Annotated in this window: 413 protein-coding genes, 14 tRNA genes, 3 rRNA genes, 3 other RNA genes, 1 pseudogene, 1 CRISPR repeat array and 4 riboswitches (2 of these 439 running past the window's edge); of the genes and pseudogenes, 221 read left to right on the forward strand and 213 right to left on the reverse strand. The window is 35.9% G+C overall.

The window, feature by feature from the left end:
• On the forward strand, nucleotides 1-1,245 hold the 3' portion of the coding sequence (locus DYE19_RS02810) for a class I SAM-dependent methyltransferase (RefSeq protein ID WP_115322537.1). 237 nt of this gene lie to the left of the window's left edge; only the last 1,245 of its 1,482 coding nucleotides appear in the window; its start codon lies off the left edge, out of view; it ends in the stop codon at nucleotides 1,243-1,245.
• A 69-nt stretch (nucleotides 1,246-1,314) separates the two neighbouring features.
• Here DYE19_RS02810 and glnE read toward each other — a convergent pair whose 3' ends face one another.
• Nucleotides 1,315-4,254: a bifunctional [glutamate--ammonia ligase]-adenylyl-L-tyrosine phosphorylase/[glutamate--ammonia-ligase] adenylyltransferase gene (gene glnE, locus DYE19_RS02815; RefSeq protein ID WP_115322538.1), complete on the reverse strand. Its 2,940-nt coding sequence runs from the start codon at nucleotides 4,252-4,254 to the stop codon at nucleotides 1,315-1,317.
• Nucleotides 4,255-4,400: 146 nt separating this feature from the next.
• Nucleotides 4,401-4,492, forward strand: a riboswitch (TPP riboswitch).
• A 38-nt stretch (nucleotides 4,493-4,530) separates the two neighbouring features.
• On the opposite strand from glnE, the gene thiB reads away from it, so the two are divergent.
• The 9 genes from thiB to DYE19_RS02860 all read left to right on the forward strand — a co-directional run bounded on the left by thiB (nucleotide 4,531) and on the right by DYE19_RS02860 (nucleotide 15,325).
• Complete coding sequence (thiB, locus tag DYE19_RS02820) at nucleotides 4,531-5,544, forward strand: thiamine ABC transporter substrate binding subunit (protein WP_115322539.1); 1,014 nt, start codon at nucleotides 4,531-4,533, stop codon at nucleotides 5,542-5,544.
• Nucleotides 5,545-5,554: 10 nt separating this feature from the next.
• Nucleotides 5,555-7,165: a thiamine/thiamine pyrophosphate ABC transporter permease ThiP gene (gene thiP, locus DYE19_RS02825; RefSeq protein ID WP_115322540.1), complete on the forward strand. Its 1,611-nt coding sequence runs from the start codon at nucleotides 5,555-5,557 to the stop codon at nucleotides 7,163-7,165.
• The gene (gene thiQ, locus DYE19_RS02830; protein WP_115322541.1) at nucleotides 7,158-7,814 is read left to right on the forward strand and encodes a thiamine ABC transporter ATP-binding protein; all 657 of its coding nucleotides are present in this window, start codon (nucleotides 7,158-7,160) and stop codon (nucleotides 7,812-7,814) included. The genes thiP and thiQ overlap by 8 nt, the downstream gene beginning before the upstream one ends.
• 45 nt (nucleotides 7,815-7,859) lie before the next feature.
• On the forward strand, nucleotides 7,860-8,873 hold the full coding sequence (gene bioB, locus DYE19_RS02835; protein ID WP_049213963.1) for a biotin synthase BioB: 1,014 nt from the start codon (nucleotides 7,860-7,862) through the stop codon (nucleotides 8,871-8,873).
• A 243-nt stretch (nucleotides 8,874-9,116) separates the two neighbouring features.
• Complete coding sequence (locus DYE19_RS02840; protein ID WP_167409466.1) at nucleotides 9,117-11,381, forward strand: TonB-dependent hemoglobin/transferrin/lactoferrin family receptor; 2,265 nt, start codon at nucleotides 9,117-9,119, stop codon at nucleotides 11,379-11,381.
• 74 nt (nucleotides 11,382-11,455) lie between these two features.
• On the forward strand, nucleotides 11,456-12,805 hold the full coding sequence (locus DYE19_RS02845) for a PDZ domain-containing protein (protein ID WP_115322543.1): 1,350 nt from the start codon (nucleotides 11,456-11,458) through the stop codon (nucleotides 12,803-12,805).
• 9 nt (nucleotides 12,806-12,814) lie between these two features.
• Nucleotides 12,815-13,603: a heme/hemin ABC transporter substrate-binding protein gene (locus DYE19_RS02850; protein WP_115322544.1), complete on the forward strand. Its 789-nt coding sequence runs from the start codon at nucleotides 12,815-12,817 to the stop codon at nucleotides 13,601-13,603.
• 26 nt (nucleotides 13,604-13,629) lie between these two features.
• A complete protein-coding gene (locus DYE19_RS02855) occupies nucleotides 13,630-14,571 on the forward strand; it encodes a FecCD family ABC transporter permease (protein WP_115322545.1) in 942 nt (313 codons plus the stop codon).
• Nucleotides 14,572-14,587: 16 nt separating this feature from the next.
• Nucleotides 14,588-15,325, forward strand: a complete 738-nt coding sequence (locus DYE19_RS02860) for an ABC transporter ATP-binding protein (RefSeq protein ID WP_115322546.1) — start codon at nucleotides 14,588-14,590, stop codon at nucleotides 15,323-15,325.
• A 79-nt stretch (nucleotides 15,326-15,404) separates the two neighbouring features.
• Here DYE19_RS02860 and nagE read toward each other — a convergent pair whose 3' ends face one another.
• Nucleotides 15,405-16,865, reverse strand: coding sequence for an N-acetylglucosamine-specific PTS transporter subunit IIBC (nagE, locus tag DYE19_RS02865; RefSeq protein ID WP_049213969.1), 1,461 nt, complete (start codon nucleotides 16,863-16,865; stop codon nucleotides 15,405-15,407).
• A 307-nt stretch (nucleotides 16,866-17,172) separates the two neighbouring features.
• On the opposite strand from nagE, the gene nagB reads away from it, so the two are divergent.
• Complete coding sequence (gene nagB / locus DYE19_RS02870; RefSeq protein ID WP_115322547.1) at nucleotides 17,173-17,976, forward strand: glucosamine-6-phosphate deaminase; 804 nt, start codon at nucleotides 17,173-17,175, stop codon at nucleotides 17,974-17,976.
• An 11-nt stretch (nucleotides 17,977-17,987) separates the two neighbouring features.
• Nucleotides 17,988-19,124, forward strand: coding sequence for an N-acetylglucosamine-6-phosphate deacetylase (gene nagA / locus DYE19_RS02875; RefSeq protein WP_115322548.1), 1,137 nt, complete (start codon nucleotides 17,988-17,990; stop codon nucleotides 19,122-19,124).
• Nucleotides 19,125-19,203: 79 nt separating this feature from the next.
• Here the strand turns inward: nagA and purU are convergent, their stop codons facing one another.
• Together purU and DYE19_RS02885 are read right to left on the reverse strand one after the other, a co-directional pair.
• Nucleotides 19,204-20,040 (reverse strand): formyltetrahydrofolate deformylase, encoded by an 837-nt coding sequence (gene purU, locus DYE19_RS02880; RefSeq protein WP_049213972.1) that lies wholly within the window; start codon nucleotides 20,038-20,040, stop codon nucleotides 19,204-19,206.
• A gap of 77 nt (nucleotides 20,041-20,117) precedes the next feature.
• Entirely contained in the window at nucleotides 20,118-20,522 is a 405-nt protein-coding gene (locus DYE19_RS02885) for an H-NS family histone-like protein (RefSeq protein WP_049213973.1), read from the reverse strand.
• A gap of 212 nt (nucleotides 20,523-20,734) precedes the next feature.
• Nucleotides 20,735-20,909: riboswitch (Lysine riboswitch) on the forward strand.
• 92 nt (nucleotides 20,910-21,001) lie between these two features.
• On the opposite strand from DYE19_RS02885, the gene DYE19_RS02895 reads away from it, so the two are divergent.
• The 4 genes from DYE19_RS02895 (at nucleotide 21,002) to cra (ending at nucleotide 26,265) form a co-directional block, all read left to right on the forward strand.
• Nucleotides 21,002-22,525, forward strand: coding sequence for a Na+/H+ antiporter NhaC family protein (locus DYE19_RS02895; RefSeq protein WP_049213974.1), 1,524 nt, complete (start codon nucleotides 21,002-21,004; stop codon nucleotides 22,523-22,525).
• A gap of 299 nt (nucleotides 22,526-22,824) precedes the next feature.
• Nucleotides 22,825-24,549: an acetolactate synthase 3 large subunit gene (locus DYE19_RS02900; protein ID WP_049213975.1), complete on the forward strand. Its 1,725-nt coding sequence runs from the start codon at nucleotides 22,825-22,827 to the stop codon at nucleotides 24,547-24,549.
• Nucleotides 24,542-25,033, forward strand: coding sequence for an acetolactate synthase small subunit (gene ilvN, locus DYE19_RS02905; RefSeq protein ID WP_049213976.1), 492 nt, complete (start codon nucleotides 24,542-24,544; stop codon nucleotides 25,031-25,033). Before DYE19_RS02900 ends, ilvN begins: the two co-directional genes overlap by 8 nt.
• A gap of 242 nt (nucleotides 25,034-25,275) precedes the next feature.
• Nucleotides 25,276-26,265, forward strand: coding sequence for a catabolite repressor/activator (gene cra, locus DYE19_RS02910; RefSeq protein ID WP_115322549.1), 990 nt, complete (start codon nucleotides 25,276-25,278; stop codon nucleotides 26,263-26,265).
• Here cra and DYE19_RS02915 read toward each other — a convergent pair.
• A complete protein-coding gene (locus DYE19_RS02915) occupies nucleotides 26,262-26,975 on the reverse strand; it encodes a SanA/YdcF family protein (RefSeq protein WP_115323567.1) in 714 nt (237 codons plus the stop codon). The genes cra and DYE19_RS02915 overlap by 4 nt on opposite strands.
• Before the next feature lie 149 nt (nucleotides 26,976-27,124).
• Between DYE19_RS02915 and metX the strand changes: the two genes are divergently transcribed.
• Nucleotides 27,125-28,210 (forward strand): homoserine O-acetyltransferase MetX, encoded by a 1,086-nt coding sequence (gene metX / locus DYE19_RS02920; RefSeq protein ID WP_115322550.1) that lies wholly within the window; start codon nucleotides 27,125-27,127, stop codon nucleotides 28,208-28,210.
• A 49-nt stretch (nucleotides 28,211-28,259) separates the two neighbouring features.
• On the opposite strand, the gene folK is transcribed toward metX, so the two are convergent.
• The 3 genes from folK to dksA all read right to left on the reverse strand — a co-directional run bounded on the left by folK (nucleotide 28,260) and on the right by dksA (nucleotide 30,794).
• Entirely contained in the window at nucleotides 28,260-28,745 is a 486-nt protein-coding gene (gene folK / locus DYE19_RS02925) for a 2-amino-4-hydroxy-6-hydroxymethyldihydropteridine diphosphokinase (RefSeq protein WP_115322551.1), read from the reverse strand.
• A gap of 20 nt (nucleotides 28,746-28,765) precedes the next feature.
• The gene (pcnB, locus tag DYE19_RS02930; protein WP_115322552.1) at nucleotides 28,766-30,268 is read right to left on the reverse strand and encodes a polynucleotide adenylyltransferase PcnB; all 1,503 of its coding nucleotides are present in this window, start codon (nucleotides 30,266-30,268) and stop codon (nucleotides 28,766-28,768) included.
• Between the two features lie 88 nt (nucleotides 30,269-30,356).
• Nucleotides 30,357-30,794: an RNA polymerase-binding protein DksA gene (gene dksA / locus DYE19_RS02935; protein WP_049213982.1), complete on the reverse strand. Its 438-nt coding sequence runs from the start codon at nucleotides 30,792-30,794 to the stop codon at nucleotides 30,357-30,359.
• 295 nt (nucleotides 30,795-31,089) lie between these two features.
• Between dksA and DYE19_RS02940 the strand changes: the two genes are divergently transcribed.
• The 23 genes from DYE19_RS02940 (at nucleotide 31,090) to DYE19_RS03050 (ending at nucleotide 52,424) form a co-directional block, all read left to right on the forward strand.
• Nucleotides 31,090-33,507: a DNA internalization-related competence protein ComEC/Rec2 gene (locus DYE19_RS02940; RefSeq protein WP_115322553.1), complete on the forward strand. Its 2,418-nt coding sequence runs from the start codon at nucleotides 31,090-31,092 to the stop codon at nucleotides 33,505-33,507.
• 42 nt (nucleotides 33,508-33,549) lie between these two features.
• Nucleotides 33,550-35,298 (forward strand): lipid A ABC transporter ATP-binding protein/permease MsbA, encoded by a 1,749-nt coding sequence (gene msbA / locus DYE19_RS02945; protein ID WP_115322554.1) that lies wholly within the window; start codon nucleotides 33,550-33,552, stop codon nucleotides 35,296-35,298.
• A gap of 27 nt (nucleotides 35,299-35,325) precedes the next feature.
• Nucleotides 35,326-36,291, forward strand: a complete 966-nt coding sequence (lpxK, locus tag DYE19_RS02950; RefSeq protein WP_115322555.1) for a tetraacyldisaccharide 4'-kinase — start codon at nucleotides 35,326-35,328, stop codon at nucleotides 36,289-36,291.
• A gap of 26 nt (nucleotides 36,292-36,317) precedes the next feature.
• The gene (locus DYE19_RS02955; protein WP_049213986.1) at nucleotides 36,318-36,500 is read left to right on the forward strand and encodes a Trm112 family protein; all 183 of its coding nucleotides are present in this window, start codon (nucleotides 36,318-36,320) and stop codon (nucleotides 36,498-36,500) included.
• A 1-nt stretch (nucleotide 36,501) separates the two neighbouring features.
• Nucleotides 36,502-37,281 (forward strand): 3-deoxy-manno-octulosonate cytidylyltransferase, encoded by a 780-nt coding sequence (kdsB, locus tag DYE19_RS02960; protein WP_115322556.1) that lies wholly within the window; start codon nucleotides 36,502-36,504, stop codon nucleotides 37,279-37,281.
• Nucleotides 37,282-37,305: 24 nt separating this feature from the next.
• On the forward strand, nucleotides 37,306-39,132 hold the full coding sequence (gene uvrC / locus DYE19_RS02965) for an excinuclease ABC subunit UvrC (RefSeq protein WP_115322557.1): 1,827 nt from the start codon (nucleotides 37,306-37,308) through the stop codon (nucleotides 39,130-39,132).
• Nucleotides 39,133-39,227: 95 nt separating this feature from the next.
• Nucleotides 39,228-39,785 carry a CDP-diacylglycerol--glycerol-3-phosphate 3-phosphatidyltransferase gene (pgsA, locus tag DYE19_RS02970; protein WP_115322558.1) on the forward strand — a complete coding sequence of 186 codons (558 nt, stop codon included), beginning with the start codon at nucleotides 39,228-39,230 and terminating at the stop codon, nucleotides 39,783-39,785.
• 398 nt (nucleotides 39,786-40,183) lie between these two features.
• Nucleotides 40,184-40,259, forward strand: a tRNA-Gly gene (locus tag DYE19_RS02975).
• Between the two features lie 23 nt (nucleotides 40,260-40,282).
• Nucleotides 40,283-40,369, forward strand: a tRNA-Leu gene (locus DYE19_RS02980).
• A gap of 394 nt (nucleotides 40,370-40,763) precedes the next feature.
• Nucleotides 40,764-41,000 (forward strand): Flp family type IVb pilin, encoded by a 237-nt coding sequence (locus tag DYE19_RS02985; RefSeq protein ID WP_115322559.1) that lies wholly within the window; start codon nucleotides 40,764-40,766, stop codon nucleotides 40,998-41,000.
• Nucleotides 41,001-41,069: 69 nt separating this feature from the next.
• On the forward strand, nucleotides 41,070-41,264 hold the full coding sequence (locus tag DYE19_RS02990; RefSeq protein WP_115322560.1) for a Flp family type IVb pilin: 195 nt from the start codon (nucleotides 41,070-41,072) through the stop codon (nucleotides 41,262-41,264).
• An 18-nt stretch (nucleotides 41,265-41,282) separates the two neighbouring features.
• On the forward strand, nucleotides 41,283-41,717 hold the full coding sequence (locus DYE19_RS02995) for an A24 family peptidase (RefSeq protein ID WP_255313155.1): 435 nt from the start codon (nucleotides 41,283-41,285) through the stop codon (nucleotides 41,715-41,717).
• 55 nt (nucleotides 41,718-41,772) lie between these two features.
• A complete protein-coding gene (locus DYE19_RS03000; RefSeq protein ID WP_115322561.1) occupies nucleotides 41,773-42,579 on the forward strand; it encodes a flp operon protein C in 807 nt (268 codons plus the stop codon).
• Nucleotides 42,579-43,988: a type II and III secretion system protein family protein gene (locus DYE19_RS03005; protein ID WP_115322562.1), complete on the forward strand. Its 1,410-nt coding sequence runs from the start codon at nucleotides 42,579-42,581 to the stop codon at nucleotides 43,986-43,988. The genes DYE19_RS03000 and DYE19_RS03005 overlap by 1 nt, the downstream gene beginning before the upstream one ends.
• A complete protein-coding gene (locus DYE19_RS03010) occupies nucleotides 43,985-44,488 on the forward strand; it encodes a hypothetical protein (RefSeq protein WP_049213999.1) in 504 nt (167 codons plus the stop codon). Before DYE19_RS03005 ends, DYE19_RS03010 begins: the two co-directional genes overlap by 4 nt.
• 18 nt (nucleotides 44,489-44,506) lie before the next feature.
• On the forward strand, nucleotides 44,507-45,628 hold the full coding sequence (locus tag DYE19_RS03015) for a CpaE/TadZ family protein (RefSeq protein WP_049214000.1): 1,122 nt from the start codon (nucleotides 44,507-44,509) through the stop codon (nucleotides 45,626-45,628).
• 22 nt (nucleotides 45,629-45,650) lie between these two features.
• Nucleotides 45,651-46,928 carry a TadA family conjugal transfer-associated ATPase gene (locus DYE19_RS03020; RefSeq protein ID WP_049214001.1) on the forward strand — a complete coding sequence of 426 codons (1,278 nt, stop codon included), beginning with the start codon at nucleotides 45,651-45,653 and terminating at the stop codon, nucleotides 46,926-46,928.
• The gene (locus tag DYE19_RS03025; RefSeq protein ID WP_115322563.1) at nucleotides 46,929-47,813 is read left to right on the forward strand and encodes a type II secretion system F family protein; all 885 of its coding nucleotides are present in this window, start codon (nucleotides 46,929-46,931) and stop codon (nucleotides 47,811-47,813) included. It begins immediately after the preceding gene.
• Complete coding sequence (locus DYE19_RS03030) at nucleotides 47,810-48,664, forward strand: type II secretion system F family protein (protein WP_115322564.1); 855 nt, start codon at nucleotides 47,810-47,812, stop codon at nucleotides 48,662-48,664. The genes DYE19_RS03025 and DYE19_RS03030 overlap by 4 nt, the downstream gene beginning before the upstream one ends.
• The gene (locus DYE19_RS03035) at nucleotides 48,654-49,415 is read left to right on the forward strand and encodes a tetratricopeptide repeat protein (RefSeq protein WP_115322565.1); all 762 of its coding nucleotides are present in this window, start codon (nucleotides 48,654-48,656) and stop codon (nucleotides 49,413-49,415) included. The genes DYE19_RS03030 and DYE19_RS03035 overlap by 11 nt, the downstream gene beginning before the upstream one ends.
• 16 nt (nucleotides 49,416-49,431) lie before the next feature.
• Nucleotides 49,432-50,010, forward strand: coding sequence for a TadE/TadG family type IV pilus assembly protein (locus tag DYE19_RS03040; protein WP_115322566.1), 579 nt, complete (start codon nucleotides 49,432-49,434; stop codon nucleotides 50,008-50,010).
• A 55-nt stretch (nucleotides 50,011-50,065) separates the two neighbouring features.
• Entirely contained in the window at nucleotides 50,066-50,629 is a 564-nt protein-coding gene (gene tadF, locus DYE19_RS03045; RefSeq protein WP_115322567.1) for a tight adherence pilus pseudopilin TadF, read from the forward strand.
• 19 nt (nucleotides 50,630-50,648) lie between these two features.
• Nucleotides 50,649-52,424 carry a TadE/TadG family type IV pilus assembly protein gene (locus tag DYE19_RS03050; protein ID WP_115322568.1) on the forward strand — a complete coding sequence of 592 codons (1,776 nt, stop codon included), beginning with the start codon at nucleotides 50,649-50,651 and terminating at the stop codon, nucleotides 52,422-52,424.
• Nucleotides 52,425-52,576: 152 nt separating this feature from the next.
• On the opposite strand, the gene DYE19_RS03055 is transcribed toward DYE19_RS03050, so the two are convergent.
• On the reverse strand, nucleotides 52,577-53,179 hold the full coding sequence (locus DYE19_RS03055; protein WP_049214008.1) for a peroxiredoxin C: 603 nt from the start codon (nucleotides 53,177-53,179) through the stop codon (nucleotides 52,577-52,579).
• A gap of 156 nt (nucleotides 53,180-53,335) precedes the next feature.
• Here DYE19_RS03055 and metC point away from each other — a divergent pair, with 156 nt between their 5' ends.
• Nucleotides 53,336-54,538 carry a cystathionine beta-lyase gene (gene metC / locus DYE19_RS03060; protein WP_115322569.1) on the forward strand — a complete coding sequence of 401 codons (1,203 nt, stop codon included), beginning with the start codon at nucleotides 53,336-53,338 and terminating at the stop codon, nucleotides 54,536-54,538.
• An 86-nt stretch (nucleotides 54,539-54,624) separates the two neighbouring features.
• Here the strand turns inward: metC and DYE19_RS03065 are convergent, their stop codons facing one another.
• On the reverse strand, nucleotides 54,625-55,974 hold the full coding sequence (locus DYE19_RS03065) for a GntP family permease (RefSeq protein ID WP_049214010.1): 1,350 nt from the start codon (nucleotides 55,972-55,974) through the stop codon (nucleotides 54,625-54,627).
• A gap of 253 nt (nucleotides 55,975-56,227) precedes the next feature.
• Between DYE19_RS03065 and DYE19_RS03070 the strand changes: the two genes are divergently transcribed.
• Nucleotides 56,228-56,746, forward strand: a complete 519-nt coding sequence (locus DYE19_RS03070) for a gluconokinase (protein ID WP_115322570.1) — start codon at nucleotides 56,228-56,230, stop codon at nucleotides 56,744-56,746.
• A gap of 55 nt (nucleotides 56,747-56,801) precedes the next feature.
• Here DYE19_RS03070 and gntR read toward each other — a convergent pair whose 3' ends face one another.
• A complete protein-coding gene (gntR, locus tag DYE19_RS03075; protein WP_115322571.1) occupies nucleotides 56,802-57,800 on the reverse strand; it encodes a gluconate operon transcriptional repressor GntR in 999 nt (332 codons plus the stop codon).
• A 113-nt stretch (nucleotides 57,801-57,913) separates the two neighbouring features.
• Between gntR and selD the strand changes: the two genes are divergently transcribed.
• Nucleotides 57,914-58,969, forward strand: a complete 1,056-nt coding sequence (selD, locus tag DYE19_RS03080; protein ID WP_408581985.1) for a selenide, water dikinase SelD — start codon at nucleotides 57,914-57,916, stop codon at nucleotides 58,967-58,969.
• A 62-nt stretch (nucleotides 58,970-59,031) separates the two neighbouring features.
• Here the strand turns inward: selD and hemH are convergent, their stop codons facing one another.
• Genes hemH through ydiJ form a run of 3 tightly spaced genes read right to left on the reverse strand, consistent with a single transcriptional unit; the run spans nucleotide 59,032 to nucleotide 63,497 of the window.
• On the reverse strand, nucleotides 59,032-59,997 hold the full coding sequence (gene hemH / locus DYE19_RS03085) for a ferrochelatase (protein WP_115322572.1): 966 nt from the start codon (nucleotides 59,995-59,997) through the stop codon (nucleotides 59,032-59,034).
• Nucleotides 59,990-60,409 (reverse strand): hotdog fold thioesterase, encoded by a 420-nt coding sequence (locus tag DYE19_RS03090; RefSeq protein ID WP_049214014.1) that lies wholly within the window; start codon nucleotides 60,407-60,409, stop codon nucleotides 59,990-59,992. The genes hemH and DYE19_RS03090 overlap by 8 nt, the downstream gene beginning before the upstream one ends.
• Before the next feature lies 1 nt (nucleotide 60,410).
• Nucleotides 60,411-63,497: a D-2-hydroxyglutarate dehydrogenase YdiJ gene (ydiJ, locus tag DYE19_RS03095; RefSeq protein ID WP_115322573.1), complete on the reverse strand. Its 3,087-nt coding sequence runs from the start codon at nucleotides 63,495-63,497 to the stop codon at nucleotides 60,411-60,413.
• Nucleotides 63,498-64,030: 533 nt separating this feature from the next.
• Here ydiJ and ompA point away from each other — a divergent pair.
• The 8 genes from ompA to hrpA all read left to right on the forward strand — a co-directional run bounded on the left by ompA (nucleotide 64,031) and on the right by hrpA (nucleotide 72,269).
• On the forward strand, nucleotides 64,031-65,065 hold the full coding sequence (gene ompA, locus DYE19_RS03100) for a porin OmpA (RefSeq protein WP_115322574.1): 1,035 nt from the start codon (nucleotides 64,031-64,033) through the stop codon (nucleotides 65,063-65,065).
• A 100-nt stretch (nucleotides 65,066-65,165) separates the two neighbouring features.
• Nucleotides 65,166-65,747 (forward strand): LemA family protein, encoded by a 582-nt coding sequence (locus DYE19_RS03105; protein ID WP_115322575.1) that lies wholly within the window; start codon nucleotides 65,166-65,168, stop codon nucleotides 65,745-65,747.
• Between the two features lie 19 nt (nucleotides 65,748-65,766).
• Entirely contained in the window at nucleotides 65,767-66,216 is a 450-nt protein-coding gene (locus DYE19_RS03110; RefSeq protein ID WP_049214100.1) for a TPM domain-containing protein, read from the forward strand.
• Nucleotides 66,209-66,976, forward strand: coding sequence for a TPM domain-containing protein (locus DYE19_RS03115; protein ID WP_115322576.1), 768 nt, complete (start codon nucleotides 66,209-66,211; stop codon nucleotides 66,974-66,976). Before DYE19_RS03110 ends, DYE19_RS03115 begins: the two co-directional genes overlap by 8 nt.
• A gap of 84 nt (nucleotides 66,977-67,060) precedes the next feature.
• The gene (gene grxD, locus DYE19_RS03120) at nucleotides 67,061-67,390 is read left to right on the forward strand and encodes a Grx4 family monothiol glutaredoxin (RefSeq protein ID WP_115322577.1); all 330 of its coding nucleotides are present in this window, start codon (nucleotides 67,061-67,063) and stop codon (nucleotides 67,388-67,390) included.
• 111 nt (nucleotides 67,391-67,501) lie between these two features.
• Nucleotides 67,502-67,954 (forward strand): DUF441 domain-containing protein, encoded by a 453-nt coding sequence (locus DYE19_RS03125; RefSeq protein WP_115322578.1) that lies wholly within the window; start codon nucleotides 67,502-67,504, stop codon nucleotides 67,952-67,954.
• 20 nt (nucleotides 67,955-67,974) lie between these two features.
• Nucleotides 67,975-68,352, forward strand: a complete 378-nt coding sequence (locus DYE19_RS03130) for a DUF423 domain-containing protein (protein WP_049214107.1) — start codon at nucleotides 67,975-67,977, stop codon at nucleotides 68,350-68,352.
• Between the two features lie 5 nt (nucleotides 68,353-68,357).
• A complete protein-coding gene (gene hrpA / locus DYE19_RS03135; RefSeq protein WP_115322579.1) occupies nucleotides 68,358-72,269 on the forward strand; it encodes an ATP-dependent RNA helicase HrpA in 3,912 nt (1,303 codons plus the stop codon).
• A gap of 128 nt (nucleotides 72,270-72,397) precedes the next feature.
• Here hrpA and ssrA read toward each other — a convergent pair.
• The 4 genes from ssrA to DYE19_RS03155 form a co-directional block, all read right to left on the reverse strand.
• Nucleotides 72,398-72,764, reverse strand: a transfer-messenger RNA (tmRNA) gene (ssrA, locus tag DYE19_RS03140).
• Nucleotides 72,765-73,136: 372 nt separating this feature from the next.
• On the reverse strand, nucleotides 73,137-73,556 hold the full coding sequence (locus DYE19_RS03145) for a Z-ring associated ZapG family protein (RefSeq protein ID WP_049215303.1): 420 nt from the start codon (nucleotides 73,554-73,556) through the stop codon (nucleotides 73,137-73,139).
• Nucleotides 73,557-73,681: 125 nt separating this feature from the next.
• Nucleotides 73,682-75,439 carry a 30S ribosomal protein S12 methylthiotransferase accessory factor YcaO gene (gene ycaO, locus DYE19_RS03150; protein WP_115322580.1) on the reverse strand — a complete coding sequence of 586 codons (1,758 nt, stop codon included), beginning with the start codon at nucleotides 75,437-75,439 and terminating at the stop codon, nucleotides 73,682-73,684.
• Nucleotides 75,440-75,517: 78 nt separating this feature from the next.
• Nucleotides 75,518-76,234 carry a class I SAM-dependent methyltransferase gene (locus DYE19_RS03155; RefSeq protein WP_115322581.1) on the reverse strand — a complete coding sequence of 239 codons (717 nt, stop codon included), beginning with the start codon at nucleotides 76,232-76,234 and terminating at the stop codon, nucleotides 75,518-75,520.
• Nucleotides 76,235-76,257: 23 nt separating this feature from the next.
• Between DYE19_RS03155 and gloB the strand changes: the two genes are divergently transcribed.
• The 8 genes from gloB to DYE19_RS03195 all read left to right on the forward strand — a co-directional run bounded on the left by gloB (nucleotide 76,258) and on the right by DYE19_RS03195 (nucleotide 81,826).
• Nucleotides 76,258-76,959, forward strand: a complete 702-nt coding sequence (gene gloB / locus DYE19_RS03160; protein ID WP_115322582.1) for a hydroxyacylglutathione hydrolase — start codon at nucleotides 76,258-76,260, stop codon at nucleotides 76,957-76,959.
• A gap of 145 nt (nucleotides 76,960-77,104) precedes the next feature.
• Nucleotides 77,105-78,409: a glutamyl-tRNA reductase gene (gene hemA, locus DYE19_RS03165; RefSeq protein WP_115322583.1), complete on the forward strand. Its 1,305-nt coding sequence runs from the start codon at nucleotides 77,105-77,107 to the stop codon at nucleotides 78,407-78,409.
• Between the two features lie 77 nt (nucleotides 78,410-78,486).
• Nucleotides 78,487-79,710, forward strand: a complete 1,224-nt coding sequence (locus DYE19_RS03170) for an ROK family transcriptional regulator (protein WP_049215293.1) — start codon at nucleotides 78,487-78,489, stop codon at nucleotides 79,708-79,710.
• A 148-nt stretch (nucleotides 79,711-79,858) separates the two neighbouring features.
• Nucleotides 79,859-79,935: transfer RNA gene (locus DYE19_RS03175), tRNA-Met, on the forward strand.
• 5 nt (nucleotides 79,936-79,940) lie between these two features.
• Nucleotides 79,941-80,025: transfer RNA gene (locus tag DYE19_RS03180), tRNA-Leu, on the forward strand.
• 31 nt (nucleotides 80,026-80,056) lie between these two features.
• Nucleotides 80,057-80,131 (forward strand) — tRNA-Gln (locus DYE19_RS03185).
• Between the two features lie 48 nt (nucleotides 80,132-80,179).
• A tRNA-Gln gene (locus DYE19_RS03190) sits at nucleotides 80,180-80,254 on the forward strand.
• Nucleotides 80,255-80,554: 300 nt separating this feature from the next.
• Entirely contained in the window at nucleotides 80,555-81,826 is a 1,272-nt protein-coding gene (locus DYE19_RS03195; RefSeq protein WP_115322584.1) for an NRAMP family divalent metal transporter, read from the forward strand.
• Nucleotides 81,827-81,905: 79 nt separating this feature from the next.
• Here DYE19_RS03195 and prlC read toward each other — a convergent pair whose 3' ends face one another.
• A complete protein-coding gene (prlC, locus tag DYE19_RS03200; RefSeq protein ID WP_115322585.1) occupies nucleotides 81,906-83,945 on the reverse strand; it encodes an oligopeptidase A in 2,040 nt (679 codons plus the stop codon).
• A 119-nt stretch (nucleotides 83,946-84,064) separates the two neighbouring features.
• Between prlC and DYE19_RS03205 the strand changes: the two genes are divergently transcribed.
• Entirely contained in the window at nucleotides 84,065-84,427 is a 363-nt protein-coding gene (locus DYE19_RS03205) for a YbaN family protein (RefSeq protein WP_049214559.1), read from the forward strand.
• Between the two features lie 57 nt (nucleotides 84,428-84,484).
• Nucleotides 84,485-86,068, forward strand: coding sequence for a peptide ABC transporter substrate-binding protein (locus DYE19_RS03210; protein ID WP_115322586.1), 1,584 nt, complete (start codon nucleotides 84,485-84,487; stop codon nucleotides 86,066-86,068).
• 59 nt (nucleotides 86,069-86,127) lie between these two features.
• Here DYE19_RS03210 and ribA read toward each other — a convergent pair whose 3' ends face one another.
• Nucleotides 86,128-86,787, reverse strand: coding sequence for a GTP cyclohydrolase II (gene ribA, locus DYE19_RS03215; protein WP_049214561.1), 660 nt, complete (start codon nucleotides 86,785-86,787; stop codon nucleotides 86,128-86,130).
• A gap of 63 nt (nucleotides 86,788-86,850) precedes the next feature.
• On the opposite strand from ribA, the gene DYE19_RS03220 reads away from it, so the two are divergent.
• From DYE19_RS03220 to infB, 9 genes are all read left to right on the forward strand, one after another.
• On the forward strand, nucleotides 86,851-87,588 hold the full coding sequence (locus DYE19_RS03220; protein ID WP_049214562.1) for a phosphatase PAP2 family protein: 738 nt from the start codon (nucleotides 86,851-86,853) through the stop codon (nucleotides 87,586-87,588).
• A 50-nt stretch (nucleotides 87,589-87,638) separates the two neighbouring features.
• Complete coding sequence (nagK, locus tag DYE19_RS03225) at nucleotides 87,639-88,553, forward strand: N-acetylglucosamine kinase (protein ID WP_049214563.1); 915 nt, start codon at nucleotides 87,639-87,641, stop codon at nucleotides 88,551-88,553.
• Between the two features lie 138 nt (nucleotides 88,554-88,691).
• A complete protein-coding gene (locus tag DYE19_RS03230) occupies nucleotides 88,692-89,384 on the forward strand; it encodes a hypothetical protein (protein WP_115322587.1) in 693 nt (230 codons plus the stop codon).
• 72 nt (nucleotides 89,385-89,456) lie between these two features.
• On the forward strand, nucleotides 89,457-90,200 hold the full coding sequence (locus DYE19_RS03235) for a BUD32 family EKC/KEOPS complex subunit (RefSeq protein ID WP_115322588.1): 744 nt from the start codon (nucleotides 89,457-89,459) through the stop codon (nucleotides 90,198-90,200).
• Between the two features lies 1 nt (nucleotide 90,201).
• Nucleotides 90,202-90,336: a hypothetical protein gene (locus tag DYE19_RS11440; protein ID WP_255313077.1), complete on the forward strand. Its 135-nt coding sequence runs from the start codon at nucleotides 90,202-90,204 to the stop codon at nucleotides 90,334-90,336.
• Nucleotides 90,337-90,441: 105 nt separating this feature from the next.
• Nucleotides 90,442-90,518 (forward strand) — tRNA-Met (locus tag DYE19_RS03240).
• A 186-nt stretch (nucleotides 90,519-90,704) separates the two neighbouring features.
• The gene (gene rimP / locus DYE19_RS03245) at nucleotides 90,705-91,160 is read left to right on the forward strand and encodes a ribosome maturation factor RimP (RefSeq protein WP_049214123.1); all 456 of its coding nucleotides are present in this window, start codon (nucleotides 90,705-90,707) and stop codon (nucleotides 91,158-91,160) included.
• 18 nt (nucleotides 91,161-91,178) lie between these two features.
• Complete coding sequence (gene nusA, locus DYE19_RS03250) at nucleotides 91,179-92,663, forward strand: transcription termination factor NusA (RefSeq protein WP_115322589.1); 1,485 nt, start codon at nucleotides 91,179-91,181, stop codon at nucleotides 92,661-92,663.
• Between the two features lie 16 nt (nucleotides 92,664-92,679).
• Nucleotides 92,680-95,184, forward strand: coding sequence for a translation initiation factor IF-2 (gene infB / locus DYE19_RS03255; protein WP_115322590.1), 2,505 nt, complete (start codon nucleotides 92,680-92,682; stop codon nucleotides 95,182-95,184).
• A 177-nt stretch (nucleotides 95,185-95,361) separates the two neighbouring features.
• Here infB and DYE19_RS03260 read toward each other — a convergent pair whose 3' ends face one another.
• Nucleotides 95,362-96,132: a YidX family protein gene (locus DYE19_RS03260; protein WP_115322591.1), complete on the reverse strand. Its 771-nt coding sequence runs from the start codon at nucleotides 96,130-96,132 to the stop codon at nucleotides 95,362-95,364.
• A 210-nt stretch (nucleotides 96,133-96,342) separates the two neighbouring features.
• Between DYE19_RS03260 and rbfA the strand changes: the two genes are divergently transcribed.
• On the forward strand, nucleotides 96,343-96,741 hold the full coding sequence (rbfA, locus tag DYE19_RS03265; RefSeq protein ID WP_049214129.1) for a 30S ribosome-binding factor RbfA: 399 nt from the start codon (nucleotides 96,343-96,345) through the stop codon (nucleotides 96,739-96,741).
• The gene (truB, locus tag DYE19_RS03270; RefSeq protein WP_115322592.1) at nucleotides 96,741-97,661 is read left to right on the forward strand and encodes a tRNA pseudouridine(55) synthase TruB; all 921 of its coding nucleotides are present in this window, start codon (nucleotides 96,741-96,743) and stop codon (nucleotides 97,659-97,661) included. The genes rbfA and truB overlap by 1 nt, the downstream gene beginning before the upstream one ends.
• 164 nt (nucleotides 97,662-97,825) lie before the next feature.
• Here the strand turns inward: truB and tyrS are convergent, their stop codons facing one another.
• Nucleotides 97,826-99,013 (reverse strand): tyrosine--tRNA ligase, encoded by a 1,188-nt coding sequence (gene tyrS / locus DYE19_RS03275; RefSeq protein ID WP_115322593.1) that lies wholly within the window; start codon nucleotides 99,011-99,013, stop codon nucleotides 97,826-97,828.
• Nucleotides 99,014-99,275: 262 nt separating this feature from the next.
• On the opposite strand from tyrS, the gene DYE19_RS03280 reads away from it, so the two are divergent.
• Nucleotides 99,276-102,614, forward strand: coding sequence for a TonB-dependent receptor domain-containing protein (locus DYE19_RS03280; RefSeq protein ID WP_115322594.1), 3,339 nt, complete (start codon nucleotides 99,276-99,278; stop codon nucleotides 102,612-102,614).
• Between the two features lie 372 nt (nucleotides 102,615-102,986).
• Here DYE19_RS03280 and sfsA read toward each other — a convergent pair whose 3' ends face one another.
• Nucleotides 102,987-103,724 (reverse strand): DNA/RNA nuclease SfsA, encoded by a 738-nt coding sequence (sfsA, locus tag DYE19_RS03285; RefSeq protein ID WP_115322595.1) that lies wholly within the window; start codon nucleotides 103,722-103,724, stop codon nucleotides 102,987-102,989.
• Nucleotides 103,725-104,018: 294 nt separating this feature from the next.
• Between sfsA and pntA the strand changes: the two genes are divergently transcribed.
• The 7 genes from pntA to yfbR all read left to right on the forward strand — a co-directional run bounded on the left by pntA (nucleotide 104,019) and on the right by yfbR (nucleotide 111,004).
• Nucleotides 104,019-105,548, forward strand: a complete 1,530-nt coding sequence (gene pntA, locus DYE19_RS03290; RefSeq protein ID WP_115322596.1) for a Re/Si-specific NAD(P)(+) transhydrogenase subunit alpha — start codon at nucleotides 104,019-104,021, stop codon at nucleotides 105,546-105,548.
• 10 nt (nucleotides 105,549-105,558) lie between these two features.
• A complete protein-coding gene (gene pntB, locus DYE19_RS03295) occupies nucleotides 105,559-106,983 on the forward strand; it encodes a Re/Si-specific NAD(P)(+) transhydrogenase subunit beta (protein WP_115322597.1) in 1,425 nt (474 codons plus the stop codon).
• Between the two features lie 139 nt (nucleotides 106,984-107,122).
• A complete protein-coding gene (locus DYE19_RS03300; RefSeq protein ID WP_115322598.1) occupies nucleotides 107,123-107,716 on the forward strand; it encodes a DNA glycosylase in 594 nt (197 codons plus the stop codon).
• Nucleotides 107,717-107,791: 75 nt separating this feature from the next.
• Nucleotides 107,792-108,241 carry a transcriptional regulator NrdR gene (gene nrdR, locus DYE19_RS03305; RefSeq protein WP_049214142.1) on the forward strand — a complete coding sequence of 150 codons (450 nt, stop codon included), beginning with the start codon at nucleotides 107,792-107,794 and terminating at the stop codon, nucleotides 108,239-108,241.
• 2 nt (nucleotides 108,242-108,243) lie between these two features.
• The gene (ribD, locus tag DYE19_RS03310; protein ID WP_115322599.1) at nucleotides 108,244-109,377 is read left to right on the forward strand and encodes a bifunctional diaminohydroxyphosphoribosylaminopyrimidine deaminase/5-amino-6-(5-phosphoribosylamino)uracil reductase RibD; all 1,134 of its coding nucleotides are present in this window, start codon (nucleotides 108,244-108,246) and stop codon (nucleotides 109,375-109,377) included.
• Nucleotides 109,371-110,399: an outer membrane-stress sensor serine endopeptidase DegS gene (degS, locus tag DYE19_RS03315; RefSeq protein WP_115322600.1), complete on the forward strand. Its 1,029-nt coding sequence runs from the start codon at nucleotides 109,371-109,373 to the stop codon at nucleotides 110,397-110,399. The genes ribD and degS overlap by 7 nt, the downstream gene beginning before the upstream one ends.
• Complete coding sequence (gene yfbR / locus DYE19_RS03320) at nucleotides 110,399-111,004, forward strand: 5'-deoxynucleotidase (RefSeq protein ID WP_115322601.1); 606 nt, start codon at nucleotides 110,399-110,401, stop codon at nucleotides 111,002-111,004. The genes degS and yfbR overlap by 1 nt, the downstream gene beginning before the upstream one ends.
• A gap of 35 nt (nucleotides 111,005-111,039) precedes the next feature.
• On the opposite strand, the gene DYE19_RS03325 is transcribed toward yfbR, so the two are convergent.
• Nucleotides 111,040-111,825: a TOBE domain-containing protein gene (locus DYE19_RS03325; RefSeq protein ID WP_115322602.1), complete on the reverse strand. Its 786-nt coding sequence runs from the start codon at nucleotides 111,823-111,825 to the stop codon at nucleotides 111,040-111,042.
• Between the two features lie 137 nt (nucleotides 111,826-111,962).
• Here DYE19_RS03325 and modA point away from each other — a divergent pair, with 137 nt between their 5' ends.
• The 3 genes from modA to modC all read left to right on the forward strand — a co-directional run bounded on the left by modA (nucleotide 111,963) and on the right by modC (nucleotide 114,608).
• Nucleotides 111,963-112,727 carry a molybdate ABC transporter substrate-binding protein gene (modA, locus tag DYE19_RS03330; protein WP_115322603.1) on the forward strand — a complete coding sequence of 255 codons (765 nt, stop codon included), beginning with the start codon at nucleotides 111,963-111,965 and terminating at the stop codon, nucleotides 112,725-112,727.
• 149 nt (nucleotides 112,728-112,876) lie between these two features.
• Nucleotides 112,877-113,566: a molybdate ABC transporter permease subunit gene (modB, locus tag DYE19_RS03335; protein ID WP_115322604.1), complete on the forward strand. Its 690-nt coding sequence runs from the start codon at nucleotides 112,877-112,879 to the stop codon at nucleotides 113,564-113,566.
• Nucleotides 113,553-114,608 carry a molybdenum ABC transporter ATP-binding protein ModC gene (gene modC / locus DYE19_RS03340; protein WP_115322605.1) on the forward strand — a complete coding sequence of 352 codons (1,056 nt, stop codon included), beginning with the start codon at nucleotides 113,553-113,555 and terminating at the stop codon, nucleotides 114,606-114,608. Before modB ends, modC begins: the two co-directional genes overlap by 14 nt.
• 158 nt (nucleotides 114,609-114,766) lie before the next feature.
• Here modC and dnaJ read toward each other — a convergent pair whose 3' ends face one another.
• From dnaJ to dnaK, 4 genes are all read right to left on the reverse strand, one after another.
• Entirely contained in the window at nucleotides 114,767-115,885 is a 1,119-nt protein-coding gene (gene dnaJ / locus DYE19_RS03345; RefSeq protein WP_049214157.1) for a molecular chaperone DnaJ, read from the reverse strand.
• Nucleotides 115,886-116,073: 188 nt separating this feature from the next.
• Nucleotides 116,074-117,342 (reverse strand): O-acetylhomoserine aminocarboxypropyltransferase/cysteine synthase family protein, encoded by a 1,269-nt coding sequence (locus tag DYE19_RS03350; protein WP_049214159.1) that lies wholly within the window; start codon nucleotides 117,340-117,342, stop codon nucleotides 116,074-116,076.
• 86 nt (nucleotides 117,343-117,428) lie between these two features.
• Nucleotides 117,429-117,827 carry a GyrI-like domain-containing protein gene (locus tag DYE19_RS03355; RefSeq protein WP_115322606.1) on the reverse strand — a complete coding sequence of 133 codons (399 nt, stop codon included), beginning with the start codon at nucleotides 117,825-117,827 and terminating at the stop codon, nucleotides 117,429-117,431.
• 120 nt (nucleotides 117,828-117,947) lie between these two features.
• The gene (gene dnaK / locus DYE19_RS03360) at nucleotides 117,948-119,852 is read right to left on the reverse strand and encodes a molecular chaperone DnaK (RefSeq protein WP_115322607.1); all 1,905 of its coding nucleotides are present in this window, start codon (nucleotides 119,850-119,852) and stop codon (nucleotides 117,948-117,950) included.
• 305 nt (nucleotides 119,853-120,157) lie between these two features.
• On the opposite strand from dnaK, the gene DYE19_RS03365 reads away from it, so the two are divergent.
• On the forward strand, nucleotides 120,158-121,588 hold the full coding sequence (locus DYE19_RS03365) for a YdgA family protein (protein WP_115322608.1): 1,431 nt from the start codon (nucleotides 120,158-120,160) through the stop codon (nucleotides 121,586-121,588).
• 92 nt (nucleotides 121,589-121,680) lie between these two features.
• Here the strand turns inward: DYE19_RS03365 and DYE19_RS03370 are convergent, their stop codons facing one another.
• Both DYE19_RS03370 and DYE19_RS03375 read right to left on the reverse strand, forming a co-directional pair.
• Nucleotides 121,681-123,060, reverse strand: coding sequence for a Do family serine endopeptidase (locus DYE19_RS03370; RefSeq protein ID WP_115322609.1), 1,380 nt, complete (start codon nucleotides 123,058-123,060; stop codon nucleotides 121,681-121,683).
• Between the two features lie 312 nt (nucleotides 123,061-123,372).
• Nucleotides 123,373-124,584, reverse strand: coding sequence for an aromatic amino acid transport family protein (locus DYE19_RS03375; RefSeq protein WP_049214167.1), 1,212 nt, complete (start codon nucleotides 124,582-124,584; stop codon nucleotides 123,373-123,375).
• A 209-nt stretch (nucleotides 124,585-124,793) separates the two neighbouring features.
• Here DYE19_RS03375 and ribH point away from each other — a divergent pair, with 209 nt between their 5' ends.
• The 6 genes from ribH (at nucleotide 124,794) to dapB (ending at nucleotide 128,854) form a co-directional block, all read left to right on the forward strand.
• The gene (ribH, locus tag DYE19_RS03380; protein ID WP_115322610.1) at nucleotides 124,794-125,267 is read left to right on the forward strand and encodes a 6,7-dimethyl-8-ribityllumazine synthase; all 474 of its coding nucleotides are present in this window, start codon (nucleotides 124,794-124,796) and stop codon (nucleotides 125,265-125,267) included.
• A gap of 5 nt (nucleotides 125,268-125,272) precedes the next feature.
• Nucleotides 125,273-125,707, forward strand: a complete 435-nt coding sequence (gene nusB / locus DYE19_RS03385; protein WP_115322611.1) for a transcription antitermination factor NusB — start codon at nucleotides 125,273-125,275, stop codon at nucleotides 125,705-125,707.
• A 19-nt stretch (nucleotides 125,708-125,726) separates the two neighbouring features.
• Nucleotides 125,727-126,731 (forward strand): thiamine-phosphate kinase, encoded by a 1,005-nt coding sequence (thiL, locus tag DYE19_RS03390; protein ID WP_049214175.1) that lies wholly within the window; start codon nucleotides 125,727-125,729, stop codon nucleotides 126,729-126,731.
• Complete coding sequence (locus tag DYE19_RS03395; protein ID WP_224046399.1) at nucleotides 126,728-127,216, forward strand: phosphatidylglycerophosphatase A family protein; 489 nt, start codon at nucleotides 126,728-126,730, stop codon at nucleotides 127,214-127,216. Before thiL ends, DYE19_RS03395 begins: the two co-directional genes overlap by 4 nt.
• 8 nt (nucleotides 127,217-127,224) lie before the next feature.
• Nucleotides 127,225-127,869: a homoserine/threonine efflux transporter gene (locus DYE19_RS03400; protein WP_115322613.1), complete on the forward strand. Its 645-nt coding sequence runs from the start codon at nucleotides 127,225-127,227 to the stop codon at nucleotides 127,867-127,869.
• 172 nt (nucleotides 127,870-128,041) lie between these two features.
• Nucleotides 128,042-128,854 carry a 4-hydroxy-tetrahydrodipicolinate reductase gene (gene dapB / locus DYE19_RS03405; protein ID WP_115322614.1) on the forward strand — a complete coding sequence of 271 codons (813 nt, stop codon included), beginning with the start codon at nucleotides 128,042-128,044 and terminating at the stop codon, nucleotides 128,852-128,854.
• A 26-nt stretch (nucleotides 128,855-128,880) separates the two neighbouring features.
• Here the strand turns inward: dapB and DYE19_RS03410 are convergent, their stop codons facing one another.
• Nucleotides 128,881-129,471, reverse strand: a complete 591-nt coding sequence (locus DYE19_RS03410) for a response regulator (RefSeq protein WP_115322615.1) — start codon at nucleotides 129,469-129,471, stop codon at nucleotides 128,881-128,883.
• Nucleotides 129,465-131,183, reverse strand: coding sequence for a sensor histidine kinase (locus DYE19_RS03415; RefSeq protein WP_115322616.1), 1,719 nt, complete (start codon nucleotides 131,181-131,183; stop codon nucleotides 129,465-129,467). Before DYE19_RS03415 ends, DYE19_RS03410 begins: the two co-directional genes overlap by 7 nt.
• 148 nt (nucleotides 131,184-131,331) lie before the next feature.
• Here DYE19_RS03415 and ttrB point away from each other — a divergent pair, with 148 nt between their 5' ends.
• From ttrB to DYE19_RS03430, 3 genes are read left to right on the forward strand one after another with little or no spacing between them, the layout of a single operon-like run.
• Nucleotides 131,332-132,069: a tetrathionate reductase subunit TtrB gene (ttrB, locus tag DYE19_RS03420; protein ID WP_115322617.1), complete on the forward strand. Its 738-nt coding sequence runs from the start codon at nucleotides 131,332-131,334 to the stop codon at nucleotides 132,067-132,069.
• The gene (gene nrfD, locus DYE19_RS03425) at nucleotides 132,066-133,115 is read left to right on the forward strand and encodes an NrfD/PsrC family molybdoenzyme membrane anchor subunit (protein ID WP_115322618.1); all 1,050 of its coding nucleotides are present in this window, start codon (nucleotides 132,066-132,068) and stop codon (nucleotides 133,113-133,115) included. The genes ttrB and nrfD overlap by 4 nt, the downstream gene beginning before the upstream one ends.
• Nucleotides 133,108-136,197 (forward strand): tetrathionate reductase subunit A, encoded by a 3,090-nt coding sequence (locus DYE19_RS03430; protein ID WP_115322619.1) that lies wholly within the window; start codon nucleotides 133,108-133,110, stop codon nucleotides 136,195-136,197. The genes nrfD and DYE19_RS03430 overlap by 8 nt, the downstream gene beginning before the upstream one ends.
• A gap of 230 nt (nucleotides 136,198-136,427) precedes the next feature.
• Here the strand turns inward: DYE19_RS03430 and yfaE are convergent, their stop codons facing one another.
• The 8 genes from yfaE to dacB all read right to left on the reverse strand — a co-directional run bounded on the left by yfaE (nucleotide 136,428) and on the right by dacB (nucleotide 145,624).
• Nucleotides 136,428-136,676, reverse strand: a complete 249-nt coding sequence (gene yfaE / locus DYE19_RS03435) for a class I ribonucleotide reductase maintenance protein YfaE (RefSeq protein WP_115322620.1) — start codon at nucleotides 136,674-136,676, stop codon at nucleotides 136,428-136,430.
• Nucleotides 136,673-137,245 (reverse strand): RBBP9/YdeN family alpha/beta hydrolase, encoded by a 573-nt coding sequence (locus DYE19_RS03440; RefSeq protein WP_115322621.1) that lies wholly within the window; start codon nucleotides 137,243-137,245, stop codon nucleotides 136,673-136,675. Before DYE19_RS03440 ends, yfaE begins: the two co-directional genes overlap by 4 nt.
• Before the next feature lie 70 nt (nucleotides 137,246-137,315).
• Nucleotides 137,316-138,446: a class Ia ribonucleoside-diphosphate reductase subunit beta gene (gene nrdB, locus DYE19_RS03445; RefSeq protein WP_049214194.1), complete on the reverse strand. Its 1,131-nt coding sequence runs from the start codon at nucleotides 138,444-138,446 to the stop codon at nucleotides 137,316-137,318.
• A gap of 280 nt (nucleotides 138,447-138,726) precedes the next feature.
• Entirely contained in the window at nucleotides 138,727-138,819 is a 93-nt protein-coding gene (locus tag DYE19_RS03450) for a methionine/alanine import family NSS transporter small subunit (protein WP_049214196.1), read from the reverse strand.
• Nucleotides 138,819-140,327, reverse strand: coding sequence for a sodium-dependent transporter (locus tag DYE19_RS03455; RefSeq protein ID WP_115322622.1), 1,509 nt, complete (start codon nucleotides 140,325-140,327; stop codon nucleotides 138,819-138,821). Before DYE19_RS03455 ends, DYE19_RS03450 begins: the two co-directional genes overlap by 1 nt.
• Nucleotides 140,328-140,647: 320 nt before the next feature.
• Nucleotides 140,648-142,918 (reverse strand): class 1a ribonucleoside-diphosphate reductase subunit alpha, encoded by a 2,271-nt coding sequence (gene nrdA / locus DYE19_RS03460; RefSeq protein ID WP_115322623.1) that lies wholly within the window; start codon nucleotides 142,916-142,918, stop codon nucleotides 140,648-140,650.
• Nucleotides 142,919-143,370: 452 nt separating this feature from the next.
• Nucleotides 143,371-144,159, reverse strand: a complete 789-nt coding sequence (locus DYE19_RS03465; protein WP_115322624.1) for an MOSC domain-containing protein — start codon at nucleotides 144,157-144,159, stop codon at nucleotides 143,371-143,373.
• A 1-nt stretch (nucleotide 144,160) separates the two neighbouring features.
• Entirely contained in the window at nucleotides 144,161-145,624 is a 1,464-nt protein-coding gene (gene dacB / locus DYE19_RS03470; protein ID WP_115322625.1) for a serine-type D-Ala-D-Ala carboxypeptidase, read from the reverse strand.
• A gap of 166 nt (nucleotides 145,625-145,790) precedes the next feature.
• On the opposite strand from dacB, the gene greA reads away from it, so the two are divergent.
• Entirely contained in the window at nucleotides 145,791-146,267 is a 477-nt protein-coding gene (gene greA, locus DYE19_RS03475) for a transcription elongation factor GreA (protein ID WP_049214206.1), read from the forward strand.
• Between the two features lie 410 nt (nucleotides 146,268-146,677).
• On the forward strand, nucleotides 146,678-154,636 hold the full coding sequence (locus DYE19_RS03480) for a YadA-like family protein (RefSeq protein ID WP_115322626.1): 7,959 nt from the start codon (nucleotides 146,678-146,680) through the stop codon (nucleotides 154,634-154,636).
• 120 nt (nucleotides 154,637-154,756) lie between these two features.
• On the opposite strand, the gene yhbY is transcribed toward DYE19_RS03480, so the two are convergent.
• Nucleotides 154,757-155,059: a ribosome assembly RNA-binding protein YhbY gene (gene yhbY, locus DYE19_RS03485; protein ID WP_065518436.1), complete on the reverse strand. Its 303-nt coding sequence runs from the start codon at nucleotides 155,057-155,059 to the stop codon at nucleotides 154,757-154,759.
• Between the two features lie 136 nt (nucleotides 155,060-155,195).
• On the opposite strand from yhbY, the gene DYE19_RS03490 reads away from it, so the two are divergent.
• Nucleotides 155,196-156,155, forward strand: a complete 960-nt coding sequence (locus DYE19_RS03490) for an AEC family transporter (RefSeq protein ID WP_115322627.1) — start codon at nucleotides 155,196-155,198, stop codon at nucleotides 156,153-156,155.
• 68 nt (nucleotides 156,156-156,223) lie between these two features.
• Here the strand turns inward: DYE19_RS03490 and DYE19_RS03495 are convergent, their stop codons facing one another.
• Nucleotides 156,224-157,054, reverse strand: coding sequence for a D-hexose-6-phosphate mutarotase (locus tag DYE19_RS03495; RefSeq protein WP_174694521.1), 831 nt, complete (start codon nucleotides 157,052-157,054; stop codon nucleotides 156,224-156,226).
• Nucleotides 157,055-157,152: 98 nt separating this feature from the next.
• Between DYE19_RS03495 and yoaA the strand changes: the two genes are divergently transcribed.
• The 5 genes from yoaA (at nucleotide 157,153) to rnd (ending at nucleotide 163,418) form a co-directional block, all read left to right on the forward strand.
• Complete coding sequence (gene yoaA / locus DYE19_RS03500; protein ID WP_115322628.1) at nucleotides 157,153-159,072, forward strand: DNA repair helicase YoaA; 1,920 nt, start codon at nucleotides 157,153-157,155, stop codon at nucleotides 159,070-159,072.
• Between the two features lie 14 nt (nucleotides 159,073-159,086).
• Entirely contained in the window at nucleotides 159,087-159,806 is a 720-nt protein-coding gene (gene tsaB / locus DYE19_RS03505) for a tRNA (adenosine(37)-N6)-threonylcarbamoyltransferase complex dimerization subunit type 1 TsaB (RefSeq protein WP_115322629.1), read from the forward strand.
• A 34-nt stretch (nucleotides 159,807-159,840) separates the two neighbouring features.
• A complete protein-coding gene (locus tag DYE19_RS03510; RefSeq protein ID WP_115322630.1) occupies nucleotides 159,841-160,383 on the forward strand; it encodes a Slp family lipoprotein in 543 nt (180 codons plus the stop codon).
• Between the two features lie 130 nt (nucleotides 160,384-160,513).
• Nucleotides 160,514-162,202, forward strand: a complete 1,689-nt coding sequence (fadD, locus tag DYE19_RS03515) for a long-chain-fatty-acid--CoA ligase FadD (RefSeq protein WP_049214216.1) — start codon at nucleotides 160,514-160,516, stop codon at nucleotides 162,200-162,202.
• 55 nt (nucleotides 162,203-162,257) lie between these two features.
• A complete protein-coding gene (gene rnd, locus DYE19_RS03520; RefSeq protein WP_115322631.1) occupies nucleotides 162,258-163,418 on the forward strand; it encodes a ribonuclease D in 1,161 nt (386 codons plus the stop codon).
• Between the two features lie 65 nt (nucleotides 163,419-163,483).
• On the opposite strand, the gene pta is transcribed toward rnd, so the two are convergent.
• Together pta and DYE19_RS03530 are read right to left on the reverse strand one after the other, a co-directional pair.
• Nucleotides 163,484-165,622 (reverse strand): phosphate acetyltransferase, encoded by a 2,139-nt coding sequence (pta, locus tag DYE19_RS03525; RefSeq protein ID WP_049214219.1) that lies wholly within the window; start codon nucleotides 165,620-165,622, stop codon nucleotides 163,484-163,486.
• Nucleotides 165,623-165,692: 70 nt separating this feature from the next.
• Nucleotides 165,693-166,895: an acetate kinase gene (locus tag DYE19_RS03530; RefSeq protein WP_049214221.1), complete on the reverse strand. Its 1,203-nt coding sequence runs from the start codon at nucleotides 166,893-166,895 to the stop codon at nucleotides 165,693-165,695.
• A 286-nt stretch (nucleotides 166,896-167,181) separates the two neighbouring features.
• Here DYE19_RS03530 and yfbV point away from each other — a divergent pair, with 286 nt between their 5' ends.
• From yfbV to purF, 3 genes are all read left to right on the forward strand, one after another.
• Entirely contained in the window at nucleotides 167,182-167,625 is a 444-nt protein-coding gene (gene yfbV / locus DYE19_RS03535) for a terminus macrodomain insulation protein YfbV (RefSeq protein WP_115322632.1), read from the forward strand.
• Nucleotides 167,626-167,788: 163 nt separating this feature from the next.
• Nucleotides 167,789-168,280, forward strand: a complete 492-nt coding sequence (locus DYE19_RS03540; RefSeq protein ID WP_049214224.1) for a CvpA family protein — start codon at nucleotides 167,789-167,791, stop codon at nucleotides 168,278-168,280.
• A gap of 13 nt (nucleotides 168,281-168,293) precedes the next feature.
• A complete protein-coding gene (purF, locus tag DYE19_RS03545; protein ID WP_115322633.1) occupies nucleotides 168,294-169,808 on the forward strand; it encodes an amidophosphoribosyltransferase in 1,515 nt (504 codons plus the stop codon).
• Nucleotides 169,809-169,853: 45 nt separating this feature from the next.
• Here purF and DYE19_RS03550 read toward each other — a convergent pair whose 3' ends face one another.
• Nucleotides 169,854-170,606: an STM1630 family protein gene (locus tag DYE19_RS03550; RefSeq protein ID WP_049214228.1), complete on the reverse strand. Its 753-nt coding sequence runs from the start codon at nucleotides 170,604-170,606 to the stop codon at nucleotides 169,854-169,856.
• A 317-nt stretch (nucleotides 170,607-170,923) separates the two neighbouring features.
• Here DYE19_RS03550 and DYE19_RS03555 point away from each other — a divergent pair, with 317 nt between their 5' ends.
• Nucleotides 170,924-171,514 (forward strand): UbiX family flavin prenyltransferase, encoded by a 591-nt coding sequence (locus tag DYE19_RS03555; RefSeq protein ID WP_115322634.1) that lies wholly within the window; start codon nucleotides 170,924-170,926, stop codon nucleotides 171,512-171,514.
• Between the two features lie 10 nt (nucleotides 171,515-171,524).
• On the opposite strand, the gene moeB is transcribed toward DYE19_RS03555, so the two are convergent.
• Together moeB and moeA are read right to left on the reverse strand one after the other, a co-directional pair.
• Complete coding sequence (moeB, locus tag DYE19_RS03560; RefSeq protein WP_115322635.1) at nucleotides 171,525-172,247, reverse strand: molybdopterin-synthase adenylyltransferase MoeB; 723 nt, start codon at nucleotides 172,245-172,247, stop codon at nucleotides 171,525-171,527.
• A gap of 5 nt (nucleotides 172,248-172,252) precedes the next feature.
• The gene (gene moeA, locus DYE19_RS03565; protein ID WP_115322636.1) at nucleotides 172,253-173,476 is read right to left on the reverse strand and encodes a molybdopterin molybdotransferase MoeA; all 1,224 of its coding nucleotides are present in this window, start codon (nucleotides 173,474-173,476) and stop codon (nucleotides 172,253-172,255) included.
• A 138-nt stretch (nucleotides 173,477-173,614) separates the two neighbouring features.
• Here moeA and folE point away from each other — a divergent pair, with 138 nt between their 5' ends.
• The 8 genes from folE (at nucleotide 173,615) to DYE19_RS03605 (ending at nucleotide 180,302) form a co-directional block, all read left to right on the forward strand.
• Nucleotides 173,615-174,271: a GTP cyclohydrolase I FolE gene (gene folE / locus DYE19_RS03570; RefSeq protein ID WP_049214234.1), complete on the forward strand. Its 657-nt coding sequence runs from the start codon at nucleotides 173,615-173,617 to the stop codon at nucleotides 174,269-174,271.
• A 312-nt stretch (nucleotides 174,272-174,583) separates the two neighbouring features.
• Nucleotides 174,584-175,387, forward strand: coding sequence for an exodeoxyribonuclease III (xthA, locus tag DYE19_RS03575; protein WP_049214236.1), 804 nt, complete (start codon nucleotides 174,584-174,586; stop codon nucleotides 175,385-175,387).
• Nucleotides 175,388-175,396: 9 nt separating this feature from the next.
• Nucleotides 175,397-176,170, forward strand: a complete 774-nt coding sequence (locus DYE19_RS03580) for a TIGR01619 family protein (RefSeq protein WP_049214238.1) — start codon at nucleotides 175,397-175,399, stop codon at nucleotides 176,168-176,170.
• 22 nt (nucleotides 176,171-176,192) lie between these two features.
• The gene (locus DYE19_RS03585; RefSeq protein WP_115322637.1) at nucleotides 176,193-177,080 is read left to right on the forward strand and encodes a choline kinase family protein; all 888 of its coding nucleotides are present in this window, start codon (nucleotides 176,193-176,195) and stop codon (nucleotides 177,078-177,080) included.
• Nucleotides 177,081-177,083: 3 nt separating this feature from the next.
• Nucleotides 177,084-177,995, forward strand: a complete 912-nt coding sequence (locus tag DYE19_RS03590) for a DMT family transporter (protein WP_115322638.1) — start codon at nucleotides 177,084-177,086, stop codon at nucleotides 177,993-177,995.
• Nucleotides 177,992-178,687: an NTP transferase domain-containing protein gene (locus DYE19_RS03595; protein WP_115322639.1), complete on the forward strand. Its 696-nt coding sequence runs from the start codon at nucleotides 177,992-177,994 to the stop codon at nucleotides 178,685-178,687. The genes DYE19_RS03590 and DYE19_RS03595 overlap by 4 nt, the downstream gene beginning before the upstream one ends.
• A gap of 1 nt (nucleotide 178,688) precedes the next feature.
• Complete coding sequence (locus DYE19_RS03600) at nucleotides 178,689-179,495, forward strand: LicD family protein (protein ID WP_115322640.1); 807 nt, start codon at nucleotides 178,689-178,691, stop codon at nucleotides 179,493-179,495.
• Between the two features lie 6 nt (nucleotides 179,496-179,501).
• Nucleotides 179,502-180,302, forward strand: coding sequence for a LicD family protein (locus DYE19_RS03605; RefSeq protein WP_115322641.1), 801 nt, complete (start codon nucleotides 179,502-179,504; stop codon nucleotides 180,300-180,302).
• Nucleotides 180,303-180,468: 166 nt separating this feature from the next.
• Here DYE19_RS03605 and DYE19_RS03610 read toward each other — a convergent pair whose 3' ends face one another.
• Nucleotides 180,469-181,269, reverse strand: coding sequence for a sulfite exporter TauE/SafE family protein (locus tag DYE19_RS03610; RefSeq protein WP_115322642.1), 801 nt, complete (start codon nucleotides 181,267-181,269; stop codon nucleotides 180,469-180,471).
• Nucleotides 181,270-181,621: 352 nt separating this feature from the next.
• On the opposite strand from DYE19_RS03610, the gene DYE19_RS03615 reads away from it, so the two are divergent.
• From DYE19_RS03615 to DYE19_RS03635, 5 genes are all read left to right on the forward strand, one after another.
• Nucleotides 181,622-182,227: a Crp/Fnr family transcriptional regulator gene (locus DYE19_RS03615; protein WP_049214251.1), complete on the forward strand. Its 606-nt coding sequence runs from the start codon at nucleotides 181,622-181,624 to the stop codon at nucleotides 182,225-182,227.
• Nucleotides 182,228-182,512: 285 nt separating this feature from the next.
• Nucleotides 182,513-183,055 (forward strand): translation initiation factor IF-3, encoded by a 543-nt coding sequence (gene infC, locus DYE19_RS03620; RefSeq protein ID WP_082303057.1) that lies wholly within the window; start codon nucleotides 182,513-182,515, stop codon nucleotides 183,053-183,055.
• Nucleotides 183,056-183,267: 212 nt separating this feature from the next.
• The gene (gene rpmI, locus DYE19_RS03625; protein WP_005596065.1) at nucleotides 183,268-183,465 is read left to right on the forward strand and encodes a 50S ribosomal protein L35; all 198 of its coding nucleotides are present in this window, start codon (nucleotides 183,268-183,270) and stop codon (nucleotides 183,463-183,465) included.
• 69 nt (nucleotides 183,466-183,534) lie between these two features.
• Nucleotides 183,535-183,888, forward strand: a complete 354-nt coding sequence (gene rplT, locus DYE19_RS03630; protein WP_005700416.1) for a 50S ribosomal protein L20 — start codon at nucleotides 183,535-183,537, stop codon at nucleotides 183,886-183,888.
• A gap of 794 nt (nucleotides 183,889-184,682) precedes the next feature.
• A complete protein-coding gene (locus tag DYE19_RS03635) occupies nucleotides 184,683-185,597 on the forward strand; it encodes a YadA C-terminal domain-containing protein (RefSeq protein WP_255313083.1) in 915 nt (304 codons plus the stop codon).
• A 292-nt stretch (nucleotides 185,598-185,889) separates the two neighbouring features.
• Here the strand turns inward: DYE19_RS03635 and ftnA (DYE19_RS03640) are convergent, their stop codons facing one another.
• Together ftnA (DYE19_RS03640) and ftnA (DYE19_RS03645) are read right to left on the reverse strand one after the other, a co-directional pair.
• On the reverse strand, nucleotides 185,890-186,390 hold the full coding sequence (ftnA, locus tag DYE19_RS03640) for a non-heme ferritin (protein WP_049214377.1): 501 nt from the start codon (nucleotides 186,388-186,390) through the stop codon (nucleotides 185,890-185,892).
• Between the two features lie 14 nt (nucleotides 186,391-186,404).
• Entirely contained in the window at nucleotides 186,405-186,890 is a 486-nt protein-coding gene (gene ftnA / locus DYE19_RS03645) for a non-heme ferritin (RefSeq protein WP_049214378.1), read from the reverse strand.
• Between the two features lie 351 nt (nucleotides 186,891-187,241).
• Here ftnA (DYE19_RS03645) and DYE19_RS03650 point away from each other — a divergent pair, with 351 nt between their 5' ends.
• From DYE19_RS03650 to cysB, 5 genes are all read left to right on the forward strand, one after another.
• Complete coding sequence (locus tag DYE19_RS03650; RefSeq protein WP_115322643.1) at nucleotides 187,242-188,294, forward strand: 3-deoxy-7-phosphoheptulonate synthase; 1,053 nt, start codon at nucleotides 187,242-187,244, stop codon at nucleotides 188,292-188,294.
• Nucleotides 188,295-188,306: 12 nt separating this feature from the next.
• Nucleotides 188,307-189,431, forward strand: coding sequence for a bifunctional chorismate mutase/prephenate dehydrogenase (tyrA, locus tag DYE19_RS03655; RefSeq protein WP_115322644.1), 1,125 nt, complete (start codon nucleotides 188,307-188,309; stop codon nucleotides 189,429-189,431).
• Between the two features lie 226 nt (nucleotides 189,432-189,657).
• Nucleotides 189,658-190,281 (forward strand): L-threonylcarbamoyladenylate synthase, encoded by a 624-nt coding sequence (locus DYE19_RS03660; protein WP_049214381.1) that lies wholly within the window; start codon nucleotides 189,658-189,660, stop codon nucleotides 190,279-190,281.
• Nucleotides 190,282-190,335: 54 nt separating this feature from the next.
• Nucleotides 190,336-191,298 carry a 23S rRNA pseudouridine(2605) synthase RluB gene (gene rluB / locus DYE19_RS03665; RefSeq protein WP_115322245.1) on the forward strand — a complete coding sequence of 321 codons (963 nt, stop codon included), beginning with the start codon at nucleotides 190,336-190,338 and terminating at the stop codon, nucleotides 191,296-191,298.
• Nucleotides 191,299-191,336: 38 nt separating this feature from the next.
• Nucleotides 191,337-192,308, forward strand: a complete 972-nt coding sequence (gene cysB, locus DYE19_RS03670; RefSeq protein WP_049214383.1) for an HTH-type transcriptional regulator CysB — start codon at nucleotides 191,337-191,339, stop codon at nucleotides 192,306-192,308.
• Between the two features lie 108 nt (nucleotides 192,309-192,416).
• Here the strand turns inward: cysB and DYE19_RS03675 are convergent, their stop codons facing one another.
• Nucleotides 192,417-198,140, reverse strand: a complete 5,724-nt coding sequence (locus tag DYE19_RS03675; RefSeq protein WP_115322645.1) for an alpha-2-macroglobulin — start codon at nucleotides 198,138-198,140, stop codon at nucleotides 192,417-192,419.
• Between the two features lie 181 nt (nucleotides 198,141-198,321).
• On the opposite strand from DYE19_RS03675, the gene dapD reads away from it, so the two are divergent.
• Nucleotides 198,322-199,146 (forward strand): 2,3,4,5-tetrahydropyridine-2,6-dicarboxylate N-succinyltransferase, encoded by an 825-nt coding sequence (gene dapD / locus DYE19_RS03680; RefSeq protein WP_115322646.1) that lies wholly within the window; start codon nucleotides 198,322-198,324, stop codon nucleotides 199,144-199,146.
• A 156-nt stretch (nucleotides 199,147-199,302) separates the two neighbouring features.
• Nucleotides 199,303-200,385, forward strand: a complete 1,083-nt coding sequence (locus DYE19_RS03685; RefSeq protein ID WP_115322647.1) for a DUF7821 domain-containing protein — start codon at nucleotides 199,303-199,305, stop codon at nucleotides 200,383-200,385.
• A 36-nt stretch (nucleotides 200,386-200,421) separates the two neighbouring features.
• Here the strand turns inward: DYE19_RS03685 and tehB are convergent, their stop codons facing one another.
• Nucleotides 200,422-201,282 carry an SAM-dependent methyltransferase TehB gene (tehB, locus tag DYE19_RS03690; RefSeq protein WP_115322648.1) on the reverse strand — a complete coding sequence of 287 codons (861 nt, stop codon included), beginning with the start codon at nucleotides 201,280-201,282 and terminating at the stop codon, nucleotides 200,422-200,424.
• 358 nt (nucleotides 201,283-201,640) lie between these two features.
• Between tehB and cspE the strand changes: the two genes are divergently transcribed.
• Nucleotides 201,641-201,850, forward strand: coding sequence for a transcription antiterminator/RNA stability regulator CspE (cspE, locus tag DYE19_RS03695; protein ID WP_049214388.1), 210 nt, complete (start codon nucleotides 201,641-201,643; stop codon nucleotides 201,848-201,850).
• Between the two features lie 66 nt (nucleotides 201,851-201,916).
• Here cspE and DYE19_RS03700 read toward each other — a convergent pair whose 3' ends face one another.
• Both DYE19_RS03700 and DYE19_RS03705 read right to left on the reverse strand, forming a co-directional pair.
• Complete coding sequence (locus DYE19_RS03700) at nucleotides 201,917-202,609, reverse strand: DUF7424 family protein (protein WP_115322649.1); 693 nt, start codon at nucleotides 202,607-202,609, stop codon at nucleotides 201,917-201,919.
• Nucleotides 202,610-203,010: 401 nt separating this feature from the next.
• Nucleotides 203,011-203,087 (reverse strand) — tRNA-Val (locus tag DYE19_RS03705).
• Between the two features lie 245 nt (nucleotides 203,088-203,332).
• On the opposite strand from DYE19_RS03705, the gene pyk reads away from it, so the two are divergent.
• Complete coding sequence (gene pyk / locus DYE19_RS03710; protein WP_115322650.1) at nucleotides 203,333-204,772, forward strand: pyruvate kinase; 1,440 nt, start codon at nucleotides 203,333-203,335, stop codon at nucleotides 204,770-204,772.
• Between the two features lie 53 nt (nucleotides 204,773-204,825).
• On the opposite strand, the gene DYE19_RS03715 is transcribed toward pyk, so the two are convergent.
• Both DYE19_RS03715 and DYE19_RS03720 read right to left on the reverse strand, forming a co-directional pair.
• The gene (locus tag DYE19_RS03715) at nucleotides 204,826-205,878 is read right to left on the reverse strand and encodes a Gfo/Idh/MocA family oxidoreductase (protein WP_115322651.1); all 1,053 of its coding nucleotides are present in this window, start codon (nucleotides 205,876-205,878) and stop codon (nucleotides 204,826-204,828) included.
• Nucleotides 205,878-207,272 carry an MATE family efflux transporter gene (locus DYE19_RS03720; RefSeq protein ID WP_115322652.1) on the reverse strand — a complete coding sequence of 465 codons (1,395 nt, stop codon included), beginning with the start codon at nucleotides 207,270-207,272 and terminating at the stop codon, nucleotides 205,878-205,880. Before DYE19_RS03720 ends, DYE19_RS03715 begins: the two co-directional genes overlap by 1 nt.
• A gap of 54 nt (nucleotides 207,273-207,326) precedes the next feature.
• Between DYE19_RS03720 and DYE19_RS03725 the strand changes: the two genes are divergently transcribed.
• Nucleotides 207,327-207,941: a riboflavin synthase subunit alpha gene (locus DYE19_RS03725; RefSeq protein WP_049214393.1), complete on the forward strand. Its 615-nt coding sequence runs from the start codon at nucleotides 207,327-207,329 to the stop codon at nucleotides 207,939-207,941.
• A gap of 92 nt (nucleotides 207,942-208,033) precedes the next feature.
• Here the strand turns inward: DYE19_RS03725 and dolP are convergent, their stop codons facing one another.
• From dolP to DYE19_RS03745, 4 genes are all read right to left on the reverse strand, one after another.
• A complete protein-coding gene (gene dolP / locus DYE19_RS03730; RefSeq protein WP_115322653.1) occupies nucleotides 208,034-208,618 on the reverse strand; it encodes a division/outer membrane stress-associated lipid-binding lipoprotein in 585 nt (194 codons plus the stop codon).
• Between the two features lie 64 nt (nucleotides 208,619-208,682).
• Nucleotides 208,683-209,270, reverse strand: a complete 588-nt coding sequence (locus tag DYE19_RS03735; protein ID WP_115322654.1) for a D-sedoheptulose-7-phosphate isomerase — start codon at nucleotides 209,268-209,270, stop codon at nucleotides 208,683-208,685.
• Between the two features lie 2 nt (nucleotides 209,271-209,272).
• A complete protein-coding gene (locus DYE19_RS03740) occupies nucleotides 209,273-209,635 on the reverse strand; it encodes a YraN family protein (protein WP_049214396.1) in 363 nt (120 codons plus the stop codon).
• 2 nt (nucleotides 209,636-209,637) lie between these two features.
• Nucleotides 209,638-211,356: a penicillin-binding protein activator gene (locus DYE19_RS03745; protein WP_115322655.1), complete on the reverse strand. Its 1,719-nt coding sequence runs from the start codon at nucleotides 211,354-211,356 to the stop codon at nucleotides 209,638-209,640.
• Between the two features lie 76 nt (nucleotides 211,357-211,432).
• Here DYE19_RS03745 and rsmI point away from each other — a divergent pair, with 76 nt between their 5' ends.
• The 3 genes from rsmI (at nucleotide 211,433) to DYE19_RS03760 (ending at nucleotide 218,217) form a co-directional block, all read left to right on the forward strand.
• Nucleotides 211,433-212,278, forward strand: coding sequence for a 16S rRNA (cytidine(1402)-2'-O)-methyltransferase (gene rsmI, locus DYE19_RS03750; RefSeq protein ID WP_115322656.1), 846 nt, complete (start codon nucleotides 211,433-211,435; stop codon nucleotides 212,276-212,278).
• A 211-nt stretch (nucleotides 212,279-212,489) separates the two neighbouring features.
• Entirely contained in the window at nucleotides 212,490-214,343 is a 1,854-nt protein-coding gene (locus DYE19_RS03755; RefSeq protein ID WP_147285035.1) for a hypothetical protein, read from the forward strand.
• A gap of 85 nt (nucleotides 214,344-214,428) precedes the next feature.
• A complete protein-coding gene (locus tag DYE19_RS03760) occupies nucleotides 214,429-218,217 on the forward strand; it encodes an nSTAND1 domain-containing NTPase (protein WP_115322658.1) in 3,789 nt (1,262 codons plus the stop codon).
• 16 nt (nucleotides 218,218-218,233) lie between these two features.
• Here DYE19_RS03760 and pbpC read toward each other — a convergent pair whose 3' ends face one another.
• Together pbpC and asnS are read right to left on the reverse strand one after the other, a co-directional pair.
• Nucleotides 218,234-220,576, reverse strand: coding sequence for a penicillin-binding protein 1C (gene pbpC, locus DYE19_RS03765; protein ID WP_115322659.1), 2,343 nt, complete (start codon nucleotides 220,574-220,576; stop codon nucleotides 218,234-218,236).
• Nucleotides 220,577-220,642: 66 nt separating this feature from the next.
• Entirely contained in the window at nucleotides 220,643-222,046 is a 1,404-nt protein-coding gene (gene asnS, locus DYE19_RS03770) for an asparagine--tRNA ligase (RefSeq protein ID WP_115322660.1), read from the reverse strand.
• A 294-nt stretch (nucleotides 222,047-222,340) separates the two neighbouring features.
• Between asnS and DYE19_RS03775 the strand changes: the two genes are divergently transcribed.
• Nucleotides 222,341-223,558: an ROK family protein gene (locus DYE19_RS03775; RefSeq protein ID WP_115322661.1), complete on the forward strand. Its 1,218-nt coding sequence runs from the start codon at nucleotides 222,341-222,343 to the stop codon at nucleotides 223,556-223,558.
• A gap of 152 nt (nucleotides 223,559-223,710) precedes the next feature.
• Nucleotides 223,711-224,445 (forward strand): dethiobiotin synthase, encoded by a 735-nt coding sequence (gene bioD, locus DYE19_RS03780; RefSeq protein WP_115322662.1) that lies wholly within the window; start codon nucleotides 223,711-223,713, stop codon nucleotides 224,443-224,445.
• 74 nt (nucleotides 224,446-224,519) lie between these two features.
• Here bioD and DYE19_RS03785 read toward each other — a convergent pair whose 3' ends face one another.
• Complete coding sequence (locus tag DYE19_RS03785; protein ID WP_115322663.1) at nucleotides 224,520-225,131, reverse strand: DedA family protein; 612 nt, start codon at nucleotides 225,129-225,131, stop codon at nucleotides 224,520-224,522.
• Between the two features lie 233 nt (nucleotides 225,132-225,364).
• On the opposite strand from DYE19_RS03785, the gene rplY reads away from it, so the two are divergent.
• Nucleotides 225,365-225,649 carry a 50S ribosomal protein L25 gene (gene rplY / locus DYE19_RS03790; protein WP_049214407.1) on the forward strand — a complete coding sequence of 95 codons (285 nt, stop codon included), beginning with the start codon at nucleotides 225,365-225,367 and terminating at the stop codon, nucleotides 225,647-225,649.
• Between the two features lie 173 nt (nucleotides 225,650-225,822).
• On the opposite strand, the gene DYE19_RS03795 is transcribed toward rplY, so the two are convergent.
• Nucleotides 225,823-226,665 (reverse strand): patatin-like phospholipase family protein, encoded by an 843-nt coding sequence (locus DYE19_RS03795; protein ID WP_115322664.1) that lies wholly within the window; start codon nucleotides 226,663-226,665, stop codon nucleotides 225,823-225,825.
• Nucleotides 226,666-226,842: 177 nt separating this feature from the next.
• On the opposite strand from DYE19_RS03795, the gene truA reads away from it, so the two are divergent.
• The 3 genes from truA (at nucleotide 226,843) to folC (ending at nucleotide 229,947) form a co-directional block, all read left to right on the forward strand.
• Nucleotides 226,843-227,637: a tRNA pseudouridine(38-40) synthase TruA gene (gene truA / locus DYE19_RS03800; RefSeq protein ID WP_115322665.1), complete on the forward strand. Its 795-nt coding sequence runs from the start codon at nucleotides 226,843-226,845 to the stop codon at nucleotides 227,635-227,637.
• Nucleotides 227,638-227,720: 83 nt separating this feature from the next.
• Nucleotides 227,721-228,626 (forward strand): acetyl-CoA carboxylase, carboxyltransferase subunit beta, encoded by a 906-nt coding sequence (gene accD, locus DYE19_RS03805; protein WP_115322666.1) that lies wholly within the window; start codon nucleotides 227,721-227,723, stop codon nucleotides 228,624-228,626.
• On the forward strand, nucleotides 228,619-229,947 hold the full coding sequence (gene folC, locus DYE19_RS03810; protein ID WP_115322667.1) for a bifunctional tetrahydrofolate synthase/dihydrofolate synthase: 1,329 nt from the start codon (nucleotides 228,619-228,621) through the stop codon (nucleotides 229,945-229,947). Before accD ends, folC begins: the two co-directional genes overlap by 8 nt.
• A gap of 46 nt (nucleotides 229,948-229,993) precedes the next feature.
• On the opposite strand, the gene DYE19_RS03815 is transcribed toward folC, so the two are convergent.
• Nucleotides 229,994-230,635: a histidine phosphatase family protein gene (locus DYE19_RS03815; protein WP_368656421.1), complete on the reverse strand. Its 642-nt coding sequence runs from the start codon at nucleotides 230,633-230,635 to the stop codon at nucleotides 229,994-229,996.
• Nucleotides 230,636-230,753: 118 nt separating this feature from the next.
• On the opposite strand from DYE19_RS03815, the gene DYE19_RS03820 reads away from it, so the two are divergent.
• The 5 genes from DYE19_RS03820 (at nucleotide 230,754) to DYE19_RS03840 (ending at nucleotide 235,942) form a co-directional block, all read left to right on the forward strand.
• Nucleotides 230,754-231,419, forward strand: coding sequence for a TIGR01621 family pseudouridine synthase (locus DYE19_RS03820; RefSeq protein WP_049214413.1), 666 nt, complete (start codon nucleotides 230,754-230,756; stop codon nucleotides 231,417-231,419).
• Between the two features lie 188 nt (nucleotides 231,420-231,607).
• Nucleotides 231,608-232,591, forward strand: a complete 984-nt coding sequence (gene pheS / locus DYE19_RS03825; protein ID WP_049214414.1) for a phenylalanine--tRNA ligase subunit alpha — start codon at nucleotides 231,608-231,610, stop codon at nucleotides 232,589-232,591.
• 97 nt (nucleotides 232,592-232,688) lie between these two features.
• Nucleotides 232,689-235,076, forward strand: coding sequence for a phenylalanine--tRNA ligase subunit beta (pheT, locus tag DYE19_RS03830; protein WP_115322669.1), 2,388 nt, complete (start codon nucleotides 232,689-232,691; stop codon nucleotides 235,074-235,076).
• Between the two features lie 4 nt (nucleotides 235,077-235,080).
• Entirely contained in the window at nucleotides 235,081-235,377 is a 297-nt protein-coding gene (locus DYE19_RS03835) for an integration host factor subunit alpha (protein WP_049214416.1), read from the forward strand.
• A 76-nt stretch (nucleotides 235,378-235,453) separates the two neighbouring features.
• Nucleotides 235,454-235,942 (forward strand): NlpC/P60 family protein, encoded by a 489-nt coding sequence (locus tag DYE19_RS03840; protein ID WP_115322670.1) that lies wholly within the window; start codon nucleotides 235,454-235,456, stop codon nucleotides 235,940-235,942.
• A 24-nt stretch (nucleotides 235,943-235,966) separates the two neighbouring features.
• On the opposite strand, the gene DYE19_RS03845 is transcribed toward DYE19_RS03840, so the two are convergent.
• The gene (locus DYE19_RS03845; protein ID WP_049214418.1) at nucleotides 235,967-236,902 is read right to left on the reverse strand and encodes a gluconeogenesis factor YvcK family protein; all 936 of its coding nucleotides are present in this window, start codon (nucleotides 236,900-236,902) and stop codon (nucleotides 235,967-235,969) included.
• Between the two features lie 208 nt (nucleotides 236,903-237,110).
• Nucleotides 237,111-237,260: riboswitch (molybdenum cofactor riboswitch) on the forward strand.
• Between DYE19_RS03845 and moaA the strand changes: the two genes are divergently transcribed.
• From moaA to moaE, 4 genes are all read left to right on the forward strand, one after another.
• Entirely contained in the window at nucleotides 237,249-238,262 is a 1,014-nt protein-coding gene (gene moaA / locus DYE19_RS03850) for a GTP 3',8-cyclase MoaA (protein ID WP_115323571.1), read from the forward strand. It overlaps the preceding riboswitch by 12 nt.
• A 70-nt stretch (nucleotides 238,263-238,332) precedes the next feature.
• A complete protein-coding gene (gene moaC, locus DYE19_RS03855; RefSeq protein WP_115322671.1) occupies nucleotides 238,333-238,812 on the forward strand; it encodes a cyclic pyranopterin monophosphate synthase MoaC in 480 nt (159 codons plus the stop codon).
• A gap of 9 nt (nucleotides 238,813-238,821) precedes the next feature.
• Nucleotides 238,822-239,067, forward strand: a complete 246-nt coding sequence (moaD, locus tag DYE19_RS03860) for a molybdopterin synthase sulfur carrier subunit (RefSeq protein WP_049214421.1) — start codon at nucleotides 238,822-238,824, stop codon at nucleotides 239,065-239,067.
• Nucleotides 239,068-239,069: 2 nt separating this feature from the next.
• Nucleotides 239,070-239,522: a molybdopterin synthase catalytic subunit MoaE gene (moaE, locus tag DYE19_RS03865; protein ID WP_115322672.1), complete on the forward strand. Its 453-nt coding sequence runs from the start codon at nucleotides 239,070-239,072 to the stop codon at nucleotides 239,520-239,522.
• Between the two features lie 64 nt (nucleotides 239,523-239,586).
• Here the strand turns inward: moaE and DYE19_RS03870 are convergent, their stop codons facing one another.
• From DYE19_RS03870 to purE, 3 genes are all read right to left on the reverse strand, one after another.
• Entirely contained in the window at nucleotides 239,587-240,777 is a 1,191-nt protein-coding gene (locus DYE19_RS03870; protein WP_115322673.1) for an amino acid aminotransferase, read from the reverse strand.
• Nucleotides 240,778-240,919: 142 nt separating this feature from the next.
• Entirely contained in the window at nucleotides 240,920-242,008 is a 1,089-nt protein-coding gene (purK, locus tag DYE19_RS03875; protein WP_115322674.1) for a 5-(carboxyamino)imidazole ribonucleotide synthase, read from the reverse strand.
• A 67-nt stretch (nucleotides 242,009-242,075) separates the two neighbouring features.
• Nucleotides 242,076-242,576: a 5-(carboxyamino)imidazole ribonucleotide mutase gene (purE, locus tag DYE19_RS03880; RefSeq protein WP_115322675.1), complete on the reverse strand. Its 501-nt coding sequence runs from the start codon at nucleotides 242,574-242,576 to the stop codon at nucleotides 242,076-242,078.
• Between the two features lie 169 nt (nucleotides 242,577-242,745).
• Between purE and pepN the strand changes: the two genes are divergently transcribed.
• From pepN to rnm, 3 genes are all read left to right on the forward strand, one after another.
• Nucleotides 242,746-245,355, forward strand: a complete 2,610-nt coding sequence (gene pepN / locus DYE19_RS03885) for an aminopeptidase N (RefSeq protein WP_115322676.1) — start codon at nucleotides 242,746-242,748, stop codon at nucleotides 245,353-245,355.
• Nucleotides 245,356-245,522: 167 nt separating this feature from the next.
• On the forward strand, nucleotides 245,523-246,542 hold the full coding sequence (pyrD, locus tag DYE19_RS03890; protein ID WP_115322677.1) for a quinone-dependent dihydroorotate dehydrogenase: 1,020 nt from the start codon (nucleotides 245,523-245,525) through the stop codon (nucleotides 246,540-246,542).
• Nucleotides 246,543-246,615: 73 nt separating this feature from the next.
• Nucleotides 246,616-247,446, forward strand: coding sequence for an RNase RNM (gene rnm, locus DYE19_RS03895; protein WP_049214428.1), 831 nt, complete (start codon nucleotides 246,616-246,618; stop codon nucleotides 247,444-247,446).
• 131 nt (nucleotides 247,447-247,577) lie between these two features.
• On the opposite strand, the gene DYE19_RS03900 is transcribed toward rnm, so the two are convergent.
• A complete protein-coding gene (locus DYE19_RS03900) occupies nucleotides 247,578-248,471 on the reverse strand; it encodes a LysR family transcriptional regulator (RefSeq protein WP_049214429.1) in 894 nt (297 codons plus the stop codon).
• 95 nt (nucleotides 248,472-248,566) lie between these two features.
• Between DYE19_RS03900 and topA the strand changes: the two genes are divergently transcribed.
• The gene (gene topA, locus DYE19_RS03905) at nucleotides 248,567-251,173 is read left to right on the forward strand and encodes a type I DNA topoisomerase (protein WP_115322678.1); all 2,607 of its coding nucleotides are present in this window, start codon (nucleotides 248,567-248,569) and stop codon (nucleotides 251,171-251,173) included.
• A 51-nt stretch (nucleotides 251,174-251,224) separates the two neighbouring features.
• Here the strand turns inward: topA and DYE19_RS03910 are convergent, their stop codons facing one another.
• Genes DYE19_RS03910 through DYE19_RS03920 form a run of 3 tightly spaced genes read right to left on the reverse strand, consistent with a single transcriptional unit; the run spans nucleotide 251,225 to nucleotide 252,277 of the window.
• Nucleotides 251,225-251,503: a hypothetical protein gene (locus DYE19_RS03910; protein ID WP_049214431.1), complete on the reverse strand. Its 279-nt coding sequence runs from the start codon at nucleotides 251,501-251,503 to the stop codon at nucleotides 251,225-251,227.
• A complete protein-coding gene (locus tag DYE19_RS03915) occupies nucleotides 251,500-251,907 on the reverse strand; it encodes a phage holin family protein (RefSeq protein WP_115322679.1) in 408 nt (135 codons plus the stop codon). Before DYE19_RS03915 ends, DYE19_RS03910 begins: the two co-directional genes overlap by 4 nt.
• Nucleotides 251,908-251,965: 58 nt before the next feature.
• Nucleotides 251,966-252,277 (reverse strand): ElaB/YgaM/YqjD family protein, encoded by a 312-nt coding sequence (locus DYE19_RS03920; RefSeq protein ID WP_005762126.1) that lies wholly within the window; start codon nucleotides 252,275-252,277, stop codon nucleotides 251,966-251,968.
• 411 nt (nucleotides 252,278-252,688) lie between these two features.
• Between DYE19_RS03920 and DYE19_RS03925 the strand changes: the two genes are divergently transcribed.
• Together DYE19_RS03925 and DYE19_RS03930 are read left to right on the forward strand one after the other, a co-directional pair.
• Entirely contained in the window at nucleotides 252,689-252,928 is a 240-nt protein-coding gene (locus tag DYE19_RS03925; RefSeq protein ID WP_147285036.1) for a hypothetical protein, read from the forward strand.
• A gap of 8 nt (nucleotides 252,929-252,936) precedes the next feature.
• Nucleotides 252,937-253,179 (forward strand): DUF6630 family protein, encoded by a 243-nt coding sequence (locus DYE19_RS03930; protein ID WP_438361432.1) that lies wholly within the window; start codon nucleotides 252,937-252,939, stop codon nucleotides 253,177-253,179.
• Nucleotides 253,180-253,953: 774 nt separating this feature from the next.
• Here DYE19_RS03930 and sbcB read toward each other — a convergent pair.
• Complete coding sequence (gene sbcB, locus DYE19_RS03935; RefSeq protein WP_115322682.1) at nucleotides 253,954-255,381, reverse strand: exodeoxyribonuclease I; 1,428 nt, start codon at nucleotides 255,379-255,381, stop codon at nucleotides 253,954-253,956.
• A 100-nt stretch (nucleotides 255,382-255,481) separates the two neighbouring features.
• Nucleotides 255,482-256,351: a hypothetical protein gene (locus DYE19_RS03940; protein WP_049214436.1), complete on the reverse strand. Its 870-nt coding sequence runs from the start codon at nucleotides 256,349-256,351 to the stop codon at nucleotides 255,482-255,484.
• Between the two features lie 167 nt (nucleotides 256,352-256,518).
• Here DYE19_RS03940 and DYE19_RS03945 point away from each other — a divergent pair, with 167 nt between their 5' ends.
• Nucleotides 256,519-256,971: a DUF302 domain-containing protein gene (locus tag DYE19_RS03945; protein WP_255313085.1), complete on the forward strand. Its 453-nt coding sequence runs from the start codon at nucleotides 256,519-256,521 to the stop codon at nucleotides 256,969-256,971.
• Nucleotides 256,972-257,049: 78 nt separating this feature from the next.
• Here the strand turns inward: DYE19_RS03945 and mukB are convergent, their stop codons facing one another.
• From mukB to mukF, 3 genes are read right to left on the reverse strand one after another with little or no spacing between them, the layout of a single operon-like run.
• Nucleotides 257,050-261,537: a chromosome partition protein MukB gene (gene mukB / locus DYE19_RS03950; protein ID WP_115322684.1), complete on the reverse strand. Its 4,488-nt coding sequence runs from the start codon at nucleotides 261,535-261,537 to the stop codon at nucleotides 257,050-257,052.
• A 5-nt stretch (nucleotides 261,538-261,542) separates the two neighbouring features.
• Entirely contained in the window at nucleotides 261,543-262,268 is a 726-nt protein-coding gene (mukE, locus tag DYE19_RS03955) for a chromosome partition protein MukE (protein ID WP_115322685.1), read from the reverse strand.
• Between the two features lie 43 nt (nucleotides 262,269-262,311).
• Complete coding sequence (mukF, locus tag DYE19_RS03960) at nucleotides 262,312-263,637, reverse strand: chromosome partition protein MukF (protein WP_115322686.1); 1,326 nt, start codon at nucleotides 263,635-263,637, stop codon at nucleotides 262,312-262,314.
• A gap of 187 nt (nucleotides 263,638-263,824) precedes the next feature.
• Between mukF and ttcA the strand changes: the two genes are divergently transcribed.
• The 4 genes from ttcA to uspE all read left to right on the forward strand — a co-directional run bounded on the left by ttcA (nucleotide 263,825) and on the right by uspE (nucleotide 267,448).
• On the forward strand, nucleotides 263,825-264,760 hold the full coding sequence (gene ttcA, locus DYE19_RS03965; protein WP_438361428.1) for a tRNA 2-thiocytidine(32) synthetase TtcA: 936 nt from the start codon (nucleotides 263,825-263,827) through the stop codon (nucleotides 264,758-264,760).
• 74 nt (nucleotides 264,761-264,834) lie between these two features.
• Nucleotides 264,835-265,359 carry a peptide-methionine (S)-S-oxide reductase MsrA gene (gene msrA, locus DYE19_RS03970; RefSeq protein ID WP_115322688.1) on the forward strand — a complete coding sequence of 175 codons (525 nt, stop codon included), beginning with the start codon at nucleotides 264,835-264,837 and terminating at the stop codon, nucleotides 265,357-265,359.
• A gap of 278 nt (nucleotides 265,360-265,637) precedes the next feature.
• Nucleotides 265,638-266,396 (forward strand): fumarate/nitrate reduction transcriptional regulator Fnr, encoded by a 759-nt coding sequence (gene fnr, locus DYE19_RS03975; RefSeq protein WP_049214443.1) that lies wholly within the window; start codon nucleotides 265,638-265,640, stop codon nucleotides 266,394-266,396.
• A 113-nt stretch (nucleotides 266,397-266,509) separates the two neighbouring features.
• A complete protein-coding gene (gene uspE, locus DYE19_RS03980; RefSeq protein ID WP_049214444.1) occupies nucleotides 266,510-267,448 on the forward strand; it encodes a universal stress protein UspE in 939 nt (312 codons plus the stop codon).
• A 93-nt stretch (nucleotides 267,449-267,541) separates the two neighbouring features.
• Here the strand turns inward: uspE and DYE19_RS03985 are convergent, their stop codons facing one another.
• On the reverse strand, nucleotides 267,542-267,916 hold the full coding sequence (locus tag DYE19_RS03985) for a cytochrome b562 (RefSeq protein ID WP_115322689.1): 375 nt from the start codon (nucleotides 267,914-267,916) through the stop codon (nucleotides 267,542-267,544).
• An 80-nt stretch (nucleotides 267,917-267,996) separates the two neighbouring features.
• Nucleotides 267,997-269,874 carry a signal peptide peptidase SppA gene (sppA, locus tag DYE19_RS03990; protein ID WP_115322690.1) on the reverse strand — a complete coding sequence of 626 codons (1,878 nt, stop codon included), beginning with the start codon at nucleotides 269,872-269,874 and terminating at the stop codon, nucleotides 267,997-267,999.
• 121 nt (nucleotides 269,875-269,995) lie between these two features.
• Here sppA and DYE19_RS03995 point away from each other — a divergent pair, with 121 nt between their 5' ends.
• Nucleotides 269,996-270,550, forward strand: a complete 555-nt coding sequence (locus tag DYE19_RS03995) for an NAD(P)H nitroreductase (protein ID WP_115322691.1) — start codon at nucleotides 269,996-269,998, stop codon at nucleotides 270,548-270,550.
• 105 nt (nucleotides 270,551-270,655) lie between these two features.
• Here DYE19_RS03995 and thrS read toward each other — a convergent pair whose 3' ends face one another.
• On the reverse strand, nucleotides 270,656-272,587 hold the full coding sequence (thrS, locus tag DYE19_RS04000) for a threonine--tRNA ligase (protein WP_115322692.1): 1,932 nt from the start codon (nucleotides 272,585-272,587) through the stop codon (nucleotides 270,656-270,658).
• A gap of 338 nt (nucleotides 272,588-272,925) precedes the next feature.
• Here thrS and DYE19_RS04010 point away from each other — a divergent pair, with 338 nt between their 5' ends.
• On the forward strand, nucleotides 272,926-274,521 hold the full coding sequence (locus tag DYE19_RS04010; RefSeq protein WP_115322693.1) for an ABC transporter substrate-binding protein: 1,596 nt from the start codon (nucleotides 272,926-272,928) through the stop codon (nucleotides 274,519-274,521).
• 163 nt (nucleotides 274,522-274,684) lie between these two features.
• On the opposite strand, the gene DYE19_RS04015 is transcribed toward DYE19_RS04010, so the two are convergent.
• Complete coding sequence (locus DYE19_RS04015; RefSeq protein ID WP_147285037.1) at nucleotides 274,685-275,773, reverse strand: hypothetical protein; 1,089 nt, start codon at nucleotides 275,771-275,773, stop codon at nucleotides 274,685-274,687.
• Between the two features lie 302 nt (nucleotides 275,774-276,075).
• Between DYE19_RS04015 and DYE19_RS04020 the strand changes: the two genes are divergently transcribed.
• Both DYE19_RS04020 and tnpA read left to right on the forward strand, forming a co-directional pair.
• Nucleotides 276,076-276,942 carry a fructosamine kinase family protein gene (locus tag DYE19_RS04020; protein WP_049214451.1) on the forward strand — a complete coding sequence of 289 codons (867 nt, stop codon included), beginning with the start codon at nucleotides 276,076-276,078 and terminating at the stop codon, nucleotides 276,940-276,942.
• 189 nt (nucleotides 276,943-277,131) lie between these two features.
• Entirely contained in the window at nucleotides 277,132-277,596 is a 465-nt protein-coding gene (gene tnpA, locus DYE19_RS04025; RefSeq protein WP_005738721.1) for an IS200/IS605 family transposase, read from the forward strand.
• Between the two features lie 130 nt (nucleotides 277,597-277,726).
• On the opposite strand, the gene DYE19_RS04030 is transcribed toward tnpA, so the two are convergent.
• Together DYE19_RS04030 and sohB are read right to left on the reverse strand one after the other, a co-directional pair.
• On the reverse strand, nucleotides 277,727-278,545 hold the full coding sequence (locus tag DYE19_RS04030) for an OmpA family protein (RefSeq protein ID WP_115322695.1): 819 nt from the start codon (nucleotides 278,543-278,545) through the stop codon (nucleotides 277,727-277,729).
• A 268-nt stretch (nucleotides 278,546-278,813) separates the two neighbouring features.
• Complete coding sequence (sohB, locus tag DYE19_RS04035; protein WP_115322696.1) at nucleotides 278,814-279,872, reverse strand: protease SohB; 1,059 nt, start codon at nucleotides 279,870-279,872, stop codon at nucleotides 278,814-278,816.
• Nucleotides 279,873-280,065: 193 nt separating this feature from the next.
• Here sohB and DYE19_RS04040 point away from each other — a divergent pair, with 193 nt between their 5' ends.
• The 5 genes from DYE19_RS04040 (at nucleotide 280,066) to trpA (ending at nucleotide 284,004) form a co-directional block, all read left to right on the forward strand.
• Nucleotides 280,066-280,656 (forward strand): FMN-dependent NADH-azoreductase, encoded by a 591-nt coding sequence (locus DYE19_RS04040; RefSeq protein WP_115322697.1) that lies wholly within the window; start codon nucleotides 280,066-280,068, stop codon nucleotides 280,654-280,656.
• 143 nt (nucleotides 280,657-280,799) lie between these two features.
• Nucleotides 280,800-280,895: a hypothetical protein gene (locus DYE19_RS11445; RefSeq protein ID WP_224743428.1), complete on the forward strand. Its 96-nt coding sequence runs from the start codon at nucleotides 280,800-280,802 to the stop codon at nucleotides 280,893-280,895.
• A 196-nt stretch (nucleotides 280,896-281,091) separates the two neighbouring features.
• Nucleotides 281,092-281,847, forward strand: a complete 756-nt coding sequence (locus DYE19_RS04050; RefSeq protein ID WP_115322698.1) for an SDR family oxidoreductase — start codon at nucleotides 281,092-281,094, stop codon at nucleotides 281,845-281,847.
• Between the two features lie 152 nt (nucleotides 281,848-281,999).
• Complete coding sequence (gene trpB, locus DYE19_RS04055; protein WP_115322699.1) at nucleotides 282,000-283,208, forward strand: tryptophan synthase subunit beta; 1,209 nt, start codon at nucleotides 282,000-282,002, stop codon at nucleotides 283,206-283,208.
• Nucleotides 283,195-284,004, forward strand: a complete 810-nt coding sequence (gene trpA, locus DYE19_RS04060; protein ID WP_115322700.1) for a tryptophan synthase subunit alpha — start codon at nucleotides 283,195-283,197, stop codon at nucleotides 284,002-284,004. Before trpB ends, trpA begins: the two co-directional genes overlap by 14 nt.
• A 42-nt stretch (nucleotides 284,005-284,046) precedes the next feature.
• Here the strand turns inward: trpA and DYE19_RS04065 are convergent, their stop codons facing one another.
• Entirely contained in the window at nucleotides 284,047-286,278 is a 2,232-nt protein-coding gene (locus DYE19_RS04065; protein WP_115322701.1) for a TonB-dependent hemoglobin/transferrin/lactoferrin family receptor, read from the reverse strand.
• 175 nt (nucleotides 286,279-286,453) lie between these two features.
• Here DYE19_RS04065 and can point away from each other — a divergent pair, with 175 nt between their 5' ends.
• The gene (gene can, locus DYE19_RS04070; RefSeq protein ID WP_115322702.1) at nucleotides 286,454-287,140 is read left to right on the forward strand and encodes a carbonate dehydratase; all 687 of its coding nucleotides are present in this window, start codon (nucleotides 286,454-286,456) and stop codon (nucleotides 287,138-287,140) included.
• A gap of 55 nt (nucleotides 287,141-287,195) precedes the next feature.
• Here can and DYE19_RS04075 read toward each other — a convergent pair whose 3' ends face one another.
• Both DYE19_RS04075 and DYE19_RS04080 read right to left on the reverse strand, forming a co-directional pair.
• Nucleotides 287,196-289,349 (reverse strand): fused MFS/spermidine synthase, encoded by a 2,154-nt coding sequence (locus DYE19_RS04075; RefSeq protein WP_115322703.1) that lies wholly within the window; start codon nucleotides 289,347-289,349, stop codon nucleotides 287,196-287,198.
• Nucleotides 289,349-290,965, reverse strand: coding sequence for a sulfatase-like hydrolase/transferase (locus DYE19_RS04080; protein ID WP_115322704.1), 1,617 nt, complete (start codon nucleotides 290,963-290,965; stop codon nucleotides 289,349-289,351). The genes DYE19_RS04075 and DYE19_RS04080 overlap by 1 nt, the downstream gene beginning before the upstream one ends.
• Nucleotides 290,966-291,122: 157 nt before the next feature.
• Between DYE19_RS04080 and DYE19_RS04085 the strand changes: the two genes are divergently transcribed.
• The 4 genes from DYE19_RS04085 to cydC all read left to right on the forward strand — a co-directional run bounded on the left by DYE19_RS04085 (nucleotide 291,123) and on the right by cydC (nucleotide 296,815).
• Nucleotides 291,123-291,980, forward strand: coding sequence for a co-chaperone YbbN (locus DYE19_RS04085; protein WP_115322705.1), 858 nt, complete (start codon nucleotides 291,123-291,125; stop codon nucleotides 291,978-291,980).
• A gap of 90 nt (nucleotides 291,981-292,070) precedes the next feature.
• Nucleotides 292,071-293,027 (forward strand): thioredoxin-disulfide reductase, encoded by a 957-nt coding sequence (trxB, locus tag DYE19_RS04090; RefSeq protein WP_115322706.1) that lies wholly within the window; start codon nucleotides 292,071-292,073, stop codon nucleotides 293,025-293,027.
• A 285-nt stretch (nucleotides 293,028-293,312) separates the two neighbouring features.
• On the forward strand, nucleotides 293,313-295,076 hold the full coding sequence (cydD, locus tag DYE19_RS04095; RefSeq protein ID WP_115322707.1) for a heme ABC transporter permease/ATP-binding protein CydD: 1,764 nt from the start codon (nucleotides 293,313-293,315) through the stop codon (nucleotides 295,074-295,076).
• Nucleotides 295,076-296,815: a heme ABC transporter ATP-binding protein/permease CydC gene (gene cydC, locus DYE19_RS04100; RefSeq protein WP_115322708.1), complete on the forward strand. Its 1,740-nt coding sequence runs from the start codon at nucleotides 295,076-295,078 to the stop codon at nucleotides 296,813-296,815. Before cydD ends, cydC begins: the two co-directional genes overlap by 1 nt.
• Before the next feature lie 30 nt (nucleotides 296,816-296,845).
• Here the strand turns inward: cydC and ffs are convergent.
• Nucleotides 296,846-296,944: signal recognition particle sRNA small type (gene ffs, locus DYE19_RS04105), an RNA gene on the reverse strand.
• A 286-nt stretch (nucleotides 296,945-297,230) separates the two neighbouring features.
• Between ffs and tesB the strand changes: the two genes are divergently transcribed.
• Both tesB and DYE19_RS04115 read left to right on the forward strand, forming a co-directional pair.
• Complete coding sequence (gene tesB, locus DYE19_RS04110; protein WP_115322709.1) at nucleotides 297,231-298,103, forward strand: acyl-CoA thioesterase II; 873 nt, start codon at nucleotides 297,231-297,233, stop codon at nucleotides 298,101-298,103.
• 8 nt (nucleotides 298,104-298,111) lie between these two features.
• Nucleotides 298,112-298,975, forward strand: a complete 864-nt coding sequence (locus tag DYE19_RS04115; RefSeq protein WP_115322710.1) for a ferritin-like domain-containing protein — start codon at nucleotides 298,112-298,114, stop codon at nucleotides 298,973-298,975.
• Between the two features lie 99 nt (nucleotides 298,976-299,074).
• Here the strand turns inward: DYE19_RS04115 and rlmM are convergent, their stop codons facing one another.
• The gene (gene rlmM / locus DYE19_RS04120; RefSeq protein WP_115322711.1) at nucleotides 299,075-300,166 is read right to left on the reverse strand and encodes a 23S rRNA (cytidine(2498)-2'-O)-methyltransferase RlmM; all 1,092 of its coding nucleotides are present in this window, start codon (nucleotides 300,164-300,166) and stop codon (nucleotides 299,075-299,077) included.
• Nucleotides 300,166-301,047, reverse strand: a complete 882-nt coding sequence (locus DYE19_RS04125) for a transcriptional regulator GcvA (protein WP_115322712.1) — start codon at nucleotides 301,045-301,047, stop codon at nucleotides 300,166-300,168. Before DYE19_RS04125 ends, rlmM begins: the two co-directional genes overlap by 1 nt.
• 471 nt (nucleotides 301,048-301,518) lie before the next feature.
• Here DYE19_RS04125 and DYE19_RS04130 point away from each other — a divergent pair, with 471 nt between their 5' ends.
• Complete coding sequence (locus DYE19_RS04130; RefSeq protein ID WP_115322713.1) at nucleotides 301,519-302,538, forward strand: branched-chain amino acid aminotransferase; 1,020 nt, start codon at nucleotides 301,519-301,521, stop codon at nucleotides 302,536-302,538.
• Between the two features lie 96 nt (nucleotides 302,539-302,634).
• On the opposite strand, the gene DYE19_RS11295 is transcribed toward DYE19_RS04130, so the two are convergent.
• The 15 genes from DYE19_RS11295 to DYE19_RS04200 form a co-directional block, all read right to left on the reverse strand.
• On the reverse strand, nucleotides 302,635-303,897 hold the full coding sequence (locus DYE19_RS11295; RefSeq protein WP_174694522.1) for a cytosine deaminase: 1,263 nt from the start codon (nucleotides 303,895-303,897) through the stop codon (nucleotides 302,635-302,637).
• 9 nt (nucleotides 303,898-303,906) lie between these two features.
• A complete protein-coding gene (gene codB / locus DYE19_RS11300; RefSeq protein ID WP_049214470.1) occupies nucleotides 303,907-305,133 on the reverse strand; it encodes a cytosine permease in 1,227 nt (408 codons plus the stop codon).
• Between the two features lie 259 nt (nucleotides 305,134-305,392).
• Nucleotides 305,393-306,478, reverse strand: a complete 1,086-nt coding sequence (gene aroG / locus DYE19_RS04140; protein WP_115322714.1) for a 3-deoxy-7-phosphoheptulonate synthase AroG — start codon at nucleotides 306,476-306,478, stop codon at nucleotides 305,393-305,395.
• 63 nt (nucleotides 306,479-306,541) lie between these two features.
• The gene (gene lolE / locus DYE19_RS04145; RefSeq protein ID WP_115322715.1) at nucleotides 306,542-307,795 is read right to left on the reverse strand and encodes a lipoprotein-releasing ABC transporter permease subunit LolE; all 1,254 of its coding nucleotides are present in this window, start codon (nucleotides 307,793-307,795) and stop codon (nucleotides 306,542-306,544) included.
• Nucleotides 307,796-308,479 carry a lipoprotein-releasing ABC transporter ATP-binding protein LolD gene (lolD, locus tag DYE19_RS04150; protein ID WP_115323572.1) on the reverse strand — a complete coding sequence of 228 codons (684 nt, stop codon included), beginning with the start codon at nucleotides 308,477-308,479 and terminating at the stop codon, nucleotides 307,796-307,798.
• A gap of 16 nt (nucleotides 308,480-308,495) precedes the next feature.
• Complete coding sequence (locus tag DYE19_RS04155; RefSeq protein WP_115322716.1) at nucleotides 308,496-309,683, reverse strand: lipoprotein-releasing ABC transporter permease subunit; 1,188 nt, start codon at nucleotides 309,681-309,683, stop codon at nucleotides 308,496-308,498.
• Between the two features lie 78 nt (nucleotides 309,684-309,761).
• On the reverse strand, nucleotides 309,762-310,712 hold the full coding sequence (locus DYE19_RS04160; protein WP_115322717.1) for a 2-hydroxyacid dehydrogenase: 951 nt from the start codon (nucleotides 310,710-310,712) through the stop codon (nucleotides 309,762-309,764).
• Nucleotides 310,713-310,888: 176 nt separating this feature from the next.
• Entirely contained in the window at nucleotides 310,889-311,914 is a 1,026-nt protein-coding gene (locus DYE19_RS04165; protein ID WP_115322718.1) for an SEL1-like repeat protein, read from the reverse strand.
• A gap of 25 nt (nucleotides 311,915-311,939) precedes the next feature.
• Entirely contained in the window at nucleotides 311,940-312,794 is an 855-nt protein-coding gene (gene kdsA / locus DYE19_RS04170) for a 3-deoxy-8-phosphooctulonate synthase (RefSeq protein WP_049214476.1), read from the reverse strand.
• A gap of 13 nt (nucleotides 312,795-312,807) precedes the next feature.
• Nucleotides 312,808-313,599, reverse strand: coding sequence for a SirB1 family protein (locus DYE19_RS04175; protein ID WP_115322719.1), 792 nt, complete (start codon nucleotides 313,597-313,599; stop codon nucleotides 312,808-312,810).
• 3 nt (nucleotides 313,600-313,602) lie between these two features.
• A complete protein-coding gene (gene prmC, locus DYE19_RS04180; RefSeq protein WP_368656422.1) occupies nucleotides 313,603-314,928 on the reverse strand; it encodes a peptide chain release factor N(5)-glutamine methyltransferase in 1,326 nt (441 codons plus the stop codon).
• A 19-nt stretch (nucleotides 314,929-314,947) separates the two neighbouring features.
• Nucleotides 314,948-316,030, reverse strand: coding sequence for a peptide chain release factor 1 (gene prfA, locus DYE19_RS04185; RefSeq protein ID WP_115322720.1), 1,083 nt, complete (start codon nucleotides 316,028-316,030; stop codon nucleotides 314,948-314,950).
• 160 nt (nucleotides 316,031-316,190) lie between these two features.
• On the reverse strand, nucleotides 316,191-316,658 hold the full coding sequence (locus DYE19_RS04190) for an outer membrane lipoprotein (RefSeq protein WP_049214479.1): 468 nt from the start codon (nucleotides 316,656-316,658) through the stop codon (nucleotides 316,191-316,193).
• Between the two features lie 32 nt (nucleotides 316,659-316,690).
• Nucleotides 316,691-317,002 (reverse strand): hypothetical protein, encoded by a 312-nt coding sequence (locus DYE19_RS04195; protein WP_115322721.1) that lies wholly within the window; start codon nucleotides 317,000-317,002, stop codon nucleotides 316,691-316,693.
• 5 nt (nucleotides 317,003-317,007) lie between these two features.
• A complete protein-coding gene (locus tag DYE19_RS04200; RefSeq protein WP_115322722.1) occupies nucleotides 317,008-317,595 on the reverse strand; it encodes a VOC family protein in 588 nt (195 codons plus the stop codon).
• Between the two features lie 88 nt (nucleotides 317,596-317,683).
• On the opposite strand from DYE19_RS04200, the gene argS reads away from it, so the two are divergent.
• The gene (argS, locus tag DYE19_RS04205; RefSeq protein WP_049214482.1) at nucleotides 317,684-319,417 is read left to right on the forward strand and encodes an arginine--tRNA ligase; all 1,734 of its coding nucleotides are present in this window, start codon (nucleotides 317,684-317,686) and stop codon (nucleotides 319,415-319,417) included.
• 303 nt (nucleotides 319,418-319,720) lie between these two features.
• On the opposite strand, the gene mdh is transcribed toward argS, so the two are convergent.
• A complete protein-coding gene (mdh, locus tag DYE19_RS04210; protein ID WP_115322723.1) occupies nucleotides 319,721-320,656 on the reverse strand; it encodes a malate dehydrogenase in 936 nt (311 codons plus the stop codon).
• A gap of 216 nt (nucleotides 320,657-320,872) precedes the next feature.
• Here mdh and argR point away from each other — a divergent pair, with 216 nt between their 5' ends.
• From argR to DYE19_RS11240, 5 genes are all read left to right on the forward strand, one after another.
• Nucleotides 320,873-321,340, forward strand: a complete 468-nt coding sequence (gene argR, locus DYE19_RS04215; RefSeq protein WP_115322724.1) for a transcriptional regulator ArgR — start codon at nucleotides 320,873-320,875, stop codon at nucleotides 321,338-321,340.
• Nucleotides 321,341-321,358: 18 nt separating this feature from the next.
• Nucleotides 321,359-322,255, forward strand: coding sequence for a TIGR01777 family oxidoreductase (locus tag DYE19_RS04220; protein WP_115322725.1), 897 nt, complete (start codon nucleotides 321,359-321,361; stop codon nucleotides 322,253-322,255).
• Nucleotides 322,256-322,569: 314 nt separating this feature from the next.
• Nucleotides 322,570-323,574, forward strand: a complete 1,005-nt coding sequence (purR, locus tag DYE19_RS04225; protein WP_115322726.1) for an HTH-type transcriptional repressor PurR — start codon at nucleotides 322,570-322,572, stop codon at nucleotides 323,572-323,574.
• Nucleotides 323,575-323,807: 233 nt separating this feature from the next.
• Nucleotides 323,808-326,447, forward strand: a complete 2,640-nt coding sequence (ppc, locus tag DYE19_RS04230) for a phosphoenolpyruvate carboxylase (RefSeq protein WP_115322727.1) — start codon at nucleotides 323,808-323,810, stop codon at nucleotides 326,445-326,447.
• A gap of 66 nt (nucleotides 326,448-326,513) precedes the next feature.
• Nucleotides 326,514-326,687: a hypothetical protein gene (locus DYE19_RS11240; RefSeq protein WP_167409467.1), complete on the forward strand. Its 174-nt coding sequence runs from the start codon at nucleotides 326,514-326,516 to the stop codon at nucleotides 326,685-326,687.
• A gap of 118 nt (nucleotides 326,688-326,805) precedes the next feature.
• Here the strand turns inward: DYE19_RS11240 and glgP are convergent, their stop codons facing one another.
• The 36 genes from glgP to DYE19_RS04400 form a co-directional block, all read right to left on the reverse strand.
• A complete protein-coding gene (gene glgP / locus DYE19_RS04235; RefSeq protein ID WP_115322728.1) occupies nucleotides 326,806-329,262 on the reverse strand; it encodes a glycogen/starch/alpha-glucan family phosphorylase in 2,457 nt (818 codons plus the stop codon).
• A gap of 107 nt (nucleotides 329,263-329,369) precedes the next feature.
• Nucleotides 329,370-330,812 carry a glycogen synthase GlgA gene (glgA, locus tag DYE19_RS04240; RefSeq protein WP_115322253.1) on the reverse strand — a complete coding sequence of 481 codons (1,443 nt, stop codon included), beginning with the start codon at nucleotides 330,810-330,812 and terminating at the stop codon, nucleotides 329,370-329,372.
• 141 nt (nucleotides 330,813-330,953) lie between these two features.
• Nucleotides 330,954-332,261 (reverse strand): glucose-1-phosphate adenylyltransferase, encoded by a 1,308-nt coding sequence (glgC, locus tag DYE19_RS04245; RefSeq protein WP_049214490.1) that lies wholly within the window; start codon nucleotides 332,259-332,261, stop codon nucleotides 330,954-330,956.
• A gap of 75 nt (nucleotides 332,262-332,336) precedes the next feature.
• A complete protein-coding gene (glgX, locus tag DYE19_RS04250; RefSeq protein ID WP_115322729.1) occupies nucleotides 332,337-334,337 on the reverse strand; it encodes a glycogen debranching protein GlgX in 2,001 nt (666 codons plus the stop codon).
• A 12-nt stretch (nucleotides 334,338-334,349) separates the two neighbouring features.
• A complete protein-coding gene (glgB, locus tag DYE19_RS04255; protein WP_115322730.1) occupies nucleotides 334,350-336,566 on the reverse strand; it encodes a 1,4-alpha-glucan branching protein GlgB in 2,217 nt (738 codons plus the stop codon).
• A 26-nt stretch (nucleotides 336,567-336,592) separates the two neighbouring features.
• Nucleotides 336,593-338,686 carry a 4-alpha-glucanotransferase gene (gene malQ / locus DYE19_RS04260; RefSeq protein ID WP_115322731.1) on the reverse strand — a complete coding sequence of 698 codons (2,094 nt, stop codon included), beginning with the start codon at nucleotides 338,684-338,686 and terminating at the stop codon, nucleotides 336,593-336,595.
• A gap of 291 nt (nucleotides 338,687-338,977) precedes the next feature.
• Entirely contained in the window at nucleotides 338,978-342,319 is a 3,342-nt protein-coding gene (locus DYE19_RS04265) for a TipJ family phage tail tip protein (protein ID WP_115322732.1), read from the reverse strand.
• A 3-nt stretch (nucleotides 342,320-342,322) separates the two neighbouring features.
• Nucleotides 342,323-342,934, reverse strand: a complete 612-nt coding sequence (locus DYE19_RS04270) for a tail assembly protein (RefSeq protein WP_115322733.1) — start codon at nucleotides 342,932-342,934, stop codon at nucleotides 342,323-342,325.
• Nucleotides 342,877-343,611, reverse strand: coding sequence for a C40 family peptidase (locus DYE19_RS04275; protein ID WP_115322734.1), 735 nt, complete (start codon nucleotides 343,609-343,611; stop codon nucleotides 342,877-342,879). Before DYE19_RS04275 ends, DYE19_RS04270 begins: the two co-directional genes overlap by 58 nt.
• A gap of 2 nt (nucleotides 343,612-343,613) precedes the next feature.
• Complete coding sequence (locus tag DYE19_RS04280) at nucleotides 343,614-344,327, reverse strand: phage minor tail protein L (protein WP_115322735.1); 714 nt, start codon at nucleotides 344,325-344,327, stop codon at nucleotides 343,614-343,616.
• 8 nt (nucleotides 344,328-344,335) lie between these two features.
• On the reverse strand, nucleotides 344,336-344,602 hold the full coding sequence (locus DYE19_RS04285; RefSeq protein ID WP_115322736.1) for a DNA helicase UvrD: 267 nt from the start codon (nucleotides 344,600-344,602) through the stop codon (nucleotides 344,336-344,338).
• Nucleotides 344,589-345,173, reverse strand: a complete 585-nt coding sequence (locus DYE19_RS04290; protein WP_115322737.1) for a DUF4376 domain-containing protein — start codon at nucleotides 345,171-345,173, stop codon at nucleotides 344,589-344,591. The genes DYE19_RS04285 and DYE19_RS04290 overlap by 14 nt, the downstream gene beginning before the upstream one ends.
• A 7-nt stretch (nucleotides 345,174-345,180) precedes the next feature.
• The gene (locus tag DYE19_RS04295; protein WP_167409468.1) at nucleotides 345,181-345,942 is read right to left on the reverse strand and encodes a collagen-like protein; all 762 of its coding nucleotides are present in this window, start codon (nucleotides 345,940-345,942) and stop codon (nucleotides 345,181-345,183) included.
• A 55-nt stretch (nucleotides 345,943-345,997) separates the two neighbouring features.
• Nucleotides 345,998-346,426, reverse strand: a complete 429-nt coding sequence (locus DYE19_RS04300) for a phage tail protein (RefSeq protein WP_226690816.1) — start codon at nucleotides 346,424-346,426, stop codon at nucleotides 345,998-346,000.
• Nucleotides 346,423-349,710, reverse strand: coding sequence for a tape measure protein (locus DYE19_RS04305; protein WP_115322739.1), 3,288 nt, complete (start codon nucleotides 349,708-349,710; stop codon nucleotides 346,423-346,425). The genes DYE19_RS04300 and DYE19_RS04305 overlap by 4 nt, the downstream gene beginning before the upstream one ends.
• Nucleotides 349,711-349,767: 57 nt before the next feature.
• Nucleotides 349,768-350,019, reverse strand: coding sequence for a hypothetical protein (locus tag DYE19_RS04310; protein WP_115322740.1), 252 nt, complete (start codon nucleotides 350,017-350,019; stop codon nucleotides 349,768-349,770).
• 91 nt (nucleotides 350,020-350,110) lie between these two features.
• Complete coding sequence (locus tag DYE19_RS04315) at nucleotides 350,111-350,941, reverse strand: phage antirepressor N-terminal domain-containing protein (protein WP_115322741.1); 831 nt, start codon at nucleotides 350,939-350,941, stop codon at nucleotides 350,111-350,113.
• 296 nt (nucleotides 350,942-351,237) lie between these two features.
• A complete protein-coding gene (locus tag DYE19_RS04320; RefSeq protein WP_438361429.1) occupies nucleotides 351,238-351,603 on the reverse strand; it encodes a phage antirepressor N-terminal domain-containing protein in 366 nt (121 codons plus the stop codon).
• Between the two features lie 303 nt (nucleotides 351,604-351,906).
• Complete coding sequence (locus DYE19_RS04325; RefSeq protein ID WP_115322742.1) at nucleotides 351,907-352,395, reverse strand: DUF2335 domain-containing protein; 489 nt, start codon at nucleotides 352,393-352,395, stop codon at nucleotides 351,907-351,909.
• A complete protein-coding gene (locus DYE19_RS04330) occupies nucleotides 352,373-352,579 on the reverse strand; it encodes a hypothetical protein (protein ID WP_115322743.1) in 207 nt (68 codons plus the stop codon). The genes DYE19_RS04325 and DYE19_RS04330 overlap by 23 nt, the downstream gene beginning before the upstream one ends.
• A 232-nt stretch (nucleotides 352,580-352,811) precedes the next feature.
• A CRISPR array of direct repeats spans nucleotides 352,812-353,080; the repeat unit is 28 nt; unit sequence TTTCTAAGCCATCTATACGATGTTGAAC.
• A 52-nt stretch (nucleotides 353,081-353,132) separates the two neighbouring features.
• Nucleotides 353,133-353,627: a type VI secretion system-associated protein TagO gene (locus tag DYE19_RS04335; RefSeq protein ID WP_115322744.1), complete on the reverse strand. Its 495-nt coding sequence runs from the start codon at nucleotides 353,625-353,627 to the stop codon at nucleotides 353,133-353,135.
• 1 nt (nucleotide 353,628) lies between these two features.
• Nucleotides 353,629-354,147, reverse strand: a complete 519-nt coding sequence (locus DYE19_RS04340) for a hypothetical protein (RefSeq protein ID WP_115322745.1) — start codon at nucleotides 354,145-354,147, stop codon at nucleotides 353,629-353,631.
• 111 nt (nucleotides 354,148-354,258) lie between these two features.
• Complete coding sequence (locus DYE19_RS11450) at nucleotides 354,259-354,384, reverse strand: hypothetical protein (protein ID WP_255313089.1); 126 nt, start codon at nucleotides 354,382-354,384, stop codon at nucleotides 354,259-354,261.
• 163 nt (nucleotides 354,385-354,547) lie between these two features.
• Complete coding sequence (locus DYE19_RS04345) at nucleotides 354,548-355,066, reverse strand: phage antirepressor N-terminal domain-containing protein (protein WP_115322746.1); 519 nt, start codon at nucleotides 355,064-355,066, stop codon at nucleotides 354,548-354,550.
• A gap of 261 nt (nucleotides 355,067-355,327) precedes the next feature.
• The gene (locus tag DYE19_RS04350) at nucleotides 355,328-355,585 is read right to left on the reverse strand and encodes a phage tail assembly protein T (RefSeq protein ID WP_438361430.1); all 258 of its coding nucleotides are present in this window, start codon (nucleotides 355,583-355,585) and stop codon (nucleotides 355,328-355,330) included.
• A 38-nt stretch (nucleotides 355,586-355,623) separates the two neighbouring features.
• A complete protein-coding gene (locus DYE19_RS04355; protein WP_115322747.1) occupies nucleotides 355,624-356,016 on the reverse strand; it encodes a hypothetical protein in 393 nt (130 codons plus the stop codon).
• Nucleotides 356,017-356,070: 54 nt separating this feature from the next.
• Nucleotides 356,071-356,721 (reverse strand): hypothetical protein, encoded by a 651-nt coding sequence (locus tag DYE19_RS04360; RefSeq protein ID WP_101776011.1) that lies wholly within the window; start codon nucleotides 356,719-356,721, stop codon nucleotides 356,071-356,073.
• Nucleotides 356,721-357,131: a phage tail terminator protein gene (gene gpU / locus DYE19_RS04365; RefSeq protein WP_115322748.1), complete on the reverse strand. Its 411-nt coding sequence runs from the start codon at nucleotides 357,129-357,131 to the stop codon at nucleotides 356,721-356,723. The genes DYE19_RS04360 and gpU overlap by 1 nt, the downstream gene beginning before the upstream one ends.
• Nucleotides 357,131-357,658, reverse strand: coding sequence for a phage tail protein (locus DYE19_RS04370; RefSeq protein WP_115322749.1), 528 nt, complete (start codon nucleotides 357,656-357,658; stop codon nucleotides 357,131-357,133). The genes gpU and DYE19_RS04370 overlap by 1 nt, the downstream gene beginning before the upstream one ends.
• A gap of 3 nt (nucleotides 357,659-357,661) precedes the next feature.
• Nucleotides 357,662-357,964, reverse strand: a complete 303-nt coding sequence (locus DYE19_RS04375; protein ID WP_083002271.1) for a phage tail protein — start codon at nucleotides 357,962-357,964, stop codon at nucleotides 357,662-357,664.
• Nucleotides 357,957-358,283, reverse strand: coding sequence for a DUF2190 family protein (locus tag DYE19_RS04380; protein ID WP_115322750.1), 327 nt, complete (start codon nucleotides 358,281-358,283; stop codon nucleotides 357,957-357,959). The genes DYE19_RS04375 and DYE19_RS04380 overlap by 8 nt, the downstream gene beginning before the upstream one ends.
• A gap of 67 nt (nucleotides 358,284-358,350) precedes the next feature.
• A complete protein-coding gene (locus DYE19_RS04385; protein ID WP_438361433.1) occupies nucleotides 358,351-360,348 on the reverse strand; it encodes a ClpP-like prohead protease/major capsid protein fusion protein in 1,998 nt (665 codons plus the stop codon).
• Complete coding sequence (locus DYE19_RS04390) at nucleotides 360,323-361,840, reverse strand: phage portal protein (RefSeq protein WP_115322752.1); 1,518 nt, start codon at nucleotides 361,838-361,840, stop codon at nucleotides 360,323-360,325. The genes DYE19_RS04385 and DYE19_RS04390 overlap by 26 nt, the downstream gene beginning before the upstream one ends.
• Before the next feature lies 1 nt (nucleotide 361,841).
• Nucleotides 361,842-361,994, reverse strand: coding sequence for a hypothetical protein (locus tag DYE19_RS11245; protein WP_167409469.1), 153 nt, complete (start codon nucleotides 361,992-361,994; stop codon nucleotides 361,842-361,844).
• Between the two features lie 77 nt (nucleotides 361,995-362,071).
• Entirely contained in the window at nucleotides 362,072-362,296 is a 225-nt protein-coding gene (locus DYE19_RS04395; RefSeq protein WP_115322753.1) for a hypothetical protein, read from the reverse strand.
• Nucleotides 362,297-362,421: 125 nt separating this feature from the next.
• The gene (locus DYE19_RS04400) at nucleotides 362,422-363,282 is read right to left on the reverse strand and encodes a phage antirepressor N-terminal domain-containing protein (protein WP_255313090.1); all 861 of its coding nucleotides are present in this window, start codon (nucleotides 363,280-363,282) and stop codon (nucleotides 362,422-362,424) included.
• 403 nt (nucleotides 363,283-363,685) lie between these two features.
• On the opposite strand from DYE19_RS04400, the gene DYE19_RS04405 reads away from it, so the two are divergent.
• Nucleotides 363,686-364,216, forward strand: a complete 531-nt coding sequence (locus tag DYE19_RS04405; protein ID WP_115322754.1) for a hypothetical protein — start codon at nucleotides 363,686-363,688, stop codon at nucleotides 364,214-364,216.
• Nucleotides 364,217-364,262: 46 nt separating this feature from the next.
• Here DYE19_RS04405 and DYE19_RS04410 read toward each other — a convergent pair.
• From DYE19_RS04410 to DYE19_RS04420, 3 genes and pseudogenes are all read right to left on the reverse strand, one after another.
• Nucleotides 364,263-364,780, reverse strand: a pseudogene (locus DYE19_RS04410) (Rha family transcriptional regulator).
• A 121-nt stretch (nucleotides 364,781-364,901) separates the two neighbouring features.
• Nucleotides 364,902-367,013, reverse strand: a complete 2,112-nt coding sequence (locus tag DYE19_RS04415) for a phage terminase large subunit family protein (RefSeq protein ID WP_115322755.1) — start codon at nucleotides 367,011-367,013, stop codon at nucleotides 364,902-364,904.
• Entirely contained in the window at nucleotides 367,013-367,492 is a 480-nt protein-coding gene (locus tag DYE19_RS04420) for a DUF1441 family protein (protein WP_115322756.1), read from the reverse strand. Before DYE19_RS04420 ends, DYE19_RS04415 begins: the two co-directional genes overlap by 1 nt.
• Nucleotides 367,493-367,813: 321 nt before the next feature.
• Between DYE19_RS04420 and DYE19_RS04430 the strand changes: the two genes are divergently transcribed.
• Nucleotides 367,814-367,996 (forward strand): type II toxin-antitoxin system HicA family toxin, encoded by a 183-nt coding sequence (locus tag DYE19_RS04430; protein ID WP_016533497.1) that lies wholly within the window; start codon nucleotides 367,814-367,816, stop codon nucleotides 367,994-367,996.
• Between the two features lie 28 nt (nucleotides 367,997-368,024).
• On the forward strand, nucleotides 368,025-368,459 hold the full coding sequence (locus DYE19_RS04435; RefSeq protein WP_046338366.1) for a type II toxin-antitoxin system HicB family antitoxin: 435 nt from the start codon (nucleotides 368,025-368,027) through the stop codon (nucleotides 368,457-368,459).
• Nucleotides 368,460-368,492: 33 nt separating this feature from the next.
• On the opposite strand, the gene lysC is transcribed toward DYE19_RS04435, so the two are convergent.
• The 13 genes from lysC to DYE19_RS11250 form a co-directional block, all read right to left on the reverse strand.
• Nucleotides 368,493-368,774, reverse strand: a complete 282-nt coding sequence (gene lysC / locus DYE19_RS11610; RefSeq protein WP_115322757.1) for an Rz1-like lysis system protein LysC — start codon at nucleotides 368,772-368,774, stop codon at nucleotides 368,493-368,495.
• Nucleotides 368,680-369,003, reverse strand: coding sequence for a DUF2570 family protein (locus tag DYE19_RS04445; protein WP_115322758.1), 324 nt, complete (start codon nucleotides 369,001-369,003; stop codon nucleotides 368,680-368,682). Before DYE19_RS04445 ends, lysC begins: the two co-directional genes overlap by 95 nt.
• Nucleotides 368,976-369,506, reverse strand: a complete 531-nt coding sequence (locus tag DYE19_RS04450; RefSeq protein WP_115322759.1) for a lysozyme — start codon at nucleotides 369,504-369,506, stop codon at nucleotides 368,976-368,978. Before DYE19_RS04450 ends, DYE19_RS04445 begins: the two co-directional genes overlap by 28 nt.
• The gene (locus tag DYE19_RS04455; protein ID WP_014390733.1) at nucleotides 369,503-369,799 is read right to left on the reverse strand and encodes a hypothetical protein; all 297 of its coding nucleotides are present in this window, start codon (nucleotides 369,797-369,799) and stop codon (nucleotides 369,503-369,505) included. Before DYE19_RS04455 ends, DYE19_RS04450 begins: the two co-directional genes overlap by 4 nt.
• Before the next feature lie 66 nt (nucleotides 369,800-369,865).
• Nucleotides 369,866-369,941 (reverse strand) — tRNA-Asn (locus DYE19_RS04460).
• 183 nt (nucleotides 369,942-370,124) lie between these two features.
• On the reverse strand, nucleotides 370,125-370,586 hold the full coding sequence (locus tag DYE19_RS04465; RefSeq protein ID WP_115322760.1) for an antiterminator Q family protein: 462 nt from the start codon (nucleotides 370,584-370,586) through the stop codon (nucleotides 370,125-370,127).
• The gene (locus tag DYE19_RS04470; RefSeq protein ID WP_115322761.1) at nucleotides 370,587-371,186 is read right to left on the reverse strand and encodes a recombination protein NinG; all 600 of its coding nucleotides are present in this window, start codon (nucleotides 371,184-371,186) and stop codon (nucleotides 370,587-370,589) included.
• Between the two features lie 73 nt (nucleotides 371,187-371,259).
• Entirely contained in the window at nucleotides 371,260-371,685 is a 426-nt protein-coding gene (locus DYE19_RS04475) for a recombination protein NinB (protein WP_115322762.1), read from the reverse strand.
• Between the two features lie 2 nt (nucleotides 371,686-371,687).
• Entirely contained in the window at nucleotides 371,688-373,043 is a 1,356-nt protein-coding gene (locus DYE19_RS04480) for a replicative DNA helicase (protein ID WP_115322763.1), read from the reverse strand.
• On the reverse strand, nucleotides 373,040-373,900 hold the full coding sequence (locus DYE19_RS04485) for a DNA replication protein (protein ID WP_115322764.1): 861 nt from the start codon (nucleotides 373,898-373,900) through the stop codon (nucleotides 373,040-373,042). Before DYE19_RS04485 ends, DYE19_RS04480 begins: the two co-directional genes overlap by 4 nt.
• Nucleotides 373,881-374,015 (reverse strand): hypothetical protein, encoded by a 135-nt coding sequence (locus DYE19_RS11455; protein WP_255313092.1) that lies wholly within the window; start codon nucleotides 374,013-374,015, stop codon nucleotides 373,881-373,883. Before DYE19_RS11455 ends, DYE19_RS04485 begins: the two co-directional genes overlap by 20 nt.
• 1 nt (nucleotide 374,016) lies before the next feature.
• A complete protein-coding gene (locus tag DYE19_RS04490) occupies nucleotides 374,017-374,247 on the reverse strand; it encodes a helix-turn-helix domain-containing protein (RefSeq protein ID WP_115322765.1) in 231 nt (76 codons plus the stop codon).
• 52 nt (nucleotides 374,248-374,299) lie between these two features.
• The gene (locus DYE19_RS11250; RefSeq protein WP_167409470.1) at nucleotides 374,300-374,470 is read right to left on the reverse strand and encodes a hypothetical protein; all 171 of its coding nucleotides are present in this window, start codon (nucleotides 374,468-374,470) and stop codon (nucleotides 374,300-374,302) included.
• Nucleotides 374,471-374,502: 32 nt separating this feature from the next.
• Between DYE19_RS11250 and DYE19_RS04495 the strand changes: the two genes are divergently transcribed.
• Entirely contained in the window at nucleotides 374,503-374,655 is a 153-nt protein-coding gene (locus tag DYE19_RS04495) for a KTSC domain-containing protein (protein WP_255313093.1), read from the forward strand.
• A 36-nt stretch (nucleotides 374,656-374,691) separates the two neighbouring features.
• Here the strand turns inward: DYE19_RS04495 and DYE19_RS04500 are convergent, their stop codons facing one another.
• Entirely contained in the window at nucleotides 374,692-374,967 is a 276-nt protein-coding gene (locus DYE19_RS04500) for a hypothetical protein (RefSeq protein WP_005756640.1), read from the reverse strand.
• A 20-nt stretch (nucleotides 374,968-374,987) separates the two neighbouring features.
• The gene (locus DYE19_RS04505; protein ID WP_075266297.1) at nucleotides 374,988-375,188 is read right to left on the reverse strand and encodes a transcriptional regulator; all 201 of its coding nucleotides are present in this window, start codon (nucleotides 375,186-375,188) and stop codon (nucleotides 374,988-374,990) included.
• 121 nt (nucleotides 375,189-375,309) lie between these two features.
• On the opposite strand from DYE19_RS04505, the gene DYE19_RS04510 reads away from it, so the two are divergent.
• The 6 genes from DYE19_RS04510 (at nucleotide 375,310) to DYE19_RS04535 (ending at nucleotide 379,059) form a co-directional block, all read left to right on the forward strand.
• Nucleotides 375,310-375,999, forward strand: coding sequence for a S24 family peptidase (locus DYE19_RS04510; protein WP_115322767.1), 690 nt, complete (start codon nucleotides 375,310-375,312; stop codon nucleotides 375,997-375,999).
• Nucleotides 376,000-376,070: 71 nt separating this feature from the next.
• A complete protein-coding gene (locus DYE19_RS04515; protein WP_115322768.1) occupies nucleotides 376,071-376,919 on the forward strand; it encodes a ParA family protein in 849 nt (282 codons plus the stop codon).
• Nucleotides 376,919-377,287, forward strand: a complete 369-nt coding sequence (locus DYE19_RS04520) for a hypothetical protein (RefSeq protein WP_115322769.1) — start codon at nucleotides 376,919-376,921, stop codon at nucleotides 377,285-377,287. Before DYE19_RS04515 ends, DYE19_RS04520 begins: the two co-directional genes overlap by 1 nt.
• On the forward strand, nucleotides 377,287-377,934 hold the full coding sequence (locus DYE19_RS04525; RefSeq protein ID WP_115322770.1) for a hypothetical protein: 648 nt from the start codon (nucleotides 377,287-377,289) through the stop codon (nucleotides 377,932-377,934). Before DYE19_RS04520 ends, DYE19_RS04525 begins: the two co-directional genes overlap by 1 nt.
• 635 nt (nucleotides 377,935-378,569) lie before the next feature.
• Nucleotides 378,570-378,794, forward strand: a complete 225-nt coding sequence (locus DYE19_RS04530; protein ID WP_115322771.1) for a hypothetical protein — start codon at nucleotides 378,570-378,572, stop codon at nucleotides 378,792-378,794.
• Between the two features lie 13 nt (nucleotides 378,795-378,807).
• The gene (locus tag DYE19_RS04535) at nucleotides 378,808-379,059 is read left to right on the forward strand and encodes a hypothetical protein (RefSeq protein WP_115322772.1); all 252 of its coding nucleotides are present in this window, start codon (nucleotides 378,808-378,810) and stop codon (nucleotides 379,057-379,059) included.
• Here the strand turns inward: DYE19_RS04535 and DYE19_RS11255 are convergent.
• A complete protein-coding gene (locus DYE19_RS11255) occupies nucleotides 379,046-379,219 on the reverse strand; it encodes a hypothetical protein (protein ID WP_167409471.1) in 174 nt (57 codons plus the stop codon). The genes DYE19_RS04535 and DYE19_RS11255 overlap by 14 nt on opposite strands.
• 213 nt (nucleotides 379,220-379,432) lie before the next feature.
• On the opposite strand from DYE19_RS11255, the gene DYE19_RS04540 reads away from it, so the two are divergent.
• The 12 genes from DYE19_RS04540 (at nucleotide 379,433) to DYE19_RS04600 (ending at nucleotide 387,610) form a co-directional block, all read left to right on the forward strand.
• Entirely contained in the window at nucleotides 379,433-380,230 is a 798-nt protein-coding gene (locus tag DYE19_RS04540) for a hypothetical protein (protein ID WP_099821951.1), read from the forward strand.
• Nucleotides 380,231-380,465: 235 nt separating this feature from the next.
• A complete protein-coding gene (locus DYE19_RS04545) occupies nucleotides 380,466-381,104 on the forward strand; it encodes a BRO-N domain-containing protein (RefSeq protein ID WP_115322773.1) in 639 nt (212 codons plus the stop codon).
• 195 nt (nucleotides 381,105-381,299) lie between these two features.
• The gene (locus DYE19_RS04550) at nucleotides 381,300-381,920 is read left to right on the forward strand and encodes an ERF family protein (RefSeq protein ID WP_115322774.1); all 621 of its coding nucleotides are present in this window, start codon (nucleotides 381,300-381,302) and stop codon (nucleotides 381,918-381,920) included.
• Nucleotides 381,921-381,930: 10 nt separating this feature from the next.
• The gene (ssb, locus tag DYE19_RS04555; RefSeq protein ID WP_115322775.1) at nucleotides 381,931-382,383 is read left to right on the forward strand and encodes a single-stranded DNA-binding protein; all 453 of its coding nucleotides are present in this window, start codon (nucleotides 381,931-381,933) and stop codon (nucleotides 382,381-382,383) included.
• 67 nt (nucleotides 382,384-382,450) lie between these two features.
• The gene (locus DYE19_RS04560; protein ID WP_115322776.1) at nucleotides 382,451-382,741 is read left to right on the forward strand and encodes a hypothetical protein; all 291 of its coding nucleotides are present in this window, start codon (nucleotides 382,451-382,453) and stop codon (nucleotides 382,739-382,741) included.
• A 45-nt stretch (nucleotides 382,742-382,786) separates the two neighbouring features.
• Nucleotides 382,787-383,977, forward strand: coding sequence for a coiled-coil domain-containing protein (locus DYE19_RS04565; protein WP_115322777.1), 1,191 nt, complete (start codon nucleotides 382,787-382,789; stop codon nucleotides 383,975-383,977).
• A 265-nt stretch (nucleotides 383,978-384,242) separates the two neighbouring features.
• Nucleotides 384,243-384,461, forward strand: a complete 219-nt coding sequence (locus DYE19_RS04570; RefSeq protein ID WP_046338488.1) for a hypothetical protein — start codon at nucleotides 384,243-384,245, stop codon at nucleotides 384,459-384,461.
• A 13-nt stretch (nucleotides 384,462-384,474) separates the two neighbouring features.
• Nucleotides 384,475-384,936: a hypothetical protein gene (locus DYE19_RS04575; RefSeq protein WP_115322778.1), complete on the forward strand. Its 462-nt coding sequence runs from the start codon at nucleotides 384,475-384,477 to the stop codon at nucleotides 384,934-384,936.
• A gap of 12 nt (nucleotides 384,937-384,948) precedes the next feature.
• Nucleotides 384,949-385,716, forward strand: a complete 768-nt coding sequence (locus DYE19_RS11340) for a phage antirepressor KilAC domain-containing protein (RefSeq protein ID WP_218017980.1) — start codon at nucleotides 384,949-384,951, stop codon at nucleotides 385,714-385,716.
• A gap of 64 nt (nucleotides 385,717-385,780) precedes the next feature.
• The gene (locus DYE19_RS04590) at nucleotides 385,781-386,251 is read left to right on the forward strand and encodes an HP1-YO09 family phage-derived protein (protein ID WP_115322779.1); all 471 of its coding nucleotides are present in this window, start codon (nucleotides 385,781-385,783) and stop codon (nucleotides 386,249-386,251) included.
• 72 nt (nucleotides 386,252-386,323) lie between these two features.
• On the forward strand, nucleotides 386,324-386,566 hold the full coding sequence (locus tag DYE19_RS04595) for a DUF4224 domain-containing protein (RefSeq protein ID WP_224743393.1): 243 nt from the start codon (nucleotides 386,324-386,326) through the stop codon (nucleotides 386,564-386,566).
• A 9-nt stretch (nucleotides 386,567-386,575) separates the two neighbouring features.
• On the forward strand, nucleotides 386,576-387,610 hold the full coding sequence (locus tag DYE19_RS04600) for a tyrosine-type recombinase/integrase (protein ID WP_115322780.1): 1,035 nt from the start codon (nucleotides 386,576-386,578) through the stop codon (nucleotides 387,608-387,610).
• Between the two features lie 92 nt (nucleotides 387,611-387,702).
• Here the strand turns inward: DYE19_RS04600 and DYE19_RS04605 are convergent, their stop codons facing one another.
• The 3 genes from DYE19_RS04605 to msrP form a co-directional block, all read right to left on the reverse strand.
• Entirely contained in the window at nucleotides 387,703-388,158 is a 456-nt protein-coding gene (locus tag DYE19_RS04605) for a YcgN family cysteine cluster protein (protein ID WP_115322781.1), read from the reverse strand.
• An 89-nt stretch (nucleotides 388,159-388,247) separates the two neighbouring features.
• Nucleotides 388,248-388,841: a protein-methionine-sulfoxide reductase heme-binding subunit MsrQ gene (msrQ, locus tag DYE19_RS04610; RefSeq protein WP_115322782.1), complete on the reverse strand. Its 594-nt coding sequence runs from the start codon at nucleotides 388,839-388,841 to the stop codon at nucleotides 388,248-388,250.
• Nucleotides 388,841-389,797 carry a protein-methionine-sulfoxide reductase catalytic subunit MsrP gene (gene msrP / locus DYE19_RS04615; RefSeq protein WP_115322783.1) on the reverse strand — a complete coding sequence of 319 codons (957 nt, stop codon included), beginning with the start codon at nucleotides 389,795-389,797 and terminating at the stop codon, nucleotides 388,841-388,843. The genes msrQ and msrP overlap by 1 nt, the downstream gene beginning before the upstream one ends.
• A 215-nt stretch (nucleotides 389,798-390,012) precedes the next feature.
• Between msrP and DYE19_RS04620 the strand changes: the two genes are divergently transcribed.
• On the forward strand, nucleotides 390,013-390,333 hold the full coding sequence (locus DYE19_RS04620; protein ID WP_115322784.1) for an HI1450 family dsDNA-mimic protein: 321 nt from the start codon (nucleotides 390,013-390,015) through the stop codon (nucleotides 390,331-390,333).
• A gap of 44 nt (nucleotides 390,334-390,377) precedes the next feature.
• On the opposite strand, the gene thiI is transcribed toward DYE19_RS04620, so the two are convergent.
• A complete protein-coding gene (gene thiI / locus DYE19_RS04625; protein WP_115322785.1) occupies nucleotides 390,378-391,826 on the reverse strand; it encodes a tRNA uracil 4-sulfurtransferase ThiI in 1,449 nt (482 codons plus the stop codon).
• A 303-nt stretch (nucleotides 391,827-392,129) separates the two neighbouring features.
• On the opposite strand from thiI, the gene DYE19_RS04630 reads away from it, so the two are divergent.
• The 5 genes from DYE19_RS04630 (at nucleotide 392,130) to dxs (ending at nucleotide 399,160) form a co-directional block, all read left to right on the forward strand.
• Nucleotides 392,130-393,245 carry a NapC/NirT family cytochrome c gene (locus DYE19_RS04630; RefSeq protein WP_115322786.1) on the forward strand — a complete coding sequence of 372 codons (1,116 nt, stop codon included), beginning with the start codon at nucleotides 392,130-392,132 and terminating at the stop codon, nucleotides 393,243-393,245.
• A gap of 2 nt (nucleotides 393,246-393,247) precedes the next feature.
• Nucleotides 393,248-393,384: riboswitch (molybdenum cofactor riboswitch) on the forward strand.
• Nucleotides 393,385-393,405: 21 nt separating this feature from the next.
• A complete protein-coding gene (gene torA, locus DYE19_RS04635) occupies nucleotides 393,406-395,892 on the forward strand; it encodes a trimethylamine-N-oxide reductase TorA (protein ID WP_115322787.1) in 2,487 nt (828 codons plus the stop codon).
• A 210-nt stretch (nucleotides 395,893-396,102) separates the two neighbouring features.
• The gene (gene xseB / locus DYE19_RS04640; RefSeq protein ID WP_115322788.1) at nucleotides 396,103-396,348 is read left to right on the forward strand and encodes an exodeoxyribonuclease VII small subunit; all 246 of its coding nucleotides are present in this window, start codon (nucleotides 396,103-396,105) and stop codon (nucleotides 396,346-396,348) included.
• A 16-nt stretch (nucleotides 396,349-396,364) separates the two neighbouring features.
• Entirely contained in the window at nucleotides 396,365-397,252 is an 888-nt protein-coding gene (ispA, locus tag DYE19_RS04645; RefSeq protein WP_049214502.1) for a (2E,6E)-farnesyl diphosphate synthase, read from the forward strand.
• 63 nt (nucleotides 397,253-397,315) lie between these two features.
• The gene (gene dxs / locus DYE19_RS04650) at nucleotides 397,316-399,160 is read left to right on the forward strand and encodes a 1-deoxy-D-xylulose-5-phosphate synthase (protein WP_115322789.1); all 1,845 of its coding nucleotides are present in this window, start codon (nucleotides 397,316-397,318) and stop codon (nucleotides 399,158-399,160) included.
• Nucleotides 399,161-399,267: 107 nt separating this feature from the next.
• Here dxs and DYE19_RS04655 read toward each other — a convergent pair whose 3' ends face one another.
• From DYE19_RS04655 to glnS, 3 genes are all read right to left on the reverse strand, one after another.
• The gene (locus DYE19_RS04655; protein WP_115322790.1) at nucleotides 399,268-399,807 is read right to left on the reverse strand and encodes a hypothetical protein; all 540 of its coding nucleotides are present in this window, start codon (nucleotides 399,805-399,807) and stop codon (nucleotides 399,268-399,270) included.
• Nucleotides 399,808-400,133: 326 nt separating this feature from the next.
• Nucleotides 400,134-401,579, reverse strand: coding sequence for an alanine/glycine:cation symporter family protein (locus DYE19_RS04660; protein WP_049214505.1), 1,446 nt, complete (start codon nucleotides 401,577-401,579; stop codon nucleotides 400,134-400,136).
• Between the two features lie 231 nt (nucleotides 401,580-401,810).
• A complete protein-coding gene (gene glnS / locus DYE19_RS04665) occupies nucleotides 401,811-403,490 on the reverse strand; it encodes a glutamine--tRNA ligase (protein ID WP_115322791.1) in 1,680 nt (559 codons plus the stop codon).
• A 227-nt stretch (nucleotides 403,491-403,717) separates the two neighbouring features.
• On the opposite strand from glnS, the gene DYE19_RS04670 reads away from it, so the two are divergent.
• The 4 genes from DYE19_RS04670 (at nucleotide 403,718) to DYE19_RS04685 (ending at nucleotide 409,036) form a co-directional block, all read left to right on the forward strand.
• Nucleotides 403,718-404,878: an efflux RND transporter periplasmic adaptor subunit gene (locus DYE19_RS04670; protein WP_049214507.1), complete on the forward strand. Its 1,161-nt coding sequence runs from the start codon at nucleotides 403,718-403,720 to the stop codon at nucleotides 404,876-404,878.
• A gap of 16 nt (nucleotides 404,879-404,894) precedes the next feature.
• A complete protein-coding gene (locus tag DYE19_RS04675) occupies nucleotides 404,895-406,826 on the forward strand; it encodes a MacB family efflux pump subunit (protein ID WP_115322792.1) in 1,932 nt (643 codons plus the stop codon).
• A gap of 71 nt (nucleotides 406,827-406,897) precedes the next feature.
• Nucleotides 406,898-408,265, forward strand: a complete 1,368-nt coding sequence (gene tdeA / locus DYE19_RS04680; protein WP_115322793.1) for a toxin/drug exporter TdeA — start codon at nucleotides 406,898-406,900, stop codon at nucleotides 408,263-408,265.
• A 45-nt stretch (nucleotides 408,266-408,310) separates the two neighbouring features.
• Nucleotides 408,311-409,036, forward strand: a complete 726-nt coding sequence (locus tag DYE19_RS04685; RefSeq protein WP_115322794.1) for a copper homeostasis protein CutC — start codon at nucleotides 408,311-408,313, stop codon at nucleotides 409,034-409,036.
• Between the two features lie 4 nt (nucleotides 409,037-409,040).
• On the opposite strand, the gene rnpB is transcribed toward DYE19_RS04685, so the two are convergent.
• Nucleotides 409,041-409,419, reverse strand: an RNA gene (rnpB, locus tag DYE19_RS04690) — RNase P RNA component class A.
• A gap of 144 nt (nucleotides 409,420-409,563) precedes the next feature.
• On the opposite strand from rnpB, the gene DYE19_RS04695 reads away from it, so the two are divergent.
• Entirely contained in the window at nucleotides 409,564-410,499 is a 936-nt protein-coding gene (locus DYE19_RS04695) for a KpsF/GutQ family sugar isomerase (protein ID WP_115322795.1), read from the forward strand.
• Nucleotides 410,499-411,044, forward strand: a complete 546-nt coding sequence (locus tag DYE19_RS04700) for a KdsC family phosphatase (protein ID WP_115322796.1) — start codon at nucleotides 410,499-410,501, stop codon at nucleotides 411,042-411,044. The genes DYE19_RS04695 and DYE19_RS04700 overlap by 1 nt, the downstream gene beginning before the upstream one ends.
• Before the next feature lie 77 nt (nucleotides 411,045-411,121).
• On the opposite strand, the gene DYE19_RS04705 is transcribed toward DYE19_RS04700, so the two are convergent.
• The 17 genes from DYE19_RS04705 to DYE19_RS04785 all read right to left on the reverse strand — a co-directional run bounded on the left by DYE19_RS04705 (nucleotide 411,122) and on the right by DYE19_RS04785 (nucleotide 429,278).
• Complete coding sequence (locus tag DYE19_RS04705; protein WP_049214513.1) at nucleotides 411,122-411,601, reverse strand: ClpXP protease specificity-enhancing factor; 480 nt, start codon at nucleotides 411,599-411,601, stop codon at nucleotides 411,122-411,124.
• Between the two features lie 6 nt (nucleotides 411,602-411,607).
• Entirely contained in the window at nucleotides 411,608-412,246 is a 639-nt protein-coding gene (sspA, locus tag DYE19_RS04710; protein ID WP_115322797.1) for a stringent starvation protein SspA, read from the reverse strand.
• A gap of 202 nt (nucleotides 412,247-412,448) precedes the next feature.
• Nucleotides 412,449-412,841 carry a 30S ribosomal protein S9 gene (rpsI, locus tag DYE19_RS04715; protein WP_049214515.1) on the reverse strand — a complete coding sequence of 131 codons (393 nt, stop codon included), beginning with the start codon at nucleotides 412,839-412,841 and terminating at the stop codon, nucleotides 412,449-412,451.
• A 16-nt stretch (nucleotides 412,842-412,857) separates the two neighbouring features.
• Nucleotides 412,858-413,286: a 50S ribosomal protein L13 gene (gene rplM / locus DYE19_RS04720; protein WP_049214516.1), complete on the reverse strand. Its 429-nt coding sequence runs from the start codon at nucleotides 413,284-413,286 to the stop codon at nucleotides 412,858-412,860.
• A gap of 279 nt (nucleotides 413,287-413,565) precedes the next feature.
• Nucleotides 413,566-413,910 (reverse strand): YegP family protein, encoded by a 345-nt coding sequence (locus tag DYE19_RS04725; RefSeq protein ID WP_049214517.1) that lies wholly within the window; start codon nucleotides 413,908-413,910, stop codon nucleotides 413,566-413,568.
• Nucleotides 413,911-413,997: 87 nt separating this feature from the next.
• Nucleotides 413,998-414,645 (reverse strand): GrxB family glutaredoxin, encoded by a 648-nt coding sequence (locus tag DYE19_RS04730; RefSeq protein ID WP_115322798.1) that lies wholly within the window; start codon nucleotides 414,643-414,645, stop codon nucleotides 413,998-414,000.
• 36 nt (nucleotides 414,646-414,681) lie between these two features.
• Nucleotides 414,682-416,661 carry an exodeoxyribonuclease V subunit alpha gene (gene recD / locus DYE19_RS04735; protein WP_115322799.1) on the reverse strand — a complete coding sequence of 660 codons (1,980 nt, stop codon included), beginning with the start codon at nucleotides 416,659-416,661 and terminating at the stop codon, nucleotides 414,682-414,684.
• Nucleotides 416,661-420,332, reverse strand: coding sequence for an exodeoxyribonuclease V subunit beta (gene recB, locus DYE19_RS04740; RefSeq protein WP_115322800.1), 3,672 nt, complete (start codon nucleotides 420,330-420,332; stop codon nucleotides 416,661-416,663). Before recB ends, recD begins: the two co-directional genes overlap by 1 nt.
• A gap of 65 nt (nucleotides 420,333-420,397) precedes the next feature.
• Nucleotides 420,398-420,754 carry a DsrE/DsrF/TusD sulfur relay family protein gene (locus DYE19_RS04745; RefSeq protein ID WP_049214521.1) on the reverse strand — a complete coding sequence of 119 codons (357 nt, stop codon included), beginning with the start codon at nucleotides 420,752-420,754 and terminating at the stop codon, nucleotides 420,398-420,400.
• 1 nt (nucleotide 420,755) lies between these two features.
• On the reverse strand, nucleotides 420,756-422,066 hold the full coding sequence (locus DYE19_RS04750; RefSeq protein WP_115322801.1) for an NCS2 family permease: 1,311 nt from the start codon (nucleotides 422,064-422,066) through the stop codon (nucleotides 420,756-420,758).
• A 314-nt stretch (nucleotides 422,067-422,380) separates the two neighbouring features.
• Nucleotides 422,381-423,475 (reverse strand): lytic murein transglycosylase, encoded by a 1,095-nt coding sequence (locus DYE19_RS04755; RefSeq protein ID WP_115322802.1) that lies wholly within the window; start codon nucleotides 423,473-423,475, stop codon nucleotides 422,381-422,383.
• A gap of 10 nt (nucleotides 423,476-423,485) precedes the next feature.
• Nucleotides 423,486-424,286, reverse strand: a complete 801-nt coding sequence (locus tag DYE19_RS04760) for a glycosyltransferase family 2 protein (protein WP_115322803.1) — start codon at nucleotides 424,284-424,286, stop codon at nucleotides 423,486-423,488.
• Nucleotides 424,286-425,170, reverse strand: coding sequence for a glycosyltransferase family 2 protein (locus tag DYE19_RS04765; RefSeq protein ID WP_115322804.1), 885 nt, complete (start codon nucleotides 425,168-425,170; stop codon nucleotides 424,286-424,288). The genes DYE19_RS04760 and DYE19_RS04765 overlap by 1 nt, the downstream gene beginning before the upstream one ends.
• Nucleotides 425,163-426,356, reverse strand: coding sequence for a hypothetical protein (locus DYE19_RS04770; RefSeq protein ID WP_115322805.1), 1,194 nt, complete (start codon nucleotides 426,354-426,356; stop codon nucleotides 425,163-425,165). Before DYE19_RS04770 ends, DYE19_RS04765 begins: the two co-directional genes overlap by 8 nt.
• A gap of 18 nt (nucleotides 426,357-426,374) precedes the next feature.
• Nucleotides 426,375-427,148, reverse strand: a complete 774-nt coding sequence (locus DYE19_RS04775) for a glycosyltransferase family 25 protein (protein ID WP_115322806.1) — start codon at nucleotides 427,146-427,148, stop codon at nucleotides 426,375-426,377.
• A 1-nt stretch (nucleotide 427,149) separates the two neighbouring features.
• Nucleotides 427,150-428,076 carry a CMP-N-acetylneuraminate:beta-galactoside alpha-2,3-sialyltransferase gene (gene lst, locus DYE19_RS04780; protein ID WP_115322807.1) on the reverse strand — a complete coding sequence of 309 codons (927 nt, stop codon included), beginning with the start codon at nucleotides 428,074-428,076 and terminating at the stop codon, nucleotides 427,150-427,152.
• Nucleotides 428,073-429,278 carry a flippase gene (locus DYE19_RS04785; protein WP_115322808.1) on the reverse strand — a complete coding sequence of 402 codons (1,206 nt, stop codon included), beginning with the start codon at nucleotides 429,276-429,278 and terminating at the stop codon, nucleotides 428,073-428,075. The genes lst and DYE19_RS04785 overlap by 4 nt, the downstream gene beginning before the upstream one ends.
• Before the next feature lie 117 nt (nucleotides 429,279-429,395).
• Between DYE19_RS04785 and DYE19_RS04790 the strand changes: the two genes are divergently transcribed.
• Complete coding sequence (locus tag DYE19_RS04790) at nucleotides 429,396-430,145, forward strand: YdcF family protein (RefSeq protein WP_115322809.1); 750 nt, start codon at nucleotides 429,396-429,398, stop codon at nucleotides 430,143-430,145.
• 138 nt (nucleotides 430,146-430,283) lie between these two features.
• Here DYE19_RS04790 and pepT read toward each other — a convergent pair whose 3' ends face one another.
• Complete coding sequence (gene pepT / locus DYE19_RS04795) at nucleotides 430,284-431,519, reverse strand: peptidase T (RefSeq protein WP_115322810.1); 1,236 nt, start codon at nucleotides 431,517-431,519, stop codon at nucleotides 430,284-430,286.
• Between the two features lie 228 nt (nucleotides 431,520-431,747).
• Nucleotides 431,748-432,719 carry an oxidoreductase gene (locus DYE19_RS04800; RefSeq protein ID WP_115322811.1) on the reverse strand — a complete coding sequence of 324 codons (972 nt, stop codon included), beginning with the start codon at nucleotides 432,717-432,719 and terminating at the stop codon, nucleotides 431,748-431,750.
• Between the two features lie 56 nt (nucleotides 432,720-432,775).
• On the opposite strand from DYE19_RS04800, the gene ybaK reads away from it, so the two are divergent.
• Entirely contained in the window at nucleotides 432,776-433,252 is a 477-nt protein-coding gene (gene ybaK, locus DYE19_RS04805) for a Cys-tRNA(Pro) deacylase (protein ID WP_115322812.1), read from the forward strand.
• 70 nt (nucleotides 433,253-433,322) lie between these two features.
• Here the strand turns inward: ybaK and fabA are convergent, their stop codons facing one another.
• Complete coding sequence (fabA, locus tag DYE19_RS04810; protein WP_049214533.1) at nucleotides 433,323-433,853, reverse strand: bifunctional 3-hydroxydecanoyl-ACP dehydratase/trans-2-decenoyl-ACP isomerase; 531 nt, start codon at nucleotides 433,851-433,853, stop codon at nucleotides 433,323-433,325.
• Nucleotides 433,854-433,969: 116 nt separating this feature from the next.
• On the reverse strand, nucleotides 433,970-435,760 hold the full coding sequence (locus DYE19_RS04815) for an AAA family ATPase (RefSeq protein ID WP_115322813.1): 1,791 nt from the start codon (nucleotides 435,758-435,760) through the stop codon (nucleotides 433,970-433,972).
• A 153-nt stretch (nucleotides 435,761-435,913) separates the two neighbouring features.
• Between DYE19_RS04815 and matP the strand changes: the two genes are divergently transcribed.
• Entirely contained in the window at nucleotides 435,914-436,360 is a 447-nt protein-coding gene (gene matP / locus DYE19_RS04820; protein WP_049214535.1) for a macrodomain Ter protein MatP, read from the forward strand.
• Nucleotides 436,361-436,431: 71 nt separating this feature from the next.
• Here the strand turns inward: matP and cspD are convergent, their stop codons facing one another.
• The 4 genes from cspD to DYE19_RS04840 form a co-directional block, all read right to left on the reverse strand.
• Nucleotides 436,432-436,641, reverse strand: coding sequence for a cold shock domain-containing protein CspD (gene cspD / locus DYE19_RS04825; protein ID WP_049214536.1), 210 nt, complete (start codon nucleotides 436,639-436,641; stop codon nucleotides 436,432-436,434).
• Between the two features lie 218 nt (nucleotides 436,642-436,859).
• Entirely contained in the window at nucleotides 436,860-437,009 is a 150-nt protein-coding gene (locus DYE19_RS04830) for a YoaH family protein (RefSeq protein ID WP_115322814.1), read from the reverse strand.
• A gap of 41 nt (nucleotides 437,010-437,050) precedes the next feature.
• Nucleotides 437,051-437,782 (reverse strand): tRNA pseudouridine(65) synthase TruC, encoded by a 732-nt coding sequence (gene truC / locus DYE19_RS04835; protein ID WP_115322815.1) that lies wholly within the window; start codon nucleotides 437,780-437,782, stop codon nucleotides 437,051-437,053.
• A 3-nt stretch (nucleotides 437,783-437,785) separates the two neighbouring features.
• Entirely contained in the window at nucleotides 437,786-438,097 is a 312-nt protein-coding gene (locus DYE19_RS04840) for a YqcC family protein (RefSeq protein WP_049214538.1), read from the reverse strand.
• Nucleotides 438,098-438,230: 133 nt separating this feature from the next.
• Here DYE19_RS04840 and DYE19_RS04845 point away from each other — a divergent pair, with 133 nt between their 5' ends.
• From DYE19_RS04845 to ppnN, 3 genes are all read left to right on the forward strand, one after another.
• On the forward strand, nucleotides 438,231-439,010 hold the full coding sequence (locus DYE19_RS04845; protein ID WP_115322816.1) for a Zn-ribbon-containing protein: 780 nt from the start codon (nucleotides 438,231-438,233) through the stop codon (nucleotides 439,008-439,010).
• Between the two features lie 420 nt (nucleotides 439,011-439,430).
• Nucleotides 439,431-440,270 (forward strand): NADPH-dependent 7-cyano-7-deazaguanine reductase QueF, encoded by an 840-nt coding sequence (queF, locus tag DYE19_RS04850; protein ID WP_115322817.1) that lies wholly within the window; start codon nucleotides 439,431-439,433, stop codon nucleotides 440,268-440,270.
• Nucleotides 440,271-440,278: 8 nt separating this feature from the next.
• Nucleotides 440,279-441,646 carry a nucleotide 5'-monophosphate nucleosidase PpnN gene (gene ppnN, locus DYE19_RS04855; RefSeq protein ID WP_049214541.1) on the forward strand — a complete coding sequence of 456 codons (1,368 nt, stop codon included), beginning with the start codon at nucleotides 440,279-440,281 and terminating at the stop codon, nucleotides 441,644-441,646.
• 89 nt (nucleotides 441,647-441,735) lie between these two features.
• Here ppnN and DYE19_RS04860 read toward each other — a convergent pair whose 3' ends face one another.
• From DYE19_RS04860 to DYE19_RS04900, 9 genes are all read right to left on the reverse strand, one after another.
• Nucleotides 441,736-442,158, reverse strand: a complete 423-nt coding sequence (locus DYE19_RS04860; RefSeq protein ID WP_049214542.1) for a universal stress protein — start codon at nucleotides 442,156-442,158, stop codon at nucleotides 441,736-441,738.
• A 9-nt stretch (nucleotides 442,159-442,167) separates the two neighbouring features.
• Nucleotides 442,168-444,798, reverse strand: a complete 2,631-nt coding sequence (locus tag DYE19_RS04865) for a TRAP transporter permease (protein ID WP_115322818.1) — start codon at nucleotides 444,796-444,798, stop codon at nucleotides 442,168-442,170.
• 64 nt (nucleotides 444,799-444,862) lie between these two features.
• Nucleotides 444,863-445,822: a TAXI family TRAP transporter solute-binding subunit gene (locus DYE19_RS04870; RefSeq protein ID WP_115322819.1), complete on the reverse strand. Its 960-nt coding sequence runs from the start codon at nucleotides 445,820-445,822 to the stop codon at nucleotides 444,863-444,865.
• 172 nt (nucleotides 445,823-445,994) lie between these two features.
• Nucleotides 445,995-446,762, reverse strand: coding sequence for an ABC transporter permease (locus tag DYE19_RS04875; protein WP_049214545.1), 768 nt, complete (start codon nucleotides 446,760-446,762; stop codon nucleotides 445,995-445,997).
• The gene (locus DYE19_RS04880; RefSeq protein ID WP_115322820.1) at nucleotides 446,762-447,694 is read right to left on the reverse strand and encodes an ABC transporter ATP-binding protein; all 933 of its coding nucleotides are present in this window, start codon (nucleotides 447,692-447,694) and stop codon (nucleotides 446,762-446,764) included. Before DYE19_RS04880 ends, DYE19_RS04875 begins: the two co-directional genes overlap by 1 nt.
• A gap of 17 nt (nucleotides 447,695-447,711) precedes the next feature.
• Nucleotides 447,712-448,248, reverse strand: a complete 537-nt coding sequence (locus DYE19_RS04885) for an elongation factor P hydroxylase (protein ID WP_115322821.1) — start codon at nucleotides 448,246-448,248, stop codon at nucleotides 447,712-447,714.
• A 105-nt stretch (nucleotides 448,249-448,353) separates the two neighbouring features.
• Nucleotides 448,354-449,214 carry a protease HtpX gene (gene htpX, locus DYE19_RS04890; protein WP_049214548.1) on the reverse strand — a complete coding sequence of 287 codons (861 nt, stop codon included), beginning with the start codon at nucleotides 449,212-449,214 and terminating at the stop codon, nucleotides 448,354-448,356.
• 86 nt (nucleotides 449,215-449,300) lie between these two features.
• Nucleotides 449,301-450,377: a DNA polymerase IV gene (gene dinB / locus DYE19_RS04895; protein ID WP_115323577.1), complete on the reverse strand. Its 1,077-nt coding sequence runs from the start codon at nucleotides 450,375-450,377 to the stop codon at nucleotides 449,301-449,303.
• A gap of 81 nt (nucleotides 450,378-450,458) precedes the next feature.
• Nucleotides 450,459-452,021, reverse strand: coding sequence for a DUF2813 domain-containing protein (locus DYE19_RS04900; RefSeq protein WP_115322822.1), 1,563 nt, complete (start codon nucleotides 452,019-452,021; stop codon nucleotides 450,459-450,461).
• Nucleotides 452,022-452,093: 72 nt separating this feature from the next.
• Between DYE19_RS04900 and DYE19_RS04905 the strand changes: the two genes are divergently transcribed.
• Nucleotides 452,094-453,002, forward strand: coding sequence for a LysO family transporter (locus DYE19_RS04905; RefSeq protein WP_049214550.1), 909 nt, complete (start codon nucleotides 452,094-452,096; stop codon nucleotides 453,000-453,002).
• A 461-nt stretch (nucleotides 453,003-453,463) separates the two neighbouring features.
• Here DYE19_RS04905 and rrf read toward each other — a convergent pair.
• The 10 genes from rrf to wecA all read right to left on the reverse strand — a co-directional run.
• Nucleotides 453,464-453,579, reverse strand: a 5S ribosomal RNA gene (gene rrf / locus DYE19_RS04910).
• 171 nt (nucleotides 453,580-453,750) lie between these two features.
• A 23S ribosomal RNA gene (locus tag DYE19_RS04915) occupies nucleotides 453,751-456,648 on the reverse strand.
• A gap of 385 nt (nucleotides 456,649-457,033) precedes the next feature.
• A tRNA-Ala gene (locus DYE19_RS04920) sits at nucleotides 457,034-457,109 on the reverse strand.
• 56 nt (nucleotides 457,110-457,165) lie between these two features.
• Nucleotides 457,166-457,242: transfer RNA gene (locus tag DYE19_RS04925), tRNA-Ile, on the reverse strand.
• Nucleotides 457,243-457,323: 81 nt separating this feature from the next.
• Nucleotides 457,324-458,865 (reverse strand): 16S ribosomal RNA (locus tag DYE19_RS04930).
• The 16S, 23S and 5S rRNA genes sit together here with 5 tRNA genes alongside, the layout of an rRNA operon.
• 194 nt (nucleotides 458,866-459,059) lie before the next feature.
• Nucleotides 459,060-459,136, reverse strand: a tRNA-Pro gene (locus tag DYE19_RS04935).
• A 13-nt stretch (nucleotides 459,137-459,149) separates the two neighbouring features.
• A tRNA-His gene (locus DYE19_RS04940) sits at nucleotides 459,150-459,225 on the reverse strand.
• A gap of 32 nt (nucleotides 459,226-459,257) precedes the next feature.
• Nucleotides 459,258-459,334, reverse strand: a tRNA-Arg gene (locus tag DYE19_RS04945).
• Nucleotides 459,335-459,477: 143 nt separating this feature from the next.
• Nucleotides 459,478-460,311: an LPS O-antigen chain length determinant protein WzzB gene (locus tag DYE19_RS04950; RefSeq protein WP_115322823.1), complete on the reverse strand. Its 834-nt coding sequence runs from the start codon at nucleotides 460,309-460,311 to the stop codon at nucleotides 459,478-459,480.
• A protein-coding gene (wecA, locus tag DYE19_RS04955; RefSeq protein WP_160531943.1) for a UDP-N-acetylglucosamine--undecaprenyl-phosphate N-acetylglucosaminephosphotransferase crosses the window boundary here: on the reverse strand, nucleotides 460,311-461,373 show its 3' portion. The gene runs 14 nt beyond the window's last position; only the last 1,063 of its 1,077 coding nucleotides appear in the window; its start codon lies off the right edge, out of view; the stop codon is at nucleotides 460,311-460,313. The genes DYE19_RS04950 and wecA overlap by 1 nt, the downstream gene beginning before the upstream one ends.

Below are 461,373 nucleotides of genomic sequence, written 5' to 3' on the forward strand. Positions count from 1 at the left end.
CAGATTGAAGGTGGGAGACAAATTGTTGAGCAATTAGGTCTAAATAATGTAGAGCTTCTTTGCCAAGATATTTCCTATTTCGAGAACCTATCTGTTAAGTTTGATTATATTATTTGTCATGGCGTATTTAGCTGGGTACCTGAATCTGTCCGTATCAAAATTTTACAGCTAATAAAATCCCATTTAGCTGAAAATGGCTCAGCAACGATTTCTTATAACACTTATCCAGGTTGGAAATCTTTAGAAGTGTTAAAAGATATGATGAAGTTTAGAGTCAATGTGTTAGAGGAAAATGATCACTCTTTTTCGCCTTTAGAAAAAGTCGCCTATGGTAAAGGTACTGCTGAGTTTTTAAGTCAATATTCTTTTGGTGATAAACAATTAAAAGAGTCAGCAGATAGCCTTAAAACGAAAGATGATCATTATATTTACCATGAGTATTTTGAAGAATATAACCATCCTTTTTATTTATATGACTTTAATCGATTATTAGAACAATATGGACTAGCTCATATTTGTGATTCCACAGTTGGAGCAAGCTTCCCTATTTTTAAAGATGATAATATTGAAGAAATGATTGACAATGAATGTGGTGATAATCATTTACTTAAGGAGCAATATTACGATTATTTGCTAAATAGACAATTTAGAACCAGTATTGTGACGCATTTAGAAAATAAAGAAAAATGTAATATTTCTCGTACAATTAAGATTGAACATTTAAATCAGTTACATATTCGCGCCAGTTTAGGCAGCGAGTCTACTTCGAAAGTAGCGCTGAAATTAAAGGAGCTTTATCCAAATTCAATCAATGTAGCTGATTTTATCAATACTTATTTTGCAGATCATCGAGAAGAAGGATATTCTTCAATTTTATTAGAAATTTATAATCAATCAATTGAGTTTTATGCAAGAGCACTTGAAGTAAAGTGCTCGGATAAAGTGAAGTTGAAAGAAAAATATCGAAAATATTTTGAATATCACTTATCAACAGATCATCCTATGGTGACCTTGTCTAATTTTGTGGGGAATACTTTAGTGCTGTCAAATAGTGAAATGAAAACGATATTATTATTTGATGGTGTTTTATCAGATAGTGAAGTAGAGCAATACTTATTGGATAAAATTGATGAAGGGATTTTGAGTATTGGGAAAAATTATGAAGGGCAAGATAAACAACAAGTTGTTCGCCAATTTGTTAAAGACGTCCGCTCATTTATTGAAGCAAACTTTATGAATGATTAAATAAGTGTTTGTTTAATTAAAAAGAGGTGCAGTATGCACCTCTTTTATCATATTCATCATAATGTTTCATTAACCTAATAGTTTTGCCCAGATGTGCATAATAAATTCTCGTTCGGTTTGAAATTCTTGTGTGGATACAATAGGAGGAAGTCCTAATAAATTTAAATGATGAATACGATTACGTAGTGTGATATAAGATTGTTTCAATTGTATTGAAACTTCGTCAGAAATGACCGCACTTTCTACCATAATTTCAAAAATACGAACATTATCCGACCAGACTGACAACTCAGGATGTTGTGGCGCATATGCCAACACCAGATACTGTGCAATAAACTCAATATCTGTAATACCGCCACGATCTGTTTTAATATTGAACTGATCCCTCTCTGTATTAGCAAGATGCTCATACATTTTTTCACGCATAGATATGACATCTGTTTTGAGTAGTTGGATATCACGTTGTGCAGAAAGGACTTTTTGACGGATGGTTTTAAATTGCTCACATAAGGATTGCTCGCCATAAACAGCACGACTGCGTACTAGTGCTTGTTTTTCCCAAGTCCAAGCTTCATTTAACTGGTAGTCTTCAAACGCAGAAATCGGGCTACATAATAAGCCTGATTCACCAGAAGGGCGTAAGCGCATATCAATGTCATAAAGAACACCAGCAAAAGTATTCATGCTAAAAATACTGATTATTTTTTGTGCCAAACGTAAGTAGAATTGGTGGCTATCAATACTACGTTTAGCACCAATGGTTTGGCTATTTTCAGCCGATTGGTAGAGAAAGACGAGATCTAAATCAGATTTATAACCTAATTCAATACCACCAAGTTTACCATAACCTACCACTGCAAACCCTTTTTCATTTTCTGCTAAGTGTGCAGGTATACCAAAGCGAGCACTGACTTGTTGCCAAGCAAGATTAACGACAGCTTCGATAATAGCCTCTGCTAGAAATGTAAGGTGATCACTGACTTTCATAACAGGGAGCGCACCAAGGATATCGGCTGCCGCAATACGTAAGAGCGAAGTTTGTTTAAATTGGCGTAGACCATCAATAATCTGTTCTTCATCTTCAGGTGGTAAACGAAGTAAATATTGTTGTAATTCGCTCCGATATTGATCATGTGGAGGTGGATTTAAGAGAGCGTTACGATCAAGTAATTCATCGAGTAAAATAGGGTAACGAGCAACTTGTTCTGCAATCAATTTAGATTGTGAACAAAGCTCAATCAGTTGTGTGAGCACTTGTGGATGTTCTAATAATAACTCTAAATATGTCGTGCGAGTTAAGATTTTTTCTATAATATTGAGAATGCGAGGTAAAAGTGTATTGTATGCCTGATGAGCAAAAATGTGTTGCAGTAAATGTGGTAATAATTGATTTAGCACCTCACGTCCGCGTGTACCAATTGGACGGCGAGATAAATCATGACGAAATTGTATTAATATATCAATAATATTATCCATATCTTGCAAATTGACTTGATTTTCAATGAGCATTTGCTCAATTTCATTTTGCTCTAAATCTGCATCAAGGAAATCATTCCATAATTGCGTTGTTTCGCTGATGTCCTCTTTTTCTTCACCAATTAAATGGTTAAAAACAGCTCGCACGTTTTGTTGATGTCGAGATAGTACAGCATAAAAACTTTGCCAATCTGAAATTGGATAGACCACATTCTCTGCTTTACCATGATGATCTAATTGGGTGAATGTGCGAGTTGCTTCAACTAAACGAAGGCGATCTAACTCATTTTCAGGTAGCTGTTGTGTTTGTTGGTCATGAATCGCTTGCAGTATATTCTCAGTACGACGTAAAAATAAATAAGCCAGCTGCAAATCGTCTTTTTGTTGAGGAGTAATGAGTGAGAGTTTACTAATTTCAGGCAGCAATTTTAATAATTCATGTTGTTGTAGTCGAATTTCTCGTCCACCTCGAATCAACTGGAAAACCTGCACGATGAACTCAATTTCTCGAATACCACCTGCGCCAAGTTTGATGTTATCAATTAAACCACGACGGCGTACTTCACGTTCAATTTTACTTTTCATTTCTCGTAAAGATTGAATCACACTAAAGTCAATATAACGACGATACACAAAAGGGCGGAGGAGTTGCTGTAAGAGCTTGACATTAGGATCTTGCGGACTTGCACCTAAAATACGCCCTTTGATCATGGCATAGCGTTCCCAATCTCGGCCTTGTTCTTGGTAATATTGTTCTAATGCATTAAAACTCAATGCAAGTGCGCCATTTTCACCAAAAGGGCGTAGTCGCATATCTGTTCGGTATACAAAACCATCACTTGTATATTGATCTAGTGCATTAATTAAGCGTTGTCCTAAGCGAGTAAAAAATTTAGTATTTTCAATACTTCTTCTTGCCCCAACTGTTTCCCCATTACTTGGATAAGTAAAAATCAAATCAATATCGGAAGAAAAATTGAGTTCAAAGCCACCAAGCTTACCCATGCCTAGAATATATAATCGTTGTGCACAGCCTTCTGCATCGACTGGTGTGCCCATCTCTTCACATGCGCGTTCGTATAACCAATCTCGCGTAGCAATAATTACACTTTCAGCGAGTTGGGATAAACGAATAAAAATTTCTTCTACTGTACCTAAATTTAAACTTTGGCAAAAACTTAGCTTTGCCATTTCTCGATTACGAAATTGTCGCAGGATTTTGTAAAGTTGTTCTTCGGACTCTATCGTAGAGAGGCACTTTGTTAAACGTTCAGTGTACTCAGAACAATCTGATAAAGTGATTGGGTTCTGCCAACATTGATGTAAAAAGTGCGGTTGTTTTTTTAATGTTTCTGTAAAAAAATCAGAGAAACAAATCGCCGTATAAAGTTGTCCGATAGCTGTTTGAGGATCATTTTTCTGTTGAGCAATTTGCTGAAAAATCGATGTATTATAGTGTTCAGGAAAATTCTGAAGTAAATTTTCAGCAAGTTGTTTGAGTGTGTGATCAAATTGAGCAAGGGAGAATGGCATAAACTATCCTATGATTAAAGAATAAAGGTCAATAATCCTAAGCCAATGAGTTTAATGGCTCACTGTCTGACTTTAGCATGAAACGGCAGTTTTTTATATTGTAGAAAATAAATCTTGTTCTTTTTCTACGAAATATTATAGACTTATTCACCTAGTCGGGGTGCTGATAATAAGCTGAGATAATACCCGTGAACCTGATGCAGTTAATACTGACGTAGGAAACTAACAGTCATTATTGCTGTGTACTTTTTTGCTGATATCACAAGAGAGGACACAATGTCTAAATTAAAAATATCTTTTCTATTAACCGCACTTTCTGCTTTTTCTGCCACTGTATTTGCACAAAGCCAAACAGTGCAAACAGTGAATGTGTATACTTATGATTCTTTTACTTCAGAATGGGGAGCGGGTCCAAAAATCAAACTTGCTTTTGAAAAAGCTTATCCACAATGCCAAGTGAATTTCACTGCACTGAGTGATTCTGGTACCATGTTTAACCGATTACGTTTAGAAGGCAAAAAAACAAAAGCAGATGTAGTTGTTGGTTTAGATAATTATGCATTAGAAGAAGCTGAAAAGAGCGGTTTATTTGCAAAAAATAATATCGACCTATCTCAACTTTCCTTACCAATAGAATGGAAAAATCAAACATTTCTCCCTTATGATTTTGGACAATTTGCCTTTATTTATGACAAAACCAAAGTCTCAAATCCACCAAAAAGTTTAAAGGAATTAGTTGAGCGCCAAGATTTGAAAGTAATCTATCAAGATCCACGTACTAGCAGTGTTGGACGCGGTTTGTTAATTTGGATGAATAGCGTGTATCCACAAAATGAAATAGAAAATGCGTGGAAATCGTTAGCAAAACATACAGTTACTGTGGGTAAAGGTTGGTCTGATACTTATGGCGCATTTTTGAAAGATGAAGCGGATTTAGTAGTGAGCTATAGTACGTCGCCATTATATCACTTAGTATTTGAGCAGAAAGATCAGTATACAGCGACTGAATTTGCCGAAGGTGGGGTCTTACAAATCGAAACAGCTGCGAAAGTGGTTGATCGTAATAATGCTTGTGCCGATCATTTTTTAGGCTTCTTACTGCAGCCAGAAGCGCAACAACATTTAGTTACAAGTAATGTGATGCTACCTGTAATAAATGGCAAAATTGATCCGCACTTTGATGCCTTAAAAGAAAAACAATTAAAAACGAGGGTGTTAGATACTCGTAAAGTAAATGCAGAGCAGCTTAAAAACTGGATTGCTGTTTGGCAAGCAGCTTTGACGAAGTAATGCTTTTGTTATGCCTATGCGTTTTTTCCATCAGAATTTCCGCCCAACACATTATGTGGGCGGAATTTTTGTCATTACCTTTCTCTTGCTATTTTGTGGTAGTGCGTTATTTTCGCTTTGTTCTGTACAAGGGAATTACAGTTGGCAGGCGTTAATTCATGATCAGTATTTACATCACGTGTTAGCTTTTAGCTTGTGGCAAGCTTTTTTATCTGCAGTTTTATCCATCTTATTCGGTTTTCTTGTTGCGCGTGCTTTTTTTTATCAACATTTCAATGGCAAGCGGTTTATTCTTAAGCTCTTTTCGTTAACATTTGTTTTACCATCTTTAGTCGCTATTTTTGGATTACTCGGTGTGTATGGTGGCTCAGGCTGGCTAGCTAAGTTTAGCATCTTTTTAGGGAGTGATTGGACTCCCAATATTTATGGTTTAACGGGCATCTTAATCGCACATTTGTTCTTTAATATTCCGTTAGCTTGTAAAATGTTCTTGCAATGTTTACAAAGTATCCCAGTTCAACAACGCCAGTTAGCTGCTCAGTTGAATTTACGTGGTTGGCAATTTATCCGTTTGATTGAACTCCCTTATTTGCGCCAACAATTTTTTTCAGCATTTATGTTAATTTTTATGCTTTGCTTCACTAGCTTTGCAATAGTCTTAACATTAGGTGGTGGACCCAAATACACAACATTAGAAGTAGCAATCTATCAGGCTATTTTATTTGAATTTGATTTAGCTAAAGCGGCCTTATTTGCGCTATTACAATGTGTGATTTGCTTTATGTTATTTATCTTTAGTAGTTTATGGGGAAATGCCTCAACAGTAGCATTACATAGCAAAAATCATTGGCAAGATAAACAGTCAAGTGCGGTACAAATTTGGCAGGGTTGCTTAATTGTCGTCGTGACTGGATTTGTATTATTGCCATTATTTAACACTGCGGTTTCTGCTTTTTTTTCGGGTAAGTTTTTTAGTTTATGGGCTAGTGAACAACTTTGGCGTGCATTAGGTTACTCTTTTCTGATTGCACCTACTGCTGCATTGTTAGCTGTTTTGATGTCAGTCATATTATTACTCTTAGTAAGACGTTTGACTTGGTTACATTATCATCTATTCGCACAAAGTCTTCTGAATATTGGTACGATGATTTTGGCTATTCCAACACTTGTTCTAGCCATTGGCTTATTTATGTTATTACGTGAGATTGATTTTTCCACCATACACCTGTTTGCTATTGTAGTATGTTGTAATGCATTGATGGCAATGCCTTTTGTATTGCGTATTCTAGCCGTACCAATGCAGAACAACATGTTGTATTACGAAAAATTATGTGAGTCTTTGAATATTCAAGGTTGGCAACGTTTTAAATTAATTGAGTGGCAGGCGTTACGTGCGCCAATGCAGTATGCGTTTGCATTAGCTTGTACATTATCTTTAGGTGATTTTACGGCGATTGCGTTGTTTGGTAGCCAAGATTTTACCTCATTACCACATTTGCTTTATCAGCAACTTGGTCATTATCGTAGTCAAGAGGCATCAGTGACAGCTTTTATTTTATTATTACTATGCTTGTTGATCTTTGTGGTGATTGAACGACAAAAGGAAGAGACTAATGATTAAATTAGAACAAGTTCGTTTTGAATATAAAAATGTAGATTTTCTGTTTGATTTGTCTATTCCAGTACACCAAAAAGTTGCAATTGTGGGAGCAAGTGGTTCAGGTAAAAGCACTTTACTGAATTTATTAGCGGGCTTTGAGTTTGCCACACAAGGTATTATTTGGTTGAATAATGAAAATCACACACAAAGCCAGCCCCATCAACGCCCTGTATCCATGTTATTTCAAGAAAATAATTTATTTATGCATTTAACAGTGGCACAAAATATCGCTTTAGGATTAAAACCCAGTTTAAAATTGAGTACACTTGAAAACCAGCAAGTAGAACAAGTGGCAAGTGCGGTTGGCTTAGGAAAATTATTAGCGCAATCACCAAAAAATTTATCGGGTGGGCAAAAACAGCGTGTCGCATTAGCGCGTTGTTTATTGCGTGATAAACCGATTTTATTATTAGATGAGCCTTTTTCAGCCTTAGATCCCGAATTACGTGCAGAAATGCTGCACTTAATTTTAACACTATGCGATGATAAAAAATTAACCTTGTTGATGGTGACACATCAATTAAGTGAAATTCGAGATAAAGTTGATCGTATTATTCAAATTAAAAATGGTAGGATCAGTGATTTATCACTTTTAGATTCGTCGGTTTAATGGAAAATAGACCGTATTTTCACAGTATAAAAACGGAAAACAACTATGACAATGACAACATCTTTTCAAGTTAGAACCCTCACACCTCACCCATCTCTCGAGTATTGGTCGGTTTGTAAAGTCGAAGCATTATTTGAAACGCCTTTCTTGGATTTAGTCTATCGTGCTGCACAAGTGCATCGTGAAAACTTTAATCCAAAAGCTATTCAGCTATCTACCTTAATGTCAATTAAAACAGGCGGTTGTCCAGAGGATTGTGGCTACTGTCCACAGTCTGCTCGTTATCAAACTGGCGTACAAAATCAACAATTATTAGAGATTGATGAAATTGTTGAGAAAGCAAAAATTGCGAAAGCACGTGGAGCAGGGCGTTTTTGTATGGGGGCTGCGTGGCGTGGTCCAAAACCAAAAGATGTGGCAAAAATTACTGAAATTATTAAGGCAGTAAAAGCATTAGGTTTAGAAACCTGTGGGACATTTGGTTTGTTACAAGACGGCATGGCAGAAGATTTGAAAGCAGCAGGGTTAGATTACTACAACCATAATTTAGATACTGCGCCAGAGCATTATCATAATGTGATTGGTACACGTCAGTTTGATGATCGTATTAACACTTTAGGTAAAGTTCGCAAAGCAGGCTTAAAAGTATGCTGCGGTGGGATTGTTGGGATGAATGAAACACGCAAAGAACGTGCAGGTTTAATTGCAAGCCTTGCCAACTTAGATCCACAGCCTGAATCTGTGCCAATAAATCAATTAGTCAAAGTCGAAGGTACACCATTAGCAGAAGCAGCAGAATTAGATTGGACAGAATTTGTGCGAACTATTGCTGTTGCACGGATTACGATGCCGAAAAGCTATGTGCGTTTATCAGCAGGGCGCCAAGGGATGTCTGAAGAAATGCAAGCGATGTGTTTTATGGCTGGTGCGAATTCTATTTTCTATGGTGATAAGTTATTAGTAACGGGGAATCCAGAGGAAGATGGTGATCAATTATTAATGGCTAAATTGGATCTGGAACCAGAAACAGAAGAAAATCGCTATCGTTCAGAAACATGATTAAGCTAAGGCTTATTTGAACTAAATAAGATTATTACACTTAAAATCTACACTTTATTTATCTAGAAAATAAAAAAGTGTAGATTTTTTTATATTTAAAACAAAATGTCCAGAGAATAATAAGAGATTGGAGCAGTTCATTTTAAAAACAAATCTATGGCGTATTTCGTTCAAAATACATACTTTTAATATATAATGATAATTGTTATCATTTAGTTAAATAAAAGTATGGATATGTTAATTATGCAAATCAAACCACGTTATATCGCGCAATTTGTTTCTCTTACATTGACAGGAGCTGCATTTGCACAATCACCTCAACCTGTTGAACTCATGCCTATTATTGTGTCATCACAAACAGCGGATAGTACTTATGTCACGCATACGCAATCTACGGTTACTCAAGAACAATTAAAACGGACTGGGGCACAAAATATTGAAGATATTGTTAAATATGATCCTAGTGTGGATGTCGATACTGACAATATGCGTATGGGACATAATGGATATAATATTCGTGGGATTCGTCATCAACGAATTCAAATGAATATTGATGGTATACCTTTAGCTGAGCCTTTTGAGGATGCTGGTCCACGTGTAGGTCGTAATATTTCTGCAAAACTTGGCGTGGATGTGGTTGAGCCTGAAACTTTACGACAAGTGGATATCGATAAATCAGGTAATTCTGCTTTATATGGTAATGGTGCATTAGGGGGCAGTATTAATATGATGACTTACAATCCAAGTGATTTTGTACATACTGATAAGCCATTTCATGCAGGATTAAAGTATGGTTATCGTAGTACTTATAATGCTCATACTAAAACTGCAACATTAGCTGGACATTCTCAGTTTGTTGAGGGCTTATTAATGCTTACTCATCGTGATAGCAAAGAGCTCGAAAACTTTGCAGAAAATGATGTGAATGGTGATAACAAAACGGTCGCAAATGATCAAGTAATAAGAGGGAAAAATGTTTTGGCAAAATTAAACTTTAGCCACAATGTTCATCGCCTCGAATTCACGTTTGAACACTATGAGCGTCGAGTTAATACACAACGTGAAGAATTGTTAAAAACGACTTCACGTCCACTAAGACAGCAAGCACCAAATTCTCCTCCTATTATTAGAACAGATAAAATTTCAACAGCGACTTCTTTAGATAAATTTACTCGTGAACGTATGGGATTCATTTATCGTTATTTACCTGAAAATCACTGGCTAGACGAAATAAATTTCCAAGGTTATTCCCAACGTTTAAAAATTCATGATACGACCTATCAATATTCTGAAAGCTTCGCTTCTAATGGAAATAAATTAAATGAGACAACAAAAAATAATAACCGACTAGCACATACGATCTATGGAGTGAAGTCTGAGTTAAAAACAGATTTTGAAACAGGAACAGTGAGTCATCGTTTATCTAACAGTATTGAGTTTAGACGAGATGAATTAGACCGTGTAAGAGCAGAGGATTATCAAATCCAGTCTAGAAACCCATCAATACAAAATACACAATTTCGTTTATTTCCAAAAACAGTGACTAAAAATTATAGTTTAAGCTTACAGGATCAAATGACTTTTACAAATGATGTGGCGTTAAATATTGCTTTACGCTATCAATACGAAGAACGTCGTTTTAAAGGAAGCCATTTAGACACTACACCAAATCAAGATAAAGCGGCGGTGAATAAAAAATTAACTTATAGCACTTTATCACCAAGCGTACGTTTACATATTCCACTTTCTGAAAATTTAGCATTATTAGCAGGTTATGCTTATGCCAAGAAATTACCGAATCCACAATATATTGGTGTCGGTGCTGAAATGAATATGGGACCTCAAGGAAAATATAAAATTAATCCAAATCCGAATTTAAAACCTGAAGAAGCAAATAGTTTTGATCTTGGTTTGCTTTATAGCACGGATACGTTCAAAGCACGTTTAAATACTTATTATAACCAATACAAAAATTTCCTCAGTCCAGAGCAAGTATTACCACCTTGCCAAGGCTGTTTGAGAGAAGTGTACTATAGCAATAAAGGTAGGGTGAAAACCTATGGTGCTGAGTTGTTTACGGCATGGCAATTTACAAATAATTGGTCATTCACTAATACAGTAGCTTGGATGAAAGGTTATGCCTTAACGCCGAAAAAGCCATTAACTACAGCTCACCCTTTGAATGGTGTTATCGGAGTGGAATACGCGCAAGATACATGGGGTGTTGGTACAAAATTCCGCTGGTCTGATAAAAAACGTAAGGCAGGTACTTATATCGATAAAGGTGTTGAATATTCTTACTTTAAAGCACCTGGCTATGGTGTATGGGATCTAACAGCTTATTATCAACCAGTGAAACAAATTGAAATTCGTGCAGGTGTGTTCAATTTATTTGATAAAAAATATTGGACATTTGGCGATGTTGTTGAGACACCTAACAATAGTATGATTGATCGCTATACTCAACCAGGACGTAATTATGCTGTTAATGTGGAATTAAAATTCTAAACTGAACTGAACGTGCGGTGTATATCTGCCAAATTTTAGCAAAAGCACCGCACTTTTTATGTAAAGAGGAAAAAATGAGTAAGCAATTACTTAAAATCTGTGGGTTATTATTGCTACTGAGTCAAATGGTGCTCGCACAAGGTGAATTTAAACACTTTGAGTATAAAAGTGATGATGGACAAGTCCGTCCTTATATTTTGTATATCCCTAAAAATCTTGAGCAAAGTAAAAAACATCCTTTAATCGTATATTTACATGGTGCAGTGTCTGCTACGACGTTACGTATTAACCCACTAGAGTCCGCACAAAAATCGCCGTTCGTAAAATTAGCAGATGAAGGTGGCTATTATGTTTTATTCCCTTATGGACAAAAAGGCGCTACTTGGTTTGATACTAATGGTGTGAATATGGTGTTAGCTGAAATTAATAAAGTGAAAAAAGATTTTCCGATTAATGAAGATAAAATCTTTTTAAGTGGTTTCTCTGATGGGGGATCAGGAACATTGTATTTTGCAGCTACACAATCTTCATTGTTTGCTGGATTCATTCCGCTAAATGGTTCATTAGCTGTTGCTGCTGCAATTGGTGAGTCCCCTGTGTATTTAGAAAATTTAAATCATAAGCCATTGTATATCGTTAATACGCAATCTGACATGCTTTATCCTGTACGCTTAATGCAGCCAACGATTGATAAAATTAAAGAATATCATACAGATGTGATATTCCGTACTCCCGAAGGTAATCATGATATGAGTTATTTTCCAACGATCTCATCAGAGTTGAGAGCCTTTATTGATACACACCAACGCCATCCTATTGCTGTAATTTCCTTTGAAAGTGCGGACGATTTTTCTAATCAATTTGCTTGGTTGAAGATCACCAAAAGACATTCTGAAGCTATTGCAAAGGAATGGCATACACCTTATCAGCTTAAAATGCGAAATGACAAAGCTTCGTTTGGTATGGTTTTAGATGCTAGTTATAGTGGGAAAGGAATGAGGGTCTCCTCTTTTAGTAAAAAAGGCAGTGTAGCAGAAAAAATGGGCGTTCAGATAGGAGATATTATTCTGAAAATGGAAGATATTGAACTCGATCATCGCTATGCGGCGTTTAATTATCTCTCGACAAAAAAAGCAGGGGATACAACCTCAATGACTGTTGAAAGAAATGGTCAGCAGTTGACATTAAGTGGGCGCTTTCCTGAAGGATATGAATACCAAGTTTTTGAGAAACAACCTGTTTCAGCTAAAGTGAAAGCAAAAATTATCGAGGAACAATTACATATTGATACTTCTCGTGTTGCCGAACTACAAATCGACTTTTCTCAGCTCCCCTTTAATCGACGCTCAATGATCGAATTAAAATTGAATGGAAAGATTCAACAAATAAAACCAGAAAATATACAAACATTTATTATTCAATAGGACTATATTATGAAAAAAATAATTACACTTTGTTTATTATTAGCAATTCAACCATTTGCGTATGGTCAACGTATTGTCGCGTTAACGCCAGATACAGCAGATATTATTGTTGCTTTAGAAAGTGCTGAACAGCTGGTTGGGCGTGATCAGACTAGTATGAATCCTGCAATTAAGCAAGTCGCTAGTATTGGTATTCATCGAAAACTAACTATTGAACCAATTTTAGAAACAAAACCTGATTTAGTATTAGGCTCTTATATGGCGATGCCTGTGACAATTTTTGATAGCTTAAATCAATTAGGGGTTAAAACAGTGAATGTATTACCACGTGATCATATTGAAGAATTTAGCCAAGCTATTCGTGAAGTAGGTAAACTGATCGCTAAATCTGAGCAGGCAGATAAATTAGCCAAGACTTGGGATAACGGGATTCAACCTTTACCACATACTGGAAAACGTTATTTGTTAACTTATGATGGACGTGTTGTTGCAGGGAAAAATACTGCAGCAGATGAATTAATTCGACGTGCAGGTGGTGTAAATGCGGCGGTCGATGTTGAAGGTATTAAGCCGCTTAATCGTGAAGCTTGGTTAATTGCACAACCTGATATCATTATTGTTGCAGAACATCAAAAAGATGTAATTGGTGGTATTGAGAAACTCCTAGAGCGCCCAGAAATTGCAAATAGTCCTGCAGCTAAGTCAGGTAATATTCATTTCTGGTCAGCAAATGATTATTTACGCTATGGTTTAAATACACCAGAAGTGTTGCAACGTTTACACAAGTTAGCAAAATAAGTTGTGTATAAAGCTGATGTAGTGATATGAAAAAGCGAGCTTTATTTTTAGCCTGTATTGTAACCAGCTTGTTTATTTGGCTTTCAATTGGTGTGGGATTTGGTGGTTGGCAGTTACCTAACACGCTTTCTTCAGTCGTCTTTGATATTCGCCTACCTCGAGTGATTAATGCACTAGTAGTAGGTGCAGCATTAGCAGCGGCAGGTGCTGGTTTACAAGCACTTTTTGAAAATCCATTGGCAGATCCTAGCTTAATTGGTACTTCTGGAGGGGCTGCTTTAGGCGTGATTAGTGTTTTAGCCTTTGGAATAACTGGAATAGGCGTTCCCCTTGCCGCCTTTTTGGGGGCATTAGTCGTGTGCTTATTAATTTTATTTGCACATCATTTATTTGGTGGTGGCACACTTGGCTTACTCATTATGGGGTTTATTTTGAGTGCCTTTTGTTCAGCAGTAGTAGGATTAATCCTTTTTTTATCTGATGATTTAGTGTTGCGTAGTGCGACTATTTGGTTGGCTGGTAGTTTATCAGAGGCGGGATTTACACCAATTTATTATCCCCTAGTAGCTATGATCATTGGCTTAATTTGGCTTACGACTTTAGGTCGTCAGCTTGATTGTTTAATGTTAGGCGAAGAAACAGCATATAGTATGGGTGTCTCCGTATCTCATGTACGCTTACAAACAGTGATTGCATCTGCTTTATTAACAGGCGCAGCTGTTTCTTTATCTGGGATTATTGGTTTTTTAGGTATGATGATTCCGAATATTTTGGCAGCAACAATAGGGGGACATCGTCGAAAACTCATTTTGCTCTCTGCTTGGGTTGGCGCAATCTTTTTATTATCTGTTGACAGTACATCACGTCTTATGACTTATCCAGTGGATTTACCAGTAGGCATTGTTATCGCTTTATTAGGTGGACCTTTCTTTTTCTGGGTCTTTATCCAATCAACTCGTCGTATATAGCGGAGTGTAATTATTCATGTCGTTTCTTTTTGAATTGCAGCCTTTAGTGATTGAAGTTAATGAGCGAGTTATTTTACAAACAGAACAGTTATTAATCCCAAAAGGAAAACATACCGCAATTATTGGTCCTAATGGTGCTGGAAAATCGACACTACTAAAAGCTCTTTTAGGTTATTTTAATGCACAGGTTACAATGGATGGAAAACCGGTTATTGAACAAATTCGAGCAGGAAAAATGGCTCTAGTGGTTCAAAATGGGCGCTATGGTATACCATTGACAGTGGACGAATATGTGAAACTTGGACAAACGAATCTAACATTTTTTTCTCATCAAAAAGTGAATGAAACTAAATTAACTTTCTTACTCGAACAGTTTGAGTTAAAAGCGTTACGGTATAAACGAGTTAATATGCTATCGGGTGGGGAACAACAACGTGTCAATATTGTACGAGCACTTATGCAAAATGCACCAGTCATTTTATTAGATGAACCTTGTAATCATTTAGATATTCATCATCAACAAAGTTTAATGCATTTTTTAAAGCAGCATAAATCTGAGTTTAATGTTGTGATGGTATTACATGATTTAGATTTAGCCGCAAGTTATGCAGATCATGTTATTTTAATGCAGCAAGGTAAGATTATTGCACAAGGTGCAGTAGAAGACGTTATGCAAAGTTCACGTTTAAGTGCGGTCTATCGCTGGAGAATTTTGCAAAAACGAGACGAGTGTGGGATGTTTTTTCGTGTATAGGAGCCTATGGTGTTCCTTTGTATATAAAAAACACACTCGCGATTGAGTGTGTTTTTAGTTAATGATAAAACTATGAATATTAGTTTTTAACTTGTTGTTTTATCGCATCAGCAACTAATTCAGCTTCTGGTCCTAAAATAACCTGTAAACCATTATCACCTAATTTCACATTACCTTTTGATCCAAGTGCTTTTAATTGTTCTTCATTGATTTTGTTACGATCATTTAAAGTCAAGCGTAAACGGGTGATACAAGCATCAATAGTTTGGAAATTATCTTTACCACCTAATGCAACAATAAAGTTAGCCGCACGTTCTTCGCGAGATGCATCTTTTTTCACTTCAACTGAAACTTCATCTTCTTCACGACCTGGTGTTTTGAGATTAAATGCTTTGATTGCAGCACGGAAGATGACATAGTAAATGACTGCAAAGACAATACCTTGTACTAGTAGCATATACCATTGTGTTGCGAGCGGGTTTTGCGAAGATAGTACCATATCCACGAAGCCCGCACTAAAACCAAAGCCCGCCATCCATTGCATAGATGCTGCAATGAAGACAGATAAACCAGTTAGTAAAGCATGGATGACATAAAGTACTGGTGCCACAAACATAAAGGCAAACTCTAATGGCTCAGTTACACCAGTGAAGAATGAAGCTAATGAAGCAGCAATCATTAATGATGCAACTTGTGCTTTTTTCGCGGGTTTAGCACTATGATAAATTGCTAACGCAGCTGCTGGTAAACCGAACATCATAACAGGGAAGAAACCTGCTTGATACATACCAGTCACGCCAAGTACTGCTGTACCATTGGCAAGTGATTGTGCTCCACCTAAGAAGTTAGGGATATCATTGATACCAGCAACGTTGAACCAGAACACTGAATTTAGAGCATGATGTAAGCCAACAGGAATTAATAAACGGTTTAAGAAACCATAGATCCCTGCACCAGTTGCACCAATATCCGTGATAGATTTACCAAAACCAACTAAACCATTAAAAATGATTGGCCATAAGTACATTAGGATGAAAGAAATAATAATCATGACAACAGAAGTCACGATTGGAACTAAGCGTTTGCCGCTAAAGAACGCTAATGCAGGTGGTAATTCAACTTGATAGAAACGGTTATATAATTCTGCTGAAATAACCCCAACTAAAATACCAATAAATTGGTTATTGATTTTACCAAATGCAGCGGGTACTTGATCTGCTGCAATACCTTGTAATTGCGCGACAGCACCTGGTGAAAGTAAGGTTGTTACAACTAAAAAACCAACTAAACCTGATAATGCTGCTGAACCATGTTTATCTTTAGACATCCCAAAAGCGACACCCACAGCAAATAAAATTGCCATGTTATCAATAATGGCAGCACCAGATTTGATCAAAAATGCAGCAAGTTGGCTTTCGCCACCCCAGCCATTCGGATCTATCCAGTAACCAATCCCCATTAAAATAGCAGCTGCTGGCAATGCAGCAACAGGAACCATTAATGCCTGCCCAATTCTTTGTAAGTAACTTAGCACACTCATAGGAACTCCTTTTTATTTTTTATTTCAATTTTATTGAGAAATATCGTAAACGTTTTCTCAATTGCTTCTAACTATATGCTGATAATTTTCTATTGCAAATTAAAACTGTTATTTTTGTGATTTTCATCACTAAATCTCTGAGAGAGAAGAGTTTTCATTAGCTATTTAGAATAACTTATTTTATAATGCAAAAAAATAAAAACTCCATATTTTGATAGAAATTGATGGCATTTAATCAATTTTTTTAAGTATAGTAGTTATAATCTTTGTTAATCGTTTATTTTACATACAAAAGAGGTGACAAATTATGCGTTTAATTCCATTACAAAATGCTGACCAGGTAGCAAAATGGTCTGCTCGTTATATTGTCGATCGTATTAATCAATTCAAGCCAACAGAAGAACGTCCATTCGTATTAGGTTTACCGACAGGCGGGACGCCATTAAAAACCTATCAGGAGCTGATTGCTTTAAATAAAGCTGGTAAGGTGAGCTTTAAACATGTGGTGACATTTAATATGGATGAATATGTTGGTTTGCCGAAAGAGCATCCTGAAAGTTATCATTCATTCATGTATAGAAACTTTTTTGATCATATTGATATTCAAGAAAAAAATATCAATATTTTAAATGGTAACACAGATGATCATGATGCAGAATGTCAGCGCTATGAAGATAAGATTAAGTCTTATGGAAAAATTCATTTATTTATGGGAGGTGTTGGAGTTGATGGTCATATTGCTTTCAATGAACCTGCATCTTCTTTATCCTCTCGTACACGTATAAAAACGCTTACAGAAGATACGCTGATTGCGAACTCACGTTTCTTTGAGAATGATGTAAACAAGGTGCCAAAATACTCTTTGACCATCGGTGTTGGGACATTGCTAGATGCTGAGGAAGTGATGATTTTGGTAACAGGGTATAATAAAGCACTTGCATTACAAGCCGCAGTAGAAGGGAGCATTAATCACTTATGGACAGTAAGTGCCTTACAAATGCACCGTCGTGCGATTATTGTTTGTGATGAGCCTTCAACACAAGAATTGAAAGTGAAAACAGTAAAATACTTTACTGAATTAGAAGCGCGAGCAATCCATAGCGTAAGATAAGGAGAGTAAGAATGTATGCTTTTGTAAATGCAGTAATCTACACTGCAAAAGAAGTACTTTATGGTCAAGCCGTTGTTGTCGATGGCGATAAAATTAGCGCGATTATGCCTGTTGAGCAATTGCCAGCAGATATGAAAACAATCGATTTACAAGGTAATAATCTGACAGCTGGTTTTATTGATTTACAGTTAAATGGCTGTGGTGGCGTGATGTTTAATGAAGATATTAGCGTTAAAACTTTAGAAATCATGCAAGAAACTAACTTAAAATCGGGTACAACAAGTTATCTACCAACTTTTATTACTTCACCTGATGAAGGAATGAAAGAAGCCGTTAAAGTAATGCGTGAATATTTGTCTAAATATCAAAATCAAGCATTGGGATTACACCTTGAAGGCCCTTATTTGAGTGTAGAGAAAAAAGGTGTTCATCGTGAAGAATATATTCGAGCTATTAGCCCTGAAATGAAAGCGTTTTTATGTGAAAATGCAGATGTCATTACGAAAATAACCCTTGCAGCAGAAAATCCAACCGCTCAATATATTCCTGAGTTTGTAGATAAAGGTATTATTATTTCTTTAGGACATTCAAATGCTACTTATGAGGTCGCTAAACAGGCAATTGAAAAAGGGGTAAGCTTTGCTACGCATTTACATAATGCTATGTCGCCAATCAGCTCAGGACGCGCTATGGGTGTGGTTGGTGCAGTATTAGATTCAGATATTTATACAGGTATCATCATTGATGGTTTACATGTTGATTATGGTAATATCCGAATTGATAAAAAAGTAAAAGGCAATAAGCTTTGTATTGTTACAGATGCAACAGCAGCAGCTGGGGCTGATATCGAATCCTTTGTTTTTGTTGGTAAAACTGTTTATGTCCGTGATGGTAAGTGTTATGACGAAAATGGTACTTTAGGTGGTGCCGCAATAACAATGATTGAATCTGTGAAAAATGCAGTACAAGAAGTGGGTATTCCACTAGATGAGACATTGCGTATGTGCAACTATTATCCCGCTAAGGCAATTAAAGTTGATGAGTACCTCGGCTCAATTGAAGTTGGAAAAGTTGCTAATTTAACCGCATTTACACATGATTTTAAAGTATTAGGTACTGCGGTAAATGGTGAATGGAAAGCCCATTAAACTATGAGTTTACTTTAGAAAAATAGCGTGATAATTATCACGCTATTTTTTTCAAAAGTGGCTAAAAACAGACCGCTCTTTATAACACAATGGTTTTATTCTTATAAACAAAGATTCTGTCATGTAAAGCAAGATCTAAGGCTCGACTTAACACTGTTTTTTCAACATCTCGTCCAGCACGCATCATAGCTTCCGCATTATAGGTATGATCAACATTGATTACATTTTGCATAATGATTGGACCTTGATCTAACTCATTATTGATAAAATGTGCTGTTGCACCGATGATTTTTACTCCACGCTCATAAGCTTGGTGATAAGGTTTAGCACCAATAAATGCGGGTAAGAAAGAATGATGAATATTAATGACTCGATTTGGGTAACGCTCGACAAATTGAGGATTGAGTACGCGCATGTATTTTGCTAATACGATGTAATCTGGGGCATATTCATCGATTTTGTCTGCTAAACGTTGATCATGTTCAATACGAGTCAGATTCTCATGGCTAATATAATGGAATGGGATATCAAAACGCTCCACTAATGTTTTTAATGTATCATGATTACCAATGACTGCGGCAATTTCAACATCTAAACCGCCATAATAATTTTTCATAAGAATATCGCCGAGACAATGTGCTTCTTTAGTGACTAAAATAACAACACGTTTACGTGTAGCACTAATCAAGCGACAATTTGTCCCTTCTGGCAGGCTAAATTTCAGATCTGCTAATAAAGTCGCTTCATTAAAAATACCTTGTAACTCAGTACGCATAAAAAAATGCTTTGTTTCAAAATCAACAAATTCATTATTATGAATAATATTAAGTTGATGTTTATAACAAATATTTGTTATTTTTGCGATTAAACCTTTATCGTCTGGACAGTCAGTTAATAATATTTTATTTTCAATCATAATATAATATTTTTTATTTAGATTATATAAAAGTAAAACCCATTAAATTAATGGGTTTCACGATGAGGTAAATAGAATTAAATTTCAAATGAACTCAGCGATTTACCTGCATCTAATGCTTTTTGAATTATTTTAGGTGTTCTACCTTGACCAGTCCAAGTTTTAACTTCACCATTTTCATCTATATATTGATATTTTGCTGGGCGAGGTTCTCTTTTTTTACGTTGAACAGGGGACTCTTGACCGAGTAACATTGCTAATTCTTTAGCTGTAATTCCTTCTTGCTTTAATGATTCCTTCAATTTTGCAATTCTTGCTTGGCGCTCTGCCGCCTCACGTTCGGCTTTTTTTTCTGCTTCACGTTTTTCTTCAACGACAAGAGAGAACTTTTCTAAAGCAATTTCAAGTTGTTCTAAAGGTGTTTCTCGAGCTAAAACACGTAAACTACGAATATTCGTTAAAGCTTTTAATAAATCACTCATATTTGTTCCTCTATATCATTTCAAAGTAGATTATATAAAAAAATAATCAAACTTGAATTATCATATAGCAAATATTATAAGAGGTAAATGTTATTTTTGTAGAATATTTAAAAGTTAATATTTTTTAGTTATTAAAAATGTAAATTAAGTTAAAAATATTCTTGTTATTCTATTGGCAAGTAGAATTTTTTATTGTAGTCTTGTTTCCATCCTACGTATGTAGAGGAGCGATCACTATAAGTATTTTTTCTGAGTGGATAACGATGAGGAAAAAGGAAAGGAGTGACTGCCGAAATCAATTAAGAGTCATTTTAATTGGTTGGTGGCGTATTCGAAAGGAACGTCATTGTCATAGTCTTTTTTAAACTATGGAGCGCTACTGGCTAGGTTAGGTCTTAATTATTTTTTACCTGCCTTATTTAGATCATTTCTATTATTTACTCAGTGGTTATTCCTTCATTATTATAAGGTAGAAACTTATGGAACTTATCGATTATTCGACCTCTGTTTGGGCTGTTGTGCCGCCAATTCTGGCGCTTTTACTTGCAATTGTCACTCGTAGAGTGATTTTATCATTAAGCATCGGTATTCTTGTTGGTTCATTGATGCTTGCAGATTTTAATTTAGTTAATGCATTTAGTTATTTAAAAAATAATGTTATTTCATTGGCATATAATGATGAAGGATTAAATACAAATAATATTAATATTGTATTATTTTTATTTTTACTTGGGGTATTAACCGCACTATTAACTGTTTCTGGGAGTAATCGTGCTTTTGCAGAATGGGCACAAAAACGAATTAAAGATAGACGTGGTGCAAAATTGCTTGCGGCTTCTTTAGTATTCGTTACGTTTATTGATGATTATTTTCACAGTTTAGCTGTAGGAGCAATTGCGAGTCCTGTAACTGATAAATTTAAGGTATCTCGAGCAAAATTAGCTTATATCCTTGACTCAACTGCAGCACCAATGTGTGTATTAATGCCAGTATCAAGTTGGGGGGCGTATATTATTACACTAATCGCTGGATTACTTGCGACCTATTCTATTACAGAATATTCACCAATAGGTGCATTTATGACGATGAGTGCAATGAATTTTTATGCTATTTTTTCTATTTTGATGGTATTTTTTGTTTCATATTATTCTTTTGATATTGGTTCAATGGTTCGTCACGAAAGAACCGCATTAGAACGTCATATTGAAATCGAAGAAGAGCAGACAGGTGTACAAGGACATGTTCGCAACTTAATTTTACCTATTGCAGTGTTGATTTTAGCCACAGTTGGTATGATGATGTACACGGGAAATGAAGCACTTGCACAGGATGGTAAACCATTTGATATTCTGGGCGCGTTTGAGAATACAACAGTTGGCGTTTCTTTAGTTGTTGGTGGTGTTAGTGCAGTATTGATTTCGACGATTTGTATTGTATTAGATCGTCAAGTCAGTATTAATGAGTATGGCAAAGCGTGGATTGTTGGTATTAAATCGATGTTAGGGGCTGTGCTCATTTTATTATTTGCTTGGACCATTAATAATGTTGTAGGTGATATGAAAACGGGCGTGTATTTATCATCGCTAGTTTCTGATAGCTTACCAATTGCAGTATTACCAGCTTTATTATTTGTGTTGACAGCAGTAATGGCATTTTCAACAGGCACAAGTTGGGGCACATTTGGTATTATGCTACCAATTGCTGCAGCTATTGCTGCAAATTCGGCACCAGAATTAATGTTACCATGCTTATCAGCTGTTATGGCAGGGGCGGTATGTGGGGATCATTGTTCGCCAATATCAGACACGACAATTTTGTCTTCTACAGGTGCAAAGTGTAACCACATTGATCATGTTACAACACAATTTCCTTATGCTATGTTGATTGCAATATCTTCAATTGTAGGTTATTTAGTACTTGGTTTTACTCAATCTGGTATACTTGGTTTTGTGACTACTGGTGGTGTATTGGTGGTGTTAGGATTTATTTTTAAACGAAATTAAAATGTGATCTATATCACAAATAATGTAAAAAATACTGTTTTAACTTATTTTATAAAATGCGGCAAGTTGCCGCATTTTTTATTTAAATTTTTATATTTGTTTTATTAAGTTCTTATTTTTTTATTTTTTTTAGAATTTAATTCTTTTTTACTCTTTTTTTATCTTTATTTTTCATCAAAAAATGATAGACAAAAATGATACTTTTCAGTAAAACATATCTCAGATTAATTTTTAACATGATTGCAACAACATTATACAAAATCACATATAGATCAGTGCGGTTAATTTGAGAGGTGAAAATGAAAAAGTTATCGGGCGCAGAAATGGTTGTACAGTCCTTAAGAGATGAGGGCGTTGAGTTTTTATTTGGTTATCCTGGTGGCTCAGTCTTAGATATTTATGATGCAATTCATACATTAGGGGGCATTGAGCATATTCTCGTTCGTCATGAACAGGCAGCTGTACATATGGCGGATGGTTATGCAAGAGCAACAGGAAAAGTAGGATGTGTTTTAGTCACATCGGGTCCTGGGGCAACGAACACGATTACTGGGATTGCGACGGCTTATATGGACTCTATTCCAATGGTAATACTTTCAGGACAAGTTATGTCTGGTCTGATCGGTAGTGATGCTTTTCAAGAATGTGATATGGTGGGCATTTCACGTCCAGTCGTTAAACATAGTTTTTTAGTCAAGTCTGCCGAAGAGATTCCAGAGACAATTAAGAAAGCATTTTATATTGCCTCAACTGGGCGACCTGGTCCAGTCGTGATTGATTTGCCAAAAGATGTAGTGAATCCAGCAAATAAATTTATTTATCGTTATCCAGAAAAGATTGAATTACGTTCTTATAATCCCACAACTCAAGGACACAAAGGGCAAATTAAGCGAGCGTTAAAAGCATTATTAGTGGCTAAAAAGCCAGTATTATTTATTGGTGGAGGGGTTGTGACAGCCAATTGTAGTGAGCCGTTAACGAAGTTTGCTCAAACCTTGAACTTACCTGTTACCTCTTCTTTGATGGGATTGGGCGCTTATCCTAGTTCGGATAAGCAATTTTTAGGTATGTTAGGTATGCATGGTACTTATGAAGCAAATAATGCAATGCACCATAGTGATTTAATCTTAGGGATTGGTGTTCGTTTTGATGACCGTACGACGAATAATTTAGCAAAATATTGCCCAAATGCGAAAGTGATACATATTGATATCGATCCTACATCAATTTCAAAAAATGTATTTGCTACCATTCCAATTGTGGGTAGTGCAGAAAATGTTTTAGCTGAATTTCTATCTTTATTAGAGGATGAGAATTTATTGAAATCGCAAGCATCATTAGAAGAATGGTGGCGAGAAATTGAAGCTTGGAAAGCAAGAAGATGTTTATCATTTGATCGAGATAGCCAAGTTATTAAGCCTCAACAAGTAATGGAAATGGTTCATCGCTTAACCAATGGTGAGGCTTATGTGGCATCAGATGTAGGACAACATCAAATGTTTGCTGCATTACATTATCCATTCAATAAACCTCGCCGTTGGATTAATTCTGGTGGGTTAGGCACAATGGGGTTTGGTTTGCCTGCTGCGTTAGGGGTGAAATTAGCTTATCCTGATGCGACAGTGATATGTGTGACTGGGGATGGAAGTATCCAAATGAATATTCAGGAGTTATCAACTGCACAGCAATATGAAATTCCCATTGTGATCATCAGTTTAAATAATCGTTTCTTAGGTATGGTGAAACAATGGCAAGATTTAATTTATTCAGGACGTCATTCGCAATCGTATATGAATTCGTTACCTGATTTTGTCAAATTAGCAGAAGCTTATGGACATGTCGGTATCCAAATTAATACGCCTGATGAGCTAGAACAAAAATTAACCCAAGCATTTTCGATGAAAGACAAACTCGTTTTTGTTGATATTAATGTTGATGCGACTGAGCATGTTTACCCAATGCAAGTACGCGGCGGTGCAATGAATGAAATGATTTTAACTAAACCGGAGAATACTCATGCGTAGAATTTTATCTGTCTTACTAGAAAATGAATCAGGTGCATTATCACGTGTTGTTGGGTTATTTTCACAACGTGCTTTTAATATTGAAAGTTTAACTGTTGCCCCAACTGATGATCCTACTTTATCTCGAATGACGATTGAAGCTTATGGTGATGAACAAATACTTGAACAAATCGAAAAGCAACTGCATAAACTTGTTGATGTGTTTAAAGTAATCAATTTGAGTGATTGTGAACATGTCGAACGAGAGGTCCTTTTGATTAAAGTGAGAGCACAAGGGAATTCTCGTGATGAATTAAAACGTCTAGCTGATATTTATCGTGGGCAGATTGTTGATGTGACAACCAAATCTTATACGATCCAATTAACAGGTACAAAAGATAAGCTAGATGCTTTTATTACAGCAGTTAAAGAAGAAACGACTATTATTGAGGTTGTTCGTTCTGGCTTGATTAGCCTTTCTCGCGGTGAAAAAAATTGTTTATAACATAATAGAGGCTTGGAAATGATTGAAAGTGCGGTCAACTTTTCAAGAATTTGGCTGAATTTCTTATTTTGAGAGCGAGATCAAATATTATGTATTTGTATTTTGTTATTTTAAAAAATTAAATATATAATTTTATCCATATACAAATTTTTACGTAAATTTACAAAAAATAGTTGTGTTAGTTATTATTGACTTTTTATTAGATAAAAAGAACTTGAAAAGCATAACGTGTTTTTTAAGGAGTGAAAGTGAAATTAGAGGAACTCGCCAAACTAGCAGGTGTTTCGCGTACAACAGCCAGTTATGTAGTAAATGGAAAGGCTAAACATTATCGTGTCAGTGATAAGACAATTGAAAAAGTTGAAGAACTGATAAAAAAATATGATTTTAAGCCTAATGCTATGGCAGCAGGGTTACGCGCAGGTAAAAGCCATACGATTGGTTTAATTGTACCAGATTTTGAAAATGCCAGTTATGCTAAAATTGCTAGCCGTTTAGAGGCTGGATTTCGTGAGAAAGGCTACCAGCTTTTAATTGCTTGTTCCAATGATAATCCAGATCATGAGATTAAGTGTGCAAAGCATTTGTTTCAACGTCAAATAGATGCACTTATTGTTTCAACGGCATTACCTTGTGATACCGATTTTTATCAGCGTTTTGCAAATGTGCCTGTTGTTGGCTTTGACCGCCGTTTAAATATGAATGAAATGATGTTATTAACTGATGACGAAGGCGACTCTTATCGTTTAGCTCAACGTTTGCTTAAAACCCATTCAGATAAAAGAATATTATTTTTAAGTGCATTACCTGAGTTCTCAGTCAGTTATAAGCGAGAGTCTGGCTTTCGTAATGCACTAAACCAACAAAACATAGACGTTGATTACCTTTATGCAAAGCAATTTCATAAGCTAGCAAGTGCAGAGGTATTTACTGACTGGTTAGATAAAAATGCTTTACCCGAAGCAATTTTTGTGACTTCTTTAACGTTATTACAAGGTGTTTTTCAGGTGTTAATTAAACGTTATAACAGTATTCCTAAAGAACTTGTTATTGCGACTTTTGGTCATCATGAAATGCTAGATGTATTGGAAAATAAAGTGATTTGTTGTGTACAGAATCACGAGAAAATAGCGCAGTCTTTGTTAAGTCTTGTGATTCATAAAATGAAAGCAAAGAATATCAAACAACCACAGGAAGTGATAGTACGAGAGCTGCTGGAGTCGCGTACTTAAATCAAATGGTTGCTGAGTTCAAGCTCAGCAATCGGTACACTTGCTGGTGGAGGGAGTGGTTCTGGTGTGCCAAGAAAGTGAGGTTCTTTTTCCATTAGCAAATCCAGTATGGCAAGTATTCGTGCGAAAAATTCACGAAAGCGGACAAAATAATGCCCGTGAGGGTATTCAGCAACAAAACAAATTGCATCAATATCATAGTATTTAGCGATAAATAAAGCTCGTTCACAATGAAATTTTTGCGTAATAATCGTGAATGAATGTGCTTTAAAGACCTGTTCTGCACGTATTACTGAATCTAATGTACGAAATCCTGCGAAATCCATATACATAAATTCTTGTGGTATTCCCATTTTACGCAAATCTTTAAACATACTACGGGGTTCATTATATTGACTCGTACGATTGTCTCCACTCAATAATAAATAATCAATTTTACGTGTAGCAAATACTTCATAAGCTGCCAGTAGTCTATTGTGGTAGAAAAGATTCAACGTATTTTTATCAAAATATTTGGAAGTACCGAGTACGACACCATAAGGACGGTAAGGTAGTTCATTGACATCAGTATAAATATGTTGTCGAACATAAAAGCTAATTGCTTGATCGATTAGGATTAATAGCACAATAAAAGATGACACACCAATAAGTAAGTAGCGAAATAATCGCTTTAAGTATTGAGGAGAGAAAAACGTAAAAATGGATGTCATGTTAAAGCTATCATTACTGTTTTGAAACCAGTCTTCACCATAATGAAAAAACAGTTGAAGTGCAAGCTGAATTTTAGTAGATTTGTACGTAAAGACGTTTAGATGTCTATTTTGTTGGGGAATGAAGATAATGAAATATGGGCAGTAAGATGGCAGTAAAGAAAGTAACATTGTTTACAGAAAAAGGATTTCCTTTGAGTTTAGGCGGTAAGTTGAAATATGTTGATGTCGCATACCAAACTTATGGTGTACTAAATGCTGATAAAAGTAATGCTGTATTAATTTGTCATGCCTTAACTGGTGATGCACAACCGTATTTTACAGAAAATAGTCAACAAGGTTGGTGGCAAAGTTTTATGGGGGATGGATTGGCGTTAGATACCTCTCGCTATTTTTTCATTTGCTCTAATGTCTTAGGTGGCTGTCAAGGCACAACAGGTCCATCGTCGATTAACCCTGATACAAATAAACCCTATGGGAGTCAATTTCCTAATGTGATTGTACAAGATATGGTAAGACTACAAAAAGCTTTATTAGATTATCTTGAGATTCCGCATTTACATGCTGTTGTCGGAGGCTCTTTTGGTGGTATGCAAGCAACACAATGGGCTATTGATTACCCCAATTTTGTGGATAATGTCCTCAATTTATGCTCATCATTGTTATTCAGTGCAGAGGCGATTGGCTTTAATCATGTTATGCGTCAAGCAGTAATTAATGATCCTCATTTTAATAATGGCGATTATTATGGATATCAACCACCAGAACAAGGATTAGCCATAGCTCGTATGTTGGGAATGCTCACTTATAGAACTGATCTGCAATTAACTAAGGCTTTTGGGCGAGCAATAAAATCAGAGGCCCAATTTTGGGGAGATTATTTTCAGGTTGAGTCTTATCTAAGCTATCAAGGAAAAAAATTCTTAGGGCGCTTTGATGCAAATAGCTATCTTCATTTATTAAGGGCATTAGATTTATATGATCCTAGTTGGCACTATGAGAATATGTCTGCAGCATTATCAAGAATCACAGCACGCTACACGCTAGTAGCTATTGAAAATGATCAGTTGTTTAAATTAGCTGAATTACATAAGAGTAAGACACTATTAGAACAGAGCGGCGTTAATTTGAATTATTATCAGTTTGCTTCTGATTATGGCCATGATGCGTTCTTAGTTGATTATACTTTATTTGAAAGTAAGATTCGTGATGGTTTAGCAGGTGATCCTCTTTAGTTTTTTCAAATAATCAATCAAGTAATAAGTTGCTTAGTGGTTTAAATTGTCATTTTAAGTTGACAATAGTCATTTGATGTTCTCTGAATTGTTGTACAAGATCAGTAAGTCTGATTTTATTTGGCAATACTAATGTTGGTGCAATTTCAAAAAGAGGGACAATCACAAACTCTCGATTGTGCATATCATAATGTGGAATTGTTAAACGTTCTGTCTGTATGATCTCATTATCATAAAGTAAAATATCAAGATCCAACGTTCTTTCTCCCCAACGACGTAAGCGTATACGCCCTTGCGTATTTTCAATTTGTTGTAGGTGGTCAAGCAATGTAAATGCAGGAAGGTCAGTTTGTAAATAGGCTACAGCATTAACATAATCAGGCTGATCTTGTGGTCCAAGAGGTTTACTTTGATAGAAAGAACTGGATTTAATGAGTACAGTATGAGGTAGCTGATTAAGTACTTTTAATGCCGTATTTAGTTGTGCAATTGGCGTACTTAAATTGCTACCTAATGCAATATAGACAGGCTTCATTATGCTACCTCTTACTTCTCTTATTGTAATGGTCTTGGTTTACGACGTTTTCTAGAACGATAGTATTTTTTCTTTGGTTTTGGATGCAAACGTTGTTGCTCCTGCACCAATAAATCACGTTGTTCTATGTTACTAAACTGATATTCATGCCACCAAGTCGCAAGTTCAATAGCCTCACTACCTTCAATTTCGGCTCGCATGGCAAGTAAATCAAATGCTGCACGAAATTTAGGATGTTCCATTGTTCGTATCGGGTTCTGCCCTGTACGCTTCAGCAATTGTAACTGTAGGAACCAGATATCACGAATAACGGATGTGTGTCTACGTGGTGCAGCAAGCGCGATGCAAAAAGCATCCAGAATCTCATTACTTGCGAGTGCGTAAGCATCATGATTATTCAATCCACCTTCATTTTTCAGTATTTCTACTTTTTCACGTAGGGGATACCAAAAAAATGCAGCAAATAAGAAAGCAGGGTTAATCCGTAATTTATCAGCAACACGCTCATCTGTTGAAGTGAGTGCTTTTAAAATCATGCGTTCAGTAAAATTATCTCCTTTCGCGGTAAAATAAGGCATTAATGTAGGAAATAATTGTTCAAATAAATGATATTCACGCAATAATTGATAAGTTTTTACTCCATGACCCGTTTGTAATAATTTTAAGCTTTCATCAAATAAACGGGCTGGTGGAATGTTTTTAAGTAAATGAGCCAACTGTCGGATTGGCTGTTCACTGGGGTTTTCTAAAAACATATCCAGTTTAGCCATGAAGCGAATTGCACGTAGCATACGCACAGGATCTTCTTGATAACGTATAGCAGGATCACCAATTAAACGTAATTTACCTGCCTTCAGATCTTCAATACCATTAAAATAATCACGTAGAGTATTGTCTTGAGGATTATAGTATAAAGCATTGACAGTAAAATCACGACGCTGAGCATCTTGTTCTAGCGTGCCATAAACATTATCGCGTAATAACATACCTTGCTCACTTTGTTTGGCATGATTTTCGTTACGGCTTTCAGTATGATTTGCTCGGAATGTAGCAACTTCAATAACATCTCGTCCAAACATAATGTGTGCAAGACGAAAACGGCGACCCACTAATCGGCATTGACGTTGAAAAATTGTTTGGATTTGTTCTGGGCGAGCATTTGTCACAACGTCAAAATCTTTAGGATGTTTACCCAATAATAAATCTCTTAAACATCCACCAACAATATAAGCTTCAAATCCTTGACGGTGTAGCTTTTCTACGACAGTTAATGCATTACGACTAATCATACGTGGAGTAATACCATGTAGAGAAGCTTTGATTACATGTTTATCGTAATAATAAGAAGTTTTAGAGGGTTTGGGAGGTTGCGTATCATGCTGAATAACAGTGCTAGAACCTTCTTCTACCTTTGTTATTGTTGCGCTTGAATGAATTGCATCTGTTTTTTCTCGTTCGACTAAATAGGCTTTTGTTTTTTTATTAAACAGATTTTTGATGTACTTTAAAATAATAGACCTCATCCAGAGTATTTTATTTTCTAGTCAAAAGTGCGGTAAAAATCACCGCACTTTAAATTAAATCTTCTTTTATTTGAAGTTAAAATTAGAATTAACCAATCATTTGTTTTTCACGAATTTCTGCGAGTGTTTTACAATCAATACATAGATCAGCTGTAGGACGCGCTTCTAAACGGCGAATACCAATTTCAATACCACAAGAATCACAATAACCAAAATCACCCGTTTCAAGTTTTTTCAATGTGTTTTCAATTTTTTTCATGAGTTTTCTTTCACGATCTCTTGTGCGTAGTTCCAAACTAAATTCTTCTTCTTGAGTAGCACGATCGGCTGGATCAGGGAAATTGGAGGCTTCATCTTGCATATGTGCAACTGTACGGCTTGCTTCTTCTACAATTTGATCATGCCATGCTTGTAGAATTTTTTTAAAATGAAGTAATTGCGCTTCATTCATGTACTCTTCGCCTGCTTTTTCTTTATAAGGCTCAACACCAGCTAGGGCTAATATACTTAAAGAGGATTTAGACATTGGTTATCTCCTAATAGAAAGTCATCCATTTAACGGTTGAAATTACATTATTCACACGCATTGGTGTTGATTCATTCAGCTTAAAATTACCTATAAAAATGTAAGGTATTTTAAAAAGCGATATAAATAGCAGAACTCATCTTAATTATCAAATAAATTTACCAGATATTACAAATTTTAGTGAAATAAATCTGATTTTTGCGATCTCGCTTGCAAAACTTGTTCAATCACCAAGAAAAAAATATCTGAAATATCCATCCTTAGCGTTTTATTTTTTTATAACAGAGTCAGGTTAATGCGATTATCTATTGAACAAATGTCAGCTTGTATTTTATTCAGCGCAGTTTCATTACTTTGGTTACCTGATTTTTTATTGCTCACTTGGCAGATGACAGCAGTCGCTTGTCTGATATTACTTATATTATTCTTTGTTTGTTATGTTAGTGGAAAAAGACAATATACAAGATTTCTCATTTTGATACTTTGTCTTCTATTTAATCTAGGTTACATGCATGCTCCTGCCCATCAGTTATTATCTCAAGCTGATAAAGTCATTTTATTACCCAAAAAAGTAAAAATAGATTTTAAAATTATAGAGATACTTCATCAAACTGATTATCAAACCTTTATTGTGTCAGCGCAGTTACAAAAAGGAGAAGCCGAACAACGTATTTATCTGCAATGGCGCACGAAAGAAAAAGTTCAGTTGGGCGAAGTATGGCATGGAGAATTGTCCTTGAAACCTATTTCTTCACGGTTAAATTTTTCAGGTTTTGATAAACAGCAATGGTATTTAGCCAACCGAATTACCGCACGAGCATCAGTAAAAAGTGCGGTTAAACTTACCCAACATTTTTCATGGCGTGATCAATTACTTAAAGAGAGTTTAAAACAAACAGAAGGATTAGATTATCAAGGGCTTTTAATAGCGTTAGCTTTTGGTGAGAGAGCGTGGTTACCACAACAAATATGGCAAATTTATCAAAAAACGAATACAGCACATCTTATAGCTATTTCTGGACTACATATTGGATTAGCAATGAGTATAGGTTATTGGATAGTACGATGTGTTCAAATTTTATTACCATTACGCTGGATTATCCCTCATTTACCGATGTTAAGCGGTTTACTATTAGCATATATTTATGGACAGTTAGCGGGGTTTGCAATACCAACCTCTCGTGCTTGTATAGCACTATTTGTGATTATAAGTTGTCGACTACTACGTGTTTCTTACAACGCTTGGCAACTTTTATTGATCGTCACGGCTATATTGCTATTGTTCGATCCATTAATGATTTTATCGTTGAGTTTTTGGCTATCAATAAGTGCGGTAACGTGTTTAGTCCTCTGGTATCAGGTTTTTCCTTTTTCTTTATTACAATGGCAAGGAAAATCCATATCTATCAGCCCTTGGCATAAAGTAGAGTGGATTATTCGTATCTTTCACCTACAAATTGGCTTACTATGGCTTTTTACACCGATCCAATTACTTTTGTTTAATGGTTTTTCTTTAAGTAGCTTTTATGCGAATTTAATAGCGTTACCCATTTATAGTCTCGTATTAGTGCCTCTTGTTTTGTTTGCGACTTTTACACAAGGTGTGTTCTCATCATGGCCTATCGCAAATGAGATAGCCCAAAAAGTGACGTTAATTTTGCAAACTTGGCAAGATAATTGGCATTTTGTTTCTCAAACAGAAACCGCATTCATTATTACTGCACTGACAGTACTTTTTATCATAGCAGTTCGCTCTGTATACGATGTCAAAAAAGTAGATAAAACAAGGAGAAATCTATATTGTCTCAATAAACCTTATTTTGGCTTCCATTTTACAGCTGAACCAACATTATTTTGTTCTTTAAAACGCTCAATTTATTGCATTGCAACTTTAATTGTGACTAGTTGTTTGGGTTATCCGATTTATCAATCTTTTTTTGCATCTCAATGGCGTTTGGATATGTTAGATGTGGGGCAAGGATTAGCTGTCTTAATAACAAAAAATGGGCGAGGTATCTTATATGATACAGGAAGCGCATGGCGTAGTGGTAGTATGGCGCAGCTTGAGATTGTGCCATATTTACAACGACAAGGTATAAGTCTAGAACACGTAATTATTAGCCATGATGACAATGATCATGCAGGAGGAGCAAAAACAATCTTACAACAATATCCAAAGACCACACTGACGACGGCATCAAGGCAAAATTATGGCAAAACAGACCGCACTTTTTGTCTTTCAGGGCAAAAATGGTATTGGCAAGGATTAAACATCATAGTGCTTTCACCTCATCATATTGTAACGCGTGCAAAGAATATGGACTCTTGTGTATTATTGATTTCTGATGGATACAATAACGTATTATTAACGGGGGATGCTGATGTTGCAAGTGAAAATCAATTTGTCTCTCAACTAGATAAAATTGATGTCTTACAAGTCGGACATCATGGGAGTAAAACCTCGACAGGCTATGCACTATTACAAAAAACGCGGCCTAAAATCGCACTTATTTCAAGTGGACGTTGGAATCAGTGGAAGTTTCCTCATAAACAAGTGATACAGCGTTTAACGCAGTATCAATGTCAAATTTACAATACGGCTGAGACAGGACAAATCAGTTTATTGTTTAATAAAAAACAAATTACAATTCAAAGAGCAAGAACAGAATTTTCACCTTGGTACCGTAGATTAATTGGCTTACAAAAAAAATAAAGGTACAATGCGCCAGATTATTTAATGTAAAGCAGAAAAACTATGCAAGATAAAGATCTTTCAACAATACAAACATTTAAACGTTTATGGCCAACTATTCGGCCTTTCAAACTGGGATTGGTTGTCTCTGCCGTTGCCTTAGTTATTAATGCATTAGCTGATGCAGGTTTAATATCTTTACTTAAACCTTTATTAGACGAAGGATTCGGTAAAGCAGATACGTCTTTTTTACGTACAATGTCATATGTCGTAGTATTAGTTATTTTCTTGAGGGGGATGAGTAACTTTATCTCTTCTTATTGCCTATCTTGGGTATCAGGCAAAGTGGTGATGACAATGCGTCGGAGAATATTTAAGCATCTTATGTTCATGCCTGTTCCTTTCTTTGATAAAAATTCAACAGGTAAATTATTATCTCGTATCACGTATGATTCAGAAATGGTCGCCAATTCCTCTTCTGGTGCATTGATTACTATTGTCCGTGAGGGAGCATACATTATTTCATTATTTGGTGTCATGCTATATACCAGTTGGCAATTATCTTTAGTCCTTTTTTTAATTGGTCCGATTATTGCAATCTTAATTCGCTTAGTGTCTAAACGTTTTAGAGATTTAAGTAAAAATATGCAAAATTCGATGGGAGAGCTGACAGCGACAGCTGAACAGATGCTAAAAGGGCATAAAGTCGTACTTTCATTTGGTGGACAATTAGTGGAAGAGGAGCGTTTTAATCATGTGAGTAATGATATGCGCCGTAAAGGGATGAAAATGGCAGTAGCTGATGCAATTTCTAATCCTGTGGTACAAATTATTGCCTCTTTTGCCTTAGCAGCAGTGCTTTATTTAGCAACAATGCCGACAATTATGGATCAAAATTTAACTGCAGGTTCGTTTACCGTAGTATTTTCTTCTATGTTGGCTATGATGAGACCTCTGAAGTCATTGACGAATGTGAATGCTCAATTCCAAAAAGGGATGGCAGCTTGTCAAACATTGTTTGCCTTACTCGATTTAGAGACCGAAAAAGATTTAGGAACCCATAAAGGGGAAAATGTCAAAGGCAATCTTACATTTAAAAATGTTACGTTTACTTATCAAGGACGTGAAGAGCCCGCATTACGTAATTTATCTTTTGAAGTTGAAAAAGGAAAAACTGTCGCTTTAGTCGGGCGTTCAGGATCTGGGAAGTCAACGATTGCAAATTTAGTGACGCGCTTTTACGATGTTGATCAAGGTGAAATCCTATTAGATGGTATTAATATTCAAGATTACCGCTTATCAAGTTTGCGTGAAAATTGTGCTGTTGTTTCACAACAAGTTCATCTCTTTAATGATACTATCGCAAATAATATTGCTTATGCGGCTAAAGACAAATATAGCCGTGAGGAAATTATAAAAGCAGCAGAAGATGCTTATGCAATGGAATTCATCGAAAAACTTGAACATGGTTTGGATACCGTGATTGGTGAGAATGGACTAAGCTTATCAGGAGGGCAACGCCAACGTTTAGCCATTGCACGAGCATTATTACGTAATTCACCTGTATTAATTCTAGATGAAGCTACATCCGCTTTAGATACAGAATCAGAACGTTCAATTCAACTCGCATTAGAAAAATTACAAAAAGAGCGTACAGTGATTGTTATTGCCCATCGATTATCAACAATTGAAAATGCAGATGAAATTTTAGTGATTGAGCATGGAGAAATCAAAGAGCGTGGTACGCATCAAGAATTGCTTGAATTAGAAGGGGCTTATAAGCAATTACATAGTATGCAATTTAGCCATTAATGTAAACAAGACTAGAGAGAAATTAACATGCCATTTTGGTATTCGCATTCTTGGGTGAGTTTTTTACTGTTGCCTTTTTCTTGTTTATTTGGGCTGATTAGCTATGTACGTAGACTTTTGTTTAAGAAAGGTATTCTCTCTTCTTATCGAGCCCCTGTGCCTGTAATTATTGTTGGTAATCTTTCTGTCGGTGGAAATGGTAAAACGCCAGTTGTTATTTGGCTGGTGCAAAAATTACAACAACAAGGGTTGACTGTTGGCGTTATTTCGCGTGGCTATGGTAGCCAATCTAAGACTTATCCACTATTGGTGATACCACAAACTGATCCATTACTAGGTGGCGATGAACCCGTATTAATTGCTAAACGAACTCAAGTCCCTGTTTGTATTTCTCCGAATCGCCAACAGGCTATTGAATTATTATTACAACAGCAAGATTGTGATTTGATTGTCAGTGATGATGGATTACAGCATTATAAATTGCAACGCGATATTGAAATTGTTGTAATAGATGCACAACGTGGTTTAGGTAATGGTCTTTTGTTACCAGCAGGCCCCCTACGTGAAAGAGCAAGTCGTTTACAACAAGTAGATTTGGTGATTAGTAATGGTGAGGCGAGTCAATATACAGATATTGTGATGAGATTAGAAGCACATTATGCTGTAAATTTAGTGACTGGTGAAAAACGTGTATTAACTTCATTTAATGCTGTTTCAGCCATCGCTGGAATTGGTAATCCACAACGTTTTTTTTCCATGTTACGGGGATTAAATATTCAGCTAAATCAAACACAAGCCTTTCAGGATCATCAAACATTTGAAATCAATCAATTTGCTAAATTTGACCATAATCAGCCGTTATTAATGACAGAAAAAGATGCTGTAAAGTGTTTCTCCTTTGCACAACCGAACTGGTGGTATGTACCAGTAGAAGCTGTTATTGAAGGTGAAAAAGTGCGGTCATTTTTAGCAAGATTTCATCCCAAAAAATAGCCAGCATAGTATTGAGAGAGGAAAAAATGGATACAAAATTATTAGACATTGTTGCTTGCCCCATGTGTCATGGGCGCTTAGTACTTGATAAAGCTAATCAACAATTAGTATGCCATTTTGATAAAGTGGCTTATGAAATAAAACAAGGTATTCCTGTTTTATTAGCAGAACAAGCAATACCATTGATAGAGTTGCAAGAGGATAACTAACATGACTACATTTACTGTCATCATTCCTGCTCGTTATGCTTCTACTCGTTTACCTGGTAAGCCTTTAGCTGATATCGCAGGCAAACCAATGATTGCTCACGTTTTTGACAGAGCGAAGCAATCTGGAGCGAGTCGTATCATTATCGCAACGGATCACAATGAAGTTGCCGAAGTTGCACGTCATTTTGGCGCAGAAGTTTGCATGACGTCTACTCTGCATAACTCTGGCACTGAACGTTTAGCAGAAGTCATTGAAAAATTGAGCATTGCACAAGATGAAATTATTGTGAATATTCAAGGTGATGAGCCTTTAATTCCGCCTGCAATTGTTGGTCAAGTTGCAGAGAATTTATCCAAGTATCAAGTGAAAATGGCGAGCTTAGCGGTAAAAATAACCGACCCAGAAGAGCTGTTTAACCCAAATGCAGTAAAAGTACTGACAGATAAAAATGGTTATGTGTTATATTTCTCACGAGCAGTAATTCCATGGAATCGTGATCAGTTTGCCACATTGCATCATCAAGCAGATAAAATAGCACAGTTGAAATTATCCGATCACTATCTACGCCATATTGGTATCTACGCCTATCGCGCAGGATTTATTAAACAATATGTACAATGGCAACCGACAGCGTTAGAACAAATCGAAAGTTTGGAGCAGCTCCGTGTATTATGGCATGGTGAAAAAATCCATGTAGAGTTAGCCCAAGAAGTGCCACCAGTTGGTGTGGATACTTTAGAGGATCTTGAAAAAGTGCGGTCACTTCTACATCAAAAATAAACGAAAATTTTTTAGTACTCCGTTATGTTTGATGCAAAATCTTTTTTAGCACATGTACCTCATCTGTCAGGTGTTTATCGTATGTATGACGATAAAGACAATGTGATTTATGTCGGAAAAGCAAAAGATCTTAAAAAACGGCTTGCTAGTTATTTCCGAGCTCATCTAACCAGCAAAAAAACCGAAGCATTAGTAGCTTCAATTGCACGTATTGAAACGACTATCACATCTTCTGAAACAGAGGCACTACTTCTTGAGCATAACTATATTAAAACCTATCAACCTCGTTACAATGTATTATTACGAGATGATAAGTCCTATCCTTATATTTTGTTAACTGACGAACGCCATCCCCGTATTACAGCATATCGAGGAAGCAAAAAAATAAAGGGTGAGTACTTTGGTCCCTACCCACATGCGAGTGCGGTCAGAGAAACGCTTTCCTTGTTACAAAAATTGTTTCCGATTCGTCAATGTGAAAATGCAGTTTATAATAATCGCTCTCGACCTTGCTTACAGTATCAAATTGGGCGCTGTACAGCGCCTTGTGTCTCTGGCTATGTGAGTGATGAAGATTATCTCCAACAAGTTGAGTTTGCTCGTCTTTTTTTACAGGGTAAAGATCAACAAGTACTGGATCACTTAGTCACTAAAATGGAGCAGGCGAGTAGGGAACTTAATTTTGAATTGGCAGCAAAAATTCGTGACCAAATTCAAGCTGTCCGAGCAGTGATTGAAAAACAATTTGTCTCCAATGAGCGGCTAGATGATATAGATATTATGTCAATCGCCTATCAATTAGGTATAGCTTGTGTACAAGTCCTCTTTATTCGACAAGGTAAAATCTTAGGTAATCGAAGTTATTTTCCAAAAGTGCCAGCTAATACCGATCTTGCTGAGCTGACAGCGACTTTTGTCGGACAATTCTACTTACAAGCACATCAAGGGCGTAGCATTCCTAATAGTATTGTTGTCGATCATAAATTAGTCGAAAAAAACGAATTAGAAACATTATTGACCCAGCAAGCGGGGCGTAAAGTACAAATTCAAGATCACGCCAAAGGTAATAAAAGTCAGTATCTACAACTGGCACAAATGAACGCAAAATCAGCTTTAGCAACGCAATTAAAACAAACGAACTTAATCCAAGAGCGTTATCAAGCTTTACAAAGCTTATTAAAGTTGCCTGAAATTAAACGTATGGAATGTTTTGATATTAGTCATACAATGGGACAGCAAACAATCGCCTCTTGTGTAGTATTTAATCAAGAAGGACCGCTAAAATCAGATTATCGCCGCTTTAATATTGAGGGAATTACTGGCGGTGATGATTATGCCGCGATGGAACAGGCGTTACTTAAGCGTTATGACAGAACTTTAGAGCAAGATAAAATCCCAGATGTGATTTTTATTGATGGAGGGAAAGGGCAATTAAATCGTGCAAAGCAAGTTTTTGCCCAATTAAATGTCAAATGGGATAAAAACCGACCGCAATTAATTGGTGTCGCGAAAGGTATTGATCGGAAAGCTGGACTGGAAACCTTAATTATAGGGGAAACAGAAACGGAAATTCATTTACCAGCTGATCATTTAGCATTACACCTTATCCAGCATATCCGAGACGAAAGTCATCATCATGCAATCAGTGGACACCGCAAAAAACGGCAACAGGCGTTTATTCAAAGTGGGTTAGAAACCATAGAAGGGGTCGGGGCAAAACGTCGCCAAGCATTATTAAAATATCTCGGCGGAATGCAAGGTGTTAAGAAAGCAACATTGTCTGAAATCGCATCTGTACCAGGTATTTCTAAAGCTTTAGCCAAACGAATTTATGAGGCATTACAACATTAAGACGGGAATTTTAAATAGAGAGGAAAATTCCATTTCCAAATAAAGCGATATGTTCTAGAATAAATATATTATAAAAACTGACCAAACACTATTCTATGAAACCTAACATACCTACCTTCCTCACACTATTTAGAGTGATTTTAATCCCCTTTTTTGTGATCGCCTTTTATTTGCCTTTTTCATGGGCGCCTTTACTCACTACATTTATATTTTGTATTGCGGGTATAACGGATTGGTTTGATGGCTACTTAGCGCGAAAATGGAAACAAACAACGCGTTTTGGAGCATTTTTAGATCCTGTTGCAGATAAAGTGATGGTTACAGTAGCACTCGCGTTAGTCGTTGAATATCACCATTCATTTTGGATAACCCTCCCAGCCGTGATTATGATTTCCAGAGAAATTATTATTTCAGCGCTGAGAGAATGGATGGCAGAGATTGGCGATCGTAATAAAGTGGCTGTTTCATGGCTCGGAAAAGTAAAAACAACCGCACAAATGCTTGCGTTGGGAGGCTTGTTATGGCGTTATAATGTTGTAATGGAAATTACAGCAATTGTCTTACTTTATATTGCGGCGATTTTAACAGTTTGGTCCATGTTACAATATCTTAAAGCTGCAAAGGGTAGCTTATTATCCGATCTAACATTATAGTTCTTGGCAAGAAAACTAAAAAGCACCTTAGTCAGGTGCTTTTTTATATGAAATTGTTTATTTTAAAAATTAGAAAGGAATGGAATACATTATTCCTTACGCTACACTGCCATTTGTAAGTGTTGTAGAAAATAAAGACTAATAGTTAATTAAGGTCCATTTCTCAATGGAGAATAGATGGCAGTTTGATTTTTAATAGCGAATGTTAAACATAAGATAGTTTTAAATTAAACATATACTGCCAAATAACATGGCTTTTCATAAAAATAAACTCACTTTTCATTATTGTGATTTGTTTTTAATCAGTTGAGTAATTCTTTTGCATTTTTTATTTGACTACTTTTTATAAATAGGTAAAATTCACCTCGTTGTTTAGGAACACAATAAATTAACTCAAAGCGGGAATAGCTCAGTTGGTAGAGCACAACCTTGCCAAGGTTGGGGTCGCGAGTTCGAGCCTCGTTTCCCGCTCCAAAATATCATTATCTTGTAGATAAGCCCGAGTGGTGAAATCGGTAGACACAAGGGATTTAAAATCCCTCGCTTTTCGAAGCGTGCCAGTTCAAGTCTGGCCTCGGGCACCATTTGTATTTTTCATATCTTTATCTTTTTATCTTTATTTCTTGGAATTATTTAGTCGATCTAATGCTATAGATATTACATTAACCAGTATGTAATTTAGAATTGTTATTATTTATTATCCTATGAGCAAATTGAATTTGATGTAATATTAGTTATTGTTCTTTTTTAAAGCCTTTCTTTTAATAACCGTTCTACTTTAACTCATCGGACCAGTACGGTTGCGTATTTTTTTTATTTCAGTTTTAAATAAAACAGATTAAAATCTCTTTAGATTATTTAGCGATTAAAATAATTTTTCTTATGTGATCGTAAATAATCGCTAAATAACATATTCTCTCAAAAATGAGAGGATGTTTAATATTTAATATTTAATTTAACATTTAGGAGCATATCAACATGTTTAATAAATTAACGACAAAAGCTTATATTGCAGTAACTGAATCGATTCGTAACTTCAAAAAAGATGAGCGCGGTGTGACTGCAATCGAATATGGTCTAATTGCTGTTGCAGTAGCAGTATTAATTGTTGCTGTATTTTACAAAGATGGTGGTTTTATCGATAGCTTAAAATCACAATTTAATAGTACTTTAAAAGGAACTATTGAATCAGCAGGAACTAAAATTACAGGTTAATAGCATTTAATTTTTATACCTAAACATTGGCTAGCCTATTTTTATGGGCTAGCTTTAGAGTAAAAAGGAATGAAGTTTTTAATCCAAAATTTATTATTTAAAGATCAAAGAGGGGTAACTTCTATTGAATATGGATTGATTGCAGTTGCTATAGCTGCATTTCTGATGGTTGTGTTATATGGAGATAGTAATTTTATTACAGCATTGCAAACGAAATTACAATTACTTACTTCTATAATTCTAACAGCAATATTAACTAAATAGGAGGTTGATTTTGTGGATGTGGCGAATGGAATTATTATTGGATTGCAATCTATCATAATTTTATTATTAATCATTCTTTCATGGACAGATATAAGATCAAGAATTATTAGTAATAAGATTGTATTCATTTTATTAGTGGTGGTGTTGCCATTAGCTTGGTTAAAGCATGGAGAGATTAATATAATACCCGCGTTATTGGTGTTAGTAATCGGCTTTATTTTATTTTCCTTTCGTATTATCGGGGCTGGAGATATTAAACTCATTTCAGTACTGATGCTAGCTTTGCCAAATGAACAAATTATTTATTTTTTCTTCTTTACTGCATTTTCTGGATTGATTTTAATTATAGTAGGATTACTTTTTTTTCGAAATTCAATCAGAAAACAGGGATTGCCTTATGGCGTTGCGATCGCTTCTGGCTTTATCATTAATCTATTGCTATTTAGTATTTAAATAAAAAAGAATTTAAAAAATGAACATCATTATATAAATAATTTAAGGGGTAATAATGAATTATAGAATGTTATTTATCATATCCTTGCTTACACTTATTGTAGGTATTGGTGGGATTTTATTTATGCCTACAGAGAATTCAGGCACTATTGTCAATGAAGCGGGTGAACCCGTTACAGTAGAAAAGAAACCAGAAAAACTCATCTTAATCGCAGAGCTCAAACGAGATGTTGATGCAGGAAGCTTATTGCAAGTAGAAGATTATGCGTTAAGTGAATTAACGGTAACAGAAGATAATCCCCTTGTGAATAATGACTTAACAGACGTATTATCACTCTCTAATACAAAAAATTTACAAGGTCATTTAGTGGCTCAAAATCTTAAATCAGGTTCACTTTTATCAAAATCTGTTGTGATTTCACCTAATGATCCTAAATTCTTGTTAACCAGCCTCGATCCTAAACAAGAAATAGCCTTTCGTGTTTATCTTAAACCAACAGAAAGTTATGTATTAGATACAATACAGAGTGGTAATTATGTCTCTATATATAATCAAAAAGTCGCCACACGTTCTCGTGAGGATAGTACTGAGCGATATGCACTACTTAAATTGTTAGATAATGTATTAGTATTACAAGTAAAAGAGTTTCAAGCAATAGGTGAAAATAATGAAGTAGTGAAAAAAGATGAACTCTCTGATGAATATATTGGATATATAAATCTTAAAGTAAATCCAGCACAAGCCAAACTATTTTATTCATTAGAAAAAGGTTCTCAATTAATTATATTACCATCAAGTAATCAAGTAGAAAGTACAAATAACAAAGGTCTATTTATTAGAAAATTAAGAGGTAACGAATAATGAAAGATAAGAAAATAAAAAAGAGATTGCTTTCTGCATTATATATTGGACTAGGGACATTTTTCTCACTCAATGTCTTTGCACAGACATTTAATTTAGAACAAGGCGGGACAAAGTTAATTCGCACAGAACAGAAAATTGATACTATTTTTGTCTCTTCGCCTACTGTTGCAGACTATGAAATTTTAGATGATAACAGTTTCATCATTTACGCCAAAGAAGAAGGACGCTCAGAAATCACCGCTTTTGGCGAAGATGGTAAGCCACTTACAACAGATATTATTAATGTTAACTCAATCATTAATAATATAAATGATATAGCCGATACAAATAGACAGATTAAAGCACGTTTCCCAAACTCAAATCTTTCAGTGAAGAAAGTAGGGCAGGCTTATGTGATTGAAGGGAAAGCGCTTACTCAAGAAGAAAGTGATGAAGCGCATCGTATCGTTGGCGAAGCTTTAGGTAAAGGCAAAAAAGTAACAGAAACCACATTTAATCGCTCAGGTGGTGTAAGTGAATATGTACCTTTCTTAGATAAGTATCAATTTGATGGCGTAATTAATAATGCAAATGTAAGAGATACGACTCAAATTAATGTGAAACTTTCTGTTGTTGAAGTCAATAAAAAATTAACAGAAGCATTAGGAATTAACTGGGGACGTGTTGTCGGCGTTCATAGTGGCTCATTATTGGGCGGAAGTTGGTCAGGAAGTGGCGGATTTGACGGTTCGGGCTCTATTTTACAATTAAATGCTACGGGTGTTTCTGCATTTATCAATGCATTAGATAACCAAAATAATGGAAAAATCTTAGCAGAGCCAAGTATTTCTCTACTATCTGGTGAAACAGCAGATATCTTAGTAGGTGGTGAGATTCCATTTGCACAAAAAGATAAAGAGGGTAGTGCTAACATTATTTATAAAGAGTTTGGTGTCAAGTTGCTCGTTGGTGCTAAAGTGCAAAAGAATAACCGTATTCGTCTAGCTTTAGATCAAAGCGTCAGTAGTATCGCAGGTAATTATTCTTATGAGAATGTAGGAGCAGTACCTTTTTTTAATACTCGTCGCGCAAAATCTATTTTTGAAGTAGCAGATGGAGAAAGTTTTATCATTGGGGGACTATTTAGTTCACAAGATGCAGAAGGAATTAATAAGGTTCCACTGTTAGGTGATATTCCTGTATTAGGCGCATTTTTCCGTAATGCCAAAACAGATAGAGAAGATAGAGAGCTTGTAATTGTCGCTACAGTGAATGTTGTTAAACCAGTACAAGAAAGTGAAATTGTGTATCCTACATTTGAGCAAACAGGAACTATGGAGCGCTTCTTTAATTTAACGCCAATTAAAAATGTCTATCATAAAACATTAAGCTCTAATTTCTTGAGAAATGGAGGATTTATTCAATGAGAAAATTAGCTATTGGTTTAACCCTTTTTATTGCGTTAACTTCAACACAAACGATGGCGTTTGTGAAAGATGAATTAGTAGATAATACTAAATTAGCACAGCCACATCAGTTAGATGATTTTAGTAGAACACAATTAGTCAATCGTTACATGTTATCTGAACATTCTGATGTTGCTTACCATAATATTATTCGTGCTGTTGTGAGAGATTTAGGTAGTGATAACAGTAAACGCGTAAATATAATTTGGAGTGATAAAAAATCACAAAAAAATGCAGCAAGAATTCGCAATTTTTTAATGAAAAAAGGCATAGAAAGCAAATCGATTAAACTTGTTCGTAGCCAGAATAAAAAGACTGTTTATCCACTTTATATAGAAGTGACGAAAATAGCTTCAAAGAAAACGCGTTGTTTAATTGATACAGCAGAAGATATGATGAGTTGGGATGGAATTAATCCTTGTGCAACAAAAAGTAACCATCGTATTCAATTAAAATATTAATCTTAAAGGGGTTGCTTTATGTTATTACTTGATAAGGAAAAAGTTACAGTTGACAGTGCCCGAAAAATTATAGTGGTCTCTAGTCAAGAGCACATTCAGAGTGATATTGCTCAGATTTTACGTACAAAAGGGTTAGAAAATTTAGAGATCATTAATAGTGACTTTTTGTCATCATCTGATCTAGCATTTGTGGCAGAAGAAACATTAGGTGTTATTGTCGACATTAGAAATGAGACAGATATAAAAGTTATTTCGGAAAACATTTATAGTGTTGTGCCCCAAAATGTTTGGTGTTGTGTTATTGGTCAGAGTGATTCGATTTCGCTAGCACAAAAATTATTAGAGGAAGGTATTCTTTATTTTCACTCAGATACACAACTTAAACAAATGGCCGAGAAAATAGTATCAGGTGTAAATATTCCTTTAGTTCGTCATACGGTAAAAATTGCTGTATTAAGTTGTAAAGGGGGCTCTGGAGCTAGCCTGATTAGTGCTCATTTAGCAAATGAGATTTTCTTAAATAAAAAAGTCCCCGTTTTATTAGCTCAAGGACCAAATGGATCGCAGGATTTAGATCTTGCTTTTGATAAAAAATTACAAGGAGACATCGTAGAGTATCTACCTAATTTTGATCTCTATAGTGGTATTCCAGCTAAGCTACCTAATTCTACAACAGATAAATATAATTTTATCATTTATGATCAGCCAATTTTTAATGTAGATAAAGATGATTTTTCTAAATTCTTAGAATATAGCAATACTTGTGTTTTAGTTGTAGAGCGTACTATTGCTGCTTTAAGAGTTGCTAAGCAATTCTTAGATGAGTGTGAGCGTGTAAGAAATGCAACAGGTAAACCAATCCGTACTTTTATCTGTATATCTGATAACAGTTTAGAAACGTCTAAATTAATGGCAACGAATGATATTGAGACATTATTAAAATGTCCTATAGACGTTGTGATTCCTTTTTTAAAGAAAACAGATGCTAAGACAGTTTTAGATATTGATTTAGGGCGTGTAGGAAAAAAAGAGATTAATGCTTTAATGATGAAAGTGATTGGGGTGATATCACGCCATAAATCGAAAAAAGAAAAACAAAGTTTATTTTCTTCCTTACGTAAAACGATAACAGGTAATTAAAAATAGAAGAAGATCATAGAATATGTTGACGAAAGAACAACAAGTTTTTTTTAGAAATGAATTACTCAGTAATTTAGATGTTGAAAAAATTGATGAAATACAAAGTGAAAGAAGTAAACTCGTAGATGAGTTAGTTCAGATCGTTTATCGTGTTGCTGGAAAAGGGAATATCTATATTACATCGGCAGATGCCTTGTTTATGGCTGAGAATATCGCTGATGAGATTGGTGGTTATGGACCAATTAGAGAATTAATGGAAGATGATACTGTCAATGATATTTTAGTTAATGGTCCTGATGATGTCTGGGTTGAAAGAGCGGGTATTCTAGAAAAAACTGATAAAGTATTTATTAGCAATGAGCAGCTAACTGATATAGCTAAACGATTAGTTGCGAGAGTTGGACGTCGAATTGATGATGGTAGCCCATTAGTTGACTCTCGATTACCCGATGGAAGCCGTCTAAATGTGGTTATTGCACCCATTGCTCTTGATGGTACATCAATTTCTATCCGTAAATTCAGTAAATCCAAAAAGTCGTTGCAAGAACTTGTTAATTTTGGTTCCATGACACGAGAAATGGCTAATTTTTTAATTATTGCAGCAAGATCTCGCGTGAACATTATTGTCTCTGGTGGTACGGGCTCGGGTAAAACAACGCTGTTGAATGCATTATCTAATTATATTTCCCCGCAAGAGCGAGTCATTACATTAGAAGATACTGCTGAGTTGCGTTTAGAACAGCCACATGTTGTTCGTTTAGAAACACGTTTAGCGGGAGTAGAGCGAACAGGTGAAATTACGATGCAAGATCTTGTAATTAACGCTTTACGTATGCGTCCAGAACGAATTATTGTGGGTGAGTGTCGTGGTGGTGAAGCTTTTCAAATGTTGCAAGCAATGAATACTGGACATGACGGTTCAATGTCTACTCTCCACGCCAATAGCCCTCGTGATGCGACTGCTCGTTTAGAAAGTATGGTGATGATGTCAAATGCATCATTACCTCTTGAGGCAATTCGTCGAAATATTGCTTCTGCTGTTAACTTGATTGTACAAGCTTCACGTTTAAATGATGGCTCAAGAAAAATAATGAATATTACAGAGTTAATGGGAATGGAAAATGGACAAATTGTTATGCAAGATATTTTCTCCTATCAACCAAGTAAATATCGAGATGAAAATGGAAAAATCACAGGTGAATTTATTTCTCATGGTTTATTAACTCGTTCTATTGTTTATCAAAATGCGCAAGTATTTAATTTGAGTGCTGAGTTACAAAGTATTTTTGAGGAAAGTTAAATGATCTTAATGTATTATTTAATTCTCGCTTTTGGTGCAGTGTTATTTCTCTATACTGCAACAGGGTGGCGAACTACCAGAAAAAAAATACAATCCAATGATGTTTCCTTAAATAAAACGGCAGATATTATTGACAGTATAAGAAGAAAAATTGTGTTATGGCAGTATTATTTTATCGGTGGTGATAAAAAGAAATTATTAAGAAATATTATTATTACTGCTGCTGTTTTTCTGATCTTATTTTTTGTGAATATTGCTTATGTTCGTCTTGAACGGTGGATTTTTGTTTGTCTCTTTATTTTTGCTTTTATTGTTTTTGTGTGGAAATTTGGACAACATCGCAACCAAAAAATGTTTAATGCTATGTTCCCTGAAGTTATTCAGATTATGAACGCAGCAGCAACAGGAGGCGCAGGTTTACTACAAGCATTAGAACGATGCGGAAAAGACTTAACAGGGCAACTTGGCGAAGAATTTAAGAGTATTCACAAACGCCTCGCTCTGGGTGAAGAGCCAATGGCTGTGTTTGAAGATAGTTATAGCCGCTATCCATATAAAGAATTTTATTTCTTTATTACTATTATTCGCACTAATCTTTCTAAGGGTGGGCAAATTAGAGAAGTCATATCTCGTTTAGGAAGAGTTATTGCCGACAGTAAAAAAATGGAACAAAAAAAGAAAGCAATGACTTCTGAGGCGAGAATGTCGGCTTTTATTGTAGCGATGTTCCCTATCGGCTTTTTCTTATTTATGCAATTTGCAATGCCTGAAAACTTCGATTTTTTACTTAATGATCCTAATGGTCGATTCGTTTTGTATTATGTTTTTGGAAGTGAGTTGTTTGGTATGTTGATTATTTGGTGGTTAATGAGGAAGTCAACATGACATTGAAAATTTTCTTATTTTACATTTTGCTAATTGTATTTGGGATCTTCGTTTTATTAATTACGTTATCTCATAAAAAGAAATTAGAACGCACAAAAGAAATTCTGGCGGGAGAACGCCCTAAAGAAAAAAGTGAAGATACAGTTGAAAAAGGTAAAAGTAAACAGCAAATAGAATTAGAGTTATTGCTTATTAATAACAACCCAATCCTGAAATTTCTAGGGATGCTTGATAAAAATATTAAAATTAAGTTTGCTGTTATTTCAGTTTTGGCTGGTCTATATTATTTATATGCATTGAAAAATGATGCCGATCTTGTAACTGGATTAGCAATAATTTTTGTGCTGATTATTGTGATACCTGGAATTTTAACTAATACTATTTTGAAAGCCAAAGTGAAGAAAATTATGGTTGACCTCCCTGGTTTTATTGATTTAGTTGCAGTTAATGTTCAAACAGGGATTAGTATTGATGCAGCATTAAAGCAAGTCGCAACTGATTTTAAAAAGCTTAATCCTGATTTAACATATGTTATGTTGCGAATTATTCGTAAAGCTGAGCTAACAGGTCTATCACAAGCATTACAAGACCTTTCTATTTCATTACCAACAACAGAAATAAGAATGTTTTGTACAGTATTACAACAAAGCTTGAATTTTGGTTCCTCGATTTATTCGCATTTGATTCAATTAGCAGCAGATATTCGAGAACTTCAACTATTAATAATAGAAGAAAAACTGGGGACATTATCTGCTAAAATGAGTATTCCACTAATTTTATTTATCATGTTTCCAATTATTATTTTAATTTTAGCACCAGGTATAATGAGGGTATTTCCAAATGTTTTCTAAAGTAGCAAAAAAAGCATCACTTTGTATTTTCGTATTATCTATTGTTGGTTGTTCCGCTAATAATATGCAAAAAAATCTTTCACCTGAAAGTGTTACTGCAAAAGAAACATTATATGAAAGTACACAGAATTATTCAGCATTAATTTCTCTTTATAGAGATGTTTTAAAAACTAAAGAGGATCCTGCAATTCGTTATAAACTTGCACAAACATATTATCAGCGCGGTGACAGTAATTCATCTTCATTATACTTATCGCCATTATTAACTGATAATAGTCAAATAGGTACACAAGCTAAAACGTTACAGGTAAAAAACCTAATTCAATTACAACAATTTGCAGAGGCGATTTCCGTTGCCAATGATTTACTCGCTAAATCACCTAATGATGGAGAAATATATAATTTAAGAGGAATTGCTTACGCTCAAAATGGTAATTTGACACAAGCTCGAAACGATATTACGAAAGCAAGAGAATTTTTTATTAACGATAATGTTGCTGTTAATAACCTAGCAATGTTAAGTATTATAAATGGTGATTTTAATAATGCCGTTTCTTTATTATTACCACAATATCTTAATGGTATTAGAGAGCCTCGATTAATTCATAATCTTGTTTTTGCATTAGTCAAAAATGGCAATATAGACTATGCAAAAGATATCATCGTGAAAGAGAGATTAAATACTTCTCCTGATGATCTGATTAATGCATTGAAAAAAACAGAACAGACATCGAAGGGTGTCCGCAGATAATTAAAGAGGATTTGGTATGAAAAATTTTCTATCAAATAGTAGAGGGACGTCTACAGTTGAATTTGCTCTGACTATAGCGTTCTATTTATTTATTGTTATGTTTATTTTTGAATTTTGTCGTTTAGCTATTGCAACCTCGTATTGGGATCTTGCGATTACGGAAAGTGTCCGTATTGCTAAGAATGAACAAGCGACAGCAGGTAATTATGAAGAGGCTTTTAGGAAGGCTCTTCAACAGCAAAAAAAGTTTAATGATGAATCAACAATGGGATATCTTGCTTTATTAGAAAAGAATGATTTTAAAGTCAAGGTAGAATATGTAGATTGTGCTAAAGAGCACGAATGTATTCAGAATTTGTTAGATGAAAAATTTCGCCAACCTAAAAAAGATAAGGATGGTAAGATTATTTCTCCTGATGGTCGTTTAGCCACATTAGCACGTTATTCATTAACTTACGAGTATAAATTTGTGACACCATTATTATTCCTTCCAAAATCGTGGTCAGAGACGATTTTGAATCGTGAATTTGTCGTTGTTCAAGAGTTTGAGCGTTCTCGTTTTAATGCGGGTAGTAGCTCTAACTCACAAGGTTAATTTCTTGTCATTTAGGAAAGTTTATCAATTATTCTATTTTATAGTAGAGCTATATATGAAAAAACTTGGTTTATTTAGGATTAAAAGATTTTTACAAAATAAAGAAGGCTCAGTGACGATAGAGTTTTTGTTTATGTCGATGTTTCTTCTTATTTTGTTTGCATTTTTATTTGATTTAGTCATGTTACGTTCAACATTAGGTAAATTAGATAATGCCTCATATACAATGGTCAGTATTTTACGAGAACGTTCACAACTCTATAATCGAGCCCCACAAATTAGTGACACTGATCATAAGCAATTTGAAAAGTTGGCGAAAAGATTACTTTATGGAAACAAAGACAGTAATAAGAATGTAGGTCTTGTCTTAGAGTATTGGGCACAAGATGGTTCTGGTCGTAGAATTCCAAGTGCAGTAGGAGATTGTAAGCCATACAAGAAACTTGACGATTTAAGTTATTTATCTCCACGTTCTGAATTAAACAATGAGAGAAAAATACCACTTTATCAAGTAACCTTATGTGTTGAAACCCATAGTCTATTTGAATCTTTATTATTAGATGAATCCCAACGTTCATCAGGTTTGATGAGATCTTCATCAATGTCAGTATCACGATAGTCTATCGTGGAGGAACTTTATGAAAAAATTGAATTTAACACTTTGCTTTTATAATAAATTAAAACAATTTTATGCTGATCAACAAGGCGTCTATACTGTAATGACAGCATTGCTTGCATTCCCTATATTGGTTTTAGTTGGTTTTACTGTAGATGGAACAGGGGTTTTATTAGATAAAGCACGTCTAGCACAAGGAATGGATCAAGCTGCATTGGCCCTTATTGCAGAAAATAATGAATATAGGGAAAATAAAAAGCATTCTGATGTCAATCGACAAGTGATTTCTAAGGCAGAAAAAGACAAGTTTCGTGGAAATGAATTTATGGCGAAACAGGAAAAACGTAATCAAGAATTAATTCAAGGTATAGCCAAGCTATATTTAAGATCAGAAGATAGCGGTGATCCTGATGCGCCTGTTAAGGTAACTAAAGACTTTCAGTATTTATGTGAAGAATTAGATTTACCAACAGGTAACGAGTATTCTCGTCGTAAACCTGTTGTTTGCCAAGTTCAAGGCAGTGTCGACCGTAAATTTTGGTTACCAGTCAGTGAGTCACTTGCTAATGTAAACTCTCTGAAAAATGGTCGTTTGACTTTAGATTCACAAACTACTTATGCGATCAAAGAAAAAGGAGTCGTTATTCCTGTTGAATTAATGCTCGTTGCTGACTTTTCTGGCTCTATGCATCAAGATCTCAATGGAAGATATAACAGTGATAAAACGAAAATGGGAAAAAGCAAAATTTCTATTTTGAGAGAAGTGGTTGGTGAAATTTCAAATATTTTATTCCCAGCTAAAGAGTCTGAAGAAGTCAGTCCTTTTAATCGTATGGCTTTTACCACTTTTTCTGGAGGGGTAAGACAAAAAAATGAGTCTAGTAAATGTACTTTACCTTATGAGAGAAAATCTTGGAAAGATCCTATTAATTTAACTATAGAAAGATGGATCACTGGAAATAATACCAAGCTAGAATGGAATGAGAAAAGACAACAGTGGGAAAATAGTTGGGTAAGATTTGATGTACATTATAAAGGTAAGTATGATCAATTTTATGAAAACACATGTACAAAAAGTTCGCCTATGCGTTGTCAAATATCAGCAAATCCCAAAACGATCATGGATTATGCAATGAAAATTCAAGATTGGACTACTGTGAGAGCTATATTTAATAAATATATGGATACGAATAGAACTATTAGCCAAGTTCAGGATTTTGATGGTTCGAATAAAAATTATCATTTGGTCTTTGATAATGAAAGTTACTGCTTAGGTGGAAATAGAGGAAAAGAAACTACACAAGCGTGGTTTGATAAATCAAATAAAAATATTTCTCAAGCACTGCACCGTATTAATCCACAAGGGTGGACATCTGCTTCATCAGGTTTAATTGTTGGAGCTAATTTAATTATGGATGCGAATAAAGATCCTAAAGCTCAACCAGCAAAATTAGGGACAAATACACAAAGAGTTATTATGGTATTATCTGATGGGGAAGACAACTGGCCGACTTATGATACACTTGTATCATTATTAAATGCGGGTATTTGTGATAGAATTAAGGAGAGGGTAGATACATTACAAGATCCTAACTTTAGAGAGTTACCAACACGAATTGCATTTGTTGCATTTGGTTATAGTCCACCTAAACGTCAGGTTGATGCTTGGAAAAAATGTGTAGGTGATCAATATTATGTTGCTTATAGCCAAAAAGAGTTACTAGATACATTTAAACAAGTTATAGGCTTTGAAGAAGAAGTAGGACGTTCTTCATCTAAAAAACCAAAGTTTAACTAAGAGTTAGTAATATAAAAATCCCTTATTTCAAGGGATTTTTTGTTTTATAGCTATGACAACTATTCATGCATTGTTATTTATATTTTTAATATAAAACAAAAGGATTAACTTAACGTTAATCCTTTTAATTTTCAAATTGCTATAGCTTAAAATTATAGCTGATCAGCATGCTGTTTTAGGTATTTTGCTACACCTTCAGGGCTACCAGTCATGCCTTCTTTACCTTTTTCCCATTGTGCAGGACACACTTCACCATGTTCTTCATGGAATTGTAATGCATCAACCATACGTAACATTTCATCGATATTACGACCTAATGGTAGATCATTAACTACTTGATGACGCACAACCCCTTCTTTATCAATTAGGAAAGAAGCACGTAATGCGACGCCTTCTTCTGGATGTTCGATACCAAAAGCGCGGGCAATTTCATGTTTGATGTCTGCGACTAATGCATATTTTACTTCACCAATACCACCATTTTCTACTGGTGTTTTACGCCAAGCATTATGGCTAAATTCAGAGTCGATAGAAACGCCAATAACTTCTACACCACGTTTTTGGAATTCTTCATAACGGTGATCGAATGCAATTAATTCTGATGGGCAGACGAATGTAAAATCAAGTGGGTAGAAAAAAACAACTGCTGCTTTACCTGCGATGTGTTGTTTAAAGTTAAAATTATTAACAATTTCACCATTACCTAGCACAGCTGCTGCAGTAAAATCTGGCACTTGACGAGTTACTAATACCATAGTAATAATCTCCTATTAAAAAAATTGAACAAAAAACACTGCTACTAGAGAAGCAGGATTTGCCTTTCTATTCTAAAGAAAGTTAAGTTGTTTTGACAGTAGTTTTTTGTATTCCATGTAGATCATGCGTTTTATAAGTATAAGGAGAAAACTATAATGCCAAATCAACATTCTTTATTAACCGCATTTGTGCATGCTGGTCGTAAGAAACGATTTTTACAAGGAGGAGTGAATCCTGTTATTCAGCGTGCCTCATCATTAGTATTTGAGAGTTTAGCAGACAAAAAGCAAGCTAGTCTTCATCGTGCTAATGGTGCTTTATTTTATGGTCGACGTGGAACATTAACACATTTTGCATTACAAGACGCAATGACAGAATTAGAAGGGGGAGCGGGTTGTTATTTATATCCTTGTGGTGCTGCAGCAGTGACTCATAGTATTTTAGCTTTTGTCAAAAGTGGAGATCATATTTTAATGAGTGGTGCAGCTTATGAACCTTCACAAGATTTTTGTAATTTGTTATTAAAGCAGTTTCAAGTTGAAACGACTTATTATGATCCGATGATTGGAGAGGGGATTTCATCTCTTATTCAGAAAAATACAAAATTACTTTTTCTTGAGGCACCAAGTTCATTGACAATGGAGATCCCTGATATCCCTACAATTGTTAAAGCTGCACGTCAAGTTAATCCTGATATTGTTATTATGATTGATAATACATGGTCTGCTGGTGTGTTATTTAAGGCATTAGAACATGGAATTGATATTTCAATCCAAGCAGGGACAAAATATTTAGTGGGGCATTCCGATACAATGATAGGTACGGCAGTTGCAAATGCACGTTGTTGGGATAGATTGCGTGAACGTTCATATTTAATGGGGCAGATGGTTGATGCTGATAGTGCTTATGTGACTGCAAGAGGCATTAGAACATTAGGAATTCGTTTAAAACAGCATGAAAAAAATGCTTTAAAAGTAGCACAATGGTTGGCTTCGCAGTCTCAAGTAAAAGTTGTTTATCATCCTGCGTTAGCGAGTTGTCCTGGTCATACTTTTTTCAAACGTGATTTTATGGGCGCAAGTGGGTTATTTTCATTTGAATTACAGCAAAAATTAACTCAACGACAGCTTGAAAATTTGATGAATCATTTCAGTTTGTTCAGCATGGCATACTCTTGGGGAGGATTCGAATCATTAATTTTGTATTATCAACCAGAAGAAATTGTGGCTATTCGTCCCAATATTGAATGTAAATTAACGGGTACTTTAATTCGTGTACATATCGGATTAGAAGATCCTGAAGAGTTAATTGCAGATTTACAAGCAGGTTTTGAACGTTTAGTACAATGTGATGATTGATTGAGGCGTGGATGAGAAATATTGAGAAAATCGAACCGCACTTAAGGTAAGTTGAAGCGCAGGAAGTACGGTCGATTTTTTAAATTTTATAATAAAATGCTACCAATAACAGCAATAGTGAATCCAACAATTCCAATGAGAGTTTCCATAACAGTCCAAGTTTTTAAAGTCGTTTTCTCATCCATTTCTAAGAAGCGGCTGACTAGCCAGAAACCAGAGTCATTCACATGTGATAGAGCTGTCGCGCCAGAGGCAATTGCAATCACAATAAAACATAAATCAAATTGACTTAATCCTGATGTTGCTGCTACAGTAGGTGCAATTAATGCTGAGGCTGTAGTGAGGGCAACTGTTGCAGAACCTTGAGCAACACGTAATGCCAGGGCAATGATAAAAGCTGCAACAATAACAGGTAATCCTGTATCTGATAGCATTGCAGACAATTCATTTCCGATACCACTTGATCGTAAAACACCTCCGAACATACCACCAGCGCCAGTAACTAATACAATTGCGCAAATTGGGCCCAATGCATTATCACAAATCTTCTCAACTTGTTCATAACTACGCTGATCTTTTAATAAGAAAATTGCCACAATTAATGTAATCAATAATGCAATTGGCGTTTTTCCTAATAAACGTAAACCAGCTACCCAAGGTTGGGAGCCATCAATAACTTTAGCAACGCTTAATGTATTTAAACCAGTATCAAGTAGAATCAAACAAATTGGAAGTAGTAAAATTAGTAATACATTATTGAAACTGGGTGGATTTTTGACAGCTGTTTCACTGATAGCGTTGTCATTTAGAAATGCTTTTGGTAATTCTAGTTTGATTTTTTTACCTGAATAAATACCAAATAAATAAGCGGCAATATACCAGGTTGGTATAGCACAAATTAAACCAACTATAACTAGTAGCCCCATATTTGCACCAAGGATATCACCAGAGGCTACTGGTCCTGGATGTGGTGGGAGAAATGCATGCATTACTGCAAATGCACCAGCAGCAGGTAAAGCATATCGTAATGTTGAGCCTCCGAATTGTTTTGCTACGCTAAAGATGATTGGCAACATGACGACTAGACCTGCGTCAAAGAAAATTGGAAAACCAAATAACAGAGATGCAACGCCCAGAGCAAATGGCGCTTTTTGTTCACCAAATTTATTGATTAATGTATCAGCTAATACCTTTGCTCCACCTGTGATCTCAAGCAATCGTCCAATCATTGCACCTAAACCGACAAGCAATGCAACGGCTGCAAGTGTATTTCCAAAGCCAGATAATAGTGTTGGTAATATTTTATCAGCGGGAATACCTGTAGCTAATGCAGTAAGTAGACTGACAATAATTAATGCAACGAATGCATGTACTCTGAACTTCATAATTAACAGTAATAGCAGCAATACTGCAGCAATCATAATGATAATTAACATTGAAAACCTCCTTTTGGTTTGTTGTTACTGGTAACATACTTTGCTCTGCTTCTTTGGTAAAGAGAATTTTAGGATGAATTTGTAAATCTGTGATCATCTTCAAATAATATAGCAATTATTTAAATTGATATTTATTTCTTAAACTGAGTGAAAATAAAATTTATGTGATGTCTGTCACATAAATTAATGTTACTGGTAACTTTATGCTTGAATTTTAGGTATGGTAAATAAAAAGAATTAAAGGAGGTTTATAATGTCAAAAATCAAAGGAAAAGGTTTTATCCTAATGGGGGTATCTAGTACGGGAAAAACTTCCGTTGGGACTGCAGTCGCACAACGTTTAGGTATTAAATTGATTGATGGGGATGATCTTCACCCAAAAGCAAATATCATCAAAATGGGGCAAGGACAGCCATTAAATGATTTGGATCGTGCACCTTGGTTAGAACGTATTCGTGATGCAGCATTTAGCTTAGAACAAAAAAGTGAAGTTGGCATCATTATTTGTTCTGCTTTGAAAAAACAATACCGTGATTTAATTCGTGATGGTAATGATGTGACATTTTTATTTTTACATGGTCCATTTGATCTAGTGCTTGAGCGCATGAAACAACGTAAAGGCCATTATATGAAAACAAGTATGCTTAAAAGCCAATTTGATACATTAGAAATACCACAAACAGATGAGCCTGATGTGATTCATATTAGTATTGATGGCACATTTGATGAGGTAGTAGAGCGCTGTGTCAAAGCACTTGAACCATTAATTTAGTTCTTAAAACTAACCGCGCTTTATAACGTATATATTATAAAGGTACAGTTATTTTTTAAATACTTTGACCTAAGTGAATTTGATAACCTAAGTTGATAATGGCACTTTTTTGCGGCATACCTTGTATACGATTTAATAGTTCTGTTGCTGCGATTTTACCAATTTCTAAACGTGGAGTGATCACAGTTGCAAGCTGTGGTGTCATCGATTGTCCAACATCATGACCATGAAATCCTGCAATTGCAATTTGTTTGGGTACTTTAATCCCCATACGTTGACATTCAAACAGAGCACCAATTGCTAAATCATCATTTGTACAAAAAATACCATCTAAGTCAGGTTTCTGCTGTAATGCTTCATTTAATTGTTGTGCTCCCAAGCTAAATGAGGAAGGTTGTTCAGTTGTTAAACTATGTGGCTGTAGTCCGTGCTTTCTCATTGCTTGTTCATAACCCTGCATCTTTAGACGTGTACGTTTATCCATACGAGCAGAAAAATAAACAATATTTTTATGTCCTCGATTGATCATGGTTTCAACCATAGATTGCGCGGCGGCAATATTGTCAAAACCTATGGCTTGCTGTATACCTATTTCACTACTTTCCATAATTTCTATAATTGGAATATTGGCTATTTCAAGCATTTTCAATGTGCGAGCAGTGTGTTGATTTTCTGAAAGGATTAATCCATCGACGTTGTAAGAAAGTAGGCTTTCAATACGTTTTTCCTCTTTTTCCATACTGTAACCATAGTGAGCTAACATAGTTTGATATCCCATATTATCACTAATCATTTCAATCCCTTTAATTACATCAGCAAATACTTGGTTAGTTAAAGAAGGAACTAGTACTCCAATTGCTCGACTCTTAGCATTAGATAGAATATCAGGTGCACGATTAGGTATGTAACCAAACAGATCGATTGCTTGTGCAATTTTAATTTGAGTATCTGGAGCAACAGATTCTGGATTGCGTAAATAACGGCTGATCGTCATTTTCGTAATACCAAGATGATTGGCTATATCTTGTAGGGTTGGACGTTTTCGCTTAGTCATTTTTCTCAATATCTTTTTTGTATAACTGGCGTATAATTAGTCCAAATTATTGGTTAGGAGAATGGAAAATGCAAGCTAAAACTGAACAGAATCTTACTGAACTTGAGCAAGAAATGAATGAAACTATTGCGAGTACTATACGCTTAACTCAGTATAGTCATGGTGCTGGTTGTGGTTGTAAAATTTCTCCTCAAGTACTAGAGAAGATCCTACATACTGAGATGGAAAAGTGGGTTGACCCACATTTATTAGTGGGGAATGAAACTAAAGATGATGCGGCAGTGTATGATATTGGTAATGGGATTGGGATTATTAGTACAACAGATTTTTTTATGCCTATTGTCGATGATCCTTTTGATTTTGGACGTATTGCTGCAACCAATGCAATTAGTGATATTTTTGCGATGGGTGGAAAACCAATTATGGCGATCGCTATTTTAGGCTTCCCAATTAAAAAATTACCTGCTGAAGTAGCACAAAAAATTGTTGATGGTGGACGTTTTGCTTGTCAGCAAGCAGGCATTGCTCTTGCTGGAGGGCATTCTATCGACTCTCCAGAACCTATTTTTGGTTTAGCAGTAACAGGAATCGTTCATACGGATAAAATGAAGAAAAATGCATCAGCAGAAGCGGGTTGTAAATTATTTTTGACTAAGCCTCTTGGTATAGGTGTGTTAACAACCGCAGAGAAAAAAGGTAAGTTAAAAGAAGAGCATAAGGGGTTAGCAACAGAGGTTATGTGTCAATTGAATATGATTGGTGCTGAATTTGCTGAAGTAGAAGGTGTTACAGCCATGACGGATGTGACTGGCTTTGGTTTATTAGGACATTTAACCGAAATTTGTGAAGGCTCAGATTTAAGTGCAAATGTGTATTTTGATCAAGTTAAAACCTTGGAAGGGGTCGAACGTTATATTGAAAAGGGATGTATACCAGGTGGGACTGAGCGTAATTTTGCAAGTTATGGCCATAAAGTGAGTGCTATGACCGACATGCAGAAGGCTATCTTATGTGATCCACAGACTTCTGGCGGTTTATTGATTGCGGTTAAACAAGACGCTGAGTCCACTGTATCAGCAATTGCACAAAAAGCGGGGATCACATTAATTGAAGTCGGTAAACTACTTGAGTCAAATGGAGAAAGTGCGGTCAGAATTCAAGTTATTTAACTAAAAATAGGTTAATGCTTTATGTGTTTGGCATTAACCTATTTTGTTAGTATTGAGTTGAATTATATTCTATTAAGAATCAAGTTTGCCATCATTTCAATATGTTTTGCTGAGGCATTTAATGCAGGAATATATCGGTAAGATGTTCCGCCATTTGTTAAGAAAATTTCTTTATTTTCTTCTTCAATCTCTTCTAATGTTTCTAAACAGTCAGCAGCAAAGCCTGGACAGATGACAGCAACTTTTTGAATATTCTGGTTAGGAGCTTGCATTAAAAATTGATCTGTATAAGGTTGCAACCATTCTTCTTTACCAAAGCGTGATTGAAAGGATAATCCCCATTGATTTTCAGTGAGTCCTAATTGATCAACTACTTCAAGTACAGTTTGTTTACAATGTTCACGGTAATAGTCCCCCATGTTTTCATAGCGTAGTGGAATACCATGAAAGGAAAAGAGTAAAAACTCGTCAGGTTGCAACTGATCCTTGATTGATTTGACTAAAGCAGAAATATAGTCTTTATTGATGTGATAAGAATGAATAAAATCAAAAGGAAGGAACCCTCGTTGTGTATGAATCACTTTAGCAAAGGCATCAAAAACAGCTCCTGTTGTTGAGCTACTGTATTGAGGATAGAGTGGTAATACAATGAGTCTTTCTACGTGTTTTTCCATCAAACGTTGTATGGCATCTTCGATAGATGGATTGCCGTATGTCATGCCAATTTCAACAATAATATTTTGTTCTTGTTGGATAAAATATTCTTGTAATGCTCGTTGTTGTTCTTGTGTGATACTGAGTAAAGGGGAGCCTTTTTCAGTCCAAATCGAGGCATAATTTTTAGCTACGCGTCTAGAGCGTAGAGGCAAAATGATCCCCTTTAATAAAGGAAACCATTTGTAACGTGGTAAATCTACTACACGAGGATCAGTTAAAAATTGCCATAAATAAGTGGAGATGGCTTTTGGGGTTGGCTTGTCTGGTGTCCCTAAATTAATTAAAAGGACACCTATTTTTTGTTTATTCATGATCGACCACTGAAAGAGTTAAACGAGCAATACAACAAAGTTTATTTTGTTGATCTGTTATATGTATTTGCCACACCTGAATTTTTTTGCCTAAATGAACAGGCGTAGCCTTAGCTGTAACAACACCTTCTTTAACTGGACGAAGGTGATTCGCATTAATGTCTAAACCTAGTACAGCTTGATTTTCATTTATACAACAAAAACCTGCCATCGAGCCAATCGTTTCTGCCAATGCCACTGAAAGCCCACCATGTAAAAAACCCATAGGTTGTACAGTGCGTTGATCTACTGGCATAGTCGCCTCAAGCCAGTCATCGCCTTGCGCACTAAATTTGATTCCAAGGTGCTCTATTGCGCTTTGTTGACTGAGCTGATTCATTTGTTTAAGGCTATAATTCTTCTTCCAAATCATATTATTCCAATAACGTTAATAACGCTTGTACGGGATGCTTAGGTTGCCATTTCTCCATACGTTTCACTTGGCTACGGCAGGAATAGCCTGTTGCTAAACAATATTCAGGCTTTTTATCTACTAATTTTGTTGCCCAAGATAAAGCATAAATTTCTTTAGACATAGTAAGATGTTGTGTTTCATGACCAAAGGTGCCTGCCATACCACAACATCCTACATTTTCTACAGTTAATTTTTGTCCAAATAGAGCAAAGATTTGTTGCCACTCTTTACCACTATTTGGTAGGGCTGTTGATTCAGTACAATGTGGAAATAAATACCATTGCTGTTGATGAAAAGTGCGGTCAGTTTTCATGAAGTTTTGTAATATACTTTGTTGGTCATCTAACTGTGCTTTTAACCACTCTTGCGAAGTGACTACATGAAACTCACCACGTTTTTCGGCAAGTATTTCTTTATATTCATCGCGGTAAGTGAGTACAATTGCAGGATCAACACCAACCATTGGTATCCCTAATTTTGCGATACGTGATAAAAAATCAGCTTGATTTTTAGCTGTTTTAGCAAATCGTGTTAAAAAGCCTTTGATATGTTGTGCTTTGCCATTCGGTTTGAAAGGAATTAATACAGGTAGATAACCTAATTTTTGTGTAAGTGCAATAAAGTCAGCAACTACTTTTGCATCATAATAAGATGTGAATGGATCTTGAACAATGAGTAAAATTTTTTGTTTTTCGACTGCACTTAGCTGCTCTAATTGCTCTAGTGAATATCCCTGATAACCAATTTCGACGAGTTGTTGTTGTAGTGCTGGAGCTGAAAGTTGTGGTAAATCAACAAGCCCTAACATTTTTTTTGTCGCTATTTGCGTCAGTTTAGCTTCGGTAAAGAAGTTAAAAAAAGTCGGTTTTTTAGCCATGAATGGAGCAATATATTCAACATTGGCAATCACATAGTCTTTGGCTGAGCGCAGGTAACGAGAATGGTATAAATAGAAAAATTTTGCACGGAAATTCGGCACATCAATTTTGATAGGACATTGGCTAGCACAAGCCTTACAAGCTAAACAGCTATCCATTGCACTTTTAACCTCATGTGAAAAATCATATTCTCCACGCCATTTTTGTATTGAATTTCGTATTTTTTTAATCAAATCAGTCAGTTTGATTTCACTTTGTCGAAAATCTAATTGTGTAGGCGTGATATTTTCAGTTGTCATTAAACGTAACCACTCACGTAGGATTGCAGCACGCCCTTTTGGTGAAAATAATCGATTTTTACTGATTTTCATAGAAGGACACATGGTACTATGAACATCAAAATTAAAACATAACCCGTTCCCATTGCAATTCATTGCACCACTAAATGCCTCACGAATTTGTATCGGAATTTGTCGGTCGTTATCGGCTCGCATTGGCGATAAAATCGAATAAAGGGTATCTTTACTCTCTAAAGGTGTACAAATTTTCCCTGGATTTAAGCGATTGTCTGGGTCAAATAAAAACTTAATATAACGGAGTTCTTGCCATAATTCTGGTGTAAAGAATTTTTCACCATATTGTGAACGCATACCTTTACCATGTTCACCCCAGATGAGACCTCCATATTGGCGTGTTAAGTCTGCGACTTGATCGGAAATCTGCTTGAATAAAGTCACTTGTGCTTTATCGCATAAATCTAATGCTGGGCGTACATGTAAAACGCCAGCATCTACATGACCGAACATACCGTATTGTAGACCTTGCTTATCTAATAAGGTTCTAAATTCAGCAATGTAATCAGCTAAATTTTCGGGTGGAACACAAGTGTCCTCAACAAATGGAATTGGCTTAGCATTGCCTTTCGTGTTACCTAATAAACCGACAGCTTTTTTACGCATAGCATAAATACGCTCGATAGAAGCTAAATCAGAACAGACTTGATAGCCGATGATCGCATCTTGTTGTTGAGCAATTTTTTTATCTAGTTCAGTGCAAAGTGCGTTGACTTGACGTTGAATTTTACCTTTATCATTACCTGCATATTCCACAATATTTAAGCCAAGTATGGGATTATTTTCTTCTTCATTGAGCAATTCATTAACAGAATGCCAAATAATATCTTGTTTAGCTAAATTGAGAACAGTGGAGTCAATAGTTTCAACAGAGAGTGCTTTAGCATTGACCATAAAAGGGGCATTTCGCAGTGCAGCATCAAAAGAACTATATTTTACATTAATTAATGTTCGATATTGAGGAATAGGGGTGAGATCTAATGTTGCTTCACAAATAAAAGCAAGAGAGCCTTCTGAACCTGTAAGAATACGAGTAAGGTTAAACTCACTTTCATCTTCATTAAATACATTTTTTAGATCATATCCCGTTAAAAATCGATTGAGTTGAGGAAGATCTTGGAGAATTTTACTGCGATTTTTTTTACAACGCTGAAAAATTTCTTGATGTAAATGGTAGGCTGTTTTAGATAAAGGCTGTTGTGCGAGAGTTTCTAAAAATTTATCTGTTTTTATTGCATGAGTATCTAATATTTCACCATTTATTAACACCGCTCGTAAACCTAATACATGATCAGATGTTTTTCCATATTGTAATGAGCCTTGTCCTGAAGCATCAGTATTAATCATGCCTCCTAAAGTTGCACGATTACTGGTAGAAAGTTCGGGTGAGAAAAATAAACCATAGGGTTTTAAAAATTGATTGAGTTGATCCTTGACGACACCTGCTTGTACACGTACCCAACGTTGTTCAACGTTAAGCTCTAAAATGGCCGTCATATAACGTGAAAGATCAACAATAATATTCTGATTAATTGCCTGCCCGTTTGTGCCCGTACCGCCACCACGAGGGGTGAATGTTAAGCGTTGATAAATGGACTTTTGAGCAAGTTTTGTAAGCCTTACTATATCAGCGACTGTCTTAGGGTATAAAATTGCTTGAGGTAATTGCTGATAAACGCTGTTATCCGTCGCTAAACTTAGACGTTCAGCATAACTAGTCGTAATATCCCCCTCAAAATGTTGTATCTTTAAGTCGTTTACATAATCATAAACAAGAGGGGATAGCTGTGGAATATTTTTCAAGCGGGGTAGCATATTTATCACTCTGTAAATTTTGAAACAATATGTAAAAATTAAGTCAATAATTGTAAGTATTTCATTTGAAATGAATGTGAAGTGATTTTAGCATATTCAAATATTATTGCGTTGGAAATTTTTTAATCAGCAAGAGTTTTATTTAAGTTAGAAAAAGAAGTGCGTTTTTTTCAATTATGCAGTTAGTTTCTTATTTGTTTTTGAGCATTTTTGATGTTTTTTTGCTTAAAAAATAAGCGCAAAATATAAAAGAATTTGATTTTATGGGATGAAGATAGGATAATATAGGTACTTTTGAAACTTTCTTTATGTGGTTTATTTTAATAAGAGAAAGAATTTGTCAAAAGAAATTCAGGCAAATTCCAGCCTTGTAAAATGTAAAGACTTAGACTAAGTAGATTAAAAAGAGTTCACTTTCTAATTGAAAAAGTTTAAGATGAGAAAGAACACAATACTTTGTGTTTCTAAGTTTTAATCAAATTAAGACTTAGTTTTTATTTAAAAGATGACTAAATGATAAGAGGATCATCCAAATGAAAAAAACTGCAATCGCATTGACTATTGCTGCACTAGCAGCAGCTTCAGTAGCACAAGCCGCTCCACAAGCTAATACTTTCTATGTAGGTGCTAAAGCGGGTTGGGCATCTTTCCACGATGGTTTAAATGCATTTAAACCGACACTTGATGTTAAACGTAACTCTGTGACTTACGGTGTATTTGGTGGTTATCAAATCACTGATAATTTTGCAGTTGAATTAGGTTACGATGATTTCGGTCGTGCTAAAGTTAAATCTAAAACTAATGGCTTAACTTATGGAAAACACACTAATCATGGTACACATTTAAGCTTAAAAGCTAGCTACCCTGTATTAGACGGTTTAGATGTATATGCGCGTGTAGGTGCAGCACTAATTCGTTCAGACTATAAAATTGCGGATGAAGTTACTCAAGTTCCAAATAGTGTATATGTACGTAATCATAGCTTAAAAGTCTCTCCAGTATTTGCTGGTGGTGTAGAGTATGCATTTATTCCTGAGTTAGCAGCACGTATCGAATACCAATGGGTTAAAGGTGTTGGTAAATATAAAGATGCTAACGGCAACCGTTTAGACTATACGCCAAGTATTGGTGCTGTAACTGCTGGTTTATCATACCGTTTCGGTCAAGCAGTTGCTATGCCAGAAATTGTGAGCAAAACATTTACATTAAACTCTGATGTAACTTTCGGTTTCGATAAAGCTGATTTAAAACCAGCTGCACAAAATGTGTTAGATGGTATCTATGGTGAAATCGCACAATTAAAATCTGCTTCAGTGGCAGTTGCTGGTTACACTGACCGTTTAGGTTCTGATGCTTACAACTTAAAATTATCTCAACGCCGTGCTGACACAGTAGCTAACTATTTAGTGGCTAAAGGTGTTGCACAAAATGCGATCATGGCAACTGGTCATGGTGAAGCTAACCCTGTAACTGGTAACAAATGTGACTCAGTTAAAGGTCGTAAAGCACTTATCGCGTGTTTAGCTGACGATCGTCGCGTTGAAATCGCTGTTAAAGGTAACAAATAATTAATTTGTTAAGTCTATAGCAAGAATTTTAAAAGACCTAAACCTATTGTTTAGGTCTTTTCTTTTATTAATTGAGATTAAATTTTTAAGGAATGTTGAAATGAAAAAGTGGATTGTATTGATCTTAGTCGCTATTGTAGCTGGTTTTACTGTAATGACTAGCTACAATGGGTTAGTGAAAGCAGAGGAAGAAATTGATTCTGTTTGGGCAAATGTAGAATCAGCATATCAACGTCGAGCAGACTTAATTCCAAATTTAGTAAACACTGTTAAAGGACAGGCGAATTTTGAACAAGACACTTTAACTAAAGTTACAGAAGCTCGAGCGAAAGCATCACAAACTAAAATTGATCCGTCGAATCTTTCTGAAGAACAGCTTGTTAAATTTCAACAAAATCAAAATGAAGTAGGTTCAGCATTGTCTCGTTTATTAGTGACAGTTGAACAATATCCTGCATTACGAGCTAATGAAGGATTTATGAATTTACAAGCACAACTTGAAGGCACAGAAAATAGAATTAATGTTGCACGTAATAAATTTAATGAAGCGGCCCGTTTATATAATCAAAAAGTACGTCAGTTTCCTACAAAGTTAGTTGCGATGATTTTCAGTTTTAAAGAAAAACCATATTTTAAATCAGTAGAAGGGGCAGAAAATGCGCCTGCAGTTAATTTTAATTAATCATTGAAGAAAATACGATATGCCTTTATTTTCACGAATTCCAATTAATAAAACGCAAGTTGAGAAAGCTATTTCTCAACTTGAAACCCAAACATCAGCTGAATTACGTGTTTATATTGAACGGAAAATTCCTAAAAAAACGTCATCTAAAACGGGTGTGGCACGTGCATTAGTGATTTTTAATGATCTAGAAATGTATGAAACACAAGCGAGAAATGCGGTACTCATTTATGTCGCTTTTAAAGATCACCAATGTTCAATTATCGGTGACCAAGGTATTCATCAATATGTTGGTGAACAATTCTGGCAGCAACAATGTGATGTTATGGTCAATTATTTTCGTCAAGGTGAATATACTCAAGGTATTGTTACGGCAATTGAAAATATAGGAAAAGAGCTTGCATTATATTTTCCTATTCAACCAAATGATAAGAATGAATTAGACAATGAGGTGATTATCAATGGTTAAATGGCTAAAAAGTGTGGTCATTTTTTTCTCTTTTTTCTTTACATTATCCGCTTTTGCAGCACAATTTCCACCTTCGCCGAATCCGTTCCAATATATTAATGATTACACCAACACATTATCGGCTAGCGAGAAAGGGGCATTAGAGCAAAAATTAATTGATTATAGTAAAGAGACTAGTTCGCAAATTGCGGTAGTTATCATTCCTTCAACGGCAGAATATGAGATTTCGCAATATACATTTGAGCTCGGTGATAAATGGGGGATTGGGCGTAAGCAATTGAATAATGGTGTATTAATGTTGATTGCTAAAGATGACCGTAAAATGTTTATCGGTATTGGACAAGGTTTAGAAGGGATACTGCCCGATGCCTTTTTATCTCAACTTATTCGTCATCAAATTACACCTTATTTTAAACAAGGTCAGTATGCAGAAGGGATTAATAACGGTTTAAACTACATTATTGCAACTAGCAAAGGCGAGTTTGATCCAAACCAAGTCGTAGATGATGACAGTTGGGAAGATTATATTCCAATTTTTATGGTCGTTGTATTCATCTTATTTGTTGTATTAAGCGACTTACGTGCAACACCTTATGTTAGCCCAACGGGGCATAATTCATCACGTAGAAGCACTACACTCGGGCGCAGCAGTAATTATCGTGGCGGTGGTGGTTTCGGTGGATTTGGCGGCGGTAGCGGATCTGGTGGTGGATTCGGCGGTGGCAGTTTCGGTGGCGGTGGTGCAGGCGGTAGCTGGTAAATAGTTGATTATTCCAGTCGGGTTATTGGTCAGTTTTTTTCTCTGTGTTACAATACGACCGTTTACTTACTTTTGAGGATAATTATGGAAACCTTAGATAAAATCAAAAAACAAATCAGCGAAAACCCTATTCTTATTTATATGAAAGGCTCACCAAAATTCCCATCTTGTGGCTTTTCTGCGCGTGCAGTAGAAGCATTGATGCATTGCAAAGTGCCTTTTGGTTATGTTGACATTTTACAGCACCCAGATATTCGTGCTGAATTACCCGCATATGCAAACTGGCCAACATTCCCACAATTATGGGTTGAAGGTGAGCTAGTCGGTGGTTGTGACATTATGTTAGAAATGTTCCAGCAAGGTGAACTACAAACATTATTAGCTGAAGTCGCAGCAAAACATCCACAAGAATAATATCTCAAAACCCGCAATTCTGCGGGTTTTTCTTTTTTCAACTCACATCACAAACAAAGAATAACTTGTTATAATTCATTGTCAAAATTAACTGCACTTTTAGAGAGTTTTATGTCCTTACAGTTTAATTCCGTCGCATTATTATTAGTTGTATTAATTTTACTCGGTGTATTGAGTAATAACAGTTCAGTGACGATTTCAGCTGCAATTTTGTTATTAATGCAACAAACATTTTTAGCGCAATATATTCCATTTATGGAAAAAAATGGCATCACCATTGGGATCATTATTCTGACGATTGGCGTATTGAGTCCGATTGTTTCAGGTAAAATTCAATTACCTGATGTTACGATCTTTTTGAATTGGAAAATGTGGCTGGCTATCGTTGTGGGATTATTAGTGGCGTGGCTTGGTGGACGTGGCGTTGGATTAATGGGCGCACAGCCTGTATTATTGACGGGGCTATTAATTGGAACAATTTTAGGCGTTGCTTTTGCTGGTGGCATTCCAGTTGGACCATTAATTGCGGCGGGCATTCTTTCGTTATTTTTAGGTAAATCATAAAGTGAAATAAGGAACAATCGATGAAAAATAAATGGTTATTTATTTCTGCATTAAGTGGATTTTTTTGTATCGCATTTGGTGCATTTGCAGCGCATGGCTTAGAAAAAACACTTTCACTACAAGCCCTTGCGTGGATCGACACTGGTTTAAAATATCAAATGTTCCATACAGTCGCATTGATGGTGCTTGGTGCTTTACAGTCTTATTTACGTATTGATTGTGACAGATGCATTTCTGTGATTGGCACAACTTGGTCATTTGGCATCTTGCTTTTTAGTGGCAGCTTATATTTATTAGCATTAGGTGCAAGCAAAGCCTTAGTATGGGCAACACCGATTGGCGGAACATTATTTTTAATTGGTTGGGCAGCATTAGCATATCGAAGTATTAAAAATTAAGTGATATGAAGAAGAATTTAAGAAAAATAGAATTTAGCACGTTACAAAAATCCCTATTATCAGAACTGAATGAAGTAATGAATAGCGATTATCGTCAGCTGTTGGCTCGAATTAAAGGCATTAGTAATATTAAAAATGAACAAGCGCAACAAGCAGTCGCAGCTGAAATTCAGTCACAAATCCAGTTAGCACAGGAACGCTTAAATCAGCGTAAAAGTGCGGTTAAAAATATTGAGTTTCCTGAAAACCTCCCTGTAAGTCAGCGTAAAGAAGAAATCCAAAAACTAATTACACAACATCAAGTAGTGGTGATTGCTGGTGAAACGGGGTCAGGAAAAACAACTCAATTACCGAAAATGTGTTTGGCGTTAGGTCTAGGCACAAAAGGCTTAATTGGCCATACGCAACCTCGCCGTATTGCAGCTCGTTCAGTGGCAACACGTATCGCAGAAGAATTAAACACTGAACTTGGCGATTTAGTCGGTTATAAAGTCCGTTTTACGGATCAAATCAGTGAAAATACGATGGTCAAATTGATGACTGATGGTATTCTATTAGCCGAAATTCAAAGCGATCGCTTTTTAAATCAATATGATACGTTAATCATTGATGAAGCCCATGAACGCAGTTTAAATAATGATTTCATTCTTGGGTATTTAAAACAGCTTTTACCAAAACGCCCTGATCTTAAGGTGATCATCACTTCTGCAACAATTGATGTAGAGCGTTTTTCCAAACATTTTAATAATGCGCCAATTATTGAGGTCTCGGGTAGAACTTATCCCGTTGAAGTGCGTTATCGTCCCGTTGTTGAAACTGAAGAGCAAGATCAATTGCAAGCTATTTTAGATGCAGTAGATGAGTTACAAACTGAAGGACGCGGCGATATTCTGATCTTTATGAATGGTGAACGTGAAATTCGTGATACTGCTGAAGCCTTGCAAAAACAGGATTTAAAACACACTGAAATTCTACCGCTCTTTGCTCGTTTATCAGCACAAGAACAGAATAAAATTTTTAATCCATCTGGCTTAAATCGCATTGTGCTTGCAACCAACGTAGCTGAAACCTCGCTAACTGTGCCTGGTATTAAATATGTGATTGATCCTGGTACAGCGCGTATTTCCCGTTATAGTTACCGCACTAAAGTACAACGTTTACCAATTGAGCCGATTTCTCAGGCTTCGGCAAATCAGCGTAAGGGGCGTTGTGGCCGTGTAAGTGAAGGGATTTGTATCCGCTTGTATTCAGAAGATGACTTTAATAGCCGTCCTGAATTTACTGATCCTGAAATTTTACGCACCAATCTTGCTTCGGTTATTTTACAAATGACCGCACTTGGATTGGATGATATTGATGCGTTCCCTTTTGTAGATGCCCCTGATAAACGTAATATTCAAGATGGGATCAAGCTATTAGAAGAATTAGAGGCTTTCCATTTCGTCAAAGCAAAATTTGGTGAAAGACGTCAATTAACGCAAGTAGGTAGACAGTTAGCACAGTTGCCTGTTGACCCTCGTTTGGCAAAAATGTTGTTGACCGCAGTCAAATTGAATTGTTTACACGAAGTGATGATTATTGTTTCGGCGTTATCGATTCAAGATCCACGTGAGCGACCACAAGAGAAACAACAGTCAGCAGATGATAAACATCGCCGTTTTGCGGATAAAAAATCAGATTTTCTAGCCTTTTTAAATTTATGGCAATTTATTCAAACTCAGCAAAAAGAACTTTCTAAAAATCAATTTCGCCGTTTATGTCAAAAGGATTATTTGAACTATTTAAGAATCCGTGAATGGCAGGATATTTATCATCAAATTCGTCTCACTGTGCGTGAAATGGGGCTGCCAATAAATTCTCAGCCAGCAGAATATTCACAAATTCACACCGCACTTTTAAGTGGTTTGCTATCGCATATCGGGATGAAAGAAAGTGAAAAACAGCAGTATTTAGGTGCTCGCAATGCGCATTTTGCTATTTTCCCTAGCTCCGTTTTATTTAAGAAACAGCCGAAATGGTGTATGGCTGCTGAACTTGTGGAAACCTCAAGACTTTGGGGACGAATGGTTGCTGATATTGATCCAGAATGGATAGAGCCATTAGCTACGCACTTGATTAAAAAATCCTATGCTGAGCCTCGTTGGTTAAAATCCAGAGGTGCAGTCATAGCAGATGAAAAAGTGAGCTTGTATGGTGTGCCGATTGTTGCTAGCCGCTCAGTGAATTATGGCTCGATAGATCCACAAATGAGCCGCGAAATTTTTATTCAATCTGCATTAGTCGAAGGGGATTGGTTTACCAAGCATAAGTTTTTTCACCAAAATCGCCAATTAATCCGCGAAATTGAGGATTTAGAACACAAAAGTCGTCGCCGTGATATTTTGGTGGATGAACGCACCTTGTTTGAGTTTTATGACCAGCGTATTGGTACGGAAGTAGTGTCGCAACGCCATTTTGATAGCTGGTGGAAAAAAGTCAGCCAACAAGACCCTGAATTACTCAATTTTGAAAAAGCCTTTTTAACTAAAGAAGATGCCGAACAAGTGAGTGAGTTGGATTTCCCGAATTTCTGGCATCAAGGCAATTTAAAATTCAAGCTCAGCTATCAATTTGAACCTGGTACTGATGCCGATGGTGTGACGGTACATATTCCATTACCTTTATTAAACCAAGTAGAAATGAAAGGGTTTGATTGGCAAATTCCGGGCTTGCGCAAAGAGTTGATTATTGCATTAATCAAGTCCCTACCAAAATCTTTACGCCGTAATTTTGTGCCAGCACCAAATTATGCTGAGGCATTTTTAGGGCGAGTAAAACCGCTTGAAAAGCCGATTTTAGAAAGCCTGATTTATGAACTGCGTCGAATGACAGGTGTGAGTGTTGAGCCTGAAAGTTGGCAATTAGATCAGTTACCAAGTCATTTAAAAATGACGTTCCGAGTGATTGATGATAAAGGTAAAAAAATTGCTGAATCAATGGATTTAGATAGCCTGAAATTCCAATTAAAAGATCAGGTTCAAGAAAGTATTTCTGCGGTGGCAGATGATGGTATCGAGCAAAGTGGTATCCACGTTTGGAACTTCGACAGCTTGCCACAATGTTATGAGCAGAAAAAACGAGGCTTTACGGTGAAAGCTTTCCCTGCGATTGTCGATGAAAAAGAAGCAGTAGGGATTAAATTATTTGAAACGGAATTTGAGCAGCAGGTCGCAATGCAACAGGGATTACGCCGACTACTATTACTCAATGTACCTTCACCGATTAAATATCTACACGAAAAACTGCCTAATAAATCGAAACTTGGCTTGTATTTCACACCGTTTGGGCGAGTATTGGATTTGATTGACGATTGTATTGCCTGTGCCGTAGATAAGCTGATTACCGATTTTGGTGGATTGGTTTGGAATGAAACGGATTTTGATAAATTGCGTGATTTTATTCGTGAAAACCTAAATGAAACCACCGTTGAAATTGCCAAACAGGTGGAACAAATTTTGACTTTAACTTATGAGCTTAACAAACGCTTAAAAGGCAAAATGGATTTCACTATGGCATTTGCGTTATCTGATATCAAAGCCCAGTTAAATGGTTTGATTTATCAAGGCTTTGTACAAAAAACAGGGTATGCTCGTTTGAATGACTTACAACGTTATTTACAAGGTATTGATAAACGGATTGATAAGCTCTTACAAGATGTGAATCGTGACCGTGCAGCGATGTTAAGAGTGGAACAAGTTAACCAAGCGTATCAACAACTCCTTGTAAAACTACCAAAATCTAAACCGCACTCTGATGAAGTAAAAGAAATTCCCTATATGATTGAGGAATTGCGAGTGAGCTTATTCGCCCAACAACTCGGCACAAAATACCCAATTTCAGACAAACGGATTTTAAATGCAATTAAAGAATTGGGGTGATCAAAAATTAAAAGGCAAATGTTTCTGCTTTTTAATTTATTTATTCTTTTTTATTCTTTTTTAGTAAATAATAAAAAAGCCAGAATATGCATTATTCTGGCTTTTATAAACTCTTTATTTCAATTCGGTGGTGGAGCTGGCGGGAGTTGAACCCGCGTCCGAAATTACTCTACCTTCAGTACTACACGTTTAGTCTCGTCTTTAGTTTCATTTACCCACTGCGGACAGACACGCGATAGATAAACTAGCTTGATTCAATTTAACGTTTCGATCCTCAAGCGGAGGCGTCCACGCGATCTCGTTTGAATTTGACTCCTCTTGATCCCCGTCTTACGAGCGGAAGCTGGGGAGAGAAGGCTATGAGCAGGTTATTAAGCTGCTAAAGCGTATTGTTCGTCGTTTGCGACTATTTTTTTGCGGTTTATTTACGAGGCCTACCGCACCTCGACGTGCACCTTGGGCTTCGCTAATCCCGTCGAATCCAGAATCAGCCCCAAAAAGTGAACTCAGTCTATCAAAAAGATGTAAAGAATAAAAGTATTTTTGATTAGATGCTTATATAGTGATATTTATCCAGAGTGAATAAACAGCAATATTTTGTCATAATTTAATCAAAAAAGGGAGGTAAGCAGTGAGATTATATAACAAAGAAAAAAATACTTTTTTAACTACATGGATTGAAATGATTTTAATAAGTCAAAGTCAATCTGTTTATAGAAAGCAAATTAAACGAAACACTAGACTAAACGTGTAGTACTGAAGGTAGAGTAATTTCGGACGCGGGTTCAACTCCCGCCAGCTCCACCACCGAATTGAAATAAAGAGTTTATAAAAGCCAGAATAATGCATATTCTGGCTTTTACATTGTTATTCATTATTTTTTTCATTTTTTAATAAACCTGAAGAACCCTCGGAGTAATCTCTAGGTTGTTCATCAGTATTTATATTATTGTGTTTTTCACTTGTACTAGTGATTAACTCATTTGAGAACAGTGGCTTATGCGTTAACTCAGGTAATAGCTGTGTTGATGATACAGCTAAATGTTTATAAAGCTTTTGGTAATCTTGCGCAATGTTTTTTAGTAGCTCAGCGCTTTCAGCAAAATGCTTTTCAAGTTGTTGTTTTTGATTGTCTAATTGATTTTTGACTTTTTGCAATTCTGCTTCTGTTTTCACTTGTTTTTTTACTGAATCTTTTGTGAAACGAAGTAATAAGTAGCTAATGACGAAACCAATAATTAAGCCAATAACTGCTGCTTGCCACATTTCAGATGTCCAGCCTTGCATAAGATCACTCCTTATAGTTGAATAAAATAACTCTATTATATTATCATCAGATAGAAAAGATTTCTTTGCACTGGATCACAACAATGATAAAGGGCACCAAATGATACCCTTTAAACAGAAATTGATTACCAATTTTCACGTTTTGCTTTCTGTAATTTTTCGTATGCTTGTAGTAGCTTCTGATGCGCTTGAAATTGTTTTAAGTTTTCATCACTAGCAAGTAAATCATAGAAAGGATTACCACCTTGGATTGCTTTCCAAGCAAATTGTACAGCATGTTGACCGTACATTTTTTCAAAAACCATGCAATATTGCTCTGGTATTCGGTTTTTATCGAGAAAGAGTTCAATACTATGAACTAAGCAACGATAATAATTTGCACGTTCAGCTGTGAATATTGAATTATTCATATTTAATGTCCAATTTGCCCAGTCAAGTGCTGCTTCTAAGTTACCAACAGCCAAATGAAGCATGGATTTAAGCTCTCCAATACGCAATGTTGTCCAGCCAGACTGTGTTGGTGCAACGATGCCAATGAATTCACGCACACGTGTTGTATCATCAATACCTTGTTCATCTAGTTCTGTTAATAGCTCCTGATAAGTATCTTGTGGATGATGAAAATGAGGTAAGTCAAGTAATATCTCACGCCAATCCATTCCCATATTATTGTTAGCATAAATTAAATCATCCACTGGATAAATATCAGACATCCCAGGCACGATAATGCGACATGCATAAACATCCAGATGTTGATAATCCATGATATACACTTCTTTTCCTTCAGCTTGAAAAATATCCATTAGTGTATTGTATTCTTGTTCTGTTGTTCCTGAGAAATCCCAGTCTGTAAATGGATAACTGGCATCTTGTTTAAATAAATCCCAAGAAATTAAGCCACTTGAATCAATAAAGTGAGTTTCTAAATTAGCATGCTCGGCAACATCTTCATTGTTAAACGATGGTGGGGTAAATACATCGAGATCTTTTAAGCTACGCCCTTGCAATAGTTCTGTTACTGTACGTTCCAATGCGACTTGGAAGTTAGGATGAGCACCAAAAGAGGCGAAACAAGTACCATTATTAGGATTTAATAAAATGACGCAAATAACAGGATATTTGCCACCTATGGAGGCATCGTAAGCGAGAATTGGAAAGCCTTCTTCTTCTAACTTTTGAATGGATGCTTGGATTAATGGAAAGCGAGCAAGCACCCCTGATGGAATTAATGGTAGGCTAATCGCTTCGGCAATAATCTTATTTTTAATATAGCGTTCAAAAATTTCCGATAAACCTTGGACTCGAGCCTCAAATTTACTGTTTCCAGCAGACATACCATTAGAGACATATAGGTTTGCAATAATACTTTGTGGAATATAAACCGTTGATTGATCTGATTGACGAACATAAGGTAGCGCAACAATACCCCGTTGATAATTGCTTGATTGTAGATCTACTAATAATTCTGGGGTTAATTCTTGATTAGGATCGTAGTAATCTAAAAGTTCTTCATTCAAAATACCTGTTGGTAACAGTGTTTCATCTTCAATAGGAAACCATTTTTCATTTGGATAATGCACAAAATCACTATTGGCTATTTCTTGACCTAGATAAAAATCAGAAAAGAAATAATTAGTGGAAAGTCGTTCAAAATATTCGCCTAATGCAGAAGCAAGAGCTGCTTTTTTAGTTGCGCCTTTTCCATTAGTAAAACATTGTGGACAATCTTTATCACGAATATGTACAGACCAAACATTAGGAACTGGGTTTAGCCAGGATACTTCTTCAATATTGAAACCAAGTGCGGTTAGTTTTTGCTGAAATTTATTAATACTTTCTTCAAGGGCAGCATCTTTGCCAGGGATAAAAGTTTGTTCGGACATTGTTATCTCAATATTTAGATTATTCTAAAAGCTTGGCATAATAGGAGAGTTTATTTTGCACTGCAAGTCAAATTGCACTTATTTACCTAATATACTTTCTCTAAATGCATTTGCTGGTTCAAAAAGCGGTTGTTTATGGAAGCATATTTTTTGAGGATTTAACGTGAGTGGATAAGTTTGCTTACGAGCGACAATAGTGACTAGGTGCGAAAAGCAGCTTATTTTTTGACTTTGTAACAGCGGTTTACATTCTAAAATTTCAAAATTTAATAATTCTAACCAATCTATAATGCGCCAAAGCAAGTAATGGCGAAAAAGGAATCTATCATGTGGTTTTTTATGAAAATAACGTTTAAATAATAGTGGACTGATCGGATTAAATAACGATAAAAAAAGATAACCATCATCTATTAATACACGATTAACTTCACGTAAAATTTGGTGAGGGTCTTGGCTAAAGTTTAATATATTTGTTAGAAGACAAGCATCAATTGAGCTTTCTAAAAAGGGCAGCTCAGTTAATTTTGCTTGAATGAATGATGTATTTTGTTGTTTTGATAGCTTATTGAGTGTGTCTGTAATTTCAGGGGATAAAATAATTTGATGCGGTAAAAAAAGATCATATGCAATTTCTGCGCTTAAGCCCCCTAATTTTAAGAAATGATAGCCTAATATTTTAGGAAACCATGCAGAAAAATATTGTGTAAGTAAGTTACAATATTGTTCACCATTGTTGAGTTGTTGCCAACTAGATGGTAATGCGATTTCTTTGGGATATTTTGCGCTCCACAACATTATCAAACCTTTTAGGAGAATCTATGTTAGTACCAATTCCTGCACTGAATGATAACTACATTTGGCTTTATAGACGAGAAGATTTACCTGTAATTGTGATCGATATTCCAGAAACAAAAAATTTATTACCATTTTTAATCAATAATCAGTTAAATGTTGAAGTACTCTTATTAACTCATCATCATGCTGATCATACAGCAGGCATAGCAGACTTTAAACGATATTATCCTGATATTGAAATTTGGGGACCTGAAGAAACACGTTCAAAAGGAGCCACTCACATTATCACTAATGCGTTGATTGAAACAAAACATTATCAAATTCAAGTCATAGAAACAGGTGGACATACTGAACAACATGTGAGTTATCTCGTAGACGGACATTTATTTTGTGGGGACAGTCTCTTTTCTGCAGGATGTGGTCGAGTATTTACAGGTAATTATCAGCAAATGTTTGAGGGATTGCAGCGTTTAAAAGCTCTACCAGATCAGACGATTGTCTGTCCAGCACATGAATATACATTAGCGAATTTACATTTCGCTGAAACAGTAATAGAGAATCAATCTATGCTAAAAAAACATCTTAAAAAAGTAGAGCTACTCAGAAGGGATAATCAACCAAGTTTACCAACGACCTTGATATTAGAAAAACAAATTAATCCATTTTTAATAGCATCTGATTTAGCTTCATTTATTCGCTTACGGCAAGCCAAAGATGTGTTTTAGCTCACTCCAATTTAGTATTTAAACAAAATTATTATGGTTAAGTTTGCTCATTGAACGACTATTGATTAAAATAAAATTATTTATTTTATTTATTCTGTGGGTGCATCAAGCCATTACAGTTAAGTTTGGCTTGTGTTAATAATTTATGACAATTCTCGTGCTCGGTATTAATCATAAAACAGCTTCCGTCGCTATACGTGAAAAAGTAGCCTTTTCCGATGAAAAGCGTGTTGAAGCATTACAGCAAATTCAGCAATATAAGTTAGTGGATAGTGCTGTGATTTTATCGACTTGTAACCGCACTGAAGTTTATTTACATAATAAAGATATTCCCCCTCAACAAGCACAAGTATGGGCTGATACTTGTACACAATGGTTTGCTGGCATACATCAATTGCCTTTGAATGAATTGGCCGATTGTATTTATTCGCGACATAATCAGCAAGCTGCTTCGCATCTCATGCGTGTAGCTTGTGGTTTGGACTCACTGATTTTGGGAGAGCCTCAAATATTAGGGCAGGTTAAACAAGCCTACCAAATGAGTGAACAATATTACCAACAGAGAGAGCTGCCTATGTCTGGCGAGCTTTCTCGCTTATTTCAAAAAACCTTTTCAACGGCTAAACGAGTGAGAACAGAAACCACTATTGGTAATAGTGCTGTTTCAGTTGCTTATGCAGCTTGTAGTTTGGCTCGTCAAATTTTTGAATCATTAAAAAAACTAAATGTACTTTTAGTAGGGGCAGGAGAAACTATCGAATTAGTGAGTCGTCATTTGTTACGTCATGGAGTGAATAATATCATGATTGCAAACCGCACTATCGAGCGAGCTCAGAAATTAGTTGAAAAGTTAGACGATTCGGAAAATATTCAGATTCTCTCGCTTGAACAATTACAAGAAGGACTGAATCAAGCAGATATTGTCATTAGCTCAACAAGTAGTCCGAGTATTCTCATTAGTCAAGAGATGGTAACATTGGCACAAAAAGCACGTTGTTATTTACCGATGTTATTAGTTGATATTGCCGTGCCACGCGATATTGAAGAAAGTGTTAATCAGCTCGAAAGTATTTATTATTATACTGTTGATGATTTACAACATATTATTCAACGGAATCTTACTGAAAGACAAAAAGCAGCAGAACAAGCACAATCAATTATTGAGCAAGAATGTGAGGATTTTTTTGAGTGGTTAAAAGTACATCAATTTTCTAATTTAATTCGCTCATATCGTGATAATGCAGAAGATATTCGTCAGCAATTATTGGAGAAGTCTTTACTTGCGTTGACACAAGGCGAAGATGCTGAAAATGTATTAAGAGAGCTCAGTTATAAACTGACAAATAAATTATTACATTCACCGACTCAAGTTATGAATTCAATGGTTAAAACTGGCAATGCAAATGGATTAGAATTATTCTCTTCTACATTAAAAATTGCACAAAAGTAAATTGTGTTGCAAAAATGATTCCTAATTATCTTAATCGCCATTAAAATAGGTCAATTATTTTTTTATTGGGGTAAAACATGCGAGAAAATCATCAGATAGCAAATGTTGATTTAGTGAAACAGATGAATAGTGCGGTAGTCTACAAACTCATCGATCAACAAGGACCGATTTCTCGTATTCAAATTTCTGAATTAAGTCAACTTGCGCCTGCGAGTGTAACTAAAATTACTCGTCATCTTTTAGCTCGAGGTCTGATTAAAGAAGTTGAACAACAGGAGTCAACAGGAGGCCGCAGAGCAACCTCTATTGTTGCTGAATATAAAGCATTTCGTTCTATTCTCATTCATTTAGGTCGTAAACATACGACTTTTGCGATAATGGATTTGTCTACTAAGCTATTGAAAAAAGATGTGCTTGATTTGCCCGAAAATCAAAATGTGGAAAATATAGAAGCATTTCTTTTACAACAGTTAAATATATTTATTGAAGAAAACCAAAAACGTGGCTGTGAATTTATTGCGATTGGGATTACAGTCCCTGGCTTTGTAGATGTAAAAACGAGTATGATTGAATACATGCCTCATTTGCAGCTAAATGCACCATGGGATTTAGCGAACAAAATAACTCAGCATTTAAGCCTACCAACGTTTATTGGACATGATGTGCGCAGCCTTGCTTTAGCAGAACATTATTTTGGGGTAACACAAGATTGTTATGATTCGCTTTTATTACGTATTCATCGTGGAGTGGGGGCTGGTATTGTCATTAATCATGAGGTTTTTCTCGGCTATAAAAACAATGTGGGGGAAATTGGACATATCCAAGTTGATCCATTAGGCAAACGTTGCTTATGCGGTAATGTTGGTTGTTTAGAAACTGTCGTCAGTAACACTGCAATTGAGAAAAAAATGCATGAGTTATTACAAGATGGTTATCAAAGTAAATGGCTTTCTTTAGATACCCATGATATTGAAGCAATTTGCAAGGCCAGTAATAAACAGGATGCAGCAGCTATAGAGTTAATTGAACATGTTGGTGTTCAAATTGGGCGTGTGCTTGCGATGAGTGTGAATATGTTTAATCCAGAAAAAATTGTTATTTCTGGTGAAATTACACAGGCCAAAACGATTTTGTTTGCAGCTATTCAACGCTCATTAGAGAGTCATGCTTTACCTGCATTTGTTAAAAATACTCCTTTAGTTGCTTCTGAATTAAAAAATGAAGATGTGATAGGCGCATTTGCTTTAATTAAACGCGCTTTATTAGATGGTAGTTTATTACGTCGATTGTTATCTGAATAAAGTGCGGTCAGTTTTTAGAGAGATTTGTTCAAACTCTATGCGAATAAGCTAAAATTTTCATTTTTATAAAAAAAAGAGTTGACGAGTGGGGGCGATATCAGCATAATTAGCCCCGCAAAGCCGATGAGGTGAATGCAAATAGGAAAATGGCTATGTAGCTCAGTTGGTTAGAGCACAACACTCATAATGTTGGGGTCACAGGTTCGAATCCCGTCATAGCCACCATATTTGCGGGACTGGCGAAATTGGTAGACGCACCAGATTTAGGTTCTGGCGCCGCGAGGTGTGTGGGTTCAAGTCCCTCGTCCCGCACCATTCATTAGCTTTTAATTCAAAATATAGTTGTTGGGGTATCGCCAAGCGGTAAGGCACCGGGTTTTGATCTCGGCATTCCTAGGTTCGAATCCTAGTACCCCAGCCATACTATCAAAACAATCTTCTATAATTTTCAAATCTAAGATATTTTAATTGGGGTATCGCCAAGCGGTAAGGCACCGGGTTTTGATCTCGGCATTCCTAGGTTCGAATCCTAGTACCCCAGCCACCATTATTTAATATTCTCTTTATTGCACAGTCATTTCTATTTAATTTTTAAATTATTTTATTATTTTTTTAAATTTATTTTATATTAGATTGTATTTTATACAATAATATGATTTTGTTTTACTTCATTTAAAGTTGGTTTTTTATTCTTATAGATTGATATTTATTAGCATTAAATACTGACTTTGTTTTATTTTTGTTCTGTTGACTCTTTGTTATAAATATAAGATATTGTTAAAACATTGTTATAAACAATGTTTATCCTTATATCAATAATAAAAATTATTTTTTGGAACGCATTATGACAGAAACAACTCAAGAATTAGAAAAATCAACTTGGAATTCTAAATTATCTGCTTTAGGCCCAGGTATTTTAATGGCTTCGGCTGCTGTAGGTGGCTCTCATCTGATTGCCTCAACTCAATCTGGTGCCATTTATGGTTGGCAACTTGCAATTATCATTATTCTAGCCAATCTTTTTAAATATCCGTTTTTCCGTTTTGGTGTGCAATACACCTTAGATACTGGCGAGACACTATTACAAGGTTATTTGAAAAAAGGAAAAATCTATTTGTGGGTTTTCTTTTTAATGAATGTGTTTGCTACCGTCATTAATACTGCTGCAGTAGGTCTTTTATGTGCGGCTATTTTAACCTTTGTCTTACCTGCTGGAATGATAGCGCTTCCAAAGTTAAGCTTAATTGTTATCGGTGTGAGTACGTTAATTTTATTATTAGGCAAATATCGTTTATTAGACGGGTTGTCTAAATTAATTATGATTGCATTAACTATTACAACAATAATAGCAGTTATTATTGCATTGAGCCGTAATGGTATTCAAGGGGTTGCACCTGTAGATTATGTTAGTGCAAGTCCATGGAATTTAGCTGCATTAGGTTTTATTGTTGCCTTAATGGGATGGATGCCTGCTCCGATTGAAATTTCGGCAATTAACTCAATGTGGGTGATTGCGAAACGTCGTGTATCTAAAGTATCTTATCAAGATGGAATTTGGGATTTTAATGTCGGTTATATTGGTACCGCACTTTTAGCATTAGTATTTTTAGCTTTAGGTGCATTAGTACAGCATGGCTCAAGTGAGGCAGTACAAATGGTGGGTGGAAAATATATTGCTCAATTAATTAATATGTATGCCTCGACGATTGGTGAATGGGCGAGAGGATTAATCGCATTTATTGCTTTTATGTGTATGTTTGGCACAACAATTACTGTCATTGATGGTTATTCGCGTACAAATGTTGAAAGTTTGCGTTTAATTTTAGGCAAGCGAGAAAGTCGCCCTAGTTTCTTGAATATTGCAATTACATTGGCGGCAATTTCAGGTTTAGCAATTATTTTCTATTTTAATAACGCGGTTGGACCGATGTTAAAATTTGCAATGATTGCATCTTTTGTTTCAACTCCTGTATTTGCTTATTTAAATTTATCTCTTGTATTAAAAGGTGAGCATAAGGTAAAAGGTGGGTTATTCTGGTTATCTTTAATTGGATTAATGTATCTGAGCTCATTTACATTACTTTTTATTGTTCAGCAAGCAGGTTGGTTAAATTAGTTGATATAATATTTGATAAGTTTAACCGCACTTTGATAATACAAAGTGCGGTTACTTTTTTTCTATTTTTTCAACATGGTTAGTTAGCAATCCCTTTATGTCTTAATAATGCATCTAATTGTGGTTCACGACCACGGAAGCGTTTGAATAGAGTCATTGGTTCTTCTGAGCCGCCACGACTAAGAATTTCGTTTAAGAAGGATTGACCTGTTTCTGCATTAAAAATACCGTCTTCTTCAAAACGAGAAAACGCATCTGCTGAAAGGACCTCAGCCCACAAATAGCTATAGTAGCCAGCAGCATAACCGCCTGCAAAAATATGACTAAAACTATGTGGTGTTCTCGCCCAATCTACTCCTTTAATTACTGCAACTTTTTCCTTCACAGCTTTTAATGTTTCCAATATTTGACCTTGTTTGTTTTGCTCAAAATGATGATGTAAGTAAAAATCAAATAAACCAAATTCTAATTGGCGAAGTACAAACATTGCAGCTTGAAAATTTTTTGCTTTTAATAACTGAGCTAGTTTTTCTTTTGGTAAAGGATCTCCAGTTTCATAATGACCAGAAATGAAATCAAGTGCTTCGGGCTCCCAGCACCAATTTTCTAAGAATTGACTTGGTAACTCTACAGCATCCCAAGGTACGCCATTAATACCAGCAACATCGGCAACATCAATTTGTGTAAGCATATGGTGAATACCGTGACCAAACTCATGGAATAATGTAGTGACTTCATCATGAGTAAATAAAGCAGGTTTGTTTCCAACAGGTGCATTGAAGTTACAGGTTAAATAAGCGACAGGTGTTTGAATTGAACTATCCGACTTTTTACGGCGACCAATACAATCGTCCATCCATGCACCGCCGCGTTTGTGTTCACGGGCATAAAGATCTAAGTAGAAACTACCTCTCACTTGATCTTTTTCATCAATTAAATCGAAAAAACGGACATCTTTATGCCAAGTATCGATATCAAAACGTTCAACTGCACGAATATTAAAAATACGTTTTATTAGCTCAAATAATCCACTAATGACACGGTTTTCTGGAAAATAAGGACGTAGCTCTTCATCATTGATTGAATATAAATACTGTTTTTGTTTTTCGCTGTAAAAAGCGATATCCCAGACTTCAAGTGTTTTAATATTAAATTCTGTACGACAAAATGCTTCTAATTCTTCTAACTCCTTTTTCCCCTGTTCTTTAGAGCGAATTGCCAAACTGTCTAGAAAATCGAGAACTTGTTGTGGATTTTCGGCCATTTTGGTTGCAAGAGAAAGTTCTGTGTAAGTATTGAAATCTAAGAGCTTCGCTAATTCAACACGTAGATTTAATATTTCCTCCATAATAGGACTATTATCCCATTTTCCAGCATTAGGACCTTGTTCCGAAGCACGCGTAACAAATGCGCGGTACATTTCTTCACGTAATTCGCGATTCTCACAGTAAGTCATAACAGGTAAATAACTTGGGATTTCTAAAGTGAAGCGATATCCCATTAGCCCTTTGCTTTCTGCGGATTGCTGAGCGGCTTGTAATGCTGATTCAGGTAAACCTTGTAATTGTTTAACATCTTCAATGATTTTATCCCAGCCCATTGTAGCATCAAGGACATTATTACTAAATTGTGAAGTTAATTCAGATAAGCGAGCAGAAATTTCACCATAACGCTTTTGTTTTTCTGCTGGTAAAGAAATCCCTGAAAGCTTGAAGTCGCGTAATGCATTATCAATTGCTTTTTTCTGAGCAAGTGTATACTTTTCAAATTCAGGACTATTTTTTAATTGTTGATAGGCATTATATAGACCTTTATGTTGTCCAACCCAAGTACTATATTCAGATAATAATGGTAAGCATGCTTGATAAGCCTCACGTAATTCAGGACTATTTTTTACTGAATTAAGATGAGAAATAGGTGACCAAGTTTTGCTAAAACGATCGCTCATTTCGGTTAATGGTAAAATGAAATTATCCCAACTAATATGTTCTTGCTGAACGAGTTGTTCGATGCTTGTACGGCAATCTTGAATAAGTTTTTCTACTGCAGGTTGAATATGTTCTGGTTTAATTTGCGAAAATGGCGGTAAACCGTCAAAAGTAAGTAATGGATTTGTCATGATATTCCTTTTAAATAAAAGTGATTTTTATTATATGGGGCAAAATTTTATAATATCCAGCTTGAAAAAGCGAAAAAATTGTAGATAATTGAGAATCGTTTTTATTCAAAGGGATCGTTATGAAGGCAGTTTATATTTTATTAGGCTTTATTTTTCTCGGTTTAGGTATATTAGGTATTATTTTACCATTACTACCAGCAACGCCATTTTTATTATTGACATTATTCTTTTTTGCAAAGGGGTCAGATCGTTTACATGATTGGTTTTTGCAAACTAAACTTTATAATAAACATCTTAAATCTTTTAAAGAAGATCGTTCTCTAAGTCAAAAATCGAAATTTTGGATTTTACTATTTGCTACCGCGATGTTGTCGATCGGTTTTTATTTTACACCAAGTATGATTGGAAGAACGATTATTATATTAGTTTTATTGACTAAGTATTGGTTCTTTTTCTTTTGGATTAAAACCGCTAAGCAATAATTGGTATTCGCTAAACATTGTTTGTATAATGTACATTATTTCATTGGAATTTATTTAATGTTTAGCCACTCTAGCTTGTTTTTTCTTTTAAAAATAAACCGTATTTTATGTGTTAAAAGTGCGGTCTTATTTTTTATAGTTTCCTGTTTATCTGCTTGTGATCCTAAACCAAGCCAATCTGAATCAGATGCTCAAGTAACGACCTCTACTCTATCTATCGATAGAACACCGACAAGAGAGTTATTAACTCGCGGCGTATATCATGATTTATTACTTAACCCTCATTCGATCACAAATACTGAACAAAATGTATTTTTGCGAGATTTATTAGAAGGATTGACTGCTTATGATGCAATGGGAAATATCATCCCTGCGGTTGCACAAAGTTGGCAAACAGAAGATTATAAAGCATGGATTTTTCTATTACGCGATGGTATTCGTTGGTCAAATGGTGATCTTTTAAGTGCACAAGATTTTGTAGCAAGTTGGCAAGCATTAGCACGCTCTAATAGTCAATTAAAATCCTATTTACGCTTTTTAAATTTAGCAAATAGCCAAGCCGTCATTGAGGGTAATATGGCTGTAGATCAGCTTGGTGTTGAGGCTATTGCCGAAAATATCTTACGCATTCAGCTTGATAAGCCTACACCTCATCTTCCAGCTATGTTAGCTCACGTAGTACTTTTACCAAATTATCAAAAACAAACAAGCGAATTTATTGGTAATGGTGCTTATCGTTTAGTAAATCAGCAGGGTAATTTAATTCATTTAGAAAAAAATTATAACTATTGGGCTAGTGAGAAAGTATCGTTTAAATTTGTTGATTATCAAAAATTAAACAATACTGAATCGGTATCTGATTTAGATATTGTCTTTGAACCTAAAAATTTACCTATAGAAATACAATATTTTCCTCAGCTTTGTACTTATTATTACGAATTCAACTTAGCCGATCCACTTTTAAAACACCATTCGGTACGTAAAGCACTAACCTCAATGATTTCTAGTAGGCGTATTGTGCAAGATGTAGCGCCTCAAATGCAGACAACTACACATTTTTTACCACATTCCATGCGAATGGAATCCGATTTAGCTTGGCAGCCTGTTGTCATGGAGCAATTACTTGAGCAAAATGGAATCACTGAAAAATCGCCATTACAATTAAAATTAACTTATGATCAAGATAATTTGCACAATAATATTGCACAACGTTTAGTTCGAATGTGGTCTCAGTCAGATATGATTCGAATAAGCGCAGAACCTGTGTCTAGGCAACAGCTTTTAGAAAAGCGAGAAAAAGGTGATTTTCAACTCATTCGCTCAGGATGGTGTGCTGACTATAATGAACCTTCAGCTTTCTTACATTCATTCTATTCTCATTCTCCTGATAATAAGATCTCTTATCGTAATGCAGATATTGATAAGTTATTAGAAACAACACTTCGACCTCAACCAGAAGCAGAAAGACAAGCATTGTATGATCAGATTGCGGAACAACTACAGCAAGAGAATGTCGTATTACCCATTTTCCAATATACAAAACCAATATTTATTCATTCAACAATAGTTGGTTATCATACTAATAATCCGACAGGTATCATTTATAGTAAGGATTTATATCGTAAGGTGAATAGCAAGTGAGTTAAAACGTGGTCGTTTAGTTAATGTTTCGCCTACGCGAGTGCGTAGGCGAAAGTGTTTTAGTCTTCTTTAGTGGGAATTTCTTCTGAACAATATGGACATTCAAGTAAATGTTTTTGTTGATTGTGAACAATAAAATGCCCCATTTTTTTTGCTTTAGTATCAAGATATTCAGTATTGTAGCGATTTTCTCCTACATTTAATGCGACCCGTTCAGTAATATTGATTCCTGCTTTTTTCATTGTTTCAATTTTATTAGGGTTGTTAGTGAGTAAACGTACTTTTTTGATCCCAAGCAAATCAAACATATCCGCACAAACTTCAAAATTCCGTTCATCCGCAGCAAAGCCAAGAGCAAGGTTTGCTTCAATTGTATCCATTCCTTTGTCTTGTAATGCATAAGCACGGATTTTATTGATTAATCCAATACCGCGCCCTTCTTCGCGATGATAGATTAGAACACCTTTCCCTTCTTGGCTAATCTGGCGTAATGCGGCCGCTAATTGAAAACCGCAATCACATTTTAAGCTATGTAATGCATCACCTGTTAAACATTCTGAATGAATACGTGCAAGAACAGGTTCATTGCTGTTTTCTACATCGCCTAGTACAAGGGCAACATGCTCTTTTTTCGTGTCTGGAAATTCAAAACCGACGATTTTAAATATGCCAAATTCTGTTGGCAAATTGGCTTCGGTAACTCGTTGAATTTTTGCCATAATCAATCCTTATTCTTTTACACTTTATCTGATAGAATGTCGCTCTTTCAGATTATCAATCTTATGGTCGTCAATATGTTAAAAAGATTGTCATTATATACCTTATTGCTTTGTATTGTCCCTTTTTTTGCTTGGATTTTTACATGGCAATGGGATAACAAAGATTTAATGACTGATTATGATTATCCGCTTTATGTTTTGACAGAAACAGGTAGTGTGCCTTACGCAGTCATTACTTGTGGAGTCTTTACATTACTGTTTTTTCCTTTATTTCATAATAAAAAGCAATGGATACTTGGTGTTGTTGTAATGGCATTTTCAGTCATTTTGACACAGGGAATTAAAAGTGGTTTGAAAACAATTTTTTCAGAGCCTCGTCCTTATGTCGTTTATATTGCAGAAGAAGCTGGCATTACAGTTGAGCATTTTTATGCACAAGACCGTAAAATCCGTTCTCAATTTGTTGATCAATTTTATCAAGCGAGATCAGATATTCCTACTTGGTTAAAAGGACATTATGAAAAGGAAGTCGGCTATGCTTTTCCTTCAGGGCATACGATTTTTGCTGCAACTTGGTTAATGCTCGCCGTTGGATTTGTCCATTTGTTAGGAGTTCGCTCTTTAGGTGCAAAGTTACTAGTAGTTACAACTGCAATTTGGGCGGTCTTTATGTTATTTAGTCGGTTACGTTTTGGTATGCATTATCCAATAGACTTATTCGTTAGTACACTAATTGCTTTTCTGGTCCATTGGGCTATTTTTGCGTTTTTGTATAAAAAAGCGATTTTTATCAATAAATAAAAATAAAAGAATCGTTAAAATCAAGATTATTTTTTGTGAGTGAGGTGAAAATGTTATACGGGTTTGATATTGGTGGTACAAAAATAGAGCTTGCTGTATTTAATGAAAAATTGGAAAAACTTTATAGTGAACGAGTAGAAACACCAAAAGAAAGCTATGAAGAGTGGTTAAGTACAATTGTTTCTTTAGTACAAAAAGCAGATGAAATGTTTAATTGTAAAGGCTCAGTAGGATTAGGTATACCTGGCTTTGTTAATCCAACGACGGGTATCGCTGAAATTGTTAATATTCGTGCAGCAGATCATAAGCCTATTTTACAAGATCTTTCAGCTCGTCTTAGTCGTGAAGTACGTGCTGAAAATGATGCTAACTGTTTTGCACTTTCTGAAGCATGGGACGAGGATAATGCTCAATACTCTAGTGTATTAGGTCTTATTCTTGGTACTGGTTTTGGCGGTGGTTTGATTTTTAATGGTAAGATTCACTCGGGACAAACAGGGATGGCTGGCGAATTAGGTCATATCCAATTAAATTATCATGCATTACAGTTATTAGGCTGGGATAATGCACCTATCTATGATTGTGGGTGTGGTAATCGTGCTTGTTTAGATACTTATTTATCTGGTCGCGGTTTTGAGATGCTTTACCGTGATTTACAAGGAGAAGCATTAAGTGCAAAAGAAATTATTCAGCGTTTTTATGCTAATGATGAGAGTGCGGTCAAGTTTGTGACACTTTTTATTGAGCTTTGTGCTGTTTCTATTGCGAATATTATTACGATTTTAGATCCAGATGTGATCGTACTGGGTGGTGGACTTTCTAATTTTGATCATCTTTATGAAGCATTACCAAAAGCGTTACCACCTCATTTATTACGTAGTGCTAAAATTCCATTGATTAAAAAAGCCAAATATGGTGATTCTGGTGGAGTACGAGGTGCTGCTGCCTTATTTTTAACTAAATAATATGAGAGAAATAACGAAGTAAAATACTTCGTTATTTTTGCTCAAGCTGACTTATTTTGATAAAAGTGGAAATTTTATTCAAAAATTGATTAAAGTTCGTTAAAATGAAAAGCTATTTTATTCTTTTAAGGAAACTTTATGCGCCAATATTGTACTAGAGCTGTTTTATTTTCTTCTGTATTAGCTTTATTCGCTTGTAGTCATTTACCCGAAACAAGTACACGTGATGTGAGTGTCGTTTCTGCACAAGCAGCAACACAAGCATTAGGTATCGATTTAGCCAGTTTAGAGCAAAAAGCAACAACATTACGGACATTTGAGTATATATACAATAATGAACGCTATCTCGCTTATTTAAGTACACATCCAGAATTTATTCGTGTTCAAAAAGATAGTAATGTGAGTAAGTTTTTCTATCAAACAGGTAAATTAGCTGTTGTACAAGATGCAACAGGTGTTTACCAATTTGATCATGTGGGCAAATTGATTAAGGCTGTGAATATAAAAGGTCAAAAAATTGATATTAGCTCAGAAAAACAAAGTGAGTTATTGACGCAAGGTAAGAAATTACTCAAAATTCTGGGAAATAATAAAGCTGATGCTAGTGCTAGTCGTATTAATACAGGAAGTGACGCAAAAGTAAACTATTTATGTATTGCTAAAATTCAGCAAGTCGCACAAACTAATCGTGTTTTCCGTAGTCCAGAAAATGCGGTTGTCACCGCGACTAATATTAAAGCAACAGTACGTTTAAATGGTACACAATACTACACAATGGAATGTCAGCTAGCTAATGATAAAGTCAGCAAATTGAGCTTAATAAAAAAATAAATGATGGATTATGAAGTAAAGTGCGGTTGATTATCACCGCACTTTCTTGTTTAAGAAAAGGAAAATAGAGAAATGGAATCGATAGACATAACTTTTGAAGCGTATGTTAAACATTTATTTGCAAATCATAAAGGAACAAGAATTTATCGATTTGAATATTTTGGTCAACATTTCTGGTTAAAGCAACCAGAACAGCTTAAAGGAATTTGGAAATTATTAAAACCTAATCCGAAAACGTCTTTTCAGCAAGAAATTCAAACACTACGTTATTTTGAATCCGTTGATGCACCAGTGCCCATGCTGCACTTATATAATGAAGATTTTTTCGTATTAGAAGATGTTGGAAGAACTGCTATTGATTGGCAAGAAGATCCTACTGTATCTACAGAATTAAAGCAGACAATCTTATCTGATTGCATAAAAGCACTCATTGAATTGCATGAAAAAGATTTAATTCATGGGCGGCCCGTGTTAAGAGATATGACATGGCAAGATAGAAAAGTGAACTTTTTGGATTTCGAGGCTCATATATATCATAAAGAAAAAATTACATGGGATAAAGCGCGTGATGTAATCATTTTTTTACATGGATTGTGTCGTTCAAAAGTAATTTCAGATCAAGAAGTGAAACGCTTAATTCAAGTTTATATTGAATTAGGTAATGCTGAGGTATGGCAATTAGTATGCGATACACTGCGCAAGTATCGCTTTATTTATTATCTTTTGTTACCATTTAAACCAGTTGCAAAAACAGATTTAAGTGCCGTTTATCGTTTGTTTGAAAATGTGTCTGCTCAACTTGAAGAGGAGAAGTAATATGAAAAAAAACATTATGATGATTATAATGAGTCTTATTATTTCAGGTTGCGCTATTGGTGGTAGTGTGAATGCTGGTGGAGGAAGTAGCGGTATAGGGGTTGGTATCGGTATTGGTACGGGTGTTCGTTTTTAACGAAAAGAGCGGTTAATTTTGTGTGATTTTTTGAAAAAATACAAAAAATATGAATTAAAACTTGCTATTTTAACTAAATTATCTATAATGCTGACATATTTCGGACGCGGGGTGGAGCAGCTTGGTAGCTCGTCGGGCTCATAACCCGAAGGCCGTCGGTTCAAATCCGGCCCCCGCAACCACTTTACAGACAGTTCAGTAAAGAAGCCCCTAAATGATGGGGTTTTTTCGTATCTGAATGGAGATTTTTTGATGTAAGGACTGGACAAACGAGTCCTTTTTTTACGTCTAAAATTTGAGGTTAACAGTATAAAAAAGATACTAGTGTTAGTGTGTTAGCTTCATAATGAATTTAAGAGGATTTTCTTTTGGCAAGTTTAGAACAAAAGTTACAAGAATTATTACAAGAATCTGTTGAAGATTTAGGCTGTGAACTTTGGGGAATCGAATGCCAACGTTCAGGTAAATATTTAACAGTTCGTTTATATATTGATAAAGAAGGTGGTGTAACTGTGGAAGATTGTGCAGATGTAAGCCGCCAAGTGAGTGCACTTCTTGATGTCGAAGACCCAATTAGTGATAAATATAATTTAGAGGTTTCTTCACCAGGGTTAGATAGAGCATTGTTTACTCTAGAACAATATCAACGCTATATCGGTGAAGATATTGCAGTACATCTGCGTATTCCCGTGTTAGAACGTCGTAAATGGCAGGGTAAATTAGAGAAAATTGAGAACGATATGCTGACGATAATTGTAGATGGTCAGGAGCAAGTTTTAGTGTTTGGCAATATTCAAAAAGCCAATATTATTCCTAAATTCTAAAAAGGAGCGAACAGAGCAATGAGTAAAGAACTTTTATTGGCTGCTGAAGCCGTGTCAAATGAAAAATTATTACCACGTGAGAAGATTTTTGAGGCATTGGAAAGTGCGTTAGCACTTTCAACAAAGAAGAAATATGAACAAGAAATTGATGTTCGTGTGGTGATCAATCCTAAGACTGGCGAGTTTGATACTTTCCGTCGTTGGTTAGTAGTAGAAGAAGTGACTAATCCAACGAAAGAAATTACTTTAGAAGCTGCTCAATTCGAAGATCCAGAAATTCAATTAGGTGAATATATTGAAGATCAAATTGAATCTGTCGCATTCGATCGTATTACAATGCAGACTGCTCGCCAAGTAATCAGTACTAAGATTCGTGAGGCGGAACGTAATAAAATTGTTGAACAATTCCGTTCTCAAGAAGGTGAAATTGTGACAGGCACAGTCAAGAAAGTAAATCGCGATAATATTGTTTTAGATTTAGGTCAACAAGCAGAATCGGTGATTTTGCGTGAAGATATGTTACCACGCGAAAATTTCCGCCCTGGTGATCGAGTACGTGGTGTGTTATATAAAGTGAGCCCAGAAAATAAAGGTGCACAATTATTTGTTACTCGTGCAAAACCTGAAATGTTAATTGAATTATTCCGTATTGAAGTACCAGAAATTGGTGAGGAATTAATTGAAATTAAAAATGCAGCACGGGATCCAGGTTCACGCGCAAAAATTGCAGTAAAAAGTAATGATAAACGTATTGATCCAGTTGGTGCTTGTGTAGGTATGCGTGGCGCACGTGTCCAAGCTATTACAAATGAGTTAGGTGGTGAGCGTGTCGATATCGTGCTCTGGGATGATAATCCAGCTCAATTTGTTATTAATGCGATGGCCCCAGCGGATGTGAGTTCTATTGTTGTTGATGAGGATTCACATTCTATGGATATTGCCGTTGAACCAGCAAATCTTGCACAAGCAATTGGTCGTAATGGTCAAAATGTACGCTTAGCAACACAATTAACAGGTTGGACGCTAAACGTGATGACAACAGATGAATTAGATGAGAAACATCAGGCAGAAGACAATAAAGTATTAAAACTATTTATGAATGCTTTAGAAATTGATGAAGAATTTGCTCATCTTTTAATTGAAGAAGGCTTTTCGACTTTAGAAGAATTAGCTTATGTTTCAGTCAGTGAATTAACTGCGATTGATGGTTTAGAAGATGAAGATCTAGTCGAAGAGTTACAAGCACGTGCAAAAGATGCGATTACGGCTACAGCATTAGCGGAAGAAGAAGCGCTAAAACAAGCACATATTGAAGATCGCCTACTTAATTTAGAAGGAATGAATCGACATATCGCATTAAAATTAGCAGAGAAAAAGATTACTACTCTAGAAGAACTTGCAGAACAAGGTGTTGATGATTTAGCTGATATTGAAGATTTAACAGTGGAACAAGCAGCAGACTTCATTATGGCTGCACGTAATATCTGTTGGTTCAGTGAGTAATGGTAGGAGTGAAGATATGACAGATGATGTAAAAAAAGCCGATGGGGTAACCCCGAAGAAACTGAGCTTGCAGCGTAGAACGAAAACGACAGTAAGCACTACCGCAGGTGGTAAAGCAAAAGAAGTTCAAGTTGAGGTGCGTAAAAAACGTACTGTGCCAACAGATGCAGCGAAAAAAGCAGAAGAGGCTAAGTTAAAGGCAATTCAAGAAGCAGAAAGACTTGCAGCAGAGAAAGCGAAGAAAGAAGCAGAGGAGAAAGCACGTTTAGACGCTGAAAAAGCGAAGCAAATGAAAGCGGAAGAGGCTAAAAAAGCCCAACAAGCTGCCTCAGTTGCTGTTAAACCAGTTGATCCTGAAAAAGAGAAACGCCGTGCAGAAGAGGCTGAATTACGTCGTAAGGCGGATGAATTAGCTCGCCAAAAAGCAGAAGAATTAGCGCGTAAAGCAGCTGAAGAGGCTAAACGTTATGCAGAATTAGCTGATGATGATTTTGACTCAACAACTTCAGAAGATTATGCCGATTATAACTTAACTTCTAGTTATGCGCGTGAAGCAGAAGATGAAGAAGCTCGCCGTAAAGAAAGTCGTAATCGTGGCGGTAAAAATAAAGTTGTAAAAGCGAAAAAAGGTGGTCGCGAAGAAGAAAGTTCAAAAAATGAACGTGAATCTAATCGTCGTAATCAAAAAGACGGTAAAGGCGGCAAAGGTAAAAATGCGAAAAAAGGTAGTGCATTACAACAGGCATTTACAAAACCTGCACAAGCAGTCAATCGTGATGTTGTGATTGGTGAAACGATTACTGTCGCAGAGTTAGCAAACAAAATGGCGGTCAAAGCAACAGAAGTCATCAAAACTATGATGAAAATGGGGGCAATGGCAACGATTAACCAAGTGATTGACCAAGAAACTGCACAACTTGTTGCAGAAGAAATGGGGCATAAAGTTATTATTCGTAAAGAAAATGAACTAGAAGAATCTGTTATGAGTGATCGTGATCTGGATGCAGAATTAGTTACTCGTGCTCCTGTTGTCACCATTATGGGCCATGTAGACCATGGTAAAACTTCATTACTTGACTATATTCGTAAAGCTAAAGTTGCATCAGGCGAAGCTGGCGGTATTACACAACATATTGGTGCATATCATGTTGAAACGGATGGTAAAATGATTACCTTCTTGGATACACCAGGACATGCTGCATTTACGTCTATGCGTGCACGTGGTGCAAAAGCAACAGACATTGTTGTTCTCGTTGTTGCTGCAGATGATGGTGTAATGCCCCAAACCATAGAGGCTATCCAACATGCGAAAGCTGCGGGTGTACCAATCGTTGTTGCGGTAAATAAAATTGATAAGCCAGAGGCAAATCCAGAACGTGTTGAAACGGAATTATTACAACATGAAGTTGTTGCAGAAAAATTTGGTGGTGATACACAATTTGTTTATGTTTCTGCGAAAAAAGGAACGGGTGTTGATGAGCTCCTAGAAGCAATTTTATTACAATCAGAAGTGCTTGAATTAACAGCTGTGAAAGATGGGATGGCAACGGGGGTTGTAATCGAATCTTATCTTGATAAAGGACGTGGTCCAGTTGCAACTATTCTTGTTCAATCAGGTACGTTACATCGTGGAGATATTGTACTTTGTGGCTTTGAATATGGTCGTGTGCGTGCGATGCGTAATGAAAATGGTAAAGAAGTAGCAAGTGCAGGACCTTCAATTCCAGTAGAAGTATTGGGTTTATCAGGTGTACCAGCAGCGGGTGATGAGGCTACAGTTGTACGTGATGAGAAGAAAGCTCGTGAAGTCGCATTATACCGTCAGGGTAAATTCCGTGAAGTCAAGCTAGCACGCCAACAAAAAGCGAAATTAGAAAATATGTTTACTAATATGGCTGAAGGTGATGTTGCTGAGTTGAATGTGATTGTGAAAGCTGATGTACAAGGCTCAGTAGAAGCTATTGTTCAATCCTTACATGAGCTTTCAACTGATGAAGTTAAAGTCAAAGTAGTGGGGTCTGGTGTTGGTGGTATCACTGAAACAGATGCTACTTTAGCTGCAGCTTCAAATGCAATTGTTGTTGGCTTTAACGTACGTGCAGATGCTTCAGCACGCCGTATTATTGAATCAGAAAGTATTGATTTGCGTTATTACTCAATCATTTATGAACTGTTAAATGAAATTAAAGCGGCCATGAGTGGTATGTTACAACCTGAATTTAAGCAAGAAATTATAGGTCTTGCTGAAGTACGTGATGTATTCCGCCATCCAAAATTTGGTGCGATTGCAGGTTGTATGGTGACAGAAGGTATTGTGAAACGTAATAATCCAATCCGTGTACTGCGAGATAACGTGGTTATTTTTGAAGGTGAACTTGAGTCATTACGTCGCTTTAAAGATGATGTGGCAGAAGTGCGCAATGGTATGGAATGTGGTATTGGTGTGAAAAACTACAACGATGTAAAAGTCGGTGACCAGATTGAAGTCTTTGAAGTAGTTGAGATCAAACGTACCATCTAATTTTTCTTAATAATTGAAAAACGGATAGTATTAAAAGCTATCCGTTTTTTATTGATATCAGTAAAACAATTTAAGATAGTTGCTTTAATATTTCAAAAAAGTCACCGCACTTTTGCTTTGTGTTTGCACTTTAATGGACCGGATTTTGAACTCAATTTAAAGGGATATTTTTTAGTTTTATTTGCAAATAAAGCCATCGCTTTGACCAATACAAGCTGCTCGTAATCCTATATAGGCAGGAACAGCTAAAATACCCGTAGCGACATCAGCTAAAGCAGCAAATGGTGTCAGTAATATTGTGCTTGTACTTGGTTTTTTTGAGGCCGGGATATATTCAATATAAGTATGTATTTCAACTGTTTCATTGAAAGAATAATTATGTTTAGCCATGTAATTTACTCCTGTTTTTGGTAAATAACGTTGCCCTACTAACGGGACTTCTCTGGACCAAATTTTCTTTTCTTTATCTAGTTGTGCTAAGTCAATCTTATCTTTATATTGGTTTACCATAGTAGATAGTCCTCTTTTATAAGATTTATCTTTAAACCCTAGCTTACTGGCTATTTGCTGGTTTTTTTTATTTAACTGACTTATATCTAAGACGAGGTAAAGACTGGTAACAATTTCAGAAGGTGTTTCTTTTATACTTTCAATAATGCCTATTTGTGAGTAAATATGTTGTTTGAAAGGTAATTTCATTAATTGAGCAATCAGTTGTTTATCTTTTGAATTTTGTTCTTCCAAAAGATAGTGGTATTTTTCACCAAATACAGCAATTTTTTTATCAGGTGTTAAACCAAAGAAGTAAATATTGTCTTTTTCAACGTTAAAACGCACAATATCGGATTGTTCATCTTTGTCATGTAGGGTCTCTGTCAGGCCCCCTGTACAGCTAATCAGCAACAAGCTAGATAAGAAAACGAAGAAACTCTGTTTGAAAAAATTCATAAAAGCCCCCAGATTGTTGAGAAATCGTTTATACCATAAACATTTTACTGAAAATAAGCAATCTTCAGATGAACTGTTTTCTTTTTATACAACAATAAAAAACGGAATAGAAAAATGGGATAAGCTCTCTAGATAATGCAGTTAGTTGTGTTAAAAAAGAGGTATTTATGCCAAAATATGTGGTTTAAATGGAAAAGAAAGGAAAAGCAAATGGCAAGAGAATTTAAACGTAGTGATCGTGTTGCACAAGAAATTCAAAAAGAAATCGCAGTTATTTTACAACGAGAAGTTAAAGATCCTCGTATTGGCATGGTAACTGTTTCTGATGTAGAAGTATCAAGCGATCTTGCATATGCAAAAGTCTTTGTGACATTCTTATTTGATCACGATGAAGCAGCAATTGAAACTGGTATGAAAGGGTTAGAGAAAGCTTCACCTTATATTCGTAGTTTGCTTGGTAAAGCAATGCGTCTGCGTATTGTGCCAGAAATCCGTTTTGTTTATGACCGCTCTTTAATTGAAGGTATGCGTATGTCAAACTTAGTGACAAATGTAGTACGTCAAGATGAAGAACGTCATGTTGATGATGTTATGTTTGAGGAAAAATAATGTCGAAACCTCGTAAACGTGGGCGTGATATTGATGGTGTGTTTTTACTTGATAAACCACAAGGTATCAGCTCAAATGACATTATGCAAAAAGTTAAGCATCTCTTCCAAGCCAATAAAGCAGGACATACTGGAGCATTAGATCCATTGGCAACAGGTATGTTGCCAATTTGTTTCGGGGAGGCGACAAAGTTTTCGCAATTTTTACTTGATGCAGATAAACGCTATCAAGTCACAGCGAAATTAGGTGAGCGTACGGATACTTCTGATGCAGAAGGACAAGTAGTGCAAGTACGTCCTGTGAATATCACTGAAACAGATATTCTTACTGCATTACCACATTTTCGAGGTAATTTGCTGCAAGTACCGACAATGTTTTCTGCATTAAAGCATAAAGGAAAACCGCTATATGAATATGCTCGAGCGGGTATCACCGTGGAGCGAGAGGCTCGTCCAATTACGATCTTTGAATTAACTTTTATTGGATACCAAGCACCCTATTTAACTTTAGAAGTACATTGTTCAAAAGGAACTTATATTCGTACGTTAATAGATGATTTAGGCGAATATTTAGGCTGTGGTGCTCATGTGACAGTATTACGCCGTACTGCTGTTGCGGATTATCCTATTGAAGCTATGATAGATTTTAATCATTTAAAAATATTATCTGAGCAGCAAGATCTTGTCCTGCTTGACCAATATTTATTACCAGTGGACAGTGCAGTCTCTAAATTATCAGTATTAACTTTAACAGAACAACAAAGTAAAGCGATTAGCTTTGGTCAACGTATAAAATTTGATAATGTTCAGCAAATTTATGGACAAGTTCGTTTATTTACAGAGCAAAAGCAATTCTTAGGGGTAGCTCTTGTTGATGAAAATAATGTGATTCACCCACAACGGCTTATTGCACAGAGTTAACTCACAAGAGCTAAAAGATCATTCAGTTAGTCTCTACTTTTTCTCTATTGACTTGATTCTGCGGTATATGACCGCCTTATATTTCACTAAAATAATAAAGACAGCTTTTGCTGTCTTTATTGTACTCATTAAGAGCAGTGACTTTTTTAAGCGTTTTGTCACTTTTATTTAACGATCACACGTGCAAATTTACGTTTCCCCACTTGATATACTGCGCTACTTGATGTAATCACTAATTTTGCATCTTCGATTTTTTCACCGTCAATTTTTACACCACCTTGCTGAACCATACGATTTGCTTCAGAAGTAGATGAAACTAAGCCTGCCTCTTTTAGTAAGTTTGCTAAGCTGATCTCACCTTCAAAAGTAAACTCTGGCATTTCATCAGGCATAGCACCTTTTTGGAAACGGTTAATAAATGTTTGCTCTGCCGCATCAGCATCAGCTTGTGAATGAAAACGTGCAATGATTTCTTTAGCAAGTAAAACTTTTATATCACGTGGATTACGACCTTTTTCTACGTCTTGTTTCAGTTGTGCGATTTCAGTTAATGGACGGAAAGAAAGTAAATTGTACCAATCCCACATTAGCTCATCAGAAATCGACATTACTTTACCAAACATTTCGTTTGGTGCTTCTGTCACACCAATATAGTTACCAAGTGATTTAGACATTTTTTTCTCACCATCTAAGCCCACTAATAATGGTAAAGTAATCGCAACTTGAGGTTTTTGCCCTGTTGATTTTTGTAGCTCGCGTCCTACAAGTAGATTGAATTTTTGGTCTGTACCACCTAATTCAATATCTGCTTCTAAAGCAACAGAATCATAGCCCTGTAGTAAAGGATAAATAAATTCATGAATGGCAATTGGCTGATTGTGACTAAAACGTTTTTTGAAATCGTCACGTTCTAGCATTCGAGCAACTGTATAATTGGATGTTAAACGGATCATCCCTTCTGTGCCTAGTTCACCAAGCCAGCTTGAATTAAAGACAATACGCGTTTTTTGCGGATCTAAAATTTTATAGATTTGTTGTTTATAAGTTTCAGCATTGCGTAACACATCTTCACGACTAAGCGGTGGGCGAGTACTATTTTTACCTGAAGGATCCCCAACCATGCCAGTAAAGTCACCGATCAAGAATATTACTTCATGTCCAAATTGCTGAAATTGGCGTAATTTATTTAATACGACAGTATGACCAAGATGAATATCAGGAGCGGTTGGATCTGCACCTAATTTGACGCGTAAAGGTCGATTTTCTTTTAATTTCTCGATTAAATCAGTTTCAGAAAGAATTTCATCTACACCGCGCTTCAGTTCAGCGAGAACCGTATTGATATCTGTCATTGTTGTATCCTGTACTATCCAATATAAAACTCTACATTATAGTGATTATTCAATAAATGAAAAGTCTGAGCTAAGTTTTATTTCTGATTGATATGACTAAGCAGTGTAATAATTGATAGTTTCCATTTTGGTAGCGTTTACAAATTTAACATTTTTTTGTGCGTTTCTTCACAAAAATAACATAGCAAAATTGAATTAATAATCACTCAAAAATAAAATAAAAATCATTATCATTTCTATTTTATTTTTTTGGAGATTATTTGTGAAAGCAAAAAAAACATTTACTTATGCATTGAATACAAAGAGTATTGCTACAGCACTATTATTATTTTTATTCAATATTTCTCAATCTAATGCGACAACTTTAGAGACCATAGTAGTAGAAGATGTCTCAGAAAATAAAGGTATAGCTGGTAAAGATAACGTCTTTCTTAAAGATCAAGTCACTGAATATAAAAGCAAAAAAGAAATTGAAACCTTTCATAATCATTCTGTAGCTGATTTAATCAGTGGTGTGACAGGGGTTTATAGTGGTGATGCTCGTAATGGTGGAGCAATTGATCCTATTATACGTAGCACTTGGGGACAAGGGCGTATTCCTGTTTTAGTCGATGATACAGAGCAAGCAATTACTATTTGGCGTGGTTATTCTGGCGTAAATAATCGAAACTATTTAGATCCTTTTTTAATCAGTGAGGTTAATGTAGAAAAAGGACCAAATTTAGACCGCTCTTTACGTACAGGGGCGGGGGGAACGGTTCGTATGAAAACATTAAATGCGGATGATATTATTAAACCAGGTAAAAAATGGGGAATTGAGCTAAAAACAGAAACTGCGAATAATTCAATTAAAGCTCGACCTTACCAGGGGGCAGTGATGGGACAAGACTATCGTTTGGCTGCGCCAGATGGGAGTGCAGAATTAGGGGAGTGGGCTGTTTATTTTAAAAATAACGAGCATATTTTAGCTCGTAATAAAGGGAGAAATAAATTTTTTAATGATAATGCTGCGAGGATTGCTGTTGCTGCGAAAGATGAAAATTATGAAGTGTTAGCTGCTTATGCTTATCGTACAAAAGGGAATTATTTTTCAGGTAAACGAGGTGGCAATAAATATGGAGAGGATTTAAAAACACCACCAAACTATGAGTTAATAAATTCTGACGATCCGTATATTCCTTTAATAGCAAAAATCTATCATCCCGGTAAAGAGGTACCCAATACTTCCTATCATAGTAACTCTTGGTTATTAAAAGGAAAATTAAATTTAACGAATACAGCATCTGTGAGTGCTAATGTTCGTCATTCAAAAATTAATTATGGTGATATTATGCCTTCTCGTTTGGGGACAGTCTTAACCCGTGATGATGGGGCTGTGCGTGAATGGCCGTTAGCAAATGTAAAACAAACGACAGCTAGTGTTGATTTTGCTTACAACCCAGCAGATAACAAATGGATTGATTTAAAAATAGGTGTTTGGGCAGTTTGGAATAGAACAGAAACAAATACCTCTGGAGGTTCGCCTGGTGATGTTATTTTTTATGATAAAAATTGGGGTTATAAACGTCTTGATGTATTTGATATTGTTGGCGAACGAGAAAATATTGAAAACTTAGAAAGTATTCTGCATACATTACCACTCGAAAAGCAAAAATATTACCAAAATTTATTATTTGAAGAAGTAAAAAAAATGGCACGTGAATATCTTAAGTCTGGTGATGCTGTGCCTAACTTAAATGGCTTATTAAATACTCAACGTGCACAAGTACAATTTGCTCGTGACAATCATCAAGGGATTACTTTTAGTAACCGATTTGCTTTGCATCCAAAATTAAATTTCGATGTGATGGCGAATTATCGTCGTGAAACTTTAGATAGTACGAATGTATATGATCTTTGGAATAAATATAATATGACACGCGAAACCTGGGAAGAGTCCGAGCATATTTGTTTAGATAAAGATAAATATGGTGCGAAGGCGGATTATATCTGCCGTGCAGATAATGGTGCAAAATCAGGTAACCGCAAAGGGAAACGTAATGAATTTACCGCAGGATTTAAATTTGAATATATGCCAACAGATTGGCTAATACTCACTGCAGGAATGAAATATACACATTATAAATCGAAAGATATTGGTTTACAGGAAAAAATTAAAGATTTAAGACCAGAAGATCGTATTTATGCGGGACGTATTCCATTCAGTTATCGTAAATATAAAGAATATGGTTTTTTTACTCTAGAACAAATGAAAAATTATAACAATTATCACATGAAAGATGATTTAGGAGCAAAATTACGTAATCAATTTAGTGAACTCTATGGTGAGCAAGACCCTATTTTTCATACTGATGACCCTAAATATTTGTTACCTAACGGTGAGTTTAATGAGGATAAATACTTACAGGATGTGGAAGCGTTTAATCAATTTCATGAAAAATATTTAGCAGATAATGGTTATGTTGCGCCAACAGAAGCAGAAATTGAGGCGAAAGACTTAGATCCTTGGGAGGGTGAAGAAACCACAATCTATTGGGAGCGTGATCAATATGGGCGATTTTCTCCTGATAGTTTTCCGCTTAATGACGGCCGTATTACTAAACAAATGTTAACGGAAAAAATGAAACATCCACTAACGGGTGAAGAAGTTTATCGACATCAAATCGGAATGGGAGATCCTACAAAACCTGAACGTATTCCATTGACAGCGGCACAATGGGAAAAAATGAAAAAAGCCGAGCGTAAAGCTCATGCTTGGGCACCTAGTTTTGGCGCTACCGTATTTTTGAGTCCAAATATTCGAATTTATGCACGTTATGATGAAACAAAACGGATGCCAAGTATTTTTGAAGATACAATTGGTTATTCGATTGATATTTTAACGCCGTTCTATCAACGTAAACCTGAACACAGTAAAAATATTGAAATTGGTTATGTACATGATTTACGTGGATTTTTCCCGAATTTAGAACGTGCAGATCTCCGTTTTAACTGGTATCGTAATACAACTTATAATATTTTCGATCGTGATGAAACTTATGAAATGAAGCAATTTGATAAGCGTATTTTAGAGGGTATTGAATTACAAGTTCGTTATGATCAAGGTAATTTCTTTGGCGATTTAGGAGTAAGTTACAATATCAAAAACAAATTCTGTGATCGTGGTTCTGCTATTACGGATGGTGGTTTTATGCATAATAATAAACTGAATACGATGCCTGTTTGTGTTAATGGTGGGAACGAGAATGGATACTTAAAAAATACTATTTTACCAAAATATTCGATCACATCTAATTTAGGCATTCGCTTATTAGAGCGTAAGTTAGAGTTAGGTACACGTATGGTATATCATACTAATGTAAAAGAAACACGTAATAAATCATTACGTGATGCTGGTTGGTTTGCCAACACTAATAACAACCCTCGTTGGCAGCCTGTATTCTTAATTGATGCTTATTTGAACTATCGTATTAATGAGAATCTGTCAGTATCACTTTCGACGACTAACTTAACTGATCGTTATTATCTCGATCCAATGACTAAATCTTCAATGCCAGCACCAGGTAGAACGATTAAATTTGGATTAACAGCGAATTTCTAATCGTCTTCTTATAGATAAAAAGCAAATTGTGTTGTCAAAATTTGCTTTTTTTATGTTATAGGACGAGTATTTTATTCTCTTTAAATAGATGATATTACTTATGGAGTACTCTGCTCACTAGATAACAAGCTGTTTAAACTGGCATTCACTTTGTCCTTGTTATAATTATGAATAGAGACGCATGTAGTAAATTGTTATTTTAATTAAAGGCTCAAAGTGCACCCAGTTTTTTAAAAATTTTGCATAAAAAAAACGCCTCTTTGTGGGGGAGGAGGCGTTCAAATGTTGGAGTGATTATCTATTGTTGTTTGAATGTTGTAAATGATAATTGTTATCAAAAATAAAGTCAATAGATTTTAATGAAAATTATTATCAAATAGCGGGTTGTTTTTTGCTACCAATATAACTTACTGAATTTGTAAGAGAAAGTGATACTGGTTTTTTATTATCAAAAGTAAATTCACTTGCATAAGCATAGACTTCAACACCTTGCTGAACAGCTTCAAGTAATAATTTATTATATTCAGGATCAATGTATTCTGCGACTTTAAAGCAATCAAAACCATTATGTAAGCCTGCAAAAAAGACTACTGCACGATGTCCCTGTTTTTTCATTGCTATTAATTCACGTAAATGTTTTTGTCCACGTGTTGTGACAGCGTCAGGAAACATTCCAATTGTATTTTTCACTAATGTTACTGATTTGACTTCCACATAGCAATCAGGTAGAGCATCACCTTTTAATAAAAAATCAATACGGCTATTTTCTTCGCCATATTTGACTTCAGGGAAAATTTGGTCATACATCGCTAATTCTTTAATTTGTTTATTTTGTAAGGCTTCTAACGTTAGCTGATTAGAACGGTGAGTGTTAATACACACTATATTACCATTTTTAAGCTGAGTTAATTCCCATGAGTGAGGATATTTGCGCGTTTGGCTGTCAGAATGCGAATACCACACAATATCACCCGTATCACCACAACCCGTCATTGCTCCTGTATTAGCACAATGAATTGTTAAAATTTCGCCATTCTCAAGTTGTACATCAGCAAGAAAACGTTTGTAACGACGAACAAGAATTGCGGATTGTAGTGTGGGGAGTTGCATAAGAATACCTATAAAGCATTTGAAAAAAGAGTGCTATATTGCTGAATTTTTTTATTTATAGCAAGTAAAAATATGAGAGGTGTCGACCGCACTTAAGTATGTTTTTTTAAGAAATTTCTATTTTAATAATAAGTAGTTAAATAGATTTTTTTAAATAATAGAGGAAATTGATAAAAACTTTTGCAACTTTAAAACGATAAGTGGTAAATTGAGACAGTTTTGACTTTTTGTCATCTTTTAGGGGAGTAAAATATTTACTCAAAAATTATCATCAATCAATTTGAAGGAAACATTATGTTAATTGGTGTACCTAGAGAACTGCTTGATAACGAAAGTCGTGTAGCGGCAACGCCTAAAACTGTGCAGCAAATTTTGAAGCTTGGCTTTGAAATGATTGTTGAGCATAACGCAGGTTTTAAAGCGAGTTTTGAAGATCAAGCATTTGCAGCAGCAGGCGCAAAACTTGGCTCAGCAGAGCAGGTTTGGCAGTCAGATATTATTGTTAAAGTTAATGCACCAACAGATGCAGAAATTGCTTTAATAAAAGAAGGGGCGACTTTAGTCAGTTTTATTTGGCCTGCACAAAATCCAGAGTTGATGGAAAAATTAACCTCGAAGAAAATTAATGTGCTTGCAATGGACGCTGTACCACGTATTTCACGTGCCCAGTCATTAGACGCATTAAGTTCGATGGCAAACATTGCGGGTTATCGTGCAGTTGTGGAAGCAGCTCACGAGTTTGGTAGTTTCTTTACTGGGCAAATAACGGCTGCGGGTAAGGTTCCACCTGCAAAAGTGCTAGTGATTGGTGCAGGTGTGGCTGGTTTAGCGGCAATCGGTGCTGCAAACAGTTTAGGTGCAATCGTACGTGCGTTTGACTCTCGTCCTGAAGTGAAAGAACAGGTTGAAAGTATGGGCGCAAGTTTCCTTGAGATTAATTTCCAAGAGGAAGGTGGTAGTGGTGATGGTTATGCTAGAGTCATGTCGGAAGAATTTAACCGTCGTGCACTTGCTCTATATGCAGAACAAGCGAAAGAAGTCGATATTATTATCACGACAGCTTTAATTCCAGGTAAACCTGCACCACGTTTAATCACTAAAGAAATGGTGGAATCAATGAAACCAGGTTCTGTGATTGTGGATTTAGCAGCAGCGACAGGCGGTAACTGCGAGTTATCAAAAGCGGGCGAAGTAGTTGTGACAGATAACCAAGTGAAAATCATTGGTTATACTGACCTACCAAGCCGTTTACCAACCCAATCTTCTCAACTTTACGGTACAAACTTAGTCAATTTACTGAAATTATTGTGTAAAGAAAAAGACGGTAAGATCAATATTGATTTTGAAGATGTGGTGTTACGTGGTGTCACTGTGATTCGTGAAGGCGAAGTCACTTGGCCAGCACCGCCAATTAAAGTCTCTGCACAGCCACAAAAAGCGAAAGCTGCACCAGTAGAGAAAAAAGAAGAAAAACCAACTGATCCTCGCGTGAAATATGGCGTGATGGCAGGCGCAGCAGCGTTGTTTATGGCAATCGCAGCCGTTGCACCAGCAGCGTTTTTATCACATTTCACCGTATTCGTATTGGCTTGTGTAGTGGGTTATTACGTGGTTTGGAATGTCAGCCACGCATTACATACACCACTTATGGCAGTAACCAATGCGATTTCAGGCATTATCATTGTGGGTGCATTATTACAAATTGCTCAAGGCAATTTCTTTATTAGTATCTTGGCGTTTATCGCAATTTTAGTCGCGAGCATCAATATTTTCGGGGGATTCAAAGTCACCCAACGTATGCTTGCCATGTTTAGAAAAGATTAAGGAGTAAGCAATGTCTGAAGGTTTAGTACAAGCTGCTTATATCGTTGCAGCATTACTTTTCATTATGAGCTTAGCTGGCCTTTCTAAACATGAAACGGCAAAAGCGGGTTGTTGGTATGGCATTGTCGGTATGGCAATAGCTTTAGTCGCAACGATTTTTGGTCCAGAATCTAAAGGAACTCTCTGGATTTTAATTGCGATGGCAATTGGTGCTGTGATTGGTATCAAACGAGCATTAAAAGTTGAAATGACAGAAATGCCTGAGCTTGTGGCTATTTTACACAGCTTTGTGGGGTTAGCTGCTGTGCTAGTTGGTTTTAATAGCTATGGTTTACATCATGAAGCTGTAATGCCAGAAAATTTAGATGCCGCAGCACAGGCAGCATTTTTAGCTGAACAACAAGTATTAAGCAATATCCACAATGTGGAAGTATTCCTTGGTATTTTTATTGGTGCTGTTACCTTTACGGGTTCTGTTGTTGCATTCGGTAAATTACGTGGGATTATTGATTCTAAAGCATTAACTTTGCCACATCGTCATAAATTGAATTTAGCGGCAATTATTGTATCTGCCTTATTAATGATGTCATTCTTAAATAGCCCAGAAAATATCTTCCCTGTGTTATTGATGACAGCTATTGCGTTAGCATTTGGTTGGCATTTAGTTGCATCAATCGGTGGTGCGGATATGCCAGTTGTTGTGTCAATGTTGAACTCTTATTCTGGTTGGGCAGCAGCTGCAGCAGGCTTTATGCTAAGCAATGACTTGTTAATTGTAACGGGTGCGTTAGTAGGTTCATCAGGTGCGATTCTTTCTTATATTATGTGTAAAGCAATGAACCGCTCTTTCATCAGTGTGATCGCTGGTGGTTTCGGTAACGATCCAGTTGCAAGTAGTGATGAAGAACAAGGTGAACATCGAGAAACGACAGCAGAAGAAGTGGCTGAATTACTTAAAAACTCAAGCTCGGTAATCATCACGCCTGGATATGGTATGGCAGTAGCACAAGCTCAGTATCCTGTCGCAGAAATTACACAGAAACTACGTGAGCGTGGTGTAAATGTACGTTTTGGTATTCACCCTGTTGCAGGTCGTTTACCAGGTCATATGAACGTATTACTTGCAGAAGCGAAAGTGCCTTACGATATCGTATTAGAAATGGACGAAATTAACGAAGATTTTGCTGATACGGATACGGTATTAGTCATCGGTGCAAATGACACAGTAAACCCAGCGGCAATGGACGATCCAAATAGCCCAATTGCAGGTATGCCTGTATTAGAAGTATGGAAAGCGCAAAACGTAATTGTATTCAAACGTTCAATGAATACAGGTTATGCTGGTGTACAAAATCCGTTATTCTTTAAAGACAATACCCAAATGTTATTTGGTGATGCGAAAGATCGTGTGGACGATATTTTGAAAGCATTATAAAAACTTATTATGAATTAACCGCACTTTAAAAGTGCGGTTTTTTATTTATAAAATAATGATGATAACAAATTTAAAACCTTATGTTTTATTTTGTTAAATAATACAAATGACCAAATAAAAATTTGAAAAGTGAAGTACGATGAAAACAATTGAAATACACCCATTTCCACCTATTTTCCCTGCACATGCTAAAGTCATGATGATGGGGACTTTCCCGCCTAAAGAAGATAAACGTTGTATGCATTTTCATTATCCTAATTTTCAAAATGATATGTGGCGGATTTATGGCTTAGTTTTTTTTAATGATGCGACTTATTTTCAAGTAAAAGATGAAAAACGTTTTGATCCTATACGTATTGAGGCGTTTTTACGTGAATGGGGGATTGGATTATGTTCCACAATCCATAGTGCGATTCGAGAAAAGGATAATGCATCGGATAAGTTTTTAACGGTAGTTGAACCTGTAAATCTAGTTGAGGCTCTAGCACAAGTACCTGATTGCCGCTGGTTATTCACTACAGGGGGAAAAGCAACGGAAACATTGTTAAGTCTGCTACCAGAAAAAATATTACCACCGAAAACTAATCAATTTATTACATTTTGTTATGCAGGTCGTGAGTTAAATTTATATCGTTTGCCCTCAACATCAAGAGCCTATCCAATGAGTTTACTAGATAAAGCGAAAGCCTATCATCATTTTTTTGAGTTAGCTGGGATCTTGGCTAAAGAGTAAAATAATTCATCGTCAATAAATCTAAACTTTGTTAAGATAAACCTCATTTTACTGATTATTTTGCAAGGAGACGCTATGCATTGCCCTTTTTGTTCTACAGAAGAAACTAAAGTCATTGACAGTCGTTTGGTGTCCGATGGTTATCAAGTTCGCCGCCGTCGTGAATGTGGAAATTGTCATGAGCGTTTTACTACATTTGAAACAGCAGAATTAATCGTACCAAAAATTATTAAGAATGATGGTACTCGTGAGCCTTTTAATGAAGATAAATTGAGACGCGGGATTCAGCATGCCTTAGAAAAACGGCCTGTCAGCGCAGATGATGTAGAACAAGCGATTAGCCGTATTATGCATCTTTTACGGACAACTGGTGAGCGTGAAGTTCCAAGTAAATTAGTAGGGACTTTGGCAATGGAAGAATTAAAAAAATTAGACAAAGTTGCTTATATCCGTTTTGCCTCAGTGTATTTAAGTTTTGATGATATTAAACAATTTAGTAAAGAAATTGAGAATTTAAGGGATTAGGAATGAGCGAGTTTAGCGCACAAGATGTTGTATTTATGCAAATAGCATTGGATCTTGCACAGCAAGGGCAATTTACAACGACACCTAATCCTTCAGTCGGCTGTGTTATTGTAAAGGCTGGACATATTGTGGGAAAAGGTTTTCATTTCAAAGCAGGAGAGCCACATGCAGAGGTAATGGCATTGCGAGAAGCGGGTGAAAATGCACGTGGCGCAACAGCTTATGTAACGTTAGAACCCTGTTCACATTTTGGGCGTACGCCACCTTGTGCAAAAGGGCTGATTGAAGCGGGCGTTGTTAAAGTCGTCAGTGCAATGCATGATCCAAATCCACAAGTTGCGGGTAAGGGATTGCAAATGCTAACAGAGAATGGGATTGAAAGTGCGGTTGGGTTATTGGCAGAAAAAGCAGAATGGCTTAATCGTGGTTTTTTGAAACGTATGCGTACGGGAAAACCCTTTGTACAATTAAAAATGGCGATGAGCTTAGATGGGCGTACTGCACTAGCAAATGGAGAAAGTAAATGGATCACTAATACTTTATCTCGTGCGGATGTACAAACAGAGCGCGCAAAAGCATCGGCAATTTTATCTACTAGCCAAACGGTGATCGCAGATGATCCTTTGTTAAATGTTCGTTGGGAACAGCTACCTGAGGAAACGCAACAGATTTATCCAATAGCAAATTTACGTCAGCCTATACGTGTGATTTTAGACTCACAGCATCAAGTTAAAGCGACACAACGCCTATTTGAAATTGAATCGCCTGTTTGGTTAGTGGGTAAAAACACAAGAGATCTTACAGGTTATCCAAATTTTTGTACACATATTCAGTTAGTGGACCGTACACAATATTTACACGATCTTTTATTTGAATTAGGTCGGCGCCAAATAAATACATTATGGATTGAAGCTGGGGCGACTTTGGCAGGTTCATTAATTGAACAAAATTTAGTGGATGAGCTAATTATTTATACAGCCCCAAAATTACTTGGTGATGATGCAAGAGGGTTATGTAAACTTACAAATTTAACTCAGCTTTCTGATGCGACTTTATGGAAACTATATTCTATTGAGCGATTTGGCGATGACATTAAATCTATTTATCATCCAATAGTTACGGAGAAAAAATGTTAAGAAAACTTATTCGTTCGGCAGTGATTGGATTAGCTTGTGCTGTATTTATTTTAGTCGCACTACCGAAATTGAATCATTTGAATTTTTTCCAATCTGAGCCAATGTCTTTTAAGGATGCTGTACGCATTGCTTCACCTGCTGTTGTGAATGTTTACAATCGTGCATTCTCTGCAAATAGTGGGGATCAACTTGAGGTGGGTAATCTAGGATCTGGTGTCATTATGTCGAAAGATGGTTATATTTTGACAAATAAACATGTGATTCAAAATGCAGATCAGATTGTTGTAGCATTGCAAAATGGACAGCTTTTTGATGCGAGTTTAATTGGATCTGACAGCTTGACTGATTTAGCTGTCTTAAAAATTCGTGCTGATAATTTATCTACGATTCCACAAAATCCTAAACGTCAAATACATGTTGGTGATATAGCATTAGCTATTGGTAATCCTTACAACTTAGGGCAAAGTGTTTCACAAGGGATTATTAGTGCTGTTGGGCGTAATGCAGTAGGTGATTCTGTAGGGCGCCAAAATTTTATTCAGACAGATGCGTCTGTTAATCGTGGTAATTCAGGAGGTGCACTAATTAATTCATTAGGTGAGTTAATCGGGATTAATACGTTGAGTATCGGTAAAACCTCTAATGAAATTGCAGAAGGATTAAATTTTGCTATTCCGATTGATCTTGCTAATGATATTATGAAAAAAATCATTCGTGATGGGCGAGTGATTCGAGGCTATTTTGGTGTGCAAAGTGATATTTTCTTCAGCAATGGACAAGGTGTAAATATTGAGAAAGGGATCTTAATTACTAATGTAAGCCCAGAGAGTCCAGCGGGAAAAGCCGGCGTTAAAGCGGGGGATATTATTTTGAAAGTAGGGGATATCGAAGCAATTTCGCCAGCACAAATGATGCAAGTTATCAGTAATACTCGACCAAATACAAAATTGAATGTAGTCATTTTACGCTTGGGTAAACAAATTGAGTTACCTGTAGTAATAGAAGAATATCCGATTAATTAATGATGTCAGAAATAAAAATTCAAACAAGCCACTTTTTTGCCTGTTTAGATCGATTGCGATTAATTCAACGTTGGTCTTTAATGCGTAATATCGAAAAAGAAAACTTAGCTGAACATAGCCTACAAGTAGCTTTTGTCGCACATATTTTAGCATTGGTTAAAAATAAGTTTTACGAAGGTAATGTTAATCCAGAGAAAATTGCTGTTATTGCTATGTACCATGACACGTCTGAAATTTTTACTGGTGATTTACCTACGCCTATTAAATATTTTAATGCAGAAATTACACAAGCTTATAAGCAAATTGAAAGTGCTGCTGAATTGCATCTGCTTTCTTTATTACCTGAAGCGCTACAATCAGAATTTACGCCTTATCTCAATTCACAAGCAATTTCTAATGAAGAAAAACATATAGTCAAACAAGCAGATTTAATCTGCGCTTATATTAAAGCACAATTTGAATTAGAAAATGGTAATCAAGAATTTAAAGCAGCCAAAATACGTTTAGAAAAATTAATGAATCAATGGCATAGCCAAGAGATGGATTATTTTATTCAAGTGTTTATTCCAAGTTTTGGTAAACCGATAGATGAAATTACTTTATAAAAAAGGACAGATTAAATATCTGCCCTTTTATATTATTAGTAAAGTGTAGCTAAGATAATTTGTTCAGGATCAATATGAATCCAGACTTTTTCATTAAGTTTTACTCTATCAGCTTGAGTTAAAGTAGCACAAAACTCAATTGCTGTCTGATTGACAGTGAGAATGACCTCCTCTCTATCTCCTTTATCTGTAATTTCTTTGACTTGAGCAGGAAAAGTATTAAAAGCGTTTTCTTGTAGAGGCGTGTGATGAATTTTGACCCAAGGTGCCTTAATCATCATCATGACTTCTTTGCCTAAAGCAAGTTTTAAACGCACCGCACTTTTTTCAGTAATTGAAACCGTCAAGTATTGAGGAACACCTTCTATCTCGATCTCCACAAAGCAATGAATATTTTCATATTTTAAATTAACTATTTTGCCAAAGAATTGGTTACGGGCACTACTTTGTAATGAAAATCTGGCTGTTGCATGTAATACACTATCTAATGCTAAGCTCTCATCTTGTAAAATTTGAAATGCTTTTTCCTGCGTTTTTTCCAAAAGATCATAGAGCTGTAATAAACGTTGAGCGTAAATTGTTAACTCTGTTCCTCCTCCATTTTTACCACCAACGTTGCGTTCAAGGAGCGGTTTTGGACTCATATCATTCATCGCAGCTAAATGATCCCATGCACTTTTATAGCTGACCTTAGCATTTTTAGCGGCTTGGTTAATTGAACCACACTTTTGAATTTCTTTTAATAGACGTACCCGTTTAGGGTCAACAAAAAGCTGCTGTTGTAATTTGATTGTGAGTAAAATTTCAGTATTTAACATCATTTTCTCCAGTATCGACGCTAAACTTTGATTTCTCTCACATTTTAAAGGAAAGTCCATTTTTTATATAGTATTTCTTTATTAAATCATTGTATAATTTTTTATATAAAGTTATTTACTCAATAAATGGAGCAATTTCTATGTTAAAACTAAAAACAATTTCTACTTCACTTGCACTAGTATGTTTGGCATTTTCTGTTTCTACGCAGGCGAAAGTGACGGTTTTTGCTGCAGCATCAATGACAAATGCCTTAAACCAAGTAGCAGAAAACTATAAAAAAGTTCAGCCTGAACAAGAGCTAGTTTTTTCTTTTGCTTCTTCATCAACATTAGCGAAACAAATTGAACAAGGGGCGCCTGCAGATATTTTTATTTCTGCAAATACAAAATGGATGAAGCACTTGTCAGAGAAAGCTCTGACAGTTAAAGAAACAGAAAAAGTATTAGTTGGTAATGAGTTAGTCCTAATTGCTCCAAAATCAAGCAAACTTAATGATGTTGATGTCGAAAAAGGGGAGTGGATTGCTGAATTAAAAGATAATTTCTTATCTGTAGGCGATCCTGATCATGTTCCAGCTGGGCAATATGCAAAAGAAGCATTAACTTACTTAAAATTATGGGATAAAGTTGAAACAAAATTAGCACGAGGTAAAGATGTACGCGCTGCATTGGCTTTAGTCGAACGTGCAGAAGCTCCATTAGGTATCGTGTATAGTACTGATGGTAAAGTAAGTAAGGGGGTGAAAATTGTTGGTGTATTCCCAGCAGATTCTTATAAAGCCATTGAATACCCTATTGCTTTATTGAAAGAACATGATAATACGAATACTCGTGCATTTTTGGCTTATTTAGAATCTCCAGAAGCGAAAAAAGTATTCGCAGATTATGGTTTCGCTGTGAAATGATTTTGCATACAATAAAGAAGGACGCTAATTCTGCGTCCTTCTTCTTTTATTGGCATAAAGTGCGGTCTATTTTTAGCAAATTTCAACGTTAATAAAGTCAAGGATTCGTTTTGTTTACTGAACTTCTCATCACTCTTGGTCTAAGTACAATGGAAATTCAAGCCGTTAAATTAAGCTTGAGTGTTTCTGTAAATGCGATTTTATGGAGCTTACCTATTGCGATCTTTGTCGCGTGGTTGCTGGCTCGTAAAAATTTTTATGGTAAATCCGTGATTAGTGGTGTTGTTCACTTACCTTTAGTTTTACCACCTGTCGTGATAGGTTACTTATTATTAGTCGCAATGGGGCGGAATGGTTTAATCGGTAAATATTTATATAGTTGGTTTGGTTTTTCTTTTGCATTTAGTTGGAATGGTGCTGTATTAGCAGCTGCAGTTGTCGCATTTCCTTTAGTTGTGCGTGCAATTCGTTTATCACTTGAAAGCATTGATGTAAAACTAGAACAAGCCGCGCAAACTTTAGGTGCTTCAGCATGGCGCGTTTTTTTTACGATTACCTTACCCCTTTCGTTACCTGGCGTATTAGCTGGCGTTGTACTTGGTTTTGCCCGTTCATTAGGGGAGTTTGGTGCGACGATTGCTTTTGTATCAAATATTGCAGGAGAAACACAAACTATTCCACTTGCGATGTACACTTTTATTCAGACGCCAGGGGCAGAGGAACAAGCAGCAAGATTGTGTATTTTCGCTATCATCTTATCGTTAATTTCTTTACTTTTATCAGAATGGTTAGCCAAAAATATGCAGAAAAAATTGGGGCAAAGTGATGTTACACATTAATGCAAAAAAACAATTAGGTCATTTTATTCTTGAGGCTGATTTAACGATTCCTGCACAAGGTGTTACTGCTATCTTTGGTTTATCTGGCTCAGGTAAATCTTCTCTAATTAATTTAGTCAGTGGTTTAGTTAAACTGGATCAAGGTAGCATTTCTTTAAATCAACGTGTATTAGTTGATACTGCTAAAAGTATTTGTTTACCCCCGCATCAGCGGCGTATTGGTTATGTTTTTCAGGACGCACGTTTATTCCCACATTATAATGTGAGAGGTAATTTACTATATGGTGTAGAGAAATTTGATCAGCAAGAATTTGATTATATTGTCGATTTATTAGGTATTGAACATTTACTAAAACGATACCCGATTACTTTATCTGGTGGCGAAAAACAACGTGTTGCGATTGGGCGTGCGTTATTGACGAAGCCTGAAATTTTATTGATGGATGAACCTCTGTCAGCTTTGGATTTGCCTCGTAAACGTGAGTTAATGACGTATCTAGAGAAACTCTCTAAACAAATTCAAATCCCTATTTTATATGTGACACATAGTCTAGATGAATTACTACGATTAGCACAGCGAGTTGTGTTACTTGATGGAGGAAAAGTTCAGGCTTATGACTTATTGGAAAACATTTGGGAGAGTCCTTTATTTCTACCATGGAAGTTAGAAGATGAGCAAAGTGCGGTGCTTTCTTTGCCAGTTGTACAACATCATACCGATTATAAAATGACAGCTCTTGCTTTAGCACAGCAACAAATTTGGATCAAGGCACAGGATTGCCCAATAGGAGAGCGAATGCGTATATGTATTAAGGGATCAGATGTGTCAATCAGTTTATTAATGCCAGAAAAAACGAGTATTCGTAATATCTTGAAAGGTAAAGTACATAAAATCCTAGAAAGAGAACATCGTGTCGATGTACAAATCCTATTAGAAGGGAATGTTATTTGGGCAACTATTAGTAAATGGGCATTGAAAGAGCTTGACTTACAGCTTGAGCAAAGTGTATTTGTACAAGTGAAAGCTGTTTCAGTAGTTTAACTAATACACTAAGCCATTTTAGTATACTGCTCAAGTCGTATGTACAATGAAATACATCAAATAAATGATGTTATGGCGAAAGGATTTGACTACTAAGATTGATAAAACACAACCGCACTTTATTTATGATAGATAAAGTGCGGTTGATTTATAAAGATTTACTTACCTAAATTATCGAAGAAGTTTTTTACGCCGTCAAAGAAGCTTGATGATTTTGGTTTATTGCTTGAACCTTCAAGACTTTCTTCAAGTTTACGTAATAACTCTTTTTGTTCTTCACTTAATCGTACTGGTGTTTCCACAATAATACGACAAATTAAATCGCCAGCATAACCTGAGCGAGTTGAAGTTACGCCTTTACCACGCATACGGAAGAGCTTACCTGTTTGAGTTTCTGCTGGAATTTTGAGCTTAACTCGTCCATCTAAGGTTGGGACTTCGATTTCTCCGCCTAATGCCGCCATAGTGAAGCTGATTGGTACCTCACAATATAGATTATTGCCATCACGTTCAAAAATATGATGCTCACGTACATGGACCACGACATATAAGTCACCGTTTGGTGCACCATGTTCGCCTGCTGCACCTTCGCCAGATAAGCGTAATTGGTTACCTGTATCTACACCAGCAGGAATTTTAACAGAAAGATTTTTCTTCTTATGTACGCGACCATCACCATGGCATGTTTTACATGGATTTTCGATTTTTTTCCCTGAACCATGACAAGTTGGACAGACTTGTTCTGTCACAAAAAATCCTTGCTGACGACGAACACGACCTGCGCCATGACAAGTTGGACATGTTTCTACTTTAGAGCCTTTTTCTGCTCCTGAGCCATCGCAAGTATCACAATGCGCCAGTGTGTTAATTTGAATATCTTTAGTTGTGCCTCGAACGGCTTCTTCCAAGCTGATTTCAAGATCGTAACGTAAATCATCACCGCGTACGACACGTTGGCGACCTCGACCACCGCCAAAAATATCACCGAACATATCGCCAAAGATATCACCAAAGTCAGCACCGCTAAAGCCACCAGCTCCAAAGCCGCCTTGCTCAAACGCAGCATGACCATATTGGTCATAGTTTGCACGTTTTTGCTTATCGCTTAAGATTTCGTAAGCTTCTTGGATTTCTTTAAATTTTTCTTCTAGTTCTTTGTTGCCTTGCGTACGGTCTGGGTGATATTTCATCGCAAGTTTTTTATATGCACGTTTGATTTCTTTTTCATCCGCACTACGCTCAACACCAAGAACTTCGTAATAATCTTTTTTTGCCATAATATTTACTGTTTCCGTTTATTTACTACTTTAAATCAAATAGGGTTTCTTTGTTTATCAGGAATGATCTCTGTGCTATTTCTGATTTTTAAAGAGATAAGCTGATATTTCTTTTTCAAAAAATATAAGATTATTGCTTTAGTCTGCACTAACATAGGGCAGAAGTGTTTCTGCCCTGATTATTTTAATTATTTAGCTGCTTCGAACGCTTGTTCTAAATCTGCTAAAAGATCTTTGATACTTTCAATACCACAAGAAAGACGAATCAATCCTGCTGAGATACCCACATTTTCTAACTCGGTTTCATTTAATTGACGATGAGTTGAGGTTGCAGGGTGTAAGGCACAAGTACGAATATCAGCTACATGCACTTCGCGAGAAACTAATTTCAATGCATTTAACCATTTTGCTGCTGTTTCTCTACCACCTTTAATTTCAAAAGAAATCACACCACATAAGCCGTTTGGTAAATATTTTTGTTTTAATGCGTAATCTTTTGAATTTGTTAAACCTGGGTAGCTCACTTTGGCTACTTGTGGATGTTTTTCTAAAAACTCTGCGACAGCTTGTGCATTTTCATAATGACGCTCCATTCGTACTGCTAAAGTTTCCATCCCTAAATTGAGTAGAAAGCTATTTTGTGGAGCAGGGGTTGCACCAAGATCTCGCATTAATTGTACGCGTGCTTTTACAATATAAGCGGCAGAACCAAAAGTTTCGGTATAAACTAAACCGTGGTAGGTTTGGTCTGGCGTACTTAATTGTGGGAATCTGCCGTTATTCCAGTCAAAGTTACCGCCATCAGTAATTGAACCGCCAAGTGCGACTGCGTGACCATCTAGATATTTTGATGTACTGTGGATCACTACATTGGCACCAAATTCAATTGGACGACAGAAATATGGGGTTGCAAACGTGTTATCTATTAATAATGGTGATTGTGATGCTTTTGCAAGAGCAACAAATTTTTCAATATCCAATACACGTAATGCTGGGTTTGCGATAGTTTCTGCAAATACAGCTTTGGTATTTGGACGAATTGCTTTTTTCAATTCTTCGAGTGGTAAATCTTGATCCACAAACGTCACTTCAATGCCCATTTTTTTGAAGGTATGAGCAAATAAGTTGTAAGTACCTCCATAGACATAAGAAGACGAGATAAAATGATCGCCTGCTTCTAAAATATTGAGCATTGCGTAAAATACCGCTGATTGACCAGAGGCAGTACACATTGTTGCCACTCCACCTTCAAGCGCGGTCAGTTTTTCTTCTGCTGCATTTGTTGTTGGGTTAGACAAGCGTGTATAGAAATAGCCAGCCGCTTGTAAATCAAATAACTTGCCGATTTCTTCTGCAGAATCATAAGTAAATGTCGTACTTTGTACGATGGGCTGAACGCGAGCCTCCCCATTTTTCGGGCTATATCCTGCATGTAAACATTGTGTCGCAAATTCCATTGTATTTTTCCTTGATTGTTAATAATGTTATTTTATATAAGCAAAAGAGCGGTCATTTTTTGAAAAGTTTTACTGCATATTCTAGCTTAACAATGTGGTACAACAGAGATATAAATAGCCACTGAATTATCTGGATAGTATTTTTCAAAATCTACTGTATAAGCACGTTTTAGCAAACCTTGTTGCTCTTTTTTCCAAATAAGTTGCCAAGTTTGATAAATTTCATCTACTTTACAACGAAATACTTCGTAGAAGCTTAAATCTTCAATTTCAATAGTGGGGACGGTTGTCTTCACTTCTTGTTCTGTCGCAATTGCAAAATCATAGTCAGCTTGATTATCCGACTCATAATTAAAATAAACGCCATAACAGTATGCATTTTGAGGTAATAATTTCGCGTTCTCTTGCCATAGTGAGGGAATTACCTCATTAGCAATTTTGTTATTAAGACGTTTTTGTACAAGTGGGTAGAGTATTAGGGACATTTATCCTCCAGATTTATTTTTCTTTACCTTACTTTATCAATAAGGTAAAGAAAAATAGCTGATTGATTAATAGACCGAAAGGGCGTATCGCTACGCCCTTCGATTTTTGTGAAAATGAAATTACTTGTTATCTTTCACTTCTTCAAATTCAGCGTCAACCACATCATCATTTGGTTTTCCGCTTTGTGCTTGTTGCGGTTGCGCATCAGGCTGTGGCTGAGCCGCTTGCATTAATTTTTCAGACACTTGAATTAATGCTTGAACCTTCGCTTCGATTTCCGCTTTATCTTCACCTTTCGCAGCTGCTTCTAAGTCAGAGACCGCTTTTTCAATTGGTGCTTTATCGTCAGCTGATAATTTGTCACCCACTTCAGTTAACTGTTTACGTGTACTATGAACTAAATGATCTGCTTGGTTACGCGCTTGAACTAATTCTTCAAATTTACGGTCTGCTTCAGCGTTCGCTTCTGCGTCACGTACCATTTGTTGAATTTCTTCATCTGTTAAACCAGAAGACGCTTTAATTGTGATTTTTTGCTCTTTGTTCGTACCTTTATCTTTCGCAGATACATGGATAATACCATCCGCATCGATATCGAAAGTTACTTCAATTTGTGGCATACCGCGTGGCGCAGGGTTGATACCTTCTAGGTTGAATTGACCTAAAGATTTGTTGTCTGCCGCACGTTTGCGTTCACCTTGAAGGACGTGAATTGTTACCGCACTTTGGTTGTCTTCCGCAGTTGAGAACACTTGTGATTTCTTAGTAGGAATCGTTGTGTTTTTCTCAATTAAAGTTGTCATCACACCACCCATAGTTTCGATACCTAATGAAAGTGGGGTTACGTCTAACAATAATACGTCTTTCACATCACCCGCTAATACACCACCTTGTACTGCCGCACCGATAGCCACTGCCTCATCAGGGTTCACGTCTTTACGAGGTGCTTTGCCAAAGAATGCTTCAACTTTTTGTTGCACAAGTGGCATACGAGTTTGACCACCAACAAGGATGACATCATCAATTTGTGACACACTTAAACCTGCATCTGCTAATGCCACTTTAACAGGCTCTAATGAGCGAGCAACTAAATCTTCAACAAGTGATTCTAATTTTGCACGAGTTAATTTAATGTTTAAGTGTTTTGGTCCTGTTGCATCTGCAGTGATGTATGGAAGATTCACATCAGTTTGTTGTGCAGAAGAAAGTTCAATTTTCGCTTTCTCACCCGCCTCTTTCAAACGTTGCATTGCTAATGGGTCATTACGTAAATCAACACCTTGTTCTTTTTTAAATTCTTCAACTAAGTAGTTAATTACACGGTTATCGAAGTCTTCACCACCTAAGTGAGTATCACCGTTAGTTGCTAATACCTCGAAAGTTTTTTCGCCACCAACTTCATCGATTTCAATGATTGATAAGTCGAATGTGCCACCACCTAAGTCGTAAACAGCGATAGTTTTGTTGCCTTGACCTTTATCTAAACCATAAGCAAGTGCTGCTGCTGTTGGTTCGTTGATGATGCGTTTAACTTCTAAACCAGCGATACGACCAGCATCTTTAGTAGCTTGACGTTGAGCGTCGTTGAAGTATGCAGGTACTGTAATTACGGCTTCAGTTACTGGCTCACCTAAGAAATCTTCTGCAGTTTTCTTCATTTTTTTCAATACTTCTGCAGAGATTTGTGGTGGTGCCATTTTTTCACCTTTTACACCGACCCATGCATCACCATTATCGGCAGCAACAATTTCAAATGGCATAATGTTAACATCGCGCTGTACCTCTTCGTCTTGGAAACGGCGACCAATTAAACGTTTAATAGCAAATACCGTATTTTTTGGATTAGTAACAGCTTGGCGTTTAGCTGGCTGTCCCACTAATGTTTCATTATCTTGTGTATATGCAATGATTGACGGAGTAGTACGATCGCCCTCTGCATTTTCGATGACACGTGGTGTACCACCGTCCATAACAGCCACACAAGAGTTTGTTGTACCTAAGTCAATACCAATAATTTTTCCCATTTTTATTTTCTCCTAGTAAATTCGTTAATTCGCTTTGTTTTTCCAAAATAAGGACGAAATTTTGTATTTCAAGTGATGAAAAGAAAAATTTTTCATATTCATTTCTGTCATATTTTGTTCAGTTTGTTTGTGCTGTAATAAGTGAGGTTAAAAGCTAAAAGTTCAAGAGGAAATATAAAAATTTATTTTAATATAGAAAACAATGCATTTTATCGCCGAATAAACTATGAAGAATATATTCTATACAATCATGATTTATGATAGATTAAGCACTTCAATTAACCTTTATTTTAGGAAATTTATTTATGAAAAAATCATTAGTTGCTTTAGGTGTTATTGTTGCGCTTGGTGCTGTTTGGACAGGAAGTGCTTGGTACACGGGCAAATCAGTAGAAGAAAAAGCACAGGAACATCTTACTTTAATTAATACACAATTTGCAGGCCTTGAATCTGCAGGTGGTGAGATTAAATTTGATAATCTGTCGATTGAGCGTGGTATTTTTAGCTCTAATGTAACTTATGATTTCATTGTAAAACTGCCTGATACCCAAGTGAAAGTTCCATTTGAAGGTACTTTGTATCATGGACCATTTCCACTAGATCGTGTTGCTAAATTTGATCTTGTGCCAACATTACTTTCAAGTAATGATCGTATTGTGAAAAATGAAGAAACTCAAGCATGGTTCGATTATGCACAAGGTAAGAATCCATTCGAGAGTCAAATTAAAATTGGTTATGATTCGACTTTTAGTGGTCAGGCAAAAATTGCGCCAGTTAAGTTCGACTTGATTGATGCAGATCTTTTATGGAAAGGGATTGAGCTGAAGTTTGATAAAGTAACCGAAGGTGGCATTGGTAAATCACAAGCAATTATCGAAGGATTAAAACTTGTTGTTGATAATACAGATGATTCTTCTAAAGCGATTGTTGAAATAAATAATATTAAAATTGATAGTGAGTTACAACGCAGTGAATGGGAGCATATTCCAGCAGGTAGACAAAGTGCATTGATTGATAGTTTCCGAGTTTCTCTTACTGAACGAGACATGAGAGATTTTAATTTAGAGTATAGAAACATGTCTTTCGATGCGAATACTAAAATAGAAAATACTTCGGTTAACTATGAATTAGTTACTAAGGCACCAGAAATGTTAGTTAATGGTAAAACAGTTGGTGATTTAGATGCTAAATTTAAGCTTGAAAATTTAGATGGTAAAGCAATGAATGAACTATTGGCTATTCTTGATAAGAATCCAGATTATGAGCCTTTGCCAGAAGAACAAATTCAAGCATTAGCTAAAACTATCTTACAGAATCAACCATTATTACAAGTTGATCCGTTAAAATTAACAACAGATGCGGGTGATCTTAAAGCTAATCTTATCATTGAAATGGCTAGCGGTAATTTTGATGTCCTAGAGCAAGGTAAAGTTTTAGAACTATTCAAGCAATTAGCACTGAATATTGATTTAAATAAAAACGCTTTAGTTAAACTAGTCGCAATGGTTGAAGAAGCTAATGGTGTTACAAAAGAAGAGGCCATGTTAGCTGCTGAACAAATGGTAAATGTCATGTTTGAAGAGGCAATCCAACAAGGTGTATTGGTCGATTCAGAAAAATCAGTAAATTTAGGATTATTGCTTGAAAATAATGCGTTGAAGTTAAATGGGCAGGCTATTCCTGAAGAGCAAATTTTAATGGCTGTCGTATTGTTTTTCTTAGGTTTGGGCTATTAACAGATAATTAAATATTACAGTCGATTTAAGTAAAACGCCAAGGCATATTAAAAAAGGACAGATTAATCTGTCCTTTTTGTATTTATGAATTGTTATTGAATCAATAAATAGAAATTATTTTCACCTCGAACAATATTTAGTGCAATTGCAGATGGTTTAGTATCTAGAATTTTACGGAGTTGCCCTAAGTTTTCCACTTTTTGGCGATTAACACCGACAATAATATCATCTTTTTTCAGTCCACGTTGTTCTGCAATGGATTTTGGTGCAACACGAGTAATGACGACACCCTTTAACCCTTTTTCATCATAATTACTCATTTCTGCACCTGTTAATGCAGGAAGTAAAGTACTCGCATCTGCTTGAGTTTGATCATCAGATTGTAAAGTAACTTTTGTCGTTTGTTTTTTACCATCACGTAAATAAGCTAATTCAATTTCTTTACCTGCTCCTGATGTGGCAATTTTTGCACGCATTTCTGCAAAACTTGAAATTTTTTGACCATTCATAGCGATAATAACATCACCTGCTTTTAAGCCTGCTTTTTCGGCAGCTGAGTTTGGTAATACTTCACTGACAAAAGCACCCTGTTGTGCTTCGATGTCAAATGCTTTAGCTAAATCAGCATTTAATTCACCACCTTTTATCCCTAACATACCACGACGAACTTCTCCAAATTCAAGAATTTGTTGTACGAGATTGTTTGCCATATTAATTGGAATAGCAAAAGCAATACCTGCATTCCCACCACTTGGTGAAATAATAGCAGTATTAATACCAATTAACTCACCTTGTAAATTGATTAATGGACCACCAGAGTTACCTCGATTCACTGCTGCGTCTGTTTGGATATAGTTTTCATAAGTGCCACTATCTGAGCCAGTTGAGCGCCCTAATGCTGAAATAATACCAGATGTAACAGTTTGACCTAGACCAAATGGATTACCAATTGCCACAGTAAAATCCCCTACACGCAGTTTATCTGAGTCAGAAATAGTAAGTGCGGTTAAATTTTTTGGTTTTTCAATTTGAATCAGTGCTACATCAGATAACTCATCAGCTCCAATGACTTTTGCAGTAAGTTCTCGACCATCTTGTAACTGGACAGTAATTTTATCTGCACTATCAATAACATGATTGTTTGTTAATACATAACCTTTTTCGGCGTTAATAATGACACCTGAGCCAATACCACGGAAGTTTCGAGGAGCACGATCATTAAAAATATCAGGACCAAAGAAAAATCGAAATTCTTCGGGAATGCCCTGAAATTGTGCTGGACCATTGGATTTTGCTTTGCCTTCGACTGAAATTGAGACAACAGCAGGAAGTACTTTTTCTAGCATTGGCGCAAGACTTGGGACTTGTTGACCATCAATATGAGTAGGCAATGAGGCTTGACTGATCATTGGGGTTGATAGAATGCTTAATCCGAGTGCAATACTAGTTAATAGAAAATTTCTTTTTTTCATTGTTCATTTTCTCCAATAAAAATATAAAACAAATTAAATGATAAAGCGTAGTTTAAGTATGTCATAAGACAAAGAAAATGAAAAAATGTTCGAATTTGTCAAAATTTTTTCATTCTAGTATGGCTTCATTTATTTTCTTGAAAAGACTTAAAGTAGTAGATGATATTTATATACTTTAACTGTATTTTTTAGCGATATAAGGAAGATGGGAATCGTGAGTCGCCGTGTTTTTTTATTTACATAGATAAGTAAATAAAAAAGGGCAAATGTTGTGTATTTGCCCTTTAGGAAGTGAATGATTAAAGAAAAGATTTAGCCAATCACAGCAGGTAAATAGCCAGCTTTAATTAAGAAAGGCACATTCATAATCAGAATACCGAGTATTAATGCGCCTAACAAAGCCATGTTACCGCCCATAACACGATATGGTAATTCTGGATAACGTTTTCTTGCACGCCATGCCATTCCTACTGGCAATACTAAACCATAAAAAGTAAACATTTGTCCTGCATAACCTAGTGCCATCACAAAACCTTCTGGATAGAACAAAGCAAAAATAAGTGGTGGCAAAAATGTTAATAAGCCTAATGAAATACGGTTTGTTTTAATGTTTACTCGTTTTAGTAAATCATATAAACAGTCAAATAGAGACAGAGCAACACCTAAGAAAGAAGTAATCAGTGCTAGAGTGAAAAATAAACGCATTGCCGAGCTAATAATACTACTTCCTGTTACTTGATAAGTCGCTGTAATGAGACCATTTAATGTTGGATCTGTGTTTAAGATTTCAACGAATTGCGTTTGTGGGAAAACTCCGTGTGTTGCCATCTGCCATACAATATAAGCTACAAGTGGGATCGCCGTACCTGTAATAATAGCAATACGTAAGCGACGAATATCTCCATCTAAGTAGCTGTTAATACTTGGTATGATGACATGGAAACCAAAAGAAGTAAAAAAGACAGGGCTGGCTGAAATAATTAAGAAATCTTTTAATGGCATGGCAAGTAAATTATCACTTTTTACAAGTGGCAGCATCATCAGTAACACTAATGCAAAAGCGACTAATTTTATAGCAAAGAGTAAACGCGTAAGCATATCTACTGCACTCGTACTAATGACAATAAACACGCCAAGTACAACAGTGAATAAAACAATTGAAATTGATGTTGCATGTTCACCTAAAAAAGGTAATACACCTGCTAGTAGTGAACCACCGCCTGTTACATAAGCAGATAAAATAGCATACATAAACACAATGAGTGAAAGAGTTGCTAAAATTCGTCCTGGTAAGCCAAAATATTGCTCTGCTAATGTAGCAATTCCTGCATTTTTTGTTTCTGCTTTTTGGTAGACTTCAACAAAAAGTAGCGCGCTATACGAAAGCAATCCCCATAAAATGAATAAAAGAATTAACGTATAAGTAAAGCCCATTTCTGCTGACGTGAGCGGCATCGCAAGCATACCAGCACCAATTGTAGTACCAGCAACTAGCAGCGCGCTTCCAAAAGTTTTATTTTTCATAAGAACTCTCAATATTTGAATAGATAAAAAGTAGCCATTTTAACGTAAAAAAATATCATGTCACTATTGTTTTTATATTATGTCATTGTTCTTAATATCCAAGCTGAAGGTTTGTGAATAAATGTCTCAATATAACTACTGATTGAATAAAAATTTTGTGTTAAAATTCGCAACCGATTTTATCCATTAATTGTAGATTAGGAAAGAACATGAAAGTATTAGAAGGTACAGTAGCTGTGCCAAATGCGAAAATAGCAGTCGTCATTGCACGTTTCAATAGTTTTATTAATGAAAGCTTATTAGAAGGTGCTATTGATGCCTTAAAACGTATTGGTCAAGTAAAAGAAGAAAATATTACGTTAGTACGTGCACCAGGAGCATATGAGCTACCTTTAGTAGCTCGTCGTTTAGCTGAAACAAAGAAATATGATGCGATTGTGGCTTTAGGTACAGTTATTCGTGGCGGAACCGCTCATTTTGAGTATGTGGCAGGTGAGGCGAGTAGTGGACTAGGACAAGTGGCAATGAATGCGGAAATCCCAGTAGCCTTTGGTGTATTAACAACAGAAAATATTGAGCAAGCTATTGAACGTGCGGGTACAAAAGCTGGTAATAAAGGCGCTGAAGCAGCATTAGTAGCTTTAGAAATGGTGAATTTATTAGCTCAAATTGATGCGGCGTAATTTAGATGACAGAATCAAAAGTAGAAAAAAAAGTCTCGCCACGTCGTCGTGCGAGAGAATGTGCTGTGCAAGCTTTATATTCTTGGTATGTATCACAAAATTCTCCAGCCGAAGTTGAATTAGCTTTTATTGCTGATCAAGATTTAAAAGGCGTGGATGTTTCCTATTTTCGTCAACTCTTCCGTCAAACGGCTGAAAATGTGGAAATTGTGGATGAAACGATGACGCCTTATTTGGATCGTGATATTAAAGAACTTGATCCTATTGAAAAAGCTATTTTACGTCTTGCTGTATATGAACTGAAATTTGAGCTCAATGTGCCATATAAAGTTGTTATCAATGAGGCAATCGAAGTAGCAAAAGTATTTGGGGCAGATGACAGCCATAAGTATGTGAATGGCGTTTTAGATAAAGTTGCGCCTGCATTATCTCGTAAATAACTATTATTAGAGGTGATTTATGAGTAATGGTGAATTTGATTTAATTCAACGTTATTTCACAGCCTCATCAAAACGTACTGCTCGTAAAGATGTTATTGTCTCTATTGGTGATGATTGCGCTATTACTGAATTGCGTCAAAATCAGCGCTTGGTCATTACGACAGATACAATGGTGGAAAATACTCACTTTCTCTCAACAATCAGTCCAGCAGATCTAGCCTATAAAGCTGCTGTGACTAATTTAAGCGATCTTGCTGCGATGGGAGCTGAACCTGCTTGGGTTTCTCTTGCATTAACCTTACCAGAGGTGAATGAGCAATGGCTAAGTGAATTTAGCCAGAGTTTTTTTGATGTACTGGATCATTATAATGTTGATCTAATTGGTGGGGATACAACCAAAGGTCCTTTGTCTATCACTATAACTGCACATGGAATCATTGCTAAAGGTAAGGCACTTTGTCGACATAGTGCAAAAGTAGGTGATTGGATTTATGTTTCTGGCACGTTAGGAGATAGTGCCGCTGGTTTATCATTGTTATTAGCAGGCAAAAGTGCGGTTAATTCTACTGAAGAATTTTTAATCCAACGTCATCTTCGACCAACACCACGGGTCCTATTAGGACTTGAATTAGCGGTTTCTTCACTAGCTAATTCTGCGATTGATATTTCTGATGGTTTCATCGCAGATTTAGGACATATTCTTGAACGTAGCCAATGTGGTGCTGTGGTTGATGTTGATAAATTGCCACTTTCTCCACAGCTTGTTAGTATTTTCGGCTTGCCAAAAGCAGAAGAATTTGCTTTAACTGGTGGTGAAGACTATGAATTGTGTTTTACAGTACCTGATAGTAATAAAGCAAAATTAGAGCGTGCTTTAGCCTATATTGGGGTAGAATACACTTGTGTTGGACAAGTGCGAGCTATTAGCCCGCAAAATAAAAAACGGATAAAATTTGAACGTAATGGCGTACCGATAGCAATGGGGCTCAAGTCTGGTTTCGATCATTTTGCCTTGGATGAATAAAAATGACATCACCTATTCAGCGCATTAATCTACGTAATCCAATTCATTTCTTAGCAGTCGGCTTTGGTGCTGGCTTAATTCGCCCTGCTCCTGGTACATGGGGGAGTGTAGCTGGTCTCTTATTAGGCTGGTTTTTATTACACTATTTAAGCCACAGTTTTTTCTTTTTTTTAACCGTACTTTGTTTTTGGTTTGGCTGTTATCTCTGTCAAAAAACTGCAGATGATATGGGCGTACATGATCATGGTGCGATTGTTTGGGATGAAATTGTCGGTATTTTCCTTGTTCTACTTGCTATTCCTACATTATCATTTTTTTGGTGTATTACTGCATTTGTTTTATTTCGTCTTTTCGATATTTTAAAACCTTATCCTATTCGTTATTTTGATCATAAGTTAGAAAGTGGCTTTGGGATTATGTTAGATGATGTGCTTGCAGCAATATATGCTATTTTAATTGTTTTTCTGTTGAATCTTTTCATCTAGGAAATATCATGCTTAATTTAGTGATTGTGCATTTCTTTGGCTTGATTACACCTGGTCCAGATTTTTTTTACGTGAGTCGTGTGGCTGCGAGTAATTCACGGCGTAATGCGATTTGTGCGATCATTGGTATTACCTTGGGGGTTTTCTTTTGGGCATTAGCCTCAATTTTAGGTCTTGCTCTCTTATTTACAACTATCCCTCTTTTTCATGGGATAATTATGTGTTTAGGCGGCAGTTATTTAGCTTATTTAGGCTGGCTAATGGTCAATAGTCGGACTAATGTAGAGTTTGAGTCTTATTCTGAACAAGAATTAAATGAAAATACCACAATTCCAGCAGAGATTCTAAAAGGGCTATTGATTAATCTTTCTAATGCAAAAGCAATTATTTATTTTGCTAGTGTGATGTCACTCATCTTAGTCAGCTTAACTGAAGTGTGGCAAATACTAACTGCACTTTTTATCATTGTAATAGAAACTTTTCTTTATTTTTATGCCATTTCTATTCTCTTTTCTCGTCGTTTAGCAAAACAATTTTATAGTAGATACAGTCGTTATATTGATAATCTTGCTGGTATCATTTTTCTTATGTTTGGTGCTTACTTAATTTATCACGGTTTCACCGAGATGAATCTATTCAGCATGCTTAAATAAGCACAATATGAGTGCTTATAATGAATAAATCACTCAATAACAATTGTTAGTGCATCTTATTTGTGTGATCTTAGCCAATAGAGAGAAAAAAGTGCGGTGGAAAAACAAAAAGTTTTATGTGAAAATCCAGTGAGATAGATAATAATTAAACTCTGATAGGAAGGAAAATCGTATGACATTAAGAATCGCAGTAGTCGGAGCAGGTGGTAGAATGGGACGCCAGCTGATTCAGGCTGTATCAGAAGCAAATGATGTTATATTAGGGGCAGCATTTGAACGTCCAGGCTCCTCTTTAGTAGGCGTAGATGTAGGCGAGTTAGCGGGTATTGGTAAGTTAGGGATTGCTATTTCGGATGATCTTATTAGCCAGAAAGATCAATTCGATTTATTGATTGATTTTACTCGTCCAGAAGGTACATTAAATCATTTACAATTTTGTGTTGAGCACCACAAAAAAATAGTGATTGGTACAACAGGATTCGATGAGGCTGGAAAGAGAGACATTCAGCAAGCAGCCCAAAAAATACCAGTTGTGTTTGCTTCAAACTTTAGTGTAGGTGTAAATTTAGTCTTTAAACTCTTAGAAAAAGCAGCGAAAGTGATGGGTGATTATTGCGATATTGAAATTATTGAGGCACATCATCGTCATAAAGTGGATGCGCCCTCTGGTACAGCATTATCAATGGGTGAGCATATTGCAAAAACATTAGGGCGTGATTTAAAAACACATGGCGTGTTTACACGTGAAGGGATTACAGGTGAACGTAAGCCTGATGAAATTGGTTTTGCGACTATTCGTGCGAGTGATATTGTCGGTGAACATAGTGTATGGTTTGCTGATATTGGCGAACGAGTTGAAATTGCACACAAAGCTACGAGTCGTATGACGTTTGCCAAAGGTGCCGTGCGAGCAGCTAAATGGTTGGTAAATAAAGAAAATGGATTATTTGATATGACAGATGTATTGGATTTGAATAATCTATAAATAATAAGGCAGCTTTAGATGCTGCCTTATTTTTTACTTCCAAGTTGTGCTGTTTTATAGATAAGTTCTGCAATGGTTTGAGCTTGCATCTTTTCCATAATGTGCGAGCGGTGTACTTCTACTGTACGTACTGAGATATTTAAGGTTTCTGCAATTTGTCTATTAATACAGCCCTGAATTAATAGCTCAAGTATATCATGTTCTTTTCTACTCAGTAGAGCATAGCAACTTTGAATTTTATAGCGTTCATAGCTTGTTTGTGTTTTTTCTGCTGCTATTTTTAATACAGATTGTAATTGGCTGAATTGTACAGGTTTTTGTAAAAAGTCTACCGCACCTTGTTTCAACTCTTGTACTGCCATTGGTACATCACCATGAGCCGTCATAATCACAACTGCAAGCGTACTATGGTTTTGTTGTAAAAATTGATGGACTTGATGACCATCTAAATGTGGCATTTTCATATCTAATAGCACAATACCTTGTTCAAATAATGGGACATTATCGACAAATTCTTGGCTATTTGACCATGTTTGTACTTGATAGCCTGCTTGTTCTAATAAAAAACGAGCAGCATCTAGTACTGTTAAATCATCGTCAACAAGATGAATTAACATAGTTCCCCCTTCTTATTTGGCAATTTTAAAATCACTTCCGCACCAGATTGTGTTGTACGATTGTGTAAAGAAATTTCGCCTTCAATTGAGCGAATTAAGCGCTGGCATAAAACTAATCCTAAACCTAACCCGTTGGCTTTACTGGTACGGAATGGAACAAATGGAAATTTTAATTCGGCAGGAGCAAAGCCTGACCCATTATCTAGAATATGAATATAAATAAAGTTATCTTCCTGCTTAACTTCAATTTGAATTTCACTGGCATGAGCTTGCGAAGCATTCAACAAACAATTACAAATGACTTGTTCTAGAATAGTCGATTTAACTTCAATTTTTAGTGAAGATGGACAAGTTAAATCAATATGTGGTTGTTTATGATGTTGTAATGTCATGAAGCTAATAATACGTTGCAATAATTTTTGCAGTTGTACACATTCTGTTTTATCGTCTGTTTTGCCTTTTGCCCAGTTCATCAAATTACGAATGATTTCTGCACTGCGATCGACTTGTAATAAGACTTTGTCAAGAATCTCAATTGTTCTTTGTTCGGTTGCATGCTGACTTAACTGATATTTAACGCCTTCTACATACATACGAATAGCAGATAATGGTTGGTTGATTTCGTGAGCAATACCTGTACTCATTTCGCCTAAAATACTGAGGCGATCCGCTTGGGCTAGTTGTTGCTCATATTGACGCATTTCTTGGTAGGCTTTTTGTAATGCTTTACTTTTACGATGGATCTGAAAGCTGATCCAAAGGTAATTGAGTAAAAATAATAAGCTAATAAAAATGATCCAGCCACGATATTGTTGAAACCAATGTTTTGTGCTTTGCCATAAATCTTGTTTTGGGTGTTTATATAGGCTACGTAAGATAGTATCTGCTTGTGAGGTAGAATAAGGTGGTGTCCATTGTGGTAAATGCAAGGGGATTTCACTCAGTAATAACCTGACTAATTTAGATGTTAAATCAACAGGAACCTGAGGTAATGCAGCTAATGACCAGTTAGGTAATAATTCTGTGCTGACTAAGCAACCTAATGTATTTTCTTTACCTGCAAGTAGGCGGAAGTCCTCTTGTTTAATTACACCTTCACGGGCGAGATCTTCTAAAATACAGGCTGGTACAATCGCACCATCAACTTTTTTCTCTTGTAATAGAAGTAACGTATTGTCTACAGGAAATCCTGTGTATTTCAACTGAAAATCTTTGTTTTCAATTAAACCATGTTGGTATAAGACATTATATCCTAGCAAAAATCCACCGAAGGCATTATTTCCAACTGCACTTAAAGTTTTATTTTTTAGGTCTGTTAATTGATAAAATGGGCTATCTTGCCGTACTAAGATAGCGCTACCAATTCTTCCCATTGTCGCATGCTCAATTTGGCGAGGAGATCTTAATGTGACTAACCAACTCACTTGATTATTATTGAGGTAAAAGAATTGTGCTTGATTAGTTAAAACAAAATCAACCCCCTGTGCCTGTTCTTCGATTAAATCATTTAAATCTAAAGTAACCAATGAGAATTGATGTTGTGATTCAAATTGTTGGTTTAGCCAATCGATCCAAGGTTGCCATTTAGCATGTGTATGTGCAATACCTCGTTGTGCCAAAATACCGATTTTCCATTGTTGTGAGAAGGCGAAACAAGGTAAGAGCCCAATGAGCAAGATAAAAATTTTTAAAAACTGACCGCACTTTTTCACATTTCTTCCTTTTTCTTGATTGAAATCAAATTCACTCACTTTTTATGTGGAAAACCACAATAGTTTTTTTATTGACCTTCCTTAACAATACGCTAAAAAAAGTCATAACTCAATTGGGTTAATGATAATAACTAAAAGGAACGCCACTATGAAAATGAGTAAGCGAGTTTTTCTTAAAAATTTATCTGTGTTAAGTGTGGGGCAGGCGTTTATTCCTTTTAGTCAAGCAGAAAGTCAGTTTCAACCTGCTAGACGTGAAGGAGATGAAACGCATCGTTATGCGATGTTGGTAGATTTACGTTGTTGTATCGGTTGTCAATCTTGTACAGTGAGTTGTGGGATTGAAAATGCAACACCAATTGGTGAATTTAGAACTACTGTTCGTCAGTATGAAGTCACTGATGAAAATCAAGTTGTTAATAATGTATTGCTACCACGACTGTGTAATCACTGTGACAATCCCCCTTGTGTGCCCGTTTGTCCAGTACAGGCGACTTATCAGCGTAAAGACGGTATTGTTGTAGTGAATAATGAACGTTGTATCGGTTGTGCTTATTGTGTTCAGGCTTGTCCTTATGATGCTCGTTTTATTAATGAAGAAACTAAGACTGCTGATAAATGTACTTTTTGTGCGCATCGTCTTGAAGTCGGGTTACTCCCTGCTTGTGTAGAAAGTTGTGTAGGAGGCGCCCGTGTGATTGGTGATTTAAAAGATCCAACTAGTACAATTAGCAAAATGGTCGCAGCACATAAAAGTGAATTAAAAGTTTTAAAACCAGACTCAGGCACAATTCCGCATGTCTTTTATTTAGGCTTAGATGAGGCATTTGTTAATCAAGTACAAGGTCAGCCAATGTTATGGCAAGGTAAGGAGGCAAATTTATGATCATTCGTGAAATCCTCGTTGAACCACAAGCAATAGCTTGGTTACCTTGGGCAGTGAGTTACTTCTTCTTCATTGGTTTATCTTTTTCTAGTGTGCTTATTGGATGGTTAATCTATCGAGTGGAGAAAAACCAATATTATGAGTTTATTGCTATTACGATTGCACTCAGCTGTGCGATTGTTGCGCCTATTGCATTAACAGCAGATCTCCATCAACCCAGCCGCATTATAAATTTTTATCTGAATTTGACACCTTGGTCGTGGATGGCATGGGGGGCGATTTTTTTACCTTTATTTACGCTAGCTATCGTGGGGTATTTTGGCTGTTTGTTACGCCAAGTGATTCCACAACAAAAACTGCCTAAATTTTGTCATATTCTTTATTGGGGGAATTTCAACTTGGCAATGTGGACGAAGATCTTCCGATTATTTTCGTTGCTATTGGCATGTTTGATTTTAGTGTATACCACAATGGAAGTATTTGTTGTTGAAGCAAGACCATTATGGCATCACTATGGGTTAATGCCATTGATTTTATTTAGTGCATTCCCAACAGCATTATTGCTTTGTCGCTTTTTTATTGCGTGTTTTACTCAGCAAGCGATGCCAACTTACTTTTCTCATCTTATTTTGATGAGTTTGATTATTTTTATAGGGACTTTAGGCGGTCTGTATGCTTCGTCAGAGCAGACCGCATTCCAATTAACACAACTTTGGCAGTTTAGCCCATTACCAATGTTAGCAATTATTTGTGTAGCTGCATTATCTATTCTGATTTATTTACCTCATTCATTATTACTGGATTGTATTCGCTTATTAATTGCATTGTGTTTTACTTGGTTAGTACGCTGGATTGTATTGATTCAAGTACAAAGTGTGGCGAAATATAATGCGTTAATGAATCCTTATCATCTTACTTGGCATATTGATGGGGCGATTGGTATTTTATCTGTATTTAGTTTATGGCTTTTTGTTGGCATCTTGTTATGGCAATTATTAAGTTCAGCTTTATCTCAAATGGATTTTACAGGGGGAAAATATGAATAACCAACGACGTAATCTATTAAAAGGTGGATTAGCATTGGGTACGGCAACAGCTTTTGTAGCAGGTTATTCACCTAAAGTGAAAGAAATGGCTGTAGGGTTGATTGACGGTACTTCTGGCGAACATACAGCAGATAAAATTCATGGCAATGCGTTATTACCAGAATATCAAGTTCAACATGGTCAATTGGTAGCGAATGGGAAACAAGTTGTATGTAATACTCAATGTATGGGGTGCTGGACATTATGTGGTTTACGTACACGAGTCGATTTAGAAAAAAATCAAGTATTACGTATTAATGGCAATCCATATCATCCTTTATCTGCAGATCAACATCTCGATTTTAACCAACCTATTCAGCAAGCAGAACTCAGCGTAGCAGGAGAAAATGGATTAGATAATCGATCCACTGCTTGTGCAAGGGGTGCAGCCTTTCTAGAGGGAATTAATAGTCCTTATCGTATTACTCAGCCACTGAAAAGAGTAGGAAAACGGGGTGAGGGTAAATGGAAAACAATCAGATTTGAACAATTAGTAGACGAAGTCGTTAATGGTGGAGATTTATTTGGCGAAGGTCATGTTGATGGTTTAAAAGCAATTCGTGATTTGAAAACACTTGTTGATACTGATAATCCAGATTTCGGGGCAAAAGTTAATCAGTTAATGGTTACTTTTGCGGGTCCTGAGGGTCGCCAACCATTATTGAAACGTTTTGCGAATAATAGTTTTGGTACGATTAATTTTGCTTCACACGGTTCGTTTTGTGGTCTATCTTACCGAGCTGGTTCTGGGGCATTTATGAATGATTTGGCGAATAATTCACATGCCAAGCCTGATTGGGATCATGCAGAATTTATTTTATTTATGGGAACCTCACCAGCTCAAGCTGGAAACCCATTTAAACGTCAAGCACGGCAATTAGCAAAACAACGTACAGAGGACCATTTTGATTATGTTGTTGTCGCACCTCGTTTGGAGTTAACTAACAGTCGTGCAGTGAAACAAAATCGTTGGGTCCCTATTATTCCAGGTACCGATCTGTCCTTATCCTTAGGTATGTTACGTTGGATTATTGAAAATGAACGTTATAACGCAGCCTATTTAGCAATACCAAGCGAAGAAGCAATGCAAAAAGTAAATGCAGTGAGTTTTTGTAATGCAACGCATTTATTTATTGCTGATCCAACACATAAACGTTATGGACAGGCTATTCGCTTACAAGATCTTGTTGACATGCCAGCGCCTGAAAACCCCGTTGATGGTGAAATTATCGTCAAAGATGAGCAAACAGGAACATTTATTGCGGCTAAGGATTGTGAAAGTGCGGTCATTTTTGTAGAGGATTTGCTCACACTCAAAGATGGCTCACAAGTATTAGCGAAATCAGCGATGCAACTGTTTAAAGAGTCTTGTTTTGAACATAGTATTGAAGCTTATTCTGCTCATTGTGGCGTGCCTACTGATACCATCATTAATTTGGCTAAAGAGTTTACCTCACATGGTCATCGTGCGACAGCCATTACACATGGTGGAACTATGCATGGGACAGGATTCTATACTGCTTGGGCAATCTTGTTACTGAATGCAATGGTCGGTAATATGAACAAGAAAGGCGGTATGAGTATGGCTGGTGGTAAGTTTAAAGACTTCGGTGGTGGACCACGCTATGACTTAGCTAATTTCCCAGAGATGGTCAAACCCAAAGGGACTAACTTAGCCCGTAGTAAAAAAGCTTATGAGAAATCGAGCGAATTTAAACGTAAAGTCGAACAAGGAATATCTCCTTACCCTGCAAAAGCCTCTTGGTATCCTTTTGTTGGCGGGCAAATGTCTGAAATGATAACTTCTGCGCTACAAGGTTATCCTTATTCCCTTAAAGCTTGGATTAGTCATATGAGCAACCCTATTTATGGTATGACTGGGATTCATCATGTAACCGAAACAAAATTACGCGATCCAAACGTGTTACCTTTGTTTATTGCTGTTGATGCTTTTATGAATGAAACAACAGCATTAGCCGATTATATTGTACCAGATACACATAATTTCGAGAGTTGGGGATTTAGTACACCATGGGCAGGTGTACCAACAAAAACCAGTACTGCACGTTGGCCAGTTATTCAGTCACAAAATGCAAAAACAGCAGAGGGTGATGTTGTATGTATGGAGAGTTTTATTATTGCGATTGCAAAAGCCATGCATTTACCTGGTTTTGGTGATAATGCGATTATGGATAAACAAAAAAATAGCTACCCGTTGAATTGTAGTGAAGACTATTTTTTACGCGCGGCAGCCAATATTGCCTATGATGGAAAAACACCTGTGAATGATGCGACTGAAGAGGACTTATTGTTAACAGGAGTGCAGCGTTTAATACCTAAATTACAACAAACCTTGAAAGCAGAAGAAGTTTTGAAAGTTGCTAATGTGTATTGTAAAGGTGGGCGTTTTGCACCGTATCAGAGTGCATGGCAAGAGGATAATATGCAAGCACGTTGGAAAAATTGTTTGCAAATTTGGAATGAAACTGTTGCTAAAGCGAAGCATGCACAAACAGGGAAGCATTATCATGGTTGTCCAAAATATTTTGAACCTCAGTTTGCGGATGGCTCTACCTTGGAAAGCCACTATCCTACAAAAGAATGGCCATTTAAATTGATTTCTTTTAAATCAAACTTAATGAGTAGTATTACGGCCCCCTTATTGCGTTTACATAGTATTAAGCCTGATGGTATTGTCGCAATGAACCAGCAAGATGCCACAGAACAAGGACTACAGCATGGTGATTTAGTTGTTTTGATGACGCCAGGTGGTAAACAAAATGTTCAACTTGTTGTGATGGATGGTGTGATAAAAGGGACGATTGCAATTGAACATGGTTATGGACATAAACAATTAGGTGCTACAGGCTATGTAGTTGATGGCAAAGCTATTGCGGGTCACCCACAAATTAAACGTGGTGTGAATATTAATGATTTAGGCTTGTTAGATAATACAAAAGAAATTGTTTCTCCATGGGTTGATTGGGTCTGTGGTTCGGCAGTAAGGCAGGGCATTCCAGCTAAATTACAAAAACTCATTTAAAAGATAACAATTTAAAGGAAAGGCAAGGTAAACAATTTTGATACTTTGCCTTTCTAGTTTTTGGTAGTGATTGAGATTGTAATGACAATAAAGCAATGGGGATTGCATAAGGAGATGGAAAGTAAGAGCTGAGAGAATGACTTTTTAGATCAGATTAGTGAATATCTTCGCTATGTTTACAGTTGATAAAGTGCGGTCAGTTTTTACTGTTCATGACAAAATCGAGTTATCTACATCTCAATTTCTAAGTCTTGTTCAACATGACAGCAACAGAGCAAGATTTCGTTAGATTGAATAAAGGCAAGTGGCGGTTCTTTATAGGATACTTTTCCTTTTCTGATTTTAACGCGACAAGAGCCACAATAACCAGAACGGCATTGGTATTCATGAAAAATCCCGTTGTTTTCTAAATGAGAAAGCAAAGAGAGCTGGTTATTGTATTCAAGAGTAATTTGACTGTGGATTAGATGAATTTTCATTCGTTATTAAAATATGTTTGAATTTGTTGTAACACGAGGGGGAATTCTTTCCAACCTTCGCGATCAAGGAAATGCCCACCTTGCTGTAAACGTATATAGTTTGCTTGTAGTGATGTAGCTAATGTATCAGTATATTGATGGGGGACGATATGATCATCATATGCAGCAATAGCACAAGGTGTTCTATTAAATAATTGCTTTATGCTCAATCCACTTTTGACTAAAAGCTCTTGATAAATGTCTATGAAGGGGGTGAGTTCAGCTAGGTGTGGTATAGTCTGGTTAAAGCCAGACACAAAAATACCGCTTAATATTGGTTGTTGTTGATTCAGAAGTAAGTTGAGAGTAGCAATACAACCCAAACTATGTCCAACGACTACAGTTTGTTCTGTTAATTGTAGATGTTGTTTGAGATAATCAAGCCATTCTGTAGGATTTGGTTGCATAGAATCAGGCATATTAAGGCAATAACAAGCGATATCAGTTTGCTGAAGTTGTTGTGCTAAGTAAGGGAACCAATGCGCATTCGCTGAAGCTGTATACCCATGAACAACATAAACTTGTTTCATTTTTTATTTTCCAATAAATAAAGACCGCACAGTTTTTTGTTAGAAAAGTGCGGTCTATTTTTAGCTAATTTTATAGATCAAAATCACCAAAGTCTTTTGTATCAACTTTAGAGTCAATTTGACCAACAAGGTAAGAACTCACTTCAACTTCTTGTGGCGCAACTTGTACATTGTCTGATACTAACCATGCGTTGATCCATGGAATTGGGTTTGAGCGAGCTTGGAATGGCAATGGTAAGCCTACTGCTTGCATACGGATATTGGTGATATATTCAACATATTGTACCAAAATATCACGGTTAAGACCGATCATTGAACCATCTTTAAATAAATAGTCAGCCCATTCTTTTTCTTGTTCAGCAGCCGCAACAAATAAATCGTAAGCTTCTTGTTTACATTCTTCCACAATTTCAGCCATTTCTGGATCATCTTGACCTGATGCCATAATATTTAAAATATGTTGAGTACCTGTTAAATGTAATGCTTCATCACGTGCGATAAATTTAATGATTTTTGCATTACCTTCCATTAATTTACGCTCAGCAAAAGCAAATGAACAAGCAAATGACACATAGAAACGAATTGCTTCAAGTGCATTAACACTCATTAAGCATAGATAAAGTTGTTTTTTAAGATTGCGTAATGTAACGATACATTCCTGTCCATCAACAGTATACGTCCCTTCACCATAGAGTGTATAGAGCTGTGAATCACGGATTAAGTCATCGTAGTAAGATGAAATATCTTTAGCGCGTTTAATAATTTCTTCATTAGTCACAATATCATCAAAAATAACTGACGGATCATTGACAATATTGCGGATAATATGTGTATATGAGCGAGAGTGAATAGTTTCAGAGAATGTCCAAGTTTCAATCCAAGTTTCAAGTTCAGGAATGGAAACTAATGGCAATAATGCAACGTTTGGACTACGACCTTGAATCGAATCTAAAAGAGTTTGATATTTTAAGTTACTGATGAAAATATGCTTTTCATGATCTGGTAAGGCTTGATAGTCAATGCGATCTTGTGAGACATCGACTTCTTCAGGACGCCAAAAGAAAGAAAGTTGTTTTTCGATCAGTTTCTCAAAAGTCTCGTATTTTTGTTGGTCATAACGAGCAACGTTCACGTTCTGACCAAAGAACATTGGCTCTTTTAATTGATCGTTCTTGTTTTGTGAAAAAGTGGTATAGGCCATTTTGTTTTCTCCATAGTAAAAGTAGCTAAAAATTTGCCGCACTTTTGATGAAATTAATAGACGATGGCTATTTTACCCAAGTCATAAAATTTAAGCTAGAGAAATGACAATATTTCTCATTTGTTTATAGATAATGCGATATTATATTTTTTATAATATATTGTTTTATAAGCTAAAATGTTTTTCAGTATGTAGAAATGATTGGGCAGGATTGCGATAGAATTACATTTAGAAAAAATCAGCACCATTGCTGGTGCTGATTAAAATATAGTCGTCTATTTTATTCTTTTGGTAATCGAGAGACAGAGATGATTAAGCCGCCCCAGATGATAGCCAATGCGACTAACATCATGATAATTGCACTAGTGCTCATTATTTATCTCCTTTTGTTGAATCAGTTAAATATTTCCAAGGTAAGCGTGATAGTAAGAAAGCGATTACCCCTAAACCAATTGCCATTCCCCAGCCAAATGTGTTTACAAACCAATCTGGATAACCACCATAACCTTCTGTAGCAACTTTATTGATCTCAGTAAATAGCATATAAACAAGCACAGTTGACGTTACAGTACCAATTAATACACGCCATACTACCCCGACTTTGAATGAGGAAGTTTCATTAATGTGTGCAGCTAAACCTGACAAAGACTCATTGATTAAGATGGCATAAATCACCATGAGACCTACGGCAACGATACCGAAACTATTCACGAATTTATCTAATACATCTAATACAGGTAAGCCTGTCGTTGTACCAAATAATAAGATTGAAATAAATGCCATTGGTGTACAGACTGCAGCTGTAGCAATAGAGCGACGCAATCTTAATTTATCTTGTACTGCTGCAATAATCACTTCTAAGATCGACATTAAGGAAGTAATACCCGCGAATAATAATGAGCCAAAGAATAATACTCCGATAACCGCGCCGAACGGTGCTTGGTCAATAATAGCAGGAAATGCAATGAATGCTAGACCAATACCCGATGTTGCTACCTCACTTACTTCTTTACCACCTGCTGTTGCCATAAAGCCAAGTGCAGCGAATACCCCAATACCTGCGAGTAATTCAAAGCTACTATTGGCGAAGCCAACCACTAAGCCCGAACCTGTTAAATCACTTTGTTTTTTCAAATAAGAAGAGTAAGTGATCATGATTCCGAAACAGATAGATAATGAGAAGAAAATTTGCCCATAAGCGGCAACCCAAACAGTTGGCTCTAATAGTTTAGACCAGTCAGGTGTGAATAACGCATCTAAGCCTTTAGTTGCACCAGGTAAGAACAGTGCGGTGATAACTAAAATGACAAACATGATCGTTAATAATGGCATAAAGAATGCAGCGGATTTGCCGATTCCTTTTTGTACACCTAATGCTAAAATTGCTAAAATGAAAAGCCATACAGCGACTAATGGTCCAGTGATACTGCTTACGAAATCAAAACTGATGGAAACGCCTTCTGCCATTTGTAAATAGTCTTTAAAGAAGAAGCTAGCAGGATCTGCACCCCAAGCACTATTTAACGAGAAGAAAGTGTAAGATGCAGCCCAGCCAAGAATAACGGCATAGTAAATACCGATGATCACATTGATCATAACTTGCCACCAACCAAAGGTTTCAAAATTTTTATTTAGCTTACGAAAAGCAAGTGGGGGAGATGCTCGATATTTATGACCGATCGCATAATCAAGAAATAAAAGTGGAATACCTGCAGTTAATAATGCGACTAAGTAAGGGATGATAAAAGCACCACCACCATTTTCATATGTTACATAAGGAAAACGCCAGATATTTCCTAGCCCAACAGCAGAACCGATTGCCGCAAAAATAAACGCTTTACGTCCAGAGAACGTTTCGCGACTTTGAGATGATGTTGTCATAATCACAACCTTTGTTTTTGTTAGTTTTGGTTAAAAAAATGTTAGGATTTAGAAATATAATGAAATATTGCTTTGAGTCAATAGGAATAAATGCTTTATTTTGGTGAATAAATTACATTTTACAAGATTTATATTCTGTATTTTAATTTATTTTTAGCTTTAAATATTAAGAAAAATAATTTAACAAATTTAACAACTGTGTTTATACATGCTTAAGAGAGGAAAAAACTAGCAAAACTCGTTTAAAAAAGGATAAAAAAAGTGCGATCTTTTCATTAAAAAGACCGCACTTTCAGTAAGTTAGATTGTTTTATAATCAATTAGATTTTACACGCACCGCCTGAGCAGCCATCATCAATGTCTTCCTGACCATCGTCTGCGCCATCACGTGTGTTTTGATAATAAAGTGTTTTTAAGCCATATTTATAAGCAGTTAACAAATCACCCAATAAGCGTTTCATTGGTACTTTACCATCTTCAAAACGTTGTGGATCATAGTTAGTATTTGCAGAAATAGCTTGGTCAACGAATTTCTGCATGATACCGACTAAATGTAAATAACCATCATTATTTGGTAAATCCCACAGTAATTCATAGTTTTCTCCCAAAGTTTCGTATTCAGGTACAACTTGTTTAAGGATACCATCTTTTGATGCTTTCACACTGACATGGCCTCGTGGTGGCTCAATACCATTCGTGGCATTAGAAATTTGCGATGACGTTTCAGATGGCATTAATGCAGTTAATGTTGAGTTACGTAAACCAAATTCTTGGATATCTTTACGTAAGGTTTCCCAGTCATAATGGAGTGGTTCTTTCGTTAAGCTATCGATGTCTTTTTTATAAGTATCAATTGGTAAAATGCCTTGTGCATAAGTTGTCTCATTAAAGTACTCACAAGCACCAAGTTCTTTAGCTAAATTCATTGAGGCTTTTAATAAGTAATATTGAATCGCTTCGAAAGTACGATGAGTTAAATCATTAGCACTACCATCAGAGTAACGTACACCATTTTTCGCTAAATAATAAGCATAGTTAATCACGCCAATACCTAATGAGCGGCGAGCAAGTGAGCTTTTTTTCGCAGCAATAACAGGGTAGTCTTGGTAGTCAAGTAGCGCATCTAATGCTCTTACAGCAAGATCTGATAGTTCTTCTAATTCATCTAAGTTTTCCAGTTTACCTAAATTGAAAGCAGATAATGTACATAACGCAATTTCACCATTTTCATCATGTAAATGCTGTAATGGTTTTGTTGGCAACGCAATTTCTAAACATAAGTTAGATTGGCGTACTGGCGCGACAGTCGGATCAAATGGAGAATGGGTATTACAGTGATCGACATTTTGAATATAAATTCGTCCTGTTGAAGCGCGCTCTTGCATAAGCAATGAGAATAATTCAACAGCTTTGACTGAACGTTTACGAATACTTGGATCTTGCTCATATTGTAAATAAAGCTGTTCAAATTTGTTTTGATCCGCAAAGAACGCTTCATATAGTCCTGGTACATCTGATGGGCTAAAGAGCGTAATATCACCGCCTTTAATTAAGCGTTGATACATCAGCTTATTTAACTGCACACCATAATCCATATGACGCACACGATTATCTTCTACACCACGATTGTTTTTTAGTACTAATAAACTTTCCACTTCTAAGTGCCAGATTGGATAGTAAACTGTTGCCGCACCACCACGGACTCCACCCTGTGAGCAGGATTTTACTGCGGTTTGGAAATATTTGTAGAACGGAATACAACCTGTATGGAAGGCTTCACCACCACGAATCGAGCTACCTAAGGCACGAATTGCACCCGCATTGACACCAATACCTGCACGTTGCGAAACATATTTGACAATTGCTGAAGCTGTTGCATTAATAGAGTCAAGGCTATCGCCACATTCAATTAGGACACAAGAACTGAATTGACGCGTTGGTGTGCGAACCCCAGCCATGATTGGTGTAGGTAAAGAAATTTTAAAAGTTGAAGTTGCGTCATAAAAACGGCGAATATAGTCTAAACGAGTCTCTTGTGGATATTTAGAGAATAAGCTAGCAGCGACTAATAAATAGAGAAATTGTGCAGATTCGTAAATTTCACCTGTGACACGGTTTTGGACTAAATATTTACCTTCAAGTTGTTTGACCGCAGCATAAGAGAACGTCATATCACGCCAGTGATCAAGATAACTATCCATTTCATCCCATTCTTCACGCGTATAATCCACCAGTAGAGCGGGATCATATTTGCCCATGCGTACTAATTTTTTAACATGATCGTAAAGACGAGGTGGATCGAAATGACCATAAGCTTTTTTACGTAAATGAAAAACAGCCAAACGAGCAGCTAAATATTGATAATCTGGACTTTCTTTACTAATTAAGTCAGCAGCAGCTTTGATGATCGTTTCATGAATATCAGAAGTACGGATCCCTTCATAAAATTGAATATGTGAGCGTAGTTCTACTTGAGAAACGGAAACATTATCCAATCCCTCAGCGGCCCAAGTAATAACACGGTGGATTTTATCAAGATCGATCGGTTCAAGATGCCCGTCACGTTTAGTGACTTTCAATGCTTTATTCATATTGCTGACCTATTTCTAGAATTGTGAAAACACAAGATATAGTTATATATTGGAAAATTGGATACAAGATAATGTGCTTATAACTAAAATTCAAGCAGTAAATTTTTTACTTGAATTATTGACATGGAATAACTTATTTATAAATAAGTAAAATTTTTATTGGTCAGAAAAATTGAATTATTAAAATTTGTGCACTAGATCAAATTTTATTTTTGATAGCGTTTTCAATATAAAAAGTGCGGTCAATTTTGACAAAACTTCGTATTAAACTCCACTATTTGAACATCTAAGCTGAGCTTATTTAGGCATTTTTATATTTATTGATTACTAGGCAACGTTATAAATTGAGTATTAGTTCATTTCTACGTCTTTTTATGTCATAAACAATTAAATGAGAGAACTTTAAATCTTTATTCTGTTTATGACGGGGGAATTCCCCCCTATCATTGTATTTACTCAATAATTTCAATCTTATCATGAAGACGAATAATACCCGTATTGAGTGGGATAAGATTAATGCCAAATAAGGGTTGACCATCTACATTAGTATTGATCTTTTTTAATGTACGAAAAGGTTCCATCTTCGCATCAACAGTATTTTTATCAGGATCGCGAGCTGTTAAAATACAGCGTGTGCAAGACTTAACATTCGAAAAAAGCACATCGCCAATTTTGATCTGTTTCCAAGTTTGCTCAATAAAAGGATGTTCAGCATCAATCACAATATTTGGACGAAATTGCAGCATTTTGATCTGAGAAGGACATTGTGTTTGAACCTCTGTCAGACTAGCTTGTGTGGTGAGCAAAATAGGATAGCCATCTGCAAAAGAAACAGGGGAATCTGGTTGACGTTTAGTGTATCGTTGTGATTGTTCTCCGATCCAACGTAGTTGGACCTGCCGTCCGATTTTTTCACTAAACCACTGATTAATATGTGCTTCTGCAACCCAAGATAGAAAATGATTTCCCCACACCTCTGATTCAGACTGTTGTTGAAAGTGACGATAATACACCGTCAGCATATCGCCGTCTTTATATTGAATGTGTAGCCCTAAAGGAATTGGAAATGTAAAGAAATGATATAATTCAGGATCTTTTCGTGCACTAATAAATTTACCATCTAGTTCGGTTAACATAAACTCACGATCAAAGTTTAACCCTTGTGGTTGGACGACAGCTTGAGAAACTTGATAAGCTTGTGTCGATTTTATTGGGTAGAGATAAAGCTGTGTAACTTGCATATTAATCCTGATAAATTGCGTTATAAATATGGCTTTCAAATTGTACTAATGGGGCACGTTTAGTTTTTTGCTCAAAATCCCCCGTAGAATAGCCATTAATAAATTGGACGAAAGCGATTTTTTTTCCCTGTTTATTAGTCATAAAACCAGCTAGATTATAAACACCTTTTAATGCACCTGTTTTAGCACTGACGTTCTTAACTAATGGTTCGTTGATAAGTGATCCTCTCCCCATTAATGTGCCATCTACACCAGCAATGGGAAAAGTATCAAGTAAGTTTAATGTAGTTTCATTTTTAGCAATATATTCTAAAACTTGCAGTAATGTTTGCGCAGAGATCAAATTATGGCGTGATAAGCCAGAACCATCAGCAATAATAGCATTACCTAATTTAATACCTGCTTTACTCTGTAAAATGTGTCGCATCGCTTGACTTGCTAATGGGAAAGATGCAGGGCGTTTATAATAGTGATAAGCAATGGTTCTAAATAGTGCATCTGCAATTTGATTATCTGATTTTTTCATCATTTTTTTGATTAAATCAGGTAGTGGTTTTGATAAATGTTGTGCAAGTAATTGTCCAGTTTGTTGTTGATAAGGTTGTTTTACTTTGCCATTAAATTCAATTCCTAAACGCGTTAAGTTTCGTTGGATAATTGCAGCCGCATAGGCATTTGGATCTTGAATCGCAAAGCTCAAACCAAAAGGCTTATTTTTTCGAGATAAGCATCCTTTTAGCTGGTAGCGATTATTGTCTAATACAACCGCATCCAATTGACAGTAACCAGCTTCTTTTGGGGCTGAAATATAGACTTGTCCAAAAACTTGCACAGGATATTGAGCGGGAATAATAATTTTTGCTTGTTCGCCTACAGGATGATTTGCGTCTAGTTCAACATAAAAACAGTTATTATCAATATTGACTGCGGCTGGTGGTGCATTAAAACACATCGTTAAGTCATTCCAAATCCAGCCCAAACCACGATCGTGGCTAGTAAATACTGAAGTATCTAAAATTAAATCACCTTTGATTTTATTAATTTTTTGTTTTTTTAACTGGGCGAGTAACTGATATAGTTGACCACTTGTGAGATCAGGATCACCAGTAAAACGAATAATTAAGTCACCTCTTAGCTCATGATTTTGTACTTTCCCATTTGTCAATAAGCTAGTCTCAAATTGAAACTGATCACCTAATGCTAATTTCGCAGTTAATGCGGTCAGTATTTTTTGTGTACTCGCTGGGAGCATAAAGGTTGTTGAATTATGATCAATAATCATTTGATCGCTTTCTACATTTTTAGCAATGAAAGCAAAACTCGTCCCTTCTGGTAAATGTGTGGAGATTTCTGTCATATCGATCTTGGCAGAGAGAGGATAACTAAAAAATAGCACTAATGTGAAAAGAGCACTTTTTAGTGCGTTTAGAAAAAGTGCGGTTAAAAAAGAGGATACTTTGTACATAATTAGTCCGAATAGTTGCTATTTTTTCCTAGAAGAACAATAATAGTATTTGAATCTTCGAGAGTAAATCAATCCTTTCTCGTAATTAATTATTTTTAACCAATCCACAGCATAGTGAATAACCATGTTGCGGTTTGTTTTTATCTTAAAGGAAGAAAAAAAGAATATGAAACAAATTCCAATGACGATACGTGGAGCAGAACAATTAAGGCAAGAACTTGACTTTTTAAAGAATACACGCCGTCCAGAAATTATTAAAGCGATCGCAGAAGCACGTGAACATGGCGATCTTAAAGAAAATGCAGAATATCATGCTGCCCGAGAGCAACAAGGGTTTTGTGAAGGACGTATTCAAGAGATTGAAGGAAAGTTAGCTAATAGCCAAATTATTGATGTCACTAAAATCCCAAATAATGGCAAAGTAATTTTTGGATCGACGGTGGTTTTATTTAACATAGATACTGAAGAAGAAGTCAGTTATCAAATTGTAGGTGATGATGAAGCGAATATTAAAGAAGGGTTAATTTCAGTTAATTCACCTATTGCTCGAGGTCTAGTAGGGAAAGAAATCGATGACATAGTTTCAATTCAAACACCAGGTGGTAAAGTGGAATTTGAGATTATTGAGGTTAACTATTTATAGGTAGTGACAGCTCTTTTCTTTAAAGCCTGATTTCTGTATAGATATCAGGCTTTTTTTATGATTTTACCTAAAGACTGTGATTATATGAAAAAAACCATAACTTATTGATAAATAATATTTATTTCTACTATGTAAATAATGTTTTTTATGTAAATTTTATCTAAATGGAATATTACTTAACTTTACATTTAATTTTTTCTTTATATTTCAATTGGTTAATATGCATTCTCTTTTTGATCACTATACACTCAATTTACTTACCTAAAAATAAATGCTCCAATATTGTCGATTTAGTGTCCTTATTGCTCAAGGACTATCAGTTACAGATTATAGATTTAGTGTTTATTTGTATTATCTCGCGTTTAAATCTATCTCTAATTTAATATTTTCTATCCAAAGGGGCTTTTTTTATGAATAAAGTTTATCGAGTTATATGGAGTCATGTAACTAATACTTTTATTGCTGTATCGGAGTTAACAACTTCAAAAGGTAAGGTGAAATCGTATAGCGTTTTACCTTCTCATCAACAAGCACAAGTTAGTACAAGTATTCCAACCTCGTTTAAACTAAGTGCCATAGCTGTACTCTCAATTTTAACTTTCTCACCAGCATCTGTGATGGCACAGGATGTGAATGCAAATAACTTAACTGTTAATAATACAGCTACTTTTAATGGGACAGCTAATTTTAATAATGTTGTTATTACTGCAGGGAACGTCACAGCAACAACTTTAACCGTTGGTGGTAAAAATGTTGCGACGACAGCGGATTTAGCAAATAAAGCAGATCAAAGCAAAGTAGATGAGTTAACAACAAAAGTTAATGATAAGGCAGATAAAAGTAAAGTAGATGAATTAACAACAAAAGTTAATGATAAGGCGGATAAAAGTACAGTAAATGCTTTAACTACAACAGTTAATACTAAAGCGAGTCAAACAGAAGTAAATCAACTTAAAGTAGATAAAGTAGATAAAACAACTTTCGATCAATTAAGTAAATTAGTGACTTCAATCGGTGTTACTGATGGTACAGAATATACGGGCATTAAATATTTCCGTACTAAGTCAACACTTGAGGATGCCTCAGCGACAGGTACTAATGCGATTGCAGTAGGACCTAAAGCCGTTTCTTCAAAAGATGATGCCTTAGCTGTTGGGCATTTCGCAATCGCAAATGCTGAGAAGTCAGTTGCTGTGGGTAATAGTACTTATGCTGTAAAAACTGCAAATAAAGGGGTGGCAATTGGTAATGATGCCCGAGTAGGTTCTAAACAAGATAGCGATGTGGTTTATGATGGCTCATCCTCTTATGTGATTGGTGCTGGAGACGGTGAAAGTTCAGTTGCTATTGGCGATAAAGCTATCAGTAGAGGTAAAGCAAGTATTGCGATTGGTAAAGATGCGATTACATCAAATAAAGATCTTAAAAAACAAATTGCTAGTAATAATATTGCAATCGGTACGAGTGCTCAAGCAATAGCGAGTGATAACTCAATTGCATTAGGTAATAAAGCAAGAACAAATAAAGATTCTGATTCATCAATTGCAATTGGTGATGGTGCTGAAACTGAAGCAGCACATTCTTTAGCAATGGGTACTACCTCTAAAGCTCTTGCTGAGGCAGCACTTGCTTTAGGCAAAATCGCTGAAGCTAAAGGCACCAACTCTATTGCAATGGGGAATACTTCAAAAGCAACGGGTGATAATTCAGTTTCAATTGGTAGTAACAGCCAAACATTACAAGGTAATACAGTTGCAATAGGCTCCTCTGCAATGGCTCTTCCTGATAGGACAATTTCGATTGGTCTAAATGCGGGTAAAGGGCAAGAAGCAGATACAACAGGGACTAAACATTCTCAAATTAATATTGGGGAGAATTCAGGTGAAGGTGTTATTGGTCAATTAAATATTGGTATTGGTGCTCACTCAGGTAAAAATGTAGTGGGTAAACATAATATTGCATTGGGTAGTTATGCTGGTACGAATTTAAAAAACTCTGAAGAAACTTCAGGAGCTAACGTTTCTATTGGTCATGAAGCAAATAAATATGATGTATTAACCGCTGTACAAAAGTCAACTGTAGTTGGTGCACAAACTAAAGCAGCATCTCGTTCTACGGCATTAGGTGCTGAAGCAACAGCTTTAGGGTTAGATGCAGTTGCAATAGGTATTACTTCAAAAGCAGAGGGGAATAAATCTGTTGCGATTGGTGCAAATTCTACAGCAGATTCAAATAATGTGGCATTAGGAGCGACTTCTCGTGCTGTAGCAAAAGAGGGAGAGGGATATTTAACTGGTAAACGTTCTTCATTAGTTGTTTCTGTGGGACACCAAGATGGTAATGCAGTAGATCAGCATATTTTACGTCGTCTTGTGAATGTGGCTGATGGTGTGGATGAGCAAGATGCGGCGACAGTTGCACAACTTAAAAAGGTCACTGCAAAAGTAACAAGTGATTTACAAGCGCAGTTTAATGCCTTATCACATTCTCCGACAGTGTCTGAGATTAAATATGATACCGTACCTCCGTCTCCAACAACTGGCGCAGAAAATAAAATTACATTAAAAACAAAAACACGTATTTCTAATGTTGCACCAGCAGAACTTGATACCGATGCAGTGAATTTAGGGCAAGTTAACCAAATTGTGAATAAGAATAAAGCGCATTATTTTAGTGTGAATGATGCTGGAGTGGATCCTGTTCCAGGTAACCGTGACAATGATGGAGCAACTGCAAAATTAGCAATGGCTATTGGGCAAAATGCAGCAGCAAAAGCAGAACGCAGTGTAGCGATTGGTAATTATACGACAGTAAATGGTGAAGGTTCTATTGGTTTAGGAACTTACTATAAAGGCAGCCCTGAATTAGATGATGGTGTAACAAGAGAAAGTGAAACTACAGTTACAAAACCATCAAAAAATGTGAAATATGGTATTGCAATTGGTGCAGGAACAACTACTGATGGTAATAACTCTATTGCTATTGGTAGCTTAGCTGCAACGTCAGATAAAGATCCAAATGCTAATGTAGATAGAGCGATTGCGATTGGCTATAACGCAGTATCTTCAGCAGAAAAAGCGAATGCTATTGGTGATCGTGCGGTTGCTAACTCATTAAAAGGTAATGCGTTTGGTAGTCAAGCATTATCAGCGGCAGAATCTTCTACTGCTATTGGTACTGAGTCAAAAGCCGAAGGTATTAATGCTTATGCGCTAGGCACTAAATCACATGCTAAGGGATTAAATTCTATTGCATTTGGTACTAATCAAGTAGTGAGTGGACAAAACTCAGGTAGTATTGGTTATGCGGGCAATATTGGAGATAAAACAGCAACTGTAATTAATGGTGAGGGAACGTATTCTTTAGGTAATACGAACAGCACTTTAACCGCAAACGAGAGTGGTATTTTCGGGAATAGTAATGAAATTAAAGCTAAAGAAAATGCGCGTGTTGTTGGTAACAAAAACTTTATTGGTGCAATTGAAGAAAAAGCTCATGTTCCAGGAACGCCTCCTGCGGCACCAGCAAATGATCTAAAAGATATTTATGTTACTGGTTATGATAATAAGATCAGTAGTGATAAAAAATTGGCTAAAGATTTAAGTGGGCTATTTGTTTATGGTCATGGGAACGCTATTGCTCAGTTACCAGATCCAGACTCAACAGAGGAGTTTACATTAACTAATTCTTCTGTAATTGGGGCAAATAATACTTTGAATACAAAAGGGGAAAATTATTTTGTCTTAGGTAATAATGTCACCGCAACATTAGAGAATTCTGTGTATTTAGGCGCCGCTTCTGCTTATACAACGGGTAACTCTACTTCGGGTATGAATATTTATGCAGATATGGCAAATGGACTCAATAAATCTGGTTACACTTTTGCAGGTTCAAAACCAGTAGGCGTAGTAACAGTTGGTGATGTTGGTAAGGAGCGCCGTGTACAAAACGTTGCAGCAGGCTTAGTGACTGAAACAAGTACTGATGCGATTAATGGTAGTCAGTTATTTGCTTTAACTCGCCCATTGCGTTTTGCTGGTGATAACTCTACTTTAACAAATCAAGATGGCAAGCCAAACGGTGATACTAATGTTGTTTCTCGTAGTTCAAACCAAGCAATTGATATTACAGGTGGTGAAACAGATACTAATAAATTAACTGCTAAGACTGATAAAAATATTGGTGTTATCGTTACTGATGATAACTCAATGGAAATCAGATTAGCTAAAATACTTTCTAACTTAACAGAAGCAACTTTTGGTAGTGGAAATGACAAAACTACGATTAATAAAGATGGTGTGACCATTGTTAATAATGGTAAACCAAATGTCAGTTTAACTGATACTGGTTTAGATAATGGTGGCAACAAAATTGTTAATGTTGCTGAAGGTACAGCAAATACTGATGCAGTTAACGTCAGTCAATTAAATAAACTTAAAGCAGAGGGCTTTGGCTTAACTGGTGAAGATGGTCAAACGGTTAAACAAGCTTTAGGCACAGCAATTAAAGTCACTGGCGATAACAATGTTAACACTAAGATTCTAAAAGAGGGTAATAATGCAACTGGTTTAGAAGTTAGTTTAGCTAATAATATTAAATTAGGACAGGGTACAGAAACTGCTACTGGTGAAGCGGGTAAATTGACGTTAACTGATAATAAAGGTAAAGATCGTGCTGTGCTTGATGGTACAGATGGCTCTCTTACTTTAACTGGTAATGCATTACCAGCAGGTACAGCTCCAGCAGAAGTACCAAGTGCGAAGATTAAAGTGACTAAGGGTAAAGCGAATTTAGCAGATACACCAGATGCAGATCCTAGCTCTGCACCTAACAATAAAACCCGTATTACCTATGAAATTCCAGCTGCGACTGGTGGTACAACAACAGTTGAAGAGTTAGCTACACTTAATGATGGTTTAAAATTTGGTGCGAATGCAGGTGATGTACATGATGCTAAACTGAATACACGTGTTGATGTAAAAGGTAAAGCTACAAACACAACTTGGGATAACTTTGATGCAGGTCATAATATTATGACTCAGATTCAAGGTAATACTATTACTGTCGCATTAGCGAAAGCATTGTCAGGGTTGACTAGTGCAACATTTGGCGATTCTACTACGAATCCAAAAGATATTGCAGTGCTCAATAAAGATGGCTTAACTATTACTCAGGGTGATAACACAGTCAGTTTAACTGATAATGGTTTAGATAATGGTAATAACCAAATTAAGAATGTTGCCAGTGGATTGACGAAAGATGATGGTAGTGCAACAACATCTTTAGCTGATGCTGTTCAAACCAATGGTGTGAATGTTGGAGACTTAAAAACAGCAATTGATAATATCACTGCTGGTAATGATGGAAATGGTAATAACAATCCATTAGGCGGCTTTGGCTTAAAAGATAAACAAGGTAATACTTTTAAACAAAACTTAGGAGATACTGCAGCAGTTATCGGTGATGCAAATGTAAATACAAAAGTTGTTGATTTTACTGATCCTAAGACGAATACGAAATCTAAAGCCCTTGAGGTGAGCTTAGCTAACCAATTATCTTTAGGTAAAGGTCCAGATGCTAATGTGCCTAATGCAAAAGGTGAAGCGGGTAAAGTGACCTTAAAAGATGATAAAGGAGCAGATCGTGTTGTAGTTGATGGTGGTGAAGGGGCTATCTCATTAACGGGGCAGCCAAATCAAGCTGGTGGAGCAGCACCAACGGCGAAAATTAAAGTAGCTGAAGGAAATCCTGATTTAGCAAATACAGCAGATGATCCAAATAACCCTAATGGTAATAAAAAGACTCGTATTACTTATGAGATTCCAAATTCAACACAAGGTGGACAACCAACAGTTGAAGAGTTAGCTACACTAAACGATGGCTTAAAATTTGGTGCGAATGCTGGTGATGTTCATAACGCCAAATTGAATAGCCGTGTGAATGTAAAAGGCGCAGATAGCAATACAGACTGGGCTAATTTTGATGCGGGTCAGAATATTATGACTCAGATTCGGGGTAATACGATTACTGTTGCTTTAGCTAAAGCTTTAGCAGGGTTAGACAGTGCAACATTTGGCAATCCTGCTGATGGAAGTAAAGATGGCGCAGTCATTAATAAAGATGGCTTAACTATTACCCAAGGTGACAAAACTGTTAAATTAACTGAAAATGGGTTAGATAACGGTGGTAACCAAATTGTGAATGTTGCTACAGGTTTGAAAGATCGTAATGGTAATGATGTTAAATTAAAAGATGCTACAGGTGATGTTTTAACTAATGGTGTGAATGTTGGCGATCTGAAAAATGCCATTACTGATATTACTTCTGCTGGAAATGGTGGGTTTGGCTTGAAAGATAAAGCGGGTAATGAATTCAAGCAAGATTTAGGTACAGCTGCACAGATTACGGGGGATAGTAATATCAATACGAAAGTTGTTGATGTAACAAATCCAGATGGTAGTCAATCTAAAGCCCTAGAAGTCAGCTTAGCGGATAATATTACGTTAGGTAAACCAACGGAAGGTGGTGTAGAAGGCGTTGATGGTTCTGTTAAAGTCACTGGTAAAGATGGTGCAAGTGTAGTCTTAAATGGTAAAGACGGTACGATTGGTTTGACTGGTCCACGTGGTGCTGATGGTAAATCAGTTTCAACGGATATTGGTGTAAAAGCAGGTGCTGCTGGTGTTGATGGTACAGATGGTGCTAACGGTACAAGTAAAACACGTATTGTTTACACGTTGAAAGACAAAGATGGTAATCCTATTAAGGATGCAAGTGGTAAACCGATCACTGAGGAAGTTGCTACCTTAAACGATGGTATGAAATTTGAGGGCAATGATGGTACTGTTGTGACTCGTAAATTGAATGAAACATTAGGTATCAAAGGTGGTGTTGATGCAGCTACTGTCAAGGACAATACTAAAGTATCAAGTGGCAATGTCGGTGTGCGTGCTGTTACGGATCAAAATGGTAATCCAACAGGTAGCTTAGAGGTGGTAATGAAAGAACGTCCAGAGTTTTCAGGTATTGTCTTGAATGGTAAGGATGGTCAAGATGCCTCAATTAAGTTTACTGATAAGGACGGCAATGAGTCATTATCTATGACTACAACCAAAGATAAAGACGGTAATCCAACTTTGAATCTTACTAATCCAAACGCGGATAAATTCGTTAAGATTACTGGTGTAGCAGATGGTGATATTTCGCCAACGAGCAAAGATGCAGTGAATGGTAGCCAGCTTCATGCTGTGAAAGAAACCGCAGAGCTTGCTGCTTCGGGCTGGAATATTTCGGTTAATGACAATGCGAATAACAATGTATCTAACGTGAAACCAAAACACACTGTTGATTTGAACAATACTGATGGCAATATTGTGATCAGCAAAACAGTTGACAATGATAAGCATAATGTGACATTTGGTCTTGCAGATAGCATTAATGTGAAAGACTCTGTTGTTGTCGGTCCAAAAGGGGCAGATGGTAAACCTGGTGAAGGTGCTGTCGTCATCAATGCGAAAGATGGTGCGAATGGTAAAGATGGTATCAGTATCGTCGGTAAAGATGGTAAAGATGCGGTATCTATCAGTGGTAAAGATGGTGTGGGTACTATCGGCTTAACAGGTCCTGCTGGTGCAGATGGTAAAAATGCGAATGCGATCATTGGCGTGAAAGATAGCGTGAAAGGCTTAGATGGCAATGATGGTAAAGATGGCAATAGTAAAACACGCATTGTCTATAAAAAACCAGATGGCACAGAAGAGCAAGTGGCGACCATGAACGATGGTTTAGTGTTTGGTGCGGATAAAGGTACTGAGCACAAAGCGAAACTTGGTACAACAGTGAAAGTGAAAGGTGACGATAAAAATATCGAAACTGAAGTAGCAGGTGATACAATTCGTGTCAAACTGAAAGACAATATTGATGTGAAAGGTGTAACAGTTAGAGAGAAATTTACTGTAGAGAAAGGTGCAGCAATCAACATGGGTAACAACGTGATTAACGGTGTGGCTGATGGTGAAGTGAGTGCAACTAGCAAGCAAGCAGTGAATGGTAGCCAGTTACATAAAGTTCAACAACAGGTGAACAATAATACAACCGCAATCAATAAATTGGGTGATCACATCAATAAAGTTGATAAAGATCTACGTGCAGGTGTTGCAGGTGCAACAGCAGTTGCCTTCTTACAACGTCCAAATGAAGCAGGTAAGAGCCTTGTTTCATTAGGTGTGGGACATTATAAGAGTGAGTCAGCAGTTGCAGTCGGTTATGCAAGAAACTCTGACAACAACAAGATCTCGATTAAGCTGGGTGGTGGTGTAAATAGCCGTGGTGATGTTAACCTAGGTGGTAGTATCGGTTATCAATGGTAATTTTCTACTAAAATAATAAAACAAAAGGGTATTGAATGTGCAATACCCTTTTTTATATGAAAAATAAAACGGCATTTATTGCCGTTTTTCTTACTCTTTATTTCTTACTATTTATATTGATTATTTACGTGGTAATTGAATTTGGGGTTCTTGACTTGGGCGATAGAGGACTAAAATATGCCCAATAGTTTGTACTGTACAAGCTTTTGTCTCACGTACAATCGCATCAATAATTAATTGTTTTACTTCGCGATCTGCGCCTGCAATTTTGACTTTAATGAGTTCGTGATGTGCTAGTGCATTGTCAATCTCGGCTAATACACCTTCAGTTAAACCATTGTTACCGATCATCACCACAGGGTTTAAGTGGTGAGCAAGACCTTTTAAAAATTGCTTTTGTTTGGTAGATAATGTAATCGACATAATTTATCCTAATTAGAGAAAAAGTGCGGTCATTTTGGGTGAAATTTTGCATAATGACCAAAAGTGTTAATTGCGCAATTCTAACCGTAAATGGTGTTTAGAGAAAGCGATTTGATTCAATACAGGTAATATAAATATGCATAATACCGATTTTCTTTCCTCGTTCTTATTTTCAATGAGTGTTACTTTACCCACTGTATTAATGTTATTGCTCGGTGTGGTTTTACAAAGATTGCACATAGTAGATGATAAGTTTACAGGACAAGCAACAAAAATTATTTTTAATATTACTTTACCTATTTTGTTATTTTTAAATATTACGAGTAATCCAGTAGAGTTTCGCTCACAGTTATTACCCATTGCAGCAAGTTTCACAGGCACATTATTACTTTTTATTGTGGCAGAGCTAGTTGCTGCAAAGTTCATCGTGGAAAAGCAAGAACGCGGTACGTTTGTACAAGGTGTCTATCGTGGTAATAATGGCATTTTAGGTTTAGCATTATGTATTAATGCATATGGTGAGGCTGGGTTAGCTCCAGCTTCAATTTATGCGGCAGCGACGATCTTTTTATTTAATGTATTAGGCGTGATTACCTTAAGCCGTTCGTTTGCTGATGGACGAGTCAGTTTTTGGGGGATTGTTAAAAATGTCATTAAAAATCCTTTGATTATTGCCATTGTGTTAGGGTATGTGGTAAATGGACTTGAACTACAGTTTCCAAAAACATTACAAACGACGGGAAACTACCTTGCGAGTATGACGTTACCCTTAGCATTAATTTGTGCGGGAGCCAGTGTTAAATTCAATGGGAGCGCGAGTGGCTCTCGAACAGTGATTTGGGGAAGTATTGGGCGTGTGATTATTGCCCCTATTTTTATGGTCTGTATAGGTAAATTATTTGGTTTATCTGGTATGAATATGGGTATTTTATTTTTAATGGCAGCAACACCGATGGCGACTATTACTTATGCGATGGTACGTGGTATGGGCGGTAATGGTACCAGTGCAGCCAATATTATTGCCTTAACCACATTAGGTGCGATTATTACTTCTTCAGTGGGTTTATTAATTTTATCGCAATTAGGTTGGGTGTGACGAAGTGAATAAACGACTCGCTATAATTTAAAGTTAGAAAGAGGCTGAAAGGTCAGCCTCTAAAATTTTTATGAAACAGACCGCACTTTTAAGATTGCTGATACTTGATCCCCTTGTTTTAATTCTCGACTGATACGTCCAGTTTCTACACAAACCATGGTTTTATAGCCAGACTCACTCATACCACTTGTGGCTTTATGCCATGGATTCCATAACACCACATCAGATGCGTTATGATGCTCAATGGTGATTATGCGTTGTAATGCATTATCCACAATTGCCGTTCGTGCATTGTCAATATGATAAGTACTGTCGACATTTTCACTAATTTTACGTGGCGATGGGACGCTTTCTTGAGCTTTAGTGATATTACTAACAGCAGTCGTTGGTAAACCTTGTACTTCAATTTGTTGAATATCACCAATGTTGAAATAGCTATGTAATGCGACTTGTGCTATTTCCTGCCCATAATGTGTAAAAATAAGCTCACATTGTTGGCTAAAAATCATGTTAATTTTGGCTTCAATAAGATGATCTTCACTAAATAAACCGAATTCTAATTGTACTTGTTGTGCTTCAATTTGATAGTCCGTAAGTTGCCATAAACGGATTCGAGCGGTGCCATGAGAGGGGGACTTCACTGGACCAAACCAAGGATAGCAAATAGGAATACCGCCACGAATAGCATGACCTTGTTGAAAAAGCTCAATTTCACTGAGCCAAATAACATCTTGCTCAATACCCGCAGGTTTCCAGCTAAAGAGGTGAGCACCTTGTAAGGCAATTTGTGCAGTTCCAACAGAATGCTGTAAAACAATAACAGGAATTTGATGATATTGGTATAAGCTCAGTTCAGGAGTAATGTGTTTAATAAATTGGGGTTGGATTGGATTTTTCATAAAACCTCTTAATACTGTTTTTTTATTCAGTGTGTTGTTTAGTGGTCAGGGAAAATCTGCTAAACTATGTCAGAATGTTGAAATTTATCTGAAAAATAATGGCGAATATTGAACAAATAATCAAGGTCTTTTCTGAACAAGGTGCATTAAGTCAGCATATTCAAGGCTTCCGCCCTCGTGTAGAACAATTGGAGATGGCAAATGCGGTCGCAAATGCAATTAAAAACAAGAAAGCATTAGTCGTTGAAGCAGGAACAGGGACGGGCAAAACCTTTGCTTATCTAGCACCCACATTATTAGCAAACAAAAAAACGATTATTTCAACGGGTTCAAAAAATCTACAAGACCAGTTATTTAAACGTGATTTACCTGCAATTAAAAAAGCGCTTAGTTACACAGGAAAAATTGCCCTATTGAAAGGGCGAGCTAATTATTTGTGTTTGGAGCGCTTGGATCAATTGATCGCACAAGGTGTATTGGGTGATCGCACTGTGTTAGCCGATCTTGCGAAAGTGAGACAATGGAATAATGCGACTAAAACAGGCGATTTAACAGAATGTGTTTCGCTTGCTGAAGATAGTCCTATTTTTCCTCAATTGACCAGTACAGCAGAGAGTTGCTTAGGTACGGATTGTCCTAATTATGGTGATTGTTATGTAGCGGCGGCACGTAAGCGAGCATTAAATGCTGATTTAGTCGTGGTGAATCATCATCTCTTTTTTGCCGATATTGCAGTAAAAGAGACAGGGTTTGGTGAGTTAATTCCTCAAGCGGATGTCATTATTTTTGATGAAGCCCATCAATTACCTGATATTGCGAGTCAATATTTTGGGCAGTCGATGAGTTCTCGTCAATTATTTGATTTATGCAAAGACATCAATATTGTTTATCGTACTGAAATTAAGGATATGGCGCAGCTCGGTACAGCTTCGGATCATTTATTAAAAACAGTACAAGATTTTCGTTTAGTTCTAGGTGAGGGGAATTTACGTGGTAATTGGCGTGAGTTATTAACACAAACTGCTGTTAAAAACAGTTTTGAGCATTTACAAGAGAAAATTGACTTCGTTTCACAAGTTGTAAAATTAGCTTTAGGACGTTCACAAACCTTAGACAGTATTTTTGAACGCTTAGAAGCGATGAAAATTCAGCTAAAACGTTTAGCCAATACGTCTATTACGGGGCATTGTTATTGGTATGAAACAATGGGCCGTCAATTTGCTTTACATATTACGCCTTTAACTGTTGCCGAAAAATTTAATGAGGAAATGCAAAAACGAGAAAGTGCATGGATTTTTACGTCTGCAACCTTGGAAGTGGGAGGCAGTTTTGAGCATTTCTGCCAACGTTTGGGTATCAGCCATGCTGAACAGAAAATTTTACCGAGCCCATTTAATTATCCTGAGCAATCTTTGCTTTGTGTGCCTCGCTATTTGCCAACGAGTAATCAAACACATACCTTAAAACAGCTAGGAGAAATGTTGTTACCTGTGATCGAGGCAAATAAAGGCCGCTGTTTTGTACTTTGCACTTCTTATGTCATGATGCGCGGTTTAGCCGAGTATTTTCGTGAGCAGAGTAACTTATTAGTTTTATTACAAGGCGAAACGGCTAAAACAACGCTATTAGATCAATTTATTTCTGAGGAGCACGCCGTATTAGTAGCAACTTCAAGCTTTTGGGAGGGGATTGATGTACGCGGTGATGCGCTTTCTTTAGTGATTATTGACAAATTACCTTTTACTGCGCCAGATGAGCCTCTATTAAAAGCACGGATTGAGGACTGCCGTTTACAAGGTGGAGATCCTTTTAATGATATCCAAATTCCTGAAGCCGTGATTAGTTTAAAACAAGGTGTTGGGCGCTTGATCCGTGATATTAGCGATCGGGGGGTCGTAATTATTTGTGATAGCCGCTTAGTCACACGTGCCTATGGTGCGACTTTCTTAAAAAGCTTACCTAACTCAAAACGTACCCGTGATTTAAACAAAGTGGTACAATTCCTGACGAAAATTTAAGATGGATAATAAGCATGGATAATTTAACGTTATTAGCATTAGATACTTCGACTGAAGCTTGTTCAGTTGCTCTACTTTACAAAGGGGAAAAGACAAGCTTAGATGAATTTGCCCAGAGAACTCATACCCAACGTATTCTACCTATGGTTGATACATTATTAGCACAATCAGGTATTGGTTTAAAACAAGTCGATGGCTTAGTTTTTGGACGAGGACCTGGTAGTTTTACTGGTGTACGTGTTGGGGCAGGTATTGCACAAGGTTTGGCGTTAGGCGCGGATTTACCTGTGATTCCGATTTCTAATCTAACCGCAATGGCACAAGCAGCCTATGAAAAACAAGGTGTAGAGAAGGTATTAAGTGCTATTGATGCACGTATGAATGAAGTATATTTTTCACAGCTGAGTGCACAAAAAGTGCGGTTAGATGTGGGGGAGTTTTTAGATTGGCAATTGCTCTGTCCTGAACAAGTGTTAAGTCCCGAGAGCGTTGTTGCACAATTAGGACAATTAACAGATGGATGGAAAACTGTAGGAACGGGATGGTCAGCGTATCCTCAACTCACTGCTATCGTAGTTGGACGAGAAACGGATATTGTGCTTCCTTCTGCACAATATATGTTATCGCTTGCACAGTTAAAGTGGCTGCAAAAACAAACTATTAGTGCATTAGAGATTGAACCGACTTATTTACGCAATGAGGTGACTTGGAAAAAATTACCTGGACGTGAATAAATCTTAAATAACGTAAGTGTAATGGAGGTAAATCATGAAAAAACTGACCGCACTTTTTATGTCTGTACTATTAACAGGCTGTATTATGGCTCCAAAAGGATTAGAGCGTGATCAGTTTACGATACAGCGATTAGAGGCAATTACTGTAGAAGATTATGACTGTCAGTGCCAGCAGGCTCGTTTAGGTGGAAAAATTTTGTCAGCAACGGCACTAAAAGGACAAATGAGATTAGAGATTTTAAGTCTCCCAATTATTTCTCTTTCAGCTAAACCACATCTCTCTGCAGATACTAATGGGCGTTTTATTGCTTATCTGGACGGTTTTATTGATCCAGAAAGTTTAAAAGAACAATTTATCACTGTAAAAGGGACCTTAAAGAAACTAGAAGTGGGTAAAATTGATCAAGTAGACTATACCTATCCCGTTGTGATGGTAAATCATTACAAACTATGGAAATTGGTTTCAGAATATTACTATGATCCCGATGAAATGGCAGATTGGCGAGAGAGTCGACGACGTGGTTGGGGATATTCATTTTGGCGACCAGAGCCACGATTACGCTATGTTTTACATTAAAACAATATAACGAAATAAGAATATTTCAGAAAATAATTGGTAAGACCAGTCTTAAAACTTCTTATTTCGCATAACAGGCATGATTAAGTTATAATTTCGATCAATTTTTGTTAAAAAATAAGGATATAAAATGGAAAAACCTTGGTTTAAAAATTATCCAGAAGGTTCACCAAGAGAGTTGGATACGTCAAAATATGATTCTCTCCTTGATATGTTTGATAATGCAGTCCGTCAACATCCTGACCGTGCAGCTTATATCAATATGGGGCAAGTATTAACTTTTCGTAAATTAGAAGAACGTAGTCGAGCTTTCGCTGCTTATTTACAAAATGAATTAAAGCTTAAACGCGGTGATCGTGTGGCATTGATGATGCCTAACTTATTACAATATCCTATCGCGTTATTTGGTGTATTACGTGCTGGTATGGTTGTTGTGAATGTTAATCCGCTTTATACGCCACGTGAATTAGAGCACCAGTTAAAAGACTGTGGTGCGACAGCAATTGTTGTCGTATCAAATTTTGCGTCAACATTGGAAAAAGTTGTTTTTAACACGGATGTGAAACATGTCATTTTAACTCGTATGGGCGATCAACTTTCTTTTGGCAAACGGACTTTAGTTAATTTTGTTGTCAAATATATTAAGAAGTTAGTACCAAAATATAAATTACCTAACGCGGTTACATTTCGTGAAGTACTTAGTGTGGGGAAATATCGTCAATATGTACGTCCACAAATTGAGCGTAAAGATTTAGCCTTCTTGCAATATACAGGTGGGACAACAGGTGTGGCAAAAGGGGCAATGCTTTCACATGGTAATATTATTGTGAACATATTTCAGTCTAATTGGATTGCGGAGCCTTTTGTCGGTGATCGTACTAAAGAGCGTAAAGCCATTATTGCACTACCGCTTTATCATGTTTTTGCATTGACTGTAAATTGTTTATTATTTATTGAACTAGGTATTACAGGGGTATTAATTACTAATCCACGTGATATTGATGGCTTTGTTAAAGAATTGAAAAAACATCGTTTTGTGGCGTTAACAGGCGTAAATACCTTATTTAATGCATTACTCAATAATGAAAATTTCAAAGAAGTGAATTTCTCATCATTGAAACTTTCTGTTGGTGGTGGTATGTCTATTCAACAGTCAGTCGCAACCCGCTGGCATGAAACAACAGGCTGTAATATTATTGAAGGTTATGGTATGACAGAATGTTCACCACTAATTGCTGCTTGTCCAATAAATATGACAAAACATAATGGTAGCATTGGTGTGCCTGTACCAAATACCGATGTGCGTATTATTAAAGAGAATGGGCAAGAAGCAGAACTTGGTGAAGCTGGTGAATTATGGGTGAAAGGTGAGCAAGTTATGCAAGGCTATTGGCAACGTCCAGAAGCCACAGCTGAAGTATTACAAGATGGCTGGTTAGCTACGGGTGATATTGTTGTCATGGATAATGACTATTATTTACGTATTGTTGATCGTAAAAAAGACATGATTCTGGTGTCTGGTTTTAATGTATACCCAAATGAAATCGAAGATGTTGTCATGTTAAATTACAAAGTCTCAGAAGTTGTTGCCATTGGTGTACCAAATGAAGTATCAGGCGAAACGATTAAAATCTTTGTTGTGAAGAAAGATGAAAGCTTAACGCGTGATGAGTTACGTAAGCACTGTCGTCAGCATCTAACAGGCTATAAGATTCCAAAAGATATTGAATTCCGTGATGAATTACCAAAAAGTAATGTTGGTAAAATATTACGTCGAGTATTACGTGATGAGGAGCTGGCAAAACGTCCAGCTGAATAAGTCCATTCATTTAATTTGTTAGGGGCATAAAAAGCCCCTAATTTGTCGTATTAATATGAACTGTCAATTAAAAGAAATTCAAAATAAACCGCACTTTAAAGTGATCAATACAGATCTCGCTTTAGCTGAGATTTGCCATATAGTACAGCAAAAATCCGTTATTGCTTTAGATACTGAGTTTATTCGTATCCGAACGCTCTATCCTAAATTAGGTTTAATTCAACTGTATGATGGTGAGCAAGTGTATCTGATTGATCCTATTGTTATCCAAAATTTTTCACCTTTTGTTGCACTTTTAGCGAATCAGTCAGTATTGAAAGTATTACACGCGAGCAGTGAAGATTTAGAAGTTTTTTTACACTATTTTCAACAGCTGCCAATACCGATGCGAGATACGCAGATTATGGCAAATTTTCTCAACTTTCCTAACTCGACTGGCTTAGCAACCTTAATTCAGCATTATTTCCAATTAGAAATTGATAAAGGTGCATCGCGTACAGATTGGCTTGCTCGCCCTCTTTCTGAAAAACAATTGATTTATGCAGCTGCAGATGTATGGTATTTATTACCACTATATCAACGTATGCAGCAAGAATTAACGAAAACAGTTTGGCAAAAAGCTGTCGAAGATGACTGTAATTCACTATTAATTAAAAGAGAACAAAGTAAAGATCCTGAATTAGCTTATCTCTCGATTGCAAATGGATGGCGTTTGGATTCATTACAATTGATGCGCCTTAAACTTTTGGCAAAATGGCGACAAGAAGAAGCAATGAAAAGAGATTTAGCATTAAATTTTGTTGTCAGATCTGAACACTTATTGCAAGTTGCAAAATATAATCCAAAGCATACATCAGAATTATTGGAATTAGGATTAACTACACAGGAAGTGCGCATTCATGGTAAAAAAATATTGCATCTGCTGACACAAGTAAAGCGAATCCAGCCTACTGAATATCCAGCACCAATAGTACGTATTGCAGATGATCCGCGTTATAAAAAAACGCTAAAAGCACTGCAAGAAAAACTAAAAGCCTTATCTCCTCAAGATTTACCTATAGAAGTTATTGCAAGTAAACGTAGTTTAGAAAGTTTAATTAAGTGGTATTGGTTAGAAGAGGAATCGGTTGAAAAGTTACCAGACTTATTAATTGGCTGGCGTCGGGAATTTGGTTTAGCATTATTAGCGACATTAAAAAGTAATGAAAAGATTTAAATACTTGTAAAAATAAACCGCACTTTTTATACAAGTGCGGTTTGTTTTTTAGAAAAGTTTGGCTGTTATTGTGTTGCTTGGATTGCAGTGAGTGCAATAGTGTACACAATATCATCAACTAATGCGCCACGTGATAAATCATTCACAGGCTTACGCATACCTTGCAACATTGGTCCGATAGAAACTAAATCAGCCGAACGTTGCACTGCTTTATAAGTAGTATTACCTGTATTTAAGTCAGGGAAGATGAAGACTGTTGCCTTACCTGCAACTGGTGAGTTAGGTGCTTTAGAACGCGCAACATCTTCCATTACAGCTGCGTCATATTGTAATGGACCATCAATGATTAAGTCTGGGCGTTTTTCTTGTGCAAGACGTGTTGCTTCTTTCACTTTTTCAACATCTGCACCGCTGCCAGAAGTACCAGTTGAGTAGGAGATCATCGCTACTTTTGGATCGATACCAAAGGCTTTTGCTGAATCAGCAGATTGAATCGCAATTTCAGCTAGTTGTTCCGCTGTTGGATCTGGATTTACCGCACAGTCACCATAAACTAAAACTTGATCTGGTAATAGCATAAAGAAGATAGAGGAAACAATAGAGTTACCTGGTGCTGTTTTGATAATTTGCATTGGTGGGCGAATAGTATTCGCTGTGGTATGAACTGCACCAGACACGAGCCCATCAACTTCATTAGCCTCTAGCATCATAGTACCAAGTACCACATTATCTTCTAATTGTTCACGTGCAGAATCTTCGGTCATACCTTTATTTTTGCGTAGTTCGACTAAGCGAGCAACATAGTTTTCACGTACTGTTGCTGGATCGATGATCGTGATACCTTTACCTAATTGAACTCCCTGTGCTTCAGCAACACGCATGACAGATTCTGGGCTTGCTAATAATACACATTCTGCAATGCCGCGCTCTGCACAAAGTGAAGCGGCTTTAACTGTACGAGGTTCGTCACCTTCTGGTAGAACAATACGTTTTTGTGCTTGGCGTGCTAATTCAGTCAATTGGAAACGGAATGCTGGTGGTGATAAGCGACGTAAACGAGATGAGGCAGCGGCAAGCGAATCGACAAACTCACTATCAATCAGCTCACTGATATAACTTTTAATTTTTTCGATACGCTCTTTATCATCCACTGGTACTTCTAAGTTAAAGCTTTGTAATGCAAGTGCCGTTTGCCATGTGTTACCTTCCACACGGAAAATAGGTAATCCAGTGCTTTCAATAGCATGTTGGCATAATTTTTTAATTTGACTATCAATTTTGTAGCCACCAGTTAATAATACACCTGCAATTTCTACACCATTGCTTGCGGCTAATGCTGCAGCAACAATGACATCTGGGCGATCCGCTGATGTAACTAATAAACTGCCCACACGGAAGTGTTCTACCATATTAGTTAAATTACGTGCACAGAAAGTAATACCACGAATGCGGCGCTCGTTAATTGCACCTTCATGAATGATAGCTGCCCCTAAATGTTTCGCTAAATCAATTGCTCGTGTTGCAATAAGATCAGCGCTCCAAGGAATACAAGCTAAAATCTTGATCGGGCTTTTTTCAAAAAGGTGATAAATTTCAGAAACTTGATTTTGTGTATGCTGGAATGAATCAAAAATCTCGGCCAGATCAGGGCGAGTGCGACCTGATTCATCAATTGGTGCATTAAATTTATTAATGACGACACCTAATAAATTTGGATTGTTTTTACCACCAAATAAAGAGGCTGCTGCCTTAATTCGTTCTTTTAACTCAGCAGGTGTTTCCGTAGCAGGTGCTGCGACTAAAATAATTTCTGCATCAAGAGCTTGAGCGATTTCATAGTTAATGCTGTTTGCATAAGAATGTTTGCGTGTTGGAATTAAGCCTTCGACTACAATGATTTCATTGTTTTTGGCAAGTTGTTGATGATTTTCAACGATTTTTTCTAACACTACATCTGATTGGTTTTGACCAATTAATGACTCCGCAACACTTAACATAAATGGCTCGGCAGTTTCAATGGTAGTGCTCGTGCGAATAATTGATGTAGTACGATCAATCGTATCTTCACCTGAGTTTGGTTGCGAGATTGGTTTCATAAAACCAACTTTTGCCCCTTTTTGCTCTAAAGCATGAGTTAAGCCTAAGCTCACACTTGTTAAACCAACGCCAGCGCTAATTGGGATAAGGATAATTGTACGTGACATAATAAACCTTACATTTGTTAGTTGTTTACAAAAAGAAACTGCCGATAAATCGGCAGTTCATTGATCTATTTTAGATACAAAGACGAGCTGTATCTTGAGCAATAACAAGCTCTTCATTAGTTGGGATAACAATTGCAACAGGTGTATCATCTGCAGTAATAACACCTTCGTTACCAAAGCGTGCTGCTTTATTTTTGTCAGCATCAACTTGGTATCCAAATAGTTTCAAGTGATTTAAAGTTAACTCACGAACTAAAGAAGAGTTTTCACCAATACCACCAGTAAATACAATCGCATCTAAACGCTCACCAATAACTGCCATATAAGAGCCGATGTATTTAGCTAAACGGTAACAGAACACGTCTAATGCCCGTTTTGCCGCAGCTTCTTGAGCATAATTATCTTCAGAATAACGACAATCACTAGTGACTTCAGTTAATCCTAATAGACCTGATTTTTTAGTTAGCAATGTATTAATTTCATTAATAGATAGACCAAGATTATCATGAAGATAGAAGATAATTGCAGGATCGAGATCACCAGAACGAGTTCCCATGACTAAACCTTCTAATGGTGTTAAACCCATTGAGGTATCAATACATTTACCATGACGGATTGCAGCAACTGAGGCACCATTACCTAAGTGACAAGTAATTACGTTCACTTGATCAGCCGGGACATTTAAACGTTTTGCTGCTTCTTGGCTAACAAAGAAATGGCTTGTACCGTGCGCACCATAACGACGAATACCATTTTCTTTATATAAGGAATATGGCAATGCATATAAATAAGCTTCCTCAGGCATTGTTTGGTGGAATGCAGTATCAAACACAGCCACATTTCTATCTTTTAAATGTGGGAACATTTTAAATGCTTCTTCAATACCAATGAGATGAGCAGGATTATGTAATGGAGCAAATTGAACAGCGTCTTTAATGCCTTGAACAACTTCATCAGTGATGACGACAGAAGATGTGAATTTTTCACCACCGTGAACAATACGGTGACCAATAGCAACGATATCCTCTTTTAATGATGGATCTAAAGGAAAAATATTATTTACAATAAAGCTGAGTGCTTCACTGTGCGCCGCACCTGCACCTAAATCAGCGTTACCTTTTTCGCCATGTAATTTCCATTTGATACGTGCATCATCTAAATGAAATGCTTCAGCTAATCCTGATAATTTTTCATCACCATTTTGTGGATCTAAAATTGAGAATTTTAATGAAGAACTACCACAGTTTAAGATTAGGACTAATTTTTGAGACATAAGAGACCTATTATTTGATTTTAAGTTAAAAAAATTTATTCGCTCAATAATTGAGCGAATAGGCAGATGAAAATCTGATGCTTATAGGATACACCTTTCATACAATAAAATAAATTCACTAAGAGATAAAAATGAGACATTTATCAAAAAAATTATCAAATATTAAACATTTTTTGTAGTTGGTTAAAAATAAAGAAAAGTTGATGTTAAATTGAGCTGAATATTTGACTAAATTATGTTATCTTTATAGTGCAATCTTATTACAGAGACAGTATGTCATAGCACAATGAATTTTTTTCTTTTTTTTAAAAAAGGCCAACACTATTTAAAAAGTTGGCCATTGGAAAGTAAGCTAGGGATGATTTTTCCTGAAAATCGAGTGATTAAAGCGACGCTTTTTGCTCAGAAGTTTATGCCGTTCTTAGCAGTGTTTTCAATCACTTGGCAACAAGTTTACGCAAAGTCCGATATAAGTGCATTAGCAATAGCTGCATTGACAGCAATTTTTGCATTGTTGATTCCATTACAAGGTTTATATTGGTTAGGTAAACGTTCTATTACGCCCTTATCCCCACAAAGTGCGGTCTGGTTTTATGAAATTTGTGAGCGATTAAAGCAAGTTAACGAAGCTTTGCCTATGGTAAAAGAGCAACCCAACTACCAGAATTTAGCGGATGTACTCAACAAGGCGCAACGAAAACTGGATAAAGCTTTTTGGCAAGAATTATAAATGAGCTCAAGTTTATCGTGTTACCTTGCCTATTTTTATTAAGCTTTTTTCTTTTTTCTTTTTTATTTTTGTTCAACTTTCTTGAAATTTTCACTACGCAAACGTTTTCTTTTTTTGTAAAATAGCGCTGGCGAAAATTCGAGAGTTTTTTAGAGATATGCCTATGATTGATTATATTATCATCGCCATTATTGCATTTTCGATTATTATCAGTCTGTTACGTGGATTTATCCGAGAGGTCATGTCCCTTGTTAGTTGGGTTGTTGCATTTTTTGTAGCGAGCCATTTTTATCCTTATCTTGCTAATTATTTGACTCAAATCGAATCACTTTATATACGAAATGGGACAGCAATTGCCATTTTATTTATCGCAACTTTAATTGTTGGCGGTATTGTCAATTATGTTTTAGGTGAGTTAGTAGATAAAACGGGGCTAACAAGTACAGATCGAGTTCTTGGTGCATGTTTTGGACTACTGAGAGGTGTATTAATTGTGGCAGCATTGCTGTTCTTTATGGATACTTTTACGAATTTCAGCCAAAGTGATTGGTGGAAAGAGTCAAAACTAATACCGCACTTTGGTTTTATTGTTGAATGGTTTTTTCAACAATTACAAGCAGGTTCTAGTTTCATAAACTCAACTTTAAATAAATAGAGGATAAGCACGAATGTGTGGTATTGTTGGTATTGTTAGCCAAAATCCCGTTAACCAACTTATTTATGATGCGTTAACATTATTACAACATCGAGGACAAGACGCAGCAGGCATTGTAACAGTAGATGACGAAAATCGTTTTCGTTTACGTAAAGCAAATGGCTTAGTTAGTGATGTATTTGAACAAGTACATATGTTGCGTTTACAGGGCAATGCGGGTATAGGGCATGTTCGTTATCCTACAGCAGGCAGTTCTAGTGTTTCAGAAGCACAGCCTTTTTATGTCAATTCACCTTATGGCTTAACGCTTGTTCATAATGGTAATCTAACTAATTCTTCTGAGTTAAAAGAGAAGCTTTTTCGTTTAGCTCGTCGTCATATCAATACGAATTCCGATTCAGAATTATTACTCAATATCCTAGCGAATCACCTAGATAAATTTGAAAAATACCAGCTAGATGCAGATGATATTTTTGCTGCTATTAAACAAACACATAAAGATATTCGAGGCGCTTATGCTTGCGTTGCGATGATTATTGGGCATGGTATGGTTGCATTCCGTGATCCGAATGGAATTCGCCCTTTAGTGTTAGGAAAACGTGAAGAAAATGGTAAAACCGACTATATGTTTGCTTCTGAAAGTATTGCATTAGATACGGTTGGTTTTGAGTTTGTACGTGATATTCAACCTGGTGAAGCGGTCTATGTCACTTTTGATGGGAATATTCATTCAGAACAATGTGCTGAAAATGCTAAATTAACCCCTTGTATTTTTGAGTATGTTTATTTTGCACGTCCTGATTCTTGTATTGATGGTGTATCTGTTTATGCTGCTCGTGTGCATATGGGACAACGATTAGGGGAGAAAATAGCTAGAGAATGGCAGGATGTGGATGATATTGATGTAGTTATTCCTGTACCAGAAACCTCTAATGATATTGCCTTGCGCATTGCTCGCGTATTGAATAAACCATATCGTCAAGGCTTTGTGAAAAACCGTTATGTTGGACGTACATTTATTATGCCAGGGCAAGCACAACGTGTGAGTTCAGTACGCCGTAAACTAAACACAATTGCTTCTGAGTTTAAAGATAAAAATGTACTATTAGTCGATGATTCTATTGTAAGAGGGACAACTTCTGAACAAATTATTGAAATGGCAAAAGCATCTGGTGCTAAGAAAATTTATTTTGCTTCAGCAGCACCTGAAATTCGCTATCCAAATGTGTATGGTATTGATATGCCAACTAAGCATGAATTGATCGCTTATGGCCGTGATGTCGATGAAATTGCAAAATTAATTGGAGTAGATAAATTAATTTTCCAAGATTTAGATGCATTGACCGCCTCTGTTCAACAAGAAAATCCAGCAATTAAGGAGTTCGACTGTTCAGTGTTTACTGGTCATTATGTTACGGGTGATATTACACCAGAGTATTTAGATAATATCGCACAGCAGCGTAGTGATGTGGCAAAGAAAAAACGAGAAAAAGATGCGACTAATCTTGAAATGCATAATGAAAAATAATGATTAACTTTTAACCTTAGGCGCGTATTAGCGCCTAATTTATTTTTAATGTTTCTGATTACATTCAGAGTTCACTAAATGTGCGGGTTGACCTGTTTTTATATGGTTGAGTACATTAGTATTGATACGATAGATGTAAAAATCTTTTCCATCTTTCTTAATCTGTTCTGAAAGTATGATGGCATCATCATATTTTGATAGTACATAATACATTTTATGGTTGAACTCCACCATATCGAAAGTTTGCGTAAAACAAGGCCTAAAATAACCAATCACAAACGCTGCAATAACAAAATATAGATAAGTAAAGATCAGTAAGCAATATTGATGGTTGTAAATACATTTTAAGATGATATCTTTTTTGAAAAAAGTAATATATTTTTCAATATAGCCCTTTATAATGAAAGTAAAACAGATAAATAAAATGATATAGATTAGAATAACGAGATAATTGAAATAACCCGTTAATAAGAAATTAATAATTAAAAGAGGAAGCCAGATAATAAAACTTAAACTTGAAGCGCGTAATCGATTTAAGTTATTGTAAGAAAGGAAAGGCTTTAATTTCCGAACAGCATAAATTGCAAGAAAAGAAATATTTGCTAGTATCAGTGTAACTGAAATAACATAACCCGTCGTTCGAGCAATGTTGCTTATATGAATATCAACATACCACCATGGGTAGCCATAAAAATAAGATTGCCCCCATCCATATGAGTAAGCAGTTGACCAACCTAAAATGACTAAAAATGCCATAGAGGCAGAAGAAAATATGAGGTTACTTATATGTTTAAACATCAATTTCCTTATTGATAAAAAATAAATTAATTTTATTTTAAAATTAAATATCTCTGGTCTAACCTGTTGGATTTATTATGTTTTTGTTGTGTGATAATTAATCATTTGATTCTTCACAATCATTTTTATCTCTATTTTGTATTTTAAATCGTTTTATTGCTCGAAGAGATTTATCTTTAGGACAACAAATTAGCTCTATTTTAGAATGAAAGTTAGGAAAGAAATGAGATAAGTCTTTTTATCAATTATAATAACGCCATATTCAAAACAGAATTCATGATAGAATAACTTCAATTTATAGAAACTTATTTTTAGCTATGAAAAATGAAAAACAACGTCTCATTATTGCTATTTCAGGTGCTTCAGGGGCAATTTATGCAATCCGCCTATTAGAGGTCTTAAAGCCTCTTATACATATAGAAACACATTTAATCATAAGCAATGCAGCAAAACAGACTATTGCAGCAGAAACCCATTATAGTATCCAACAGGTTAAAGCACTTGCAGATGTGAATTATGACATTCGAGATATTGCCGCAGCTATTTCTTCTGGATCTTATCGTACTCTAGGCATGATAATTGTACCTTGCTCAATTAAAACGTTATCAGGTATTGCACATAGTTATACTGATGATCTCATTACTCGGGCAGCAGATGTTTGTTTAAAAGAGCGTAAGCCACTAGTGCTGTGCGTGAGAGAAACACCATTACATTTAGGGCATTTGCGTTTAATGACTCAAGCTGCAGAAATTGGGGCACAAATTATCCCTTTAATGCCTGCGTTCTATCATCATCCTAAAACTGTTCAAGATATTATTGATCAGAGTGTGAATCGATTGTGTGACCAATTTGGTATTGAATTAGAACAAGATTTGTTTCAACGTTGGGGAAGTATAGATAAAGAATAAATTACCCATTTTAAATGGGTAATTTTATTTCGCGAATAGACATATTTAGCCCGTCAATTATTAATAAACGCCCACAGAGATTCTTACCAATTTTTAATCGCACTTTTATTGCTTCGAGAGCTTGAATACTGCCCACAATGCCTACAATGGGTGCGAGTACCCCAGCTTCAACACAACTTAACACATTTTTACCAAATAACTGGCTTAATTGACGATAGGTCGGCGTATTTTCTTCATAAGTAAAGACGCTAACTTGCCCTTCCATCCGAATTGCCGCGCCTGAAACTAAAGGAATTTTAGCTTGTTGGCAACAAGTATCCATTTGATTGCGGATGTCTACATTATCAGTACAATCTAGCACAACATCAAAGTGCGGTATCATTTCAGCTAGTTCTGAAAATGTGAGTTTTTTATTCATCGTTTCAATTTGAATATGTGGATTTAAACGTTGTAAAGAAAGCTTTGCTGACTCTACTTTAGGCATATTTAAACGGCTATCATCATGTAATACCTGACGTTGTAAATTAGACAGTGAGACAGTATCAAAATCTAACAATGTTAAATGACCAATACCTGCTGTTGCAAGATATTGGCTTGCTGCGCAACCTAAACCGCCTAAGCCAACGATCAACATTTTGCTTTGTTTCAACATTTCTTGGCCATCAAAATCAATCGATTTTAAAATAATTTGGCGGTTATAACGTAGTTCTTCTTGATAGGAAAGTACTGTCATATTTACTACTTAATTAAATGATTAAAAGGCTCAATCGTCACAGTTTCATTTACCTCTACATTGCCACGCTCACGCTCTAGTACAATAAAACAGTTACTTTTTACAAAAGAACTGAATAAGTGCGATCCTTGAAACCCAACGGGCTCGACTTCAATTTCACCTTTATCATTCACGTGATAAAATCCCCGTTGAAAATCTAAACGCCCTGGAATTTTTTTCATTTTAGCAGTAGCAACAGCAGTAAAGCGTTGTGTAGGTTGCCATGCAGAATAGCCACTCAGTTTAGCAATAACGGGTTGAACTAATTGGTAAAAAGTTACAAGTGCAGAAACAGGATTACCAGGTAAACCACAGAACCAAGCATTTTCTAATTTACCAAAAGCAAAAGGTTTACCTGGTTTCATTGCAATTTTCCAGAAATTAATTTGACCTACTTTTTCTAACACGGTTTTAGTAAAATCAGCTTCGCCTACAGAGACCCCTCCACTTGTAATTACTAAATCTGCTTGTTGTTGCGCATTAATAAAGGCTTGTTCAAACTCTTGCTCATTGTCAGGCAAAATACCAAAATCTACAACGTCACAATTGAGCTTTTCAAGCATCAATTTAATAGCAAAACGGTTTGTATCATAAATTTGTCCTTCTGTTAAAGGTTGCCCCACTGGAACAAGTTCATCTCCAGTAGATAAAATAGCAACTTTCAAACGAGGAAAAGCTTTGACTTGTGAAATACCTAAAGAGGCAAGTAAAGGCAGAGAAGTGGCATTGAGTAAAGCACCTTTTGCTAAGATGATTTCATTTTGTTTGACATCTTCACCAATTTTACGGATGTTTTGACCAAGTTTGATATGATCAGCAATGAACGTGACAGTACCATCTTCATTCAAGATAGTCTCTTCCTGCATAACAACAGCATCGGCACCTTCTGGTAACATAGCACCTGTCATAATACGCACAACACTTAGAGCTGGCCATTCTTGTTTAAATGGATTACCTGCAAATGCTTTCCCTGCAACAGTTAAAGTTGGTGATTTTGCTAAGTCAGCTAAGCGGACTGCATAACCGTCCATTGCTGAGTTATCAAATGAAGGGACATTAATAGGTGAGATAACATCTTCAGCACAAATGCGATTAGCTGCTTGTGCTAATGAACATAATTCAACATTGTCTAGCGTTGGAGACGGTATTGCTTCCAACATTTGAGTAAGCGCTTGTTCAAGAGATAACATAATTTGAATCCTTTACATGCATTTTGAGATATGGAGTATTCTATACTAAAAACTTTTCATCCCATATAGTGATTATTCTCATTTTATTATTAAGTAAGAGTTTGCTAGAATGTGCGGATTATTTATCGGGAGTGTTAAATGAATAAGATTTCGCCAGAAGCAGAAAAAGTCCGTAATGCTTTATTAAGCAAGGGGATCGAAACCCCTATGATTGTGCCTACTCAGCCTAAAGATGAACGTCGAGTTGGGATTGAAAATCATATGCGTGAAGTAATGAAATTAATTGGTCTAGATTTACGTGATGACAGTCTAGAAGAAACCCCTGTACGTTTGGCAAAAATGTTTGTTGATGAAATTTTTAGTGGGATGGATTACGCTAATTTCCCGAAAATTACGAATATCGAAAATAGAATGAAAGTCAGTGAAATGGTGTTGGTTAATGATGTCACGTTAACGAGTACTTGTGAACACCATTTTGTGACAATCGATGGGATGGTTTCCGTTGCTTATTATCCCAAAAAATGGGTCATTGGCTTATCCAAAATTAACCGTATTGTGTCGTTTTTTGCACAACGTCCGCAAGTACAAGAGCGTTTAACTGAACAAATCTTATTAGCATTTCAAACGATTTTAGAAACGGAAGATGTGGCTGTTTATGTGAAAGCAACGCATTTTTGTGTTAAATGTCGTGGTATTAAAGATACTAATAGTTACACGGTCACTTCAGCATTTGGCGGTGTTTTCTTAGATGATCGTGAAACACGTAAGGAATTTTTAACGCTGATTAATAAATAAAATTTCGTTAAAAGCGACCGCACTTATTGCCCCGAAAATCTTTTAAGGGGCTTTATTTTTATTATGCTTCTATATTTTACGACGTTAACTCTATCCACGCCTTTCCACCCTCATTTCCCTCAGATTAATCCATTATCGACATTAATTTTGATTAAAAAATTAATAAGAAGCCAATATCAAAAATGATTCATCAGATTTATTTTCTATAAAAATGTGAGATAAGTAACAGAAGGGCTTTTTTCTACTTTAGCAATCTTTTATATACCAGTATAATGCCAAGTTTATAAGTTACATTAATAAGGAAATATACTAATGAAAATTATCTCTTTTAATATCAATGGGTTGAGAGCAAGACCACACCAGCTAGAAGCCGTCATTGAAAAATATCAGCCAGATGTATTGGGATTACAAGAGATTAAAGTTGCTGATGAAGCTTTTCCTTATGAATTAGTTCAACATTTGGGATACCACATTTTCCATCATGGGCAAAAAGGACATTATGGTGTGGCTTTGCTAACTAAAGAGAAACCAAAAGCGGTACGTAAAGGATTCTCGACAGATAAAGACGATGCACAAAAACGTATTATTATGGCTGACTTAGAAACGGAGTTTGGTTTATTAACCGTTATTAATGGTTATTTCCCGCAGGGTGAAAGCCGACATCATGAAACAAAGTTTCCAGCAAAAGAAAAATTTTATGCAGATTTACAGCATTATTTAGAAAAAGAGCACCCAGTCGATAATCCGATTATTGTCATGGGGGATATGAATATCAGCCCAACTGATTTAGATATTGGTATTGGCGAAGAAAGTCGCAAACGTTGGTTACGTACTGGAAAATGTTCTTTTTTACCAGAAGAAAGAGAATGGATAAACCGCTTATATAACTATGGTTTAGTCGATACTTTTCGCCATTTAAATCCTGAAGCTAGTGATAAATTTTCATGGTTTGATTATCGTTCAAAAGGGTTTGATGATAATCGCGGGTTACGTATTGATCATATTATCGCAAATCATACTTTAGCTGAGCGCTGTGTGGAAACTGGAATTGCATTGGATATCCGAGCAATGGATAAGCCTTCTGATCATGCACCTGTTTGGGCTGTATTTAAATAAGGCAAGATGATGGCACTAGAACAAAGCTGGCAAAATTATCGTTCAGTTATAAATGATAAGCTAGCTATCTTTTCAATTAATCTTGAAGTTTTAAAAAAATTTCCCTCAGAAGTAAGTCATAAAATTATACAATTTCAGTTTCCATATGATGTGATTGATGAAAATCAATTGCCTGCATTAGAAACTTATCAAGACTTAATGGGAAAAGTATTTAAAGTGTGGAGTCAATTGTGTGCATTACCAAACACGTTATATGCAGGACATGTTTTTTCGGCAGGTAATGCACAGCTCTACTTTTATTGTGATAATGCAGAAGTTGTTTTAGACGTATTACAACAGTTTGATCATATTGAAAATATTAATATTCAAGATGATCCTAATTGGGATATTTATTTTGATTTTTTATTACCTTCTCCATTGGAAATGAAAATTAATGCAACAGAAGAAGTGCTAGATTTACTTGTTCAAAATGGACGAAATCTCTCAGAGCCTTATTTGATTGAACATGGATTTCATTTTGAAGATGAAAATAATATGTTCCAATTTATGGAGTATTTTAATTTACAGCAGATTGACTTTATTTCAATGCAATACAGTAATACTCCTATACTTCTTGATGATGAAGCGCCCTTTTATGTTGTGAAATTAGAACAAGAGCTTAGATTAGATAGTATAGATATTTTTAAATATGTTGAGGAATTTGAACATATTGCATCACAATTTAATGGTGAATATATAGGTTGGGAATGCGACTCATTGCATAATCAAGAACAGTTGAATTAAGTAATAAGTAAGATAATTTATAATGGAAACAATAAAAAATATTATTCAGGAAAAATTAAGTCTACCGCTTTCATCAATATCGCAAGTTTCTTTTTTAGGAGGGATGACAAATAAAAATTATATTGTAAACACTGAGACGGATAGCTATGTCGTCAGAATTCCTGGGGCTATGACTGAAAATTTAATTGTTCGCGATAATGAAGCAGCAAATAGTCTTGCAATGTCTGAAGCAGGATTTAATGTAGAAACTTGTTTTTTTGATTCTACATCAGGTATCAAAATTACAAAATATTTATCAGAGAGTTGTACATTAGATCATCAAAGCATCAAAAATTTTTCAAATTTAAAATTTATTGCAGAAAAATTATATTTACTTCACCAATCGCCAATTAAACTCGCTAATCGATTTGATGTGTTTGAAGAGTTTGATAAATATATGGGTTTATTAAAAAATAAAACACATTTTTATCAGTATAATGACAGTATTGCAGATTTATTAGTGTTTTTCCAAACTATCCAACTTTATTTTTCTCAAAATATGACTTCTCTTACCGCTTGTCACAATGATTTAGTGCCAGAGAATATCCTTTTAAAAGAAAATAATGTTTATTTTATTGATTGGGAATATTCAGGTATGAATGATCCTATGTTTGATATTGCGGCCTTTCTTTTAGAAGCCAAATTAGATAAGACACAACAAGATTTCTTTTTGCAATGTTATTTTAAAAAGCCAGAAGAGATAAAAGAAGCATCAGTAAAAATTGCGTTTTATCAGTTTACTCAAGATGTTTTATGGTTCGTGTGGACCTTAGTTAAAGAAGAAAATGGCGAGTTTTTTGCTGATTATGGGAAAAATCGTATTGAGAGAGCAATTTCTTTTATGCATGCTTGGAAAGCGGAAAAGGAATAAGTTATGAGGCAATATGCTGGATATTTCTGGGGGATTCTATCGGGTTTATTATGGGGAATTGCAGGTATTCTGTATGAGCTGTTAAGTTCATATTACCCGTTGACTAATTCATTGACGATTATATTATTCCTATTATTGATAATAGAATTTTCGGCTTTTATGTTTTGTGCTGTGTCACATTATAAATTAAATTTATTTAAGCAATTTGAATTAAAAAATAAAAGCGTATATCTAGGTATTCTCGCCGGTATGATTGGTGGCCCAATAGGCATGCTATGTTATTTGCAAGCAATTCAGTATATCGGTGTGGGTTATGCGGCACCAATCTCATCTATTTATCCTGTTTTTGGTACTATTTTTGCCTTTCTGTTTTTAAAAGATGCTATTACAAAATTAGGTATAATTGGGTTATGTCTAGCGATAGGTTGTACAATATTACTGGGATTAGATATAAGCAACTCTCAATTTTCTGTTTTAGGTATTGTTTTAGCGATCACTTGCGCTATAAGTTGGGGAGGCGAAATTGTTATATCCTCTTATGTCATGCAATCGATTAAGTCTTCTAGTGCTTATTTTTTAAGGCAATTAGGTTCTAGTTTTGGATATATTATTCTTGTTTTGTATCTTGATGTAGAATTTTTTAATTCTATTGAATTTTTTAAAGATACGAGGTTTCTTACTATTATTATTTTCATTATCCTTTCTTCAATGGCATCTTATTTTTTATATTATAGAGCAATTTATTTAATCAAACCGATAAGAGCAATGATGCTCAATATTACGTATGGTTTTTGGATTATTCTTATTGGCTTTCTCTTAAATGGGAAGCATATTGATATAATGACAATGTTACTTGTGATTGGTGTTGTTTTAGGTGCAGGACTGACATTAAAAGATAAGAGGGAGAATATATGAATGCAATTATATTAGCTGCTGGTTTAGGGAGCCGTTTTAAAGAAATTACAAAAAATACGCATAAAGCATTACTCCCTATTGATGGAATGCCAAATATAGAAAGAACAATTACATATTTAAAGCAGGCAGGTATAGATAATATTTATATTGTAACAGGTCATTTATCAGAGCAGTTTAACTATTTATCTGAACAATATGGTTGCCATCTTTTATATAATGAAAAATATAAGGATTATAATAGCATTTATTCTTTTGCAGTTGCAAAAACATATTTTTCTGACAGTTATATTATTGACTCTGATGTTGTTTTATTTAGAAATATTTTTTTAAATCCTCCTGAAACAAGTTGTTATTTTGTTGTTAAAAGACCAAAAAGTGAAGATAAAGAGTGGGTACCTATTTTAAATGATGCAGGAAAGATCATAAAAATAGAAGTAACAAATGCCCATCTTCCTAGCTTATTAGGGGTTTCCTTTTGGTCAAAAAATGACAGTGATATAATTAAGAAAAAACTGGAAGCGTATCTTTGTCCGACAATACTAAGCCAAGGCGCTCTTTATTGGGATAATATTCCAATGGAAGTGATTACTGAATTAGATGTCAGAACAATTGAGTTGTCACCATCTGATGGTTATGAAATGGATAATTTAATCCAATATGAATTTATTTTAAATAATTTGGTTAGAAAATAATATGAGAACAATAACACTTCGTGAACATCAATTGATAACGTTAGATATTTTAAAGTATTTCAATAAAATTTGTGTTGAGCATAATATTCAATATTCATTAGGAGGCGGGACTTTAATTGGCGCTGTACGCCATCAAGGTTTCATTCCATGGGATGATGATATTGATATTTATATGTGTCGAGATGAATATGAAAAATTTGTTCAAATATGGGAGAGCTTAAACCATACAAGATATAGATTATCATTAGCAGAGAGAATTGATGGGGTTTCTGTTGGTGAAACAACAAAAATTTATGATTTGAAAACACATTTAGTGGAAACAAATGATGATGTTTATGGCATTTTTATTGATATTTTTGTTTGGGATGGTGTACCTGATGAACCTAAAGAAATTTTTTCAATAATGCAGAAACATAAAAGGTTAAAAGCACATTACTTCTCTATTGATAAACGCGAAAAAAAATATCAAAACTCAAAATTTTTTAACTACATTATTCAAAAATTAAAATCTTATTTCTTCAATAAGATGATGTCACATGTATATTCTTTTCAGAAAAAATATCCTATCAATCAAACTAAGACGATAGCAATGGTCTTATTTGATTATAATAATTGGGATAAAGCTTATATGCCGAAAGAATATTTTGATGATGTAGTATACTTGCCTTTTGAAGGGGAGTTATATCCTGTTATGAAAGGATATCATGAGCATTTAACATTATACTATGGGGATTATATGCAGCTTCCTCCAGTAGAACAAAGGGTACCGCACCATATAAAAGAAGTGTATTTATTAGAAGATATGTAGGTTCTTATGAAAAGAATTACGTTGCGAGAACATCAGATAATTGCATTAGATATTTTAAAATATTTTAATCAAATTTGTTTATCACATGGAATTAAATATTCATTAGGCGGAGGAACATTAATTGGCGCTGTACGCCATCAAGGTTTCATTCCATGGGATGATGATGTGGATGTTTATATGTGTCGAGATGAATATGAAAAATTTGTTCAAGCATGGCAGCATCAACAACATACAAAGTATAATTTATCTCTTGCTGAACGTATTGATGGAATGATACCTGGTGAAATGACAAAAATTTTTGATAAAGAAACGCGTTTAGTTGATACTAAAGGAAGAACTACTGGGATTTTTATTGATATTTTTATTTGGGATGGGGTGCCAAATGAGCCATCTGTCATTTATAAAGCAATGAAAAAGCACCGCCGACTTAAATTAAGACTATCCTCTTGCCGTAAAAGATGGTATCGCGCGCAAGAGAATAGTCTTATGAAGGTCGTTTTTTCTAAATTATCTCATTATTTTTTTCATAAGATGATGACACACTTAACCTCATTTCAACAGAAATATCCTATTGAAAGAGCTGATTATATTGGATTATTTTTATCAGATTATGGTGGTTGGCAAAAATCATATATGCCGAAAGCGTATTTTTCTGATGTCGTCTATTTAGATTTTGAGGGTGAAACGTTTCCTGTCATGAATGGCTACCATGAACATTTAACAATGTATTACGGAGATTATATGCAACTTCCTCCTGTACATGAGCAAAAACCACATCATACAGTTGAAGCTTATAAACTGAGTTAATATGATTTAAAGAAAATAGTGTCAAACTGAAATGGACTTGTTGGGCGTCTTATTCATTTATGAGTAGGCGCCTAATTTTTGGAGATAAATTATTCTGGCATGACAAAGCACAAAAGCATAGAGTAAATTCTTAAAATCTAGACCGCACTTTTATGATGTTATAATGTTATTTAGTCAAATGGACAATCAACATATAACTTGCGATGGCGAGTAAAATACAACCAAGTAATTTTCTTGCTAAATCAGGTTTTAGAATACCACGAATTTTCATTGATAAGAAACTCGTTACAAAAGAACTGAGCACTACAAGGGTTACCACCGAAAAATTGACATAACCAACTTGCCAGCCGTAATCAAGATGAAATGGCGGTGTTTTAGATAAATAACCATAAAGGCTACCCAAGCCGCCGATGACCATCATGTAATTAGTATAAGGCGCAATTTGATAGGGCTTAACGCTGCGTAACTGACCAATTAATGGTGCCATAATGGATCCGCCACCGATCCCCGTCATACCTGCAACACTGCCGCCAAATAAACATAAAAACATACCTTTTAATCCATCATTCGTAGCAACGGTGAGATTATCTCCTACTGAATTGTGGAAGATTGTGCGTAATGCAAGTAAGCTGAGTGTTGTAACAAAAACAGCAATAATGATGTTGTCATGTAAATAAAAGCTAGCTTCAAAACCAAGTTGGACGCCAATAATCATACCAAATGACCATAACAGCATAGATTTAATGTTAATTTGAATTTTTTGTTTATAAAAATAAGCTAAATTAATTAAAGCGGAACCAATAACAATGGTTAATGAAGTCGCGGCAATCATTTGTAATGGAAAATCTGGAAATAGTGTATAGAGAATCGGGACCATAAGTACACCGCCTCCAATACCAAAGACGGCAGACATAAGATTTGTGAGCATGCCACAAAGTATTAAAATCACGATCAATTGTGTATCCATAACAAAAAACCTCGTATTTTTTGTGTATTATGTCTTGAGATACTTTTAACCTATTATGATCATGCTCATATTTGAAAAAAAATCTCATTGTTTAGTTAATGTTGAGAGTCTCAGGATATGATAATCATCATAGATATTTGATTTTTTACTATGTTAGATTGATTAGCATGATTTCATTAAACATTTTGTTTTAAAAGAGAAATGAATAATCTCTGACAGATCTATTTATTTGCTTCCTTCTTTAGGACGCTTTTACTAAGTCGATTTGGCATGTTTATTATTAACCTTATCGTTTTGTAGTAGACTGTTATAAAATACGCAAAATGACGTTAGATACCTATTAAGGAAGAGTATGGATAATATCTCTATTTTGCCGACGGATTTACAATATTGTCAGCTCACTTATTTACATCAATTAATTAAAGGAATGACCGTCTATCAACAAGGTGAAGTCGCGCAGGAATTTTATTTTGTGAAGCAGGGGTTGGTAGGTTTATATCATACGCTCGATAATGGTAAAGAAAGCTTAGTCAGATTATATCGGCAAGGCGATTATTTTGGTTTTCGTACTTTGTTTGGTTTGGGTGATAGCCGTTATCATTGCAATGCGAAAGTTTTAATTGAAGCGGAAATTATTCGTATCAAACCAGAAAATATTGACCGCTTTTTCTTACATAATACAGAACTGAGTAAATTACTTTTACAAACCTTAGCGAATGAATTACGAGATGCTGAGCAACGCCTTGCTAAAAGTGCGTATTTACGTACTTTAGATCGTGTCATTGACAGTCTGTGCTTTTTAACAACCAATTTCCCGTATTATAACTGGACTTATCGTGAAATTGCAGAATATGCGGGTTGTGAAACAGAAACAGCCATTCGTATCGCCAAAGAATTAAAACAAAATGGCTTATTTACTGATCTTTTACCGAGTCATAAAGGAAAAACAACTAGTTAACATAAAAATAAAATGTATTTTTTATACCAAATCTAAGTAAAGCAGAAACCTTAAGCGAATCATAAGACATAAGTTCAGCATCTATATAAAGTACATAAGGTTATTTAGGTTTAACTTTTGCTAAAAGCGTTGTATAACATTACCTGTTAAAAATCACTGAATTTTTATTGCGTAAATGTGTAAAATCCAGTAGAATCCAGACCGTTTTTGTTTATTTTTAAACAGTAAATAATCTTCTTCTGCCGAGCAGATGAAAGCAATATAAACTAATAGAGGAATAAGACTATTAAGACCGTAAAAAAAGCACCCGTTGCTAATCGTCCGAATCGCATTAATGATGAAATTCGAGTGAAAGAAGTTCGTTTGATTGACCAAGATGGCGAACAAGCAGGTATTGTATCAATTCAACAAGCATTAGAGATGGCTGAGCAAGCTGAATTAGATCTCGTTGAAATTAGTCCAAATGCAGAGCCGCCAGTGTGTCGCATTATGAATTACGGTAAATTCCTTTATGAAAAAGGTAAAGCGGCAAAAGAGCAGAAGAAGAAACAGAAAGTTGTCCAAGTGAAGGAAATTAAATTCCGTCCTGGTACAGACGAAGGCGACTATCAGGTAAAACTACGCAGCCTGATTCGCTTTTTAGAAGAAGGGGACAAAGCCAAAATAACAGTCCGTTTCCGCGGACGTGAAATGGCGCACCAAGACATCGGCTTAGAGGTGTTAGAGCGTGTTAAAAACGATCTAGCAGATATTTCAGTGGTAGAATCTGCACCTGGAAAACTCGAAGGTCGTCAAGCTGTCATGGTACTTGCCCCTAAAAAGAAATAATTAGCGCAAGATCAAGTAATTAAGTGCGGTCGAAATTTTTGCAGTTTTGACCGCACTTTAATTCGCCTAATTATTAAAAGCAGAGCTTTTAAATTTAACTAATACTATAGAAGCAGATGTCTAATGCCATGCGCAGAGTAATTTGGTGAATAAGTAAAGGTTAAAATTTAAAAGTGTAATTGATATTCAACAATGCGGAGTTATAAAGACTTATGCCTAAAATTAAAACAGTACGTGGTGCTGCGAAGCGTTTCAAAAAAACAGCTTCAGGCGGTTTCAAACGTAAACAATCTCACTTACGTCACATTTTGACTAAAAAGACAACTAAGCGTAAACGTCATTTACGTCATAAATCAATGGTTGCGAAAGCTGACCAAGTTTTAGTAGTAGCGTGCTTACCATACGCATAAGCTGCGTTTTAAGTACAGTCGTACGATTAGTTAAATTTTTAGATTCATAGACAAATAGGAGATTAAATAATGGCTCGTGTAAAACGTGGTGTTATTGCAAGAGCACGCCATAAGAAAGTTCTTAAGGCTGCTAAAGGTTATTATGGTGCTCGTTCACGTGTTTATCGTGTTGCGTTCCAAGCAGTAATTAAAGCTGGTCAATATGCATACCGTGACCGTCGTCAGCGTAAACGTCAATTCCGTCAATTATGGATTGCTCGTATCAACGCTGCAGCACGTCAAAACGGTTTATCTTACAGCAAATTTATCAATGGCTTAAGAAAAGCGTCTGTTGAAATCGATCGTAAGATCCTTGCTGATATAGCAGTATTCGACAAAGTGGCTTTTGCTGCATTAGTAGAAAAAGCAAAATCTGCACTTTAATTTTAAAGTCAAAATGCATTAGGACGCGATTTAGCGTCCTTTTTTGTGACTAAAATATTGCTCATTATCGCTTTCCTCTCGCCTAGCTAAGCAGTTTGTCGTTATTCTAAATTATTTATTTTATCTCTTTCCCTTTAATCGAGTCTTTCTATATTGAAGACGTAGATTGATATGAATCCAGTTCGTTTATTTCTCTCTTATTTTATCACTTATGTAAAAATTTGATAATCTATCTCATGAAATAATGCCAAGAAAAAGTTGGATATTTTCTAATTATTTGACTTAGAGGCAATTTCTATTGATTGAATTTTATTAAAAATAATCTATTTTCGTTATTCTGAATAAATTTAAAATAAAAAGTAGATTGTGTTTTATTCTAAATTGAATTAATAATTCTATTTTTAATGTGTAATTGATATATAAATAAAGTAATTAATGATTAAAATTAAGTCTATATCATAATTAAATTTAAAATATATTTTTATATTGATTATTTTAAATCCTATTAATGACTAAAATATAATTTAATTAATCTATTATAATTTTTATTATTGGGTTTATTTTTTGATTTGTTATTGAATATTTAATATTCAGTAGTTTTTTATTTGTTCCAACTTGGTTTTTTATTTGCTCATTTGAAATGAAAAATAAAAAAAAGACTTGTGCTAAAAAACAAATTATATAGAATCTCGAAGCGTATTTAATATACCAGTAGGATACTTGGTTATTAAATAGCATAATGGATTGAAATTTGAATAAATATAAGTCGTATAAGTAATCAAGGAGAAAACTTAATGAATTTATCAAAAATTGCCGTCGGAGTAGCGGTATCACTTTGTTTGGTGAGTAATGTTGTTATAGCAAATACCTCAGACTCTTTATCATCTAAAATAGAAAATAATGCTAAAAATATTTTTAGTTTAGAAGGAAAATTGCAAAAAAAAACTGATGAAATTTATGATAGAGATGATATAAAATCTCTTGCTGAAAAAATAATATCAGAAAATATTGATGAAATTAATAAAATTAGAAATAGTAGCTCTTGGAACCAAGAAATTGCTAAAGAAGCAGAAAAAATTTTGAGTAAAATAACTAAAGAACAAAAAGAGTCTCTTTTAGACGCATATGGTTACCAAAAAGCCTTAAAGTTTTTAAAAGATCGTAAGGATTCTGTAAATGATGATGATGAACAAGGTCTTTATTATTCTTTAAAGTTTATTAATGACAATCTTAATATACAGAAAAGTGAAATTAAGAATTTCTCTGATCTTGTAAAAGAAAATTCAAGTCTTATAGAAAATAATAAAAAAGAAATTGAAAGCAGTAAAAAACAAACTATAGAGAATAAAGAAAACATTAAGAAAAACTCTGAGGAAATTAAGGGGCATAACCAAGCGATAGCTAATAATAAATTGAGTATCAAAAATACAAATGTAGCTATTAATAATTTAAAATCACGCCTTGAAAGATTAAATAAGGAAATGAGTCGCGGTTTTGCGGCACAATCCGCATTAACAGGCTTATTTCAACCATATAATGTTGGTAAGTTAAATGTAAGTGCAGCATTAGGAGGTTATAAATCAGAAAATGCACTTGCTATTGGTGCAGGATATCGTTTCAATCAAAATATTGCAGCCAAAGCTGGTATTTCTTCAAGTTTAAATAACTCGGATTTATCTTATAATGTAGGTTTCAATTATGAATTCTAATGTCATCTAAATTATTTAGATAATGTGTTTCTTTTGCTGAAATAACAAAGTAACTTAACATATGATTTTTTATAGAAAATTAATGGAATAATTTTGGCCTATAATAAATTAGTTGAGTTTTTCTTTGTTTTTAATAAAACCCACTTTAAGTGGGTTTTATTGTTTTAATTAGCTCAAGGGATTCATAATTTTTTAATAAAAAATAAGATTTAATGTTTAAGTATTAAAAAAGGTTGAAATCTATTCAACCTTAATTATTTTATGTTGATTTTCTTTGTTGAGTTGATAATTATTATTTAGTAGTGATTGCTAAATTGCCTAAATCTTTATCAATTAAGAAAAGTCCTTTACCATCTTCACCGAGTAAATTCAGTTTATCTAAAATACCACTAAACAGCTTTTCTTCTTCATGTTGTTCTGCCACATACCATTGTAAGAAGTTAAATGCTGAATAATCTTTCTCTTCAAATGTTTTACCTACTAACGTATTAATTTTTTCAGTAATTAATTTTTCATGTTTATAGGTAATTTCTATGATTTCTTTCAAACTTGAATATTGATGGGCTGGGGCGGCAATTTCACCAATAATGGCTAAAGCGCCTGTTTCATTTAAATAAGTAAATAGTTTACGCATATGTTGCATTTCTTCTGCTGCATGAGCAGCTAGGAATTTTGCAGTACCATCAAAACCATTTTGCTCACACCAAGCACTCATTTGCAAATATAAATTAGAAGAATAGAACTCAAGGTTCATTTGCTCATTTAATAAATTAATAACATTTTGCGATAACATATTCTTCTCCTAAATTATAATGTTGCTAAATCACGATCAATAAAGTAAAGCGAACGCCCATCTTCACCTAATAAATTAAACTTATCAATAATACTATTAAATAACATTTCTTCTTCGTGCTGTTCTGCGACATACCATTGTAAGAAATTAAACGTTGAGTAATCTTTATCTGCGAAAGTGACTTCAACAAGCTCATTAATTTTGGCGGTCACAAATTTTTCATGCTCTAGCGTGATCTCAAAAATTTCTTTTAATGTTTTGTAATCATTTTTTGGCGCTTCAATTTTACCTAATAGTGGCATACCACTTGTTTCGCTCACATAATTGAATAATTTTTGCATATGCTCCATTTCTTCATCTGCGTGACGTAAAAGAAATGCCGCAGCGCCTTCATAACCATGATGTGCACACCATGCACTCATTTGTAAATAAACATTAGAAGAATAAAATTCCAAATTAATTTGTTCGTTTAGCTTGTCTGTAATTGCTTTACTTAGCATAACTCACTCCTTTCCTTTGCTATGTTAAAAAATAATGAATAATAGATTGTTATTTAATCTAAGTGATGCTGGCATTGTATAGTTGTTATTGAGAATAAGCAAGATATTTTTAATTAAAATTGATTGTAAGTTATTAATTTATAATGATAAATTTAACAAAAACTATTCTCATTTGGAATGTGTAATTGAAAGAGATTATCAATTGCTATAATGACGAGTATTAACAATTTAAAAACAATTTTATTTAGTGATTGAATCCTATTAAATTTTAATGTAATTTATTTATTACATTTAGTGTATTTTAAAGTTTACAATTTATCTATTTCTTCTTAGATTTTAAGGATAATAAAAATGAATAGAGATAGCATCCATAACGTCAATATTGTTAGTGAGAAAGTACTGATTACGCCTCGTGAACTTAAGGATAAATTACCTTTATTAGCGCCATTACGTACACAAATAGAGCAATCTCGCCGTGATATTGCGAATATCATTCACAAGAAAGATCCGCGTTTGTTAGTAGTTATAGGGCCTTGTTCTATTCATGATCCTATCGCAGCCTTAGAATATGCTGCTCGTTTAAAAGCCTTGTCTAATGATCTCAAAGATCAACTGTATATTGTTATGCGGGTTTACTTTGAGAAGCCAAGAACAACTGTTGGTTGGAAAGGGCTAATTAATGATCCTAAAATTGATGGTTCTTTTGATGTTGAGCATGGTTTACATATTGCGAGAGAATTATTGTTGGAGTTAGCTGAAATGGGCTTACCTTTAGCGACAGAAGCCCTTGATCCAATTACGCCTCAATATATGGCGGATTTGTTTAGTTGGTCTGCGATTGGCGCTAGAACGACGGAATCACAAACTCACCGTGAAATGTCTTCTGGTTTATCTATGGCGGTTGGTTTTAAAAATGGGACAGATGGGAGTCTCGCGACGGCAATTAATGCGATGAAAGCCGCTTCAATGGGACACAGTTTTATTGGGATTAATCAGCAAGGGCAAGTAAATTTATTACATACAGCAGGAAATCCAGATGGTCATGTGATTTTACGTGGGGGAAAAACGCCAAATTATGAAGCTGAATTTATTGTACAATGTGAACAGGCATTGGCAGAAGCTGGATTAGAGCAAGCCATTATGATTGATTGTAGCCATGGTAATTCTAATAAAGATTATCGTTTACAACCTAAAGTAGCAAAAAATGCAGTACAACAAATTGTAGAGGGTAATCGTTCTATTATCGGCTTAATGTTAGAAAGTCATTTGCACGCAGGTAACCAAAGTGCGGAGCAGCCTGTAAGCGAAATGAAATATGGTGTTTCAATCACAGATGCCTGTATTGATTGGGAAACTACAGAAACATTATTACGCGATATCGCTTCAGCATTAAAGAAAAAATAAAGGGCTAGAGAAGTGGATGTATTAAAAGAATTAAGAGCACAAATAGATCAGGTGGATCGTGAGTTATTACAGCTGTTAGCGCAGCGGCTTGACTTAGTGAAACAAGTTGGTGAAGTAAAACACAAACATGGTCTACCTATTTATGTGCCAGAGCGTGAAATGGACATGCTTACTGCTCGTCGACTAGAAGCGGAGGCATTAGGCGTTTCTGCAGATTTGATTGAAGATGTGTTACGACGAGTCATGCGTGAATCTTATACAAGTGAAAATCAATTTGGTTTTAAAAAAGTAAATCCACAAATAAAGAAAATTGTCGTTGTAGGAGGTAGAGGGAAATTAGGCAGTTTATTTGTACGTTATTTTACGTTATCGGGTTACTATGTTGAAGTATTAGAGCGGGAAGATTGGCAAAGTGCGGTCGATATTTTAAAAGGTGCTGATGTTGTAATTGTATCAGTTCCTATTGCGAATACCGTAGAAACTATCAAGCGTTTAACGCCATTTTTAACAGAGAATATGTTATTAGCTGATTTGACTTCAGTTAAACGTGCACCATTAGCTGCGATGTTAGATTGTCATGAAGGAGCCGTATTAGGGTTACACCCGATGTTTGGACCTGATATTGCTAGTATGGCGAAGCAAGTCATTGTTCGTTGTGATGGTCGTTTTGAAGAGCGTTATCAATGGTTAATTGAGCAAATACACATTTGGGGTGCTAAATTTTACTCAGTGGAAGCGACTGAACATGATCACAGTATGACCTATATTCAAGCATTACGCCATTTTTCTACATTTGCTAACGGTTTACATTTATCTAAGCAACCTGTGCAGCTTTCCAGTTTGCTTGCGTTATCTTCACCTATTTATCGTTTAGAGCTTGCGATGATTGGGCGTTTGTTTGCCCAAGACGCAGCGTTATATGCTGATATTATTCTAGATAAACCTGAAAATTTAGCTGTGATTGAAAGTTTAAAACAAAGTTATGAAGAAAGTTTAGCATTCTTCAGCCAAGGCGATAAACAAGGGTTTATTGATAGTTTTAATCAAGTAAAACAATGGTTTGGTGATTATTCTGAGCTATTTCTTAAAGAAAGCCGCCAATTATTACAACAAGCTAATGATTACAGGCAGCTTTAAATAGCCAACTAAGTGATAGAGCAGAATCGGCTATTTGGGATCTAATAACCCACTTTTTAAAGTGGGTTTATTTTTTTATCAGTTAACTCATGAAATATCTGCGTTTATTTTGTATTTTAACAAAGCGGACTTCTTTTTACTTTTGACTATTTTGTCTCAAATCGTTATTACATTGGCGTAACAAAGTGTATAATAAATATTATTTTTTGATAAAAATATTTAGATTATGAGTCAATTTTTTTATATTCACCCAGAAAATCCTCAAGCGAGATTAATCAATCAAGCAGTGAGTATTTTACGGGATGGTGGCGTGATTGTTTATCCGACTGATTCGGGTTATGCACTGGGTTGTATGATTGGTAATAAACATGCGATGGATAGAATAGTAAACATTCGCCAGTTACCAGAAGGGCATAATTTTACACTAGTATGTAGTGATTTATCGGAGCTATCGACTTATTCGTTAGTGAATAATACTGCCTATCGCTTAATTAAAAATAATACACCTGGGCGTTATACGTTTATTTTAACAGCTACAAAAGAATTACCAAGACGTTTGATGACTTCAAAGCGTAAGACGATTGGTATTCGAGTGCCAGATAATCAAATTGCTTTAGATTTATTAAAAGCATTAGGTGAACCTATTTTATCTTGCTCGCTTATGCTACCTGGTGAGGAATATATCACACAATCAGATCCAGAAGAGATTAGAGAGCGTTTGGAGCACCAAGTGGATTTAATTATTCATGGTGGATATCTTGGTCAAGAACCGACAACAGTAGTTGATTTAACAGAAGATACCCCCGTTATTATGCGTGAAGGTAGTGGTACTATTACTCCTTTTATTTAACGCATATTATTTTATTTATCTAGACGCTTGTGAAAGCGACAACTTAGAGGAAACATGAAGTCTACTAAAACACATTCTCATCAAAATCGACCGCACTTTGAAAAGGAAAAAAGAGCGCCGAAAAATCCATCGAGCTTAAAAGTCATTTCTAAAACCAATGTTGAAGGTGAGAAGTTACAGAAAGTATTAGCTCGAGCTGGGCAGGGATCACGTCGTGAAATTGAAACCATGATTGCTGAAAAAAGAGTCAGTGTTGATGGAAAAATAGCTACATTAGGTGATCGCATTAATGTGCATTCTGGTATAAAAGTACGTATTGATGGACATATTGTAAATTTGACACAAGCACAAAAAGAAGTATGCCGTGTCTTGATGTATTACAAACCAGAAGGTGAACTTTGTACACGTCATGATCCAGAAGGACGTGCCACAGTATTTGATCGCCTACCTCGTTTAACGGGAGCACGTTGGATTGCGGTAGGTCGTTTGGATATAAATACATCAGGTTTATTACTTTTTACAACGGATGGAGAATTAGCCAATCGTTTAATGCATCCAAGCCGCGAAGTAGAAAGAGAATATTCCGTACGTGTATTTGGGCAAGTCGATGATGCTATGCTGCATCGTTTAAAAAAAGGTGTGCAATTAGAAGATGGTCCAGCTAACTTTAAAGAAATTAAATTTGCTGGGGGAGTAGGTATTAATCAATGGTTTGATGTTACTCTGATGGAAGGACGTAATCGCGAAGTTCGACGTTTATGGGAATCTCAAGGGGTACAAGTCAGCCGTTTAATTCGCACTCGCTATGGTAATATTTCATTAATGAAATCATTACCACGAGGCGGTTGGGAAGAAATGGATTTAACCAATGTAAATTATCTAAGGGAATTAGTTGGGTTACCACCAGAGGTGGAAACGAAACTTGACGTCACAAAACCTCGTCGTCGTGCGAAAACAGGACAAATTCGTAAGGCTGTCAAGCGTTATACAGAGTTAAGTAAGCGTTATAAAAAATAATTTTTCTTCTGAACAAGTGCAGTGAGGGGAATGAATGTATGAAAATACAACAACTACGTTATATTGTTGAAATTGTTAACCAAAACTTGAATGTGACGGAAGCTGCTAATGCACTTTTTACTTCGCAACCTGGTATTAGTAAACAAGTCCGTTTATTAGAAGATGAACTTGGTTTAGAAATTTTTGAACGTAATGGGAAGCATATTAAATCATTGACACCTGCTGGGCAAAAGATTGTCGCTATTGCACGTGAATTACTGGTTAAAACACAAAGTATTAAAGCCGTTGCGAATGAATATACTCAGCCTAATCATGGTGTTTTACGTATTGCGACAACCAATACGCAAGCACGATATTTTTTGCCCCCTGTCGTTGAGCGTTTTTCTAAAAAATATCCTGATGTGAGTTTACATATTCATCAGGGGTCACCTAATCAAATTTATGATGCGTTGCTATCTGGTGAAGTCGATATAGCGATTACAACAGAAGCTCAATATTTGTTTGATGATGTGGTTTTATTGCCTTGCTATATGTGGAACCGTTCGATAGTCGTAAAGCGTGACCATCCACTTGCACAATGTAAGCATTTAACGATTGAAGAATTAGGTAAATATCCATTAGTTACTTATACTTTCGGTTTTACGGGCGTATCTGACTTAGATTATGCCTTCAATAGAGCAGGTATCCTACCGAACATTGTGTTTACTGCAACAGATGCTGATGTGATAAAAACTTATGTTCGTTTAGGACTAGGAGTTGGAATTATGGCATCAATGGCACATACTGAAGCAGATACGGATTTATTGGCATTAAATGCAGATCATTTATTTGCACCAAGCGCAGTACAAATTGCATTTAAACACAGTACTTTTTTACGTACTTATATGTATGATTTCATGCAATATTTCTCACCACATTTGACTCGTGATGTTGTAGAGAAAGCGGAGCGTTTACGTGATAAAGATGCTGTGAAAAAATTGTTTGAAGGTGTTGAATTGGAATTACGTTAAGCACATTTTTTAGAAAAGTGCAAAGTCAATAGCATTATTTATACATCTTAAGAAGAGAAATAAAAATGCCCATAGTGCTGTTCCTATGGGCATTTTAGTTTTTTTATGTTATTTGGTGACTTTAATTTGTCCTTCATTTGCAGAGTAAGCTTTGATTGTACGATCGTACATACTTTCCGCATAAACAGGAGGAATTTGGAATGTGCCAATATTCACTGCTTTAAGTTGGTATTTCAAAGTCTTCATTTCACCTTCCACATTACCGTAGCTTAAAATACGATCTTCGCGTACTTCGGAATGTTGTGGATACCACGCATCTACAGAAGCTTCTTCTACGTCCGATTGCCAAATCACTTCAAAGCCAGCAGGATAAAGGTCTGTAATAATCACATCGGTTAAATAATCAGCAATCGATCTGACTTTGATAGTGGCATAAATGGTCTCTCCAATTTGGACCGATTTTACTTCATTCCCCTCTTTATCAGTATAAGTACGATAAATTTCTAAGCCATTACTAAGTGCTTTGTTATCAGCTTTTTGTGGGTAGCCCGATTGACTTAGTGCAAACCATGCTGTTTGTGTACTGCTATTGACAAAATCTAAGTTCATCTGTGTTTCTGTTAAATCAGCATAACGGAAAAGTGAGTTACTTTGGCTGATATCTTGTCCATTTTGCTGAATATGTAATGCAGATAATTCCGCTTGATTCTGTTGGGCATAAGCATCTAATGCTAATAATACCATTGCTGAAGAGAGCGTATTATAACGTTGCTGATTCAGATCTTGTGCTATGCGAGTTAAAACTTTCTCGGATACTTTTGCAAGTTCTTTCGGGAAATGGCGTGCAATGACATATAACATTGAGCTGTCTTGAATCAGAGGATCGCTATAATGGCGGTATAACCATTGTACGTCACGCTCACTATTTAATTTTGCTATAACATTTTCAAGCAGTTTATGGGCTTCCTCATCTTGTTTGAGTAATTGGTAGGCAGCGGATAACCAAGCAGATAGGGTATCACTTTGCCAATCTTTAGCATTGAAATGTTGTTCGAGCATAGTTCGAATAGATAATAGGGCATTTGATGGAACTTGCCCTAAACGGGTTAATAAATAAGCTGAATAAGCGCGTTGGCGTAAATCAATTAGACTATCACCTTCTTGTGGAATGCTCTGATATTCTAATGCACTAATCGTATTATTAAATAAACCATTTTGACCGAACCAAGCTTGTGGTAATGGAATATGACGCTCTTGGGCTTCAATTAAGAAGTGAGCAACATAAGCCGTCAGGAAGATTTCACCTTGCTCGATGTCATTCCATACACCATAGCTACCATCTGCTCGTTGACGATTTGGTAAAAGCGTCAAGACTTTTTGTAATGATTGCTGGATAGTTTGTTCGCTGATTTGCGTTTTACCTAGATTATTCACTGCTAAGTTATGCAATAACGGTTGATAAGCCTTATTTTGTGAGAATAATAACGTTGGTATTGCGGAACTGATAATTTGTTCTGTGCAATAATTATCATATTGACTTAAATAAGTCGAAATACTTTGTGCTAACACTAATGGTGTTGGTGAAAAGAGCGCAGATTGTGTACGATACTGCGGGAATAGTGTGAGTGGTAATGCTGTATTTACAGTTTTTCCTGCATCAACTTTATCAATCTGTGTAACAAATTGCTTTGGCATGATAGGTCTGACAGAAAGCGTGACATGACGCATTACATCTAGAGGTTGTTGCTGTGCATTTAAGTAAGTTGCATTAAAGCGAATTTGACTTGAACCTAATTGCTCAGTTGCTTTAATCATAAAATTGACCGCACTTTCTGACATCGGGGTAACTTCAACAATTTTTTCAACTTCACCAATAAGATGTATCTGTGGTTCAACATCAACTTTGATTTTAACTTGTTGAGTGCGGTTAGTGTTATTCGCAATATTAACACTGATTTCAGCTTGATCATTTGGTGTTAATGTTAATGGAACAGTAGGTGAAAGAATGAGATCATTACGTACTGTTGTGGCTGTTTCTACATGACCAATTTGATTGCCCTCATGGTTTACTGCGATTGCCATGACTTTTAAATTACCATTAAATTCTTCTGGTATTTGGTATGTGACAGTTGTTTCACCATTTACATCAACAACTCCAGACCAATAGGCAACAGGTTTATCTGCTTTACGTTTAAATGGGTTAGTGTTAGCCATCGCCATTTTCATCGCAAGTTCCATGCCTATTTCTGCATCTCCCCCTGTCTTAGCAAACTGCATTACTTTACTGAACTCAGGTAAGATTAAATCTAGAATCTGTGATGTTTGGACTTGTAAAGCTTGTTTCGGGAAGAAATAGTTTAACGGGTCAGTAAATTTATAATTTGCGACTTGTAAAATCCCCTCATTGACAGCATAGATAAGTGCTTTACTTGGTTTATTACTGGTTAATTTAAATTCAATAACCTCACCTGACTTCACTTGTTTTGGACTAGTTAATTCAAGTTTCAAACGGCGATTATCTACATTGACTGTAAATGGTACGACACCATAACTCAGAGGACTAGTGAAGATATCAGATGAATTGATATCACGCGAGAATTGTACATTGATATAACCATTACCTTCAAAATTAGCAGGTAACTTAATTCGTTGTACAGAACTATTTGTTGTAGCTTTGAACCATTTATGAGCATAAACACGATCACGCTCAATCGTAATTAAGCCGCTACCAGCATAAGGTGCTTGAATCGCAATTTCAATTTCGTCGTTAGGCTGGAATTGTTTTTTATTCAGGCGTAATTTTAACTCAGTGTTTTTGTCCATAGCGACCGTCAGATTTTGATTACCGATCACTGTATAATGAATACGATTGACTTCTTGTTCATATTCATTGGTTAATACAAGGACAAAATCGCCACTTTTTTTAGTATTGAGCACAAAATCTAAGCCAGCTGAAGTTAGTTGAATGTCATGCTGTTCAATTTCATTTTCCACTAATTTCGATTCATACTTATAGGCGCCAGAAGGCTGTTGTGTCAGTACAGAAAGATACTGGCGTTCAAATAACGTCGCTTTTAATCCTTCAACGGCTATTTTTTCTAAGGTTGGGTTCACCGCAATAAAGTGAATTTGTTGTGGGGTATTGCGTTTTAAGTAGCTTAAATCTACATTGCTTTGATAACCAATTAACCAAGGTTGTGCTGAAACCATGACTGATTTAACCGTTGAAACAGCGCGTCCACTGTTACTTTCAAAGCCATCTGCAGTGAAATATAACATTTGCGCTGTATTTTCAGCATATTGGCTTAAATCAATTGGGAAAGTAGCTTGACCATCTTTATCTGTCGTCTGTTCATTTAAGGTTGTTTCGTACAAAATAGCTGATTTGTTACGCTGATTATCAAAGAATTGGTAATTTTCATATTGACTGAATTTTGGTAAGACAGGATGTAGCGTCAACTCTGCACTGACGCGACGATTTTGTGCTGGTGTGCCAAAAAGGTTAGTCAGTTTTACTGTTGCGATTAGATCGCGAGGGTTAATCCAGCCTTCTGCAGCGGATTGATTAAAAGTTGTTTTAATTTTTAGTGTATCGGGTTGGAATTCCTGTACTTGGAATGTCATTGAGCCGATTTCTTTTTGTTTGTTGTGTTCACCAATTAGTAATTGTGCAAACCATTCTCCTGTTTCTGCAACTTCTGGTAATGTAAAATTAACTGAATTAAGACCGCTCTTATCTAAGCGAACAGTTTGTTTCAACATTGTTCTACCGCTTGGCGAAATGATTTGAAATTTCAATGGCACATTCGTCAAGGTGGTTCGCCAGTCTTGTGATTTAGTAATAATACCTGTATGAACCGTTTCATTTGGGCGATAAATCCCACGATCATTAAATAAGTAGGCTTTTAAACCTGCCATATCTTGTTCAGTATAAACGCCACCTACATCAAAGCGAGAATAATCAAGGCTTCTATCGTATTTATCAATAGGTAAGAATGACATTTGATCTTCTGTTGAAACAAGATACATCACTGGAGCGAGCTCTTGTTTAAAATGATCGAGTGATGCAAAGTGAATTACACCCTGTTCATCAGAAAAACCTGTTTTAATAATTGAACCATTACGGCTAATCACTGAAACAGATGCGCCTTCTACCGCTTCTCCAGTACTAATTGATTGCACAAAAACCATTTGTGAACCATCGTTTGCTTTTTTCGCAATAATTCCTAAATCGGTCAGTACAATTAAGCGGTAGTCAGAAAATTGGTTGTTCGCATCATTTCGCCAGTCGTAGTTTTGTGAAGTATCACGTAGTGAAGAGGAAATGTTTTTATCATCACCGCTGACTTTTAACCAATATATTCCTGCAGATAGCGTATTGGTTTTAAATAAATGTGCTAAATCAATGCCAATATAATTTGTTTTTTGTGGATACTGATTATTGACGGTATAAGTTTTCGTCATAAAGTCCGCAATATGATCAATTTTTAATTGACCTAAATTGGGATTTTGAAAATCACCTTGATTTAATGAGACAAGATGGCGTAATTGTTCTTCTTGGATACGACCAACTTGTAATTTTATTTCGTTAAAATTGCGAGAGCTGATTGTTAGTTTTTGTTCGCCTACTGAAGAAAGAATAGACCCATTGCCAATAAAACCTACGTGTTTTGGATATTCTGGCGCACAAATAAGTTCACCTAATGGTTTTTTAAATTGATATCCCCCTAGAGCAGAGAAATGATGGTTAATTTGTAGATAGAGACAACGTTTTTCTGGAATATCAAGCTGGAAATTTTGAGTATAAGTATAAGCTGTTTCAGTTGGCAATAGCTTTAATGTAACTTTTTCTGCTTGATTTAAAAGCGCTTGATTAATTTGGTTGTAATTCCAATGGGAATTATTGTTAGGTGCTTTTTCTGGTAACAAAAATGCCGCAATATTTTTAGCAATATTACTGCCTTTAACCAATTTCGTGAAAGTTAAATTTAAGATTTGTTCGGCTTCATTTTTCTCATTTTGTGCAATGATAATACCACTCGAATAATCAAGACTAAATTTAGTTGGCACTTCTACATTTGCAACCAAACTCTCTTCTAATGGATTGCCGCCTAAAAGTGCGGTCAGATTTTGGTTAATTTTAGTTTCAATATATTGATTATTACTTTGTGCTAAGCTCACACTATCAGAATGAATCCAAGCAACAAGATCATTTTCCGCGTAACGTACTTTAAATTTTAATGGCGAAATGACATGGCGAGTATCGTCATTATTTTGGCGGACTAAATTAATTTGAATCGCTTTTTCAAATTTTTCTTTATCAACAGGGTGGGAAAAAGAAACTCCTACAATAGCATAGCGAATATGTGCTTGATTTGGATCTTGGTAAAAATATTGTTCAGTGATGTCGGCACTAAAACTTGGTGTTGTGACAGTGAAAGGTTTTTTTAAAGCTTTTACATAAGTGTGTTGTGGGTTTAAGATTTTTTCATCTATTTTAATTTTATATTCCTGACCAGCAGGCCAATCATTTTCTGGTTTAAATGACAGCATTGTATCAGTATTCCAAAACCATTTTCCTTTTATTGCAGGCTCAATGCTAATGCCTTCTTGGACTTCTTTATTAACTGAGGTGATGGGAGCGGCGGGACCATTAAATGTAATCACCAATGGATAAACTTCTTTGGGATTTTCATAATAGTTAGTAGATTCAATTGGATTGAGAGTAAAGCTGATTGCGTTTTTATTATCTTCTTTATTCTCCCAACAGCTTGTTAGCATGAAAACCATTGTTAATAACCCGAATAGGGAAAAGAAATTTCGTTTATTCATAAAGCGATCCTCTGCGATAGATTTATGATCTTATTCTACCTGAAATCCATTTCTGTGAGCAATCTTTCATCATTTTTTATCATGTGAGATGCCAGATGCTCTTACAAATTAACAGATGAGTTTTAGCGTGAAATATGGTAAAACTATTAGCCTTAAGTTTTAATCCATTGAGGAACATAACATGTCATTACAAGATATCATTGAAGCTGCCTTTGAAAAACGCGCTGAAATTACACCTAAAACAGTTGACCAACAAACTCGAGCAGCAGTCGAAGAGGCTATTGAGGGCTTAGATAGTGGAAAATATCGCGTTGCAGAAAAAATTGATGGAGAATGGGTCACTCACCAATGGCTAAAAAAAGCCGTTTTATTATCATTTCGCATTAATGACAATGAATTAGTTGCAGGCGGAGAAACTAATTATTACGACAAAGTGCCAATGAAATTTGCTGATTATGATGAAGCACGTTTTCAACAAGAGGGTTTCCGTGTTGTGCCGCCAGCAGCAGTACGTAAAGGGGCTTATATTGCAAAAAATACTGTCTTGATGCCATCTTATGTCAATATTGGGGCACGAGTTGATGAAGGCACAATGGTAGATACTTGGGCAACTGTAGGATCTTGCGCACAAATTGGTAAAAATGTCCATTTATCTGGCGGTGTTGGTATTGGTGGTGTGTTAGAGCCATTGCAAGCAAATCCAACGATTATTGAAGACAATTGTTTTATCGGTGCGCGTTCTGAAATTGTAGAGGGTGTGATCGTTGAAGAAGGCTCAGTGATTTCTATGGGAGTATTTATCGGTCAATCTACTAAGATTTATGATCGTGAAACAGGTGAAATTACTTATGGTCGTGTGCCAGCAGGTTCTGTGGTAGTTTCTGGTAGCCTCCCATCTAAATGTGGCAAATACAGCTTATATTGTGCAGTCATCGTGAAAAAAGTAGATGAAAAAACAAGAGGTAAAGTTGGTATTAATGAATTACTACGTACAATTGATGAGTAGTGAGTCTATATTACTAGCTTAAAACTTAATTAAAACTGACCGCAGTTTACTTAAGAAGAGTAAAGTGCGGTTAGTTTTTTGTTAGCTTATTTGCGATTGGTATGCTAATTCATTGTACGACATTGAACAGTATGATTTTTTATATGAGGGTAGATTATGTATGATCATATCTTAAATGCATTAATTAACATTGAAGCATATTTAGATAATGAGAGCTACAGTGTTGAAATACCTAATAACTTATTTAAAACAGACATTTTGCTTGATTACTATTATTATCCAACGCATTTTGTTGATGTCGATGATGATGAAAAAGAAATGATTGCACTCACCTTAGCAGATGCAGGTTATACAGATCATTATGATGCTTTAGCGGAATTGTTATGGAAAGCCAATATAGAGCCTGTTCCGAAAACAGAATTAACTGATGGTAATAATTATTGTTTTATTATGATCAGCTTTGGTACAGCACCGATTCAAGCATATTTGAAAGCAAAAAAAGCAAGATATGAACAAGTGACTTTCTTTTGTACACCTTATACTGATCGGCAAGGATATCAGCGCTTTAAAATTTTAGTTGTGCCAAATAAATTTGGTAGCATTTTTGAAGAGATGAAGCATGCTCGTAGCTTAGAAATAGACAGTGAAGAAAAATTAGATCAAACATATTGGTCATTATTAGAGCAGGCAATTGGACAGATATGTCAATCGCTTTCTATTGAAGCAGCAGGTTTCACCTTACCAGAAATGCTACTTAAACAAAAAAACTTGGAAGCCTATTCATTGTATTTAGAACAGTTTTGTCAATTGACAGGGATTCAAAACATAGAAGGGTTTAAAGCACGTTGGATCGACATTCAACAGCAACAAAAACAGTTAATTCAGCAAGTGAAAGATGAAGGTTTTTATGGAACCGTCAAGCCTCATTTTTTAAATTATCGCTTTCTATTATGTGAATATTTAACTTCAACATATGAAGACCATTGGCAAATGGATTATGAGGAATTAGTTAATTATCTTGCTAAATACCAAGATAAACCTTTTGAATTTAATGAAGAAGAGAACTTGCAGCTTGATGAACTTGCTAGAAAATTTGAAACAGGATCAAATTATAGTTTATTAGATATTGAAACCTGTTTAGAAAGTTACTGCTTTTTACCCTGCCTAAAAACGGACGTAGAAACAGTACTGAGTCTAGCAGAAATTTTAGATTTCCCAATCCGAAAATTAGGAGATTAAAGGAAATAAAACGCCCTAGTAACAGGGCGTTGTTGCTTATTTTTTCTTTGCTAGCATAGTCACAAATTTCATTTTAATTCGATTACCATTTTCATCAGTTTTATGTAATTCACCCATTTCTTCATTATATTTAATCAACTCCCAATCTTGATAATATTGTTTTAATTCTCCTGCTTTAAATGTAAAAGAAAAAGGGATTGGGCAAGGCACATCATCAGTAGACATTGCTGCAACAATTAAATTATAACCACCAATATTAGTATGGCTTTGCATATTTTCAATAATCTGTGGAATTCGGTCACGATTTAAGAACATAAAGACTACAGTAGAAAGAATAAAGTCATAGTTTTCTTGAATATTTGCTGAATTAATATCATAAAGTGCGGTCTGAATTGGCAAATTTTCTTTTTCAGCTGTGTCAGTTAAGAATTTAATACTATTTTCATTATGATCCCAAGACGTGACATTGTAACCTAATAGGCTCAAAAAGAGGGAATTACGGCCTTGACCACAGCCTAAATCTAACACTTTACAAGGTGATAATATATTTACTGCATTTTTCACTTCAGAATGTGTTGCTGTCATGTTGTATTTTTTGTGGAAATAATCTTCTTTCTTACAATGAAATTCCAGATAACATTCTAAATCGTCAGAAATAGGTTCAACTTTATGCCAGACTTGTGGTTCAACTAACGGAATGTCACTTTTAGAAGTAAAAATATGTTCACTTACGACTTTTCCGTCTTCTGTTAATTCGTAGAATTTGAGTTGTCCTGTTAAAACAGTAAGTTTTCCCCAAGTTCCTACTTTAGTATTATGTTTTTCTTGAAACATTTTTGGCAATGAAGTTGCAGTCCAAACAGGCATTTTTTTGTAACAAATTAGCTGATTTTTCATTATTTACCCTTATGTATTTTTAATAGTTGACTCAAATAGTAGGATAATAAAAAAGCGAGAACAATGCAATGTTTACAAAGTAAAATGAAGTTTTATCAGTAGAATAAATTATAATGATGGAACTTATTTAAAAATAATTTGAAATATTATTTGCTTTAATCAAAGTAACGTGTTCTAATGCATTCCGCTAGACCCGTCTTTATATAAGTTAGTTAGTACAGTTCTTCCTCATTTACAAGCGTTAAATTTGTTACTTGAAAAGCACTCTTACTCATCTTTATTTAAGTAACAGTTATTAGCACCACGCTTGTTTCAAGCATTAAATATATTAATTTTAATTCATTAAGAGGAAGACAACATGTCTAAATTCAATGGCACAGTAAAATGGTTCAATTCTGATAAAGGTTTTGGTTTCATCACTCCAGCAGACGGTAGTAAAGATTTATTCGTACATTTTTCAGGTATTATTGGTTCTAATTATAGAACTTTAAATGAAGGTGATCGTGTAGAGTATAGTGTACAAGATTCACAACGTGGTCCTTCAGCGATTGATGTACAAGTTATTTAATTAAAATTTGTTCAAAGCATAAAAATCCCCTAACAAAAATTAGGGGATTTTTTATATCTGTCTATTTTATTTTGACGTGTTATCAAGCTCATCTAGTATTTTATTTAGATCAAATGCGGTGCTTAATACGATTACTTCACCACCGTCTTCATATATCCATAAACTATCCGCAGAGGCATTAGAAAGCCTAATCTTAATTTCAGTATTGGGCTCAAGAGTTAAATAATCAATTGCGATAGGTTCATCGTCTATATAAGCAGAATATACATTAAATGAGTGGCTCTCTTTTGTATCATTTTTTAGTGTAATTAAAATATTAAAATCTAAGTTAGTGATAAATTCACTTTCAATAAAATCATTAATATTTTTAGTTAGTTGAGGACTCGTTCTGACATTTAATTGGCGATTTTTATAGCTGTAAATACTAACATCATTCTTAAATTTAGATTGACTATCAAACCTACCTATATCGATAGGAATTTCAAAACTAGCGAAAGAATCAAATTGTTTAGAAAAACATTCTTTATATTTTGCATTTGTGAACACCGTAGGAATTTTTTGTTGAGTCTTAAGTAAGTCTTCTGAGGGCTTTCTCGAATCGTCATGATTATGACAAGAAGCTATTTGTACATTTAATATGGCAGTTTGAGTGTTGATAGGTTCATTTAACAATAATTTCAATGACACGTCTTTTTCAATCTCTGTTTTGCAAGCCGTTAAAGCAAATAATAGACTACTTAATAAAAAGAGCTTTTTCATATGTATTCTCCTAAGAGTTGTCATCAATGCAGGTGATTTCAATTGTATTTCAAATAAACAAAAAAGGATATGTCAGTAAACTAAAATTTGTTATAGCATTGAATATGGCGATAAAAATTAAGTACATTGTAAAATAGTCGTCAGGATGGGCAATGTTATTATAACTAAAAGCAAAAATAATCATGAGCAAGATATTAAACAGCAAGCTTTTTGGTGATTTTAGCTATACGTATTTTTGAAATATTTCGCCGTATGGTTAAGCGTATAACTAAATTGAGTGGCTGTAAAAGTATGGGAAAGTAAAAAATAAGAGGAAGAAAGATAAAATTTAATAAAATCAATATGTTAGTTTATTAAAACACAATAAAAAATCCCTCGTCGTAAGACAAGGGATTAGAAGATGGTGCGACTAGCTGGACTCGAACCAGTGACCCCCACCATGTCAAGGTGGTGCTCTAACCAACTGAGCTATAGTCGCAGTTTGAAAGCTCGGTCATCATATAGATTTTTAAATCATAAAACAAGAATTTTTTCTATTTGTTTTGTTAAGTGATAAAAAAATAATCATATTTCTTCTAGTTTAAAAGGGGAATTTCCAATTTGTGATCTCGATCTAATTTTATTTTCAGCGTATAATATTACACAGTTTTTTCTTGCAATCTTGATTTATGTAAAGAAAGCTAGGAACAATATTTTATAATTTATTTATTTACGGAGTAGGTAATGTCTAGAAGACTAAGAAGAACGAAGATCGTATGTACGATGGGCCCTTCAACAGAACGTGGTAATAATCTTGAAAAAATTATCATGGCAGGGGCTAATGTTGTTCGAATGAACTTTTCTCATGGTACGCCAGAAGATCATATCGGTCGTGCTGAAAAAGTTCGTGAAATTGCAAAAAAACTAGGTAAAACTGTTGCGATTTTAGGTGACTTACAAGGACCAAAAATTCGTGTTTCTACATTTAAAGATGGAAAAATTTTCTTAAATATTGGTGATAAATTTGTTCTTGATGCAGACTTACCAAAAGGTGAGGGTACACAAGAAGGTGTCGGTTTAGATTATAAAACATTACCTCAAGATGTTGTTCCTGGTGATATTTTATTATTAGATGATGGTCGTGTGCAGTTAAAAGTGCTATCGACAGAGGGAGGTAAAGTATTTACTGAAGTGACTGTGGGTGGTCCTCTATCAAACAACAAGGGTATCAATAAATTAGGTGGTGGTTTATCAGCGGACGCTTTAACAGAAAAAGATAAGAATGATATTTTACTTGCTGCTAAAATTGGTGTCGATTATTTAGCGGTTTCTTTCCCTCGTTCTAGTGCTGACTTAAATTATGCACGTGAATTAGCCCTAGCGGCTGGATTAAATGCAAAAATTGTTGCTAAAGTTGAACGTGCAGAAACTGTGGCTACAACAGAAGCAATGGACGATATTATTTTAGCTTCTGATGTGATTATGGTTGCTCGCGGTGACTTAGGTGTGGAAATTGGTGATCCTGAATTAGTAGGTGTACAGAAAAAATTAATTCGCCGTGCACGTCAGTTAAACCGTGTTGTCATTACTGCAACACAAATGATGGAATCAATGATCAGTAATCCTATGCCAACTCGAGCAGAAGTAATGGACGTAGCGAATGCTGTATTAGATGGTACCGATGCAGTAATGCTTTCTGCCGAAACAGCGGCTGGTCAATATCCTTCAGAAACAGTAGCCACAATGGCAAAAGTTTGCTTAGGTGCAGAAAAAATGCCTAGTATCAATGTTTCTCGCCATCGTATGGAAATTCAATTTGAATCAATTGAAGAGTCTGTAGCAATGTCCGCGATGTATGCAGCTAATCATATGAAAGGTGTTGCAGCAATTATTGCGATGACACATACTGGTCGTACAGCACTTTTAATGTCACGTATTAGCTCTGGTTTACCAATCTTTGCATTATCACGCAATCAAGATGCTTTAAATCTATGTGCATTATATCGTGGTGTGACACCAATTTACTTTGATGATGTAAGTCGTAATTCTAAAGGTGCAGCGGCAGCAATTCGATTATTAAAAGAGAAAGGCTTCTTAGTTGCAGGGGATTTAGTTTTACTAACACAAGGTGACGAGTTATTGGCAAGTGGTACAAATACTTGTCGTACGCTTGTAGTTGAATAAAACGACTAAATTATAAAAAACGGTAGGTATGATAACCTATCGTTTTTTTTGCATTAATTTAAATTAATTATAATTTTTTGTCCTTTTTGAGCGCTTTCGTAAGCTTTTTCAATCAGGAATAAGACTTGGTATGCCTGTTTTGCTGTCACTATCAGTGATGAGAGATTCGTTGTTAATGTGGTATAAATATTATCGTAATAGGCTTGATAATTGCCACGCTCTCCTTCAATATTTTTACGTATAACAGAACTATTTATTTCAGTATGTAAAATTCCCCAGTCTTGTTCTAATTCTTGATTCCAATTACCTTCAGGTTTGATACCCGCTATTAAAAGTGCTTCTTGATTATCCAATTTAGGTTTTATATATGATCCTAATTTACCTTGTAAAATGATATGTGGTGCTTGTTCTCTGGCAAATTTAGTTGAAGACATGATGACTTTTTTATTAGTGTAATAGAATGTAATTCTAAAGCTATCATCACTACCACTTTCAGCGTTTTGTTTTGTGATATCGGCATAAAGTGCGGTTGGTATTCCAAACAAATCAACGACATGATCAATAAGATGAACACCAAGATCATATACTAGCCCTGTACCTAACTCTCCTGTTTCTTTCCATACCTTTTTATTTTTATGTGGGCTAAAACGCTCATATCGGATTTCATACTCAACAATATCGCCCAATAAATGATTTTCAATGAGTTTTTTTACTGTTAATGCACCGCTATCCCAACGACGATTTTGATAAACAGATAGCATAACCTTTTTTTCATGTGCTAAGTTATCTAGTATTTTGGCTTCTTGAGCTGTAATTGCTAGCGGTTTCTCAACAACCACGTGTTTACCTGATAGAATGGCTTTTTGAGCTAATTCGTAATGTGTTTGGTTGGGGGTTGTAATAATAATGAGATCAATCTCAGGTGTTAATAGTAATTCAAAATCATGTACAACTTCTACATAAGGGTAATATGTTTTTGAATGCATTGTAGTACGTTCAAAGACTTTTTTTATCTGAAAACGAGGATCCAGATCTAAAAAGGGGGAATGAAATGTTTTGGCAGACATACCAAAGCCAGCAATACCAACATTGATTATCTTTTCCATTATTTTAATCTCTCTAAATTAGCGAATAACATACTGTCAGGCTGATTGTGAATTTTATACATTCTAATCATTAGTAAAAATGCAGCAATAGTTAAGCTGACAACAAATCCAATCCAAAAACCCTCTGCGCCTAATGGTGTCACTAAAATATCTGTTCGGGCTAATGTGTAGCCAATAGGCATACCAACCACCCAGTAACAAAACAGTGTAATATATAAAATTGCTTTAGTATCCTTATAACCACGTAATGCGCCACCAGCAACAACCTGTACAGTATCTGAGAACTGATAGAGTGCTGCAAGGAGTAATAATGTACCAGCCATTGCAATAACTTCGGTATCTTTGACAAAAATTTGGGCAATTTCTACACGAAAAATGACGGTGATAGTTGCCGTAACTACTGCGATCAGTAAACCGACGATTAATGCTGAGTAGCATACTTTCTTCGCTTTATCTGTCGAGCCTTCACCTAATCGTTGACCAACAAGAATTGTTGCTGCCATACCTAGTGACATCGGTAGCATAAATAAGAATGAGCTGGTATTCAGTGCAATTTGATGGCTTGCAACAATATCTGTACCTAATGGAGAGAGTAATAAAGCTGTTAAGGCAAATAATGCGACTTCACAAAATAGTGCAACCGCAATAGGAAAACCTAAATTGAGGAGTTTTTTTAATGTCGTGAAATTAGGTTTTTCAAGAATCTTTTCAAAAACTTTTAAATCGCGTTGATTACGTGCATTTTTACAATAGAGAATCATCAAAATACACATAAACCAATTTACAATAGCTGTGGCAATACCACATCCTACCGCACCAAATGCAGGTACACCAAACTTACCGTAAATAAAAATATAATTGAGAGGAATATTTAACCCTAAACCAAGAAAAGTAATAACCATAGCAGGTTTAGTCTTAGCAATACCATCGTTTAAGCAGCGAAAATTTATCATCAGCAAGTAAGCAGGTAGTCCCCAGATCATGGCGTGTAAATAACCAAGCGTGATACTTTTGAGATGTGCTTCGACTTGCATGTAATCAAAAACGAAATTACTGTAATAAATAAGCAAGCCTAAAGGTAAACAGCTAAATAAAATAATCCAAATACCTTGGCGAACTTGATGGGCGATTTGATCGCGTTTACCTGACCCATTGAGATAAGAAATTGTAGGCGGTAGAGCAAGTAGTAGTCCATGTCCAAATAGAACTAAAGGAAACCAAATAGAGGCGCCGACAGAAATTGCTGCCATATCAGCAGAACTGACTCGTCCAGACATGATTGTATCTACTAATCCCATTGAGTTTTGTGCAATTTGTGCCATAAGAATAGGTAAGGCAATGACAATCAGTTTTTTTGCTTCAGTTTGATAGGCATTAAAATCTATAAATTTCATAAAAAGTCCGAGTTTGTTATAATAAGTAGATATTTTGTTTAAAGAGAGATGACTATGTTTACAGGTATTGTACAAGGAACTGCAAAAATTGTTTCTATTCAAGACAAGGCTAATTTTAGAACACAGACTATAAAAATGCCACAAGAAATGCTTAACGGTCTAGAAATAGGTGCTTCAGTTGCTAATAATGGTGTTTGTTTGACCGTAACGGAAATTAACGATGACTTAGTGAGTTTTGATTTAATGCGTGAAACACTACGTATTACAAATCTAGGTGAATTTACAGTGGGCGATTCTGTAAATATTGAACGAGCGATGCAAATGGGAACGGAAATAGGTGGACATATTTTGTCTGGTCATGTGTATTGTACTGCTGAAGTAAAAGACATCATTATTTCAGAAAATAATTGCCAAATTTGGTTTGAATTACCAAATGCAGATATTATGAAATATATTCTGACGAAGGGTTTTATTGCAATTGATGGTATAAGCTTAACTATTGGTGAAGTAAAACTACAGCAATTTTGCGTTAACTTGATTCCAGAAACTTTAACACGTACTTTAATTGGACAGCGTAGAGTGGGAGATAAAGTGAATATTGAGATAGATCCACAAACTCAAGCTATCGTTGATACAGTAGAACGTTATTTAAGTGCTAAAAATATCTAATTTAGAAATTGATTAAATTAAAGGGATAAAGTGCGGTCAAAAATTTCAATCTATTGACCGCACTTTAGAATTCATTGGTCAATAACTATAAATTAATTTAAATAGTTAAATACTTTGACGACTTTCTTCACACCTGAAACATTACGAGAAACATCAGCAGCTGCTTCAGCTTGTGCTTGAGTGACATTTCCCATTAAAAATACTTCGCCATTTTCAGTGATTACTTTAATATCAGTTGATTTAACACGTGAGTCGACAAGCATTTTGGATTTAATTTCTGTTGTCATAATACCATCTTTAGCAATTTGTCCAAATGTAATTTGTGGTTGAATACGAATTTGGTTATAGACCTCAGTTACATTTTCAACTCCTTTTGCTAGGCTAGTTGCAACTTCGGCTAGATTGCTATTTGGTGCCTGACCAATTAATAAAATGCGTCCACTATAGGAAACAATATTAATACGAGCTTCAGATTTTACTTGCTCGTCTTTATAAATGGCGATACGGACTTTTTCTTCTAAAGTTTCATCATCAACTTGAGTACCAACTGTTCTTGGATCAGTTGCTACTTTAGTTGCAACTGCTGCAGTACCAGCAATTGTTGCTGCAACACAACCCTGTAGCAAGATAGCGGAAGCTAAAATTATAGAGAGTTTTTTGAATGTATTCATTTGCATAATAGTTCTCCTGATATTATGTATAGTTGAATTTAGTGTTCTTGAAATTAGTGTTATTGTCAAGTTATGAATGAGAAAATAGAGTATGATCAATAAGCTCACAGATGAGATTAACAATGAAACAGTGATTTTCAATTATCCGGCTTTCTTTTACAGCGGGAACAGAAATTTCAAGATCATTTTCAGTTAAAAATCCTTGAATATGATCATTACCTGAGCCTGTGAGTACAATAACAATAATACCTTTATTCACAGCACAATTAATTACGTTAGTAATAAGATCTTCATTATGAGGTAGCGGGGAAAAAGCAACTAGAATATCACCTGCCTGAGCTATAGCATTAAATTGGCGCTGAAAGGCTGTATCTGTATTGTTGTCCAGCATCATGGATGCATTAACCGCATTATCAAGGCTTAACAAGATAGAAGGAAAACTGGGACGAGTTAACTCATATCGATTGAGTAAATTAGCAACTAGCAATTGTGCATTAATGTAAGAACGGCCATTACCACAAGCAATAATTTTATTACCTCTTAACAAACAATCAACAATACTTTGAGCTGCTTGGGCAATATTATCAGGTAATAAACTCGAAGCAGAGATATGAGTTTGAATACTTTCAGTGTATAAATCTTTAAGTTTTTCTAACATAGTTATTCATCAAGAAAATTCATTATCCATTCGATATCTTGTGTTGTTTTACCGAAGGCAATAAGGTCAAAACGGCAATCAGTATCTTCCAAACTACGCTCTTGTTGAGCAAGCCATAAGTTAGCGGCATTTAGCCATTTTTGTTGTTTATACCAATCAACACTTTCAATTGCAGAGCCAAATCGGTTATTTCTACGCTGGCGAACCTCAATGAAAACGATAGTTTCTTGATCTAACATGATTAAATCAAGTTCACCACATTTAAACGATTGATTTGCAGCAATAAATTGTAGACCTTTGGACTCTAAAAAAAGGCGAGCTTGGTATTCAAATCTCGCCCCTTGTTGACGACTTAATGAGAACATTTTTAGTTCAATGAGATGATTCCACCACTTTGGTATTGGAACCAAGTCATCTCTCGTTCAATATTACAGTTTGCACCCGCACTCAGTTTACCTGTTAAACCATCGATATTATAGCCTGGTACTTGACGTAATTCATTAAAGTGATTAATTAGCAACCATGCATCAGCACCCATTGCGTAGAGACGCATAAGTGAAAAGTCACCTTTAGTAAGTTTTTCAATTTTTTTGTATTGTGCAGATGTGACATCTTTAAAGAATGGAATATCACTAAATTGTAATCCCTCCATCAATAATCGATATTCAGGGCCGTTATTGGCAGAGTTACTACGTGAGCTAGCATATAATTTAACTTGTCCATTGCTGTTATCAATAGTTGTCTTAATTTCTGCTAATTGTTCACTCATCGCTACGATATAGATTCCTTGTACACTTTGACTGGCGCTTTCTAAACTATAAGTAATATCTGCTGCTTGAGTATAAAATTTAATATTGGCATCAGTTGCGGCAAGTTGTTGCCAGCGAATATTAAATGCAGATGCAGTACGACGACCAAGATCATTTTGCGGTACAAAAACTAGTGGGGTACGGATACCATCGCTCCACATTTTATTTGCGGCAGACTCAGCCTCATCCTCAGGTGATAATCCGTAATAACATAATTGTCCGATAGTGCGTTCATTTGAGGTTGAGTTTAATGTTAACACATCTAATCCTTGTACTAAGCTAGGATTATTTAAAATGGTATCTACATTTTGTTTTAGCAACGGACCGACTAGAGTTCTAATTCCTGATTGTTTTACTTGATCAAGAATTTGATCGATAGGTGTGGCCATAGTATCAAATATTTGTACTTGTGCACCTGAATTATCTTTAGATGCATCAAATCCTGCTTTTATTGTATTACCAATGAGTTGAGCGTTACCACTTAATGGCAATAATAATGCTACTTGTGAAAAAGTTGTTTGTTGGAAGTTAAATAAACTTTGTAATTCAGTTGGAAATAAGTAAGCTGCGGAGTGAGTTGGGTAGGCAACTTTCCATTGTTGAATAGCTGAACTTAATTGTACTGGACTACTTAGGTTAGCATTATAAGCGCGTACTAGAGCTAGCCATCCGCCTAGTGCTGCATTACCATTTGCCGTAGCATTATTGATCACCCCTCGATTAGCATTGCGTAATAAAGTCCAAGTGCGGTCAATATTAGCTTGTTTGCGAGGTACATCTGATAAGTATTGATCTATTTGAATTCGTGCTTTAACAGCCTCTATCACATCATAACGGTTTTCTGCAATTCGTGCGGCAATTTCATAATAACGAGCCATTTGTGAATTGCTTAATTTGGCTAGATTGATTAATTTCAGTTGATTTTCAGCGACAGTATTTTGTTGTTTAACCGCTGAAATGTGGGCATCAATGATAGATTTATCAAGTAATTGTTCATCTGTTAACTGTTTTAATTCTGCTAATAATGCTTGTGCTTGTGGTAATTTATTTTCTGTAATTAATACACGAGCAGCTAATAGTTTATAAGTTTGTTGTTCTTCAATATTTTGTGCCTGATACATTTTATTCATATAAAATTCAGAGCTTGCATTTGCATCGCTCCTTAAAGCACTCGTTGAGCCACTATCAAATAACGTAGTACAGCTGGCAAGAAAAAGAGTAAAGAAAAAAGGCATTAATCGATTTTTTAAATTAATGTGTTGTAATAGAATAGTCATGATTACTCCGTTTGTTAACAACAATAGAAAGATCTTACTTATCTCACTCATTAAAAGCAAATAAAAGAAGTCTCAAATGAATAATTTAACAGGAATTTTATATATTGTCGCCACACCGATTGGTAATTTACAAGATATTACACAACGTGCATTAGAGGTTTTTTCTAACGTAGATTTAATTGTCGCGGAAGATACTAGACATAGTGGTTTGTTATTGAGTCATTATGGGATTAAAAAACCTTTTTTTGCGTTACATGATCATAATGAACAACAAAAAGCCCATCTTTTAGTAGAAAAATTACAGCAGGGATATCATGTTGCGTTGATTTCTGATGCTGGCACACCTTTGATCAGTGATCCTGGTTTTCATTTAGTACGACAATGTCGTCAAGCTGGAATCAAAATAGTCCCTTTACCAGGTGCTTGTGCAGCTATTACTGCACTTTGTGCATCAGGAATTCCTTCAGATAGGTTTTGTTTTGAAGGCTTTTTACCAGCTAAAACAAAAGCAAGATGTGATAAATTAAAAAATTTAGCCGAAGAAGACCGCACTTTAATTTTTTATGAGTCTACACACCGTATTTTAGATACGTTAGTTGATATAGAGGAAGTTTTTGGTAAAGAGCGTTATGTTGTGTTAGCACGTGAAATAACAAAAACATGGGAAACGATTGTCGGTGATAATGTTGCGAATTTACGCCAATGGTTACAAGAGGACCCAAATAGAATCAAAGGTGAAATAGTCTTAATTATTGAAGGCAAACCAAAATCTGAAAAAGAGGAAATCGATCCCCAAGCGATCAAAGCGTTAAAATTAATCAGTCAAGAATTACCTTTGAAGAAAGCTGCTGCTATTGTAGCTGAGTTATATCATTATAAAAAAAACTTTTTATATCAATATGGGTTAAGGCATTTAAGCTAGCTTTTATGACAAAAATATTTCACTTGAGTTCTGTGAGGAATAAATTTATTTAATTAAATTAAATAAATCAGGTTTTGCTATAAATTGTTTGTCTTTTATTCTCGTTTTTGATTATAATCCCGTCCCTAATTTTTATGTGGGTATTTGATGATGCCCATTATTAATTATTTGTTTTCATTTCCAAATATAAAGCGATTTAAAATAAACGGATATGATGAATCAATTACATCGTAGAGCCCAAAATAAAGGCTATACTATTTATTTCCTCTTGAGTATTTTTTTCTGTCTCGGTTTATGGGGCTATCGTGAGCAACATTATTCATTTGTAGATGGTTTATACAACAGTATTAAATTAATTGTGATTAATGGGGAAGAACATGCCCCAAATTGGCAAATAGAGTTAGCAAGATTTGCGTTACCATTATTTACAATTGTTGCTGTCGTTAAATTGTTTCTACAAGTGATCGGTCAGAAGCTAACATTTCTTAGCCTAAAATTATTTCCTCCTCGTATGGTTGTTTTTGGTACAACCAAATTAGCTTTTGTTTCTAGTATGCTAATTAAACATCCAGGTAGAAAGCTATTTGTTGATGTTTCTAAAGATGGAATAGATTATTACGGTGAGTTGCCTAACCGTCATTATAAATTACTACATTTACCAGAATTATCTTTTGAACAATTAAATAGTTTGAATTTAAAATCTGCTAAAACTATTTATATAGTTGCTCAGCAAGATGAAATTAATATTACATTAGCGGAATCTATTATTTCACTCCTTAATAGAACAAATAGTAAACCTCGTTTATTAATTAATGTTAAAAATCGATTGGTGTCACGAATTGCTAATCAGGAATATATTTTTGAGCAATATCGCAGTGAAAAAGGTGAAATTGTCTGGGGAAATGCGATTCATAGCGCTGCACGTTTATTGTTACAAAAACGCCCTCCATTAAGGGAAAGTTCATTATCAACGAATGGTGTTTTACATATTGGGATTGTGGGATTTACTCCTCTTACGCAGCAATTAATCTTAAATATTATGCGTAATTGTGTTTATTTAAATATTAAGAAGATTTATTTAAGTATTTTTAGTCAGCATCTAGAGGCTTACGAACAGTTTTTGCAGGAAAATCCGCTCCTATTAAAAGAGAATCAGAGTAAGAAAATTTATGGGGGAGGTGGATTCCCATTAGAAGCAAATCATTATGTATGCTGTGAAACACATATTTCACCAGCGTTACTTACTGATGTAATAGCAAAACATGGTGCATTTAACCACATTTATATTACAGATGAAACAGATTACGTGGTATTGGAAGCATGTTATAAAATCAGACAAAGCTTAACCGCACTTCAAGTACCCGCTTATCTCACAGCTTGTTTATTTGGAAAAGACCTTGCTTATGTAGAAAAGCTCAATCTAGTTGCCCATGCTAATCAAGTTGATAATCAAGATATATACTATTTTTCGATTATTCAAAGTAATATTAATTATCCTTATGAAGAAGCGAATGATGTATTATCGTTAATTATACATACTGCTTATAAAGCTGTTCGTAGCCGTGCGTTTCCGCCAATAAAGTCTGTCGAGTTTGGACCTCAATTTGCTCGCGCATTTTTAGAAAATATTGATTCGGCTAATAGAGACTGGCGGGAGTCTTTACAGGAAGGATTTAAACATTCGAATCGTTGTGCAGCAGATCACTTATTTATCAAACTGAGAGAGCTTGGATTTGAATTAGTACATCAAAAAGAATATGCTTCTCAAGATTTGTTAATAGCAGAATTACATTGTGTAATTCAACAATATCTGACCCCAATGTTAAAATTAGAGCATCAGCGTTTTTATCAAGAGCGCCTCACAGATGGTTGGCTTTATGCGAAACAGAATGATGAAAAACAACAATTGAATTGCAGTTTAGTCCCTTTTGAGCAACTTCCAGAATTAGAAAAACATAAGAATGAATGTTTATTACGTTTAATTCCTTTTGTTTTAGCACAACCAATGGTAAGGCAACATTACCAACTTAAAAAGATAAATCGAGTAGCTGACATTACTTCATAATTTAATTTCGTACTACACTTTTAAATAAAAATAACTGTCTGCGTTATTTAATAGGATATTTTGTTTTGTATAAGGATATTTAACAATGACCCAATTATTTATTAGTCATTCTAGTCTAGATAATGCTGAATCTATTGCTTTATATAATTGGCTCAGTGAATTAGGTTGGTCTTTATTTTTAGATTTAGATCCTAATAATGGTATTCACGTTGGAGAGGAATGGCGAAAAAAATTAGGTAGTTCAATTAATGAATGCGAAGGCATGATATTGCTGATTTCTGATAATTGGTTGATTTCCCCACACTGTTTATCTGAATATCAGATGGCAGCGGCATTAAATAAACCCATTTTCCCTTTAATTATTAAATCACCTACTAAATATCGTATCCCTCATGCTATTTTAGATAAATGGAATATCGGAAATCTTGAAATTGGTCACCCAAAAGTAACTATTCCGATATTATTACCTTCAGGGCAATCAAGCATGGTTGCTTTTAGCCAAAGTGGCTTGAATGGATTAAAACGAGGTTTAACTTATGCAGGATTACATCCAGATTTCTTCCAGTGGCCACCTTTATCTCGTTATGACAACCCGCCTAGTCCATATAAAGGTTTAAAACCACTTGAATTTGAAGATGCAGGGCTTTTATTCGGAAGAGATGGTGCGATTAAAGCACTGTTATCAGAATTACAACGTTTGCGTGAAACTACTCAAATTCGTTTTGTTGCAATACAAGGGGCTTCGGGGTCTGGAAAGTCTTCTTTTTTACGAGCAGGGATTTTACCAAGACTTGCTCGTTTGCAACAACAATTTTTAGTATTACCACTTATTCGACCAAATCAGCTTGTTTTAAGTGGTGAAAAAGGATTGATTGAAGCATTATTTCAACTTTGTAAAAAATTAGATATTCGACGTACTAAAAAATCAATTAAGGAGCTTGTAACTAAGCCTACATTGCGTATCGCTTTAAAAGCATTTTTACTTTGTATTTTAAGAAGAGCGAGAGGAAAACTAGAGTTTCAACAGAATTCGGATTTACCAACTTTGATTATTTCTGTTGATCAAGCTGAAGAACTTTTTACTTCATATAATGAAGAAACGAGTCAATTTTTGCAATTAATTGCGGAGTTAATACATTGTGATGAACTCGATGTCATGGTGTTATCAACGATTCGTACTGATGCTTATTCTGCTTTACAAGTTGCAGAAAAATTAGAAGGGATTGATCAATATCCTTTTTCATTACCCCCAATTGCAAAAGGTGCCTATCAACAAATTATTGAAGGTCCCGCAAAATTATTAGAGAAAACACAAAAGCCACTTTGGATTGATCCTCAGTTAACGGATAGATTGCTAAAGGACTTAGAACAAGATGGCGGTAAAGATGCTTTACCTCTATTAGCTTTTACTTTAGAGCGGTTATATTTAGATTATGGTAGTAATGGTAAATTAGAACTTAAGGAATATTTGACCTTTCAAGACGAATATACTCAACAGCATTCTGGACTTGGTGGACTACAAGGTGCTGTATCTATTGCTATTGATGAAGCATTAACGAAAGCACAACAAGATCCTCGTTTACCTAAAAATCATAACGATCGTATTATGTTATTACGTCGGGCGATTATCCCTTATTTAGCCAGTATTGATGTAAAAACACACCAACCACACCGTAAGGTAGCACATTATATTGATTTCCCTGAAGATGTAAGACCAATTATTGATAGTTTAGTAGAAAGTCGTTTACTGACAAAAGACTATAATGCGCAATTTTTAGATAACAAAAGAAAACATAGCAATGAGCAGGGAATTACAGTTGAATTTGCTCATGAAAGTATTTTACGTCAATGGCGTTTGCTTTCAGATTGGTTAAAAGAAGATATAGCCGATTTATTTTTATTAGAAATGCTGCAAGCAGAAACTATCGTGTGGTTACGTACTCAAAAACATACAGAATGGCTACGTTTGAGTGGTTGTCGTTTACAGGAAATGGATCGCTTAGAGCAAGGGAAATTTAAAGCTTATCTCACACCAGTACAACGAGAATATTTGGATTGCTGTCGTGTACAAGAACAGTTGCAGCAAGTGAATGAGTTAAGAAAAGCCAGAGCTCTCATTACAGTCAGATCTCGTGCGTTGAAACGTGTAAAAATGAGTTTAGGTATTTCTTCTTTATTGTTAATACTATCTATTGGTGTGGGGTGTTTTGCATTTGATAAGAAACAAGAGGCTGAGCAGCAAACATTAAAATATCAAATGGAATTAGAAAGATCAGAAACATTATTACATGAAATTAGTACTGCAGTCAGTTTTCTAAATTTTGATCTGCGTAATGTACTAGAACAATATGTCCCTGCGACAAAACAAGCTGTCATTTATCAAGAAATTGAAAAACTAATACAGCATTTGGAAGAAAATACTTGTTATGAAGGGCTAAGAGAAATTGCTGTAGCTTATATGAATCAAGGGAATCATGCAAAAGAATTGGGTGATGTCGATAAAGCAAGTTTTTACTATCAACGTGCATTTGCTGAATTTCAGTATTTAGCCGATAAAACACCAAATGATTTAGAAATTCAACATGATTTAAGCATGGCTTATGAAAATATTGGACATCTTGCAGAAATCCAACAAGACTTAAATGCTGCAGAACAAAGTTATCAAGCTGTTCTAGGAATTAGACAAAAATTAGTTCAAAAAGATCCTACAAACTTTAAATTACAAGGTAGTCTAAGTCATATATATAAAAAATTGGGCGATATTAGCCAATTAATGAACCAATTTGAACAATCTCTATTTTATTACCAAAATGCTTTTAATATTGATCAGGATATTTATCAAAAAAATCCTGAACATTATGATGTACAAAGAGAATTGAGTATTTCTTATTATAATTTAGGCCATTTAATGCAAACTCAGTATCAGTATGCTCAAGCATTTAATTACTATCAAAAAGAATTTACTATTATTGATAAATTAGTTAAACAAGATCCAAAAAATCAACAAATTTTACATGACTTGAGCATGATATATGAGCGCTTAGGTGATGTGAAATTAGCTGAAAATAATCAGAAAGAAGCGCTAGATTATTATCAAAGAAAGTTAAATATCGCTAAAAAACAGATTCTTCAAGATCCTGATAATTTGCAAATTCAACATAATTTAGCCTCTTCTTATGATAAAGTCGGCAATGTTTTTCGTATACAAAAACAATTTGATCAAGCTCTTTTATACTACCAAGAAGCTTTTACAATTTTCCATGATATAGATGATAAATATCCTAATCATAGGCAAAATCAGAGGAGTTTGGGCATATCTTATGCGAAGTTAGCGAGTATCGCATTAAGTCAAGAAGATATAAAAAAAGCTTCGAATCACTATCACCAAGCATTTGATATTTTTGAACATCTTTCTGAAGAAAGACCAGCTAATCAGCAAATACAACGTATTTTAGGTATTTTGTACTATAAATTAGGTGACATTGCTCTGGCTGAAGGAAATGCGATACATGCCAGTGAACGTTATCAATCTGGGTTTACGATCATACATAAACTTTATTTAAATTCGCCTAATAGCCCTTGGGTACAAGCGGATTTAGCTCGTAGTTATGAGAGATTAGGTGATTTTGCTAGATTACAGCAAAATTATACGCAAAGTCATTATTACTATCAGCAATCATTAGAAATAGCCCAAACGCTATTAGCAAAACAGCCTAAAAACTATCGATTATTTCGCAGAACAGCTACAGTACACCAGAAATTAGGCGATGTTTTAAGTCATTTTGACAAGTCAGAACAAAGTGTATTTCATAATATGAAGTACAATATGCTAAAAGGAACATGGGATACAAAATCCATGGCAAAAAAGAAATAAAGACCCTAAGCTATTTTTAAAAAGCATTTATTTTAATTTGTACTGAGTCAGCTCTACCTTGATCATCAAGGATAGAAATAATATAACTGCCCATCGAGTTAGGTTGCCATAAGATGGGCTGATTGGGTAGAGCTTCACTAATAAATGCATTATCAATAAACCAGAATACCTTATGTACATCCGCTGCAACATTTGCTGACAAAATTAATGGTTCTGATTGAATTTGATGTGAAATATAATAATCTCTTTCTGCTAAAGGTGAAGTAATCTGAGGGTTATTTTGATATAAATATTGTAATGCTTGATTTTGTTGTTCATAAGGACAGGCAGGATTAATAATTGGAGTACGTTTCATTACACCAGCTTGTGCGAATAGCTGTTGAAAATCGCTTGACCACATTTCATATATTTTTTGTTCAATATCTTTATCGGAATAAGGCTGACAAGCTAATATATCAGTATTTTTTAATACGATAAATGGCTGGTAAAGCTGGCTGACAGTAATAGGTGATTTGCCTGGAATAAAAAGCGTTTTTACTTGTTGAGGGCAGTGTTGATTAGGTAAATTACCATCAGCTTGACAGACGAAAACCTCTTTTAAATTAGCTCCTTCCGTGACAATGTCACTCATTTGTGGTTCATTAGCAATGATACTATCCGCTAGTTGTAGAAAAAGTGGTGTGGCTACATTACGACCAATCAAATATGGATTGCTTTTATTATTGAAATTACCAAGCCAAACGACTAATGTATAACGTCCAAAGTATCCTGCTGTCCATGCATCGCGTAAACCATTAGATGTGCCTGTTTTCCAGTAGAGGGGTAAATTTGATTTAATCGATTTATTTTGTATATCAGTACGAATATTTTTGCGCAAAATATCATGGATCATTATCGTACTTTCTTTGCTAAGTAACTGTTTTTTTAAAGAAGATTTTTCTTCCTTAAGGAATTTTAAAGGTGACCATATCCCTTGGTTGGCTAACATAGCGTATAGGCTAGCTAATTGCTGAGCATTAAGTTCAGAGCCTCCCAATACTAAAGATAGACCGTAATGTGCTTTATTTTTAGTAAATGTTATATTGGCTTGTTGTAAAAAATCATATAAATCAGGTGAAAGACGACTGGCTATTTCAATTGCTGGGATATTGCGACTTTGTAATAATGCTTGAGTGACACTAATTGGACCAACAAAATTACCTTCATAATTTTCTGGTTGATATTCAGAAAAGATAGTGGGTAAATCTTTTAAAATAGTCTGGCTATGTGCCAACCCCTGATCAAATGCTAGAGCATAAATAAAGGGTTTTAATGTAGAGCCATAAGATCGTTTTGCTAGAGTGCCATTTATTTGACCTGAAATACGTTGATCAAAATAGTTACCTGACCCAATTAATGCCTTGACAGCCATAGTTTCATTATCGACTAACAATACAGATGCATTATTAATACCAGTTTGATATTGTTGTGATAAATAACGATGAGTAATGCTTTCAATTAAACTCTGTAAATGACTATTTAATGTGCTGATGAGTTTAGGTCTATTAGGATACTGTTGTAGCAATTGGTCAACAAAGTGCGGTGCTAAAAATGGTAATTTTTCTAAAGGACGTAACGCATAGCTCAGTTGAAAATCAGTTTGCCATTTTTTATCTTCTGGATGAGTTATTAACCAGCGATGATAGAGTTGATTACGTGCTTTAAATAAAGCAGGGTTAAGCTGAGAATTATGTTGACGAATATAAACATTTGGGTTTTTAGGCAGAATAGCTAATGTCATCGCTTCTGCCAAGTTGATTTGGCTATTTGATTTATTGAAATAGATTAGACTAGCTGTACCAGCCCCCTCAATGTTACGACCATAAGGTGCAAAGTTAAAGTAGGCCTCGAGTATTTCTTTTTTAGAATAACGAATTTCCAATTCAATAGCACGTAATATTTGTTCGGCCTTACCCACTAATGTACGACTATCAATGTGCCATAAAACACGAGCAAGTTGCATCGTTATAGTAGAACCACCTTGAGGAGAATTGTTTAAAATATAAGTTTGCCATGCGCCACGTATTAAGCCATATGGATTAACACCAAAGTGATAATAGAACCATTCATCCTCTTGAAATAAAACTGCTTCAATTAATTTTGGCGAAATTTCTTCAAGTGGTGTCCATAAACGATATCGCTCATCTTTTGCTGTAGTGAGGCGTAGCAAATTATTTTTATCATCATATATTGCAGTAGAGTAAGGAAAATAATCCTTCAAAGGAGTGTAGTGAGAGAGGCGAATAATCGTAGTAACGCTGCCTAGCAAAAGTACGGTTAAAAATAATCTAAAAATGACTTTTTTACTCAGCGTTTTCATTTCATTCTCTTAAAAAATTCCCCTTACTATATAGTAAGGGGAAAATAACTTGGATTGCATAGCTTATTAAAAGTTGGCATTACGTGGCGCACGAGGGAATGGAATTACATCACGAATGTTTTGTACACCAGTGACATATACAATTAATCGTTCAAATCCTAAGCCAAAGCCAGAATGTGGTACAGTACCATATCGACGTAAGTCACGATACCACCAATAGTCCTCAGGATTGAGACCCATTTCAAGCATACGTTGATCTAATACATCTAAGCGTTCTTCACGTTGTGAGCCGCCAATGATTTCACCTATTCCTGGGGCTAGGACGTCCATTGCTGCAACTGTTTTACCATCATCATTTAAACGCATATAAAATGCTTTAATATCTTTTGGATAGTTTTTTACAACAACTGGTGATTTAAAATATTCTTCAGCAAGATAGCGCTCATGTTCAGAGGATAAATCGATCCCCCAAGAGACTGGAAATTCAAATTTTTTACCAGATTGTAGTAATATTTCAATTGCATCAGTATAGTCAATTTGTGCAAAATCAGAGTTAACAAAGTTTTCTAAACGAGTAATAACTTCTTTATCAACGTGTTTTTCAAAGAATGTTAAGTCGTCTTTTCGTTCCGCTAATACGGCACGGAAAACATATTTCAGCATATCTTCAGCCAATTTTGCATTATCTGCTAACGTAGCAAAAGCAATTTCAGGCTCAACCATCCAAAACTCAGCTAGATGACGTGTTGTGTTTGAGTTTTCTGCGCGGAATGTGGGACCAAATGTATAGATTTTGCTTAATGCACAAGCATAAGTTTCACCGTTTAATTGGCCAGAAACAGTTAAGAATGATTCTTTACCGAAGAAATCTTGTGAAAAATCGACCGCTCCTTGCTCATTACGTGGTAAATTTTCTAAATCTAATGTAGAAACACGGAACATTTCCCCTGCACCTTCAGTATCTGATGCAGTAATTAATGGTGTTGCAACCCAATAGAATCCTTGTTCATGGAAGAAACGGTGAATAGCTTGAGCTAAACAATGACGAACACGTGCTATAGCACCAATAATATTAGTACGAGGGCGTAAATGGGCAACTTCACGTAAATATTCGATAGAGTGTCGCTTAGCTGCCATTGGATACGTTTCTGGGTCGTCAACCCAACCAGTAACAACGACGGAGCTTGCTTGTAATTCAACTGCTTGACCTTCGGCAGGTGATTCGACTACTGTTCCTGTGACAATAACGGAACAGCCTGTAGTAAGACGTAACACTTCTGAGGCATAATTTTCAATATCATTATTCACAATAGCTTGGATTGGATCAAAGCAAGAGCCATCATAAATAGATAAAAAAGACAGCCCAGCTTTTGAGTCTCGGCGAGTACGAATCCATCCACGTACAGTTATTTGTTCGCCAACAGTTATTTTACCTTGTAATACATCAACGATAGATGCAATTTTAGTCATATAAAAACCTCAATTTTTAAATAATTTTTTGAGTAAATAAACCGATATAGTTTACCTTAACTTATGAAAATTACCAAAATCTATTAAAAGTTTTGTTTTTGTGAAATAAATCTCATTATTACTTTAAAGCACTTGTTTTTATTCTTATAACTGGTATAAGTAGACAATTTATTATTTCTTATTTTCATTAGAAAACTCTGCATTAATATGGAACATAATCAAAAAATAGATCTTGTTTAATATGCTTCAGTAGCAGAACAATCTTTGCTTTACTTATGGAATAGAGTATTAATTATGCCAAAAATCAGAAAAGAAGATAAATTGCCACTACGCTTAAAGCAACTTGGACGCATTTACCGTTTAGTTGAACAATTTGAAGAAATTTCTCGTATTGATTTATCAAAGCTCTCACGTTTAGCTCCAGCAACAATTACAGCATTAACTCGCGAACTTATTAAAGAAAAATTAATTATTGAACGAGCAGTACAAAATACAGAAACGCGTGGTCGACCAGCTATTGGTTTATGTGTATCGCCATTTTACTGGCAATCTTTGTGTGCCACATTAGTTGAGAATCAATTTGAGATTATTTTAAGTGAGTTGGATGGTGGGGCAATAAAGCACAATATCTATCCATTAAATCAAGATGACTTTAAAAATTTAGAACAAGTTTTAGTCGCACATTTACAGCAATTCCTTTCTGAAACGCAAGATGAATTAAATCATTTAATTACGTTTTCTGTAGCAGTAGGAGGAGAACTAGATCATGAGAATCGATTAGTTAAGCTTGGTGAAATACAGCTGAATATTGATTTAAAAGCGCTATTCACTCCATATTTTAAGATTCCAGTGTTGATTACAGAATACTTCCAAACTTGGTTATTAGCTGAGTCCACTTTAGGTAGTGTTATAAACTGTGATAATGTTCTGTTCTTACAATTAGATAATGTGATTAATTTTAGTGTACTGTCTAAAGGGGAGTTATTATCACATAAAAATCAATCGCGTAGTACTATTAATAGGATGATAGTGCCCAAATTCAATATGATACAACAAGACATTAGCCCCGATTTAAATGATGTGCAACGCTATCAATTGCAAAATCAAGTTACGCATAAAGCAATTTATCCTCTGATTGATAAGTATTTTCCAGAAAATAAATTATCTAATTGTTCAGAAAAAATAGCTTTTTTGTGTGAGAAAGTAAATCAAGGTGATAAAAAAGCTGAGCAAATTTTATATCATATTGCAGATAGTTTGGCTTATATCTTAATGAATTTAGTGAATATTTTTGCATCAGAAAAAATTATGTTGAGTTCTAGTTTTTTACTATCAAAAGATATTTTCTTAAATCGATTAAATCAGTCATTAAGAGAAAATTTAGCCTCTACAGATTCTAAAGTAGAGGTTATTACAGGAAAATATGAGTGGAATACTCCTATTGTAGCGGCCTCAGCTATTAAACAAAGTATCTATGATGGCAGTTTATTAGGGCATTTTATTAAAGATTGATTATTTGTTCTGATAATAACTCAAGATGTATTTTGTAGATATTCTCTAGATTAATGATATCAATTTAAGAAAAATTTGTGTTATCTCAACATTTGTAAAGCAGAATTCCTTTAAGATCTTTGTAGAGAGAAGACTTAGAAAGGGGATAGGCGATGAGCTGTTTTTTTGTAACAGGAACAGATACGAATGTAGGTAAAACTGTCGCAAGTCGAGCCATAATACAAGCATTACAAAATAAAGGTATTCAAATTGTGGGCTATAAGCCCATAGCATTTAGTCATGAAGACAGTATTTATAATGATGTTGAATATCAAGATAAATCTAAAAGTGATTATGGTTTAGAAAATAATGCGGATGTATTAACTCTTATGAAGTCGACGAAAGAAAATGTAAGCTATCAAGACGTAAATAGTTATACATTTAAACATAGTACGCCGATTTCCTCTCATGAAGAGAAGAGTATTCATATAGAAAAAATAAATTCTGATTTATCTAGGCTAAATAAAAAATATCAATCAATCCTAGTTGAAGGTGCATATGGTTGGTTGACCCCAATAAATGAGCATTATCGTTTTGCAGATTGGGTTCAAGAACAAAAAATGCCAGTTGTATTAGTTGTTGGAATTAAGGAAGGTTGTATTAATCATGCTTTATTAACGGTGGAATCAATACAACAGAAAGGACTGCCTTTATTAGGCTGGATAGCTAATCGTATTAATCCTTGTTTAAGTCATTATGCTGAGATTATTAAGTTGTTAAGTGAAAAAATAGATGCTCCGCTTTTAGGACAGATACCTTACTTACATAAGCCAGAAGAGCAAGAATTGAGTCATTATATTACTAATGTTGAACGACTAACTTATATGGAAACAGTATTAGTAGATTAGTGCAATTATTTATACTTAATAAAAAGCCTTTTGTAATTATTACAAAAGGCTTTTTATATATATTTTGTGTAGAATTATTGTTCAGATTTAGCTTTTTTGCTTTTTTTCCATTTCCACAATAAGAAAATAGCAAGAATAGCAATAAGAATATAAATAAAAAATTGTCCTTGTTGGATCTGATGATGTAGTTTATCTAAATTTTGTGCACCAAAATAGCCTAAATATACCCAAATAGGGACAGAAATAATTGCAGCAAAGAAATCGATTAACACGAATCGTGTATAACTAACACGTCGAGTTATACCAGAAACCATGTAAATAACGGCACGTAATCCTGGTAAGAATCTAGCTGTAAATAATACTCTGTTTCCATATTTTTCAAATTTATCTCGAACTAAACGTAAGCGTTTCAAAGTAATTAGTTTACGCATTAATCTAAAACGAAGGATCTTAGCACCATATATACGACCTAACCAATACATACAAGAGTCACCAGCTAATACACCGAACATGCTTATTACTAACATAATATGTACGTTAATATCCTCAGGATATAGACCTGCTATAACCCCACCCGAGACAAGCGTAATATCCTCAGGGATTGGTAGACCAAATCCACATAAAATTAAGACAAATAATACAGCAAAGTAGCCATAGTCAGAAAAAAACGAGATTAGGAGATCCATTTATATACCACACAATTAATATGATAAATTATATAAAAAACAGTCTAATATTTTACCTTGTTTTTTTTATAAAGTCGCTAAAAAACTTAATTGAATTTCTGCACACTATTTGATTTATTGAAGTAAATCCAATATAATTCGCGATTCTCAAAGAGATTCTTTGAGAAGAATGATGGAAATCGTTGGGTCGCCTACGGTTTTATTTTTTAACTCTAATAATGAGAATCATGAAAATGTTTAAATTTAACGCTGAAGTTCGTCAAGCGCAAGGTAAGGGTGCGAGCCGCCGCCTGCGTCATAATGGTCAAATTCCTGCTATTGTTTATGGTGGTAGTGAAGCACCTGTCTCAATCATTTTAAATCATGATGATTTAAACAATGCACAAGCTCACGACTCATTTTATTCAGAAGTGATCACGTTGGTTATTGATGGTAAAGATGTAGCTGTAAAAGTACAAGCAATGCAACGTCATCCATTTAAACCAAAATTAGTTCACATTGATTTTAAACGTGTGTAATCTTTTTGATTTAAGAGATAGTTTGAAATATTAGTCATATTTTTATATGTAAATAATTTTATAAAATTTCAGGCTATCTATTTAATTTATTTTAAAAGCTCTTTTACTGTATTAAGTCAAAGAGCTTTTTTATATAAAGAAATTTATTTTTATTAATATCGTCTTTTCACATCTTATTTAGATAAGAAATCTTTAAGAGCAATCATTTCTTTTTGAGCATCTCGAATACCCAGTTCATACATTGCTTGGACTTTATTCGGATCTTTTTCAAGACGTTTGATTGGTAAAGTTTGAGAGGGGCGAATAACAAAAATTTTATTCTGTTTATGTAATTGAATAATTTCTTCTACACGATCATTATAATCTTGATAACGGTAAGCAAGTTTTTGGGCTAAATTAGGGTATTTCTTATAAAACGTCTTAAAAATCCAAGAAGGTGTTGGTTTTTTACGATAGTCTAATGGGCGAGTAAGAATTACTATAATCTTATCATAGCCTAACATTTGGCATTTTTTCAGTGGAATACTATCAGCGATACCGCCATCTAAATATTTTTTCCCATCAATTTCAACTAATTTTGAAACAAAAGGCATAGCTGATGTCGCTCTTAAAATCTCCATTTCTTCAAGTATATTACCTAATTTTATGTATTCTGCTTCGCCTGTTTCAACATTCGTTAAGGTAGCGTAGAAGTCAATATTAGACTCAAGGAATGCTGTTACATCGAAAGGATCTAATTTGAAAGGTACTTCATAAAAAGCAAAATCTTTATTGACAATATTTCCAGTACGTAACAAGCTATATAATCCCATATAACGCTTATCGTTTAAATATTTCTGGTTATAGCGAATTGTGCGCCCTCTCTGTTTGGAAGGAAAATTCACACCAAATAGTACACCAGCTGAAACAGCAACGATACCATCAATATGAATATTTTCATCAAGAAATACATCCAGTACACCTGCAGTGAACATTCCACGCATTGCACCACCTTCTAACACTAAGCCTACTTTCATTTTTCATCCTAAATACTACGAGCAAAACCTGTTTAAAATAGACCGCACTTTTGATTTAAAGTGCATAAAAACACTATTTTTTATTTCTAAAATTTTGCCTGATTTTTCTGTTTATCGCTAGTATAAATCTCATCTATAATATCTGATCCGAACACTTATAAAAATATAGCGAATAAGATGAAAGTTGCATTAGGTATTCAATATAACGGAAAAAATTATTTTGGTTGGCAACGACAAGAAAATGTTGCTAGCGTTCAACAGGAATTAGAAAAAGCGATTTCTTTCGTAGCAAATGAAAACTGTCAAGTTTTTTGTGCGGGAAGAACCGATTCTGGTGTACATGCGACAGGACAGGTAATTCATTTTGAAACAGATGCTAATAGAACTGAGAAGGCTTGGAGTTTTGGTGTTAATGCGAATCTCCCAAACGATATTTCAGTGAGTTGGGCAAAAATTGTTGATGACAGTTTTCACGCACGTTTCAGTGCGATTGCTCGTCGTTATCGTTATATTTTGTATTGTCATAAATTACGTTCAGCAATTTTACCTGAGGGTATTACGCATTGTCATTTATCTCTCGATCACCAACTTATGCATCAAGCAGGGCAAGCTTTGTTAGGTGAGAATGATTTTTCCTCTTTTCGTGCGGCACAATGTCAATCTCATACACCATTTCGCAGTGTACATCATTTACAAGTGATTCGCCGTGGACATTATATTATTGTTGATATTCAAGCGAATGCTTTTGTGCATCATATGGTACGTAACATTGTAGGAAGTCTGATTGAAGTTGGGGCTGGACATCAACCTGTAGAGTGGATAAGTTGGTTGTTAGCAAAAAAAGATCGTAATTTAGCTGCACCTACTGCGAAACCACAAGGGCTTTATTTAGTCAATGTGAGTTACCCTAAACAGTTTGGTTTACCACAAAATGCGTTAGGTCCCTTGTTTTTAGAAAATGAAATATGCTAGCCAGATCAGACCTTTATTGCTGGCATATTAGCTTAAATTATGGTGTAATATGTCGAATTTTTCGTTAAATAAAAAGGTTTAAAATGAGCTGGATTGATCGAATTTTTAGCAAAAATACTTCTTCAACAAGTTCTCGTAAGTCAAATGTACCAGAAGGAGTTTGGACAAAGTGTAGTTCTTGTGAACAAGTTTTATATCGTGATGAGCTAAAACGCCACTTAGAAGTGTGCCCAAAATGCGGGCATCATATGCGAATTGATGCCAGAGAACGTCTTTTAGCTCTACTTGATAAAGATAGTGTACAAGAATTAGCAGCAGATTTAGAACCAAAAGATATTCTCAAGTTTAAAGATTTAAAGAAATATAAAGATCGTCTTTCTGCTGCACAGAAAGAAACAGGTGAAAAGGATGCGCTAATTGTAATGCAAGGAACACTATATGGTATGCCTGTAGTGGCTGCGGCATCGAACTTTAGCTTTATGGGCGGTTCCATGGGATCTGTTGTTGGGGCTAAATTTGTACAAGCAGCAGAAAAAGCGATTGAACAAAACTGTCCATTTGTCTGTTTTTCTGCAAGTGGTGGCGCTCGTATGCAAGAAGCCTTATTTTCTCTCATGCAAATGGCAAAAACCAGTGCAGTTTTGGCTCAAATGCGTGCACAAGGTGTACCTTTTATTTCAGTATTAACAGATCCTACTTTAGGTGGTGTGTCTGCAAGTTTTGCAATGCTTGGCGATATTAATATTGCGGAGCCAAAAGCATTAATTGGTTTTGCAGGTCCTAGAGTGATTGAGCAAACTGTACGTGAAAAATTACCTGAAGGGTTTCAACGTAGTGAGTTTTTGTTAGAGAAGGGCGCAATCGACATGATTATTAAACGCAGTGATATGCGCCAAACTTTAGCAAGTTTATTGAGTAAATTGATGAATAAGCCATCTCCTTTTATTGAGCCTGTATTGATAGAAGAAATTAAAACAGATAATGAGTAATTCAACTTCACAATTAACAGCCACTTCGTCTTTAATGGAGTGGCTTTATTATTTAGAGAATAGCCATTTCAAAGCCATTGACCTGGGGCTTGAGCGTATAAAATCTGTTGCAGAGCAGTTAGACTTATTAATACCTGCCCCCTTTGTTATTACAGTAGGGGGGACTAATGGAAAAGGTACCACTTGCCGTTTACTAGAAATGATTTTGATCAATGCGGGTTATAATGTGGGTGTTTATTCTTCACCACATTTAATTCGTTACAATGAACGTGTTCGTATTCAAGGTAGAGAATTGCCTGATCATAGACATGTAGAATCTTTTTCTTTTATTGAACAATATAAAACACAGTCTTTAACTTATTTTGAGTTTAGTACATTATCTGCATTGCATCTATTTAAACAAGCAAAACTCGATATTGTTATTTTAGAAGTAGGGTTAGGCGGTCGCTTAGATGCGACTAATATCATTGATAGTGATATTGCTGTGATTACAAGTATTGGGATTGACCATATAGATTTTTTAGGTTCAGATCGTGAACAAATAGGGTTTGAAAAAGCAGGTATTTTTCGTACTAATAAACCAGCTATTATTGGAGAACCTAATATACCTCAAACTTTATTGAATCATGCTAATTCACTAGCATGCAAGTCCTCTTGCCGTGATATTGACTGGTTTTTTACTGTCGATTCTTATTATTGGAATTGGACTGGGCAAAAAGAACAGTTTAAAAATTTACCTCTTTGCCAAATTCCGTTAGCTAATGCCGCGACAGTATTAGCAACGATTGAACAATTACCTTTTGCTATTTCAGAAGAGATAATTCGCCAATCTTTACAAAATGTAGAGTTAGTCGGGCGTTTTCAAACGATTAAACATACTGATTTATATCCATTAGCAAAAAGTATTAATAAAGCCACAAAGGAATTACCACGAGTAATTCTTGATGTTGGACACAATCCTCATGCCGCAGCTTATTTGGCAGAGAAATTGATTGCACTTAAACAACAAGATGACGGTAAAATTATTGCTGTATGCGGTATGTTAAAAGATAAAGATGCTGAAGGTGTATTTAGCCTCTTGTTATCAGTGATTGATCATTGGTATTGTGTTACTTTAACTGGTTATAGGGGGCAAGATGGCGATACATTATTTGTGACGTTGCAACAAGCGGCCCAAAATCAAGAGGTAAAATTATCCGCAGAAAGTTTATCTTCCGTAGAAGATGCCGTAAAAAATGCATTACAGCAAGCTGCTCAAAACGATATTATATTAGTATTCGGTTCCTTCCATACTGTTGGCGACTTTTTACAGTTACTGTAAAATCACTCGTGTTTCTAAATAAAGTCCTTGATATTTTAAGGACTTTTTATTTAGTTAAATGAGTAACATCATTACAACTTTCAATGACAAATACGCTCTGCCCATGCTGATCTTGATGATAGTTTACAATGCTGATAGATGTATTTAATAATGCAGGACTTTTTCCTTCCTCTCTATGATTTTGCCAAGTCGCTCCATTAAATAAACCTAATAATATGCGTAGCGTATGTCCATGCGATACAATTAAAATGTTCCCAGTGGAATGTATATTAATAATATCTTGTATAGCATTAAATGCACGGCTTGCAAGCTGTTGATATGTTTCCCCTTGATTAGTTTTTGCTTTATAGTGAGCAGGGTTTTCACGCATTTGTTGATATTCTAGCGAATCTTTTAATTGCGAAATAGATTGTCCTTCCCATAGACCAAAAGATTGTTCATTCAAGCCTTGATGTTGGAAAAGTGGGACATTTCTATCTGTCAAAATATAAGTTGCAGTATCGATAGTTCGTTGTAATGTACTGGAATATGCTGCAACAAAAGGTGTATCAGATAATGCTTTGCCTGTTAACTTGGCGCCTTGAATACCATCATCTGTTAACGGCGAATTACCGCTACCTTGAAATAAGCCTTGTTCATTCCATACAGTTTTACCATGTCGAACTAAATAAAATCTTAGTGTTTTCATAACTATTACTATTCCTTTATTGTTAAGAGTGAAATTATAGCTAAAAATTTGATTCATACCGTAAAAATATTTGCTTATGCTATAATGTAACGATTTTAATTTATACATATATGTGATTATGTTCCCTCTTACAATTATTTATCAACATGTAGATTTTGTAGTTATTGATAAACCCTATGGTATAAGTGTACATAGAGATCAAGAGGAAATAGGTCTCACAACTCTTATTGCTCATCAATTAAATGTGCCTCGGGTGTGGTTAGTTCATCGTTTAGATAAAGTCACTTCAGGATTATTGATTTTGGCATTAAATGCGCAAGCTGCACAAACTTTATCACAGCTATTTGCTCAACATAGTATACAAAAAACGTATTTAGCTTTATCTTCCGATAAACCTAAGAAAAAGCAAGGATTGATCATCGGAGATATGGATAGAACGCGCCGTGGTATGTGGAAATTATGCTCAACTAAGTCTAATCCTGCGATAACTCGGTTTTATTCAATCAGTTGTGAGCCTCATTTACGTTTATTTATTCTGCAACCTAAAACAGGTAAAACACATCAATTACGTGTTGCAATGAAAAGTTTGGGGAGTCCGATTTTAGGTGATCAACTCTATGGTAGAAACTCACCAGAAATTGACCGCACTTATCTACATGCATATCGACTACAATTTTATTATCAAGGGCAACATATCGACATTCAATGTTTGCCGACTTCTGGGCAGCTTTTTAATCGAGTTAATTTAACTTATTTATTAGCAGCACGTTCTTTTGATTACTAGAATCAAAGTTATATCTTTATTAATAGAACTCGTCATATAGAATCAATATTTTTTACAAATACACTGAATCAAAGTAAAAGACATTGATTAAAATGCAAAAAGCACTAATAAGGGCGTGATTTTTTAATCAGTTAATATTATCATTGACAGTATTTTTCACAGCATAATTGAATTTTTAGAGGACAGGTATGCAAAACCTAGAACAAATTACTGCACAAGCGTTGGAAGCCATTGCGAGTGCAGAAGATGGCAAAGCATTGGATGCTATTCGAGTTGAATATTTTGGTAAAAAAGGACCATTTACTGCATTAATGCAGGGGTTGAGAGACGTTTCACCAGAAGAACGTCCTGCAGTAGGGCAAAAAATTAATGAGGCTAAACAAGTTGCACAAAATGCACTTAATGAAAAAAAAGCACAACTTGAAACAGCCGAACTAAATGCTCAGTTAGCAAAAGAAACAATTGATGTAAGTTTACCTGGACGTAAAGTTGAAACAGGTGGATTACATCCCGTTACAATTACAATTGATCGTGTGACTAAATTCTTTTCTGAATTAGGTTTTTCTGTAGAAAGTGGTCCTGAAATTGAAAGTGATTATTACAATTTTGATGCGTTAAATATTCCTAAACATCACCCAGCAAGAGCTGATCATGATACTTTTTGGTTTAATCCTGAGTTATTACTACGCACTCAAACTTCGGGTGTACAAATTCGTACAATGGAAAAAATGCAACCGCCAATTCGAATTATGGCGCCAGGGCGTGTTTATCGTAATGATTATGATCAAACTCATACGCCAATGTTCCATCAAATTGAGTTATTGTACGTAGATAAAAAAGCCAACTTTACAGAATTAAAAGGCTTATTACATGATTTTTTACGTGCATTTTTTGAAGAGGATTTACAAGTTCGCTTCCGCCCGTCTTATTTTCCATTTACAGAGCCTTCTGCTGAAGTAGACGTTATGGGGAAAAATGGTAAGTGGTTGGAAGTTTTGGGCTGTGGTATGGTTCATCCAAATGTCTTACGTAATGTAGGTATTGATCCAAATGAATATTCTGGGTTTGCAGTAGGAATGGGAGTAGAACGCCTAACTATGCTTCGTTACAATGTCACAGACTTGCGTTCATTCTTTGAAAACGATTTACGTTTTTTGAAACAGTTTAAATAAATCAGTCAATTAAAAGCTAAAACAGACTTATCTGTTTGCCGATTAAAATGAGCAGCAAAATTAATCAAAATCCTATAAAGAAATAAAAGGTAATAGCATGAAATTTAGTGAATTATGGGTGCGTGAATGGGTTGAACCAACAATTAGCACCGAACAATTATGTGACCAAATCACTATGCTTGGTTTAGAAGTCGATGGTGTAGAAAAAGTAGCAGGTGATTTTACGGGTGTAGTCGTAGGGGAAGTTGTCGAATGTACTCAACATCCTGATGCAGATAAATTACGCATAACTAAAGTGAATGTAGGTAGTGAACGTTTATTAGATATTGTTTGTGGTGCACCAAATTGTCGTCAGGGTTTAAAGGTCGCTTGTGCGCTTGATGGCGCTATATTGCCTAATGATTTTAAAATTAAGAAAACAAAGTTGCGTGGGCAACCTTCAGAAGGAATGCTATGTTCTTTTAATGAATTAGGTATTGAGCTTGATTCAACTGGTATCATCGAACTCCCACAAGATGCTCCAATTGGTACTAATTTACGAGAATATTTACAATTGGATGATAACAGCATTGAAATTAGTTTGACACCAAATCGAGCAGATTGTTTAAGTATTGTTGGCATTGCTCGTGAAATAGGCGTAGTAAATAAACTTGCATTAAATACACCGCACTTTACTTCAGTTTCGTCAACTATTGCAGATAAAGTTACAATTGAAGTTTTAGCCCCAGAAGCATGCCCTCGTTATTTATTACGTACAGTGAAGAATATCAATGTAAAAGCACAATCACCAATGTGGATGCAAGAAAAATTGCGTCGTTGTGGTATTCGTTCAATTGATCCTGTAGTTGATATCACTAACTATATTCTGTTAGAGCTTGGACAGCCAATGCATGCGTTTGATGCAGCTAAAGTTGTACAACCAGTGCAGGTGCGTATGGCAAGTGCAGATGAAGAATTAATATTATTGGATGGTTCAACAGCTAAATTAAAGGACAATACATTAGTAATTGCAGACCAAAATGGTCCATTGGCTATGGCAGGTATTTTTGGTGGACAAGCAAGTGGTGTTAATAGTGAAACAAAAGATATCATTTTAGAGGCGGCTTTTTTTGCACCATTAGCCATTGCTGGTCGTGCAAGACAATATGGATTACATACTGATTCCTCTCATCGTTTTGAACGTGGTGTAGATTTTGAGTTACCACGTAAAGCAATGGAAAGAGCAACTGCACTGTTAATTGAGATTTGTGGGGGCGAAGCTGGAGAAATTTGTGAAGCCACAAATCAAGCTTATCTACCAACACTTAATCAAGTGCAACTGCGTCGTGAAAAATTAGATGCTTTATTAGGACATCATATTGAAACGAATGTTGTTACAGATATTTTTGAACGCTTAGGCCTACGAGTTAATTATACAAATGATATTTGGACTGTCACTTCTGCAAGCTGGCGCTTTGATATTGAAATTGAAGAGGATCTCATTGAAGAGGTAGCGCGTGTTTACGGGTACAACAGCATCCCAAATAATGCCCCATTAGCACACTTACGTATGCGTGATCATAAAGAGTCTGATTTAGATTTAGCTCGGATTAAAGCTGCACTTGTTGATGCTGATTATCAAGAAGCGATTACTTATAGCTTTGTTGACCCTAAAGTACAGGAGCTACTACACCCTCAACAGGAAGCATTTATATTACCGAACCCTATTTCAGTGGAAATGTCTGCGATGCGCTTATCTTTATTGAGTGGTTTATTAAGTGCGGTGCAATATAATCAGAATCGCCAACAAACTCGAGTACGTTTATTTGAAACTGGTTTACGCTTCATTCCAGATAAGGGAGCTGAATTTGGTATTCGCCAAGAGTTTGTTTTATCAGCCGTCATTACAGGTACAAAAAAAGCAGAACATTGGACTGGAAAATCAGAAAATGTCGATTTCTTTGATCTCAAAGGGGATTTAGAGAGCATTTTATCGCTCACAGGCACTAGTAATTTGGTTAAATTTATAGCAAAATCATATCCAGCATTACATCCTGGTCAATCAGCTGCAATTATATTAGACGGTAAAGAAATAGGGTTTATTGGTACCGTTCATCCAAATATAGCGAAACAGCTTGGCTTAAATGGTAGAGCAATCGTATTTGAAATCCTTTGGAGTGCGATTGCAACTCGTCATGTCGTTCATGCAAAAGAAATTTCTCGTTTTCCTGCTAACCGACGTGATTTAGCACTTGTTGTTGCTGATGACATTGCAGCAAGTGATATTCTAGATACCTGTCGGGCTGTTGCTGGTGAAAAATTAATACAGGTAAATTTATTTGATGTATACCAAGGTAGTGGTGTTGCTGCAGGACATAAAAGTCTAGCGATTAGCTTGGTTATCCAAGACAATGAAAAGACCCTTGAGGAAGATGATATCAACGCTGTGGTTTCTGTTGTATTATCTGAGTTAAAACAACGTTTTAATGCTTATTTGAGAGATTAAAATTATGACACTGACCAAAGTAGAACTCGCAGACAACTTAATCGAGAAATTTAACTTAAATAAACGTGATGCAAAAGAATTAGTTGAACATTTTTTTGAAGAGATTCGCGTTGCTTTAGAAGATGGTAAAGATGTAAAACTTTCTGGTTTTGGTAATTTTGAACTTCGTGATAAAGCTTCTCGTCCAGGTAGAAACCCTAAGACAGGTGAGAGTGTACCTGTTTCTGCTCGTCGAGTTGTTGCTTTTAAGCCTGGTCAGAAATTACGTGCTAGAGTGGAAAAAGCCAAACCTAAAGCCTAGCACTTTCTCAATTAAGCCATATCCTAAGCTATCCATGGGAAACCTCGGGTAGCTTTAGTTTTTATTAGGACATAAAATGAAGAAGTATGTAACCAGGTTGATATTATTCACTTTTGTGTGTTTACTGTCTGCTTGTAGTAATTCAAATAAAACAGTAGATAATATTCAGTACAAAGGGCAATTAAATGATCCTATTATGGTCATCGCATTGTTAAGTGAGCAACAGAGGGAATGGGCTGGCACGCCTTATCGTTTGGGGGGACAAAGCCAAAAAGGTATTGACTGTTCTGGTTTTGTACAAAAAACATTTCTAGATCGCTTTAATATTGCCTTGCCTCGCATGACATCGCAACAAGCAAAATATGGTAAATTAATTCCTAAGAAAGATATTCAAACAGGGGATTTAGTGTTTTTTAAAACAGGGCGAGGTCCGAACGGCTATCATGTAGGTATTTATGTTAAAGATGACTTATTTTTACATGCCTCGACTAAAGGTGGTGTTATTTACTCTTCTTTAAATAGTCCTTATTGGTCGAAAAAATACTGGCAAGCAAGGCGAATTTAATCAGAATATACATTCTTGTTATCTTTATTGGAGAAATAATTCTCCTACTAAATCATCAATAGCTTTTGACAATAATGTACGATCATGACGATAGCAAATATCACTCGCATGTAATGGTCTTGCTATTACTTTGATATTTAAATCTTCACAAAAATCGACCGCACTTGTTGATACAATTGCACCATCAATAATAGCTTTATCGACAGTATGATGAATCCATTGAATACGCTGGGAAAGTGTCAAGTTAGCTGCAGGACTTTGCTCAACGCCTAAATTATCAATAAAAATTTTTTTTGCCTGACTCTGTTTTAAAACATCAATAACTTCGGGCAATAAAATAGGGGGTAAAATGCTTGTTAGAAAACTCCCAGGTCCAAATAATATGATATCTGCTTGTTTCAATGCTTTAATTGCCTCTGGTGTTGTAGGTACTAATGGAATGAGAAAAATTGATTTGGGCAACTCAGCTAAATTATCTATACTTACTTCTCCTACAATACTTGCACCTGATTGTAATACTGCTGCAAGATGAACTGGGCTTTCTGACATAGGAATAATATGTGATTTGACTCGTAATAACTCACGTACTAAATTGACTGCCTCAACTGGGCGAATATGCATATTTTCAAGTGCTTTAAGCATTAAATTACCTAAATTATGTCCCGCAAGTTCACCGTTGCCAGAAAAACGGTATTCAAATAATGCAGAAGCAGTACTAGGCTCCGTAATAATTTGATTTAGACAATTACGTAAATCACCCCAAGCAATCCCACCATGATTAAGACGGATACGACCTGTAGAACCGCCATTGTCTGTAGTTGTCACAATACCAGTCAAACGCTCTTTCATAAAACTCAATGCTGACATTAAACGCCCTAATCCATGACCACCGCCAATTGCTACAATATGCTTGATACGATCTAAATTTTGATATTGATTATGACATATTAATTCTGACATTTTATATTCCTTGAGCTGTTTTGTAATAGAGACATTTATCTCGTAGTAAAGTTCTTTTAACTCTATATAAGATTAAATAACAACGCTATATATTTATTTATATAATTGATTTTAAAGAATTTTCTTATTTTATGCGCTAGATCATATTATTTGTTTGCAATCCTTCAGATATATCTCTTACAATAGAAATCAACAATTTGATGACTTAATTATCGCATAACTCCGAGCTTACTTAACCTACGTTTTCATAAGAAATATGGTAGTAATGCCAATAACATAAAAAATTTATGTTATTCAGGGATACGCTGGAAACGGTTTATCCTCTCATATTTTAGAAAGGTGTGAAATGCAATCCATTCCAATTAAACAAATCGGGCATGATCATCTCATCGATGCTTTCCAACGCCAATATTATTATTTACGTTTGTCTATTACTGATGTATGTAATTTTCGTTGTAATTATTGTTTACCAAACGGTTATCAACCTGAAGCGAATAAGCCTAGTTTTTTAACACTTGATGAAATTCGTCGTGTAGTGAGTAGCTTCGCTGCAATGGGGACAGAAAAAGTGCGTGTGACTGGTGGAGAGCCTACGTTACGTAAAGATTTTCTCCCTATTGTTGAAAACATTGCGCAAATATCGGGAATTAAACAAATTGCACTAACGACAAATGGATTTCGTATGGCAAAAGATGTTGGGAAATGGCGTGATGCAGGTATCACTTCAATTAATGTAAGTATTGATAGCCTTGATCCACGTATGTTTCATCGTATTACTGGAGTAGATAAATTTGATGATGTAATGCGAGGTATCGAGTGTGCTTTTGATGTTGGTTATGCAAAAATTAAGGTTAATTCCGTTTTAATGAAGCAGCTTAATGATACTGAATTTGAGCAGTTTTTAGAATGGATTAAACATAAACCCATTCAAATGCGCTTTATTGAGTTAATGCAGACTGGCGAAATGGATCATTTTTTCCATAAATATCATTTATCAGGGCAGGTTTTAGCAGATAAATTATTACAAGCAGGCTGGGAGTTACAAAGAAAAGGCTTACTAGATGGGCCTGCAAAAGTATTTAAGCATCCAGATTATAAAGGTGAGATTGGTTTAATTATGCCCTATGAGAAGAATTTTTGTTCAAGTTGTAACCGTTTGAGAGTCTCAGCTAAGGGGAAACTCCACCTTTGTTTATTTGGTGAAGAAGGAGTAGAGTTACGGGATTTATTACAATCTGATGAGCAACAAGCTCAGTTAAAAGCGCGGCTTTATTCAGCATTACAAAATAAGCGAGAACACCATTTTTTACATACTGGAGATACGGGTGTTCGTGCTCATTTAGCAAGTATTGGTGGTTAATTGTAAAATTTTCCAAAGCAGATTTCATTTTTTTCATTTTCAGTTTTGATTCAATATTTAATAAATTATTATGAAAACATTTACACACATTAATCATAATGGCGAAGCTAATATGGTAGATGTTTCTACCAAACAAGAAACTATTCGTCAAGCAAGAGCAGAAGCATTGGTGACAATGTCACAAGAAACATTAGCAATGATCATGACTGGTCAACATCATAAAGGTGATGTTTTCGCAACTGCACGTATTGCAGGTATTCAGGCTGCAAAACGGACTTGGGAGTTAATTCCTCTTTGTCATCCATTACTTCTTTCAAAAGTTGAAGTTACACTCACACCATTAATCAAGACTCACCAAGTCCGTATTGAAAGCCTTTGTAAGTTAACGGGTAAAACAGGAGTTGAAATGGAGGCGTTAACAGCAGCCAGTGTTGCTGCCTTAACAATTTATGATATGTGTAAAGCAGTACAGAAAGATATTGTAATTGAACAAGTACGTTTATTGGAAAAAAGTGGTGGAAAATCTGGGCACTTTGTTGTAAATACATAGGGAAAAGATATGTTAAAAGTATTGTTTTTTGCACAAACTAGAGAATTAATTGGTCTTGATCAAATTGAATTACCAGCAACATTCCATAGTGCAGAAGAAGTTCGCTCTCATTTAGCAGAGAAAGGAGAAATGTGGGCACTTGCATTAGAAAAAGGAAAATTATTAGTGGCAATTAATCAAACATTGATGTCATTAGAAAGCGCGGTTAAATCTGGCGATGAAATTGCCTTCTTTCCACCAGTTACGGGAGGGTAGAAATGAGTGATATTCAAATCACAGTGCAGGAGCAAGCGTTCGATCAAAATGCGGTTTATCATTGGTTATCTGAACAAAACTCAGTAGGGGCAACTGTCATATTCGTTGGAAAGGTGCGTGACTTAAATTTAGGTAATACTGTTTCTAGTTTATATCTTGAACATTACCCAGCAATGACGGAGAAAGCCTTACATGAGATTGTGACGCAAGCTCAAGTCCGTTGGGATATTCAGCGAGTTGCAGTAATTCATCGTATTGGACTATTGCAGACAGGCGATGAAATTGTCTTAGTCGGAGTGAGTTCTGCGCATCGAAGAGATGCTTATCAGGCGAATGAGTTTATTATGGATTTTCTAAAAAGTAAGGCTCCTTTTTGGAAAAAAGAGCAAACTGATAAGGGCGAACATTGGATTGAGAGTCGTGATTCTGATCAAGAAGCCTTAACTCGTTGGTAATAAAATATCAAACAACGCACTAAAAGTGCGGTTGTTTGATAGAGAGATATTAAGCTTAAATATTCTATAATACTTTAACGATACTTTCACAAAGATAACGAATATTATCTTCAGTAATACCCGCCACATTGATTCGACCTGAACGTACTGCATAAATAGCAAATTCATCTTTTAAACGATCCATTTGCTCAGGGCTTAAACCACAGAATGAGAACATACCGTTTTGGTCAATAATAAAGCTGAAGTCACGATCTGCGCCGAATTCTTTTAATAACTCAACAAATTGACTACGCATTTGTTTAATACGATCGCGCATCTCTGCTAATTCTTGAGTCCATTCTGCACGCAATTTATCATCATTTAAAACGATAGATACAGTTGTTGCGCCGTGAGAAGAAGGATTAGAATATAGCGTGCGAATAATTGACTTCACTTGTGTTAATGCTGTTGATGCAATTGCTTCATTTTCAGCTACTAGAGTCAATGCACCAACACGTTCACTATATAAACCGAAGTTTTTAGAATATGAACTTGCTACTAATAACTCTTTATGGTTCTGAGCAAATGCACGTAAGCCAAAAGCATCCTCTTCTAATCCATTAGCAAAACCTTGATAAGCAAAATCAAATAGGGGTAACCAACCTTTTTCTGCTGACATTTGGGCGAGTTGCTCCCATTGTTCTTGTGTCGGGTCAATACCTGTAGGGTTATGACAGCAACCATGAAAAAGTACTACATCGCCTTCTCCCGCATTACTAAGGTCTGCAATTAAGTTATCCCAATCTAAACATTTATTTTCAGGATCATAATAACGATATTCACGAATCGTCATACCCACAGCGTTAAAAATTGCATTGTGATTTGGCCAAGTTGGTGTACTAATCCAAACGTTCTGTGATTTTGTTTGACGTTTAATAAACTCTGCTGCGATACGTAGTGCACCTGTTCCACCTAAACTTTGTACGGTTTTTGCACGACCTTGCTTCACGACATCTGAATTTGCACCGAATAATAATTCTTTAGTACGCGTATTAAACTCAGCAACACCATCAATAGCTAAATAATTTTTAGTAGTTTCAAGATCAAATAAGCGTTTTTCTGCTTCTTTGACTGCACGCATAATTGGTGTATTGCCATGTTTATCTTTATAAACACCAATACCAAGATTGATTTTATTATCACGTTTTTCTGCTTTAAATGATTCCCCTAAGCCTAAAATTGGATCAGCTGGCGCAGCGTTAATATTCTCAAACATAATTATATCCTTAACGTTGTGTTTAATAATCTGTGAACTAGTTATACTGTAGGCAACAAATATTAGCAAGCCTCGTTTAAAAAAATTTAAAGATTTAATTTATTCTTTAGAAAACATATTAAAAAAATTTAGTTTTATTAAATTATTTTAATTTTTCTAGCACCCAGTTTAAACCAGAATGATAGTCTAATGGTAATTCTTTCCAGAGTTTTTCTAAACTTGTGATCAATATCTTTTTATCAGGGTGAGTTAAATTAATATGGCCAACTTTACGTCCTGGGCGAACTTCTTTACCATACCAATGTAATTGACTAAATGGGGTATCTAACCAAGATTGGTTGTGTTCAGTACCAATTAAATTAACCATGACACTTGGTGCGATAAGATTAAGTTCGGATGTTGGTAAGTCAAGTAAAGCCCTTAAATGTAATTCAAACTGACTTACAGAACAGCCTAGCTGTGTCCAATGACCACTATTATGAACACGAGGCGCTAGTTCATTAATTAATAATTGTTCTCCGACCACAAAACATTCCATTGCCATTACACCAATATAATTCAGTTTATGCATGATCTTACTTAGCATACTCTCGGCCTGGGCTTGGTGTTGAGATTGTTTTGGAAATTCGATATCTACAATACTATAACGTAAAATACCGTTTTGTTGTAAGTTATGTGTAATAGGGTAGAATCGTGTTTCTCCATTCTGAAATCTTGCGCCGACAAGAGAAATTTCATAATCGAAAGGAATAAATTTTTCGGCAATTGTTTCACCATAGAGATCATTTGTAATTGTCGCTTGATTTTCGCGAGTAATAATCCACTGTCCTCGTCCGTCATATCCCCCCATACGGCGTTTTACAACTACTTTTTCACCAATATCTGTAAAGACTTGCTGCCATTGTGCAGGTTGAGCCAATAAACACCAAGGTGAGGTCGGTAGATTTAGCTCATCAAGTAATGATTTTTGTGATAGACGATCAGCTAAATATCCAAATATATTTTTATTTATAAATTTATCATGATGCGCGAGCATTTCTGTTAAGGGTGTTTTTTCCCAACGTTCAATTTCTGCGGTAATAATACTGTTTTGTGGAAAATCAAATAGTGGTGCATCAAAAGCAAGGGGTTGAACATGAATATCTAAAGGTGCACCAGCATAACGGAGCATTCGCCCTAATTGACCATTACCTAAAACATATACTGTTGGATACAAAGCACTTTCTTGCATATCAAAAAACCATTTTGGAAAGAAATAAAAAAACTAAATAGAGCAAACATTTGCTTGCTCTATAACTTTATGAAAAACGAGGATCTGGATTATCTAATACCGTATTGGTTTGATTTTCTCTAAATTGATTCAAGCGGGCTAAAAGTACAGTATCAAATGCTGCTAAAATTTGTGCTGCAAGGAGTGCTGCATTTGCCGCGCCAGCAGGACCAATAGCGAGTGTACCAACAGGAATACCTTTAGGCATTTGAACAATGGAATAAAGACTATCTACACCATTTAGCATCGAACTTTTTACTGGGACGCCCAGTACAGGTACTAATGTTTTAGATGCAATCATACCAGGTAAATGAGCTGCACCACCTGCACCAGCTATGATTACTTTATAACCTTTTGACACTGCATTTTCTGCGAAATGAAATAATTTATCTGGTGTACGGTGGGCAGAAACGATTTCAACATGATAAGGGAGGTGTAATTCATCAAGAATATGTGTCGCTTCTTGCATAGTTGCCCAATCACTTTTTGAGCCCATGACAATAGCGATCTGTGCAGTGCTATTTGACATTTTATTCCTTAATTTTTCTCAATAATAAGATCGTGCGTAGAATAACATACAATAATCAATAAGCAAACGATTGCTAATGTTTTTATTCACTAAAATACGATTGCAACTTCCCTTAGAAAATCATATCCTAAACACATTTTTTGAGTCTTAAATAAGAATGGGTTCTTATATGCAAGCTAAAGCAAAATATAGAAAAGATTATCGTACACCTGACTTTACTGTCACTGACATTTTCCTTGATTTTCAACTTGATCCTAAAAAAACCACTGTTACTACAACTAGCCAGTATCAACGTCTGAATCCTGAAGCTACTAAATTACGTTTAGATGGGCACAGTTTTCAGTTTTCCACATTAAAGTTGAATGGTCAAGATTTTAAACAATTTGAACAAGATGGTGAAAGTTTAACTCTTGATTTAAGTGACTTACATACCACAAATTTTGAAATTGAAATTGTCACTATTTTAAATCCTGAAAAAAATACATCTTTACAAGGTTTATACCAGTCTGGTGATGGAATTTGTACTCAGTGTGAAGCAGAAGGATTTCGTCAAATCACGTATATGTTAGATCGTCCTGATGTGCTTGCTCGCTATACTACAAAAATTACAGCAGAAAAAAATAAATATCCTTACCTATTATCTAATGGTAATCGTATTGCAAGTGGCGATTTAAATGATGGGCGTCATTGGGTAGAGTGGCAAGATCCCTTTCCAAAACCAAGTTACTTATTCGCTTTAGTTGCAGGTGATTTTGATGTGTTAACGGATATTTTTACAACAAAAAGTGGGCGTAATGTTGCACTAGAACTGTTTGTTGATCGTGGTAATTTAGATCGTGCAGATTGGGCAATGCAAAGCTTAAAACGCTCAATGAAATGGGATGAGGAGCGCTTTGGTCTAGAGTATGATTTAGATATTTATATGATTGTTGCTGTTGATTTCTTTAATATGGGAGCAATGGAAAATAAGGGGTTAAATATTTTTAACTCTAAATTTGTTTTGGCCAATCCGCAAACAGCAACAGATGAAGATTATCTAGCAATTGAAAGTGTCATTGCTCATGAGTATTTCCATAATTGGACGGGTAATCGTATTACTTGTCGTGATTGGTTCCAACTCAGTTTAAAGGAAGGCTTAACTGTTTTTCGTGATCAGGAGTTTACCTCGGATTTATGGTCACGTTCAGGTAAGCGTATTGAAGACGTACGTTTATTGCGAACTGCGCAATTCGCTGAAGATGCCAGTCCAATGTCGCATCCAATTCGCCCTGATAAAGTAATTGAAATGAATAATTTCTATACGGTTACAGTATATGAGAAAGGCGCAGAAGTGATTCGTATGCTGCACACTTTATTAGGTGAAGAGCTATTCCAAAAGGGTATGCAACTTTATGTCGCTGAAAATGATGGAAAAGCGGCAACTTGTGAAGACTTTGTTTCTGCAATGGAACGTGCCTCGGGATTTGATTTAACCCAGTTCCGCCGTTGGTATAGTCAATCAGGCACGCCAGAACTGACAATTTCCGATAGCTATGATGAAGAAAGTGCGGTCTATTCTTTACATGTTTCACAAATGACTCCACCTACTGTCGATCAAATGGAAAAGGTAGATTTACATATACCATTAAAAATTGCGTTATATGATAAAGCAGGTAAACCACTCGTATTAAAACATCACGATACAGTAGTCAACTCTGTGCTCAATGTGACGCAAAACGAGCAAACATTTGAATTTACAGATATTCATACTAAACCAGTACCAGCTTTACTTTGTGATTTCTCTGCGCCAGTGAAATTATATTATGATTATAGTACCACGCAATTAAGCACCTTGTTACGTCATGCTGAAAATCATTTTGTACGTTGGGATGTTGCACAAATACTTTATGCTGCTGAATTACGTCGTAATTTAACTCGCTATCAACAAGGTAAAGCGCTTGAATTTTCAGCTGATATTCTCGCTGAGTTATATCAAATATTAGAAACTTATCAACAAAATGTTGAATTAACAACATTAATTTTAACATTACCAAAAGTCACTGAATTTGCTGAGCTCTTTAAAACAATTGATCCTGAAGGCATTACGATTGTTCGTGATTTTATGGTTCGGACTATAGCAGAAAGCTTGAAACAATCTTTTTTAAAAGTGTATAACAATATTCGGTTAGACACTTATCGCGTAACTGCAGAAGATATTGCATTACGTGGTTTACGCAATCTTTGTGTTAGTTATTTAGCTTACACTACAGTAGGTAATAATGTTGTAAATAAACATTACACTTATGCTAATAATATGACAGACACACTCGCTGCACTAAGTGCCGCAAGCAAAGCTCAACTACCTTGTCGTGATAGTTTATTGGCAGATTTTGAAAGTAAATGGCAACATGATGGTCTTGTTATGGATAAATGGTTTATGCTACAAGCAACTCGTCCAGATGAAGATGTCTTATTAAACGTCATGCACCTAATGGATCATCCAAGTTTTAACTTCAATAATCCGAATCGAGTTCGTTCCTTAATTGGGAGTTTTGCAAATCACAATTTAAAAGCATTTCATGTTATTGATGGTGCCGGATATCGCTTTTTAACTGATATTTTGATTCGTTTAAATGACAGTAATCCACAAGTTGCCTCTCGTTTAATTGAACCATTGATTCGTTTTTCTCGTTATGATGGTCAACGTCAAACTTTAATGAAACGTGCATTAGAAAGACTAAGCGAAGTTGAAAATCTTTCTCGTGATCTTTATGAGAAAATTGAAAAAGCATTACAGTAATTTAAAATAATGCGGTTAGAATTCAGAGAATTTTGACCGCACTTTTCTTACATTTCATGCTAATCATTTGCTTTAAAAAATAAAAGGAATTTCCTATTACTTTGCCATATAAATGCGTATAATTCTGCATATTTTCACAGTTAAACTATCCAGAGAGATAAACGAGTATGTATTCATTAGTCAGAAAGGCACTTTTTTCCCTTGATGCTGAAAAAGCACACGATCTCACAATCCAGACTTTAAAAATTATTGGTCGCTCGCCTTTGAATCCTATTTTAAAAGCTGTTTTTTCATGCCCAGCTGGTTCAGCAAGAACAGTTATGGGATTACATTTTAAAAATCCTATTGGTTTAGCTGCAGGAGCAGATAAAAATGGAGATGCGATAACAGGTTTTGCTGCAATGGGATTTGGTTTTATAGAAGTAGGGACAGTTACACCATTAGCACAAGAGGGAAATCCTAAGCCTCGCCAATTTCGCTTACCACAAGCGGAAGGTATTATTAACCGAAATGGTTTTAACAATTACGGTATTGATTATCTTATTGAAAATGTGAAGCGAGCAAAATATGATGGTATTTTAGGTATCAATATTGGTAAAAATACGTTCACTAGTATAGAAAACGGTAAAGCTGATTATATTTTTTGTTTAAATAAAGCCTATAACTATGCAGATTACATAACTATTAATATATCTTCACCAAATTCACCAGGGTTACGCCAATTACAGTATGGCGAGGCACTGGATGATTTACTGGATGGAGTTAAAGCCCGTCAAAAGATATTAACTAATCAATATAATAAGTATGTGCCTATTACAGTGAAAATTGCCCCTGATCTGAGTGAAGCTGAATTAATACAAATTGCAGACTCATTACAACGTCACAAAATAGATGGTGTAATTGCGACAAATACCACTGTTTCAAGAGAGACAGTGAATGGATTAAAAAATGCAGAACAGCAAGGTGGATTAAGTGGTAAACCATTGCATGACAAGAGTACTGATGTAATTACACGGTTACACCAAGAATTAAAAGGGAAAATCCCAATTATTGGCAGTGGTGGGATTTATAGTGTGCATAGTGCGCAAGAGAAAATAAATGCAGGAGCCGAATTATTACAACTTTATTCTGGTCTAATTTATCAAGGACCAAATTTAATTAAGCAATTAGTAAAATCAATTAAATAACGACTTAATGTTATTCAATAAAATGCGGCAAATTCTTATAAAAGTAACCGCATTTTTTATTTAGGAAAATACCATGTCAACGATTTATGATTTGCATTGTCATAGTACAGCATCAGATGGCGTACTCTCTCCAACAGACGTAGTCAATAGAGCAGCTCAAAAGGGTGTTAATGTTTTGGCCTTGACCGATCATGATACAGTTTCAGGTATAAGTGAAGCAAAGAAAGCTGCTTGCCAACAAGGCATTACATTTATTAATGGTGTAGAGATTTCAACCTTATGGGAAAATCGTGCGATTCATATTGTTGGTTTAGGGTTTGATGAAACATCTGAAAAACTGACCGCACTTTTGACTCAGCAAGCGGTCCTTCGTCACCAGCGAGCTATTGAAATTGGTGAAAAGTTAGCAAAAGTTGGAGTAGAAAATGCATTTGAAGAGGCAAAAAAACTAGCGACAGGAGAAGTCACCAGAGCTCATTATGCCCGCTTATTAGTACAGCTAGGAAAGGTTGCAAATGAAAACCAAGCATTTAAAAAATACCTTTCACAAGGGAAATCCTGTTATGTTAAATCACAATGGTGTGATATTCCTACTGCAATCGATATTATTCATCAGTCTGGAGGGCTTGCTGTACTGGCACATCCTTTACGTTATACCATGACGACTAAATGGTTAAAAAAATTAATCGCTGACTTTAAACTATGGGGAGGCGATGCGCTTGAAGTGGCTGGTTGTGGGCAAACTAAAGAACAACGCTTATTGTTAGCACGTTGGGCTAAAGAAAATAAGTTGTTATCTTCGGTTGGCTCGGACTTTCATTTCCCCTGCGGTTGGATTGAATTAGGTAAATCATTGCAGTTACCCGATGATTGTTTACCTATTTGGCATAGACTTAAACTATAACTACTTTATATAACAGTATTTCTTATATTTACATATAGTATAAAAATGTAATACGTATAAATAATGTAATTCAGTTTATTACATTAGATAGAACATCAAGTTAAAATAATAAAGGCTCATATGAGCCTTTATTATTTTGCAGGGCATAGCTGTAATGCTTGAATAAATTCAATAAATGCTTTGGTTTTAGCGGGTAAATGTCGGCGATGCGGATAAACAAGGTTAATATCTAATTTTTGTTGTTGATATTCAGAAAAAATTTCAATGAGTTCTCCTGTACGTAATTCATTTTCAACAAAAAAACGTGGTGTATTGATGATACCTAAACCTGATTTAGCTAACTCAGTTAACGTTAGCCCGTTATTACATATCAGTTTTGAGTTCATTTTTAAGCGCTGTATTTGTTTACCATTATTAAATTCCCAATAAATTTGATTACCGATCGCTTTATATAAAAGACAATCATGATGTTGTAAATCATCTGGGTCTTTAGGTATACCACGTTTTGCTAAATACTCTGGTGATGCTACAAATAGAGTAGAAACGGATGCAATACGCTTCGCTACTAATGAACTATCTTGTAAATACCCAATCCGTAAGGCAATATCGTAGCTCTCAGCGACTAAATCAACCATACGATCATTAAATTCAATATCAATATGTAAATTAGGATTATCTTTCACAAACTTAGCTAAATTAGGCGTAATAAAAAGCAATCCAAAATCACGTGGCACAGAAATACTTAAATTACCTTGTAAAGAAGTTGATAAATTACTAATGCTTGATTCGGCATCTTCTAATTCAACTAAAATAGGTTGGCAATGTTGATAATAAATCAACCCAGCTTCAGTCGGGGAAATTTTCCTTGTTGTACGCTGTAATAAGCGTACTTTAAGTTGTTCTTCAAGTTGTGCGACCAACTTACTTGCCATCGCCACTGAAATATTTTGTTGTGCAGCTGCCTGCGTAAAACTTTGTGTTTCAACGACTTTACAGAAAATAGAAATAGCATTGAGTTTGTCCATTTATATACCTTTTTGAAAAAAAGAGTTGACCTTATAGCAGATAGTTAGCAATATAGCGACTATTTTATATAAGTTTGAGTAAATTGGGTAATAGAATGAGTAAATCCTTGGTTATTGTTGAGTCACCAGCAAAAGCAAAAACAATCAATAAATATCTTGGTAGTAATTACGTAGTGAAGTCAAGTATTGGTCATATTCGTGACTTGCCTACAGTTGGCTCAAGTAATGGTGAAAAAGCAAAACCGATTTCAACTAAAGGATTAAGTACAGAAGAGAAATTGGCACTAAAGCAAGAAAAAGAGCGTAATGCATTAGTGAAACGTATGGGTATTGACCCTTATCATGATTGGCAGGCAAATTATCACATTTTACCAGGTAAAGAAAAAGTGGTTTCTGAGTTGAAATCGCTAGCTAAAAAATCTGATCATATTTATCTTGCGACCGATTTGGATAGGGAAGGAGAGGCTATTGCATGGCATTTACGTGAAGTTATCGGTGGCGATGATTCGCGTTTTAGTCGTGTTGTTTTTAATGAAATTACGAAGAATGCGATTAAACAAGCTTTTGATAAACCAGAACAACTTAATTTAGATCGCGTTAATGCACAACAAACACGCCGTTTTCTTGATCGTGTAGTGGGCTTTATGGTTTCTCCATTATTGTGGAAAAAAGTCGCTCGAGGCTTATCTGCTGGTCGAGTTCAATCTGTTGCGGTGAAATTATTAGTTGAACGTGAACGTGAAATTAAGGCTTTCCAACCAGAAGAATATTGGGAAGTCGACGTACTGACTGAAACTCACACAAAAGACATACTTCGCTTAGAGGTTACCCAATTTAAAGGTAAGAAATTCGCTCCAAAAAATGCGCAAGAAGCACAAAATGCGGTCGATTTTTTACAAAGATCTAATTATGTGGTTTCAGAATTAGAAACTAAGCCAACAAGCTCTAAACCAAAAGCACCTTTTATTACCTCAACTTTACAACAAACAGCCAGTACACGCCTAGGTTTTGGTGTGAAAAAAACAATGATGCTAGCACAGCGCTTATATGAAGCAGGCTATATTACTTATATGCGTACAGACTCAACAAATTTAAGTCAAGATGCATTAAATATGGTCCGTGGCTACATTAAATCATATTATGGCGAGCAGTATTTGCCTGTTAAGCCAAATTTTTACTCAAGTAAAGACAATGCTCAAGAGGCTCATGAGGCGATTCGTCCTTCAGATGTAAATACATTGGCAGAGATGTTAGTAGGGATGGAAAAAGATGCTACCCGTTTATACGATCTAATTTGGCGTCAGTTTGTAGCTTGCCAAATGCCTGCTGCACAATATGATAGTACAACAATTAGTGTAAAAGCAGGTGATTATGAGCTAAAAGCGAAAGGACGTATTTTACGCTTTGACGGTTGGACAAAAGTATTGCCTGCACTAAGCAAAAGTGCGGAAGATCAGGTATTACCAAATGTGTCTGTGAACGACAAACTTAATTTAGAAGAGGTGTTACCAGAACAACATTTCACTAAACCACCTGCACGTTTCAGTGAAGCAGCCTTAGTTAAAGAACTAGAAAAGCGTGGTATTGGTCGCCCATCTACTTATGCTGCAATTATTTCAACCATTCAAGAACGTGGTTACGTTCGTGTGGAAAACCGTCGGTTCTATGCAGAAAAAATGGGAGAAATAGTGACAGATCGCTTAAATCAATCATTTGCAGACTTGATGAACTATGATTTTACAGCGAATATGGAAAATATTTTAGACCAAATTGCAAATGGTCAAAAAAATTGGAAAACAGAATTAAATCAATTCTTTAAAGATTTTTCTGAAAAATTGACTCAAGCAGAATTAGATGAGCTTGAAGGCGGAATGAAGCCAAATAGCCTTATACCAACCGATATAGATTGCCCAACTTGTGGTCGTAAAATGGCAATTCGAACAGCAAGTACGGGCGTATTTTTAGGCTGCTCAGGCTATGCATTACCCCCTAAAGAACGTTGTAAAACAACTGTTAATTTGATCCCTGAAGTTGAGTTATTAAACGTATTAGATGACTCTTCTGAAACGAAAGCTTTAATGGAACGTAAACGCTGTCCAAAATGTAGTACTGCGATGGACAGTTATGTTATTGATCCACAACGTAAAATCCATATTTGTGGTAATAACCCAAATTGTGATGGTTATGTATTAGAGCAGGGAAGTTTCAAAATTAAAGGCTATGATGGTCCAATCGTAGAATGTGATAAATGTGGCGCAGATATGCATTTAAAACTGGGACGATTTGGCAAATATATGGGATGTACTAATTGCGATAATACCCGTAAAATTTTAAAAAGTGGAGAAGTTGCACCACCTAAAGAAGAACCGACACATTTCCCAGAATTAAAATGTGAAAAATCTGATGCATATTTTGTGCTTCGAGATGGTGCTAGTGGTGTTTTTATGTCTGCTCATAATTTCCCTAAATCTCGAGAAACACGTGCGCCTAAAGTATCAGAGCTTGCATTATATCGTGATCGTTTACCTGATAAGTTGCGTTATTTAGCAGATGCCCCTCAACAAGATCCAGAAGGTAATGAGGCAATTATTCGCTTCAGCCGTAAAGAAAAACGTCAATACGTGACTTCTGAAAAAAACGGAAAAGCGACTAAATGGATTGTAGACTATATTAATGATCAATGGATTGAAAGAAAAAAATAAGGAAATACAGAAAAAGGCTAGAATCGTTTTCTAGCCTTTTTTCATTGAAGTTTATTCTGCTTTATCACTCTTACTTAATAAGAAAAGTGCGACTGCACCTAATGCAGAGTAAGCCAAAAATTTTGAGCTCAATAGTTTTTTACTTAACAGTGAGACTGCAAGCGATCGAACTACGGGTTGGTTTAAAGAAGACGCAATTTGTGAAACGGAATCTGACAAAAAAGAGGAATTACCCATTTTAGGTTTTTTGCCTAATCCATAGAGCTTCATTCGTAATGCATCTCCTTTCATAATTAATAATTCTTTTTCTTCATCAAGTTCTGTTTTCATAAAAGCTCCATATCATTAGGTTCTTTTTTCTCTTGAGTACTTAAAGCTCCTTTTAAGGCCTGAATGTCGTTTTTAACTTCAGAAAGGGTGCTGACCATAAAATTACGCTGTTTTGCTACTATATTACGCATCACAAGTAACAAAATTAAAATAATCAAAAAAGCACCCGCACTTATACCAAAGAAAACAATATGTTTGATTTCAGGTTCAATGATGCTATTTAAACCAAACAATAAACTTATAAAAGAAACTAATAGTAAAATCAGTATTAAGAATAATACAGTAAACAAGGTTACTAGAAAATTCTTTTGTTGGACAAGCTCAATCCTTGCCATTTCTAAACGAACATGAACAAGCTCTAGCGAAGTCAGGGTAATATTCTTAACTTTTTGTAAAATTTGCATTTATCGTCCTAATTGTAAGAAAAGGCTACATTTTGTAGCCTTTTACAACCATAAAGACTTATCTCTTAGAGATTAAGACGCCTAACAATAAACCAATCACTCCAGCAACACCAATCGCTTTATAAGGATTGTCTTGCACTAATTCATCAGTTTGCTTGATAACTTCTTTAGTTCCTGCTACAGCATCCTCTTTTAATGAACCGAATTGTTTCTGTAATTTAGAAACTCGTGAATCAAGACTCGATTTAAGTTTTTTGAGTTCATCTGCACCAGCTTTTGATTTCTCATCAAAAAGCTCTTCCGCATTATCTAAAATGTCACGGATTTCACTTAATAACTCATCACGTTTCTTATCGAATTCTTTACTCATTTTATAGATACCTCCATTAATTTTTAAGGAATGATCTAGCCTGAAAAATAAGCTAGACATCACCATAGTAAACTGATCTAGATCAAAATGTCAAATTAAGAGAATAAAAAATGTGCTAATGTAGTCTTTATTTTTTAATGAATTAACTCATTATTTTTGACATAGTGGGAAGAAATCTTAATAAAAAAACAGACTATATATCAGTTAATTTTAGCGCTATATTAAAATTTGTATGATTGTCTATATAGGAATTTAAATGAATTATTTTCACCGTATTATTACTGCATTTATTACCTGCTTTATCTTACCTTTTGCAACCATAAAAAGTCTATTCGCTGATAAAGAACGTACATTTTTGATAAGATTAAGCTCCGTTTTTTCACTTTCTTTTTTATTATGCCTTGCCTTATTGTGCGTATTCTATTTACTGATGAAAAGACAAATTTAGATAAAGAAAATTGTAAACAATGGCTCAAATCTATTTATTGTTCTGAACATTTAGCAAATGAGATTATTGAGAAACTAGGTGAGCAGGAAAGTTGGCAACCTAATGAATTACTTCACTTTGGATTATCTGAGCATTTACCACAAATGATACAGAACTGTTTTTTATTGATTGGCGGGATAGCGATGAATTCATTTGGCACATAAATAAAATTATTGAACATCACGCTTTAGAAAATATGAATTGGATATCTAAAAATTTGGAAGAAGATCCTCCAGAAGAATTAATGCAAATTGCCTATGAGTTTTTATCCCCAAAAGGTGTTGTGTTATACAATGCAGAAACTGAAGGAGATTATTATTGTCTAATTGCAATCTTAGAAAGCCAAAGAGAAACATTTGAATTGGCATCTCAAAAATGGGGTATCTCAGTTAGAGATGCTAATCAGCCATTCTAAAAAGAGCTGACTTTTAAATTTAAAGAAAAACCATTTCCTAAATGTGTTTTTTTATTGTTATCCGTGTGACACTGTCGCAAATTACAATATTATTTCATTAAACTTCATTTTTAAATCTGACTTATAATGGGTCGATTTATTCCTCAGATTTTACATAGCGTTATTAGCATATTTCTTTTAAGAGCTTCAACATTTCCCTATAAGAAACTATTTTTTGGCTTTCTATATTTTCAGCTAGGAAATAGCAATAGCCTAAATTAAGCATACTCAAATTATCTCTTCTTAAAATTATATTACCAAATACTAATTCATATATAGAGTGGGTTACTTATCCAATAATGATGTCACGATTAGCATTTAATTTAACATAATATACATTATGCGAAATCAGTTACCAAGTGAGTGAAAACTACGAGTTAATAAAATCACAGAGTTATGCACAAGTCACAAATACTACTTAAGCAAGATAAAATCATAATAGAAAGCACGCTGTCACAGTAAAATTAAGTCGTTACACACACTTAAATAAGTATTGTAAATAAAAATTAAATATACCGAGTTAAAGAATAAAGAGAAATGAAATAGAAAGCTTAAAAAATTGATCAGTTACTATAATTGGTAACGCTACGTGAAAAATATTATATTTTTTATGAGGAAGTATCACAGAAATGAAAATTAATCATCAGTATTGAAATCATGATGATAATGTTTGTAGATTTTAAGATAAGTGTTTTGATGTTTGTTACAAATCAAACTAGTGACAATGTCACTAGTTTATCTAAGCAATTTTGTTCCATACTCATATACTTTTTTTAATAATTCTAGCTGATAGGGATTATCATGATAAACTTCAGCTAAATGTTGTAAGCTTTGCTCAAATTGAACCACGCTTTTTTCAAGTTTTTTACGACGATATTTTTGCCATTTTAGCTGCTCTGCTCGATTTAACGTATTAAAATAATGACGTGCACGATAATGAAATAATAACTCTGGAATACGCTTATCTTTAAAACTTAAACCATGTTCAATTAGCTTTTCTGGGGGTAATGTGCGTAAAATAGCCATATTATTTTTATCACTATAGTCAAAAAATCCGCTATAGAGTTCAGTTTCAACATTGTCACTTAGCTCAAATTTATGTTCTTCATTGAAAATACTAACAACTTTGTCACGGATTAGATTATTCATTTTTAATTTCTGTAAATTTGTTAAGCAGAACGATCTATCTATTCCTAAACGCACAGCATTTTCTGGTAATAACACTTTAGCTGGTGCAATAATCGGGCATTTATTGATATGTATAAGCTTTAAAGGGACGGGTAAAATCCCTTTCTCTACAAGTTCTGTTTTGGGCGTATATAAATTTTGACGTAATTCGGAAGCAGTTTTAGTGAGTAAATCATCAAGATTTGCCGATAAGTCACAAACAATTACAGCATTTTGATTGATTGGATGCCAGGCAAGTGGTACAACCCAAGCCGTGTTACCTCGATAATTACCCAACATCCCTGAAACATGTACGAGTGGTGTCATATTGACTGTATCAATCATGTTTTCTATTTCTTTTTTTCCTCGATTTTCGAAGAAAAATTGAAATAATTTTGGTTGTTTTTCTTTGATTAGTTTTGCCATTGCAATCGTTGCATAAACATCGGCCATGGCATCGTGTGCATTACTATGTTCTATGCCATTTGCTTGTGTTAATTTTTCTAAGCGAAATGATGGCATACCATTTTCATCGTATGCCCAATTAATTCCATCTGGACGAAGTGCATAACAAGCACGAACCAGATCAAGTAAATCCCAACGTGAATTACCGTTTTTCCAGCTATATTCGTAAGGATCAATGAAATTACGGTAAAACGTATAGCGAGTCATTTCATCGTCATAACGGATATTGTTGAATCCCATTACACAAGTATTTGGCTGGCTAAATTCTTGCAAAATTCGCTCAGCAAATTCGGGTTCAGCAATCCCCTTTTCATTACATTCTTGTGGTGTAATGCCTGTCACTAAAACAGCTTCTGGTGCAGGCAAATAATCATTAGTTTGTTTACAATACAGCATTACTGGTTCACCAATAATATTGAAGTCAATGTCAGTACGAATACCAGCAAATTGGGCTGGACGATCAGAGGCTGGATTGACGCCAAAACTTTCATAATCGTAAATAAAAAAGCTGAAATCACCTGTTGTGGACATAGGAAAACTCGATTGAAAATAAAAGGGATTCTAACACAACAGAGAAAATTGAGAAAAAAGAAACCGCACTTTTGTGCGGCTCTTATCATAAATTTGAGGGTTAATTGATGATTTTATCTAAATAGAATAAGCAGAAAATAGCCGAAATTCCAATGACTATCCCTACTCCATTGATTTTGCTTATTTTTTCTTTAAAGACTAATGCACCAGTAATCGTGCCTAAACAAATCACACCAATATTCATTCCTGCAAAAACTAATGTTGGATTTTCGCTGAAGCTTTGGTGCGCTTTAATATAGAAAAGAATATTCATAAAGTTTAAACCACCGAGAATAATCCCTCCAACAAAGCTTGGTACTGTAAACACTTCACGTTTTAGCAATAAATAACCAAACATTACACAGGCTGCTAACACAAAGGAAATAAATAACGTTGCTGGGAATGCACCGCCACTTTTCGCGACTTGTTTAAACAGAATATCGATAATACCGTAACCAAACCAAACTAAAATAAGTCCAACCATACCTTTAATGTTGCTTTCTGTATCTGTCGGTTTATTTAATAGACAGAACAACGCCACGAATGCCAAAATAATACCAATTAAACGTGCTTGGCTTAGTTGTTCACCAAAAATTAAAAAGGCAGCAACGATAGGTAAAAATAACGATAACCGTTGTGCTGCATCAGAGCGAACGATACCCGCAAACTCAACAGCCTTCGACATAATGATAAACACTGTAGGCAATAAGATACCGAGTGCGAAAAACACTGGTGCATTTTCACTTTGTACTACAAACTCAGTGAATCCTAATCCTTTAAAGTCAGGTTTTAATAAAAAGTAACTTAACCCAAGTGCGACAATATAATTAAAGGCAATTGCTTGTTGAATTACAATATTTTTTTTACGTGCAACTTTAAGTAAAACTGAAACCGCTACACTGCAGAGAACGGCAATAATAAGATTATGCATTTTGCTTTCCTTAATCGGTTAGAAAGGTCTGATTATAATCTTTTTCTTGTTTATGAAGAAAGAATTAATGAGAAAATTTAGATGCATTTCAATCTGATTTGTTAGTTGAAATGTATATTTAATATGCTTAGAATACGATTGGCTTTTATATCAAAATGGAGATAAATATGAAATTCAAATCATGGCTGATAGCACTACCTTTAGCTTTAACAACAATGTTTGCTCAAGCTGATAATCCTGCACTTAAAACAGTCAAAAGTGAATATACTGCAGTCGAAACTGTAGAAAAAATTAAAAATGCTGTGACTGAAAAAGGCATGAAAGTCTTTACGGTTATTGATCATCAAGCGGCGGCTAAAGAGGCTGGTTTAACTATGCCTTTTGCTAGTGTGGTAATTTTTGGTACACCAAAATCAGGAACTCCGATGATGCTTGCTTCGCCAACTTTAGCAATTGATTTACCAATCAAAGCACTTGTTTGGGAAGATAAAACAGGTGAAGTATTTGTAACCTTAAATGATACTGATACTATTGGTAAAAAACACGGTTTATCTGAAGATGTATATGGTAAATTAAAAGGTGCAGAGAAATTAATTCCAAGCATTGTTACTAAAAAGTAATTCATTTTCTCTTATCATTGAAACAGAAAGTGCGGTCAAAATATTGAAAGTTTTGACCGCACTTTTTCTCGTCTTTAACTACTCTGTTGCACCAAATCCACGCAAGCCAACCACGTGAACGTGTTCCTGATTGCCTGCAATTTTACGCACCAGTTTGTAGGTTGTTCCTTTTTCTGGGCTGATATTTTCAGGTGCAGCGATAAGCAATTGCATATCTAAACGCTCACATAATTCAAATAAGGTTGAAATGGATTTCGCATCTAAACGTGCAGCTTCGTCTAAGAATAATAAGCGACAAGGCACAATATCTTTACCTCGAATACGACGGGATTCTTCTTCCCAACTTTGTACAACCATTAATAAGATTGACATACCTGTACCGATCGCCTCACCTGTTGATAATGCGCCACTTTCTGCACGTAACCAACCATCTGCGCCACGATATACTTCTACTTCAAGATCGAGATAATTACGATAATCGAGTAACTCTTCACCAATAGTTTGTGCTGTACGTTGCCCCATATCAATATGTGGGTTTAAACGTTGATAAAGTTTGGCAATAGCTTCTGAGAAAGTCATTCGATTATCTGTGAAGAGATCTTGATACTCTTCTTGTGTGCCTGATAACGCATCAAGCAACATTGCGTGGGTGTCACGAATATTCACCACTAAACGTACCGATTTCACCTGACCAAACGCAATATTTTGTAAGCCCTGATTCAGCATACGAATACGGTTTTGTTCACGTTGAATAGTCTTACGCATAATGTTTGCCACACTTTCAGAACTGATTGCCAATTTTTGCTCACGGCGTGTCAATTCATCAGTTAAACGAGACAATTCAATTTCCATTTGTTCAATTGCATCAATTGGATCATCTGTTTTAATGATGTCTTGACGAATACGCTCACGTAAATGTTGATACACGGCAATAAAGAAGCGGACTTTATTTTCTGGCTTACGGTTATCTTCTGATAAACGCAGGCTGTCGCGTAAGTATTCATTGTCTGCGACTGCAGTACGTAATGCACCTAATGCTTTATCTGACATTGAGCGTAATTCATCCGCAGATAAATAAGCAAATTCACGACGATTTAAGCGTTTTTCCACATCACTTCCACGAGATAAACGCATCACCACACACCAGCTCACTTTTGCTGCAACCACTAATTCACGCTGTGTTTTATAGTCACGTTCTGCTTTACGAATGCGTGCAGCTAAGCCATTTGCCTCACTTTCAATTAAGGTTAATTGTTTTTCTACTTGTGAGCGGCGAGTACGGCTCGTCGATAATAATTGATGCAATTCATCACGGCGTTGTCGTGCTCGTTCTTCCGCGCCTTCATCTGCTCTCACGCCTAACTCGCCAACTTCTTGCAACAACTCTTGTAACATTTGATTTTTGTTATTGAATGAAGTTTGTAGCTCAATATATACACGGTTGTAATTACTATATTGTGCTTGTTTTTGGCGTAACTGCTCACGCTGAAGTTCACGCTGTTGCTGCATTTCCTCTAATCGTGCACGCAATTGTTCGTTTAATTCTGACGTTTCAGATTGGACTCGTTCTTCATAAGCAAAATGCGGTTTACGCTGTACCACATCAGCCAATGCAAATAAGCGTTGTTGAACCTGTTTTTGTTGAGAAATGGCTTGCTCATAATCAGCTTTTAAGCGTTCATAATTTTCTGGATCGCTTTGTAAAGTATTCGCAATTGGTTCTAATTGTGACAACGTAGCGCCGTATTGACGAGTAAATAACTCATCTTGCTCTGCAATATCTAGTTGCTCACGGCATTCTTCAATACGATCAATTAAACTTTCATCTGCAAGCAAGGCTAACTGAGGAAGAATTTTATTCAACAGCTGCATTTTCTCTTTTGCACTGTCTAACTGAATACGTAATTGCTGTTCTGTTGTGCTGAAGTTATTTAATTCACGTTCAATTTCATTACGTTGCTGAGCAATTTCTGCCATTAATTCTTCGGGGTTTGGTTGGAAGGCTAACGCAAGATGTAACCCTACAAATTGGCTGAAATGTTCGTGCAAACGCTGGCATTTTTGGACATCAAATGCACGCTGTGCATACTGTTCTGCGATTTCATCACGCTGAACTTGTAACTCTTCTAAATATTTCTCACGCGCTGCACGTCCAAATAATGGAATGTCAGGGAATTTTGAATAACGTAATTCACGTTCAGACACCTGAACAACTACACCATGCGCCAGTTCTTGAGCAGATAGAACACTGTCATCAAATGCTGCTGGGTCGCCCTCAATTAAGTAGAGATCATCTGGGCAATCTTCTAACTGTTCTAATTGTGCTTTGATAGCTTCCAAATCACGCACCACAATAGCATGGCGTGCAGGTCCATAAAGTGCGGAGAAATAAGGCGCATCTTCAATTGGTACATCATCATAAAGCTCTGAAAGCAATACACCGCCAAAACGCTCTGCAAGCACATTCAAACGAGCATCTTCTGAACCATCTGGCTGGCTTAAACGTGAAACTTGTGTTTCTAATTGTTGGCGTTTTTGCTCTAATTGGTCACGTTCAATCGTCAATTCACGTTCTTTCACTAATTGTGATTGCATAAAATTCATGACATCTTGGCTATCTGTAAACGATTGTCCACTTTGCTCTTGTAAGCGTTCTAACGCAGATTGTGCAGTCAACCAAGCTGGCGCTTTTTGTGCATTTTCGTTATAAAGTGCGGTCAATTGTTCTCGTTTTTGACGTAAAGTTGAGCGTTGTTCCACTTGTTCAGATAATTCTGCGTTCACATCTTCCAACAATGCTTCTTGTTCTGCGTGGTATTCTTCCAACTCGTTTGTGGTCGTTAAATCTAAGTTTGCGCGTTGATTAAACTCTTTTAATAAACGCACCGCACTTTGTTGTTGTGCATAACGCTGTTCAAGTTCGTGTAACTTAGCACGCAATTGTGGCGTTTGTTGTGCTTGTACTTTTTGGCTTGGATATTCACGTAACAATTCTTTTGCTTGCTCAAATGCAGCTGAGCGTGGAATCTCTCCCGCCACTTTACATACAAGCTGATACGCTTTGTCGAATTGCGTTTTTGCGGCTTCAGAAATTGACATTTTATGTTCAAGTTCAAGCACTTGCTCAGTCAAACTTTCTGCGTGAGCATCAAATTCTTCATGATACGCATCAATATTTTTAACACTTAAATCCGCTAAGCCACATAATGTTTTTGCTTTTTCAAGTGCAGCGATAGCTTGTTGATATTGTAATGCTCGGGTTTGTTGTGCATCTAATGCTTGTTGATAATCTGCTAATTGTGCACGAATTTGATCCACTTCGTGCTCAGTTTTCTCAACTTCCATTTGCGCTTCTTCTAAATGCTCATTTGCAGTTTCAACAACGATTTTTTGCTCTTCTAAACGTTCAACAATTTCTGCAACATCTTCTTGATAACGTGAAATTTTTTCTTGATGGCGTAACGCATTGAGTACTAAATTCAAGTGATCAACCGCACTTTGGTGATCCACTTCTAATGTTTTTTCGTTTTCTGCTAATTCTGCTGACTCACGACTTAATTCGACTAAACGTTGTTGGGAAAGACATTGTTCTGATTTGGCTTTATACCAATCTTGGCGAAAACGCACCGCACTTTCGATGTTGCCACGACGTTCATTTGCATTACGCATATAGTCTGAGGCCACATAGTTGGTAGTTTCAGTAATTAAATGTTTGAATAAATCACGATCAGATTGAGTCACTTTGATCGCTTCTAAGGTCATGCGGTTTTCACGTAATGCGCTTTCCATATCTTGGAACGCTTTACGCACGCCTAAGTTTTCAGGCAATAAATAGTCACGTAAAGAACGGGTGATCGCACTTGAAATACCACCGTAAAGAGAAGCCTCGATCAATTTATAGAATTTGCTACGGTCAGAAGAAGAACGCAGGCGTTTAGGGATAATCCCCAAATCGAACATCATTCCATGGTAATCCGTAATAGAATGATATTGCTTAAACTGTGCGCCCACCTGCTCCATTTTGTCTTTTAATTCATTTAATGAAAGCACGCGCGCTTGGCGTTCTCCGACAATTTCAGTGAAAACAGTCGTTGGATTTTCAGATAAGGCTAAACCTTGAATAGAGAAGGTTTTGATATCCACTTTTTTATCACGCCCTGCCACTTGTTGTAGTCTTGCTCCGACGATAATTCGTTGGTTGCGTGAGTTGATCGTATCTAATGCCGCATAACACACACCTGGACGTAACTTACCGTGTAACCCTTTATCACGTGAACCACTAGTAGCGCCCGCCTCCGTGGTATTACGGAAATGTAATAAGGTTAAATCAGGAATCAATGCAGTCACAAAGCCTGCCATTGTGGTAGATTTACCCGCACCATTACCACCAGAAAGCGTCGTCACTAATTCATCTAAATCAAAAGTACGTGCAAAAAAACCGTTCCAGTTAATTAAAGTTAATGAGCGGAATTTACCACGCGGCGCATGGTGAGCGTGGTTAAGGGTAGCTTGAGGAACAACAGATTCGGCTTGTTCGATGTTTTCAAGGGCTAATTCTTCAGACATTCTCTTTATTCCTCATCATCTAATTCATCTTCAATTTCTTCATTTTCGACCGCACTTTCTGCGTTGGCTTGTCGTTCTAATGCTAAAGATTCTGGTGTTGCCGCTTCCCCGTCACGAATTAAGCGTAATTGTGCTTCTCGTGGGTCATCGCCTGAGCGCACTTCTGCACCAAAACGGAATACTGATTCTGAAATCGTAAACTTACCGCTATTTTGTTCACCAACTGTATGGATCATACCTAAACGGCGTAAACGATTTAACGCTGCACGCACTTTTTCTGCTAATTTTTGTTTATCTAAATCAGAACCTGAAGAGCGTTGGTTTACTGCTTTTAATAGTTTGCTTTCATCCGCTAAATTTAATAATTCATCATACACTTCTTGTGTACTGAAAATACCTTGCTGGGCTAAACGCTCGGGGCTTAAATAGAGATAACATAACACTTTTCCTACTAACATTTCGAGCTCAGTCAGCACAGAACGCGCGATTAATGTCGTTGCTTTTGGACGTAAATAGAAGAAACCTTCTGGCGCACGAATGAGCTCCACATTATAACGGCGGTAGAAAGTATCTAATTCACCTTGGAAATCCATTAAAAATGCGTGATTGTCTAATTGATCAAGACTAATGTGTCTGCCTGAACGCAATTGGCTATCCACAGCAGGAAATAGCGGATTTGCAATCGCTGCTGCCAATTTAGTTGAAATGAGATCTTGAAGATTGTCTGTCATTGTTTGTTCTCTATTTATAAAATTTCGCTAAAACTTACCGCACTTATTTATACTTATCAATTGGATGAGCCTGCACTTCCGCACCACGTTGGTTGATTGGCTCCCAATGCGGATAAACACCACTTAAATCATCTTTTGCCAAACCTAAACGGACAGCTTGATCAACGATAATACGTGCTACATCAAAATGTTTTGTGACAGGGTAATTTTCTAATTGTTCTTTTAACACTAAACTTAAATTAATTGGGCGGTTATGCTCTCGATAATCAATTAATAAGCCTTGCATATGCTCCACGATTTGATCGTGTAAATCCGCAAGGGATTCATATTGCAACTCTTCTGGCAATTCACCTAAGGCATCTTCTTCACGCAGTGCTAATTCTTCATCACGTAAATCAATTAAACGCTCTGCTTGGGCCGTCCATAAGAACCAAGGCTGATCAAAATAGTGATGAATAGAATTACGCAGACGTTGTGAAAATACGCGGTTTTTATCCATATCAATTGCGGTACGGATAAATTTATGTACATGGCGATCATAGCCAATCCATAAATCGATAGCTTGCTGGCCCCAGCTGATAATACGGTCGAGTTTTGATTGTAAATCAGTAATTAATTGTTCCACAAAATACAAATTTTCCTGACCGATCACACAATCTTGAATACGTAATAATTGCGCTTGTAATTTGTCCCCTGCGGCATTTAACGTATCTTGTAATTCGCGTAAGTTACCCGAGGTTTCATCTAATAAACGTTCACAGCTTGCTATTGCCGCTTGCCAATCTTTTGTTAATAATTCAGCGATTTCTTCTTTAATACTGTGCTGATTTTCGTCCATCACGCGTTGAGATAAATCAATACTGTCAAAAATCTCTGCCACAGAGTATTTCAATGGAGCGAATACATTGCGGCGCCAGTGATGTTCATCGCCGCCTTCTTCTGCTGCTTCTGAAGCACGTTGAATTTCATCAGCCACAATAGAAAGTTGAACGGATAAACGCAGTGCAGAAAACTCACGCTGGCGAATGTAATAATCCGACACCCCTACACCCAATGGAGTTAAACGATAGATCGATAACCCTTCAGTAAATTCACTACTAAAACGGTTTAGAAAACGTTGTTTTACAAGCTCATTAATAGCATTGTTAGCACGTGTAGAAATGGTTTCGGAGGACTGATCAAACGCACTCGAGATATGGCGAAAAATATCAACTAAATCTGCCTCTAGCATCTCGCCATGAAGACGTTCATTATTATAAATTGCAATGGCTAGCAAAAAAGCTAAACGCTCAGTTGATAAATTCAAAGAAAACTCACGCTCTCTTGCCCAAGAAACGAGCTCAGGAATTGTTTGTGATGTTTCAAGCATAAAAAAATCTCACAATGGGTATAAATTACACAAAAAATTGGGTTGATTATACAGGATTTTGTCGATTCTAACAGCGAAGAAATTCACAAAAAATCGACCGCGCTTTTCCTCATTTACGAATTTTTATTGGAAAAATCCAGATTAAGCCTTACTATACGCAGATTTTAACGAATGACGAATAAAGAGAATGACAGAAACAACTCAACAAAATAAAAAACAAGCTTACAATTTTAATAAGTTACAAAAACGTTTACGCCGTAATGTTGGTAACGCTATTGCCGATTTCAATATGATTGAAGATGGCGACAAAGTGATGGTTTGCCTTTCAGGCGGAAAAGATAGCTATACGCTGTTAGACATTTTATTAAATTTACGTTTAAATGCCCCGATCCATTTCGATATTGTGGCAGTTAATTTAGATCAAAAACAACCAGGTTTCCCAGAGCATATTTTGCCAGAATATTTAACAAGCATTGGTGTTGATTATAAAATCGTTGAAGAAAACACTTATGGCATTGTGAAAGAAAAAATTCCTGAAGGTAAAACGACTTGCTCACTTTGCTCACGTTTAAGACGTGGTATTTTATATCGTACTGCAACTGAATTAGGGGCGACCAAAATTGCACTAGGTCATCACCGTGATGATATGTTAGAGACCTTATTCTTAAATATGTTCTATGGCGGTAAATTAAAAAGTATGCCACCTAAATTAATTAGCGATGACGGAAAACAAATTGTGATTCGTCCACTTGCCTATTGTAAAGAAAAAGACATTGAAAAATATGCTTCAGCAAAACAATTTCCTATTATCCCTTGTAACCTTTGTGGTTCTCAACCGAATTTACAACGCCAAGTCGCCAAAGAAATGCTACAAAAATGGGATCGCCAATATCCAGGTCGTATTGAAACAATGTTTAGCGCAATGCAAAATATTGTACCTTCTCATTTATGCGACACTACCCTCTTTAATTTTAAAGACATTAAGCATGGTCAAATTTTAGAGAATATTGAAGGCGATATTGCTTTTGACAAACCAGACTTCTCTTCCCAAGTCTTAATTTATGACGAAGATCAGAATGATTTTTCAGAAAATGAAATGATCCAATTTAAACAAGTTCAATAATACTTTGTTATTGTGTAAGAATAAAACAATTGGAACGACAAAATAAAAGAGAAAACTAATACGAAGGAGAATATATGACTCAACAAGCAATCTTCGCTGGTGGCTGTTTCTGGTGTGTCGAAGCCGTCTTCAATCAAATTAAAGGTGTGAAAAAAGCGACCTCTGGTTATATTAATGGAACCACTGAGAACCCAACTTATAAAGAAGTCTGTACAGGCGAAACGGGACACGCAGAAGCAGTCAAAGTTGAATTTGATACATCTGTAATTAGCTATGAAAAATTGTTAGAGATTTTCTTTTCTATTCATAATCCGACACAGTTAAACCGTCAAGGTGAAGATATTGGTACACAATATCGCAGTGGTATCTATTATTTAAATACAGAACAGAAAGAATTAGCAGAGCAAAAAGTAGCAGAATTACAACTACACTTTAATGAAAATATTGTGACTGAAATTTGCCCTGCACAAACATTCTATGTGGCGGAGGATTATCATCAAGGTTATTTACTACAAAATCCACAAAATACCTATTGTAATTTAGTTGCTACGCCAAAATTCTTAAAAGCCAAAGTGAAATTTGCTGAAATTTGGAAGTAACTGTTTATGAGTAAAGGCATATTTATTAATGTGCCTTTTTACTATCTTCTTTAAAAATAGAGGCATTTTTATGTATGTGAATAAGTTCGATAAAAAAATAAAAATAATAAAATTCCTAACATAACGATTATTTGAATCAAACGTTTTTTCGTTAACTTTTCTGCTGCCATTTTTCTCTCTCTTGATAATATTTAATACTTCTTAATTTTAACATTTGATGATATTATTTGAGATAGATCAATTTTATACTATTTTATTGTATTAATTAAGGTTTATCTATGGACACTAAAATCGGGCGCAAAGTGCAATCTGGGGGATGTGCGATTCATTGTCAGGATTGCAGTATTAGTCAGCTCTGTATTCCTTTCACACTAAATGAACAAGAGCTTGATCAGCTTGATAATATCATTGAACGCAAAAAACCAATACAAAAGTCTCAAGTTTTATTTAAAGCAGGCGATCGACTAAGTTCCCTGTACGCAATTCGCTCTGGAACGATTAAAACTTATACAATTAGTGAGACTGGAGAAGAACAAATTACCTCTTTCCAATTACCTGGTGACTTAGTTGGCTTTGATGCGATTATGAATATGGAGCATCCTAGTTTTGCTCAAGCACTAGAAACGTCAATGGTGTGTGAAATCCCTTTTGATATTTTAGATGACTTATCTGGAAAAATGCCTAAATTGCGTCAACAAATTATGCGTTTGATGAGTAATGAAATTAAAAATGATCAAGAAATGATTTTACTTTTATCGAAAATGAATGCCGAAGAACGTTTAGCTGCATTCATTTATAATTTATCAAGACGCTACTCTGCTCGAGGATTTTCTGCACGAGAATTTCGTTTGACTATGACGCGTGGAGATATTGGCAATTATTTAGGCCTAACTGTTGAAACGATTAGCCGCTTGTTAGGCCGCTTACAAAAAATGGGGATTTTATCTGTCCAAGGTAAATATATAACAATTAATGACATGGTTGCGTTAATTGAATTATCTGGTACAACAAAAACGAATATCCGTATGGGTATCTAAAAAATCTAGTGCAACGAATAGTTGCACTAGATCACCTTTTTCAACATCTTACCTTGTCATTTATTTAAATCTTTTCTATTCTATAGACAACCCAATCAGCAATGGAGGTTGTTATGAAGTTCAATAATATACTTGTCATTTTAAATCCTGAAAATGAAAAGCAGTATGCATTAGCGCGTGCAGTTCGTTTAGCAAAAGAACAAAAAAGCAGCCAAAAAGTTCATATTACGGTCTTTTTGGCGGTATATGATCTTTCTTATGAAATGTCTGCTCTACTTTCTTCTGAAGAGCGAGAAGAAATGCATCAAGGCGTTATTGCACAAAGAACTCTCGCTATCCAACCTTATCTAGAAAAATATGCTGATCCTAATATTGAATTTAAAGCAATTGTTGTATGGCACAGTAATGAAGCTGAAGCGATCACTCATGAAGTGGAACAAAATCAATATGATTTAGTCGTCAAATATACTAAAGAGGAAGAAAGTATAACCTCTCTAATTTTTACTCCAATGGACTGGCAGCTTTTACGTAAATGTCCAAAACCGCTATTAATGGTTAGAGACGGGGATTGGAAGCACCAACGCCGCATTTTGATTGCTGTTAATGTTGCTGATGATGAAGAAAAAAATCATAAAATATTTAATGAACAACTTGTCAATTTGGGGATTGATTTAGCAGATAATCTTGAACGAGGTAACGTGCATTTAGTTACAGCCTATCCTCCTACACCAGTGAATATGGCAATTGACTTACCTGAATTTAATAGTGGTGAATATGAAAAAAATACACGAGGTCAATATTTAATCAATATGAAAGCACTGCGCCAGCAATTTGGTATTGATGATGATCATACACATGTACGTGAGGGATTTCCCGAAGAAGTAATTCCTCAAGTTGCTCAAGAATTAGAAGCAGAATTAGTTGTATTAGGTACTATTGGACGTACAGGTTTATCCGCTGCCTTTTTGGGTAATACTGCTGAGCATGTAATTAATAAACTTAGTTGTAATTTATTAGCAATTAAACCTAACAAAACTGACTCAGATGGTTAAAAGAGCGGTCTATTTTGTGAAAATTTTATGAAGAAAACAGCCTGTTAAATAACAGGCTGTTCTGCATTAGAGCTTAGTAGAAATTGCTATGACTTACTTATATTTTTTGTGATACTCATTACGAAGATCAAAAAGTTTTTTTGCTGTTGTTTTTGCTGCAGCTAAATTACCTTCTTGTGCAAGCTTTTCTGCTTCATCAATAACAGCAATAAATTCTTTCATCCCTTCTTGATAACCTCTAAAATCTGTATCATTATCAATACTTGATGGTTTTTTATCTGTTGATTGAACCGCTAAATCACGTAATTCTTTTGCTGCTTTTTGGAATGCAGCAAGATCATTTGCATTAGTTAATGCAGATGCTACTCCTTTCATTTGGTTCATTTCAGCACGAACATTTGCATTTGATACTGTTGTAACAGCTAAACCAATAATCGCAACAGAAAGTAATTGCTTTAATTTACTCACTTATTTTCTCCCACAAATTGAAATAAAAAAATAACCAAACCACCAAAATGATTTCAATGGTTTGGTTATTCTAACTAATCTTATTTTATTGTGCCACAAGTTAAACAATATAAATATTGTCCTTTAGGATCATTCATTTTATGTAATAAACCTAATTGTTGTTGTACTTGATAGTACTGATGTGGTAGACCTACACTTGCTGACAAACTTTGTTTTACAAATAATTGCATATTATGTTTCAGATCACGCAACAAACTACTAAACAGACTATCATCTGTTTCTACTAGCCATTCAAGCGCAAACTTTTCAGTTCTTTGGCTTCCATCGAGTGATAGATTTGCAAGTTCAGTCGCTTTAGCAACAGCAATATCAAAATTACCCACTTCATCAACAAGTTTATGTTTTAATGCTTCTTCACCTAACCAGATACGACCTTGTGCAATATTGTCTACTTGTTCTTTAGATAATCCCCTACCTTTACTCACTAATGATAAGAATCGATCATAGCCATGCTCAATTTCAAGTTGGAATATATCATTCATCTCTGAAGAAAGCGCACTAAAACTGGATAAGTTACTTAATGGTGAAGTCGATACGCCATCAGCAGAAATCCCGACTTTCTTAATTGTCTTTTCAAAGGTTGGGAACATAGCAAAAATACCAATTGAGCCTGTAATAGTATTTTTATCTGCTACAATATAATCAGCAGTACTTGAAATCCAATATCCACCAGAGGCTGCCATTGATCCCATTGATACAACAACAGGTTTTCCTGCTTGCTGTAAGTTATCTACTTCTTGACGAATTATTTCTGAAGCAAAGGCACTGCCACCAGGACTATTAACACGTAAAATAACAGCTTTTACTTGATCATCATAATAGGCTTGACGTAATAAACGGGCAACACTATCCCCACCAACTTCATGCTCATAACTTTCGCCATCAATAATGGCTCCTTCCACATTGACTACCGCAATTTTATGTTTACCTTCCTCTAGCATACGATCTGGTAATGCAGACAAATATTTATCAAATTCAATTAATTTAATATTTCCCTCTTCATCTTCGCCAAATAATTTTGCTAATTTATCATCTATATCCAAACGACTCGCAAGACCTGTGACGAGTTTACGCTGTTGTGTATAAGCTGTATGATTTCCTTTTAAAGCGCTTAACTCTTTTACATAAGTTTTTGCATCAGGTAAAACTAAATCAGGCGTAATTTGACGGTTTTCTGCAGCGACTTGTTTATAGTTATTCCACATTTTACTAAGCCATTGTGATAGATCAGCTTTTGCCTCAGGTGACATATCATCACGTAAAAATGGCTCAACGGCCGATTTATAAGTGCCTACTCGAAAAACATTAGCTGTCGCATCTAACATATCCAACATAGACTTGAAATATAAGTTTTCTTGTCGTAATCCTGTAATTTCAACTGCACCTATCGGATTAATGAGAATCTCATCGGCATAACTTGCTAATAGATATTGTGATTGACCAAGGCTGTCTGCAAAAGCAATCACTGGCTTATTACTTATTTTAAATGACTTAATTGCCTTTCCAACATATTCGATGGCAGGTAAATCAGCCCCTTCAAAAAAGTTTAAATCCAAAACTAAGCCTCGGATACGTTCATCTTTCGCAGCATTTTCAATAGTATAAACAACATCAAATGTTGAGATTTGACGTGGGACATGTTGATTATCTAGTTCTTTTAATGCATTTTGCCAAGAAGTACTTTCTTCTCGATTATCTGCCAAATAACCATCTAAATTGAGTAATAATGCACCTTGATCGCCCTCTAACAGGGTGTGTTGTGTTTTCGTTACATGGGTAAAAAGACCGACTAATACGGCTAGTAATAAAACAAAACATAAAAAAACAATATTCATAACTAAGTCACGAATAAAATTTAAAATACGCCAACAAAATGTTAGCAAACGTAAAATTTGCATAAAACCTCATCCATTAGAAGATAAAAATTTGATTTGGATAACATATCATAAACTCGACTTGCAATAAACGTTCCTTTAAAAATATGCTAGAATTCACGCGATTTGATATAAGGAGAATCTCATGGATGCATTACAATTACTTATTAACCGTCGTTCAGAAAAAAAGCTTACGACACCTGCGCCCAATAAAACGCAATTAGAACTCATTTTTCAAGCAGCATTGAATGTGCCTGATCATGGACGTTTACACCCTTATCGCTTTGTTGTTATTGAGGAAGAAGCCTTAAACAAATTTGGTACATTACTAAAAGAAGCAGTATATGAGTTTGAATTAGGTGATGAAAAATTAAAAAAAGCTGAAAATTTAGCACAAAGAGCACCCATGATTATCGCTGTAGTGGCTAAAATAAATAAAGAAGCAAAAGTTCCTGCATGGGAACAAATGTTATGTGCAGCTTGTTCAACCTATGCGATTCAACTAGCAGCAAATGCACAAGGTTTTGCTAATGTATGGATTACAGGTAAATGGGTAGATGGCAATGCTTTACGCCAAGCACTCCGCTGTCAAGAAAGCGAAAAAATTATTGCTTTATTAATGATAGGTACAGCAGAAGATAAATTAGAAAGAGAGAAGAGAATACAGGATACGGATGAATTTGTTCAATATTTATCTTGATTAATTAGCTTGTATCATCATATTTATCTCAGGTAGTTTTTTATACTGATAAAAAAAGTGCGGTCATTTTGACCGCGCTTTTGTTGTTATTCATTGGAAAAAGCATTAAGCTTCGCCAAGTAATTTTAGCTCACGTGATCTGACTTGTTTTTTCAAAATTGTTAAAAACTCATCAATTGTAAATGTCCCTAAATCAGCACCTTTACGTGTACGTACAGCCACTTTTCCTGCTTCTATTTCTTTATCACCACAAACAAGCATATATGGTACACGACGCAAAGTATGCTCACGAATTTTAAAACCAATTTTTTCATTACGTAGATCAGATTTTACGCGTAATCCTGCATCAGATAATGTTTTCACCACTTGTTGTACATAATCTGATTGTGAGTCAGTAATATTCATTACGACAGCTTGTGTAGGTGCTAACCATGCTGGGAAGAAACCCGCATACTCTTCTGTGATAATACCGATAAAACGTTCAATAGAGCCCAAAATTGCACGGTGAATCATTACCGGTGTGCGACGATCATTATCCTCTGCAACATAAGAGGCATTTAAACGACCTGGTAAGGCGAAGTCTAACTGAATCGTACCACATTGCCACTCACGATCTAAACTGTCACGCAATGCAAACTCGATTTTAGGACCATAAAAAGCGCCTTCTCCTTCTTGAATCTCATATTCAAGCCCATTATGTGCTAATGCAGCAGCAAGACCTGCTTCTGCACGATCCCACATATCATCCGCACCAATACGCTTTTCTGGGCGAGTTGACAGTTTCACCTGAATATTCTCAAAACCAAAGGTGCTGTAAATGTCATAAACCATTTTGATACAAGCAGTCACTTCACTTTCAATTTGATCTTCAGTACAGAAAATATGTGCATCATCTTGTGTAAAACCACGAACACGCATTAATCCATGTAATGAACCAGATGGTTCGTTACGATGACAAGAACCAAATTCTGCCATTCTAATAGGTAAATCACGGTATGATTTCAAACCTTGGTTGAAGATTTGTACATGCCCTGGACAATTCATTGGTTTGATCGCATATTCACGGTTCTCAGATTGAGTGGTGAACATTAAGTCACCATAATTTTGCCAGTGCCCTGTTTTTTCCCAAAGTACTCGATCCATCATAAATGGACCTTTGACTTCTTGGTAATCATATTCTTTTAACTTAGTACGAACAAACGTTTCCAACTCACGGAAAATCGTCCAACCATCATTATGCCAGAACACCATACCAGGTGCTTCTTCTTGCATATGATATAAATCTAAAGCTTTACCTATTTTACGGTGGTCACGTTTTGCAGCCTCTTCTAAACGTGTTAAATATTCACTTAATTGTTTTTTATCTGCCCATGCTGTACCGTAAATACGTTGTAACATTTTATTTTTGCTATCACCACGCCAGTATGCGCCAGCTACTTTCATTAATTTGAAATGGTGACAAAAACGCATGTTTGGTACATGTGGACCACGACACATATCAATATATTCTTCATGATGATAAAGTGCGGGAGTATCACAACGATCAATATTTTCATCTAAAATCGCCATTTTATATGGCTCAGCGCGTTGTTCAAAGGTATCTCGTGCCTCTTGCCAGCTCACGACTTTTTTCACCACATCATAATTGGTTTTAGCTAGCTCAAGCATACGTTTTTCTAATGCATCTAAATCGTCTTGTGTTAAAGAACGGTCTAAATCCACATCATAATAAAAACCATTGTCGATTGTTGGACCAATCGCCATTTTCACATTTGGGAATAATTGCTTAATTGCGTGCCCCAATAAATGTGCACAAGAGTGGCGAATAATTTCTAATCCATCTTCGTCTTTTGCAGTAATAATCTCTAATTTGCTATCATTTGTGATAACGTCACAAGCATCTTTACGCTCGCCATTCACACGCCCAGCAATACAGGCTTTAGCAAGACCTGCACCAATACTTGCTGCAACCTCTAACACAGAAACTGGTTGTTCAAATTGACGCTGTGAACCGTCAGGTAATGTAATAATTGGCATAATATTTCCTTTACAGTGGTAACCCATACGAGAGGTTACTTGTTTTTGTTTTACTCAAAATTATTAAAAATAAACCGCACTTTAGACTCATTCCTACTCTGAATAAGGCAAAAATGCGGTTAGAAAGTGTAACATATTTAATGATTATTGGCGATTTAGAATTTGCTGAATCAGTATAGATCCTCTGAAAATACACATTTTTTTATATTAAAAACAAATAATCATTCACATTTATACTAACTCGTTATAAATTAAAACACTAAGTTCTTTTGTTAATCTAACTAATTTATTTTAGTATATGGATCCAATAAACGTTATTTTCACGACGAGGAGACGCCATGAAACTCACGACAAAACTTTCTTTAATTGCGGCTGGTTTATTTGCTATCAGTACTGTACAAGCCGCCAACAAAACATTCATTAATTGTGTGAGTCGCGCACCGAGTAGTTTCAGTCCCGCATTAGTAATGGAGGGAATTTCATATAATGCAAGCTCACAACAAGTTTATAACCGTTTAATTGAATTTAAGCGTGGTACCACAGATATTGAACCTGCCCTTGCAGAAAGCTGGCAAATTAGTGATGATGGTTTAACCTATACCTTTAATTTACGTAAAGGCGTGAAATTCCATAGTACAAAGGAATATAAACCGACACGTGAATTTAATGCTGACGATGTCCTTTTTTCTTTCCAACGCCAATTAGATAAATCTCATCCTTATCATGCTGTATCTAAAGGAACTTACCCTTACTTTAATGCCATGAAGTTTCCAAAGCTACTCAAAGCAGTAGAGAAAGTGGATGATCACACAGTAAAAATCACTTTAAATAAACCTGATGCTACTTTCTTAGCGAGTTTAGGTATGGATTTTATTTCTATTTATTCAGCAGAATATGCTGATAAAATGCTGAAAGCAGGTACGCCAGAAAAAGTTGATACAACACCAATTGGAACAGGTCCTTTTATCTTTGCGGGATATCAATTGGAACAAAAAATTCGTTTTTTGGCTAACCCTGATTATTGGCAGCCTAAAGCTGATATTGATCGCTTAATTTTTGATATCGTGCCTGATGCGGGAACTCGTTACGCTAAATTACAGTCAGGGGCTTGCGATATGATTGATTTCCCAAATATTGCAGATTTAGCCAAAATGAAAGCGGATCCAAAAGTACAATTAATGTCGAAAGAAGGGCTAAATATTGCTTATATCGCATTTAATACTGAAAAGGCGCCTTTTGATAATGTTAAAGTACGTCAGGCGTTAAACTACGCAACTGATAAACAAGCCATTATTGATGTGGTATACCAAGGTGCGGGGGTTATCGCGAAAAATATTCTGCCACCAACAATTTGGAGCTACAATGATGAAATACAAGACTACCCTTTTAACATTGAAAAAGCGAAACAATTATTAGCTGAAGCGGGCTATCCAAATGGGTTTGAAACAGAAATCTGGGTTCAGCCTGTGGTACGTGCTTCTAACCCTAATCCTCGTCGGATGGCTGAAGTAATTCAAAATGACTGGGCAAAAGCAGGAGTAAAAGCAAAATTAGTCAGCTATGAGTGGGGCGATTATATCAAACGAACTAAAGCTGGAGAATTAACAGCTGGTACTTACGGTTGGTCTGGAGATAATGGTGATCCTGATAATTTCTTATCACCGCTATTAGGCAGTGAAAATATTGGAAATAGTAATTATGCCCGTTGGCGTCATCCTGAATTTGATGCATTGTTAAACCAAGCAATTAGCTTATCAAATCAAGATGAACGCGCCGCCCTTTACAAACAAGCACAAGTGATTGCTAAAGAACAAGCACCTTGGATTACTATCGCTCATTCCATCACAAACACAGCTTTGAGCCCAAGGGTAAAAGATTATAAACAAAGCCCATTTGGTTATAGTTATTTTTATGGCACTAAATTAGCAGACTAGCCAAAAATTTTGTAGAAATGACCGCACTTTACTAGGTAAAGTGCGGTTTGTTTTTTTACATCTATTTAGCTTAACCCTTGTTTTTAGTCTTTCATCATTTACAGAATCATTTCTGTATATTGTAGAGTAGCTCTTTTGATGAGTAAATTGTAATAATAGGTCGCTATTTTTGTTCATTATGTGGCACTGGCAATACGATATTAAACTGCTGTCTTTCTATCTGTTCTGGCAGTTGGAAAACAATTTGAGATACATCACCAGTATAATAACGTGTTATTTGAAAATAGCGTTTGTCTTCGTCAACTTCTGGAGGGAAAGGCTGGCGAGCTTGAAAAAAATCTCTGATCTCTTTTTCTGTTTTGATTTTATCCATGTCTACTAAACGATGAACCTCTTTAAAAAGATTGGCTAATTGGCGGTGATATGACTTTTCATCATCAGTTAGTAAAGGATGTATACTTGAACCTATACTCAATAATGCACGCCCATCTTGATAAAAAGCATGCATAATAACAGAACCTACCCTATTTTTAGGCAACCGATATGTCACGGCATTCCCCGTAATTTGAGTGAGGTGAATACTATCAAATTGCGTCTCAATTTTATCAGGCACTTGAGTAATTTTATAAGACTGATAGTGCTGTAAAGGTAAATCAACTTGGAAAGAAACTTGTTTTAATGTTTGATCACTCTCAATCACAACTTGGTCATAAAAGCTATCTTTTGTCGCATAAACAGATTGCTCTATTTCTGACAAATGATGTTGTTCTAATTCTCCCTCAATATTCTTATCTGTAAAAATTTTTGAGGGTGATAAATAGTCAATATTTGTTTCACGAGAGCCATCCATTAACACCATCTCAGTTGGTGTAAAAATAGGGTGTAATTGAGTATTCCGATAAAAGTAATCAGGCTCTAAACCGAGTAACTTAGCTAATTTGTAGCTTTCTTTAGGGATATTAAAAAAATAATAAGGATATTTATAATCGATATGACTTTGCTTTTGCATGAAAAATTGATTTATTTCCTCGCTATCTATTTGTTTTTTAGCAGGAAGCACAATGAAATTATGTTCATCTTTAGGATCAAACTTTTTTATTGGCCTAACGGGTTGAATTTCGATTGGGTTAAGCGAATCACTATTCGCAATTTGCGTCATATATTCAAAGGATGATTGTAATCGTGCTAATAAATGTTGCTTATCTTCCATTTTTGCCTGAGCGGATATAGACATACAAAATGATAAATACAATACATAGTTCAATTTTCTTAAAAGACGCATAATCTCTCCTAAAGCATAAAATTAAGTGTATATATACAACAAAAATGTCACTCAAGCACTGATTTATTCCATCTCTTTTAATGAATTTACATTCATTCTGTTATCAATTGACAATAACAAAACATCTTTTCGTTTTTAAAAGAAAAAACACTTTTCTACGATAAAATAGATTAAAACTAGCATTAAAAGTAAAGAACTTTGATATCTATCACAGTAATTTTTCATTAATCTTTTACACTATCAATGAAATATTTTCAATATCGGAGGGTGCTATGTGGAAACATGTTTCTCAAGTATTGGCTGATCAATTCGGTGCCTACTATTCAATTAAACATAAAGAAAAAATTCACACGGGTGAAATGCATGAGGCTTGGATTATTGATGATGGCATCCAACCTGTTTTTGTCAAAGTGAATGATAAAACATTTCGGTCTATGTTCCGTGCTGAAGCTGATCAGCTCACCCTCCTTGCTAAAACAGATACCATAAAAGTGCCTAATGTTTATACTGTAGGCTGTTCACATACACACAGTTTTTTACTATTAGAAGCCTTAAATTTAAATAAAAATAATTCTGCCCAAGCGATGGCTAGATTTGGTGAACAACTTGCTAAATTGCATCTGATTAAAGGTTCAGAAAATTATGGTTTAGATTTTGACACTTGGCTTGGACCAGAATATCAACCGAATGAATGGAAAGATAATTGGGCCAAATTTTTTAGTGAACAACGTATTGGTTGGCAATTACAATTATGCAGAGAAAAGCAATTAGATTTTGGTAATATTGATGTAATAGTTAATAAAGTGGCTGAATTACTCACTAAGCATAAACCAGTTCCTTCACTCTTACACGGTAATTTATGGATTGAAAATTGTGCCAGTGTAAATGATCAAATCGTGACTTACGATCCTGCTTGTTATTGGGGAGACAGAGAATGTGATTTGGCTTTCAGTGAGCTATTTGAGCCTTTCCCGATACAATTTTATGAAAATTATGACCGCACTTATCCCATTGAAGAAGGATATAAAGAGCGTAAAGCGATTTATCAACTCTATTATTTGCTGAATTTTAGTCATCGCTTTCACCGACATTATGTTGAACTCACTAAAAAATTTATTCATGATTTATTAGCAAATTAACTTGATACTCATAAGCAAAAGGCTCTTCGTATGAAGAGCCTTTTATTTATTATAGCTAGACAAAGTCTAGCTATAAAAACCATACGCTTTGCGTATGGAACAGAAAAGCTTAAGCGGTGAGCAGAAAAAAACATCCTCCTATAATGAACAAGGCTGACAACCAAAATTCAACATATAGGAGGATAAGTCATGGCAAGTAAATCCAATGACGATTCAAGTCTATCACACACAAGATGGAACTGTAAGTACCACATAGTCTTTATCCCTAAGTATAGGAGAAAAGCAATTTATGGAAAATTGCGAGTTGATATAGGAGGGATACTAAGACAATTATGTCACTACAAGAATGTAGAGATAATAGAGGCATATGCAATGAAAGATCATATCCATATGCTGTTAAGGATACCTCCAAAACTGGCCGTTTCAAGTTTTATGGGGTATTTAAAAGGTAAGTCATCGCTAATGATATTTGAAAGACATGCAAATTTAAAATATAAGTATGGGAATCGAAATTTTTGGGCGAAAGGCTATTATGTAAGTACAGTAGGTTTAAATACAAAAATTGTAGAGGAATATATCCGAAATCAGGAAAAGGAAGATATGATTCAGGATAATTTATCGAAGAAAGAATATATGGACCCCTTTAAGGGGTAGGCAACAGAGTTATTGAACGGTTGTCAGACTTCACATGCCCCTTGAGGGGCATGTGAAGTACTAGGCCCTTATAGGGTGGCCTAAAAACCGCCCGTTTTACGGGCGGATTGTTATTCAAAAAACACTTAGTTTATTTTCTATAAAGTGGCGCTGGACCTGTTGTACCTGCTTCCATACCTTGTGTATTTTGTTTTAATGTTGTACCTGAAGCGGTAATTTCTACACGACGGTTAGGGCGTAAACAATCTCTTAATTCAGCACCTTGTACACCGTCACAAGCTTTTACTTGCTGTGCTTTACCATAACCTACAGCATGGATGTTCGCATCAACACCTTGCTCAATTAAGCGTGCTTTAACACGATCTGCACGGCGTTGAGAAAGTTTTAAGTTATATGACTCTGAACCTAAACGGTCTGTATAACCAGCAACTTTCACTTCTTTTGCTGAAGATGATTTTAATTGTGCAGCTACACTATCAACGACTTCTTTACCTTTTTCAGTTAATGCATCTTTATTAAAATCAAATAAGAAATCACCACTTAAACTAAACGCTGAATTACCATTACAACCATTTGGATACCAGAAGAAGCTTTGTGCATTCATGTTTTTATCAAATAGGATTTTGTATTGGCAAACTTTGTGTACACCATTTTCACGATAATTAAACACATAGTCCCATTCACGAACGCCATAAAGTCCTTCAGCAAAGTGTGGACGACCAATCAAGTTATAAAGTTCATCTTTATTCATACCACGTTCAATCATACGAACATTATCCCAGTTTGGCCAAGAACCAAATTGGCTACCATCGTGATTGAATACTGACTCATCAATTTTTGGCCAAACCAAATTATCTGATGTGCCTTCATCAGTTATCTTGCTTAAGTTACCACACGCAACTAATGTTGTTGCAGCAACAGCGGTTAATAAAAAACGTGATAATTTCATATGTGTTACCTTAGTTCCTTTCATTGTTGGAAATCGTCATTCTCATAATCACAGCAAATAAGTTTAGGGAGTGACTCTTAATAAAACTTCTCTTTTTTACCTTTAGCTTTTCACGGAATAACTAGAGATATTGAAATTGTTCAAAATTCGACTCAATATAGTAAGTCGTATTATTCACAAAGTAAACTAATAAATCTCTAATATTTCACAACATTTAGTCAAGTAATGTAAAGCTGGTTAAGCTAAAGTAATGCAATGTGAAGTGCGATTAAAGTAATGTACTATCATTTCGTTTTAACCAGCGCAATAAAACATTTTCTACACTTTCTTCTACTTGTTTACCAAATTTTTGCATGAGTGATTTTTTAATTGAATATTTTACAGATAATACTGTTTTATCTTTCATCGCCTCTAAGATTAATTCATCACTTGTTGCAATATGATCAATTAAATTCAGTGCGAGAGCCTGTTCACCAAACCAATGTTCTCCTGTGGCTACTTTATTAATATCTAAGTTTGGTCTATTTGTTAAAACAAATTGTTTAAAAAGTTGATGGGTTTCTTCGAGTTCTTGTTGAAATTTTTGTTTACCTTTTTCAGTATTTTCACCTAACATTGTCATAGTGCGCTTATATTCTCCAGCTGTCATTACATCTACATCCACATCATGCTTTTTCAAAAAACGATGGATATTCGGGATTTGTGCAACGACACCAACAGAACCTATAATGGCAAAAGGAGCAGCAACAATTTTATCGGCGACACAAGCCATCATATAACCACCACTTGCAGCGACTTTATCGACCGCGACAGTAAGTTTAATTCCGTGTTGTTTTAAGCGAGCTAATTGTGATGAGGCTAAACCATAACCGTGGACAACACCACCAGGGCTTTCTAAGCGTAATAATACTTCATCTTCTGGCTTAGCTGCACCAATAATTGCACTAATTTCCTCACGTAATGCTTTCGTTTCTGACGCCATAATATCACCAGTAAACGTTAAAACATATAAATGAGGTTTACGTTCTATATCGATCTCTTTTTCTTTTTTACGTTTTACTTTTTCTATTTTTGCTTTTTCTTTATCTGTCTTTTTCTGTGCTTTTTCGACTTGTTTAAGTGCATCTTCGCTTAAATGAAAATCACGTAATTTCTTTGTATTATCATTGTAATCCTGTGATAGATCCGTAATGAGTAATTCCCCTTGTGCTTTCGCTTTGTGCTGTTTTAAAACAAAAATCATAAATCCAATACCAGCAATAACTAATAAAATTGTTAAAATTTCCAATATAAATACGGCATAACCTGCGGCAATTTCAGACCACATAAGATTCCCTCTTAATGTAAATAAGTAAAATAAGAGAATTTATAATAGCGAGTTCACAATAAAGTGCAATTTATATCATCATTATTTACTTTTTATTGATAATTTTTTTCTAAAAATACTATTTATTTCGAAATAATAAAGCATATAATGACATTCCTTTATATTCCATTACAGCAAAAAGGATATTTATCATATGAAAAATGTATTAGTGTTAAAATCAAGTATTTTAGCTGGCTACTCTCAAAGTAACCAACTTTCAGATTATTTTGTTTCAAAATTAAACGATGTTAATGTCATTGAGCGCGATATCGCAGCAAAAACATTACCTTACTTTGATGGTGTTGCAGTTAACGCATTAAGAGGTCAGCCAAATACAGATGAAGACAAAGCACTTTTAGCACTTTCTGATGAATTAGTTGCTGAATTAAAAAATGCTGATGTTATTGTATTCAACGCACCAATGTATAACTTCAATATTCCTGCACAGCTAAAAAGCTACTTTGATTTCATCGCTCGTCCAGGTGTAACTTTCCAATACAGCTCAAATGGCCCAGAAGGTCTTGTAAAAGGTAAAAAAGCAATTGTTATCACTACAACAGGTGGTATGCACAAAGGTCAAGCAACAGATATCGTTGCCTCTTATATGAAAATTATGTTAAGTTTTGTTGGTATCACAGATGTTCAATTTGTTTACGCAGAAGGTTTTGGTCTAGGCGAAGAAGCAGTTACTAAAGCACAAACTCAAGCAAAAGCAGAACTTGATCAAATCGCAAGTACATTCTAATTTTTAAAGGCAGTATTAAAAGCTGCCTTTTCTTTTACCCCATCCTAATCTCCTCCACTATAACGTATTTATTCGGCTATTTATATTATTGCTCATTACACCAAGCTTTATCTTATCGACCTTATTTAGTTTAACTTTGTACGATTTTTAGTAATTTAGGTCCACTAATGAATCCTACAAAACCGAAAAGATCACTTTTAGGCGCGTATTCGCTTGAATTAATTAAAGCCTATGCATAACAGTAGCTTACCAACATACGGTTATTGTACATGATACAGACTGAGATGAAGTCGCCTGTATGTTAAAATACAAGCAGCTGAGGTTAAAGAAAGACAGATTGAATATTGTCGCTTATATCAAGTAGGCATGAAAGATGTAAAAAAAATTGCTATGATGTTCTAACGTATTTTAGCAAATGAAATTATAGGAGGAACAATGCAAAAAATCGCATTAGTAACAGGTGCCAGTGCTGGATTTGGTTCGGCTATTTGTCGTACATTAGTGGAACATGGTTATAAAGTAATTGGTACCGCTCGACGTGTCGATCGTCTGACTGAACTTCATCGTGAATTAGGTGAAGATTTTTACCCACTTGCTTTTGATGTATCTGATCTACAAGCAACAGAACAGGCACTACAAAGCTTACCTCAAGCATGGCAACATATTGATTTACTAGTAAACAATGCAGGATTAGCATTAGGGCTAGAACGCGCGGATCAAGTTGATTTAGCGGATTGGGAACAGATGATTAACACTAATGTGAAAGGGTTAGTCACGATGACACGTTTAATTCTCCCTAAAATGGTGGAACGTAACACAGGCCATATTATCAATATGGGATCAATTGCTGGAACTTATCCTTACCCTGGTGGCAATGTGTATGGAGCAACAAAAGCCTTTGTAAAACAATTTAGTTTAAATTTACGCGCAGACTTAATTGGAACTGCTATTCGTGTTACTAACATTGAACCTGGACTGTGTGGTGGTACAGAATTTTCACATGTTCGTTTTAAAGGTGATGATCAACGTGTAGAAAAATTATATGAGAATGTCGAATTTATTCGTGCTGAAGATATCGCGAATATTGTTCTTTGGGCGAATCAACAACCAGCTCATGTTAATATTAACCGTATTGAAGTCATGCCTGTTGCCCAAAGCAGTGCGGCGCTACAAGTAGCCAGAAAACAATAATCCCTACCTTATTACAACTCATAGAAGATTTATTTAGTTTGTGTTTGTAAAAATAAGCTGAATAAATCTTCTTTTCAAAAAACACTTGCTTTTTTATTTATGTACTAGTTTAATAGTTCTTGTTAATTATTATAAATATAGGAATGTTATTCATGTCAGACACATTACTTAATCCTTATTTTGGGGAATTTGGCGGGATGTATGTCCCTGAACTTCTAGTACCAGTATTAAAAGAGCTTGAAAAAGCTTTTATCGAGGCACAACAAGATTCAGAATTTCAACAAGAGCTATTCGATTTATTACACAATTATGCAGGACGTCCTACTGCATTAACTCTATGCCGTAACCTCACTCAAGGCACTAAAACGAAATTATATTTAAAACGGGAAGATCTATTGCATGGCGGCGCACATAAAACTAATCAAGTTTTAGGACAAATTCTATTAGCAAAACGTATGGGGAAAACACGCATTATTGCAGAAACAGGTGCTGGTCAACATGGTGTAGCAACCGCCCTTGCCTGTGCGATGTTAAATATACCTTGCCAAATTTACATGGGAGCAAAAGATGTAGAACGCCAATCCCCTAATGTCTTCCGTATGCGTTTAATGGGAGCAAAAGTGATACCTGTAACTAAAGGAGTGGCCTCGTTAAAAGATGCTTGTTGTGAGGCAATGCGTGACTGGGCTGAAAATTATCAAGATACTCATTATTTATTAGGAACAGCAGCAGGTCCCCACCCTTTTCCAACAATTGTGCGCGAATTTCAAAAAATTATTGGTGAAGAAACAAAACGTCAGTTATTAGCAAAAGAAGGGCGCCTACCTGATGCGGTGATTGCTGCTGTAGGCGGTGGTTCTAATGCAATCGGCATTTTTACTGATTTCATTGAAGAAAAACAGGTAAAATTAATTGGTATTGAACCCGCAGGGAAAGGAATTTCAACAGGTCAACATGGTGCACCACTGCGCCATGGTCGAACAGGTATTTACTTCGGTATGAAAGCCCCTCTCATGCAAACCCCAGATGGACAGATTGAAGAGTCTTATTCTATTTCTGCAGGTTTAGATTTCCCTTCTGTTGGACCGCAACATGCACATCTTTATTCAACAGGTCGTGCCGAATATGAGTCAATTACTGATGATGAAGCACTTGAAGCCTTTCAAGCCCTTGCACGTCATGAAGGAATTATTCCTGCATTAGAAAGTTCACATGCTCTTGCTTATGCATTAAAACTAATCCGGCAATCCCCTGAAAAAAAACAGTTATTAGTAGTAAATTTATCTGGTCGTGGTGATAAAGATATTTTTACTGTAGACAAAATTTTAGCTGAAAAGGAGTTTTCTCATGAGCCGTTTTAATCAGTTATTTCATCAGTTAAATATGAAAAATGAGGGGGCATTTATTCCTTTTGTCACACTTTGTGATCCAAACTTCGATCGCTCTTTTGATATCATTTGTGCTTTAATTGAAAGCGGTGCAGATGCATTAAAAGTAGGTTTTCCTTTTTCTGATCCGTTATTAGATGCCCCTATCATTCAAGCAGCAAATAAACGCGCTCTTGAAGCGGCTTGTAGCAGTAAAGAAAGTTTTGCCTTATTAGCTAAAGTGCGGTCTAAATTTCCAGGCATTCCTATTGGCTTATTGCTATGTGCAAATCTCGTCTATGCACAAGGGATTGAATGCTTTTATCAACGTTGTGCAGAAGCTGGTGTAGATGCAGTACTCATTGTCGATGTACCTTTATTCGCTCATCGAGAGTTTACGCCTTCAGCAGAGAAATATAGTATTCAGCAAGTTTTTATTTGTCCGCCTAATGCTGATGAGAAAACTATCCAACAAGTGGCTAAATATAGTCAAGGCTATACATATCTAATTTCTCGAGCAGATGTAACTAGTGCGAACAATCAAGACAAAGCGAAAAGTTTAGATACCCTTGTTGAACGTTTAAAAGCCAACCATGCACCACCTATTTTACAAGGGGTTGATATTTCTCAACCAGAACAAGTTCGAGAAACGATTCAATCAGGCATTACTGGCGTGATATCTGACTCTGCTATTGTTAAAATTATTGAACAGTATTTAACACAGCCAGAACAAGGTCTTATCACATTAGCTGAATTTGTTAAAAAAATGAAAAAAGCCACCGCACTTTAAACTATATAAAAAAGCCCAATCAATCATGATCGGGCTTTTTTATTAAAATTGTTGTGTAACACTAAATTTAACATTTCGTCCTAAACCAGATGCGAGTTCACCTAGATATGGATGATAAGAACGGTTAAATAGATTATCAACAGTGACTTTAAAATTGAGACCTTTTAATCTTGAAGGGCTCCAAGAAGCAAATACACCATGTAAACTATAGCCTTTTGAGGAAGGTAGTGACCAGTATACTGCTTTAGGATCACCCGCAATTGGCGATCTATCTTGTCTTCTAACAAACTCAGCTCTCCATCCTGCAGTCAAATAATAATGAGGTATATTGAAACCTAAAGTGACTGTCGCTTTTCTTGCTGGTATTTCAGCGATCCATGTTTTTGTTTTACCCCATGGATTTCTAGGCGAAGTATCACGTCGTCCTTTTACATAAGAATAAGTCGCACTACCGAAGAGATATTTTGATTGATAGTAGGCTTCTAGCTCTGCACCCTGAATAACATAACCAGGTAAGTTACGGTAATTACTAATAATTCCAGAACAAACATTATTATCAACATCTAAAGCATTTTCTACACAATTTACACCTCGTGTTTTAAAGATCTCATTTTTACCCCGATTATAAAAATACGTTGCTCGGAATTGTAATGAATCATCTTTTAAAATAGTATCGTCAAAACTAAAAACGCCTCCTATTCTAGTTTGGTTTATCGTTTCTTTATCTAAATTTAGAGATGTGGCTGTTACTGAGGCTGAAGAATATTGAGTTTCATATTGTTCATCAACCACAGGCGCACGCCAAGTACGGCTATAATTAGCAAATAAATTCAAATACGTTGTCACATCATAATTTAACCCTAAATAATAAGACCAGCCACTATAGTTTCTCTGACTATAGTCATGTCCAACAGACTTATCGTTATAAACAGGAGCAATATTTGCTTTACCGATATTATTAATATGATCGTAACGCAATCCTGCTGTAAATAAGATATCTTGCCATTTCATTTGATCTTGTAAATACAATGCTTGAGTATATTGGCGACCAGATGGCATATAAGAAGGTTGGAAATAGCCATAGTTATATTTAGGATTTTTAGCACCTGCTTTATGATATATTAATGTATCTCTTTTACTTTTTATCCATTGCAAACCAAGTAAAAATTCGTGATCAACATTATGTGTAGTAAACGTACTTGTATTATTGATATCTACGCTCATATCTGAGTAAGTAATCCAACTCTTATTCCCTAACGTACCTAAAAAAGAAGAAGCTGCTTTTTCATGACGAGAATCATTTTGTGTTGTTTTACTATAACTTAATTGAGCCGCTAAATTAATCCATTGACTACTTTCAGGGAAATAACGGTACTGTAAAGTGTAACTTTCATCTTTTTGATCTCGATAAACAAGTTTTCTTTTCCAAGCAATATCTAATCCATATTTTCTTATTTCTTCAACCGTTGGTTTTGAAGAAATATCTCTTTTAGCAGCCCAAGGTTCCCAACCAGAATGAGAACCATAAGCTCCAGAAAAGGTCAATAAATGTTCAGGAGAAATAGCCCAATTTGCTTTTACTAAAGCACTTTTTTGGTTATTACGCGAAAAGAGAATTTTACTTCCGTCTGGTCTTGTGTAGTTACCCGCATTGCGTACTGAACCAAATAGTAATAAATCAAGATTACGTTGTTCATTTTGTAAAAATAATCCGCCACTATAAGTTTTCTGATTATTATTACTATTATTTCCATATTTAAATAAACCACCAATTTTTTGATTATCACTTAAAAAATCAGACGCATTTTTAGTTTCAAATTTCACTGTGCCAGCAAACCCACCATTACCATATCGTGGGGAATAATTTCCTTTATCTACAGTCACTTTATTTAATAATTCTGGCTCAATAAACACTGAGCCTTGTTGATATTTCTCAAAGCTCTTCGTCGCACCATCTAATTGAACTCGTACATCTTCAGCATCGCCCATTCCATTAATGTTTAATGTTTGTCCACCTGGACGAAATCCACCTGCCATATTAACACCAGGTAAAATATTAATTAAATCAGCTGCATTATCTGATTGTTGTTGATCAATATTTTTCTGCTTCAATACTGAGCGACCTGCTGTTTTATTTTCTTCATCAGAAGAAACGATGATAGGTAATAGTTGTTCTGTGGAAGATTCAACTTTTGCAAAAGCGGCATTGGCATTGATGTAACTTATTGATAATAAGAATAAGGTTAAATGTCCTTTTTTGAATTGCTTTCTCATTTTCCATCCTTAATAAGTAATGATAATTGTTTTTATTTTAATCAAGAGTGAAAATTTTAAATAGATTAGAATAAAAATCAATATTTTTATTAGTTATTTGTTTCTTTTCAACATTTACCTCATTTCAATTTGTAAGATATACTAACGCTCTGTTTCTGCTGTATAGGAAAACTGAATGAAAAAAATTGAACAACTTTTTGCTAATAACTATAGTTGGGCTTTACGTATGAAAGAGGAGAACTCCTCTTATTTTAAAGAATTGGCTGATCATCAAACGCCTAGTTATCTCTGGATTGGCTGCTCTGATAGTCGTGTTCCTGCAGAAAAATTAACCAATTTAGGGCCTGGGGAACTATTTGTTCATCGTAATGTGGCAAATCAAGTTATTCATACTGATCTCAATTGCCTTTCTGTAGTGCAATATGCAGTAGATGTATTAAATATTGAGCATATTATTATTTGTGGGCACACTAATTGTGGAGGGATAAAAGCCGCAATAGCAGACCAAGATTTGGGCTTAATTAATAATTGGTTACTTCATCTTCGTGATATTTGGTATAAACATAGCCATCTACTCGGCAACTTATCGCCAGAAAATCGTGCGGATATGTTGACACGTATTAATGTCGCAGAACAAGTTTATAATTTAGGTCGTTCCTCTATTATCAAATCTGCTTGGAAAAATGGTAAAAAATTGTCTCTGCATGGCTGGGTTTATGATGTAAATGACGGTTTTTTAATCGATCAAGGTGTTATGGCAACTAGCCGAGAAACTTTGGAGATCTCTTATCGCAATGCTATTGCACGTTTGTTAAAACTTAATGAAGATGAAATTATAAAAAAAGAATATGAGGAAGAATGATAAAAAAACAGCATCTATTTTTAAGATGCTGTTTTTAATTAAATAACCTGATAAATTAATGCTTTAAAGATAAAATACCGTACTTATATTCAGTAATCATATTTCTATCTGTAATCACTTCTAATGGTCTTTTTATTGAAGAAAAGTCAATATCTTTATAAGGTATTATGTGATCATTCAAAATAATTTTTGTTCCCAGTTCAACCTTCTCAGCAGAAGTAAAGACTTTTTTCCCATCTTGCCAAGTTAGTTTTGTTAATGCATCCGAAACCTGCTCTTCCGTTAAATTTGTAACAGGTTTCAGAGAACCTAATGCCATGTTGACGTACTTGTAGGTATAAGGATAAACTTGTTGTGTTGTAAATAACGCATCTAAAGAGCCTGTTGTATTAAAATACACAAAGCCATTATTATTTAAATGCTGTTTTGTTAATTCTAAAAAATCTTGACTTAATAAATTAGTTGCATAACTTCGCCAATGGAATGTTGTATTCATTAAGATAAAATCAAATTTTTCATCTTTATTTTTAGTTAACCATCTACGTCCATCATCCGTCACAATATTGATTCTTCTATCTTTCAAAATTTTTGCCATTTCTGGATAAGAATTTGCTAATAATGGATAGGCAGGATTTAGCTCTACAACCGTGATTGACTCTAAATGAGGCATTGAAGCTAAAACACTGACCCAAGAGCCTGTACTTAAACCAACAACTAATACTTTTTTTGCTTCTGGGGCAATTGCAGATAATAAATAAGCACGATGAATACCATTAGTATTATGGTCAATATCAATATTTAACATACCATCATAAACATTACTTCCATAAACAATATGTTCATTATCTTTATTAGCATAAACTTGTATCAATCCGTGCTTATTTTCAATAATTCTTTCAGTTAATAAATTATCCTTTTCAGATAACACTCGAATGATATTGTCTGGTAAAAAAATACATAAAGCAGAAAACAGTGCAACACTCAAAGAAACTCTTTTCAATGTTTTGTGAGCTAGACAAAAATATGCAATCACAAAAGTACACAGAATGATGACAAAATATGTTTGCTGGGTATTTAATAGATCAAGTAAATAAAAACCAATAAAAATTGGTGCTAAAGTACAACCTAATACATTCGCAAAATACACATTAGAAATAGCTGCACCCGTTTTTTTATTTTCAGATCCTAAGTGATGCACAATAGGAAAAACAATACCACGCAATAATGCAATGATAAAAACACCTAAGATAAATATAGCTCTATTTGAAGCATGGCTAATTAATACGAGAATGAACAAATCAAAAAATGCGGCAACAACAAACACTTTACCAATATAATCGATACTCGCTTGACCCATTTGGCAGACTTTTTTGCCAATATAAGACCCAAAAGCAATCCCTAATAAAAATAATGCAAGAATAATTGAAAAAGCTTGAGGTATTGATGCTGAATAAAATGAAAACAATCTTATCCAAATCACTTCTAAACTTAAGCTTAAAAAACCACCTACAAAAGATAAGATAACGGCTTTTTGAATAATATGATGAGTGGAATTGATTACCTCTGCTTGTTTAGTCATTTGATAACTTTCTTCCTCTAAAGCAATATCATTACCAGTATTGCGATAAAGCAGAAATATAACAAATGCAATGAAGCTGTTAATTGCGCCTGCAATATAAATCACTTGCTCTAAATCAAAATAACTAAATAGAAAAAAACCAGTCATAATACAAGCGCTAGACGCACCTAAAGTATTCACAAAATATAACCAGCCAATATTATTCCCGATATTATCGACATAACGATTTAAATGCTGAGTTAATAAAGGCAGTGTACTACCCATTAAAAATGTTGGAAACAATAGCAATAAGAAATTAGCTAATGCAATTGTCGAAATATTTGAATATAAAAATATATTTTTAACTAACTCAATTAATGTTGGACTCGCAAAACCAAATGCCCCTATACCTAATTCAGCTAGTGCAAAAATAAGAACAATTTTCTGTGGATATTTATCTGCAATTCGTCCTCCGCAATATGCGCCAATACCTAAACCAGCCATAAATACGGCGATGATGATTGTAATCGATTCTAGATCGACACCAAACGCAGTAAATAATAAACGCTGCCAAGCAATTTGATAAATTAAGGCAGCAAATCCTGAAAGAAAAAAGATTGTCTTAATGATATTTAAATTTCCATTTTTCATTATTTTACATCCTTGATTTTATGAATAGAATCTTCTTCTAGCTCATTAAAGCTAATATTTTTTTCAAAATTAAATACTTTAATGTCCTCATCATCCTGATCAGAAAAGAAATCATAATGCTTATTCAATTCTTGTGTCGTAATATTTAACCATTGGCTAAATCCATACATAAAATTAAACGCACTTCGCTTTGTGTTAACGACTTTTCTCACTAAGTCATCACTTGAAACTTTGAAAAAAGGTACTTCATAATTTGACTTAAACTTAGAATCGTAATCTAAATTGAATTTTTCTTTATTATCTTTTTCAATATGATTGAGACCATGATCGGAAAAGTAAATTAATGAATAACTTTCATTTCTACTCTTTAATAAGTCAACTGTGTCACTAATTAATTTATCAGTTTTTAAGATGCTATTAACATAACATGACATCTTTTTGTTTATAAACTCTAATTTTTTCTCTTCTTCAGTAATACGTTGACAAAAATCCTGATGTGACCCCATTAAGTGCAAAACAAATAACCTTGTTTTTGATGTATTATTATTTATATCTAAACGTTCTCTAAGCTTTTCAAGCAATTTAAAATCATCTTCATCTCCAGTATTAAACCCACCTTTCTTAGTGAAATAGAAGAAATCTGCACCCGCCCCAATTCGACTTGCAATAGTATCATATTTACCAATACTACCTTGATTAGATAGCCAATTTGTTTCAATACCAGCTGCTTTTGCTAACGTAATAATGTTATAGCTATAATCTATCTTTTTATCTTTCTTAAAGTACAGTGATTTTAATAATGAATGATATGTAGCTGGTGCAGCAGAAATATAACCACTATTAATATAGCCTTTTGTTTTATCTAAAAAAGGACTTGTTGGTAATTCAAAGCCATAAGTCGATAAATAATCGCGACGAGCACTTTCCCCAATAATTAAAACATAATTCTGATATTCTGGAGAAGCCGATAATACTTGCCAAGGGGGCATCACATAAGCCGCCTTTTCTAACTCAGCTTTCTCGCTATAATAATCTCGGATACTTTCATAAATATTCACATAAAAAGAAATAATATTAATTGGGCTATTAGATAGTGTCCATCTCGTCTCTTCATCTTCTTCTGAAGAACGCTCTAAATAAAATTTAGTAGGTATATATAAGAGTGAAAAACAAAATACACCAAACAAGATGATATACATGACTCTTTTTTTACTATCAAATGGAGAACGTTGATTATATTTTTTTAATCTAATTAAAATAATTGCAGCTAAAATATAAAAAAGAGGAAATAATAGCTGAGAAAAGCTTATTTTCTGCATAAACTCTAGAGATTCATCTATATTTGTTTCCAAAAATGCTGCAACAATTCCAGAATTCAAAGAACCATAATATTGAGATATAGGATAATATAACGAGAGTGTAATAGTGATAAAGAATACGATAAAAGAAAATAATTTCTCATTATATGCATACAACAAATAATAAAAGATAAAAACACCTAATACTGCATAATGTATGCTTTGTTCTGGCGAAATAAGAGTTGAAGCAAAAGAAAATAGTAGTAGCCAAAGATAAAATAATCTTCTTTTTAAATAATTAATAAAGTTCTTAAACATCTTCATAAACGTGAAAAACTAAAAAAGGCGTTTATTATACAATAAACGATTTTAACTGATAATATAGAAACCGAAATTTTTAAAGGTATGCTACTCTACCAGCAATATCTTTGTTAGAATAAGTCTATTTTATGTACATATGATTTAGGAAAATTGGATGACAAACGCTCAGTATCTAATTGAAATAACAGAACAAAATTTAAATGAAACATTACAGCTTTCGGAACAATCACCCTTAGTGATTGTTTTCTATGCTCCTAGCCATCAAACTTCATTAGAATTTACCGCACTTTTACAACGCTATGCAGAGCAATATCAAGGTCAATTCGTATTAGCAAAAGTTAATTGTGAAAAAGAGCAAATGATTGCCGCACAATTTCGTATTCAAGCCTTGCCGACAACTTATTTATTCAAAGCGGGACAAGCATTAGATGCTTTTCAAGGCAGCCTAGATGAACAATCATTACAACAACGCCTAGCTATTATTCTTCCTAAAGAGGAAGAAATTAAATTTATGAAGGCATTATCATTACTGGAAACAGAAAATTACCAAGAAGCTCTACCTTTATTAAAAGAAGCATGGGAAATTTCTGATAAGCGAAACAGTGATATTGCCTTATTATACGCGGAAACATATATAGCGATGAAAAAAGTTGAACCTGCGCAAGATATTTTAAATCAAATTCCATTACAAGATCGAGATAATCGCTGGCAAGGATTACAAGCACAAATTGACCTATTAATTCAAGCAGCAGATACACCCGAAATCCAACAGCTACAGAAAGATTTTGCACAAAATCCATCTCCTGTGCTTGCCTTAAAATTAGCAGTACAGCTTCATCAAGCTAATCGTGATGAAGAGGCTCTATCTTTGCTCTTTACACTATTAAAAAATGATTTGAATGCAGCAAATGGCGAAGTAAAACAACAATTTCTATCCATTTTATCTGCAATTGGACAAAACGATCCAATTACAGCTAAATACCGCCGTTTACTCTATTCCTTATTATATTAATAAGACAAATGAGAATGAATTGATAGCTTGAATATAAAGAAGTATCTATAATTAAAGTACAACATTTTAAATATGAAAGAGAGAAATACAATGGATTCAATTAAACATAGTAAGTTACTTATTTTAGGCTCAGGCCCAGCTGGGTATACCGCAGCTATTTATGCAGCTCGTGCAAACTTGAAACCTGTTTTAGTGACAGGGTTACAACAAGGTGGTCAATTAACAACAACAACTGAAATTGAAAACTGGCCTGGTGATTTTGGTGATACTACAGGTCCAGAGCTTATGCAACGTATGTTACAGCATGCTGAAAAGTTTGAAACTGAAATTGTTTTTGATCATATTAATAAGGTCGATTTTTCCTCTCGTCCATTTAAACTATATGGTGATGTACAGACTTTTAGCTGTGATGCATTAATCATTGCAACTGGTGCTTCTGCTCGCTATCTTGGACTACCATCAGAAGACGCGTATAAAGGGCGAGGTGTTTCGGCTTGTGCCACTTGCGATGGTTTTTTCTATCGTAACAAACCTGTTGCAGTTATTGGAGGTGGAAATACTGCTGTGGAAGAAGCGCTCTATTTAGCGAATATCGCATCTGAAGTCCATTTGATTCATCGTCGTGATACTTTCCGTAGTGAAAAAATCCTTGTTGATCGTTTAATGAAAAAAGTGGAAGAAGGTAAAATTATTCTCCATACCCACCGCACTTTAGATGAAGTCTTAGGTGATAGCATGGGTGTGACTGGTGTACGCCTAAAAAATACATTATCTAACGAAACAGAAGATTTAATGTTAGATGGCCTATTTATTGCTATCGGTCATGCACCAAATACAGAAATTTTTGCAGGGCAGCTTGAACTGAATAATGGCTATATTGTGGTAAAATCTGGGTTAGAAGGTAATGCAACCGCTACTTCTGTGGAAGGCATATTCGCTGCTGGTGATGTGATGGATCATAATTATCGTCAAGCAATTACATCTGCGGGAACAGGTTGTATGGCTGCACTAGATGCGGAGCGATATTTGGATGCATTAGACGCCTAAACCGTTATTTTACAATGTTAACCATATAAGTATCATAGCCACATCAACAATATATTTTAACATCATATTTTTGGATAAATTATGATAAACTGTTGTCGGTGTGGAATGATTTTAATCTCTAATCAATAGAAAAAGTTTGACACTATAAATGAATGTTAGAGCTTAGATATAAACATACGAAAAACTTGAAAAACATAGCACCAAAGTTATCAAGCTAAGGACGCACTCAACGCGTCCTTCACTATTTTATAACAAGATTAATCATTAAGTTGAAATCACTTTACTATGCAAAAAACACGTCAAAAATATTTACAGAAATGGCTTTGGTCACAGCAGAAGCCCATTAAAAAACTACTAAGTTTGAACATTCTTCTCGCGTCTATTTCATCTGTAATTTTAGTTATTAATACTTATTTTTTAGCGAGTTTATTACATCACTTGATTATATCAGGAACTGATCGTAGTACATTGTCATTCTATTTTTTCGGTCTTATCATTGGTTTTACACTTAGAGCAACTATTCTTTGGATACGTGAGCAAATTGGCTTTAAGTGCGGTCGAATTTTACGTAACTCTATCCGTCAGCAAATTTTAGACAAAATTCATCAAGTTGGACCTGCAACAATCAATCAAAAACCAGCGGGCAGCTGGGCATCTATTATGTTAGAACAAGTAGAAAACTTACATAATTACTACGCTCGTTATTTACCTCAACAGGCACTCTCAGCCATTGTGCCCATCGTGATTTTAATTGCTATATTTCCACTTAATTGGGCTGCGGGTCTTGTTTTAATGCTCACCGCACCACTAATTCCTATTTTTATGATTTTAGTTGGGATTGCTGCTGCAGAGAGTAGTCAAAAAAATATGGCTGCTTTAGCAAAGTTAAGTGGGCAATTTCTAGATCGCCTACGAGGTTTAGAAACATTACGTTTATTTAATCTTACTGAACAACAAACAAAACATATCGAAGAAAATACTGAAGCATTTCGTGAAACAACAATGGATGTATTAAAAATGGCATTCCTCTCCTCTGCCGTATTAGAGTTTTTTACATCAATTTCTATCGCATTAATGGCAGTTTATTTCGGGTTTAGCTATTTAGGAGAACTCAATTTTGGTACTTATAATACTCCTTTAACTTTATTTGTTGGTTTTTTCTGTCTTATTTTAGCTCCTGAGTTTTATCAACCACTACGCGATCTCGGTACTTATTACCATGATCGTGCTGCGGGAATTGGTGCTGCGGATGTGATTGTCGAATTTTTAGAGACAGAACATACATCTACACAATCGGCTCACCAACAATCTTTAGACATAAAACGTGCGGTTGACATTACTGCACAAAACTTAGTCGTATTATCTCCACAAGGCAACCCTTTAACAAAGCCTTTAAACTTCTCTTTACCGGCTCAAAGCCACACTGCTTTAGTTGGTCAAAGTGGTGCGGGAAAAACATCTTTAATTAATACAATACTAGGATTTTTAGCTTATGAAGGGAGTTTAAAAATTAATGGGATTGAATTAAAAACAATGAATTTATCACAATGGCGTAAGCACATTGCTTGGGTTGGACAGAATCCCTTATTACTGCAAGGTACAATTAAAGAAAATTTATTGTTAGGGAATATTGAAGCGAATGAACATCAAATTGAGCAAGCACTGGTACTCGCACAAGCTAAAGAGTTTACAGATAAATTAGGATTAGACAGTGAAATTAAAGATGGGGGATTAGGTATCTCAGTCGGGCAAGCACAACGGCTTGCTATTGCACGCGCACTACTTCGCCAGAGTCATTTATTATTATTGGACGAGCCTACAGCAAGCCTAGACGCACAATCTGAAAATCTAGTCTTACAAGCTTTACAACAAATGAGCCAACAGCAAACTACTCTGATGATTACTCACCGTATCGAAGATCTCAAACAATGTGATGCGATTCTTGTTATGCAACAAGGACAAATTATCCAACAAGGTCATTTTGAAGAATTAAAAGATGAAGGTTTCTTTGCTGAATTACTGGCTCAACGAAAACAGGATCTAAACTAATGCGCGTATTATTCCCTTTTTTACGTTTATTTAAGTACGCTAAATTTCCTCTAATTTTAGGGGTAATTTTAATGATTACAGGCTTAGCCGCGAGTATTGGTTTATTAACGCTCTCTGGTTGGTTTTTAGCTGCAACAGCCATTGCTGGAGTCGGTACATTGTTTAACTTCTTCTACCCCTCCTCGGGTGTACGTGGTTTAGCAATTGGTCGAACTGTTGCACGCTATTTCGAAAAAATTGTGACACATGATGCAACTTTTCGTGTGCTAGCTAAATTACGTGTTCAAGTTTTCAGTCGGATTATTCCATTAAGTCCTGCTGTTTTGAATCGCTATCGTCATAGTGATTTACTAAACCGATTAGTGGCTGATGTTGATACCCTTGATAGTTTGTATTTACGCCTAATCGCTCCTTTTATTAGTGCAATTGTAGTGATTGCGCTTATTACATTCGGATTAAGTTTTATTCATATTCCTCTTGCTGTATTCATTGGCTCCACTTTATTAACATTTTTATTAGCCATTCCAACTCTTTTCTATCACTTAGGGAATAAGTTTGGTGATAAATTAATACAGTCACGTGCAATCTATCGCATTCAATTTGTCGAATTTATTCAATCTCAAGCAGAATTATTACTCTTTGATGCGGAAAAACCATTAAAAGAAAAGCTGAATAAAACAGAACAAGACTGGCAAGATTACCAACAAAAAGAAGCCAACTTAGCGGGACTTTCCAGTGCGATTCTGTTATTTGTGAATGGTCTCATACTTGCAACAACACTTTGGATTGTCGCAGATATTGATTTAGGCACAGGTATGTATAAAGCAGCGTTAATTGCTTTATTCGCTTTTTCAGCACTTGCTGCCTTTGAAATTTTAATGCCAATTGGCGCAGCTTTTTTACATATTGGTCAGGTGATAGCTTCCGCTGAACGAGTTAATGAAATCATTGAGCAAGCCCCTCTGGTCAAATTTGAAGGGACAGCACAGTTCAATCAAACTAACACAACAAAACAACCACTTATTCAAGCTCATTCACTATTTTTTACATATCCTGATCGTAAAAATCTCGCATTAAATAATCTTAGTCTTACAATTGAACAAGGCAAAAAAGTAGCGATTCTTGGTAAAACAGGCAGTGGGAAATCGACATTATTGCAATTATTAGTTCGTCACTATGATGCCAATAAAGGACAATTATTACTCTCAGGTATGCCTATTCAAGAGTATTCAGAGCAAGCACTCCGTCAGCAAATATGTTTTTTAACTCAACGCGTTCATGTATTTAGTGATAGCTTGCGTAATAATTTACAAATAGCAACCCCAGATAAGATCACTGATGAAAAAATGATTGCGATATTGCAGCAGGTAGGTTTAGCTAAATTAGTTGAACAAGAGGAAGGATTAAATTTATGGCTTGGTGATGGTGGACGCCCGTTATCAGGTGGTGAACAACGCCGTTTAGGACTTGCTCGTATATTACTTAATGATGCACCGATTTTATTGTTAGATGAACCCACAGAAGGGTTAGATCGAGAAACTGAGCGCCAAATACTGCATTTGATCTTAACGCATGCAAAAAATAAAACGCTCTTGATGGTTACTCATCGCCTCACATTTATTGAACAATTTGACAAGATATACATTGTTGATGAAGCGAAACTAATCGAACAAGGTACCTATAATGAACTAATCCAACAAGAAAATAGCTATTTTAAAAAATTAGTCGCAAGAATTTAGTATTTATAATGAATGGCGAGTTGGGTGGAAATCTCCCCAGCTTGATCTCGGCACACAGTGATGCTGACTTTGGCTGCTTTCTTCCGAACCTGACCAGGTAAACCAGATACCATTGCGAGGAACCGAGAAGATTTCCATAGAATAACCACTAAATAAGCTTATCAAGTGATTAGGTGGCGTATTATGCAATAAGATGCCTGATATTGCAAATGTTGATTTTTATTTCTATTTAATTGATTACTTTTTAAGTAAGGTAATGCTCAGTTTGATAGCAAATAATTTTTGATTCTATATAAATACATCATTCAGTAACCTTTAATTGAATTGATACTGGCAGTTTATTTTAACTCTTGTTGGGTTGATTACAGTTATGATAACAACCAATCTAATTTTATTACTCACATAAGGATGCGCTATGTCAAAAGTGCTTAATAACTTAATTGAATTACTTAAACTAGAACGATTAGATGATTTTTTATTTCGAGGTAGTAGCGAAGATTTAGGATTACGACAAGTTTTCGGTGGTCAAGTTGTCGCACAAGCTTTATCCGCTGCTATTCAAGTAGCCCCTTCAGATCGTATTTTACATTCTTGCCATGCTTATTTTTTATCCCCTGGTGATAGCCAACATCCAATTATTTATGATGTTGAAACGCTACGTTCAGGACGTAATTTTACGGCATTGCGTGTCAAAGCAATTCAACATAATGAACCTATTTGTCATATTACAGCTTCATTTCAAAATGAAGAACAAGGTTTCGATCATCAAAGTCAGATGCCTGAGGTTGCGCAGCCTGATGAATTTATTACAGAAAGTACTGTTATTCAAAAACTTGCACCTTATATTCCAGCACCCATTCGTGAAAAATTTACGGCAGAACGTCCTTTTGATATTCGAGCAAAATATGTCAATAACCCATTTCATGGCACAATATTACCTCCAGAACAATTTGCATGGGTCAAAGCAAATGGTAATGCACCATCAGATCAAAAAATACAACAATGTCTACTCGCCTACTTCTCTGATTTTCATTGTTTATTAACAGCCCTTCATCCACATGAAAAGGGATTTTTACAATCAGGTATGAAAGTTGCAACCATTGATCATTCAATTTGGTTCCATCGTACTTTTAATTTAAATGATTGGTTACTTTACGCAATTGAAAGCAATAATGCCTTTGCGGCGAGAGGCTTGGCTCGTGGACAAATTTTTGATAGAAAAGGTCGATTGATTGCAACAACCCAACAAGAAGGCCTAATCCGTTATACATCAGAAACAAAAAAATAAGGAAAAAAATGACCGCACTTTGGCAAGCTATCTCAACAGCATTAATCGAAACTGTACCAGAGAAAAAATGTGAACTTGTTAATCGACTTTATGATGAGCTATTACCAACAGTTAATTTAACCGAATTAGCAGATTTTCCGATTGTCACACCATCCCAAGATATTGCTGGCTTCCCTCATAAACCTCTGCTAGTTGCCCCCAAAGATGTACCTAAACGTTCTTTTGCCACTGAAGATGGATATGCCGCAACATTACATGCCATTGCACATATTGAGTTTAATGCGATTAACTTAGGTTTAGATGCAGCTTGGCGCTTTGGGCGCCATGCTCAACTGGAATTGGGTGAGGGGATGGCATTTGTAAAGGATTGGTTGCGAGTGGCGCGAGAAGAAAGTACGCATTTTACTCTTCTCAATCAACATTTAAAATCATTAGGATACCAATATGGTGACTTCGAGGCACACGCAGGGTTATGGGAAATGTCACAAGCTACAGCTCATGATATTTGGGAACGTATGGCATTAGTACCTCGTGTGCTTGAAGCAAGAGGGCTAGATGCGACACCTGTTTTACAGGATAAAATTCGCCAACGTAAAGACGTTGATGCCGTTGCAATTCTCGATATCATTTTACGTGATGAAATTGGTCATGTGTCAATCGGCAATCATTGGTATCATGCGCTTTCCAATAAACGTGGATTAGATGCAATGCAATGTTTTGGCGAACTGCTGCGTAAATATCGTATCGTCATATTCAAAGGGGTGATTAATACAGATGCTCGACTACAAGCGGGTTTTACTCAATATGAACTTGATTGGATCTATGAAATTGAACAAACACTCAAAAACTATATTAAAGCCAAAATAATATGAAAATCATAAAAGGCAGAGCATAAATTGTCTGCCTTTGAATTTTAACATTAGTTAAATAAGAAATAGCGCAAAATTCTATGAAATCTGACCGCACTTTTCTCAATTCTTCACTGCGATATGTACTGTCACCTCTTCTCTGTCATGGTAAAGATGTTTAGCTTGAATTTGATAGTTAATACTGTGCTTAATGAGCTGCTCCTCAAGGTATTGTAAACATTTTTGTACTTCAAGATAGCGTTTTTTCATGGGTAATTTAAGATTAAAAATCGTTTCATTACACCAACCATTAACTAACCATTTTGCAATCAGATTAGCAATGCGCATTGGCTGCTCTACCATATCACAAACGAGCCAATCTATTTTGCGGCGTTTGGGAGGCTGAAATTTAAATCCATCTTCTGGACAATGTTCAATACGTCCAGTTTCATGTAGACTTTCCGCCATTTTGCCATGATCTACAGCATACACAAATAAGCCACGCTTAACTAACTGATAAGTCCATCCACCAGGGCAAGCCCCTAAATCGACAGCATACATCGTTTCCTGCAAACGCATAGTTTCTTGCTTTTTAGGAATAAAAGTAAGAATTGCCTCTTCCAACTTTAATGTTGAACGACTTGGAGCATCAGCAGGAAATTTTAAACGAGGGATCCCCATAAAATAATCGGAGTGATTATGATTATAGGAATACCCAACATAACAACTTGTGGTATTAATAAAAAGAATATGTAATGTCACCATGACAGACTTGTTTCTAGGGGCATTTAACCAACCTTGTTTTTTTAATGCTTGACGTAATGGTACAGTGAACTTACGACAAAAAACAGAAAGTGCTTTTGCCTCATTAGTGTCAGCCGTTTCAACCCAAATCTCACTACTTTGCTTTAAATTAATCTGAGCTGCGGTCTGTTGGTATTGTTTTACAATAGGTGAAATCCGATCTTGTGGTGATAAATCAGTTAAAAGTTCAGAAACCACTAACATTTGACGTGCAAAAATAAGTTGATTAAACGGTATTTCTCGTGCTAAACGATCTGCATCGCCTTGTTGGTAGCATTCAAAAATGACATAACCACTATTTTCCATTACTCGTGCAAAGCCAAAAACACCAAGTGCATTTGCTTTTTCAGTCACTTCTGCAGCAATTTCTTTTTCAAAACCAGAACGGCAATAAAAGGCTAATTTATTCATTATTTTTGTTTCATTGTTTCAATAATCCAAGCACGAAAAGCTCGAATACGTTCATCATTCACATCAAAGTGATTTACTACATAAAAAGATTTTGGATCATGTAAATTGGTCGGTAAGACAACTTGTAGATGACCATTATCAATTTCTTGCTGTGCTAAAATACGATTTGCAAGCACTAAACCCTGTCCATGTATGGCAGCTTGTAATGCCATAAAAGTATGGCTAAATAATGAACCCTGCTGAATATTTAAATCATCGAGCTGTAAAAAGCTTGCCATATTTTTCCAGTTATCACGCGTATGAATATGGATTAACGTATGGTTTTTTAAATCTTTTTCGGAACGGACTGGATTTTGTTCAAGTAATTTTGGCGAAGCAAGAATAAGCAAATTTTCTTCAACTAACTTTTCAACCTGTAGATTATCCCAATTTCCTAGACCATAATAAATAGCAATATCAATATCTTTACTTAATAATCCCTCATCCTGATCAACACCTTTTAAGCGCACTTCTATATCAGGATGATGTTGATTAAAGTCACTTAAATGTGGTACCAACCATTGAATCCCAAATGTTTGTGGCACACTGATAGTTAGATGTTTATTATTTTTTTGAGCCAATAATTTATCTGTTGCTTCCGCAAGTCGATGTAGAATTTTTGCCACATCGCTAAAGTAAGCTTGACCTAATTCTGTTAATTCTAATGCACGATTCTTGCGTTTAAATAACTCAACGCCTAAAAAATCTTCTAACAGTTTTATCTGATGACTTACTGCAGCTTGTGTAACAAATAATTCCTCTGCTGCTTTAGTAAAGCTTAAATGCCTTGCAGCAGACTCAAAAGATTTCAATGAATTCAAGGGAGGCAAACGTTTATACATATATTCTTCTTAATGTTAAATTTTTGATATATAATATAAAAAAGTTATTTCGCATTATTTTTTTTAATGCTTCATATAAAAAAATATCCATTGTTCACTCTAAGACTTCCTCTTACAATGCAATCATACTTAATGATTGGTAATTCCTTACTGGTTAAGAGTTTCGGACTTAAGTATGATGTTGTGTTTGCATATTGTTTGGGAAACCAAACAGAGTAACTTTTAAAGTTACTTATTTTCACTTCCTGTATATTTATTTTTAAACCTTTTTTGGTTAAACACCGCTCAAATGAGCGGTGTTTTTTTATCTGTCGATTCTAGCATAGACACACACTTATTGCTTGTGTTGCTTCAAACTATTTTTCAGATTTTCTTTTTTATTATTAAATTTTTTCTCACAAACATTTGCAAGCTATAAAGAATCGTGTAGATTAAAAGTTATTCTCCGAATACAACAAAAAGGATATAACAATGACAAAAAATATTGATTGGCAAAATTTAGGCTTTAGCTACATTAAAACAGACTACCGTTATATTGCATATTGGAAAGATGGTAAATGGTCAAAAGGAGAACTCACTCAAGACAACACATTACATATTAGCGAAGGATCAACTGCACTACATTATGGTCAACAATGTTTTGAGGGATTAAAAGCTTATCGTTGCAAAGATGGTTCTATTAACCTATTTCGTCCAGATCAAAACGCACTACGTATGCAACGTAGTTGTCAGCGTTTATTGATGCCAGAAATACCAACTGATATGTTCATTGATGCATGTAAGCAAGTTGTTAAAGCAAACCAAGAATGGTTAGCACCTTATGGCACTGGTGCTACATTATATCTTCGCCCATTTATGATAGGTGTTGGTGATAATGTTGGTGTAAGCCCTGCTCCAGAATATATTTTTTCTATTTTCTGTTGTCCTGTTGGAGCTTATTTTAAAGGTGGCCTAAAACCAACTAATTTCTTAGTTTCAAATTATGATCGTGCTGCTCCACAGGGAACTGGTGCCGCTAAAGTAGGTGGTAATTATGCTGCAAGTTTATATCCTGGCAAAGAAGCAAAAGCGCATGGTTTTGGTGACTGTATTTATTTAGATCCAACCACACACACCAAAATAGAAGAAGTTGGTTCAGCAAACTTCTTCGGGATTACGCAAGACAATAAATTCATTACACCGCTTTCACCTTCGATTCTCCCAAGTATCACTAAATACTCTCTTCTCTACCTTGCAAAAGAGCGCTTAGGATTAGAAACAGAAGAAGGCGATGTGTATATTGATCAATTAGCAAAATTTAAAGAAGCGGGGGCCTGTGGTACAGCAGCAGTAATTACCCCAATTGGTGGTATTCAATATGGTGATAACTTCCATGTTTTCTATTCTGAAACTGAAGTAGGTGAAATCACGACAAAACTTTATAATGAGCTCGTTGGTATTCAATTTGGCGATATTGACGCACCTGAAGGTTGGATTGTAAAAGTTGACTAAATCTAATTAAACAACAAAAAGTGCGGTCAAAATTCCAAGCATTTATACCGCACTTTTATATTTCAATTGTTTATTTAATATTAAAATACACTCAATTTATCTGTAAGTCACTGTCTCTATATTATCCAAATAAATCTGAGTTTCTGCCAGTTTAGTTTCTGCAATGATCTTACCTTGGCGAATAGAATAACGCGTTGATACCTGTCTTCTTACTGCATCAAATCCATTTTGCGCAGGTAAAATAATCAGGTTGGCAGAATATCCTTCTTTAATGCCATAATCGCTTAATCCAAGCGCTTTGGCACTATTGTCAGTCACTAATTTTAACCCATCATTAATTTGACCATATCCCATTAATTGACAGACATGTAAACCCATATGGAGTACTTGTAACATGTTTGCTGTCCCTAATGGGTACCAAGGATCGAATACATCATCATGCCCAAAACAAACATTAATATTATTTTTCAACATTTCTTTTACTCGAGTAATTCCACGGCGTTTTGGATAAGTATCAAAGCGCCCTTGTAGATGAATATTTACAAGTGGGTTCGCTACAAAATGAATACCTGATAATTTCAACAAGCGGAATAAACGTGATGCATAAGCACCATTATAAGAATGCATTGCAGTAGTATGGCTCGCAGTGACTTTATCACCCATTTCATATTTTAAGGCTAATGCTGCGACTGTTTCCACAAAGCGTGATTGTTCATCATCAATCTCGTCACAATGAATATCAATTTGTTTTCCATACTTACGAGCAATATTGAATGCAATATGCATAGATTCTACGCCATATTCACGCGTAAATTCAAAATGTGGAATACCGCCTACAACATCTGCTCCCATTGCCATTGCTTGCTCAAGTAAAGCTTCGCCATTTGGATAAGATAAAATGCCTTCTTGTGGAAAAGCCACAATTTGTAAATCGATCCAAGGTGCTACTTCTTGTTTTACTTCTAACATGGCTTTTAGTGCTGTTAATGTAGGATCAGACACATCCACATGTGTACGAACATACTGTACACCATTTGCAATCTGCCATTTTAATGTTTTCCATGCTCTGGCTTTTACATCTTCATGACTTAACATCGATTTACGTTCAGCCCAACGCTCAATACCTTCAAATAACGTACCTGATTGATTCCAATTTGGCTGTCCTGCAGTTTGTGTAGCATCAAGGTGGATATGTGGTTCAACAAAAGGAGGATAAGCAATACCCTGCTCTGCATCTAAAATCTCTCCTCCATAGGTTAAAACTTCATCATTAGAACAAATACGTATGATTTTGCCATCTTCAATCAAAATTTGCCAAAGCCCTTCTTTATTCGTTAAATGTACATTTTTAATTAACATAATTGGCTCCTATTTTGTTGCTAACATTTTTGCAAACAATGGATTAAGTATTAAATATGAAATTGCTCCCCCTAATACTGCATTTACAGGGATAATACCTGGCAAATATTTACCACAACCTACACCTATTGCAACCGCAATAATCGCGATCCAATTAATATTAACAAATCTTGCTTGCTCGAAATTTTGATATGCTTTACGACGTAATATATAGTCTGCAATAATCACGCCTCCGACTGGAGGAATAGCGGAAGAAAGGAAAGTAAGCCAACCGACAAAGTTGTTATATAACCAAAGTGCGGCAAGTGTACCTATAACACCATTTGCCATTGATAAAATACGGCTGCTTAATCCAGTAATATTAGCAAAGCCTAATCCCGAAGCATAAAGGGCATTATCATTAGTCGTCCAAATATTTAACCCTAATACAATAATTGCAGGTAAAATTAGTCCTTGAGCGACCATCACATCTGAAATATCTGCCATGCCTTTCACTGAGGCACCCGCTGCACCAAAAATAAACATTAACGAATTACCTAAAAAGAAAGCGATCATACTAATCACAATCGCTTGTTTTGGTACACGTCCAAAACGAACAAAGTCAGCAGTAAGACTTCCAGCACTAATAAATGACCCAACAACTAATGTAATCGCCATAGGTAATGACATACTCTCTTTTGGCACTATAGCTTGTAATACCTCAATTCCTCCGGCATCTGTCACAGCTAAATACACAGAATACGAACCAAGTACAGCAATTGCAGGTACTGCTACTGCTGATAAAATAGTCAATGCTGAAATACCAAAGTAAACTGTTACTGTCATTAATGCACCCGAAAGAATAATGAGAGTGTTAACATCAATTCCTGTTACTTTATTAACAGGAATAGCAAACATTGCTACACCTACGCCAAACCAGCCAACCTGTGTTCCACCAAGTAATAATGAAGGTAACCAAGACCCTTTTACTCCAAAAGAATAACGCGCTAAAATATGCGTAGTTAAGCCTGTCTTTGCACCAATATAGCCTAAACAAGAAGTGTAAACACCAAGCATTAAATTACCAATTAGAATTGCTGTCCAAAAATCATCATAAGTTAATGATGTACCCAGTGTTCCTCCCGTCCACATACTGGCTGAAAAGAAAGTCAATCCAAGCATAACAAATGTTAATGCAATTCCTCCTTTGCGCTCATGTTGTGGCACTGGCTTTAAACTATAATTATCTAAGCTCATTATTTATCCTTATTAAAAGTAAAAAATCGTTGCATTATAATCTGCCAATTTTAAAAAGCAAACGTTTGCGCAATAAAAATGAAAGATTTTTTATTTACGTTTATTATATAAATGAGAGCTATCAACAAAGTTTTTGTTTTATCTTATTAGATAGTTATTGATTTCTTCTCAAATAAATGTAAAAGATCTAAGTACAGGCTAGTTATTATGTTTTTTGAGAGTAAAAAAACCACCTTAATGGAAGGTGGTTTTTATTTAATTATGATTTTAAATTTCGACGAGAAATGACCGCACTTGATAAGGCTTCAAGTACTTGTTCACTATCCTCCCAGCCAATACACGCATCTGTAATACTTTGTCCATAAGTTAAGGCTTTACCATCAATAAGATCTTGACGTCCTTCAGTCAAATGACTTTCAACCATCACGCCAAAAATTTGTGTTGAGCCATTTGCAATTTGATCACATACACTATGACAAACATCCAACTGTTTTTTAAATTGCTTGTTACTATTTGCATGACTAAAATCAACCATAACATGAGGAATCCGTCCGTTTTTCTCAATATCCGCACAAACAGCAGCAATATCTTGTGCACTATAATTGGGTCCCCTATCACCACCACGTAAAATAATATGACAATCTTCATTACCGCGTGTTGATACAATCGCAGAATGGCCAAATTTAGTGACTGATAAAAAATAATGAGGGGCTTCAGCAGCACCAATTGCATCTAATGCGATTCTCACTCCTCCATTAGTGCCATTTTTAAAACCCACCGCACATGATAGTCCAGAAGCCAACTCTCGATGTACTTGTGACTCAGTTGTTCTTGCACCAATTGCTCCCCAACTCATAAAATCAGCCAAATATTGTGGTGTAATCATATCTAGAAACTCACCAGCTGCTGGTACACCTAAATCATTCACATCAGATAATAATTTACGCGCTATACGTAGTCCATCATTAAGAGCAAAAGTACCATTTAAATGTGGATCATTAATTAAACCTTTCCAACCTACTGTAGTACGTGGTTTTTCAAAATAAACTCGCATGATAATTTCTAAAGTATCCTTATACTTTTCTCGTACAGCTTTAATACGATTTGCATATTCAAGTGCAGAATTAGGGTCATGAATAGAGCAAGGACCAATCACAACTAATAAACGATCATCTTTTTGATGAATAATATCATGTGCTTTTTTACGAGTTTCTTTTACAACTTGAGCCGCAACACTACTGGCTGGGAATTTTTCTAATAATGCGACGGGGGGTAAAACTTGTTCAATTTTATCAATACGAGTGTCATCATTTTCAATATGAATTTCGTTCTTATACTCTGTCATTTTGCTCTCGCTTACTTCTTATAAATAAATCCGATAATAATCAAACTCTAAACAGTAAATTAACTAATGGCTACTCAACACTTGAGCAGGCTGCAGTTTTGCTGCCCGATTAGCAGGATAGAGACTAGCAACTAAACTTAATATTAGCGCAGAGGCTAATACTAATAAGACATCTTGCCAATGCAACTCACTTGGCAAAAAATCGACAAAATAAATACCATCTGATAATAATTTCCGACCAAGTAAAAGCTCAATTCCTTGAATAAGTTGAGTTAAATTTAATGCTAGGGCTATGCCTAAAAAAATACCAATTAAACACCCTTTCATGCCAGCTTGCAAGCCATACCACACAAAAATCTGCTTAATAAAACGATTATTTGCACCTAAAGTACGCATAATCGCAATATCACTTTGCTTATCTTTCACTGCCATAATCAATGTTGAAATAATATTAAAGCAAGCTACTGCAATTACTAACACCATTGCAATATACATCACACTACGAATAAGTTGAATATCTCGATACATATAGCCAAATTTACTGATCCAATGCTGAGCATAAAGTGCTTGAGGATAATCTTGTAACATTGGATATGTTAATGTCTGAACCTCAAATGGATCTTTGACTTTCAATTCAACACCATGAATTTGATCTTGAGTTAGACCTATTAAATCTTGTGCTTGTGCCAAAGGCAATAAAGCATAACTATGATCTAGTTGACCATCTAAGCGTAAAATACCACTGATTTGTACACGATGACGAATTGGCTGAGATAGTTGATTATTTTGAGTTTGCTGTGAAATCAATAACGTGACCCAATCTCCTACTTGAACATCGAGATCACGAGCAATAGCATATCCTAAAATTAAACCACTTTGTTGTTCGAACTCATTCCATTTATTTTCTAATACAAAATTACCCAAGGCGCTCACTTTATCTTGGGCGGCTTTATCAACCCCTTTCACTTGTACAACTTTTAATTTACTCCCATTTTCCACTAATGCAGTAAAATTCACATAAGGTGAAATCCCTTGAACTTGTTCATGCTGTTCAAGCCGTTCTACTAGCCTCGCCCATTGATTGATCGTTTGTGGTTCATTTTCATGTGGATAAAGTATAATCTCTGCATGGGGTACAACGGCAAGAATACGATTATTTAATTCACGCTCAAAGCCATTCATTGCACTTAAACCTAAAATTAATACAGCTACTCCTAATGCAATACCAATACTAGAAAAAGTAGAAATCAAAGAAACCAGCCGATTTTTCTGCTTGCTACGTTGATAACGCCAACTAATAAAAAAAGGAGTATTCATTTATAATGTCTCTCTTAATACACCATCTTGCATGACCAAACAACGTGTCAATTTTTCTGCTAAACTCAGATCGTGAGTCACTAATAAAAAAGCAATATTTTGTTCATGATTAAGCTGTTGAATTAAATCAAAGATACTTTCCGTTGTTTTGCGATCTAAGTTTCCTGTTGGTTCATCTGCTAATACTAAAGCTGGATTATTAACTAATGAACGAGCGATGGCAACGCGCTGGCGTTCTCCCCCCGAAAGTGCAGAGGGACGATGTGAAATACGATGTGCTAACCCAACTGCACTGAGCATTTTTTCTGCTCGATCTTTTGCCTCTGTTTTATTTTGCTGACCAATTAACATTGGCATCATCACATTCTCTAATGCCGTAAAATCTGCCATTAAATGGTGGAATTGATAAACAAAACCGAGATATTGATTACGTAACCGCGCTAATTGATTTGCATTAGTACGTTGTAAAGATTGTCCTTTAATAAATACTTCTCCACTACTTGGTTGATCTAAGCCACCTAAAGTATGTAATAAAGTACTTTTACCTGATCCTGAGCTTCCAACAATAGCAACAAGTTCACCTGCCTCTATATTAAAAGAAACGCCTTTTAATACCTCTGTTTGTATACTGCCTTCTTGATAAGATTTACTGATATTTTGACAATGTAATAAGTGTTGTTTCATTTCATTTACCGTCTTTTTATTCATAACGCAAGGCTTCTGCTGGTTCAATTTTTGCTGCACGATAAGCTGGATAGATAGTTGATATTAAAGAGAGTAATAATGCAAAACTAACGATCATTATAATTTGTACAACATCTAAAGAAGTTGGTAAGTAAATATCATGAGGATTAATCATATCCACAATACGATCTAAATATAACGTGACTAATATACCCAATATCGTACCAATTAATGTTCCTACAAACCCAACTAAACAACCTTGATAGATAAAAATAGACCGCACTTGATGCTTATTTAAACCCTGTGTTTGTAAAATAGCAATTTCCCCTTGTTTATCTACTACCATTAAACTTAATGAGGTAATAATGTTAGAAACTGCAACAACAATAATTAAGCTAATCAATAAGCTCATCATGTTTTTTTCCATACGTACAGCTTGGAAAAACTCACCTTTTTGATCTCGCCAGTCCTTAATGATCCATTGTTCTTTTATAAAATAATTTGGTAATTCAACAATCTGAAATGGGTCTTGTAGAAATAAGCGGTAACCTTGTGCTTGATTTGGTTGGATACGCATTAGGCGACCAATATCTGCTAAATGCGTAAAAACTTGATAATTAGAAGCTTCACCGTTTGTATAATAAATATCACTCACTGTAAACAAACGTTGAACAGGTACTCGCCCAAAAGGCGTATATTGACTATTTTCAGTGATCATCACACGCACTTTATCACCTATATTTAGTTGAAGTTTGCGAGCCAGTTGCGCACCAATCACTAAATTAAACTCACCTGGGGGCAATACTTTATCAATATTATCATGAAATCCTAATAACAAAGGGTCATCTGAAAGTGCTTCTACACCTATAACTCGTCCTGCACTTACGCCATGCGCTGTTTGTAAAATCACATTAGTTTGATTAATCGCTACTGCTTTTTGCACAAAATCAGGCAAGCTATTCACTTTATCTTGTAAGTTTATTCGTTGATTTTGAGGCATAATAATGGCGTGAGGGATATCAGCTAGAACTTGCTGTTTCTGATGATGTTCTAATCCATTCATAACAGATAACACAATGATCAATGCCATGACACCTAAGACGATGCCAATACTCGCTAAATTCGTTACAAGTCGTCCGAAACGATCCGCACTTTTAGCTCGCCAATAACGTAAAGCAATAAATAAAGGAACAGAAAATCTCATTTTTACCAAAATTAGTAATAAAAATATCGTGCTATTATTGCATAAACCGCATACAACAACATCACGATATTTTATCTATTACACATTTAATTCATTTTTTACAAAGTCTTCAATATTTTGTGTTACTTTGCTCACTAAGGTCATGACGGCACTATCTGATGCCCAAGCAATATGTGGCGTAACAATTAAATTAGGCAATCGAGTCGCAGCTTGAACAATTACACTTGTTTTTTCAGGAGGCTCTTTAACTAATACATCTAAGGCGGCTCCACCTAAATGCCCACTTTCTAGTGCTTCAACAAGTGCTTTTTCCTCTACTAATGGACCTCGTCCAGTATTAATCAGGAATGCACCTTTTTTCATTAAGGCTAAAGTATCTTTGTTAATTAAGTTTTGCGTTGTTTCTGTTAATGGGCAATGTAATGTTACAATATCTGCTTGTTTTAAAACATCTTCAAAAGGAGTATAACCTTCTCGACAAGATGTTGCATCCTTGTGCTCAGCATAAAGTACATTCATACCAACAGCTGCAGCTAAACGCCCAACTTCAGTCCCTAAACAGCCCTTACCAAATATACCTAAAGTTGAGCCTTTAACATCGGTAATGGGATAATCAAAATAACAGAATTGTTTACTATCCGCCCACTTTGCGACTAGTTGATCACGATACCAACTCATGATGCTATGTTTCAATGCATAAATAAGTCCTAGAACATGCTCAGGCACAGTCGTTGCTGAATACCCTGTCACATTTTTTACAGTAATGCCTAGCTCTTTAGCCGCAACTAAATCAACATTATTTGTACCTGTTGCAGTAATTGCAATAAGCTTTAATTGCGGTAATTGTTGCATAACTTCACGGTTAAATACGACTTTACTTGTCACTGCTATCTCAGCATCTTGCATACGTTCAATAACCTCATTCCCAGCAGTGTGTTCATATTCAATCCATTGATGTTCAAAACTTGGATGGGGGATTGGAATATGTTTGGGAATCGCTGTGCTATCAAGAAAAACTATTTTTAACATGGGTAACTCCTTTTGTTGCAATGGTTTTCTATTTTGTCCAATTTACCTTGAGATAGCAAACTATAAATTGACTGAATAAAATTATTTTTAACTATTAATTTAGTTAAGCCAGCTTACTGTACGATATTTATATTTAACATAAAAAACCTCCCGTGTTTGGGAGGTTATAAGCCATCTTACTTCTTACCTAATTGCGCTTTTAATTGTGTTATTTTCTCTAAGACTTCCCCTTGTAACAATTCATCGTCTTGCTTATGGGCATAAGAAAGTTCATAATAATGTAATGCTTTTTCTAAATTCTGCGGTACACCCGTACCAAACTCATAAAGATAACCTAATGTATAATAATCTTCTAATACCTCAAACTCATTTAACGCAAAATCAAGATCGACTGGTACGCCTAAACCAACTAAAGATAAATTAGCAATCATTAATCTAGCTTTCTTAAATCCCTGTTCAGCTGATTTTTTTAGCCAAAAGACTCCCTTCTCAAATTCTCCACTTTCAATATAGTACTCGCCAACTTCATATTGTGATTCAACTTCATTTTTTTCTGCTGCGTCTAAAAATAAATGGAATATTTCTTCATGTTTTTCTTTTGTTAATACTTCGGTTGTTTTATAAAGATCAGCTAGATTACGTTTTGAAACTACGTTCCCCAAATTAGCCGCTTGTCGATATAATTCTTTCGCTTTATCAATATCCTCAACTACACCATAACCAAAATCATACATATAAGCCAATGTATTTAGATGATACATTTTTCCAGCCTTAATCTCATCCTGCAAAATAGAAAAGGCCTTTTCAAAATATTGATTAGCGACTTTTTTATCTTGTCCTACATACCAACCATATTGATACATTTCTCCTAAAACAAGGGCACCAAACCCACTTCCTTTTTCTGTTGCTTCTAATGCAAGTAAATAAGCCTCTTTATTGTCCTTTTCCAACAGGATATCCGCCAGTCTTGCTATTGCATCAGCATGACCAAATCTTCTAGCCTGTTCAAAAAAATCTGTCGCTTTTGCTATATCAATTAACTCATTGTTAAAGCCATAAAAATATTGCAACCCTTTCTGATAAAGTGTATTCCCCTGCTCAGTTTGTAATTGCGTTGCCACATTAGGAGTCATACTATTTACACTAGGCGAAATCATTGCTGTTATTAAGGCTGTTAATGCTAAAAAAAGTAATGTTTTCATTGTAGCAACTCTTTTAATTTCAACATTAATTTGATGTATCTAAATCAGGGAAACTTTTCACTAAGTCATCAATTGCTTTTATCTGCATAACAAAACCTTCAAGTGCAGAAAGTGGTAATGCCGAAGGCCCGTCACATTTTGCTTGATTAGGATTTGGATGCGCTTCTAAAAAGAGTCCCGCTAATCCTACCGCCATACCTGCACGTGCTAACTCCGTTACTTGATCACGACGACCTCCTGAAGCAGCACCAAATGGATCACGACATTGTAGAGAATGTGTAACATCAAAAATAACAGGACAACCTTTTGAGACTTTTTTCATTACAGAAAAACCTAACATATCTACAACAAGATTGTCATAACCAAAATTTGAGCCACGATCACATAAAATTACTTTGTCATTACCACATTCTTCAATTTTCTCAACAATATTACCCATCTGCCCTGGACTTAAAAATTGTGGTTTTTTCACATTAATAATCGCACCTGTTTTTGCCATTGCCGCAACAAGATCTGTTTGGCGAGCCAAAAAAGCAGGTAGCTGAATAATATCAACCACATCAGCTACAGGCTGGCATTGATAAATTTCGTGTACATCTGTGATTATTTTTACACCGAAAGTGTCTTTTAATTCTTGGAAGATTTTTAATCCTTGTTCCATTCCTGGACCACGATAAGAGTAAATTGACGAACGATTTGCTTTATCAAAAGAAGCTTTAAAGACATAAGGTACGCCTAATTTTTGCGTGACATTAACATAAGCTTCGCAAACTTGCATAGCCATATCACGACTCTCTAAAACATTCATGCCTCCAAATAATACAAATGGCTTATCATTAGCAATGTCAATATTCTCTAAACGAACAATTTTATTTTGCATCTTGTATTCCTTCTTAGTGAATAGGATAAGAATCTTGCCTTAATTCTTCTAATTGATTTTTTAGTAATGTTGCGGTTGGATCTTGAGGACATTGGTCAATAAAATACTCAAAATCTTCTGTCGCCACGTGATAACACCCCATTTGCGCCAATACTAGTCCCCTATCGCGAACTTCGTAAGGGTCATCTGGGTAATAATGCATTAAATGAGAAATATAAGATAACGCTTCGTCATTTCGCTCTTCGCGAATTAATGCATTTTTAGCAAGCTGTCTAAAACGCCCTAATAAATCCCCTATATTCGCAACAGCTAATTCTGCTGGGGTAAGTTCTATTCCAAACCCCATCGCTCCCTCATACCATTTATGTAATAGTCCAAGTGGAATATATTGTCCATCCCAAGGATTAATAAATGCCACTTCGCCCTCTACTTCAGCACGTAATACCAATTGAGTCGGAAAATTAACAGGGTAAAGTGGTAAATTTAAACGATCAGCAATATAAAGTAAAATCGCACCAAGGCTGACTGGCATTCCTTTTTTTGTTTCTAATACATCATTTAAATATAAATTTGATGAAAGAAAATAAGAGTTAGGATCACAATGAAATCCCCATTTCCCATAGAACAATTGTAAAAGTAAATGAATTTTGGTTTTCATTTCTATTTCATCTGGAATTTCTTTACGCGCAGCACGTACTAAGTGCCCTATTCTTCCACGCAGACGTAGTAAATTGTCATTATCTCTCAATGTAGTATTACAAAAAGCTAACATTTCATCATAAAGTGCTTTTTTCACGTATTTCATTTGCTAATTTCTCCAACAACCCAATGTCACTCTGTCATGTCCAACATAATCTTGCACAGTGATAACATCTTGCCATTGGTTTTCTTTAAAAATTGACCGCACTTTTTGTCCTTGTTGCCAACCATGTTCTAATAATAAATAACCCGATTTTTTTAAAAAATGAGGTGCTTGCTCAATAATATACCTTAAATCTGCATAACCTTGTTCTTCTGCGATCAGTGCAGATAAAGGCTCAAAACGTACATCACCTTGTAGTAAATGGGGGTCATTTTCATCAATATAAGGTGGATTGCTTACAATAACATCAAACTTGCAACTTAAATCTAACTCTGTAAACCACGAACTTTGTAAAAACCTTATATCCAAATTATGCCGTGTTGCATTTTCTTGTGCTAACATCACTGCTTGCGCAATACAATCTACTCCAAAAATTTTCACGCTTATACCGCACTTTTGCACAAAAGGCGCTAACTCAAAAGCCAATGCGATTGCTATAGCTCCCGTTCCTGTACCTAAATCCAAAATCGTCAGTTCATCAGAAAAGTGCGGTGAGTTTAAACGTAATTTAATCACCTCAAGCGCTTTTTCGACTAAGATTTCTGTATCGGGACGAGGGATCAATGTATCTTTTGATACTTTTAATGGTAATGACCAAAACTCTTTTTCGCCCAGAATATAGGCTATAGGCTCACCTTGTGCACGACGAACAAGTAATTTTGCTAATTGTATCAGTTGATCTTGTGTAAGAAGCATTTCTGAAAATGCTATAAGGCTTGCCTTACTACGCCCTGTCACAAAAGACAATAAAACATAGATATCTGATTTAATATTGATATAAGGATCAGAACTTAATGCTTCTAATAGTACATTTTCTGCAAAACTTAACCACTCAGAATAACTTTTAGTTTGAATATCAACGACAACAAAATTCTCACAAATCACTTGGAAATCAGATGTCACTTTTTTATCTTTCACACCCACATGATCTGCTAATATTCTTTCATCTAGAGCTGCAAATTGTGCATTAAAAAATTGCTCGTGGTTTTGATACCAATGAGTATAGTCCCCTTCTCCTTCTGCTAAAGCAAAGTCTTCTGGCACCTCTCCAAATGCCCATTGCTCAATTGATGTTACCTTAATCATAACAAGAGGAGTATTATTGTGATCTAAAACAATTGATTTATCATTTATTTGAGGCAATAATTCTCCACTCAGAGTATAAAAAAGGCAACCAGAGCAAGTTGCTGTTTTATAACCTGCAATAACTAAACAAGCTAAATAATTGGGCATTACAGCAAATGCCCATTTTTTAGTTAGATTATCTTCCATCTTTTATATATCAATCACATCATACTTGCTCAGATAATGCTGCTAGCTGATCAGCTTGATATTCAGTAATAATTGGTTGAATTAGCTCATCAATTTTACCATTCATAACCTCATCTAAACGATATACAGTTAAATTGATACGATGATCAGTCACTCTCCCTTGTGGGTAGTTATAAGTGCGGATTTTATCTGAACGGTCACCAGAACCTAATAAATTACGGCGTGTATCCGCTTGAGCTTGTTCCTGGCGCTCTTTTTCAGCTTGTACAATACGTGATGCTAATACCGATAAAGCTTTAGCTTTATTTTTATGTTGTGAACGTTCATCTTGGCATTCAACGACAATCCCCGTTGGAATATGAGTAATTCGTACAGCTGAGTCTGTTGTATTAACATGCTGCCCACCAGCCCCCGATGAACGATAAGTATCAATACGTAAATCAGATGGATTAATTTCAGGTAATTCTGACTCAGGTAACTCTGGCATTACAGCTACTGTACAAGCAGAAGTATGAATTCGTCCTTGGGATTCTGTTTTTGGTACACGTTGTACGCGATGACCTCCAGATTCAAATTTAAGCTGACCATAAACCCCTTCCCCACTGACTTTTACAATAATTTCTTTGTAACCACCTTGCTCACTTTCGTTAGCACTTAATATCTCAACACGCCAACGCTTACTTTCTGCATAACGGCTATACATACGAAATAAGTCACCTGCAAAAATACCTGCCTCATCACCACCAGTACCCGCACGTATTTCTAAGTAACAGTTATATTCATCATTCGGATCTTTAGGTAATAAAAGAATTTGTAACTGTTGTTCAACTTGATCTAATTCAGTTTTACATTCTTCAATTTCTTCCTGCGCCATTTCTTTCATACTTGGATCATCAAGCAATAATTGTGCATCTTCCATATTGCTATGTAATTGATTCCAACGCGCAAAACATTTCACTACATCTTCTAGCTGTGCATATTCTTTTGAATAAGCGCGAAATTTATCTTGATCACTAATAACAGTAGCATCACCTAACAGCGCCTCAAGTTCTTCATGACGCTCTTTTAAACTTTCTAATTTACTGATAATTGTTGGTTTCATTGATTAACCTTATAAATTAACAAAATGAAATAAAAAAATCGGATAATTCTAACATGTATTTAAAAGAAACTATAAAGAATCTTCTTATTAATCATAGATAATCACAAAACAAAAAGGCTTTCAGTGATTAACTGAAAGCCCTGTTCTAAAATAGTAGAAATTATCGGATAACAGAGACATTCACTCGTGAGCCACCGACAATACGCACTCGTGCACCTGCCATTAAACTTGCATCATACTTTTGCACAACAACAATTTCTTGTCCATTATCTTTTCTAATAACAAGTTCTAGTGCATCCACTTGAGTTGCTTTTTCTTCAACTTTACTACCAATAACTGCACCAGCAATTGCACCAACAGTTGTTGCAATCATTTGCCCTGTACCACCACCGATAGTTGATCCAGCAATACCACCAAGTGCACCACCACCGATAGTACCGATAATACCTTGATTATCAGCTTGAATTTTTACTGGACGACTAGAAACGATAGTACCATAACTAATTGAGCGAGTTTCTTTTGCTTGGTTACCTTCATATACATTACCACTATAAATATCAGTATTTGCACAGCCAACCAAACCTAAACTCATTAAAACGGCTACTCCGACTACGGTTATTTTCTTCATAAAGCTCCTACCTTATTAAACTAATAACAAAATTATAAAGGTGATCTTGGATTATAAGTAGAAATATTCTTTAAACCTTCATTATTATCAAGAACACGAACACAAGCACCAACCACAAGAGTTGAATCATATTTGTGAGAAAGTTGTAATGTTTCTACCGGACCTTCTTTATTCTCACAATCATTTTTACGTACAGTTAATAGTAAATTTTCACCATTGTATTCACTAAAAAGAATTTCAGCACGATAGCCATTACCGTAATAGTGGTCATTATGATTTTTTGTACAAGCGACCAATCCTAAACTTAATACTGCTGCTAATGCTAAAACCGTTGTTTTTTTCATCTTTACTAAACCTCAATAACTTTTTTTATATTATAAGGATGAACCTTAATACAAGCATGGTTTTGAGCCTTATCCATCAAACTGACTGCAACTGATGGATTAGGTAGTTGCTCTCCTTCTACTTTAGGTTCGCTTACTTTGACTTTTAAATTATCCAATTTGTTCCATAAAAATAAACGAGAAATACGTTCTACCCAAGATTCTGTCGTTTCATTTTGCAAAAAGGGAATCACAATTTCAATATGTTCCCAACCTTCAATAGGATAAATTTTATTTTTAGGAAATGGTAATTCGATAATATCAATAAACTGCCCAGCAAAATGCAAAGGGTACTTTAATTTAATTAAATAAATAATACGTCCATTGACGGCATTATTGCTCAAAACTGTACCATACTTTAATAATTGTGTCAGCCAATATTTCGCCTTGTCCTCTGTATTCACACGTAGTGCAATATGGTCAATTTCATATTCATTTAAATCTAAATTAATTATCTGAGCTAAAGTTTGAATTTTTTTTTCAAAAGAAGAAAAGCTCTCTACTAAATCAGCGACTTCGATGCAAAAGGGATGTGACTGGTTAAATATTGTCATTTTTTCTATTGGTCTCTTTTCTGAATGTATAAAGAGCGGTATCATAGCCGAATATTTTATTAATTCATAATCTAGGTACAAAAATACAGTGAATATTCAATCTATTTTATCTAACAAAATTAAACAAGCAATGATGCTAGCTGGTGCAGATACACAATGTGATGCGCTTGTTCGTCAATCAAATAAAGTACAATTCGGTGACTATCAAGCTAACGGTATTATGGCCTCAGCGAAAAAACAAGGAGAAAACCCTCGTGATTTTGCACAAAAAGTTATTGAAAAACTTGATTTAACGAATATTGCTGAAAAAGTAGAGATTGCTGGTCCCGGCTTCATTAATATTTTCTTAGATAAAAATTGGTTAGCTAATAATATAGAACATGCATTAAATGATGAAAAATTAGGTATTAAATCTGAAGAAATTCAAACTGTTGTTGCTGATTACTCCTCCCCTAATGTTGCAAAAGAAATGCATGTTGGACATTTACGCTCAACAATTATTGGTGACGCTGTCGTACGTACACTTGAGTTCTTGGGTAATAACGTTATCCGAGCTAATCATGTTGGTGATTGGGGAACACAATTTGGTATGTTAATTGCTTACCTTGAAAAAATGGAAAATGAAAATGCAACAGCGATGGAGTTAAGTGATTTAGAAGCATTCTATCGTGCAGCAAAAGAACATTATGATAACGATCTAATCTTTGCTGAAAAAGCACGTCGCTATGTCGTTAAATTACAAAGTGGTGATGAGTATTGTAACAAAATGTGGAAGAAGCTTGTCGATATCACGATGAAGCAGAATCAACATAACTATGATCGTTTAAATGTCACACTAACTGAAAAAGATGTTATGGGCGAAAGTTTATATAATCCAATGTTACCAAATATTGTGGCCGATCTAAAAAAGCAAGGTCTAGCTGTTGAAGATGAGGGGGCTTTAGTTGTATATCTTGATGAGTTCAAGAATAAAGATGGTGAGCCTATGGGAGTTATCGTTCAGAAGAAAGATGGTGGCTTTTTGTATACGACAACGGATATTGCAGCTGCGAAATACCGTTATGAAACACTAAAAGCAGATCGTGCTTTAGTATTCTCTGATACTCGTCAGAGTCAACATATGCAACAAGCTTGGTTAATTACACGCAAAGCAGGTTACGTGCCAGATAATTTCCAGCTTGAACATAAAAACTTCGGTATGATGCTCGGTAAAGATGGTAAACCATTTAAAACACGTACAGGTGGTACTGTAAAATTAGCTGATTTATTAGATGAAGCTGTAGAGCGTGCAAGTCAATTAATTAATGAAAAAAACAATACACTCTCTGAAGAGGAAAAAGCAGCAGTGATTGAAGCTGTCGCAATTGGCTCAGTAAAATATGCAGATTTATCTAAAAATAGAACAACTGATTATGTATTTGATTGGGACAATATGCTGAGTTTTGAAGGGAATACTGCACCATACATGCAATACGCCTATACTCGTATTCGTTCTATTTTCAATCGTAGTAATTTAACTGAACAAGATCTTAAAGAGGTCAAAGTAATCCTTAATGATGAGAAAGAACGTATATTGGCAGTTAAACTATTACAATTTGAAGAAGCTATTCAAACTGTTGCTAAAGAGGGCACACCGCATATTCTATGTCTTTATCTATATGAATTAGCGGGTCTTTTCTCATCGTTTTATGAACACTGCCCTATTTTAAATAATGAAAACGAACAAATAAAATTAAGTCGTTTGAAATTAGCATTATTGACAGCAAAAACGTTGAAGCAAGGACTCGATTTATTAGGTATTAAAACTGTTGAGAAAATGTAATAAATAAGTAGTTGTATTCAAAAAGCTGATATCTTTATCAGCTTTTTGCTTATTCAGAGAATAAAAAAAGTGCCTTATTTTAAGGCACTACTCGGAAAGCAAAATATGTCGGCTATTTGTATAGCACTTGTTTTTAGTTGTGTTCAGAATACGAAAATAAACCTTATTTAGCAAATGGTTATTTTTAATAATGTGAACTAACTCACGATTTTTATTTAAATTTTGATTTTTATCACTGCTATACAAAAAGAAAGAGCATCAAATTATTGATGCTCTTAAAAGCGATAAATTAATTAAAACCGCTTATTGATTAACAAATTTTTCACCTAACTCAATATCTGCACGTAATGTTTCTAACATTGCATCAAGAGCTTGCTGTTCAAACGTGCTTAATGGACCAATTGGAAGAATTTCTTCAACACCTTCTTTACCTAAACGTACTGGTTGAGCAAAGAAACGAGCATATTTTCCACAACCTTCAACATAGGTACATTCAACAACATTCTCACCTTGCAAACCTTTCACTAAAGAAAGTGCAAAACGCGCAGCCGCTTGTGCCATTGATAAAGTTGCTGAACCACCGCCTGCTTTTGCTTCAACAACCTCAGTACCTGCATTTTGAATACGTTTTGTGAGTGGTACAATTTCCTCTTCTTTCCATTCTACATATGGAACCTGAGATAATAATGGCAGAATTGTCACACCAGAATGTCCACCAATCACAGGGACAGTTGTACGAATTGGCTCTAAGTTTTTCAATTCAGAAACGAACGTTTCAGAACGAATAATATCTAATGTGGTTACGCCAAACAATTTGCGTTTATCGTAAACTCCTGCTTTCTTTAACACTTCTGCTGCAATAGCAACAGTAGTATTCACTGGGTTAGTAATAATACCAACACACGCCTTTGGGCAAACTGATGCAACTTTTTCAATCAAGTTGCGTACAATTCCCGCATTGATGTTAAATAAATCTGAACGGTCCATACCTGGTTTACGTGCAACACCTGCAGAAATTAACACAATGTCTGCATTTTGTAATGCTGGTGTTGGATCTTCTCCCCCAAATCCTTGCACCTTAACAGCTGTTGGAATGTGACTCACATCCGCAGCAACACCAGGCGTCACTGGCGCAATATCATACAATGATAGCTCTGAACCTGCTGGTAATTGTAGTTTTAATAACAATGCTAACGCTTGACCAATACCGCCTGCGGCACCTAGAACTGCAACTTTCATTTGCTACTCCTTATGGGTTAATAAATTAAACTTGTAAGATTTTAGAATGAACCCAATACAAATTCAAATAGATAAATTCAATAGTGCGATCTAATTCAAACTTTCAATAAAAACTAACCGCACTTTATTAAAAAAAATTATTTTATGAAATGTATTTGCATGTTTATGCAAACTTATGCAAGATCTATACATCACATGTAAGTTAGGGGCAAAATCATGAGTATTGAAAAACAAGATAACTTATTAAATGCTTTTAAAGAGTTGTTAGCACAAGAACGTTTCGGTTCACAAAGTGAAATTGTACAAGCATTACAAGATTTAGGTTTTACACATATTAATCAATCTAAAGTATCTAGAATGTTGACTAAATTTGGTGCAGTTCGTACACGAAATACAAGAATGGAGATGGTATACTGTTTACCAAATGAACTCAGTGTACCTAATACGAAAAGCCCACTTAAAAATCTGGTATTAGATATCGATCACAACCATTCTGTCATCGTCATCAAAACAACTCCTGGTGCAGCACAACTTATCGCTCGTTTATTAGATTCAATTGGTAAAGCAGATGGTATTCTGGGTACTATTGCTGGTGATGACACGATTTTCGTCACACCAACATTAGATTCGAATATTCAAGATCTGATTAAAAGTATTAGAGAATTATTTGAGGCCTCTATTTGAGCATAATGAGGAAAAAATATGCAGATTTTAATTACTGGTGCAACAGGATTAATTGGCTCGACATTAATTACTCATTTATTAGAGTTAGGTTATCAAATCACTGCTTTGGTCCGTTCACCAGATAAAGCTCGTATTCAATTGCCACCTAACGTGCAACTTATTTCATCATTAACCCAATATAACGATTTAAATCAATTTGATGCAGTCATTAATCTTGCTGGGGAGCCTATTTTTACACACCGTTGGACAACTGAACAAAAGCAACGATTAATAGAAAGTCGAGTACAATTAACGAAACAGTTAACTAGTTTAATTAATCATAGCACTACACCACCCCACACTTTTATTTCAGGCTCTGCGACAGGCTATTATGGTGATAAAAAAGAATATATCATTACGGAACAATCAGAGCCCTCTGCACAGTTCACTGGGCAACTTTGCCAAAAATGGGAGGCTGAGGCATTAAAAGCGAAAACACGTGTATGCCTATTACGCACTGGTATCGTGCTTGCAAAAACAGGCGGCGCTTTGGCTAAAATGTTACCTATTTATCGTTTGGGATTAGGTGGTCGATTAGGAAATGGTGAACAATATTGGAGCTGGATCACATTAAAAGACATGATTGCAGCTATTGTTTTTTTACTGAATAATGTAGCATGTAGTGGTGCTTTTAATTTAGTCACACCTCATCCAGTACGTAATAAGGATTTTAATAGTATGTTAGGTCAGCTACTGAAACGCCCTTATTTCCTAGCAGTACCAATATTTATACTCAATTTATTTCTCGGTGAACGGGTACAATTATTACTTGATAGCCAAAAAATTATTCCAGAGAAACTACAAGCAGAGGGATTTCATTTCCAGTATCCTGAGCTGAAAGCTGCTCTGCAAGATATATTAAAACAAAAAAGCTGAGATGATTTAACATTCTCAGCTTTGGAAGTTAATATTATATTCTTTAAAAGATTGATGCAGCGAGTACAACTATCATGCCTAAGGAAAAAGTAACTGTCATCATTGCATAACCAAAATCACCCATTTTTACCTCTCATAAATTAAGTTTGTGTATTATTTACTGCATCATTCTAACAATAAACTGACTATAAATAGAAGCCTAATTGATAATAAAAATTAAAATTGTGATGTTTTACAAATATTTTCTCTCTAGTGCTTAACCAATTCAGTTTCAGTCCTTATAATAAATAAGATTTGTATGGAGAAAAAGAATTATGGCAACAATTAAAGATGTCGCAAAAATGGCTGGTGTGTCAACGACAACAGTCTCACATGTTATTAATAAAACTCGTTTTGTTGCAGCCGAAACTGAAAAACTCGTTTTACAAGCTATTCAAGCGTTAAATTATTCACCTAGTGCTGTTGCTCGAAGTTTAAAAGTAAATACAACAAAATCTATTGGTATGATTGTTACGAGTAGTGAAGCACCTTATTTTGCTGAAATTATTCATGCCGTAGAAGAACATTGTTATCGACAAAGCTATTCCCTTTTTTTATGTAATACACAAAATAATGTAGAAAAAATTAAAAATCATCTTGAAATGCTAATTAAAAAACGTGTCGATGGTATTCTAGTAATGTGTGCTGAATATACACAAGATTCATTAGACCTACTAGCAAATTTTACATCTTTACCGATGGTAGTAATGGACTGGGGACCTAATAATGAACATACTGACATTATTCAAGATCATAGTTTTGAAGGGGGCTATATCGCAACAAAACATTTAATTGAACAAGGTCATACTAAAATTGGTATTATTGCAGGTGAATTGACTAAAACAACAGCTAAAACGCGTTATGAAGGCTTTATTAAAGCAATGACAGAAGCGAATCTAACTATTAATCCAAATTGGGTAATGGAAGGCTTTTTTGAACCTGAAGATGGTTATGAATGTATGAATAAGATCTTAGTACAACCTGAGTTACCAACAGCTGTCTTTTGTTGCAATGATGTAATGGCTCTTGGCGCAATTTCAGCTATCGGTGAAAAAGGATTACATGTGCCTGAGGATATTTCAATTATTGGTTATGATAATATCCATGCCTCACGTTTTTATTCACCACCTTTAACGACAATTCATCAGTCAAAATCACGCTTAGGCGCAAAAGCAGTAACATTATTGTTCGAACGAATTAATGAAAAATCTGAGCAACGAGAAGTCATTGAAATGCACCCTGAATTAGTGATACGTAAATCCGTTAAATCCCTTCGTTAAAACAAATTAATCCTCATTTACTAAAAATGAGGATTTTAAATTTTTCTTCTATTCATTAGATTTACTCTAATAAAAACCAATAAAATTAGATAAATATCACATTATTTAACCTATTGTAATTTTTTATTTGATAAACTAATTATGATTGATCTTTCTAATTATTTTTGTTTATATCTACTTCAATTCAAGTATTTTTACTTATTCAAGTTTAACATTGTTCAAAGAGGTCATTCATGATTCAGCAGTATTCAACTATGCGTAATAATATCAATATGCTTGGGCGTTTTCTTGGGGAAACAATCAGTGATGCACAAGGCAGTGATATCCTTGAGCTAATTGAAAATATTCGTATTCTATCTCGTAATTCTCGTAATGGGGATGATAAAGCACGTCAAAAATTACTCACAACTTTAGCGACTATCTCAAATGATAATATTATTCCTGTTGCGCGTGCATTTAGCCAATTCCTTAACCTCACTAACATTGCTGAACAATATCAAACTGTCTCACGCCAGCATGACGATCAAGTTGCCTCAGATCGTTCTATTTCTGCGTTATTTAAACGTTTGAAAGCTCAAAATATTGCTAAAGAAAAAGTCATTGCAACAGTTGAAAAACTCTTAATTGAACTCGTATTAACAGCCCATCCAACAGAAGTGACCCGACGTTCATTGGTACATAAGCATGTAGAAATTAATAAATGTTTAAGTAAACTAGAACACAGTGATTTAACTGCAGAAGAACGTAAAGTTATTGAACGCCGTCTCTTACAACTCATTGCTCAAGCATGGCATACCAATGAAATTCGTACTCATCGCCCAACGCCATTTGAAGAAGCTAAATGGGGATTTGCAGTTATTGAAAATAGTTTATGGCAAGCTGTACCAGAATTTTTGCGTCGACTCAACACAAGTGCGGTCGAGTTTTTTGGTTTTAACCTCCCTGTAGAGCTAAATCCTATTCGTTTTTCTTCATGGATGGGAGGGGATCGTGATGGTAATCCATTTGTTACTGCAACTGTAACACGCCAAGTATTACAGCTAGCACGTTGGAAAGCAGCAAGTTTATTTCTAACAGATATTCAAGCATTAGCAGATGAGTTATCTATAGTAAAGTGTACTGAGGAATTCAGAGCCAAATATGGTGATCATTTGGAGCCTTATCGTACTGTAGTAAAAGCATTACGCTCTAAACTAACCATGACGCTTGCCTATTATGATGATTTATTAGCTAATCGTCCGCCTAGAACTTCTGATAATGACATTATCACTGAGGATGCACAGTTATGGGAGCCGCTCTATGATTGTTACCAATCCTTACAAGCTTGTGGTATGCGCATTATTGCTAACGGTTTATTACTTGATTGTTTACGCCGTATTCGTTGTTTTGGCGTGACATTGTCACGATTAGACATTCGTCAAGAAAGCACTCGTCATACAGACGCTATTGCTGAAATAACACGCTATATTGGTTTAGGTGATTATTCCCAATGGGAAGAAAATGATAAACAAGCCTTTCTCATTCGTGAATTAAATTCTCGTCGTCCACTACTACCACGTGATTGGCAACCTTCAGAGCAAACACAGGAAATCTTAGACACCTGCAAAGTCATTGCAGAGCAGCCAGAGGGGGTGATTTCTTGCTATATCATTTCAATGGCCAAAACAGCTTCTGATGTGTTAGCGGTCCATTTGTTATTGAAAGAATCTGGAGTCAACTATCATTTACCTGTTGTACCATTATTTGAAACATTAGAGGATTTAAATGCCTCAGAACAAGTAATGAAAGCACTATTCAATATTGGCTGGTATCGTGGTGTTATCAATAATAAACAAATGGTCATGATTGGCTATTCTGATTCAGCAAAAGATGCAGGCATGTTGGCTGCTTCTTGGGCACAGTATCGTTCACAAGAAGCCTTAGTGAATCTTTGTGAAAATCTCAATATTGAGTTAACCCTATTTCACGGTCGTGGCGGAACAATTGGTCGTGGTGGTGCACCTGCTCACGCGGCATTATTATCTCAACCCCCACGCTCACTGAAAAATGGCTTACGTGTGACTGAACAAGGTGAAATGATCCGTTTTAAATTAGGGTTACCTGCCGTTGCAATCGGGAGCCTTGATTTATATGCCAGTGCAATTTTAGAAGCAAACCTACTTCCTCCACCAGAGCCGAAAGGGCAATGGCGAGCATTAATGGATTCATTATCTACCGTATCCTGTGAAGTTTATCGTAATATTGTTCGCGGTGAAAAAGATTTCGTTCCTTATTTCCGTTCAGCAACACCTGAGCAAGAGTTATCTAAATTACCATTAGGCTCTCGCCCAGCAAAACGCCATCCTAATGGTGGTGTAGAAAGCCTACGTGCTATCCCATGGATTTTTGCTTGGATGCAAAATCGCTTAATGCTACCTGCTTGGTTAGGCGCAGGTGCGGCATTACGCCAAGCTATCGAGGATGGCAATGCAGAAGTCATTGAAGAAATGTGTAAAACATGGCCTTTTTTCTCAACACGTATTGGCATGTTAGAAATGGTATTCAGTAAAACGGATACTTGGCTTTCTGAGCATTATGACCAACATCTTGTTAAGCCTGAACTTTGGTATCTAGGAGAAACATTGCGCCAACAACTTAAGCAAGATATTCAAACCATACTTGCTTTATCACATGAAGATCAACTGATGTCCGATTTGCCTTGGATTGCAGAATCTATCGCACTACGCAATGTCTATACCGATCCTCTCAACCTGCTGCAAGTAGAATTACTACGCCGTTTACGTGCAACACCAGAAAGCTCAAATCCTGATGTGGAACAAGCATTAATGATTACTATTACTGGTGTTGCTGCAGGTATGCGTAATACAGGGTAATATATGAGTTAATATACATTATTCGTAGATTGAGTGTTAAGTAGAGAAGGACAAGAGCTTAATTGGATGCAACAAGCGCCTTATCAGTTACCTGTAAATAAACTGACTACATTATCAAAAAATGTAGTTTTACCCTCTACACTTAATTTAGTCGATCTCGATTTTAAACACTTTGGCGCTAACCAAGAAGCAAAACAGATTATTGAACGTTGGCTAAAAGAAGTACGTTTATCGCAATAAATGGATCACTCTTAGAGCCTGTTCATATTGTATTTAGCTGTGAATTACACAAAAAAAGTGCGGTCAAAATTTTTCACATTTTAACCGCACTTTGTTCTAAATAAGGAAAGATTAAGCCTTATTTAATCGGTTTAATTTTCCAGATTTTCTCTGCGTACTCTAAAATAGTACGGTCAGAAGAGAAGTAACTCATGTTGACAATATTTTGCAATGTACTGTCAATCCATGCATTTTGATCTTGATATTTCGCATCGACTCGTTGTTGCATATCAACATAACTACGGAAATCTGCAAATGCTTGATAATAATCATGATACTGCAATGATTGTAGTAATTGATGATAACGATTTGAGTCTGTCGGTGAGAAGCGGCCCGCAATGATTTGATCCACAACATTACGTAACTCTTCGTCATTCTGATAATACTCAAATGGACGATAACCTTGTCGACGTAGTGCCTCAACCTCTTCTACCGTATTACCAAAAATAAAGATATGTTCTTCGCCGACATTATCTAAAATTTCAACATTAGCACCATCTAAAGTACCAATCGTTAGTGCCCCATTAAGTGCAAATTTCATATTACTCGTACCAGACGCCTCTGTCCCAGCTAATGAAATTTGCTCTGAAATATCGGCTGCTGGAATAATCAATTCAGCCAGACTCACACTATAGTTAGGAATAAATACTAGCTTTAAGCGTCCTTTTAAGCGTTCATCCTTGTTGATTACATTTGCCACATCATTAATCAAATTGATTGTTTGTTTTGCTGCATAATAAGCAGAAGCTGCTTTACCCGCAAGAATAAACACTCGTGGTACCCAATCTTTTTCTGGGTTTTCAATCATCGCATTATAGCGAGCGATGATATGTAGCACATTTAAAATTTGACGTTTATATTCATGGATACGTTTCACTTGTACATCAAATAAAGCATTTGGACTAACCTCAATACCTAATTCATTTTTAATGTAATTTGCTAATCTAACTTTATTATTGTACTTAATTTTCGCCACTGATTTTTTCAATTCAGGATCTTGTACTTTTTCTTTTAACAACGTTAATTGACTCAGATCACGGCGCCATTCTTTACCTATATATTTATCAAATAATGCTGAGAGTTCTGGGTTAGCAACACCGATCCAGCGACGAGGTGTAATACCATTCGTTACATTAGTAAAACGCTCTGGATAAATACGTGCAAAATCAGCAAAAGTCGACGTTACCATTAAGTCAGAATGAATCGCAGCTACACCGTTAACTTTATTTGAGCCGACAACCGATAACCAGCCCATACGAACTTTACGGTGATCCCCTTCTTCAATCAATGAAACACGACGGATGAAATCAGCATCAGTTGTCACATAAGTACGTACATATTCAAGGAAATAATCATTGATTTCGAAAATCATTTGTAAATGGCGTGGTAAAATCTGTGCCATCATTTCTACTGGCCACGTTTCCAACGCTTCAGACATTAACGTGTGGCAGGTATAAGAGAATACGCGACGAGTAATATCCCATGCTTTTTTCCACTCAAAACCTTCCTCGTCGATTAAAATTACCATTAATTCAGGAATCGCTAATGCAGGATGAGTATCATTTAAATGGATAGCGACTTTATCTGCAAAATTTTCCATCGTATTATGAATACGTTTATGGCGATAAATAATATCTTGTAATGAAGCGGAAACTAAGAAATATTCTTGGCGTAAACGTAACTCACGACCACTCCAAGTTGAGTCATCTGGATATAAAACACGAGTAATATTTTTACTTAATGTACGATCTTGTACCGCAGCAAAATAATCACCCTTATTAAAATCGGCTAAATCAAAACGATCACCAGCATAAGCGCCCCATAAACGTAATGTAGCAGCAGAATCATTAGCATAACCAGGAATGATCTGATCATAAGCTAATGCCACAACTTCTTCTTTACTCGTCCAAATGCATTTTTTACCTTCAAAATGAATGCCTCCGCCAAAACGAATAGTATGGCGTTTTGAAGGACGAATAAATTCCCATGGCGCACCTTTATCTAACCAAGCATCAGGTTTTTCAACTTGATGACCATCTTCAATTTCTTGCTTGAACATGCCATACTCATAGCGAATACCATAGCCCACACCAGGTAATGCTAATGTAGCAATTGAGTCCATAAAACAAGCTGCTAAACGACCTAATCCACCATTACCTAATCCTGGATCGACTTCTTTTTCTAAAACGTCTTCAAGGTTCACATTAAGTTCAGATAACGCTTGTTTAGCAATATCGTAGACACCTTCTGCAAGCATTGCATTAGACAATGTACGACCAATTAAGAATTCCATTGATAAGTAGTAAACTCGACGTGTTTCTTCACTTCTCGCTTGACGAGCAGTTGTTATCCAACCCTCAGTTACAAAATCACGTACAGCATATAATGTTGCATTAAGCCAATCACGCTGACTAGCTTCTTTTGGTGAGCGGCCAATTAAAAAAATAAGTTTCGATACAATGGTTTTTTTCAAAGACTCTACTGTAATCTCTGGACGATTATATAAAAACGGAGAGTCGAAGTTATCCATGATCATAGTTATATTACACTCCTAAATGATTTAAAAAACGTTGCAATTTAGTCATTTTTGCACAAAAATGCAACAGTTTTTTTGTTAAAAATCTTAATAAATAAAATTAATACTTAATAGCTCGATAAAATACGTTGGTATAAGTGTTGGTAACCTTTCGCCGAAATTTGCCAACTAAAATCTTGTTCCATCGCAATAGTTCTGACACTAAACCATAAACGCTGCTTCTGCCATAATGCAAATGCATTTACGAGAGCATGACGAAGAGATTCGCCATTTGCATGCTCAAAAACAAAACCTGTTGCAACACGTGTTTTAATATTTTCAGCATTTGAATCAACAACAGTATCAGCAAGCCCTCCTGTGGAGCGTACTAGTGGTAAAGTACCATATTTCAAGCCATATAATTGTGTTAAGCCACAAGGTTCAAAACGGCTTGGCACCAAAATTACATCGCCACCTGCCACCATTAAATGTGAGAGTGCCTCATCATAACCAATCTTCACAGCAATATTCTGTGGATATTGCTCAGCTAAATATTTAATACCTGCTTCTAAATGAGGTGATCCAGAACCAAGTAATGCAAGTTGCCCACCTTGTTTTACAATTTCATCTGCGCTTTCAATCAATAAGTCCACACCTTTTTGTTCGGTTAAGCGTGTAACCATAACAAATAATAAAGCTTCGGGATCTTGCGGCAAATTAAAATATGCTTGTAACGCCTCTTTATTTTTGCGTTTGCCCGTCATAGCTTTTAATTTATAGTGATGTTCAATATAACTATCATTGTTAGGATGCCAAATTTGTTCATCAACGCCATTGAGAATACCCACTAAACGTCCTTGCTGTGCCAATGTATTCAATAAACCTTGTAAACCATAAGCAAACTCAGGGGTTGTAATTTCTTGAGCATAAGTCGGACTGACTGCTGTCACGGCATCAGAATAATATAATCCTGCTTTTAAATAAGAAATTTGCCCGTATAGTTCTAAACCATCAACATGGAACATACTCGCAGGTAACCCTATTTCAAATAGATGATGATAAGAAAATTGCCCCTGATAAGCTAAATTATGAATAGTAAAAACGGATTTTGCAGGACGTCCTTTATTAAATAAATAAGCACTACTTAAGCCCGCATGCCAATCATGAGCGTGTACCACTTCGGCACGCCACCAACTGTCTAGCCCCGTAGCTAATTCAGCCGCAACCCAACCTAATAATGCAAAACGTTTATAATTATCAGCATAATCGTTATACCATTGATCATGATACGGATTGCCTTCTCGTTGATATAAATGTGGCGCATCAATTAAGTAGACCCCCACCCCTTTATATTCGCCATAACGTAAAACGATATGCCCCGCAAAGTTATCAAATTCACTGACAACTACAGTATCTGGAATCCCTGCTATAATAGCTGGATAAGCTGGTAGTACAATGCGAGCATCAATACCAATCTCTTTTTGTGCAAAAGGCAATGCACCCATCACATCAGCTAACCCACCTGTTTTCAATAAAGGATATAATTCCGAGCAAGCATGTAGTACTTTCATTTTGTTACCTTTAAAGTGTCAAATATGTACAAACTATTGGTCGTTTGTATTTCAATATAAAAGGGCGAACACATAGGTCCGCCCTACGTTTATTTAATTCATAATTTGAATCGGTAAAACGTCTCCAAAACTGACCGCACTTTAATCTAAGTGGGATTCTGAAATAACTTTTTCACCGTTCAACTTTTTTAGCATCGATGGCGTAACTAATACAACACCACCAGAACTTACTCTAAAGCGTTGGCGATCAAGTTCAAGATTAACACCGATTTCCATCCCATCTGGGATCACAGAATGGCGATCAATAATACAACGTTTCAATTTACAGTTTTTACCAATTGTGACTTGTGGTAAAACAACACAGTGATCAATTTCTGAATCTTCATCAATTTTAATACGATCAAAAAGAACCGAATAACTAATAGAGGCATCCGTAATAACACACCCACCTGAAATTAGTGAATTATCTACTGGGCGTGCATTTTCTTTTTTATAGAAGAATTTTGATGGATAAGTTTGCACAGGATTTCCACGGATTGGCCAAGTCTGGTCATAAATATCTAATTGTGGATTTTCGCAAACTAAATCAATATTCGACTGCCAGAAGCTATCTAATGTCCCAACATCACGCCAATAAATTTCACCTTCGGTATTACGTCCCATGCAAGAACGGCTGAATGGATGTGCATACAGTACCCCTTCCTCTAACGCTTTTGGTAAAACATCTTTACCAAAATCATGTGAGGTATAAGGTGAAGTCACTTCGCGCTCTAATACATCATATAAATAATCAGCATCAAACACATAAATCCCCATTGAAGCAAGGGAAGTATTTGGTTTACCAACCATAGCTGGTGGATCTTTTGGTTTTTCAACGAAAGACTTCACTTTAAGATTTTCATTCACTGCCATCACACCAAATTCAGAGGCTTTTTCACGTTCAACTTCAATACAGCCAACAGTACATTTTGCACCACTATTAATATGATCTAATAGCATTTGGCTATAATCTTGTTTATAAATATGGTCACCCGCTAAAATTAGAATGTATTTCGGACAATAGTGATCACGAATAATCGCCATGTTTTGATATACTGCATCCGCTGTACCGCGATACCAAGTAGAATCATCAATTTGCTGACGTGCTGGTAACATATCAATAAATTCACCACGTTCTGCTGGTAAAAATGACCAACCATTTTGTAAGTGGCGTAATAAAGAATGTGCTGCATATTGTGTCACGACGCCAATACGATTTAGCCCCGAGTTCAAACAGTTTGATAAAGCAAAATCGATAATACGGCGATTTCCTCCAAAATATAATGCAGGCTTAGCACGTTTATCTGTCAACTCATAAAGGCGCGAACCACGACCGCCCGCAAGAATTAATACGAGCGTATCTTTTACTAGCTCATATTTATTAGGTAATTTAGCAATACTACTATTCATAATGACCTCCATTATTATATGGGTAATGTTGCACAACCTAATATCAACTACCCTTATTTATTGTTTCAACGTCTATTAACTACTTATTTTTTGCAACACACAAAAAGCGATATCCCCCACCTCGACCAAATTATCCTGCATGGCCGTGTTTGCTGCATGATATACAACTTCCCAATCACCTTTTGGCAATAAAAAAGTTTGTAATTCTGTTTTACTATTAATCAAAAATAACCAACGATTATCGAGCATCACTTGTAATGCTTTTACATCTCGATTATGCCAATCTTCAATACTCTTCGACTGACCATTTACATTAAGCCATTGCACATTGTCGCTAGTCCACCACAAATCATTTTTTAAACTTGGAATTTGTTGACGAATTGCAATCGTTTGCTTAGTTAAATCAAATAATGTCTGGTTAAAATCATGCCATTTAAGCCATGTGATTTCATTGTCTTGACAATAAGCATTATTATTACCAAATTGTGAATTACCAAATTCGTCTCCCGCTAATAACATCGGTGTACCATTGGATAATAATAGGCTCATCAATAAACTTATGGCACTTAACATACGAGCATTTTCTATAGCATTTGGGACATTTTCTATACCTTCAACACCATGATTGTAACTATAATTTTCATTCCGACCATCTCGGTTTTCTTCACCATTAGCCCAATTGTGTTTTTGGTTATAACTCACTAAATCACGTAACGTAAAACCATCGTGTGCAGTAATATAATTCACTGAACAATGAGGCTTACGTTCGCCACGTTTAAAAATATCACTTGAACCCGCTAACCGTTCAGCAAAGGCACCATTTTCACCACTTTTCCATAACCAAAAACGTGTCATATCATCACGAAAACGATCATTCCACTCAGCAAAATAATCAGGAAAATGACCAACTTGATACCCAAACTCGCCAATATCCCAAGGCTCAGAAATCAATTTACACTTCTGTAAACTGGGTATAGCAATAATATCAGCAAATAATTGTGCCTGTGGATTAAACCCCCCCAGATTTTCACGCCCTAGTACTGCACCTAGATCAAAACGAAAACCATCGACATGACATTCTTCAACCCAATAACGTAGACAATCTACTACCCAACGACGAGTCATAGGATGAGATAAATTCATCGTATTACCGCAACCCGTCCAATTGCAATAAGCCCCCTTCTCATCTTGCCAGTGGTAAACTTTATCATCGATACCACGCTGGCTAAATGTTGGAAAATGCTTTTCAGATTCAACACTATGGTTAAACACAACATCTAAAATGACTTCAATACCTGCTTGGTGTAATGTCTTTACCATCATTTTAAATTCAGTGAGCGGACTTGAATTAGCTTGTTTTGACCAATATTTTGGTTCCACCGCAAACATCGCTAATGGGCTGTATCCCCAATAATTATGCAGCCCCTTTTCTTGCAAATGCACTTCATCAAGCTGATAGTTTACGGGCAATAATTCTATTGCTGTTACCCCTAATTCTTGCAAATAAGCAATTATATTTGGATGTGCTAATGCCGCATAGCTACCGCGAATCTGTTCTGGTAAATCCCCTCTTAACTGTGTAAACCCTTTTACATTCAGCTCATAAATCACGCTTTTAGCCCAAGGGGTTTGTAATAATTGATCGTTTTCCCAATCAAAGTCATCTTCAATTACTATAGCTTTAGGCGCAATAGCAGCATTATCACGTGAATCAGATAAATCAAACCAAGCACGTTTCTCTGCACTACTTAAATCAGGCTTACCTACCACAGCTTTAGCATAAGGATCCAACATTAACTTATTTGGGTTAGCTAAAGTGCGGTCAGTTTTTCCCGAAATTCGATACCCATACTCTGTTCCTAAAGGTATACCACTTAACCAAATATGCCACACATTGTCTGTTTGTGTCGTCAGTGGAAATGTATACTCTGTACCCTGTTGATCAAACAAACAGAGAGTAACTTCACTTGCCTCGCTAGAAAATAGCGAAAAATTATAACCAACAATGCCCTCTTCTATTTGACATGTACAACCTAATGGGTAAGGCTTTCCTGTTTTAATTATTTTTATATTCATTACAACGAGTGACTACTTTGTTATTGTTTTTTTAGAGACTTCGCCTTCATATTTTAAATAAATCGTTGCCAATGGTGGCACTGATATACAAATAGAGTGCGTTTTTTCATGACTTTGTATTTCTTCACTAGTTACGGTACCAAAGTTACCCACATTCGACCCTTGATAGAATGCGGAATCAGTATTCAATATTTCAATATATTCCCCCGCAATATTAACACCAACTCGATAATCATAACGTGGCACTGGAGTGAAATTACTCACAACAACAATACGTTCACCATTTTTGCTACGACGCTCAAAAGCAAAAACAGAGTTTTGACGATCATCAACCACCAGCCAATCAAATCCTTCAGGATCGTAATCTAATTCAAATAGTGCTGCATTTTGTTGATACACATGATTCAAATCTTTAACTAAAAGCTGTACACCTTGATGCCATTTACCACCAATATTTTCATCTAATAAAAACCAATCCAAACTTTGTTCATAATTCCATTCACGTCCTTGCGCAAACTCATTTCCCATGAACAATAATTTTTTACCTGGATAACCCCACATATAGCCATAATAAGCACGTAAATTTGCAAATTTTTGCCATGCATCACCAGGCATTTTACCAAGCAATGAAGACTTACCATGAACAACTTCATCGTGAGAAAGAGGTAATACAAAGTTTTCACTATATTGATACACCATCCCAAATGTCATTTGATCATGATGATATTGACGATAAACGGGATCTTTTTGCATGTAAGATAGAGTGTCATTCATCCAGCCCATATTCCATTTAAAATGGAATCCTAATCCCCCTTCTTTACTCGGCTTAGTCACTCCAGCAAAAGAAGTCGACTCCTCAGCGATTGCAATTGCACCATTTACTTCCGAATCAATTTTCCAGTTAGTGTGTTTTAAAAACTCGATCGCTTCTAAATTTTCACGTCCACCATATTGATTTGGGATCCATTCACCGTCAGCACGACTATAATCACGATAAATCATCGATGCGACTGCATCTACACGAATACCATCTAAGCCAAAACGTTCTAACCAATAAAGAGCATTACTTGATAAAAAATTACGGACTTCATTACGACCATAATTGTAAATTAATGTATTCCAATCTTGATGATAGCCTTCTTTTGGATCAGCATGTTCATACAAAGCAGTTCCATCAAATGCAGCCAAACCATGCGTATCGCTTGGGAAATGTCCAGGAACCCAGTCTAAAATGACATTAATGCCTGCATCATGCGCCTTATCTATAAGGCGTTTAAGCCCTTCTGCTGTACCAAATCGACTGGTTGGTGAATATAAGCCTAAAGGTTGATACCCCCATGAACCATCAAATGGAAATTCAGATAACGGTAAAAACTCAATATGGGTAAACCCCATTTCTTTCACATAAGGAATTAACTCCTCTGCGATCTGATCATAATCCAACCAAAAATTATTGGCTAAATTGCGACGCCATGAACCTAAATGTACTTCATAAATCGAGATTGGTTGATCTGGTTGATTTGTCTTACGGCGCTTTTCTGTCATCTCAACAATTTCAGGCAAGACACTAATTTGAGATGCTGTATCGGGACGAAGTTGAGAACTAAAAGCATACGGATCTGCTTTTAAACGCAACTGTCCATGACAATCAATTAATTCATATTTATATAATTGACCTAAAGAGGCTTTTGGTAAAAATAATTCCCATACTCCACTCTTCTGATGAAAACGCATTGGATGACGACGCCCATCCCAATAATTAAAATCACCAACAAGAGAAACTCGTCTCGCATTTGGTGCCCACAAACGGAAATTGACTCCTGATACGCCGTCACATTCCATAAAATGTGCGCCTAATACTTCATAAGGACGTAAATGAGATCCTTCACTTAGTAACCAGTTATCCAAGTCTGTTAACATTGGATGAAAGCGATAAGGATCTTCAATAATCTGGGACTCGCCACCCCAAAATACTTGTAATTGATAAGCAAAAAAAGTTCTCGCTTTTGGCACAATCCCTGTAAAAAATCCTCGCTCATCGACACAAGCTAATTCACATACTTCTTTATGAGTTTCGTTATCGATTACAATAACACGATGAGCATCAGGTAAAAGTGCTCGAATTTCAATGCCATTTTCCGTTTCATGCATTCCTAGTACAGAAAATGGATCTGCGTGAGTACCTTCAAAAAACTGATTAATTACTGAATGTGAAACTAATTGAACCATAACAAATCCTCAATTCGCTAATAGATTTATACTGTACGTGCTTGATTAATGGCGGCTAAAAACGCTGTAATGTGGTTATCACTAAACATAGATTCCAATGTGCAAGCAAGCTTTTTACGCCAATTTGGATACTCTGTATTCGTTCCTGGCAAATTAAATGAGATTTCTTGACTCAATAAATTTTCTAATTGCACGCCAATAAGTTGACTACAACTATTAGCTAAATATTGATGTAAGACATAATTTAAATGAGCATGCATTGCCATCGAAAGCGCATCACCTTCATAATGTGCGGGTAGATAGTTATCACGATGTAAAGTATCTAACAACGCCTGTTTATCCACGACTCGTTGTTCATATTTTTGTTGTAAAACTTCTCCCTCTAAAACGCCTAATTGATTAAATAATTGTAAGTCCACACAATGCCAAAAACTTGATAACGAAGGCACATCATGTGTACCAATAGTCGAAAAGGCTTTTAGTGGAAAAGCATTTACTGCGGGATACTCTCTATTTCGTTGTTCGAAGTACAAGACAAAATAAGAAAAAATCTGAAATTCGTTTAATTTTGACCGCACTTCATCAGGCACTGTACCTAAGTCTTCGCCAACTACAAGACATTGATTACGCTGGCTCTCAATCGCTAAAATCGCCATGAGATGATCAAATGGATAATGTACATAAACACCATCAGCCGCCGTTTTACCTTCAGGAATTAACCATAAACGGAATAATCCCATGACATGATCAATACGTAAAATACCAAAGTGCTGCATATTACTGCGTAGCATATCAATAAAAGGTTGGAATCCACATGCTTTGAGCACTGAAGGATTGTAAGGGGGTAAATTCCAATTTTGCCCAACAGGACCTAAAGGATCAGGAGGCGCTCCAACCGATGCATTAACAAAATATAGTTCGGGATCGGACCAAACATCCACACTACCACGAGAACTATTCACAGCTAAATCACCATAAATCCCAAGTTTCATACCAACAGTTTGGCATAGTGCTTTTATTTCATTCAATTGCTCTGTAGCAAGCCATTGCAACCAAGCATAAAACTCAACTTTTTCGTGGTGTTGTTTTAGTAATGCCTTGCGTTTATTCTCTGTCAATTTTTGCCATTCTTGACACCAACCTAACCACCCAATCGTTTGTTCTGTTGGTTCTTGTAAGTGTGATTGACCATCAAGTACATTAAACAACCCTTGTAGTAACAAAGGCTCACCTTGTTGTTTCAAAAAGTGTTGGAACACTTGTCGCCGTTTTACAATATGTACGGACTTACTCCGCTTCGAAAAAGCAAATAATTGCTCAAGAACAGTCAGCTTTAAATGCGTTATTGCTGAATAATCTACTAACTCCGCATAGCGTAATTGCTCAATCTCGCTTTGCATCTCCTCAGAAGCGAACCAATTTTGTATAGTTTTACATAATTTAAATTCAGGTAATGTATGCACCGCTAAATAAATAGGATTTAACCAACGTCTAGACGAAGAACTGTATGGACTCGCCCACTCTGGTACTGTAGGATACATTAAATGCAATGGATTAATACCAATGAAATCAACACCATATTGGCTAGCTTGTTTAATGAGGTAAGTTAAATCTGCAAAATCGCCAATCCCCCAATTTTGTTGTGAACGTAAACTATAAAGCTGTACATTCAATCCCCAAGCTTTCTTTTGCTCTAATACAGGGGGCTGATAGGCAATTTTGGGTGAAACAAGTAAACGAACACAATAATTTTTTCCTGCACTAGAGACAACTAATTGATAGTAACCATAATCTAAAGCTGGCAATTCAATGAATGAAGAAGAAATGGTCGAAGATTGTTCAAACAATGTTTGTCCAGACTCATTCGATACTTGATAAGTAAAAGATTGATTTGATAAGTTTAATGGTGTTACGTCATATTGAATAGGCTTATGCTCAAAAAATACAACGACATCATCATAATAAGAAACTGATTTATTGTGTTTAGTTGGCTGAGTTAATAATTCAGTAAAATATGTCAACGTTTCTGGACTAGCATAAATTAAATTGCCATCAATATCATAATGAGAACTGGCAATACCTTGCTTCTCAGCCTCCTGCCTTAAGTACGTCATATCCATTATTAACTACCTAAACTAGACTAACATTTAGTAGTTATTCTATCCAAGATGAATACAAAGGCAACGATTTTTATTTAAATTAGTGATCTTCGTCAATAATAATTTATTTTCAGTATTTTCAATATCTCAAGACATTTTTATGTTCCAAAAAAAATCTAAAAATGATTGTGATTTTTCTTTTAAAATCAATGTGCTTTATTTTTGTTTAGGAACGCTTTTTGAGTGGCAAGAATTAGAAGTGACAGGGTTATTAATTAAGAGGAATTTACAATAAAAGGGCTAAACGCCCTTTTATATTACTTGTTTAATTGATTTTGAGGCATTAGATTTCACAACAGAGATAAATGTAAATGAATCAGAATCTGTCGATGTATCAGATAATGTTTCATACGTGATTTCAATTGAACACTCTACATTTTTGGGAATCGAAATCGATTGTTGATAAGTATTGATTACGCCCTCGCCAACGACTATTCTTGCTTGAATACTCCGTGATCCAGGTTTATATGTAGTTATTGAGACAAGGTAATCACTATCTTTTCCACCACCACTGCGATTTTCTGTCGACTCATACAATCGTCCAGACACAGAAGATAATGCATCTATGATAAATAACTCTCTATCAACATTAGCACTCTCAACTATGACTTTAACTCTCTTGCGTAAATAATGAATCCTATAACTCGGATTTGAGCCAAAATATTCAGTGCTACTCGTACCAATTCTCTTTGAGCGACAAGTAAAAACTTCTAAGATGTTACCACCAACAATCTGGTTTACTTCTAGATCGCCAGTAAAAGTACCAGTTACCCCCTCAATCCTAGCCCCTTTAATCAAGCCGCCTTCAAATGTGCTAGCTTTTACATTACCACCATTAATATTTGGAGCAGAAATAGTACTATTTGCTTGAATCTTATCTCCGCTAATAGTCCCGTTGGCAATTAAATCACCATCTAAAACTACTTTAGCGCTGCCATCTTCTGTTAAGATAGAAAACGGTGTTTTCAGAGTGCTACTGTTTGGATCGGCAATAATAAATTTATTTGCAGAAATAATCACTTGAGAATCACTACTCTCAGCATCTGCACCAATTGCAATACCTGCGATCGCTTTCTTACCGCTAGCATGATCTTCAACTTTGAGAATGTGCATTGAATTCATTCTTGCTGCATTGCTTTTCCCAGTCTTCTCAATCTTCGTTATCTGTTCAGCAAGTTCCTGTGAAAAAGCATTACTTGAGATTTGACCTTGCAGATACTCAACAAGTTTTGAACCTGAGCTTTCAGAGGTGCCAACGACAGATTCTGTGAACTCTCCCGCATTTCCGTTTGCAGTATCAAGCATGCGTGCCCAGAAATAGTACGTCTCGTTTACCCCAAGTCCGTCAAACGAATAACTGTTTGTCGGATAAGCTAGTGTGACGAGTTTTCTTGCTGTCTCAAAGCGATCCTCTGTATTCGTCCAGATTTCAATCGCGGAATTTGGATTGGCAAAAACTGGATTTTTCCACTGCAGCAGAATTGCAAACACTTTAGAAGCCGTTGTTAATTCAGTCACAGAAAAGCTGATATTAAACGACTTAGTAACCGCCTCTGATAGCTGTCCTTGTTCGTTCTTGGCACGAATTTCTGCAACATATTCTCCATCTGGTAAGCCGATCAGTTTGTAGTTTGGTGATGTTAAATCATCATAGATTTTGTAGAAAGTACCGCCTTTATACAACTTAATCTGATATTTAACCATTGCGCTGTGTTTGACTACGTAGTCAAAACTCAACGATACACCATCACCGTCTGCCTGCACTTCAACATGTTGCACTTTATCAAGCCCAGCTGTAGAAAGTGTTGTTTCACGAGGCTCAAAGACTGCACCATTATCAACGATTGCTTCTTTTTGTGGTTCGTGTTGAAGCGCAACAATCGTATATTGACCCTGCTTGTCTTCGCTTATTGTCAATGCTTTGAATAATTGCACATTGATTTCTTGTGTTGTTAAAGACCAAACACCGAATTCTGCTAAACCAACAGGCTCTAACTCTAACGTCACTTCATTACCATTCACATTCACAATGCGAATATCAGTATGTTTAGCCTCCTGATTAATGTATGTTAAATAACTATTCCCCCATGGCGTAATTTCTCTATCAAGCGTCACCTTTCTACCATTGACAGCTAGTACACGACCACCAATATTTGTATCTGCATAATGGCAATCTGCTACACGAATAATGTCACCGGGAATGTGCATTAAGCCTTCTACACCGACAGTAAATGTGACTGTTTTTGTTTCTAACCTCTCTGTTTCAAGAATCCATTTTCCTGTGCGAAATGCTTGACCACGTGATGTGCAGCCAAACGCCGTCACTTTTTTAATGTTTAAACCATGACGACGAATTAAATCATCATCAGATATGATTTCGATCTTTCTTTCGTAACTATCACTTGCATCAACATATTCAACGTGAATCTCGTTGTGTCGCGCTTTTTGTGCTGAATATTGATAAGTAAACTCACCATCAACAACATTCGCATTTGTATAAGTCCACACCGGATCTGCTGGTCTATCCATCACGACAGTGAATTCTTGTCCGTCCCATACCGGCATTGCTCTAAAAATTGAGCAAATATCACTGATCACATCATATGCTTTACGCTGATCAGTCAGCCAAGCATTACAAGTGAATCGAGGTTCTTTGCCACCGAATCCGTCCGGCACAAGCTGATCGCAATATTGTGCAACTTGGTAAAGCGTCCATTTATCAACATTGAATGAACCCAATCGCCATCCTAAGCCATAGCGCTTATTCGTCATTAAGTCGTACAGCACCCACGCTGGATTATTTGACCAAGCAATTTTAAATGTACCATCCCAAAGCCCTGTATAAGTACGATTCACAGGGTCATAGTTACTCGGCACTTTGATTTTAATTCCGTAAATCTCATAAGTGCGGTTTGGGATTGAACTAAAATATTCAGAATCAAAGCGTACACCAACAATAGCCGTATTCGGGTAAGCAAATTCAGTCTCAATAATTTCTGTATAACTTGCCCAAATAGTGTTGTTTTGTAACCGCTGCGATGTACTATCTGCTGTTACACGCTCAACTTTGATTTTAAATGGAACAACGGGTAAATCATCAAATTCGAATTGTTTAAGATATTGAGAACTATACTTACCATTGATTGAAACTGGGTAGCTCGTTTCTCCAATCGTAATCATTAAGTCTACTTTAGAACCGTAGGTATCGCCTTTATCATTTTGACTAAAAAGCGATTGAACACCAACAGTAAAACGTAAACGACTCACTTTGTTATCCGTCACAGTACGAGTAAGTGGCGTTAATTTTCTTACCTGAGCACCGACTGACACTTCTTTTTCAGATGTATTGAAACCTTCCATTATTGCTTGGTCTTGTGTTCCAATTCGCCCTTGCGCATCCACGTTTTTAAAATTGTAGCTATCATCACTTGCTTGAATTGGCGTTTTATCCAAGTATACGGATTTAACACCATCCACTAAGCCTTGAATCTCACCCTCAGATATAATTTCTACAATCTTGACAAACTGTTTAGAACGCCCACTTTCTGGAGCTTCATAAGGCGTATGTCCACCACCACCTTTTTTTCCACCCATAACTTACCCCTTCAAAAATCCTACGTCTTTATTTTTACTTACAATATCTACATCGATAGTTTCTACCCCCTGAGAAATTACCATTGACCCACAGAGCATACGTCCATAAGCAAGTGGTACTATTCTCCCTTGTGCGACCATATTCGAAAGATTAGAAAATGAAGTAGATCGTTTTTTTTCTGTATCATTCCCTATACCTTGCATTTCTGGTGGTTTAGTCAACATTTGAGCAACACCACCAAGAGTAAGCGCAGCCCCCATACCGAATACCACGAGCCCTCCAAATAAGCCTGCACCTGGCACAAATATCGATGCGGCCATTAAAGCAGCTCCAAGAATCACATTAAATACACCGCCACGCTTTGAACCTTTTAGAACTGGCGTTAAATGAATCGTCATTCCTTCTTTTAGTTTGTAATACAAGCCCTTTTCCAAAAATCGATTGTCGATATATTCTTTGCCGATTCTTAGCGTGAAATAGCCTTTTTGAATAAATTCTCTTAGCTTCGGAATTTGTGTTGTGAGTGCTTTTATAGCTTCTGATGCGTTCTCGATATCTAGTTTGAATGCAGTTCCAAACTGTCTAAGACTGCCGTAAAATTTAACGTTGACCATTGTTTGAATCTCCAGATTGAATGTGTATGTTTAAGCCAGTATCCATCATATAGATCGCGCTTAGATAAACGTTTAGGGCTATGATGTAATACTTGCTGATTCCCGATATAGATCGCCGCGTGATTCGGCACATCTGCCCCAACTTGCATTAGAATCACATCGCCAATTTGCACTAAACTTTCATCTCTCACACGCTCAAAACCGTGCCTTTCCATGTTATCTAGATACAGATTCTGACCGTCTTCCCACCAAAAATCGTCACGTTCAAAATTCGGGAAATCAACTCCAGCAAGTCGATAGAAATCACGAAAAAGTGTGTAACAATCGATTTCACCATGAATAAAATCACGTCCCAGAAGATGCGGAATGACAGGGAATTCGTGAATCTCGTCATGACAAACAAGCCAGAAATCAAGATTTGAGAACATCTGTGTTTGACGATCCATTGTTGATAAAAGCGGCTCACCCTTTGGGTGTGAATGAACAAGTGCTACGATTCCGTCGTACTCGCTCGCTTTTAAGAAATCATCTGCTGAAATTTCAAAGTGATTCTCTTTATCTTCAGCAATGTTTTCACAAGCGATAAAGATTTTTTCTTGACCATCAAAAACAACAAAGCCGCACATTTCGTACGGCTCACATTGTTTTGCATAGTCGATTATTTGTTGTTTTAACATTGCTACCTCAATTTATTTACGGAAACAAATCCACCATAATTTCGCGTATTTTTTCTCAATGCGCACCCAGTTATTAAGCAACTACACTTATCTTTTTTCGGATCGCGAGTGGGATTATCTTTTTCGTCAGCCACTGGTGGACCTGTATAACCGCACTCTGCAGAGCGATACAGCCAGCCACAGTGAATTCCGATTGTTCGAGAAGAAATCAACGCATTGTCCGTTTCTGTCGGCAGTGCCAACGTGAATACTGCGATGTCGCGTTTTAACGTAGAAAGTTGCTCAATTACATAGAATGTTAAAACACCTTGCGTTGAATCTGCTTTATCATTGCCATCTTTAAAATTCACTGCGTCAAGATATTGTACATAGACTTGCCAACGCCGAACGATACCGCCTAAGCACTGATCAAAGCGATTCACAATACCATTGACGAATCCGTTAAAATTCGCCAGTGTCAATTGTGGGCGATTTGATGGACCTTGACCAGACATTGAAAAGCCCGTCGCGTTTGCACCGAAGGGTTGATAAATATTACCCTGCCACACAATCGGATTGAACATTTCATTCGTTCCCGCATAGAATCGATACAATTCACCATTCATGCCGTTTTTATCTTTTAGACTGCGCAAATCTACTTCATACAGTTCTATCATTGCGTTTTGCTCTAGCTTTGAAAGCTCAAGCTTCATCTCTGCACTCATTAGTTGTGGCATGATTGACCTCATTCCAAATTAGAAAACGCCGCTGGATATTGGCGGCGTTTAACTTCTGACTCATAGGCGGTTTTACAATGCTCCTTTTCCCAAAAGAACAGTTTTTCGATTACTGTATAAATAATCTTCCATTTTATTTTAGGATTCTTAGTAAGTATTGCACCTCGATAAGCTCGACTACTTAATGTTTCATCTGCACTACCAAGCATAATGGCATTAAAAAGCTGATCGATGGCAACTAAAACATGATATAACCAGTGTTTAAACTTGTTCATAGTTTGCGCTCCATCCTGTAGAGAAATTGTAATCAAGCGGATTTGTTGATTTCATCATTTCAATACGATGTTTTTCTGCATTAACATGATCGGCATTTTCAGTAACAACCATTTGTAAGAAAATTTCATCAAGTAAAGTGCGGTTCATTTTTACAAATGTATTATCTGCACATTTCCAATCTATCTCGTTAATTTTATCGATAACCTTATCTAAACCGAGATACTTCGTTTTTTCTTCTTCGCCAGTCTGGAACCATTTACCTACACGCTCAATATAGACACCACCTAAACCATTTTTATAGCGTTTTTCTTTAATTTTTTCCCAAACCTCATTTTGCTGCTCTGCGAGTTTAGCTTCATCAATAATCCACTTTTCACCATCCCATTTTTGCAATGTTGATTCTGGCTTACTCACTAATTTAAACTCACCATTACACTCAACTATGCAATGTGTATTGAGTATTGATTCATTCTCAATTTCAAGATCAAGCTCAATAAAGTCATCTATATTTTTTGGTTTAGGAAAGATTTGATATTGATTTAAATCACTTTTTAAAAAATAGATTTTCATAAGACCCTCAAATAATATATATAGATTTCAGGTATCTGCCACCTGTTTCTGATATGCGCATACTTGTACCAGAGGTATTAAGTTCGAATTTAAGTTGCCTAACATCAGTCCACGCGTGATACCATATGACAGAAAGGAACGATATACTCCCATCTGTTTTGTTTTCGATGTTAAACGCATTAAAACTCACAACCTCAACTAAATTATTATCTGTTAGAGTGTGACTTTGACCATGCTGCATGAGAACGATAACAGTCTTGCCTAATACATTCTTACTTAATGTAATATCCCCAGAGTTCACGTTGCCCGCCCAAACTCGCTCAGGTTGTGCTTGTAAAGATTCGTATACATAATTGTACAACTCACCAACAGCATACTCACTAACTGGAACATTTCTTCTATTACCGTTGTATGAGTTAGATATCTCTCCTTCATAACCTGCGGGACCACGAGGTCCTATTGGTCCTTGCTTCCCTTGAGGCCCAGTGGACCCTCGAGGTCCAATATCACCTTTAGGTCCTTTTATATTTATTGAGCTTGGATTGGGTAAATTACCATCATTAGTCCAGCTTAATATTCCTGCACTAGATAAACTCGGTGTAAATGTATATCCATTACGACCATCTGAACCAGAGGGACCCGTAATACCATCACGCCCTGCCGGTCCTCGTTCTCCTATTGGTCCTTGAGGACCTGGATCACCTTTATCTCCTTTTATCCCTCTAACAGTTTGTATGGTTTGTTCAAGCTCTTTGATTTTATTCAGCACATTAAGCAGCTTTTCACTCACTGCTTGCGCAAAATCAATTAGTCTTTTATTTAAATTAGCCATTAAATTGCTCCAATTTTTTATCCAAGATAGCGACTAAATCTGGTACATCACCGATGGCACATTCTCCCGACGATGATTGAGAGACTTTTGTGTCTGCCACTTCTTTAAATGCACAAGTGAATTCTGTATAAGTAATACCAACTTTAGCTGGCCATTGTGTACAGACGACTTTCTTTTTCTCTTTAGATATCGGGTCGATAAAATAAAAAGGCTCAACACCTTTATGCTGAGCCAAAAACTTATCAACTTCTATCGCTTCACTTCGCCTTACTTTGACAACAACCGAAAATGTACGTAACAGATTATTTATTCCAGCCACTTGTCGCTGTGTATAACCATCGCCAAAATCCCGTTCATAAATTTTAGGTGCATTGTCCATACTTAATTCTGGACGCACACACCACTTAAATTCTTGAATCATGAAAAAGCCCCTCCTGGTCTAAAGTTAGTTTGAATCATTTCACTTGCTTCTTGTTTTGCTATATTGCGTACGAGTTCGATTGTCAACTCAAGCTGTCCGCCTTTTTGTTTAGTTGAAACATTAGCTTGTGCTGGTTCACCATTGTTGATGACTTTCACAGAAATATTTGGCGTGCTTGATTGAAATGAAGAAGTCGGCAGGCGTGGAACAGATACGCCACCACCACTAGAAAAGCCACGTTTTCCATAGTTTAAGTAATTGAGATAATCCAAACCAAGACGTGCTGTCGCTTCTTTTGTGATAACATATTCCCCTCTGTGAACAATCCCAGCAGGTTGATACTTGCCTCCGTCGCCCGTATAGCCACCGCTGGAAAATCCTACACTCGAAATTTGCGAGATAACATTCACACCCGCTGCTGCAACAGCAGCCATGTTGGCAAATTTTTGTGCTGGCGTAAGGGAATCAGGAGCAGCCATTGCCTGAGCGATAGCTTGTGATAATTTCACAGTTGCCTCAGCAATCGCAAATGCTTTACTTACTGCGAACATTGCTTTATATGCAGATGATTGTTTACCTGCTGATTGCTCTACCATTGAAGCAAGATTGCCAAAAGCTCCCCCTAGATCATTTAAACCAGCAGCATATGTACTCATTTCTTTCTGAAACTGATCATTTTTATAACGGTCTTTAATTTCTTGAATCCGTGCTTGATGCTCTTCCTCAAGACCCTCTTTATTCGCATAGAACGCATTAATCAACGCAATTTCTTCCGCTTGTTTATTCGCTAAATCTTGATTCGGGTCAAACTGCCCCCTTAACTTAGCTAGTGGATCTACTGCGTTCTGTGCCATTCCCTGAGCGTAATTCAAAGTCACCGCATTTACCGCACGTTGCGCTTGTTGGAGTGTTAACTCGTTTGCTTGTTGAAGTTCACGAATGACAGCGATGTCTTCCTCAAGTTTAGCTTTTAAACCGACTTCTGGCGCATACTGTGAAGCAAGTTCAAGACGTTGCTTAGCAAAACGTTGAGTAATCGCAAGTTTAGCTGTTTCATATTCTTGATGTGAAACAATCCCTTTCTTGTTATATTCCTCTAAACGTTGAAACATCCTTGCTTGTTCAAGCACTATTTCACCCAAAGTTGAACTACTTTTTTGTCGCAATTCATCATAGAAATTTAGCCAGTTTTGGCGAGTTCTTTCGCCCTTTGATTGACTTTGGGCTAAATTTTGAGCTAAAAACTCTTTCTCTTTCTGCGCTAGAATTGCTTTTTTATCCTCATCGCTATAATGATCACCAAGGTTAAGCACATAATCCTGAGCCTGTAATTTAGATTTTTTATATGGGTCTTTCTCTCCTGTTATTTCAGAACGACGCTTTGATTGCTCAATTAATTTTTTAGCACCTTCACTTAATTTAGGCGTAGTATCTAAACCTATGTTAATTCCATTAAGTTTTTGAAACTCAATGACAAGTCCAGTCACTGTACCTGTTAATTTTGCTATCTGACTGACAGTGTCTTTCGATTTTTCACCAAACTCCTTAATTTTCTCAATCGCTATTACAGTTGAATCTATTAATGGTGTAAGTTGTTGAGTATATAACTCTTGTTTATTATTTAATTCTGTTTGAATGTCTGTCGCGGTTTGGTTTGCTGAATTAAGCTTTAACTGTTGTTCTCTTAATTCTTGTTTCTTAATAACGGACTTTCTTTCTAATTCAACAATGCGAGCTGTATTATCAATGATTTTCTGATAACCCTGATAGCCAGTCTGGACAACCTTTCCGTGTTGTTCTTTCGCTTTTTCTAATTCTAAATTTAAATTTTCGTACTCTTTTGTTAACTTTAAAACTTCATTTTTTTGTTCATCAATACCTTGTGCTACTTTTGCCGCTGTTGCTTGAAGGGTAGCACTATCCATTTTCTTTAAAGCTTCGGTCGTTAAATCAAGATTATTAGCAAATTCTAATGCTTCTTTTTTAGCTTGTTCCGCTTTCTGATACCACTCATACATCGCTGAACCCGCTATTGAAGCAGCTAAAGCTAACGCGCCCCAAGGTCCCCCAAGAAAAGCAAGAGCTTTACCCAAAACACTAGCAGAACGTCTTGCCGCAGCTAATTTTGTTGTAGCGGTTGCTTGTGCCTCAATTAAAGCCGTTTCTCGTAGAGTTTGAGCTTGCATTTCGGCACTTAACGCTATTCTCAATTCTTCTGTTCTTGCAAGATTAATCTTAGCTTGTAAACTTGCAATATAAGTTTGTGTGGCTTTTAGTTCCGTTGCAATTTGAGCCTGTTCTGCTTTTGTTAGCCAAATAGTCTTTTGTGCGAGTTCACTTACTGCTTGTGCTTTATCAAAAGCCTCTTTTGCTTTTGGACCAAACTTAATTAAGGCAAAAGTAGATGCCGTTGTTACTGCTGATGTAGCCAAAAAATCAAAATTCTTAGCTAAAAAATCAATGCTTTTTGCAAGCCCTGATGTTACACCAATAGTATTATTAGCTTCACCAATCCACTTTGTTGCTGAGGTATTTAAATTTTCTAATGCACTTGATACCGTTAAAATTCGTGTACTAAACTGAGTGTCTACACTTGATTTAGCCTTTTCTAAAGCCTTAACTAAAATATCACCCGTTAATTTACCGTCATTCGCCATTTGACGAAGTTCGCCTGTCGTCACACCTAACCCTCTAGCAATAGCTTGTGCTAAACCTGGCGTTTGCTCCATTACTGAATTAAATTCTTGACCACGAAAAACACCTGATGCTAAAGATTGACCAAATTGCATTAATGCTGCTTGGGCTGCTGCCGAACTTGCCCCAGAAATAGCTACTGCTTTTGATACTGTTTCTGTTAAACTTGCGACCTGACTTTGTGAAATCCCTAATTGTTGAGCATTTTGAGCAAATCGTTGGTAAACACTAGAAGTTGCATCCACACTTTGTGCCGTCTTTAATGAAATATCAAATACAGATTGCAATGCTCTAGAACTATTAATTCCCTGTTCTTCAACCAAGCGTAGTTTATTGCCAATATTAGTATAAACATCCGCTTGACGAATAAACGCTTGTGCTCCACTTCCTAAATATCTTCCGATCCCCGCAGAAATAGCAATATTTGAATTGCGATTCAAATTCTTAGCAGCTTGTTCAATATTATTTAAATATTGTGTTGTCCGTTCTGAGAATTGTTTTGCTTTTCTCTGGGCTTTTTCTAGATTGCTTTGGAATTTAGCTTGTTCTAGTGCTAAATGGATATGTAAATAACTTAATGTTCCAGACATAAATTTTCTCCATAAAAAAAGCTCACCGAAGTGAGCTTTAATTCAAAATTAACTTATTTAGTATTCATTTTTAAAAAATACTTTATGAAAAATCTCTTTACGTTTTCCTTTAGGCGCAAATAGACAGATACCTAGTGCCACTATCGCCCAAAGAAAAATAAAGCTACCGCCTATAAATAAAATGAGAAGTTGATCTGTAAATAAAGAGTACACAATCATGCCAATAGAAATCAAGGAAATGAAAAAAACAATTCCCCATGCTGACGTATTGATAATTTTCATTAAACTATTTAATACTGAATTCAACATATTTCACCTCCTTATTTACCTTCAAACATAACAAAAATAGTCTATTTTTTCAACCGCACTATAAAAAGTGCGGTCGTTTTTTCAGTGAGTTTTATGCTCTTACTCCAGTTAAATTTCTCTTATCAATAATCTTCTCTGCTAAATCTAACCAATGGATACATTGTGCTTGGCAATCATAGGCTAAGCCTGTGAGCTTAGGTCTTCCGTATTCTGCGCCTAATAATTTCAACAAGGAATCCAATAAAATACTCACTTCATATCCTAATTGTCGCCCACGTTGTCCGTGTTTATATAAAGAATAAAACACATTGTAAGGCACGACAATTTCATCTTCTTTCACTTTTGGCGATGTGTCTGTTATGAGCTCGCCCTCTAAAACGATCTTGTGAATATACTCAACCGCCATAGGAATCTGTTCTGGTGTCAGTTCATCAATATGTTGCACATTAAAGCGTTGATGAATGAGTGAATAAGCATCTGAATAGATTAAACCTTTTTTACTGACCAACTGGCTAACAGCTTGTCTTAGTCCTGTTCTTTCGTCTGTGGTTGTTTTTCTTTCTGCTTTGCCGTGATACCAATAGTTATAAAGTGCCTCGAAACATTCTTCTTGGTATTGGATTACTTTTTCTTTTAAATCTGACCGCACTTTTTCAGGATTAATGCTAAATAACCAGCCATTGAGTTTTTTAAGTGGCATACAGAGCATTTCATAAGTCTTGCCATCAGATCCAGTTGAGTTCATATGAACCCAACTGAATTTTTCTTTTTGTTCAATGAGTTTTCTCTTTTGAGTTCCCCAAGATAAGCCTAATGCTTCAACGATTGGTTTAACCGCTGTATAGATTACATCATCGACTTTTAAAGTAATTAATTGAGAGCCATAAAAAGAGATGGTTTGAGTTGAGATTTGATTAGACATAATTGTCTCCTACTTGTTTTTTCGAAGTTTAGATAACCCTAGAATTAGGGTGCCAAGAGGTTCGAAAACCGCAAGTAGTCGGTCGGAGTTATTTCCTTTTCAGGTATTGTATTCCTCGCCCTCTCGGCATAGATGAATTTTGGGTATGCGTAATCAAAATTCTTGAGAGAAAGAAACAGATCACAAATTTTACGCATAAAAAAACCGCTATGCTATCGGGTGCGGATTACCGCTACTTGCTTATAAGGTTTCGACGCCTTGAGAGTGATAGTAAGGTAAAATGGATATGTTGTCAATTATGAGAAATAAAGTTTCTTACTGTTCAGATGTAATTGTAAGGCTTTGTAACACTCTTTTTTGTATGTAATCAATAAATCTCGGATTTCGGGTTTAACACGTTTTACATCAATACCGAACAACCATCCATTTAAGTAATCAATTGGAAGACAAAGCATTTGTTGATCACCACTATTCGTAGGTGCGGTTATGATAACCGTACCTTGACTTAACACCTCATCACGTTGAATACGTTGACGTTGCCCATCCCAATTTAAGCCAATATTCTCGCAGATTGGTTTCATTGCAACATAGCAAATACTGTTGTGTTCAAAAGTGGAAAGTGGTTGATTGTGGAAGTTGATAGTTTGAATTTGAGCTGTCATTTTGAGTTTCCTTTTGAGAGAAGTACCCTAATCGAATTAGGGTGATCGAGAGCTCAAAACTAGCTCAAAATCTAGCGGACTTATTCCCCGAAGGTATTGTATTCGTCGCACTCTCGATCATTGATACTAAATTATTGTCTATGCCTAAATTTGTTGATGAGAAAAAGAAGCAAATTTAAAGCATAAAAAAATCACACTGACGGGGTGTTTACTATCCTTATGGATACCGTTTTGAGAAAGGCTTTTGAGACCTTGTTTTAAAATATAAAACAAAAATCCCACTGTGTAAAGTGGGATTAAGATTTATTCTTCATTTGTATTCTTGTCCGTGTGAGGTGTTACTATTTTTCCAACTGCAAATACACCTGCTAACGCAACAAGGACGCTAATCATAACAGTAACTGACAACCCATACTGCCCTTTTTCCATCAGGGAAAAGCAAAAGAAAACAACCAATGCAACGCTTATCATAGCAAAAACTAAACCTAACCCTCTAATAAATAAAGACCATTTAGGGATAGAATAACGATTTTTTTGCTCGTTTTCAGCTAATCTCATAATTCTGTCAGCCCCATTAGGGATGAGTTCATTATATTTCTGCATTTCTTTAGCCATAGGAAGAGGTCCTGAATGACTAATCTGCTGCTGAACAAGTAATGATATCACGCCACTTGCTTCTGGAGTATCTAAAACTTGTTCAAGTAGCTCTGGTGTTTTAACAACTTTTTGAACTATGTCATTGTTGTTATCCAGTGCAACTAAGTCAGCTTCATCCTGTTGTTTTTCCTGCATCTTCTGACTTTCTCATTGCTTTATACAAATAACCACCTACAGCGTTCCAGTCCTCTTTTAGTTTTATTTGATCATCGCTTGCAGGACGTACATTTATAGGAGTGAAAATAGAGCCAATATTCAAAATTGATCCCATGCCTATCATAAAACTTGCAACATATGTTAGTTTGTGTGATGTTTTCATAGTGCGCTCCTCCTCAATTTTTTGACTAAAAAAGCTCGCACAAGTTCTATTGGCAAGCTACATCTTTAGTTAAATTGCTACAAAGAACAAAATGATTACTGTCACTAATCTTTGTTAATATGTACTATTAACTCTTAGAAATAATTGTTTAAGTGTTACTACTTAACTATGACTTACATAGTGCTGACATGGTACTTAATTTTGATAAACTATGCAAATAATTTCGCAATTTTTTCTAAGCCATCTATACGATGTTGAACTTGATGTCTTTAATCATACTTTTATAAAAGTGTTTCTAAGCCATCTATACGATGTTGAACGAAGACGTTATGTTCTTAACCGATCCAGTTACTTTTCTAAGCCATCTATACGATGTTGAACCTATAAATAGAACAATTTACCTCTCCTGTAGATTTCTAAGCCATCTATACGATGTTGAACTTATTCAAGTGTTTTTGGAGAATTTTATTATTTTTCTAAGCCATCTATACGATGTTTAACATTTGAATCTCTAAATATAAAAAGCCCCTCTGGGTCAAGGGGCTTTACAAACTTACCAATTACATGCTTTCCTTAAAGGTTCAATAGATTCCTTCAAACCTGAAATATTAAATGGCAAGGTGATTGGTGATTTACTATAAGGTGATACTTTCACCAACATTCTGTCTTTATCAAACATGGATTTAATCACTGAAAGAGGTTTTTTCACAAAAGTAGCTTCATAATCTGTTGAAGTATTCCAAGTTGCTTTAATCGATTTATCTTTATCCAAGCGATACTCAACTCTTACATAATCATTGTCTAAATAAATTCCAGGATAATGAATAAACATCTCTGTTTTGTTATCTTTACAACGAATCATCATACTAGCTCTCACACTTCTACCATACACATTAAAAGCTTCTAAAGATTTAGTAGTCATATAGACCGAAATGGAATCATTCATTTCAGATCTTTCAAATGAAATATTCCAAATATCATGACTAAGATTAATATCCGCTATACAAATAACAGGAAATAAAGATGATATTAATATTAATTTTTTCATACTATTTCTCCAGCTTTTTTAGTATTGTTTGCTTCAATGCCGTCATTTCTTCTGGAGAGAAATTTTCGGTTTCTTCACAGACTTTTAAAGAAATTTCTGATGAATCAATAATATTCTTGAGATTCTTATTAGTTAAATCCACATAAAAAGACTCTTCATATTTTTTGGGTGTATTCATAATTCTATTTAAGTCTTCATCATCTTTCGATAAGACATCTTCTGCATACACTCGGCTACCATTACTTCTTAGTCTAATTGATTCGGGAATTAAAGGTTTTTCATCTAAAAGTATAGAGAAAGACTCATAACAATTTATATATTTTCTTTCCTGATTTTCTTTTGAGAATGCTAACACATTAGTTTTAGGCGTAAGAAGCAAAACTTTAATCCAGTTAGTAGACTCAGGATCTCCAATGCTTACTGTATATTCTCCCTTAACATCATCGTTTTCAAATTTAATATTAGGATTAGCTAAAGCTAATACAGGTATCATAAAAAAAGAAAAGAATAGTTTTCTCATTATTATTCTCCAGTTTGTAAAAGTATGTAAATTATACAAAACTGGAGAATGTTTTTCTGTGATGAACTTCAAATTATCGACTCGCCAAAAACTTCATTGTTTTATTCACAATTACCACCAGCGAATTGCATTAATCAAATCAGGTAGTACCCACGACATACCAAAAATAAAACTTAAAACCACAACAACGTAAGCAAAACGGCGAGCTGTTGCATCTTTTGAAATAACTTCTAGCATTTTTGCCACCTCTATATTAAAATTCATCTTGATTTATGTCCTCTTAGTCAGATTAAGTGGATAATAAAAAAACCCCGAACACTGCGAATGTTTGGGGTTTGTTTTTTGGAGTATGCTTCAAATATTGGTAATAACAAAAAGGCATGGTTGTTATGACCATGCCTTAAATTTCTAGGAATAAATCCATTTGCTGAATCGCTGCAAACTCTCGCTCAAGTTCAGCCTTTTCTTTTTTGCATTCGTTTAACGCCTTTCCTTTTTGGCTAGATCGCATTTTGTAATCTGCCATTTTAGCTCGCCAAGCCTCTGTTTTATTCTTCACTTCATCTCGACGAGCAATACCTGTTGTCCAATAATCCCATAAAGCAAGGAAACATTCTTCTTGGTAGTTTTCCAATCGCTCTTTTAAATCTGAACGCACTTTATTTGGGTTGATTGAGAACAGCCAACCATTTAATTTCTTGATTGGCATACACAACATTTCGTATTGTTTGCCATCTTTTCCAGTTGTAGGCATATGTACACAACTGAATTTTTCCTTTTGTTTATTGAGTTTCTGAGCTTGTCTAGCCCATTCTAACCCAATCCCTAACACAATCTCACGCATTGCCACATAAGCCACGCCGTTGTTATCAATTAACGTAATTTCTTGACCTAAAAAATCTGTTTTTAATGCTTGCATAAAGATGCTCCTGTTAAATTTTGAGTAATAAAAAACCCCGACCATTTCTGATCGAGGTTGTTTGTTGCCCACAACGTTCCTACCTTTCGGCTTGGTATCTACCAATTTAAAGATGTTTGAGAAATTTTACGCATAAAAAAAGCCAAAAAGTAATTAGTTACAATTTGGCTATTTTGGGAAATCTTACTGCAAAAATAATAAGCAGTCAATTTTTAATACTCCCCAAAAAATATTAACCTTATTTTTGAGATGATGATTCTTTTATCGACTCGCCAAAAACTCTGCACTTCCGTCATCTTCCAATTCTTCTGTTTTCTGCTCTTTATAAAATGGCATAAAGTCAGTTAATTCCATTGGTTTTGATTTTGGATCACGATTAATCATTGCGAGTAAATGTGATATTTGAGCCGTGCGATAATCTTCACGCCAAAGTCCAAACGGCTGTTCATTGTAGAATTGTTGGTATTCTTCCAAGTGCTGCTCTGGCATTTGTTCGATTTCTGCTAAGGTTTTACCCAACGCAAGCGACAGATTGATTTGGAACTTGCGTCGGTTCGTTAGTTTTTTGTTTCTTCTTCCTTTGGGTTGATTACTTCAGTTAATTTTTCAAAGACTTCTTTGTCTAACTGCGAAAGTGCGGCTAAATCTTCTTCATTTTCTGCATCAAACAGATTATTCCCATCTTCATCGCACAGGCGGATCGCTAACGTGCGGGTTAATGTATGGGGATCGTAAATTTTCGCTAATTGCTTAGTTAATTCTTCCGTATCGTCAAAATTTAATTCAATCCCTTGTGATTGTGCAATTTTAACTAAACGTTGTTGTTGTCCGTAAAGCTGTTCGTTGACTTCACCTACATTAAATTCACGTACATAATATTCTGCACCGTTAATTTCCAGTTTTGTTAAACGTGGTTTATTTTTTAAAAGTGTTTCTCGTGTGCCTTTCATTAGTTTTTCCTTTTGTAAGCAATAAAAAAGCCCTCGATTGAGGGCTGTTTATGGTTAAGCGACTGGTAATAAGTAGTCACGTTTTGATTGCTTGATCGTAATACCTGATTCAAACTTGCCTTTAACTTCACCACTGATGTTAGCACCCGTTTGGATAAAGCCTGTACCGTAAAGTGAACCTTGATTTTCCTTGAAGACAATCAAGTATGGGAACGTTTCTTTGCCGTAGAATTTCTTACGCAAGTCGGCTTGCATCACTGTTGCTGGCGCATAAAAGAAAGTTAACTTCACCGAACCGAGTTCAATATCCCCAGGCTCTGTTTCAGTCCCTTCACTGCACATAGTCGTCACATCTTCTTCGGTCAAGGTGTCACCGTCTTTTTCGATGTTCTTGATTGCGCAGAAATTAGATGACCATTTTACTTTTGCCATTTTAGCATTCGCAAAATCCGTTGGTTTGTCTTGGTTTGACCAATCCACTTCATCGGCAAGGGTAATAGTATTGTTATCCACACCTTTAACTGGGTAATAACCATCAAGTGCTCCTAGTCCTGTGATTTTAATACAATCACCTTTTTTCAAACCGTGACTTGCTACTGTGATTTTGGCATTAGGTGAAACTTCACAAGCCGTAATTGCTTTTTCAGCTTCGACACCAGTGCCGAGATAAAATTTTGTTCCTTGGAACGGGGTTGTTTTAGCCATTAGTTTTCTCCTTCTAATCCATATTCGATATTAAATTGAATTTGTGAAACGTACCAAGTACGTTGTTGTTGATCTTGCTCGTAGCTATATGCTGTCAATGCAATACTATCTAGGTGTATAAATTCTGCTTGTTCTAAGCAATCGGCAACTTGCTGAGCAATCTCATCTAGTTCATTTTCACCATTGTCAATAGATTTGATGTAAATCGCCACGTTGAGTTTGGCTTGCCATTGGTCGTAACAAGTCGTAGCCTCTTGACAAAATGCATCATCAATAAAAACCGCAATGGCTTTCTGCTCTTCATCAATATTGATGAACGAAGGGCTACCGTTATAGAAATACTCAACATCGCTAATTTTCTTTTTCAGAAAAGTGAGGACTTCCTCTCGAATTTGAGAATGGATTTTCATTATTTTCTCCGTAATGAAGCTGAGAGATTTTTGGATAATTCCTGTCTAAGTTGTTCAGGATAATCCACCAACTCTTTTTGAAAAGCGTTAGTTAAAGGCGTTGCCAGTGGGATTTTTGCCACATCAATCCCATAACGTTCTCGCCCTTGACGAAACATTATGTGTGTTCTCCCATTAGCAAGCCGCTGAACAAAGCCACGGGAAACTGAATGCCGCCCTACTCGTAACACACCTTTGCGAGAAGAAATGCGGTTGCGTTTAGTTTCCAACACACGGATTAACGGCATATGGCTGCGATTAACTCGAATAATCGCTTTCGGATTATTTGCCGTTGGCGAGAATGTAAGCCTTGCTCTGCCACGCACCGTTTTTGCATTAACACCTATCTGCTGCGCAACATTTTTAGTTGCTTTTTTCATTGCCGATTTTGCAATTTTTCGGAGAGATTTTGCCGCTTGTTTATTGACGTCACGTTGCAGTTTTTGCATTGCTTGGCGTAACTCACGCTCACCTGTGATTTTGCTCATCGCTTACTCCAGCTGTAATACGATCATTCCATCGACAAAGTGGTAGGATTTAACCAGATATTTCTTGCCATTTCCGACCACTTTATCGTCTAAACGGGGCTTATAGCCTGATGTACGAAAGAGGGTTAAGGTTCGCAATGTGCCGTTTAATGCTTGCTCCTCATAAGAATGAAGCCCCTCCATAATGCGAGGAGCTTCGTCATAAGTTGCAGGATAAGGCTTATTGTTAATTAGCCATTCCGACATCATTGTTTGAGTGATGGTTTGATCTGCCAGTGATAACGCCTGCTCAAAAGGGCTAGACATTGATCTTCACATCAACTTCTGCAGATGATGTGCCTGAGTTTGACCAAGCAATACCAAGGCGTTTATGAGAGCCTTTTGTGGTTGTGGCTTCGCCAGCAGCATTATCCCAATATAAAATTGCACCTTGTTGAATATCGTCTGATTGTTTGGCTTTCACACGCCATACGCCACCTACAATACCTGTACCCGTTGCTTGATTTTCAATATCTGTGACTGCAATGGCGTTGAGGTCATTGATTTGTACAACATCGCCGCTTTTAGTTGCTTTTGTCGCAACAAAATCAATGGTGTCACCATTTTGAATAAAGTTTTTAGCCATAAGAATTTTCCTTATTTTTGATAATAAAAAACCGCACTAATTAAAGTGCGGTCAGTTTTGGGAGAATTTACGCATTTGTTACACGTACAATACCACGATGATCTAGTACATTTACACCAGCATCAATGCGCACTTTGGTTGTCACGCCATCTACAGTGAAACCAGTTTGCTGATCGATAAATGGTGTTTCTACGCCGTTGAGGTAGGATACTTCAATAGCCTCTTTGTTGAGCAAGTACCAAACTTTAGGATTAATGCCTTGTAGACGTTGTGATTTAGTCACAGGCACCACATTTTGCAATGGGTTGATAATGCCCGCGTTAATATCCGCACCCTCAACAGAACTTGAGCCTAATACCTGTTTAGTTTTGGTAAATAAAGATGTTGGTGTGAGTAAAACATCTGGCTCAATAGCTAATTGTTTGCCATCAAAAGATTTTTGAGCATTCATTAATTGAATTGCTTGATCAATGGTTGTCACATCAATTTTGCCATTGGTTAAGGTGTTTTTGTGAGTTGCATCATACAATTTCTTGCCATCGTAGGTCATCACAGGATCACCAGTTAATTGGGCAAACACTAAATCTGCGATAGTTGCTCGTGCCGCTTGACCAAGTTTGAATGGAATAGCTGTTAGCATATTCATATCATCATTGATGATCGTTTGGCGTGTAATGCTAAATAAGCCACCATAGGTTGCCAAAGATACGTGCGTACCTGTATCACCCAATGTTACATAGGTGTACTCAGCCCCTTCTCGCACCATTGGTAGGCTGTCAAAACCACCTAAGCCTACTCGATAGGCAGGACGGAAATCCGTTAAGGTTCCTTTATGTGTCCAGCTTTCAAAGTTTTCTTTGCTTTCTTCCCAACCACGAAGCACAGATTTATGTGCTACATCAATGAGAATTTGACCAAAGTCACTTGTAGAATGCGTGAACGCCATACCTACAATTTGCATTGGATTGTAATTTAATACGCTGACACCACGATCAACTAATGAGGCACGAGCCAACTCACGTAAGGTCATTGCATTGTAAGCATTGTCTTTCTCTGCTTTATCGACACCAGCACGAGCAAGTAAAGCGGATTTAACACTATCGCCTACAAGATTACCATTACCAGCATAAATATGGTTTTGTGGTACGCTTGGCGTAGTGTTTTCGCCTAATTTGGCGAGTAACTTGTCTTTGGCTTGCTCTGCTGTCATTGATACATCAGCAAGACAATCTGCCATTAAGCCATCATATTTATCGCCGAAAGCGGCAAAAGTAGCTTTAATTTTAGCGTTGCGTTCCGCTAATGCCGAAATAGGATCGACACTAGACGAAAGATCGGTCGGGTTTTCTGGATTTTTTGCAACTGGTTGAGCTTCTGCGACAGGTGATGTCGTTTGAGCAGGTTGTTGCGGTTTAGCGTTGCCTTGTGGGGCAAACAACATTTCTTTCATTGCTTTTGGCATATTTGCGTACTCCTTGATACGTTCTGATTGAATAGTTGCCATTGCCTTCACAGGCTCGGCGAGTTTATCGGCAAAACCTTGCTCAACACATTCTTTACCGTTGAGCCAAGTTTCTTTAGCTAGCATTTCTGCTAATTCTTCGTGGCTTTTGCCTGTTTTTTTGGCATAAGCGGGGATTAAGGTGTTTTCGACTTTATCGAGTAAGTCGGCGTATTTCCGCATATCTTCAGCATCACCGCCTTGAATACCCCAAGGTTTGTGGATCATCATCATTGCGTTTTCGGGCATAATGACCGTATCCCCCACCATTGCAATAACCGATGCCATAGATGCAGCAAGACCGTCGATATAGACGGTCTTTGTTGCTGAGTGATTGTTAAGTAGGTTGTAGATAGCAATTCCGTCAAACACCGAACCACCAGGGGAATGAATATGTAAGTCGATGTTTTTGAGATTGCCAAGGGCTTTTAAATCCTTAGCAAATTGTTGTGCCGAAATCCCCCAGCCGCCAATTTCTTCATAGATTGATATTTCAGCAGTATCATTCGCAGCCGCTTTGATAGTAAACCAAGACTGATTATTCGTCTTGGTTGCTGTCCCCATCGCCATCGGCGGTAGAATCATTTTTGTTTTTTCCATCAGTAATTCCTTGTGTATTAGTTAAGTCAGTATCAAACTTCAAGCCTTCACGAGCATTTTCTTTCACTTCAACGATCCGCTGTCGTTTGACTTCGGCTGGATTGTTTCCGCTTGCTCGGATTGCTTGCCCTTCAGTTGCTAGACCACCTTTGATACGCTCTTTCCATGCATTCGCCTCTTTTATCGGATCAATCCAAGGCATTACAGGCCCTGAATAAACCGCATTAAAGAGCGAGTTTTGGTCAATATCATCAGGCAATTTAATCGCTTGTGAGGCAATCGCCATTTTTAGCCATTCCCGATAAATCGGACGACTAATTGCTGCCACAAACGCATCTTGTAGTACCGCATAGCCTTCAAAACTTTCTACAAGTTCCTGCCGTTGTGCAGAATAAGTGCCGTTGTAATCTCGAGCAATGCTTGAATAACTTGATCTTGTGCCTGCTGCAGTGGCTCTCAATTGACCATTGCGGAAATTTTCTAAGTTAGTATTAGGACGATTTGAGTTAATTAACCCAATGTCTTCTCCAGGTTTCAGATCATCAATGACTGCACCAGGTGCAATATCAAATAAGCGTTGTTCATCGCCTTGCTCGTCATCGCCGTAGAGTGCAGCATCGCCTTTTTTGATGTACATCGTCATTGCTGCCGCAATGCGAGCTGCCACTCGTTCGCTCTCTTCATACTCTTTCAGATCCGCCAGTCGCACAATCACACCGTGCAACATACTCACACCACGGATTTGATGTAACCGCTTGCGAAAGGCGAGGTGCAACATATTTTCTGCCGGTACGGTTTTAACTTTGCCGTACATTGCACTGCTTTCTTGCGGATTGTCTAAATAGACTTGGTAAGCGGTCGGTTTCCGCCACGCATTCAGAAACACGCCTTGCACTAAGCCGTTTTTGGCTTCGTCCGACTGCATTGGCACAAAATCCGGCTCTAAGGCTTCGAGCGAAAACGCCACTTGTGATCCGTGTTCCAGCCCTGCCACTTTGCCTTTTACCAGCTGAACAAAGACTTCGCCGTCTCGTAACCACGTCCGCAATAGCATTCGTTCCAACAGTGGGCGAGTATATAAGCCCGTCACATCAGGCTTGACCGACCATTCCGCCCACAGCTTACGGATTTGCCCCGCTAATTCTTCGTGGACATCACCAGCAAGCGTGAGCGGTTGCGGTTCAATGTGAATGCCTTTCGAGCCAATCACCCGCTCTTCCATTTTGTCGAGAATGCCGATCACAATGTCGTGGTTTTGGTCTAAGGCGCGTGCCTGCTCTCGTAAGCTCACCGCACTTTGACGAACGGTGGTATTTGCCCCTTTGCCCTCTCGTTGGGCTTTATGGGTTCGGCTGGGTAATGCTGCTTCATAAGCATTCAGCACATAGCGGTTTCGGGAGCGATTTGCCGCCCATTTTGGGGAAAGGGCTGCAATGGTTTTTTCGAGGAAGTTCATCTTAACCACCGTTAAATGTCATAATTACATCAGGAAGTTTCCACCATACGGCAGCAGAAAACAGCAATATAATGAAAATATAAGCAAATCGGCGTGCTTTGGCTGATTTTTCAATTACTTCTAGCATTTTTGCGATCTCTATATTAAAATTCATTCAAATTTATGTCCTCTTAGGTACGATAAGTGGATATGAAAAAACCCCGATAGGTTGCCGCCTGTCGGGGTTTGTTTTTAGATAAATCTTGCGTACTTAATGCGATGTTTTCGCACTTTCTGACCGCTTGTTGCAAGCTGTTCGTCCAGCATGGTTTGATAGCGATCACGTTGTTTGGTTAATTCAGCCACCTGATATGATACAGACCGCCCGTTAAAGCTCACTTGGCTTTGTGCGGTTTCGATTTTTTCATCAAGCGTGCGGATTTTTTGTTTAAGCTCGTCAATGGTGTAAAGGCTCATTTTTACTCCAATAAAAAACCGCACAAGCTTTCTACCCGTGCAGTTGTATTCTGTGATTTTTAGATACGCCAAAAGCCGCTTACAGCGTGCTACAAGCGGTCGGTTTTGATTAAAATTTTGCTAAATTATCGTTTAGTAATACCTCTTCTTAGTGGGTATTCTCTTGCTCGCATTGTTTTCAATGCTAAATGGTAGTGCGGCTCTTCTACGCCCTCTAATTTCGGCATTAGCACATCTCTCGCAAATTGTAATGTGTGGCAATATTCCGTAGCGTGAGTGTATGCCGTTGAACCGAAGTGCGATCCGATTGCTCGCAAAGGTTGTTCAAGCTGCCCTAATAAATCTAGGCAGTTATAAAGTGCGAACCACATTGAGGTTAAAGTAAGATTATCTGCAAGGTCATCATCTTGTTTTGGCGGGTCAATAATCAACTCGCCCTCTAAACAAATTTTATGGACATATTCCACCGCCATTGGTAATTTTTCTGCTGGTATATCTTCAATGCTTTCAACGTTCATATAGTGATGAACAAGGTTGTAGGCATCGGAATAAATCAGTCCTTTCTTGCTAACCAACATATTCACGGCATTGCGTAAGCCGGTGCGTTCATCTACGGTGGTTTTGCGTTCCGCTTTGCCAAAATGCCAGTAATTATAGAGTGCCTCAAAACATTCTTCTTGGTAGCGGATCACTTTTTCTTTTAAATCTGCTCGCACTTTTTCGGGGTTAATGCTAAATAGCCAGCCGTTGAGTTTTTTGATTGGCATACAGAGCATTTTTTGTAATCCGCCATTTGTAGGTGTTGCGATATCACAACACCCGAATTTTTCTTTATTTTTGTTTAGTTTTACTGATTGGCTTGCCCAGTCCAAACCGATTGCCTCTACAATCGGACGAATAGCTGTGTAGATAACATTTTCAACTTTGAGAGTAATAAGATCTGAACCGTAAAATGAGAGTGTTTGGGTAGAGATTTGAGTAGTCATTCTGAATGTTCCTTCTGAGAGAAAGTCCCTAATTTTGAGTTAGGGCGGTCGGCAGCTCAAAACCTGCATTCAGTCAGGCGGAATTATTCCCCTTTCGGGTATTGTATTCTTCGCACTGCCGACCATTGTAAAAAATTGTTGTTTTTTGACCGCTTGTAAATTGCAGGTACAAAAAAATCACGCTGACGGGGTGAATTACCGCTGAATGTAAAAGGCTTTTGAGACCTATGGGGGAATAGTACAACAAAAATTCTACAAGGTAAAGATAAAAAATAATATAAAAACACCTTGAAATACACCAAAAATAGTGTAATATACACCATAAATGAAGCGTTATCTCAGCTTGGTAGCGTATATACTTTACATATTATAACTTTGTCCTACATTAAAGGAGGATTTACCTATGGACAACAATCAATATAAATATGAACTAAAACGTTCAAAACTCATCTTAGATCGTTGGTTATCTATTTTAAATATCACTGAGAATCAACATAAAGCATATTCTAGTGGTAGAACACCTATTCCAACGTCCATACACTTATTAATTGAGAAATTGAATATGAAAAGACGTGATGCCCTGGAGGCTCTTCAAGAAACATTAAAAAAAATCGAACACATTGAACATTATGATATGAAGATAGATGAACAAAGTGATAATTTAATACTGACCCCACGATCAGGAAATGGGGATAGTCTTACTTTTGAAAACCAGGGGTTAGACGTATTCCTATTTGAGGTTTATACGCTAAAGTTAGGTAATAGTCTCTTAACATTAATCTTCTATCCAGAACATGGGTTAAGAATTAATGGGAAACCAGAATCACAACGTAAATGGTTTGTACTAAAAACCGGTGAAGATCGAATATCACATGTAATCAATGATCCTGCGAATGAGCTACATCAAATGATAAAAATTTCACTTACTCGCTAATTGCACATAACCAATACTCCAAGAATTATGAGTTCTTGGAGTTTATTTATCTTAATAGAGGCAACTCAATCTGCATTTTATCTTCCATAATACGGATTACACCTTCCAATACTGGCTTTTTGCCTTTCCATTCAAGGCTTTACCACAAAAACTCGCAAGCTGTTTTTCGGCTTTATGTTCGCCGATGGCTTGGTAGTATTGTTCAAGTAAGGTTAAGCCATTTTGACTGATTTGCTCTGCCATTGAATTAAAGGCTTTGATGTAGGAAATCTTAATCGCCATTGCTTTTTTGGTTTTGTAACCCATTACCAGCAGCATAAAACCGTCTTTGGTCATCTCGAACATTGGGCGTTTTTCGCCCTTTTTGTCGATATATTCAACGAGACCAAAATTGGTCCGGTTGAATTCTTCATCTCCAGATTCGAGAATTTCACGAATATCACGGATAACGTGCTTGTGGTACTTACCAAAAACCTTTGCCACAATCTCTGATGTAGTAATGGTTTTGCGATCTTTGATTTGAATAAACTGTTTAAAATTTTCTGGGTTTGCTAGTTGCATCATTTTTTCCTTTTTATGAATTTTAGATAATAAAAAACCCGACCATTTCTGATCGGGTTGTATTACCTCAACGTGCCTACCTTGTTACAGGCTCGTAAGCTCACGATTTAAAGCTGTTTGGGAATTAAAGCCAGCCTCCTGTTTTTCTTCCGCCACCACTTAACCAACTGCTTTTGGCTTTGGTTGGTTTGGGTTGTGGTTTTGCGGGTTTTTCTTCAATTTCGACCACTTGTTCAGCCTTTCTTGGTGTTTCCCGAATGATATTCGGGTTGATGTCGTGCCGTTTTGCCCAACTTGGCACGTCCTTCTCATCGCCCCACTTGATCCGCTCGTAACCTCGCAAAATTGCTACGGCGTGGGCATAACAGAACAGGTCGAAGGCTTCGTTATTGCCTTTACCGGGTTTTCGCCATTTGCCGTCTGCGCCTCGTTCTTCGTAGGTTAATTCGTTGAAAAACCATTCGTCGATCCAATCGGGGAAGTGAATGTAGTTTGCCCCCACGGTATCTCGGGCAAGGGCATTATTGATGCGATCTTTGAGAAAATCCGTCTGCAACAGATACAACGGCACATCGCCCCGTGCCGAAGCGTGTCGGTCGGAGCGTGTGGTATTGTCGGGATAAGTTTTGGTAATCAACTTTTGCCGTTTGGTGCTGTCGCCTTTGACTAAATAGACTCGTTTCGAGTAGCCGTCGCGCCGACATTTCCGCCAAAATTTGTAGGCGTTATCGGTTACGCCTTCTTCACCGCCACTGTCCACCGCCATTGCCAAAATCGGCATAAAGTGGTTCGGGTTGTGGGCAAGCGGATAGCGTTTTTCCAGCACATCTGAGATCAGTATTTGCCAATCGTCCGGTATGCGTGGGTCGATTTTTTCGATCACACCGTCGTTGTCGGGCAAGGTGTGCGAGATGTTGTAGCGGTCTATCAACCAGCGTTCGCCATTCTCTCCATAGCCGACCATTTGCACCACGAAACGGCGGGTTTTTCCGCCCTGTACGTCCACCGCTGCCACAATAAAGCGACATTGCGGTGGCACGGTTTTCTCTTCAACTTCTTCACGGCGTTCCATCAGCTCATCAGCACGGCGTTGTTCGAGCGCAGAGCGTGGCAGGTAAGGCAATCCCCAGTCGGTATTGGTGACCGCTTTGAGGGTTTCTTCGCTGCCTGTCATCTCATACTCGTGTTCGGCGTTCAACAACTTGTAGGTGAGCTGCGCCCACGTTTGGTAGGCTGCCGCTGGACCTTCAAGCCAAAATGATGCTATGCGAGATTTGCGAGGTTCGCCCGTAATCTCGCCTTTTGCATTGATTTTCTGCCCCTCTTTGAGCCACACACCTTTAATGTTTAACTCTCGTTTTAATTCAGGTGTAATCAATGCTTGGCAATGCGGGCATTGTAAGCGAGCATTTTCGCTGGCTTTAACAAAATCGCTATCATCTCGATAACCCACCATATTTGCCATTGACGGCTCAAAATATTCTGAGCAATCAGGACATTGCCAATAAAAACGGCGGCGATCACCACGATTGTACAAGCTCAAAATGCCTGTTGTCGGTGGTGCTTCGTGAGTGCTTTTAGGTGTATGCTTGATATCGACAATATCTTTACCAGGGGAACTTTCGACTAATGTCATTCCTGCTGACATAAACGTAGTAGTACGTTTTGATGCCAACGAAAAGCCGTCACCTTCACCGTCAATATCCTCTGGCCAGCGGTCATAATCCGTCAATGCGACGTATTTGTAATCCGAAGAAGAAAGCACGTTGATAGACGGCCAACCAATTTTTAATAAGTTTCCTGCACGAAAATATTTATCATGTACGTTGTTGTCATTCTTACGCGGACTTAACCGTTTCACGATTTCAGGCGAACAACGGAAAGTTCGGTCTAATCTTTTCCTACTGTGTTCACTCGCTTTTTCTTGCGTTAACTGAACAAGTAAGAAGTCAGATGGATCGCAGATAATTGAATAAGTAATCCAACCATCAATCAAGCCTATCGTTTTACCTGTTCGAGCGGGACCAACAAAAATCACTGCATCATATTCACGAGAATTAAGGCAGTCCATTGGTTCAAGCATATAAGCAGCAGTATGCTTATCCCACTTTACTGAATTCCCTCCACCAACAGGTACTCGCATATATTCTGATACAGCTTCTGACACTTTCATTCTACGAGGAGCTTTAATTGCATTTGCTATATCTTTTCGGATATCTTTAGCTGATGCGAACATTATTCCTCCAGTTCGTTTTTAGTGTCACCTAATTGAATATGTAAAGCCATTTGATCACGAATATCATCAATTATTTGCTGAACTCGCACGAGGGCTGACGGTTGTAATCCACAATCACGCTCTAAAATATCAGGCAATGTTTCTAGTTGCTGAATAAGTGCTTTAGCTAAAAAACTCATTTCTTGTGCAACTTCAAAGGAAGGAATAAGTTCGCCTGTATCACGTTCATATTTAAGACGCTCATTCTCTGCTTGCCAAAAAGCACGCCGTTCAACAGGGGAAAGACTATCGACATCAGCTGACATTTTTTCGTGTAGGCCCATTTTTAGCAAATCTGACAACTTGTATAGTTTAAGTTTGCTATTACTGCCTAAAGCTGGAGTTAATCCCGCAACACGTTGAGATACTGTTTGACGGTGCAATCCTGCAACTTCAGCGATCTGATTTATATTGAGTTTCAGATCAAATAAATTTTCCATTTGCTCCTCTCATAAAAAATAAAAACGTCTAAAAAACAGCAAAACTACAGAAAGATGATGATGCCTAGAAATTCAAAAAACTGTCAAAAACCGCGCGCGTCCAGCCCCGTGGAAAGCCCACTCCCATCAGGAGTACCTTTTACATTTTGTAATGAATAAAAAATAAGCATTTTTGTTTATCCGTGAATTTAGTTTCACCACGCCCTTTAGACGTGGATTTAACCTCGTCTTTTTTTGGCATAGGTTAATCCTTTTTTAAATACTTGACTTGTGTGTATGTGTGTGTATAATAGTATTTGATTAAGGCAAAGGAGGTATCACGTGAACTCACACGACTTAATCAAGGAACTGACAGCAATTGGATGTACTGAATTGAGATGTAAAGGGTCGCACCATATATGGTATTCACCCAAAACAGGAAAGACGTTTCCTGTTCCGCATCCCAAGAAAGATTTACCAATAGGTACTGTCAGATCCATAAAGAAATCGGCAGGGCTTTTATAGCTCTGCCGAGTCCTATCTAGGAGGTTATATGTTATTTACCATTGGCGTTGAAACGCCAAAAAATGAAAATGAAGCGTTTGGCTTATGTGTGCCTGCGCTTTTTAATGAAACTTACTCTTGTTTTAGTGGTGCAGATACTGTCGAAGAAATTGTTCCAATGGTAACTGATGCAATCCATACCATCTTAGAAATGATGGTCGAAGATAATTTTGATATTTCCCAAATTAAAGATTTAGGATTTCTTCACTATAAAGAGCAAGAAGATTTTCAATATTGCGATAGTTGGTTACTAATCGATGTAGATATCACTGCTTACTTTGGTAAACGCCAGCGTGTAAATATTGTATTACCGCAATATCTAATTGATAGAATAGACCAACGTGTAGCTAATAATCCAATCTATAAAGACCGTAGCCATTTCTTAGCAGTAGCTTCACAACGAGAGTTATCATCATCTTTATAATAAAAAAGGCATAGTGAAATATCTATGCCTCTTTTAATTCTGTGCGTTTTCTACTTGCCACTCTCGAATCTTGTCGATTCGAGTTAAGCAAACATCTCTTTCACGTTTAAGAATGACAGCGTATTTGGCTACTTCACCATATGTCTGTCCTGTGAAATCTGTCCTATCCAGATGTGCTAGTAACGCTGCTGGAATACTTGGGCATACTTGCGCTACTGGTTTACTGGCGCAAGAACTCAACAATAGAACGAGGAGCGCTAGCATTGTAAGCGTCAGCACTCTTTTCATCATGTGAAATAGAATTGATTGCTTCATCTGATTTACTCCGTGATTCACTCTCTAATCTACTGATTTCAAGCGTGAGCTGCCTGTTGATTTCTTCTTGCTGTTTAAGTGATTTTATACTTTCACTTTGCTGTGAAATGATTTGGGCTTGAGTAGTGTTTTTGGCTTTTAAGTTAGAAATAGATTGGAACTGGAACCACAACGCGACACACAAGCCCAAAATTACGACAATCAAGATTTGTGTAAGTCGGCTAAACATAGCTCACGCTCCTTTCGTCTACGGATTTCAAGTCCACGCAACACTTTACCGCTAGCGTATTTCCAACGTGGAAACTGATCGCACATCGCTTGAATATCACCATTTTTAGCGTGCTTAAACAATGTAGAATGCTTAAGCTTAGAACATCCAACATTAAATGTGATTGATACTATTGCCTCAAATGCACCTTGCGGCAAATTCTTCCCGTTTGCCCAGTCATTAACACATTTCTCTGCAACCTTAATGTCATTTACCCAACGTTGAGCAATTTCTTCATCTGAATATTTTTTACGTTCAATTTGAAGTCCGCTTAATTCTGTTGAGCCAATACCAACCGTTAGAACATCAGCAGGACATCTATAAGGCTCACGAGCGCAGCCCTCAGCATTACCAATGATTTCTAGTCCACGTTCACCTGTGCGAATCTCATTAGAGTAATCAGACATAACAACAGCGATAATCATTGCAACAGAACAAGCTGTTATCTTCTTGGCGTGTTTCATTCGATATCAAGCCCTTTTTTTAATCGCTCTACGTGAAGCCTGTGAAGCTCTTCTTTTCGTTCTTCGTCGCGAATTCTAATTTTTCTTTCTTCTTCTCTCGTTTTGAGTTTTCTGGCTTCTTCTCTAATTCGAACTCTTCGCTCATGAAACTTTGAGGATAAGTTAACGAGAGCGGTAACAATACCGATCGCAAGACTAACCATCATCAAGTTTTGTTGATCGCCTAGCCAAGCAAGTAAGCCACTAAATCCCGACCAGATATATGATTGCGTCCCAGCATCTTTCATTTTCATAATCTCCCCCCCCTTGCTTTTGGGGCAACAAAAAAGCCCAGTCCGTGAAGACTGAGCTTGTGAATTTGGCGGACAGTGCAGGATTTGAACCTGCGACATACTGGTTAACAGCCAGCCACTCTACCAACTGAGTTAACTATCCTAAAAAAATACCTAGCTTTAAGGCTAGGTTTTGTTGAATGGGATAAGTAAACGAATCGAACGTTTCTTGGGAGTGTGTAAGCACACCTGAGTGCCAACTCTTACCCCTGCGGTGAATCATACTTACACTACGACCACCATTAACTCATACGATATATGAAAACTACACCAGAGTCAATACTTTTTACACGTTAAAAGCAAACTTTTGCAATCTATCTGCATTTTTGTGATTTTTAAGAGCATAATCAAGAAACTTAGCAATTATCCATTCTGATGAATCTATGCTTTGATTGATTCTTTTATACCAAGCGTTAAATGAAATAGACTTATCTTTTGCATGTTGAAATTTAGCTATTGAGTAGTTGGATAAATTAAATATATATTTAGCCTCGATATACTTATAATCTTCTGGAGATGGCGTTTTTATACAATGACCAATAACAGAACTAATCACCAATCCTAGTTCATCATCACACATCTTTCTGTCCTGCTTTGAATTTTTATTTCCATTAGCCTCCAGCATTAGTTTTGCAATAATATTTGTTTGACAGTCAAAATCTAAACCATTAAAAGCCCAAGCTCCCCAAGCATCTAAGTGGTTTTGAACCCATTCCTTTCTTGGTTTTTCTAATAATTTGTCTCCCACTTATAACCCCTTACGCTTTTCCAACATTCTTGCTTTTTTATTGAAGATTTTTTTAATCCGTCTCAAGTCATCTTTTGAATAATGTCTTGGTCTTTGGTCTGCTTCTATTTGCTCGACTTTTTCAATACCTAGACGTTCAATTAAGCCAATTCTGAATTGATGATAATTTCCTCCGTGATAACGATTACACTTTTTACACTGCCCATGAATGTTTAATGTGTAGAATCTTAAATGTGGTGCGCTGCCTCTACTGCGATAATGACCTGCATCAAATCCACCACCTAACTGCTCTGCTATTAATGGCGTTACGCACGAAATACAGCACTGATTTACATCTCTCGCGCGAATGTATTTATTAACTGCCTCCTGCGCCTCTTTGATTAATTCGTTATGAGTTTTATTCTTCTCTTTCAAAGCAGTCATGCGTTTTTTGGTGGCCAATCTCTCACTTCTTTGGATTTTTTCTCTTTTCTTGCGTGCATCTTCTTTGCTGAGCTTGATAGCGCAGTCAACTGAGCAGACTTTCTGTGTTGATTTGCTTTTCACAAAGTAACAGCCACATACTTTGCATTTGTGTTCCTTTGGTTTCTTTGTTGTCATAGAAAATCACCCATTAACAAACAACCCAAAAACAACATTCCTAGCGATATAACCACAATCAAAAAATCTTCCATTATTTCCCCAAAAATCCGTATCTATCGTTAAATCTAACACCATGACTAATGCCATAGGCTGTTACATACTCAATTAAGCTTGCCATGCGTTTAACACTCATTTTTGCTGAGCTTTCACGAATGTTTACGAACTCACCCTCTAGACCTGGTACTACTTCTGCTTTTTCATTTGTTGCCATCGCATGACCTGAGATGAACAACACTTTCCACTGCTCCATCGTGAGCTTTCTACCCATGAATTCGAGCTGATTAGCCACGTCTTGGCACATAGCGTGGAATTTAGCGTTTTGCTCAAGGTTGCGTGTTCTCGGCTTAATATCAACGACTAGTGGCTTGTCATCATCGAGAGGGAGTTGAGCGATAAAATTCTGGCAATTTGACCGCACTTGTTCTGAGCGTAAGAAGAACTGGTTTTTAATTTCCATATTTAATTTCTTCTCCCATAGTTCTTAATTTCGGTATTAGCTGGCTTTTCATTAGCAAATTGATATGCCAACGCTTGATCGCAATCTACAAAATGCCCTTTATCAAACTTCATATAAGCCGTTCCAAGTTCACCAAAACGATTCTTAGTAATAATGGCTTCTGAATAATCGTTGTCGCTGTCTTTTTTGTATGCCTTTTCTCTGTAAAGCATAATGATTTGGCTGGCATCCTGTTCGATTGAACCACTATCTCTTAAATCAGAGTTTTGAGGACGTTTATCACTACGAGAATCAACCTCACGGTTTAACTGACTTAGTAAGATGATTGGCACATTAAAGTTCTTAGCGAACGTTTTAAGCGTACTTAATGAATCCTCAATTAATTGGCTTTTGTTAGCATTTTTAAGCGATCCGTGATTCATTAATCCAAGATAGTCAATACAGATTGCTGAAAGTGGTCCTGTATTACTTAAATGACTTTCTGTGATAGATACAATTTCATTTGCTGATAAACCACCACGATCGACAAAGTAAATGTGATGATCTTTGATTTTCCCTAGCCCATCACCTACACGACCAAATTCAGTTTGATCCATGCTATTTGGATTGCGGAGTTTTCTGACTGGAACATTTGCATTAGCGCTTAAAATACGGTCCATTAATTGTTGATTGGCCATCTCTAAGCTAAAAAATAAAACTGCACCTTTTTGTTCTGCAATATTGCGAGTGAGCGTTAAAGCAAACTCGGTTTTACCCATTCCAGGACGACCAGCAATCACAACAATATCAGTCGGATTAATGCCACCTAAAATGTTATCTACAGCCTCAATGCCTGTATGAAGAAGTCTTGAGTTGAAATCTTGTTTGCTGCGTTTCTCTAAGACATCGATATATTCATCAACTAACTCCCCCATTACGATAGGCTTAACTTCAACTTTGCTGCTTAAAAGCTTTTGCATTTCAGAAAGTGCTTTTTCTGTAATTTTTTCTGCCTGTTCATCTCTTGCTTGAGATAGTTTTGCTGCCATTTCAAGCATCGTTTTTTGTGCGGTGCGATTAACCCAAAATGAACGCACTTTATGTGCATATCCTGTGAGATTTGCGGATGTGATTGTGTTTTTCATAATCTCCGCTAAATTAGCAAAGTCTTCGCCGAAATCTTGATGCAATAAAATAATATCGATCACGTTATCTTTGCGTGCTTGTTTGCGAATATTGTTATACATTGAACCAAGTTGATAAGTAGCAAACATTTCAGGTTCTAACCATGTCATCACTTCACGAGCTTGAGCCGTTAAACCACCAGAAAGAAATGAACCGATTAAACTGTATTCAAGGTCATACGTTGTGTTTTTCATAGCGATCCCTCGATTGTTTTATCCATGATTTTTTCACTCAAGATATACTCAAAATCAGCACGCCAACCACGTTCGTTCTCACCAAAGTAAAAAGACCTTGCCGACTTCATAAAATCCAAGAAATAATTTTTAAATGTTTCTGCATCACAAGAGCCAAAGCGTTTTTTCATCACTGCAGCAAGTATTTTGATTTTGCGCTTTCGTGCTTGGCTTAGGTTTTCAGGATCTGCAAGTGACGGTAGATTTTTACCAGTTTCAGCTACACATTGGTTGTACGCTTTTCCAATTCCCACATAGTCGATATTCAGTGAACGTTGTTTTTTATTTTCAGCAACTGGCACATCATCAGCGTTAGCTGATTCACCTTGAGGGGTAAGGGGTGTATTTTGTGTATAGATCTCTTTATTCTTATGGTTATTGGTATGGTCATTTTGACCACATGACATTTGGTCATTTTGACTATATCGATCATCCCATTTTGACCTCATGGATGAACCGTTTTGGTCACATCGCATCTGGTCATTTTGACTAGTCAATTCTTCAATTTTTTCATAAGCAATTGAGTACCATTTTGTTTTATCCATTTTCATTTTGTTCAATTTGTTTGTAGATAAAACCAAACCTATTTCTTCAAGTTTTTTAATGGTTCTTTGTATTGTTTTTTTAGACCAAAAAGGAAATACTTCACACCATTCATCAATAGTGTTATATATCCAAGTACGGTCTTCGTATTTGTGCTTGCTGATATTGAGAAAATAATGCAATTGCTGAACAAAGATCGCCTCGTTCAAACCGATCAAAGTGGCAAGACTAGGGATAACTTGTAATGGTTGTTCATTAATTAATAGCTTGCTCATCCTCTACCTCTCCACTCTGTTTATCTTCTGCCTGATAGTCCCAACGCTCTAATAATCCATCTACACAATATTCTAGTAATTCATCCACCCGAACAGGTCTGTTGAATCTCTCCATATCACACCACCATCGAATACTGGGCCACTCGTTTACCGCTTGGAACTGTAATCATTTGAGATTTGATTTCATAACCACGCTTTTTAAGTTCATGAATACGTGCACCAAGGCGTAAGCAGTTAAAACGTCTTTCAGCATCAAGGTGAGTGAGTTTCTCGCCATTTTTTAACGCTTTTAAAATCTGTGCACTTTGTGCTTTACTTTCGTTTTCGTTTAAATTAGTATTTTTCATGTTTACAAAATCTCCTTTAGATTACTGCCCATGCGCCAACATGGGCTTTTTGCTAGGCTTTTTTTGCTACAGTTTCCACTAACCGAATAAAATCATCACACAGTTCCAATTTATGACGTTCTTGATCGACAAACTGATAACGGGCAAAATGTGCGATAATCTCATTTACTGACATCTCATTAAATTTAGGGGGAAAATGTGCATCACATACCTGTTCGCTCATCAAATGTTCTCTCCGTTGCTTATGATGAAAATTTGCAAATTCTTGAAGTTAAATTCCGTAGCGGTGGAACCTATCAATATCTCAACGTGCCACTATCTCGCTACACTGGACTGATGTCAGCATGGTCAAAAGGTAGTTACATTGCTGACTACATCAAACCGTACTACCGATACCGCCGTGTTTAGTTATTCCTAATTAGCCACCGCGCCAACGGTGGTTTTTTATTGCCCAAACTCAGCCAAACCTTTACTTGCAAAAAGCTTTAACGCCTCAAGCTCTGCATCACTTATTTGGTTAAGCCCTTTTTCTGTAACTGTTAATCCAAGCTCATCTAAATAAGCGCAGAATTTATCTAAATGCTCTGCTTTAAAACGACATAAAGTGCTTGGGTCTATACCGATACACTCAGCAAGCTCTTTATCTGTTCTTTCTACTGCCTTTCTTCTAACTAAGGCTGCAATCTCTATTGCAGATTTTGTTAATTCATTGCGTGCCATTGCACACCCCTTTTGATAAGTTAACCCCATACGTCGGGGCGGATATCTGCTTTCTTCACTACCCCACTAGTTAGGTTTTCTATTTTCTTAGCTAACTCGATAGGAGCTTTTGAATATCCCTTTTCGACCTGACAAAGAAATGATTTTGAAATACCTAGTTTTCTAGCAAACTCGGCTTTGAAACCGCGGGGGCGATTTGATAAGTAGTTTTTAAGTTCCATTTCACCTCCGATATTAAAAACTAAATATAGTTTAGCATTTAATAAATGCAAAAGTAAACATTATTTAGCATTTGCTAGTTTAGTTATTACTAAATATCATCAAACTGAATAGGAGTACTTTATGAATCTAGACAAAAACGAGCTAACACAGGTAAGAAGAGAAAATCTAAAAAAATGGTTCTCAGACAAAGTTGTACCTGAAAAAGATAGAAGTTATATATCTCAGTTAATTAGTGGGAAAACGCCATCATTTGGTGAAAAAGCGGCAAGAAGATTAGAAAGTGAAAATGGAATGCCACCGTTTTACTTAGATATAAAACAAAGCAGTATAGAATCTAACGTAAAAGATATTGGATCTTTTGATTTATGGGATCGCAATACTCCACTTCACGATGATGAGGTAGAAGTTCCTTTCTTGAAAGATATTCGTTTTGCTGCGGGAAATGGTTTCTCTGATGACATCATGGACTACAACAACTTTAAGCTTCGTTTTTCTAAAGCCACGCTACGCAAACAAGGCGTGCAATATGATAATGCGGTTTGTATTACAGCAGATGGCGATTCAATGGAACCTGTTATCCCTGATGGTGCAACGGTAGGTATAGATCGTGGCAATACCACGATAAAAGACGGCAAAATTTACGCAATAAATCACGGTGGCTTATTACGCATTAAGATCTTACACAAAATGCCAAATGAACAAGTGAGAATAAGAAGTTACAACCCTGATTCCGCACCTGAAGAAGTGGTTGATTTAAACGAAATTACAATTTTAGGCAAAGTCTTCTGGTGGTCTGTGCTTTGTGATTAGAGAATTTAGCTATTTAGCGTAGGTTATGTTTGTAGATTCTAAATTTTACTGTAAATAAAAGGAGGGGTGAAATGAGTGAACAGAATATACCAGTGAAGCAAGCTAAGGTAATTAGTTTTATTAATATGAAAGGAGGTGTTGGAAAAACAACTCTGTGTATCGGATTAGCGGATTATATTGCTAATGAAATGGGGAAGAAAATACTTGTCATTGATGTCGACCCACAATTCAACTCAACACAATCTTTTATGACTAAATATGATCTCAGCGAAAGATATATTGAATTATTAGACACTCATTCAATTCGAAAAATATTTCATCGACCTGATGATATTTATTCACAAAGTAAAGTGCCTGGCAAGGGACTTATATATCAATTATCTACAAACCTAGGGCTTATTCTTGGAGATATTAACCTTATCTTCGATAGCAATAAAACAGATAATACAAAATATAAACGTATTAAAAAATTTATTGATGAAAACAAATTAAAAGATGAATATGATTATATTTTTATTGATTGTCCACCAACTATTTCAATGTATACCGATGCAGCATTAATTGCATCTGATTTTTATATTACCCCTGTAAAAATAGATCAATACTCAATTCTTGGTGTTTCTAGTTTACTTAGTGTGATAAACAATATAGCATATGAAGAGGACTTGCCAATAAAACCACTTGGTATTATCTATACTCATATTGAAGACTCAATGACTCAGAAAACAATAAGGTTAAAAGAAGGTCTAGAAAATACAGACAAAATAAGGGATTTACCATTTTTCCTCAATCACTTGTCCTATGTTCGTGATTTAATGGTAGGAAACCAAGGGAATATTGCTTCTAGCTACACTAAATCAAAAAATGACATTAAGGCTATTTCAGAGGAGCTTATTAAAAAATTAGAGGGTACACAATAATGGAAAAGACACTTTATAAAATTAAAACATTAGATGGATATCGAAATCAATTTGAATTTTGTGGCGCCCTTACTGAAATCTTATACGAGAAAAAGATCTTCAAAAAGAATTCTGATATTGCCCAGATCATATTTGAAATTTATAACATTTCCTTTAAACCTTATGTTTTAAAGTCTAGAACACTCCTTGTTGGAAAACTATTAAAAGAAATTATTTCTAGTAAATACAATAAAGAAGATGCAAGGAAGTTAAAAAAATTAATACTATTATTAATTGACTATCAAGAAGAAAAGAAAACAACTAAGCGTCAAAAATCAACTTCAAACTTGAATGAAATACAAGCATTGATTAGAAGTATCTTGCAATAATGGTAAAACTAGAACCTTTTATATATCAAAAATCACTTGATAATTTTTATGCTGAATTGGATTCCTGGTCTAATTTATCAGAAAGTACCGATAAAAATAATGTGAGATGTATTATAAAGAGAATGACATTTCTTTATATTATTAAAAAAAGAAACCAAGAGAATAACTTTTTTAGAGGTATGTTTAGTGATTTACTTTACGCAATGCATTGTATAAAAACAAATCAGGAGCGTTATTTCTACTTTAATTTACGCTCTGCGATTGAAAATTTCCTTCGTTGTGCTTTGTATAAGGGAAATACAGATAATACAGGCGTAAGAGAGCTATTTAATGAATTTTCTCAAAAACAAAAAAGTATTAGGGATAAACTCAATAGTGAATATGTTGAGTGTTGTAATTATGTGCATAACAATCATATCGCCAATCTTAACTATTCAAATGCTTTCCTAGAATGTGAAAGACAAACTTTCTCTTCCGTAAGTACTGCAGTCAATCACTTACTTAATGTTATAAATTACTTCATTAAATATTTCATTTTTGAAGAGAGTGATTGTGTTGATGCTACATTTCATCGTGCTAAATCCCAACTAAAATATCTAGTAGGTAACGCAATATATAAACAATATCTCAGTCAGTTTAGCAGCTAATCTTACTCTAAAGATAGACTTGCTAAAGTTTGTAGTATCTTTACTTATTCCTATAATATACTACTACTTTGACAGTAAAGCAGTTATTCAGAATGACTGAAAACATTTACCAACTTTTTTAATTATTGAACAATAAACCGCCACACTGGTGGTTTTTCTTTACCCTCAATTCATTAGCCAATCAAATTCCCCCATTTTCGATTCACTAATCTATTTGTGCTTTGTTTTTGATGCACTAATCCCCTCTCTTTTCTGTGATATAGCTCACAAACTCAGCAATTAATCAAAAAAATTTAAAAATATTTTTCTTTAGAAATCAACTTTTTACTAAATAAATCTCAAAATTTAACTAAATTTTACTAAATAAACACTTTACTAAATATTTAGTGTTTGCTAAATTATATCCAACAAAACGAGATACACATCTCGCTGCTCTTTAAAAATCTACACATCACAAGTTAATCAAATATAGCCTTATTGATTAAGTAGTCTGTGATTGCGACACAATTTGGTTAAGTGGAATTGAGTTACTTGATTATGACTCCCACGTGCTAGCGACATAAATCAAGACTTATTTAAAAGCGCATTCAAACAAGTAAGTGTGCTTTCAAATGAGAGAGAAAGGAGCAAACGATATGAAAGTATCAAAAATGCTAAAACAAGCGAAACGTCTTAGAGAAAGACAAAAGCAATTATGCAGTAAAAAGACATCTAACCGCATTAATGCGGCTTTGATTGATGTTCCAGTTAAGGCTAAGAAATTAGATATTGCGAATTATAACTGCAATAGAGGGCAATTAGGCGTTAATACAGTAAGAGCTGTACAGAAACGTAGATTGGGTTGTAGAGAGTTGGTTTAACTAGGGGTAAGAAATGGAAGATGTAATGAGTAAGCTTTTAGCACTAGCGACCCTTGCAAAGCAACAAGGGAAGATAGCTAATTTTGTGATTATTGATGAGCAAAGTGAGCTCAATCAAACAAATAAATTGAACCATCTCGAAAAAGCAGTAAAAGACCAAATTTTCCAAACGGTTCTAGATAGCGCAAGCCGAAGCACAGGCTTCTTGCCAGAAGATCTTGCTACCTCACTCATTGAAGCATATAAGAAAATCAATCTGTCTTAAGTCCACGTTTTTTTGCTTCCTCATAAATCTCTTCTGCAATATCAAATAACTCTTTGAGGCGTTTTTTTCTAAGGGCGCTATTTTTTATTGTTAAATAATGCTCAGAAGAGGCTGATTGAAAAGCTAAAGATAAAGCATCTTTAAAACAAAAATGTTCCATAATTAATATCCTTATTTTGTGTTGTGGTATTTAAAAATATACAGCTAGCACAAAATAAAATCAATTCCTTATGTGTTGTGGTGACAAGTAAGGGCGAGTTTTGTGGTTCTCGTTAAAAAACCGCATTGACAGTTACCGCTCTTTCGGATTAAGATAACAGCACTACAAGCCGTTTTGAACGGCTTTTTTTGTGTCTAAAATTTGAGGTGGGTTATGGTTGCTGAAACACATTACACAATAGATAAAAATATGAAACTACTAATCGAAATTGATAATAGCGAGCCATTGCAGCTATCAGTTTTTTGTCAAAGTATGGAAGGTATTGCCGCAGAATATCGCCAATTTATACAAGACAACAAAATTGATATTGAACCCTGTGAACAGCATATCTATGTAGAAAAAATCACACAAGGCTGCTTCCTTATTGAGCTTGCAGCACTAGTATCAAGCACATATTCACTTATTGAGCAAGCAAATGCAATTCTTGAATTTGGAGGGCACTTGAAAAATATTTTAGATTGGGCAATGAATAGAGGCGAAAAGCCTGAACGCCTTACTGCGAATATGTTGAAAAATGCCAATAACATTTTAGAGCCTATCGCAATCGATCCTAAAGCACAATTCAATTTACAAGTTTCTAATAATCAAGGCGATGTACATATACATCTACACGCAGACAATGCACTTGCAGGATTGGCACAAAACAATATTAACCGAGAATTAAAACTACTCAAAGAGCGAGAAGAAAACACTTTACAAAACACGACACTATACTGGTCATCCACCGCAGATGCTCAAAGCAAAGCACACGATAGAGCTATTATTCCTGCAGTATCACAAAAGCCTGTACGAGTAAAATTTGAAGACAAGACACTCAAAGAAAAAATGATATTAAATGAAGAATACCCGTACCATAAAATTTTCTTAGTTGATGTTTTAGTTGAATATATTGATGAAGAGCCTGTTATCTACAAAATATTAAAGTTAAACAACTCAATGAATAAAATCTAAATTGACAACCACCGCTCTTTCGGATTAAGATAACCGCACTATCAAATCCTAGTCGGTTACGACACTCCGAATTAAAAGTGGTTTTTTTATGCCTAAATTTTAGGTATTGCCAAGTTATGACGGGGCGAGAGAGCCGAATACAATACCCTCGTGGAAATAAGCTCCGCCGACTAGGATCGGTAGTTGAACCCTGTCACCTACTAAGTGGCAATAACTAAAATCCTAGGAGCATAACATGTCAACTCAAATTCAATTCCAATCATTCTGTTTTAAATCTTCCCAAGTTCGTGTTGTTATTGATCCAAATCAGGAATACTGGTTCTGCGGTAAAGATGTATGCGATATTCTCGGCTATACAAATGACAGTAAAGCATTAAAAGATCATTGCAAAGAAAATGGGGTAACGAAACGTTACCTCATCGACTCAATGCAAAGAAAGCAAGAAGCGGTCTTCATCAACGAACCGAATTTATACCGCCTGATCATCAAATCACGCAAACCAGAAGCCGAACCATTTGAAACGTGGGTATTTGAAGAGGTCCTACCCCAAATCAGAAAAACAGGGAAATATGAAGTCCAGTCACAACAACTTGCCTTACCTGAACCTGATTTAAACCTCACAGCCATTCAAAACAGCGAAGAAACGCTCGCTTTAATTATCCAGTTGTATAGCTACTGTTTCCAAGCACACGAAATGCAGGAGAAGTTACAGAATACAAATATTGCCAAATTAATGGAAAGCCAAATTGGCGGACAGTATCTCTACAACTTCAAACATCCTTTAGAACAAGTTATGGCAAAAGCGAAGAAATACGTTCACTCTAACACGGAACGCCTAACACTCGTTAAAGCCGTAAACAACCTGCTCAATTAAAACTCACTGAAAACTGACCGCACTTTATCGTGTGGCAGTTTTCTGCACCCAAAATTCAGCAAAAAGGACAGATTATGTACAAAATCCTACTTATTGGCGTGCTTTTATGGGCAGGCTTTGAACTAGAGTTATACAACGATTGCGACGGATATCAATGTCACCAGACTTCAACCTTAATAATGAAAGGAAAATAATATGAATATTTATCAGAAACTAGCACAAGCACGAGTGAAATTACAGGAAAAAGGACTAAAGAAAACTGGAAAAAATCGCTCTTTTAATTACTTTGAATTAAAAGACTTCCTCCCTTCTGTTAATGAGATCTTTGCACAATTAAATATGTGTTCAGTTATATCTTATACGAGTGAGTTAGCTACATTGACTATTTATGACGGAGAAAAAGATGAAAAGATAATCTTCACGTCACCAATGGTTGAAAAAGCGCTACCAAGCGGAACTGATATTCAAAATCTTGGTGCAATTCAGACTTATCAGAGACGTTATCTCTATTTAACCGCTCTTGAAATAGCTGAAAACGACATGGTTGATTTGCTGGATACAGGAGGAGAACAACCCGCCCCTCCAAAGAGCGCGTCGCAAAGCAACTCAAAGCCACCAATCCAGCAGAATACGAGTTCTGGTCAAACTAAAAAGCCTTTTGATGAAATGGTTAAGGAGAGATTAAACCAATGCAACTCAAAAGAAGAATTGACTAGTCTTTACGATCCGTTAGTCAAATGGGTTGGAGAAAAACATCCAGACAAGGTAGATGAATTTAACATCATCTACAACGACAAAGTATTAAGTTTTATATAAGGAGTAAGTAATGGCTGGGGTTAATCGTGTAATTATTTTAGGGAATTTGGGAAATGATCCTGAAATTCGCACAATGCCAAACGGCGACCTTGTGGCAAAAATCAGCGTGGCCACAAGTGAAAGCTGGATCGACAAAAACACGAACGAGCGCAAAACACAGACAGAATGGCATTCTATCGTGTTCTATCGCAGACAAGCAGAAATTTGCGGGCAGTATTTAAAGAAAGGCTCGAAAGTTTATGTAGAAGGCAAGCTCAAAACCCGTAAATGGCAAGACCAAAACGGGCAAGAGCGCTACACCACAGAGATTCAAGGCGACGTATTACAGATGTTAGACAGTCGCCAAGATTCACAAGCACAAGCTAACGCACCAGCACCACAAAACAATGCTTATGCGAATGCGAAAGCTGGAAAGCCAGTGCAGCAGGTTGATAATTTTGAAGAAGATAGTATACCGTTTTGAATTCCATATAATTTAAAACACAGAACAACAGCCACTTTAACGAGTGGCTTTTTATTAGGAAAATGAAATGACAAAAGAAATAATAGAAAGATTAGGTAAAATTGAAGAAATTTTATCGGTTATTGTTCAGAATAAAAATATCAGATTTGCTTATATTAATGAAAACTCAAATGAGCTTTGGAATGGACACGATATTTGCCACTTCATGCAAATATCACTATCTGATTTTATAACAAAAATAGCTTCCACAGCTGATTTTCCTATCCCTGTCATCAAAGAAAATAACTGTCTCAGTTCAAAATGGCGTTCTGGCACTATTATTGAATGGATAAAAAAACAGGAGAATTTAAGAGAGTAACTTGGTAGAATATGCAAATTTAATCTTACTCAAAGGACATTATTAATGGACGCTGTTCAGCTTGCAAAAGAACTAAAAGTAATTGTAGTTAAAAATCAAACAGATGAATATTTAACTAAATTATTTGATAATACTATATCTAAATTAGAAGATTTATCTGCAATCAACTCGTCCATTATCAGGACATATGAAAATAAAGAAATAACTCCTATCCTAAATAGTATAAAAAATGGAATAAGTTCTAACGAAGAAGAAATTAATTTAGAAAATCATCTTAGTGAGTTTATTGAACTATATTCTATAGTTGAGAGGTTACACGCTGCCTTTGTGGAAAATTCACCATTAGTTAAAGAATTAGTAGAAAAGTTGGATAATTCATTTAACGAAAAAATAGCAGAGTTCGATGCGGCATTTAACAAGAAAGATACTGATTTTTCCAGTAAATTAACATCTATTCAAACAGCTCTCGGTAATGCACAAACGAATGCTAGTTCAATTGAAACAATGTATAGAAATGCCTCAACTTCAAGTAGCGCTATTGCAAATATGGAATCTGAATATAACACAGAAAAAACTAATTATATAGAACAAAAAAATATGTATGATGACTTGATTTCATCTATAAAGTCAAAAGAAAAAGAAATTGAGAATTTAAAAACTGAAATAGATGAAATTAAAGATAAAAAATCAACTGAATTAAATAATTTGCAGAATGAGCTAGAAGCTGAAAAAGAAAAAATAAAAGATATTTTAGGATTAGCCAATATGGCAAGTATGGCTAAATCATTCTTAGATAGAAAAAAAGAACTAGATGCTCCAATAGAATCTTCGGCAAATTGGAGAAACTGTGGATTAATAATTTTATTTGCAGGAATTAGTGGTCTCTTATATTTTGAATTTTATATTGGGTTTGATTATGTACGATTTGTATCTCGTTTACCATTATCCCTACCACTTATTTGGCTAATCTGGACGAATACTCAACGCAATAATCATTTAGTCAGAGTACAAGAAGAATACGCCTATAAAGCAGCCGTTGCTACAGCATTTGAAGGCTATCAACGCAAAGTTGATGAACTAGAAGAGCGAGATTTGAAAAAACTTTTATTAGAGCTATCTGTTAGAAATATGGGAGATAACCCTGTTCGCTTATTCGATAAAAATGTTAAAAATTCTCCTTTTGAATTTTTATTTGAAAAATTATCCCCTGAAAAAAATAAAAAAGAAGATAAATAAACTAAACCCATGCTTATCGCAGGGTTTCCTATTGACAAAAACCGCAAATAACGGATAAGATAACCGCACTACTAAATCGAGCGGCTATCCGCACCCGACAGAAATGCGGTTTTTTTGTACCTGAATTTTAGGTATTGCCAGTTATGGCGGGTCGAGAGAGCCTAATACAATACCCTTGTGGAAATAAGCTCCGCCGACTCGATTCGGTAGTTGAAGCCCGCCACCTACTAAATGGCGATACTACTAAAAATCGAGGTACAAAAATATGTCAAATATCAATTCCTTTAGAAGTCTATCCATCGACACGATAGACGAAATCAACAAACTTACTGAACAAGCCAAATCACTTATCCAAATTGTTTTGAATGATGGAAACGATCTCTCGTGTGGATTTGCATCATCTCAACAAGTTATTACTGGTACGCTCTGGGCAGCTTTAGATCTCGTCTCTCAAATTGACCACCACATTTCTAATGCTAAATAATAGGAATTTTTATATGAACAAACTAATCGTATTAAATAATGAAACTTTAACAATAAGTAGTCGTGAGATTGCTGAATTGCTAGATTTTAAACTTGAAAAAATTTTATTAAAAACTGAATTATTTGAACAACTTCAAACAGGAAAATTATCTTTAAGCAGTGCTTCTCATTTGGCGTTTTGTTTGAATAAAGAGATACAAAACAACATAACTCATATTTATGACACAGCTCTCACATTAGGTGCACATGGACACCTCTCAAAAAGTAGAGAGGTGTCTACCTCAATCTGTTTATTAAAACAAATTACAGCCTCTGCTGAAATATGGTTTTCTCATTACCCTACATTATCTCGAGCATTTAATGTTTTAGGAAAGATATTGTTTGAGGTTGATTGTGGATTAATAATGATGACCTCTCCTATACCAAGAAGAAAACAAAACAATATTAGCTATCAGCATAGTGTAGTTTTAAATTAAGGGAGAAGAAAAATGAAAATTCAAAAATTCTTTTATAACAATATTAGTGTCTCATTCAATGAACAACATTATTTGAATGCAACTGAAATAGCTAAGCATTTTAATAAACTCGTAAAGGATTATTTAAAAACTACACAAACTCAAGATTACCTGAATGCACTTGCTCAAAATTTAAGCGTTAGGAATATTCTCCTAACGGCAAATGATCTTGTAATCGTCAAACAAGGCGGTATTGAACAAGGTACTTGGTTACATCCAAAATTAGCTGTCAATTTTGCCCGTTGGTTAAGTGCGGATTTTGCTGTTTGGTGTGATTTAAAAATAGATGCCCTAATGAAGGGAGAGGATACTCCCCAATCAGTAGATCCAATGCAAATGCTCAATGACCCACGAACTTTACGTGGATTGCTAGACAATTATACTGAAAAAGTTCTGGTATTAGAGCATAAAGTCGAAGAAATGAAACCGACTGTGGCAGCTTTCGATCGCATAGCTACTAAAGCAGAGGGATCAATGTGTATTACTGATTCTGCTAAACACTTAGGTATCAAACCAAAATTTCTGTTTGATTTCCTATCATCACAAAAGTGGATCTATAAACGAGCTGGCAACTCTAACTGGATTGCTTATCAAGATAAACTACAACAACTATTACTTGAACATAAAATCCATGTAGCCATGCGTGATGATGGCACAGAAAAAGTTTGTGAGCGTGTATTAATAACAGCAAAAGGGCTGACAAAACTCGCAAAAATATTTGAATTACAGCAAGCAGCATAAGAAACCCAACCGCACTTTTGTGCGGTTTTTTATTGCTTAACAGATTAAAAAGAAAGGATTAAAAATGAAAAAATTTGACTTAGAAAAAGCGTTGGCTGGAGAGCCTATATTAACAAGAGACCACCAAAAAGGGTATGTAAAATTTACAATAGAAGAAAATTCTAAAATTAAAAAACTTGTTGGAATTGTTCACAATGGCTGTCTTACCGAAGTGGAGGAATGGCTTCCGTCAGGTGATGTATTATCAGATGACATAACTCCAAACGATATCATAGGAATGTGGGAAGAACCACCACCAACCGTTACACTTACTTTGCCTTGTCCGCTTAAAGAGTTAGAAGAAGGTCAGAAGTTTTGGCGTATCACAATGAATTCAGATCCATTAGGTATAGCTTGGGCGAAGGTAGATGTTGGTATGAGTGTTTTTGATAAGGAAAATGTTTATCATTTAGCACTATTAGAGGCTGGTCTAGCATTTAAAAGCGAAGAAGACGCTCAAGCTTGGTTTGATGCTATGAGAGACGCACGGAGATAAGTCAAGAAGTATGATTTTAACAAATCATTGTATTAAGCCGTCTAGCACGGCTTTTTTATTTAAGGAGGATTTATGGAAATTAATATCTACAATGATTTCCTTTCTGTCCAAGAAATAGAATTTCTTACAGGAAGAAAACAGAAATCACTGATTATTGAGCAATTAAACATAATGGGGATTCCATTTAAACAAAATGCAAATGGCTACCCCATTGTTCGTCGCGACTATAACGAAACTAAAAGTAAAAAGCAAAGAGTTGCATCTATATCATGCAATCATGAATCTGACTGGTATCCAAATGTATTGAAAATATAAGGAGAGCATATGGGCAGACCAAGAAAAAAAGAAAATCAAGGGTTGCCACAAAATCTAATTTGCCGCTCAAGAAAAAGAGTTAGCGGTAAAGTGGTTGACTATTACTATTATGTTTTGGCAGATGGAAAAGAAAAATCATTAGGATTAGACAAAAATCTAGCGATTCTTGAAGCTGCAAAACTAAACTGTAATAGAACTATTTCAATAGAAACAGTGAGTTTTATCCAGATGGCCCAAAAATATCTTGCTGAAGTAGTGCCCAACAAAGCTCAACAGACACAATATGCAGATAAGAGCGCAATAAAATACTTATCTCTATTTTTTGGTGACCCGCCAGTAGAATTAAACAAGATTCAACCAAAACATATAAAAATGTATTTAGACTGGCGTAAATCCGTTCCAGCAAAAGCGAATAAGGAAATTGGTACATTTAATCACATTTGGAACATTGCTAGAGAATTTGGATACACCTCTTTACCTAGTCCTACTCTTGGAATTAAAAAGTTCAAAATGTCTGCAAGAGATGTTTATGTTGAAGATCATATCTATAAAATTTTTTACGATCTAGCGAATCAAGATATGAAAGACTTAATGGATATTGCATATTTAACTGGTCAAAGACCTGTTGATATCGTTGGTATGACCGTACATCAAATACATGATGGCATATTACATATTAATCAGAAAAAAACAAAAAAACGATTACGTTTCAAAATGACAGGTCAATTAGCGACTATCATTGAACGCAGAATCAAAAACACTTCACAAGTATTCTTATTTCAAAATAAGCGGAAGCAAAAACTTTCTCGTCAAACATTAACAAATTGGTTTAGTGATTTAAGAGAACTAGCATTGGCTCAGTATCCGAGCTTAGAAAGTGAAATAAAAGAAGTCCAGTTTAGAGATCTACGAGCTAAAAGTGCGACAGATATATTCTTGTTACAAGATACAGAGACAGCGAAAATACAGCTAGGTCATACAGACCAAAAAACAACAAAACGTTACATCAGAAAAGACAAAATTATATTGCCGTTAAACTGTTAGTTTTGGAACACTTTCCCGTATTTCGGAACGTAACTTTTTAAAATAAACTGCAAGCAATTGATTTATAAGGTTAAAAAAGAAGGCTTTTCAGTTTAACTGTTATCGTCAATAACAAATTCAAACCAATCTATCACATCTTTTTCATGAATTCCTTGTCTTATCAAAATCTGTGCTTTTTGGACAGAATTAGGATCACCTGAGAGTAATGGATGCCAATCAAATAAGGGTTTATTTTCATTTAATAATCGATAGGCACAAGTTTTAGGAAGCCAATGAAAATCAGGGAGGTTTTTTTTAGTTAATTTTGTGCAATCTGGCTCGTGTTTGAAACGTTCTGGATAATTCATACATTTACCTGTCTCTAAATCTAATAGATTACAAGCAATGCGAGTGTAATATAATTTTTTACGCTTACCTCGACCTTCGATAAACTTACGATAACAGCATTTACCACAACCATCACAGAGTAATTCCCACTCTATTTCAGTCATTTCAAGTAATGTTTTATGTTTCCAAAATTCAGGTTCAATTGGTCTATCAATTGACATCGTCTAATTTACTCAATAAGCCACAAAAAGTAAGTGCGGTATTCTACCGCACTTATTTTCTAGATCAATGACTTTCAATCAAGCAAATGTTAACTTACTCTTTTTGCTTTAAAAAGCACATAAAGTTCCCAAAATACAATTAGTATTGACAAAATTAAGTACAACATAGAACTAAAAGTCAGGTTTTTAACTGACCAATAATAATGAATCGCACCCAAAAGTAATGCGTAGTAGCCTAATTTATGTAAATAAAACCACCACTTTCCCATTTTATTCTTAAGGTAAGATAACGAACTTACTGACATGAGAGTCAAGATCAAGAAAGAAAAGCCGCCAACAATTAAATAACCACGGCTAATTAATTCTTGTAAAAATAAATGAACATCATTACCCAGTTCTAAAGAAAAATAAGCATAAATATGCAAAATGACATAAAACCATGCCCATAATCCTAAAGTGCGGCGCAATACTTGCAGTTGAGGCTGCTTTAGCAAACGGAATACAATACCTAACACAAAAAGCAGCAATAAAATAGTCATCGCAGTAAAACCTAAGAAATGTTGCATTTCTTTAACAGGATCAGCGCCTAATTGTGATTCATTCCCTGTAAATAAAATAATATGTAACCAAATAAAAGGAATCGCACAAGATAAATGAATCACAATTCTGAGTAATTTAAGCATTAAAAATTCTTCCTTAAATCAAGATCTTTATACAAATGAGCAACTTGCTCTTCATAACCATTAAACATCAATGTAGGTTGACGCTTCACATTAAATAATCCACCTGAGCCAATCACACGCTCACTTGCTTGTGACCAGCGAGGATGATCAACATTTGGATTCACATTAGCATAAAAGCCATATTCTTGTGGCGCTGCATGATTCCATGTTGTTCTTGGCTGTTTGGAAGTAAGTGTAATTTTGACAATAGATTTAATATTTTTAAATCCATATTTCCATGGCACGACTAAACGAATAGGTGCACCATTTTGCGGCGCTAATGTTTTTCCATAAAGCCCTACTGATAATAAAGTAAGCGGATTCATAGCTTCTTCTATTGTTAAACCTTCTACATAAGGATAAATTAACCCTCCACCGAAAAAGCTATTTTTTTGTCCTGGCATAGTTTCAGGATCATATAAAGTCTTAAACTCAACATATTTCGCATTACTGGTTGGTTGTACTAAAGCAAGCAATTTATTTAGCTCAAAACCAATCCATGGAATGACCATTGACCAAGCCTCAACACAACGGAAACGATAAATACGCTCTTCCAAAGGCAATTGACGCATTAGTTGATGTACATCAAACGTCATTGGCTTTTCAACCTCACCTTCGATACGTAAGGTCCAAGGCTCTGTCTTCATCGCTGAAGCATATTTTGCTGGAGATTCTTTTGGCACACCAAATTCATAAAAATTGTTATATCCCATCACTTTATTTTCTGGCGTTAATGCCAAAGATTGTAGGTTATCATCTTTTGTAAATGCTAGAGTTTTGCGTAAATCCTCTTCAGCAGCAGAAGCCATATTCGGTAATAATGAAGCAGCTCCCATTATCCCCATTGCTTGAATAATTTTTCTACGTTGAAAAAAAATGTGTTCAGGGGTTACATCATTTTCAGTAAATTTTAGCATTATATGTCTCCAATAAATAATATAAAAGAATAGTTTTCATTTGTATTTGCATTTAAAGTTAGATTGTATTCATTTAGACGAAAAGTTTTACAATTTCTTACAAACAATTTGTATTAAATAGCAAGAAAGGCAAAAAGTGCGGTCAATTTTCCATAAGCTTTAGCTATTTATGATATGATTAGCAACTATGTTGATGATATATAGGAAGCTTTTGAATGACTGAGATAATAAAACTTGAACCTGATGCAGCAATTGATATTGCTTATGATATTTTCCTTGAAATGGCACCAGAAAATCTCGATCCTGCAGATATTATGTTATTTAATCTCCAATTTGAAGAACGTGGTGCAGTGGAATTCGTCGAAACTGCAGAAGATTGGGAAATGGAAATTGGTGTACTTATTGATCCAGATGCCTATGCGGAGGTTTGGATTGGTTTAGTCAATGAACAAGATGAAATGGATGATGTTTTTGCTAAATTTTTAATTTCTCATCGTGAAGAAAATCGAGAATTTCATGTTATTTGGAAAAAATGATAAAAAGTAAAAATGAAGAGGAGCTAAATGCTCCTCTACTTTTTTCATGATACTTTTTTAAAAACTTTTACATTACTGAAACCCTGTTCTTGTAAATATAACGCTTGTAGTTTACTCATCACGCCACGTTCACAATATAGTACATAGTTTTTAGTTTGATCTAACTGCGCAAATTGAGAAGAGAGTTTATAAAATGGTAATAATAAAACATTAGCTAGCTGTAACGGATTTTCATCTACTTCTTCTGGACTACGAATATCTAAAATAATATCCTGCGCCTCCAACACAGAAACAGTATTGACCTCTACTACTTCTTTTTCAGTTTGCTCTGCAATTTGACGAATATCCAAATATTGTGCATGCTCTACTGCATCTTCTAATACTGCAAAATCAAAGTGGCTTTCTTCTTCTTCAATTTTTGCTTTAATTGCTTTGACTGTCGGATTTTTTGAAATGACACCACAAAACTCAGGCATTGATTTAGCTATATCATCTGTCCCAATCTCTTTCGCTAAGGCAATAATTTGTTCTTTATCATGTGTAATCAATGGTCGCAATACTAACACATTTGCTGCCTCATCAATTAAACGCAAATTAGTTAGTGTTTGGCTTGAAACTTGCCCTAATGCCTCACCTGTTACAATAGCTTGAATACCAAAACGCTCTGCTACTTTACTCGCTGCACGTACCATCATACGTTTTAGTACAACCCCCATTTGACCGTTATCAACTTTTTCAAGAATTTCACCAACAACAGTTTCAAAATTAATTGCCACAAAACGAACTTTATGTGAGCCACTATAACGTTGCCAAATATGATATGCCATTTGCTTTACACCAATTTCATGTGCCGCGCCACCTAAGTTGAAGAAGCAATAATGCACACGACTGCCACGTCGAATCAACATATAGCTTGATACACCAGAATCAAACCCGCCAGAAATCAGTGATAACACATCTTCTTGTGTGCCAATTGGATAACCTCCAATTCCCTCATGACGTGCTTTAATCAACATCATTTTGTCATTTTCAATATCGATTCGCACAGTCACATCAGGTTTACTTAATTGCACTTTAGCACTTTCAATATGTTGGTTTAGGCCACCACCTACATAACGTTCAACATCTAATGAACTAAACTCATGTTTACCTTTGCGTTTAACTCGAACACAAAAGGTTTTATTCTCCAGACTATCCCCAACATCTTGTAAAGTTTGCTCAAAAATATCATGCAGAGTTAAAAAAGGTTTCTCATCAACTTCTAAGAAATGATGAATACCTGGAATACGGCTTAATAATTCAATTAAGTGCGGTCGGTTTTCTGCATTTTTTGAGCGCACTTCAATGTAGTCCCAATGTCTCACTACCGCGACACTATTATCATATTTATTTAATATATTACGAATATTCCCTGTTAAAATTTTAGCAAAACGCTTACGCACAGATTCACTTTTAATCATGATCTCAGGGAAAAGTTTAATGATAAATTTCATAGTATTTTTATCCACATAAAGTTATAAGCGGTGCATTCTAGCAGATCAAGTCAGGAATAAAAATCTTTCCATCCATGAAATTAAATACTATCGATATAAAAAATATTATATATCGATATGTTATAAATAATGCCCGATAATTCAGCAACTCTATCTCAAATCTCAATTTTTTAGCTCATTCTTGATTTCAATCAAAAAGAAAGACTAAGAAATACCTAAAATAAGTTAACTACTTATAAGTATTTAATTAGATTTATATTGTTTTGTTATATATAAAATTATATAACTTTATTGGAGTGACTTATGTCAAAAGCAAAAAAACGTACTTTACTTACGGCTATTACGTTTATGGCAATTGGCGCTGGAGCCTTATTTGGAACACAGTATGTGATGCACAAAACAAGCTCTCCTGAGTTTTGTGTGAGTTGTCATTCTATGAGCTTTCCACAAGAAGAATGGGAAGCTAGTGTACATTTCTCAAACCAAAAAGGAATTAGAGCTAATTGTGCGGATTGTCACGTACCTTCTAGTGGCTTGCATTATGTCAAAGCAAAAGTATTTGCATTAAAAGATGTATGGTATGAGGTAACGGGTAAAATACCTGATCGAGAAACTTATGAAAAACACCGTTATGAAATGGCCAAAAAAGTTTGGGATGATATGAAGGCTACAAACTCAGAAACCTGTCATAGTTGCCACAGTCTAGAAGCAATGGAAATTTCAGCACAATCTAAATCAGCGCAAACTATGCATGAGTTAGCCAAATCAGATGGACAAACTTGTATTGATTGCCATAAAGGTATCGCTCATTTTCTCCCAGAAATTCCAGAAGAAACCGAAACAACCTCTACTAACCAAACAGAATCCACATTAACTCACGACAATAATCAGCCGCTTTATGTGCAATCTATTTCAACAGCACAAACAGAAAATACAGGTGAAGTTCGTTTAATGCCTTACGCGACATTAACTGATTGGAAAAATGATAGACAAAAAGTGACAGCTAAACTACAAGGATGGCAGCAAACTGGTGCTGAATCAATTGTTTATATGGCGCTTGGTAAACGAATTATTCTGGCTTTATTAGAAGAAGAGGCAAAACAACAAGTTGCAGTTTTAAAAACAGTGCAAGATGACATCACTGAATCAGAGTGGAAAGAAGTAGAACTTAGCATCACTATTCCACAAGATAAATTAACTGCAAATCTGACCGCACTTAATCAAATAGGTAACAAACTAAATCAGACCCATTGTAGTGGTTGTCATGCGGTGATTGAGGCAGATCACTTTACAGCAAATCAATGGATTGGTGTCGTTAATTCAATGAAAGATCGTACTGCATTAACGGCTGAAGAAGTAAGAGCACTCACAATTTACTTACAACGTAATAGTAAAGATATGCTTGGCGCTTCACATTAAATATTTATTCCTGACTCCGAGCTTGTGATCCTAAGTCGAAAGATATGGTAGCAAGCCAGCAATAAGTTCGCTTATGCCATGGATAATTGAGAAATTAATTGTCCACTCATATTTAGAAAGGTGTCAAAACATTAACTAATAAAAGTAAGCGAGGCTTTATATGAAAAAAGAGAACAACGTCAACATAAAACGTAGAGAATTTTTAAAAAATTCTTCTCTTGGTATTGCTGGCGCATCTTTAAGTGGTGGTGTAGTGGGCTCATTAGTTGCACCAAATGCAATGGCAGCAGAAAGTAAAACTATCGTGACGGCTGCACATTGGGGACCACTAGGTGTAGTAGTTGAAAATGGTAAAGCAGTAAAATCTGGTCCTGCTATTCCACCTGTTATCGAAAATGAATTGCAATCAGTAGTACCAGATCAGCTTTATAGCGAAACACGAATTAAGTATCCAATGGTCCGTAAAGGTTATTTAGCTAATCCAGGTAAAAGTGATACGACTATGCGTGGGCGAGATGAATGGGTTAGAGTATCTTGGGATCAGGCCTTAGATTTAATTGATAAAGAATTTAAACGTATCCGCAGTGAAGGAGGATTTGAAAATATCTTTGGTGGTTCTTATGGCTGGAAGAGCTCTGGTTCACTCCATTCAAGCAGAACCCTCTTACACCGCTACTTAAATGCAACAGGTGGATTTGTCGGACATAAAGGGGACTACTCCACTGGTGCTGCACAAGTCATTATGCCACACGTACTTGGTACGATAGAAGTTTATGAACAACAGACTAGTTGGGAAACGATCTTAGAAAGTACTGATATTATCGTACTTTGGTCAGCTAACCCACTAACAACCCTTCGCATTGCTTGGACGGCTACCGACCAAAAAGGTATTGAATATTTCAAAAAATATCAAGAAAAAGGTAAGCGCATTATTTGTATTGATCCTGTTAAAAGTGAAACATGTAAAATGTTAAATGCAGAATGGATTCCAACCAATACTGCAACCGATGTGCCATTAATGTTAGGTATTGCACATACTCTGGTCACTCAAGATAAGCATGACAAAGCATTCTTGAAAAAATACACAACAGGCTATGCAAAATTCGAAGAATATTTACTTGGTAAAGTAGATGGACAAGCAAAAGATGCTGAATGGGCAAGTAAACTTTGTGGTGTGCCTGTTGATGTAATCAAACAACTTGCGACTGACTTCTCTTCTAAACGTACCATGTTAATGGGGGGATGGGGTATGCAGCGCCAACGTCATGGTGAACAAACTCATTGGATGATGGTAACGCTAGCTTCAATGCTCGGTCAAATTGGTTTACCTGGTGGTGGTTTTGGCTTTAGTTATCATTATTCAAATGGTGGTGTACCTACTACAACAGGCGGTGTTATTGGCTCAATGTCAGCAACATTAGATAATGATACATCAAATACCGGGCAATCTTGGTTATCAAAATCAGCAAAACTCAGTTTCCCTCTCGCCCGTATTGCTGATGTGTTACTCAATCCAGGTAAAACCATTCAATATAATGGTACTGAAATTACTTACCCTGATATTAAATTAATTTACTGGGCGGGTGGTAATCCATTTGTACATCATCAAGACACAAATACATTAGTTAAAGCATGGCAAAAACCAGAAACGATTATTGTCAATGAGATTAACTGGACACCAACAGCACGTATGGCAGATATTGTCCTTCCAATTACCACGAGTTACGAGCGTAATGACTTAACGATGACGGGCGATTATTCAATGATGCATATTCTGCCAATGAAACAAGTAGTTGAGCCGCAATTTGAAGCACGTAATGATTATGATGTTTTTGCAGAGTTAGCAAAACGTGCTGGCGTAGAAGATAAATTTACTGAAGGTAAAAGTGAAATGGATTGGTTGAAATACTTCTATCAATCTGCTTTTGACGCTGCACGTAAAAACCGTGTTTTAATGCCTAAATTTGAAAAATTCTGGGAAGAAAACAAACCAATTACTTTTAACGCTAGTGAAAAAGCGAAAAAATGGGTGCGTTATGGTGAATTCCGTGAGGATCCATTACTCAACCCTCTTGGTACACCATCAGGTAAAATTGAAATTTACTCTGATACAATCGCTAAAATGAATTATGATGATTGTCGTGGTTACCCTTCATGGTTTGAGCCAGAAGAGTTTGCGGGTAATGTGACTCAAGCGCATCCATTAGCCTTAGTGACGCCTCATCCTTACTATCGCTTACATAGCCAATTAGCACATACATCACTCCGCCAGAAATATGTAGTGCAAGATCGTGAGCCCGCTCTGATTCATACTGAAGATGCTAAAGCTCGTGGTATTGCTGATGGCGATATTATTCGTATTTTTAATGATCGTGGTCAAGTGCTTGCAGGTGCAGTGGTCACAGATCACATTATCAAAGGTACTGTTAGTCTATGTGAAGGTGCTTGGTATGATCCGCTCGATTTAGGTATGAGTGAAAAACCATTATGTAAAAATGGTTGTCCAAATGTATTAACAATGGATATTGGTACATCAAAACTTGCGCAAGGTAATTCTCCAAATACATGTATTATTCAAGTTGAGAAGTTTACGGGGGAAGTCCCTGAGGTGACTGTATTTAAACAACCTAAACATGCGAAAGCTTAAATAAGACTTGATTAGTGATAATTAGACTTAAAGTGCGGTTAAACTGACCGCACTTTTTCATTTTATGCGCAGCTTTTATCTATCAAAACAACTTAATTCACATAAAAAAGTCGAAACTAAAACCATTTAAAAGAGACTAAATAATTTTAACATATATTAAAAAATACAGTACAATAACTACCCTAACTCTTTCAAGTAAAAGGACGAACAATGGCAAGAAAACCTTCAGTAAAAGCAGAATTGGATTTTGAAACAACTTTACAGCAGTTAGAAACCATTGTGACACGTTTAGAAAGTAGTGAACTACCATTAGAAGAGGCGCTCAAAGAATTTGAAAAAGGCATAAAATTAGCCAACTTAGGACAAGAGCGTTTACAACAAGCTGAACAACGTATTCAAATTTTATTGCAAAAAAGTGAAAACGCTGAGTTAACTGATTACCCAACAGAACAATAAATAAAACGAGCCTGTTATGTATCAATTTTCACAAGATTTATCACAGTTCCAACAACGTATTAATACTTTTTTGACTCAACATCTCAATCTAGACACATCTCCTTCACCTCTTGCAGAAGCTATGCGTTATGGAGTGTTATTAGGTGGTAAGCGTATTCGCCCCTTTTTAGTTTATGCCACTGGTCGTATGTTAGGAGCCGATCTTAACCAATTAGATTATGCAGCGGCTGGACTCGAAGCTATCCATGCTTACTCTCTAATACATGATGACCTTCCAGCAATGGATAATGATACACTAAGACGTGGAAAACCAACTTGCCATATTGCGTTTGATGAAGCAACTGCGATTTTAGCAGGCGATGCGCTACAAGCGTTTGCTTTTGAAATCTTAACTCAAGCACCACAATTGTCCGCTGAGCAAAAACTTGCCTTAGTCAAAACATTGAGCAATGCATCAGGGCTTAACGGAATGTGCTTAGGACAAAGTCTTGATTTAATTTCTGAACAAAAACAAATAACTATAGAAGAGCTAGAATATATTCATCGTAATAAAACGGGGGCGCTCCTTTCTGCAGCTTTAAAAATGGGGCTTATCTGTTCACCCCATTTTACAAACCAAACACTAGAACAACAGCTACAACGTTATGCTGAGGCTATTGGGTTAGCTTTTCAAGTACAAGATGATATTTTAGACATTGAAGGGGAAAGTGAAATCACAGGAAAAAATATTGGTTCAGACTTAATATCAGATAAAAGTACTTATCCTAAATTACTCGGTTTAAATGTAGCCAAACAAAAAGCACAACAACTTTATCAAACAGCGATTACTGAACTTAATAGTTTACCTTTTGATACCACAGCACTACATGCGATAGCGGAGTTTGTTGTAAATAGAAAAAGTTAAATCGCACAAAAAACTAACAAAGTGCGGTCTGTTTTTAAATTATTTTGGAATTGACTAACAATTATGCAAAATTATCCTCTTTTATCATTAATTAATTCACCTGAAGATTTGCGATTATTGAGCAAAGAACAATTACCTCAAATTTGTCAGGAGTTACGTGCATATCTCTTAGAGTCTGTTAGTCAAAGTAGCGGACATTTAGCCTCTGGTTTAGGCACAGTAGAGTTAACGGTAGCACTTCACTACGTTTATAAAACACCTTTTGATCAACTCATTTGGGATGTGGGTCATCAAGCTTATCCACACAAAATTTTAACGGGTCGCCGTGAAAAAATGTCGACAATTCGACAAAAAAATGGCATTCATCCTTTCCCATGGCGTGAGGAAAGTGAGTTTGATGTATTAAGTGTAGGTCACTCCTCTACATCAATCAGCGCGGGACTTGGTATCGCAATTGCTGCACAACGTGAAAATGCTGGACGGAAAACGGTTTGTGTTATAGGTGATGGAGCCATTACAGCGGGTATGGCATTTGAGGCAATGAACCATGCAGGTGTGTCACATACAGATATGCTAGTCATTTTAAATGACAACGAAATGTCTATTTCCGAAAATGTCGGAGCCTTAAACAATCATCTGGCACGTCTTTTAACTGGTTCAGTTTATTCCTCTATTCGCGAAGGCGGCAAAAAAATCCTATCAGGAATGCCCCCAATTAAAGAATTCGTCAAGAAAACAGAAGAGCATGTCAAAGGATTCGTTTCACCTGTTGGCACCATGTTTGAACAATTGGGTTTTAATTATATCGGACCTATTGATGGGCATAATATTGAAGAATTAATCAGCACATTAAAAAACATGCGTTCATTAAAAGGACCTCAATTCTTACATATTATGACGAAAAAAGGCAAAGGTTATGCACCTGCAGAGAAAGATCCTATCGGTTTTCATGGTGTACCAAAGTTCGATCATTTAAGTGGTCAGTTACCGAAATCTAATACTAAACCAACTTATTCACAAATTTTTGGTGATTGGCTATGTGAAATAGCCGCTCAAGATCCTAAATTGATCGGAATTACGCCAGCAATGCGCGAAGGATCGGGAATGGTAGAGTTTTCTAATCGTTTTCCAGAACAATATTTTGATGTTGCCATTGCTGAACAACATGCAGTTACATTTGCAGCTGGTTTAGCGATCGGTGGTTATAAGCCTGTTGTTGCGATTTATTCAACATTCTTACAACGTGCTTATGATCAAGTAATTCATGATGTTGCGATTCAGAATCTACCCGTTTTATTTGCAATTGATCGTGCAGGTATTGTCGGTGCTGATGGACAAACTCATCAAGGTGCATTTGATATTAGTTTTATGCGTTGTATTCCTAATATGGTCATCATGACACCTAGTGATGAAAACGAATGTCGTCAAATGCTCTATACAGGCTATAAACTCAATCAGCCAGCCGCCGTACGTTATCCACGTGGTAATGCTATTGGTGTAGAGCTACAGTCACTACACGCATTGACATTAGGAGAATCTAAATTAATTCGTGAAGGTGAGAAAATCGCGATTTTAAATTTTGGTACATTATTACCAACTGCTTTGGCTGTAGCAGAAAAATTAAATGCAACAGTAATTGATATGCGTTTTGTTAAGCCAATTGATGTACAACGTATTAATCAAATTGCACAAACGCATGATCTCATTGTTACTTTAGAAGAAAATGCTATCCAAGGGGGAGCTGGTAGTGCTGTTGCAGAAATACTTAATTTACAACAACATCAAGTGAAATTATTACAGCTCGGCTTACCTGATTTCTTTATTCCACAAGGTACGCAACAAGAGATTTTAGCAGAGTTGCAATTAGACGAAAGTGGCATTCAAAGACAAATAAAAAATTTTTTATAAAAAATAAAACTTTTTATGAACTATTTTAAAAATAACCAGTCTGAGATAATGCTAGTGCACTGCAAAATGCAGTCGTCTTTTTAACTTTCTTATATTAAGACCTCCCGCTACATCTTCTTGGTGTAGCGGTTTTTTCTTTTTAAGTCCCATAATTTTTCAATTTCTGAGCGTACTTTTACTGTCATAGGCTGTATTGGTTCAAGTAAAATTTCATTTTCAATAGAACTCTCACACAAATGAATATACATTTCATAAACTGTCTGTTGATCAACTTGATGTGTATTGATAAAGAAATTTTGTAAACGATAAACACTGACTTGTAAATAACATTGCTCTGCTATTTCAATGATGTGTCCAATCTCTTTGAGATTGCCGCCTACATTACTGATAACAATCAACACATCTTGTGTTTTATGTTGCTGGCAAAACTCAAACGCTTGATTCAATTTCAGCTGTGCTTGTTGTTTTGCTATTTGAAAGCGCTCAACTGTCCATCGATAAATCCCATTTATTGTCAAAAAATGATCATTCTCAATATGAAAAATTTTTCCTGTTGGGTAAGTTTGTTGAAACTCTCTGATTTTTTCTAATGCAAAGGTTGTTTTACCTGAACCTGAATGCCCTCGAATAATAATTAACTTTTGCATAGAACTCATCCCATTTCTATAGATAAAATAAATTGTTTACCTCTCATCTTGATGAATCCTCTTTTAGTCTCTTTAAATTAGATATTTAAATAAAATTAATCGTTATGATAATTGACACTTAATATCATTACACTATTGTGCTGAAAAATACTGCTATAATAAATGCTATAATTTCTGTCCCGATCATGCTATTTATATTGATTTTTAAATAGCACAATCTCAACTATATTTTTTCTTACATATGTTTAAAAAATAACCGCACTTTTAGAACAATGTAATCTTCCCAAAAGTGCGGTCAAATTTAAAGCTATTTTAGTAATAATTGATTATGACCAAATATCTTTATCAACACCTCGTTTTAATAGCTCAGGATGATCCTCAATTTTAAATACAGGCTCTTGTCCTACCTTCACTTGACGTTGGTAATCTTTCAAAATTAGCCAAACAATTGGTGCTAATAAAACAATAGCAACGAGGTTAATCATCGCCATAATCGCCATCACTGTATCCGCAAAATTCCACACAATATTAGCATGATTAACAGCGCCAAAATAAACAAAGAACAAAACAATTAAGCGGAAAATTAAGACAAATAACGGCTTATTACGAATAAAGCGAATATTGCTCTCTGCGTAAGCATAGTTACCGATGATAGATGAATATGCAAATAAAAATAGGATAAATGCTAAGAAATGTAATCCAAAATCACCAACATGATACTGTAATGCATTTTGTGTTAATGAAATACCTTTCAAAGACTCACTGCCATAGTTATCTGACAATAAAATAATAATTGCAGTACAACTACACACGACAATAGTATCAACAAAAACGCCTAACATTTGAATTAAACCTTGACTTGCTGGATGTTTAACATCCGCTGTCGCGGCTGAATTTGGCGCCGATCCCATCCCTGCTTCATTAGAAAACAGACCTCGTTTTACGCCCATTAACATAGCTTTAGAGAAAATAGCACCAAACATACCGCCAGCCATCGCACTAAAATCAAACGCACTTGAGACAATACGTGAAATGACCATCGGTATTGCATTGATATTCATACCCAAAATAATCAATGCAATAATCAAATAAAATAATGCCATCATAGGTACTAATTTTGCACTGACTACGCCAATACGCTTCACACCACCAAAAATAATTAATGCTGTCATCACAACTAAGAAAAGCCCAACATATTCTGGTTTCCAATGCCATGCATTACTTGTTGCTTCAACAATAGAGTTTGCTTGAACTGCGTTAAAAGCAAAACCAAATGTAAAAATTAAACTTATTGCAAATAGTACCCCTAACCAAGGTGCTTTTAATCCTTGGGTAATATAATAAGCAGGTCCACCACGATATAATCCGCAAGGTTCTTTTACTTTGAATAATTGTGCAAGTGAAGATTCCGCAAAAGCACTGCTCATACCAATTAAAGCAGTTATCCACATCCAAAATACTGCACCTTCACCACCAATCGCTATTGCAGTAGCTACTCCACCAATATTACCAACACCAACACGGCTAGCTAAACCTGTGGTAAAAGCTTGAAATGGTGTTAATGAATTACCTTCAGCGCTGCGTCCCGACCACATTTCACGTAAGCTACGCGGTAATAAACGCAGTTGTACTAACCCAGTTGTAATTGTAAAAAATAAACCTACACCTAACAATGTAACAGTAGTAATATCCCATAACGGTCCATCCACTTTTTCGACAAACCATGTTAATACCTGTTCAACGAGATCAACAAAACTAGAAAATATCTCCATGTGTCTTTTCCTTAGTTAAAGTTACTTTACAAAGCCAATTATTGTAATCGTTTTATTAAATATAATTGAATATTATTTTATTTTTCACTAAAAAAACTTAATCTTATTGAATTAAAATTAAAAATAGATAATTTAAATAAAATTTATCTATTTTTAATAAGAGGGCGACTATTATTTAGTAAATAAAAAAGAGCACATTTCTGCACTCTTTATCAACCGAAAAGAAAAAAATTAAAATCCTTCTTTTAAACTCACTGTTAAGTTAAATACAAGATGCTCAGGACGACTATCTTTACTGTCCGCACAATAATAACCTTCTCGTTCAAATTGATATGCTTGTTCTGCTTGCGCATTAAGTAAGCTTTTCTCTACGACACCATGTTTTACTACTAATGACTCAGGATTCAGCACCTCATGAATATCTTCAGCAGCACCAGGATTTGTCACTGTAAATAAACGGTTATATTGACGAAATTCAGCAGGTAAATAGTCTTCTGCAGATACCCATTGAATAACTCCCTTCACTTTACGACCATCTGCGGGATTCTTCCCTAAGGTATCAGGGTCATAACTACAGTAAACGGTTGTAATATTACCATCATCATCTTTGTCTACACGCTCTGCTTTAATGACATAAGCATTACGTAATCGCACTTCCTTGCCTAAAACAAGGCGTTTATATTGTTTATTCGCTTCTTCACGGAAATCAGCTTGATCAATATAAATTTCACGCGTAAATGGAATTTCTCGTTGTCCAAGCTCTTCACGATTAGGGTGATTTGGCGCACGTAACATTTCTTTACTTGTAAAGTTTTCAATCACCACTTTTAATGGATTCAGCACTGCCATTGCACGTGGCGCATTTTCATTCAAATCTTCACGAATGCAAGCTTCTAAGGCACTTAACTCGACCATATTCTCTTGCTTAGTCACACCAATACGACGGCAAAACTCACGAATTGATGCAGGTGTATAACCACGGCGGCGTAAGCCTGAAATTGTTGGCATACGCGGATCATTCCAACCATCTACAATCCCCTCATTGACTAATTGTAATAATTTACGCTTAGAGGTTAAGGTCGCTTCTAAGTTTAAGCGTGAAAACTCATACTGATGTGGCAATGGTCGATCAATAGAAATATTATCTAACACCCAATCATATAAACGACGGTTATCTTGGAACTCTAACGTACAAAGAGAGTGTGTAATACGTTCAATTGCATCAGAAATACAATGAGTAAAATCATACATTGGATAAATGCACCACTTGTCGCCTGTTTGATGATGGCTTGCGAATTTAATACGATATAACACTGGATCACGCATAACCATAAATGGTGATGCCATATCGATTTTGGCACGTAAACTAGCTTTTCCTTCCTCAATTTCGCCATTTTTCATTTTTTCAAACAGCGCTAGATTTTCTTCAATGGAACGATCACGGTACGGACTATTTTTACCTGGTTCAGTTAAAGTACCACGATATTCACGCATTTCTTCTGGAGAAAGTTCATCGACATACGCTAAACCTTTTTGGATCAGCTCAACTGCATAACCATATAACTGATCAAAATAATCTGAGGCATAACGCGGCTGCCCTTCCCATTTAAAGCCTAACCATTCAACATCCTGCTTAATTGAGTCTACATATTCCACATCTTCTTTCACAGGATTAGTGTCATCAAAACGTAAATTGCATAATCCTTGATAGTCTTTTGCAATACCAAAATTCAAACAAATTGATTTAGCATGACCAATATGTAAATAACCATTTGGTTCAGGAGGAAAACGTGTTTGCACACTATGATGTTTACCTGAAGCTAAGTCTTCATCAATGATTTGACGAATAAAATTAGTAGGGCGCTTTTCTGCATTTTCAGTGATTTCTACAGCTTCAATAGGGTTACTCATTCTGACCTCAAATTTTAATAAATATTTTGCGATGAAAAATGTTATCTATTCTACCCTGTTTACCCACAGAATACAAAACTGAGGTCTGTTTTCTTATTATTTTGCACTTCCTATTTTTTGTTTTAATGATAAAATGAACGAACGTTCATTCACTATAACTGCTGTATATTTTCATAAGCGAATATTTGTCTCTTTAAAAGTATTATTTGATTCTAGAGAAAGCAAAAATGAATAAAAAGTATTTGATTAGCTGTACTATGGTTATTGCAATTTTTGTTGGTGGATTTTATTTATTTAACACAAACCACAACAGCATCACTTATCTAACCGAAACAGTAAAACGTGGCGATCTCAAAAAATCTGTGATTGCAACAGGCACATTGACAGCTTATCAACGTGTTGAAGTAGGCGCTCAAGTATCAGGTAAAATAGAAAAAATCCATGTCAAACTTGGACAACTCATTCAACAAGGTGATCTCATTGCAGAAATTGACTCACAAACACAACGTAATCACTTAAATACGGCGCAAGCAAAATTAACGTCTTACCGTTCTCAACTCAATGCTAAAACGGTGGCATATGATATTGCTAAATCGAGTTACGAACGCAGTAAAAAATTATATGGTCAAAAAGCAATCAGCCTAACAGAACTGGATGATGCCAAAAATACTTTCGCTATAGCACAAGCTGCTATTCAAGAAATTACTGCAACAATTAAGCAAGCTGAAATCGAAGTCAATACTGCAAAAACTAACTTAGGTTATACTAAAATCTTATCACCCATTACAGGCACAGTCATTTCAATTCCTGTTGCTGAAGGACAAACTGTTAATGCCAATCAAACAACGCCAACGATTATCCAAGTCGCAGACTTGAGCAAAATGCAAATCAGACCTGAAATCTCAGAAGGCGATATTACAAAAGTAAAAGTCGGTATGCCGATTATTTTCTCAACGCTTTCTGATCCCCAAAAACAATACGTGACAGTTATCAATACTATTGATCCTGCACTGACAACCTTAACTGATAATGAATACTCAGAATCCATTACGAATACAAAAGCAGTCTATTTTTATGCCAATGCACTAGTTGACAATCCTGATAATAAACTGCGTATTGGTATGACTGCACAAACAGAAATTTTAGTTACTGAAGTAAAAAATGTTTTACTTATCCCCACCACAACTTTAAAGCCAGAAGGGAATAAAGTGTTTGTACAGCTACTAAAAGATAACCAAGTAGAAAAACGCGAAGTCATTATCGGTCTTAATGATGAACTCAATACTGAGATTTTGTCAGGACTACATGAAGGGGAAAAAGTAATCTCTTCACAGATCGATAATACTGAAAAAGTCAATAATACGACTCGCCGTCCAAGAATCTTCTAAAAGTTTGGTCTATTTTATGTCAATCATTCAAATAAACGATCTCAATAAATTTTTTGGTGAAGGGAATAGTCGCACCCAAGTTCTCAAAAATATTCACTTAGAGATTAAAAAAGGAGAGTTTATTGCCATTATCGGCGCTTCGGGTTCAGGTAAATCAACTCTAATGAATATTATTGGCTGTCTAGACAGCGCAAGTTCAGGTTCATATAAAATTAGCAACATTGAAGTCAGTCAGCTTGATAAAAATGCGCTTTCTGATTTACGACAAAAGAAATTTGGCTTTATTTTTCAGCGGTATAATTTACTCTCAACCTTAACTGCATTAGAAAATGTTGCGCTGCCTGCCATTTATGCTGGAGTTGAGCAAAAAACACGTCTGATGCGTGCTAAACATTTATTAGAAAAATTAGGCTTACAGGATAAGTTAGCAAATAAACCCAACCAATTGTCTGGAGGTCAACAACAAAGGGTTAGTATTGCTCGTGCTTTAATGAACGGTGGTGAAATTATTCTTGCTGATGAACCCACTGGTGCATTAGATTCCAAAAGTGGTGCAACAGTAATGAATATTCTCCAACAACTCCATCATGAAGGACATACTATTATTGTAGTCACACATGATCAACAAATCGCACAATTTGCCAACCGTATTATTGAAATTAAAGATGGTGAAATTATTCAAGATCAACAAAAGTCTAATTGGGTTGTTGAAAAAAGCACTACACCAACAATACAAAAAACCCGTTTTACATTACTTAAAGATCAATTTATTGAATCATTTAAAATGTCGATTAATGCAATTGTGGCACATAAATTACGTTCATTACTCACAATGTTAGGTATTATTATTGGGATTACCTCTGTTGTTTCAGTAGTTGCATTGGGCAATGGTTCACAACAAAAAATCCTGTCAAATATCAGTTCATTAGGGACTAATACGATGGATATTTACAATGGGACAGGATTTGGTGACCGACGTGCAGAACGCATGCAAAATTTAACAGTTAGCGATGCCAATTTCCTTGCAAAACAAAGTTATATTGAAAGTGTCACGCCAAATAGTGCGGTCAGTGGTAGTCTAACTTATAGTAACCAGAGTTTTACTGCTCAAGTAAAAGGTGTCAACGAACAATTTTTTAATGTGAAGGGGATCAACTTACTACAAGGTCAACTCTTTACTTCTTATGATGTAGCACAAAATGCACAAGTCGCAGTCATTGACTCCAATACGTTACGGCAAATTTTTAACAACCGTTCCCCTTTAGGTCAAATTATCATGATTAATAAAAAGCCGCTTCGTGTTATTGGGGTAGCAAACCCAGCAGGAATAAATAGTAATAATAGCAGCTTAACGATCTGGCTCCCTTATACTACTGCAATGTATAAAATTTCAGGGAACGCTAAAATTGACTCTATTACAGTCAAAATCAAAGATGACATCAATACTCAAGTTGCCGAAAAAGATCTGACTCAGATTTTAACTATACGTCATGGCAAAAAAGATTTCTTCATAATAAATAGCGATACAATTAAGCAAACGATTGAAAATACAACTAATACGATGAAATTATTAATTTCTTCAATTGCATTAATTTCATTAGTCGTAGGCGGAATTGGAGTAATGAATATTATGCTAGTTTCTGTGACTGAACGAACAAAAGAAATTGGTATACGTATGGCGATAGGTGCAAGGCAATCAAATATTCTACAGCAGTTTCTCATTGAGTCCGTATTGATTTGCCTAATTGGTGGCGTACTCGGTATCTGTGCCTCACTTATTTTTGGATTAGTATTTAATCAATTTGCAACAAATTTTAGCATGATTTTTTCTCCATTTTCTATTATTACAGCCGTTCTTTGTTCCAGTTTAATCGGCATTATATTTGGCTATATACCCGCTAAAAATGCCGCAAAATTAAACCCAATTAACGCCTTAGCAAGAGAATAGAAAATTGCTATAATTGACTCAATCAAAAGTGTATCAAACTAGACCGCACTTTGTAACCAAAGGACAAGATAATGTTAAAACTAAATCAATTTACTTTTATTATCCTCTCAACTACATTAGTAGGTTGTACCAATATTGATAGTTCTTTCAAAGAGGCAAACCAACACTTTCAGCAATATGAAGAAATCACAAAGCAATATAGTGTAAAAGAAGACTGGTGGACATTATATCGCGATCCTCAGTTAAACAAATTAATTGAACAAGCATTAGAAAACAATAAAAATCTTGCCAAAGCTGCGATTAATGTTAATAAAGCACTTTATTCTGCTAATTTATTAGGGGCAAATCTAGTCCCTGCGTTTAGCGGAAAAACTGAATCAAGTGCATCTCGTAACATTGAACATAGTCAAAATTCAAGAATTACTCATAGTGGTTCACTAAATGTCAGCTATACATTAGATTTATGGCGTCGCTTAGCTGACGCGGCTTCTGCGGGTGAATGGGCATATAAAGCAAGTACTGAAGATCTTGAGGCAACTCGTTTAGCATTAATTAATTCGGTGATTGCGACTTACTACCAAATCGCTTTCTTAAACGATGCCATTCAGGCAACGGAAGGAAGTATAAAATATTATAATCAAATTAGCCAAATCATGTTAAATCGCTTTAAATTAGGCGTTGCTGATAGTGCTAGTGCAGATCAAGCACAACAATCGGTATTAAGAGCACGCAATCAACTGTTAACTTATCAAAGTCAACATAAAATAGCTGAACAAACATTACGTAACTTATTAAACTTAAAGCCAAGTGATATACTGACGCTTAGCCTACCTAAAATTCTCAACGTTAAGAATATCGGTATCAACACGAATATACCAGTCGCAACTATAGCCAATAGACCAGATATTAAAAGTGCACAATATCGTCTAAATAGTGCATTTAAAGATACTAAAGCAATGCAAAAAAGCTGGTTCCCAACTATTACATTAGGTGCAAGTTTGTCTTCAACAGGCACAAAAGTAGATAATGCACTACATACACCTGTTGCTGCTAGTTTAGTCAGTATTAACTTACCATTCTTAAATTGGAATACAGTCAGATGGAATGTTAAAATTTCTGAAGCTAACTATGAAACAGCAAGATTAAATTATGAGCAAACTATAACCAAAGCATTAAATGAAATTGATACTAATTATTTTACTTATCGCCAATCACAAGCTAGCTTAAATAATTTACAAACGGCGTACAGTTATAATAAGCGCATCACTCAATATTACAAAAACCGTTATGATGCAGGCGTATCACAACTACGCGATTGGCTAAATGCAGCAAATACAGAAAATGATTCACAAATTGCTATTTTAAATGCCAAATACCAGTTAATTCAGCAAGAAAATGCTGTTTACAGTGCTATGGCAGGTTACTATTCAAATAAATAAGGATTTCTATAGTTTCTTTCTGATAAACGTGAAAGAAGGTACCTCATGAAGATAGAAGTTTGTGTTGATAATATTGAATCCGTATTCATAGCCGAGCAAGCTGGGGCTGATCGCTTAGAGTTATGTGGTTGTTTAGCTATTGGTGGCGTCAGCCCCCAGTATTCACTCATCAAAAGTGCGGTCAATTTTAGCCAAATTCCATGTTATGTGATGATTCGTCCTCGCGCAGGCGATTTCCTATTTAACCATTATGAAGTACAGATGATGGTAGAAGATATCCAAATCGTCAAATCGCTAGGCGCGAAAGGTATAGTTATTGGCGCTCTTACAGAACAAGCTGAAATTGATGTAAAAATTTGTGAAACACTCATTCATGCAGCAGACGGTTTAGGGGTCACTTTTCATCGTGCCTTTGATTTATGTCATAACCCTTTTGACAGCTTAGAACAACTTATTGCGCTAGGCTGCGAGCGAGTTCTCACTTCGGGTCAAAAAACCACTGCACTTCACGGAAAAGACTTACTTAAACAACTTGTTAAACAGGCCAATAAACGAATTAGCATTATGGCTGGTGCAGGCGTTAATGCAGAAAATGCTCAAATACTCGTTAAAAACACTGGCATAGAAGAGTTACATTTATCTGGCAAAAGCTATCGATTAAGTCAAATGAAACAGCAGTCAGATGCCGTAATGGGCATAGATGCAGAAGACGATAAAAAAATTTGGATTAGTGACTTTAATAAAATTAAGGCTGTCAAAGCATTATTTTAAAAGAAAGTTGAGTTGGTCGATAAGCCGAGTTCTGTCGTGGACAATCATTCCTCTAGGCGTACGTTCACACGTACGCTCAAGCAACCTACCCGAATCCTGAACGGGCCGCTCATTGGATTCCTATTTGGTCTTGCTACGAGTGGAGTTTACCCTGCCATGTACTGTTACCAGCCATGCGGTGCGCTCTTACCGCACCCTTTCACCCTTACCAGTTAAAACTGGCGGTCTGCTCTCTGTTGCACTTGTCGTAGGCTCACGCCTCCCAGACGTTATCTGGCACTCTGCCCTATGTAGCTCGGACTTTCCTCTCGTTTACTTGTCCCACTAGGTCGTCATAAGACGGTTAAGGGCTTCAATAAACCAGCGATTGTCTAACCAACTCAAGGAGCGCAGTATAACGGAATTTTATACAGAAATACAGTACTATTGAAACTTATCAAAACTAGATTGCTCTTTAAACCACTTTATAACTTGAAGCAGACTTTATGTTATAATCAGACAAATTTGGGGTTATTGAAGGAATCAAAATGGATTACTTAAAAATTGCACAAGACACGCTTGCTGTAGAAGAACAGGCTCTTGCTCGACTCAGTCAGCGCCTTGACCAACAATTTACTGATGTTGTCGAGTTATTATTGAATTGTGAAGGTCGTTTAGTGATTGGAGGAATTGGAAAATCAGGTCTAGTAGGTAAAAAAATGGTCGCGACTTTCGCCTCAACAGGTACACCAAGTTTCTTCCTACACCCAACTGAAGCATTTCATGGCGATTTAGGTATGCTCAAGCCTATTGATATTGTTATGTTAATTTCTTATAGCGGTGAAACAGATGATGTCAATAAATTAATCCCGAGCTTAAAAAACTTTGGTAATAAAATCATTGCCCTCACAGGAAACCCATATTCTACACTTGCTAAACATGCAGATTATGTACTAGATATCAGTGTTGAACGTGAAGTTTGTCCTAATAATCTCGCGCCAACAACCTCTGTACTCGTTACAATGGCATTAGGCGATGCACTGGCTGTTTCGCTGATTAAAGCTCGTGATTTCCAACCCGCTGACTTCGCTAAATTTCACCCAGGTGGAAGTTTGGGTCGACGACTCCTTTGCCGTGTTAAAGATCAAATGCAAACACGTCTCCCTGTCACAGCAATGCATACCTCTTTTACTGATTGTTTAACAATTATGAATGAAGGCAGAATGGGAGTGGCTCTCGTTATGGAACAGAATGAGTTAAAAGGTATCATCACTGATGGTGATATTCGACGTGCATTGAGTGCTAATGGAGCTGAAACATTAAAGAAAAATGCTCAGGATCTAATGACTTCGACCCCTAAAACAATCCACCAAGACACTTATTTATCTGATGCAGAAAATTTCATGAAAGCACAAAAGATACATTCTTTAGTAGTGGTTGATGATGAAAATAACGTAGTTGGTTTAGTGGAGTTTTCAAGCTGATGTTAATAGAAAAATTAAAAAAAATTAAGTTTGTTATTACAGATATTGATGGCGTATTAACTGATGGCTCATTACATTATGATGCTAATGGCGAAGCAATTAAAACCTTCCATGTTCGTGATGGACTTGGCATTAAGATGTTAATGGAATCAGGTATTCAAGTCGCCGTTTTATCAGGAAGAGACTCCCCAATTCTACGTAAACGTATTGCTGATTTAGGCATCAAATTATTCTTCTTAGGTAAACTGGAAAAAGAAAGTGCTTGCTTTGAATTGATGCAACAAGCCCACGTATCGGCCTCTGAAACAGCCTATATTGGTGATGACAGTGTTGATTTACCTGCATTTGCAGTTTGTGGCTTATCTTTTGCTGTAAATGATGCACCTATTTATGTAAAACAACAAGTCGATCATGTCTTAAATCTTGCTGGAGGAAAAGGCGCTTTTAGAGAAATGTCAGATATGATTTTAGCCGCGCAAAATAAAAGCGCAATTTATAACAGCGCGAAAGGCTTTCTTAAAACTGTAGCTAAAATGACTCAATAAATTTAATGACTTTTAACACTAAAAAAGCACTATTCTCAAACCAGAATAGTGCTTTTCATTTCTTTAAATTATAAGAATTATTTTACAATGCGTAAATGAGAAACTTTCTTTGTGTCAGTACTCTTATCTAAATTATTCTCATTTTTATTCACTTTATTCTCAGTTACTGTTTTATCGACTGCTTCAACAAAGCTTAACGGTTGCTCTACGCTGATAGAATCAAGATCATTATATATCTCTTCTGGTTCAAACATGACACCATCACCATTTTCTCTTGCATAAATTGCTAAAGCTGCTCCCATTGGAATATAAATATCCTGCGGTACACCACGAAAACGTGCATTAAATTGAATAAAATCATTAGTCAAATGTAAGTTACCAACTGCATTAGTAGATAAATTCAACACAATTTGACCATCTTTTACATATTCAACGGGTACTTTAACATTACGATAAGTAGCATCGACCACTAAATAAGGAGTAAAGTCGTTATCAACCAGCCAATCATAATAAGCACGTAATAAATAAGGTCGTTTTGGGGATACTTTATATTCCATGTGAAATTATTTCTCATCCATTAAGTTTTTAGGTGTAACAACACCTAAAGATTGCATAAAAGAGTCACGTTCAAATACACGAGACATATAAGCCTTAATCGCTTTACTACCCGCACCACTGAATTCTACACCTAGCTCTTGCATACGCCATAATAATGGTGCGACATAACAATCTACTAAGCTAAATTCTTCATTCATAAAATAAGGCATTTGAGTAAAAATAGGTGCAATTGCCAAAATCTCTTCTTTTAACTGTTTTAATGCAGTTGTACGCTCTGCTTCTGTACCTTTCTCTGCTTTTTCTAATGCAGGGTACCAGTCTTGCTCAATACGTAACATTAATAAACGGCTTTTTCCACGTGCAACAGGATAAACAGGCATTAATGGCGGATGTGGAAAACGTTCATCAAGATATTCCATAATAATACGTGAATTGAATAAAACTAAATCACGATCAACTAATGTCGGCAATGTGCCATATGGATTTAATTCCATTAAATCTTCTGATACGACTTGAGGATCTACAACTTCCGTTTCATAAGCAACACCTTTTTCCGCTAATACAATACGCACCTGATGGCAATAAATATCTGTTTTATCTGAAAAAAGTGTCATTATTGAACGTTTATTTGCAGCGCTTGTCATCTATTCCTCCGACAGCTCTAAAATGAATTAAAATCGATTAAACTGTGCCGTATTCTCGGCATAATATCATATAAAAAATGGGCGTTTATTCTACCATAAATCATGTGATAATTTCCAAAGTTTCTCGTAATTTTTTCTCTAGACAAAAAAATTGCAAGTCCTTTGGGACTTGCAATTTGAATATAAAACGTAAAATATAAAATTAACGTTTTGAGAATTGTGGACGACGACGTGCTTTGCGTAGACCCACTTTTTTACGCTCAACTTGACGTGCATCACGGGTTACGAAACCAGCTGCGCGTAATACAGAACGTAAGCTCTCATCATATTCGATTAATGCGCGAGTCACGCCATGACGGATTGCACCCGCTTGACCTGAAATACCGCCACCTTTAACAGTGATGTATAGGTCTAATTTATCAGTCATTTCAACCAACTCTAAAGGCTGACGAACGATCATACGCGCTGTTTCGCGACCGAAATAAACGTCTAACTCACGTTGGTTGATAGTGATTTTACCACTGCCCGGTTTAATAAATACACGAGCTGAAGAGCTTTTGCGGCGACCTGTGCCGTAGTTTTGATTCTCTGCCATATCCTAAACCTCGTGATTAAATGTCTAAAACTTGTGGTTGTTGTGCAGCATGGTTATGTTCTGAACCTGCATACACTTTTAATTTACGATACATTGCGCGACCTAATGGTCCTTTTGGCAACATACCTTTAACCGCAATTTCAATCACTGCTTCAGGACGGCGTGCGATCATTTCTTTAAAAGTCGCTTGTTTAATGCCACCTACATATCCAGTGTGCCAGTAGTAAATTTTATCGCTTTCTTTATTACCAGTTACAGCTACTTTATCAGCATTAATAACGATGATGTAATCACCAGTATCAACGTGTGGAGTATATTCAGCTTTATGTTTACCACGAAGGCGACGTGCTAATTCAGTCGCTAAACGACCTAAAGTTTTACCTGTCGCATCTACTACATACCAGTCGCGTTTAACCGTTTCTGGTTTTGCTACAAAAGTTTTCATTAATTAATTACCAAAATAATATTATTAATACCCAGTGTTTAATGACTAAACACAACCATGAATCTTAATCAAACACCCCTTCGAGTGTGATCTCGATAAAATAATGCGTGGTGGGAAATCCAACACATTCACAGGGTCGCGAGATTATACAAAAGAAAGAAATAAAAAGCGACTACTTTTTATAAAGAGGAAGGAAGAAAAATAAAAAAAGTAATGAGATAAAAACAAATAAAAAGTTTGCGAATATCGATACACTCGCAAACTTTTTGAGTTATAAAACTATGCTTGAGCTGTCAGATCTTTGATAACAGTTGTAGCCGCATTTTTCATCACCGAACCAATCCCCTTCTTCGCTGATACATTAGAGGTATAATACTGGCTACGACCAATTTCTTGATGATTTTTAGCTTTTAAAACGAAATATGGCTTATCATTTTTAGCGACACGTACTTCAAAATTCTTTTCATCTACACCATTTTTTTGTACAGATGCAATACCATTTTCAGCAGCAGATCGCGAACGATAAAGTTCACTCGTTAAAATGATTTGACTGTTTGCAGCCTTTAAATTGAACATGAATTGACCATCTTTTGCTAATTTAAGTTCGTACCAACCTAATGCCATAATTTTCTCCTTAGATAATATTTTTGAGACAAGATGCTCAATAACAAGCATAGTTTTTTTGCAAAAAATTGCAACTATTTTAACCAATTAAAGTGCTTGTTTAGTGTAAAGATTTACTTTACTCAAAGCAGACATTTTCTTGACATAATTATCTATTTTTTCAGGAAATTTAAGCCCTTTAACACAAGTCAAATTACGTAAGATTGGGAATACTAAAATATCTTCTAATGACAAAGATTGATTTAATGATGTGCCCCCTATCACTAATGACTCTAATTTATCTAAATCCAGTTCTAATCTTGATAAATATTCATCTGTTTTACTCATATGTTGAGCAAAATCTCCAACATATTCCGTTTTCTTTTTAGTGAAATAGTCAATAGCACTTTGTGTCGCAAATTCTGGTACATCTAGTTTAATAAAACGTGGCATTAATAAATAATTTGAATAACTCGTTATGTCCTTCAATACCGCCTCAACTTCAGGACGTACATCTTTTTGCACAATAGGTGTACAATAATGAGTATCAATATAGTTTACAATATCTAAACTTTCTGGCATTGCCTCTCCATCTTCTTTTATTAAGATGGGAACTACTTTTTTACCCACTAAATTTGTTGGCGTTACCTCATCATCATTCAAGAGCACATTCATTTTTACATCAAGTTCTTTTAAACCAAAAATCATCATGGCACGAACACAATAAGGACAATGGTCATAAACATAAAGTTGCATATTTTTCTCCTGTTAATCAATTCAAACTTAAGCACTTTAATTAGATTTTTTAAACAATTCAACTAGCAATTTACTTAATCCACTTTGTCGTTTTATTGGATTCTTCACTGCATTTTTCCAAATATCTGCTGTAGTAAAAATACTGAGCTTTTGTTTTGCTCTCGTAATACCAGTATAAATTAACTCTCTCGATAAAATCGGATTAGGCTCTGTTGGTAAGACTAAATAAGTATGATCAAACTCAGATCCTTGTGCTTTATGTACTGTCATGACAAAAGCCGTTTCATAACTTGGTACACGGCTCGCCAATACAGTTTTATAATGATTTTTACCTTGCTCGAACCAAACTTTTCCTTCCCCTAAAAATAAGCCTATATCACCATTATACAAACCAATATGATTGTCATTTTGTGTAATCATTATAGGTTTACCAAGATACCAGTCGCGTTCATGTTTAAAATGTAACAAACCTTTTTGCTGTAAACGCTGTGCAATTTTTTGATTTAATTGTTCTACACCAAGCTCTCCCACACGAAGTGCAGTCAAAAAACGAATAGAATTAAACAACATAAAGATATGGCTAACTTGCTGTTCAGTGATGCGAGTATGAGTTTGTTGAATGTGTTTTATCATGAGCAAATAATCAGCATATTTTTCAACAGCATGTTTTATTACTAATGCAACACAAGCCTGCGTGTAGGCAACTGGGTTAGCTGATTTTAAGGATATTAAAGTGGTAAAATCAATGAGTTCAAGATCATCAAATTCACTTAAACATTGCCAACTTAACTCAATTTTTCCTTGATTAACCGCTTTCGCTAATTGTCCAATACCTGACTGGCTTGAAAAGCGATGACTATAATGTAAATGACACAAATGATCACGTATAGGATGATAGTCTGTAGTATGCTCAAGCTGAATATCTGCTACTTCGTACAAATAACGGGCTAATACATTGCTATAAGATGTTTGTGCAAATTGCCTTAATTCACTTAAAGTTTCCCCCGCCTCTACTGGAGAGAGTTGATTTTCATCGCCTAATAAAATCAATTTTGTCTTTGCTTTAAGCGCTTGTAATAACTTCGTCATCAAGGGCAAGTCAATCATTGAGGCTTCGTCAACTACTAGCACATCAAGCTGCAATGGATTTTTAGTGTTAAATTGTGGCATATCTTCAAAAAAACGTATGCCCAATAAACGATGTAGCGTTTGTGCTGTAGTCGGAATAGATGCCATTAATTCAGATGTAATAATAATCTTTTCTCGAGCACATAAGTTTTCTAGTGCACTGTGTATAGACTCTGTCAAACGTGCAGCTGCCTTTCCTGTTGGTGCAACCAATTTAATCCTTAGCTTGTGACAATGTAACTCTTGCAGCGCAAGCAATAATCGCGCAACTGTCGTTGTTTTACCAGTGCCTGGTCCACCAGTTACTAAACAAAAATTTTGCCGTAAGGCTGTCGCTACTGCGACTTTTTGCCAATTAATTTCAGTAGTCTGCTCTGTAAGAGGAAAATACTTCTCCAATACTTGTTTTACTGGTACTAAATCACTTTGACTCATTGAACTAGATTGATTTTGTATAGTATTTTTTAAATAGTTAGCAACCCAATATTCGTCTTGCCAAATACGATAAAAATATAAAGCATTAAATTGGAACACCAACGGTGCAACACGTGATAAAGGATCCTCACTAAATGCAATATGATGTTTAAGGGCTGATTGCCACTGGTCAATCGGCATAAAGCCTATTTTTGCTTGTATTTCCGCTAAATAATGACGTTCTGATGTACGATGAGCTAAATTGAAATAATTTTGTTCAAGATGATGATCTAAAAGCAAACAGGTATTGCCTTGTTGGTAGCTATAACTACACAATGCAGCTAATAAAATAGCGAGATTTTGAACTTCTGTATGATAGTCTTTAGGCTGTTTATCGGCAATTAATTTTGCGAAATAATAATCTCCCGCACTGATCCATTGTTGCTGTTTTAACTCTTTTAAGAGGGTAAGCATTACAGTAACTCCTCTAACTCTGCAATGAGATCCGCATTAGGCTTGTTAAAATATATACCATAATTATCTTTTCCATTCATGCCTCGTAAAAAAGTATAAATCACACCACCAAAATCTCTCTCATAGTGATAATTTTGATCTCGTTGTGTTAAATAACGGTGAAGAGCTATTGTATAAAACAAATATTGCCAATCATAATGTTGCTCCACCATAACTTTGTTAAGTTGCTCTGGCGCATAATCAACAAAATCATGCCCTAACTTGTTGGACTTATAGTCCAATAAGTAATATTTCCCTTGATAGCGGAAAACAAGATCAATAAATCCTCGTAGCATTCCTTGAATCCCATGAGTGAAATCTTGTAATTGCAAAGGTGTTGATATGAATTGATACTTTTGTAATAGCTGATTAAATTTATTAGCTTGGAATGTATGTTTGAACTGCAAATAGAATGCCATTTCTTTCAAACAATCTTGGGGGGCTAAATCTGCAAGTTTAAGATTTTCATTTTCAAATAATGGTGTATTTAAAATACGAGTTAACCATGTTTGTAATGATCCAAGCCATTGCTGATCAAGTTGTAACTGCTGACAAATTTGCTGCAGAGCTGTTAATTCAATAGGTTGGTTGAAGTTATTTTGTTCAAAATATTGGTGAAGAATTTGACCTACTTGAGCACCAGCAGGTAAATCAAAAGGTGTATAACCTAAAGGATAGCCTTCAACAATTGATTGCGGTAAATAAATATCCTGCTGAGTGCCCTGCTCTAATTTATAATCCTTCAATTCAGCGGAAAATGTAGCTGTCGATGTCTGTTCTTCTTGCTTTGTCAGATAAAACTGTTTTGTTCTTTCGTGCTGAGCACTTATAGCTGTAAAGCTCGTCACTTGCCAATTTTTTTCAATCTCTCCACGAAATTCAGCGTAATGTAGTGCATCTTTTGGAACATAACATGAGGATACCTTTTTAGGCTGTAATACAGAAAAATCCTCAATGATAATGTCCACTTGCTGGTTCCGCATACGCTGTTGAAACTCAGCTAAAACTGACCGCACTTCTTCATGCCGATCCATTTTTCCTGCAGTCAAAACATACTGCAAGCAATTCCAACTTGGTAAAAAAGAAGTAGGCAATGCTAATGCAATTTGATACTTCGCTCGAGTTAAGGCGACATAAAGTAGTCGCATTTCCTCTGCTCGTTGCTCTTGCTCAATTTCTACTTGATGCTGCTGTTGCACATCCCATAATACCTGTTGTGCACAACTATCATAATATGTTTGAATCAATTGTTTATTGTCTTTTAATGCATCAGCAATAAAAGGTAACCAAACTAAGTCATATTCTAATCCTTTAGATTTATGAATAGTCACAATTTTGACGAGCTGCCGTTCACTTTCCAAGCGAATTTGTTGACCCTCTTGGCGATCTTCACCTTGAATTTGTTTTTCAAACCAACGTAACAAACTTGCCGCACTATCATTTAAGCGACTTGCTTCCTGTAATAATTCAGCAAGATGTAATAGATCTGTCGTTTTACGTTCTCCACCTACGCTAGCCAGTAATTTCTCCGTAATCTTTTCTGTGAGGAAAAGCTGATGGAGCATGGCTAAAATTCCCTGTTTCTGCCAAATACGCTGATAATGAATAAAACGCTCTACTTGCTCTGTCCAACGATGTTCATCTTGTTTAATTGCGCTAATCTCAGCTGTTGTTAAAGCAAAAATACGTGTTGCAATCGCATTTAAAATATGACGTTCACTAAATGGGTTTAGACAAGCGGTTAAAATTAAAACTAATTGTTTAGCTTCATCACAATCAAACACATTACTACGATCAGAAAGATAGACCGATGCGATACCTAACTGTTGTAGGGCTTGTATCACTAACTCGGCTTCAGTCCAGTTTCGTACAATTACGGCAATCCGCTCAGCACTTAAAGGTTTTATTTTATTATCCAAAGCAAAAAAGGCTTGATTTTCTTGCGCACTTTGCAACCAGTTTTGAATTGAAATAGCACAAATTTGTGCCATAGCTTGTTTTTGTGCTTTACTGAATCCTGACGGTTTACTTTCACCAAGATCACCAATATAGCAACGTAATGCAGGTTCAATTTTGCCATGTAATTTGAATTTAGCTTGAGTCTGACTAGCAATAACAGGATGAAATTGAATTTGTGGATATAAAAAAGGTAAACTATCTGATTGAAAATCAAACAAAGCGTTAATACATTTCACTAAGCTTTGCTCCGATCGCCAGTTGACGCCTAAAGTGAAACGCATATCCGCTTGCTGTGCCGCTTTGAAATACGTAAAAATATCTGCACCACGAAATTTATAAATCGCTTGCTTAGGATCACCAATCATAATAAAGCCATTTTCAACAGGCTGCTGGTGAATATAAATCTTGGCGAAAATGTGATACTGCTGTACATCCGTATCTTGAAATTCATCAATCATAGCAAACGGATATTGTAAGCGAATAAATTGGGCGAGCTCGTCACCTTGAGTAGAATAAAGTGCCTGCTTTAATAAGCGTAATAAATCATCAAAGTTTTTCTGTGTGTGATTCAATTTATAGTCAATTAGTTTTTGTTGTACACCTCGTAAATAATGATATAACACGACTTTCTCATCAATTGCTTGTTCTGCTGTATTCATTATCACATCATCAACTAGCTGAAAAACGGAATGAGAAATGGGTTCTGCCCCTTCGTCTGCATAACTCACTAACGCTTGTTGGCTAAAATATTTGGTTAATGTTTCAGGTAATTTAGTTGTTAATGCTGATCTTGCCCAAACTTGTATACTGTTAAACCAACTCGGCACATAATTTTTTTTAAAGCGAGTTCGTTGTAAAGACTTTTTCTCACCTTTTTTATAATTTTTATCTAATTCATTGAAAATCAACGAGCGTAATTCAGTCTCATGTGCTAACCATTGTTGCTTTAATTGTTGTACAAGAGCTTGTTTAGGTAAGACATACTGTTGTAAAAACTCGACTAGTGACATACTCAGCCATGCTTTAGAACCAATATCAGGTTCTAACTGATGTGATATATGACTGCGTAATTTTTTAAGGACCGCTTGGGGCGACACTAATACTTGGTGGATATAATTAGCAATTTCTAAAGGTTGTGAATAAAAATTTTCACGCCAAAAATCCTTGAATAAACGCTCTAGCAGCTCACTTTCATCTTTTACTAATTCTAAATTGAAATGAATGCCAGAATTAAACGCATATTGCATTAACATACGACGACAAAAACCATGAATTGTATAAATTGCTGCCAGATCCATCGTTTGTTCAGCCATTTTTAAACGTTGTATTGCGACATCAATATCTTGGATAGAATCGACTAACTCCATGAGAAAGGGATCATGTGCTAATGCCTTCACGCCTTCAACTTTATAAGCAATAAACGCTTTTTTCGCCTGATGAATACGTTCGCGGATACGTCCTTTTAGCTCCTCAGTTGCTGCCTCTGTAAAAGTTACAACTAAAATGTCTTGTACGTTTAATGGTCGAGAAAAACAATGTTCTCCTGCTTGCAGTAATAAACGTAAATAGAGTGAACCAATAGTATAAGTTTTCCCTGTACCAGCAGAAGCTTCTATCAGACAAACTTGGTTGAGAGGTGTGGTGAGAGGATTGAGATGATCGACCGTATCCATCGTTTTATTTTTCTCTGTATTCATATTTAACAAAAAGTGCGGTCTATTTTACCGCACTTTTACATTTAAAAGTTTAATACTTTATCGGCTTCGAAGGTCCAATCTGCCAATTCAGCGAGTGTACCAATTTCAATCCCTTCTGCTAGCGGTAAATGAGTCATTCCACGTGCTTGTGTACAGGTTTTACAGAGTTTTACTTGTGCACCTTGTGCAGTGAGAATTTCTAATGCTTGTTGTAAATGGTATCCTTCTGTTGGATTTTGCTTGGCTAACCCACCTGTTACAGCATCAGACATTAAAAATATTTTTAAATCTACTGCACGTTGATATTGATCTTGTAATTGTAATGCTAAACGCAATGCACTAAAAAAAGCTTCATTACCATAAGGCGCTGCGTGAATAATGAATAGAATTTTTTGCATATTAACCTACCCAAACAAATTTTGCGATAAATAGGAAAGAAACAACCCAAACTGGTGCGTTAACTTCTTTAATACGACCAGTACAGGTTTTCATAATACAATAACTAATGAAACCAAAAGCAATACCTTCTGTAATAGAATAAGTAAATGGCATCATCGCAGCAGTAATAAAGGCTGGTGTAGCTTCTGTTAAATCTTCCCATTTCACACGAATTAAACTAGATGCCATTAAAATGCCCACATAAACTAATGCCCCTGCTGTCGCATAAGCAGGCACTACACTGGCAAGTGGAGAAAAGAAAATAGTTAATAAGAATAAAATACCGACTGTGACTGCCGTTAAACCTGTACGACCTCCCACAGAAACCCCCGCACCACTTTCAATATAAGTACTGATTGCAGATGTTCCCATATAAGAGCCTGCAACAGCACTCACACTATCAACATAAAGTGCTTGTTTCATTTTAGGGAAACGTCCTTTTTCATCACTGATTCCAGCCTTATCTGTTACACCTAGTAATGTACCTGAAGAATCGAATAAATTGACTAATAAAAAGGAAAAAATAATTCCCAACAATGCCGTATCCAATGCACCAGTAATATCAACTTGACCAACAACAGGCGCTAAACTTGGTGGCATAGAAATAATCCCATTAAATGCGACCTGAGGATCAATAAAAAAGGCCAGTGCAGTAACGACCGCGATAGAAACTAAAACACCAGAATAAATATTACGTGCAGCTAATACTACAATAATAAAGAAACCTAATATGCCAAGTAATACTTTTGGATCATGTAATTCGCCTAATGCGACTAAAGTTGATGGATTAGCTACGACAAGTCCCATATTTTTAAAACCGATTAGTGCAATAAATAGACCGATACCAGCCCCGATCCCTACACGCAATCCTAATGGAATTGATGCCATCAGCCAATAGCGAATTTGAAAGATCGTTAAAATCAGTAATCCAACAGATCCCCAAAAGATCGTGCCCATTCCAATTTGCCAAGAATAACCCAATTTACTGACGACGACATAAGCAAAAAATGCATTTAATCCCATAGCAGGTGCGAGTGCAATAGGTAGATTACTGAATAATCCCATCGCAATAGTGCCTAAACCAGCAATTAAACAAGTTGTCACAAATACAACCTGTTTATCCATACCTGCATCGCCTAAAATAGAAGGGTTAACAAATACAATATACACCATCGTAAAGAAAGTTGTGATTCCCGCAATAATTTCAGTTCTAGGGGTAGTTTTTTTCTCTTTTAAGTTAAAAAAACGATGTAGAAAAGATTGATTTTCCATTGTAATTCCTAAGGTTATTGTAAAAACAAGAAATGATGAAAAACAGGTCTAAAATGTGGAGGTGTTTTTCCAGTGGATTCTAACAGAAGAATAAATGAGATGCATCGTTTTTTAAACAAAAAAGAAAAGATAGAACCCAGATATAACAATAGACGCAATCGTTTCACTAAAATTACAGTAAGAGCATATGTATTCTTGTTAATAGCAAATACAATGATTAAAATTTTTCCTACATGTAACAAAAAACGGACATAAGTTTAAGTACCTGTGCCCGTTTTTATCTCATTTATGCTATTACATTAAATATAAATGAGCTACAAACCAATTTGTTGTTTAATACGATCGGCAAACATACCGATACTGACTGCAAAATAATTAGAACGGTTCCAATCTAATAACGTGCGATAATTGTTAGAGACCAAAAATGTACGCCCCACTTCACGATCTGGACTAACTAACCAGAGATCTGCTGTAGAAAGTGCGGTCAGTTTTTCCTGATTTTGCGCTGAATAAGATTTCAAAAATACTCCCAACTGTTGCCAATCTTGTAACGAGCGTTTCTTATGTTTTTCAATACCCACAAAGTCAAGAGATAAAGGTTTCGTCAAGTTGACTTCAATTCCCCAAGGTAGTTGGTTATTCCAACCTACTGTGCTCAAATAACTCGCAATGGAAGCAAATACATCGTCATGATTTTGCCAAATATCTTTTTCACCATCGTGATTACCATCTGCTGCATAGCGTAAATAAGAACTTGGCATAAACTGAGTTTGCCCCATCGCGCCAGCCCACGAGCCTAACATTTTCTGACGTGAAATATCTTTACGTTCCAACATTTTCATCGCCGCAATAAATTCTCGACTAAACAAATGTTCGCGCCGCCCTTCAAACGCTAATGTCGCAAGTACCGAAAGTACATCATAACGACCTTGATAATAACCAAAGCTACTTTCCATTCCCCATAGCGACATCAAATATTCTTTTTGTACACCAAAGCGCTGACTGGCTTTTTCTAATTGTGTTTGTTGCTCCCAATAATGCTTTGCTGCGACATCTACTTTATGCGCTGTTAATACACGATTTAAATAATGAGTTGTACCATTTGGATTTAAACGTACAGGATCATTTGGATCGCGCTTTTTCACACGCCCAGCTTGTTGACGATCTAAATCAATGGCTTTTTCAATATAACGGATATCATTATGTTGAGTTAAAGTCTGTTCAGAAATGCCCTCACTAAGTGCTTTACTTTTCAAAAATTCCACATAATCATCAAAATTATTGAGTGTCCTTGCTTTATCATACTTTGCACCCAGATTTAAAGGTTGTAGTGTTGACTTACTTGAACAACCTACAAAGATAAGACAAGCCAGTACAACACTGGCTTTATGTATAAATTTTAATAACACAACAGCTTTCCTACTTTCTCAAAAATTGATAAACAACTTGCAACAGTGAAGTTGGCAATAAACGTGGTAGCGCCCTCAAAATAAAAGTAAAGAGTCCAGAAATAATGCCTTGTAACTTTAAACGATGCTTTAATTTAAATAAACGCCATTCTGCTCGCGCTTGCGCAAGACCTCGACGCCGTCCTACCATCCCATTACCAACACGCGCATACACTAAAACATCAGCTAAGTTTGCAACTTTTTTTCCCATCGCGACCATTTTTATCCATAAGTAGTAATCCTCTTGTAAATCTTGATAGCCACCACAAGCTAACACAGCCGCCTTTTGATAAGCCACAGTCATATGATTAAAAGGACAACGGCGCTGAGTAAATGTAACAATATCCTCATGTGTTGTAGGTACTCGACGATAACTCACAATATCTTGAATATTTTGTCCAAATTCAGCAATTTGTCCACCAACGATGATTGTATCAGGATTACCTTGAATATAGGTAATTTGCTGCTGAAAGCGTGTTGGTACACAGATATCGTCAGTATCCATTCGAAAAACCCAATCATATGAGCAGTGTAATAATCCCTCATTAAGCGCTTTACCTAAACCTAGATTATGAGGTAATTTGACCACTTTTAAAGGAAGTAAATGGGCAAATTCATCAACTACAGCCTCTAACTCTGCCGTGATTTTTCCATCAAATACAATAACAATCTCTGTTGCAGGTAGCGTTTGGGTTTGTAAACTGATAAAACACTCACGTAGATACTGCGGATTTTCTTTGATATACAAAGACATTAAAACTGAAAATTTCATTACATAAACCTTTTCATATTAATTGCCAATGATGGTGAAATAAAGGTCAATCCAGCCATAAATAAATGTTTGATACTACCTGTTTTGGTAAAAATAGCGAAGTAATATTTAGCGGCAACACGTGATAAATTCATAACATAAGGATATGCCAACATATACAATGCATTTAATTCAAAATGACGAGCTTGTTTTTCTGTTTTAACATAACGAGCTTTGATTTCATGAATTGCTTGTTCTGTATGTTTTGTATTGGTTGATACACTTGAACGCTGAGTATGAAAGGTACAAATTGTTAACGCTTGATCAACATAACAGGGATTAAATTGAGATTCACATAATAATTTTAATAAAAACTCATAATCCTCTAGTGAACGTAAATAGCCAGACAACCCACCAACCTGTAAAAAAAGAGATTTCTTGATGGCAATCATAGGCATACCACCGATTTTATTGGCTAATAAAATATTATCAAGTGTAAGTTGAGTAGTATCACGATAAGGATGGGTCACATAAGAAAACCCTTCATTGACCATCATACATTGTGCAGGATGATAAATAAAATTAATCATCGGATTTTGAGTTATCGTTTCTGTTAATACTGCACATTTCTCTGCCATAAAACGATCATCATCATCTAAAAACAATAACCAGTCATAACTTGCCTGCCTCGCCCCAATATTACGGCTTTCTGCAGCCCCTAAATTTTGATTATTACGAACAATTTTACAACTAAACGCATAGCTATCTTTAATTTCAACAGGTACTATTGAATGATCATCGACAATAATGACTTCAAAATTCTGTATGGTTTGAGTCTTTAAGCTCGCTAATAATTTAGGAATTTCATCAGGACGATTATAAGAAGGCACAATAATACTAAACATTCATCCCCTCCTTATTTTTAAATAGCCATACCCATTTCCCTTTTTTACCAAATAATGACAGAAACATGATAAAAATTAACATAATCCCAGGGAACGCATAAGTATCTGCTTTAATCTGAAGCACACTTAAAATAAATAGTGTGGATAAAGTAAATTTCCAACTTCCTTCAAACCAGTTATCTGCAACACGTTTCACAAAATATGCCGTGAAAGCAAAACAAGTCATTAAATAAGCTAAGCCACCATAAAGCACTTGACGTAGAAAACCAGAGTCTGTTGCTCCATAATATTTGCCTTCATCAGTAAAATACTCACCATCACCAATCAAAAATTGCTTAAGTGTTGGAATAAATAAATGGTTTTTAATTAAATTTTCACTGGACGAACTGATTTTACTCATATCTTGATGTGAAAATAAATTAATCACTGGCTCAAATGCATGGGCAACATATTTATGTTCTGAAAAATTCAAAGATAAAAATAAAACAATCGCAGCAAAAGTAATTAACGCAGGCAAATAACGCCATTTAAAATAAAGAATAATGCTGATTATAGATAACATAAAAAATGTTCTACCCGAAATAGTCCCAATAAATAACAATAAAAATAAAAAAAACGCTGAAATACGATTCTTTTTGACATCATAAGCGAGTAAAAAATGTAGCAACATTAAATAAAAGATACTGAGCTGAAAAAATGCAGAAGACGTGAGATTGTATAAACGGTACTCCTGCTCTGAATTGTAAAACCTTGGCATGATAGTGTGAGTTGATAACACAAGATCAATCACCGTAGTAAGACTGAACAATGCGAGCAAACCGATAGCAGCTTGTATAACAAGACCAATTTTTAAATCACTTACAAACTGAACCTGTCCTGCTAAATGGCAATAAAATAAATTATAGATACCTATTCCAAAGACAAATAAGACTAAACTTTTAACGTACATTCTCACTACACCCAATTCAGTTGTACCATTAATAAGAATAGGGATGATGCTCAACAAAATTAATGCAATGATGACTAAAATACTGTCTATAGGTACAGCAATACCTTGTGTTAATTGTTTTGTATACAAACGATAAATAAGCCAAGCTACGCCAATGCCACCTACGACAAATGCCATACGTAAGAAATGAAATAACCAAGGATCATAAAGATAAAAAAAACTGAATAATGTTGACATACACGTCTTAAACCTAAGTTAAAAATTTCGCAAAACCGCTAAAAGTTTTTTTAAAGGATATTTCACTAGTTTTTTCAATACGTTATTTGATAGAGATCCCCTGCTACTCTCCAAATTACTCACTAATTGAGGATTTTCAATCACCAATAATGGGCGAACAACAACAACATCTAACTTAAACTCTGAGCCAAATAAAATAAAATCATCTGCCAACCAAAATGGTCGATGATATTGTTGCATATAAGTTAAAAATCGCTTAGCTGCCGACTTTTTAATCAAATAAGCCACTGTTCCAGCAAAATAGTTTTTATAAGGATAAGCATAGCAAAAGGGGGTATTAGCGATCCGCTTACGCCAAAATGAAAAAGTGGTTGGATAATTTATTTCGAGTTCAAAAGCATTAAAATCTGTAATCTTAGATTGTCCAACTAAAATCAGATCAGCTGTTGGTTTTTGTGCTAACAGCGAACGTAAATGCTGTTTAAAATCGAGATTAAATAATGCATCATCTTCACAAACTAGACAATATTCCTCTTCATCAATTTGTTTGTCTTCCGCAATTTGTTGATAAACACCGAGATGACTTAAGGTACAACCAATCTCACCTTGAGTAACATGGCGACCATAACGTGTGCTGAACCCCTCAACATCAAAAAGTGCGGTCAGATTTTCCCAACTTTCGTTCATTGTATTAAGTGCTGAAAATAGCTTAAAATCTTGTGTATCTGCTTGACTAAAAAAAAGTTCTCGACGATGCTGATCTTTTGCTAATGATATTAAATATTTTTTCATTTTATGCTCTTATATCAATAAGTTGAACGCCTAATTCATCAAATAATCCATAGCATGCCTCATAGGCGGGATTTTCCGTTTCAATTCTCAATGCTACAACTTCGATATTGTCACTTTTATTCATAATATTAATGATTGCACTACTAAAATAAGTAAAAACTCGATATTTTTTCTTTTTAGCTTGCTGAATAATATAATCTTCAAAAATAAGTTCTGTATCAATATATTCCACATTATCCAAACGATATTTTTCACGAGGATGAGGAAAATAATAATGAATATTGAACTGTCTTATCACTTGTTCAGCTAATGTAATGTTACGTTGTTCATCTAAAAAAACGGGTTGCCCTAATAACACATTAATACAATCAGAATCCCTTATTTGCATATCACAGGGTTCGACTAAATCAATATTGACTACATTATCAATAATATTTTTAAAACCATGATAAATCGTATAATGACGCTGTGATAATGATCTAAGCAGCTGTATACTATATTTATTACCTAATAAAGCATTAACTAATTTTCGCTGTAATGTAGGAATCTCATTTTGATAAAATAAACTGTTTTCGACAATATTAATCGTACCATCATCAAAAGTATTCAACTGCTCAAACTGAATAGCACTTAGCAAAAAATGAATCTGTAAATCATTGATATTAGCCACAAAGACTTGGTCAAATTTTTTTCCACCAAAATGACGTTTTAAATAACAAATCTCTTTGAGTAGATTAAAACGATCATTATGCTGAATCATAGTAAAAAATGGACCACACTTTTTCGCCAAACGCTGACTATAAAAATCAAACTTTTTATTGCTCACCGTTGAAAACATCACTCCATAAAACTCAGAATGAGGAAACTTATCGATAATTTTTTCTGCGATCAAAACCTGTAATGGTGTACAACAAATAATCAAATTCATACAACTTTCCCTACTTTTGCGGTCATTATATACAATACAGGTAAAATAGTGACTGCCCCAATAATACTTGCAAAAGGCACAAATTGAATCTCAGTCAACGTGAGACAAATTAAACTCACTACATAAACTATTGTTGTTATGACAGAACAAATCGAAATGAGTTTATTTTTAGCATAATAAAATAAGTAATTAACTAAGATAAGATAAGGGATAACCAATGTTGTTGATACTAAAAACAAAATAATGTAATACTTTGTTCCGATAAACTGCTTACCTAATAACCAAACGACAAATTGTTCTGGGATAAACCACATAATTAATGCAGGTACAGGAACAAGTAACAACGTGTATGTCGCCCATTGATGAATATGTTTCACATTAATACGCTGTTGCTTTAATGCTTCAAATAAATAAGGCACAGTCGCCTTATTCACTGCCTGAATAGCAATCATTAAAATAGCTGCAATTTGTGCGCCCATCGCATACAGCCCCAGCTCTGCATCGCTAAATTGGTGATAAATAAATAAGCGATCTAATTGTCCACGTAAAAACAAACTTACATTATGAAGAATTAATGGCATACCAAAGCCAAATAAATAAACTAATGCAGTTTTATATTGTGTAAGCTTAAACTTTTTATACCTTATTTTTTTGCTATATAAAAAGTATACAATAAGAAATACGAATAAATGACTCAATAAAATCGCTAAAATTCGTTTTTCAACTAAGTCATTCTCATACACTTCTAACAAAATTACTGTGAATAATGCGGATGTGAGAGCTAACAATAGTTGGATGACTGAATAGGCAACGGCCTGTTTCTGACACTGACGTAAACTTAATTGAACCGCTAAAAAGGACTGAAAAATAGCTGAAATCGCCAGATAAACCATCATTTCAGATTGTAAGAGTAAACAGCCTAATAAAATCACACAGCCCATTAACAATGTGTAGACATAACCTGTTCTGACGACTAAGTTTAATGATCTACGACCATAAAAATAGAAAAAGCGTGCAACAGCACTTTCTTGGCTTAAACCGACAATAATTAAAAATAAAACAAGATAAGTCTGATAATAAGAAAGCTCACCAAAGCCTTCTACACCTAGCTTGCGTGATAAATAAGGTAATAAGAGAAAAGGGACAGATTTTGAAATGAGTTCACCAAATAAATAAATCGCACTGTCTTTAATAGCTTTCATTCTTTGCTCTAATTGAATGTATTAGGGCGACATTTTAACAATAAACAGATTTTAAACAATAGACATCTCTGTGTAGATCATCAATAATACACCACCTTTTACTTATCTTTACTGAATATGTTTGCATTAACAAAACTTATCACTGCCATGATTCTTCCGCCATTTAATGTACTGATTTTATGGCTACTCTCACTTTTCTTTTCATTTTTTCATTACAAAAAATTAAGTCGTTTATCCGCATTCTTGGGTATCGCTATTTTGTATATTTTTAGTTTGCCTTATACATCACACAAACTAGAAGATAACTTAGTTATTGAAGATAACTTAAGCTTAAATGACTACCAAAAAGCACAAGCAATCGTATTATTAGGTGGAGGCTTACGTGATAGTGCTGAATTATTTAATAAATTAACAGTTAGCGCGATTCCATTAGAACGTTTACGCTATGCGGCTTATTTGCAAAAAGAGACGCAACTCCCCTTATTAGTGACAGGCAGTTCACCTAATGGTACATCTGAAGCACAAGTAATGGCGACTGAATTAAAAACATTTTTTGCTGTACCAACAACATGGCTTGAACATAAGGCAAAAACCACAAAAGAAAACGCACAATTTAGTCGCCAAATGTTAGAGCCAGAAAAGATAAACAACATTATTTTGGTTACTAACCAATGGCATATGCAACGTGCCAAACTCCTTTTTGAACAACAAGGATTCCATGTATTACCGGCAAGCATTGGTCATGGCGTTTCCCCTGAACATTATGGTTTAAATTTTATGCATTTTATCCCTCAGGCAGGCGCAATTCATAAAAATATGATGTTATTAAAAGAATGGATTGGTTACTGGAAAGAAAAAACGCACTAATACACATCGTCTACGTCTATTTTAACGAATCGTGAATATATGAGATTTTTCTGTGATAATAAATCACAGATAAGCTTTTTTAACAATATATTAAAAATAAGGCGTAAAAAATCCTTTTACGCCTTGTTTTGACTCATATTATTTTGCCAGTCTTGCCGCTCTTTGCATAATTTCTAACGTTAACTCACAAGATTTAACAAAACTAGAAACAGGTAAAAATTCAAAGTTTGAATGGAAGTTATGTGCTCCTGTAAAATAATTTGGCGTAGTAATTCCTTTTACTGATAATGCCGCCCCATCTGTGCCGCCACGCATAGGAGTAACTTTAGGCTCAACTTGTATTGCTTGCATAGCGTTAAATAGTAAATCAATTGATCGTCTATCCTCAGTTAATGTATTTGCAATATTGCCATAAATATCTGTAATATCACATTGTATCTGAGCACGTGGATATTGCTTCTGAATTGTTGTTACCGCTTTTTCAATAAATTGTTTACGCTCTTCAAAACTTGTTTTATCAAAATCACGAATTGCAATATTTAAAGTTGCCGCACGTTGATTAGCGACAAAGCCATTAAACCACCAATAACCTTCTTTATTTTCCGTGCATTCTGGTGTTTGTTGACGATCAAATAAACTAATAAAATCTTGAGCGACTAAAATTGGATTCACTAATACTCCTTTAGCCGACATAGGATGTGCACTCACCCCCTGAATTGTTATCTTAGCAGCAGCTGCATTGAAGTTTTCATAAACCACTTCACCTAATTCACAACAATCTATCGTATATGCAAAATCAGGTTTAAATTTAGTTAAATCCAATAATTTTGCCCCCCGCAAACCAATTTCCTCATCAGGTACAAAGGCAATATAAATATCACCAGTTGGGATATCCTGTGCTTTAATCAATGCAAGTGCAGTCATGATATTCGCGATTGCAGCCTTATTATCTGCTCCTAATACACTAGTACCATCACTAAAAATAATCTCTTGATTGCAATAAGGTAATATTTCGGGATGTTCCGATACATTCAACCAGATATCTCTCTCCTTATTCAGCAATAAATTATCACCTTTAAAAGTTAAAATTTGTGGTTTAATATCTGGGGATAGAGAAACATCTACTGTATCTAAATGAGCAACAAAACCAATAGGGGTGGCATTTTCTACACGCCCTTTTAGCACGCCAGTGACATTCGCATGAGCATCAATTTCAACATCAGATACGCCTAATGCGTTTAACTCTTCAGCTAATAAGGTTGCTAATTTCCATTGCCCTTCAGAGCTTGGAACTGTTGTTGCACTCGCCAAACTTTGACTACTCATTGCAAGGTAACGAAAAAATTTTTCAATCAATAATGCTTGCATTGTCATGCTTATTCTCCTTTTATTTTTTTATAAATAAACACACTCACACAATAACGCACTTTCTATAACAGATGCAATAAGTTAAAACAATCAATGTTGACATACCTCAAATAACAATCCACTTTCATAGAAAGTGGATTGTTATTGTTAACGGCTCAAATCTCATCGACTAAAGTTTATTTGGAAAATAATCAATTTTATTTAGCCGTTTTACTAAGAACCAAACACCATATATCAATAGCCTTGCTGATATACTATCTCAGCTAACTTAACACTCATCAATGCTAAATTAAAGCGTTGTTCATCGGCAACAGACCAAAATTGAATACCATTTTCTAATTCATTTATTGCACTAATATGCAGTTTGACCCGTGATTCATTTGCTTCTACTTCACCATTCGTCACTGGCGTTATCATTTTTTCTGCATGATACACCAATAGTTCATGTTGAGACCAAGATGTTAACTGTGCTTGTGCCTCTAATTGATAATCTGACAACACGCTCACCATTTGTCCAGTGCCATAAAACACAGGGACTTGAATGGCATGAAAAATAATATTTTCAAGTTGAGGAAATATTTTTTGTGTTTGATTAACTAGCATTGGGTTGAATATAGGGAAAACATCAAAAGCCAAACGCTGCTCCGCTTCATCAAGAGGAATACCATTTAACAAACGTGCTGTTTGCCCTGCCAATTGACTCACTTTATCCGCATTTGTGTAAGAAGCAGGCAATAATGAAGTGACAATAACTTGTTTCAAGGTATTATTTTCCGCTAACTGTGCAATCGCCAGCGACAGTTGTGTCACTTGTGGATCAGGTAAGGATACAATATTACGCTGGCGTAGCTCGGTTAAGTCTTGTTCATTAACAGTTGGTACAACAACAGGCACATCTTGCAACGCTGCACAAATACCTTTCATATCAATAACAATACAACCTGACGCGGCAGCTTTAGCAACATAGGTGACTTGGTCGACATCACCTGCGAAGAACAGATAATGCCATTCTGACCACTCTACGTCCTCAGGCTTAATTTGTGCCACACTTTTATTGTTAAAACGAATCCCTTGTTCTTCAGTAAAAGGAGAAATATCCACAATAGATAATTGAGTAATATCTAATTGGCTTTGTTCTAACGCTTCTGCTAATTTTTCACATAATTCAAATTCAGCTGCAATCGCAATATTTAGAGTTGCACTCATTTTTCTCTCCACTGTAAAATAGTGGCTTCATTTTACTGGAACAAGAAGAAAACACAATGACACCAGCAATTGATTTACTGAAAAAACATAAAATCCCCTTTAAATTGCACAGCTACGATCACGATCCTAATAATACCCATTTTGGTGATGAGGCCGTCGACAAACTTGGAATTGACCCAAATCAGTTCTTTAAAACTTTATTAGTTGCAGAAAATGGTGATCAAAAAAAGCTGGCCTGTTTTGTATTGCCCACAGCGAATATGCTGAATTTAAAAAAGGCGGCGAAAGCAATTAATGTGAAAAAAGTAGAAATGGCAGATAAAGATTACGCTCAGAAAAGCACAGGATATTTAATAGGGGGAATCAGCCCATTAGGGCAAAAGAAAAGACTTAAAACTGTCATTGCAGAATCAGCTTTACAGTTTGAGCATATTTTTGTCTCTGGCGGTAAGCGTGGCTTAAGTATTGAATTGACTCCACAAGATTTGGCAAAACTTTTGAACGCCCTCTTTTTAGACATTGTTGATGACTAACCTGAAAAGCACATTACCAGCACAATGGCTGGTAATGTAAAAAGTGCGGTCTATTTTAATAAAATTTTGCTTAAAAAGCCGTAGTATCTTGGAACAATCCCACTTTCAGATCAGTAGCCGTATAAATAATACGACCATCCACTTCTACTTCACCATCAGCCATACCCATCACTAGTTTACGATTGATCACACGCTTCATATTGATACGGTAAATCACTTTTCTAGCAGTTGGTAAAATTTGCCCCGTAAATTTCACTTCCCCAACACCTAAGGCACGCCCTTTTCCTTTACCGCCGATCCAACCTAAGTAGAATCCAACAAGCTGCCACATCGCATCTAAGCCCAAACATCCAGGCATAACAGGATCGCCAATAAAATGACAGCCAAAAAACGGTAAATCTGGTTTAATGTCTAGTTCAGCTTCAATATAACCTTTATCAAAAGCACCACCAGTGTCTTTCATTTCCACTACTCGATCCATCATTAGCATTGATGGAGCTGGAAGTTGAGGTCCGTCTTCGCCAAATAATTCGCCACGTCCTGATGCAAGTAAGTCTTCGTAGCTGTAACTACTTTTTTTATTTGGTGTACAACTGTTCATTATTTTAATCCTCCTCAATTTTAGGATATCTAAGCAAAGTCTGCTTAAATATATTCTAACAGAGTTAATAATAAATAAAAATAGCTAACACTTGTACGCTTAACTTATCCGATCAGTTACTTTCTACGGAAAAACCACTCAAATACGCTACTCTTTTGCCATTGCTGCTCTGCGCGTTGTTCAATACGATGTGCAATTAAGCGTGATATTGGTAATGTTTCTTCTGTATAAAACCGTTCTTCCTCTTCCACTAAATCACGTTGAAATAAAATTTCACAAGCTTGATAAACATCTTCTACAGGATAAATAAAAAATTGTCCTTGTTTAACGGCATTTACAACCTCTTCGCTTAAGCTGAGTTGATGAATAACCGAAATTGGTACCATGACCCCTTGTTTACCTGTTAATCCTCGGCTAGCGCAAATTGAGAAAAACCCTTCAATTTTAGCATTTACACCGCCAACTGAATGCACTAAACCAAATTGATCTATCGCACCTGTAATCGCAATAGATTGAGGTAAAGGTTGAGCTGATAATGCACTCGCTAATACACAAAAACTAGCTAATGAAGCACTATCTCCATCAATTTCGCCATAAGATTGTTCAAATACTAACGAAGCAGAGAAAGGCAATTGAGAGGGTAATTGTAGAATATGTGCTAAACAGGCTTCCGCAATCATAATACTTTTACCGTGAATATTACCTGCAAGCTCACTTTTACGTTCAACATCAACAACTTCTCCATCACCAAATTGGACAATACAACTGATGCGAGATGGTTCGCCAAATGCCATTGGTGTACCTGGGTATTCAATAACTGATAACCCATTGATCTGACCAACTATTTCACCATCTGTTGCAACATAAACTTGCTCATGCAAAATATCCGCATACGTTTGTTCTTGCAAAAAACTTTGCTGTAATGCTTTTTGTTGAAAAAATTGTTCAAAATCCACCGCACTTAATAAAGCATTGCCATGTTTTTGACTTAAAATTGCGGTGCTGGTGAGAATCTCTTTTAACTTTAAAGGAGAAATAGATACAAAACAGCGATCTTCACTGTCACGTACTAGTAGTTGATATAACTTATTAAGGCCATCTAGACTCAGCTGAGGTAATTGATGTTGTTGAGCAAAGGTTTGTATATATTCAGCCCATTTTAAAGCGTTTTCAACTTTTTCAACGGAATAATAACTTTCAATTTCGGAATAATCAGCTAAATCGTATAAATCAGCATCTAAGGAGGCTAATGTGGCAAGCTCTTCTCGATTCCCTATTAAAATCACTTTTAAACTCAGAGGATAGCCTGGGATATCACAAGGTAAGTCTTTAAATGGGTGTGATGAATACCAATCAAAATACTGAGTCAATAAAATCTGTTTTAAACGTAACCATAAATCAAACTGAGAAATAAGCGAAGTAACCGAAAGAATTAATATTCCCCCATTCACTTCATGCACTAAACCTGATTTTAGTTGAATTTCTCTTGATGAAGGATGTATGCGTAAAGCACCAAAGAGTTGAAATTGATCAACATATAATGCACTCGCCACGGATCTTTTCGTGGCAAAATTATCTGTGATCGATTGTGCAAACTCGGCAGTCACAGTAGGAAAAGAAAAAGAATCGCCTTGTTGTATCAGATAGTGTACACCTTGAATCGGAATATCTTCACTTTGCTGTGCTTGAATTGTTTGCTCCAATAAACGGAGATACTCTCCTTGCTCATCACCTTTCAACACAAGTAAATTGCGCTGAGGATTTCGTAAAAACTGTGTTATTGCTGCATTTGCCCGAGGCTGTAACGCAAAAAAATCAGTTGTCGAACGCGGTAATTCTGTTAATGGAAGTGTTGGGCGTAAGTCTTGCCATGAGAACGCTTTTTCAGCTAAAAAGGATGGATTCACACGTATTATCTCGTTATGTTGAGTGATTATTTTCATAATTCGTCATTATCGCATATTTCCCAAAATAGTGAAAATGTGCTAGAAAAAAACACGAAAACCGCGTATATTAACAACAGTTACCACGTCACTAATTTGTTTAAATGAGAGAATACAATGAAATATCAAAAACTTGAAAATCAAGAGGCTCATTGGAAATGGTTGTATTTAATCAAAAAACACCGTGAAGGTGAAAATATTACGACTTACGAAGAAAAAAGTTTACGTGAAGATAAAGTACAACAACTGATCACGTACCAAAATAAACCACAACAAATTGAAGAATGGATTCGTCATCACTTATCACCTCAGTTAGTGATCAAATTAGATCAAGCTATTCGTGCCCGCCGTAAACGTTTTTTTAACGGCGAAAAACAATCAACGAAAAAAAAATCTATCGATTTAGAATATGCAGTTTGGTTACGTCTTTCTCGTTATTCACGTAAAATGAAAATGACACTCTCAGAAACAATCACTTATATGATTGATGAGCGCGAAAGCAAAGCACAGTTTGAAAGTCAAATGTCTGCGATGAAAGCGGGCTTAAAAGACTTATTAAAATAATTAAGATAAATGAAAAGACAAGGCTGCAATCCTTGTCTTTTTTTGACTAAATGTAAAGTAAGAGGATTATATTATTCAACAATTGGAATAATTTTTGTTGCATGTGATCCTTTATCACCGTGAACAACTTCAAACTGGACTTTCTGACCCGCTTTTAAAGAGCGGTAACCATCCATCTCAATTACTGAATAATGTGCAAAAATGTCTGCATCTGTTCCCTCTGCCGAAATAAATCCAAATCCTTTTGCGTTATTGAACCATTTAACAACACCAACTTCCATAATTAAAACCTCTAATGGTCAAATGACCTTAACTACTTTTATTTTTAATAAGACTAATTTGTCTTACCACCCAAATTTTATTCAGCTAAATATTCGACGAATTTTCTCTTTTTGGCAATTAAAAATAGTTTAAAATCAAACCGAGATCACAAAATTTTTGCATTTTGGAAGCGCTTACTCAATTCAGCGAAGTTATCATAATGAGTTAAATACTCGTCTTATTCAACTGAATATGTTTCGCGTAACTCTTGAGCAACAAGTGCAATTGCCTCACCCGCACTAATCCCTTGAGCCATCAGTGATTGAATTTTTTCTACTGCAACTTGTTGTTGCTCATGAGTTAAATTAAGGAGAATATTATCTAGCATCGTTTCTTTCCTCTAAAAAATACTTCAAAAGTTGACTACTCTTACTTGAGTTCATTTAAATTCCATCTAAAAATTTTAATCAAATCGAGCCATTGCTGATCTAAATCGGCATGAATTTCCAGCTTCTGCTGTGTAATAGGATGAGTAAAAATTAAACTTTCTGCATGCAACATTAAACGTTGAATGCCAGTATGCTCAGTCAATGCTCTATTTTGATGTAAATCACCATATTGTGTATCACCCAGAATAGGATGGAAAATATGTTTCATGTGTCGACGTAATTGATGTTTACGCCCTGTATGAGGGATTAAACGGACTAAAGAATAACGTGTGGTCTTATATTTTTTAACAGCATAAGGCATTTCAACTGTGCATAATCCAACATAATCAGTCACAGCCTGTTGCGCTACTTTATCTACTTGAGCAAACTTATCAGCGACTTTATCTAATTGAACTTTCAAAGGGTATTCAATCTGTGCTTTCCCTGTTAAATATCCTCTAACTATAGCTAAATAACTTTTTTCAACTTGCTTATTCTCAAATTGTAAACAGAGCAAGTTAGCAATCTCACTATTTAATCCAAATAGTAATACTCCTGATGTTGGGCGATCTAAGCGATGAATAGGATACACATGTTGCCCTATTTGATCACGTAATGTTTGCATAACAAAGGTTGTTTCATGTGTATCTAACCAACTACGGTGTACTAACATACCAGCGGGTTTATTTACTGCGACTAAGTATTGATCTTGATACAGGATATCTAATTTCATAGGCTATTTCTGCAACAATGCTTCAATTTCGCTGATCGGAGATAATAATTTATCTAAACCCTCCATTTCTTTTAATGCTTCTTCTAAATAAGGCGTAATTGAAATTTTACTTGGAAGTGCTTCGCCTGTTTCTATCAAAGCATACATACGAGGAATAAAAATCCATTGTAACCATTCAGTTGGTGACATGGTATCTAGCGCAAAAGGTTGCTCACTTAAAAAAGCTTGTTCCTCTGGTGGCGTAACTTGCCATAATGCCAGCTCTTGCATAACTATTTGTAATTGTTGTAAATATATTCGTGTTTGTTGATGCATAATCATCCCCTACTAAAAACAAGATTTTATTTTAGGCGATTTCATGTATTTACACTACAATTAAAGAAAAAAGCAGCCAATTTAATCAAAATTAATTAAAATAGTATTAAAACTAATAAAGCATTTAATAACCATGTACCTTATCGATACTTTTTTTAATTATTCACCCACAAATAGTGAAAAAAGTCCAACTTATTCCCTAAATCAAATAATTGATCAATGGCGCTATAATGGACAAATCATCGGACGCGAAATTCCAATATATATTGCAGAACAAGAACAACAGCAAGGCTTTGCAATACGCGTTATTTGTCCTGAACAACACAGTTTATTACCTGAGTTTAATAATGTAGAAGTAGAAAAGGCTCTTGATAATGCTCAAAAGAGCGGTCTATTTTTTGATAGTTTTCATGTGGTTGCTGATGATCTCAACTCAGATCAAACGAGCATACACACGACACCAAGTTGGCAAGTGTTATACACAACTTATCTGCAATCTTGCTCACCATTACATAGCGGTGATGATTTTTATCCAATTCCTTTATATAAACAACTGAAAAACATACCGCACTTAAGTATGGATCTGATTAAATGGCAAGAAAACTGGCAAGCGTGCGATCAATTACAAATGAACGGCTCAGTATTAGAACAACAAGCACTAAGAGAAATCTCAGAAATTACTAGTACATTAGCCAAGCATGGACGACATTTGGCTCAAGAGATTGAGCAACATACAGGCATCCCAACTTATTACTATTTGTATCGCATTGGTGGGGACAGTTTACAAACAGAACAACAACGTTGCTGCCCTAGTTGCCATAAAGCATGGTACTTAGACGATCCTCTTTTTGACTTATTTTATTTTAAATGTGACGATTGCCGTTTAGTATCTAATTTATCATGGCATTATTAATGTAATTTTTGTTTGAACAACGTTAAAAGATTGTTCTCATGTAGGTCATTATTGGTATTTTCTTAATTAAAAATCACTGTTTTTACTGTTCATACTACGCTAGTATAGTTTGCCTCAATATCACTATCCCATAACGTACTTTATTCAGGAAAATTTAAAATAAAATACTTAGAATCTCTTCAACTTCTAATGAAATTCATGTAACGGTAAATTGCGACACATAAAATTTACTTCGTTTAAGCCAGCAAACGTAGTTAAGATATTTAATTTAGAGTAATTGAGTTTGCATAGCAAGCAAATGAAAAAATTAACTATGAAAAAAATTTCATGAAGAAAAGAAGAAAGCCTTAGTTGGGAATAGTTATTTTGCTTTGTACCAGTAAAGAAAAGTAAATAAAAATTTAAAAAAGGAAAAATAATATGCACTATCAACATGATAGCCTAAATAAACTTACACTCGGACAAAAAACACAATATGCCACAAATTATGACCGCACTTTACTACAAGCTGTGCCGAGACAATTAAATCGAGATAGCTTAGGTATTACACAAACACAACCTTTTACACTTGGCGCAGATATTTGGACAGCATATGAGATTTCATGGCTCAATTCTAAAGGTGTACCACAAGTCGCAATCGCTGATATAGAAATTGATTTTCAAAGTAAAAATTTAATTGAATCTAAAAGCTTTAAACTGTATTTAAATAGTTTTAATCAAACTACTTTTGACTCATTTTCTACAGTACAGCATACATTAGAACAAGATTTAGCCGATTGTGCAAAAGGAAAAGTGAGAGTACAGCTCCATCCTTTAGCTAAATATAATCAAGAAAGTATTGCACAGCTAAATGGCGAATGTATTGATGAATTGGATATAACAATTACTCACTATGAATTTGATGCCTCGGTATTAGAAAACTGCTGTAATGAAATTGTAGTTGAAGAAACATTAGTCAGTCATTTATTAAAATCAAATTGTTTAATCACTAATCAACCTGATTGGGGAAGCTTACAAATTCATTATGTAGGTAAACAAATTGATCGTGAAAAGCTATTACGTTACATTATCTCTTTCCGCCAGCATAACGAATTTCATGAACAATGTGTAGAACGTATTTTCTGTGACTTAATACAGTTTGCACAACCAAAAAAACTCACTGTATATGCTCGTTATACAAGACGAGGTGGCTTAGATATTAACCCATTTCGTTCAAACTTTGAAACTGTACTAACAAATCAGCGTTTAGCTCGCCAATAGGAGAAGTTATGGGTCAGAATATATATTATGTCAATCCTCGCGGTAGTATGGATCAACTCTCTCATTTAGAAGTAGAATTGCTCACTAAAAAAGCGAAAAGTCCACTTTATAGCCTTTATCGCAATTGTTCACTCGCTGTATTAAATTCAGGTGCAGTAACCGATGATAGCCGTGCTCTATTAAATAAATACCCAGATTTTGATATTCAACTTGTAGCAAGAGAACGTGGTGTATCACTTGAATTACACAACCCACCTCAAGACGCTTTTGTTGATGATCGTATGATCCGTAATATTCAATATCATTTATTCGCTGTATTACGTGATATTTTATTCGTGAATGTAATGAGCCAGCGTTTAAATCCAGATAATATTCAAGACAGTAAACATATTACTAATCTTGTGTTTTCTATTCTGCGTAACGCTAAAGCCTTACCTGTTGGCGAACATCCAAACCTCGTCGTGTGTTGGGGCGGACATTCTATCAACCAAATTGAATACCAATATTGTCGTTCAGTGGGGACAGAACTTGGTTATCGTGAGCTTAATATTATTACAGGTTGTGGGCCTGGTGTAATGGAAGCACCAATGAAAGGAGCCGCAATCGGTCATGCTAACCAACGTTATAAAAATAGCCGTTTTATCGGTATTACTGAACCTTCCATTATTGCTTCTGAGCCACCAAATCCAATCGTTAATGAACTAATCATTATGCCTGATATTGAAAAACGCTTAGAAGCGTTTGTGCGAATGGGACACGGTATTGTGATTTTCCCTGGTGGTCCAGGTACATTTGAAGAATTATTGTACATTTTAGGAATCAAGCTTGCGGAGGAAAATCAAGGACAACCATTGCCACTTATTTTGACAGGTCCAAAAGAAAGTGCAGACTATTTTGCCACTATTGATCGTTTCATTGGTGAAACTTTAGGAAAAGAAGCACAAGCATTATATGAAATTATTATTGATGATCCAGTGACAGTCGCCCGCAAAATGAGTCAAGCAATGCATGATGTCAAAATGAAACGCTATGAGAACTGTGATGCTTATGGATTCAATTGGTCTTTAAAAATCCCAACTGACTTCCAACAGCCCTTCATTCCAACTCATGAAAATATGGCAAATTTAGATTTACATCGTAATCAATCGACTATGAATTTAATTGCTAATTTACGTCGAGCATTCTCAGGTATTGTTGCAGGAAATATCAAGCCAGAAACACAAGATCAAATTGAAGCATTAGGTCGCTTCAAATTGCATGGTGATCCAGAACTGTTAGAAAAAATTGATCAAGTACTACAAGATTTCATCGTACAGCATCGTATGAAGTTACCTGATGGCACGGTCTATGAGCCTTGCTATGAATTAGTCAAATAGTGCAAAATAGATCGCACTTTACTTTTTAAATTACGTTTCTAAAAAAGTAAAAAATAGCTTGTTTTTTAACAAGCTATTTTTATTATCATTTAACGTAAAATTAAAATAGGTTTATCACTATAACGTGCCACTTTAACTGTATTAGAGCTTAAACCTTCTTTATTATCACGTACTGCCATCATAATAATTAAATCAATATTTTTCTCTTTTGCAATGCGGTTAATCTCTTCATAAACAGGACCATGTGCCAAAATATGTTGCACTTTCGCACCTTCTGGAAAATGTTTTTTCGTAAACGCATGTAGTGCCTTATTTGCTTCATCCAATACATCTTGATCAAAATTCTTTGGTAAAAATGAAGAGACAAAGCTACTGCCTAATGGTGGCACGACGCTCATCACTCGATACACAGTATCTGGATTATGTTTTGTCATTTCCAAAGCGGTTTTCACCGCTTTTTCCGCATCCTCTAAATGACCTAAATCGGCTGTAATTAAAATTTTTTTAAACATGATGTTTCCTTAGTCTTCTGGACGACGGCGCTGATTCATCGCTAACAGCGATAATAACAATAAAGTTGGAATAAATAACCATTCTTTTGCTAATGCATCTTTAACAGGGACTCGACCTTCCAATACTACTTGATCCCAGTTTAAGCCTGCTTTTGCTGCACTTGAATCAATTTCTACCGCATCGATAATCATTTGTTTACCTTCTGGTTTTTCTTGCTCAAACAAAGTCAGTCCCATTTTTTGTAAACGTTCTTCCCCAGTTTGTCCTTCTGGTATGAGTAATTGAGCATAAAATTCAATTTCTTTACCATAAGGGTTTAAGCCTGAAACTTTAATAGTCAAATTATCTCCAACCGCTGCTTTTTGTACTTCTTGAACTAATTGTGTTGGTTCAAAAGCACGTTGCGTTGGCGAAATATGCTCCATAAAAAAGCCTGGACGGAATAAAGCAAAAGCTAAAATAAATAATACAAGACTTTCCCAAACCTTATTACGACGGAAAAAATAACCAATTGCACCAGCAGTAAAAGCTAAAATACCGATGGTTGCTGTAATAAAGACTAAGATACCTTTTGCCCAACTGACATCAATTAATAGTAAATCCGTATTAAAGATAAATAAAAATGGCAAAATTGCTGTACGTAAACTATACGAAAAAGCAGTTAATCCTGTCTTAATAGGATCTCCACCTGAAACAGCTGATGCAGCAAAGGATGCAAGTCCAACAGGCGGTGTCACATCCGCCATAATACCAAAATAGAAGACAAATAAATGTACTGCAATGAGTGGAACAATAAAGCCATTTTGACGACCAACTTCAATAATCACGACTGCCATCAAAGAAGAAACCACAATATAGTTTGCAGTAGTAGGAAGTCCCATACCAAGAATTAAGCTAAAGCCTGCGACTAAAAGCAACATTAAGAAAATATTGCCCATTGAAAGCGTTTCAATGATTGTTGCTAATTGAACACCAAAACCAGTTAATGAGACAACTCCCACAATAATTCCAGCTGTTGCAGTAGCAATCCCAATACCAATCATATTTCTTGCACCAGCTTCTAAGCCATCAACAAGATCTTTCCAACCAAGTTGGAACTCTTGCTTGAAAGTAGTTTGTTTTCTGTAATAAGCGAGTAATGGACGTTGTGTGAGCAAAATCACAATCAAGGATAAGGCACCCCAGAATGCCGACAAGCCAGGTGATAAACGCTCTACCATTAAACACCAAATTAAAATGACTACAGGCAATAAGAAATGTAGCCCCGCATTGATTGTTGGTCTAACTGACGGTAATTTCACTACTGGAGAATGTGGGTCATCAATTTCTAAATCTGGGAATTGGGCGACACGACGTAATAGTAATAAATAAATTACTGCCAATAATGCAACAACAATACTAAAAGCGTAATTTGGTGTGACATCTTTTAACCACCCTAAACTACACTCAACAACGAAATACAGTACACAAAGAGAAATAAAAGCCCTTAATGCACCAATTAAAGTCGTTAAAAATGGCTTTGGCTCATCCGTTCTTGGTAAACCTTGTAAATTCATTTTACAAGCTTCTAAATGCACAATATACACAAGCGCAATATAAGAGATGACTGCAGGCAAGAAAGCATGGGTAATTAATTGACTATATGGCATATTCACATATTCAATCATTAAAAATGCAGCCGCTCCCATAACAGGTGGCATAATTTGTCCATTTACTGAGGAGGCAACCTCTACTGCACCTGCTTTTTCAGCAGAAAATCCTACCCGCTTCATCATGGGGATAGTAAATGTGCCTGTTGTCACTACATTTGCAATAGAAGAACCTGAAATTAATCCTGTCAAACCTGATGCGACAACAGCTGCTTTAGCTGGACCGCCGCGTAAATGTCCTAAATACGCAAAAGCACTTTTAATAAAATAGTTACCTGCACCAGCTTTATCTAACAACGCACCGAATAAGACAAATAAGAAGACATATTTTGTTGATACACCTAAAGCAACACCAAATACCCCTTCTGTTGTAATCCATTGTTGGTTGATAATATGAGAAAGAGTCCCTGTACGGTGACTGATAATCCAATCGCTAGGTAAGAATTGACCAAAATAGTTATAAACTAAAAAGACAATCGCAATAACTACTAATGGTAGACCTAAGCTGCGACGCGTCGCTTCAAGGAGTAGAAATATTCCGATGCAACCAGCAATGATATCTTGTAAGTTAGGCGCACCAAAACGTGTGACTAATCCATCATAGAAAAATAAATAATACGAACCTAAAAAAGCACCAACTGTTGCAAATACCCAGTCCACTAATGGAATACGATGTTTCGGTGACGATTTAAAAGCTGGATAAGATAAATAAGCTAAAAATAAAGCAAATGCGAGATGAATTGAGCGGGCTTTTGTATCATCAAATACGACATTGATATTCAAGCCAATATTACGTAAAAACTCTTGTAACCAAAATGGTGCGGGAGAAGCATAATAAAGTTGGAATAATGACCATAAAATAGCAACACCAGCAATTAATTTTTTAGGAAATCCATCTGGATCACGCCCACCAGTGTCGCTTGATGCCACAATATCTTGTAAATCATCATAATCGATGTTTTTTGTTGACACGCTAAAACTCCTCGTCATCTAAAAAATAAAAACGGAAAAAGGCAGGAACCTTGCCTGCCTTAAAAATATTGAGATAAGAAAATTACAACCAACCTCTTTCTTTATAGTAACGCACTGCGCCATCATGTAATGGAGCAGACAGCGCATTTTTGATCATTTCGTCTTCTTTTAAGTTTGAAAACGCTGGATGTAAACGTTTGAAACGATCAAAGTTATCAAATACTGCCTTAACAATCGCATAAACACTATCTGCATCTACATCAGAAGAAGTAACTAAAGTAGCATATACACCGAAAGTTTCTGTTGGAGCATCACTTCCCTTATACAAACCACCTGGAATTGTTGCTTTCGCATAATATGGGTGATCTGCAACAAGTTTATCAATTTCAGGTCCAGTAATTGGAACTAAATGTGCATCACAAGAAGCAGCAGCTTCTTTCAACGCTCCATTTGGATGCCCAACATTATAGGTGATTGCATCTAAGTTATTATCACACATAACTGATGCCATTTCTGCAGGTTTCAATTCAGAAGCGACTTTGAAAGCAGAAGCATCCCAGCCTTTTGCACCAAGAATAACATTCATAGTTGCACGTGTACCCGAACCAGGATCACCAACATTAACACGCTTACCTTTCAGATCATCAAACCCTTTGATATTAGCATCAGTACGTGCCATTAAAGTAAATGGCTCTGGATGAATAGAAAATACGGCTCTTAATTTATCATTTTTTTTACTTTCAAAAGAACTTGAACCATTATATGCATGATATTGCCAATCAGATTGAGCAATACCTAATTCCATTTGATTATTAGCAATTGAATTTAAGTTAGCAACAGACCCCCCTGTTGAAGGAGCATTACATTTTACTCCTGTTTTTGCAGAGTCACGATTTACTAATTGACAGACAGATTGTCCCACCACATAGTAAACGCCTGTTTGACCACCAGTACCAATGGTTACAATTTTATCGGCAGCAAATACTGCACTTGAAGAAAGCATTAATGCTGCTGTCATTGAAAGCTTTAGATACTTTTTCATAGAGTCATTTTCCTTATTTTGTTGTTGGTTTGCTTAGATGTACACTTCAACTAGCGAACTTAGAAATAGCAAAAATTTTACTTTTTTGCAACAATTTATTTTCTGTCAATTCAAATCTGTGCTAAACATCACATCACCAATAAAAGTAAGTATGGTAGATTCCTTATACATTTTAACTTCTCAAACCAATGCCACGACTAATTAAGAAATAAGCAATGCAATATAAGCTAATAATAAAGGTAATTAGTACAAAAAATGCATAGCCAATATGGATATCTGACACACCTAAAAAGCCATAACGAAAACCATTAATCATATAAACAATAGGGTTTAATTTAGATACTCCCTGCCAAAAATCAGGTAGCAAGGAAATTGAATAAAAAACGCCCCCTAAGTAAGTAAGTGGTGTTAAAACAAAAGTAGGGATAATGCTAATATCATCAAAAGAGCGTGCAAAAACAGCATTAATTAAACCACCAAGTGCAAATGTTGCTGTCGTCATTAACAAAATGATCACTACAATCAACCAAGAATGCACCTCAAAGGTCACAAAAAATAATGCCACTACCGTAACTAGAATACCAACACAAAGTCCTCTAGCAACACCTCCTGTGACATAACCTAGAATGATAATATGTGGTGATGTCGGAGAGATCAATAACTCCTCCACGTTTTTAGCAAATTTTGTGCTGTAAAAAGATGAGGCTACATTTGCAAAAGAGTTAGTTAAGGCAGACATCATAATGAGACCTGGTACAATAAACTGCATATAACTAAACCCATTCATTTCACCAATTCGACTACCAATTAGTTGTCCAAAAATCACAAAATATAATGTCATTGTAATCACGGGTGGCACTAACGTTTGCACCCAAATGCGCGTGAAACGTCGAATTTCTTTCGTTACAATAGTTTGAAATGCAATCCAAGCTAATCTCATTACGCACCACCTTTATTATCTGATTGATTATTTAATGCCATTGAAACGAACAACTCTTCCAGACGATTCGCTTTATTACGCATACTTAATACCTTGATATTTTGCTCTGATAACTGTGAAAAGAGCTGGTTTAATCCTTGTTCACGCTTTACCTCCACCTCAAGACTATGTTCGCTCATATCAATAACATTATACCCAGTAATTACTGGTGTATTTGCATAAGTAGCTAGATCAAACACAAAGGTTTCTGCTTCTAATTTTGCAAGCAATGCTTTCATTGGCATATCAACCACTAACTTTCCTTGCTGAATAATACCAATATTACGGCACAACATTTCAGCCTCTTCTAAATAATGAGTAGTTAAAATAATCGTTGTCCCTTGTTGATTCAACTCACGTAAAAATGTCCACATTGTCCGACGTAACTCGATATCTACACCAGCTGTTGGTTCATCCAAAATTAATAATTTTGGTTCATGCATTAACGCGCGAGCGATCATCAAACGACGCTTCATACCTCCCGATAGACGAATTGCTTGCTGAGTACGCTTTTCCCAAAGATCGAGTTTTTTCAACCAAATTTCTGCACGAGTTAACGCTTCTGAGCGAGGAATACCGTAATAACCTGCTTGATTAACTAAAATATCAATCACTCGCTCAAATTGATGAAAATTAAATTCCTGTGGTACAAGGCCTATACATTGCTTTAACTCACTGACCTGATTATCCAAGTCATAACCAAAAACGCTGACTTTTCCACTCGTTTTATTGACTAACGAACTGATAATACCTATTGTCGTAGATTTGCCTGCGCCGTTATGTCCTAGTAGTGCATAGAAATCACCAGCCTTTACACTTAAATCGATCCCTTGTAAGGCTGTCACACCATTTTTATATTGTTTTGTTAATTGCTTTATTTCTAATGCTAACATGTGTCCTACTTTGTTATTTAAATCCGACTGATATCAAATAAGCTTAAATCAATATGATTTGATGTACCATAAAATCTCGCGAGTGCTTTGCGTAATATTTCAGCCCGTTTTGGTAGCCCCTTTTCAGCATAAAGTTTCACTTGTTCATATACAGCTTGCTTAAAAGGCAATGTATCCCCAGGACTACCAGTCAAATTATCAACACTCGCAAAATAACGAAATCCTGCTGATGTGGACAAAATCCACTCAATGGCTTGAGGTTTTACTTCAACTTGTTCAAATAAACGCTGCTGCTGTTCTGTACGTCCATCAGGCTCATACCAATAACCAAAATCCTCAAGTTGACGACGCTCTTTTCCAGCAACAAGCCAATGTGCAATTTCATGTAAGCCACTACTATAAAAACCATGAGCAAAATAAATCGCATGATAAGGACAATTTTCATTTGCAGGTACATATAGTGGCTCATCTCCACCTTTTACTAATTTCGTATTGTATTCTTGTTCAAAACATTGATTAAAGATATTAATTAAATCACTGATTTGATGTTCCATTGATACTCCAAGTGTTAAAAATTTGAGAAAAATTAACCGCACTTAAATGAAAAAAGTGAACGAAAAAAGAGGCAGGATGCCTCTTTTTAGTAAAAATGGCTAGTGTTATTTAAAACTATCTAATTGTTGTAACGCTGCAATACGCTTTTCTAAAGGTGGGTGGCTCATGAATAATGCTGCTAAACCTCCACGTTTGCCATTAATTGCAAATGCAGCAAGCTGCCCTTCTAGCTCTTGTGGCTCATGCAAACTTTGTAAACGTTGCAAAGCCGCAATCATTTTTTGTTTACCGACCAATTCAGCTGATCCTGCATCAGCACGAAATTCACGGTAACGAGAAAACCACATTGCAATGATACTTGCTAAAAATCCAAAAACAATTTCTAACACCATAGCAACTAAGAAATAAATTCCTGAACTACTTTCACCATCACGGTTACTTGATACGACTTTTGCAATCATACGAGAAACAAAAATCACAAATGTATTCAATACACCCTGTAAAAGAGTCATCGTCACCATATCGCCATTTTTGATATGTGCAACCTCATGCGCCAAGACTGCTTCTGCTTCATCACGAGTCATAGCTCGTAACAGACCCGTACTCACCGCAACTAAGGAATTATTTTTACTTGCTCCCGTTGCAAATGCATTCACATCCTCCGAGTGATAAATAGCCACATCTGGCATAGGTAAATTTGCACGTTCGGCTTGTGAGCGAACAGTATTCATTAACCAATGCTCTGCTTCATTACGAGGCTCTTTAATCACTTCAGCACCAACAGATCGTAATGCCATCGTTTTAGATAGAAAGAGAGAAATTAAAGAACCAGAAAAACCGAATAATGCTGCCATGATTAACAAACCAGTAGCATCTTGTGCTTGTATCCCAGTTAGGCTCAAAATAATATTAAATACGACTAGAACAGCCATGTTAGTCGCTAAAAAGAGTAAAATTCTCATCATAATAAAAAATCCTTATCGTTAGGTTAAATAGCTTGTGTTGTAATATAGTAGCAAAATTGTTAAATGCAAGAGGTATTATTAAAATTTTACCATAAGCTCATTTGTTCTAGCTGATGGGATACTTTTTCATTTGGTATACTTAAATGTAAACCGATCAAACGAATCTCTCTTCCTGCTGTACGACACCAAATTTGTCTTAATAACAATGCAAAACTTTCTTGAGTCAATGTTAATCCTGTTTTTTCTAATGTAGTCACTTGAAAATCAGCAAATTTCAGTTTCACACCAATTTTATGCAAAGTTGTTAAAGGCAAAGTAGGTAAAGCCTGATTAATACGCTGAATTAGTGATGGATAAAGTCGTTCTAATACAACTATAGCTTCTGATAAATTGATAATATTATACTTCAAAGTTGTTTCGACACTGATCGACTTTAATACTTTGTGAGGTTCAACTTTACGTTCATCTATCCCATGACTGAATGCCCAAATACGCAGTCCCATTTTACCAAACCGCTCCAACAATAACACTTTACTAGTATTTTGGATATCTGTACAAGTTTGTAATCCCATCGCTAATAAACGTTGATAAGTTACTTTACCAACTCCTGGAATCTTGTTTAATGGTAAATGTGCAAGAAAATTATCCACTTCTTCTGGCTTAATCACAAACTGACCATTTGGTTTATTTTGCTCTGAGGCAATTTTAGCCAAAAACTTCAAAGGTGCGATACCCGCTGAGGCTGTTAATCCTAATTCAGTAGAAATGGCTTGCCGAATCTCTGTCGCTATCCAAGTGGCAGATCCCGCACACTTATCACAATCAGTGACATCTAAATAAGCCTCATCCAGAGAAAGCGGTTCAATGAGATCGGTATAGCGTTCAAATATTTTCCTAATTTGTTTCGAAATTTGTTTATATAGTGGCATATTAACAGGTAAAAGGACTAAATCAGGACATAATTTTAATGCTTGTGCGGTTGACATTGCACTATGTAAGCCAAATTGACGAGCGACATAGTTACAAGTCGCTAGCACACCTCTATTTTCGACAGAACCTCCAACAGCAACTGGCTTACCTATTAAACGAGGATCGTCACGAGTCTCTATCGACGCATAAAAACAGTCCATATCAATATGAATAATTTTACGACTCATTGATATCATAGTAGCAAAGAAAAAGTGCGGTCAAAATTTTTTAAAATCTAACCGCACTTTAGCACAGAAAACTGTATAAATAAACAGTTATGTATGAGCTAAACTCAATACTTTAGAAAACAAACGTTTAAACACTAATGGAATAGATTGAGTCCCTCTTTTTGCTATTTCATTAGATAAGGCTATAGCTAAATCTGGTTTAGAAGTACGCTGAATAGCACGCTGAATGATTTTTGTCATTGGATAATAAGTTGACTTTGCCTCCCAATGTGCAAGACGGATAAAAACATCTGCAAATCCATTCACATAAAAAAAATGTTCAATATCACGCTTAGGTAACATTGTTATCCTTTCTGTCAACGGTGTGTTGTCATCCAACATTATTCTTACAACATCTCGATAGTTTCTTCCTGCATCATCGCCATCGACTAAGACATACCATTCGATACCCATCGCTTTAGCATACTTGATTAATGGTTTTAATCCACTCTGTGCAAATTCAACGATACGAATTCCTTCCATATCTAAATTCAATTCTAATAATTTAGCCAGTTCGGATAAAATCCAAACCTCAGTTTCTCCTTCTACTAATATCCACATACTAGAAAAAAGTGCTAAGCTTCGATTATGATGGATATGAAAACTTAAACGTCGAAAATCTTCTTTATTTAAATCACGCCGACTAAGCTGAAAACTTTTTGTTTTTTCTGATGTTCTTACCAAACGACAAATAGATCCTAACTGGACTTGTGAAATCAACTCTACCGAATTCGTAGTAGTAATACGTTGCACAGGTAAATAGCTTACTAATTCCCACATAATTGCTACCATACGTGGATGTAATCTTGCATCAGGATCTTCAAATAAAATAATAGGACGAGTAAAGCGTCCGAAATGAATATACTTATTTTTAATAAATAACGAAGCTAATGAAAAAAATAACTTTTTACGTAAACGATGCGTTTCATCTTGCTTCAATTTCAAGCAAAGTAGTTTTGCTTTATGCCAAAGGAGTGTCGTATCTTGCGTTATATCACTCACATTTTTATGGCTTAAAAAATAATGGCATAACAATATCATAACAGCTTGAATTTCATCTTGAAGATCGTCATTCACTTTTGATGTTACTAAATTAAATGCATAATGTGGACGATTTAAACGTGCATCACGGAAACGATAAACAGGGTGACGTGCAATTAAAGAGAAAACCAACTCATTGACATTTTCAACTGGAACTGCATCACCATTTTCATCTAGAAATGAATATTCTGTATGGATATTTTGTTGTGAGTCTATCTCTCCTTCAACACGTAAATATAAACGTTGATATCCATCCAAATGATTCACAAACAAGTTATGCTGTACATAAGGCTTATTATATTCCTCATTATTTTCCCTTTTATCATTTTCACAAAAAGTAAATAGTAGCGTTAGATGACGTACAGATTGTGATTGCCCTGTGGGAATATGAAAATCTGTTAAAGTGAACTGGTATAAATCTTGTTCCGCATTAAAAATTAAACTCAATGCTGAAAGTAAACTTGACTTCCCCCACATATTTTCCCCGATAAGTACCATATCAGGTCGAAAATGGATCGATAGACGATTAATACCACGAAAACCAACAACCTCTAATTGCCGCAAATACATAAACACCTCTTGTTTTTTTTCTTGCCCAATCTAGAATGGAAATATTAAATGTTCTTTAAGGAAAATAATAATATGTACGAAGGACTTCTGATTGTGCTATGCCCACTTTTCATTGGGTATCTAATAAAAACAAATAATACTATTATCTTAAAATCAATTAATACTATTTTAATGATACTACTTTATATCATTTTATTCATTATGGGATTTTCTCTTGGGCAATTAGATAATTTAGCTCAGAAATTACCTATCATTGCTGTCTCCGCTGCTACATTTGCATTTATTATTCAGTCATTAAATTTAATAGGTTTAATTACTTTTGATCGTTTTTTCCCAAAACCTTTAAAAATCTGCAAACAAGAAATGCCATCACGTTGGAAATTACTATTAGATTCGAGCAAGTTATGTTCAATGGTATTGTTCGGATTTATTGTCGGCTATTACACTAAAACGATTACTACACTACCAAAAAATGCTAGTACCTACGTATTAGTCTGCTTGATTTTTTCTGTAGGTATTCAATTAAGAAACAATGGAATTTCACTACGTGAAGTTCTTTTTAATAAACGAGGTTTAATCACAGGGATGATCTTTATTATCACTTCATTAGTTGGAGGTATAGTATCTGCAATTATTTTACATTTGCCAATTACTCAAGGATTAGCAATTGCTTCTGGCTTTGGTTGGTATTCATTATCAAGCGTGATTATCAATGATGCATGGGGACCAATATTTGGTAGTATCGCTTTTTTTAATGATCTTTCACGTGAAATCACCAGTCTATTTGTTATCCCATTTCTAATGCATAATCATCGTTCTTCTGCTGTGGGGATTTCTGGGGCAACTGCGCTAGATTGTACATTACCAATTATCCAAAAATCAGGAGGGATAGAAGTAGTACCACTAGCTATAAGTTTTGGATTTATTACGAATATCCTTCCTCCAATTTTATTAGTCTTTTTTTCTTCATTCCCAATTTAATTAAAAAATTGAAAAAAGCTATTGGAAACTAGAAAGAGCAAAAAAATAAAGATAAAAAAAGATAAACTAGAATAATGATGCGGTAAGCTAATAACATATGGGTTCAATAAATATAATGAAGATTACTATATTAAGATTAAGTAGAGTGAAATTCAGATAACTTCAGAGTTCGATAACCTCTTTTACCCAATAAATTGAATTAAGATAAAATAAGAGATATAAAATGAAGTAAGCTGAAGTAAAAAGAGGCTGAGCTTTGTTTTAGTTTGCTTTAGTTTGGCTTGATTTGGCTTGCTTTGATTTGCTTTGGTTTGCTTTAGTTTGATTTGGTTTGCTTAGTCTTGTCTGCTTTAGCTTTATCTGATTTTATTCCAACTAGATTTTTTCCGCTGCCACTTTATCTCACCCTCCTTCCCATAACAAAAAACCCCAGGTATCTCTACCTAGGGCCTCTCATTTCTACCTGGCGGTGTCCTACTCTCACATGGGGAAGCCCCACACTACCATCGGCGTTACAGCGTTTCACTTCTAAGTTCGGCATGGAATTAGGTGGGTCCACTGCACTATCGCCGCCAAGATAATCCTGTTTGATGATTTACTCTCATCTCGTTCTTCACATCTTCATACTCTACCCTCATCCAGTACAGTATAAGATTCTCAATTGTCAACAAGCTGAACTACTATCCTTTCTCTCCAACCCCTACAGTCAGAAACATGTCGTCTTGTATTAAAAATACTTGAGCGTTGTATAGTTAAGCCTCTCGGGCAATTAGTATCTGTTAGCTCAACGTCTCGCAACGCTTACACACCAGACCTATCTACGTCGTAGTCTACAACAACCCTTACTGACTCTAAGTCAGGGATGACTCATCTTAAGGCAAGTTTCGTGCTTAGATGCTTTCAGCACTTATCTCTTCCGCATTTAGCTACCCAGCAATGCCTCTGGCGAGACAACTGGAACACCAGTGATGCGTCCACTCCGGTCCTCTCGTACTAGGAGCAGCCCCTTTCAATCATCCAACGCCCACGGCAGATAGGGACCGAACTGTCTCACGACGTTCTAAACCCAGCTCGCGTACCACTTTAAATGGCGAACAGCCATACCCTTGGGACCTACTTCAGCCCCAGGATGTGATGAGCCGACATCGAGGTGCCAAACACCGCCGTCGATATGAACTCTTGGGCGGTATCAGCCTGTTATCCCCGGAGTACCTTTTATCCGTTGAGCGATGGCCCTTCCATTCAGAACCACCGGATCACTATGACCTGCTTTCGCACCTGCTCGACTTGTCTGTCTCGCAGTTAAGCTTGCTTATACCATTGCACTAACCTGACGATGTCCGACCGTCATTAGCAAACCTTCGTGCTCCTCCGTTACGCTTTGGGAGGAGACCGCCCCAGTCAAACTACCCACCAGACACTGTCCGAGTACCCGTTTCAGGCACTTCGTTAGAACATCAAACGTTAAAGGGTGGTATTTCAAGGACGCCTCCAACAACACTGGCGTGTCATCTTCAAAGGCTCCCACCTATCCTACACATCAAAATTCAATGTTCAGTGTCAAGCTATAGTAAAGGTTCACGGGGTCTTTCCGTCTAGCCGCGGGTACACCGCATCTTCACGGCGATTTCAATTTCACTGAGTCTCGGGTGGAGACAGCCTGGCCATCATTATGCCATTCGTGCAGGTCGGAACTTACCCGACAAGGAATTTCGCTACCTTAGGACCGTTATAGTTACGGCCGCCGTTTACTGGGGCTTCGATCAGGAGCTTCTCTTTCGATAACACCATCAATTAACCTTCCAGCACCGGGCAGGCATCACACCCTATACGTCCACTTTCGTGTTTGCAGAGTGCTGTGTTTTTAATAAACAGTTGCAGCCAGCTGGTATCTTCGACCGGTTCAACCTTCAATCGCGAGGATTTACAATCTACGCCGGCGCACCTTCTCCCGAAGTTACGGTGCTATTTTGCCTAGTTCCTTCACCCGAGTTCTCTCAAGCGCCTGAGTATTCTCTACCTGACCACCTGTGTCGGTTTTCAGTACGGTTTAGATAAACCTGAAGCTTAGTGGCTTTTCCTGGAAGTGTGGTATCAGTTACTTCAGTGCCGTAGCACCTCGTCATCAGCTCTCAGTGTTGTATAAGAGACCGGATTTGCCTAATCTCTCCACCTACCACCTTAAACGACCATCCAACAGGTCGATAACCTAACCTTCTCCGTCCCCACATCGCAGTTTATCCAAGTACGGGAATATTAACCCGTTTCCCATCGACTACGCTTTTCAGCCTCGCCTTAGGGGCCGACTCACCCTGCCCCGATTAACGTTGGACAGGAACCCTTGGTCTTCCGGCGAACGAGTTTTTCACTCGTTTTATCGTTACTTATGTCAGCATTCGCACTTGTGATACGTCCAGCAAACCTCTCGATTCACCTTCATCCGCTTACACAACGCTCCCCTACCCAACAGAATAAAATTCTGATGCCGCAGCTTCGGTGCTATATTTAGCCCCGTTACATCTTCCGCGCAGGCCGACTCGACTAGTGAGCTATTACGCTTTCTTTAAATGATGGCTGCTTCTAAGCCAACATCCTAGCTGTCTAAGCCTTCCCACTTCGTTTCCCACTTAATATAGACTTTGGGACCTTAGCTGGCGGTCTGGGTTGTTTCCCTCTCCACGACGAACGTTAGCACCCGCCGTGTGTCTCCTGAGTATCACTCTTCGGTATTCGCAGTTTGCATCGGGTTGGTAATCCGGGATGGACCCCTAGCCGAAACAGTGCTCTACCCCCGAAGGTGTCCGCTCAAGGCTCTACCTAAATAGATTTCGGGGAGAACCAGCTATCTCCCGGTTTGATTGGCCTTTCACCCCCAGCCACAAGTCATCCGCTAATTTTTCAACATTAGTCGGTTCGGTCCTCCAGTTAGTGTTACCCAACCTTCAACCTGCCCATGGCTAGATCACCGGGTTTCGGGTCTATACCTTGCAACTAAAACGCCCAGTTAAGACTCGGTTTCCCTTCGGCTCCCTTATTCAGTTAACCTCGCTACAAAATATAAGTCGCTGACCCATTATACAAAAGGTACGCAGTCACCCTTTCGGGCTCCCACTGCTTGTACGTACACGGTTTCAGGTTCTATTTCACTCCCCTCACAGGGGTTCTTTTCGCCTTTCCTTCACAGTACTGGTTCACTATCGGTCAATCAGGAGTATTTAGCCTTGGAGGATGGTCCCCCCATCTTCAAACAGGATTTCTCGTGTCCCGCCTTACTTATCGTAAACTTAGTACCACAACCTGGACTTCGAGTACGGGATTATCACCCTCTGTGATTTGGCTTCCCAGCCAATTCCTCTGTCTCTGTTGTTATCACTTACTGGCTCCTCCGCTTTCGCTCGCCGCTACTTACAGAATCTCGGTTGATTTCTTTTCCTCGGGGTACTTAGATGTTTCAGTTCTCCCGGTTCGCCTCATTATCCTATTTATTCAGATAATGATAGTAGATTCTTCATCTACTGGGTTTCCCCATTCGGACATCTTGGATTAAACGCTTCTTATCAACTCATCCAAGCTTTTCGCAGATTAGCACGTCCTTCTTCGCCTCTGATTGCCTAGGCATCCACCGTGTACGCTTAGTCACTTAACTATACAACCTCAAGTACTTTTCTATACTTAATGTTGCTATTAACTACTAAACACTTGACTGCCTTTTCTCAGTCAAGATTTTTTCTACTCAGACTTCATGTTATTCATCACTTTATATTTACATTACTTACTTCTAAATACAAAGCAATAAACTTGAAAGTCTCTTCAGTTTTTCAGCTTGTTTCCAATTTTTTAAAGAACTAATAGACAAAAATAAACAACCTAATATAAAACTCATTACATCATCTTTATATCAGTTGTTTTACTATCATCATTGCTAAATATTTTAATTGATTAAGTAACTAACAACTTATCAAATAATTAAGTTATTAATTATTTGAAAGCTTAATAAAACTTAACCAAAAATATTTAGCAATGATGATTTTTGGTGGAGATAAGCGGGATCGAACCGCTGACCTCCTGCGTGCAAGGCAGGCGCTCTCCCAGCTGAGCTATATCCCCATTTACATCATAATACTATCAACTAGAATCCCATTTGCTTATCACTCATCATTGAGTGGTGGGTCTGAGTGGACTTGAACCACCGACCTCACCCTTATCAGGGGTGCGCTCTAACCACCTGAGCTACAGACCCAACAGGATTTTAGGTTACTTCTCTAATTTACACAATTCATCAAACAATCTGTGTGAACACTTGCTGTCGTCCCATTTTAGGTAAGGAGGTGATCCAACCGCAGGTTCCCCTACGGTTACCTTGTTACGACTTCACCCCAGTCATGAATCATACCGTGGTGAACGCCCTCGTTTCCGTTAAGCTATCCACTTCTGGTACAACCCACTCCCATGGTGTGACGGGCGGTGTGTACAAGGCCCGGGAACGTATTCACCGCAACATTCTGATTTGCGATTACTAGCGATTCCGACTTCATGGAGTCGAGTTGCAGACTCCAATCCGGACTTAGATGCACTTTCTGAGATTCGCTCAACGTCGCCGTCTCGCCGCCCTCTGTATGCACCATTGTAGCACGTGTGTAGCCCTACTCGTAAGGGCCATGATGACTTGACGTCATCCCCACCTTCCTCCAGTTTGTCACTGGCAGTCTCCTTTGAGTTCCCGACCAAATCGCTGGCAACAAAGGATAAGGGTTGCGCTCGTTGCGGGACTTAACCCAACATTTCACAACACGAGCTGACGACAGCCATGCAGCACCTGTCTCTAAGTTCCCGAAGGCACAAGCTCATCTCTGAGCTCTTCTTAGGATGTCAAGAGTAGGTAAGGTTCTTCGCGTTGCATCGAATTAAACCACATGCTCCACCGCTTGTGCGGGCCCCCGTCAATTCATTTGAGTTTTAACCTTGCGGCCGTACTCCCCAGGCGGTCGATTTATCACGTTAGCTTCGGGCACCAAACATAAAGTCCAATCCCCAAATCGACAGCGTTTACAGCGTGGACTACCAGGGTATCTAATCCTGTTTGCTCCCCACGCTTTCGCACATGAGCGTCAGTACATTCCCAAGGGGCTGCCTTCGCCTTCGGTATTCCTCCACATCTCTACGCATTTCACCGCTACACGTGGAATTCTACCCCTCCCTAAAGTACTCTAGACTCCCAGTCTGAAATGCAGTTCCCAAGTTAAGCTCGGGGATTTCACATCTCACTTAAAAGTCCGCCTGCGTGCCCTTTACGCCCAGTTATTCCGATTAACGCTCGCACCCTCCGTATTACCGCGGCTGCTGGCACGGAGTTAGCCGGTGCTTCTTCTGTAATTAACGTCAATGATATTATCTATTCAATAATACCCCTTCCTCATCACCGAAAGAACTTTACAACCCGAAGGCCTTCTTCATTCACGCGGCATGGCTGCGTCAGGGTTCCCCCCATTGCGCAATATTCCCCACTGCTGCCTCCCGTAGGAGTCTGGGCCGTGTCTCAGTCCCAGTGTGGCTGGCCATCCTCTCAGACCAGCTAGAGATCGCAGGCTTGGTAGGCCTTTACCCCACCAACTACCTAATCCCACTTGGGCTCATCTTATGGCAAGTGGCCTTACGGTCCCACCCTTTCATCTCTCGATTATACGCGGTATTAGCTGCAGTTTCCCACAGTTATCCCCCTCCATAAGCCAGATTCCCAAGCATTACTCACCCGTCCGCCACTCGTCAGCAAAAAAAGCAAGCTTTCTTCCTGCTACCGTTCGACTTGCATGTGTTAAGCCTGCCGCCAGCGTTCAATCTGAGCCATGATCAAACTCTTCAATTCAAAGTTCAATCGCTCAATAAACTGCTTAGCTAAAGTTTACACTTCTATTTAATATTAAGCTCTTAATATTAAATCAGTATGAATTTTCAGTTATAAGCACCTATTAAGACTTCAATAATTAAAATTTTTTTCAAAATGAAATCAATCAACAAGTGCCCACACAGATTGTCTGATAAATTGTTAAAGAACAAAACTGGTCGGCGAGATAGGATTTGAACCTACGACCCACTGGTCCCAAACCAGTTGCGCTACCAAGCTGCGCTACTCGCCGACACTAAATAATTTGGGGTGGCTAATGGGACTTGAACCCACGACAACCGGAATCACAATCCGGGGCTCTACCAACTGAGCTATAGCCACCATCAACTTTAGTTTTTATTGCATTAAACCTCTGGCACGCTCGACAGGATTTGAACCTGCGACCTTTGGCTCCGGAGGCCAACGCTCTATCCAACTGAGCTACGAGCGCTCATCGCGTCGTTGCGGGGCGTATATTAATGAGTTACAAAACACTTGTCTAGTACTTTTTTGAAAAAAAAACTCATTAGATAGTTTTTTGTTCAATTTGGATAGGAATTTTTAAATATACGCCTATTTCTTATGAATTTGAAGTTATTTGATTATTTTATTACGCGAATTAAATACAACTAAAAATAACAATGCAACTAAAAACCCTATAGTTGCCCCTGATATCCCCCAACATAAACGATTAGGTGAAGCAGGCTCGAGCGGCTGAGTAGGTCGTTTAGCATAACGATACGCCGTAAACTGCTCATCTAGTGGGCTGACGGCTCTCATCATTTGTAACTGTCCTTGCCAATCTTGCTTAAAATCAACTACATTTGATGTATTTTTCCCCAAGTTAAATTCTGTCGCATTCTTAACACGTTCAAATACCACTTTCCATTTTGTGATTAAATTACTATAGATAACTTGACGAGTTTCCTGATTAACATAATCAATAAATGCACTCAGTAATTCTGTAGCCAGTTTTGGATTTTCAAGCTCAAGAGTGATTGTATCAGCAAGTTCATTAGAATGCCCCATCTGAAATTTTATATTCTTTATTAACTTTTCTAATAAGGCAAGATCAATATGGGATTCACCTGTTTGTTTTTGTTTATAATATTCACTAGTCTGCCAAAAATGACGAATTAGATTGTCTGAATTTAACTGTCTTCTAAATTCATGATAAACAATATCTGTCTCATCTATGTTGTTATTATCTTGTTCTTGAATAAATTGATAAGTAGAGGAAAGTGAGTAATAGTTACCTAATGAAACAACATTTGGTCTTTCTACTTTTGCCTCTGCAATCCAAGACTTATTCACAGAAAAACTACTCCCATAAGCAATAACAGCTCCAATAATACTGATACTGATCATAGAAAAGATGTTTTTTAATAAAGTGCGGTCTGTTTTTTCAAAATTTTCTGTTTGAGTCATTATTTGCTCCTTGTTTGAATACGTTTTGCTCTTCTTTTCATTCGACGGATCCAACGTGTAATACGCCATGCACGAGTAATTGAGTAAGAATACATAAAAAATAAAAGGATGAAGCCACCAAACATGAGCCATTCATTAATATAGAAAATTTCCCCAAGAATTCCTATCACAGCACAAATTAGTGCAGCAAACGTAATAAGTAGAAATGCTTGTCTAGAAGTCAAACCTGCTCGCATCATAAGATGATGTATATGTAGTCGATCTGGGCGAAATGGACTTTTACCCTTACGTAATCGACGATACATAATGGCGACCATATCAATTAATGGAATAGCGATAATCCAAAGAGCGGTAACAGGATTCATAGGATGTCCTTTACCTTGTGTACTTAATAACAAAATCCAAATAATTGTAAAACCAATAAGAGTACTTCCAGCATCCCCCATGAATACTTTAAATTTGGCACCTAATGGAATACCGAGGTTCATCATAAAATAAGGTAAAATAGCAATAATTAGTGCAAAGCTCCAATAAGCGAGATCAAGTTGGTTATCCATAACCAACAAAATACCTATTGAAGCAAATGCTACACTAGATAAACCACCCAATAACCCATCAATACCATCAATCATATTAAAGGCATTAATTGCAGCAATGGTTGCTAATACTGTAATAATTAGACCTATTGAGCCAAGTGTTAATTGAAATGGTCCTATAATCTGCCCTAAATGATCTAAATACAGATTACCAAGATCAATCATCAACACCGCTAATATTGCTTGGACTCCTGCACGTAAAAATGGACTAATATCAAAACGATCGTCAATAATGCCTATAACTAATAAAATAAAAATACTAAATAGATAAAGCGTAGGCAACCGCATTTGCTCCCATTCTAATAAATAGAAACAAAAATTTCCGACAAACAACGAAATGCCACCTATGAGAGGGATAGCACCTTGATGTTTTTTACGGTAATTTGGTTTATCGACTAAACCAAATTTATTAGCAATAGGGCGCATGATAAGCAATGTTAAAAAAGCCCCTAAAAAAGTAACAAAT

It is taken from the genome of Pasteurella canis (assembly GCF_900454865.1).
GTDB classification, from domain to species: domain Bacteria; phylum Pseudomonadota; class Gammaproteobacteria; order Enterobacterales; family Pasteurellaceae; genus Pasteurella; species Pasteurella canis.

Coding starts and splice junctions, on each gene's coding strand:
- glnE (WP_115322538.1), bottom strand. CDS start 4,254: ATGCCATTCTCCCTTGCTCAATTTGATCACACACTCAAACAACTTGCT.
- thiB (WP_115322539.1), top strand. CDS start 4,531: ATGTCTAAATTAAAAATATCTTTTCTATTAACCGCACTTTCTGCTTTT.
- thiP (WP_115322540.1), top strand. CDS start 5,555: ATGCCTATGCGTTTTTTCCATCAGAATTTCCGCCCAACACATTATGTG.
- thiQ (WP_115322541.1), top strand. CDS start 7,158: ATGATTAAATTAGAACAAGTTCGTTTTGAATATAAAAATGTAGATTTT.
- bioB (WP_049213963.1), top strand. CDS start 7,860: ATGACAATGACAACATCTTTTCAAGTTAGAACCCTCACACCTCACCCA.
- DYE19_RS02840 (WP_167409466.1), top strand. CDS start 9,117: ATGCAAATCAAACCACGTTATATCGCGCAATTTGTTTCTCTTACATTG.
- DYE19_RS02845 (WP_115322543.1), top strand. CDS start 11,456: ATGAGTAAGCAATTACTTAAAATCTGTGGGTTATTATTGCTACTGAGT.
- DYE19_RS02850 (WP_115322544.1), top strand. CDS start 12,815: ATGAAAAAAATAATTACACTTTGTTTATTATTAGCAATTCAACCATTT.
- DYE19_RS02855 (WP_115322545.1), top strand. CDS start 13,630: ATGAAAAAGCGAGCTTTATTTTTAGCCTGTATTGTAACCAGCTTGTTT.
- DYE19_RS02860 (WP_115322546.1), top strand. CDS start 14,588: ATGTCGTTTCTTTTTGAATTGCAGCCTTTAGTGATTGAAGTTAATGAG.
- nagE (WP_049213969.1), bottom strand. CDS start 16,865: ATGAGTGTGCTAAGTTACTTACAAAGAATTGGGCAGGCATTAATGGTT.
- nagB (WP_115322547.1), top strand. CDS start 17,173: ATGCGTTTAATTCCATTACAAAATGCTGACCAGGTAGCAAAATGGTCT.
- nagA (WP_115322548.1), top strand. CDS start 17,988: ATGTATGCTTTTGTAAATGCAGTAATCTACACTGCAAAAGAAGTACTT.
- purU (WP_049213972.1), bottom strand. CDS start 20,040: ATGATTGAAAATAAAATATTATTAACTGACTGTCCAGACGATAAAGGT.
- DYE19_RS02885 (WP_049213973.1), bottom strand. CDS start 20,522: ATGAGTGATTTATTAAAAGCTTTAACGAATATTCGTAGTTTACGTGTT.
- DYE19_RS02895 (WP_049213974.1), top strand. CDS start 21,002: ATGGAACTTATCGATTATTCGACCTCTGTTTGGGCTGTTGTGCCGCCA.
- DYE19_RS02900 (WP_049213975.1), top strand. CDS start 22,825: ATGAAAAAGTTATCGGGCGCAGAAATGGTTGTACAGTCCTTAAGAGAT.
- ilvN (WP_049213976.1), top strand. CDS start 24,542: ATGCGTAGAATTTTATCTGTCTTACTAGAAAATGAATCAGGTGCATTA.
- DYE19_RS02915 (WP_115323567.1), bottom strand. CDS start 26,975: ATGACATCCATTTTTACGTTTTTCTCTCCTCAATACTTAAAGCGATTA.
- metX (WP_115322550.1), top strand. CDS start 27,125: ATGGCAGTAAAGAAAGTAACATTGTTTACAGAAAAAGGATTTCCTTTG.
- folK (WP_115322551.1), bottom strand. CDS start 28,745: ATGAAGCCTGTCTATATTGCATTAGGTAGCAATTTAAGTACGCCAATT.
- pcnB (WP_115322552.1), bottom strand. CDS start 30,268: ATGAGGTCTATTATTTTAAAGTACATCAAAAATCTGTTTAATAAAAAA.
- dksA (WP_049213982.1), bottom strand. CDS start 30,794: ATGTCTAAATCCTCTTTAAGTATATTAGCCCTAGCTGGTGTTGAGCCT.
- DYE19_RS02940 (WP_115322553.1), top strand. CDS start 31,090: ATGCGATTATCTATTGAACAAATGTCAGCTTGTATTTTATTCAGCGCA.
- msbA (WP_115322554.1), top strand. CDS start 33,550: ATGCAAGATAAAGATCTTTCAACAATACAAACATTTAAACGTTTATGG.
- lpxK (WP_115322555.1), top strand. CDS start 35,326: ATGCCATTTTGGTATTCGCATTCTTGGGTGAGTTTTTTACTGTTGCCT.
- DYE19_RS02955 (WP_049213986.1), top strand. CDS start 36,318: ATGGATACAAAATTATTAGACATTGTTGCTTGCCCCATGTGTCATGGG.
- kdsB (WP_115322556.1), top strand. CDS start 36,502: ATGACTACATTTACTGTCATCATTCCTGCTCGTTATGCTTCTACTCGT.
- uvrC (WP_115322557.1), top strand. CDS start 37,306: ATGTTTGATGCAAAATCTTTTTTAGCACATGTACCTCATCTGTCAGGT.
- pgsA (WP_115322558.1), top strand. CDS start 39,228: ATGAAACCTAACATACCTACCTTCCTCACACTATTTAGAGTGATTTTA.
- DYE19_RS02985 (WP_115322559.1), top strand. CDS start 40,764: ATGTTTAATAAATTAACGACAAAAGCTTATATTGCAGTAACTGAATCG.
- DYE19_RS02990 (WP_115322560.1), top strand. CDS start 41,070: ATGAAGTTTTTAATCCAAAATTTATTATTTAAAGATCAAAGAGGGGTA.
- DYE19_RS03000 (WP_115322561.1), top strand. CDS start 41,773: ATGAATTATAGAATGTTATTTATCATATCCTTGCTTACACTTATTGTA.
- DYE19_RS03005 (WP_115322562.1), top strand. CDS start 42,579: ATGAAAGATAAGAAAATAAAAAAGAGATTGCTTTCTGCATTATATATT.
- DYE19_RS03010 (WP_049213999.1), top strand. CDS start 43,985: ATGAGAAAATTAGCTATTGGTTTAACCCTTTTTATTGCGTTAACTTCA.
- DYE19_RS03015 (WP_049214000.1), top strand. CDS start 44,507: ATGTTATTACTTGATAAGGAAAAAGTTACAGTTGACAGTGCCCGAAAA.
- DYE19_RS03020 (WP_049214001.1), top strand. CDS start 45,651: ATGTTGACGAAAGAACAACAAGTTTTTTTTAGAAATGAATTACTCAGT.
- DYE19_RS03025 (WP_115322563.1), top strand. CDS start 46,929: ATGATCTTAATGTATTATTTAATTCTCGCTTTTGGTGCAGTGTTATTT.
- DYE19_RS03030 (WP_115322564.1), top strand. CDS start 47,810: ATGACATTGAAAATTTTCTTATTTTACATTTTGCTAATTGTATTTGGG.
- DYE19_RS03035 (WP_115322565.1), top strand. CDS start 48,654: ATGTTTTCTAAAGTAGCAAAAAAAGCATCACTTTGTATTTTCGTATTA.
- DYE19_RS03040 (WP_115322566.1), top strand. CDS start 49,432: ATGAAAAATTTTCTATCAAATAGTAGAGGGACGTCTACAGTTGAATTT.
- tadF (WP_115322567.1), top strand. CDS start 50,066: ATGAAAAAACTTGGTTTATTTAGGATTAAAAGATTTTTACAAAATAAA.
- DYE19_RS03050 (WP_115322568.1), top strand. CDS start 50,649: ATGAAAAAATTGAATTTAACACTTTGCTTTTATAATAAATTAAAACAA.
- DYE19_RS03055 (WP_049214008.1), bottom strand. CDS start 53,179: ATGGTATTAGTAACTCGTCAAGTGCCAGATTTTACTGCAGCAGCTGTG.
- metC (WP_115322569.1), top strand. CDS start 53,336: ATGCCAAATCAACATTCTTTATTAACCGCATTTGTGCATGCTGGTCGT.
- DYE19_RS03065 (WP_049214010.1), bottom strand. CDS start 55,974: ATGTTAATTATCATTATGATTGCTGCAGTATTGCTGCTATTACTGTTA.
- DYE19_RS03070 (WP_115322570.1), top strand. CDS start 56,228: ATGTCAAAAATCAAAGGAAAAGGTTTTATCCTAATGGGGGTATCTAGT.
- gntR (WP_115322571.1), bottom strand. CDS start 57,800: ATGACTAAGCGAAAACGTCCAACCCTACAAGATATAGCCAATCATCTT.
- selD (WP_408581985.1), top strand. CDS start 57,914: ATGAATGAAACTATTGCGAGTACTATACGCTTAACTCAGTATAGTCAT.
- hemH (WP_115322572.1), bottom strand. CDS start 59,997: ATGAATAAACAAAAAATAGGTGTCCTTTTAATTAATTTAGGGACACCA.
- DYE19_RS03090 (WP_049214014.1), bottom strand. CDS start 60,409: ATGATTTGGAAGAAGAATTATAGCCTTAAACAAATGAATCAGCTCAGT.
- ydiJ (WP_115322573.1), bottom strand. CDS start 63,497: ATGCTACCCCGCTTGAAAAATATTCCACAGCTATCCCCTCTTGTTTAT.
- ompA (WP_115322574.1), top strand. CDS start 64,031: ATGAAAAAAACTGCAATCGCATTGACTATTGCTGCACTAGCAGCAGCT.
- DYE19_RS03105 (WP_115322575.1), top strand. CDS start 65,166: ATGAAAAAGTGGATTGTATTGATCTTAGTCGCTATTGTAGCTGGTTTT.
- DYE19_RS03110 (WP_049214100.1), top strand. CDS start 65,767: ATGCCTTTATTTTCACGAATTCCAATTAATAAAACGCAAGTTGAGAAA.
- DYE19_RS03115 (WP_115322576.1), top strand. CDS start 66,209: ATGGTTAAATGGCTAAAAAGTGTGGTCATTTTTTTCTCTTTTTTCTTT.
- grxD (WP_115322577.1), top strand. CDS start 67,061: ATGGAAACCTTAGATAAAATCAAAAAACAAATCAGCGAAAACCCTATT.
- DYE19_RS03125 (WP_115322578.1), top strand. CDS start 67,502: ATGTCCTTACAGTTTAATTCCGTCGCATTATTATTAGTTGTATTAATT.
- DYE19_RS03130 (WP_049214107.1), top strand. CDS start 67,975: ATGAAAAATAAATGGTTATTTATTTCTGCATTAAGTGGATTTTTTTGT.
- hrpA (WP_115322579.1), top strand. CDS start 68,358: ATGAAGAAGAATTTAAGAAAAATAGAATTTAGCACGTTACAAAAATCC.
- DYE19_RS03145 (WP_049215303.1), bottom strand. CDS start 73,556: ATGCAAGGCTGGACATCTGAAATGTGGCAAGCAGCAGTTATTGGCTTA.
- ycaO (WP_115322580.1), bottom strand. CDS start 75,439: ATGTCCGAACAAACTTTTATCCCTGGCAAAGATGCTGCCCTTGAAGAA.
- DYE19_RS03155 (WP_115322581.1), bottom strand. CDS start 76,234: ATGTTGTGGAGCGCAAAATATCCCAAAGAAATCGCATTACCATCTAGT.
- gloB (WP_115322582.1), top strand. CDS start 76,258: ATGTTAGTACCAATTCCTGCACTGAATGATAACTACATTTGGCTTTAT.
- hemA (WP_115322583.1), top strand. CDS start 77,105: ATGACAATTCTCGTGCTCGGTATTAATCATAAAACAGCTTCCGTCGCT.
- DYE19_RS03170 (WP_049215293.1), top strand. CDS start 78,487: ATGCGAGAAAATCATCAGATAGCAAATGTTGATTTAGTGAAACAGATG.
- DYE19_RS03195 (WP_115322584.1), top strand. CDS start 80,555: ATGACAGAAACAACTCAAGAATTAGAAAAATCAACTTGGAATTCTAAA.
- prlC (WP_115322585.1), bottom strand. CDS start 83,945: ATGACAAATCCATTACTTACTTTTGACGGTTTACCGCCATTTTCGCAA.
- DYE19_RS03205 (WP_049214559.1), top strand. CDS start 84,065: ATGAAGGCAGTTTATATTTTATTAGGCTTTATTTTTCTCGGTTTAGGT.
- DYE19_RS03210 (WP_115322586.1), top strand. CDS start 84,485: ATGTTTAGCCACTCTAGCTTGTTTTTTCTTTTAAAAATAAACCGTATT.
- ribA (WP_049214561.1), bottom strand. CDS start 86,787: ATGGCAAAAATTCAACGAGTTACCGAAGCCAATTTGCCAACAGAATTT.
- DYE19_RS03220 (WP_049214562.1), top strand. CDS start 86,851: ATGGTCGTCAATATGTTAAAAAGATTGTCATTATATACCTTATTGCTT.
- nagK (WP_049214563.1), top strand. CDS start 87,639: ATGTTATACGGGTTTGATATTGGTGGTACAAAAATAGAGCTTGCTGTA.
- DYE19_RS03230 (WP_115322587.1), top strand. CDS start 88,692: ATGCGCCAATATTGTACTAGAGCTGTTTTATTTTCTTCTGTATTAGCT.
- DYE19_RS03235 (WP_115322588.1), top strand. CDS start 89,457: ATGGAATCGATAGACATAACTTTTGAAGCGTATGTTAAACATTTATTT.
- DYE19_RS11440 (WP_255313077.1), top strand. CDS start 90,202: ATGAAAAAAAACATTATGATGATTATAATGAGTCTTATTATTTCAGGT.
- nusA (WP_115322589.1), top strand. CDS start 91,179: ATGAGTAAAGAACTTTTATTGGCTGCTGAAGCCGTGTCAAATGAAAAA.
- infB (WP_115322590.1), top strand. CDS start 92,680: ATGACAGATGATGTAAAAAAAGCCGATGGGGTAACCCCGAAGAAACTG.
- DYE19_RS03260 (WP_115322591.1), bottom strand. CDS start 96,132: ATGAATTTTTTCAAACAGAGTTTCTTCGTTTTCTTATCTAGCTTGTTG.
- rbfA (WP_049214129.1), top strand. CDS start 96,343: ATGGCAAGAGAATTTAAACGTAGTGATCGTGTTGCACAAGAAATTCAA.
- truB (WP_115322592.1), top strand. CDS start 96,741: ATGTCGAAACCTCGTAAACGTGGGCGTGATATTGATGGTGTGTTTTTA.
- tyrS (WP_115322593.1), bottom strand. CDS start 99,013: ATGACAGATATCAATACGGTTCTCGCTGAACTGAAGCGCGGTGTAGAT.
- sfsA (WP_115322595.1), bottom strand. CDS start 103,724: ATGCAACTCCCCACACTACAATCCGCAATTCTTGTTCGTCGTTACAAA.
- pntA (WP_115322596.1), top strand. CDS start 104,019: ATGTTAATTGGTGTACCTAGAGAACTGCTTGATAACGAAAGTCGTGTA.
- pntB (WP_115322597.1), top strand. CDS start 105,559: ATGTCTGAAGGTTTAGTACAAGCTGCTTATATCGTTGCAGCATTACTT.
- DYE19_RS03300 (WP_115322598.1), top strand. CDS start 107,123: ATGAAAACAATTGAAATACACCCATTTCCACCTATTTTCCCTGCACAT.
- nrdR (WP_049214142.1), top strand. CDS start 107,792: ATGCATTGCCCTTTTTGTTCTACAGAAGAAACTAAAGTCATTGACAGT.
- ribD (WP_115322599.1), top strand. CDS start 108,244: ATGAGCGAGTTTAGCGCACAAGATGTTGTATTTATGCAAATAGCATTG.
- degS (WP_115322600.1), top strand. CDS start 109,371: ATGTTAAGAAAACTTATTCGTTCGGCAGTGATTGGATTAGCTTGTGCT.
- yfbR (WP_115322601.1), top strand. CDS start 110,399: ATGATGTCAGAAATAAAAATTCAAACAAGCCACTTTTTTGCCTGTTTA.
- DYE19_RS03325 (WP_115322602.1), bottom strand. CDS start 111,825: ATGATGTTAAATACTGAAATTTTACTCACAATCAAATTACAACAGCAG.
- modA (WP_115322603.1), top strand. CDS start 111,963: ATGTTAAAACTAAAAACAATTTCTACTTCACTTGCACTAGTATGTTTG.
- modB (WP_115322604.1), top strand. CDS start 112,877: ATGGAAATTCAAGCCGTTAAATTAAGCTTGAGTGTTTCTGTAAATGCG.
- modC (WP_115322605.1), top strand. CDS start 113,553: ATGTTACACATTAATGCAAAAAAACAATTAGGTCATTTTATTCTTGAG.
- dnaJ (WP_049214157.1), bottom strand. CDS start 115,885: ATGGCAAAAAAAGATTATTACGAAGTTCTTGGTGTTGAGCGTAGTGCG.
- DYE19_RS03350 (WP_049214159.1), bottom strand. CDS start 117,342: ATGGAATTTGCGACACAATGTTTACATGCAGGATATAGCCCGAAAAAT.
- DYE19_RS03355 (WP_115322606.1), bottom strand. CDS start 117,827: ATGTCCCTAATACTCTACCCACTTGTACAAAAACGTCTTAATAACAAA.
- dnaK (WP_115322607.1), bottom strand. CDS start 119,852: ATGGGAAAAATTATTGGTATTGACTTAGGTACAACAAACTCTTGTGTG.
- DYE19_RS03365 (WP_115322608.1), top strand. CDS start 120,158: ATGAAAAAATCATTAGTTGCTTTAGGTGTTATTGTTGCGCTTGGTGCT.
- DYE19_RS03370 (WP_115322609.1), bottom strand. CDS start 123,060: ATGAAAAAAAGAAATTTTCTATTAACTAGTATTGCACTCGGATTAAGC.
- DYE19_RS03375 (WP_049214167.1), bottom strand. CDS start 124,584: ATGAAAAATAAAACTTTTGGAAGCGCGCTGCTAGTTGCTGGTACTACA.
- ribH (WP_115322610.1), top strand. CDS start 124,794: ATGAAAGTATTAGAAGGTACAGTAGCTGTGCCAAATGCGAAAATAGCA.
- nusB (WP_115322611.1), top strand. CDS start 125,273: ATGACAGAATCAAAAGTAGAAAAAAAAGTCTCGCCACGTCGTCGTGCG.
- thiL (WP_049214175.1), top strand. CDS start 125,727: ATGAGTAATGGTGAATTTGATTTAATTCAACGTTATTTCACAGCCTCA.
- DYE19_RS03400 (WP_115322613.1), top strand. CDS start 127,225: ATGCTTAATTTAGTGATTGTGCATTTCTTTGGCTTGATTACACCTGGT.
- dapB (WP_115322614.1), top strand. CDS start 128,042: ATGACATTAAGAATCGCAGTAGTCGGAGCAGGTGGTAGAATGGGACGC.
- DYE19_RS03410 (WP_115322615.1), bottom strand. CDS start 129,471: ATGTTAATTCATCTTGTTGACGATGATTTAACAGTACTAGATGCTGCT.
- ttrB (WP_115322617.1), top strand. CDS start 131,332: ATGAAAATGAGTAAGCGAGTTTTTCTTAAAAATTTATCTGTGTTAAGT.
- nrfD (WP_115322618.1), top strand. CDS start 132,066: ATGATCATTCGTGAAATCCTCGTTGAACCACAAGCAATAGCTTGGTTA.
- DYE19_RS03430 (WP_115322619.1), top strand. CDS start 133,108: ATGAATAACCAACGACGTAATCTATTAAAAGGTGGATTAGCATTGGGT.
- yfaE (WP_115322620.1), bottom strand. CDS start 136,676: ATGAAAATTCATCTAATCCACAGTCAAATTACTCTTGAATACAATAAC.
- DYE19_RS03440 (WP_115322621.1), bottom strand. CDS start 137,245: ATGAAACAAGTTTATGTTGTTCATGGGTATACAGCTTCAGCGAATGCG.
- nrdB (WP_049214194.1), bottom strand. CDS start 138,446: ATGGCCTATACCACTTTTTCACAAAACAAGAACGATCAATTAAAAGAG.
- DYE19_RS03450 (WP_049214196.1), bottom strand. CDS start 138,819: ATGAGCACTAGTGCAATTATCATGATGTTAGTCGCATTGGCTATCATC.
- DYE19_RS03455 (WP_115322622.1), bottom strand. CDS start 140,327: ATGACAACATCATCTCAAAGTCGCGAAACGTTCTCTGGACGTAAAGCG.
- nrdA (WP_115322623.1), bottom strand. CDS start 142,918: ATGAATAAAGCATTGAAAGTCACTAAACGTGACGGGCATCTTGAACCG.
- DYE19_RS03465 (WP_115322624.1), bottom strand. CDS start 144,159: ATGCAAGTTACACAGCTTTATCTCTACCCAATAAAATCGACACAAGCT.
- dacB (WP_115322625.1), bottom strand. CDS start 145,624: ATGTACAAAGTATCCTCTTTTTTAACCGCACTTTTTCTAAACGCACTA.
- greA (WP_049214206.1), top strand. CDS start 145,791: ATGAAACAAATTCCAATGACGATACGTGGAGCAGAACAATTAAGGCAA.
- DYE19_RS03480 (WP_115322626.1), top strand. CDS start 146,678: ATGAATAAAGTTTATCGAGTTATATGGAGTCATGTAACTAATACTTTT.
- yhbY (WP_065518436.1), bottom strand. CDS start 155,059: ATGTCGATTACATTATCTACCAAACAAAAGCAATTTTTAAAAGGTCTT.
- DYE19_RS03490 (WP_115322627.1), top strand. CDS start 155,196: ATGCATAATACCGATTTTCTTTCCTCGTTCTTATTTTCAATGAGTGTT.
- DYE19_RS03495 (WP_174694521.1), bottom strand. CDS start 157,054: ATGAAAAATCCAATCCAACCCCAATTTATTAAACACATTACTCCTGAA.
- yoaA (WP_115322628.1), top strand. CDS start 157,153: ATGGCGAATATTGAACAAATAATCAAGGTCTTTTCTGAACAAGGTGCA.
- tsaB (WP_115322629.1), top strand. CDS start 159,087: ATGGATAATTTAACGTTATTAGCATTAGATACTTCGACTGAAGCTTGT.
- DYE19_RS03510 (WP_115322630.1), top strand. CDS start 159,841: ATGAAAAAACTGACCGCACTTTTTATGTCTGTACTATTAACAGGCTGT.
- fadD (WP_049214216.1), top strand. CDS start 160,514: ATGGAAAAACCTTGGTTTAAAAATTATCCAGAAGGTTCACCAAGAGAG.
- rnd (WP_115322631.1), top strand. CDS start 162,258: ATGAACTGTCAATTAAAAGAAATTCAAAATAAACCGCACTTTAAAGTG.
- pta (WP_049214219.1), bottom strand. CDS start 165,622: ATGTCACGTACAATTATCCTTATCCCAATTAGCGCTGGCGTTGGTTTA.
- DYE19_RS03530 (WP_049214221.1), bottom strand. CDS start 166,895: ATGTCTCAAAAATTAGTCCTAATCTTAAACTGTGGTAGTTCTTCATTA.
- yfbV (WP_115322632.1), top strand. CDS start 167,182: ATGAATTTTTTTCTTTTTTTTAAAAAAGGCCAACACTATTTAAAAAGT.
- DYE19_RS03540 (WP_049214224.1), top strand. CDS start 167,789: ATGATTGATTATATTATCATCGCCATTATTGCATTTTCGATTATTATC.
- purF (WP_115322633.1), top strand. CDS start 168,294: ATGTGTGGTATTGTTGGTATTGTTAGCCAAAATCCCGTTAACCAACTT.
- DYE19_RS03550 (WP_049214228.1), bottom strand. CDS start 170,606: ATGTTTAAACATATAAGTAACCTCATATTTTCTTCTGCCTCTATGGCA.
- DYE19_RS03555 (WP_115322634.1), top strand. CDS start 170,924: ATGAAAAATGAAAAACAACGTCTCATTATTGCTATTTCAGGTGCTTCA.
- moeB (WP_115322635.1), bottom strand. CDS start 172,247: ATGACAGTACTTTCCTATCAAGAAGAACTACGTTATAACCGCCAAATT.
- moeA (WP_115322636.1), bottom strand. CDS start 173,476: ATGTTATCTCTTGAACAAGCGCTTACTCAAATGTTGGAAGCAATACCG.
- folE (WP_049214234.1), top strand. CDS start 173,615: ATGAATAAGATTTCGCCAGAAGCAGAAAAAGTCCGTAATGCTTTATTA.
- xthA (WP_049214236.1), top strand. CDS start 174,584: ATGAAAATTATCTCTTTTAATATCAATGGGTTGAGAGCAAGACCACAC.
- DYE19_RS03580 (WP_049214238.1), top strand. CDS start 175,397: ATGGCACTAGAACAAAGCTGGCAAAATTATCGTTCAGTTATAAATGAT.
- DYE19_RS03585 (WP_115322637.1), top strand. CDS start 176,193: ATGGAAACAATAAAAAATATTATTCAGGAAAAATTAAGTCTACCGCTT.
- DYE19_RS03590 (WP_115322638.1), top strand. CDS start 177,084: ATGAGGCAATATGCTGGATATTTCTGGGGGATTCTATCGGGTTTATTA.
- DYE19_RS03595 (WP_115322639.1), top strand. CDS start 177,992: ATGAATGCAATTATATTAGCTGCTGGTTTAGGGAGCCGTTTTAAAGAA.
- DYE19_RS03600 (WP_115322640.1), top strand. CDS start 178,689: ATGAGAACAATAACACTTCGTGAACATCAATTGATAACGTTAGATATT.
- DYE19_RS03605 (WP_115322641.1), top strand. CDS start 179,502: ATGAAAAGAATTACGTTGCGAGAACATCAGATAATTGCATTAGATATT.
- DYE19_RS03610 (WP_115322642.1), bottom strand. CDS start 181,269: ATGGATACACAATTGATCGTGATTTTAATACTTTGTGGCATGCTCACA.
- DYE19_RS03615 (WP_049214251.1), top strand. CDS start 181,622: ATGGATAATATCTCTATTTTGCCGACGGATTTACAATATTGTCAGCTC.
- rpmI (WP_005596065.1), top strand. CDS start 183,268: ATGCCTAAAATTAAAACAGTACGTGGTGCTGCGAAGCGTTTCAAAAAA.
- rplT (WP_005700416.1), top strand. CDS start 183,535: ATGGCTCGTGTAAAACGTGGTGTTATTGCAAGAGCACGCCATAAGAAA.
- DYE19_RS03635 (WP_255313083.1), top strand. CDS start 184,683: ATGAATTTATCAAAAATTGCCGTCGGAGTAGCGGTATCACTTTGTTTG.
- ftnA (WP_049214377.1), bottom strand. CDS start 186,390: ATGTTATCGCAAAATGTTATTAATTTATTAAATGAGCAAATGAACCTT.
- ftnA (WP_049214378.1), bottom strand. CDS start 186,890: ATGCTAAGTAAAGCAATTACAGACAAGCTAAACGAACAAATTAATTTG.
- DYE19_RS03650 (WP_115322643.1), top strand. CDS start 187,242: ATGAATAGAGATAGCATCCATAACGTCAATATTGTTAGTGAGAAAGTA.
- DYE19_RS03660 (WP_049214381.1), top strand. CDS start 189,658: ATGAGTCAATTTTTTTATATTCACCCAGAAAATCCTCAAGCGAGATTA.
- rluB (WP_115322245.1), top strand. CDS start 190,336: ATGAAGTCTACTAAAACACATTCTCATCAAAATCGACCGCACTTTGAA.
- cysB (WP_049214383.1), top strand. CDS start 191,337: ATGAAAATACAACAACTACGTTATATTGTTGAAATTGTTAACCAAAAC.
- DYE19_RS03675 (WP_115322645.1), bottom strand. CDS start 198,140: ATGAATAAACGAAATTTCTTTTCCCTATTCGGGTTATTAACAATGGTT.
- dapD (WP_115322646.1), top strand. CDS start 198,322: ATGTCATTACAAGATATCATTGAAGCTGCCTTTGAAAAACGCGCTGAA.
- DYE19_RS03685 (WP_115322647.1), top strand. CDS start 199,303: ATGTATGATCATATCTTAAATGCATTAATTAACATTGAAGCATATTTA.
- tehB (WP_115322648.1), bottom strand. CDS start 201,282: ATGAAAAATCAGCTAATTTGTTACAAAAAAATGCCTGTTTGGACTGCA.
- cspE (WP_049214388.1), top strand. CDS start 201,641: ATGTCTAAATTCAATGGCACAGTAAAATGGTTCAATTCTGATAAAGGT.
- DYE19_RS03700 (WP_115322649.1), bottom strand. CDS start 202,609: ATGAAAAAGCTCTTTTTATTAAGTAGTCTATTATTTGCTTTAACGGCT.
- pyk (WP_115322650.1), top strand. CDS start 203,333: ATGTCTAGAAGACTAAGAAGAACGAAGATCGTATGTACGATGGGCCCT.
- DYE19_RS03715 (WP_115322651.1), bottom strand. CDS start 205,878: ATGGAAAAGATAATCAATGTTGGTATTGCTGGCTTTGGTATGTCTGCC.
- DYE19_RS03720 (WP_115322652.1), bottom strand. CDS start 207,272: ATGAAATTTATAGATTTTAATGCCTATCAAACTGAAGCAAAAAAACTG.
- DYE19_RS03725 (WP_049214393.1), top strand. CDS start 207,327: ATGTTTACAGGTATTGTACAAGGAACTGCAAAAATTGTTTCTATTCAA.
- dolP (WP_115322653.1), bottom strand. CDS start 208,618: ATGCAAATGAATACATTCAAAAAACTCTCTATAATTTTAGCTTCCGCT.
- DYE19_RS03735 (WP_115322654.1), bottom strand. CDS start 209,270: ATGTTAGAAAAACTTAAAGATTTATACACTGAAAGTATTCAAACTCAT.
- DYE19_RS03740 (WP_049214396.1), bottom strand. CDS start 209,635: ATGTTCTCATTAAGTCGTCAACAAGGGGCGAGATTTGAATACCAAGCT.
- DYE19_RS03745 (WP_115322655.1), bottom strand. CDS start 211,356: ATGACTATTCTATTACAACACATTAATTTAAAAAATCGATTAATGCCT.
- rsmI (WP_115322656.1), top strand. CDS start 211,433: ATGAATAATTTAACAGGAATTTTATATATTGTCGCCACACCGATTGGT.
- DYE19_RS03755 (WP_147285035.1), top strand. CDS start 212,490: ATGATGAATCAATTACATCGTAGAGCCCAAAATAAAGGCTATACTATT.
- DYE19_RS03760 (WP_115322658.1), top strand. CDS start 214,429: ATGACCCAATTATTTATTAGTCATTCTAGTCTAGATAATGCTGAATCT.
- pbpC (WP_115322659.1), bottom strand. CDS start 220,576: ATGAAAACGCTGAGTAAAAAAGTCATTTTTAGATTATTTTTAACCGTA.
- asnS (WP_115322660.1), bottom strand. CDS start 222,046: ATGACTAAAATTGCATCTATCGTTGATGTATTACAAGGTAAAATAACT.
- DYE19_RS03775 (WP_115322661.1), top strand. CDS start 222,341: ATGCCAAAAATCAGAAAAGAAGATAAATTGCCACTACGCTTAAAGCAA.
- bioD (WP_115322662.1), top strand. CDS start 223,711: ATGAGCTGTTTTTTTGTAACAGGAACAGATACGAATGTAGGTAAAACT.
- DYE19_RS03785 (WP_115322663.1), bottom strand. CDS start 225,131: ATGGATCTCCTAATCTCGTTTTTTTCTGACTATGGCTACTTTGCTGTA.
- rplY (WP_049214407.1), top strand. CDS start 225,365: ATGTTTAAATTTAACGCTGAAGTTCGTCAAGCGCAAGGTAAGGGTGCG.
- DYE19_RS03795 (WP_115322664.1), bottom strand. CDS start 226,665: ATGAAAGTAGGCTTAGTGTTAGAAGGTGGTGCAATGCGTGGAATGTTC.
- truA (WP_115322665.1), top strand. CDS start 226,843: ATGAAAGTTGCATTAGGTATTCAATATAACGGAAAAAATTATTTTGGT.
- accD (WP_115322666.1), top strand. CDS start 227,721: ATGAGCTGGATTGATCGAATTTTTAGCAAAAATACTTCTTCAACAAGT.
- folC (WP_115322667.1), top strand. CDS start 228,619: ATGAGTAATTCAACTTCACAATTAACAGCCACTTCGTCTTTAATGGAG.
- DYE19_RS03815 (WP_368656421.1), bottom strand. CDS start 230,635: ATGAAAACACTAAGATTTTATTTAGTTCGACATGGTAAAACTGTATGG.
- DYE19_RS03820 (WP_049214413.1), top strand. CDS start 230,754: ATGTTCCCTCTTACAATTATTTATCAACATGTAGATTTTGTAGTTATT.
- pheS (WP_049214414.1), top strand. CDS start 231,608: ATGCAAAACCTAGAACAAATTACTGCACAAGCGTTGGAAGCCATTGCG.
- pheT (WP_115322669.1), top strand. CDS start 232,689: ATGAAATTTAGTGAATTATGGGTGCGTGAATGGGTTGAACCAACAATT.
- DYE19_RS03835 (WP_049214416.1), top strand. CDS start 235,081: ATGACACTGACCAAAGTAGAACTCGCAGACAACTTAATCGAGAAATTT.
- DYE19_RS03840 (WP_115322670.1), top strand. CDS start 235,454: ATGAAGAAGTATGTAACCAGGTTGATATTATTCACTTTTGTGTGTTTA.
- DYE19_RS03845 (WP_049214418.1), bottom strand. CDS start 236,902: ATGTCAGAATTAATATGTCATAATCAATATCAAAATTTAGATCGTATC.
- moaA (WP_115323571.1), top strand. CDS start 237,249: ATGCAATCCATTCCAATTAAACAAATCGGGCATGATCATCTCATCGAT.
- moaC (WP_115322671.1), top strand. CDS start 238,333: ATGAAAACATTTACACACATTAATCATAATGGCGAAGCTAATATGGTA.
- moaD (WP_049214421.1), top strand. CDS start 238,822: ATGTTAAAAGTATTGTTTTTTGCACAAACTAGAGAATTAATTGGTCTT.
- moaE (WP_115322672.1), top strand. CDS start 239,070: ATGAGTGATATTCAAATCACAGTGCAGGAGCAAGCGTTCGATCAAAAT.
- DYE19_RS03870 (WP_115322673.1), bottom strand. CDS start 240,777: ATGTTTGAGAATATTAACGCTGCGCCAGCTGATCCAATTTTAGGCTTA.
- purK (WP_115322674.1), bottom strand. CDS start 242,008: ATGCAAGAAAGTGCTTTGTATCCAACAGTATATGTTTTAGGTAATGGT.
- purE (WP_115322675.1), bottom strand. CDS start 242,576: ATGTCAAATAGCACTGCACAGATCGCTATTGTCATGGGCTCAAAAAGT.
- pepN (WP_115322676.1), top strand. CDS start 242,746: ATGCAAGCTAAAGCAAAATATAGAAAAGATTATCGTACACCTGACTTT.
- pyrD (WP_115322677.1), top strand. CDS start 245,523: ATGTATTCATTAGTCAGAAAGGCACTTTTTTCCCTTGATGCTGAAAAA.
- rnm (WP_049214428.1), top strand. CDS start 246,616: ATGTCAACGATTTATGATTTGCATTGTCATAGTACAGCATCAGATGGC.
- DYE19_RS03900 (WP_049214429.1), bottom strand. CDS start 248,471: ATGGACAAACTCAATGCTATTTCTATTTTCTGTAAAGTCGTTGAAACA.
- topA (WP_115322678.1), top strand. CDS start 248,567: ATGAGTAAATCCTTGGTTATTGTTGAGTCACCAGCAAAAGCAAAAACA.
- DYE19_RS03910 (WP_049214431.1), bottom strand. CDS start 251,503: ATGAAAACAGAACTTGATGAAGAAAAAGAATTATTAATTATGAAAGGA.
- DYE19_RS03915 (WP_115322679.1), bottom strand. CDS start 251,907: ATGCAAATTTTACAAAAAGTTAAGAATATTACCCTGACTTCGCTAGAG.
- DYE19_RS03920 (WP_005762126.1), bottom strand. CDS start 252,277: ATGAGTAAAGAATTCGATAAGAAACGTGATGAGTTATTAAGTGAAATC.
- sbcB (WP_115322682.1), bottom strand. CDS start 255,381: ATGTCCACAACAGGTGATTTCAGCTTTTTTATTTACGATTATGAAAGT.
- DYE19_RS03940 (WP_049214436.1), bottom strand. CDS start 256,351: ATGCATAATCTTATTATTGCCGTTCTCTGCAGTGTAGCGGTTTCAGTT.
- DYE19_RS03945 (WP_255313085.1), top strand. CDS start 256,519: ATGAAATTCAAATCATGGCTGATAGCACTACCTTTAGCTTTAACAACA.
- mukB (WP_115322684.1), bottom strand. CDS start 261,537: ATGTCTGAAGAATTAGCCCTTGAAAACATCGAACAAGCCGAATCTGTT.
- mukE (WP_115322685.1), bottom strand. CDS start 262,268: ATGACAGACAATCTTCAAGATCTCATTTCAACTAAATTGGCAGCAGCG.
- mukF (WP_115322686.1), bottom strand. CDS start 263,637: ATGCTTGAAACATCACAAACAATTCCTGAGCTCGTTTCTTGGGCAAGA.
- ttcA (WP_438361428.1), top strand. CDS start 263,825: ATGACAGAAACAACTCAACAAAATAAAAAACAAGCTTACAATTTTAAT.
- msrA (WP_115322688.1), top strand. CDS start 264,835: ATGACTCAACAAGCAATCTTCGCTGGTGGCTGTTTCTGGTGTGTCGAA.
- fnr (WP_049214443.1), top strand. CDS start 265,638: ATGGACACTAAAATCGGGCGCAAAGTGCAATCTGGGGGATGTGCGATT.
- uspE (WP_049214444.1), top strand. CDS start 266,510: ATGAAGTTCAATAATATACTTGTCATTTTAAATCCTGAAAATGAAAAG.
- sppA (WP_115322690.1), bottom strand. CDS start 269,874: ATGCAAATTTTACGTTTGCTAACATTTTGTTGGCGTATTTTAAATTTT.
- DYE19_RS03995 (WP_115322691.1), top strand. CDS start 269,996: ATGGATGCATTACAATTACTTATTAACCGTCGTTCAGAAAAAAAGCTT.
- thrS (WP_115322692.1), bottom strand. CDS start 272,587: ATGCCAATTATTACATTACCTGACGGTTCACAGCGTCAATTTGAACAA.
- DYE19_RS04010 (WP_115322693.1), top strand. CDS start 272,926: ATGAAACTCACGACAAAACTTTCTTTAATTGCGGCTGGTTTATTTGCT.
- DYE19_RS04020 (WP_049214451.1), top strand. CDS start 276,076: ATGTGGAAACATGTTTCTCAAGTATTGGCTGATCAATTCGGTGCCTAC.
- tnpA (WP_005738721.1), top strand. CDS start 277,132: ATGGCAAGTAAATCCAATGACGATTCAAGTCTATCACACACAAGATGG.
- DYE19_RS04030 (WP_115322695.1), bottom strand. CDS start 278,545: ATGAAATTATCACGTTTTTTATTAACCGCTGTTGCTGCAACAACATTA.
- sohB (WP_115322696.1), bottom strand. CDS start 279,872: ATGTGGTCTGAAATTGCCGCAGGTTATGCCGTATTTATATTGGAAATT.
- DYE19_RS04040 (WP_115322697.1), top strand. CDS start 280,066: ATGAAAAATGTATTAGTGTTAAAATCAAGTATTTTAGCTGGCTACTCT.
- DYE19_RS04050 (WP_115322698.1), top strand. CDS start 281,092: ATGCAAAAAATCGCATTAGTAACAGGTGCCAGTGCTGGATTTGGTTCG.
- trpB (WP_115322699.1), top strand. CDS start 282,000: ATGTCAGACACATTACTTAATCCTTATTTTGGGGAATTTGGCGGGATG.
- trpA (WP_115322700.1), top strand. CDS start 283,195: ATGAGCCGTTTTAATCAGTTATTTCATCAGTTAAATATGAAAAATGAG.
- DYE19_RS04065 (WP_115322701.1), bottom strand. CDS start 286,278: ATGAGAAAGCAATTCAAAAAAGGACATTTAACCTTATTCTTATTATCA.
- can (WP_115322702.1), top strand. CDS start 286,454: ATGAAAAAAATTGAACAACTTTTTGCTAATAACTATAGTTGGGCTTTA.
- DYE19_RS04075 (WP_115322703.1), bottom strand. CDS start 289,349: ATGAAAAATGGAAATTTAAATATCATTAAGACAATCTTTTTTCTTTCA.
- DYE19_RS04080 (WP_115322704.1), bottom strand. CDS start 290,965: ATGTTTAAGAACTTTATTAATTATTTAAAAAGAAGATTATTTTATCTT.
- DYE19_RS04085 (WP_115322705.1), top strand. CDS start 291,123: ATGACAAACGCTCAGTATCTAATTGAAATAACAGAACAAAATTTAAAT.
- trxB (WP_115322706.1), top strand. CDS start 292,071: ATGGATTCAATTAAACATAGTAAGTTACTTATTTTAGGCTCAGGCCCA.
- cydD (WP_115322707.1), top strand. CDS start 293,313: ATGCAAAAAACACGTCAAAAATATTTACAGAAATGGCTTTGGTCACAG.
- cydC (WP_115322708.1), top strand. CDS start 295,076: ATGCGCGTATTATTCCCTTTTTTACGTTTATTTAAGTACGCTAAATTT.
- tesB (WP_115322709.1), top strand. CDS start 297,231: ATGTCAAAAGTGCTTAATAACTTAATTGAATTACTTAAACTAGAACGA.
- DYE19_RS04115 (WP_115322710.1), top strand. CDS start 298,112: ATGACCGCACTTTGGCAAGCTATCTCAACAGCATTAATCGAAACTGTA.
- rlmM (WP_115322711.1), bottom strand. CDS start 300,166: ATGAATAAATTAGCCTTTTATTGCCGTTCTGGTTTTGAAAAAGAAATT.
- DYE19_RS04125 (WP_115322712.1), bottom strand. CDS start 301,047: ATGTATAAACGTTTGCCTCCCTTGAATTCATTGAAATCTTTTGAGTCT.
- DYE19_RS04130 (WP_115322713.1), top strand. CDS start 301,519: ATGACAAAAAATATTGATTGGCAAAATTTAGGCTTTAGCTACATTAAA.
- DYE19_RS11295 (WP_174694522.1), bottom strand. CDS start 303,897: ATGTTAATTAAAAATGTACATTTAACGAATAAAGAAGGGCTTTGGCAA.
- codB (WP_049214470.1), bottom strand. CDS start 305,133: ATGAGCTTAGATAATTATAGTTTAAAGCCAGTGCCACAACATGAGCGC.
- aroG (WP_115322714.1), bottom strand. CDS start 306,478: ATGACAGAGTATAAGAACGAAATTCATATTGAAAATGATGACACTCGT.
- lolE (WP_115322715.1), bottom strand. CDS start 307,795: ATGAATACTCCTTTTTTTATTAGTTGGCGTTATCAACGTAGCAAGCAG.
- lolD (WP_115323572.1), bottom strand. CDS start 308,479: ATGAAACAACACTTATTACATTGTCAAAATATCAGTAAATCTTATCAA.
- DYE19_RS04155 (WP_115322716.1), bottom strand. CDS start 309,683: ATGAGATTTTCTGTTCCTTTATTTATTGCTTTACGTTATTGGCGAGCT.
- DYE19_RS04160 (WP_115322717.1), bottom strand. CDS start 310,712: ATGTTAAAAATAGTTTTTCTTGATAGCACAGCGATTCCCAAACATATT.
- DYE19_RS04165 (WP_115322718.1), bottom strand. CDS start 311,914: ATGAAAACATTACTTTTTTTAGCATTAACAGCCTTAATAACAGCAATG.
- kdsA (WP_049214476.1), bottom strand. CDS start 312,794: ATGCAAAATAAAATTGTTCGTTTAGAGAATATTGACATTGCTAATGAT.
- DYE19_RS04175 (WP_115322719.1), bottom strand. CDS start 313,599: ATGAAATACGTGAAAAAAGCACTTTATGATGAAATGTTAGCTTTTTGT.
- prmC (WP_368656422.1), bottom strand. CDS start 314,928: ATGGAAGATAATCTAACTAAAAAATGGGCATTTGCTGTAATGCCCAAT.
- prfA (WP_115322720.1), bottom strand. CDS start 316,030: ATGAAACCAACAATTATCAGTAAATTAGAAAGTTTAAAAGAGCGTCAT.
- DYE19_RS04190 (WP_049214479.1), bottom strand. CDS start 316,658: ATGAAGAAAATAACCGTAGTCGGAGTAGCCGTTTTAATGAGTTTAGGT.
- DYE19_RS04195 (WP_115322721.1), bottom strand. CDS start 317,002: ATGAAAAAAACAACGGTTTTAGCATTAGCAGCAGTATTAAGTTTAGGA.
- DYE19_RS04200 (WP_115322722.1), bottom strand. CDS start 317,595: ATGACAATATTTAACCAGTCACATCCCTTTTGCATCGAAGTCGCTGAT.
- mdh (WP_115322723.1), bottom strand. CDS start 320,656: ATGAAAGTTGCAGTTCTAGGTGCCGCAGGCGGTATTGGTCAAGCGTTA.
- argR (WP_115322724.1), top strand. CDS start 320,873: ATGAGTATTGAAAAACAAGATAACTTATTAAATGCTTTTAAAGAGTTG.
- DYE19_RS04220 (WP_115322725.1), top strand. CDS start 321,359: ATGCAGATTTTAATTACTGGTGCAACAGGATTAATTGGCTCGACATTA.
- purR (WP_115322726.1), top strand. CDS start 322,570: ATGGCAACAATTAAAGATGTCGCAAAAATGGCTGGTGTGTCAACGACA.
- ppc (WP_115322727.1), top strand. CDS start 323,808: ATGATTCAGCAGTATTCAACTATGCGTAATAATATCAATATGCTTGGG.
- DYE19_RS11240 (WP_167409467.1), top strand. CDS start 326,514: ATGCAACAAGCGCCTTATCAGTTACCTGTAAATAAACTGACTACATTA.
- glgP (WP_115322728.1), bottom strand. CDS start 329,262: ATGATCATGGATAACTTCGACTCTCCGTTTTTATATAATCGTCCAGAG.
- glgA (WP_115322253.1), bottom strand. CDS start 330,812: ATGAAAGTACTACATGCTTGCTCGGAATTATATCCTTTATTGAAAACA.
- glgC (WP_049214490.1), bottom strand. CDS start 332,261: ATGAATAGTAGTATTGCTAAATTACCTAATAAATATGAGCTAGTAAAA.
- glgX (WP_115322729.1), bottom strand. CDS start 334,337: ATGAATATAAAAATAATTAAAACAGGAAAGCCTTACCCATTAGGTTGT.
- glgB (WP_115322730.1), bottom strand. CDS start 336,566: ATGGTTCAATTAGTTTCACATTCAGTAATTAATCAGTTTTTTGAAGGT.
- malQ (WP_115322731.1), bottom strand. CDS start 338,686: ATGGATATGACGTACTTAAGGCAGGAGGCTGAGAAGCAAGGTATTGCC.
- DYE19_RS04265 (WP_115322732.1), bottom strand. CDS start 342,319: ATGGGTGGAAAAAAAGGTGGTGGTGGACATACGCCTTATGAAGCTCCA.
- DYE19_RS04270 (WP_115322733.1), bottom strand. CDS start 342,934: ATGGTCAACGTTAAATTTTACGGCAGTCTTAGACAGTTTGGAACTGCA.
- DYE19_RS04275 (WP_115322734.1), bottom strand. CDS start 343,611: ATGTTAAAACAACAAATAATCGACTATGCAAAACAATGTGAGCCGTAC.
- DYE19_RS04280 (WP_115322735.1), bottom strand. CDS start 344,327: ATGCCACAACTAATGAGTGCAGAGATGAAGCTTGAGCTTTCAAAGCTA.
- DYE19_RS04285 (WP_115322736.1), bottom strand. CDS start 344,602: ATGAACAAGTTTAAACACTGGTTATATCATGTTTTAGTTGCCATCGAT.
- DYE19_RS04290 (WP_115322737.1), bottom strand. CDS start 345,173: ATGAAAATCTATTTTTTAAAAAGTGATTTAAATCAATATCAAATCTTT.
- DYE19_RS04300 (WP_226690816.1), bottom strand. CDS start 346,426: ATGATTCAAGAATTTAAGTGGTGTGTGCGTCCAGAATTAAGTATGGAC.
- DYE19_RS04305 (WP_115322739.1), bottom strand. CDS start 349,710: ATGTCTGGAACATTAAGTTATTTACATATCCATTTAGCACTAGAACAA.
- DYE19_RS04310 (WP_115322740.1), bottom strand. CDS start 350,019: ATGTTGAATTCAGTATTAAATAGTTTAATGAAAATTATCAATACGTCA.
- DYE19_RS04315 (WP_115322741.1), bottom strand. CDS start 350,941: ATGTCTAATCAAATCTCAACTCAAACCATCTCTTTTTATGGCTCTCAA.
- DYE19_RS04320 (WP_438361429.1), bottom strand. CDS start 351,603: ATGACAGCTCAAATTCAAACTATCAACTTCCACAATCAACCACTTTCC.
- DYE19_RS04325 (WP_115322742.1), bottom strand. CDS start 352,395: ATGCAGGAAAAACAACAGGATGAAGCTGACTTAGTTGCACTGGATAAC.
- DYE19_RS04330 (WP_115322743.1), bottom strand. CDS start 352,579: ATGAAAACATCACACAAACTAACATATGTTGCAAGTTTTATGATAGGC.
- DYE19_RS04335 (WP_115322744.1), bottom strand. CDS start 353,627: ATGAAAAAATTAATATTAATATCATCTTTATTTCCTGTTATTTGTATA.
- DYE19_RS04340 (WP_115322745.1), bottom strand. CDS start 354,147: ATGAGAAAACTATTCTTTTCTTTTTTTATGATACCTGTATTAGCTTTA.
- DYE19_RS11450 (WP_255313089.1), bottom strand. CDS start 354,384: ATGCTAGAAGTTATTTCAAAAGATGCAACAGCTCGCCGTTTTGCTTAC.
- DYE19_RS04345 (WP_115322746.1), bottom strand. CDS start 355,066: ATGCAAGCATTAAAAACAGATTTTTTAGGTCAAGAAATTACGTTAATT.
- DYE19_RS04355 (WP_115322747.1), bottom strand. CDS start 356,016: ATGAAAGGCACACGAGAAACACTTTTAAAAAATAAACCACGTTTAACA.
- DYE19_RS04360 (WP_101776011.1), bottom strand. CDS start 356,721: ATGGCTAAAACAACCCCGTTCCAAGGAACAAAATTTTATCTCGGCACT.
- gpU (WP_115322748.1), bottom strand. CDS start 357,131: ATGAAAATCCATTCTCAAATTCGAGAGGAAGTCCTCACTTTTCTGAAA.
- DYE19_RS04370 (WP_115322749.1), bottom strand. CDS start 357,658: ATGAGCAAAATCACAGGTGAGCGTGAGTTACGCCAAGCAATGCAAAAA.
- DYE19_RS04375 (WP_083002271.1), bottom strand. CDS start 357,964: ATGTCTAGCCCTTTTGAGCAGGCGTTATCACTGGCAGATCAAACCATC.
- DYE19_RS04380 (WP_115322750.1), bottom strand. CDS start 358,283: ATGGCTAAAAACTTTATTCAAAATGGTGACACCATTGATTTTGTTGCG.
- DYE19_RS04385 (WP_438361433.1), bottom strand. CDS start 360,348: ATGGGGACAGCAACCAAGACGAATAATCAGTCTTGGTTTACTATCAAA.
- DYE19_RS04390 (WP_115322752.1), bottom strand. CDS start 361,840: ATGAACTTCCTCGAAAAAACCATTGCAGCCCTTTCCCCAAAATGGGCG.
- DYE19_RS11245 (WP_167409469.1), bottom strand. CDS start 361,994: ATGAATTTTAATATAGAGATCGCAAAAATGCTAGAAGTAATTGAAAAA.
- DYE19_RS04395 (WP_115322753.1), bottom strand. CDS start 362,296: ATGAGCCTTTACACCATTGACGAGCTTAAACAAAAAATCCGCACGCTT.
- DYE19_RS04400 (WP_255313090.1), bottom strand. CDS start 363,282: ATGACTACTCAAATCTCTACCCAAACACTCTCATTTTACGGTTCAGAT.
- DYE19_RS04405 (WP_115322754.1), top strand. CDS start 363,686: ATGGACAACAATCAATATAAATATGAACTAAAACGTTCAAAACTCATC.
- DYE19_RS04415 (WP_115322755.1), bottom strand. CDS start 367,013: ATGTTCGCATCAGCTAAAGATATCCGAAAAGATATAGCAAATGCAATT.
- DYE19_RS04420 (WP_115322756.1), bottom strand. CDS start 367,492: ATGGAAAATTTATTTGATCTGAAACTCAATATAAATCAGATCGCTGAA.
- DYE19_RS04435 (WP_046338366.1), top strand. CDS start 368,025: ATGTTATTTACCATTGGCGTTGAAACGCCAAAAAATGAAAATGAAGCG.
- lysC (WP_115322757.1), bottom strand. CDS start 368,774: ATGAAGCAATCAATTCTATTTCACATGATGAAAAGAGTGCTGACGCTT.
- DYE19_RS04445 (WP_115322758.1), bottom strand. CDS start 369,003: ATGTTTAGCCGACTTACACAAATCTTGATTGTCGTAATTTTGGGCTTG.
- DYE19_RS04450 (WP_115322759.1), bottom strand. CDS start 369,506: ATGAAACACGCCAAGAAGATAACAGCTTGTTCTGTTGCAATGATTATC.
- DYE19_RS04455 (WP_014390733.1), bottom strand. CDS start 369,799: ATGAAAATGAAAGATGCTGGGACGCAATCATATATCTGGTCGGGATTT.
- DYE19_RS04470 (WP_115322761.1), bottom strand. CDS start 371,186: ATGACAACAAAGAAACCAAAGGAACACAAATGCAAAGTATGTGGCTGT.
- DYE19_RS04475 (WP_115322762.1), bottom strand. CDS start 371,685: ATGGAAATTAAAAACCAGTTCTTCTTACGCTCAGAACAAGTGCGGTCA.
- DYE19_RS04480 (WP_115322763.1), bottom strand. CDS start 373,043: ATGAAAAACACAACGTATGACCTTGAATACAGTTTAATCGGTTCATTT.
- DYE19_RS04485 (WP_115322764.1), bottom strand. CDS start 373,900: ATGAGCAAGCTATTAATTAATGAACAACCATTACAAGTTATCCCTAGT.
- DYE19_RS11455 (WP_255313092.1), bottom strand. CDS start 374,015: ATGGAGAGATTCAACAGACCTGTTCGGGTGGATGAATTACTAGAATAT.
- DYE19_RS04490 (WP_115322765.1), bottom strand. CDS start 374,247: ATGAAAAATACTAATTTAAACGAAAACGAAAGTAAAGCACAAAGTGCA.
- DYE19_RS11250 (WP_167409470.1), bottom strand. CDS start 374,470: ATGAGCGAACAGGTATGTGATGCACATTTTCCCCCTAAATTTAATGAG.
- DYE19_RS04500 (WP_005756640.1), bottom strand. CDS start 374,967: ATGGCACGCAATGAATTAACAAAATCTGCAATAGAGATTGCAGCCTTA.
- DYE19_RS04505 (WP_075266297.1), bottom strand. CDS start 375,188: ATGGAACTTAAAAACTACTTATCAAATCGCCCCCGCGGTTTCAAAGCC.
- DYE19_RS04510 (WP_115322767.1), top strand. CDS start 375,310: ATGAATCTAGACAAAAACGAGCTAACACAGGTAAGAAGAGAAAATCTA.
- DYE19_RS04515 (WP_115322768.1), top strand. CDS start 376,071: ATGAGTGAACAGAATATACCAGTGAAGCAAGCTAAGGTAATTAGTTTT.
- DYE19_RS04520 (WP_115322769.1), top strand. CDS start 376,919: ATGGAAAAGACACTTTATAAAATTAAAACATTAGATGGATATCGAAAT.
- DYE19_RS04525 (WP_115322770.1), top strand. CDS start 377,287: ATGGTAAAACTAGAACCTTTTATATATCAAAAATCACTTGATAATTTT.
- DYE19_RS04530 (WP_115322771.1), top strand. CDS start 378,570: ATGAAAGTATCAAAAATGCTAAAACAAGCGAAACGTCTTAGAGAAAGA.
- DYE19_RS04535 (WP_115322772.1), top strand. CDS start 378,808: ATGGAAGATGTAATGAGTAAGCTTTTAGCACTAGCGACCCTTGCAAAG.
- DYE19_RS11255 (WP_167409471.1), bottom strand. CDS start 379,219: ATGGAACATTTTTGTTTTAAAGATGCTTTATCTTTAGCTTTTCAATCA.
- DYE19_RS04540 (WP_099821951.1), top strand. CDS start 379,433: ATGGTTGCTGAAACACATTACACAATAGATAAAAATATGAAACTACTA.
- DYE19_RS04545 (WP_115322773.1), top strand. CDS start 380,466: ATGTCAACTCAAATTCAATTCCAATCATTCTGTTTTAAATCTTCCCAA.
- DYE19_RS04550 (WP_115322774.1), top strand. CDS start 381,300: ATGAATATTTATCAGAAACTAGCACAAGCACGAGTGAAATTACAGGAA.
- ssb (WP_115322775.1), top strand. CDS start 381,931: ATGGCTGGGGTTAATCGTGTAATTATTTTAGGGAATTTGGGAAATGAT.
- DYE19_RS04560 (WP_115322776.1), top strand. CDS start 382,451: ATGACAAAAGAAATAATAGAAAGATTAGGTAAAATTGAAGAAATTTTA.
- DYE19_RS04565 (WP_115322777.1), top strand. CDS start 382,787: ATGGACGCTGTTCAGCTTGCAAAAGAACTAAAAGTAATTGTAGTTAAA.
- DYE19_RS04570 (WP_046338488.1), top strand. CDS start 384,243: ATGTCAAATATCAATTCCTTTAGAAGTCTATCCATCGACACGATAGAC.
- DYE19_RS04575 (WP_115322778.1), top strand. CDS start 384,475: ATGAACAAACTAATCGTATTAAATAATGAAACTTTAACAATAAGTAGT.
- DYE19_RS11340 (WP_218017980.1), top strand. CDS start 384,949: ATGAAAATTCAAAAATTCTTTTATAACAATATTAGTGTCTCATTCAAT.
- DYE19_RS04590 (WP_115322779.1), top strand. CDS start 385,781: ATGAAAAAATTTGACTTAGAAAAAGCGTTGGCTGGAGAGCCTATATTA.
- DYE19_RS04595 (WP_224743393.1), top strand. CDS start 386,324: ATGGAAATTAATATCTACAATGATTTCCTTTCTGTCCAAGAAATAGAA.
- DYE19_RS04600 (WP_115322780.1), top strand. CDS start 386,576: ATGGGCAGACCAAGAAAAAAAGAAAATCAAGGGTTGCCACAAAATCTA.
- DYE19_RS04605 (WP_115322781.1), bottom strand. CDS start 388,158: ATGTCAATTGATAGACCAATTGAACCTGAATTTTGGAAACATAAAACA.
- msrQ (WP_115322782.1), bottom strand. CDS start 388,841: ATGCTTAAATTACTCAGAATTGTGATTCATTTATCTTGTGCGATTCCT.
- msrP (WP_115322783.1), bottom strand. CDS start 389,797: ATGCTAAAATTTACTGAAAATGATGTAACCCCTGAACACATTTTTTTT.
- DYE19_RS04620 (WP_115322784.1), top strand. CDS start 390,013: ATGACTGAGATAATAAAACTTGAACCTGATGCAGCAATTGATATTGCT.
- thiI (WP_115322785.1), bottom strand. CDS start 391,826: ATGAAATTTATCATTAAACTTTTCCCTGAGATCATGATTAAAAGTGAA.
- DYE19_RS04630 (WP_115322786.1), top strand. CDS start 392,130: ATGTCAAAAGCAAAAAAACGTACTTTACTTACGGCTATTACGTTTATG.
- torA (WP_115322787.1), top strand. CDS start 393,406: ATGAAAAAAGAGAACAACGTCAACATAAAACGTAGAGAATTTTTAAAA.
- xseB (WP_115322788.1), top strand. CDS start 396,103: ATGGCAAGAAAACCTTCAGTAAAAGCAGAATTGGATTTTGAAACAACT.
- ispA (WP_049214502.1), top strand. CDS start 396,365: ATGTATCAATTTTCACAAGATTTATCACAGTTCCAACAACGTATTAAT.
- dxs (WP_115322789.1), top strand. CDS start 397,316: ATGCAAAATTATCCTCTTTTATCATTAATTAATTCACCTGAAGATTTG.
- DYE19_RS04655 (WP_115322790.1), bottom strand. CDS start 399,807: ATGCAAAAGTTAATTATTATTCGAGGGCATTCAGGTTCAGGTAAAACA.
- DYE19_RS04660 (WP_049214505.1), bottom strand. CDS start 401,579: ATGGAGATATTTTCTAGTTTTGTTGATCTCGTTGAACAGGTATTAACA.
- glnS (WP_115322791.1), bottom strand. CDS start 403,490: ATGAGTAACCCTATTGAAGCTGTAGAAATCACTGAAAATGCAGAAAAG.
- DYE19_RS04670 (WP_049214507.1), top strand. CDS start 403,718: ATGAATAAAAAGTATTTGATTAGCTGTACTATGGTTATTGCAATTTTT.
- DYE19_RS04675 (WP_115322792.1), top strand. CDS start 404,895: ATGTCAATCATTCAAATAAACGATCTCAATAAATTTTTTGGTGAAGGG.
- tdeA (WP_115322793.1), top strand. CDS start 406,898: ATGTTAAAACTAAATCAATTTACTTTTATTATCCTCTCAACTACATTA.
- DYE19_RS04685 (WP_115322794.1), top strand. CDS start 408,311: ATGAAGATAGAAGTTTGTGTTGATAATATTGAATCCGTATTCATAGCC.
- DYE19_RS04695 (WP_115322795.1), top strand. CDS start 409,564: ATGGATTACTTAAAAATTGCACAAGACACGCTTGCTGTAGAAGAACAG.
- DYE19_RS04700 (WP_115322796.1), top strand. CDS start 410,499: ATGTTAATAGAAAAATTAAAAAAAATTAAGTTTGTTATTACAGATATT.
- DYE19_RS04705 (WP_049214513.1), bottom strand. CDS start 411,601: ATGGAATATAAAGTATCCCCAAAACGACCTTATTTATTACGTGCTTAT.
- sspA (WP_115322797.1), bottom strand. CDS start 412,246: ATGACAAGCGCTGCAAATAAACGTTCAATAATGACACTTTTTTCAGAT.
- rpsI (WP_049214515.1), bottom strand. CDS start 412,841: ATGGCAGAGAATCAAAACTACGGCACAGGTCGCCGCAAAAGCTCTTCA.
- rplM (WP_049214516.1), bottom strand. CDS start 413,286: ATGAAAACTTTTGTAGCAAAACCAGAAACGGTTAAACGCGACTGGTAT.
- DYE19_RS04725 (WP_049214517.1), bottom strand. CDS start 413,910: ATGGCATTAGGTTGGTACGAACTTAAATTAGCAAAAGATGGTCAATTC.
- DYE19_RS04730 (WP_115322798.1), bottom strand. CDS start 414,645: ATGCAACTTTATGTTTATGACCATTGTCCTTATTGTGTTCGTGCCATG.
- recD (WP_115322799.1), bottom strand. CDS start 416,661: ATGCTTACCCTCTTAAAAGAGTTAAAACAGCAACAATGGATCAGTGCG.
- recB (WP_115322800.1), bottom strand. CDS start 420,332: ATGGATACGGTCGATCATCTCAATCCTCTCACCACACCTCTCAACCAA.
- DYE19_RS04745 (WP_049214521.1), bottom strand. CDS start 420,754: ATGCAAAAAATTCTATTCATTATTCACGCAGCGCCTTATGGTAATGAA.
- DYE19_RS04750 (WP_115322801.1), bottom strand. CDS start 422,066: ATGGAAAATCAATCTTTTCTACATCGTTTTTTTAACTTAAAAGAGAAA.
- DYE19_RS04760 (WP_115322803.1), bottom strand. CDS start 424,286: ATGAAATTTTCAGTTTTAATGTCTTTGTATATCAAAGAAAATCCGCAG.
- DYE19_RS04765 (WP_115322804.1), bottom strand. CDS start 425,170: ATGTTTAGTATTATTGTGCCTTCTTATAATCGTCCTGATGAAATTCCT.
- DYE19_RS04770 (WP_115322805.1), bottom strand. CDS start 426,356: ATGTCAACATTATTCAGTTTTTTTTATCTTTATGATCCTTGGTTATTT.
- DYE19_RS04775 (WP_115322806.1), bottom strand. CDS start 427,148: ATGAAAAAATATTTAATATCATTAGCAAAAGATCAGCATCGTCGAGAA.
- lst (WP_115322807.1), bottom strand. CDS start 428,076: ATGAATTTGATTATTTGTTGTACACCATTACAGGTTTTGATCGCAGAA.
- DYE19_RS04785 (WP_115322808.1), bottom strand. CDS start 429,278: ATGAAAGCTATTAAAGACAGTGCGATTTATTTATTTGGTGAACTCATT.
- DYE19_RS04790 (WP_115322809.1), top strand. CDS start 429,396: ATGTTTGCATTAACAAAACTTATCACTGCCATGATTCTTCCGCCATTT.
- pepT (WP_115322810.1), bottom strand. CDS start 431,519: ATGACAATGCAAGCATTATTGATTGAAAAATTTTTTCGTTACCTTGCA.
- DYE19_RS04800 (WP_115322811.1), bottom strand. CDS start 432,719: ATGAGTGCAACTCTAAATATTGCGATTGCAGCTGAATTTGAATTATGT.
- ybaK (WP_115322812.1), top strand. CDS start 432,776: ATGACACCAGCAATTGATTTACTGAAAAAACATAAAATCCCCTTTAAA.
- fabA (WP_049214533.1), bottom strand. CDS start 433,853: ATGAACAGTTGTACACCAAATAAAAAAAGTAGTTACAGCTACGAAGAC.
- matP (WP_049214535.1), top strand. CDS start 435,914: ATGAAATATCAAAAACTTGAAAATCAAGAGGCTCATTGGAAATGGTTG.
- cspD (WP_049214536.1), bottom strand. CDS start 436,641: ATGGAAGTTGGTGTTGTTAAATGGTTCAATAACGCAAAAGGATTTGGA.
- DYE19_RS04830 (WP_115322814.1), bottom strand. CDS start 437,009: ATGCTAGATAATATTCTCCTTAATTTAACTCATGAGCAACAACAAGTT.
- truC (WP_115322815.1), bottom strand. CDS start 437,782: ATGAAATTAGATATCCTGTATCAAGATCAATACTTAGTCGCAGTAAAT.
- DYE19_RS04840 (WP_049214538.1), bottom strand. CDS start 438,097: ATGCATCAACAAACACGAATATATTTACAACAATTACAAATAGTTATG.
- DYE19_RS04845 (WP_115322816.1), top strand. CDS start 438,231: ATGTACCTTATCGATACTTTTTTTAATTATTCACCCACAAATAGTGAA.
- queF (WP_115322817.1), top strand. CDS start 439,431: ATGCACTATCAACATGATAGCCTAAATAAACTTACACTCGGACAAAAA.
- ppnN (WP_049214541.1), top strand. CDS start 440,279: ATGGGTCAGAATATATATTATGTCAATCCTCGCGGTAGTATGGATCAA.
- DYE19_RS04860 (WP_049214542.1), bottom strand. CDS start 442,158: ATGTTTAAAAAAATTTTAATTACAGCCGATTTAGGTCATTTAGAGGAT.
- DYE19_RS04865 (WP_115322818.1), bottom strand. CDS start 444,798: ATGACGAGGAGTTTTAGCGTGTCAACAAAAAACATCGATTATGATGAT.
- DYE19_RS04870 (WP_115322819.1), bottom strand. CDS start 445,822: ATGAAAAAGTATCTAAAGCTTTCAATGACAGCAGCATTAATGCTTTCT.
- DYE19_RS04875 (WP_049214545.1), bottom strand. CDS start 446,762: ATGAGATTAGCTTGGATTGCATTTCAAACTATTGTAACGAAAGAAATT.
- DYE19_RS04880 (WP_115322820.1), bottom strand. CDS start 447,694: ATGTTAGCATTAGAAATAAAGCAATTAACAAAACAATATAAAAATGGT.
- DYE19_RS04885 (WP_115322821.1), bottom strand. CDS start 448,248: ATGGAACATCAAATCAGTGATTTAATTAATATCTTTAATCAATGTTTT.
- htpX (WP_049214548.1), bottom strand. CDS start 449,214: ATGATGAGAATTTTACTCTTTTTAGCGACTAACATGGCTGTTCTAGTC.
- DYE19_RS04900 (WP_115322822.1), bottom strand. CDS start 452,021: ATGTATTTGCGGCAATTAGAGGTTGTTGGTTTTCGTGGTATTAATCGT.
- DYE19_RS04905 (WP_049214550.1), top strand. CDS start 452,094: ATGTACGAAGGACTTCTGATTGTGCTATGCCCACTTTTCATTGGGTAT.
- DYE19_RS04950 (WP_115322823.1), bottom strand. CDS start 460,311: ATGACTCAAACAGAAAATTTTGAAAAAACAGACCGCACTTTATTAAAA.